The organism is Serratia sp. 25CWL12 (assembly GCF_055790885.1).
The window spans coordinates 2,997,055-3,458,427 of record NZ_CM147698.1; the positions used below are offsets into that span (position 1 = coordinate 2,997,055).

The 461,373-nt window shown below is 48.9% G+C and carries 367 protein-coding genes, 9 tRNA genes, 3 rRNA genes, 1 other RNA gene, 18 pseudogenes, 1 riboswitch and 2 other annotated features (2 of these 401 cut by a window edge); of the genes and pseudogenes, 158 read left to right on the forward strand and 240 right to left on the reverse strand.

Going from position 1 to position 461,373, the window contains the following annotated elements; genetic code table 11:
• Nucleotides 1–2,457: the end of an amino acid adenylation domain-containing protein gene (locus ACX9GV_RS12940; protein WP_473195801.1), read on the forward strand. 8,874 nt of this gene lie to the left of the window's left edge; only the last 2,457 of its 11,331 coding nucleotides appear in the window; the start codon falls outside the window, past its left edge; it ends in the stop codon at nt 2,455–2,457.
• Nucleotides 2,458–2,603: 146 nt separating this feature from the next.
• Nucleotides 2,604–3,191 carry a hypothetical protein gene (locus tag ACX9GV_RS12945; protein WP_473195802.1) on the forward strand — a complete coding sequence of 196 codons (588 nt, stop codon included), beginning with the start codon at nt 2,604–2,606 and terminating at the stop codon, nt 3,189–3,191.
• Nucleotides 3,192–3,244: 53 nt separating this feature from the next.
• Here the strand turns inward: ACX9GV_RS12945 and dsbG are convergent, their stop codons facing one another.
• The 8 genes from dsbG to radC all read right to left on the reverse strand — a co-directional run bounded on the left by dsbG (nt 3,245) and on the right by radC (nt 7,991).
• Nucleotides 3,245–4,000, reverse strand: a complete 756-nt coding sequence (dsbG, locus tag ACX9GV_RS12950) for a thiol:disulfide interchange protein DsbG (protein WP_023490297.1) — start codon at nt 3,998–4,000, stop codon at nt 3,245–3,247.
• Between the two features lie 533 nt (nt 4,001–4,533).
• Entirely contained in the window at nt 4,534–5,382 is an 849-nt protein-coding gene (locus ACX9GV_RS12955) for a DUF4942 domain-containing protein (protein ID WP_473198037.1), read from the reverse strand.
• A gap of 83 nt (nt 5,383–5,465) precedes the next feature.
• A complete protein-coding gene (locus ACX9GV_RS12960) occupies nt 5,466–5,831 on the reverse strand; it encodes a DUF5983 family protein (RefSeq protein ID WP_473195803.1) in 366 nt (121 codons plus the stop codon).
• Complete coding sequence (locus ACX9GV_RS12965; RefSeq protein WP_473195804.1) at nt 5,828–6,211, reverse strand: TA system toxin CbtA family protein; 384 nt, start codon at nt 6,209–6,211, stop codon at nt 5,828–5,830. Before ACX9GV_RS12965 ends, ACX9GV_RS12960 begins: the two co-directional genes overlap by 4 nt.
• A gap of 60 nt (nt 6,212–6,271) precedes the next feature.
• Entirely contained in the window at nt 6,272–6,640 is a 369-nt protein-coding gene (locus ACX9GV_RS12970) for a type IV toxin-antitoxin system YeeU family antitoxin (RefSeq protein WP_473195805.1), read from the reverse strand.
• 96 nt (nt 6,641–6,736) lie between these two features.
• Nucleotides 6,737–7,057 carry a DUF5983 family protein gene (locus ACX9GV_RS12975; RefSeq protein ID WP_473195806.1) on the reverse strand — a complete coding sequence of 107 codons (321 nt, stop codon included), beginning with the start codon at nt 7,055–7,057 and terminating at the stop codon, nt 6,737–6,739.
• Nucleotides 7,054–7,428: a hypothetical protein gene (locus ACX9GV_RS12980; protein ID WP_473195807.1), complete on the reverse strand. Its 375-nt coding sequence runs from the start codon at nt 7,426–7,428 to the stop codon at nt 7,054–7,056. The genes ACX9GV_RS12975 and ACX9GV_RS12980 overlap by 4 nt, the downstream gene beginning before the upstream one ends.
• Nucleotides 7,429–7,511: 83 nt before the next feature.
• Nucleotides 7,512–7,991 (reverse strand): RadC family protein, encoded by a 480-nt coding sequence (gene radC / locus ACX9GV_RS12985; RefSeq protein WP_473195808.1) that lies wholly within the window; start codon nt 7,989–7,991, stop codon nt 7,512–7,514.
• A gap of 111 nt (nt 7,992–8,102) precedes the next feature.
• On the opposite strand from radC, the gene ACX9GV_RS12990 reads away from it, so the two are divergent.
• Nucleotides 8,103–8,861 carry a hypothetical protein gene (locus tag ACX9GV_RS12990; protein ID WP_473195809.1) on the forward strand — a complete coding sequence of 253 codons (759 nt, stop codon included), beginning with the start codon at nt 8,103–8,105 and terminating at the stop codon, nt 8,859–8,861.
• On the opposite strand, the gene ACX9GV_RS12995 is transcribed toward ACX9GV_RS12990, so the two are convergent.
• From ACX9GV_RS12995 to ACX9GV_RS13005, 3 genes are all read right to left on the reverse strand, one after another.
• On the reverse strand, nt 8,848–9,726 hold the full coding sequence (locus ACX9GV_RS12995; protein WP_473195810.1) for a DNA-methyltransferase: 879 nt from the start codon (nt 9,724–9,726) through the stop codon (nt 8,848–8,850). The genes ACX9GV_RS12990 and ACX9GV_RS12995 overlap by 14 nt on opposite strands.
• A 135-nt stretch (nt 9,727–9,861) precedes the next feature.
• Nucleotides 9,862–10,290 (reverse strand): antirestriction protein, encoded by a 429-nt coding sequence (locus ACX9GV_RS13000; RefSeq protein WP_473195811.1) that lies wholly within the window; start codon nt 10,288–10,290, stop codon nt 9,862–9,864.
• Nucleotides 10,291–10,445: 155 nt separating this feature from the next.
• Entirely contained in the window at nt 10,446–11,264 is an 819-nt protein-coding gene (locus ACX9GV_RS13005; RefSeq protein WP_473195812.1) for a DUF932 domain-containing protein, read from the reverse strand.
• A gap of 875 nt (nt 11,265–12,139) precedes the next feature.
• Here ACX9GV_RS13005 and ACX9GV_RS13010 point away from each other — a divergent pair.
• The 5 genes from ACX9GV_RS13010 to tnpC all read left to right on the forward strand — a co-directional run bounded on the left by ACX9GV_RS13010 (nt 12,140) and on the right by tnpC (nt 15,596).
• Nucleotides 12,140–12,790 (forward strand): inovirus Gp2 family protein, encoded by a 651-nt coding sequence (locus tag ACX9GV_RS13010; protein ID WP_473195813.1) that lies wholly within the window; start codon nt 12,140–12,142, stop codon nt 12,788–12,790.
• A gap of 119 nt (nt 12,791–12,909) precedes the next feature.
• Nucleotides 12,910–13,122 (forward strand): helix-turn-helix transcriptional regulator, encoded by a 213-nt coding sequence (locus ACX9GV_RS13015; RefSeq protein WP_473195814.1) that lies wholly within the window; start codon nt 12,910–12,912, stop codon nt 13,120–13,122.
• Between the two features lie 317 nt (nt 13,123–13,439).
• Nucleotides 13,440–13,721, forward strand: a complete 282-nt coding sequence (tnpA, locus tag ACX9GV_RS13020) for an IS66 family insertion sequence element accessory protein TnpA (RefSeq protein WP_023492905.1) — start codon at nt 13,440–13,442, stop codon at nt 13,719–13,721.
• On the forward strand, nt 13,715–14,050 hold the full coding sequence (gene tnpB / locus ACX9GV_RS13025) for an IS66 family insertion sequence element accessory protein TnpB (protein ID WP_473195815.1): 336 nt from the start codon (nt 13,715–13,717) through the stop codon (nt 14,048–14,050). The genes tnpA and tnpB overlap by 7 nt, the downstream gene beginning before the upstream one ends.
• A gap of 61 nt (nt 14,051–14,111) precedes the next feature.
• On the forward strand, nt 14,112–15,596 hold the full coding sequence (gene tnpC, locus ACX9GV_RS13030) for an IS66 family transposase (RefSeq protein ID WP_473195816.1): 1,485 nt from the start codon (nt 14,112–14,114) through the stop codon (nt 15,594–15,596).
• An 846-nt stretch (nt 15,597–16,442) separates the two neighbouring features.
• On the opposite strand, the gene ACX9GV_RS13035 is transcribed toward tnpC, so the two are convergent.
• Nucleotides 16,443–18,041, reverse strand: coding sequence for a DUF3987 domain-containing protein (locus tag ACX9GV_RS13035; RefSeq protein WP_473195817.1), 1,599 nt, complete (start codon nt 18,039–18,041; stop codon nt 16,443–16,445).
• A gap of 1,013 nt (nt 18,042–19,054) precedes the next feature.
• The gene (locus tag ACX9GV_RS13040) at nt 19,055–19,504 is read right to left on the reverse strand and encodes a helix-turn-helix domain-containing protein (protein ID WP_473195818.1); all 450 of its coding nucleotides are present in this window, start codon (nt 19,502–19,504) and stop codon (nt 19,055–19,057) included.
• 668 nt (nt 19,505–20,172) lie between these two features.
• On the opposite strand from ACX9GV_RS13040, the gene ACX9GV_RS13045 reads away from it, so the two are divergent.
• The 4 genes and pseudogenes from ACX9GV_RS13045 to ACX9GV_RS13060 all read left to right on the forward strand — a co-directional run.
• On the forward strand, nt 20,173–21,738 hold the full coding sequence (locus ACX9GV_RS13045; protein WP_473195819.1) for an ATP-dependent nuclease: 1,566 nt from the start codon (nt 20,173–20,175) through the stop codon (nt 21,736–21,738).
• Entirely contained in the window at nt 21,723–22,757 is a 1,035-nt protein-coding gene (locus ACX9GV_RS13050) for a DEAD/DEAH box helicase family protein (protein ID WP_473195820.1), read from the forward strand. Before ACX9GV_RS13045 ends, ACX9GV_RS13050 begins: the two co-directional genes overlap by 16 nt.
• Nucleotides 22,758–22,845: 88 nt before the next feature.
• On the forward strand, nt 22,846–24,066 hold the full coding sequence (locus tag ACX9GV_RS13055) for a hypothetical protein (protein WP_473195821.1): 1,221 nt from the start codon (nt 22,846–22,848) through the stop codon (nt 24,064–24,066).
• Nucleotides 24,067–24,159: 93 nt separating this feature from the next.
• Nucleotides 24,160–24,346, forward strand: a pseudogene (locus ACX9GV_RS13060) (transposase); the annotation flags it as partial.
• Here the strand turns inward: ACX9GV_RS13060 and ACX9GV_RS13065 are convergent.
• Nucleotides 24,340–24,612: pseudogene (locus ACX9GV_RS13065) on the reverse strand (IS3 family transposase); the annotation flags it as partial. The pseudogenes ACX9GV_RS13060 and ACX9GV_RS13065 sit on opposite strands and share 7 nt — an antisense overlap.
• Before the next feature lie 308 nt (nt 24,613–24,920).
• On the opposite strand from ACX9GV_RS13065, the gene ACX9GV_RS13070 reads away from it, so the two are divergent.
• The gene (locus ACX9GV_RS13070) at nt 24,921–25,568 is read left to right on the forward strand and encodes a hypothetical protein (RefSeq protein WP_473195822.1); all 648 of its coding nucleotides are present in this window, start codon (nt 24,921–24,923) and stop codon (nt 25,566–25,568) included.
• Nucleotides 25,565–26,788 carry a helix-turn-helix domain-containing protein gene (locus ACX9GV_RS13075; protein ID WP_473195823.1) on the forward strand — a complete coding sequence of 408 codons (1,224 nt, stop codon included), beginning with the start codon at nt 25,565–25,567 and terminating at the stop codon, nt 26,786–26,788. The genes ACX9GV_RS13070 and ACX9GV_RS13075 overlap by 4 nt, the downstream gene beginning before the upstream one ends.
• A 378-nt stretch (nt 26,789–27,166) precedes the next feature.
• Here the strand turns inward: ACX9GV_RS13075 and ACX9GV_RS13080 are convergent.
• From ACX9GV_RS13080 to ACX9GV_RS13115, 8 genes and pseudogenes are all read right to left on the reverse strand, one after another.
• Nucleotides 27,167–27,348: pseudogene (locus ACX9GV_RS13080) on the reverse strand (ATP-binding protein); the annotation flags it as partial.
• A 60-nt stretch (nt 27,349–27,408) separates the two neighbouring features.
• Nucleotides 27,409–27,576, reverse strand: a pseudogene (locus ACX9GV_RS13085) (transposase domain-containing protein); the annotation flags it as partial.
• A gap of 114 nt (nt 27,577–27,690) precedes the next feature.
• Nucleotides 27,691–28,173 carry a DUF4234 domain-containing protein gene (locus ACX9GV_RS13090; protein WP_473195824.1) on the reverse strand — a complete coding sequence of 161 codons (483 nt, stop codon included), beginning with the start codon at nt 28,171–28,173 and terminating at the stop codon, nt 27,691–27,693.
• Between the two features lie 27 nt (nt 28,174–28,200).
• The gene (locus tag ACX9GV_RS13095) at nt 28,201–29,253 is read right to left on the reverse strand and encodes a hypothetical protein (RefSeq protein WP_473195825.1); all 1,053 of its coding nucleotides are present in this window, start codon (nt 29,251–29,253) and stop codon (nt 28,201–28,203) included.
• 52 nt (nt 29,254–29,305) lie between these two features.
• Nucleotides 29,306–30,271, reverse strand: coding sequence for a GTPase family protein (locus tag ACX9GV_RS13100; protein WP_473195826.1), 966 nt, complete (start codon nt 30,269–30,271; stop codon nt 29,306–29,308).
• 465 nt (nt 30,272–30,736) lie between these two features.
• The gene (locus ACX9GV_RS13105; RefSeq protein ID WP_473195827.1) at nt 30,737–31,027 is read right to left on the reverse strand and encodes a hypothetical protein; all 291 of its coding nucleotides are present in this window, start codon (nt 31,025–31,027) and stop codon (nt 30,737–30,739) included.
• A gap of 174 nt (nt 31,028–31,201) precedes the next feature.
• Complete coding sequence (locus ACX9GV_RS13110) at nt 31,202–32,413, reverse strand: tyrosine-type recombinase/integrase (protein ID WP_473195828.1); 1,212 nt, start codon at nt 32,411–32,413, stop codon at nt 31,202–31,204.
• A gap of 195 nt (nt 32,414–32,608) precedes the next feature.
• A tRNA-Arg gene (locus ACX9GV_RS13115) sits at nt 32,609–32,685 on the reverse strand.
• Nucleotides 32,686–32,995: 310 nt separating this feature from the next.
• Between ACX9GV_RS13115 and folD the strand changes: the two genes are divergently transcribed.
• Nucleotides 32,996–33,862: a bifunctional methylenetetrahydrofolate dehydrogenase/methenyltetrahydrofolate cyclohydrolase FolD gene (gene folD / locus ACX9GV_RS13120; protein WP_473195829.1), complete on the forward strand. Its 867-nt coding sequence runs from the start codon at nt 32,996–32,998 to the stop codon at nt 33,860–33,862.
• Nucleotides 33,863–33,873: 11 nt separating this feature from the next.
• Nucleotides 33,874–34,086 carry a ribosome-associated protein YbcJ gene (gene ybcJ, locus ACX9GV_RS13125; protein WP_023489231.1) on the forward strand — a complete coding sequence of 71 codons (213 nt, stop codon included), beginning with the start codon at nt 33,874–33,876 and terminating at the stop codon, nt 34,084–34,086.
• 63 nt (nt 34,087–34,149) lie between these two features.
• On the opposite strand, the gene ACX9GV_RS13130 is transcribed toward ybcJ, so the two are convergent.
• Genes ACX9GV_RS13130 through ACX9GV_RS13140 form a run of 3 tightly spaced genes read right to left on the reverse strand, consistent with a single transcriptional unit; the run spans nt 34,150 to nt 36,967 of the window.
• Entirely contained in the window at nt 34,150–34,863 is a 714-nt protein-coding gene (locus ACX9GV_RS13130) for an MgtC/SapB family protein (protein ID WP_473195830.1), read from the reverse strand.
• Nucleotides 34,864–34,897: 34 nt separating this feature from the next.
• On the reverse strand, nt 34,898–36,133 hold the full coding sequence (locus ACX9GV_RS13135) for an MFS transporter (RefSeq protein WP_473195831.1): 1,236 nt from the start codon (nt 36,131–36,133) through the stop codon (nt 34,898–34,900).
• A gap of 12 nt (nt 36,134–36,145) precedes the next feature.
• A complete protein-coding gene (locus tag ACX9GV_RS13140; RefSeq protein WP_473195832.1) occupies nt 36,146–36,967 on the reverse strand; it encodes an MBL fold metallo-hydrolase in 822 nt (273 codons plus the stop codon).
• A gap of 417 nt (nt 36,968–37,384) precedes the next feature.
• Between ACX9GV_RS13140 and ACX9GV_RS13145 the strand changes: the two genes are divergently transcribed.
• Nucleotides 37,385–39,562, forward strand: coding sequence for an extracellular solute-binding protein (locus tag ACX9GV_RS13145; RefSeq protein WP_473195833.1), 2,178 nt, complete (start codon nt 37,385–37,387; stop codon nt 39,560–39,562).
• A 99-nt stretch (nt 39,563–39,661) separates the two neighbouring features.
• Here ACX9GV_RS13145 and fucO read toward each other — a convergent pair whose 3' ends face one another.
• From fucO to ACX9GV_RS13175, 6 genes and pseudogenes are all read right to left on the reverse strand, one after another.
• Nucleotides 39,662–40,810, reverse strand: a complete 1,149-nt coding sequence (gene fucO / locus ACX9GV_RS13150) for a lactaldehyde reductase (RefSeq protein WP_473195834.1) — start codon at nt 40,808–40,810, stop codon at nt 39,662–39,664.
• Between the two features lie 47 nt (nt 40,811–40,857).
• Nucleotides 40,858–41,504 (reverse strand): annotated as a pseudogene (locus ACX9GV_RS13155) (L-fuculose-phosphate aldolase).
• Between the two features lie 284 nt (nt 41,505–41,788).
• The gene (locus ACX9GV_RS13160; RefSeq protein ID WP_037384022.1) at nt 41,789–42,787 is read right to left on the reverse strand and encodes a LacI family DNA-binding transcriptional regulator; all 999 of its coding nucleotides are present in this window, start codon (nt 42,785–42,787) and stop codon (nt 41,789–41,791) included.
• A gap of 190 nt (nt 42,788–42,977) precedes the next feature.
• Nucleotides 42,978–43,931, reverse strand: a complete 954-nt coding sequence (locus ACX9GV_RS13165) for an ABC transporter substrate-binding protein (protein ID WP_023492323.1) — start codon at nt 43,929–43,931, stop codon at nt 42,978–42,980.
• 86 nt (nt 43,932–44,017) lie between these two features.
• Nucleotides 44,018–45,001 carry an ABC transporter permease gene (locus ACX9GV_RS13170; protein ID WP_473195835.1) on the reverse strand — a complete coding sequence of 328 codons (984 nt, stop codon included), beginning with the start codon at nt 44,999–45,001 and terminating at the stop codon, nt 44,018–44,020.
• Between the two features lie 3 nt (nt 45,002–45,004).
• A complete protein-coding gene (locus ACX9GV_RS13175; RefSeq protein ID WP_473195836.1) occupies nt 45,005–46,504 on the reverse strand; it encodes a sugar ABC transporter ATP-binding protein in 1,500 nt (499 codons plus the stop codon).
• A 492-nt stretch (nt 46,505–46,996) separates the two neighbouring features.
• On the opposite strand from ACX9GV_RS13175, the gene fucI reads away from it, so the two are divergent.
• From fucI to ACX9GV_RS13205, 6 genes are all read left to right on the forward strand, one after another.
• Nucleotides 46,997–48,775 carry an L-fucose isomerase gene (fucI, locus tag ACX9GV_RS13180; protein ID WP_473195837.1) on the forward strand — a complete coding sequence of 593 codons (1,779 nt, stop codon included), beginning with the start codon at nt 46,997–46,999 and terminating at the stop codon, nt 48,773–48,775.
• 105 nt (nt 48,776–48,880) lie between these two features.
• Nucleotides 48,881–50,323, forward strand: coding sequence for an L-fuculokinase (gene fucK / locus ACX9GV_RS13185; protein WP_473195838.1), 1,443 nt, complete (start codon nt 48,881–48,883; stop codon nt 50,321–50,323).
• Nucleotides 50,324–50,344: 21 nt separating this feature from the next.
• Complete coding sequence (gene fucU, locus ACX9GV_RS13190; protein ID WP_473195839.1) at nt 50,345–50,776, forward strand: L-fucose mutarotase; 432 nt, start codon at nt 50,345–50,347, stop codon at nt 50,774–50,776.
• On the forward strand, nt 50,773–51,495 hold the full coding sequence (gene fucR, locus ACX9GV_RS13195) for an L-fucose operon activator (RefSeq protein ID WP_473195840.1): 723 nt from the start codon (nt 50,773–50,775) through the stop codon (nt 51,493–51,495). Before fucU ends, fucR begins: the two co-directional genes overlap by 4 nt.
• Before the next feature lie 552 nt (nt 51,496–52,047).
• A complete protein-coding gene (locus tag ACX9GV_RS13200; protein ID WP_473195841.1) occupies nt 52,048–76,521 on the forward strand; it encodes an ESPR-type extended signal peptide-containing protein in 24,474 nt (8,157 codons plus the stop codon).
• A gap of 273 nt (nt 76,522–76,794) precedes the next feature.
• A complete protein-coding gene (locus tag ACX9GV_RS13205; protein ID WP_473195842.1) occupies nt 76,795–77,298 on the forward strand; it encodes a hypothetical protein in 504 nt (167 codons plus the stop codon).
• 320 nt (nt 77,299–77,618) lie between these two features.
• Here the strand turns inward: ACX9GV_RS13205 and cysS are convergent, their stop codons facing one another.
• From cysS to ACX9GV_RS13220, 3 genes are all read right to left on the reverse strand, one after another.
• Complete coding sequence (gene cysS / locus ACX9GV_RS13210; RefSeq protein WP_473195843.1) at nt 77,619–79,004, reverse strand: cysteine--tRNA ligase; 1,386 nt, start codon at nt 79,002–79,004, stop codon at nt 77,619–77,621.
• Nucleotides 79,005–79,292: 288 nt separating this feature from the next.
• Nucleotides 79,293–79,577 (reverse strand): NadS family protein, encoded by a 285-nt coding sequence (gene nadS / locus ACX9GV_RS13215; protein WP_023492362.1) that lies wholly within the window; start codon nt 79,575–79,577, stop codon nt 79,293–79,295.
• 1 nt (nt 79,578) lies between these two features.
• Nucleotides 79,579–79,911: a type II toxin-antitoxin system RelE/ParE family toxin gene (locus ACX9GV_RS13220; RefSeq protein ID WP_473195844.1), complete on the reverse strand. Its 333-nt coding sequence runs from the start codon at nt 79,909–79,911 to the stop codon at nt 79,579–79,581.
• 232 nt (nt 79,912–80,143) lie between these two features.
• Between ACX9GV_RS13220 and ppiB the strand changes: the two genes are divergently transcribed.
• From ppiB to purK, 4 genes are all read left to right on the forward strand, one after another.
• A complete protein-coding gene (ppiB, locus tag ACX9GV_RS13225) occupies nt 80,144–80,638 on the forward strand; it encodes a peptidylprolyl isomerase B (RefSeq protein WP_023492365.1) in 495 nt (164 codons plus the stop codon).
• A gap of 10 nt (nt 80,639–80,648) precedes the next feature.
• The gene (locus ACX9GV_RS13230) at nt 80,649–81,371 is read left to right on the forward strand and encodes a UDP-2,3-diacylglucosamine diphosphatase (RefSeq protein WP_473195845.1); all 723 of its coding nucleotides are present in this window, start codon (nt 80,649–80,651) and stop codon (nt 81,369–81,371) included.
• Nucleotides 81,372–81,952: 581 nt separating this feature from the next.
• A complete protein-coding gene (purE, locus tag ACX9GV_RS13235) occupies nt 81,953–82,477 on the forward strand; it encodes a 5-(carboxyamino)imidazole ribonucleotide mutase (protein WP_473195846.1) in 525 nt (174 codons plus the stop codon).
• On the forward strand, nt 82,474–83,544 hold the full coding sequence (gene purK, locus ACX9GV_RS13240) for a 5-(carboxyamino)imidazole ribonucleotide synthase (RefSeq protein WP_473195847.1): 1,071 nt from the start codon (nt 82,474–82,476) through the stop codon (nt 83,542–83,544). Before purE ends, purK begins: the two co-directional genes overlap by 4 nt.
• A 2-nt stretch (nt 83,545–83,546) precedes the next feature.
• On the opposite strand, the gene ACX9GV_RS13245 is transcribed toward purK, so the two are convergent.
• The 3 genes from ACX9GV_RS13245 to ybbA all read right to left on the reverse strand — a co-directional run bounded on the left by ACX9GV_RS13245 (nt 83,547) and on the right by ybbA (nt 87,078).
• Nucleotides 83,547–83,789 carry a type II toxin-antitoxin system ParD family antitoxin gene (locus ACX9GV_RS13245; protein WP_473195848.1) on the reverse strand — a complete coding sequence of 81 codons (243 nt, stop codon included), beginning with the start codon at nt 83,787–83,789 and terminating at the stop codon, nt 83,547–83,549.
• 173 nt (nt 83,790–83,962) lie between these two features.
• A complete protein-coding gene (ybbP, locus tag ACX9GV_RS13250) occupies nt 83,963–86,395 on the reverse strand; it encodes a putative ABC transporter permease subunit YbbP (RefSeq protein ID WP_473195849.1) in 2,433 nt (810 codons plus the stop codon).
• Nucleotides 86,392–87,078, reverse strand: coding sequence for a putative ABC transporter ATP-binding protein YbbA (gene ybbA, locus ACX9GV_RS13255; RefSeq protein ID WP_023492373.1), 687 nt, complete (start codon nt 87,076–87,078; stop codon nt 86,392–86,394). The genes ybbP and ybbA overlap by 4 nt, the downstream gene beginning before the upstream one ends.
• On the opposite strand from ybbA, the gene tesA reads away from it, so the two are divergent.
• The 4 genes from tesA (at nt 87,049) to ACX9GV_RS13275 (ending at nt 90,339) form a co-directional block, all read left to right on the forward strand.
• Entirely contained in the window at nt 87,049–87,687 is a 639-nt protein-coding gene (gene tesA, locus ACX9GV_RS13260; RefSeq protein WP_473198038.1) for a multifunctional acyl-CoA thioesterase I/protease I/lysophospholipase L1, read from the forward strand. The genes ybbA and tesA overlap by 30 nt on opposite strands.
• 25 nt (nt 87,688–87,712) lie before the next feature.
• The gene (locus ACX9GV_RS13265; protein ID WP_023492376.1) at nt 87,713–88,489 is read left to right on the forward strand and encodes an SDR family oxidoreductase; all 777 of its coding nucleotides are present in this window, start codon (nt 87,713–87,715) and stop codon (nt 88,487–88,489) included.
• Between the two features lie 256 nt (nt 88,490–88,745).
• On the forward strand, nt 88,746–89,603 hold the full coding sequence (locus ACX9GV_RS13270; protein WP_473195850.1) for a co-chaperone YbbN: 858 nt from the start codon (nt 88,746–88,748) through the stop codon (nt 89,601–89,603).
• A 28-nt stretch (nt 89,604–89,631) separates the two neighbouring features.
• On the forward strand, nt 89,632–90,339 hold the full coding sequence (locus ACX9GV_RS13275) for a glutathione S-transferase family protein (RefSeq protein WP_473195851.1): 708 nt from the start codon (nt 89,632–89,634) through the stop codon (nt 90,337–90,339).
• Between the two features lie 78 nt (nt 90,340–90,417).
• On the opposite strand, the gene ACX9GV_RS13280 is transcribed toward ACX9GV_RS13275, so the two are convergent.
• The 4 genes and pseudogenes from ACX9GV_RS13280 to ACX9GV_RS13295 form a co-directional block, all read right to left on the reverse strand.
• Nucleotides 90,418–91,320 carry a carbamate kinase gene (locus ACX9GV_RS13280; protein WP_473195852.1) on the reverse strand — a complete coding sequence of 301 codons (903 nt, stop codon included), beginning with the start codon at nt 91,318–91,320 and terminating at the stop codon, nt 90,418–90,420.
• A gap of 202 nt (nt 91,321–91,522) precedes the next feature.
• Nucleotides 91,523–92,389 carry an oxamate carbamoyltransferase subunit AllH family protein gene (locus tag ACX9GV_RS13285; RefSeq protein ID WP_473195853.1) on the reverse strand — a complete coding sequence of 289 codons (867 nt, stop codon included), beginning with the start codon at nt 92,387–92,389 and terminating at the stop codon, nt 91,523–91,525.
• Complete coding sequence (locus ACX9GV_RS13290; RefSeq protein WP_023492383.1) at nt 92,382–93,647, reverse strand: YlbE family protein; 1,266 nt, start codon at nt 93,645–93,647, stop codon at nt 92,382–92,384. The genes ACX9GV_RS13285 and ACX9GV_RS13290 overlap by 8 nt, the downstream gene beginning before the upstream one ends.
• A gap of 9 nt (nt 93,648–93,656) precedes the next feature.
• Nucleotides 93,657–95,322 (reverse strand): annotated as a pseudogene (locus ACX9GV_RS13295) (acyl-CoA synthetase FdrA).
• 376 nt (nt 95,323–95,698) lie between these two features.
• On the opposite strand from ACX9GV_RS13295, the gene allD reads away from it, so the two are divergent.
• The 3 genes from allD (at nt 95,699) to allE (ending at nt 98,997) form a co-directional block, all read left to right on the forward strand.
• Entirely contained in the window at nt 95,699–96,748 is a 1,050-nt protein-coding gene (allD, locus tag ACX9GV_RS13300; protein WP_473195854.1) for an ureidoglycolate dehydrogenase, read from the forward strand.
• Nucleotides 96,749–96,913: 165 nt separating this feature from the next.
• Nucleotides 96,914–98,146, forward strand: a complete 1,233-nt coding sequence (gene allC / locus ACX9GV_RS13305; protein WP_473195855.1) for an allantoate deiminase — start codon at nt 96,914–96,916, stop codon at nt 98,144–98,146.
• 65 nt (nt 98,147–98,211) lie between these two features.
• A complete protein-coding gene (gene allE / locus ACX9GV_RS13310) occupies nt 98,212–98,997 on the forward strand; it encodes a (S)-ureidoglycine aminohydrolase (RefSeq protein WP_023492390.1) in 786 nt (261 codons plus the stop codon).
• Between the two features lie 66 nt (nt 98,998–99,063).
• Here the strand turns inward: allE and uraD are convergent, their stop codons facing one another.
• The 9 genes and pseudogenes from uraD to ACX9GV_RS13355 all read right to left on the reverse strand — a co-directional run bounded on the left by uraD (nt 99,064) and on the right by ACX9GV_RS13355 (nt 109,934).
• Nucleotides 99,064–99,648, reverse strand: coding sequence for a 2-oxo-4-hydroxy-4-carboxy-5-ureidoimidazoline decarboxylase (uraD, locus tag ACX9GV_RS13315; RefSeq protein ID WP_473195856.1), 585 nt, complete (start codon nt 99,646–99,648; stop codon nt 99,064–99,066).
• A gap of 331 nt (nt 99,649–99,979) precedes the next feature.
• Nucleotides 99,980–101,341 (reverse strand): allantoinase AllB, encoded by a 1,362-nt coding sequence (allB, locus tag ACX9GV_RS13320; protein ID WP_473195857.1) that lies wholly within the window; start codon nt 101,339–101,341, stop codon nt 99,980–99,982.
• 74 nt (nt 101,342–101,415) lie between these two features.
• The gene (locus ACX9GV_RS13325) at nt 101,416–102,870 is read right to left on the reverse strand and encodes an allantoin transporter (protein ID WP_473195858.1); all 1,455 of its coding nucleotides are present in this window, start codon (nt 102,868–102,870) and stop codon (nt 101,416–101,418) included.
• A gap of 283 nt (nt 102,871–103,153) precedes the next feature.
• Complete coding sequence (locus ACX9GV_RS13330) at nt 103,154–104,410, reverse strand: MFS transporter (protein ID WP_473195859.1); 1,257 nt, start codon at nt 104,408–104,410, stop codon at nt 103,154–103,156.
• Nucleotides 104,411–104,846: 436 nt separating this feature from the next.
• A pseudogene (gene glxR, locus ACX9GV_RS13335) lies at nt 104,847–105,727 on the reverse strand (2-hydroxy-3-oxopropionate reductase).
• A 10-nt stretch (nt 105,728–105,737) separates the two neighbouring features.
• On the reverse strand, nt 105,738–106,517 hold the full coding sequence (gene hyi, locus ACX9GV_RS13340) for a hydroxypyruvate isomerase (RefSeq protein WP_473195860.1): 780 nt from the start codon (nt 106,515–106,517) through the stop codon (nt 105,738–105,740).
• Between the two features lie 10 nt (nt 106,518–106,527).
• Nucleotides 106,528–108,309, reverse strand: a complete 1,782-nt coding sequence (gene gcl, locus ACX9GV_RS13345; RefSeq protein ID WP_473195861.1) for a glyoxylate carboligase — start codon at nt 108,307–108,309, stop codon at nt 106,528–106,530.
• Between the two features lie 138 nt (nt 108,310–108,447).
• Nucleotides 108,448–109,263: an IclR family transcriptional regulator domain-containing protein gene (locus ACX9GV_RS13350; protein WP_023492436.1), complete on the reverse strand. Its 816-nt coding sequence runs from the start codon at nt 109,261–109,263 to the stop codon at nt 108,448–108,450.
• A gap of 176 nt (nt 109,264–109,439) precedes the next feature.
• Nucleotides 109,440–109,934: an ureidoglycolate lyase gene (locus ACX9GV_RS13355; protein WP_473195862.1), complete on the reverse strand. Its 495-nt coding sequence runs from the start codon at nt 109,932–109,934 to the stop codon at nt 109,440–109,442.
• A gap of 352 nt (nt 109,935–110,286) precedes the next feature.
• Here ACX9GV_RS13355 and allS point away from each other — a divergent pair, with 352 nt between their 5' ends.
• The 3 genes from allS to ACX9GV_RS13370 all read left to right on the forward strand — a co-directional run bounded on the left by allS (nt 110,287) and on the right by ACX9GV_RS13370 (nt 112,665).
• Nucleotides 110,287–111,201 carry an HTH-type transcriptional activator AllS gene (gene allS / locus ACX9GV_RS13360; protein WP_023491006.1) on the forward strand — a complete coding sequence of 305 codons (915 nt, stop codon included), beginning with the start codon at nt 110,287–110,289 and terminating at the stop codon, nt 111,199–111,201.
• A gap of 82 nt (nt 111,202–111,283) precedes the next feature.
• Entirely contained in the window at nt 111,284–112,201 is a 918-nt protein-coding gene (locus ACX9GV_RS13365; protein WP_023491007.1) for an SPFH domain-containing protein, read from the forward strand.
• A 2-nt stretch (nt 112,202–112,203) separates the two neighbouring features.
• Nucleotides 112,204–112,665: an NfeD family protein gene (locus tag ACX9GV_RS13370; protein ID WP_473195863.1), complete on the forward strand. Its 462-nt coding sequence runs from the start codon at nt 112,204–112,206 to the stop codon at nt 112,663–112,665.
• 192 nt (nt 112,666–112,857) lie between these two features.
• Here the strand turns inward: ACX9GV_RS13370 and cueR are convergent, their stop codons facing one another.
• Nucleotides 112,858–113,259, reverse strand: coding sequence for a Cu(I)-responsive transcriptional regulator (cueR, locus tag ACX9GV_RS13375; protein ID WP_473195864.1), 402 nt, complete (start codon nt 113,257–113,259; stop codon nt 112,858–112,860).
• A 135-nt stretch (nt 113,260–113,394) separates the two neighbouring features.
• Here cueR and copA point away from each other — a divergent pair, with 135 nt between their 5' ends.
• The 3 genes from copA to ybaK all read left to right on the forward strand — a co-directional run bounded on the left by copA (nt 113,395) and on the right by ybaK (nt 117,610).
• The gene (copA, locus tag ACX9GV_RS13380; protein WP_473195865.1) at nt 113,395–116,154 is read left to right on the forward strand and encodes a copper-exporting P-type ATPase CopA; all 2,760 of its coding nucleotides are present in this window, start codon (nt 113,395–113,397) and stop codon (nt 116,152–116,154) included.
• Between the two features lie 119 nt (nt 116,155–116,273).
• Nucleotides 116,274–117,086: a TraB/GumN family protein gene (locus ACX9GV_RS13385; protein ID WP_473195866.1), complete on the forward strand. Its 813-nt coding sequence runs from the start codon at nt 116,274–116,276 to the stop codon at nt 117,084–117,086.
• Between the two features lie 44 nt (nt 117,087–117,130).
• Nucleotides 117,131–117,610 carry a Cys-tRNA(Pro)/Cys-tRNA(Cys) deacylase YbaK gene (gene ybaK, locus ACX9GV_RS13390; RefSeq protein WP_473195867.1) on the forward strand — a complete coding sequence of 160 codons (480 nt, stop codon included), beginning with the start codon at nt 117,131–117,133 and terminating at the stop codon, nt 117,608–117,610.
• A 231-nt stretch (nt 117,611–117,841) separates the two neighbouring features.
• Here the strand turns inward: ybaK and ushA are convergent, their stop codons facing one another.
• A complete protein-coding gene (ushA, locus tag ACX9GV_RS13395) occupies nt 117,842–119,494 on the reverse strand; it encodes a bifunctional UDP-sugar hydrolase/5'-nucleotidase UshA (RefSeq protein WP_473195868.1) in 1,653 nt (550 codons plus the stop codon).
• A 246-nt stretch (nt 119,495–119,740) separates the two neighbouring features.
• Here ushA and ACX9GV_RS13400 point away from each other — a divergent pair, with 246 nt between their 5' ends.
• Both ACX9GV_RS13400 and ybaL read left to right on the forward strand, forming a co-directional pair.
• Nucleotides 119,741–120,958 carry an MFS transporter gene (locus ACX9GV_RS13400; RefSeq protein WP_473195869.1) on the forward strand — a complete coding sequence of 406 codons (1,218 nt, stop codon included), beginning with the start codon at nt 119,741–119,743 and terminating at the stop codon, nt 120,956–120,958.
• Nucleotides 120,959–121,395: 437 nt separating this feature from the next.
• Nucleotides 121,396–123,078, forward strand: coding sequence for a YbaL family putative K(+) efflux transporter (gene ybaL / locus ACX9GV_RS13405; RefSeq protein ID WP_473195870.1), 1,683 nt, complete (start codon nt 121,396–121,398; stop codon nt 123,076–123,078).
• Nucleotides 123,079–123,149: 71 nt separating this feature from the next.
• On the opposite strand, the gene hemH is transcribed toward ybaL, so the two are convergent.
• The 7 genes from hemH to apt form a co-directional block, all read right to left on the reverse strand.
• Nucleotides 123,150–124,112: a ferrochelatase gene (hemH, locus tag ACX9GV_RS13410; protein ID WP_473195871.1), complete on the reverse strand. Its 963-nt coding sequence runs from the start codon at nt 124,110–124,112 to the stop codon at nt 123,150–123,152.
• Between the two features lie 230 nt (nt 124,113–124,342).
• The gene (gene adk / locus ACX9GV_RS13415; protein WP_023491019.1) at nt 124,343–124,987 is read right to left on the reverse strand and encodes an adenylate kinase; all 645 of its coding nucleotides are present in this window, start codon (nt 124,985–124,987) and stop codon (nt 124,343–124,345) included.
• A gap of 226 nt (nt 124,988–125,213) precedes the next feature.
• Nucleotides 125,214–127,079 (reverse strand): molecular chaperone HtpG, encoded by a 1,866-nt coding sequence (htpG, locus tag ACX9GV_RS13420; RefSeq protein WP_473198039.1) that lies wholly within the window; start codon nt 127,077–127,079, stop codon nt 125,214–125,216.
• 261 nt (nt 127,080–127,340) lie between these two features.
• Entirely contained in the window at nt 127,341–127,946 is a 606-nt protein-coding gene (recR, locus tag ACX9GV_RS13425; protein WP_023491022.1) for a recombination mediator RecR, read from the reverse strand.
• Nucleotides 127,946–128,278, reverse strand: a complete 333-nt coding sequence (locus tag ACX9GV_RS13430; protein WP_023491023.1) for a YbaB/EbfC family nucleoid-associated protein — start codon at nt 128,276–128,278, stop codon at nt 127,946–127,948. Before ACX9GV_RS13430 ends, recR begins: the two co-directional genes overlap by 1 nt.
• 39 nt (nt 128,279–128,317) lie before the next feature.
• Nucleotides 128,318–130,285: a DNA polymerase III subunit gamma/tau gene (gene dnaX, locus ACX9GV_RS13435; RefSeq protein ID WP_473195872.1), complete on the reverse strand. Its 1,968-nt coding sequence runs from the start codon at nt 130,283–130,285 to the stop codon at nt 128,318–128,320.
• Nucleotides 128,921–128,985, reverse strand: a sequence feature (DnaX frameshifting element). It overlaps the preceding gene by 65 nt.
• 773 nt (nt 130,286–131,058) lie before the next feature.
• Complete coding sequence (gene apt / locus ACX9GV_RS13440) at nt 131,059–131,610, reverse strand: adenine phosphoribosyltransferase (RefSeq protein ID WP_023491028.1); 552 nt, start codon at nt 131,608–131,610, stop codon at nt 131,059–131,061.
• A 309-nt stretch (nt 131,611–131,919) separates the two neighbouring features.
• Here apt and priC point away from each other — a divergent pair, with 309 nt between their 5' ends.
• Together priC and rsmS are read left to right on the forward strand one after the other, a co-directional pair.
• On the forward strand, nt 131,920–132,456 hold the full coding sequence (gene priC, locus ACX9GV_RS13445; RefSeq protein WP_473195873.1) for a primosomal replication protein PriC: 537 nt from the start codon (nt 131,920–131,922) through the stop codon (nt 132,454–132,456).
• A 135-nt stretch (nt 132,457–132,591) separates the two neighbouring features.
• Complete coding sequence (rsmS, locus tag ACX9GV_RS13450) at nt 132,592–132,771, forward strand: pleiotropic regulatory protein RsmS (RefSeq protein ID WP_037383619.1); 180 nt, start codon at nt 132,592–132,594, stop codon at nt 132,769–132,771.
• A 12-nt stretch (nt 132,772–132,783) separates the two neighbouring features.
• Here the strand turns inward: rsmS and mscK are convergent, their stop codons facing one another.
• The 3 genes from mscK to acrR all read right to left on the reverse strand — a co-directional run bounded on the left by mscK (nt 132,784) and on the right by acrR (nt 137,319).
• Nucleotides 132,784–136,182, reverse strand: a complete 3,399-nt coding sequence (mscK, locus tag ACX9GV_RS13455; protein ID WP_473195874.1) for a mechanosensitive channel MscK — start codon at nt 136,180–136,182, stop codon at nt 132,784–132,786.
• A 106-nt stretch (nt 136,183–136,288) separates the two neighbouring features.
• Nucleotides 136,289–136,642 (reverse strand): DsrE/DsrF/TusD sulfur relay family protein, encoded by a 354-nt coding sequence (locus ACX9GV_RS13460; RefSeq protein ID WP_473195875.1) that lies wholly within the window; start codon nt 136,640–136,642, stop codon nt 136,289–136,291.
• Nucleotides 136,643–136,653: 11 nt separating this feature from the next.
• On the reverse strand, nt 136,654–137,319 hold the full coding sequence (gene acrR, locus ACX9GV_RS13465; protein WP_023491037.1) for a multidrug efflux transporter transcriptional repressor AcrR: 666 nt from the start codon (nt 137,317–137,319) through the stop codon (nt 136,654–136,656).
• 142 nt (nt 137,320–137,461) lie between these two features.
• Between acrR and ACX9GV_RS13470 the strand changes: the two genes are divergently transcribed.
• The 4 genes from ACX9GV_RS13470 (at nt 137,462) to ACX9GV_RS13485 (ending at nt 142,964) form a co-directional block, all read left to right on the forward strand.
• Nucleotides 137,462–138,646 carry an efflux RND transporter periplasmic adaptor subunit gene (locus ACX9GV_RS13470; RefSeq protein WP_473195876.1) on the forward strand — a complete coding sequence of 395 codons (1,185 nt, stop codon included), beginning with the start codon at nt 137,462–137,464 and terminating at the stop codon, nt 138,644–138,646.
• 20 nt (nt 138,647–138,666) lie between these two features.
• The gene (locus ACX9GV_RS13475) at nt 138,667–141,813 is read left to right on the forward strand and encodes an efflux RND transporter permease subunit (protein WP_473195877.1); all 3,147 of its coding nucleotides are present in this window, start codon (nt 138,667–138,669) and stop codon (nt 141,811–141,813) included.
• 529 nt (nt 141,814–142,342) lie between these two features.
• On the forward strand, nt 142,343–142,711 hold the full coding sequence (gene tomB / locus ACX9GV_RS13480; RefSeq protein WP_473195878.1) for an Hha toxicity modulator TomB: 369 nt from the start codon (nt 142,343–142,345) through the stop codon (nt 142,709–142,711).
• A 49-nt stretch (nt 142,712–142,760) separates the two neighbouring features.
• Nucleotides 142,761–142,964: an HHA domain-containing protein gene (locus ACX9GV_RS13485; protein ID WP_023488988.1), complete on the forward strand. Its 204-nt coding sequence runs from the start codon at nt 142,761–142,763 to the stop codon at nt 142,962–142,964.
• A 300-nt stretch (nt 142,965–143,264) separates the two neighbouring features.
• On the opposite strand, the gene ffs is transcribed toward ACX9GV_RS13485, so the two are convergent.
• Nucleotides 143,265–143,361: signal recognition particle sRNA small type (gene ffs, locus ACX9GV_RS13490), an RNA gene on the reverse strand.
• Nucleotides 143,362–143,586: 225 nt separating this feature from the next.
• On the opposite strand from ffs, the gene ACX9GV_RS13495 reads away from it, so the two are divergent.
• Complete coding sequence (locus tag ACX9GV_RS13495; RefSeq protein ID WP_473195879.1) at nt 143,587–143,901, forward strand: MGMT family protein; 315 nt, start codon at nt 143,587–143,589, stop codon at nt 143,899–143,901.
• An 89-nt stretch (nt 143,902–143,990) separates the two neighbouring features.
• The gene (gene tesB, locus ACX9GV_RS13500; protein WP_473195880.1) at nt 143,991–144,854 is read left to right on the forward strand and encodes an acyl-CoA thioesterase II; all 864 of its coding nucleotides are present in this window, start codon (nt 143,991–143,993) and stop codon (nt 144,852–144,854) included.
• Nucleotides 144,855–144,906: 52 nt separating this feature from the next.
• On the opposite strand, the gene amtB is transcribed toward tesB, so the two are convergent.
• The 5 genes from amtB to ACX9GV_RS13525 form a co-directional block, all read right to left on the reverse strand.
• Nucleotides 144,907–146,193 carry an ammonium transporter AmtB gene (gene amtB, locus ACX9GV_RS13505; RefSeq protein WP_473195881.1) on the reverse strand — a complete coding sequence of 429 codons (1,287 nt, stop codon included), beginning with the start codon at nt 146,191–146,193 and terminating at the stop codon, nt 144,907–144,909.
• A 37-nt stretch (nt 146,194–146,230) separates the two neighbouring features.
• The gene (glnK, locus tag ACX9GV_RS13510) at nt 146,231–146,569 is read right to left on the reverse strand and encodes a P-II family nitrogen regulator (RefSeq protein ID WP_473195882.1); all 339 of its coding nucleotides are present in this window, start codon (nt 146,567–146,569) and stop codon (nt 146,231–146,233) included.
• 268 nt (nt 146,570–146,837) lie between these two features.
• Nucleotides 146,838–148,616 (reverse strand): SmdB family multidrug efflux ABC transporter permease/ATP-binding protein, encoded by a 1,779-nt coding sequence (locus ACX9GV_RS13515; RefSeq protein WP_473195883.1) that lies wholly within the window; start codon nt 148,614–148,616, stop codon nt 146,838–146,840.
• Complete coding sequence (locus tag ACX9GV_RS13520) at nt 148,609–150,384, reverse strand: SmdA family multidrug ABC transporter permease/ATP-binding protein (RefSeq protein WP_473195884.1); 1,776 nt, start codon at nt 150,382–150,384, stop codon at nt 148,609–148,611. The genes ACX9GV_RS13515 and ACX9GV_RS13520 overlap by 8 nt, the downstream gene beginning before the upstream one ends.
• A gap of 132 nt (nt 150,385–150,516) precedes the next feature.
• Nucleotides 150,517–150,978 carry an Lrp/AsnC family transcriptional regulator gene (locus ACX9GV_RS13525; protein WP_023488981.1) on the reverse strand — a complete coding sequence of 154 codons (462 nt, stop codon included), beginning with the start codon at nt 150,976–150,978 and terminating at the stop codon, nt 150,517–150,519.
• 128 nt (nt 150,979–151,106) lie between these two features.
• Here ACX9GV_RS13525 and ACX9GV_RS13530 point away from each other — a divergent pair, with 128 nt between their 5' ends.
• Nucleotides 151,107–152,147, forward strand: coding sequence for a PLP-dependent cysteine synthase family protein (locus ACX9GV_RS13530; RefSeq protein ID WP_023488980.1), 1,041 nt, complete (start codon nt 151,107–151,109; stop codon nt 152,145–152,147).
• Nucleotides 152,148–152,234: 87 nt separating this feature from the next.
• Here ACX9GV_RS13530 and cof read toward each other — a convergent pair whose 3' ends face one another.
• Nucleotides 152,235–153,053: an HMP-PP phosphatase gene (gene cof, locus ACX9GV_RS13535; protein ID WP_473195885.1), complete on the reverse strand. Its 819-nt coding sequence runs from the start codon at nt 153,051–153,053 to the stop codon at nt 152,235–152,237.
• Nucleotides 153,054–153,182: 129 nt separating this feature from the next.
• Here cof and queC point away from each other — a divergent pair, with 129 nt between their 5' ends.
• Complete coding sequence (gene queC / locus ACX9GV_RS13540) at nt 153,183–153,881, forward strand: 7-cyano-7-deazaguanine synthase QueC (protein WP_473195886.1); 699 nt, start codon at nt 153,183–153,185, stop codon at nt 153,879–153,881.
• Nucleotides 153,882–153,946: 65 nt separating this feature from the next.
• On the opposite strand, the gene ACX9GV_RS13545 is transcribed toward queC, so the two are convergent.
• The 8 genes from ACX9GV_RS13545 to bolA all read right to left on the reverse strand — a co-directional run bounded on the left by ACX9GV_RS13545 (nt 153,947) and on the right by bolA (nt 164,486).
• Nucleotides 153,947–154,336 (reverse strand): ComEA family DNA-binding protein, encoded by a 390-nt coding sequence (locus tag ACX9GV_RS13545; protein ID WP_473195887.1) that lies wholly within the window; start codon nt 154,334–154,336, stop codon nt 153,947–153,949.
• A 238-nt stretch (nt 154,337–154,574) separates the two neighbouring features.
• Nucleotides 154,575–156,458 carry a peptidylprolyl isomerase gene (ppiD, locus tag ACX9GV_RS13550; RefSeq protein ID WP_473195888.1) on the reverse strand — a complete coding sequence of 628 codons (1,884 nt, stop codon included), beginning with the start codon at nt 156,456–156,458 and terminating at the stop codon, nt 154,575–154,577.
• A gap of 279 nt (nt 156,459–156,737) precedes the next feature.
• Nucleotides 156,738–157,010, reverse strand: a complete 273-nt coding sequence (hupB, locus tag ACX9GV_RS13555; protein WP_023488975.1) for a nucleoid-associated protein HU-beta — start codon at nt 157,008–157,010, stop codon at nt 156,738–156,740.
• 311 nt (nt 157,011–157,321) lie between these two features.
• Nucleotides 157,322–159,676 carry an endopeptidase La gene (gene lon, locus ACX9GV_RS13560; protein ID WP_023488974.1) on the reverse strand — a complete coding sequence of 785 codons (2,355 nt, stop codon included), beginning with the start codon at nt 159,674–159,676 and terminating at the stop codon, nt 157,322–157,324.
• Nucleotides 159,677–159,866: 190 nt separating this feature from the next.
• Nucleotides 159,867–161,138, reverse strand: a complete 1,272-nt coding sequence (gene clpX / locus ACX9GV_RS13565; protein ID WP_023488973.1) for an ATP-dependent protease ATP-binding subunit ClpX — start codon at nt 161,136–161,138, stop codon at nt 159,867–159,869.
• A gap of 378 nt (nt 161,139–161,516) precedes the next feature.
• A complete protein-coding gene (clpP, locus tag ACX9GV_RS13570; protein ID WP_023488972.1) occupies nt 161,517–162,140 on the reverse strand; it encodes an ATP-dependent Clp endopeptidase proteolytic subunit ClpP in 624 nt (207 codons plus the stop codon).
• Nucleotides 162,141–162,553: 413 nt separating this feature from the next.
• Nucleotides 162,554–163,858 carry a trigger factor gene (tig, locus tag ACX9GV_RS13575; protein ID WP_473195889.1) on the reverse strand — a complete coding sequence of 435 codons (1,305 nt, stop codon included), beginning with the start codon at nt 163,856–163,858 and terminating at the stop codon, nt 162,554–162,556.
• 307 nt (nt 163,859–164,165) lie between these two features.
• Nucleotides 164,166–164,486, reverse strand: coding sequence for a transcriptional regulator BolA (gene bolA / locus ACX9GV_RS13580; RefSeq protein ID WP_023488933.1), 321 nt, complete (start codon nt 164,484–164,486; stop codon nt 164,166–164,168).
• Between the two features lie 352 nt (nt 164,487–164,838).
• On the opposite strand from bolA, the gene ACX9GV_RS13585 reads away from it, so the two are divergent.
• The 8 genes from ACX9GV_RS13585 (at nt 164,839) to ACX9GV_RS13620 (ending at nt 173,906) form a co-directional block, all read left to right on the forward strand.
• Entirely contained in the window at nt 164,839–165,417 is a 579-nt protein-coding gene (locus ACX9GV_RS13585; RefSeq protein ID WP_473195890.1) for a lipoprotein, read from the forward strand.
• Between the two features lie 117 nt (nt 165,418–165,534).
• Nucleotides 165,535–167,013: a muropeptide MFS transporter AmpG gene (gene ampG / locus ACX9GV_RS13590; RefSeq protein ID WP_473195891.1), complete on the forward strand. Its 1,479-nt coding sequence runs from the start codon at nt 165,535–165,537 to the stop codon at nt 167,011–167,013.
• Between the two features lie 424 nt (nt 167,014–167,437).
• Nucleotides 167,438–168,388, forward strand: a complete 951-nt coding sequence (gene cyoA / locus ACX9GV_RS13595; RefSeq protein WP_473195892.1) for a cytochrome o ubiquinol oxidase subunit II — start codon at nt 167,438–167,440, stop codon at nt 168,386–168,388.
• 4 nt (nt 168,389–168,392) lie between these two features.
• A complete protein-coding gene (gene cyoB / locus ACX9GV_RS13600) occupies nt 168,393–170,384 on the forward strand; it encodes a cytochrome o ubiquinol oxidase subunit I (RefSeq protein WP_473195893.1) in 1,992 nt (663 codons plus the stop codon).
• Nucleotides 170,374–170,991, forward strand: a complete 618-nt coding sequence (locus ACX9GV_RS13605) for a cytochrome o ubiquinol oxidase subunit III (protein WP_473195894.1) — start codon at nt 170,374–170,376, stop codon at nt 170,989–170,991. Before cyoB ends, ACX9GV_RS13605 begins: the two co-directional genes overlap by 11 nt.
• A complete protein-coding gene (locus ACX9GV_RS13610) occupies nt 170,991–171,329 on the forward strand; it encodes a cytochrome o ubiquinol oxidase subunit IV (RefSeq protein ID WP_023490614.1) in 339 nt (112 codons plus the stop codon). Before ACX9GV_RS13605 ends, ACX9GV_RS13610 begins: the two co-directional genes overlap by 1 nt.
• A 17-nt stretch (nt 171,330–171,346) precedes the next feature.
• Entirely contained in the window at nt 171,347–172,237 is an 891-nt protein-coding gene (cyoE, locus tag ACX9GV_RS13615; RefSeq protein WP_473195895.1) for a heme o synthase, read from the forward strand.
• A gap of 304 nt (nt 172,238–172,541) precedes the next feature.
• The gene (locus ACX9GV_RS13620) at nt 172,542–173,906 is read left to right on the forward strand and encodes an MFS transporter (protein WP_473195896.1); all 1,365 of its coding nucleotides are present in this window, start codon (nt 172,542–172,544) and stop codon (nt 173,904–173,906) included.
• Between the two features lie 49 nt (nt 173,907–173,955).
• Here ACX9GV_RS13620 and ACX9GV_RS13625 read toward each other — a convergent pair whose 3' ends face one another.
• Nucleotides 173,956–174,447: a YajQ family cyclic di-GMP-binding protein gene (locus ACX9GV_RS13625; RefSeq protein ID WP_023489512.1), complete on the reverse strand. Its 492-nt coding sequence runs from the start codon at nt 174,445–174,447 to the stop codon at nt 173,956–173,958.
• Nucleotides 174,448–174,633: 186 nt separating this feature from the next.
• On the opposite strand from ACX9GV_RS13625, the gene panE reads away from it, so the two are divergent.
• Together panE and yajL are read left to right on the forward strand one after the other, a co-directional pair.
• Nucleotides 174,634–175,545 (forward strand): 2-dehydropantoate 2-reductase, encoded by a 912-nt coding sequence (gene panE, locus ACX9GV_RS13630; RefSeq protein WP_473195897.1) that lies wholly within the window; start codon nt 174,634–174,636, stop codon nt 175,543–175,545.
• A complete protein-coding gene (yajL, locus tag ACX9GV_RS13635; protein WP_023489510.1) occupies nt 175,508–176,098 on the forward strand; it encodes a protein deglycase YajL in 591 nt (196 codons plus the stop codon). Before panE ends, yajL begins: the two co-directional genes overlap by 38 nt.
• 44 nt (nt 176,099–176,142) lie before the next feature.
• On the opposite strand, the gene thiI is transcribed toward yajL, so the two are convergent.
• A complete protein-coding gene (gene thiI / locus ACX9GV_RS13640; protein WP_023489509.1) occupies nt 176,143–177,591 on the reverse strand; it encodes a tRNA uracil 4-sulfurtransferase ThiI in 1,449 nt (482 codons plus the stop codon).
• Nucleotides 177,592–177,816: 225 nt separating this feature from the next.
• Here thiI and xseB point away from each other — a divergent pair, with 225 nt between their 5' ends.
• The 4 genes from xseB (at nt 177,817) to ACX9GV_RS13660 (ending at nt 182,104) form a co-directional block, all read left to right on the forward strand.
• Complete coding sequence (gene xseB / locus ACX9GV_RS13645; protein ID WP_023489508.1) at nt 177,817–178,080, forward strand: exodeoxyribonuclease VII small subunit; 264 nt, start codon at nt 177,817–177,819, stop codon at nt 178,078–178,080.
• 5 nt (nt 178,081–178,085) lie between these two features.
• Nucleotides 178,086–178,988 carry a (2E,6E)-farnesyl diphosphate synthase gene (ispA, locus tag ACX9GV_RS13650; protein WP_473195898.1) on the forward strand — a complete coding sequence of 301 codons (903 nt, stop codon included), beginning with the start codon at nt 178,086–178,088 and terminating at the stop codon, nt 178,986–178,988.
• Between the two features lie 239 nt (nt 178,989–179,227).
• Entirely contained in the window at nt 179,228–181,090 is a 1,863-nt protein-coding gene (dxs, locus tag ACX9GV_RS13655; protein ID WP_023489506.1) for a 1-deoxy-D-xylulose-5-phosphate synthase, read from the forward strand.
• A gap of 39 nt (nt 181,091–181,129) precedes the next feature.
• Nucleotides 181,130–182,104 (forward strand): aldo/keto reductase, encoded by a 975-nt coding sequence (locus ACX9GV_RS13660; RefSeq protein ID WP_473195899.1) that lies wholly within the window; start codon nt 181,130–181,132, stop codon nt 182,102–182,104.
• 123 nt (nt 182,105–182,227) lie between these two features.
• Here the strand turns inward: ACX9GV_RS13660 and pgpA are convergent, their stop codons facing one another.
• From pgpA to ACX9GV_RS13720, 12 genes are all read right to left on the reverse strand, one after another.
• Nucleotides 182,228–182,725 (reverse strand): phosphatidylglycerophosphatase A, encoded by a 498-nt coding sequence (gene pgpA / locus ACX9GV_RS13665; protein ID WP_473195900.1) that lies wholly within the window; start codon nt 182,723–182,725, stop codon nt 182,228–182,230.
• Between the two features lie 5 nt (nt 182,726–182,730).
• Complete coding sequence (gene thiL, locus ACX9GV_RS13670; RefSeq protein ID WP_473195901.1) at nt 182,731–183,708, reverse strand: thiamine-phosphate kinase; 978 nt, start codon at nt 183,706–183,708, stop codon at nt 182,731–182,733.
• Nucleotides 183,709–183,754: 46 nt separating this feature from the next.
• Nucleotides 183,755–184,171 carry a transcription antitermination factor NusB gene (gene nusB, locus ACX9GV_RS13675; RefSeq protein ID WP_023489502.1) on the reverse strand — a complete coding sequence of 139 codons (417 nt, stop codon included), beginning with the start codon at nt 184,169–184,171 and terminating at the stop codon, nt 183,755–183,757.
• Nucleotides 184,172–184,192: 21 nt separating this feature from the next.
• On the reverse strand, nt 184,193–184,663 hold the full coding sequence (gene ribH, locus ACX9GV_RS13680; RefSeq protein ID WP_023489501.1) for a 6,7-dimethyl-8-ribityllumazine synthase: 471 nt from the start codon (nt 184,661–184,663) through the stop codon (nt 184,193–184,195).
• 120 nt (nt 184,664–184,783) lie between these two features.
• Complete coding sequence (ribD, locus tag ACX9GV_RS13685; protein ID WP_473195902.1) at nt 184,784–185,890, reverse strand: bifunctional diaminohydroxyphosphoribosylaminopyrimidine deaminase/5-amino-6-(5-phosphoribosylamino)uracil reductase RibD; 1,107 nt, start codon at nt 185,888–185,890, stop codon at nt 184,784–184,786.
• Between the two features lie 11 nt (nt 185,891–185,901).
• Nucleotides 185,902–186,351, reverse strand: coding sequence for a transcriptional regulator NrdR (gene nrdR / locus ACX9GV_RS13690; RefSeq protein WP_021180191.1), 450 nt, complete (start codon nt 186,349–186,351; stop codon nt 185,902–185,904).
• Between the two features lie 249 nt (nt 186,352–186,600).
• Nucleotides 186,601–187,569 (reverse strand): protein translocase subunit SecF, encoded by a 969-nt coding sequence (gene secF / locus ACX9GV_RS13695; RefSeq protein WP_473195903.1) that lies wholly within the window; start codon nt 187,567–187,569, stop codon nt 186,601–186,603.
• 10 nt (nt 187,570–187,579) lie between these two features.
• Nucleotides 187,580–189,427, reverse strand: coding sequence for a protein translocase subunit SecD (secD, locus tag ACX9GV_RS13700; RefSeq protein ID WP_473195904.1), 1,848 nt, complete (start codon nt 189,425–189,427; stop codon nt 187,580–187,582).
• A gap of 25 nt (nt 189,428–189,452) precedes the next feature.
• Nucleotides 189,453–189,785: a preprotein translocase subunit YajC gene (gene yajC, locus ACX9GV_RS13705; protein WP_023489497.1), complete on the reverse strand. Its 333-nt coding sequence runs from the start codon at nt 189,783–189,785 to the stop codon at nt 189,453–189,455.
• A gap of 32 nt (nt 189,786–189,817) precedes the next feature.
• Complete coding sequence (gene tgt, locus ACX9GV_RS13710) at nt 189,818–190,942, reverse strand: tRNA guanosine(34) transglycosylase Tgt (protein ID WP_473195905.1); 1,125 nt, start codon at nt 190,940–190,942, stop codon at nt 189,818–189,820.
• A 136-nt stretch (nt 190,943–191,078) separates the two neighbouring features.
• The gene (queA, locus tag ACX9GV_RS13715) at nt 191,079–192,149 is read right to left on the reverse strand and encodes a tRNA preQ1(34) S-adenosylmethionine ribosyltransferase-isomerase QueA (RefSeq protein ID WP_473195906.1); all 1,071 of its coding nucleotides are present in this window, start codon (nt 192,147–192,149) and stop codon (nt 191,079–191,081) included.
• Nucleotides 192,150–192,366: 217 nt separating this feature from the next.
• On the reverse strand, nt 192,367–195,114 hold the full coding sequence (locus ACX9GV_RS13720) for a tannase/feruloyl esterase family alpha/beta hydrolase (protein ID WP_473195907.1): 2,748 nt from the start codon (nt 195,112–195,114) through the stop codon (nt 192,367–192,369).
• A 572-nt stretch (nt 195,115–195,686) separates the two neighbouring features.
• On the opposite strand from ACX9GV_RS13720, the gene ACX9GV_RS13725 reads away from it, so the two are divergent.
• From ACX9GV_RS13725 to ggt, 3 genes are all read left to right on the forward strand, one after another.
• Nucleotides 195,687–196,268 carry an acyl carrier protein phosphodiesterase gene (locus tag ACX9GV_RS13725; protein WP_473195908.1) on the forward strand — a complete coding sequence of 194 codons (582 nt, stop codon included), beginning with the start codon at nt 195,687–195,689 and terminating at the stop codon, nt 196,266–196,268.
• 226 nt (nt 196,269–196,494) lie between these two features.
• Nucleotides 196,495–197,097 (forward strand): peroxiredoxin C, encoded by a 603-nt coding sequence (locus ACX9GV_RS13730; protein ID WP_023489491.1) that lies wholly within the window; start codon nt 196,495–196,497, stop codon nt 197,095–197,097.
• A gap of 239 nt (nt 197,098–197,336) precedes the next feature.
• Nucleotides 197,337–199,100, forward strand: coding sequence for a gamma-glutamyltransferase (gene ggt, locus ACX9GV_RS13735; RefSeq protein WP_473195909.1), 1,764 nt, complete (start codon nt 197,337–197,339; stop codon nt 199,098–199,100).
• Between the two features lie 51 nt (nt 199,101–199,151).
• Here ggt and malZ read toward each other — a convergent pair.
• The 5 genes and pseudogenes from malZ to phoB all read right to left on the reverse strand — a co-directional run bounded on the left by malZ (nt 199,152) and on the right by phoB (nt 206,692).
• Nucleotides 199,152–200,974 (reverse strand): annotated as a pseudogene (gene malZ / locus ACX9GV_RS13740) (maltodextrin glucosidase).
• A gap of 288 nt (nt 200,975–201,262) precedes the next feature.
• The gene (gene proY / locus ACX9GV_RS13745; RefSeq protein WP_023489488.1) at nt 201,263–202,669 is read right to left on the reverse strand and encodes a proline-specific permease ProY; all 1,407 of its coding nucleotides are present in this window, start codon (nt 202,667–202,669) and stop codon (nt 201,263–201,265) included.
• 180 nt (nt 202,670–202,849) lie between these two features.
• Nucleotides 202,850–204,169 carry a branched-chain amino acid transport system II carrier protein gene (gene brnQ / locus ACX9GV_RS13750; RefSeq protein WP_473195910.1) on the reverse strand — a complete coding sequence of 440 codons (1,320 nt, stop codon included), beginning with the start codon at nt 204,167–204,169 and terminating at the stop codon, nt 202,850–202,852.
• Nucleotides 204,170–204,652: 483 nt separating this feature from the next.
• Complete coding sequence (phoR, locus tag ACX9GV_RS13755; RefSeq protein WP_473195911.1) at nt 204,653–205,975, reverse strand: phosphate regulon sensor histidine kinase PhoR; 1,323 nt, start codon at nt 205,973–205,975, stop codon at nt 204,653–204,655.
• A gap of 27 nt (nt 205,976–206,002) precedes the next feature.
• The gene (phoB, locus tag ACX9GV_RS13760; protein WP_473195912.1) at nt 206,003–206,692 is read right to left on the reverse strand and encodes a phosphate response regulator transcription factor PhoB; all 690 of its coding nucleotides are present in this window, start codon (nt 206,690–206,692) and stop codon (nt 206,003–206,005) included.
• Nucleotides 206,693–206,945: 253 nt separating this feature from the next.
• On the opposite strand from phoB, the gene sbcD reads away from it, so the two are divergent.
• From sbcD to licT, 3 genes are all read left to right on the forward strand, one after another.
• The gene (gene sbcD / locus ACX9GV_RS13765; RefSeq protein ID WP_473195913.1) at nt 206,946–208,175 is read left to right on the forward strand and encodes an exonuclease subunit SbcD; all 1,230 of its coding nucleotides are present in this window, start codon (nt 206,946–206,948) and stop codon (nt 208,173–208,175) included.
• Nucleotides 208,172–211,429, forward strand: coding sequence for an exonuclease subunit SbcC (gene sbcC, locus ACX9GV_RS13770; protein ID WP_473195914.1), 3,258 nt, complete (start codon nt 208,172–208,174; stop codon nt 211,427–211,429). Before sbcD ends, sbcC begins: the two co-directional genes overlap by 4 nt.
• Nucleotides 211,430–211,601: 172 nt before the next feature.
• Nucleotides 211,602–212,453 (forward strand): BglG family transcription antiterminator LicT, encoded by an 852-nt coding sequence (licT, locus tag ACX9GV_RS13775; RefSeq protein WP_473195915.1) that lies wholly within the window; start codon nt 211,602–211,604, stop codon nt 212,451–212,453.
• A 12-nt stretch (nt 212,454–212,465) separates the two neighbouring features.
• Here licT and mak read toward each other — a convergent pair whose 3' ends face one another.
• Nucleotides 212,466–213,371 (reverse strand): fructokinase, encoded by a 906-nt coding sequence (gene mak, locus ACX9GV_RS13780; RefSeq protein ID WP_023489481.1) that lies wholly within the window; start codon nt 213,369–213,371, stop codon nt 212,466–212,468.
• Nucleotides 213,372–213,819: 448 nt separating this feature from the next.
• Here mak and rdgC point away from each other — a divergent pair, with 448 nt between their 5' ends.
• Entirely contained in the window at nt 213,820–214,731 is a 912-nt protein-coding gene (gene rdgC / locus ACX9GV_RS13785) for a recombination-associated protein RdgC (protein ID WP_023489479.1), read from the forward strand.
• A 99-nt stretch (nt 214,732–214,830) separates the two neighbouring features.
• Here rdgC and ppnP read toward each other — a convergent pair whose 3' ends face one another.
• The 6 genes from ppnP to murQ form a co-directional block, all read right to left on the reverse strand.
• Nucleotides 214,831–215,121, reverse strand: coding sequence for a pyrimidine/purine nucleoside phosphorylase (ppnP, locus tag ACX9GV_RS13790; protein WP_023489478.1), 291 nt, complete (start codon nt 215,119–215,121; stop codon nt 214,831–214,833).
• 209 nt (nt 215,122–215,330) lie between these two features.
• A complete protein-coding gene (gene aroL / locus ACX9GV_RS13795) occupies nt 215,331–215,855 on the reverse strand; it encodes a shikimate kinase AroL (protein ID WP_473195916.1) in 525 nt (174 codons plus the stop codon).
• Between the two features lie 166 nt (nt 215,856–216,021).
• Complete coding sequence (locus ACX9GV_RS13800; protein WP_473195917.1) at nt 216,022–216,321, reverse strand: putative hemolysin; 300 nt, start codon at nt 216,319–216,321, stop codon at nt 216,022–216,024.
• A gap of 72 nt (nt 216,322–216,393) precedes the next feature.
• Nucleotides 216,394–216,984 carry a lipid IV(A) palmitoyltransferase PagP gene (pagP, locus tag ACX9GV_RS13805; protein WP_473195918.1) on the reverse strand — a complete coding sequence of 197 codons (591 nt, stop codon included), beginning with the start codon at nt 216,982–216,984 and terminating at the stop codon, nt 216,394–216,396.
• A gap of 127 nt (nt 216,985–217,111) precedes the next feature.
• Nucleotides 217,112–218,563 carry a PTS N-acetylmuramic acid transporter subunit IIBC gene (gene murP, locus ACX9GV_RS13810; protein ID WP_023489474.1) on the reverse strand — a complete coding sequence of 484 codons (1,452 nt, stop codon included), beginning with the start codon at nt 218,561–218,563 and terminating at the stop codon, nt 217,112–217,114.
• A gap of 1 nt (nt 218,564) precedes the next feature.
• A complete protein-coding gene (murQ, locus tag ACX9GV_RS13815; protein ID WP_473195919.1) occupies nt 218,565–219,473 on the reverse strand; it encodes an N-acetylmuramic acid 6-phosphate etherase in 909 nt (302 codons plus the stop codon).
• Between the two features lie 304 nt (nt 219,474–219,777).
• On the opposite strand from murQ, the gene ACX9GV_RS13820 reads away from it, so the two are divergent.
• From ACX9GV_RS13820 to ACX9GV_RS13830, 3 genes are all read left to right on the forward strand, one after another.
• Nucleotides 219,778–220,638 carry an SIS domain-containing protein gene (locus tag ACX9GV_RS13820; protein WP_023489472.1) on the forward strand — a complete coding sequence of 287 codons (861 nt, stop codon included), beginning with the start codon at nt 219,778–219,780 and terminating at the stop codon, nt 220,636–220,638.
• Nucleotides 220,639–220,810: 172 nt separating this feature from the next.
• The gene (locus ACX9GV_RS13825; protein ID WP_023489471.1) at nt 220,811–221,152 is read left to right on the forward strand and encodes an STAS domain-containing protein; all 342 of its coding nucleotides are present in this window, start codon (nt 220,811–220,813) and stop codon (nt 221,150–221,152) included.
• A 24-nt stretch (nt 221,153–221,176) separates the two neighbouring features.
• Nucleotides 221,177–222,331 (forward strand): nucleotidyltransferase family protein, encoded by a 1,155-nt coding sequence (locus tag ACX9GV_RS13830; protein WP_023491003.1) that lies wholly within the window; start codon nt 221,177–221,179, stop codon nt 222,329–222,331.
• 83 nt (nt 222,332–222,414) lie between these two features.
• Here the strand turns inward: ACX9GV_RS13830 and glgC are convergent, their stop codons facing one another.
• The 10 genes from glgC to kbaZ form a co-directional block, all read right to left on the reverse strand.
• Nucleotides 222,415–223,695: a glucose-1-phosphate adenylyltransferase gene (glgC, locus tag ACX9GV_RS13835; protein WP_023491002.1), complete on the reverse strand. Its 1,281-nt coding sequence runs from the start codon at nt 223,693–223,695 to the stop codon at nt 222,415–222,417.
• 367 nt (nt 223,696–224,062) lie between these two features.
• Nucleotides 224,063–225,952, reverse strand: a complete 1,890-nt coding sequence (locus ACX9GV_RS13840) for an alpha-galactosidase (RefSeq protein ID WP_473195920.1) — start codon at nt 225,950–225,952, stop codon at nt 224,063–224,065.
• Between the two features lie 103 nt (nt 225,953–226,055).
• Entirely contained in the window at nt 226,056–226,934 is an 879-nt protein-coding gene (kbaY, locus tag ACX9GV_RS13845; RefSeq protein WP_473195921.1) for a tagatose-bisphosphate aldolase subunit KbaY, read from the reverse strand.
• 12 nt (nt 226,935–226,946) lie between these two features.
• Nucleotides 226,947–228,092: an SIS domain-containing protein gene (locus ACX9GV_RS13850; protein WP_473195922.1), complete on the reverse strand. Its 1,146-nt coding sequence runs from the start codon at nt 228,090–228,092 to the stop codon at nt 226,947–226,949.
• 306 nt (nt 228,093–228,398) lie between these two features.
• Nucleotides 228,399–229,532 (reverse strand): N-acetylglucosamine-6-phosphate deacetylase, encoded by a 1,134-nt coding sequence (gene nagA / locus ACX9GV_RS13855; protein ID WP_473195923.1) that lies wholly within the window; start codon nt 229,530–229,532, stop codon nt 228,399–228,401.
• Nucleotides 229,529–229,963 (reverse strand): PTS galactosamine/N-acetylgalactosamine transporter subunit IIA, encoded by a 435-nt coding sequence (gene agaF, locus ACX9GV_RS13860; RefSeq protein ID WP_473195924.1) that lies wholly within the window; start codon nt 229,961–229,963, stop codon nt 229,529–229,531. Before agaF ends, nagA begins: the two co-directional genes overlap by 4 nt.
• A gap of 24 nt (nt 229,964–229,987) precedes the next feature.
• Complete coding sequence (gene agaE / locus ACX9GV_RS13865; protein ID WP_473195925.1) at nt 229,988–230,863, reverse strand: PTS N-acetylgalactosamine transporter subunit IID; 876 nt, start codon at nt 230,861–230,863, stop codon at nt 229,988–229,990.
• Nucleotides 230,853–231,635 (reverse strand): PTS N-acetylgalactosamine transporter subunit IIC, encoded by a 783-nt coding sequence (agaW, locus tag ACX9GV_RS13870; protein WP_473195926.1) that lies wholly within the window; start codon nt 231,633–231,635, stop codon nt 230,853–230,855. Before agaW ends, agaE begins: the two co-directional genes overlap by 11 nt.
• 10 nt (nt 231,636–231,645) lie before the next feature.
• Nucleotides 231,646–232,119: a PTS N-acetylgalactosamine transporter subunit IIB gene (gene agaV / locus ACX9GV_RS13875; RefSeq protein WP_023490993.1), complete on the reverse strand. Its 474-nt coding sequence runs from the start codon at nt 232,117–232,119 to the stop codon at nt 231,646–231,648.
• Nucleotides 232,120–232,154: 35 nt separating this feature from the next.
• The gene (gene kbaZ, locus ACX9GV_RS13880; RefSeq protein ID WP_473195927.1) at nt 232,155–233,435 is read right to left on the reverse strand and encodes a tagatose-bisphosphate aldolase subunit KbaZ; all 1,281 of its coding nucleotides are present in this window, start codon (nt 233,433–233,435) and stop codon (nt 232,155–232,157) included.
• Nucleotides 233,436–233,682: 247 nt separating this feature from the next.
• Between kbaZ and ACX9GV_RS13885 the strand changes: the two genes are divergently transcribed.
• Nucleotides 233,683–234,492 (forward strand): DeoR family transcriptional regulator, encoded by an 810-nt coding sequence (locus ACX9GV_RS13885; protein WP_473198040.1) that lies wholly within the window; start codon nt 233,683–233,685, stop codon nt 234,490–234,492.
• A 93-nt stretch (nt 234,493–234,585) separates the two neighbouring features.
• Here ACX9GV_RS13885 and lpxP read toward each other — a convergent pair whose 3' ends face one another.
• The 5 genes from lpxP to ACX9GV_RS13910 all read right to left on the reverse strand — a co-directional run bounded on the left by lpxP (nt 234,586) and on the right by ACX9GV_RS13910 (nt 238,571).
• Nucleotides 234,586–235,506: a kdo(2)-lipid IV(A) palmitoleoyltransferase gene (lpxP, locus tag ACX9GV_RS13890; protein WP_473195928.1), complete on the reverse strand. Its 921-nt coding sequence runs from the start codon at nt 235,504–235,506 to the stop codon at nt 234,586–234,588.
• Nucleotides 235,507–235,840: 334 nt separating this feature from the next.
• Nucleotides 235,841–236,230, reverse strand: a complete 390-nt coding sequence (locus tag ACX9GV_RS13895) for a type II toxin-antitoxin system YafO family toxin (RefSeq protein WP_473198041.1) — start codon at nt 236,228–236,230, stop codon at nt 235,841–235,843.
• A gap of 37 nt (nt 236,231–236,267) precedes the next feature.
• Nucleotides 236,268–236,561: a type I toxin-antitoxin system antitoxin YafN gene (gene yafN, locus ACX9GV_RS13900; protein WP_023490988.1), complete on the reverse strand. Its 294-nt coding sequence runs from the start codon at nt 236,559–236,561 to the stop codon at nt 236,268–236,270.
• Between the two features lie 244 nt (nt 236,562–236,805).
• Nucleotides 236,806–237,300, reverse strand: coding sequence for a GlcG/HbpS family heme-binding protein (locus ACX9GV_RS13905; RefSeq protein ID WP_023490987.1), 495 nt, complete (start codon nt 237,298–237,300; stop codon nt 236,806–236,808).
• A gap of 365 nt (nt 237,301–237,665) precedes the next feature.
• Nucleotides 237,666–238,571: a LysR substrate-binding domain-containing protein gene (locus ACX9GV_RS13910; protein WP_473195929.1), complete on the reverse strand. Its 906-nt coding sequence runs from the start codon at nt 238,569–238,571 to the stop codon at nt 237,666–237,668.
• Between the two features lie 603 nt (nt 238,572–239,174).
• Between ACX9GV_RS13910 and ycaC the strand changes: the two genes are divergently transcribed.
• From ycaC to ACX9GV_RS13945, 7 genes and pseudogenes are all read left to right on the forward strand, one after another.
• Nucleotides 239,175–239,801, forward strand: a complete 627-nt coding sequence (gene ycaC, locus ACX9GV_RS13915) for an isochorismate family cysteine hydrolase YcaC (RefSeq protein WP_023492767.1) — start codon at nt 239,175–239,177, stop codon at nt 239,799–239,801.
• A 78-nt stretch (nt 239,802–239,879) separates the two neighbouring features.
• Nucleotides 239,880–241,118 carry a hypothetical protein gene (locus ACX9GV_RS13920; RefSeq protein ID WP_023492808.1) on the forward strand — a complete coding sequence of 413 codons (1,239 nt, stop codon included), beginning with the start codon at nt 239,880–239,882 and terminating at the stop codon, nt 241,116–241,118.
• An 80-nt stretch (nt 241,119–241,198) separates the two neighbouring features.
• A complete protein-coding gene (locus ACX9GV_RS13925; RefSeq protein WP_023492809.1) occupies nt 241,199–241,870 on the forward strand; it encodes a CDGSH iron-sulfur domain-containing protein in 672 nt (223 codons plus the stop codon).
• A gap of 110 nt (nt 241,871–241,980) precedes the next feature.
• The gene (locus ACX9GV_RS13930; RefSeq protein WP_023492810.1) at nt 241,981–242,520 is read left to right on the forward strand and encodes a YybH family protein; all 540 of its coding nucleotides are present in this window, start codon (nt 241,981–241,983) and stop codon (nt 242,518–242,520) included.
• Nucleotides 242,521–242,809: 289 nt separating this feature from the next.
• Nucleotides 242,810–243,349 (forward strand): YybH family protein, encoded by a 540-nt coding sequence (locus ACX9GV_RS13935; RefSeq protein ID WP_023492811.1) that lies wholly within the window; start codon nt 242,810–242,812, stop codon nt 243,347–243,349.
• Nucleotides 243,350–243,482: 133 nt separating this feature from the next.
• Entirely contained in the window at nt 243,483–244,013 is a 531-nt protein-coding gene (locus ACX9GV_RS13940) for a YybH family protein (protein ID WP_037383651.1), read from the forward strand.
• A gap of 323 nt (nt 244,014–244,336) precedes the next feature.
• Nucleotides 244,337–244,510 (forward strand): annotated as a pseudogene (locus tag ACX9GV_RS13945) (integrase); the annotation flags it as partial.
• Between the two features lie 14 nt (nt 244,511–244,524).
• Here ACX9GV_RS13945 and ACX9GV_RS13950 read toward each other — a convergent pair.
• The 6 genes and pseudogenes from ACX9GV_RS13950 to gpt all read right to left on the reverse strand — a co-directional run bounded on the left by ACX9GV_RS13950 (nt 244,525) and on the right by gpt (nt 250,045).
• Nucleotides 244,525–244,600: transfer RNA gene (locus ACX9GV_RS13950), tRNA-Thr, on the reverse strand.
• A gap of 348 nt (nt 244,601–244,948) precedes the next feature.
• Nucleotides 244,949–246,202 (reverse strand): glutamate-5-semialdehyde dehydrogenase, encoded by a 1,254-nt coding sequence (gene proA, locus ACX9GV_RS13955; protein WP_473195930.1) that lies wholly within the window; start codon nt 246,200–246,202, stop codon nt 244,949–244,951.
• A gap of 9 nt (nt 246,203–246,211) precedes the next feature.
• Nucleotides 246,212–247,315, reverse strand: a complete 1,104-nt coding sequence (gene proB / locus ACX9GV_RS13960) for a glutamate 5-kinase (protein WP_473195931.1) — start codon at nt 247,313–247,315, stop codon at nt 246,212–246,214.
• Nucleotides 247,316–247,509: 194 nt separating this feature from the next.
• A complete protein-coding gene (gene crl, locus ACX9GV_RS13965) occupies nt 247,510–247,899 on the reverse strand; it encodes a sigma factor-binding protein Crl (protein WP_023490772.1) in 390 nt (129 codons plus the stop codon).
• Nucleotides 247,900–248,017: 118 nt separating this feature from the next.
• Nucleotides 248,018–249,263, reverse strand: a pseudogene (gene frsA, locus ACX9GV_RS13970) (esterase FrsA).
• A gap of 323 nt (nt 249,264–249,586) precedes the next feature.
• Nucleotides 249,587–250,045: a xanthine phosphoribosyltransferase gene (gpt, locus tag ACX9GV_RS13975; RefSeq protein ID WP_473195932.1), complete on the reverse strand. Its 459-nt coding sequence runs from the start codon at nt 250,043–250,045 to the stop codon at nt 249,587–249,589.
• A gap of 346 nt (nt 250,046–250,391) precedes the next feature.
• On the opposite strand from gpt, the gene pepD reads away from it, so the two are divergent.
• A complete protein-coding gene (pepD, locus tag ACX9GV_RS13980; RefSeq protein ID WP_023490775.1) occupies nt 250,392–251,852 on the forward strand; it encodes a beta-Ala-His dipeptidase in 1,461 nt (486 codons plus the stop codon).
• A gap of 42 nt (nt 251,853–251,894) precedes the next feature.
• Here pepD and ACX9GV_RS13985 read toward each other — a convergent pair whose 3' ends face one another.
• From ACX9GV_RS13985 to ACX9GV_RS14030, 10 genes are all read right to left on the reverse strand, one after another.
• Nucleotides 251,895–252,908, reverse strand: a complete 1,014-nt coding sequence (locus tag ACX9GV_RS13985) for a hypothetical protein (protein ID WP_473195933.1) — start codon at nt 252,906–252,908, stop codon at nt 251,895–251,897.
• Between the two features lie 232 nt (nt 252,909–253,140).
• Complete coding sequence (gene dinB, locus ACX9GV_RS13990) at nt 253,141–254,199, reverse strand: DNA polymerase IV (RefSeq protein WP_473195934.1); 1,059 nt, start codon at nt 254,197–254,199, stop codon at nt 253,141–253,143.
• A gap of 141 nt (nt 254,200–254,340) precedes the next feature.
• Complete coding sequence (gene nqrM / locus ACX9GV_RS13995; RefSeq protein WP_023490780.1) at nt 254,341–254,568, reverse strand: (Na+)-NQR maturation NqrM; 228 nt, start codon at nt 254,566–254,568, stop codon at nt 254,341–254,343.
• Nucleotides 254,569–254,575: 7 nt separating this feature from the next.
• Nucleotides 254,576–255,592 (reverse strand): FAD:protein FMN transferase, encoded by a 1,017-nt coding sequence (locus tag ACX9GV_RS14000; protein ID WP_473195935.1) that lies wholly within the window; start codon nt 255,590–255,592, stop codon nt 254,576–254,578.
• 23 nt (nt 255,593–255,615) lie between these two features.
• Entirely contained in the window at nt 255,616–256,839 is a 1,224-nt protein-coding gene (gene nqrF / locus ACX9GV_RS14005) for an NADH:ubiquinone reductase (Na(+)-transporting) subunit F (protein ID WP_473195936.1), read from the reverse strand.
• A 15-nt stretch (nt 256,840–256,854) separates the two neighbouring features.
• On the reverse strand, nt 256,855–257,451 hold the full coding sequence (gene nqrE / locus ACX9GV_RS14010; RefSeq protein WP_023490783.1) for an NADH:ubiquinone reductase (Na(+)-transporting) subunit E: 597 nt from the start codon (nt 257,449–257,451) through the stop codon (nt 256,855–256,857).
• A 6-nt stretch (nt 257,452–257,457) separates the two neighbouring features.
• The gene (locus tag ACX9GV_RS14015; protein ID WP_473195937.1) at nt 257,458–258,087 is read right to left on the reverse strand and encodes an NADH:ubiquinone reductase (Na(+)-transporting) subunit D; all 630 of its coding nucleotides are present in this window, start codon (nt 258,085–258,087) and stop codon (nt 257,458–257,460) included.
• The gene (locus tag ACX9GV_RS14020) at nt 258,080–258,874 is read right to left on the reverse strand and encodes a Na(+)-translocating NADH-quinone reductase subunit C (RefSeq protein WP_473195938.1); all 795 of its coding nucleotides are present in this window, start codon (nt 258,872–258,874) and stop codon (nt 258,080–258,082) included. Before ACX9GV_RS14020 ends, ACX9GV_RS14015 begins: the two co-directional genes overlap by 8 nt.
• The gene (locus ACX9GV_RS14025; protein ID WP_473195939.1) at nt 258,864–260,105 is read right to left on the reverse strand and encodes an NADH:ubiquinone reductase (Na(+)-transporting) subunit B; all 1,242 of its coding nucleotides are present in this window, start codon (nt 260,103–260,105) and stop codon (nt 258,864–258,866) included. The genes ACX9GV_RS14020 and ACX9GV_RS14025 overlap by 11 nt, the downstream gene beginning before the upstream one ends.
• A gap of 3 nt (nt 260,106–260,108) precedes the next feature.
• Nucleotides 260,109–261,458 (reverse strand): Na(+)-translocating NADH-quinone reductase subunit A, encoded by a 1,350-nt coding sequence (locus ACX9GV_RS14030; protein WP_473195940.1) that lies wholly within the window; start codon nt 261,456–261,458, stop codon nt 260,109–260,111.
• 540 nt (nt 261,459–261,998) lie between these two features.
• On the opposite strand from ACX9GV_RS14030, the gene dpaA reads away from it, so the two are divergent.
• Nucleotides 261,999–262,760, forward strand: coding sequence for a peptidoglycan meso-diaminopimelic acid protein amidase (gene dpaA, locus ACX9GV_RS14035; protein ID WP_473195941.1), 762 nt, complete (start codon nt 261,999–262,001; stop codon nt 262,758–262,760).
• On the opposite strand, the gene ACX9GV_RS14040 is transcribed toward dpaA, so the two are convergent.
• Both ACX9GV_RS14040 and lpcA read right to left on the reverse strand, forming a co-directional pair.
• Nucleotides 262,704–263,498 (reverse strand): class II glutamine amidotransferase, encoded by a 795-nt coding sequence (locus tag ACX9GV_RS14040; protein ID WP_473195942.1) that lies wholly within the window; start codon nt 263,496–263,498, stop codon nt 262,704–262,706. The two genes, dpaA and ACX9GV_RS14040, sit on opposite strands and share 57 nt — an antisense overlap.
• A 91-nt stretch (nt 263,499–263,589) precedes the next feature.
• The gene (gene lpcA, locus ACX9GV_RS14045; protein WP_023491523.1) at nt 263,590–264,171 is read right to left on the reverse strand and encodes a D-sedoheptulose 7-phosphate isomerase; all 582 of its coding nucleotides are present in this window, start codon (nt 264,169–264,171) and stop codon (nt 263,590–263,592) included.
• A gap of 397 nt (nt 264,172–264,568) precedes the next feature.
• Between lpcA and fadE the strand changes: the two are divergent.
• Nucleotides 264,569–267,015 (forward strand): annotated as a pseudogene (fadE, locus tag ACX9GV_RS14050) (acyl-CoA dehydrogenase FadE).
• 100 nt (nt 267,016–267,115) lie between these two features.
• On the opposite strand, the gene melR reads toward fadE, so the two are convergent.
• On the reverse strand, nt 267,116–268,048 hold the full coding sequence (gene melR, locus ACX9GV_RS14055; protein ID WP_473195943.1) for a transcriptional regulator MelR: 933 nt from the start codon (nt 268,046–268,048) through the stop codon (nt 267,116–267,118).
• A 266-nt stretch (nt 268,049–268,314) separates the two neighbouring features.
• Here melR and melA point away from each other — a divergent pair, with 266 nt between their 5' ends.
• Both melA and melB read left to right on the forward strand, forming a co-directional pair.
• Nucleotides 268,315–269,664, forward strand: coding sequence for an alpha-galactosidase (gene melA / locus ACX9GV_RS14060; protein ID WP_473195944.1), 1,350 nt, complete (start codon nt 268,315–268,317; stop codon nt 269,662–269,664).
• An 88-nt stretch (nt 269,665–269,752) separates the two neighbouring features.
• Nucleotides 269,753–271,162 (forward strand): melibiose:sodium transporter MelB, encoded by a 1,410-nt coding sequence (gene melB, locus ACX9GV_RS14065; protein WP_473195945.1) that lies wholly within the window; start codon nt 269,753–269,755, stop codon nt 271,160–271,162.
• Between the two features lie 76 nt (nt 271,163–271,238).
• On the opposite strand, the pseudogene ACX9GV_RS14070 reads toward melB, so the two are convergent.
• Nucleotides 271,239–271,610 (reverse strand): annotated as a pseudogene (locus tag ACX9GV_RS14070) (autotransporter outer membrane beta-barrel domain-containing protein); the annotation flags it as partial.
• Nucleotides 271,611–271,980: 370 nt separating this feature from the next.
• Between ACX9GV_RS14070 and ACX9GV_RS14075 the strand changes: the two are divergent.
• From ACX9GV_RS14075 to ACX9GV_RS14085, 3 genes are read left to right on the forward strand one after another with little or no spacing between them, the layout of a single operon-like run.
• A complete protein-coding gene (locus tag ACX9GV_RS14075) occupies nt 271,981–273,183 on the forward strand; it encodes a cytoplasmic protein (protein ID WP_473195946.1) in 1,203 nt (400 codons plus the stop codon).
• A complete protein-coding gene (locus ACX9GV_RS14080; protein WP_473195947.1) occupies nt 273,180–273,899 on the forward strand; it encodes a DUF1266 domain-containing protein in 720 nt (239 codons plus the stop codon). The genes ACX9GV_RS14075 and ACX9GV_RS14080 overlap by 4 nt, the downstream gene beginning before the upstream one ends.
• A gap of 11 nt (nt 273,900–273,910) precedes the next feature.
• Complete coding sequence (locus ACX9GV_RS14085) at nt 273,911–276,025, forward strand: DUF4034 domain-containing protein (RefSeq protein WP_473195948.1); 2,115 nt, start codon at nt 273,911–273,913, stop codon at nt 276,023–276,025.
• A 251-nt stretch (nt 276,026–276,276) separates the two neighbouring features.
• Here the strand turns inward: ACX9GV_RS14085 and ACX9GV_RS14090 are convergent.
• Nucleotides 276,277–276,353, reverse strand: a tRNA-Asp gene (locus tag ACX9GV_RS14090).
• A gap of 147 nt (nt 276,354–276,500) precedes the next feature.
• Nucleotides 276,501–277,244 carry a DNA polymerase III subunit epsilon gene (gene dnaQ, locus ACX9GV_RS14095; protein ID WP_023491263.1) on the reverse strand — a complete coding sequence of 248 codons (744 nt, stop codon included), beginning with the start codon at nt 277,242–277,244 and terminating at the stop codon, nt 276,501–276,503.
• A gap of 72 nt (nt 277,245–277,316) precedes the next feature.
• Between dnaQ and rnhA the strand changes: the two genes are divergently transcribed.
• Nucleotides 277,317–277,784: a ribonuclease HI gene (gene rnhA, locus ACX9GV_RS14100; RefSeq protein WP_473195949.1), complete on the forward strand. Its 468-nt coding sequence runs from the start codon at nt 277,317–277,319 to the stop codon at nt 277,782–277,784.
• On the opposite strand, the gene ACX9GV_RS14105 is transcribed toward rnhA, so the two are convergent.
• Entirely contained in the window at nt 277,781–278,500 is a 720-nt protein-coding gene (locus ACX9GV_RS14105) for a class I SAM-dependent methyltransferase (protein ID WP_023491261.1), read from the reverse strand. The two genes, rnhA and ACX9GV_RS14105, sit on opposite strands and share 4 nt — an antisense overlap.
• Nucleotides 278,501–278,542: 42 nt before the next feature.
• Between ACX9GV_RS14105 and gloB the strand changes: the two genes are divergently transcribed.
• Both gloB and mltD read left to right on the forward strand, forming a co-directional pair.
• Nucleotides 278,543–279,298, forward strand: a complete 756-nt coding sequence (gene gloB, locus ACX9GV_RS14110; RefSeq protein ID WP_473195950.1) for a hydroxyacylglutathione hydrolase — start codon at nt 278,543–278,545, stop codon at nt 279,296–279,298.
• A gap of 71 nt (nt 279,299–279,369) precedes the next feature.
• The gene (mltD, locus tag ACX9GV_RS14115) at nt 279,370–280,731 is read left to right on the forward strand and encodes a murein transglycosylase D (protein WP_473195951.1); all 1,362 of its coding nucleotides are present in this window, start codon (nt 279,370–279,372) and stop codon (nt 280,729–280,731) included.
• A gap of 54 nt (nt 280,732–280,785) precedes the next feature.
• Here the strand turns inward: mltD and ACX9GV_RS14120 are convergent, their stop codons facing one another.
• The 9 genes from ACX9GV_RS14120 to rluD form a co-directional block, all read right to left on the reverse strand.
• A complete protein-coding gene (locus ACX9GV_RS14120; RefSeq protein ID WP_023491257.1) occupies nt 280,786–281,580 on the reverse strand; it encodes an endonuclease/exonuclease/phosphatase family protein in 795 nt (264 codons plus the stop codon).
• A gap of 622 nt (nt 281,581–282,202) precedes the next feature.
• Nucleotides 282,203–282,279: transfer RNA gene (locus ACX9GV_RS14125), tRNA-Asp, on the reverse strand.
• A 103-nt stretch (nt 282,280–282,382) separates the two neighbouring features.
• Nucleotides 282,383–282,498: ribosomal RNA gene (gene rrf / locus ACX9GV_RS14130) — 5S ribosomal RNA — on the reverse strand.
• A gap of 164 nt (nt 282,499–282,662) precedes the next feature.
• Nucleotides 282,663–285,569, reverse strand: a 23S ribosomal RNA gene (locus ACX9GV_RS14135).
• Nucleotides 285,570–285,811: 242 nt separating this feature from the next.
• Nucleotides 285,812–285,887: transfer RNA gene (locus tag ACX9GV_RS14140), tRNA-Glu, on the reverse strand.
• A gap of 87 nt (nt 285,888–285,974) precedes the next feature.
• Nucleotides 285,975–287,516, reverse strand: a 16S ribosomal RNA gene (locus tag ACX9GV_RS14145).
• Together the 16S, 23S and 5S rRNA genes with 2 tRNA genes alongside form the textbook arrangement of a ribosomal RNA operon.
• Nucleotides 287,517–288,036: 520 nt before the next feature.
• Complete coding sequence (gene clpB / locus ACX9GV_RS14150) at nt 288,037–290,610, reverse strand: ATP-dependent chaperone ClpB (protein ID WP_473195952.1); 2,574 nt, start codon at nt 290,608–290,610, stop codon at nt 288,037–288,039.
• A gap of 129 nt (nt 290,611–290,739) precedes the next feature.
• Nucleotides 290,740–291,471 carry a purine nucleoside phosphorylase YfiH gene (gene yfiH / locus ACX9GV_RS14155; RefSeq protein WP_473195953.1) on the reverse strand — a complete coding sequence of 244 codons (732 nt, stop codon included), beginning with the start codon at nt 291,469–291,471 and terminating at the stop codon, nt 290,740–290,742.
• Nucleotides 291,471–292,448: a 23S rRNA pseudouridine(1911/1915/1917) synthase RluD gene (gene rluD / locus ACX9GV_RS14160; RefSeq protein ID WP_023491043.1), complete on the reverse strand. Its 978-nt coding sequence runs from the start codon at nt 292,446–292,448 to the stop codon at nt 291,471–291,473. The genes yfiH and rluD overlap by 1 nt, the downstream gene beginning before the upstream one ends.
• A gap of 256 nt (nt 292,449–292,704) precedes the next feature.
• On the opposite strand from rluD, the gene bamD reads away from it, so the two are divergent.
• Complete coding sequence (gene bamD, locus ACX9GV_RS14165; protein WP_473195954.1) at nt 292,705–293,436, forward strand: outer membrane protein assembly factor BamD; 732 nt, start codon at nt 292,705–292,707, stop codon at nt 293,434–293,436.
• Between the two features lie 221 nt (nt 293,437–293,657).
• On the opposite strand, the gene pobA is transcribed toward bamD, so the two are convergent.
• The 10 genes and pseudogenes from pobA to ACX9GV_RS14215 form a co-directional block, all read right to left on the reverse strand.
• The gene (gene pobA, locus ACX9GV_RS14170) at nt 293,658–294,845 is read right to left on the reverse strand and encodes a 4-hydroxybenzoate 3-monooxygenase (protein ID WP_473195955.1); all 1,188 of its coding nucleotides are present in this window, start codon (nt 294,843–294,845) and stop codon (nt 293,658–293,660) included.
• A 177-nt stretch (nt 294,846–295,022) separates the two neighbouring features.
• Nucleotides 295,023–295,982 carry a Gfo/Idh/MocA family oxidoreductase gene (locus ACX9GV_RS14175; RefSeq protein WP_473195956.1) on the reverse strand — a complete coding sequence of 320 codons (960 nt, stop codon included), beginning with the start codon at nt 295,980–295,982 and terminating at the stop codon, nt 295,023–295,025.
• Complete coding sequence (locus ACX9GV_RS14180) at nt 295,979–296,836, reverse strand: class III extradiol dioxygenase subunit beta (RefSeq protein ID WP_023491047.1); 858 nt, start codon at nt 296,834–296,836, stop codon at nt 295,979–295,981. The genes ACX9GV_RS14175 and ACX9GV_RS14180 overlap by 4 nt, the downstream gene beginning before the upstream one ends.
• Nucleotides 296,836–297,234: a protocatechuate 4,5-dioxygenase subunit alpha gene (gene ligA, locus ACX9GV_RS14185; RefSeq protein WP_473195957.1), complete on the reverse strand. Its 399-nt coding sequence runs from the start codon at nt 297,232–297,234 to the stop codon at nt 296,836–296,838. Before ligA ends, ACX9GV_RS14180 begins: the two co-directional genes overlap by 1 nt.
• Before the next feature lies 1 nt (nt 297,235).
• A complete protein-coding gene (locus ACX9GV_RS14190) occupies nt 297,236–298,150 on the reverse strand; it encodes an amidohydrolase family protein (protein ID WP_473195958.1) in 915 nt (304 codons plus the stop codon).
• Entirely contained in the window at nt 298,140–299,096 is a 957-nt protein-coding gene (locus ACX9GV_RS14195; protein WP_473195959.1) for a DUF1932 domain-containing protein, read from the reverse strand. The genes ACX9GV_RS14190 and ACX9GV_RS14195 overlap by 11 nt, the downstream gene beginning before the upstream one ends.
• A 19-nt stretch (nt 299,097–299,115) precedes the next feature.
• Nucleotides 299,116–299,808: a 4-carboxy-4-hydroxy-2-oxoadipate aldolase/oxaloacetate decarboxylase gene (gene ligK / locus ACX9GV_RS14200; RefSeq protein WP_023491051.1), complete on the reverse strand. Its 693-nt coding sequence runs from the start codon at nt 299,806–299,808 to the stop codon at nt 299,116–299,118.
• A 39-nt stretch (nt 299,809–299,847) separates the two neighbouring features.
• Nucleotides 299,848–300,872, reverse strand: a pseudogene (locus ACX9GV_RS14205) (amidohydrolase family protein).
• Between the two features lie 71 nt (nt 300,873–300,943).
• The gene (locus ACX9GV_RS14210) at nt 300,944–302,341 is read right to left on the reverse strand and encodes an MFS transporter (protein WP_473195960.1); all 1,398 of its coding nucleotides are present in this window, start codon (nt 302,339–302,341) and stop codon (nt 300,944–300,946) included.
• Between the two features lie 176 nt (nt 302,342–302,517).
• A pseudogene (locus tag ACX9GV_RS14215) lies at nt 302,518–303,602 on the reverse strand (4-oxalomesaconate tautomerase).
• A gap of 266 nt (nt 303,603–303,868) precedes the next feature.
• Between ACX9GV_RS14215 and ACX9GV_RS14220 the strand changes: the two are divergent.
• Nucleotides 303,869–304,675, forward strand: a complete 807-nt coding sequence (locus ACX9GV_RS14220) for a LysR substrate-binding domain-containing protein (protein WP_473195961.1) — start codon at nt 303,869–303,871, stop codon at nt 304,673–304,675.
• 186 nt (nt 304,676–304,861) lie between these two features.
• Here the strand turns inward: ACX9GV_RS14220 and ACX9GV_RS14225 are convergent, their stop codons facing one another.
• Nucleotides 304,862–305,011 (reverse strand): GyrI-like domain-containing protein, encoded by a 150-nt coding sequence (locus tag ACX9GV_RS14225; protein ID WP_369794317.1) that lies wholly within the window; start codon nt 305,009–305,011, stop codon nt 304,862–304,864.
• A 244-nt stretch (nt 305,012–305,255) separates the two neighbouring features.
• Here ACX9GV_RS14225 and raiA point away from each other — a divergent pair, with 244 nt between their 5' ends.
• Together raiA and pheA are read left to right on the forward strand one after the other, a co-directional pair.
• On the forward strand, nt 305,256–305,597 hold the full coding sequence (raiA, locus tag ACX9GV_RS14230) for a ribosome-associated translation inhibitor RaiA (RefSeq protein ID WP_023491056.1): 342 nt from the start codon (nt 305,256–305,258) through the stop codon (nt 305,595–305,597).
• Between the two features lie 125 nt (nt 305,598–305,722).
• Nucleotides 305,723–305,848: a sequence feature (Phe leader region), on the forward strand.
• 135 nt (nt 305,849–305,983) lie between these two features.
• The gene (pheA, locus tag ACX9GV_RS14235; protein ID WP_023491057.1) at nt 305,984–307,141 is read left to right on the forward strand and encodes a bifunctional chorismate mutase/prephenate dehydratase; all 1,158 of its coding nucleotides are present in this window, start codon (nt 305,984–305,986) and stop codon (nt 307,139–307,141) included.
• A 60-nt stretch (nt 307,142–307,201) separates the two neighbouring features.
• On the opposite strand, the gene tyrA is transcribed toward pheA, so the two are convergent.
• Together tyrA and ACX9GV_RS14245 are read right to left on the reverse strand one after the other, a co-directional pair.
• The gene (gene tyrA, locus ACX9GV_RS14240; RefSeq protein WP_473195962.1) at nt 307,202–308,320 is read right to left on the reverse strand and encodes a bifunctional chorismate mutase/prephenate dehydrogenase; all 1,119 of its coding nucleotides are present in this window, start codon (nt 308,318–308,320) and stop codon (nt 307,202–307,204) included.
• 6 nt (nt 308,321–308,326) lie between these two features.
• The gene (locus tag ACX9GV_RS14245) at nt 308,327–309,400 is read right to left on the reverse strand and encodes a 3-deoxy-7-phosphoheptulonate synthase (protein WP_473195963.1); all 1,074 of its coding nucleotides are present in this window, start codon (nt 309,398–309,400) and stop codon (nt 308,327–308,329) included.
• 674 nt (nt 309,401–310,074) lie between these two features.
• Between ACX9GV_RS14245 and ACX9GV_RS14250 the strand changes: the two genes are divergently transcribed.
• Both ACX9GV_RS14250 and ACX9GV_RS14255 read left to right on the forward strand, forming a co-directional pair.
• The gene (locus tag ACX9GV_RS14250; protein WP_023489796.1) at nt 310,075–311,421 is read left to right on the forward strand and encodes an anaerobic C4-dicarboxylate transporter; all 1,347 of its coding nucleotides are present in this window, start codon (nt 310,075–310,077) and stop codon (nt 311,419–311,421) included.
• Between the two features lie 248 nt (nt 311,422–311,669).
• A complete protein-coding gene (locus ACX9GV_RS14255; RefSeq protein ID WP_473195964.1) occupies nt 311,670–312,434 on the forward strand; it encodes a DUF481 domain-containing protein in 765 nt (254 codons plus the stop codon).
• A gap of 222 nt (nt 312,435–312,656) precedes the next feature.
• On the opposite strand, the gene rplS is transcribed toward ACX9GV_RS14255, so the two are convergent.
• From rplS to ffh, 5 genes are all read right to left on the reverse strand, one after another.
• On the reverse strand, nt 312,657–313,004 hold the full coding sequence (rplS, locus tag ACX9GV_RS14260) for a 50S ribosomal protein L19 (RefSeq protein ID WP_023492026.1): 348 nt from the start codon (nt 313,002–313,004) through the stop codon (nt 312,657–312,659).
• Nucleotides 313,005–313,081: 77 nt separating this feature from the next.
• Nucleotides 313,082–313,825: a tRNA (guanosine(37)-N1)-methyltransferase TrmD gene (gene trmD / locus ACX9GV_RS14265; RefSeq protein ID WP_473195965.1), complete on the reverse strand. Its 744-nt coding sequence runs from the start codon at nt 313,823–313,825 to the stop codon at nt 313,082–313,084.
• A 51-nt stretch (nt 313,826–313,876) separates the two neighbouring features.
• Nucleotides 313,877–314,425, reverse strand: coding sequence for a ribosome maturation factor RimM (gene rimM, locus ACX9GV_RS14270; protein ID WP_023492024.1), 549 nt, complete (start codon nt 314,423–314,425; stop codon nt 313,877–313,879).
• A gap of 18 nt (nt 314,426–314,443) precedes the next feature.
• Entirely contained in the window at nt 314,444–314,692 is a 249-nt protein-coding gene (gene rpsP / locus ACX9GV_RS14275) for a 30S ribosomal protein S16 (protein WP_004877236.1), read from the reverse strand.
• Nucleotides 314,693–314,908: 216 nt separating this feature from the next.
• Nucleotides 314,909–316,270 carry a signal recognition particle protein gene (gene ffh, locus ACX9GV_RS14280; protein WP_473195966.1) on the reverse strand — a complete coding sequence of 454 codons (1,362 nt, stop codon included), beginning with the start codon at nt 316,268–316,270 and terminating at the stop codon, nt 314,909–314,911.
• A gap of 174 nt (nt 316,271–316,444) precedes the next feature.
• Between ffh and ACX9GV_RS14285 the strand changes: the two genes are divergently transcribed.
• Together ACX9GV_RS14285 and ACX9GV_RS14290 are read left to right on the forward strand one after the other, a co-directional pair.
• Nucleotides 316,445–317,221 (forward strand): cytochrome C assembly family protein, encoded by a 777-nt coding sequence (locus ACX9GV_RS14285; RefSeq protein WP_473195967.1) that lies wholly within the window; start codon nt 316,445–316,447, stop codon nt 317,219–317,221.
• Between the two features lie 78 nt (nt 317,222–317,299).
• Nucleotides 317,300–318,589 carry an HlyC/CorC family transporter gene (locus tag ACX9GV_RS14290; RefSeq protein ID WP_023492021.1) on the forward strand — a complete coding sequence of 430 codons (1,290 nt, stop codon included), beginning with the start codon at nt 317,300–317,302 and terminating at the stop codon, nt 318,587–318,589.
• A gap of 104 nt (nt 318,590–318,693) precedes the next feature.
• Here ACX9GV_RS14290 and luxS read toward each other — a convergent pair whose 3' ends face one another.
• From luxS to pncC, 13 genes are all read right to left on the reverse strand, one after another.
• A complete protein-coding gene (gene luxS, locus ACX9GV_RS14295) occupies nt 318,694–319,209 on the reverse strand; it encodes an S-ribosylhomocysteine lyase (protein WP_023492020.1) in 516 nt (171 codons plus the stop codon).
• A 167-nt stretch (nt 319,210–319,376) separates the two neighbouring features.
• Complete coding sequence (gene gshA / locus ACX9GV_RS14300) at nt 319,377–320,939, reverse strand: glutamate--cysteine ligase (RefSeq protein WP_473195968.1); 1,563 nt, start codon at nt 320,937–320,939, stop codon at nt 319,377–319,379.
• A 188-nt stretch (nt 320,940–321,127) separates the two neighbouring features.
• Complete coding sequence (locus ACX9GV_RS14305) at nt 321,128–321,556, reverse strand: YqaA family protein (RefSeq protein ID WP_473195969.1); 429 nt, start codon at nt 321,554–321,556, stop codon at nt 321,128–321,130.
• Nucleotides 321,553–322,119, reverse strand: a complete 567-nt coding sequence (yqaB, locus tag ACX9GV_RS14310) for a fructose-1-phosphate/6-phosphogluconate phosphatase (protein WP_473195970.1) — start codon at nt 322,117–322,119, stop codon at nt 321,553–321,555. Before yqaB ends, ACX9GV_RS14305 begins: the two co-directional genes overlap by 4 nt.
• 239 nt (nt 322,120–322,358) lie before the next feature.
• Nucleotides 322,359–322,435, reverse strand: a tRNA-Arg gene (locus tag ACX9GV_RS14315).
• 176 nt (nt 322,436–322,611) lie between these two features.
• Nucleotides 322,612–322,688: transfer RNA gene (locus ACX9GV_RS14320), tRNA-Arg, on the reverse strand.
• A gap of 67 nt (nt 322,689–322,755) precedes the next feature.
• Nucleotides 322,756–322,832, reverse strand: a tRNA-Arg gene (locus tag ACX9GV_RS14325).
• Nucleotides 322,833–322,835: 3 nt separating this feature from the next.
• Nucleotides 322,836–322,928 (reverse strand) — tRNA-Ser (locus ACX9GV_RS14330).
• A 293-nt stretch (nt 322,929–323,221) separates the two neighbouring features.
• On the reverse strand, nt 323,222–323,407 hold the full coding sequence (gene csrA / locus ACX9GV_RS14335; protein ID WP_002209449.1) for a carbon storage regulator CsrA: 186 nt from the start codon (nt 323,405–323,407) through the stop codon (nt 323,222–323,224).
• Between the two features lie 450 nt (nt 323,408–323,857).
• Nucleotides 323,858–326,485, reverse strand: a complete 2,628-nt coding sequence (alaS, locus tag ACX9GV_RS14340; protein WP_473195971.1) for an alanine--tRNA ligase — start codon at nt 326,483–326,485, stop codon at nt 323,858–323,860.
• A 135-nt stretch (nt 326,486–326,620) separates the two neighbouring features.
• Complete coding sequence (gene recX, locus ACX9GV_RS14345; RefSeq protein ID WP_023492758.1) at nt 326,621–327,151, reverse strand: recombination regulator RecX; 531 nt, start codon at nt 327,149–327,151, stop codon at nt 326,621–326,623.
• Between the two features lie 228 nt (nt 327,152–327,379).
• Entirely contained in the window at nt 327,380–328,450 is a 1,071-nt protein-coding gene (recA, locus tag ACX9GV_RS14350; RefSeq protein ID WP_473195972.1) for a recombinase RecA, read from the reverse strand.
• Between the two features lie 213 nt (nt 328,451–328,663).
• Complete coding sequence (pncC, locus tag ACX9GV_RS14355; protein ID WP_473195973.1) at nt 328,664–329,158, reverse strand: nicotinamide-nucleotide amidase; 495 nt, start codon at nt 329,156–329,158, stop codon at nt 328,664–328,666.
• 310 nt (nt 329,159–329,468) lie between these two features.
• On the opposite strand from pncC, the gene ACX9GV_RS14360 reads away from it, so the two are divergent.
• Nucleotides 329,469–330,755 carry an MFS transporter gene (locus ACX9GV_RS14360; protein ID WP_473195974.1) on the forward strand — a complete coding sequence of 429 codons (1,287 nt, stop codon included), beginning with the start codon at nt 329,469–329,471 and terminating at the stop codon, nt 330,753–330,755.
• 44 nt (nt 330,756–330,799) lie between these two features.
• Here ACX9GV_RS14360 and mltB read toward each other — a convergent pair whose 3' ends face one another.
• Nucleotides 330,800–331,885 (reverse strand): lytic murein transglycosylase B, encoded by a 1,086-nt coding sequence (mltB, locus tag ACX9GV_RS14365; protein WP_473195975.1) that lies wholly within the window; start codon nt 331,883–331,885, stop codon nt 330,800–330,802.
• A gap of 392 nt (nt 331,886–332,277) precedes the next feature.
• Between mltB and ACX9GV_RS14370 the strand changes: the two genes are divergently transcribed.
• On the forward strand, nt 332,278–333,015 hold the full coding sequence (locus ACX9GV_RS14370) for a carbonic anhydrase (RefSeq protein WP_473195976.1): 738 nt from the start codon (nt 332,278–332,280) through the stop codon (nt 333,013–333,015).
• 121 nt (nt 333,016–333,136) lie between these two features.
• On the opposite strand, the gene ACX9GV_RS14375 is transcribed toward ACX9GV_RS14370, so the two are convergent.
• Together ACX9GV_RS14375 and ACX9GV_RS14380 are read right to left on the reverse strand one after the other, a co-directional pair.
• Entirely contained in the window at nt 333,137–334,483 is a 1,347-nt protein-coding gene (locus ACX9GV_RS14375; protein WP_473195977.1) for a sigma 54-interacting transcriptional regulator, read from the reverse strand.
• Nucleotides 334,484–334,492: 9 nt separating this feature from the next.
• Nucleotides 334,493–336,262 (reverse strand): ATP-binding protein, encoded by a 1,770-nt coding sequence (locus ACX9GV_RS14380; RefSeq protein ID WP_473195978.1) that lies wholly within the window; start codon nt 336,260–336,262, stop codon nt 334,493–334,495.
• 323 nt (nt 336,263–336,585) lie between these two features.
• Between ACX9GV_RS14380 and ACX9GV_RS14385 the strand changes: the two genes are divergently transcribed.
• The 4 genes from ACX9GV_RS14385 (at nt 336,586) to ACX9GV_RS14400 (ending at nt 340,225) form a co-directional block, all read left to right on the forward strand.
• Complete coding sequence (locus ACX9GV_RS14385; RefSeq protein ID WP_473195979.1) at nt 336,586–337,056, forward strand: periplasmic heavy metal sensor; 471 nt, start codon at nt 336,586–336,588, stop codon at nt 337,054–337,056.
• Between the two features lie 434 nt (nt 337,057–337,490).
• Nucleotides 337,491–337,958, forward strand: coding sequence for an outer membrane lipoprotein (locus ACX9GV_RS14390; RefSeq protein ID WP_473195980.1), 468 nt, complete (start codon nt 337,491–337,493; stop codon nt 337,956–337,958).
• Between the two features lie 267 nt (nt 337,959–338,225).
• Nucleotides 338,226–339,680, forward strand: coding sequence for an alpha/beta hydrolase (locus tag ACX9GV_RS14395; protein ID WP_473195981.1), 1,455 nt, complete (start codon nt 338,226–338,228; stop codon nt 339,678–339,680).
• Nucleotides 339,681–339,832: 152 nt separating this feature from the next.
• The gene (locus ACX9GV_RS14400) at nt 339,833–340,225 is read left to right on the forward strand and encodes a VOC family protein (protein ID WP_473195982.1); all 393 of its coding nucleotides are present in this window, start codon (nt 339,833–339,835) and stop codon (nt 340,223–340,225) included.
• Between the two features lie 58 nt (nt 340,226–340,283).
• On the opposite strand, the gene ACX9GV_RS14405 is transcribed toward ACX9GV_RS14400, so the two are convergent.
• Nucleotides 340,284–341,645, reverse strand: coding sequence for a glycerophosphodiester phosphodiesterase family protein (locus tag ACX9GV_RS14405; RefSeq protein ID WP_473195983.1), 1,362 nt, complete (start codon nt 341,643–341,645; stop codon nt 340,284–340,286).
• Between the two features lie 630 nt (nt 341,646–342,275).
• Here ACX9GV_RS14405 and mutS point away from each other — a divergent pair.
• Nucleotides 342,276–344,837, forward strand: coding sequence for a DNA mismatch repair protein MutS (mutS, locus tag ACX9GV_RS14410; protein WP_473195984.1), 2,562 nt, complete (start codon nt 342,276–342,278; stop codon nt 344,835–344,837).
• Between the two features lie 178 nt (nt 344,838–345,015).
• On the opposite strand, the gene rpoS is transcribed toward mutS, so the two are convergent.
• The 8 genes from rpoS to ftsB all read right to left on the reverse strand — a co-directional run bounded on the left by rpoS (nt 345,016) and on the right by ftsB (nt 351,432).
• On the reverse strand, nt 345,016–346,011 hold the full coding sequence (gene rpoS, locus ACX9GV_RS14415) for an RNA polymerase sigma factor RpoS (protein WP_023491770.1): 996 nt from the start codon (nt 346,009–346,011) through the stop codon (nt 345,016–345,018).
• Between the two features lie 54 nt (nt 346,012–346,065).
• A complete protein-coding gene (gene nlpD, locus ACX9GV_RS14420; RefSeq protein ID WP_473195985.1) occupies nt 346,066–347,043 on the reverse strand; it encodes a murein hydrolase activator NlpD in 978 nt (325 codons plus the stop codon).
• A 455-nt stretch (nt 347,044–347,498) separates the two neighbouring features.
• Nucleotides 347,499–348,125, reverse strand: a complete 627-nt coding sequence (locus ACX9GV_RS14425; protein ID WP_023491284.1) for a protein-L-isoaspartate(D-aspartate) O-methyltransferase — start codon at nt 348,123–348,125, stop codon at nt 347,499–347,501.
• Entirely contained in the window at nt 348,119–348,880 is a 762-nt protein-coding gene (surE, locus tag ACX9GV_RS14430; protein ID WP_473195986.1) for a 5'/3'-nucleotidase SurE, read from the reverse strand. The genes ACX9GV_RS14425 and surE overlap by 7 nt, the downstream gene beginning before the upstream one ends.
• A complete protein-coding gene (truD, locus tag ACX9GV_RS14435) occupies nt 348,861–349,907 on the reverse strand; it encodes a tRNA pseudouridine(13) synthase TruD (RefSeq protein ID WP_473195987.1) in 1,047 nt (348 codons plus the stop codon). Before truD ends, surE begins: the two co-directional genes overlap by 20 nt.
• Nucleotides 349,908–349,913: 6 nt before the next feature.
• On the reverse strand, nt 349,914–350,387 hold the full coding sequence (ispF, locus tag ACX9GV_RS14440; protein ID WP_023490922.1) for a 2-C-methyl-D-erythritol 2,4-cyclodiphosphate synthase: 474 nt from the start codon (nt 350,385–350,387) through the stop codon (nt 349,914–349,916).
• A gap of 10 nt (nt 350,388–350,397) precedes the next feature.
• Nucleotides 350,398–351,105 carry a 2-C-methyl-D-erythritol 4-phosphate cytidylyltransferase gene (ispD, locus tag ACX9GV_RS14445; protein WP_037385926.1) on the reverse strand — a complete coding sequence of 236 codons (708 nt, stop codon included), beginning with the start codon at nt 351,103–351,105 and terminating at the stop codon, nt 350,398–350,400.
• Between the two features lie 6 nt (nt 351,106–351,111).
• Nucleotides 351,112–351,432: a cell division protein FtsB gene (gene ftsB, locus ACX9GV_RS14450; protein WP_023490925.1), complete on the reverse strand. Its 321-nt coding sequence runs from the start codon at nt 351,430–351,432 to the stop codon at nt 351,112–351,114.
• A gap of 502 nt (nt 351,433–351,934) precedes the next feature.
• Between ftsB and ACX9GV_RS14455 the strand changes: the two genes are divergently transcribed.
• From ACX9GV_RS14455 to ACX9GV_RS14465, 3 genes are all read left to right on the forward strand, one after another.
• Nucleotides 351,935–352,708 (forward strand): basic amino acid ABC transporter substrate-binding protein, encoded by a 774-nt coding sequence (locus ACX9GV_RS14455; protein WP_473195988.1) that lies wholly within the window; start codon nt 351,935–351,937, stop codon nt 352,706–352,708.
• A 174-nt stretch (nt 352,709–352,882) separates the two neighbouring features.
• The gene (locus tag ACX9GV_RS14460; RefSeq protein WP_473198042.1) at nt 352,883–353,602 is read left to right on the forward strand and encodes an amino acid ABC transporter permease; all 720 of its coding nucleotides are present in this window, start codon (nt 352,883–352,885) and stop codon (nt 353,600–353,602) included.
• The gene (locus ACX9GV_RS14465) at nt 353,586–354,308 is read left to right on the forward strand and encodes an amino acid ABC transporter ATP-binding protein (RefSeq protein ID WP_023490931.1); all 723 of its coding nucleotides are present in this window, start codon (nt 353,586–353,588) and stop codon (nt 354,306–354,308) included. Before ACX9GV_RS14460 ends, ACX9GV_RS14465 begins: the two co-directional genes overlap by 17 nt.
• Nucleotides 354,309–354,359: 51 nt before the next feature.
• Here ACX9GV_RS14465 and ACX9GV_RS14470 read toward each other — a convergent pair whose 3' ends face one another.
• The 5 genes and pseudogenes from ACX9GV_RS14470 to cysG form a co-directional block, all read right to left on the reverse strand.
• Nucleotides 354,360–354,683: a DUF3561 family protein gene (locus ACX9GV_RS14470; protein ID WP_037385925.1), complete on the reverse strand. Its 324-nt coding sequence runs from the start codon at nt 354,681–354,683 to the stop codon at nt 354,360–354,362.
• Between the two features lie 114 nt (nt 354,684–354,797).
• A complete protein-coding gene (cysC, locus tag ACX9GV_RS14475) occupies nt 354,798–355,427 on the reverse strand; it encodes an adenylyl-sulfate kinase (RefSeq protein WP_473195989.1) in 630 nt (209 codons plus the stop codon).
• A complete protein-coding gene (cysN, locus tag ACX9GV_RS14480; protein ID WP_473195990.1) occupies nt 355,420–356,862 on the reverse strand; it encodes a sulfate adenylyltransferase subunit CysN in 1,443 nt (480 codons plus the stop codon). The genes cysC and cysN overlap by 8 nt, the downstream gene beginning before the upstream one ends.
• Nucleotides 356,863–356,873: 11 nt before the next feature.
• On the reverse strand, nt 356,874–357,782 hold the full coding sequence (cysD, locus tag ACX9GV_RS14485) for a sulfate adenylyltransferase subunit CysD (protein WP_023492494.1): 909 nt from the start codon (nt 357,780–357,782) through the stop codon (nt 356,874–356,876).
• 161 nt (nt 357,783–357,943) lie between these two features.
• Nucleotides 357,944–359,326: pseudogene (gene cysG, locus ACX9GV_RS14490) on the reverse strand (siroheme synthase CysG); the annotation flags it as partial.
• Nucleotides 359,327–359,612: 286 nt separating this feature from the next.
• On the opposite strand from cysG, the gene ACX9GV_RS14495 reads away from it, so the two are divergent.
• The 4 genes from ACX9GV_RS14495 (at nt 359,613) to ACX9GV_RS14510 (ending at nt 364,838) form a co-directional block, all read left to right on the forward strand.
• A complete protein-coding gene (locus ACX9GV_RS14495; protein WP_473195991.1) occupies nt 359,613–360,692 on the forward strand; it encodes an aminopeptidase in 1,080 nt (359 codons plus the stop codon).
• A 439-nt stretch (nt 360,693–361,131) separates the two neighbouring features.
• Nucleotides 361,132–363,366 carry an AAA family ATPase gene (locus ACX9GV_RS14500; RefSeq protein ID WP_473195992.1) on the forward strand — a complete coding sequence of 745 codons (2,235 nt, stop codon included), beginning with the start codon at nt 361,132–361,134 and terminating at the stop codon, nt 363,364–363,366.
• Between the two features lies 1 nt (nt 363,367).
• Entirely contained in the window at nt 363,368–364,207 is an 840-nt protein-coding gene (locus ACX9GV_RS14505) for a hypothetical protein (protein ID WP_473195993.1), read from the forward strand.
• Between the two features lie 289 nt (nt 364,208–364,496).
• A complete protein-coding gene (locus tag ACX9GV_RS14510; RefSeq protein ID WP_473195994.1) occupies nt 364,497–364,838 on the forward strand; it encodes a hypothetical protein in 342 nt (113 codons plus the stop codon).
• 148 nt (nt 364,839–364,986) lie between these two features.
• Here ACX9GV_RS14510 and ACX9GV_RS14515 read toward each other — a convergent pair whose 3' ends face one another.
• The 3 genes from ACX9GV_RS14515 to cysJ all read right to left on the reverse strand — a co-directional run bounded on the left by ACX9GV_RS14515 (nt 364,987) and on the right by cysJ (nt 369,683).
• Nucleotides 364,987–365,721: a phosphoadenylyl-sulfate reductase gene (locus tag ACX9GV_RS14515; protein ID WP_473195995.1), complete on the reverse strand. Its 735-nt coding sequence runs from the start codon at nt 365,719–365,721 to the stop codon at nt 364,987–364,989.
• A 447-nt stretch (nt 365,722–366,168) separates the two neighbouring features.
• Nucleotides 366,169–367,884: an assimilatory sulfite reductase (NADPH) hemoprotein subunit gene (cysI, locus tag ACX9GV_RS14520; protein WP_473195996.1), complete on the reverse strand. Its 1,716-nt coding sequence runs from the start codon at nt 367,882–367,884 to the stop codon at nt 366,169–366,171.
• Complete coding sequence (gene cysJ / locus ACX9GV_RS14525) at nt 367,884–369,683, reverse strand: NADPH-dependent assimilatory sulfite reductase flavoprotein subunit (protein ID WP_473195997.1); 1,800 nt, start codon at nt 369,681–369,683, stop codon at nt 367,884–367,886. The genes cysI and cysJ overlap by 1 nt, the downstream gene beginning before the upstream one ends.
• Before the next feature lie 490 nt (nt 369,684–370,173).
• On the opposite strand from cysJ, the gene ACX9GV_RS14530 reads away from it, so the two are divergent.
• Complete coding sequence (locus tag ACX9GV_RS14530; RefSeq protein ID WP_473195998.1) at nt 370,174–372,063, forward strand: PhoX family protein; 1,890 nt, start codon at nt 370,174–370,176, stop codon at nt 372,061–372,063.
• 362 nt (nt 372,064–372,425) lie between these two features.
• On the forward strand, nt 372,426–372,788 hold the full coding sequence (queD, locus tag ACX9GV_RS14535; protein WP_023490903.1) for a 6-carboxytetrahydropterin synthase QueD: 363 nt from the start codon (nt 372,426–372,428) through the stop codon (nt 372,786–372,788).
• A gap of 55 nt (nt 372,789–372,843) precedes the next feature.
• Here the strand turns inward: queD and queE are convergent, their stop codons facing one another.
• Nucleotides 372,844–373,515 (reverse strand): 7-carboxy-7-deazaguanine synthase QueE, encoded by a 672-nt coding sequence (gene queE, locus ACX9GV_RS14540; RefSeq protein WP_473195999.1) that lies wholly within the window; start codon nt 373,513–373,515, stop codon nt 372,844–372,846.
• Between queE and ACX9GV_RS14545 the strand changes: the two genes are divergently transcribed.
• From ACX9GV_RS14545 to hutH, 3 genes are all read left to right on the forward strand, one after another.
• A complete protein-coding gene (locus ACX9GV_RS14545; RefSeq protein ID WP_473196000.1) occupies nt 373,514–373,684 on the forward strand; it encodes a hypothetical protein in 171 nt (56 codons plus the stop codon). The genes queE and ACX9GV_RS14545 overlap by 2 nt on opposite strands.
• A 395-nt stretch (nt 373,685–374,079) precedes the next feature.
• Nucleotides 374,080–375,771 carry a urocanate hydratase gene (hutU, locus tag ACX9GV_RS14550; RefSeq protein WP_023490905.1) on the forward strand — a complete coding sequence of 564 codons (1,692 nt, stop codon included), beginning with the start codon at nt 374,080–374,082 and terminating at the stop codon, nt 375,769–375,771.
• Entirely contained in the window at nt 375,768–377,303 is a 1,536-nt protein-coding gene (gene hutH, locus ACX9GV_RS14555) for a histidine ammonia-lyase (protein ID WP_473196001.1), read from the forward strand. Before hutU ends, hutH begins: the two co-directional genes overlap by 4 nt.
• Before the next feature lie 135 nt (nt 377,304–377,438).
• On the opposite strand, the gene eno is transcribed toward hutH, so the two are convergent.
• The 7 genes and pseudogenes from eno to ACX9GV_RS14590 all read right to left on the reverse strand — a co-directional run bounded on the left by eno (nt 377,439) and on the right by ACX9GV_RS14590 (nt 384,559).
• The gene (gene eno, locus ACX9GV_RS14560) at nt 377,439–378,734 is read right to left on the reverse strand and encodes a phosphopyruvate hydratase (protein WP_023490907.1); all 1,296 of its coding nucleotides are present in this window, start codon (nt 378,732–378,734) and stop codon (nt 377,439–377,441) included.
• An 83-nt stretch (nt 378,735–378,817) separates the two neighbouring features.
• Entirely contained in the window at nt 378,818–380,455 is a 1,638-nt protein-coding gene (pyrG, locus tag ACX9GV_RS14565) for a glutamine hydrolyzing CTP synthase (RefSeq protein WP_023490908.1), read from the reverse strand.
• 421 nt (nt 380,456–380,876) lie between these two features.
• A complete protein-coding gene (gene mazG / locus ACX9GV_RS14570; protein WP_023490909.1) occupies nt 380,877–381,683 on the reverse strand; it encodes a nucleoside triphosphate pyrophosphohydrolase in 807 nt (268 codons plus the stop codon).
• A 114-nt stretch (nt 381,684–381,797) separates the two neighbouring features.
• Nucleotides 381,798–384,031: pseudogene (relA, locus tag ACX9GV_RS14575) on the reverse strand (GTP diphosphokinase).
• 9 nt (nt 384,032–384,040) lie between these two features.
• Nucleotides 384,041–384,109: pseudogene (locus ACX9GV_RS14580) on the reverse strand (23S rRNA methyltransferase); the annotation flags it as partial.
• Between the two features lie 3 nt (nt 384,110–384,112).
• A pseudogene (gene rumA / locus ACX9GV_RS14585) lies at nt 384,113–384,423 on the reverse strand (23S rRNA (uracil(1939)-C(5))-methyltransferase RlmD); the annotation flags it as partial.
• Nucleotides 384,410–384,559, reverse strand: coding sequence for a TRAM domain-containing protein (locus tag ACX9GV_RS14590; RefSeq protein ID WP_160165622.1), 150 nt, complete (start codon nt 384,557–384,559; stop codon nt 384,410–384,412). The pseudogene rumA and the gene ACX9GV_RS14590, both read right to left, overlap by 14 nt.
• Before the next feature lie 65 nt (nt 384,560–384,624).
• Here ACX9GV_RS14590 and barA point away from each other — a divergent pair, with 65 nt between their 5' ends.
• Entirely contained in the window at nt 384,625–387,363 is a 2,739-nt protein-coding gene (gene barA / locus ACX9GV_RS14595; protein WP_473196002.1) for a two-component sensor histidine kinase BarA, read from the forward strand.
• A gap of 75 nt (nt 387,364–387,438) precedes the next feature.
• On the opposite strand, the gene degP is transcribed toward barA, so the two are convergent.
• Complete coding sequence (gene degP / locus ACX9GV_RS14600; protein ID WP_473196003.1) at nt 387,439–388,896, reverse strand: serine endoprotease DegP; 1,458 nt, start codon at nt 388,894–388,896, stop codon at nt 387,439–387,441.
• Nucleotides 388,897–389,034: 138 nt separating this feature from the next.
• Nucleotides 389,035–390,552, reverse strand: a complete 1,518-nt coding sequence (gene dgt / locus ACX9GV_RS14605) for a dGTPase (protein ID WP_037385919.1) — start codon at nt 390,550–390,552, stop codon at nt 389,035–389,037.
• A gap of 138 nt (nt 390,553–390,690) precedes the next feature.
• Here dgt and mtnN point away from each other — a divergent pair, with 138 nt between their 5' ends.
• From mtnN to ACX9GV_RS14620, 3 genes are read left to right on the forward strand one after another with little or no spacing between them, the layout of a single operon-like run.
• Nucleotides 390,691–391,392: a 5'-methylthioadenosine/S-adenosylhomocysteine nucleosidase gene (mtnN, locus tag ACX9GV_RS14610; protein WP_473196004.1), complete on the forward strand. Its 702-nt coding sequence runs from the start codon at nt 390,691–390,693 to the stop codon at nt 391,390–391,392.
• Nucleotide 391,393: 1 nt separating this feature from the next.
• A complete protein-coding gene (gene btuF, locus ACX9GV_RS14615) occupies nt 391,394–392,200 on the forward strand; it encodes a vitamin B12 ABC transporter substrate-binding protein BtuF (RefSeq protein WP_473198043.1) in 807 nt (268 codons plus the stop codon).
• Complete coding sequence (locus ACX9GV_RS14620; RefSeq protein ID WP_473196005.1) at nt 392,200–392,826, forward strand: TRIC cation channel family protein; 627 nt, start codon at nt 392,200–392,202, stop codon at nt 392,824–392,826. The genes btuF and ACX9GV_RS14620 overlap by 1 nt, the downstream gene beginning before the upstream one ends.
• Before the next feature lie 189 nt (nt 392,827–393,015).
• Here the strand turns inward: ACX9GV_RS14620 and erpA are convergent, their stop codons facing one another.
• Nucleotides 393,016–393,360, reverse strand: a complete 345-nt coding sequence (erpA, locus tag ACX9GV_RS14625; RefSeq protein ID WP_023489847.1) for an iron-sulfur cluster insertion protein ErpA — start codon at nt 393,358–393,360, stop codon at nt 393,016–393,018.
• Nucleotides 393,361–393,792: 432 nt separating this feature from the next.
• Between erpA and hemL the strand changes: the two genes are divergently transcribed.
• Entirely contained in the window at nt 393,793–395,082 is a 1,290-nt protein-coding gene (gene hemL, locus ACX9GV_RS14630; RefSeq protein WP_023489848.1) for a glutamate-1-semialdehyde 2,1-aminomutase, read from the forward strand.
• A gap of 62 nt (nt 395,083–395,144) precedes the next feature.
• Here the strand turns inward: hemL and ampE are convergent, their stop codons facing one another.
• Nucleotides 395,145–395,999 carry a beta-lactamase regulator AmpE gene (gene ampE, locus ACX9GV_RS14635; RefSeq protein WP_023489849.1) on the reverse strand — a complete coding sequence of 285 codons (855 nt, stop codon included), beginning with the start codon at nt 395,997–395,999 and terminating at the stop codon, nt 395,145–395,147.
• Nucleotides 396,000–397,283: 1,284 nt separating this feature from the next.
• Between ampE and nadC the strand changes: the two genes are divergently transcribed.
• The 13 genes from nadC (at nt 397,284) to ACX9GV_RS14700 (ending at nt 410,980) form a co-directional block, all read left to right on the forward strand.
• Entirely contained in the window at nt 397,284–398,174 is an 891-nt protein-coding gene (nadC, locus tag ACX9GV_RS14640) for a carboxylating nicotinate-nucleotide diphosphorylase (protein WP_473196006.1), read from the forward strand.
• 343 nt (nt 398,175–398,517) lie between these two features.
• Entirely contained in the window at nt 398,518–398,955 is a 438-nt protein-coding gene (gene ppdD, locus ACX9GV_RS14645) for a prepilin peptidase-dependent pilin (RefSeq protein WP_473196007.1), read from the forward strand.
• A 10-nt stretch (nt 398,956–398,965) separates the two neighbouring features.
• A complete protein-coding gene (gspE, locus tag ACX9GV_RS14650; protein WP_473196008.1) occupies nt 398,966–400,402 on the forward strand; it encodes a type II secretion system protein GspE in 1,437 nt (478 codons plus the stop codon).
• On the forward strand, nt 400,399–401,598 hold the full coding sequence (gene hofC / locus ACX9GV_RS14655) for a protein transport protein HofC (protein WP_473196009.1): 1,200 nt from the start codon (nt 400,399–400,401) through the stop codon (nt 401,596–401,598). The genes gspE and hofC overlap by 4 nt, the downstream gene beginning before the upstream one ends.
• A gap of 599 nt (nt 401,599–402,197) precedes the next feature.
• Nucleotides 402,198–402,746: a fimbrial protein gene (locus ACX9GV_RS14660; protein ID WP_023489854.1), complete on the forward strand. Its 549-nt coding sequence runs from the start codon at nt 402,198–402,200 to the stop codon at nt 402,744–402,746.
• A 159-nt stretch (nt 402,747–402,905) separates the two neighbouring features.
• On the forward strand, nt 402,906–403,478 hold the full coding sequence (locus ACX9GV_RS14665) for a fimbrial protein (protein WP_051791247.1): 573 nt from the start codon (nt 402,906–402,908) through the stop codon (nt 403,476–403,478).
• 215 nt (nt 403,479–403,693) lie between these two features.
• The gene (locus ACX9GV_RS14670) at nt 403,694–406,240 is read left to right on the forward strand and encodes a fimbria/pilus outer membrane usher protein (RefSeq protein ID WP_473196010.1); all 2,547 of its coding nucleotides are present in this window, start codon (nt 403,694–403,696) and stop codon (nt 406,238–406,240) included.
• An 86-nt stretch (nt 406,241–406,326) separates the two neighbouring features.
• Nucleotides 406,327–407,058 (forward strand): fimbria/pilus periplasmic chaperone, encoded by a 732-nt coding sequence (locus ACX9GV_RS14675; protein WP_473196011.1) that lies wholly within the window; start codon nt 406,327–406,329, stop codon nt 407,056–407,058.
• A 339-nt stretch (nt 407,059–407,397) separates the two neighbouring features.
• Nucleotides 407,398–407,901 (forward strand): fimbrial protein, encoded by a 504-nt coding sequence (locus ACX9GV_RS14680; protein ID WP_473196012.1) that lies wholly within the window; start codon nt 407,398–407,400, stop codon nt 407,899–407,901.
• Nucleotides 407,902–407,913: 12 nt separating this feature from the next.
• Complete coding sequence (locus tag ACX9GV_RS14685; RefSeq protein ID WP_473196013.1) at nt 407,914–408,459, forward strand: fimbrial protein; 546 nt, start codon at nt 407,914–407,916, stop codon at nt 408,457–408,459.
• A 140-nt stretch (nt 408,460–408,599) separates the two neighbouring features.
• Nucleotides 408,600–409,154, forward strand: a complete 555-nt coding sequence (locus ACX9GV_RS14690; protein ID WP_473196014.1) for a fimbrial protein — start codon at nt 408,600–408,602, stop codon at nt 409,152–409,154.
• Nucleotides 409,155–409,695: 541 nt separating this feature from the next.
• A complete protein-coding gene (locus ACX9GV_RS14695; RefSeq protein ID WP_473196015.1) occupies nt 409,696–410,463 on the forward strand; it encodes a winged helix-turn-helix domain-containing protein in 768 nt (255 codons plus the stop codon).
• A 4-nt stretch (nt 410,464–410,467) separates the two neighbouring features.
• On the forward strand, nt 410,468–410,980 hold the full coding sequence (locus ACX9GV_RS14700) for a hypothetical protein (RefSeq protein ID WP_473196016.1): 513 nt from the start codon (nt 410,468–410,470) through the stop codon (nt 410,978–410,980).
• 93 nt (nt 410,981–411,073) lie between these two features.
• On the opposite strand, the gene ACX9GV_RS14705 is transcribed toward ACX9GV_RS14700, so the two are convergent.
• Nucleotides 411,074–411,493, reverse strand: a complete 420-nt coding sequence (locus tag ACX9GV_RS14705) for a winged helix-turn-helix domain-containing protein (protein ID WP_473196017.1) — start codon at nt 411,491–411,493, stop codon at nt 411,074–411,076.
• Between the two features lie 873 nt (nt 411,494–412,366).
• On the opposite strand from ACX9GV_RS14705, the gene ACX9GV_RS14710 reads away from it, so the two are divergent.
• Nucleotides 412,367–412,765, forward strand: a complete 399-nt coding sequence (locus ACX9GV_RS14710) for a winged helix-turn-helix domain-containing protein (protein WP_037385900.1) — start codon at nt 412,367–412,369, stop codon at nt 412,763–412,765.
• Between the two features lie 150 nt (nt 412,766–412,915).
• The gene (locus tag ACX9GV_RS14715; protein ID WP_037383854.1) at nt 412,916–413,500 is read left to right on the forward strand and encodes a helix-turn-helix transcriptional regulator; all 585 of its coding nucleotides are present in this window, start codon (nt 412,916–412,918) and stop codon (nt 413,498–413,500) included.
• A 249-nt stretch (nt 413,501–413,749) separates the two neighbouring features.
• Here the strand turns inward: ACX9GV_RS14715 and ACX9GV_RS14720 are convergent, their stop codons facing one another.
• Nucleotides 413,750–414,793, reverse strand: a complete 1,044-nt coding sequence (locus tag ACX9GV_RS14720; protein ID WP_473196018.1) for a GMP reductase — start codon at nt 414,791–414,793, stop codon at nt 413,750–413,752.
• A 461-nt stretch (nt 414,794–415,254) separates the two neighbouring features.
• Here ACX9GV_RS14720 and coaE point away from each other — a divergent pair, with 461 nt between their 5' ends.
• From coaE to yacG, 3 genes are read left to right on the forward strand one after another with little or no spacing between them, the layout of a single operon-like run.
• Entirely contained in the window at nt 415,255–415,869 is a 615-nt protein-coding gene (coaE, locus tag ACX9GV_RS14725) for a dephospho-CoA kinase (RefSeq protein WP_023492028.1), read from the forward strand.
• A 5-nt stretch (nt 415,870–415,874) separates the two neighbouring features.
• Nucleotides 415,875–416,627: a cell division protein ZapD gene (gene zapD, locus ACX9GV_RS14730; protein ID WP_037383851.1), complete on the forward strand. Its 753-nt coding sequence runs from the start codon at nt 415,875–415,877 to the stop codon at nt 416,625–416,627.
• 48 nt (nt 416,628–416,675) lie between these two features.
• Nucleotides 416,676–416,870, forward strand: coding sequence for a DNA gyrase inhibitor YacG (yacG, locus tag ACX9GV_RS14735; RefSeq protein WP_473196019.1), 195 nt, complete (start codon nt 416,676–416,678; stop codon nt 416,868–416,870).
• A 68-nt stretch (nt 416,871–416,938) separates the two neighbouring features.
• Here yacG and mutT read toward each other — a convergent pair whose 3' ends face one another.
• The 3 genes from mutT to secM all read right to left on the reverse strand — a co-directional run bounded on the left by mutT (nt 416,939) and on the right by secM (nt 420,798).
• Nucleotides 416,939–417,343 (reverse strand): 8-oxo-dGTP diphosphatase MutT, encoded by a 405-nt coding sequence (mutT, locus tag ACX9GV_RS14740; protein WP_023492287.1) that lies wholly within the window; start codon nt 417,341–417,343, stop codon nt 416,939–416,941.
• 125 nt (nt 417,344–417,468) lie between these two features.
• The gene (gene secA, locus ACX9GV_RS14745; RefSeq protein WP_473196020.1) at nt 417,469–420,177 is read right to left on the reverse strand and encodes a preprotein translocase subunit SecA; all 2,709 of its coding nucleotides are present in this window, start codon (nt 420,175–420,177) and stop codon (nt 417,469–417,471) included.
• An 87-nt stretch (nt 420,178–420,264) separates the two neighbouring features.
• Nucleotides 420,265–420,798, reverse strand: coding sequence for a secA translation cis-regulator SecM (gene secM, locus ACX9GV_RS14750; RefSeq protein WP_023492285.1), 534 nt, complete (start codon nt 420,796–420,798; stop codon nt 420,265–420,267).
• A gap of 26 nt (nt 420,799–420,824) precedes the next feature.
• Between secM and ACX9GV_RS14755 the strand changes: the two genes are divergently transcribed.
• Nucleotides 420,825–421,349: a DUF721 domain-containing protein gene (locus ACX9GV_RS14755; RefSeq protein WP_023492284.1), complete on the forward strand. Its 525-nt coding sequence runs from the start codon at nt 420,825–420,827 to the stop codon at nt 421,347–421,349.
• 13 nt (nt 421,350–421,362) lie between these two features.
• Here the strand turns inward: ACX9GV_RS14755 and lpxC are convergent, their stop codons facing one another.
• The 20 genes from lpxC to leuO all read right to left on the reverse strand — a co-directional run bounded on the left by lpxC (nt 421,363) and on the right by leuO (nt 444,593).
• Nucleotides 421,363–422,280, reverse strand: a complete 918-nt coding sequence (gene lpxC, locus ACX9GV_RS14760) for a UDP-3-O-acyl-N-acetylglucosamine deacetylase (RefSeq protein WP_023492282.1) — start codon at nt 422,278–422,280, stop codon at nt 421,363–421,365.
• Between the two features lie 102 nt (nt 422,281–422,382).
• Nucleotides 422,383–423,537, reverse strand: coding sequence for a cell division protein FtsZ (gene ftsZ / locus ACX9GV_RS14765; protein ID WP_023492281.1), 1,155 nt, complete (start codon nt 423,535–423,537; stop codon nt 422,383–422,385).
• 71 nt (nt 423,538–423,608) lie between these two features.
• Nucleotides 423,609–424,865 carry a cell division protein FtsA gene (ftsA, locus tag ACX9GV_RS14770; protein WP_037383849.1) on the reverse strand — a complete coding sequence of 419 codons (1,257 nt, stop codon included), beginning with the start codon at nt 424,863–424,865 and terminating at the stop codon, nt 423,609–423,611.
• A gap of 33 nt (nt 424,866–424,898) precedes the next feature.
• Nucleotides 424,899–425,714 (reverse strand): cell division protein FtsQ, encoded by an 816-nt coding sequence (gene ftsQ / locus ACX9GV_RS14775; protein ID WP_023488943.1) that lies wholly within the window; start codon nt 425,712–425,714, stop codon nt 424,899–424,901.
• A gap of 1 nt (nt 425,715) precedes the next feature.
• On the reverse strand, nt 425,716–426,636 hold the full coding sequence (locus ACX9GV_RS14780; RefSeq protein ID WP_023488944.1) for a D-alanine--D-alanine ligase: 921 nt from the start codon (nt 426,634–426,636) through the stop codon (nt 425,716–425,718).
• Nucleotides 426,629–428,104, reverse strand: coding sequence for a UDP-N-acetylmuramate--L-alanine ligase (murC, locus tag ACX9GV_RS14785; RefSeq protein WP_023488945.1), 1,476 nt, complete (start codon nt 428,102–428,104; stop codon nt 426,629–426,631). The genes ACX9GV_RS14780 and murC overlap by 8 nt, the downstream gene beginning before the upstream one ends.
• Before the next feature lie 150 nt (nt 428,105–428,254).
• Nucleotides 428,255–429,322 carry an undecaprenyldiphospho-muramoylpentapeptide beta-N-acetylglucosaminyltransferase gene (gene murG, locus ACX9GV_RS14790; protein ID WP_473196021.1) on the reverse strand — a complete coding sequence of 356 codons (1,068 nt, stop codon included), beginning with the start codon at nt 429,320–429,322 and terminating at the stop codon, nt 428,255–428,257.
• A gap of 3 nt (nt 429,323–429,325) precedes the next feature.
• A complete protein-coding gene (ftsW, locus tag ACX9GV_RS14795) occupies nt 429,326–430,522 on the reverse strand; it encodes a cell division protein FtsW (protein WP_152554889.1) in 1,197 nt (398 codons plus the stop codon).
• A gap of 2 nt (nt 430,523–430,524) precedes the next feature.
• Nucleotides 430,525–431,844, reverse strand: a complete 1,320-nt coding sequence (gene murD, locus ACX9GV_RS14800) for a UDP-N-acetylmuramoyl-L-alanine--D-glutamate ligase (protein WP_473196022.1) — start codon at nt 431,842–431,844, stop codon at nt 430,525–430,527.
• A 2-nt stretch (nt 431,845–431,846) separates the two neighbouring features.
• A complete protein-coding gene (gene mraY, locus ACX9GV_RS14805; RefSeq protein WP_473196023.1) occupies nt 431,847–432,929 on the reverse strand; it encodes a phospho-N-acetylmuramoyl-pentapeptide-transferase in 1,083 nt (360 codons plus the stop codon).
• On the reverse strand, nt 432,923–434,284 hold the full coding sequence (gene murF / locus ACX9GV_RS14810) for a UDP-N-acetylmuramoyl-tripeptide--D-alanyl-D-alanine ligase (protein WP_023488950.1): 1,362 nt from the start codon (nt 434,282–434,284) through the stop codon (nt 432,923–432,925). The genes mraY and murF overlap by 7 nt, the downstream gene beginning before the upstream one ends.
• On the reverse strand, nt 434,281–435,768 hold the full coding sequence (gene murE / locus ACX9GV_RS14815) for a UDP-N-acetylmuramoyl-L-alanyl-D-glutamate--2,6-diaminopimelate ligase (RefSeq protein ID WP_473196024.1): 1,488 nt from the start codon (nt 435,766–435,768) through the stop codon (nt 434,281–434,283). Before murE ends, murF begins: the two co-directional genes overlap by 4 nt.
• Nucleotides 435,755–437,521, reverse strand: a complete 1,767-nt coding sequence (locus ACX9GV_RS14820; protein ID WP_023488952.1) for a peptidoglycan glycosyltransferase FtsI — start codon at nt 437,519–437,521, stop codon at nt 435,755–435,757. Before ACX9GV_RS14820 ends, murE begins: the two co-directional genes overlap by 14 nt.
• A gap of 33 nt (nt 437,522–437,554) precedes the next feature.
• Complete coding sequence (gene ftsL / locus ACX9GV_RS14825) at nt 437,555–437,875, reverse strand: cell division protein FtsL (protein WP_023488953.1); 321 nt, start codon at nt 437,873–437,875, stop codon at nt 437,555–437,557.
• Nucleotides 437,872–438,813 (reverse strand): 16S rRNA (cytosine(1402)-N(4))-methyltransferase RsmH, encoded by a 942-nt coding sequence (gene rsmH / locus ACX9GV_RS14830; RefSeq protein ID WP_473196025.1) that lies wholly within the window; start codon nt 438,811–438,813, stop codon nt 437,872–437,874. Before rsmH ends, ftsL begins: the two co-directional genes overlap by 4 nt.
• A 2-nt stretch (nt 438,814–438,815) precedes the next feature.
• Nucleotides 438,816–439,274 carry a division/cell wall cluster transcriptional repressor MraZ gene (gene mraZ, locus ACX9GV_RS14835; RefSeq protein ID WP_116726857.1) on the reverse strand — a complete coding sequence of 153 codons (459 nt, stop codon included), beginning with the start codon at nt 439,272–439,274 and terminating at the stop codon, nt 438,816–438,818.
• Between the two features lie 617 nt (nt 439,275–439,891).
• Complete coding sequence (gene cra, locus ACX9GV_RS14840) at nt 439,892–440,896, reverse strand: catabolite repressor/activator (RefSeq protein WP_473196026.1); 1,005 nt, start codon at nt 440,894–440,896, stop codon at nt 439,892–439,894.
• Nucleotides 440,897–441,287: 391 nt separating this feature from the next.
• Nucleotides 441,288–441,782, reverse strand: coding sequence for an acetolactate synthase small subunit (ilvN, locus tag ACX9GV_RS14845; protein ID WP_023492111.1), 495 nt, complete (start codon nt 441,780–441,782; stop codon nt 441,288–441,290).
• Nucleotides 441,782–443,500, reverse strand: a complete 1,719-nt coding sequence (ilvI, locus tag ACX9GV_RS14850) for an acetolactate synthase 3 large subunit (protein ID WP_473196027.1) — start codon at nt 443,498–443,500, stop codon at nt 441,782–441,784. The genes ilvN (ACX9GV_RS14845) and ilvI overlap by 1 nt, the downstream gene beginning before the upstream one ends.
• 145 nt (nt 443,501–443,645) lie before the next feature.
• On the reverse strand, nt 443,646–444,593 hold the full coding sequence (gene leuO / locus ACX9GV_RS14855) for a transcriptional regulator LeuO (RefSeq protein WP_473196028.1): 948 nt from the start codon (nt 444,591–444,593) through the stop codon (nt 443,646–443,648).
• A gap of 932 nt (nt 444,594–445,525) precedes the next feature.
• Between leuO and leuA the strand changes: the two genes are divergently transcribed.
• The 4 genes from leuA to leuD are packed head-to-tail and all read left to right on the forward strand — an operon-like array spanning nt 445,526 to nt 450,212.
• Nucleotides 445,526–447,079, forward strand: a complete 1,554-nt coding sequence (leuA, locus tag ACX9GV_RS14860; protein WP_473196029.1) for a 2-isopropylmalate synthase — start codon at nt 445,526–445,528, stop codon at nt 447,077–447,079.
• 23 nt (nt 447,080–447,102) lie between these two features.
• On the forward strand, nt 447,103–448,194 hold the full coding sequence (leuB, locus tag ACX9GV_RS14865; RefSeq protein ID WP_023491724.1) for a 3-isopropylmalate dehydrogenase: 1,092 nt from the start codon (nt 447,103–447,105) through the stop codon (nt 448,192–448,194).
• A gap of 3 nt (nt 448,195–448,197) precedes the next feature.
• Nucleotides 448,198–449,598, forward strand: coding sequence for a 3-isopropylmalate dehydratase large subunit (gene leuC, locus ACX9GV_RS14870; RefSeq protein ID WP_473196030.1), 1,401 nt, complete (start codon nt 448,198–448,200; stop codon nt 449,596–449,598).
• 11 nt (nt 449,599–449,609) lie between these two features.
• Entirely contained in the window at nt 449,610–450,212 is a 603-nt protein-coding gene (leuD, locus tag ACX9GV_RS14875; protein WP_473196031.1) for a 3-isopropylmalate dehydratase small subunit, read from the forward strand.
• Between the two features lie 171 nt (nt 450,213–450,383).
• On the opposite strand, the gene ACX9GV_RS14880 is transcribed toward leuD, so the two are convergent.
• Nucleotides 450,384–451,856: a DASS family sodium-coupled anion symporter gene (locus ACX9GV_RS14880; RefSeq protein WP_473196032.1), complete on the reverse strand. Its 1,473-nt coding sequence runs from the start codon at nt 451,854–451,856 to the stop codon at nt 450,384–450,386.
• A 435-nt stretch (nt 451,857–452,291) separates the two neighbouring features.
• Entirely contained in the window at nt 452,292–452,462 is a 171-nt protein-coding gene (gene sgrT, locus ACX9GV_RS14885) for a glucose uptake inhibitor SgrT (RefSeq protein WP_473196033.1), read from the reverse strand.
• Nucleotides 452,463–452,553: 91 nt separating this feature from the next.
• Here sgrT and sgrR point away from each other — a divergent pair, with 91 nt between their 5' ends.
• The 8 genes from sgrR to ACX9GV_RS14925 form a co-directional block, all read left to right on the forward strand.
• A complete protein-coding gene (sgrR, locus tag ACX9GV_RS14890; RefSeq protein WP_473196034.1) occupies nt 452,554–454,215 on the forward strand; it encodes an HTH-type transcriptional regulator SgrR in 1,662 nt (553 codons plus the stop codon).
• A 132-nt stretch (nt 454,216–454,347) separates the two neighbouring features.
• Nucleotides 454,348–454,471: riboswitch (TPP riboswitch) on the forward strand.
• Nucleotides 454,472–454,612: 141 nt separating this feature from the next.
• A complete protein-coding gene (thiB, locus tag ACX9GV_RS14895) occupies nt 454,613–455,599 on the forward strand; it encodes a thiamine ABC transporter substrate binding subunit (protein WP_473196035.1) in 987 nt (328 codons plus the stop codon).
• Nucleotides 455,575–457,182 (forward strand): thiamine/thiamine pyrophosphate ABC transporter permease ThiP, encoded by a 1,608-nt coding sequence (gene thiP, locus ACX9GV_RS14900; RefSeq protein WP_473196036.1) that lies wholly within the window; start codon nt 455,575–455,577, stop codon nt 457,180–457,182. The genes thiB and thiP overlap by 25 nt, the downstream gene beginning before the upstream one ends.
• Nucleotides 457,169–457,870 (forward strand): thiamine ABC transporter ATP-binding protein ThiQ, encoded by a 702-nt coding sequence (thiQ, locus tag ACX9GV_RS14905; protein ID WP_473196037.1) that lies wholly within the window; start codon nt 457,169–457,171, stop codon nt 457,868–457,870. The genes thiP and thiQ overlap by 14 nt, the downstream gene beginning before the upstream one ends.
• Nucleotides 457,871–457,961: 91 nt before the next feature.
• Entirely contained in the window at nt 457,962–458,075 is a 114-nt protein-coding gene (ivbL, locus tag ACX9GV_RS14910) for an ilvB operon leader peptide IvbL (RefSeq protein WP_369794375.1), read from the forward strand.
• Nucleotides 458,076–458,186: 111 nt separating this feature from the next.
• Nucleotides 458,187–459,881, forward strand: coding sequence for an acetolactate synthase large subunit (gene ilvB, locus ACX9GV_RS14915; RefSeq protein WP_473196038.1), 1,695 nt, complete (start codon nt 458,187–458,189; stop codon nt 459,879–459,881).
• Between the two features lie 3 nt (nt 459,882–459,884).
• Complete coding sequence (ilvN, locus tag ACX9GV_RS14920) at nt 459,885–460,178, forward strand: acetolactate synthase small subunit (RefSeq protein WP_473196039.1); 294 nt, start codon at nt 459,885–459,887, stop codon at nt 460,176–460,178.
• 76 nt (nt 460,179–460,254) lie between these two features.
• Nucleotides 460,255–461,373, forward strand: the 5' portion of a protein-coding gene (locus ACX9GV_RS14925) for a DNA polymerase II (RefSeq protein ID WP_473196040.1). Its footprint extends 1,248 nt past the window's final position; only the first 1,119 of its 2,367 coding nucleotides appear in the window; its start codon is at nt 460,255–460,257; the stop codon falls past the right edge of the window.

Consider the following 461,373-nt stretch of genomic DNA (forward strand, 5'->3'; position numbering starts at 1 on the left):
TATGGGATTCATCATGGCTTTATGTCATGGGCCAAACAACACCCGAACGATATTGCTTTGATCGATTCACAGGGAAGTTGTACCTATGGTGAATTGTATCAATGGTCACTGACGCTCTCTAATCAGGTCCGCCAAGGCAATTTTGGCCATTCAGACCTTATTGCGGTTGTGATAGATAAAGGGCGAGCGCAAATAGTGGGGGTGCTTGCCGTGCTGATGGCTGGCCGAGCGTATTTGCCAATGGATACGTCATGGCCAGAGAGTCGCAGGCTGAGCATCATACAGCATGCGAATTGCCGCCTGGTGCTTACCGATAAGCCTTGGCAGCGGGAGGAGTTTTCGACAATTTGCCTTGCGCCAGATGGGCGAGCGCTTACATTACCGGCCACAGAGGTGATTCTCCCTGCCGAAGTTGTGGCCCCTACGCAATTGGCCTACGTTATTTTTACCTCTGGCTCTACTGGCGTTCCGAAAGGGGTGGCCATTCAACATGCTGCGGCCAATAACACGCTTGTCGATATCAATCATCGTCTTAATGTTGGTCCTGGTGATGCTACGCTGGCCATCAGTGCGCTGAGTTTTGATCTGTCGGTCTATGATATTTTCGGCATGTTATCGGCGGGAGGGCGTTTGGTCATCCCGAGTGAAGAACAACGCTATCAGCCGGAGGCTTGGTACTACCTGATGGCAGAGTACCGAGTGACGCTCTGGCAGTCTGCCCCAGCGTTGTTTGAGCTCTTGATGCAATATATTGAACGTGAAGGGCTGGTGCGCAATAACGCTTTAAGCCGCGTCATGTTAAGTGGTGATTGGATCCCGGTGAACCTACCACAGCGCTGTCATCGTTGGGCGCCTGACTGCCGCTTTATCAGTGCTGGTGGGGCGACGGAAGTGTCCATCTGGTCGATTATCTATGAAGTGGAGAAAGGCGCGCTATTTCAGCAGAGTATCCCTTACGGTAATGCGTTAACCAATCAATGCTTTTATATCCTGGATGAGCAGCTAGCGCCGGTGCCGCCCAACGTTATAGGCACGCTGTTTATTGGTGGTGCTGGCTTAGCTCTGGGTTATTTCAACGATCCAGAGAGAACTGCAGAAAGTTTTATCAATCATCCAATCACTGGGGAACGACTTTACAGCACCGGTGATCTCGGGCGCTGGTTGCACGATGGCAATATCGAATTCTGTGGGCGGATTGATAATCAGGTCAAAGTTAATGGTTACCGGGTTGAATTAGGCGAAATTGAAAATACCCTAATGGCGGTCAGTAACATCAAACAATGCTTAGTATTGAAAGATGCCGGTGAGCAAGAGCGCTTAATTGCTTATTACGTAAGCGATGCACCGTTGGATCACTCACGTTTGCTTACTCAGATTCAGGGGCATCTGCCGACGTATATGGTCCCTGCTGCGTTTATTTTTATGGCTGAGTTCCCGCTTAATGCCAACGGGAAAATAGACCGCAAACAACTGCCCTTGCCAGTTGATATGGATACTCGTCGTCAGTATGTAGCGCCAGAAACAAAACAAGAGCAGCAATTGTGCGTTTTGTGGCAAGAGATATTGCAACAAGAGGTCATTGGTGTGACCGATGATTTCTTTGCCTGCGGGGGGAGTTCTATTCTGGCAATTTCGCTGTGCCAGAAAATGTCTAGCATATTGTCTGAAACCGTACCAGTGGTGAAACTGTTTAAATACCGCACTATCCGCGGCATGTTGGCAGTGGAAAACTATCAGCCCGTTCAGCGAATTAACCGTTACCAGCGGGGGGCCGACAACCTGTGGATGATTCATCCTGCTTTAGTAGGGTGTGAAGCCTATCTCGATTTCGCCAAGGCGTTGGAAGGGGAGGTAAACTGCTTTGGGGTGGATAACTACAACCTTTATCACAGCGAGCAGCAATTGACCGAACTGTCCACCGTAGCCGCCTACTATCTGGCTAAAATGGAACAGCAAGGGCTGCTAGAACAACCCGTGATTCAACTGTTGGGTTGGTCTTTGGGTGGGGTGATTGCCCTGGAGATTGCCGCCATGCTAGAGGCCCGTGGCGTCAGGAATATCCAGCTTTACTTGTTAGACAGTTTCTATCAGGTCAAGGTTGATTATCAGGCTACACCGGACTTGCGTAAAAACATGCTGGCAGAGTTAGGAGTATATGGGGAGGCGGCGATACGGGCGTTGGTCGCCGAAGAGGCGGAGAATGCCATTGGCCGAGGAGAGATTTCTGGGCGATTACGGCATACCCAGGTTACGCTGTTCAAGGCCACCCAAATGTCTGCCTACTATCAATCCTTGGCTGGAGATCAACTGATAAAGTGTATTGAGGATAATGGTCTAGCAGCGGTGTGTGACCAATTGAATATTATCCCGTTAGCCTGCAATCATCACAATATTCTTGATCGTGTGAGTGAGATTCGCAGCGTGGTATGCAACCAACATCATTCAATGGTCGTTTGACAAAACGCATGTTGACCTGCAGGGTGAGCCCATGAATGAGGCTCACCCTGTTTAATCGGTTAGGTTCCTAGGGCTTCCATCCCTTGCCGTCTACAAGTCACTCGAATTAGATGCTAACTATTAACGGTTGTTAGTAAGGAGAATCAATGAATTATCAAATAGCACCACTGTGGTTCTACTCAGGAAAGATTTTTTTGCTGGTGGTCTTGGCCATTGGTTTGGCCTTTTTTGGTATCAATGCCCTGATATTTTATTTTCTATTGGTAGGATTGGTTATCCCCGTCGGTATTTCTGTTCGCTTACACCAATTGAAAGAAAAAAGTTTGGTCGTGATCCCCAAAGAACTGTCTCAATGGACGGTCTATGTGCAGGGCATCCCGGTACAGGAAAACCGCAGTGTCTTGACTAACCCCTGTTTTGCTATTCAAACACACCTGCAAGCATTTTTCTTTCGGGCTTTTATGCTTAAAGGGCTAATTCAGGCTGCCACATTGTTGATGTTGATTGTGCAACTTTTCCACACCACTAATCCGTGGGTATTACCCATCGGCCTATTTGTTGCGGTGTGGCTAGTGCTTAAGTGTATTGAGACAGGAAAAATATTGGTCGCTGTGGCACACCAAACATGGTCACTGGAAGAAGTAACCAGCGAGACTGGCACCAGTTGGTATCGTGCGGGGTTCAGCAAACAAGAGCAACCGACAACTGCATTAGAGAGATTGTTAGCGCTCTAGGTTTTCAGGCGGGCAGCCACCTGAAGGCGGTTGCCCGATGTGAAAAACACTAACTATTGGCAGGCTACTAAATTTGCCATCTGCTCTGCATCAGGCAAACCGAGGATTTGCTGTAGCACATTATCTTTATTCAGATAATAGATTGCTGGTGTTCCACTAGCCCCTAACTGCTCCATAATTTGCTGATTGGCCTGAATTTGTTTGAAGACCTCCGGAGGCGTACTTTTCAGTGTCGGCATTATTTTGCCGTTCGAACTCTCTAAATCGCTCCAGGTTTTTTGTGGATTATCTGACGCAAGCACCGCAGCCGCATATTGACCACTCTCTGGGCGAATAACGCCCACCAGCAGCGTGGTGGTTTTAATCTTATTCTCTTTCAGATGAGGCTGTATCTGTTGCCAGAATTTTTTGCAGTAGGGACAAAAAACGTCGGAAAAGACCACTGCATGGCAGAGAGCCCCTTCATTACCTTCTTTAATACCTGGCATATTCACTAATCGTTGCCACATTTCACGACCAGCGGGGATATAAATTTCTTGATTGATAATTTTCTCACTGAGATTATTACCTTTATCATCATAAAGATAACCGGCAATAACATGCTTTTTATCTGGCGTAAGATACAAGGTCACCCCCGTATCCTGATGCTTGCCAAGCCAGCCTTCCACTCCACCTGGTGCAGTGAAAGGTTTAATAATCTCAATGCCTTGCTTCTCAATTTGCTTGATCGGTTCTGGCACATTAGTCGTTTGTGCCTGTGTTGTCAGGCTGAGCAACAAGAGCGTGCAGACGAGTAAAGACGTTTTCATTGTGGTCTCTTATTTAATAGTGGTGAGGTGAGTAAACCTGCATTTCTGAGTCCGTGAAGTGAATCCTCTTTATTCAACCTGGGGGATAAAACATCACGTGTGCTGTCGGGCCAAAAATCATAAAGGGGGAAAATAGCCAGAAGCATCAATGATACCAAAGATACCGTACAGCACTTTGGTGTTTTCATCTAAAACGCGTTTAGCATTATTAATGTTATCCATAGCCGCCATTTATCTCGCAGAGGAACCATTTGAATACCTGGATTTACCTTACTGTATACCAACAGATAGTAGTTGATGTGGGTTGAACCGGGTAGAATCAGGTAGAATTTAGACATGCAGAAATCAGCTAATTTACTGAATTTTAGGCATAAAAAAGACGTCCGTTGACGTCTGTTTACTTCAAAATGGTACCCTACAGGATTCGAACACGAAGCCATAACCATTGATATTAAATGAAAATTTCAAGTTCAATCTTTTTTATACCAACATTTATACCAACAAATGATTTTATTCGAAAATTCAACTCACTACTAGTAGGATGACAACATCCTTGGATAGTGTTTTGCAATGATGTCATTGAGCTTATCAACCAACGTCTGTTTTTTGAAGGTCAGGTGTGCCGAACCCTTCATAAAGTACCTGATGTGCAGATAGTCATCTTCATAGTCTTTGGTCATCATCCGGTTGTTATTGATATGCTCAAACAACCGAGCAGTCACATCACCTCGGTTATCCGGTAACGGTTTGCCGTCCAATAAATGCAGCATCCGTTCCAAATCCGCCAATTGGTCACGTCGGTAGTTATGATTCAGCGTAAATCCCCATTGGTTGTAACTCACCAAACCGTTGACGATGACTTTCTTGCCTAATTTACAGGGATGATTGGTTTTGTAATCCCAGGATAACGCTTTGAACAGGTTGATGACGCCACGCTCAAAGACTTCATCTTTGCTCTGATGCAGTTGTTCAAAGGTACTGTAAATATTTTCTTCGCTGATGGGGGGAATATTATCCCCTTCCAGATTGCGATACCACTGGTCACGGGCTTGGGCATCCATGAGGGACAGCATGCCCGATTTCCCCATCAGGTCTCGCCATATCTCGCGGTCAAGATTGCGGGTAATGACGTTCATGGCGGTTTCTACTTTCTCCATCAGCCAACTACCGCAGCGGAAGTCTTGACGCATAGCCCAGTCTCTTGCCACTCCACCGCCAATACTGCTGGTCATGGTCGAGATATCTTCAAGCTGGTGGATAATGGCCTGAATTTGCGCCAGAGCGGCATTACGCCCAACAACGATACGTTCAATGTTGGTAGAACAGATAACTTCGGTATGGCTGGTTAACACTTCCGGTTCAGTGTGAGTGAGTGTTGACATCATTTTTCTTCCTTTATTTAAGCAAAACGCCACCCAGTGGGTAGCGTTGATGCTTGTGACGGTGTGGTTAGTTTTTAAGGCGATTACGTTGATTGAGTTGCCATGGCCTGAAGACGATGCACCGCGTTCAAGGCTTGCTCCACACAAGGCAACAGTTTGCTGGAGTTGGTCAGCTTTTCATCGTTATCAAAGATGAGCGTTGAGTCACAATCAATATTGTCCTGCAACCAATCAATGAGGATTTGTAGCCCTTCTGCAAGGGGTAATGAGCAAGGCGAAGCCACGCTGGTGTATTCGGGCTCACTGGCTTTTTGCAGTGAATAACCGTGGTTATTGATCGCCTTAATCAACTCAGCCAGCTCGATACCATCCACGTCAACGGCTATCCTCCCCCTGTTCAATCCCAGTACGAGGATACTGTCGGCTTCAATATTCAGGTCAACTTTCACGGATGTGCCTCCTGTCGTTGGTGTTTACCGTTGGTGATATGGGTGATGGCCTTGTAACCTCGGCGTTTCATCAAGCCCGTTGCCTGTCGGGCCCGGAGAATATCAATAGGCGTAATAAAGGGAGATTGTTCGCGGATACTGAAACCAGTTCGGTCAATACGCACCAGTTCATATTTTTCCACGATAAAATTCAGGGCATCTGCCAGGGAAATCCCTGCATCAAGGTGCTCTTGAATCACGCCCTCGTGACTAAAGGCGGTATCTTCCAGTGTCAGACCATAGTGTTGTTGCAGCAGATGGGTCAGCAACGCCTGCCAGATAGCAATGGGTGACGGGCAAGACCGAGCCGCCCGTTTCGGGGTAACCGATACAGTTTGCATGATTGTTATCCTGATTGGTGTAGAGAAAAAGCGTGAATATCTGAGTGAGGTAACGCCGTTTTATGCAGTTGCCGCCGGAGTGGGATAGATAGAAATATACACATACCCGAAAGAACCCAACGTATCCGCTTCGAGTGTCAGTCCATTTGCCTGGAGTGTGATGCAGTGTTGTTGGCGGGGATTGAGTTCCCCCGACATCAGCATCGACTCCAACTGCTGAAGCCATAGCGGGAATATCTGGTCGAGATGACGCAACTCAGCATCACTGAACTTCCCCACGACATCAGCACGATCTCCCAGGTAATGCAGTTGGTAGCCTTGCTGTACCAGACGCGCCCCAAACTGTGGCGTGATGGCACGTTTTAACCCCCAGGCTGGTGGGGTGATTTCAGTCCTCTGGGAGGGGCTATCAGGTTCGAGATTTGTCATTGTTAAGTTTCCTTAAAATAGACACGGCCCAGCAGTGAGCCTGTTGTGTGTTGTGGATGAGAAAGTGGGTGAGACTGGTTTTGGTGCAGTCAGTCATTACCAACCGAAGGTAGCAAAGTCGGGTAGAAGTTCACCCAAAGCATCAATATGCAGGTAGGTCAGTTGGTGTCGTTTCATCAAGGTAGTGACCAGATATCGGCAGGGTTTGGAGAGCCCCAGGCGTTTGAGTTGCAATATCGGGTGGGTCCACGCATCCAAACGGATCAGATAACCAGTGCCCGAAAATGAGATCCACTCGCCGTCACTAAACTCATCGTGACAATGAGAGACCCTGTATAGTACTGCGTTGTCATCTTCGGTGATATGGGCCGAACTGCATTGCAGACCAAAGCGTAAAAGTGGTGTGGTTGTTGTCATTTTGTCCCCCTTGTAACAGCAGCGCTCGGATAACGGCGCTGATGATGAGCCAATACCTTTTCACGCCATGTTGGGGAGATCACCGTGGCCATCGTCAGGTATTTCTTTGGACAACTGTAGTAACAAGGCTGCACCGATTCATCCATTGCCTTGTAACCCCATCGACCACCAGAGCCTTGCAGTAATATGCAGTGAATAGCGGTTCTGGATGCCTGTGTTGATACCTTTGGTGTACTCTGAACAACAGACCATAGGACATTGCCCCGCAGTGCATGTGTCAGCGTTACGTGTTGATAGTGCTCAGTGTCGTAAGTAGTGATCAGTTCTGCGATCAGTTCACGGCGGGAGTTATGCGAAAATAGCCAACCCATGGGTGCGCTCCGTAAAGGGTCAAGCTCGCGTTATGAGTGCGCGAGAACGGTGGAATGAAGTAGGGAATAGTTGCTGTTACCCCTCATAGCCAGCCACGCTCGGCAAATGAAACGATATCCAGACCGCCAACAATGAAGTGATCCAGCACTTTCACATCAACCAATCCCAGCGCGTTGACCAGCCTGTCGGTGATCTGCCTATCGGCCTGACTGGGTTCAGTTTCACCGGAGGGGTGATTGTGTGCTAGAAGCACTGCTGCGGCGTTATACTTCAACGCCGCTTTGACCACTTCACGAGGATGGACGTGGGTACTGTTGATCGTTCCCTTAAAGAGGGTTTCGTGAGCAATCAGGCGGTTCTGGTTGTCCAGAAAAAGTACCGTGAACTCTTCGCGAGTCAGCGAGGTCATTTGCAAGCGTAGCCAATCACGAACGATTGTTGTTGAGGTAAACGCAGCACCAGGTTCTCGTAGTTGTTGTTCCAGCAGGGTGATGGCGCGTTTAATGGTACGTTGTTCTGCTGGTAATAGAGTCAATGTCAAGGTATAACAAGGTTTGTCCATAACTTCCCTTTAATATTAATAGGTTAAATTTTATAAAATGCTGTGTAGCTTTGGTACACACTGGATTGATGTCTGAGTTTCAGACTATATAAACGTGGGGATATGTATAAAATGGATGATAGAGCGAGATTAGAAAGACAGATTTATTCTTTAATTCAACCGCTTGACGATGGGTATCTGCAGCTTTTGATTGATATTGCAACAATTTTAAAGCGGGAAGTAATTGTCACTGTCGATCATAGCTCCCCATTTGGTGAAGATTTTGCACACCATTTTGCAGGATTGTTACTTGTTCACCATGCTTTATCTTCCGAAGCATTTACTAAAGACAAATTCGAACATGCAATGGTTCGAGTGTTGAATCAGTGCGGCCTTAACTCTAAGTTAGCCAGTAGGGGAAATCCCGGACATGATATATCTGTTGAGAACGAGTACTGGTCACTTAAGACTCAGGCAGATAAGCAATTAAGAATGGACTCGCTCCATATATCAAAATTTATGGAATTAGGTAGAGGAGAATGGACAGCATCGATCACTTCACTACAAGGATTGAGACAACGGATGTTTGACCATATGGAAAACTATGATCGGATATTTTCCATGAGATTCAAAGACATGGGAGGTGATAGCTATTATGAATTAGTCGAGATCCCTAAAAACTTACTTCTTGAGGCGGAATACGGAGAACTTTCCTTATGTGAAAGTAGCAGGCAAAATCCTATGCCTGGCTACTGTACGGTTTATGACGTAGATGGCAGTATTAAGTTTAAGCTCTACTTTGATGGGGGCACAGAGCGAAAGTTACAGATAAAGCATCTGAACAAAGAGCTTTGTCACGTTAGAGCTACATGGTTGATTAGACGCACTTAAGTCGATATTTTGCTAATTCAGCGTACTCTTCGTTGAGTTCTACGCCAATCCAATTCCTTCCTAGTTCTTCTGCGACTACAGCAACGGTGCCAGACCCTAAAAAGGGGTCGAGTACCGTATCGCCTTTAGCGCTCCCTGCCAACATACAAACTTTTACTAATTCCGTAGGAAAAACAGCAAAGTGAGCGCCTTTAAACCCTTTTGTGTTGATGTTCCATACTGATCGTCTTCTTCTGGTTTTACCATCTGTACTAGGTTCCTGAACACTATCAATATCGTAATAGTATTTTTCTTTTTTGGAAAACATGAAGATAAATTCGTGTACTCTCGTTGGTCTGTCTTTCACAGACTCTGGTTGCCCATTCGGTTTATGCCAAACAATGTCAGTTCTCAGATACCAACCATCCTCCTGAAGTTTAAAGGCCAAACGCCATGGCACGCCGATTAGATCTTTTGGTTTTAATCCTGGAGGTGTTGGTGGACGATAATCCATCCCCCTTGCAGCATTCTTTTTATCACCTTGTCGCCAGGTCCTTCCTCCACTGGTGAAACTATCACCGATATTGAGCCAGAAGGTACCATCATCAGCAAGAACTCGTCGAACCTCTCTGAAAACCTCAACAAGCTTATCGAGGAAATCATCTAAACTCGTTTCCGCTCCAATTTGCCCATCAATGCCATAATCTCTTAATCCCCAGTATGGTGGAGATGTTATGCAGCATTTAACTGATCTATCTGGTATTTTTCTTAAATTGGTCAATGCATCACCAATGAATAGCTCGCCATTCACCATTTGAGTAATGCCTTCCTGAGAGCAATTTGCAATTTCAGATATTTCAAATAAATCTTGTATGCTCTGGTTCATATTTCAATACTACTCTCAATGAAATGTTGCTTGCTTTTACAGAGCCATTTTCTACACCCAATGAAAGCAATTAGTATGTAAGCTTGTCCAGTATTATGCCATTTTGCAACCAAGAATTCATGTACAGTAGGACACTCAGTCGATGATGTACATAATGGCGTTGCTCTCTGCATGTGAAAGCGCGTATTCCCGTAACCGGTAGAAATGGTCGGTCATCGCCTCGCTCTCGGTGCGGCAAGCGTGGTGGCTGTAGGCCATCAGGCACGCGGTAATACCGGCAGCTTCAGCACTCATGTCGGCAGCATTGCCATTCATGCCGTTAAACAGTGACCACCGCTCATCGCTTTCTGGTGCCATAAAGGCCCCCCCATTGCTCAGTGTATAAAAGTGCCAGGATCCCCCGTTGTAATCAGTACATAGGCGATCCATCCAGCCAAAGACGCCGGGTTCCAGAGTGAGCCATTGCGGTATGTTGCCAAAGTGCAGTGGCCAGAAACGGAGGCGCTGGCGGCCTGGTACTACAGTGGCCGTCACGCGTTGAGGTGTGGGTGATACATTGTTCATGATGGAATAAACTCCTTGAGATGAAAGGCATAAAAGCAGAACAGGCCCCACCGGAAAACCGGGGGGCCTGTCTGGTTTGTGTGTATGGGAAACTTCCCTGGTGCGAGCGTAAAAGTGAGTAAGTACTTACAGGGGAGATAGCCAAAATGGCTACATCAGATCAGCGCCTGTTTAAGCTGTTCTGCCATCACCCACAACGCTCGATTGAGCTTGATATCGCTGTCAATTCCATTTATCGCACGGGTTCTGGCCTGTTTACCTCGAGCGCTACGGCCATTCAATCCCCCTTTGGTGAGATTTTCCTGCAGCCTTTGGAATGTCGTCCACAAATCGTCTTTTTTATCTTCCCAGCGACGTGGGGTCAGCAGTTGGCTGGTGGTCACTGGATGGTGCTCCTCACCGTAGCGATAGGTCAATGCAGCCTGTGCCAGGGCATGTTGGTGTTCCGGTGCTAACGTTAATGCCAGCATGCTTTCACGACTTTCTTCTATCTGGTCAAATATCCCCAAGACTTCATAAGCCCCCTCAATCACTTGTCCCGCTATGTCACCTTTATGTGGCACCCGAATTTCACCAAAGCTCTGGCCGCAAACCAACCCGTTTGAACAGACTTGGCGATACATTCCGGGTAACATTTGATAGCTACTGGAGCCATCGTGGCTATTCAGCAAGACAATCTCCTGCACCTCTTTTTGAGTGATTTGCCCTGAACGACGCAGACGCAACATATGTTTGGTATGCTCACGTTTATTCAGGTCACGAACTCGAGTTTGACAGGCAAAGAACGGTTCAAAGCCTTCCTCACGCAATCTATCCAACAACTTAATAGTAGGGATGTAGGTATATCGGGCACTGCGGGATTGATGTTTATCTTCCCCCAATACACTGGGCACATAGTGTGCCAATTCATCAACGGTTAATGGACGGTCACGGCGAACGGAATTCACCCGACCAAAACGGCTGGCTAATCTCATATTTAATCCTTGCTAAACAACAGAAAAGAAAAAGACCATGCCCCGGTAAAGGAACATGGCCTGTCGGTACGTTAGTGCTGGTGGAGTAAGCTCAGGGTTAGCGTTTGGGTATAACGTGCAGGTAGGTAAACAGCAAAAAGGTCCTACCCCGAAGGATAAGACCTTTTTAGCTAAATGTTTGGTTTACACATTTAAATAATATATTCTTAAATTTTTATGCATGTTTATTGGTTGAAATTATGTCACTCTTGTGAAGGTAATAAGAACTGTTACTCTCCCAGAAACCAACGACGCCCGCACCAGTTATTCCACTACTGAAGAATAATAAGTAATCACACTGTTCACCTGTATTACCAGTGAATATCTGAACACCAGCATTGGCTCCGTAACTAAACCCAGCACCAACCAATTTTTCTGACTGTAGATGTAAATACTATGTGGGGGTCACGCTAAATCCAGAGCGGGAAAAACAGGCCGCCTAAATTAACTCAGGGCGACAACCACCTTGACACTTACCGATAGGGTCACAAAACAATACTAACTTGAGAGTAAAAAACAGATATTCCCATTATCTTCAGTATACCGTTAAACCTGATGGATACTGGTTATAGTGATAGACCACACCTATCCCCCACCTGCTGGTATTATTAATATAATAAACATATAATATACAGCAACATAATGGAAAAGTACAATACAGTAACACCTGAGGTTATAATTCCTAATATGATAAAAATAACAACCGACATGGAACAAATGGAAAAGTAACCAACAAAGAAGTCAACCAAAAAACAATTATCCATCACCAACATAATCTTTACGTTATTTATTACTAAACCTTCCGAGATATGTAATCAACAAACGGAGGTACACCTGTGAACAAAATTATCGAAAGCTATGGTCACCTGAATTCAACATACGAAAAACGTATCTATGATACTATTGGCAAAGCCCAAAAAGATTATCCTCGTCTATTAGCCTTACGTTTTGACCTGAGATTACCCGATGAAGACCTGCATGACTGTTTAACCGATTATAGTCCTGACAGAATGGTTTGGTCCCGATTTATCGCTTCCCTCAAAGCTCAAATAAACGCAGATACCAGAAAAAGAAAAAAACAAGGCAAAAGAACCTATCCATGCAGGATAAGATTCATCAGGGCTCGTGAATTCGAAGGGTCAGGCATAAAACCACATCAACATGTGTGTCTCCTCCTTAATCGGGATATGTACGTTGGTCCAGGTTTCTATGGGTCTAAACAGACTGAATGGCTAGACAAGGAACAATCTAGGGGATTGTCACGCATGGTCTTCAACGCTTGGGTCAGAGCGTTAAAGCTAAAAGATAATAAGAAATACCAAAAATTGGTCTACTTTCCTCAAAACTGTAGCTATGCCCTGATCAAATCACATCCTTCTTATCAAGATAACTATGATGCAATGATTCAACGAGTCATGTACTTGGCAAAAACAGACACAAAGCACAATGAAGATGGCTGGCGTAACTTTAGCTGTTCTCAGTATTAACCAGTAAATTATTTAATTACTGACATGTGGATGTTGAGAAGGAGAAGTGTCAACGGTAAATCATCACCAATAACAACGCTTCTCCATACCTCTCAGCCTTCCATATGGAGATAGTCCTCATGACCACTCAGAATACCAATACCAGCCTGTTTAACGATAAGATGGTCGATATGGCCTTCATCACCAACTTTACCGGGTTAACCGACAAGTGGTTCTACAAACTCATTAAAGACGGTGACTTTCCCAAGCCTATCAAGTTAGGTCGTAGTTCCCGGTGGTTACAAAGTGAAGTTGAAAACTGGGTTCAGCAACGTATTAATCAATCCAGGTAGTCAATCAATCATAATCATTACAACCAGTTAGATACAGATAAGTCATTAAGCAACCTGTAAAGCCCTCTAAAGGCTTTAACCTCATAAAGCCAGTATATTCATCACCCTAGTCCTAAAAACCTCTCAAAATTCGTTACAGAACGTTTTACAGCGTAAATAAGTTCTGGTTCGTAAGAGCACAGAGTGTTTAAACGGCATGATCGGGAAAGGTGACATATCGATTTCTATTAACGTAAACATCCGGGCAACTCACCTTGCTGCAGCTAATAACCCCTTTCATTATTCTCGGCATTAAATAACAAGCCTGAGAATAGACCATGCAATACAGTAAAGAAGAAAAACAGCAGCATCTTGATAACTGGAGAAACAGTGGACTCTCCCAATCCGCTTACTGCCGTGAAAATAGCGTGAAGTTAGCCACTTTTCATTATTGGAAAATGCAGGCTGATAAAGCGGTTAAAAGCCCGGTGACTCCTTTTATTCCCACGACCGTGAAAGCGTCATCGGGCATCATCTCGGTTAATACACCTGGCGGGTTATCTATTTCCTGCCAACTGCACCAGTTGCCCCAAGTTCTTCAGGCACTCCAGACATGTTGATCCCTGAACACGTCTGGATTGCCCGCCAACCTGTCGACATGCGTTGTGGTGTTGATAAGTTAACACAATATGTTGCTGAACATCTTGGTCAGGTCTGGCAAAGTGAGGCCGCGTTTATTTTCTGTAATAAAGCCCGGACTCGCATCAAGTTGTTGCGCTGGGATAAACATGGGGTCTGGTTGGCGGTACGTCGATTACACCGGGGTCATTTTGTCTGGCCTCGAGAAGGTGATACCTCCTGGACGCTCACCACCGAACAATTTTCCTGGTTGATAAAAGGCATTGACTGGCAACAGGTGGAAGGCCATAACCTGACAAAATGGCAATAAAATGATGTCATAATAGATTGATTTAAATGACAATATTTAATCAATATGGTATATTACTGCCATGATGACATTACCGCCTGATCTGACAAATGACCAATTGCGTGCGCTGGTATTAAAACTTCAGCGTGAGAATACGCATTTGGCCGAATTGCTGGCTCAGGCGCGTCAAGCCCGGTTTGGACGCAAGGCAGAAAACTTCTCACCCGCTCAGCTCAGCCTGTTGGATGAGGACAGTGAAACTGATATTAGTGCGCTGGAAGCTGAACTGGAAAAAACCTTGCCCGCAACACCACTGGCTACGGTAAATAAACCCAAGCGTCAGGCATTACCGGCTCACTTGCCTCGTGAAGAAATCAGGCTGGAGCCTGACAGCACAAACTGCCCACAGTGCGGTGACCCACTGCGTTTTCTCCGTGATGAAATCAACGAGATACTGGATTATATTCCGGCACAATTTATTGTCAGAAAAACGGTACGTCCACAATACAGTTGCCCGTGCTGCCAGACGGTACACAGTGCCGAGTTACCCGCACAGGTGATTGATAAAGGTCAGGCAGCTCCCGGCTTATTGGCGCATATCACTATCAATAAATGTGTTGACCATCTTCCGCTGTATCGGCAAAGCCAAATCTTCTCCCGTGATGGAATAACACTACCGATGAGTACGTTGTCTGACTGGATGGGCAAAGTGGGTGTTGCACTTAACCCCCTGGTCAAACGGTTGCATGCGTTGCTCTGTGAGCAAAAGGTGCTACACGCTGACGAGACGCCACTCACCGTGCTGGCCGGTAAAAAAGTCACCGTCCAGCGTGGTTATCTCTGGGCATACGCTTCACCTGCTGCGGCAGAGCAACGTATGGTGATGTTTGATTGCCAACCCGGACGCAATGGGGGCTATGCACAGACTTTTTTGACCGGTTTTACCGGTACGCTGGTTGTCGATGACTATGCGGGCTATAAAGCGCTCTTTGCTTCTGGTGCAATAAAAGAAGCGGGCTGCCTTGCTCACGTCAGACGCAAGTTCTTTGAGCAATATAAAGTCAATCACCACCCATTAGCCAAACGCGTATTGGACAGTATCCGCGAGTTATACAAGTTAGAACGGCTGATAAAAACGCGAACAACCCAAAATCGGCAACGATGGCGAAACCGTTATGCCAAACCGCATCTGGCTACGCTGCATGCACTGTTATCAGCACAACAACATCAGGTACCGGGTAACTCGGGGATCCACAAAGCTATCCTGCATGCCTTGAAACGCTGGCCGGCCTTGCTTTGTTATCTGGATGATGGCGCGATCCCCATTGACAACAACCATATTGAAAACTGCATCCGTCCTGTGGCATTGGGTAGAAAAAATTGGCTCTTTGCAGGTTCACTGCTGGCCGGGCAGCGCATGGCCGGTATCATGAGTCTGCTACAAACCGCCAAACTCAATGGTATAGAACCCTTTACCTGGTTGAGCTTCGTTCTTACTCATATACCGACGTGGAAAAATAGCCAACTGGACGACCTGCTACCCTTCGCAAAAAACACCTTTAGCTAAGCAGTGCCAAAAGAATAACCAATCAGGTTACTTACTCAAGGTGAGACCACCGGATGCTTACCTATTAACACGATGCATTCGTGATTAATCAAGGTCAGTCCTGTTCACCTTACCTGATATCGAACTTAGCACCCTTGAGCTACTAGGGTGCTAAAATAATGGCAAGTAGTAATCTTATCTCACAGAACGAGAGGTTACCGTCAAGCTTCGATCAATCAATTCTATGAGAAATCACCCAACATAACAGACCAAGTGATCCCATAAGCAAGTTCCTTTAAATCTTGATGATAAGGTAGCCAGGTATCCGTACTAATAAAAAGACTGTAAGCCACCCTAGCGATTTTAATATTACAAAGGTGATAAAATTATCACCTTTGTAATAAAAAACATTCAAGATAACATGCTGGATTTTTAAATGGTGCATCTACACATGAGCTGTGCGGATAATAGTAATATGGGGTCGCGGGTATGTTATTTCTATAGACAAATAGCATATTGCCACTTCATGACGATGCAATAGAAACAGACTCAAAATGAAATATTTACGCAACATATCACTAAATCCTAGGGTGCCTATCTCTCAGTGAAAAATCAAGTCCGCAGGCATCAAATAAATTGACAAATAGATTTTATTGTGAATTTAAATTAAATTTTTTTGATTTAGAATGTTGCTAAAGCTGCTAAAATCTAAATTTTAGCAGCTTTAGCAGACTTAGTGACAATGATGCACCCATTCGAAACCTGCTATTTATCCATCATCATCCTTCCAGTCTCCTAAGCACTTACAGTAAAGTGATGATGAGTATCACAAGGTAAATCGGTATCAACATTAACACTTGGTTAACATTATTGCCAGCACAGCCTTGAGGGATCATAATTATCCAGGTGTCTTTCAACGTTATTTTTAGTATGCTTTAATTGATATGGAGCACTATAATGCAACGCCTCAAGCAGGTTGATTTTTTGGTTGAAACACGGAATGGCGATATAAAGCGCTTTAAGTGGAGGATAATGAATGGTGACTATCAAGTCCAATCCAATTAGCTGATTTAAGACAGGCTCTAACCTTTTTGCCTCTCTCAGTCTTGCTGGCCCGCCTGTTAAAATCTCGCCTTTAGAAAAAGGTTGCCATGGTTGTAATTTTAACTGTTGTCGTTGATTTGTTTGGGGGTTAACAAATTCGACATAACCTATAGGAGAAGTGAATCTTTTTTTAATCCAGTCAAACAGTTCATACACATCTTGCTTGAGCTTAAATTGTTCACTTGATTCGTAGAAATACATGGCAGCCTGATTAAGGTGCCACTCTGTTATGGTAAAAGCATCTTCTAATGTAGATGCTGATATGCTGCCTTCATTATAATCGAACATAGCAGCAATTCTAATAGCGTTACTCGTTGCTTTAGACGCAAATGCGGGTATATGTTCCAGTCTTTGATTCTTTGCTATACTTGAGTTGTATTGCTCACATTTGCGTTTATATAAAGCCTTTGCTTCAGCGGACAATGCTATTTTTTTGACTGGGATAGACTTGTTATAAAAAATTTCCTTCTGTTTTTGAAGGAAGCCTTTGAAGTGATTAAGTGTTTTATTGAGTGTTTCCTGTGACGCTCTTTGATCTAAATTTATTTTTCGTTGTGATTTTGTGCTGGTCGTGTTTGTAATCAGGAAACGAGCAAGAAAACCATTTAAAATACTTCTATTACCTTGTTTTTGTACATACCGTTCAAACTCTGATGGCTGAGTCAAAAGTAAAATTGTCAGACGACAATCGGTCAGCAAAATACTTTTATTTTTTCGGTCGTACGGATAATCCTCATTGCTCCACAAATTGTTGAGCAGAGCCTGATTGTTTTTCAGATACCCTGAGAAAAATGCCATGGCCTCACTGGCGAAACACCCCGCATAAGGATATTTATCTAACTGTTCCATAAGAGCAACTGGTGAGCTGTCATTATTAAACATTTTAAATTCTCTGGGCTTCTCAGGCTTCTTATCCAAATGTTCTCTAAGCAGTAATTCCTCAGCTCTGTAGTCACCTCCGTTCTTTGACGCTTTCTGTAAGGAGTTACTCAGTCCCTTTCTTATGGTCTCCCAGATAGCATACTCTTTGTTATAAGCATCCTGTAACGTTTTAAACTCCGTATGCATTTCTGTTACAAATGTGTTAAACGGTGCCATGATTTTATCGTAGATGGGTCCCTTACCTTCTCCTGATTTGGCTAACGTCAGGAAATACAATGAACAAGGTTCCGTTTTTTCTGTTTCTTCCGTATCGAACGGAGAGATGACTTCAATAAGCGGTTGGAGGGCCAGGGCTGTTGCCGCCAGTAGTGTGCTACCAATCATTTCAACAGGAAACTGAGTTTCTTCATGTAATGCATTAATCGCATCACGTAATATCGGTATAAATGCATTTACAGGATAGTGATTCGTATTATTCATTATTATCACCTTTGTGACTGATTGGGAACCGACGGATTCAAGTCCCATATTGAGCATATGGTATCAAAAATCGAGTGTGTAGCCATTCAAGGGAACGAAAATCTCCAATCCATGGTCCACTCGCCATGCCGTCCGTCAAACTGACATCATAGAGCGAGCACGCCGGATATATAGCACATTCTCCTTACTCTATTCCGCTATCCTAGACCATGACGTTTACCATTCGCTGCTGAAACTCTTTTCTTTCCTGGCAGGAGACGCGCGTATTGACGCTGGGCAAAAGCTGCCGACGATGCTCGGGGATGTTTCACCGCATTGAAGGCAGTCTGCTGAACCGGCATCAGTCGTGGTGACTGGAGCTGGAATTATAACCAGAAGGAAAGTAAATCAGATCTCAACAACGAGATGATAAACACAACACCTAACCAAACAGCCTATAAGCCCACCTGATAGCGTTAATTGCATTGACGAATACATTCCCCTGCCTTGGGTATAACAAACGCTTAGAACCTGTTTTATCAATCATGATGGGTTATTGCATTGTTTTAATTAGTAATTTATTTGAAATGGGAATTTAGCACGAAAGGAGGCCATTAAAACTGAGTAGAACTGAATGTCCAGAAAGACTCATCGTGTATCGTTGGTTCTGCACGATGGGTAAGGTCGAAGCAATCGCAGAAAGGGCACCAGATAACGTGGTTAAACGACTCATTGGGATAACGCTGCTGAAAGACTTCACGAAACCTTTCATGCAATATACTCGCCTGCACTATCCCTGTGTTATGGAAAAGTTGGTCAACAATAACACTGACAGGTTCGTTTTGCTGCCTGGCAAGCTCACGAATAACCTTGTTAATCATTTTGGTGTGTTCACGTTGGTGTACTGAGCCCATTGATTATCACCTTATTGGATTGTTCCAGGCTGACTATACTGCATTTTCTTCATGGGAAGGACAACTGTCATTGATAATGACTGGATATGATCTGCTCACTGGCAGACCGACTCAGAAGAGTTACCGCCCTTTTGCTATGTCAGGTTTACTTATGCCAAGTTCTGACTTGAATAAAGCGTTAAGACCACCGTGCTTAAAGGCTGCAATAATACGGATTTTGTCGTCAACCGTCAGTGCATCGGCGATACAGTCCCACCATTTGGCAATTTCTTCATCTGATAGGCGGTTTGCCTTTAGATTGTGTTTATCCTTGTACTCATCCCCCTTTCCAGTAATGAGCCAGGTCAGCGAACGATCGGTATGCGCCGAAATTTTCTCAGCAATATCAATTCCGGGCAGCATTCCTCCTTTCAAGTACTTCCTGACAGAGGCTTCCGATATTTCACATTTTCTGGCAAAAGACGCGATCAATTCATTACCAATAGCCTGTTTCAGTCTTTTACCAAAATGCTCAACCCCCACTAAAAATTCTTGCTGATCCAATGGTGGGACAGAGTTGTTGCTCTTCATTGTTTTACTACTCCAGTAAACATACTAAAGTGATTCGCATCTAGATTATCTCGTACTATTATACGTTAATTTAGACGAGAAACCATTAAAATAGGTAGTGGATCACTTTTTTACATTATTAAAGTACGATAAATTGATTTGTTTTCGAACTATAGTGCCCACATACTCTGATATAGAGCGATAATTATCGAAGGTAGGCTACCAATAAATGCATCAACACCACCAAATTCCTTGAGTTTGTCTGCCGGATTGCTGATGTTCTGAATGTTCCCACCTACGATTTTTATGCAGTTGAAGATGATCTGGCGGCGTTACTTGCATATCCCCCCTTTCTAAAACAAACAGAGTAAATCTGATAAAAAAGTACATTTTATGGACTTTTTTTGTTGATACTTTGCTCAAAAAGACTGAAAGTATTAAAGTTTTTTATAGGTCATCTAAGACTGTTCGACTTAGCTTAAGATAGTTGTTCAAACATTGGCTTCGCTAAACCAATGGATATCTATATTGCTGGTTACTAGTACTTTTTCGGCCATAGATAGGTGAAGCAAAAGAGTATCTTATAGCTAGCCAAATCAGCTGTTATGAGATGCTGAAGGAAAGGAGTATTGCTTACGTGCCGGTTGGTGGTAATGCGGATCGTTAGCTACATCTACAAGGGAGTCGCTATGCCCGTTATACGAAAGGTAATCCTTCAGAATTTTAAGCAATTCCAGCGTCTTGACCTCGACCTCGATCCTCGCCGTAACATTCTTATCGGGGACAATGAAACAGGCAAGAGTTCAGTGTTGCTTGCCCTTGATCTTGCGCTAAGCGCTAGCCGTATTCGGGTAGAAAACCTTGGTTTCGATACTCTATTTTGCAAGCCACTCATTGAGGAGTTCCTAAACGGCCCCAGAGGTGTCGATCAGCTACCGCAACTCATTGTCGATGTGTTTCTTGAGGATGGTCAAGATCAGAGCCTTTACGGAGCTGGGAATCTGGACTGCAGGGAAGCTGATGGTCTTCGCATGGTAATTGAACCAGCGCATGAATATGGTGATGCGATTCAAGCGGCACTTACAGGTCATGGCAGAAACTTCCCGTTTGAGTACTACACAGTCAAATTCATTACTTTCGCACGTAATCCCTACACTAGCTTCAACCGTCCAATCCGACATCTCTTACTCGACAGCTCTCGCATTGATAGTGAATATGCCGCACGGGAGTACACCCGTGCGGTGTACCACGTCAATACACCCGTTGAAACGAGATATCAACTAGAAAACACATACCGCATGAGCAAGTCGGCTTTCACGACTGCGGAATTAGCAGGACTCAACCAACAGCTTGCTGGCTACCAGTTCGATGTACGATCAAGTGTGCGTTCCAACCTTGAATCTGATTTGGTTATTACCGAAGGAGGGATCGCGCTGGAGCACCGGGGCAAAGGGCGGCAGTGTTTCATCAAGACCCAATTCGCTCTCAACTCCCGCAGGGCCCAGTCAGGCTTGGATGTTATGTTGCTTGAAGAGCCAGAGAACCACTTGAGCCACACTATGATGAAGCAATTGGTTGAGCAACTCACTCAAAACAAAGATACTCAGCTCTTTATTGCCACCCATAGCAGCCATATCTGCTCGCGTCTAGATCTACGCAAAGCCTTGTTGCTCGGCCCTACCCAGATGAGCGGAATGCTCAAAGATCTCACCGAAAAGACGGCTGAATTTTTCATGAAGGCACCAGACAATAACGTCTTGGAGTTTGTGCTTTCCAACAAGGTGATTTTGGTGGAAGGCGACGCTGAATTCATCCTTCTGGAAGCGTTCTACAAAAAGGTGTCTGGTGGCAGACTACCTGCCGAAGAAAACGTCCATATTATCGCTATTGGTGGTACCAGCTTTAAGCGTTATCTTGAGCTTGCAGGGCTCTTGGGCATCAAGGTAGCCGCGATTCGGGACAATGATGGCAACTATGAGAGCAATTGCGTGGCAAATTACGCTGATCTTGTTAACAATCATGCCGTCGTCTTCGCCGATCAAGACAATGACCGCAAGACGTTTGAGATTGGTCTCTACTATGACAATCAGTCTATCTGCGACGAGCTGTTTCGGCCAGGGCGTAGAACTCTGACGCCCTTGGAGTTTATGCTGAGCAATAAGGCTGAAGTTGCATTCGAGCTTCTGGTTGCAAAGGAGAGCGAGTTGGTTCTCCCTGGCTACATTATAGAGGCGATTGAATGGATAAGGAGGTGATGTTTGCAGTCGCTGGCTCTGGCAAGACTTCGACACTCATTAAGCGCCTGAACCTTGAACAGCGCGCATTGATCGTCACCTACACAGACAATAATTACAGGCACTTGCAGCAATCTATTATTCGAAAATTTGGGCATATTCCGCCCAACATTACCGTCTTCACTTACTTCGGGTTTCTCCATGGGTTCTGCTACCGGCCACTGCTTGAACTTCAACTGAGTACTCGAGGCCTTAATTTTAGGCCCCCGCCCGCTTACACACAGACTATCCAGCGAAAAGATATTCAGTATTACAAAGATACGCGGGGGCTTCTGTTTCACAATCGGCTAGCAAAGCTCCTGCAGGTCAAGGGGGTTGTTCCCCGGGTCATTGCGCGAATTGAGCGATTTTACGACCAGTTTTTTGTCGATGAAGTTCAGGACTTCGCCGGACATGATTTTGATCTACTTCTCCAACTCATATCTGCCCGCCTGGATGTCTTATTGGTAGGTGACTTCTACCAACACACCTTTGATACAAGCCGTGATGGGAACACCAACTCCACACTTCACAACGATATCCATAAGTATGAACAGCGTTTTGCCCATGCAGGGATAACACTCGACAAGCAAACTTTGAGTCGCAGTTGGCGCTGTGGGGCGACCATTTGTGACTTTATCAGTGGTCACCTGCATATCAACATTCAGTCACATCGGAACGATTCTACGGCCATTATTCTGGTGCCCTCGCAGGCTGATGCCAATGCAATTCATGCCAACGCCAGCATTGTGAAGCTGTTCTATCAGGAACACTATAAGTACGGCTGCTATTCACTCAATTGGGGGGCGAGTAAAGGTATGGATCATTTCCAAGATGTATGTGTCATCCTAAGTGATAGGAATTGGAAACTTTATCAGCGAGGTAGTTTTGCTGCTTTAGCTGCTCAGACTCGTAATAAGCTATATGTGGCATGCTCGCGTGCAGGAGGAAATCTCTACCTAGCACATGATAAGTACTTCAAACCGTTCAAGTCCGACTGATTACTTAATGAAAATGACGAGCATTTAGCTTCGTTAGTGCAGTTGTTACTATGGTTCAAGATTAATATCGCTGAATAAAAGGATTTTTATGACCGACAAGAGTAAACCGCAACGCCACCGCAGAATTAATACATCTGCCGAAACCGAGAGCATATCAGAGAAGGCAACAGAGGCCTCACTAACACTTGAGAGCGATGAATCGAGAGGGAATGCACAAATAGAAGTTGAAGGAAGATATATCGATTGGCGCAGAGAGTTCAGTGATGGATTGGAATGGCTGCATAACCGAGCCTGGCCACTGGGCGGGATGGTGCTTTTCCTGTCAGTGATTTGTCTGTTCAACTACGTCACACAAACCCATGTCTCTTTGAGTATTACGTCGACTTCAGTAATTACGGCGTTACCGATAATGATGGCTCTGATCATCTTTATCGGGGTCATCCTTATGGCTACAGTGGCCATGCCAACAGCCGTGCTGTTTGCACCCATCAAGAAAAATGGACCACAGTTGGTTTCATTACTGACGAAGCCAAAAGAACACGGAAAAAATAAAATTGCGCTGCTTCTGATGTTACTGTGGATGATAATTTTATTGGTAATGAATTTTATTACTTTGAGTATTGCGAGTTTTTTTCTCGAAGAGTTTTCGCGCAATACTGTGTGGGCTTCACCACTATTTATTGTCTCATTAATAGTTGTTTGCTTGCTGGTTCTGTGGGGAGCAACTAGGCTGGTTGAGAAGAATATACCTCTGCGTGATATGGCTTTTGAATTCTGGGGGGCAACTTTCTCAACAGCGATATTACAGATTTTTATGGCAACAAATAGCATGCTTCTTGCCGTGCGTATCATTGAAAGATCATCGAAAGCAGAGGATTACTGGAGATTATGGGGATATTCTACCGCGCTTGTCGTAGCGGTTGGTTTTTTCCAGATTGTTAGTGCTCATTTATTTTTACATGCCAAGGAACACAAAAGCCCCGTTAGACAAGGTGCCTTAATTGCAGCATTTATTGTGACAGTGTCGAGCATCGTTCCACCTGTTGGGGGCAATCTGGCATCGTATGCCTTTCAGGTCATGGTATCCGGAGGACGAGGGTGTTCCGTGCTGCGTTGGTCTGCTGGCTCTGGCGAGGATCTTGCTGCCCTGAGAGAGGCAAACAGTCCCTACAGCAAACCATTGCATGTTCTCCAAGATGATAATGGTTTTTACCAGGTACGTTTAAAAGACAGTAAAAGCGACGAAGTGCATTTTGTTCCTCACAACAGTGTGGCAGGCATGCAAAGTTGTCCTCCTGCAACCAAATAGACTAGGGGCTGTTGATCTTTCGTGGTGGATTATTAGGCGGCATGAAGGACTGGTATAATTACTTTCGCCAAAAACTAACCGCGACAGCCCAACATGCCAAGAACGATATTAACAGATGAATACTGGTCAAAGCGAATCCACTTAACGCTGAGAACTCCGCGTCTATGACAAGCCGGAACACAGAAATACTTTAGAAGGGATTTTGTATCGAATACGGGTTGGCTGCCCTTGGCGTGATGTTCCAGACGCTTTTGGACATTGTAGTGCCATCTACCGGCGGTAGCCAAAACGTCTGTGTCCAGTGCCAGCTCTGTAATGTGTCCTGATAAATGCGCATCCGCAGCCGGACGCTGTGCCCCGTAGCGGCAGGTCGACAGGGATAAACCTGTTAACCTGCAGGCACGACGTTGCGACAGACTGGTCGCATCACACATCAACACCACGGCTTGCCGCTTCTGGTCTGTCGTCAGTACTTTCGTCCAAGGGCCACCTGAAGGCCTCCTTATCCAGCATGGCTTCGGCGAGCAGCTTCTTGAGGCGGGCGTTCAATCATTACAATGAAAATCATTCGAATAGTGCATTGTGATATCACTCACCGAGAGAATACCGACGCCAGCGGGCATCGTTAACTTAAGATACAAAAGCTGTCTGGAGATGGCGGGGCAAGATCGTAACCGTCTGGTCTGGATTGATCGAATCCCGATAGACATAAGAGGCAAATCAGCCTCTAATATTCCAACAATGATAACCAAAAATCTAAATCTACACGCAAAAGGAAAGTTTTAATGGAGAAAGTGCATGCACGCGAAAAAATATTGATGTAAAATCGTGCCCATCAGTGACAGTGATAGGAAATGGTCGTGAAAAAATCCAAAGTGGCAGATCTAATCGTTCAACATGTTCCAAAACAACTCATCATGGCCCTTTCCGACGCGATTTACGCGGCGTCAAAGCGTTCTTTCGATTCTGCAAAAATGAAAAACCAAGGTCACAGAGCAACTGCGCTCGGCCTTGAACGTTATCTAAATTTGAATGAAACCATTCATGAAGTGTTCGAAGCGAATGGTTGTAACCCCGGCAAGTTGTGTGGCAACCGTATTGTCGAAGGCCGTAGCGGTATCTTCACCATTGCTCGCGAAAGCTACAATGACAATCAATGGAAGAAGCTTTTTCGCAGCAAACGTAAGCAAACGCTCATCTCTGAGAACGTTTTTGTGGAAAAGGTGGTGCAACCGGATTTATTCTCCGACGGTTCCGATGTGCCAAAAGCTACACTGTTCGTAGTATGTCGTTTTTCCGGTTCGCTACAGACTCAGCCCGAAGCCCCGATGTCTATAGAGATTGTTGTTCCAAGTTCTGACGGGAAGAGCTGGGTTTTCCATGAACCACTTGAACTTTTTTTAACCCGATATGATGTTGTTCCGTCCCAAGAGGATAATGCATTCCCAGGACTCAAAAAGGGCATTATCAAAAAAGATGGAACAGAGGATGATGATGTATGAGCCGAGGCATCGCTGAATTTCAACCGGATAGGCTAGTGCAAGTGCTAGCCGCCCGGCGGCTAACCCAAACTCAATTAGCTACGATGGTGGGCGTATCACCAGCAACCATTAGCAAATGGCGTTCTGGCCAGCAGGCTCCAGAGTCTGAGGCTTTAGAACGTTTAGCGACAGTCGTAAATGTCACTCCTGAATGGTTTACTCGTCCCTTGTTGCCGAGTATGTCAAAGCCCTTATTCAGAAGTAATGCTTCGGCTCATGTAGCGGCACGAGCAATGTTAGAAACTCGTATCCATTGGGCTAATGAGTTAGTTACCAAGCTGACTGAGTTTGTAGATTTGCCGGAGCTAAAATTACCGCTCCGTAGTTTTACAAACATCGATGAAATTGGTGATACAGATATCGAAGATGCAGCTAATGAGTGCCGTGCCCTCTGGAATCTTGGCACAAAAGAAATACCAGACCTTGCATTAGCCGCAGAGAGTAACGGCATTATTGTTGTCAGAGAGGAAACGGGGATAGCTCAGATAGAAGGGCTTTCTGCCTGGAGTGAGACTTTAGGTGTTCCTTTTGTCCTCCTATCCTCGGATAAAGGTAATGCTTTTCGCAGCAGATTTGACCTTGCTCACGAAATTGGACATCTGATCCTTCACCGCTACGTGGGTAATGAACTCGAAGCTGAACGTTATAAGTTGAAGGAAAGTCAAGCTCACAAATTTGCGGGGGCATTACTACTGCCCGCAAAGGCATTTGCTGAAGAAATCAGAACACCGGTCACGTTGGATAGCCTGCTTTTAACTAAGCAGCGATATGGTATTTCGGTCGCGGCAAGCATTATGCGGTTATATGCATTAAATATTATTACCGAGGAGGAGAAACAGAATCTCTACAAACGCCTTTCTGCCCGGTGGGGTGTAAAGTCGGAGCCAGGCGATGATTATCGTGAACCTGAAAAACCACGCTTGTTGAAACGTACGATAGAATTATTAGCTTCCTCAGGTATTATTTCTGTTGAACGACTTGCCGCTTTTGCGGGATTATCTGCTATCGATGTCGAAATGATTGTTGGTTTATCAGAGGGTTATCTGACTGGCAAGAAAGCTGCCGTTGTACATTTGGCAAAATTGAAATCTATGCTGGCCGAGAGACGTGAAGAGCAGGTAAATGAGCCAAAAGGCGTTTTGGTACAGTTTACGAGATCACCTAAGCGTTCTAATTCTTAATATTCAAAGCCATGCATACTGAATGCATGGCTTATTCTTATACGAATAATTAATAGATTAATTCATAACGTAAACGAAGATGGTGAAATACATATGGCTGATATTGAAAACCCAACTGGAATAGTAATTTAAATACAGCATTCCACTATGATAAATGCCGAGAGAATATCTAGAGAATAGTTTTATAAAAATCTAGCTTGGGTAATTAATGGGGGTGTATTTAGAATTAAATTTGATATTTATCACATGCTGTCCGACCCAAAATCAGTATTAGCCCAATACTTGGTTTGGAGTAAAACCCAAAGACATATGCATGGTTCTAATGCAGGGGTTTTCTTTCGGTTATCTGAGTGTCAACAACAACCGAAAAGTGATCCACTACTCCTTGGGTTTATCCATTAAGCCAGCCTGTTTTTTTTCTTTAATACGGTAACTTTCCCCTTTGATTTGTAAGATATGTGAATGATGCAAAACGCGGTCTAACATAGCTGAAGTCAATGCCGTATCATTAGCAAAAATCTGTCCCCACACCCAAAGGGCAAGTTGCTGGTTAAGATAATCGGTAACCGAACGGTGAACTCGCATTGCGTGATTAAAATAATGTAATAAGCTGGCAGATATTAACTGAAGCTGTTTTCGGCGTAAGGTAATAGCTCATTGATCCGACTGTTCGGCCAGGTGGGTAAGCGGGTCAATACATCGCGCAACCAGACGTAAGGGTCGTGGCCGTTGAGTTTGGCAGTTTGCAGCAGGCTCATGATACCGGCCATGCGCTCCCCTGTCAGCAGTAGAGAACCTATACTGTGGACAGGTTGAAATTCCGCCGAAAAAATATATAAAAAACAAACAGCATAAGAACATCACCGACCTTGTAGGTCGGTGACGTCACTCAAATAAAACGTTTAATCTTTTTTCTGGTTAAAAATGATTTGATGCTTCTGCAACTCTGATTCCATATCATTGATACAATAGACAATATAGTAAATGTTAAAAATGAATGTGTAGAAAGGATTCATCTTCAACTCGAATTTAAACTCATTTAGCGCATATGCCTGTAACGCAGTTTTAGCCTTAAATGCCCAGATAATGGTCATGACACCAGAAGCAAGCGATAGCAGGGTAGAAGCGTGATCCAATACATTCGCATTATTACTTATTGCTATACCGATATCTGACAACAACCAGCCAAACCCGGTCACGACAGCCAGCCATAACGGATAATCGATAGCAACGAAGTCATTCTTCATTTCTTCCGTTAGCTTCTTCTGGTTCAGATACAGCCACATCATGGGGTAGATACCACCTGTAGCAATAGTGAGGAGGAAGAAGTTAAGCACCTTCGTATTAATGCTATTTTTGAGTGTGTTTACAGTTTTATCGGTCATAATACTCTCCATTTTTTAAAACAATTATTAATTCCAGGTAAACTTTGAGTTTCCCTTATTGGTTTCAATGACAACTTCCTGAGGTCTACACTTGCCGTAATCACTATCTGTAGATACAGTGAAATAATAGACGTCACTGTAATTTAGATCCCAACTGGTTCTTGGAACTTCTTTATCCTCATGTATTTGTTTAGCTTTACTACCATAACGTATACGGTTGAGCATATTCTTTTCTTGTACCTTTGTTTGATAGGTTATTTGTTTCTCATTAACTGAACAACGACCTCGATTGATCGTGATTTTCTGAATCTTAAGTCCATCTACATTACTTATTAGCTGATATTTCCAGAAGTAATACCTCCCTGGAGTAATGTCACGATACTTCTCGGCTAAAGATAATTTAAATAAATCCTCAGCCCTGATGTTACTATTGTTGGCATTGTTGGCATTGTTGGCATTGTTGGCATTGTTGGCATTGTTGGCATTGTTGGCATTGTTGGCATTGTTGGCATTGTTGGCATTGTTGGCATTGTTGGCATTGTTGGCATTGTTGGCATTGTTGGCATTGTTGGCATTGTTGGCATTGTTGGCATTGTTGGCATTGTTGGCATTGTTGGCATTGTTAGTATCAATGATACCTTTTTCAGGCAAGTCATCCCTGATCTCAATTGTCTTAGGCTTACAGTAACTTTTTGAAACTTGATTTCCTTTGCTGTCAATATGAGAAAAAGCCGCTGTAGTTTTTAAATTTTCATCAGTATTATAATCAACGATGACCTTACCATTGATCTCTTCATCGGTTCCAGTTAGTGTAAAATACGGATATTTCATGCCCGTTTCTGTTAATTCTTGTTTGACCCCACCAGAAGAGACGTCGAGTTTAATAACGCTCTCTCCTCCCTCTTCGGGGTCAGCACCAGGCTTTTCGAATCCGATGTAAACCGTATCGCTACTATGGCTTACCGTCATTTCCGCACCAGAGTCGAGAGTACATTTCAGGTCATACTTTTCATTTGCAAAAGTACCAACGGAGAACAGGCTTACAGTTATTACTGTAATACCCCTCATTATTTTTTTCATATTGCCAACCTTGAATAATAAAAAACCCTTAAATAAAAGGGGCGAGTAAGTGTTAACCGAAGAAAAAATCCCACGCTTTCTTTAGTGTTTCCACAACGACTTTTTTGGCAGCTTTCGCCAAGGTGGCTATAGGCTTAGGGATCGGAGCCATATCAATAATTTCATCGATAACCCGATCTACGGTGTCGCCGAAACCGTTTGTTGCTTCTTCTATTACCTTTTCTGTTTTGTGCTCCTTTTTTACCTGTGCTGTAAAAGGGCTTTTTGCTTGCTTTGGGAGAGCCCTCACCATCTCTTCAACCAGGTGAGTGACGTTATAGCCTTCACTAGCAGCTACGGCGACAATCGGATACTCAGTAAATCCAAAACACTGGGTGATGTAATCTTTCTTCGCAGTAATGTTTGCCATCTGCTGAGGAGATGGACAGCAGTTCTGTTCATCCCATTCCCGGAAGGGCTCGATTTTGTCAACCTGGTTCAAAACAAACAGCGTTTTTCCTTTACCTCCTGCGGGTATAAGAACATCTTTGTAAAAATGCTCATCGGCTGAAAATGCGCGATCATCACCTTTGATAACCCAGAGGACCAGATCGAGTTTTGGCATGAGCTCCCTGTAGAGTTTTTCGTACTCGCTGTCACGTTCAGCACTTTCCCCTACGCCTGGTATGTCAACGAGGTAAATCGAACGCTTCCCGAACTGAATGCGCATTTCCTTTATTTCACGGGTACAGGCACCCACATCACTGACCGGGCATTCCTCCCCCATGAAAATAGCGTTGCATAGGCTGGATTTACCCGATCCTGTTTTACCCATGATGCCAATCCTTGGCTCATAGCCGACAATCTCATTAAGCCTGCTGAAAACGAACCTTCTGAGCCCCTCAGGCAAAATATCCACTGCATCCTTAATTGGGTCGTCACTTGATTTTTTGTGGTGTGTTTTTTTGCCAAATTTGTCACCAAATAAATCACCAAACATGCCATTAAAGTCATCACCTGATGTTGCTTTATCTTTCATCTAATCCCTCTCTTCGCTAACCAGCAAAGCTGGCGTTTCACTGCAGAATGCCCTGAATAGCCTTTAAATCCGCAACGGTTGTTTACTGCTTAAAGCCCTCTTCATACATCACCCGTACTTACTTCAACATGAGGTAACTTACTGACAGTAAAAACAAAATAAGACAGCAGACAACGACCAACCAGATGGCATGGATGTAGTGATCTTTTCAGGAAGACAAGGGGGAGTAAAATTGATAATACCGATCGAAATTGCAAAACTGATCTGTAAAACCTATTGATTAAACCGATCGATATATTAAATATAATAGATATTAACTATCAATAATTAAGTACTGATCGTTACAACAGATCGATTGAAAGAAGACTCAGGGATAGGGATAACATAAGGTGAATGCCAACCGGTTGTATTTACTGGTTTAAACCTGCAATAACTCGGACTTATTGTGCTGAGTGGTGCCAGATATCAATCGAAGGTATGTTCACAGTTTCGACATATAAACCGATCAAACAGGACCCCGTCCATTGCTGAGCCTGTAACAGCACCTGCTGTCGCACCAGCGACAAATCGTCCCAACAATGTACCAATAACGGCACCTGCTGCCGTGCCCACTATAGGGACGACAGAACCTATTGCCGCCCCAGTTCCAGCGCCACTGAGCGCTCCTGCAACGCCTCCGGCTATACCTCCTGTCACTCTGCCAATATGGCGCTCACTAATACGTTCAGACCCACATTCTGGGCATATTGTTGTCATTTCTGTATTACTCCTTTTTCAGTACGTTAAAAAAGCAAAAAGGCACCCGAACGTTGGCGAACGGATGCCTGATATTAAGTAATGGCTTATGTACAGTTAGTGGTTATTTAGCTTATAAATCAATGCGATTGACGTATCTGTACTACACTAAGTATTTACGCCGTATAGGCACTGTTATGCCCTCTTATTAAACACACCCTGTACAACGGTTCCGTTCGCCAGAGAGTCAATATAATCCGCATACCACTGCAACATGTCCCTCCGTTGCTCCAGATACTGCGCATGGTTATACGTGCCACGAATAGTGTTCTTATCCACATGCGCAAGCTGTAACTCGATCCAAGCCGTGTTATACCCCTGTTCATGCAGAATAGTACTCATCGTATGCCGGAAGCCGTGCCCTGTTGCCTTCCCGTGGTAACCAAGCCTTTTCAGTACCTGATTGATACTCGCTTCGCTCATCGGTTTAGTGATGTCGTTACGGCCAGGAAAAACCAAGTTGTAACGGCCAGTCACCGCTTGAATCTCACGAAGTGACGCCACAACTTGGTCGGATAAGGGGACCAAATGCGGACGACGCATCTTCATCCTTTCTACCGGCACTTCCCAAACACGTTTATCAAAATCAAACTCTTTCCATTCCGCCTGGCGTAGTTCGACAGTACGCACCCCCGTCAGCATCAAAATACTCGTTGCCAGCCGAGTTATAGGGCTACCAGAATACGCGGCAAGGGCTTGCAAGAAATTGGGTAGTTCATCGGCTAATAGATGGGGATAATGGATGGATTTAGGCGCGGTCAAAGCACTTGCCAGTTCAGAGGCTGGGTTAGTCTCAGCTCTACCGGTAACAATCGCATAGCGAAATACCTGATTACAGGCTTGGCGAATTTTACGCAGTTTATCGAGCACCCCGCGTTTTTCGAGTTTTCGCAGCGAACTGAGTACCTCAAGCGGCTTGATTTCAGCAATCGGGCGTTTACCGATATCAGGAAAGATATCATTCTCGAACGCTTCCATTAAATCTTCGGCATAGCCTTTTGACCAATTGGGACGCTTGTATTCATGCCACTCTAAAGCAATAGCTTTAAAGGTATTATCTACCATAACCTTACGAGCATGCTTTTCGACCTTTTTCTGCTCGCTGGGATCAATGGCATTAGCCACTTGCCGTTTAGCTTCATCTCTCCGCTGCCTTGCTTCAGACAAAGAAATCTCGGGGTAAATACCCAACGCTAACATTTTTTGCTTACCATCAAAACGATACTGCAAACGCCAATACTTGGAACCATTGGGGTGCACCATCAAATGCATCCCTTCACCATCGGTAAGCTTGTAAGGCTTATCCGTTGGTTTTGCACTTCTTACCTTCACATCGGTAAGCGCCATTTGCTGCCCTCCGTTGCTGGTTGTTGGTATAAGATTTCATTGAACAGGAATGTACCATCACATATACCAACAGATAGTACTTGATGTAGGTTGATACGGGTAGAATCAGGTAGAGTTTAAATACGCAGGAATCAGCTAATTCACTGAATTTTAGGCATAAAAAAAGACGTCTATTGACGTCTGTTTACTTCAAAATGGTACGCCCTACAGGATTCGAACCTGTGACCTACGGCTTAGAAGGCCGTTGCTCTATCCAACTGAGCTAAGGGCGCATTGAGAAATGGATGCGGCAACCGAGGTTGCGGGTTGGGATTATACGGTCAGTGGTTATTGAGTCAATGCCTTTTCATAACCTGACGGCAATAGGCGTGTTTTATGGTGATTTTTCGTGCATAACATTCTGATATAACCGATGTTCACTCAAGTTGCCGCCCTCCATCTTTGATTGTATAGAAAGGAAAATACCAGGGTTCTCTGGTTGGTTTTCGCACTAACGCCGATTCAAAGCCTGACAGCGCGCCTCTCTTCTGACAAAATAGGCCTATTCCCCCCGCTTTTGTTAAATGATGGATTTCCTCACTGATGTCAGCAAAGATTATTGATGGTAAAACGATTGCGCAGCAGGTTAGAAATGAAGTGGCTGCACAAGTTAAACAGCGCCTTGCCGCCGGCAAACGGGCTCCAGGCCTGGCGGTGGTGTTGGTGGGCGAGAACCCGGCTTCACAGATTTATGTCGCCAGCAAACGCAAAGCCTGTGAGGAAGTGGGCTTTATCTCGCGCTCATACGATCTCCCCGCGTCTACTACCGAGCCAGAGCTGTTGGCGCTGATCGATAAATTGAATGCTGATACTGAGATCGATGGCATTCTGGTGCAACTGCCGTTACCGGCAGGGATTGATAATGTAAAGGTGTTAGAGCGCATCCTGCCGGATAAAGATGTTGACGGTTTCCACCCTTACAATGTTGGCCGGTTGTGTCAACGCGCCCCCAAACTGCGCCCTTGTACCCCACGGGGTATCGTCACCTTGCTGGAACGCTACAATATCGATACCTATGGCCTGAATGCCGTGGTGGTAGGAGCGTCCAACATTGTCGGCCGCCCAATGAGTATGGAGCTGCTGCTGGCCGCCTGTACCACCACCGTGACCCATCGTTTCACCAAGAATCTGCGCCACCATGTGGAACATGCGGATCTGCTGATTGTCGCCGTCGGTAAACCCGGGTTTATTCCTGGCGAGTGGATCAAACCGGGTGCAATTGTGATCGATGTCGGTATCAACCGCCTGGAAAGTGGTAAAGTCGTCGGGGATGTAGATTTTGAAGCCGCCAGCCAACGGGCAGCCTATATTACGCCGGTGCCGGGTGGTGTCGGCCCAATGACGGTAGCAACACTGATCCAAAATACCTTGCAAGCCTGCGAGGAATATCACGACATTCAACCTAACTAAGTTAAGGCAGTATGGACATTTTTAATCTGGAAAATCACCCTCACGTCGAACTGTGTGATCTATTGAAGTTACAGGGCTGGTGTGACAGCGGCGGTGGTGCTAAAGAAGTGATCGCTGAAGGGTTGGTAAAAGTTAACGACCAGGTGGAAACACGTAAACGCTGCAAAATCGTTGATGGCCAAAAGGTCAGCTACCGCGGCATGAACGTGATGGTTAAAGCCTGATATTACCTGCCCGCTAAATCATGCCGGGCTAATCTGTAGCCCGGCATGGTTTTAATCAAAAACTCAATGTTCCAGCGCGACGAAACAGACATGGTCAATACTGCGCAACATGCTATACAGATCATGCAGAGTCGTTGGTTTTCTTATCGTCAGTTTAAGGTTCACTTCGATCTTGTTTTTCTTCAGATCACGGATGGTCATCGCATCAATCAAGTTTCTCTGCTGGTTAAGCCTGCTCATCAACAAAGGTAACCCCTCCGTCTCATCCAGAATCAGACGCGCTGTAACCTTGCCCAGATACTGGTATCTGGATTGCAGCAAAACAACGTATGGGCTGAGCTTGATCGCCAATAAAAACAGCGCCGTCGCCAATAATGCGTGCAGATAGAAACTGGCTCCGCAGGCAATACCCACCCCAGCCGATGCCCAAATTATTGCCGCAGTCGTCAGGCCTGAAATGGCATCGTCACGGCGGTGTAAAATGACCCCTGCGCCTAAAAAACCGACTCCACTGATAATCTGTGCAGCCAGTCGCATCGGATCGCTGCGAATATTGGCCGAAATTTCAGCGTAATACTCAGCAGACTGAATAGACACTATCGTCAGCACACAACTGGCAATGGCGATGATGACACAGGTTTTAAACCCAACCGGCTTACCTTTAAACTCACGTTCCAAGCCAATCACGCCGCCGAGAACGAATGCCATAACGATTTTGGTGACCGTTGCCAGATGGAGTGGTGCAAACTCGCCAATCAGTGATAACAAGCTCCCCATGTTGTTTCCTTTTTCTGCAACCCGACATGCACGGCTATGATCTGGCTGTTGCAACTTCTGTCGATGTTTTCTTTTTAGAAAGGTCGTCTTTAAAGAAAACAAGGAAGAACAGTGAAACAACGGCAGCAATAATCGCCGAGAATAACCAGAAGCTTTCCCATTGTGGTAATGCCTGCGGCCCTTTTTCAGTTACGGTATGGTTGAAAATTTGCCCACAAATGGTTGAGGCGAACAAGAGCCCAAAACCATTGGAAACCATAAAACGCAGGCTCTGTGCCTGAGCTCTGATCTCTGGACGTGCTTTACGGTCCACATAGATATCCCCCACCGTAAAGAAGAAATCCCAGCAGAACCCCTGTAACATCAGGCCAATCAACACAAACATGACATTGCTATCCACCGCCGCATGGGAAAACAGCATCGAACGAATAATCCAACTCACTACCCCTATCATCAAGGTGACTTTGAAACCCACTTTCAGTAAAAAGAATGACAACAGGAACATAAAGAGCACTTCAAAAGCGGTTCCTACCTGCATCATTGTCGCTGCATTATCAAAACTCAGCGCCTTAAGGAACACGGGAATATAGGCGGAATAGGCTGTTTTGGGGATCATCAGCACAAAGATGCTCAGCATCAAAATAGTGAAATTGCGATCCTTAAATAGCGCCAAGGCATCCAGGCACAACAAATCACGCCAGGTAAATGCACTGCCTTTGGCCTTCGGCGGGGTATTAGGCAGAGTAAAGCAATATAAACCTAATGCCACGCCAGCTGCCGAAGCGATATACCAGGTCATCGTGTTACCCGAGTAGCCCATCTGCCCAATAATGAAACCAATGGCCATAAAACCAAAGGTGCCAAATACACGGATCACAGGGAAAGATTTTACGCCATTGATATGACTGAAGCTGATACTGTTTGCCAGCGCAGTCGTCGGGTAAAACAACAACCCGACCAGAAAAATCATCACCAGCGTCATAGTCGAGTTATGGGCTTCGATAAACTGCGGTACACAAAGCAGTACCCCGGCATTAATCAGATGCAGGACACCCATCACTTTCTGCGAAGCAAAAAAACGATCAGCCACCATCCCGATAAACAGTGGCGAAAGAATGGTCGCTAGCCCCAGTAGCGCATAAGAAGTACCGATGATGGTCGCCATGCCGTAAGTACTCAGCACCAGCCCCAACGTCATATTCCAAGCTCCCTGCATGAAATACTGCACAAACATCATAATCAACAGGCGAGGCGTTTTATTTAATTCCATGGGACACCTCCCCTATTTAAGGTTAATGGTCAAACCGTCATAAGCAACGGTGATATTTTTAGCAGCACAGGCGGCTACCAGCTCATCGTGCAGTAACTTGCCACTGTGGGAAATATGGGACACCACAATCTGGCTTTCAGCATGCAGGCACGCCATAGTTCGTAACTTTTCTTGTGCTGCAAAAACCGTCTCCAGGCTCATATGATTATCGGTACGGTCATCGCCATTAAAACCATAAGTACATTCCAGCACCGCCAGATCCAACACTTTCCCCTGCAGCCACTGCCAGGTCAGTTCTGGGAACCAGCCAGAATCATGACCATAGAAAATCGTTTTCCCGCCCTTTTCGATCACATATACATAGCAAAACTCCCACTTGGCGTGGTTCGCCAACAGCGGTGTGATCCGATAGCCATGACTTTCCACAGTGACAAACGGTACCAGGCAATGAAAACCAAAACGTTGTTTGCTATAACCGGGCAGCACTGAGGCACAACCATTGATGGCCCGATCATTACCAAAAATCTCCAGCGGATGGTCAATATTAAAGCCGTACCCTTCCATTCGGCTAAACAACTCACCGACATTGAAATGGTCTGGATGAGTATGGGTAAACAACAGATCGGTTAGCCCGTTGGCATCCAGCCCATCACGCAGCAATTGCTGACTAAACTCTGGCGCCATATCAATCAACATCCCCTCATCAATCATCACCGAAGAGTGGGTACGTATATCTTTCCCTTTTAGAATACGAGCTTGCTGGCAATGCTCGCAGCGGCAAAATGGATTAGGGATACCTTCAGATGCTGCCGAACCCAAAAAGTGTATTTTCATTTTTTATCCTTTTATTCAGTGAGTTAATTACTCTCATTCCCATTATTTCAAGATGCAGCCAGACAGTGGCTTGCTACATCCCTGGCCAACACACAAAGCACTTTGGAACGTGTCAATAATAAACATCAGGGTAAAAATTAAACAATAGCGTTGACGCATTTTGGTGACAGCACTCAAAATATTTAAATAAATAGCTTAATATCATATTGTTAAATAAATATTACAACTTATGGAGATTGTAGTGACAGCCCATATACCGCCTGTAAAAAGAACAAGTAGTGACCGTATTTTTATGGAACGATCCAAAATTAGGCATTCGATTTGAAGAACTTACGTGGTGGGGATAAAAAAATCGCGATAGCCCTGTGACCTTGCTAGTATTAGCATCAACACAGATTGGTAGGCGTGATAATAAAAATGGCGACAATCAAGGACATAGCAAAGCTGGCAGGGGTTTCCCACGGCACAGCCTCCAACGTATTGAACAACCGTGGCAACGTGAGTGTTGAAAAAATTGAAGCCGTGAAGCAAGCCGCCCAACAGATGGGTTATCAGATCAATGCTCAGGCGCAATCACTACGCACCAGTAAAAACAGCGGTATTGCCTTGATCTTGCCTAACATCAACAGCGAACAATATCACCAGCTGTTTCGCGGTCTTCAACAATCGTTAACTTTGTCCGTTGTTGGTACGCTTGACTTGTATATCAGCAACGACCTGCCGACTAAAGAAATTGAGATCCTGCAAACACTGGCGGCCAAATCCTACCAAAGCATCGTCACTGTTTCTTGCCTTAACGACAGTGAAATCTATTATCAGACGCTGCGTTTACCCGCCGAGCAGATTCTGTTTGTTTATCGACATCCCCTGCAAGCCAAGACCCGATTCAGCCTCGATTTTTGCCAAGCAGCAACCGCCATTGCCACCACCATTGCCCAGCAACATCCTCAACAAGTCGGTATATTTTGCGAGCCTCTTACTTATACCCATAGCCACCAGTTTGTCGATTCACTGAAAATCACACTGGCGCGGTTAAGTCCTTCGACCGAGTTGATCACCATCCCGTCACCAGCCAGTGAATGCCACACCGCTGCATTTGCCTTTTTTAATGGTCAACCACCGTCAATACTGGTGGCACAAGACAGCGAAAAAAGCCGTTGTCTGACTCAAGCTGCCTACTTGGGTAGTACGGGCCCCTGCCCCCCCATCTGGCAATTGAGCGACTGTGAACCGGCAGTGATAGTGAATCAATATAACTATCAGATGGATTACGCACGCTTGGGGCAAGAAATCGCGCGCTATCTTGAAAATTCGGCCCCGCAATCAACTGAGCAAGTACTGACCAACCGCGGATTCGCCCTTGATGTTCAGCCAAAACCACGGACGACGGCTGCAGGGGAAACGCTGAATATGCTCATTCTGCCAAGCCCCTCAACTGATGCGTTAAAAAAGCTACTGCCACATTTCTATCGCCAAAGTGGTATCAAGGTAAACCTGGCTATTTATCCCTATGACGAAGTGTTTACTATTCTTTCTAATCTGCATCTGCACCCCTATTACGACCTGCTGCGTATCGACATGGCCTGCTTCCCTTGGTTTGCTCAACAAGCACTCACACCGCTGGCAGACATTTCGCCTGAGTTGCCTAGCTTACTGGAAAACTTTCCAGCGGAGGTTAACCACCACTTCAGCCTAATCGGCGAAGAGGCCTACGCGTTACCCTTTGATGCCAGCACACAACTGTTGTTCTACCGCCGCGACCTGTTTGAAGACGCCACCATCAAGCGCATGTTCTATGAGAAAACCGCTAAAGAACTGAAAGTTCCCACCACCTTTGCAGAATTTGATGCTATTGCTGCCTTTTTCAGTGCCATTCATCAACCGGGGGATCCACAACGACCGATGGGGTCATCAACCACATTAGGGAGTTCAGGCTTGATCGCCACCGAATACCTGTTGCGTTATTACGCGCTAGGTGGGCGGTTAGTACAGCAAAATAGTCCGATTCAACTCGAACCCAAGCTCGCCATTAGCGCTTTGCAGCAATATCTGCAACAGCTTACCGTTACTTGCAATCTGCACAGTGAATGGTGGAACAGCTCAGTGGCGCAATTTGAGCAAGGGCAGCTGGCGATGCTGATCATGTATATGAATTTGTTTAATGACGTGGCACATAGCCCACTATCTCCAGCCATTGGCTATGCGCCAGTACCCGGTGATAAACCACAGATGGGGGGCGGAACCTTAGGGATGTCGCGTTTTAGCAAAAAGAAGGAACCAGCAGCGCAATTTTTTCACTGGCTATATTCAGCGGAAATCACCGAACATCTGGTACTGCTTGGTGGTAATAGCGCCCACCGCTGTATCTATCAGAACCAGCGCATTTTGCATCACTACCCATGGTTTAACTTATTACGTGATAGCTCAGGTACTGGCATCCGTGAATCTCGCGGATTGCAAGGACAACGCTTCAATCTACGCCATGCGGAGATCATTATTGGGCAAGGGATCACTAACGTACTGAACCAAATGATGAGCCCAGAACAGGCCATTGATTATATCAATCAGCGTCTGCATAACGAGGCGCATGTCTGAGCATTGAACGGCAAGCTGTAGGGCAATACCCAACCGATAAAGAAGTCAGGTACTGAACATAGTCCGCCTACAACTTGAATAGTAATGGTATAGAACGCGCTAAAACGCGGCCCGATAGAGTGCTGCAATCTCTTCCAAGGTGGCGGTGCGCGGGTTACCACCGGTACAGACATCATCAAATGCCGCCTGCGCCAGTTGTGCAATATCTTCTTTTCGTACACCTATCTGTTCAAGCGAAGCGGGGATGCCCACATCCTGGTTGAGTGCTTCAACCGCGTTCACCGCTAACTCACGCGCCTGATCCAAGGTCGCTTGTGAAACATCCACCCCCATTGCCTGGGCGATTTGGCGGTATTTCTCCCCGGTAAATTGCGCGTTATAGCGCATGATATGAGGCAGTAAAATCGCGTTAGCCACGCCGTGTGGCGTGTTATAAAACGCCCCCAGTGGGTGTGCCATACCGTGGACCAACCCTAAGCCCACATTAGAGAACCCCATCCCGGCAATGTATTGCCCTAACGCCATATCTTCTACGGCATCTGAATTGCCAGCCACTGAATCCCGTAATGAACGGGCGATAATTTCAATCGCCTTAAGGTGCAAAGTATCGGTTAATTCCCATGCGCCACGGGTAATGTACCCTTCAATGGCGTGGGTCAGCGCATCCACACCGGTCGCCGCTTTCAGCGCGGCAGGCATGCTGTCCATCATATCGGCATCAATAAAAGCCACTAACGGGATATCATGAGGGTCAACGCAAACAAATTTACGGCGTTTCTCTTCATCGGTGATGACGTAATTAATCGTCACCTCTGCCGCCGTACCGGCAGTGGTAGGAATCGCTAAAATAGGCACGCTGGGGCGTTGAGTGGGCGCGACACCTTCCAGGCTGCGGACATCGGCAAACTCTGGGTTGGCAGTAATAATGCCAATCGCTTTACATGTGTCCTGTGGTGAGCCGCCGCCGATGGCGATCAAGTAATCCGCCCCACTCTCCTTAAATACTGCTAACCCTTGCTGTACTACGCGGATGGTCGGATTGGGCATAACTGCATCAAATATCTGATAATCAAGGCCAGCTTTATCCAGTTTCGAGGTCAATTTTGCAACCACACCACAGGCCACCAAGGTGGTATCGGTGACAATCAACGCTTTACGGTATCCCCGGCGTTTAACCTCGGGTGCCAGTTGGTTGACCGCGCCACGCCCAAACCATGCGGTTTCATTCAAGATCATTCGATTTGCCATAATGAAAAGCTCCGTAGTAAGAAAAACAGTGTCCCGCCGTTTTCGTTTTACTCTTCAACCCGCAGGCCATAGCTCTTAAATTTCTCCAATACAATGGCGATTTCTTCATCAGATAACACCGGTACGGGATCAACAATCGGTAAGATTGACAGATAAAGTTCCGCCAATACTTCAACCTCATGAGCCAGCCACAGCGCTTTTTGCAGATTGGCTTCACACGCGATCATCCCGTGGTGTTGTAATAGCGTGGCTTTACGGTTTTTCAGCGCAACGGCAACTTGCTCAGAAAGCGGTTTTGAGCCGAAGGTGGCATAAGGAGCGCATGGGATAGAGTTCCCCCGGCGGCGGCAATCATATAGTGAATAGCCGGGATGGGCCGGTTAAGAATCGAGACCGCGGTGCAATTTATAGCGTGGTTATGCACCACTGCATTGGCATCTGGCCGTGTTTGATAAACCGCCTGATGAAAACGCCATTCACTGGAAGGGACCTTGTCTGCTTCATGTTTGCCGTTGCCATCAATATAGACGATGTGCACAGGCGTCAGATCCTCATAGGGAATACCGCTGGGGGTAATCAGCATACCGTCTTGGTAACGCACACTCACATTACCCGCCGTGCCTTGGTTAAGCCCCAAGCGAGTCATCTCTAAGCAGGTGTGAATAATGTCGTGAGCGAGTTTATCTCTTGCCATTTTTTGCCTCGTTGCTCAAATTAAAAATCAAGTGAAGGTATGCACTGATATTCAACCGGCCTCAGTTAATAATAAAATTTCAGATAAAAATATGTGACAAAGCTCAATATAATCGCCCTATTTATTTAAAAACAGAATCACAACAGCAATAAAAAATGCCCGTTTAAGGTTAATTAATCGCAAACGGGCATTTGTTAGCTGGCGTTTTAAATAAATGGGTACCTGCCGGTAAAAATAAGGTCAATAAATAGGGTTAACCGGCAGATTTAAGGCGAGAATAATGATCAGAGGTTACAACGACGCTTAATCAGTTTCATGGTCACTTTTTCTGTACGTCGTGCGGGTTGACCATCAATGGCCTGTTGCATTAATTCAAATGCTTTTTCTGCCCAGGTATCTTCATCCTGTTGCATTGACCAGACATTATTGGATAAAAAGCCCAGCATCGGGTGTTCATCAAAGGTACCGATATTAATATGATGTGGGATATCACCACAGTGCTCACGAAGCGCTTTGATCGCCCCTTCCAACATGGGTAACGATGAAGCAATAAAGGCTTCTGGCACACCGCCGCGAGCAATAAGTTGCTTCATCAATTGTGCGCCACCTTCAGGGGTATTTTCATCCGTTTGCTCAACCCATTGTGGCTCACCGGGGTGCTCCTGCTGTAATGCGTGCAGATAACCCTGTAGTCGATCATTAATGCTCGGCAACGCGGTATCTCCTACTAAAAACCACAGCGGGGTTTTAGCTGCTTGCAACATCGCTTCGGTTAGCATGACCGCCCCGGCAAAGTTATCTGACTCAACCAGGGCGTTATCGGTAAATTTAAAATCGCGATCCAGTAACACCAGCGGTTTTTTTACCTGCCGTAAATGATGCTGCTGATTTTCCAGTGTGGAAGGGGTAATAAACAGGCCATCAACATTACGGGCAATCAACGCGGTGACCAATTTATTTTCATAATCGACATCATTATAAGTACAACTGATCATTAACTGAAAGCCGGATTTACGGCAACGTAATTCTAGTTTTTCTGCCAGTGTGGCGAAGAATACGTTTGAAATACAGGGAATAATTAACCCTAAGGTGTCGGTTTTATTTAATTTCAGGCTACGGGCAGAATGGTTAATCGTATAGCCATAACGCTCTACATGCTCATTAATCCGGGCTTGTGTTTTAAGGCTAATGCGATACTGCTGCGCTTTATTACTTAATACCAGCCTCACGGTTGTAACTGACAAATTCAGGTCAGTTGCAATCTGTTCTACTGTCTTGGCCATTACTGTTTTTCCCGGAGATATCTGTTATTGAAAATTATGGTCATTATATAACAGATGTTCAATACATATAGCCAAGTTAACTCAAACTAGCGGATTGTTGGTTACGCAGGGGGTACACACCGGTGTATCCCCTGCGAAGGTTGCTGAACGGTTTGCCGCCCATAGGTAAATCAGATGATTCAAGGCAACGCTATTGTTTCTTACCAAATGGGTGCAGTAACTTATCTACCGCTGGCTCGTTAACATTCTTCATGCTGACGTATTTCACCGGGATATCGATCACTTTGGCCACCGTTTTTCCATTGATGGCGTCATCAAGCGCTTTAATCCCCTGATAGCCGATCTGGTAGGCATCCTGCACCACAAAGCCCTGAATAACCCCCGACTTCAAGAAGTTGATGATGGCTTCGGTACTGTCAAACCCTACTACTTTCACCTTGCCTTTAATGCCTAAGCTATCCACCGCGTTTGCCACCCCTAAGGTAGACCCTTCGTTGGTGGCATAGACCCCCGCCAGATCCGGGTTGGCTTGCACCATGTCGATGGTTTTATCCATCGCTTTCTGTGGATCACCATCACTGTATTGAACCGCTAGTACTGTTACCTGCGGATACTTCTCCTTCATCTGCTTGGCAAAGCCTTCGGTACGTTCAATGGCCGAAGTGGTGCCAGCAACATGCGCCACCACCCCGACTTTACCTTTGCCACCAATTTCCGCCGCCAGGGCATCGGCTGCCTCGGCACCTGCTTTTACGTTGTTGGTCGCGACAAAGCTAACCGGTAATGAAGAGTTCACACCGGAATCAAAGGTGACCACTTTGATGCCATTTTTATTGGCGGTTTCTACCAAAGGCGCCAAGGCGTTGGCATCCAGCGCGGCTAGCAGAATGCCATCTGGATTTTTCGCCATAGTATTTTCCAACAACTGGATTTGTTCAGCGATTTGCGTTTCATCCGCTGGGCCAACAAAACTGGTGGTGACACCAAGCTGTTTCGCGGCATCTTCCGTCCCCATTTTCACTGTCTGGAAAAACTCGTGCTGATAGCCTTTACTCACCACTGGAAGTGATAATGTTTTGCTGTAGGCGGTGCTGGCCAGCAGCGTGGTCAGTAATACGGTACTTAAAATAGTTTTATTCTTCATGTAACTAGCTCCGTATGTTGTGGTTTTTATTGCCGAGTAACGCGGTTTTTTCTGCTGTTATTTCAACAAATGTTATTTCATCAGGGTTAACGCATTTTTTTACGTAATGTATCGAGATAGACCGCAGCCACGACCACAATGCCCATCGCCACCATTTGCCAGAATTGAGAGACGCCCATCAGGTTAAGGCCGTTTTTCAGCACACTCATGATAAATGCACCAATAATCGTGCCGCCGATGGTACCCACGCCCCCCATCAGGCTAGTACCACCAATAACCACAGCGGCGATGGCTTCAAGTTCATAGCCTACCCCCACGGTGGGTTGCCCAGAGTTCAAGCGCGAAGCGAGGATCACGCCTGCAATACCAGTCAACAAACCACAGAAGGCATAAACGAACACTTTCACCCGCTGAACTTTAATGCCGGATAAATGCGCTGCGACTTCATTGCTCCCCACCGCATAGACATAACGGCCAATCACTGTTTTCTTAAGAATGTAGGCGGCAATTAATGCGATGATCACCAGGTAAAATACCGGGTAAGGCAACACGTCGAACAAGCGCCCTTGGGCAAGCAGTTTAAAAGTTGGATAATCAGAGAAGTAAATGGCTCGCCCATCCGTCATCACCATATTGATGCCGCGCACGGACATCATCAGCCCGAGGGTGGCGATAAACGGCGGAATGTTGCCACGAGTCACCAGCAGCCCATTGACGCAACCGCAAAGCCCACCCGCTAGCATGCCGGCAATCACACAAGCTATCAGCGGCATACTAAAAGAAGCACACAGCCCAACCACCACACCGGCAAACGCCACCACTGATCCTAATGAAAGGTCAATGCCGGAGGTGATGATCACGTAAGTCACGCCAATCGCCATTATGCCAATCACCGAGGTTTGCAGGGCGATGGTCATAATATTTTCAGTTTTAAAAAAGTACGGCGAACTGAAACTAAAAAAGATCACCAGTAATACCAGACTTAATAAAGGTGCCAAGCGCATCAGCAGGGCTTTATTGATTTTACGCGGTTTCGCCAACGGGGTGGCGGGAGTTAATGAGTCGGTCATGATTCAATCCTCTAACGTCGCATATTTCATGATACTTTCCTGTGTGGCGCTGGCGTTATTTAACTCGCCAGTAATGCGGCCATTGCGCATCACTAAAATACGGTCACACATGCCAATAATTTCCGGTAATTCTGAGGAGATCATGATGATAGATTTCCCTTTTTGTACTAATCGGTTCATTAATTCATAAATTTCCAACTTTGCGCCAACATCAATGCCGCGTGTTGGTTCATCGAAAATTAAAATATCGGTGTCTTTGCACACCCACCGGGCAATAATTATTTTTTGCTGGTTCCCTCCACTTAAATAGAGCGCAGCCTGTTGTAAATGGGGCGTTTTAATCCTCAGCGTTTTCACTAATTGCTGGCTGACCTCATGGCACTGCTTTTCTTTAACAATCCCAAATTGATTGGAGTATTCAGGGAAGTTACCCAGCATGATATTCAATTCAACTGACAGGCCAAGCGCTAACCCCTCTTTTTTACGGTCCTCCGTCAAGTAGCCAATGCCCTGCTCAATGGCCTGAGAAACATGGTTAATGTGAGTTAATTTCCCATTGAGCCACACTTCGCCACCATCAATTTTATCGGCACCAAATATTGCTCTGGCCAGTTCCGTCCGCCCTGCGCCCATTAACCCAGACAGGCCGAGGATTTCGCCGCGATAAAGAGTGAAATTAATATCCCGCAATACCTCTTTACGCTGCAGGTTTTTCACTTCCAGCACTTTATCTTTACCGGTGAAAGCCGGGCGACGCGGGTAAATATCCCCCAGTTCGCGCCCCACCATCATCGCGATCAGGTCGCTAATCTGTACCGAGTCATAATCCACCGTGGCGATAAACTTGCCATCGCGCATCACCGTGGCCCGGTCAGCAATCAGCGCCAGCTCCTCAAGGCGGTGGGAGATATAAACCACACCAGTACCCTGTGCTTTGAGTAAGCGCGTCACCTGGAACAGGCTATCGATCTCACTTTCTGTCAATGCGGCAGTGGGCTCATCCATGATCAACACTTTGGCATTAACCGAAATCGCTTTAGCAATTTCCACCATTTGTTGCTGAGCCACAGTAAGGTCCGCCACCCGCGTTTCCGGTTTTACTTTCAAATTTAACTTCGCCAGGATATCAATCACCTGGGCGCGTTGTTTTCTGACATCTAATTGCCAACGGTTATTCTTACAAAACTCCCGGCCAATAAAAATATTCTCTTCCACCGTTAAGTCTGGGAACAGATTAAACTCCTGGTGAATAATGGTGATCCCTAAGTTTTGCGCTATCAGTGGGCTGGGGAATGCCACCTTATTACCTTCAAAAATAATTTCCCCTTCATCTTGCTGATAAACTCCAGAAAGAATTTTCATCAGTGTTGATTTACCCGCACCATTTTCCCCTAGCAGTGCATGAACTTCTCCACGACGTAAATTAAAACTGACGTTATTTAATGCCACCACACCGGGAAACCGCTTGGTAATATGATTCATCTGCAAAAAATTATCTGACATGGCGCTTTCTTTCCCTTGAATCAAGTGTCGCAATAGGTAGAAAACGGGAAAGACACATGCCCATCAGATCAGGGGTTGGCTGGCATGGAGACTATTTTTCGCCAGAACCTGGGGCATAGAACCCGCTCGACATTTTTAGCTAACTCGAATTAGCAATTTCTAGATAAACCTATGCAAACTCCGTCATCCAGACAAACACTTTGACGTCAAATTGTGATGACGCTCAACTGAAATAGTTTACTTCAATGAAAATAAACAACTTTTTTTATTTACCTCGGTTTATGCCTTTTCCCTATTAACCGATATTGCGCCGAGTCGTGAAAGACATCACAGTTTACGAATAAAAATATTGTCTATATCACTGACAGATATCTATGCTACATCGAGTTAGCAAAACAAAAAGCAGTGCTATTTCACGCTATTTATGCTGTCAGCAGCGCGAAATGCTATCACCTAAAACAGTTAAAAGATTTATCAGCGCGAGGGATCACAATGAACCGTTTAACGACTTTACCCAAGATTGGTATTCGCCCAGTGATTGATGGGCGCCGTATGGGGGTACGCGAGTCACTCGAAGAGCAAACCATGAAAATGGCACAAGCCACAGCTCAGCTATTGAGTGAACAGTTACACCACCCCTGTGGCGCTCCTGTTGAGTGCATTATTGCCGACTCTTGCATCGCCGGTATGGCGGAGTCTGCCGCCTGCGAAGAAAAGTTCAGCCGCCAAAATGTCGGACTCACCATCACAGTGACCCCCTGCTGGTGTTATGGCAGTGAAACCATCGATATGGACCCATTACGCCCCAAAGCTATCTGGGGGTTTAATGGCACAGAACGCCCAGGCGCGGTCTATTTGGCTGCAGCACTGGCTGCCCATAGTCAGAAAGGCATTCCGGCCTTCTCCATTTACGGCCATGACGTGCAGGATAGTGGCGATAACCAGATCCCTGCTGATGTACAACAAAAACTGCTGCGCTTTGCCCGCGCTGGCTTGGCTGTCGCCAACATAAAAGGCAAAAGTTATCTGTCAGTTGGCGGTGTTTCAATGGGGATTGCCGGTTCCATTGTTGACCACAATTTCTTTGAATCCTGGCTCGGAATGAAAGTACAAGCGGTGGATATGACCGAACTACGCCGCCGCATTGATCAAAAAATTTACGATGAACAGGAACTGGCACTGGCGCTGGCATGGGCAGATCAACATTTCCGTTTTGGACCAGATTTGAACTCGGAACAGTATCGGCGCTCACCAGAAAGCAACCGCGCGGTTCTGCGTGAGAGTTTGCTGATGGCCATCTGTATCCGTGACATGATGCAGGGTAACCCGGCTTTGGCAGAAAAAGGTTTCACTGAAGAATCATTAGGCTACAACGCCATTGCTGCCGGTTTCCAAGGTCAGCGCCACTGGACAGATCAATACCCTAACGGTGATACCGCAGAAGCCCTGCTCAACAGTTCATTTGACTGGAACGGGGTGCGTGAACCCTTAGTTGTCGCCACCGAAAACGATAGTCTCAACGGTGTTGCCATGCTGTTCGGCCATATGCTGACCGGCACCGCACAGGTGTTTGCCGATGTCCGTACCTATTGGTCACCTGAAGCGGTTAAGCGTGTCACCGGTAGTGAACTGACTGGTCAAGCCAAAAACGGCATTATCCACCTGATTAACTCCGGTTCGGCAGCGCTGGATGGCACCTGCCGCCAATCAGACAGCCAGGGTAATCCCACCATGAAGCCGCACTGGCAAATCAGCCAGCAAGAAGCCGACCAGTGCCTGCAAGCAACGCAATGGTGCCCGGCAATTCATGAATATTTCCGTGGCGGTGGTTACTCCTCCCGTTTCCTGACCCGGGGTGGCGTGCCATTTACCCTGTCACGGGTCAATATCGTCAAAGGTGTTGGGCCAGTGCTACAAATTGCCGAAGGCTGGAGCGTTGAATTACCCGCAGAGATGCACAACGCTCTGGACAAACGCACCAACGAAACCTGGCCAACCACTTGGTTTGCCCCACGCCTGACAGGCAACGGACCTTTTACTGATGTCTATTCAGTAATGGCTAATTGGGGGGCCAACCACGGCGTACTGACCATCGGGCATGTTGGCGCTGATCTGATTACCCTGGCCGCCATGCTGCGTATTCCCGTCTGTATGCATAACGTGGAACAGAGTGACATCTATCGCCCGTCCGCCTGGGCGGCACATGGTATGGATCTAGAAGGCCAGGACTACCGCGCCTGCCAGAACTATGGCCCGCTGTATAAGCGCTAACACCGTCATTGCCAAATAGTGGCGTGGTGTATCCCCCGTTGAGGCAAGTTGCAGCCAAGCTCGTCTTCTGCAGCTTGCCTGGCAACGGGTAAACGAGGAATCATAATGAACCGTGATATTGTCATTGTCCTGGATTGCGGTGCCACCAATGTGCGCACTATTGCGGTAAATGCGCAGGGAGAAGTGGTCGCCAAAGCGGCCACCCCCAATACTAGCCAACCCGCAATGGAAAACGACCAGTGGCATATCTGGTCACTGGACGACATATTGCAGCGTTTCGCTCAGTGCAGCCAGCAGATCGCCCCACAGTTGCAGGGGGATCGTATTCATGCACTCACAGTGACCACTTTCGGTGTTGATGGGGCGCTGGTGGACGCAAACGGGCAACTGCTCTACCCGATTATTAGCTGGAAATGCCCACGAACAGCGGCGATTATGGCAAATATTGCTGACTACATTACGCCAAGCGAATTACAAACCATTTCAGGCATCGGCCAATTCAGCTTTAATACCTTGTACAAACTGCTGTGGTTAAAGCAGAACCATCCTGAATATCTGGAACAGGCCCACGCTTGGCTATTTATCTCTTCTTTGATCAACCAGCGCCTCACCGGGGAATTTACCACTGACCGCACCATGGCGGGCACCAGTCAACTGCTTGATGTGCGTGAAGAACATTTCAGCAGTACCATTTTGCAGCGTATCGGTCTGCCCGCAACGCTATTCCCTCCGTTAATCAGTGCGGGTGAACAGATTGGTCGTCTGTTGCCACACATGGCTGAACGTTTAGCGCTGCCTGCCGGTATTCCGGTGATTTCCGCCGGGCATGATACTCAATTTGCCCTGTTTGGCTCCGGTGCCGGGTTACAGCAACCGGTGTTATCGTCCGGCACCTGGGAAATTCTGATGGTGCGCACCCCGCAGGTAAATACCTCGTTATTACCGCACTTTTCAGGTTCAACCTGCGAGCTGGATAGCTGCCAGGGTTTATTTAACCCCGGCCTGCAGTGGCTGGCATCGGGGGTGCTGGAATGGGTGCGGCAACTCTACTGGCGCAATGAGGCGTTGCCTGAGGTTTATGGGCAGATGATTGCTGAAGCGCGTGCAATCCCCCCCGGTTCAGAAGGTTTGCGTATGAATTGCCACTTGCTCGATCAGCAGGCACAAGCGGGCTGGTACGGTGTTGGCTTACATACCGCGCGTGGCCATTTTTACCGCTCTGCACTGGAGGGGCTGAGCTGGCAACTGCGCCATAACCTGTCGGTGCTGGAACGAATTGGTGGCTTCAAGGCCGAGGCATTGCAACTGGTTGGTGGCGGTAGCCGTAATACCTTGTGGAACCAAATCAAAGCCGATGTGCTGAATATGCCAGTCAAGGTGCTGCAAGAAGCTGAAACCACCGTGCTTGGGGCCGCCATGTTTGCCTGGAGTGGCGCGCGGTTCTACCACACGGCGGAAGAAGCCCGGCAGCAGGTGAATTATCGCTATCACACGTACTATCCCGGTGAGCAAAGCGCTTTATACCAGAGTTTCGCTGCTGAGCACTGATGATTTTAGAAGGAACCGACGATGCTAAAAAATATCTCCCCATTGATTTCGCCCCAGTTATTAAAAACCCTCGCCGAAATGGGCCATGGCGATGAAATCATTTTCTCTGATGCCCATTTCCCAGCTCACAGTTTAGGGCCGCAGGTGATCCACGCAGACGGTTTAGCCGTCAGTGATCTGCTCGCTGCTGTTATTCCCCTGTTTGAGCTCGACAGCTACGCGCCACCTCTGGTGATGATGGCCCCGGTAGCGGGCGATGCTCTGGACCCTAGTGTAGAACAGCGTTATTTGCAGGCACTGTTTGGTGCTGGGCCTACGACGCCACAGCCGATAGTGCGCATCGACCGTTTTGCGTTTTATCAACGAGCAAAAACAGCGTTTGCGATTGTTATCACTGGGGAAAGGGCAAAATATGGCAATATCTTATTGAAAAAAGGGGTTACCCCTGCATGAAAATGGCGCGTCATCAGCGTATCGTACAACTGCTGCGGCAGCATGAAACCTTGGCGACCGAAGAACTCGCCACACGTTTATCTGTCAGCAAGGAAACCCTACGACGCGACCTGAATATGCTACAAGCGCAAGGTGAAATCATTCGCCAGCATGGGCGAGCCAAGATCATTAAACGCGATACCCAAGACAGTGGCGACCCCTTCAGTGCCCGGTTGAAAAGTCACCTCAGCAGCAAAGCGGATATCGCCCGCCAGGCTCTCTCGTGGATCGAACCCGGCATGCTGATTGCGCTTGATGCCAGCTCAACCTGCTGGTATCTGGCGAAACAACTGCCTGATATCGACCTCACCGTGTTCACTAACAGCGTGCGTATTTGCCAGGAACTGACCAAACGCCAGCATATTCAACTGATCAGTTCAGGTGGTCTGCTGCAACGAAAATATGCCTGTTATGTTAATCCGGCCCTGGTTTCCCAGCTCAAAGCCTTGGAAATCGACCTGTTTATCTTCTCTTGTGAGGGTCTTGATAAACAAGGTGTGTTATGGGATTCCAACAGCACTAACGCCGAATTCAAATCCCTGCTGCTTAAACGCGCCCTGCAATCCTTGCTGCTACTAGACAAAAGTAAAATCAACCGCACCAGCGAGGTAAAAATTGGCAACTTGGCAGAGGTGGTGAGCGTGATTTCCAACCCAGAAGATATCACTGCCAGCAACTAAAAAACGGCGGCACTCGTCGTGCTGACTTCGTTGTTCCTACCTCGTCTTACCCTACTCGCCGCTGGTAACAGCTACAGAAGAAATCACTCACCAACATCATATAGTCAATTGTATTGGGATAATGAAAAAAACCCGGGTGAACTACGCATAAAACAGACCTGTATAGCAAAAGAGCTTTTTTATTAACCCGTTCATTTACTTTTCTATACCTTGTCTTACGCTTAATGATGCGCAATACATCAACTTTTATTGATCTTACTGAGTAAGCACCGTTCAAAGATGAGCAAAATCTTGCTTTTTTTTCTAACTGGTTGTTTTTATTAACTGAATGGTTTTATTCACTGAATGCTTATCCCAATAAGTGTCATAAATACAGTCAGTTAGGGTCAGAAGTCAACCTGTACGCGCAACTTGTCAGGGGTCGATTCAGACCAAAATCAAGGTAGTACGTGAAATAGCTCCGCTGGAGGCGGTTTTTATAGTTGGCTTTATTTCACATATAAAAACAAATGGTTATCAGAAATAAATCCATTATGTCTAAGAGGCTTGTGTATGAACAAAGTTTACAAGGTGATCTGGAACGCGGTATTACGTATTTTTGTGGTTGCCAGCGAGTTAGCGAAGAATAAACAGAAAAAATCCTCTTCTGGTAACTGCCTATTGCCTGATAACCCCCAGCGATTGCACACCCTCAACAATAAAAAAAGTAAGCTATTTAAAATCAGTGCGATAACCGCAACATTGTTGAGTGTATTCGCGCCTTTCAGCCCGGTTTATGCCATCACACAGCAGCAATGTCTTGATATGGGCATCGCTTGTGCCTTGATAAATAACCGGGCAGATTTACTCGAAGCTCTAAGCCCAACCGGCACCGCCACCACGTTGTTATTAACTCAAAATGTCAATTATGCTGGAGCAGCCGTAGTTCCTATTTCTCAAAACCGTTCTAATCGGCAAAACATCATTATTGATGGTGGTGGCCATTCGATAACCTTTGGAGTCATGGCCTTCGAAGTTCCTGCTGCGGATAACGTCCCCCCTACTAACTGGCCCGGTCAAAACGCCACACTCACTTTCACAAACTTCAGTAACTTTATCTCTACCACAGGGACAACGGGTAGTGCTCACCTGGTTTCAGCACAGATTGTCGCGCTCAATATGACCGTGATTATGGAAAATAACGCTATACTGCTGAATAACAAACTGGTGGCATTTGGCCCTGATACACCCTCTGGTACCCCTAATAATAACAGTATTCTACGCTTGGGGGATAATGGCCCCAGTGTGCTCAATATGGGGGCGTTCCGCCAATGGGCTGTCGCCAGTAAAGTAGAACTGACCGGTACATTAGCCCTAACCATTATACCCGGCGCTTTCCCTGCGGTATTTTGGAGTAACGCTAACGCCGCAAACAGCACCATTCATTTTACTGATACTGCTGATGTCAGTTTCCTGAGCTCCGTTGCCGGCAACACCAATGTCCGTTTAACCAATGGGCCGGCTAATAGCACCTCACCAGATAATGCCACCTATAATTTTATTATTGATGATGGTGCCAAAGTTAACCTGAATATTACCGGGCAGAATGTGCTGGGGATCTCTAACTTTGGTGTACAAATTGGCTCTTACGACCCACTCACCGGGTTTGGCCCTGGAGCCGTTGTCCAGCTTAACAACTGGAGTAATACAACTGTCCCCGCCCCGGTGATTAACCATCAGATCAGTAATCTTCCTAGCACTAATGCCACCGCAGCCATATTCAACGGCCCAACCTCACCGTATGATGTTATTTATAATTTGGCAACAGGTTCAATTATTGTTGCTGCCAACAACACTCTTGTCTCGGGCATTATCGCGCGAAAAACCACCGGCACGGGGAATATTTATATTCGCTCTGGCGCACTGATTTCAGATGGTACCGCGAATGTTTCTTTGGGTACCGGGATTACAGCAGAAACCACCGCCACAACAGCAACCGGTAATATTTTAGTCAAAAACGAAGGCACCATTCTTAAAGCCACCGGTATTTTGCAAAGAATCAGCTCTACGGTTGGCACGGGGAAAGTTATTAACCAAGGAGTTATAACCAGTACCGTAGCGGGTATTAACTTGCTGAGTAATATACCAGACAGAATCGCCATGAGTATTGATAATACCAATGGGGTTATCAATGCCAATAGTGGCTCAGCAATTAATGTTGGTAGTGCCAATATTGATCTGGATTTGCTTGGTGGGGATATTAATGTTAATGGCACTGACCCTGCGATTAACGTTAACCCAGATAACGCTGGAACTCACACGATCACTGGCGTCAATGTTAACATTAATAGCGATGCTACTGCGATCACCTCAGGTTCGCTGTCTACCTTTAACCTTTATGATAATACTTTTTCTACTATCGACGGTGCATTATTTAAAGAAATAAGCGGGTTAAACTTCCTTTATGGCACCCGAAACAACATTATTAATATTTCAGGTGCAGGAAGGGGGATTTACCGGAGTTTTAATGGCATCGACCTTACTAATGCCTACTTAACCATTAATGCTAACGGTGCGGGAAGTATCGGTTTAAGTACCGCAGGTGTTCAGGATGGTGATGCAAATATTATTGTGGGTACCAATACCATTATTAATTCTACCGCAGGCAGTGCCATTGATTTTCAGAATGGGATACCCCAAAGCCTGACAAACTATGGTGAGATCAATGGCAGTGTTTCCATGGGGAACAGTGGGAACACCATTATCAACAATGGCACATTATACTCGCTTGATAGCGGAAGCGGTGATGATACCTTAACCTTCAACCCTAATTCTATCAGTCAGGGGTTAATTGATCTTAGCGATGGTAATAACACCGTAAATATTTATGATGGTTCTTATGTTAATTCAATTAATACCGCCAGTGGCGATGATATTTTCAATATTATTGATTTAACGCCCAATAGTAACACCATGTTAGGTGGCCTTGATGCCGGGGCTGGGAATAACACGCTTAACTTTATTAATTCTATTCGAGCCCTTAACCTTGCCACCCGGTTAGAAAATTTCAATAATATTAATATTGATGCCACATCAATCATTACCTTAGCCGATAGCAACAATATCAGTAGCGGTAGCCAAGTTAATTTAACCGACACCACCAGTCAGTTATTATTTGGCGATACCTACAATGGACAATTCGGCGGCATTCTGGCGGGCACTGGGGCCGCCACAGTACAAAATGGGGCCAATGTCACCTTGGTCAATGCCAGCCCCTTCCTCGGTGACTGGACCGTTGATAACGGTGGCATACTCAATGCCAGCCAGGAAGATCAATTAGGTGCAGGTTCAGTTTATTTGGCTGGGCTGTTGAACTTAACCACCATCAGCAACTTCAATAAACAGTTAATCGGTAGCGGCACACTGCATGTAGATGCCAACAATAACAGCTTTGGCTTTGGTGCTAATGTCGGTTTAGGCTTTACTGGCCTGATGGACATGAACAACGGCAGCTTTGCCCTAACGCCAGCCAATGCGCAAGTGCTCTCTAATGCAACATTGCGCGGATCAGCCAACAGCCTGATTACCGTGCCAACAGGTAACAGCCAAATAGGTAACCTCAGTTTGAATGGTGGCACCATCCAGTTTGCCGATGGTGGCGTCATCACCACTGGTCTACTCAATGTTGAAGCTGCCTCGGTGGTGCAACTGGATACGGCTAGCCTCACCGACGGTAATTTATTAGATCTGGATGTTGGCGACCTCACCACGCTGGTTGATAGCAGCAATACTCTCAGTGCTGGCCAACTGAACAGTCTTGATCTGCAGGATCTGTCAGGCAATGCCCTGTCAAGCGGATCGCTGATTGACTACCTGCAAAATGGCAATCTGGTGGCAATCAATACCTATAATTTCGCCTTGTCCAGTGATCCTGGTTTGAAAATATCCTATGCACCCACGCAAATCGACCTTCAGACTGCACAGACACTCACTCTCAGTTCCGTTGGTGCAACCGATAACACCCTATCCGCCCGGGTAACTGGCAGCGGTAATTTGGCAATTGGCAGCGATAATATCGCACTAACGCTAAATAACACCCTGAATGACTATACGGGGAATACCTCAGTCAATGGCGGTATTCTTAATGTCGGGGCAAACCAGGCGTTGGGTAACACCAATACGCTCGCCGTTGCCAACGCCGCTACCCTGAACCTGTCTGGATACAGCCAAACCGTGGATTCCTTGGTGAATGACGGTAGCTTTAACTTTGCTGGTGGCACATTAACTCTCCGTTCCGGGGGAAGTAGCAATAGTGTTGGTGGGCTCAATGGCGGTGGTGCGCTAAACATCAATGGCGGGACCTTTACCGTCAATGGGGCTAACAGTTTATTCTCCGCGCAAACAACCATTGCCACTGGTGCCAATGCGACACTCAACGCAGCAGATGCATTAGGCAACAGTAATATTGTGGTGGATGGCACCCTTAACCTCAATGGCGCTGATACGGCCTTTGATAACACCTTGTCTGGTGCTGGCCTGGTTAATATCAACAATGACCTGGTGTTCACCGGGAATAATCAGGCACTCTCGGGTGCTATTGATATTAATGCCAACTCAAGCCTGACTATTGATCAAACCAACCAACTCGGCACCGCTGACATTGATTTAACCGCCGGGTCATCGCAGCTGATTTTGGATAATTTACAAGGCAACCTCGCCAATACCTTAAGTGGCGTAGCGGGTGCTACCGTTAGCGTGGAAAATGGTTCAAACACCACCTTGATCGGGACCAATACGCTGTTTGATGGCCTGTTTGCCATTGATGGTACCAGCCAACTTATTGTAGCCAGTGATCAACCGCTGGGTACTGCAACCATTGATATTGCCACCGGCGGGCAGTTTATTTTTAACAATTACCTTAGCGGTGTGCTCTCTGCATTAAATAACGATATCACTGGCACCGGTACTTGGTTATTAAACGGCAGCAATATCGACCTTGCCAATAATAGTCATCTCTCCACGTTCGGCGGTACGGTGAGAATTAATGATGGCTCATCCCTCACGTTAGACAATCAAACCGCACTCAACGCCAATACTATCTTTGACGTCGTCAATGGCCTTGATAGTCTCAATATTCAGGGTAATGCTGCCTTTGCTCTGGCCAATCAACTCACTGGCAACGGATGGGTCTATGCCGATAACAATGGCCAGTCATTTGATTTCACTAATAGCAATAATCAATTCACCGGCAACCTGGTGTTGCAAAACACCCAATTTGTCCTGAACGGTCTTAATACATCCACGTTAACTAATGCTGATTTAACGCTGGATACCGACAGTAACACTACTGTGGGTGTTACCGGGGTGGCCTCTAATGAGACCATTGGCAATTTAAGCTTGAACGGCGGCACCCTCAATTTCTACGGTGATCTTCTCAACGAAAGCACCATTACCACCGACAATCTGCTCGCCAGTAGTGGCATTATCAATATTGCTGGTGGGATAACGTGGAATGACGCCGGCAGCAGCCTGTTAAATCAAATGGCGAATAACGCCTCAATGGCGCTGATTTATGCCAATATCGCGACCGGCATCGATAACCTGACCCTGCATATTGATGACACTGAGGTGACTAACCAATCGGTAGCATCTGACCTGATCCAGAACAACCTTAGGGTGGCCCAGGGGCTCTATAACTACGCCCTGTCGAATACCCGGGGCGCAGACAACGGGTTATTCCTCAATTTTAATCTGATCCAGCTCAACCTGATTGAAGATGGGCAAGATGCCCTGCTGGTGGCCACCGATGCCACCCCTGGCAGCAATCATGACCTGTTAGCGCTGGTTACCGGCGCTGGGGGCATCGTTCTGGATGCGTCCGCAGCACCGCTCACCATCTCCAACAGTGGCAACAACTACAGCGGTACCACCCGGGCGACCGGCGGCACGGTGCTGTTAGGGGCGAGCAATTCCCTGGGGCTGACCCAACTGTTAACGGTGGATAGCAACGCTCTGTTGAATATGGCTGGCTTTACCCAGACCGTGGGTGAACTGAATAACCTCGGTGCCCTGACGCTCAATGGCGGTACATTAACCAATGATGGCCTGTTGACCAACGACGGTACCCTTAACTTGGCGGGCGGTACCCTCAACCTGCTAGGTGGTGGCACCTCCACCGCCACCGATGGCCTGGCGGGTGCGGGTAACCTGAATGTGTCGGGCGGAAGCTTAATCCTGAGTGCCGATAACAGCACCCTGTCTGCTATCACTACTATAGCGGCGGGTGCCGATGTCACCTTAACCAATACCGGTACCCTGGGGAACGGTGACATCAACATCGCCGGGGCCCTGAATTTTAACCGTGATGGCAGTTTCGGCAATCGACTCCGTGGTAACGGGGTGGCCAATACTAATGCCAACGTCCAACTGACCGGCAACAGCGACTTTATCGGCACCCAGTCTATCAATGCCGGCGGTACCCTGACGGTGACCGAGGCCCACAATCTGGGGGCCGACAGCGCCACGGTGGATTTAACCACCGATACCTCCACTTTGGTGTTTAATGGCCTACAGGGTATCGTGGCACAAACTTTGGAAGGTATCGCTGGCTCCACCGTCAGTATTGATAACAGCGCCGATATGTCTCTAACCGGCAATAACACCGCCTTCAACGGGCTGTTTGCTATTGATGGCGACAGCCAATTGACCGTCGGCTTGCAACAAAATCTGGGCAATGGCGTGGTAGATATCGCCAACGGCAGCACCCTGCAGTTCCTGAACTATGCTGGCAATGTGCCCACAGATCTGGCCAATACCCTGACTGGCAGCGGGACTTGGTGGATCAACAATAGCAATATCACCTTGGCAGATAACACTACTCGGTTGACTGGCTTCGATGGCCTGATCGACATCAACGGCAATGCCCGCTTGACCCTGAATGAGCTCACCAGCCTCAATGCCGCTACCCAGTTTAATGTGCAGGGAACGGGCGATAATCTCGATATCACCACATCTGGTCTGTTCAATTTCAATTATGCGCTGACCGGCAGCGGTACAGTGAATGTGGATACCGCCGGCCAGGCCTTCAGCTTTGGCAATGCGGTAGGGGCTCTGTTTAACGGTGATGTACACCTGAATAGCAGCACCTTCTCACTGGCTGGGGCCAATACTGCGGCGCTCACCGCTGCCACGCTGGTGCTGGAAAACGGCAACACTACCACCGTCGGGGTATCCGGTACTGCCAGTAACCAGACTATCGGCAACCTGACCCTCAACGGTGGCACACTGCAGTTTTACAGTAGCATTCCGGCCACCAGTGCCGAGAGCACCCTGACCACCGGCATATTCACCGCCGACAGCGGGATCATTGACATACTCGGGCCGCAGTCTGCGCCGAACACCGGGGGTTCACTGCTCAATCAGATCGGTAATAACGCCGGTACCGCGCTGATTTTCTCTAACAATGCCACCAATATCGACAACCTGACGCTGCAGCTTAATGGCGTGGCGGTAAACAACCAGCCAGTGCTTTCTGATTTGACCCAGAACAACCTGACCGTCGCCCAGGCGCTCTATAACTATGCTCTGTCGAATACCCGGGGCGCAGACAACGGGCTGTTCCTCAATTTTGACCTGATCCAGCTCAACCTGATTGAAGATGGGCAAAATGCCCTGGTGATAGCCACCGATGCCAACCCGGGCAGCAATCATGACTTGTCAGTGCTGGTGACTGGGGATGGGGGCATCGTTCTGGATGCGTCCGCAGCACCGCTCACCATCTCCAACGGGGGTAATACTTACGGCGGCACCACCCGGGCGACCGGCGGCACCGTGCTGTTGGGGGCGAGCAATGCCCTGGGGCAGACCCAACGGTTAACGGTGGATAGCGACGCCCTGTTCGATATGGCCGGTTTCACCCAAACTGTGGGAGCGCTGGATAACCTCGGTGCCCTGACGCTCAATGGCGGCACTTTAACCAATGATGGCCTGTTGACCAACGCCGGTACCCTTAACTTGGCGGGTGGTACCCTCAATCTGCTGGGTGGTGGCACCTCCACCGCCGCCGATGGCCTGGCCGGTGCCGGCAACCTGAATGTGTCGGGCGGCAGCTTAACCCTGAGTGCCGATAACAGCACCCTGTCTGCTATCACTACTATAGCGGCGGGTGCCGATATCACCTTAACCAATACCGGTACCCTGGGGAACGGTGACATCAACATCGCCGGGGCCCTGAACTTCAACCGTGATGGCAGTTTCGGCAATCGACTCCGTGGTAACGGGGTGGCGAATACTAATGCCAACGTCCAACTGACCGGCAACAGCGACTTTATCGGCACCCAGTCGGTCAATGCCGGCGGTACCCTGACGGTGACCGAGGCCCACAATCTGGGGGCCGACAGCGCCACGGTGGATTTAACCACCGATACCTCCACTTTGGTGTTTAATGGCCTGCAGGGTATCGTGGCACAAACTTTGGAAGGTATCGCTGGCTCCACCGTCAGTATTGATAACAGCGCCGATATGTCTCTAACCGGCAATAACACTGCCTTCAACGGGCTGTTTGCTATTGATGGCGACAGCCAATTGACCGTCGGCTTGCAACAAAATCTGGGCAATGGCGCGGTAGATATCGCCAGTGGCAGCACCCTGCAGTTCCTGAACTATGCTGGCAATGTGCCCACAGATCTGGCCAATACCCTCACCGGCAGCGGCACCTGGTGGCTCAACAGCAGCAATATCAATCTGGCGGGCAACACCACCCGGTTGACTGGCTTCGATGGCCTGATCGACATCAACGGTAATGCCCGTTTGACCCTGGATGAACTCACCAGCCTCGATGCCGCTACCCAGTTTAATGTGCAGGGAACAGGCGATAATCTCGATATCACCACCGCTGGCCTGTTCAATTTCAATTATGCGCTGACCGGCAACGGTACGGTGAATGTGGATACCGCAGGCCAGGCCTTCAGTTTCGGCAATGCGGTGGGGGCTCTGTTTAGCGGTGATGTACACCTCAACAGCAGCACCTTCTCACTGGCTGGCAGCAATACCACGGCGCTCACTGCTGCCACGCTGGTGCTGGAAAACGGCAATACCACCACCGTCGGGGTATCCGGTACTGCCAGTAACCAGACTATCGGCAACCTGATCCTCAACGGTGGCACCCTGCAGTTTTACAGTAGCATTCCGGCCACCAGTGCCGAGAGCACCCTGACCACCGGCATATTCACCGCCGACAGCGGGATCATTGACATACTCGGGCCGCAGTCTGCCCCGAACACCGGGGGTTCGCTGCTCAATCAGATCGGTAATAACGCCGGTACCGCGCTGATTTTCTCTAACAATGCCACCAATATCGACAACCTGACGCTGCAGCTTAATGGCGTGGCGGTAAACAACCAGCCAGTGCTTTCTGATTTGACCCAGAACAACCTGACCGTCGCCCAAGCGCTCTATAACTATGCCCTGTCGAATACCCGGGGCGCAGACAACGGGCTGTTCCTCAATTTTGACCTGATCCAGCTCAACCTGATTGAAGATGGGCAAAATGCCCTGGTGGTAGCCACTGATGCCAACCCGGGCAGCAATCATGACTTGTCAGTGCTGGTGACTGGGGATGGGGGCATCGTTCTGGATGCGTCCGCAGCACCGCTCACCATCTCCAACGGGGGTAATACTTACGGCGGCACCACCCGGGCGACCGGCGGCACCGTGCTGTTGGGGGCGAGCAATGCCCTGGGGCAGACCCAACGGTTAACGGTGGATAGCAACGCCCTGTTCAATATGGCCGGTTTCACCCAAACCGTGGGCGCACTGGATAACCTCGGTGCCCTGACGCTCAATAGCGGTACATTAACCAATGACGGCCTGTTGACCAACGCTGGTACCCTTAACTTGGCGGGCGGTACCCTCAATCTGCTGGGTGGTGGCACCTCCACCGCCACCGATGGCCTGGCGGGTGCGGGTAACCTGAATGTGTCGGGCGGCAGCTTAACCCTGAGTGCCGATAACAGCACCCTGTCTGCTATTACCACTATAGCGGCGGGTGCCGACATCACCTTAACCAATGCCGGTACCCTCGGTGACAGTGATATCACCGTTGCTGGCGCCCTGAACTTCAACCGTGATGGCAGCTTCGACAACCAACTCAGTGGTGACGGGGTGGTTAATACCAACGCCAACGTCCAACTGACTGGCGAGAGCGACTTTATCGGCACCCAGGCTATCAATGCCGGTGGCACCCTGACGGTGACCCAAGCTAACAATCTGGGGGCCGACAGTGCCACGGTGGATTTAACCACCACTAGCTCTACGCTGGTGTTTGACGGTCTTGCCGGTATCGTTGCTCAAACCCTGCAAGGTATCGCTGGCTCCACCGTCAGTATTGATAACAGCGCCGATATGTCACTGACTGGTGATAACAGCAGCTTCAACGGGCTGTTTGCCATTAATGGCGACAGCCAATTGACCGTCGGCTTGCAACAAAATCTGGGCACTGGCGCGGTAAATATCGCCAACGGCAGCACCCTGCAGTTCCTGAACTTTGCCGGTAATGTGCCCGCAGAGTTGGCCAATACCCTGACTGGCAGCGGTACCTGGTGGCTCAATAACAGCGATATTACCCTGGCGGGCAACACCACCCGGCTAACTAATTTTGCTGGGCTGATCGATATCAACGGTAATGCCCGTTTGACCCTGGATGAGCTCACCAGCCTCGATGCCGCTACCCGGTTTAATGTGCAGGGAACAGGCGATAACCTGGATATCACCACCTCCGGGCTGTTCAACTTCAATTATGCGTTGACGGGTAATGGGGCGGTAAATGTCAATACCGCCGGCCAGGCCTTCAGTTTCGGCAATGCGGTGGGGGATCAGTTTGGCGGTGAAGTTCACCTCAACAACAGCACCTTCTCACTGGCTGGCACCAATACCGCTGCACTTACCGCTGCCACGCTGGTGCTGGGAAACGGCAATACCACCACCGTCGGGGTTTCCGGTACCGCCAGCAACCAGACTATCGGCAACCTGACCCTCAACGGCGGCACCCTGCAGTTTTATAGTGGCACAGCTACCAGCGCCGAGAGCACGCTGACCACTGACATATTCACCGCCGACAGCGGGATCATTGACATACTCGGGCCGCAGTCTGCCCCGAACACCGGGGGTTCGCTGCTCAATCAGATCGGTAATAACTCTGGCAAGGCACTGATTTTCTCCAACAATGCCACCAATATCGACAACCTGACACTGCACCTCAACGGCGCGGCAGTGCCCAATCAACCACTGGCTGTTGACCTGACCCAGAACAGCCTGACCGTCGCCCAGGGGATCTATGATTACGGCCTGTCGAATACCCGTGGCACAGACAACGGGTTGTTCCTCAATTTTAGTCTGATCCAGCTCAACCTGATTGAAGATGGGGCAAATGCCCTGGTGGTAGCCACCGATGCCAACCCGGGCAGCAATCATGACCTGTCGGTGCTGGTTACTGGTGATGGGGGGATCGTTCTGGATGCGTCCGCAGCACCACTCACCATCTCCAACGGGGGTAATACTTACGGCGGCACCACCCGGGCGACCGGCGGCACGGTGCTGTTGGGGGCGAGCAATTCCCTCGGGCAGACCCAACGGTTAACGGTGGATAGCGACGCCCTGTTCGATATGGCCGGTTTCACCCAGACCGTGGGTGCACTGGATAACCTCGGTGCCCTGACGCTCAATGGTGGCACCCTTAATCTACTGGATGGGGGCACTTCCACCGCCGCCGATGGCCTGGCCGGTGCCGGCAACTTGAATGTGCTGGGGGGCAGCTTAATCCTGAGTGCTGATAACAGTACCCTAACTGCCGCCACCACCATTGCCAGCGGTGCCGACGTCACCTTAACCAATGCCGGTACCCTCGGTGACAGTGATATCACCGTTGCTGGTGCCTTGAACTTCAACCGTGACGGCAGTTTCGGCAACCAACTCAGTGGTGACGGGGTGGTTAATACCAACGCCAACGTCCAACTGACTGGCGAGAGCGACTTTATCGGCACCCAGGCTATCAATGCCGGTGGCACCCTGACGGTGACCCAAGCTAACAATCTGGGGGCCGACAGCGCCACGGTGGATTTAACCACCAACAGCTCTACGCTGGTGTTTGACGGTCTTGCCGGTATCGTGGCTCAAGCCCTGGAGGGGATCGCTGGCTCCACCGTCAGTATTGATAACACTGCCGATATGTCACTGACCGGTGATAACACCCTCTTCAACGGGCTGTTTGCTATTGATGGCAATAGCCAATTGACCGTCGGCTTGCAGCAAAACCTGGGCAATGGCGTGGTAGACATCGCCAGCGGCAGCACCCTGCAGTTCCTGAACTTTGCCGGTAATGTGCCGTCGATGCTCGCCAACACCCTCACCGGCAGCGGCACCTGGTGGCTCAACAACAGCAATATCAATCTGGCGGGCAACACTACTCGGTTGACTGGCTTCGATGGCCTGATCGACATCAACGGTAATGCCCGTTTGACTCTGGATGAACTCACCAGCCTCGATGCCGCTACCCGGTTTAATGTGCAGGGAACAGGCGATAACCTGGATATCACCACCGCCGGGCTGTTCAACTTCAATTATGCGTTGACGGGTAATGGGGCGGTAAATGTCAATACCGCCGGCCAGGACTTCAGTTTCGGCAATGCGGTGGGGGATCAGTTTGGCGGTGAAGTGCACCTGAACAGCAGCACCTTCCTACTCACCGGAACCAATACCACTGCGCTCACCAATGCCACGTTGGTGCTGGAGAACGGTAGTGACACCAAGGTGGGGATTTCGGGCTCACCCAGTGATGAAGCCATTGGCAACTTGACCATGAATGGCGGGCTGTTGACTTTTTACGGTGACTTCGCCAATACCCGGGCCAGCAGTATCCTGACCCTGGATACTCTGCAAACCAATGGCGGTATCATCAACCTGGTTGGCAATGGCAATATCAGTAACGTATCTGACTCCTTGTCTATCCTTGAGCAAAACCGTGGCAATGTCAGTATGCAGTTGATCAACGCCGCGATTGCCAGTGGTGCGGGTAATTTAACCTTACAGCTCAATGGTCAGACCGTGGTTATCGGCGATAGTATTTTCGCTTCCATCATGCAGGGTGCGGTTCATGCCGCCAATGGGGGCTATGAATATGAACTGGTCAACTCCAACGCGTCTAACCAGCAGGGGCTCTACCTCAGTTTTGGCCTCAATTCGATTGAATTATTAACCGACTACGCGGATGCCTTGGTCATCGCCACCGATACTGATGTTAACTCCAATAAAGTGTTAACTGCCCTGGTCTTCGGGGACGGTGGTCTGGTTTTAGATGCTACCAATAATCCGTTGACTATCGGCAACAGTGGCAATACCTACGGCGGCACCACCCGGGCGACCGGCGGCACCGTGCTGTTGGGGGCAAGTAATTCCCTGGGGCTGACCCAACTGTTGACGGTGGATAGCAACGCCCTATTCGATATGGCCGGTTTCACCCAAACTGTGGGTGAGCTGAATAACCTCGGTGCCCTGACGCTCAATGGCGGTACTTTAACCAATGACGGCCTGTTGACCAACAACGGTACCCTTAACTTGGCGGGCGGTACCCTCAATCTGCTCGGTGGTGGCACCTCCACCGCTGCCGATGGCTTAGCGGGTACAGGAACCCTGAATGTGTCGGGCGGCAGCTTAACCCTGAGTGCCGATAACAGCACCCTGTCTGCTATCACCACTATTGCCAGCGGTGCCGACATCACCTTGACCAATGCCGGTACCCTCGGTGACAGTGATATCACCGTTGCTGGCGCCCTGAACTTCAACCGTGACGGCAGTTTCGGCAACCAACTCAGTGGTGACGGGGTGGTGAATACCAACGCCAACGTCCAACTGACCGGCAACAGCGACTTTATCGGCACCCAGTCTATCAATGCCGGTGGCACCCTGACGGTAACCCAAGCTAACAATCTGGGGGCCGATAGCGCCACGGTGGATTTAACCACCACTAGCTCTACGCTGGTGTTTGACGGTCTTGCCGGTATCGTTGCTCAAACCCTGCAAGGTATCGCTGGCTCCACCGTCAGTATTGATAACAGCGCCGATATGTCACTGACCGGTGATAACAGCAGCTTCAACGGGCTGTTTGCCATTGATGGCAATAGCCAATTGACCGTCGGCTTGCAACAAAACCTGGGCAATGGCGCGGTCGATATCGCCAGCGGCAGCACCCTGCAGTTCCTGAACTTCGCGGGTAATGTACCCGCAGAGTTGGCCAACACCCTCACCGGTAGCGGCACCTGGTGGCTCAACAGCAGCAATATCAATCTGGCGGGTAACACCACCCGGTTGACTGGCTTCGATGGCCTGATCGACATCAACGGTAATGCCCGTTTGACCCTGGATGAACTCACCAGCCTCAACGCCGCTACCCAATTTAATGTGCAGGGAGCGGGCGATAACCTGGATATCACCACCGCTGGGCTGTTCAACTTCAATTATTTGTTGACCGGCAACGGTACGGTGAATGTGGATACTGCAGGCCAGGCCTTCAGTTTCGGCAATGCGGTGGGGGATCAGTTTGGCGGTGATGTTCACCTCAACAGCAGCACCTTCTCACTGGCCGGTGCCAATACCGCTGCGCTCACCGCTGCCACGCTGGTGCTGGAAAACGGCAACACCACCACCGTCGGGGTATCCGGCACTGCCAGCAACCAGACTATCGGCAACCTGACCCTCAACGGCGGCACCCTGCAGTTTTACAGTGGCATTCCGGCCACCAGTGCCGAGAGCACCCTGACCACCGGCATATTCACCGCCAATAGCGGAATTGTTGACGTCGTCGGGCCACAGTCTGCCCCGAACACCGGGGGCTCACTGCTCAATCAGATCGGCAATACCGCCGGCACCGCGCTGATTTTCTCCAACAATGCCACCAATATCGACAACCTGACGCTGCACCTTAATGGCGTGGCGGTAAACAATCAGCCGGTGCTTTCTGATTTGATCCAGAACAGCATGACTGTCGCTCAGGGAGTCTATAACTACGATCTGTCGAATACCCGGGGGGCGGACAACGGGCTGTTCCTCAATTTTGAGCTGATCCAGCTCAACCTGATTGAAGATGCGCCGAATGCCCTGGTGGTGGCCACCGATGCCAACCCAGGCAGCAATCATGACCTGTCGGTGCTGGTGACCGGGGATGGCGGCATCGTTCTGGATGCATCCGCAGCACCACTCACCATCTCCAACGGGGGCAATACCTACGGCGGCACCACCCGGGCGACCGGTGGCACGGTGCTGTTGGGGGCGAGCAATGCCCTGGGGCAGACCCAGTTGTTGACGGTGGATAGCAACGCCCTGTTCGATATGGCCGGTTTCACCCAGACCGTGGGTGAGCTGAATAACCTCGGTGCCCTGACGCTCAATGGCGGTACTTTAACCAATGACGGCCTGTTGACCAACGACGGTACCCTTAACTTGGCGGGCGGTACCCTCAATCTGCTGGGTGGTGGCACCTCCACCGCTGCCGATGGCTTAGCGGGTACAGGAACCCTGAATGTGTCGGGCGGCAGCTTAACCCTGAGTGCCGATAACAGCACCCTGTCTGCTATCACTACTATAGCGGCGGGTGCCGATGTCACCTTAACCAATACCGGTACCCTGGGGAACGGTGACATCAACATCGCCGGGGCCCTGAATTTTAACCGTGGCGGCAGTTTCGGCAACCAACTCAGTGGTGACGGGGTGGTGAATACCAACGCCAACGTCCAACTGACTGGCGAGAGCGACTTTATCGGCACCCAGTCTATCAATGCCGGTGGCACCCTGACGGTGACCCAAGCTAACAATCTGGGGGCCGACAGCGCCACGGTGGATTTAACCACCAACAGCTCTACGCTGGTGTTTGACGGTCTTGCCGGTATCGTTGCTCAAACCCTGCAAGGGATCGCTGGCTCCACCGTCAGTATTGATAATAGCGCCGATATGTCCCTAACCGGCAATAACACCGCCTTCAACGGGCTGTTTGCTATTGATGGCGACAGCCAATTGACCGTCGGCTTGCAACAAAATCTGGGCAATGGCGCGGTAGATATCGCCAACGGCAGCACCCTGCAGTTCCTGAGCTTCGCGGGTAATGTACCCGCAGAGTTGGCCAACACCCTCACCGGCAGCGGCACCTGGTGGCTCAACAGCAGCAATATCAATCTGGCGGGCAACACCACCCGGATGGCTGGCTTCGATGGCCTGATCGACATCAACGGTAATGCCCATTTGACCCTGGATGAGCTCACCAGCCTTAACGCCGCTACCCAGTTTAATGTGCAGGGAGCGGGCGATAACCTGGATATCACCACCGCCGGGCTGTTCAACTTTAATTATGCGTTGACCGGCAACGGTACGGTGAATGTGGATACTGCAGGCCAGGCCTTCAGTTTCGGCAATGCGGTGGGGGCTCTGTTTGGCGGTGATGTTCACCTGAATAGCAGCACCTTCTCACTGGCTGGCAGCAATACCACGGCGCTCACCGCTGCCACGCTGCTGCTGGAAAACGGCAACACCACCACCGTCGGGGTATCCGGTACCGCCAGCAACCAGACTATCGGCAACCTGACCCTCAATGGCGGCACCCTGCAGTTTTACAGTGGCATTCCGGCCACCAGTGCCGAGAGCACCCTGACCACCGGCATATTCACCGCCAATAGCGGAATTGTTGACGTCGTCGGGCCGCAGTCTGCCCCGAACACCGGGGGCTCACTGCTCAATCAGATCGGCAATACCGCCGGCACCGCGCTGATTTTCTCCAACAATGCCACCAATATCGACAACCTGACGCTGCAGCTTAATGGCGTGGCGGTAAACAATCAGCCGGTGCTTTCTGATTTGATCCAGAACAGCATGACTGTCGCTCAGGGAGTCTATAACTACGACCTGTCAAATACCCGGGGGGCGGACAACGGGCTGTTCCTCAATTTTGAGCTGATCCAGCTCAACCTGATTGAAGATGCGCCGAATGCCCTGCTGGTGGCCACCGATGCCAACCCAGGCAGCAATCATGACTTGTCAGTGCTGGTGACTGGGGCTGGGGGCATCGTTCTGGATGCTGCTGCAGCACCCCTCACCATCTCCAACGGGGGCAATACTTACAGCGGCACCACCCGGGCGACCGGCGGCACCGTGCTATTGGGCGCAAGCAATGCCCTGGGGCAGACCCAACTGTTAACGGTGGATAGCAACGCCCTGTTCAATATGGCCGGTTTCACCCAAACTGTGGGGGCGCTGGATAACCTCGGTGCCCTGACGCTCAATAGCGGCACTTTAACCAATGATGGCCTGTTGACCAACGACGGTACCCTTAACTTGGCAGGTGGTACCCTCAATCTGCTCGGTGGTGGCACCTCCACCGCCGCCGATGGCTTAGCGGGTACAGGAACCCTGAATGTGTCGGGCGGCAGCTTAACCCTGAGTGCCGATAACAGCACCCTGTCTGCCACCACCACCATTGCCAGTGGTGCCGACATCACCTTGACCAATACCGGTACCCTCGGTGCCAGTGATATCACCGTTGCTGGCGCCTTGAACTTCAACCGTGACGGCAGTTTCGGCAACCAACTCAGTGGTGACGGGGTGGTTAATACCAACGCCAACGTCCAACTGACTGGCGAGAGCGACTTTATCGGCACCCAGTCTATCAATGCCGGTGGCACCCTGACGGTGACCCAAGCTAACAATCTGGGGGCCGATAGCGCCACAGTGGATTTAACCACCGCTAGTTCTACCTTGGTGTTTGATGGCTTGATTGGTGCCGTTGCTCAAGCCCTGGAGGGGATCGCTGGCTCCACCGTCAGTATTGATAACAGCGCCGATATGTCACTGACCGGTGATAACAGCAGCTTCAACGGGCTGTTAGCTATTGATGGCAATAGCCAATTGACCGTCGGCTTGCAACAAAACCTGGGCAATGGCGCGGTAGATATCGCCAGCGGCAGTACCCTGCAGTTCCTGAACTTTGCTGGCAATGTGCCATCGATACTCGCCAACACCCTCACCGGCAGCGGCACCTGGTGGCTCAACAGCAGCAATATCAATCTGGCGGGCAACACCACCCGGATGGCTGGCTTCGATGGCCTGATCGACATCAACGGTAATGCCCATTTGACCCTGGATGAACTCACCAGCCTCAACGCCGCTACCCAGTTTAATGTGCAGGGAGCGGGCGATAACCTGGATATCACCACCTCCGGGCTGTTCAACTTTAATTATGCGTTGACCGGCAACGGTACGGTGAATGTGGATACTGCAGGCCAGGCCTTCAGTTTCGGCAATACAGTGGGGGCTCTGTTTGGCGGTGATGTTCACCTCAACAGCAGCACCTTCTCACTGGCTGGCAGCAATACCACGGCGCTCACCGCTGCCACGCTGGTGCTGGAAAACGACAACACCACCACCGTCGGGGTATCCGGTACCGCCAGCAACCAGACTATCGGCAACCTGACCCTCAACGGCGGCACCCTGCAGTTTTACAGTGGCATTCCAGCCACCAACGCCGAGAGCACCCTGACCACCGGCATATTCACCGCCAATAGCGGGATTGTTGACGTCGTCGGGCCGCAGTCTGCCCCGAACACCGGGGGTTCGCTGCTCAATCAGATCGGCAATAACGCCGGTACCGCGCTGATTTTCTCCAACAATGCCACCAATATCGACAACCTGACGCTGCACCTCAATGGCGTGGCGGTGACTAACCAGCCAGTGGCGTCTGATCTGATCCAAAACAGCATAACGGTCGCTCAGGCGCTCTATGATTACGGCCTGTTGAATACCCGAGGTACAGACAATGGGTTGTTCCTCAGTTTTAACCTGATTCAACTCAACCTGATTGAAGATGTGCCAAATGCCCTGCTGGTGGCCACCGATGCCAACCCGGGCAGCAATCATGACTTGTCGGTGCTGGTGACTGGGGCTGGCGGCATCGTTCTGGATGCGTCCGCAGCACCACTCACCATCTCCAATGGCGGGAATATCTACAGCGGCACCACTCAGGCGACCGGCGGCACCGTGCTGTTGGGGGCGAGTAATGCCCTGGGGCAAACCCAGTTGTTGACGGTGGATAGCAACGCCCTGTTCGATATGGCCGGTTTTACCCAAACCGTGGGGGCGCTGGATAACCTCGGTGCCCTGACGCTCAATGGCGGCACATTAAGCAGTGACGGCCTGTTGACCAATAACGGCACCCTTAACTTGGCAGGTGGTACTCTCAATCTGCTGGCGGGTGGCACTTCCACCGCAGCCGATGGCCTGGCCGGTGCCGGCAGTTTGAATGTTCAGGGCGGCAGCTTAACCCTGAGCGCCGATAACAGCACCCTGTCTGCCATCACTACCATTGCCACCGGTGCCGACGTCACCTTAACCAATAGCGGTACCCTCGGCTCTGGTGACATCAACATCGCAGGGGCCCTGAACTTTAACCGTGATGGCAGCTTCGCCAACCGACTCCGTGGTAATGGGGTGGTCAATACCAATGCCAACGTCCAACTGACCGGCAACAGCGACTTTAGCGGTACTCAAGCTATCAATAGCGGCGGTACGCTAACAGTCAACGAAGCCCGCAATCTGGGGGCCGACAGCGCCACGGTGGATTTAACCACCACTAGCTCTACCCTGGTGTTTGATGGCCTGATTGGCAGCGTCGCACAAACCCTGCAAGGTATCGTGGACTCCACCGTGAGTATTACTAATAACGCCAATATGTCACTGATTGGCGATAACAGTAACTTCAACGGGCTGTTTGCTATTGATGGCAACAGCACCTTGAGCGTCGCTGCTTTGCAAAACCTCGGGGCGAGTACGGTTGATATTGCCAGCGCCAGCCAGTTGATCTTCAACAATTTTGCCGGTGGTGCCTTAACGCAACTGAACAACAGTTTAAGCGGCGGTGGGAGCTGGGTATTGAATAACAGCCAGATTGATTTGTCTGGCAACGGCAACTTGGTCGACTTCAGTGGCCTGGTTGATATCAATACCTCTTCCAGTGTCACCATCGACCAAGATACCGCCTTAAATACAGCGGCAATATTCAATGTTGCCAATGCCACCGACAGGTTGAATATTAATAGCAATGTTGATTTCACCTTGAATAATGTCCTGCGTGGGTCAGGGGCGGTGAATGTTAACGCCAGCGGTAATGCGTTTAACTTTAGTAGCAACGTAGGGAGTGACTTTAACGGCACGGCGACACTGCAAAATACCAACTTCTTGCTCACTGGTGACAACACCGCCGCATTGACCAATGCGACGCTGGCTCTGAACAGTGGCAGCGTGACTCAGGTTGGCGTTGCGAATACCCCAAGTACCGAAGCGATCAACGCCTTAACCATGAACGGCGGTACGCTGAATTTCTTTTCCGGCATTCCTGATGTCAGTGCGGATAGCATCATTCAGACTGAAGCCTTCACCGCAGCGGGTGGCGTGGTCAATATCACCGGGGACCTCTCCTGGACCAATAATGTGCCGACCATTCCGCCAGATTTGTCGCTGCTGGACCAAAACCGGGGTATGGCGGGGATGACCTTAATTACCGCCGATATGGCCAGTGGTGCCAATAATCTGACACTACAACTGAATGGTCAGCCTGTGGCACCCGATGCAGGCATAACCTCGGTCATTACACAAAATGGGGTCAATGTCGCGGAAGGGATTTACGACTATCACCTTTCTAACGCCAGCGTCACCGGCGCCATGGGGCTCTACCTGAATTATGAGTTGCACACGCTTAATTTGTTAACCGATGACCAGGATGCACTGGAGATCGCCACCAGCACTGATGCGGCTTCGAATCGCACCCTAACTGCCAGGCTGACCGGGGTCGGGGGTATTGTCTTCAATGCCGCAGCGGCACCATTAACCATTACCAACAGCGCCAATGATTACCGTGGTACAACCACCATCTCTGGGGGGCTAGTGCTGCTGGGTGACAATAATTCATTGGGGCAGACCTCATTATTAACTGTCAACAACGGCGCTACTTTCAAGACTAACGGATTTAATCAAACAGTCGGTGCGTTAGATAATGCTGGCCTGATTAATTTGGATCCTAGCGTGTTAACCGCAGGTGTAATGAATAACACTGGTATCATTGATCTTGCTGGTGGCACATTGATTCTCACCGACGGTGGCACCTCCAGTTCGGTAGGCGGTTTGACTGGTGGTGGTCTGTTAAATGTACAAGGGGGGAACCTGAGTTTAACCGCTGCCAATGACACCTTAAGTGCCAATACCCTTATTACCTCTGGTGCAGCTATCAGCCTGAGTAATACCGGAAACCTGGGGATCAGCGCCGTAGAGGTAGTGGGCGCACTGAACTTTAATGGCAATGGCAGTTTTAGCAATTTGCTCAGTGGCACTGGGGTGATTAATACCAATGCCAATGTACAACTCACCCAGGCCAATACCTTCAGAGGGACACAAAGTATCAATGCCAACGGCACACTGACAGTGACTGCCGCCAATAATCTCGGGGACAGCAGTGCCAATATCAATTTAACCGATAGCACTGCCCAACTGATTTTCTCCGGCCTGCAAGAGAGTGTTGCCAATAATATCCAGGGTGTGTCGAATTCGACCATTATCGTCAATAATAACGCCAATATGGTGTTATTGGCCAATAACTCTGGCTTTGATGGTCACTTCCTCCTGACGGACAACAGTGTGCTGAATGTCCCGGATTACCTGAATTTAGGCACCGGTACCATTACCATTGATTACGGCAGCAAGCTCAAACTGTTGCTGGATAACCTTAATTCTGCTTCCCCAGCCAACTTGAACACCATCGAGTCCATCAGTGGTGATGGCATCATTACCATGTCCGACAGCGCCATCAGTATCAATACCACTGACCTCACCAACTTTGTTGGGCTGATCAATATCGACGACGGATCCCGGTTGAACCTCAGTAGTGACCAGATACTGAACCCACTGGCGACGCTTAATGTGGCTCAAGCCATTGACACACTCAACATTAACAGTGCTGGGGCATTCAATTTCGACAACAATTTAATGGGTTCCGGCGTTATCAATGTTAACACCAACAATACTGGCTTTAACTTTGGTGCTGATGTGGGTACCGCCTTTACCGGTACGTTGAATCTGCAAAATACGCCGTTCTTATTGGGGGGGAATAACACCCTGGCCGTCACCAATGCCCTGGTGATGGTATCTCAAGGTAATATCACTACCGTCGATGATGGTGTGCAGAATATTGGCGCACTGGTGATGAACGGTGGCACCCTGGTTTATAACAATCTGGTGGAAAATAACGCAGTGGTGACGTCGGCCGGGACGATTGTGGCCAACACCATTAATACCACCGCCGGGGGTACAGTGAGGGCCAATCTGCCGACGACCCTTTCACCTAGCCTGGACGGTATCAATACGCTGGATTTAGATACCGGCGTGATGGTAGTTAATTTAGCCAAAGGCGCGGCAACCGGCAGCGGCAATGAGCTGTTGCTCACCAATGCCGCAGGCGTGCCCATTGACTCAACCTATTCTCAAGGGATTACCAATCCAAACAGTAGTACAGTGGCGGCAATGGGCAGTTTCCGCTACGGCCTCAGTACCGGTAAACTTTTAGATGGCCTCTATATCAACTATGGTTTGAAGGTGCTTGATTTGCTGACCAACGGCAATGACGCACTGACCCTCATAGGGACACTCGCCAATAATGGCAAACCGTCGAATAATCTGGAAGTGCAGATTACCGGTAGTGGCGATCTGGCTATCGACTCCCCTAACGACGGAACTGTCGTCACCCTGATCGGCCAAGACAGCAATTACACCGGTGCCACCTTGATACGTTCCGGTATTTTGCAACTTGGTAGTAATAACACGCTAGGCCGCACCTCTAACCTGTCATTAACCAATGGGGCGGGTGTGGATATTAATGGCTTCACACAGACCGTCGGCACATTAAATGGTGCGCTGGGTACCACAATCAATTTAGGCACCGGGCAATTAACCGTGGCTAATGGTGGCAACAGCAGTAGCCTGCTGACAGGAAGCGGCAATTTGATACTCAGTGCGGGTACCTTGACCCTGAACACCAATACACTGGTCTATTCCGGTACCACTACCATTAACAGCGGTGCCACGGCGCTACTGACCCAATCAGAAGCCCTGGGCCATGGCAACATTGTCTTGGCTGGCAACTTAATGGTTAATGGTGCAACAGGGAATTTAGTGAATAACCTGCAAGGCAACGGCAGCGCGTCGTTTAATGAAAACGCTAAAGTGATCCTGACCGGGAATAACACGGACTTCAGTGGTACCTTTACCACCAATAGTAATGCGATGCTAATCGCCACCAACGCGCAGAATTTTGGTAGTGGTTCGGTTCTCAACAATAGCGCGCTGGCGTTGGATGTGCTCGATGATTACTGGCAGCTCAACACCGCCATCAGTGGACCAGGCACCCTCATCAAACAAGGGCACGGTACTCTGCAAATCAGCAACAGCATTGTCAGTGCCGCAACAACAGTGGTGGAATACGGTAAGTTGCTGATTGGTACCCCACCTGCTAATGCCCCGGCTATTCAATCGCTGGGCAGTAATGCGACCTTGACCAGTAATGTGATTGTACAAGATAACGGCATATTAGGGGGTGATGGGCAAATTGTCGGTAATGTCACCAACCGAGGGAATATTCTGGTTGGGCGCAGCGCCACCGGTTTGAATTACAGTGATTTTACTATCAACGGTAACTATATTGGCGAGAACGGTCATCTGTTCTTTGATACGGTGCTGGGCGATGACAGTTCGCCTACCGACCGGTTGGTGATCACTGGCAATACCTCTGGCCAGAGTTCAGTCACGGTGAATAACCTCGGCGGACAGGGTGCTCAAAATATTAACGGCATTCAGATTATTCGTGTTGGTGGGGTTTCCGCCGGGCAATTCAGCCTGAACGGGCGTGCGGTTGCCGGGGCGCTGGAATATTTCCTCTTACAAGGCACGCCAACTAATCCTGGTGATGGTAACTGGTATCTGCGTTCCAATTACGCACCAGCGCCGGAACCGGAGGTGATCTACCGTCCTGAAGCAGGTAGCTACATCGCCAATATTGCTACCGCTAACTCGCTGTTTAATACACGTCTTGATGACATTGATACCCGTGTGGCAAACGATCTTACCGGGGAAAAAACCAGTTTGTGGTTACGCCAAGTGGGCGGTCGTAATAAGTTTAATGATGACAGCGGGCAGATTTCCAGCGAAACCAACCGCTATGTCATTCAACTGGGTGGGGAAGTGTTTGAAACCCATCTCACTGAAAAAGACCACCTGGGTATTGGCCTGATGGCCGGTTATGGTTATGCCAGTGGCAGCAGCGAATCTAACCAAACGCCTTATAACGCTGACCAGAGCTTAAATGGCTACAGCCTTGGGGTCTATGGCACTTGGTATCAGGATGCCGCGCAACGCCACAGCCCTTATCTGCATGCCTGGCTGCGCTATGATTGGTTCGATGCCTCCGTCAATGGGCAAGAGTTAGCTAATGAAAGTTATCAAATCCATGGGTTGAGTGCTTCCGCAGAGGGTGGTTATCCGGTCCAGATCTATGATGGGGAAAGCAATAGCGGCTACATCACCCCTGAGTTACAACTGACGGTGAATGGTGCCAAGATGAACAACCAGACCGAAGCCAATGGCACGGTGGTGGAGCAGTCTGGCAACAATAACCTGCAGACTCGGGTAGGGGTCAAGTTCTCTAACGACACGCGGATGGGTGGGAATAAAGAACAGGAAAACATCCTGACCACTTATCTGGATATCAACTACATCAATAACTCTCAGCTGGCAGGGGTTGCTATGGATGGCATGGAAATGAAACAAAATGGCAACCGCAATCTGGTTGAGGTTCGCCTGGGAGTAGAAGGTAAGTTGAATAAAAACTTCAGCGTCTGGGGCAATGTCAGCCAGCAGATCGGCCAGAACAGCTATGACGATAAGTCAGCGATGCTTGGGGTGAGGTATAAGTTCTAACTAGCTGCTGCACGCACCTAGTCATGCTACAGGTGGGTATGGTGCAGGTTAGCTAACCGTCGAGCGCAGGGACGCGCGAGACGACCCCCTAGGGATAATAAGATATTTCAGCTGTATTAAGTGTTATACCCAAAATAATTCAATTTGCTTGTAAGCGGCAAATCAGCGAGTCTCCAGCCATTGGCTTCATCAGCATCATCCGGTCTGTGTATACTAGAATACGTTAACAGTAGTGTATAAACACAGCCTCAAAAACCAGAAGTGAGATGAAAAATGATCAAACCATTGCACAAAATTTTACTGGCCTCCCTGTTTGGTTTACTGCTTGTAGGGTGCGACGACAATTCAACCCCTGAAGCGACAGAGGAAAAAGCCAGCACGCTGAACGAAAAAACTCAAAGCGAGCTCGGTACTCTTAAAGAGGCTGGCACTACCCAGGCACAAGAATTGAAAGAAAAAGCAGACGCGTTAAAAGCGGATGCAGTTGAACACACACAAAGCCTGAAAGAAGATGCCCTGAAACACACACAAAGCCTGAAGGAAGATGCGCTGAAACATACGCAAAGCCTAAAGGAAGATGCCCTGAAACATACGCAAAGCCTAAAGGAAGAGGCGCTGAAACACACCGAAACGCTGAAAGGGGATGTTAGCAACCAGGCACAATCGTGGCTTGATTCAGCCAAAGAGCAGGTCGATGCCTTCAAAAATGGGGATAGTGGCGAAGCACCACAAACTGATGGTGCAAACGATGCGCCGGAAAAATCAGAGGCCCCGTAACCGGGGAGTATCCATATATACCCAAGATAATTCGATTTGCTTGTAGGCGGCAAGTGATGGAATCCCCAGGAGCATAGCTAACTATGTGACTGGGGTGATAGAGCACAGCCAACACCCAAGCAATTTGAAGAATGACGGGTATAGGCGTCCACGGCATGTCGCTGTTCCGCCTCATGGCCACCATTCCATATGCTTAATGTAAACGGTATTAGGCGCGATTATTGAGTGAGCCGCACAAAAACAAACAGGTTACCCAGCGTTGGCTGGGTAACCTGTTTTTTTAATGTGAGAATATGAAAAGCTATAGAGACGCTTGAGAGTTACTTACGGCGCCAACTGGTACCTTGCGGCCCATCTTCCAGCACAATGTTCATCTCAATTAACCGATCGCGCGCGGCATCGGCCAACGCCCACTCTTTGGCAACACGAGCGTCGTTGCGTTGTTTGATCAGCCGCTCAATCTCCGCCACTTCGCTATCATCCGCTTGTGCGCCACTTTGCAGAAACTGCTCAGGTTGCTGTTGCAATAGCCCTAATACCTGACCCAGTTGGCGCAATTCTGCTGCCAAACCGTTAGCAGCGGCCAGATCTTCCCCCTTCAAGCGGTTAACTTCACGGGCCAGATCAAACAGCGCTGAATAAGCTTCCGGGGTGTTGAAGTCATCGTCCATCGCTTCACAAAAACGGGCTCTGAAGGCTTCGCCGCCTGCCGGTGTTGCCTCGGCATCAGTACCACGCAAGGCGGTATACAGACGTTCCAGTGCTGCACGTGCCTGTTTCAGGTTCTCTTCGCTGTAGTTCAACTGGCTGCGGTAGTGACCCGACATCAGGAAGTAACGCACACTTTCCGCGTCGTAATGGGCTAGCACATCACGAATGGTAAAGAAGTTGTTCAATGACTTGGACATCTTCTCTTTGTCGATCATCACCATACCAGAGTGCATCCAGTAGTTGACGTAAGGGCCATCGTGCGCGCAGCTCGACTGGGCTATCTCGTTTTCATGGTGTGGGAACATCAGGTCTGAGCCGCCGCCATGAATATCGAAATGGGTACCCAGTTGTTTGCTGTTCATCGCCGAACACTCAATATGCCAGCCTGGGCGGCCTGCCCCCCAAGGGGATTCCCAGCTTGGTTCACCGGGCTTGGACATTTTCCACAGCACAAAATCCATCGGGTTGCGTTTTACATCGTCAATTTCTACCCGCGCTCCCGCTTGCAACTGATCCAGATCCTGGCGTGATAATTGACCATAATGCGGATCGCTGTCGATGGCGAACATCACATCACCATTGCTGGCCACATAAGCATGATCTCTTGCCAGCAGTTGCTGGGTAATTTCGATAATCTCACTGATATGATGAGTCGCACGCGGTTCAAGGTCTGGGCGTTCAATCAGCAAGGCGTCAAAATCAGCATGCATCTCTGCCAACATGCGCGTGGTGAGTTGGTCGCAGGTTTCACCGTTTTCTGCTGCACGGCGAATAATTTTGTCATCCACATCAGTTACGTTACGCACGTAATTCAGCGAAAACCCCAGATAACGCAGATAACGCGCCACCACATCGAATGCCACAAAGGTACGCCCGTGCCCAATATGGCACAGGTCATAAATGGTTACCCCACACACATACATGCCCACTTTACCGGCATGAATAGGCTTGAATTCCTCTTTTTGACGAGTCAGGGTATTAAAAATCTTTAGCATTGGGGTATTCCGTGGTGTGCGTGATTAATGAAGATATATACACAAAATAATTCCAGTTGCATGTAGGCGGCAACTGAGCGAATCCCTAGGAGCATAGCTAACTATGTGACTAGGGTGAACGAGGGCAGCCAACACCCAAGCAACTTGAAGTATGACGAGTATAGTCCCAACCTATTGAAACCCGAAGGCGCATCTATTGCAAGAGTCAGTATGACCAGAATCCGTACAAAAATGACCCCGCTCCTGCAAACTTAAGTGGCTACGGGGATAACAATTGGGGCCAGGTGCTTAATGTGCGGCCAATTGCTGGAAAAATTCAGGATTATCCCGAATGGTAGCCAACACCTTCGCCGCCAATCCGGTCGGATTACGCCGTTTGGCTTCCCAACTTTTTATAGTATCAATGCTGGTGCCCAGTGCCTTGGCCATTTCCGCCTGAGAGACACTGAGCTGCGCTCTTATGGCACGGACATCGGCAATCTCATAACGGGTAACACGGGCCGGTGCTTTAACACCCTGCTTTATCTCTACCGCCTCTTGCAGAGAGGTTTTCAGGTCATCAAACAAGCTCATTTTACGCCTCATCTTTAAGCAATTTGGTTAATTTTCTCAGTTCGGCCTTTTCCGCGTCAGTCAGATTCTCTTTGGTACTTTTCGGGTAAGCCATCACAAAATAAATAATTTCTTGAGTCGCCAGAAAATAAATCACTCTAGCACTACTACTTTTCCCCTGAAATCCGGTGGCCATTCTGACTTTTCGTAACCCGCCGGTTTGCTGTATTAATTCCCCTTTATTCGGGGATTCGATCAACGCCTTCTGAAGTTCCTTAAGCTCATCGTCAGTTGCAATCTGCTTTATCTGTCGGGTAAACATCGAGGTCTCGATAAACACCATTCCATGACTCACTGGATCTACTCCCTTTCAAGTACAGTGTACACCAAAAAGGAGTACACTGTACCTTCCAAATTGTGCGTTGCCAAAAAGAGCGTTAACATTGCGTCACAGATCGATAATCTGCCAGGAACAACCGAGACGCTCGGCTACTGACTGATTAAGCAAAATATGCTATAAAGCCGCCTTGATTGTTCACCATCCTTTCTTATGTGACATCTCACTTTATTTTGCTAGGACAAAAACTATGGTTACTTTCCACACTAATCACGGCGATATTGTTATCAACACCTTTGCCGACAAAGCGCCGGTTACCGTTGAAAACTTCCTGAACTACTGCCGTGAAGGCTTCTACAACAACACCATTTTCCATCGTGTGATCAATGGGTTTATGGTTCAGGGTGGTGGTTTTGAGCCAGGGATGCGCCAAAAAGAGACTAAAGCCACCATCAAAAACGAAGCTAACAACGGCCTGAAAAACAACCGTGGCACCCTGGCGATGGCGCGGACTAATGACCCACACTCCGCATCAGCACAGTTTTTTATCAACTTAGTGGATAACGATTTCCTTAACTTCCGTGGCGAAAATTCCCAAGGCTGGGGCTACTGCGTGTTTGCCGAAGTGGCTGAAGGTATGGACGTGGTTGATAAGATCAAAGCGGTGAAAACCGGCCGTAGCGGTATGCATCAAGATGTCCCTGTTGAAGATGTCATCATCAACAGCGTGACTGTCACTGAGTAATCAGCGCAGCATGAGCACGCTGTTTATTGCTGATCTGCACCTCAGCACCCAGGAACCGGCGATTACTGCCGGTTTTCTGCGTTTTTTGCAACTTGAAGCCATCCACGCCGACGCGCTCTATATTTTGGGCGATCTGTTCGAAGCCTGGATTGGTGATGATGATCCTGCTCCTTTGCACCAGGAAATCGCCACCGCATTGCAGGCCTTACATCAAGCTGGCATACCTTGTTACTTTATTCACGGCAACCGCGATTTTCTTCTCGGAGAACGTTTTGCCAAGCAGAGTGGTTTAACTCTACTGCCAGAGCAACAAGTCATCGAGCTGTATGGTCGCCGCCTACTGATTATGCATGGTGATACCCTGTGTACCGATGACCAGGCGTATCAGGAATTCCGCCGTAAAGTACACCACACCTGGATTCAAAAGCTGTTTTTAGCACTACCACTGGGCTGGCGCCTGAAAATCGCCGCCAAAATGCGCGCCCACAGCCGACAAACCAATCAGCAAAAGTCTGTCGCCATTATGGATGTCAACCCACAAGCCGTTGAGCAAGCCATAAGTCACAACAAGGTGCAGTGGCTGATCCATGGGCATACTCATCGGCCAGCAGTACATTCGTTGGTGCTGGGCTGTGGTCAAGCCAACCGCGTGGTATTAGGTGCTTGGCATACTGAAGGTTCAATGGTGAAAGTCACACCAGAAGCGGTTGAGCTGATCACCTTTCCTTTTTGAATATCCCAAATAATTCGAATCATTTTTCATAAAACCATTTTATTGCTTGTACCGTGCGAAGTTTCGGTCGCCTAATGTTTTCCATTCTATGAACTGATTGCGCCTGCGACCGAATCAGGGGCCAAAGGCGTGGCCCCTGATAACCCGCGCCTTTGCCAACTCAGGCGGTCGCTACGCGACTCCCCTCACTACGCTACGGCACATCACGGCCGGCTGCTACAGACTTCCGTGTCTGTCTCGCCTAAAATCTCCCTCCCTGGAGATTTTGCCTATGCACCGCATCTGCGTTCAGCGCCTTCAATGGCGTCAACTTCCGTGCTTACCTCAACAATCATTTCATCTGCTAGCTTTTCGTCATAAAGAGGGGAACGCGAGTAATAAATTGTTTTATAAAAAATTAACTATCATGGCGTTATTTGAAATTAATATAGCACTAGAACAACGCTGCAACTTGATTGGCGACGGGTATAGTCATGAACTTCACACACGCAACCGTTTTCCTCAGCTTATAGCCATGATATGCTTTACGCCCTTATCGGGCTACCAAGCCACCCTCAGCACCTTGACAGGAGCCATACCCCATGGGAGCCAACGCCTCTTCAGCCACTCATGCTGAAGTTAAAATCGCCATTGTAATGGGATCAAAAAGTGACTGGGCCACAATGCAAAACGCGGCCGACGTTCTTACCATGCTCAATGTTCCATTCCATGTTGAAGTCGTCTCTGCCCACCGCACACCAGATAAACTGTTCAGCTTTGCCGAACAAGCCAGTGCCAAGGGTTTTGAGGTGATCATCGCCGGTGCCGGTGGTGCAGCACACCTACCGGGTATGTTAGCGGCCAAAACCCTGGTTCCGGTGCTGGGTGTACCGGTACAAAGCGCGGCGTTGAGTGGTGTTGATAGCCTCTATTCCATTGTGCAGATGCCGCGCGGCATTCCGGTAGGCACCCTGGCCATCGGTAAGGCGGGCGCAGCCAATGCTGGGTTACTGGCAGCACAAATCCTGGCACTGCATGATAGCGCGTTGGCACAACGGTTGGCGGCCTGGCGTCAGGCTCAAACTGACGAGGTGTTGAACCATCCCGACCCACGGGAGGAAGCATGAAGCCGGTTTGCGTACTGGGTAATGGCCAGCTTGGGCGCATGTTGCGCCAGGCTGGTGAACCATTAGGCATTGCAGTTTATCCGGTAGGGCTAGATGCCGAACCAGAAGCAGTGCCCTATCACCATAGCGTGATCACCGCAGAAATCGAACGTTGGCCCGAGACCCCGTTGACCCGTGAGTTGGCGACCCACAGTAATTTCGTCAACCGTGATATTTTCCCGCGTTTGGCTGATCGCCTGACGCAGAAACAACTGCTCGACCAACTCCAGTTGGCGACTGCCCCTTGGCAATTACTGGCAAGCCCCAGTGAATGGCCCCAGGTGTTTACCAACTTGGGGGAACTGGCTATCGTTAAACGCCGCGTGGGTGGCTATGATGGCCGTGGCCAGTGGCGTTTGCGCCCTGGGCAACAAGGGGAATTACCCGCAGAGGCTTATGGGGAATGTATTGTTGAGCAGGGGATTAACTTCTCTGGCGAAGTTTCGCTGGTGGGGGCCCGTGGTCATCAGGGTCAAACGGTGTTTTATCCGCTGACCCACAACCTGCATGAGGCAGGCATTCTGCGTACCAGTGTAGCGTTACCTCGCCCTAACCCGGCCTTGCAGCAGCAAGCTGAACAGATGTTGACGGCGATTCTTAACGAGCTGAACTATGTGGGTGTGATGGCGATGGAGTGCTTTATCGTCGGTGATCGCTTGTTGATCAACGAACTGGCTCCCCGCGTGCACAACAGTGGCCACTGGACACAAAATGGCGCGTCCATTAGCCAGTTTGAACTGCACTTGCGCGCCATCCTTGACTTACCGCTACCGAAACCGGTGGTGAATACCCCGTCAGTGATGGTGAACCTGATTGGTACCGCGGTAAATCTACAATGGTTGTCGCTACCGTTGGTAAACCTGCACTGGTATGACAAAGAGGTGCGTGACGGGCGCAAAGTCGGTCACCTGAACCTGAATGATCCTGAGCCCCAGGCGCTGCAACACACCTTACACGCCTTGGCCCCCCTGCTCCCCGCAGAATATCAAAGCGGTTTGGCCTGGGCGCAGGGCAAGCTGGCTCAGTGAGTTTATACTCCCTGTTTCAGCTTTCTTTGTGTGGCTATTTCCCGCAGCGATAACGGGCTTTCACCACTTGCCAGCCCGGCGATAACCGCCGGGCGAACAGTTTCGTGATTTGCGTCCTGTTGTTTCAGCAATCGCAGAGCCGAGCACATCACTTCATTCGCCGAGCCGTAACGGCCACTCTCTATCAATCGATTGATCAAAGCATCAAACTGTTCATCAAGCGTAACGCTTATTGTTTTCGCCATTATGTCCCCCAGTATTAACAACCAATCAACGCAAGATCGAAATGCTTAAACTGAGGCATGGTGTTTACTAAAGATTCCAGCCCCCCTTTGCACTATTGCTGCCCGTTAGCTTCGGCTATCGGCACAGTTCACACTGTGCCGGATTGATTATTTAGCCAACGAAAGCTTGAGGTTCACTCCTCATAGCCGCGGAACAGCGCCTTCCCGCGTAGTAAGCGCACACCTAACCAACCGCCGCAGAGGGAGAGCAGCAACGCACTGAGTAGTGGCAATGCCCACCATAGAACCGGTGTTGGTGCCCAGGGGAAGTCAAATACCTTGGCCTGCAACAGCCACAGTGCCGCTTCCGCCCCCAGTGCGGCGGCAATACCGGCCACCAGCCCCAGTAAGGCGAACTCGCACCAGAGTGTGCCGCGAAGTAAGCGTTTGCTCGCCCCCAAGGTACGGTAGACCACCAGTTCTTGTCTGCGCTGGCGCATCCCCACTTGTACCTGCGCCATCAGTAACAGGCCACCACACACCACCACCAGCACCACCATCACTTCCAGTGCACGGCTGACTTGCTGCAACACACCGCCTATTTGATGCAGAATGGCGCCAATATCCATCAAGCTCAAGGTGGGGAACTGGCGATTAAGTTGCGTCAGTAATTTGCCATCTCCCTGATAACGGAAGCTGGTCAGCCAGGTTTGTGGTTGCCCATCCAGCCCGCCCGGTGGGAAGATAAAGTAAAAATTCGGCTTCAGGCTTTCCCAATCCACCTGGCGCAAGCTGGTTACTTTAGCGCTAAATGCCTGGGTATCACCGCTGAAGGTTAATGTATCCCCCAGTTTGACCTTTAACCGCTCAGCCAACCCTTGATCCATCGATACTTCACCCGGCTTTGGTGGCCAGCTACCGGCAGTAAGCGGGTTGTGGTCTGGCTGTGTGGCTTGCCAGGTGAGGTTAAGCTCGCGGTTGATGGCCTCCCAACCGGGGTCTTCCTCACGAACTCTTTCTGTTGCCAGTTGTTGGTTAATCTCAGTCAAACGCACCCGCACGATGGGGTAAAAAGCCTGCTCTGGCAGTTGGTGCTGCTGCAAGAAGGCTTTAACCTGTGGCACTTGCTCAGTGGTGATATTCATCAAGAAATAGTTGGGGCTACCCGGCGGTAATTGTTGTTGCCAACGGTCAAGCAAGTCACCCCGTAATACCAGCAACAAGGCCAACAGCATAAACGACAGCGAAAACGCCGCCAGTTGGCTGACTGTCACCCAAGGTTGATGCAACAGACGATTCACCGCCAAACGTAATGCCAAGTTTTTCAGCGTGATGCGCCGCAGCAGCAGTAGGCTACCCCAGCCAATCCCCCCCAAGAGCAGGGCCAACACCACGATGCCAGCCAAAATAGCCCACAGTAACTGGCTAGCCCCCATCAGTAGCGTCAGCGACAACACCACCACCAGCAGCGTAATTGGCAAGAAGTAACGCAGTGGCCAGACGTTGGCTACCACATCTCGGCGCAAAACACGCAGCGGTTGCGTCGCTAACAATTGTCGGTAGGGCCGCAGACCAACCAGTAACGAAATCATTACCAATGCGCCCAGCGCCCACAGCCATGGCCAAGCCCCGGCGGCGGGGAGTTTCCCCGGTAGCACCGGTGACAAAAGGCGGATCAACAGCGTTTCAAAACCCAGGCCAATCAAGCTGCCACAGACCCCGGCTAACAGCAGCACCGCCAGCCACTGGCCAACGATCAGTTTGCTTAGTGCCTTGCGCCCTGCCCCAAGGGTTTTTAATACCGCAACCAGATCATAACGGCTGCGACAATAGTGGCTCATGGCCACCGCGACCGCTGCAACCGACAATAACAGCGTCAACAGTGCCGAAAGCAGCAAGAACTGTTGTGAGCGCTGCAACGATTTCCCCAGCGCACTGCCGGAATCTTCCAGCCCGTACCAACGCTGGGAAGGTTTCAATTGTGGTTCCAGGTACTGTTCAAAATGTTGAATATCTGTCGCTGAACCGGCAAACATATAGCGGTAAGTCAGGCGGCTACCGGGCTGCACCGCGCCGGTTTTATCCACATCCGCCAGGTTGATGATGATGGTAGGCGCGGTCCGGAAGGGGTTAAAACCGGCATCCGGTTCCTGGATGATTTCACCGGCAATGCGTAAGGTGGTATCCCCTACATCGAGATTATCGCCCACGTTCAGCCCCAACAACGCCAACAGACGCGGTGCCACCAACACGTTGCCCGGCTCCGCTTTAAGGTTATCCGGGCGGGTTTGCAGTTTGCCATACAGCGGATAGAGATTATCGGTCGCTTTGACATTCGCCAGTTGCGGGGTATCGCCCGCATAAGTCATGGTGGTGAAAGACAACTGGCGGCTGACCTGCAACCCCTGCTGGCGGGCAGCCTGTAACCACGCCTCTGGTGCCGGGCGCACGGTGCGCAATACCCGGTCACCCGCAAGATAATCACGGCTTTGCTGGCTTAACCCTTTATCCATACGGTCACTGATACTGCCCAGCGCCAACACACAGGCCACCGACAGCGTCAGGGCCAACCAGACAATTAGCAGTGCCGGTGAGCGCCACTCACGCCAGAACCAACGCCAGATCATGCTTCCTCCCACAATTTGCCATCAGACAAACGTAACCGCCGTTGGCAGCGTGCCGCCAAGGTTTCATCATGGGTCACCAGGATCAGGGTGGTGGCGTAGTCACGGTTGAGGGAGAACAGCAGATCGGCAATGCGCTCACCGGTTTGGCGATCCAGGTTGCCAGTGGGTTCATCAGCAAACAGCACTTTCGGGCGGCCACTGAAGGCACGAGCCAGTGCCACGCGCTGCTGTTCGCCACCAGAAAGTTGCGCCGGCAAATGATGGAGGCGCTTACCCAGCCCTAGCTGTTGCAGCAGTTGAACTGCCTGTTCACGGCTTTGGCGGTCACTTTCACCCCGTAGCAGTGCGGGCAATTGCACGTTCTCCAAGGCATTCAGGGTGGGTACTAACATAAAAGATTGAAAAACAAAACCGACGGCTTTGGCCCTCAGCGCTGCGCGCCCTTCTTCATCCAGTTGGGGGAGCGACTGCCCCAATAACTGCACCTCCCCGGCGCTACCATCATCCAACCCGGCAAGGATCCCCAGCAAGGTTGATTTGCCGGAACCGGACTCGCCAATCAAGGCAATTGTCTGCGCGGGTTTGACAACCAGCTCGACTCCGGTAAGGATGGTAAGCTGATGCTCACCCTGACCAACGTGTTTACTAAGATGATGGACTTCAAGAACGTTTTCCGCTGGCATCTTTCCTTCCTTTTGCTGTTGGGATTGTTCAGTTTACCTGCTACTGCCGCCAATACGCTGTTGATTTTGGGCGACAGTTTAAGTGCTGGCTATAATTTACCGCTGGCCGAAATCTGGCCAACCCGGTTGGCGAATCAGTGGCAGAAACAACCTGGCCACCCGCAAGTGATCAATGCCAGTATCAGTGGTGATACTGCTGCTCAGGGGTTGGCACGCTTGCCTGCGCTGTTACAACAGCATCAACCTCGCTGGGTGTTGATCGAACTGGGGGCCAATGATGGCCTGCGTGGCTTCCCGGCCCCCGATATTCAACGGGATCTCGGCAAGATTATCACACAAGTACAACAGGCCGGGGCTAAACCCCTGTTGATGCAAATTCATATTCCGCCCAACTATGGCCGCCGCTACACCGAGTCATTCAGTGCCATCTACCCGGCGTTAGCCAAGCAGTTCAGCATTCCATTATTACCCTTTTTTATGGAACAGGTGGCGATAAAACCGCAATGGATGCAGGATGATGGATTACATCCTAATCAGGATGCCCAACCGTTTATCGCCAATTGGATGGCGCAACAGTTGGAACCATTAGTAAATCATGAGTCTCACTAAATAGCGTTGTTAACTAGGTAAAGTTATGCAAAAAGCAGTCTTGATAACCGGTTGTTCCAGCGGGATTGGGTTGATTGCCGCACAAGATCTACATCGCCGTGGCTATCGCGTGCTGGCCGCCTGCCGCAAACCCCAGGACGTGGAAACAATGCGTGAACTTGGGCTGGAAGGCATTGAGCTTGATTTGGACGATAGCGCCAGCGTTGAGCGTGCGGCAGCACAAGTCATTGAGCTCACCCAAGGGCGGCTGTATGGCCTGTTCAACAATGCCGGGTTTGGGGTTTATGGCCCGCTGAGTTCCGTTTCACGCCAACAGTTGGAGCAGCAATTCTCGGCTAATCTGTTTGGCACTCATCAATTGACCCAATTGCTGTTGCCCGCCATGTTGCCTCACGGTGAAGGGCGTATCATTCAGACCAGTTCGGTGATGGGGTTGATCTCCAGTGCCGGCCGTGGTGCTTATGCCGCCAGCAAATTCGCCCTGGAAGCTTGGTCAGACGCGTTGCGTATGGAACTGCACGGCAGCGGCATTCAGGTGAGTCTGATTGAGCCGGGGCCACTGACTACCCACTTTACCCAGAATGTTAATCAAGTAAAAAGCGATAAACCGGTGCACAACCCGGGTATCGCCCGGTTTCTGACCTTGCCACCCGAAGCAGTGCTACCAAAATTGCGCCATGCGTTGGAAAGCCGCCGAGCCAAGCTACGCTACCCGGTCACGTTGCTGACTTATGGCATCTCGATTTTACGCCGTCTGTTACCGGGGCGAGCGATGGATTGGGTTTTACGTAGTAATGGTTAATAGATTGATAGGGCAACGGTTGAAGCGCCGCCGTTTGCCCCCATTTACATAACTGTGCCTAATATCGAACCACTTTAAGTATCAGATGATGGGCATGATGCGGAACGCCGACACGCCGTGAACCCATCCGTGGGGGCTCGTATCGCGCATCCCTGCGCTCCACGGTCGGCTAACCGGCATGCTGCTCATCTGTAGCACGATTAGGTGCCCCCATTTAGCATAAAAATGGTACCACCAGATAAAATAGAGAGAACCTATGCTAGCTCAAGCTGTTGTCGTTGATATTAATGAAACCAATCTGCACCAAATGCTGGAGCAGTCAGTGTCCACGCCGGTGCTGTTCTATTTCTGGTCAGATCGCAGCCAGCACTGTCTGCAACTCACCCCAATACTGGATAAGCTGGCAGCGGAATATGCCGGCCAGTTTATTTTGGCTAAAGTCGACTGCGATGCAGAGCAGATGATCGCCTCGCAATTTGGGCTTCGCTCGATTCCAGCTGTCTATCTCTTCAAAGATGGGCAACCGGTGGATGGTTTTCAAGGGCCACAACCGGAAGAGGTGATTCGTGATTTCCTGCAGCCTTTCCTGCCAAAAGCGGAAGACCTCAAACTGACAGAAGCCACTCACCTGCTGGGGGAAGGCCTGGCAACAGAGGCTTTACCGCTGTTGAAAGAGGCTTGGCAAATCAGTAACCAGCGCAGTGATATCGGCCTGCTGTTGGCAGAAACGCAAATTGCCCTCAACAAGGTGGAAGAGGCCAATAGCGTACTGGCGACTATTCCGCTACAAGATCGCGATACCCGTTATCAAGGGTTGGTGGCCGAAATTGAGCTGATGAAGCAGGCGGCTGACACACCAGAAATCCAGCAGTTGCAGCAGCAAGTGCAGCAACAGCCGGAAAATGTCGAGCTGGCCGTGCAACTGGCTTTGCAATTGCATCAGGTTGGCCGTAATGAAGAGGCGTTGGATCTGCTTATGGGGCATTTGCAGAAAGATTTAGCGGCAGCCAATGGCAATGCTCGCAAAATGCTGATGGATATTCTGGCCGCATTGGGAACCAGCGATGCACTGGCTAGCAAGTACCGTCGGCGACTCTATTCGTTGCTGTACTAAACATTGCTGTACTAAACAAGGAACGCTTATGCTGCAACTTCACCAGTTTGCCTTAGTCAATGGCAAAAACATCAGCCCGTTCTGCTACAAAGTCGAGCTCTATTGCCAGTTGGCTGGCATTGCTTATCAAGCAGTGCCAGATATGCCGCAAAAGGCACCACTGGGGAAGTTGCCCTTTATTATCGATCAGGATAAAACCATCGCCGACAGTGGTGCGATCATCGATTATCTGAAAGCCACTTACGGCGACCCGTTGGATAGTTCACTGACCGAACAGCAACGCAGCCTAGGCCATTTACTGCGCCGAACCTGTGAAGAGAGCCTTTTCTTCACACTGACTTATTCGCGCTGGGTGGATGACGTTTACTGGCCAATAGTGAAAAATCTGTTGTTCGCCAGACTCCCCCCTATTGTGCGCCATATTGTGCCCTACATGGTGCGGCGCAGTATTCGTAAAGCACTCTGGGGCCAAGGTTATGGCCGCCATAGTAAAGAAGCTATTTATGCCTTGGGGGCTGCGGATCTGGCCGCCATCGCCGCCTGTCTAACGCAAACGCAGTTTGCTGTCAGTGATACCCCAACCTCTTTTGATGCGATGTTGTACGCTTTTATCGACAATATTGTTACCAGTCGCCTCGATAGCCCGCTAAAAACTAGCGCGCTGCAGCACCCGTCACTAATGCAATATCATGCCAATATGCAGCAGTTACTGGCGACCAAGCGTGAACAACATTAATGCCGTTACCAATAACGCAAGAGGGCTGGGTTAACCCGGCCCTCTATTTAATGCAACCTATCTATCGCAATGGGTTATTTACGGCGTAATAGAGGTGCCGGCAGTCCCTATCAGCACTGACTCAATATCTTTCAAGGCACCAATATGAGCGACTTTGCCACTGCGTTGCACAAAGCGGCTGACTGCCATGATCTTTGGCCCCATGGCACCATCCGCCACGGCGAGCGGTGCCAATTCCTGAATAGTGGCAGAACGAATCGCTTGTTGCTGTGGGCTCCCCCAATGCCGATAAACTGCATCCGCATCGGTGAGGATCAGCAGGTGGTCTGCGGCCAGTTCTTCCGCCAACAGCGCCGAGGCCAGATCCTTATCAATCACCGCCTCGCTACCGCTCAGGCCATGCTCAGCTTCCACCATAGGAATGCCGCCACCACCACTACAGACCACAATGTGGTTTTGGGCCAATAGCAATTTAATCGCTGCTATATCAATAATTTTTTTAGGCTCAGGTGAAGGAACCACGCGGCGCAGATATTTCCCGTCCAACTTCATGCTCCAGCCATATTGCTGCTCCAGCTCACGCTGTTGCTGAGGCTGATACACTGGCCCGATAAATTTGCTGGGCTGCTGGAATGCGGGATCCTGGCTATCCACCAATACCCGTGTCAATAATGTAGACACCGGTTGGTCAGGATGAAACGCGCCTAATTGTTGTGCCAGCATATAGCCAATCATCCCCTGACTTTCAGCCACCAGAATATCCAGGGGATAAGGGGGCACATCACGATAAGCGAGGTTTTGTAATGCCAATAAACCCACTTGCGGGCCGTTACCGTGCACAATAGCAATACGATATTTCTTTGCCAGCTTGCCAATAACATCAGCAATTAATGCAATGCTCTGGTACTGGTTCTCTGCGGATAATACCGCTCCGCGCTGTAATAGGGCATTGCCCCCTAAAGCAATGACTAATGTTTCCATGTCAACACCTATTTTTTAGTAAAATATACTCGTCATACTTCAAATTGCATGTGTGTTGGCTTTCCTCGCTCACCCCAGTCACTTACCAGTGTAAGCTCCTGGGGATTCTCTGCGTTGCCGCCTTCCTGCAACTCGAATTATTTAGTGTATATAGCCATCGTGATTAAAACTGCGTCACGGGGTAAATTGAGTTAATTTAAAGTTAATGAAGGTAATTAATGGTCATTACCCCTAGCCAAATACCCAATAACGTATCGGCACCAGAAAAATGCCCCATGTTTAACAGTTCACGGATAGATTGCGTTAATTCTCTGGGCTGAATTAAAGCCCGAGCCAATAGCTGTAACGCGGTAGAGAAAACACCTTGTTCAGCAAATTTTAAATAATGCTCGCTGACCAATGTGGTTAAGTTATGCAGTGGCTGGCTAGCCGCAAAAAAAGGCGGTAAGCAGGCCACATCCACCCGGCTATCAAGATGTGCGGTCAACAACATCCCGACCAGGGTATCGTCGTTACTTGGTGTTAACCCCGGCCCTTTGCCAACAACAGCGCTCCAATCAACGGCCTGCCCTTGCAACCAGGCACAAAACTTTTGCTGCAGTTCCCGGGTTTCGGCAACCAGTGGTTGCTCAACAATCTGTTGCAAACGACCAAACAGACCGGTACTGGCTGGTTCATCAGCCAGTAGGGTCGCCAAGGGTGCCAGAGGGATTTCATCACGTAGATTCAGATAAAGATTCAGACGTTGATGATGACGATAGATGCAGATATCATCTATCTGGATCCCAGCCTGAGAAAGCTGGCAATCATCAGCCGCTAGCAGGCTATCGGATAACTCGTCGAAATCACTCGCTGCTATTTCCCACCCCATCGGACTCAACCCGCATCCTTCACGGTGCAACGTCAATAACCGGCCATGGGGTGAAAGAAAATTGATCGCCTTGTTGAAGCGGCCGACACAACGTAGTGGACCATAATCTTGGGTGGCATGGTGGCTGACAGCTAACGCAGTGATATCCATCGACTCCCCTGTGCCCAGGTTGCCCTGGGCACCTCCATCGTTACTCACGGATGCCTAATTTTTCAGCCAGGGCTTCGATAGCTTTTTCAAAACAGCCAAGTGGCGCCCGCACGGTACCCGCGCCAATCTGCCCAACGCCCGCTTCCCGGTGCGCGATGCCGGTATTAATTAACGGCGTGATACCGGTTTCTACCACCCGGCGCGCATCTAACCCCAAACAAGCCCCTTGGAAATCCCAGGTAGGTATTTGCAGCATCATGTTGCGCTCCAGATAAATCTCTGTCATTTCCTCTGAGATATCGATAGCCGCACTCATGCCGCCCGTTGCGCCAACAAAGCGGGTCACACCCGGTGCCGCAACCATGGCCGCACCGCCGATACCAAAAGTCTCAGTAATGGCGCTATCACCAATATCTGGGTTGGCATCCGCCTGGCTGTAGCCAGAGAAGAACAACCCTTCAGGCATATTGACCGGTGCAGTAAACCACTGGTCACCCATCCCACTAATTTTAACCCCAAAATTTTTGCCATTACGCGTCATAACCGTCACGATGCTGCCCTGTTTGATTTCAGCGCCCGCATCCATCGCCGCCTTGCAATAGGCCATCGCCAAGTTGAGGAAGAATTGGTCAGTAATACTAAGGAACTGCATCACCTTGCCTAATTCGCTTTTATCACGATCCAGCAAAGTGATTTGAGGGGCCAATTGGCGCATCAACAACGCTGAAGCGGCAATATTACGCTGGTGGAACTCGTCACCCATGGTGATCGCCTGAGCCATCAAAGCGGTCAGGTCGATGCCGCCATCAAATTTAGCCAGAGCCTCTTTCAACACCGGTGCCAATGAATCACGCATCCAGCGCAGACGCTCCTGCACATCGGGCCCGTAGGCACCAAAACGCATTACCTTGCCGATCCCTTCGTTCATGTTGCAATAGGCATAGTTACCATGAACGCTATCTTTTACCACCACCATCGGCATGTGTGCCGAGGTAATCCCCCCCATTGGCCCAACAGCACTGACGTTGTGGCAGGGAATAAATTCAATCTCGCCGTTTTCGAGCAGAGACTGTGCCTGTTGCTCGTTATCTGCCCATTGTTCAAACAGGCAGGCACCAATACAAGCACCGCGCACCGGGCCACTCATTTCTTGCCAGGTCACTGGCGGCCCAGCATGCAACAGCTTTCTGCCCTGAGCCAGTTGTGGGATAAGATTTTTTGCCAAATCAACATCTTGCCAATGAGGGCGAGCTTCACGGATCCTGGCGATAACGGCAGCATTTGCTTGTTCAATAGATGCGTACATATCAATCCCTTACTTTAATTTTTTCAGTATATTAGCCAATCGTTGATTGCCACCGGCAACCGGAGCCCACTGGTAGTGGACTACTGAAATATCATTGGTTTGCAGGTCATCAGCAAAACTGCGTAGACCTGCGTTGATCACCGCAACACCGGCCAACATGGCAGGCACCGGTTCGCTAACGCCAAGCCGTGGGGGCGCAATGAGCTGGCAAGCTAACTGCACGGCTTCCGGCAGTGAGTTCATGACCGCGATACCCGCTTCACTCAGGGTGGTAATCTGCTTGGAGCGCTGTTGTGGATCCTGTTCAGTCCCGGTCACCGTGGCAATAACCGCCAAGGGATGAGCCTCGCCGCGCTTTTCACGCAGGCGTTTAACCTCGTTAACCAGCGAACCCGCAGGATCTTCCTGCGCGCCATAGCCAATCACCACATCCAGCAGTAACACACCAACCTGGGGCTGTTGAGCCAGACGAGCAATTTCCTGATTACGGGTTGAAGGGTCAATCATCGGGTGTGGCTTGCCCTGGGTGTAAAAATCATCACCCATATCGATAATGTGGTGCCCGTCGGCATTAAGCATTGAGCCCTGGTGGTGTTTACTGTCCCCCTCAAGGCCCAGTTGTTCCCCCAGCAGCATGGCGCATTCAGCCGCCAGGGTGCCGCCCGCATAGAAACCGCAGATTTTGCTGCCACAGACAGCCGGTTGCTGAGCAGCCATTTGTTGTACATGGGCCAGCATGGCAGCCAGACGTGCCGCCTCATCCAGCGTGGCAGCAAAGGTAATATTATCTTCTTGTTGCTTGGCTGCCCGGGTACCCAGGAATAATGCCACCACCGGCTTACCCAGTGTTTTCATCTCTGCAATCACCCGCTGGCGTACCTCTGCAGCGGGTGGCTTGGAGACAAATGCCAATACCCGGCTCTGAGGATCCGCCGCCAGCATACGCAACGCACTGATGGCACTGATCCCCCCACCTCGGCGGTTAAATCACGCCCCCCTAAACCGATCGCATGGGATAACCCCTGCCCAGCCAGGGTAATTTGTGACATCAGTTCCTGAATGCCGGTACCAGAAGCACCGATGATGCCGATGGTTCCCTGCGGGGCGACGTTGGCGAAAGCCAGCGGTGCCCCTGCGATGCTGGCAGTGCCACAGTCAGGGCCCATAACAATCAACCCCTTGCTACGCGCCTTGGTTTTGAGTGCCACCTCCTGTTCCACACTGACGTTGTCAGAAAACATCATCACATTGCAGCCATCCTCCAACGCTTGATCAGCCAAACCTGCCGCATATTCACCCGCAATGGAAATCAGCGCCATATTGGCCTCTGGTAACTTCTGCCTGGCCATACGCCAACTACGGGCTTTGAGCAGACGTTTCCCCCCTGCTGCCCTTGGGCAATCGCCTTCAATGCGGCCTCCAACGATTCACTGATCTGCTCAGTAATATGGCTATCTGCGGAGTCTGCTTTAATCGCCACACAAATATCATTCGGGGTTGCTTCGCTAAATTGCGCATGCCAGAAGCCCGTGGCTTCAAGTAGTGATTTATTCGCTGGTGTCCCCATCATCACCGAGATTTCTTCGACGTCAGGTGATTCACTGAGTTTACGGGAAATTAGCATCAGGCTAACCGAATCCTGAAAGCTCCCTTTTTTTATAAAAGCATGGACCATAGTGATATCCTTAATACAGCATGTGAGCCTTACCCTCATTTGTTCATAACAGGTAAGCACTAATATTTTTATTCGCCTATTTACTTTCAAAAAATTTAATTTTCTCCTTTCAAGCTACAAATAAAAGCCCCGCATAAAGGTGAGAGCCATCACAGTTTAATCATTGTTAGAAAAAATCATTAAATCTGATAAGCACTTGACAATAGAATGAAAAAGAAAATCCATTTATTAAAAATATTTTAATAAATTTATTTGCATTCAATGAAAATTTAAATAAATAATACAATGCTAATCTAGATCACATTATTTTCCTCTCAGCTTTATACATTATGAGCCAAAGGTGGCTTAATAAACTGTAGTAACGAAAGGACTGTCTATGAAAGTCTCTAAACAACAATTGCATCAACTTATTCAAAATAAAATTCATGCAGCAGGGCTAAACCTGGTTCATGCCGGCATTGTCGCCGATGTTTTGGCCCATGCGGATGCTCGCGGTATCCACTCTCACGGTGCCGTCAGGGTAGAATATTATTCTGAACGCATTAGCAAAGGGGGTACCAACAATAATCCGCACTTCACTTATGAAAAAACCGGCCCTTGTAGTGCCGTTTTTGATGGCGATAATGGCGCGGGGCATGTTGCAGCTAAACTGAGCATGGATCACGCCATTGAAATGGCAAAAGAGAACGGTGTCGCGGTGGTAGGCGTTCGGCGTATTGGCCACAGTGGGGCCCTGTCTTACTTTGTGCAGCAGGCAGCTCAGGCCGACATGATAGGGATTTCACTGTGTCAGTCAGACCCGATGGTGGTCCCTTATGGTGGGGCTGAAGTCTACTACGGCACCAACCCCATTGCTTTCTCGGCACCCGCAGAAGGGAAAGACATTTTAACCTTTGATATGGCGACTACCGTTCAAGCCTGGGGCAAAGTACTGGACGCCCGCTCCCGTAATGCGCCTATCCCGGACACCTGGGCGGTTGACAGCGAAGGCAAGCACACCACCGACCCTTTCGCTGTTAGCGGGTTGCTGCCGATTGCCGGGCCAAAAGGCTATGGCCTGATGATGATGGTGGATATTCTTTCTGGTGTATTACTGGGATTGCCTTTTGGCAAGCATGTGAGCTCCATGTATCACGACCTCAGTGTAGGGCGGGAATTGGGCCAACTGCATATTGTTCTCAACCCTGGCTATTTCACTAATGAAAGTGTTTTCCGTCAGCATGTCAGCCAGGTAATGAAAGAACTCAATGCCATCAAACCTGCACCTGGGGTGGAAAAAGTCCTCTACCCGGGTCAAGGTAGCCATATGCGTGAGTTGGAAAGTGAGAAGAATGGGATTGATATTGTTGATGAGATTTATCAATACCTGATTTCTGACGATATTTACCAACGTTCTTACGATCATAAAGACCCGTTTGCCAGTTAAAAAATAGGTAATCAGTCCGTGTGGTGATGTTGCTCTTTCTCGAGGTTGTGACATCACCTGCGTGATTTTTATTATCTCTCACCCCAGGTAAAACAGAGCTAATGGATTATCAGTGTCAATCTAGCTAGCAAATATCCTAGGAAAGCTAAAAAAAGGCAGATAGATATGAAAAATTTCCAACAAGAAATTAGTGAAACTTCTGGCTGGTTATCAAAAATAGGTGCCGACCCCAGTGGTGGCATGACACGGTTGCTGTATACCAAAGAGTGGATTGACGCCCAACAGGCATTGAAACAGGCCTTCGAAAGCGCCGGTTTGACGGTTTCCTATGATGCAGTGGGTAATTTGTCTGGTCGTCTGCTGGGCAGTAAGTATCCTGAACAGGTGATACTGTCTGGTTCTCATATCGATACCGTGGTCAATGGTGGCAACCTTGATGGACAATTGGGTATCGAAGCCGCTTATTTGGCCATTAAGCACCTTAAAGAGACCTATGGAACGCCACTACGGACGCTGGAAGTGATCTCTTTGGCGGAAGAGGAAGGCAGCCGTTTCCCGTTCGTTTTCTGGGGAAGCAAGAATATTGTCGGCTTAGCCCGTCCTGAAGATGTACAAAATATCTGCGATGCCAAGGGAGTCAACTTTGTTGATGCCATGCATAGCGCCGGTTTTGATTTTCCTCAGCCAAATCAATTGCCACGTAGCGATATTGCTGCCTTTGTCGAATTGCATATTGAGCAGGGCAAGGTGCTGGAAACCGAGGGGAAGACCATTGGTGTCGTCACTGATATCGTTGGGCAGCGCCGCTATAATGTGACATTGCAAGGCGAAGCCAATCACGCTGGCACAACGCCGATGAGTTATCGTAAAGATGCTGTTCATGCTTTTAGCCGTATCTGTTGCGAGTCTATCGCTAAAGCACAGGCTGAAGGGGATCCGTTAGTATTAACCTTCGGTAAGGTGGAACCTAAGCCTAATGTTGTCAACGTGGTGCCTGGTTATGCACAATTCACCATTGACTGTCGCCATACTGATCAGAAAACGTTGTTGCGTTTTACACAACAATTGGAGTCTGATATCAAGCGCATCTGTGCAGAGATGGATATCATTCCCACCATTGATTTGTGGATGGATGAAGCCCCTATTCCGATGAACCGGCAGTTGGTACAAAAGGTGGTACATCTGTGTGAAACCGAGCGCCTCAACTACCGCCTGATGCACAGCGGGGCGGGCCATGACGCGCAAATATTCGCGCCTAAGATACCCACCGTGATGATGTTTGTTCCGAGTATTGGTGGTATCAGCCACAATCCAGCAGAAAAAACCGCGCTTAGCGATCTGTCTGAAGGCGTCAAAATTCTGACACATACCCTTTATCAATTGGCCTATCAGGAATAACGGTCATCGTTCTGCCCCTGTCACAGCGAATCGACGGGGCAGATTTATTAATCAGGAGAATTAACGTGGGTTACTTCAACAATCAAATTGGCTATCCAAAGGATATTTTGTCCTCTCGCGCGGTGATCAAGCGTGACAATTATGCGCTTCTTCCAGTGGAAGGCTTGGTACGCAATATCATTCCTGGCTTTGAAAACTGTGATGTCACTATTTTATCTACCCCCAAGTTAGGGGCCAGCTTTGTCGACTATGTGGTGACACTGCATGCTGACGGTAACAATCAGCAGGGTTTTGGTGGTGAAAATGTTGAAACCTTTGTCTATGTGATTGATGGCAAAGTTAAGGCGTCCGCCGATGCAACCGCCCATACCTTGACCAGTGGTGGTTATCTCTATTGCCCGGCCGGCGTGACCTTGCGGTTGGCTAACGATAATGCGGGTAAATCCAGCCAGTTATTCCTGTATAAGCGTACCTATAAGCGTATTGCTGGTCACGAAGCGCGTATCGTCTGCGATAATGTAAACAACCTTGAAAAGATCCACTATGAAGGGATGAGTGAAGTCATCCTGCAGGACTTACTGCCGAAAGATCTGGGCTTTGATATGAACATGCACATTCTTTCTTTCGAACCGGGTGCTAGCCATGGTTATATTGAAACGCATGTTCAAGAGCATGGCGCTTATATATTGAGTGGCAGCGGTGTTTACAACTTGGATAATGAGTGGATCCCGGTGAAAAAGGGAGATTATATTTTTATGGCCGCGTATGTACCACAAGCCGGTTACGCCGTGGGCAAAGAATGCTTTAGCTATATCTACTCTAAAGATTGTAACCGAGACGTGGATATTTGATCATATCTGAATTTATTTTAATAACTCAGTCGATATTTACCCATCGGCTGAGTATTTTAATAATTATTACTTCACCGTATCAAGCATGCGCCAGAGTACCACTTTATAAACTTGCTGTAATGCACCATCAAATTCTTGCTGTTTATCATTATTAATGCGTATTTTTAGCTGCTCAATAATTTCCTCTTTATTATATCCTTTGATAGCCAACATAAATGGGAAGCCAAATTTCTTCTGATAAGCCTGATTCAAGCTTAATAACAGGTCAGCCTCCTGTTGTGTGCATTGGTTCAAACCAGCACCACTTTGTTCACTTTGCGAATGAGCAGTAATATTCTCAGCGCGAATACCCTTACAAGCCAAATTAGGATGACTTTTAATCAAGGCTAACTGAACCTCAGGACTCGCCACTTTCAATGGTTCAATAATACCCTCATATAAATCGACGAAACCCTTATAAGGGCGTTTTTCAGCAGCTTGCTCAATCACCCATGGCGCTTTTTCAAAAACATTACCCAATGCCTGTTCAAATTGCGACTGACTCATTGAGTTTAATTCACTAACATATAAAGCTCGTTCTGCAGAAAATGCTGAGATTGACAACAAGTTAGTCATTAAAAAAACACCTGACAATAGTTTTTTACTTAACATGATATTACTCCCCTAAGGATTGTCAGATAAAAACATATTGATAATTTAATAATCCATTCAAAAAAATCTTTACTTTATGAAATATTATTTATCACGATACCATGGTAATAGATTCTCAAGTAATACCGATATCTTCACCGGAATGCTGATACCCAAGCATCACTTGAAATAAGCTAGAAGTCGCTGTCGCAATAAAGGTGTATTAGGTAATAAAAAAAGTCACGCTAGGTGATAGCTGAAATGCTGACTGCAACGTTGGCGGAACAACCAGTGTATTACAAAATATAAAGAACATCGCGTTCACCTCTGATGAACGCGATGCCAATGGCATTTATTGTTGATGTTTCAGTACGAATTTACCCTTCGGACGAACACCAAAGCCGGCCTTGATATCGTAAATCACCTCGCCACGCAGAATAGTTTTTGCTACACGTGCGTTGATTTTACGCCCAACATACGGGCTGACTTTATGACGATATTCCAGATCCTCTGTGGCTAACACATAGCTGCTATTCGGTTGAATAAACACCAGGTCCGCATCTTTCCCCACAGCAATACGCCCCTTATGTTTCAAACCAAAAATATCGGCAGCGTTAGTAGCCATTAGCTTGCCAAACTCAGGCAGCGACATGCCTCTTTTTTGTACCGCTTCATCAAACATCACATCGACACAGTTCTGGAGCCCGGCAATCCCACCCCAAGCTTGCATGATATTGCCTGCTTTCATCTCCGGTGGGCAAGGTGAATGGTCGGAAACCAGACAATCTATTTCACCATTAAACAGTTTGTCCCACATTCCCTGCTGATTTTTCGCATCACGAATCGGTGGTGAACACTTAGCCAAGGTACCAATTTCTTCAAACTGATCGGTATCCAACACGAAATAGTGTGGGCAAGACTCACAGGTAACCTGTTGCCCTTCCTGGCGTGCACGGGTCACTTCTGCCACCCCTTCTGGGCTACTGACATGGCAAATATGCAGGCGACAACCCGCGACTTTCGCCAAGTAGATCACGCGGCGGATAGCTTCAACTTCAGTAAATACCGGCCGTGAAGCCACATAATCATGTGCAGTCACCCGTCCATCTTCTTTGGCTTCTTTCCCTAATGCATCACAGATCAGGGCGTTTTCTGCATGCACAGCAACCAATTGGTCCAGCTTGGACAGTATCTGTAATCCCTTGAAGTACTCGAAATCATTCACATCACGGAAGTCATTACTAACACTACGGTCACCACAAGTGGTGACAAAACACTTATAAGCCACGACACCGACTTCATCCAATTCATGCAGTCGATCGAGATTATAGGAAACCAGGCCACCAAATTGCGCCGCATCAATGGACAGTTTGCCTTCTGCCGCAGAAAACTTCATTTCTATCGTCTCTCTATCGACAGTTGCAGGCAGTTGGTTGAGCGGCATTTCAATCATGGTGGTAATACCACCTTTTGCTGCAGCACGCGTACCGGTTTCATAGCCTTCCCAATGGGTACGACCAGGCTCAGACATATGCGCATGGGCGTCGACCATTCCCGGAGCCACAACCATTCCGGTAGCATCAATTTCTGTTTTGGCACCTGACAAACCATCACCAATAGCGGCTATCTTGCCTGCTTTTATGGCGATATCGGTAATAATAGCTTGATGTTCAAAAACAACAGTACCATTCTTTATAATCATATCGTATGACATAATAAATCTCCTTCGTGAAATAAATTCATTGCGTTTTATAACCACATTATTTTCACTTCGTTATAATATTTACTTCAGGTATACTCTTGCTGATTAACAAGCACTTTACTCTTAAGTATTGCATATAGGCAGAATGCACTGATAACACCCACAAACCATGAAACCCGGGATAATGGCTCCAGTATTTCAATAAACTTACCCCCGAGAGACAAAACCACGGAAATTAATGTCACAATAAACGCAACACCATTAAAACCATGGTCGTAATATTTATAGTCGCCCGGCTTCGTATATAAAGAATCAAGATCGATGTCACTGCGTACAACAATAAAATAGTGTGCCATCATAACACCAATAACCGGTCCTAAAATCCCACCAATAACATCAAGAAATAGATAGATACTTTCCTGACTTTCCATTAATTTCCATGGGCAGATTAATAGGCTAATGATGCTGGCGATAACCACACCATTTTTGTAGGTCAATTTTTTTGGTGCAATTGCCGCAATCTGGTAACCAGCAGGGATAATATTACCGGTAGCATTAGTTGAAATGGTTGTCATCAAGATAACTAATACCGCAAAAACGGATGCAAAAATGTTATCCCATTTCTGCACGATATCCAATACGTTCCAGGTATCAACACCGTAATGAATACTGGCCCCAGCCAAAATACAGACACTAGCAACCGCAAATAGTAGATAGGCCACTACCAGCCCTAATGTTTGTCCCCATGCCTGTTGCTTGAAACTACTGGCATTCTGGGTAAAATCTGAAGCACTGACCGCTGGCGCTGCCCATACAGCCACGACAGCATTGATAACCACCAAGAACATGAAGCTACTATTACTCGTGACATCCGCATTCGCGGGTACATAAGCAATAATATTGTCCAATCCCGCAAGCGAGATGGCCCAAATAGCCATGCCACCAAATACAACATAAATGCAAGGGTTAAGGATGGCGGTAAATTTATTAAGGATGCCACCACCACCGAGACCTATCGCAACGTTAACCGCCCAAAAAATCAGGAAGGCTATCAATCCTGGCAGACTGATCCCTAACAGATTAAACTCCCCGCCTAAAGTCAAAAACTGTGGCCATAGTTTGCCAATCAGGATCAGGAAGGCCAGTGAACCCGCATAACATTGCAAGCCAAACCACATGATGGCGGCCACACATCCTCTGAGGATCCCTGGGAATAATGCACCACGTACACCATAAGACCCCCTAAGGATCATGGCAAAAGGAATACCGTATTTTGAACCAGCTGCGCCATTCATGACCATAACAAAAGCAATAACGAATGCGCTGAGAATAATAGCGGCCATAATGCTAACTGTAGAAAGCCCTAGAATAAAAAAGCCCCCGACCGCAACGTAATTAGGGACGTTATGGACTGACCCCATCCACAAGGTGAAATAATTAATTGCTTTCCAAGTTTTCTTATTTGCCTCCTTTGGCAAAAGATCCTCATGATAACCACGTTGCTGGTAAATCTCTCGTTGCTTGCTACTGATAGATTCCATGACAATTCCTTCTTATACCAAATAAGAAAATAGAGTAATTTTTCTTTATCCATCTTTAAAACAACTCAAACCATTAATTGGGGGAAATTGTTATCTGAAAACCATAATGCATTATTTTAAAATATTAAACTCCAAATAGTTTAATTTATATGTAGGTGGCAAGTTCGAGAGCCATCAATCAAAGTGCCCCATTAACAAATCACAGCATTGATAATGGCTCAACCAAAAACCAAGTTAATTAACCATTTAAATATCAACATCACTTCAAGTTTTTTGTTATAGCTTATGCTGGCTCAGTAATGTATTTGGTTTTCTTTTTTTGTAACACGACGATGACAAAAATTAGCGTCCCCGTCACCACCAAGCCGGCTGAGATGATAAAACTTATCTCTTTCGAACCTGTGATATCTGAGATAAAACCAGTCAATGTTGGTGCTACGACCGCAGAACTCATACCAAAGAAATTAAACAGGCTGAATGCTCGCCCCAATTTTTTGGCGGAAGCAAGTTCGGAAACATAAGAAATTAAAATCGGGTCGACAGCCATTTTGCCCAGCAGTCCATATAACATAAGGCTAATCATGAGCATGGTGGTATTGGGTGATAACACCGTAAACGCCAACATTGACGCTGCCACAATCTCAAGTCCGATAATGATTTTAACCTTACTATCTTTATATTTATCTGATAGATAGCTAAAAAACAGTGCGCCGGGCACACCAACAAATGCAACCACCGCAGATGCAAATCCTATCTTACTCCCATCAAACCCTCTTTCTGTCTGAAGATATGATGGCAACCAGGTAACAATCAGGTAGTAACCATAGCAGGTACAGAAGTAAAGAAAATAAATGCTGCATAAGATGCCAGAAAATAGCGGGGAATCTTTCTCTTCTGTTACGTCAACAGTTTGTTCTTTTTTCTTTTCTTCCTGTTTAACCAGGTTATCTTTTGATTTAGTTCGAATAACTAAAGTAAACACGCAAAGCATCGTAGTGAGAATAGCAGCAACAATAAACAAGACATTTTGCCATGCCAGCCCCATACTTTTCACCAATACGCTGGAACCAATTAAACCGATCCCCATACCAATGGCAGAACCACTGTTGATAATGGCGTTAGCGAGTGCTTTACGTTCTTTCGGAACATTAGCTGAAGAGAGCGAGTATGCGGAACTAAAGAAAGAAGCACAACCGGCTCCCGCCAGCAGTGAACCACCATAGATCATCGTCATCCCAGTCGCTTTTGCAATGCAAAGTGTACCTAAAATAAAAAGCGTAAATCCGCACATTAGCATTATTTTTTGACCGAATTTATCGACCAAAATCCCACAAGGAATTTGCATGCTACAGTAGGCAAAGAAATAAAAACTCGCAATTGCACCTATTTCAGCATTACTCACATTTCCCATTGATGCTTGTATTTCAGGGTAAATAGGCGTAAGGACGGTCCGATAAATCCAAATCGCAACCCAACCTAGACTCATGACCATTACAATTTTTTTCCAGTAATCCATACTGGGTTTGTATTCTGTACTCATGACACTCTCCTTTTCATGAATTTATCATAAAATGACATTTCATAATTTTATCTTGTTAACATAATTTCTCGCACAGTCTGAGCTCAAACTTCGTTCATAAATTAAAAAATACTCGTGTGATATTTAAATTTACATATATCTAACAAATAGGCTCTAAAACCCTCATGGCAATTCCTTCTTATAATAAATAAGAAATAGGTAAGTGATCTTCCTCCACCCTTCAGAAAAATAAATATTAATTTAAAGAATGTATCGAATGACATTCATTATTAATTGATTATTAAACCATTTCGTATAAAAACAATGTCATAAATAAAAAGGCCAATAACCAGGACTTACTAAACCTAAAATGATTATTTAAAATAATTAATACACTCTCCAAGTTGCAGGTCAATAATAAAGACACCTGCAACTTGATAGAGACAATGACTACCGGTTAATCAGATACTTTATGGTTACCCATGATCTCCAAGGCTTGCACCAAAGCAGAATGGTCGAGATCTTTTGCACCATGGGCAGCACAAAGATTAAATAACTCCTGGCAAGTTGCGGTATTGGGCAAACTGAGTGCTAACGATTTTGCCCCCTGCAATGCCAAATTAAGATCCTTCTGATGCAAGGAAATACGGAAGCCTGGCTCGAATGTGCGCTTAATCATCCGCTCACCATGCACTTCCAGGATACGTGATGAAGCAAAGCCCCCCATTAACGCTTCTCGCACCCGCGCCGGATCGGCACCCGCTTTAGACGCAAAAATCAATGCTTCAGAAACGGCTTCAATGGTCAGCGCTACAATGATCTGGTTAGCGACTTTACAGGTCTGGCCATCCCCATTACCGCCAACCAAGGTGATGTTTTTCCCCATCAAGGCGAGCAGTGGTTTGACGCGCCCGAACACCGCTTCATCCCCCCCACCATGATGGTTAATGAACCCTGCTTGGCACCCACTTCACCACCTGATACCGGTGCATCCAGATAATCTGCACCCAATTTATTGATTCGTTGAGCAAAACTTTTGGTATCCAGTGGTGAGATAGAACTCATGTCCACCAGGATCTTGTTTTTCAATTGTGCTTCAGCACAACCATTGGCAGCAAATAGCACCTGCTCAACCTGGGGAGTGTCTGGCACCATAATAAAAATAATATCTGCCAAGTCAGCCACTTGCTTCGGCGTTGCACAGGCAATGGCCCCTTTTTGCAGCAATGCTGCTGGCACCTGCCCCAAGGTATTGGCATATAACTGATGACCACCCTCGATCAGCTTTTCAGCCATTGGTGTTCCCATAATGCCCAAACCAATAAAGCCTAGTTTCATGATGCATCCCTCAATTTTGATATTTTTTAATCCATGACAGGCCAGCAGCGGTCGTTGTCGCCGGTTTGTATTCGCAACCTATCCAGCCGCTATAGCCCATTTGGTCCAGTGCACTGAAGATATAATCGTAATTAATTTCCCCACTTCCCGGCTCATGGCGGCCAGGATTATCAGCAACCTGGATATGCGCTATTTTATTCAATAGATTTTCCATGGTTTGGGTCAGTTCACCCTCCATACGCTGCATATGGTAAATATCGTATTGAATGAACAGATTGGGACTACCCACCCACTCCATCAGCTCTAAAGCCTGGCGAGTGGTTTGCAAGTAGAATGCTGGCATATCGTATTTATTGATCGGCTCAACCAATAAGCGAATGTTTTCCTTAGCTAACTCTTTTGCTGCATAGCTCAGGTTAGCGACCACGATTTCATCAGTCTTATGCTGTGCCAGTGATTTGTCGGGGTTACCGATCAAACAGTTGATCTGTGCGCAACCTAATCCACGGGCATACTCCACTGCCATGCCCACACCGTCGCGGAACTCAGACTCTCGCCCTGGCAAACAGGCGATACCACGTTCACCAGCGGCCCAATCCCCTGCAGGGAGGTTTTGTAATACCTGTGTTAATTGGTTTTCCTCCAACGCCGTTCGCAATGCCTGCAATGGATAATCGTAAGGGAACATATACTCTATTGCCGTGAACCCTTGCTCTTTGGCACAGTGAAAGCGTTGTAGAAAGTCCACTTCGTTAAAGAGCATTGATAAATTAGCTGAAAACTTTGGCATAATTTTTTCCCTACTGGTATTTGAAGTAACTGACTGCCGTCGGCGCATCTTCTGGCGACTCGGCAACAGGTTCAAACTCTGTTACGTTATCCAGTTCGGTTCCCATCGAAATGTTAGTCACACGCTCCAGAATAATTTCCACCACCACTGGCACCTGGTGCTGGCGCATTAATTCTTCTGCTTGCTGGAATGCTGAGGCTATATTTTCAGGTTTAGTCACACGAATGGCCTTGCAGCCCAACCCTTCAACCACTTTGACGTGGTCAACGCCATACTCACCGATTTCCGGGGTATTGATATTTTCAAAAGCGAGTTGAACACAATAATCCATATCAAAACCGCGCTGAGACTGGCGAATTAACCCCAGATAGGCGTTGTTCACTAATACATGGATATAAGGCAGTTTGAATTGAGCACCGACGGCCAGTTCTTCGATCATAAACTGGAAGTCATAATCACCGGATAAGGCGATCACTTTGCGTTGTGGATCTGCGGCACAGACACCCAGCGCCGAAGGAATGGTCCAACCCAATGGGCCGGCTTGCCCAGCATTGATCCAGTGACGTGGTTTGAATACATGTAACAATTGCGCCGCAGCAATCTGCGAAAGCCCAATGGTGGTGACATAACAGGCATCACGCCCGAATGCCCGGTTCATTTCTTCATAGACGCGCTGAGGTTTGATCGGCACATTGTCGAAGTGGGTTTTGCGTAATAGCGTCCGCTTACGTTGCAGGCAGGTTTCCACCCACTCGGTTCTGTTTGGCAATAGCCCTTGTTTTGAGCGCTCGCGAGCTCGCTCAACCAACATCTGCAAAGCCGTTTTGGCATCGGACACAATACCCAGGTCAGGGCAAATAACGCGACCAATCTGCGTCGGTTCAATATCAATATGAACGATCTTGCGGCCCGCAGTATATTTATCCACGGACCCGGTATGGCGGTTGGCCCAACGATTACCAATGCCTAATAGAAAATCTGAATCCAGCAGATTGGCATTACCGTAACGGTGGGAGGTTTGTAACCCAGCCATCCCTGCCATCAGCGTATGATCGTCAGGAATACAGCCCCAACCCATCAAGGTCGGGATCACTGGTGTATTGCAAATCTCCGCCAATTCCTGCAACAAATCAGCCGCATCCGCATTGAGGATACCCCCACCAGCAATAATCAATGGCTTGTGAGCAGCACACAACATGTCCAACGCTTTGTCGATCTGCGCTTGAGTGGCTGCGGGTTTATAGGCTCCCAGTGAGGAGTAGGTTTCCGGATCAAATTCGATCTCGGCCATTTGAACGTCATAAGGTAAATCCACCAGCACTGGACCAGGACGACCAGAACGCATCAGATGGAACGCTTGTTGCAATACCCGGGGAACCAAAGCCGGTTCCAACACCGTCACGGCCATTTTAGTGACAGGCTTGGCGATTGATTCAATATCGACCGCTTGAAAATCTTCTTTATGCAAGCGTGCCCGTGGTGCTTGCCCAGTAATGCAAAGAATAGGAATAGAATCTGCCGAAGCTGAATAAAGCGCGGTAATCATATCCGTGCCTGCCGGCCCAGAAGTCCCCAGACACACGCCAATATTCCCCGGTTTAGCACGGGTATAACCTTCTGCCATATGAGAGGCACCTTCCACATGGCGCGCCAGGTAATGTTTGATTCCACCGTGCTTGCGCATCGCGTTATAAAAGGGGTTGATCGCCGCACCAGGTACGCCGAATGCCGTATTGACCCCCTCTTTTTCCAGCACATACATTGCCGCATCTACCGCTCGCATTATTGCCATCTCATCTTCTCCTGCTTTTTTGGAAAAATTTTCCAAATTGAAATTAAATTCAAAAAAAACCGTTTATTCAACAAACGGGAAGGCTAGTTCAGCCTGCAGCGGCTTGATTCAGCGGCTACAGGTGTTGTCATAGATGACTCAATGGTGACTGCGTGATTCTCCTAATGTCGTACTGATGTCATTAGCAACATCTCGCACCAGCTCCCCCAATTCCTTAAAACGCTCACGACTCACACGCTCACTGGGCCCGGAAATAGAGATGGCCGCCACCACATTGTTGCTACGATCGAAAATCGCTGATGCCAGGCAATTGAGCCCTGCAGCATGCTCTTCAGCATCAATGGCGTACCCCCGGGCCAGCGATTGCGATAAATCTTTGCGCAATAAATTCACACTCGTCAGCGTATTCGGGGTAAAGGCGTGCAACCCTGTACGCACAATCAGATCCAGCATTTCCTCTTCTATCAGGGGATAGAGGAGCGCTTTCCCTGCCCCGGAAGCGTGTAACGGTAAGCGGCTACCCAGCGGAGCACACATTCGCACCATGGCCTGGCACTCACATTGGCGGATCAATACCGCATCAAAGTTATTCCTGATGGCCAAGTTAGCTGTTTCACCTGATAACAGCATCAAACGACGCATAGGGGGACCTGCTACTGAAACCACGTCCCGGTCATTCATGTAAGCCGCCCCGACAGTGAACGCCTGGATCCCAATATGCCACCAACCTAATTGTGGATCCTGAAAAACAAATTCAGATTTTTCTAATACTTTCAATAATCTGAATGTCGTTGACAGCGGTAACCCTAACTTTTCGGATAACACGGAAACGGACGAGCTTCCTCCTGCATTGGCCAGAAACTGCAGGATCTCCAACCCTCGGTCCAATGCCTGGGCACCTTTCGTTGCTCCTGCATCTGTCGTTGGTCTTCCTTTTCTGCGTAGTTCGTTCATTCGGGCTTTCCTTTCTTAATTCAACTTAAGGTTTACCCGATATAGTATACCCATCCCCTTTCCAGTGGCAGCAATGTTGGCTGATGTACGATTTATGGTTATTTATACCCTTTCATCTCGCATTATTTGAATTACCTGAATGAACCCGGTGAAATAAATAATCTACTATCTAATGACTACTGGCTAATTACCACGCGATAAGGCTCAGGTAATTGACTGACGACACAGTTATCAGCACCACCACGATCTACTGTGAAGAAGTCAGTTACTTTACCGAAAGCAAATAAAGGATGATGCCAGACATTACGATGATAATTCACCCCTTGCCGACCATTAGTAATAAATGCACGTAAGGTATTAACTAATATTTCACCCTGTTCCCCCGCTTGCGCAACAATGACCACAAAGCGTTCCCCCTTCATCGGCATAAAGGCTTGGGATGACAGCGGGTGTTTCTCCAGTAGCGAGAACGTCATCGGCATATCACAAGGTTCCGAGCGATTGATACTCACCAGTACCCGGTGCCCATCAGTGACCTCTACTTTTGCAATATCATGATAGCGCTCCGTTTTCCCATCATTGATATGGTAAAAGGGGGTTTCATCAGTCTGTAATACATCACCATAAGGTGCAAAGGCTCCAGGTGTGAGTTCAACAGCAATTAAATCCATCTATCTCTTCTCCAAACCATCTTAAAAAGGAACACCACCGAATGAGATCACTCTAAACAGGTCATGATTAATTTAAAAGTTAATATTGGAAAATTATTCCACAATATGACCAGCAGCACATTAATTTGCCACTATTTAAATTAGTCTATTAATAATAGAAATATTATTAAAGAATTTTAATCACCCAGCGCACATTAATAATTGAGTTGTTTTGTGCTGTATCTATCATAATAAACTGATAAATAGTGCTGAAAATCACGGAATCATGTGTAATGGCTAACCTAAGGAAGATAAGATAAGTAAATTCTCTTTCAATGAATGGAAACCATCGCTGCCGCGTTAAGGAAATAACATGCTGGATCACGAAACTATTCGATCATTTATTAAAGTGGCAGAGTGCCAGAGCTTTTCTCGCGCGGCAGAGTTACTCCACAAGACCACCGCTACCATCAGTTATCGCATCAAAACACTGGAAGAAAGTATCGGTACCCAACTCTTCATTCGCACCACCCGAAGCGTCAATCTGACTCCGGCCGGTGAATACCTGTTGGAACGTTGCAGCCAATGGCACAATTGGCTTGATTCTATGCCCAATGAACTGCGCCAAATTAATGATGGGATAGAACATCAGGTCAATATTGTTATCAATAATCTGCTCTATAACCCTGCCACGGTGGCCCAATTACTGGCCTACCTGCAACAACGCTACCCCTTTACCCAGTTCCATATCTCGCGCCAGGTTTATATGGGGGTATGGGATGCATTGTTGAACGAAGATTGTCACCTGGCCATTGGGGCGGCAGGCAATGAGTCGCTGGAAAATAGTATCAATGTACTGCCACTGGGCAAGATAGAGTGGGTATTTGCCATTGCACCACACCATCCGCTAGTGGGTGCCGTTGAGCCAATACCCGAGGATCAATTACGGCTTTACCCGGCAATCAATGTTGAAGATACTGCCCGCCATCTGGACAAGCGCATTGCCTGGTTACTCTCCGGTCAGCGTGAAATAAAAGTGCCGGATCTCCATACCAAACTGGAATGTCATTTACGCGGTGTCGGTATCGGTTTTTTACCCCGAACCTTATGCCAACCATACCTTGACAGAGAGGAACTGGTGCAGAAAAAACCGCTGCGCACACGCCAGCAATCCACATTATCATTGGCGTGGTCAAATCACCGAGGGGGGGAAGTCGTCAAAAGCATTATTGCGCTATTTCAATCCCATGACCCTCTTATCAAAGGGTTTACTTTACCTCTGGATTAATCGGGCGATTAGCCTGGAGAGATTAGGCTTTCTGTCTCCACTAGCGTAATATTAATTTAACTATCTAACCGGAGGTTGTTCCATGTTCGATTTTACCTTTTCCATCATCCCAATTTTGATTGTTATAGCGTTAATTGTCGCCTTTACCAGTGTAAAGATTGTGCCACAAGGCTATCAATGGACCGTGGAGCGTTTTGGTCGCTATACCAAAACACTGATGCCAGGTTTGAACCTGATGGTGCCTTTTATTGATCGTGTTGGCCGTAAAATCAATATGATGGAGCAAGTGTTAGATATCCCTTCTCAAGAAATTATTTCACGTGATAATGCCAACGTGGCCATCGATGCGGTCTGTTTTATTCAGGTTGTTGATCCCGCACGTGCCGCCTATGAGGTCAGTAACCTCGAACTGGCGATCGTTAACTTAACCATGACCAACTTCCGTACTGTGCTCGGTTCAATGGAACTGGATGAAATGCTGTCACAGCGCGATAGCATCAACAGTCGTCTGTTGCATATCGTCGATGAGGCCACCAACCCTTGGGGGGTCAAAATCACCCGGATTGAAATCCGCGATGTTCGCCCACCCGCTGAATTGATTGCCTCCATGAACGCCCAGATGAAAGCCGAACGTACCAAACGTGCCGATATTCTGGAAGCGGAAGGGGTTCGTCAGGCGGCCATTCTACGTGCCGAAGGTGAAAAGCAGTCACAAATTCTGAAAGCGGAAGGGGAACGTCAATCTGCGTTCCTGCAGGCTGAAGCCCGTGAGCGTGCCGCCGAAGCAGAAGCAAAAGCAACCCAACTGGTTTCTGACGCCATTGCCAGCGGTAATATTCAGGCAGTTAACTACTTTGTGGCCCAGAAATATACCGATGCACTGCAGAAGATCGGTTCAGCTGATAACAGCAAAGTCATTATGATGCCGTTGGATGCTAGCAGCTTGCTGGGTTCCATTGGTGGCATTGCCGAATTGCTAAAAGAGAGTAAAGGCAACTAATCATGCTTGAACAGATCACAGCGAACCCACAATGGTTCTGGATCACTCTCGGTGGCTTATTGCTGGCAGCAGAAATGCTGGGCGCTGCCGGTTATCTGCTGTGGAGTGGTGTGTCTGCGGTGGTGGTTGGCATCATTGTCTGGCTATTACCGCAGTTAGGCTGGGAGTGGCAAGGTGTTCTCTTCGCCGTGATGACCCTTATCGTTGCCTACCTGTGGTGGTACTGGCTACGCAGACGGCCAAAGTTCGCGGGCAGTTCACAGGTGCTAAACCAACGTAATCGCCAATTGATTGGCACCCGTGGGACCCTTACTGAAGCGATGCAGAATGGCTTTGGGCGCATCAATATCGGCGACAGCAGTTGGCGTGCTCAAGCCAATGAAGACCTCCCTGCAGGCACTGAAGTAGAAGTCATTGCCGTCGAAGGGGCGACGCTGGTGATTCGCGCTATATACTCTAAATAATTCGAGTTGATTGTAGGCGGCAACTGAGCGACAAATCGGTCAGGAACCGATTTGAACAGCACTTGTGCTGGCCCGCAGGGTGAACCTCATGGATGAGGTTCATAATTCCCTAGGAGCATAGCTAACTATGTGACTAGGGTGAACGAAGGAAGCCAACAACCAAGCAGCTTGAAGTATGACGAGTATAACTCGTTAATGATTGTGACAGCAGCCTGCCAGATTATTAATAATCGGGCAGTCTGCGCCCTCGTTGCCCGGGCATTGTTCCGCTAGCGCCAATAATCGTTGGCGCATCTCCTCCAGTTCAGTGATATGCCGCTCAATATCTGCCACTTTCTGCAGCGTGCGTGCTTTTACATCCGCGCTATGGCGGGCGGGATCATTGAATAAAGTGACCAGTTCACGGCATTCATCAAGAGTGAACCCCACCAGACGTGCCTGGCGCAGCAGCGTTAGCTCTTCAAGATGTTTGGTACTGTAACTGCGATAACCGTTATCGGTACGGATCGGTGCCGTTACCAAGCCTTTTTCTTCATAAAAACGAATGGCCTTGCTGGTCAAACCGGTTTTTTTGGCAACATCACTGATATTCATTTTTCCTCCTTGACCTTACCCTTGCGGGAAGGTTTAAGCTTCTCTTCAATGATACACCTAAGTTTACCGACTCGCCCTATTCACCGTATGACGAGTCTATCCCTATACCGTTATCTTGTTATCAGGAACCAGTCTATGTCACAGATTACCGTACTGGCGTTACAGGGCCTTTCCTGTATGCATTGTGCGCAACGGGTGAAAACAGCCCTGGAAAGCCGCACTGATGTCGAACAAGCAGAAGTGAATGTTCACTATGCCAAAGTAACGGGGAGCGCCCCGGCAACAGCATTAATCGACAGTGTTGTTGATGCTGGTTATCAGGCTAAAGTGGCCACGCAAGCAGATACCGAACTACAACTCTCCGGTCTCTCCTGTATGCACTGTGTGGGTAGCGCTCGTAAAGCACTGGAAGCACTGCCGGGTGTGATCGCCGCTGAGGTCACTCTTGAAGCGGCTAAAATCTACGGAGATACACCCGCAGAACAACTCATCGCGGCCATTGAACAGGCTGGGTATCACGCCACTCTGGCGGGGGAAAAGCTGGCAGGGGAAAACATTTCAGGAGAAAACATTGCAGGAGAAAAACATCACCCAAAAACTGAGCCGCTGACTGAATCTACCCCAACATTGCCGGAATCCCAGGCAGCGGCTCCCTCTTCCCCTCCGGTAACGGATACTGATGATGACAGTATTCAGTTGTTACTCAGCGGTATGACCTGCGCCAGTTGTGTCAACAAAGTCCAGCAGGCGTTGCAGAATGTCCCCGGGGTGACAACCGCACGGGTCAATTTAGCCGAACGCAGTGCACTGATTAGCGGCCATGCTGAGCCCAATGCCTTGGTGGCGGCAGTAGAAAAAGCCGGCTATGGTGCAGAACTGATTGCAGATGAAACTGAGCGTCGAGAGCGCCAGCAGCAGACGGCACAAGCCAGTATGAAGCGCTTCAGATGGCAGGCCGCCTTGGCGCTGGCACTCGGCGTTCCACTTATGGCTTGGGGCGTATTCGGTGGCAGTATGTCGCTAACACCAGAAACCCAGCGCCCGTGGATGATAGTCGGCATAATTACCTTGGTTGTGATGGTGTTGGCGGGTGGCCATTTTTACCGTAATGCCTGGCGCGCACTGATAAATGGCAGCGCCACCATGGATACACTGGTCGCCTTAGGCACCGGTGCAGCCTGGCTGTATTCCATTAGCGTTAATATTTGGCCGGAGTTCTTCCCCATGGAGGCCCGCCACCTTTATTACGAAGCCAGTGCAATGATTATCGGCTTGATTAATCTGGGCCACGCCATGGAACAACGGGCTCGGCAGCGATCTTCCCAAGCACTGGAACGCTTGTTGGATCTCACCCCCCCTAGCGCCCGAGTGGTCACTGAACAGGGGGAGAAAAGCATCCCGCTGGCAGAGGTGCAGTTGGGGATGACATTGCGGCTAACCACCGGTGACCGCATTCCTGTGGATGGTAAAATCATTCAGGGGGAGCTGTGGGTGGATGAAGCGATGTTGACCGGGGAGGCGATTCCACAGCAAAAAGGTGTGGGCGATACGGTACATGCCGGTACCGTGGTGGATGATGGCAGTGTGCTGTTCCACGCCGAGGCAGTCGGCAGCAAAACCACGCTAGCACGGATTATTAAACTGGTGCGTCAGGCGCAAAGTAGCAAGCCAGCCATCGGTCAGTTGGCTGACAAAATTTCGGCGGTGTTTGTGCCAACGGTGGTGGTGATCGCCTTGTTCAGTGCCGCTATCTGGTACTTTTTTGGCCCGCAACCTCAAGTGGTCTATACCCTGGTGATTGCCACCACCGTGCTGATTATTGCCTGCCCTTGTGCCTTGGGGTTGGCTACCCCCATGTCGATCATCGCTGGTGTGGGCCGTGCCGCAGAGTTCGGTGTGCTGGTGCGTGACGCTGATGCGCTGCAACAAGCCAGCAATCTCGATACGCTGGTGTTCGATAAAACCGGTACGCTGACGGAAGGCCAACCACGAGTGATGGAGATCATTACCTTTAACCAAGTGGACCAACAGCAAGCATTGAGTTGGGCCGCCGCGTTAGAGCAGGGAGCAAACCATCCGTTGGCCCGCGCGATTACGGAGCAGGCTAAAGGGCTGAGTTTACCGGTTGTCGAACAGTTCCGTACCTTGCGTGGAGCCGGTGTTAGCGGTGAGGTGGCTGGCGTGACATTGCTGTTGGGCAATACCCGGCTATTGCAGGAAAACCAGATCAATACGTCCCCCTTTGAGCAACAGATACAACAACAAGCAGAGCGTGGCATCACCCCTGTATTGCTAGCAGCCAATGGCAAACCGGCGGCCTTGTTTGCTATCCGCGACCCGTTGCGCGCTGACAGCGTTAGCGCCTTGCAGCGTCTGCATCAGCAAGGTTATCAGTTGGTGATGTTAACCGGTGATAACCCCCTCACTGCCAATGCGATTGCCAAAGAAGCAGGCATTGACCGGGTGATTGCCGGTGTCATGCCAGAAGGCAAAGCAGACGCTATCAAGCAACTGCAAGCTCAAGGACACCGGGTAGCCATGGTGGGGGATGGCATCAACGATGCCCCGGCACTGGCGCAAGCTGACGTGGGGATCGCCATGGGTGGCGGCAGTGATATCGCCATTGAAACCGCCGCCATTACGTTAATGCGCCATAGTTTGCACGGTGTTGCTGACGCTCTGGCGTTATCAAAAGCCACACTGCGTAATATGAAGCAGAATCTGCTGGGGGCATTTATCTACAATACGCTCGGTATTCCCATTGCCGCCGGTATCCTGTACCCCATGACAGGTACATTGCTCAGCCCAGTGATTGCTGGGGCGGCAATGGCGCTCTCTTCGATTACTGTGGTCAGTAACGCCAACCGGTTATTGCGCTTTAAACCAAGGTCATAGACTGAAAAAGTGTCTGCGATACGTGCCCTTGGCTTTCTTGTTCGGTCGTTAGCGTTTAGCATAAGAAAAGTCTTCCCCCTGCCCGGTTTTCGGGCAGGGAAAATCAGGAGCTATACGGCATGGGGCAATGGCTGCACCGCATCAAAAACTTTCTTGGTCTGCTCCCACCTCGGGCCTACACCTATCCGGCGGTGGATATGACGTTATCCGGCGGCAGGCAACTGCATCTGGTTGGTAGCATTCATATGGGGACCAGCAATATGTCACCGTTACCCCCCTACCTAATGACGCAGTTGCGTCAGGCTGATGCGTTGATCGTTGAAGCCGATATCAGCAGCCATACCCCATCCCCTTTTGGTGGTGGTGAAGTATGCCAACCGCTAGAACAGCGCCTTTCCCAGCAAGAATTCCATTGTTTACAGGCGTTATGTCAAGAGATCGGCGCCGATGCCACTACCTTTGCTACGCTGCCTGCCTGGCAAGTGGCGTTGATGATGCAGGCGCAACAAGCACAATTATTAGGATTACGTGCCGAGTACGGTATTGATTACCAGCTATTGCAAAGCGCCAAAGCACAGCAGATAGCGGTGATTGAGCTTGAAGGTGCCGCAGAGCAACTGGCCATGCTGGAACAATTACCCCAAGGTGGGCTAGGATTATTGCAAGACACGTTGGAGCATTGGCGTACTAATGCCCGTTTGCTACAAACCATGGTGAGCTGGTGGCTGGATAGCAAGCCAAATGCCTTACCGGAAGCACTACCTGCTACTTTTAGTGCCGAGTTATATGACCTATTGATGCATTGCCGTAATCGCCACTGGCAACAAAAGTTGCAAGCCTTACCAGCAGGTAACTATGTGGTGGCGGTGGGGGCTTTGCATCTATACGGTGATGGTAATTTGCCTGCACTGTTACAGGAAGGCTTGGCATAACTGGTATTGATATTCTATTTCTCTTTATTTTGGGGCATAAGATTATGACACCGGCAGTGGTTCTGCTTGAAAAACAAAAAATCCCGTTCGCGCTACATAGCTATCATCACGATAGTGAAGAAACCAATTTTGGTGACGAGGTAGTAAAGAAACTGGGGCTAAATGCCCAACAGGTCTATAAAACACTGCTCGTCTCCCTGAATGGGGACAGCAAAAATCTGGCGGTAGCCGTCACACCGGTAGCCACTCAATTGGATCTGAAAAAGGTCGCCAAAGCCTTAGGGGCCAAAAAAGCCGAAATGGCTGACCCGCTACTGGCTCAACGGGTGACGGGATATCTGGTGGGGGGGATCAGTCCGTTAGGGCAAAAGAAGCGTTTACCTACGGTGATCGACGCACCAGCGCAGCAATTTGCTACGATCTTTGTTTCTGGGGGCAAGCGTGGGCTGGATATTGAATTGGCGGCCAATGACCTCTGCCGTTTGTTATCGGGCTCTTTTGCCGAGATCGCCAAGCGGGATTAAAACTGAAAGGGCTGCTATTGCAGCGCAAAGTGATGCTCAATCTGTTGAATAGGTTATCCTAGATTACCGCATCTAACGCCATTACACGTTGAGGGTAATGCAACTGGGCATGATACGGAACGCCGACACGCCGTAAACCCCTCCCTGGGGGCTCGTATCGCGCATCCGTGCGCTCCACGGTCGGCTAACCTGCATCATGCCCATTCGAAGCAAAAACGCCTTACATTCAATTTAGTTATAAACTATTTCGCCCTTGGGCTCATAAGCGGCGGCATCCAGCGGTGAGTGAGTCTCAATATACTGTTTCAAGACTTCCGCATCGATAAAACCGGTATTGACGTAACTTGGCAGGGTATCAACCTTCGGATAGCCATCACCACCCAATGCGTTAAAACTCAGGGTTGCCATGCGATAGGTTTTATCTGCCTGTAGGGGTTCTCCCTTGATTTTTACCTTGCTGACCCCTTTACCGTCTGCCACCAAACTCACATTGGCAAACTGCGCATAGGCACCGGAGTCGACCTTCATATTAGCGACCACCGCCAAGTACTGCTCAACTTCACGGCCTTTCATATCCACATAGACCAGCGTATTGCCGAAGGGCTGCACCTTAAGCACGTTTTTGTAGGTAATATCACCAGCCTCAATGGAATCACGCACGCCACCGCCGCTCATTACGGCAAAATCGGCATTGGCCCTTGTCATTTGTGCCGCCAATAACACCCGGGAAAGGTTGGTCTGTACAAAACGGACTTTACTGCGATCCCCCTCCAACCGACCATTAACGCTGCCAATCTTCACTTCCAGTTGGGTCTGGCCTTTATCCTGGAAAGGCGTTAATAACTTGACCATGGCAGGATCTTTGGTAATTTCCTGCGTGTAATAGACACGCTCGCTGCTGCCATCGGCTTTTTCGACCTTTTTCTTCAAGTTAACCGGGATCAACTGATAATTCATCAGTGTCAGTTCACCATTGCGAAACTGAAAATCAGCACGGCCAACGTACTTACCCCATTCATGAGCCTGTACGATCCAGGTCCCATTTTGGCGATCCGGCGCGCAAGGCGTTCCGGGCACGTAATCCACCTGTTTATGATTTTCACTCGCCATACAGAGCGGGTCCTGCGAATGTCCGCCGACAATCAAGTCCAGGTACCCCGCAGGCAGGCTACGGGCCATTTCCACATCCCCCGGGGCATTGGAGCCATGGTTGCCATTATCATAGTGCCCCATATGGGTTGCGGCGATAATCACATCCGGTTTTTCATCCTGGCGTAACTGCTCTACCACCTGTTTAGCTTCCAGCGCAGGCACGCGGAATTCAATATCGGTAAAATACTCTGGGTTGCCGATTTTTGCGGTGTCATCAGTGGTCAGGCCAATAACGGCAATCTTCACCCCTTGTTTGTCGAATAGCGCATAAGGTGCAAACAACCGCTGCTGAGTACTTTTCTGATAAATATTGGCGGATAACAACGGGAAGGAAGCCCACTTTTGCTGCTGGCGCAATACACTGAGTGGATTATCAAATTCATGGTTGCCAATCGCCATCGCGTCATAACCAATCAGCGTCATACCACGAAAATCAGGTTCAGCATCCTGTAAATCAGACTCCGGTACACCGGTATTGATATCGCCACCGGATAATAACAGAACACTCCCCCCTTTAGCGGCCACTTCCTGGCGAATGCTATCCACCAGCGTTTTCTGTGCGGCCAAACCATATTCGTCATAGTCGTTCTGCCAAAAATGGCCATGATGATCGTTGGTATGCAAGATAGTGATATCGTAAGTTCTGTCTTTTTCCCAGGCATTGGCCGTTGCACAAAACAGCGCTAGGGAAACCAGCAGCCCATAAGTCGTGGTTTGAAGTGAAAAACGCATGGCAATTCTCCATTGTAAAAAATGGCGACCTCGGTGAGGTCAAAATTGTAACGTAAATTGACCATATGGGTTTCAAAATTTTGCTACTTACGTCAAATTGTGTCGCTGTAATCTCACTTACTGGAGATAATTGATACGATTACTGTTGGTCATTTACACTGAAGGTAACATTGACAACGTTGTCGAAGGAAAGATCAACGGGTTAAACTATCCACCTCACAATTAATTACCAGGCTAAATTATAATATGACTGATCGTTCTGAAGCGACCATGCCACCGGTAAAAAACAAAGCGGGAACCGGGACTGCTTTCTCTATTCTTGGTGCTATCAGTGTTTCTCACCTGCTCAACGATATGCTCCAATCGCTTATTATGGCGATTTATCCGATCCTGCAAGCAGACTTCAACCTCAGTTTCACGCAAATTGGTATCATTACCTTAACCTATCAATTCAGCGCATCGCTGCTGCAGCCATTAGTGGGTCATTACACCGATAAGCATCCTCAGCCCTATTCGCTCCCCATCGGCATGGGGTTCACCCTCTCTGGTTTGCTACTGCTGGCAAACGCCAATACTTTCCCACTCGTCTTGTTAGCTGCCGCCTTGGTGGGCACAGGGTCATCGATATTCCACCCTGAATCATCCCGTGTTGCGCGCATGGCCTCGGGTGGGCGCTATGGTCTGGCCCAGTCACTGTTCCAGGTGGGGGGGAATTTTGGCAGTTCACTTGGTCCGCTGTTGGCGGCGCTGGTGATCGCCCCCTATGGCAAAGGGAATGTTGGCTGGTTTTCTCTGGCGGCATTGCTGGCGATTGTCGTACTGCTGCAAGTGAGCAAATGGTATCAACATCAGCACCGGATGGCGAAAAGCAAACCTAAATCGGCTTCCTTGGTCACCGCGCTACCACGACGTACTATCGTCGTTTCTCTATCCATCCTGTTGCTGCTGGTTTTTTCCAAATCTTTCTATTTAGCCAGCATCACCAGCTATTACACCTTTTATTTGATACAGAAGTTTGATGTTTCGGTGCAAAATGCTCAGTTACATTTGTTTGCCTTCCTATTTGCCGTCGCGGTGGGCACTCTGATTGGCGGGCCTTTAGGGGATAAGATCGGGCGTAAATATGTTATTTGGGGGTCGATCCTCGGTGTGGCACCCTTTACCCTCGCTTTACCCTACGCTTCTCTTTACTGGACGGGGATTTTAACCGTTATTATTGGCCTGATTTTGGCCTCTGCTTTCTCGGCCATTCTGGTTTATGCGCAAGAATTAGTTCCAGCTAAAGTGGGGATGATCTCGGGCTTATTCTTCGGTTTTTCTTTTGGTATTGGTGGCTTAGGCGCTGCGGTGCTTGGTTTCGTCGCGGATGTTACCAGCATCGACTTGGTTTTCATAATCTGCTCATTTCTACCACTTATTGGGATTGTCACAGCATTACTACCAAATGTTGAACACAAGCACTAAACTCCCGCTAAAAACCCGGTTTAGACAGCCATTTAAACCGGGTCATTCACTATAAAAATCAATTTTTTATCCATGATAACCATAAAAAACCACAATTAAGGGATTAAAATAGCATAAAATCCTTATTTATCTAACTAACCTGAAATTAACTAAGTAATTTCAATGAAAACACACTATAATAAGTTACCCATCACCATTCAAACGATAGAGGGCCCCATGTACACCGCCCCTCTCGCTTAAATGGCGATAGTTTCATTTTTTCATACACTTTCTTTATCTATTTTTTGCGTAATATACCCAAAATAATTCGAGTTGCTTGTAGGCGGCAAGCGATGGAAGCCCTAGGAGCATAGCTGACTATGTGACTAGGGTGACAGAGTGCAGCTAACACCCAAGCAGCTTGAAGTATGAAGAGTATACAACCGAAAGGAGTCTGGATGCATCATCACACCCCCTTGATCTCCACCATTGTTGGAGGATTAGTACTTGCCTTCCTCTTTGGTATGCTGGCTAACCGTCTGCGCATCTCCCCCCTGGTGGGTTACCTTGCCGCAGGGGTGCTCGCGGGGCCTTTTACCCCCGGTTTTGTCGCTGATACCTCTCTGGCACCAGAACTGGCGGAAATAGGCGTGATCCTGCTGATGTTCGGTGTTGGCCTCCATTTCTCTCTTAAAGATCTTCTGGCGGTAAAATCCATCGCCATTCCCGGTGCCATCGTACAAATTGCTGTGGCCACTGTGCTGGGGATCGGGTTATCCAAACTGATGGGCTGGGATCTGATTGCCGGCCTGGTCTTTGGCTTGTGTCTATCCACCGCCAGTACCGTGGTACTGCTACGGGCATTAGAAGAACGGCAACTGATTGACAGCCAACGAGGGCAAATTGCCATTGGCTGGTTAATTGTAGAAGATTTAGCCATGGTGTTAGCGCTAGTGCTGTTACCGGCATTCAGTAATATGCTTAAGAGCGATACCGCCAGCACCACGCAATTACTCAGCGAGTTGGCGATCACCATTGGCAAAGTGGTTGCTTTTATCGCTTTGATGATTATTGTCGGCCGCCGACTGGTCCCCTGGATCCTAGCGAGAACCGCCAGTACCGGTTCTCGTGAACTCTTTACCTTGGCTGTTCTGGCCCTAGCATTGGGTATTGCTTACGGCGCGGTCGGTTTTTTCGATGTCTCATTCGCACTCGGCGCCTTTTTTGCCGGTATGGTGTTGAATGAATCAGAGCTGAGCCATCGAGCCGCCCATGATACCTTGCCATTGCGCGATGCTTTTGCCGTGCTGTTCTTCGTCTCTGTCGGTATGCTGTTTGATCCGATGATCCTGATTCAGGAGCCGTTGGCGGTGCTGGCAACGCTGACCATTATCCTGTTTGGCAAATCGATAGCAGCCTTTGCGCTGGTGAGAATATTTGGTCACTCCAAGCGCACTGCACTGACGATTTCTGTCAGCTTGGCACAAATCGGGGAGTTTGCCTTTATCCTTGCCGGGTTGGGGATTTCACTCGGCATGCTGGACCCCCATGGCCGCAATCTGGTTCTTGCCGGTGCAATTCTGTCAATTATGCTTAACCCGCTGATGTTTAGTTTATTAGAACGTTATCTGGCTAAAACCGAGACCATCGAAGATCAGAGCCTCGAAGAAGCAGTAGAAGAAGAGAAGCAGATCCCGGTAGATATGTGTAGCCATGCGTTGATCGTCGGTTGTGATCGCGTCGGGCACTTGCTCGCCAACAAACTGACTAAAGAAGGGATTCCTCTGGTGGTGGTTGAAAATAGCCGCAGTAAAGTGGAGGCCCTGCGTGAGCAAGGGTTCAAAGCGGTACTCGGTAATGCCGCCAATCCGGAAATCATGGAGCTGGCCAGGCTCGATTGCGCCCGTTGGTTATTGCTGACCATCCCCAACAGTTATGAAGCCGGTGAGATAGTGGCTGCCGCGCGACTTAAACAACCGGATATCGAAATTATTGTACGTGCGCATTATGATGATGAACTCGATTATCTGACTGAACAGGGTGCCAATCAGATAGTCATGGGGGAATTCGAGGTTGCCAGCAGCATGTTAAATAGCTTCCAATTTGCGATACCGATAACTGCAGAGGCCGCCAAAGCGTAAGCCAGTTGCCGTTATACCCCGGCTTAAGGATAAGCCGGGGCACGCAGCAAACAACGCCCACTTGCAACCAATCACAGCCCTTTAGCGACTAACTCCTGCAGCAGATCAATATGCGCCGCATCATCATTAAGCGCTGGAATATATTCAAATTTCTCCCCGCCTGCTGCCAGGAATATCTCCCGGTTCTGCTCTTTGATCTCCTCTAAGGTTTCCAGACAATCCACAGAAAAGCCAGGGCAAATCACTTGGATATGTTTCACCCCTTGAGCTGGCAGACTTTTCAGTGTTTCATCCGTATAGGGCGTCAGCCAAGGCTCGCGACCAAAACGCGACTGATAAGTCATCATCATGCGGTCCGCGCCCAGAGAGAGCCGTGCCGCTAATGCACGGTAGGTATCCTCACAACGTTGCGGGTAATCATCCCCCAAGTGTGCATAACGTTTCGGGATGCCATGAAATGACACCACAAGTCTATCAGGCTGCCCATGCTGGACAAACGCCTGAGCGACACTCTGTTGCAGGGCACGGATATAAGCCGGGTGCTCAGCATAGTCGCGGATAAACGTCAGCGAAGGCAGACGGCGGTAATTTTTCAATACCCGCGCCACGCCATCCCAAACCGCTGCACTGGTAGAACAGGAGTATTGCGGATACAACGGCAATACCACCAAATTGGTGACCCCCTGTGCCAATAGGTTATCGATTGCCGATGCCAGGCTCGGTGAGCCATAACACATGCCCAATTCCACTGGCGTATTGGGCATACGCGCCGCCAGTTGCTGCTGTTGGCGGCGGCTATACACTAACAGTGGTGACCCCTCATCCATCCAGATGGATTGGTACAACTTTGCTACACGCGCCGAACGGAGTGGTAAAATTACCCCATTGAGCAGTGGCCACCAGAGCAGCGGTGAGGTATCAACGACACGCCGGTCACTGAGAAACTCTTTCAGGTAGCGCTTTACCGCTTTAGGCGTTGGTGCTTCTGCTGTCCCCAGATTCACCAGTAATACCCCATGTTTCTCTTGTTTCATCACAGTTTCCCTTTCCGGCTAATATCTTGTTAATTAGGCCTATTGTAGTAGAAAAGCACTTGATGGGGCTTAGGTATATCGCAATATGCCATCACTTGAGGTTTTTGAGAAAAGCTTTAGTGGAGGGAAAAGGCGTACAGTGCTTGCTATGGCAGATCACACACGCCTGATCAAACGGGTCATGATTGCGTCAGGCAATCATGACCAACAAAGAAACCGATAAAGATTAATTAGCCCAGAATGGTCGCTAATTCACTGCTCACTTCGGTGACTTTGCGCGTACCATCAATTTTGTGATAAGCGGTGTTGCCAGCATCAGCCTCTTGGTGATAGTAAGAGACCAGCGGTGCCGTCATCTGGTGATATTCAACCAGACGCTTACGGACCGTTTCTTCTTGGTCATCTTTGCGCGTGGTGAGTTCTTCGCCAGTCACATCGTCTTTTCCTTCCACCTTCGGTGGATTGAATTTGGTGTGATAAACACGACCTGATGGCGCATGTACACGGCGACCCACGATACGATCAATGATCAGTTCGTCCGGTACATCAAACTCCAGCACATAATCCACCTTAATGCCGGCCTCTTTCATCGCGTCAGCCTGCGGAATAGTGCGCGGGAAACCGTCCAACAGAAAACCATTACGGCAATCCTGTTGAGTGATACGCTCTTTGACCAGCGCGATCACCAGTTCATCGGTTACCAGCTTACCGGCATCCATAATTTCTTTCGCCTGCTTGCCCAGTTCCGAGCCGGCCTTCACGGCTGCACGCAACATATCACCGGTGGAAATTTGCGGGATACCGTACTTTTCCATGATAAATTGAGCCTGAGTACCTTTACCTGCGCCCGGAGCGCCCAGCAGAATGATACGCATTGCGTAAATCCCCTCACTATGTATTTTCCCTTGACCTTGCAAGCGTTAACTTGAAGTTTATCGGGCTTGAGTTTTTATAAAATTGCGGAAACGCTCAACCTTATCATTTCTGGTGGGGGTGGCTCAAGGAGATGGTAGGAATTCGGACGGGTAAATATCCCGCCGCTATTCAGATTACCGTATTTCACTGAAAGAGCGGCGGGAACCATTACCAAGCAGACAAATATCAGGCAGACAAGAGTTTATTCATCAAGCGGATAAACTGGTTTGGATCTTCCAGTGTGCCACGCTCTGCTAACAGTGCCTGATCCAGCAGCAAGTCGATCCACTCAGCAAACAGTGCGTTATCGCCAATATCCGCTGCGCGTTTGACCAAGGCATGATCCGGGTTCAATTCGAAGATATACTTCACCTCTGGTGCAGGTTGACCAGCCGCAGCAAACAGTTTCGCCATCTGGGTGCTCATTTCATCGGCTTCAGTGGTGACGATCGCTGGCGTGTCGGTCAAGCGATGTGTCAAACGCACTTCTTTCACCCGCTCACCCAACAAAGTTTTGACCCGCTCGATAAACGGCTCCAGTTGTTTCTCTGCTTCTTTCTGCTCTTCGGTTTCATCCGCCAGTTTATCCAGCGCTTCATCCGCTTTGCTGACAGACTGGAACGGTTTACCGTCGAACTCGGTCAGATAGCTCATCATCCATTCGTCAATACGATCAGAAAGCAGCAGGACTTCAATGCCTTTCTTACGCAGCAGTTCCAGGTGTGGGCTGCTCTTGGCGGCGGCATAGCTGTCGGCGGTGATGTAGTAAATCTTCTCTTGGCCTTCAATCATGCGGCCAATATACTCTTCCAGCGACACGGTTTGCGCCGAGCTGTCGCTATGCGTAGAAGCAAAGCGCAACAGTTTAGCAATAGCTTCCTTATTGTTGCTGTCTTCCCCTGGCCCCTCTTTCATCACCAAGCCAAACTGTTGCCAGAATGTCTGATAGGCTTCGGCGTCATCTTTTGCCAATTTTTCCAGCATCTGCAGTACACGTTTGGTCAACGCAGCACGCAAGCTCTGGGTAACACGGTTATCCTGCAAAATCTCACGGGAAATGTTCAATGGCAAATCGTTGGAGTCTATCAGCCCACGGACAAAACGCAGGTAGTTAGGCATAAACTGCTCGGCATCATCCATAATAAACACACGCTGAACATACAGTTTCAGACCGTGCTTATGATCCCGATTCCACATATCCCAAGGTGCACGAGCCGGGATATACAGCAGGCTGGTATATTCCTGCTTACCTTCTACCCGGTTGTGGCTCCAGACCAGCGGATCAGTGAAGTCATGAGCAATGTGCTTATAGAACTCTTTGTACTCTTCATCCGTCACATCGGATTTGCTGCAGGTCCACAACGCTTGCGCCTTGTTGATCTTCTCCCAAGTGACCGTATCGTCTTCTTCATTCTTGGTTTCGATTTCAACCGGCAACGCAATGTGATCGGAATATTTGCCGATCACCGAACGCAAACGCCAGCCATCAAGGTATTCCTCTTCACCAGGACGCAGATGTAGAGTAATTTCAGTGCCACGTTCCGCTTTGTCGATATCGGCAATGGTGTAATCACCTTCCCCTGCAGACTCCCAGAACACCCCTTTATCCGAACGATCCCCGGCAGCGCGAGTACGGACAGTGACTTTATCTGCCACGATAAATGACGAATAAAAACCGACACCAAACTGGCCGATCAGTTGACTGTCTTTCGCCTGTTCGGAACCGATCGACTCCAGAAAAGCTTTAGTCCCTGACTTGGCAATGGTTCCCAGGTTCTCAATCACCTCGTCACGGGTCATACCAATGCCGTTATCAGCAATGGTCAGGGTATGCTTATCTTTGTCAAAAGAGACGCGCACGCGCAGTTCACCATCACCTTCATACAGTTCTGGCTGAGAAAGCGCCCGGAAACGCAGCTTGTCAGCCGCATCGGATGCGTTAGAAATCAGCTCACGCAGGAAGATTTCTTTATTGGAGTAGAGCGAATGAATCATCAAATGAAGCAGTTGTTTAACTTCAGACTGGAATCCGCGGGTTTCTTGACCTTTCATACTCATTGATTACCTCAATAGCCAATAGTGTTATACCCGATACCTTTCAATTGGTTCATGACCGTTGTTGATGCTTAAATCCACCCAAGATTGAAGTGAACTGAAGCAGTTAACGCCATCACCGCTTGAAAGACGCAGGGAATATGACCAAATCGAACAATGAGGATTAAGTGGGGTTAACCATGAGGTTTTTCAAGCGACTGTGCGGTTTTTTTTGTGGGTTATCTCGAAGCCGGGCTGCACATTGCCCGGCTGAAAATATCAAAACTTGATCACATGCCGCCCAGCCAGAGAGTGGGACAGCGTGGTACCGTCGACCATTTCAAGTTCTCCGCCAACCGGAACGCCATGAGCAATACGGCTAGCAACCACGCCATATTGGCTACACATCTCGGCAATATAGTTGGCCGTGGCGTCCCCTTCCACCGTCGGGTTGGTGGCCAGGATCACTTCACTGATGGTCTCTTTCTCTAACCGCTGCTCCAGCCGGTCAAGGCCAATATCACCAGGGCCAATACCATCCAGCGGTGACAGATGCCCCATCAGCACAAAGTAGCGCCCGGCAAATTGCCCGGTCTGCTCAATGGCATAAATATCCGCTGGGCTCTCTACCACGCAAATCTGGCCGTTTTGCTGACGGCGCGAGTTATTGCAGATGGTGCAGGTATCCTGTTCGGTAAAGGTGCGGCAGTCAGCGCAGTGCCCCACCTCAGACATTGCGCGGGTCAAAGCCTGAGCCAAGCGCATGCCACCACTGCGATCACGCTGCAACAGTTGAAATGCCATGCGCTGCGCCGACTTAGGACCCACACCGGGTAGGCAACGCAACGCCTCCATCAAGGATTCAAGGAGCGGGCTGGTTTGCATCAGAACGGCATCTTAAAGCCTGGTGGCAACTGCATACCGTTAGAAACCGACGCCATCTTCTCTTTTTGCGTTTCTTCTACACGGCGTGCTGCATCATTGAATGCAGCGGCAATCAAATCTTCCAGCATCTCTTTGTCGTCTTCTTCCAGCAGGCTGGGGTCGATCTCAACACGGCGGCAGTTATGCGCACCATTAATGGTCACTTTCACCATGCCAGCACCTGATTCACCCGTAACTTCCAACCGGGCAACTTCTTCCTGCATCTGCTGCATTTTTTCCTGCATCTGCTGGGCTTGCTTCATCAGATTACCCAAACCACCTTTACCAAACATAGTCGTCTCTCATTGCATGGGCGCACACTGGGCGCCGTGTTAAATGGGGCGAATACTCTCTTCATCCAGATCGGCGTCAAAAAAACGACACAGTGTCTGAATATGGGTATCCGCAATTATAGACTGACGAGCCTGCGCCAGTTTTTCTTCATAAATGGCTTGCCGCCACTCCAACGGAGTCCGTTCTGCTGGATTATCGTCTTCCACTACAGTGAGTTCAACCGTGCTACCGTGCAATTCACTGAGTGCATCCGCCAACGTTCTTTGCGCCGTAGAAGAGTTCAAATGGCGTTGGGTAGAACGTAAGTGAAGACAAATACTACCCGGAGCCAACTGTTGTTTAAAGGAGTTCAATGCCAGTTGCTGCACCAGTTTAGGTATCTTCAGTTGTTCAATTTCTGCCGCCCAAGGATCACGCTTGAGCGACTCAACCACCAGTTTAGCTGACAACTCGGGGGTCTTTTCATGTTCCAGGGCGGTACGCAGGGCTTTTGGTGTCGCCAACGGCTCCTGGGGAGCCTCCGGTTCAGTTTGTGCGCGCCAGCGATAGGCTTCTGGCTTCGCAGGTTTTTCTGCTACCCGCTTTTCCGCCTGGCGCTGCTGACTACGCTCAGTCACTGCAGCCAACCGCTCCAGTGCTGAGTTCGCCGGCCGCCCATTTATTGGTGCAGCCGGCTCACTCTTTTTTGCGGTGGATGCCCCCTGTTGCCGCAGCAACTGGGTGCGCGCTTTCAATAATTGCGCGGTGGCATCCGGTAAATTTGTCTGTTGTTGGCTCTGTGCTGGTCGCGTCTGCCCTAACGGCGGAGGCATATCCCCCCCTTCGGCGTACTGCTCAGGCCTACTATGATTTTCAGTAGGTACTGACGATGCTGGCGCTGGAACAGTCGGCGCTCTGCTCACAGGATCAGGGATTACCGCTTTGGGGTGAAAGGCCAACGCACGTAACAGGGTCATTTCAACCCCCATACGGCGATCAGGTGCTAAAGGCAGCTCTTTACGGCCAATCAGCAACGTTTGGTAATAAAGCTGTACTTCTGTGGGGGGTAGCAGGCGCGCCAATTCACGCAACCGCTGTTCAACAACCGCATAGTGGTTGTCCAACACCGATGGCAGCAATTGCAGCATGGCGATACGATGCAGCAACGCCAAGGTTTCCACCAGAAGACTTTCCCAATCCACACCACGCGAAGCAGCCTGTGCCACCTGGGCCATCACTTTTTCACCGTCAGCATGAACCAAGGCTTCCAGAATGGCCAAGGGTTGTTCATCATCCAACGTTCCTAGCATCTGGCTGACGGTATCACTACTCACCTGCCCTTGCCCCATGGCAATGGCCTGATCAGTCAGGCTGAGGGCATCACGCATACTGCCGTCAGCAGCACGAGCCAGCAGTTGCAGCGCTCGGGTGTCACTGGTGATGTGCTCTGCCTGCAGGATGGTTTCCAATTGAGTCCGGATCTGATCAACGTCCATCGCTTTCAAATGGAATTGCAAGCAACGAGACAAGATAGTCACTGGCAGTTTCTGCGGATCCGTGGTGGCCAGTAAAAATTTAACATGTGCCGGTGGCTCTTCCAGCGTTTTCAACAAAGCGTTGAAGCTATGACGCGAAAGCATGTGGACTTCGTCAATCAGGTAAACCTTAAAACGACCGCGCGCCGGGGCATATTGTACGTTATCCAGCAAGTCGCGGGTGTCTTCCACTTTAGTTCTGGAGGCGGCGTCAATCTCGATCAAATCGACAAAGCGGCCCTGCTCAATCTCACGGCAATTATCACATTGACCACAAGGTGTTGCCGTGATGCCCGTTTCGCAATTCAGGCACTTGGCCAATATGCGGGCAATAGTGGTTTTACCGACACCACGGGTACCAGAGAACAGATAAGCATGGTGGAGCCTCCCAAGCTTGAGGCCATTAGTCAGCGCCGTCAGGACATGTTCTTGTCCAACGACATCGGCAAATGTTTGAGGGCGCCACTTACGGGCAAGAACCTGATAGCTCATTAACACCGGAGAAGTCGAGTAATATGAGGGGTTATGCTAACACAGGGCCACACTGATAGGCGAGGGTGTTTATACCTGCGCCAGGACTATGCGGTCATGTTCTCTTTGAGCAAATCTGAAATGTCACCCATTGTCCTATCGGGAGAATATTTGATGGCAAAAGTGATAATTCACATGAGCCACAAAAAACGTGCTCCCCCAGAGCATGTGGGAATCGGTCAGCCGTCATAGACATTACGCAAATTGGTGATCGAAGAAGGACGATGACGCGAACATTGTCGCAAAATCACCCGAATTTACCGTAGGTTCTCCGTTGCTTGACTGCATCAGAGAGGTTACACCTGATACCATTAAAACTATCGGGTTGGCGATGTTGAATACGGTTATTTCTTACTCGCTCAGTCCTAAATAATAGGAAACATAAACAGAAAAGGTCCGCATTTCTGCGAACCTTTTCTGTATAACTCTATCGATCGTCCTCGGGGGGAAGCATGGCTACTAACTAAGCTGCCAACTAACAAGTCCCGGGGCTAGTGATGCCAGTATAAGGATCTTTGACGATGCCGTCAAACTACATAAAGAATAGTCTCTCTGTTGCTAGAATCGAGGCTTATGAAGCCTTTGTCGGTGGCTCGCCAGGCTTAATGCAGACTGAGAAAGCGCTGAACCTCTATATGTGGAATACTCTGTTTTGCATTGATAGGGAATACAGAGCCATTACCCATCAAGCTGCAGGGTTAGATGTCTGCAACTTGACGGGTGTCGGAGATCAATCAGTGACCAGCGAAATCAACCAGGCAGTAACAATCGATTCCCAGATTGTTAAGGCGCGCTTCACCGCCAAGATCCGGTAAGTTGATAATAAATGCTGCATCTTCCACGATGCCACCGAGGCGACGAATCAAGGTGGCCGTGGCTTCAATGGTACCGCCGGTCGCCAACAGATCATCAATCACCAGCACCTTATCGCCAGCCGTAATGGCATCGGTGTGGATTTCCAGTTTATCGGTACCATACTCGAGCTCATAACTTTCACTTATTGTAGCTCGTGGCAATTTACCCGGTTTACGCACGGGCACAAAACCGACACCCAGAGCCAATGCTACCGGTGCACCAAACAGGAAACCACGCGCTTCAGTCCCCACCACTTTGGTTACCCCCTTATCAAGGTAACGCTCAACCAACAGCTCAATACTGGACGCATAGGCCAGCGGGTTTTCCAATAAACTGGTCACATCGCGGAACAAAATACCCGGCTTCGGATAGTCAGGTATGGTTTTGATACTCTCTTTAATAAACTGAAGCTGCTGCGCAGTCTTGTCCATAGTTATTGCCTGATAATACATGCTGATATACCCGTTCTGCTGAAATACTGAAGCAACTGGCATGACAACGGGTATACTTCCACACAGGCTCTCAACTGCCTTGCCATCAACTCAAAATGGCGGCAGGAAACCTGCACACGAAAACGCCCAAATCTATGCAAAATACGCGATAAATGCAACTGAGAGCGTACAATCAGCACGTTTTTTGTTGCGATAGGTCAATAAGCATCAGGATAATCACCATCATGGCGCAACAAGCCGTGTTTATAGGCTTTTTTTGCAACTGGCACTTGGGTATAAGGAGCCACCGTGAGTACACAACGCTTATTACAAACGCTTGAACAGCAGATAACCGCTTTAGCCAACAACATTCAGCCACAAGGCGATATGCCGATTCCACAGGCGCGATTTGATGTTGCCCTTTTCTCCAATCGCGGTACCCGGCTGCGTGATTATTTAGCCGAAATACAGAAGAACTTTGCCCAATTACAAATGGCAGTAAAAGATAACCGTACCGCCCAAGTGGCTTTTCTGGCTGAAAGATTGGTCGCTCAGATCACGGCTTTACAACGTGAACTGGCCACCTTGGTGTTACGGCGTAAAAATCAGCCCAAAGTGATGGGTGAGGTGGATATCTATCATAAACTTGCAGAACATCAGGACTATGAACGCCGTCTGGTGAGTATGATCCAAGATCGCGAAAGTCTGTTAGGTGCCCAAACAACCCTCGCGGCACAGAAAAAATTGCAGCAGGAAGTGGCAGCGATAGAAGGCAGATTATTACGTTGCAGGCAGGCATTAACACGAATTGAGCGCAGTATTGCGCGTAAAGAAAACAATTTTTGAAGATTTATCACATTAATTTAATGATTCTCCCCCACTGCAACATAAGTTTATTATACTTTGCTACAGATTATTCTCAGTACTTCCCAACCTAAGGTTGGGAAGTACGACACTTTGACACATGAAAACGTTGGATATATGCCACTGGAAAATGCCTCGCCAGAACTGCAACTGGCGGTAGATTTGATTTATCTGCTCGAATGCAACGAGATAGACCCGGTCACAGCGCTGGCTGCACTGGACATTGTCAGAAAAGATTACCAGCAGAAGATACTGCAATCACGCCGGGCGAAACCGTATTTATCTGCCGACCCGTAGGCCTCTGCCAGACTACGAGGCGGTTTGAGTATCACTCTCTGGATCTGGTCTCAGCCCACGTTTCACTTCTTGCACTTCATTACCCTGGCGGTTATGTAAATAAACTTCCAATTGGTTAAACGCAATATTAATACCATTCTCTCGGCACAAACGATCAATGGCTCGGTTCAGCTCATCCACCGTGTAACTACGGTCACGCAATTCCCGCACATACAGACGCAGCTCATGATCCAGAGTACTGGGGCCAAAACTCAGGAAGAATACGGCAGGCTCAGGATCCGTCATAACCAGTGGGTTTTCTTGCGCCGCTTGCAACAGCACCGCTTTAACCTTATCCAGGTCAGAACCATAAGCTACCCCGACCTTGATCAGTACTCGAGTAATCGTATCTGATAGAGACCAGTTGATCAGCCTCTCGGTGACAAACGCTTTATTGGGAATAATCACTTCCTTGCGATCAAAATCGACAATAGTCGTCGCACGGATGCGGATCTTGCTAACTGAGCCAGAGAAGGTACCGATGGTGATGGTGTCACCAATACGCACCGGGCGCTCAAACAGAATAATCAAGCCAGAAACAAAGTTGGCAAATATTTCCTGTAAACCAAAACCCAACCCCACCGAAAGTGCCGCCACCAGCCATTGTAACTTGTCCCATGATACACCTAACGACCCCAAAGCAGTGATGGTACCCACCGCCGTAATCAGATAGGTCAGCATCGTGGTAATCGCATAAGAGGTGCCGGTTCGTAGTTGTAGCCGTGATAGCACCAGCACTTCCAACAAACCGGGTAAATTGCGCGTCATGACATAAGCAACAATCACCGCAATGATAGCCACCATGAAATTCCCCAAGGTCACGGCTTTCGGTATCACGCTACCAGCGACACTACTGGTGTAATGCCACAGACTGATGCTATCGAGATAGGAAATAACGGTTACCAGGTCTGACCAAATCCCATAGAAGGCACTGGCGAAAATCAGAAATAACACCATGGTACTCAGGCGCAGAGATTGCTGGTTGATTTGCTCCAACGCTAAGGGCGTTTCTTCAACCGGTTCAATCCCTTCGGCACCCTCTTTCTCTTTCGCCAGATTCTGGCGGCGCGCAACAGCGCGACGATAAGCCAGACGACGGGCGGCGACGCTCAAACCACGGATCACAGCCTGATAGACGATATTCCACAAGAAGAATAGATACAGGCTGTCAATCCAACGCCCAGCCAATTGCAACGCGGTATAAAAATACCCCATAAACATCAACCCCAGCAGAATGAGTGGGGTCACCGCCAATGCAGTCACTACCAACAATCTTACTGCATGGTTATTTTTTTCACGCCAACTGTTACGGCAAATAGGATACATCAATACCGTTAGCAGGGATAAAGTCAGGATCACCACCACCTGGCCGATAACATCATCAACCAGTTTGGAGGGATTTTTTTCGCCCAGTATGGACCAGAAAATCAGCGGTAATAACGTCAAGCCAAGCTTGATACACTGGCGACGGTAGTGGTTACAAAGGTCAAGTTTGGCATTAAAATGGCGCTGATAAATACCTCCCGGGGCCAAGAGGCGAAAAATCAAGGCAAATACCAGCCATAGCAGCGCGAGCTGTCGTGACAGTGCCCAAATAAAGTCACTAATGCTAATCTCTGCACAATAGAACCAAAACCCGGTACCCAGTATCAAAAGTACCCCAGGCAACACTTGTAATAATGTCAGCGCAATGGCTTTTGGGGTATGGAGTTGGCTGTCACGTTTTAACTGCCCAATATCATTGGTCAGTTTTTTCAAATAGTTATTAATGGCACGATTACGCCAACGCAATAGGCCAATCACTATCACCATAGGAATCAGGAAAACGGCTGACTTTTCGGCTCCCAATACCATTTGGTCGGTGTCGAACTTGAAATCCAGCCGGGCAAACTGATCTTTTAGCGCCCCCGGCATCGCTTCCAGCCAGGCTAAATCAATCGGCTTATTGCTGTTAACCCAGAAAATCTGTTGGGTAAGGGTATGTTGCATCGCGGTATAGACACTGGTCAGTTGCTGTTGATTAACCTGCAAGGTGATAGCCAGCGACAACTGATTATTAAGTTGCTTATTGAGTTGATCGAGCAACTCACGGCGCATAACAATAATATCGTTTAGCGCATCACTCGCATCACTATCGGCTTTTTCTTTGCTGTTAGCCAGCAGTTGGTTGACAAAGTCATCCCCTTTGAACAACGCATCACGCTGCTGGTTGACTTCAAATTGTTCCAGGCGTAAATCTGCGATATGAGCACTCAAATCTGTCACCAAGGTTTTAGGGGGCAGATTTTGCTGCTGTTGATACAGGATGCGTGACAGTACCAAACTCCCCCGTAATACCTGGATCTGTTCCTTCAGGTTCTGTGCTGATTGCAAGCCGCGATCCAGCCAGTTTTTTACCTGAATATTTTGCTGAAACAGTGTATTACTCTCTTCCGTGGCTGTAATCAGCCGCTGACTGATTTTACGGTTGATATCCAGTTGATTACTAACCAGCTTAATGCTTTGTGTATCTGTGGCATCTTCTGGGGCTTGCGCTTCTTTCGCCGTTTTTTCTGACAGCGTCAACCGCTTGCTATTCACCACTTCCTGCAATATCTGGACCTGATGATCTAAAGCATCAATACGTAACGTGGTGTAATCACGCTGCTTCTGCAAAATATCCTGTAAAGTCGTATTCGCCTCCAACCTTCTGCGTTGTAACTCCAACTCCGCATTAATCAGCGATTGTTCGGTCATCAGCATCACTTGCTGACTGTTACGTAAAGGTTGCTGCCCTGGCGTTTGTGCACTGAGAAGATTGCGTATCTCCTGCAAGCGCTGAGAAGCCGTATACATACTGCTTTGTACACGTTCAGGCTGTGTCTGCAAAGAAACCAGTTGGCTGCTATAGGTCGAGAGGTTTTGCTGCTCACCCTGGAGGTCATCCAGGGTTTTATACAGGCGTTGCTCCAACTGGCGTAATGAAAGAGGCACCAATTCTGCCCGCGTTGCCGCTTCATCATTGGTGGTACTTTTCAGTATGTCGAGATCTTTAAGTATCGACTGTAACTTTGCCGGCGCTTGCTGAAGTTGCTGCTTAAGCTGATTACCTTCCTGCTTGGTACGTTCCAGCGTATCGAGTATTTCTAGCGTGCGGATCAAATCCTGTTGGGAAAGTTTATCCACCTCAGTCAGGTTTTGTTGTTTGTTCAACGCATCAAGTTGGCTCTGGACTTCGCTGCGAGCAGGAATTTCACTCGCTTGCGCGAAAACACCTAGCGGCAAACACAGCGCTATCAGCAATAACAGAAAAGGAACCAGGCCAGGGAAAACAGGCCCCCGGGCGTAACGAAAAGCAACTTGGTAGTAATAGATGATTGGCCTGCAACTCATGGCTTAATGTCATTCAACAATGAAGTCTCAAGATTAGCATGATCACAGGCTGACAATGAATAATAAAAATGTAGCGGGGGATGACCGGTTAAAATTCCAACAGAAATCAGAAGGTCAATACCTTATCAGCAGCCAGGGTCCACTGCCCCAACTCCAACAATGTGCCAATCTCAACACCATCAACCAAGGATAACTGGCTAACCGCGCGCGCATCAGCACAAGTCTTACATAACTTCACCGGTACCTGTTGCGCGGTAAGTATTTCCAGCATTTGTTGCAAATTATACCCTTCACGCGGCTGTTGCCCTGCGATGCCGGCCACAACAGCATCGGACATTAAAAACAGTTTCAGGCACAGCTCAGGTTGCTGCTCTTTTAAGGTAATAGCCAAACGCAGTGCATTAAACAGTGATTCCTGACCGTAAGCTGCACCATTGGCAATCAGTAACAGGGATGACATAGAAGTTCTCCTTATTCAGTTTGTAGGTCTGCCGATAGCGACGATTTTACCCGCAAAGAGGGGCACAGTTGCACCATTTCAAGGAAAACATCCACAAAGGCGCTGGCATCAGCTTTCAGATCAAAACTTTCTGGCAGAAATAGCCAATTTTCCATCAGCCCGGTGATATAGGCACGTAGTACCACCGCAGCTCGGCGCGTATGCAGATCAGCAGGAAGCTGACCACGAGCGATGCTATTATGCAGGACCCGTTCGATACGTTCATAGCTTTCAAGGTAAAGCACCTTACGTGCATCATGCACTGGCACCATTTCACCAATAAACTCACATTTGTGAAAAATGATCTCCATTAAGGCGCGGCGACGACTGTCATCGACTGTCGCAATCAAAACGTAAATCAAAATTTCCTTTAAAATACGTAGTGGATTATCTGGAAACTTTGTTTGATACTCTAACTCTAAATCCCCTATTTTCGAATCTGATTGCTGCCAAATTTCGTTAAATAGGTCTACCTTATTTTTGAAGTGCCAATAAATTGCACCGCGAGTGACCCCTGCCGCAGTAGCAATATCGGTCAAAGAGGTGGCTGAAACGCCGCGCTCAGAAAACTCTCTCACAGCGGCATCCAGGATCTGTAGTCGCGTTTCTTGTGCTTGTTGTTTAGTTTTTCGTGCCATAGCATTGTTTTTTTAAGAGTGTGTGACTTACATACATTCGCGAATGTATGTATTATAGCACCCACAAAATATTAACGCAGCAATGGGTTTTTCAAGCTGTGATCCATTGATCATTTTGAAATCGAACACTTGAGGTTTTTCTATGAACAAAAACAGAGGGTTAATGCCTCTGGCGGCAATTATCATGCTTTCAGGCAGCTTAGTGCTTACAGGATGTGACAACAAAGACGCCCAATCCGGTGGTCAACGCCCAATGCCTTCTGTAGGGGTAGTGACACTGAAAGGAGAGCCGCTCAATATCACAACAGACCTACCTGGCCGTACTGCCGCCTATCGCATTGCCGAAGTTCGCCCTCAGGTCAATGGCATTATTCTGAAGCGCAACTTTGTTGAAGGCAGTGATATCAAAGCAGGTGTTTCACTGTATCAAATTGATCCCGCCACCTATCAGGCTGCCTATGACAGCACCAAGGGGGATCTGGCCAAAGCGCAAGCCGCTGCAGATATCGCCCGCCTGACAGTCAACCGTTATAAACCGTTGCTGGGCACCAATTACATCAGTAAACAGGACTACGATACCGCCATTTCTAACCAGTTACAGGCCAATGCTGCGGTAGTCGCGGCTAAAGCTGCGGTGGAAAGTGCGCGTATTAACCTGGCTTATACCAAGGTGAGCTCGCCGATTTCTGGGCGCATCGGGCTATCTACCGTGACTGAAGGGGCGCTGGTGACCAGTGGTCAGGCAACTGCACTGTCCACCGTACAACAGTTGGATCCCATGTATGTGGATGTCACCCAATCAAGTAACGATTACCTGCGTTTAAAGCAAGAGCTGGCCGACGGCAGCCTGCAACAAGAGAACGGTAAAGCCAAAGTAAGATTACTGTTTGAGAACGGGCAAGCATATGCTCAAGAAGGCACGCTGGAGTTCTCCGATGTCACCGTGGATGAAACCACCGGTTCTATCACCATCCGCGCTATCTTTCCTAACCCCGATAATACACTGTTACCCGGTATGTTTGTACGAGCCCGCCTGGATGAAGGGGTGCGCAACGATGCCTTACTGGTACCACAACAGGGAGTTACCCGTAACCCACGGGGTGAGGCAACCGCACTGGTTGTTGGGGCGAATAATAAAGTGGAGCAGCGTATCTTGACCGCCGAGCAAGCTATTGGTGATAAATGGCTGGTCACCGCTGGCCTAAAGGCTGGTGACCGCGTGATTGTTACCGGGCTACAAAAGATCAAACCCGGGGTTGAGGTGAAAGCACAAGAAGTTGATAGCCAGGCAGCCACACAGGCACCCTCTGAACCCGCTAAGAAGTGATAAAAAGGAGCCGGTAACACATGGCTAAGTTCTTTATAGATCGCCCCATTTTTGCCTGGGTCATCGCCATCATTATTATGCTGGCGGGTCTCCTGTCAATCGTGAAGCTACCTATTGCTCAATATCCTACCATTGCGCCGCCCGCAGTGACGATAGCCGCAAACTATCCCGGTGCTGATGCTAAAACCGTGCAGGATAGCGTCACACAGGTTATTGAACAGAATATGAACGGTGTCGATAATCTGCTGTATATGTCCTCCAGCAGTGACTCGGCAGGCAACGTTCAGATTACCTTGACATTCGACTCAGGTGCCGATCCTGATATTGCTCAGGTACAAGTACAAAACAAACTACAACTGGCCATGCCATTGCTGCCACAAGAAGTTCAACAGCAAGGGGTTAGCGTAGAAAAGTCGAGCAGTAGTTTCTTGATGGTAGCGGGCTTTATTTCTGAAGACGGCAGTATGACTCAGGAAGATATCGCAGACTACGTCGGCTCCAATATCAAAGATCCTATCAGTCGTACACCCGGGGTGGGTACTGTTCAGCTCTTTGGTGCTCAGTACGCCATGCGTATCTGGCTAGACCCGAATAAACTGAACAAATTCCAACTGACGCCCAGTGATGTCATTGCGGCAATCAAAGTTCAGAACAACCAGATTGCTGGTGGCCAGCTTGGTGGTACACCTCCGGTAAAAGGCCAGCAGTTAAACGCCTCTATTATTGCCCAAACCCGCCTGAGTTCACCGGAAGAATTCAGTAGAATCCAACTGAAAGTCAATGCAGATGGCTCGCAAGTGCGTCTGAGCGATGTAGCCAAGGTTGAACTGGGGGGAGAAAGCTATAATGTTGTTGCTCGTTACAATGGTAAACCTGCATCAGGTATCGGTATTAAGCTGGCCACGGGCGCCAATGCGCTCAATACTGCGGCGGCGGTTAAAGCAGAGCTGAGTAAACTGCAACCGTTCTTCCCTGCCAGCTTGCAGGTTGTTTACCCTTATGACACGACGCCTTTCGTTAAAATATCCATACACGAAGTAGTAAAAACCCTGGTGGAAGCGATCATCCTGGTATTCCTGGTGATGTATCTGTTCCTGCAAAACTTCCGGGCCACGCTGATCCCTACCATCGCAGTGCCCGTAGTGTTGTTGGGAACATTCGCGATTCTGGCTGCTTTTGGTTACTCGATAAACACCCTGACAATGTTTGGTATGGTGCTAGCAATCGGCTTGCTGGTTGATGACGCCATCGTGGTGGTGGAAAACGTTGAGCGGATTATGGCTGAAGAGGGGCTTTCGCCCAAAGAAGCCACCAAGAAATCAATGGAACAGATCCAAGGGGCATTGGTTGGCATCGCCTTGGTGTTGTCTGCGGTATTTATCCCCATGGCTTTCTTCGGTGGGTCAACAGGTGCCATTTATCGCCAATTCTCAATAACCATTGTTTCTGCCATGGTGCTATCGGTCTTGGTGGCATTAATCCTGACCCCGGCACTTTGCGCCACCATGCTTAAACCGATCCCCAAAGGGGATCATGGTATCAACACCGGCTTCTTTGGCTGGTTCAACCGCCTGTTTGAAAAGAGTACCCATCACTATACTGATAGTGTGGCGAATATCCTGCGCAGTACTGGCCGTTACCTGATGGTTTACCTGCTGATCGTCGTAGGTCTGGCTGTTCTGTTTATGCGCCTCCCCTCCTCCTTCCTGCCGGAAGAAGACCAGGGAATGTTGTTAACGATGGTGCAAATGCCTGCGGGTGCCACCCAGGAACGTACACAGAAAGTATTGGAGGAAGTGAACCATTACTTCCTGACCGCAGAAAAAGACAACGTTAACTCGGTATTTACCGTTAACGGTTTCGGTTTCAGCGGCCAAGGGCAGAATACTGGCTTGGCGTTTGTCAGTTTGAAAGATTGGTCTGAACGCAGCGGTGCCGCCAATAAAGTACCTGCTATTGTTGGCCGTGCTATGGGGTCATTTTCTCAGATCAAAGATGGCTTGGTGTTTGCCTTTAACCTGCCTGCGATCATCGAACTGGGTACCGCCAGCGGTTTTGACTTCCAACTGATCGATCAGGCTAACCTGGGTCATGAAAAGCTGACAGAGGCGCGTAACCAGTTACTGGGTATGGCAGCACAGCACCCAGACCTACTGACCGGGATGCGCCCGAATGGTCAGGAGGACACACCACAATTCAAACTGGATATTGACCAGGAGAAAGCGCAGGCATTAGGGGTTTCCCTTAACGATATCAACAGTACCATCAGTGCGGCGCTGGGCGGCGCGTATGTTAACGATTTTCTCGATCGGGGTCGTGTAAAACGCGTTTATGTACAGGCTGATGCCCCATTCCGTATGTTGCCCGAAGACATTAATAAATGGTATGTCCGCGGTAGCAGTGGTCAGATGGTGCCTTTCTCCGCCTTTGCTTCAGCCCATTGGTCATTCGGTTCGCCGCGTCTTGAACGCTATAACGGGCTGCCATCAATGGAAATTATCGGGCAGGCGGTGCCTGGGCGAAGTACCGGTGAAGCAATGGATATGATGGAGCAACTCGCGTCCAAACTGCCAAGCGGTATCGGCTATGACTGGACAGGTATGTCCTATCAGGAACGCTTGTCCGGCAGTCAGTCCACCTCACTGTATGTTATCTCACTGATCGTGGTGTTCTTGTGTCTGGCGGCATTGTACGAAAGCTGGTCAATTCCATTCTCGGTAATGCTGGTTGTCCCTCTTGGGGTGATAGGTGCACTCTTGGCCACCAGCTTTCGTGGGCTGGAAAATGATGTCTATTTCAAGGTTGGCTTACTGACGACCATCGGGCTCTCCGCGAAGAACGCCATATTGATTGTAGAATTTGCGAAAGACCTCATGGATAAAGAAGGTAAGGGGCTCATTGAATCAACGTTGGAAGCGGTACGTATGCGTCTGCGCCCCATCCTGATGACATCATTGGCCTTCATCCTCGGTGTTATGCCGCTGGTTGTTAGCAGTGGAGCTGGTTCCGGTGCCCAGAATGCAGTAGGTACCGGGGTAATGGGTGGGATGATTACCGCAACGGTATTGGCCATCTTCTTTGTTCCGGTGTTCTTTGTGGTGGTTCGCCGCCGTTTCAGTAAAAAGAGCGAAGACCTGGATCATAGCCACCCTATTGATCGTCAATAATCATTTTTGTTGTTAATCCACTGAGGCCGCCCATGCGGTCTCAGTGGATGATAAGACGATGGCCGCGCAACGTTACTCGGCTCTTTCATCAGCTTCGCTCCTTTCGTAGCCGCTGCAAACCACTCTAGTTATTTCAGGTATAGATTAAAGTTCTATTCAAAAAATGTTCACCACATTGAAATAACATTAGTTTTTTTGATATTATAAAGTTCTGCAATAAAAATCAGCTATGCGTTATAATTATGATTAAATCATTTTCAACACTGGCTTGGATATCTGTAGTCAGGTTACATTAGCGACACAATAACTCGCTGCCTAACCAACAATGACCTCAGCGCGAGACACATAAACAATAACGGCGAGTAAATTGTAAATTTCCGTAATATCAACAAACCAGATAGCAAGTAATGGTTTATATTTATGGTACTAAGCGATTATTGACCCAGTGTTAAATTTTGCAAAAAATGATGTAGCTTCATGTACTCACAGCGTGTTATCGGCACCGAAATTAAGGCTGACGGGAGGCGATATGGATGAGTATTCAACTAAGCAGCATGATATTGCTCAGCTTAAATTCCTGTGTGAGAGCTTGTATGACGAGGGCATTGCCACCTTGGGTGACAGTCAGCATGGCTGGATTAATGATCCAACGTCTAGCGACAACCTTCAGCTTAATGACTTGATTGAGCATATTGCTTCTTTTGTAATAAGTTTTAAAATTAAATACATGGATGAAAATGATTTATCGGCATTGGTTGAAGAGTATCTGGATGATACCTATACCGTGTTCAGCAGCTTTAGTATTAATAATGCCGACCTGCATCGCTGGCAGGAAACCAAAATGCGAACTTTCAGAATGCTCGCAGGAGAAAGCATTTGTACCACGATAAAAACTTAGGGATAATTCGCTTCGATTATTTGTGTTGTTTTTAAGATTAAAGGTTACCATGACAAAAATTGACTATCTGATGCGCCTACGTAAATGCACGACCATTGACACTCTAGAACGTGTCATTGAAAAGAATAAATACGAACTCTCTAACAACGAGTTGGAACTGTTTTACTCTGCTGCAGACCACCGTCTTGCCGAACTGACCATGAACAAGTTGTACGATAAAATCCCCGTTGCGGTTTGGAAATTCGTAAGATAATAATTTTAAAGCATAATAAACTGCTGGCTTTCTGATTGCAGGAACCGGAACAAACTCCGTGAATGGATTTCGATATACTCGTCATCCTTCAAGTAGCTTGGGTGTTGGCTGCGTTAGCTCGCGCCAGTCACATAGTTGCCTATGCTCCTAGCAACTATTGAACTTGCCACCTAGATGCAACTCGAATTATTTCGAGCGTATATTGTTCCTGCAAATTGAATCTGCGCGAATTATTTTGGGTATAAGCTGGAAGTAGACAGTAGATATGATGCAGCCTGTAAAGGCTCAAATTGGTGGGGGCCCTGCCAGCTACATCCCGGCACACACGTCACTCGCTGCGGCTGCTTCCTTCCGGACCTGACCGAGTTCACAAGTTAGTGTTGCGGGAGAACCAACAGGGCCCCCATTGACGGCTTCATTCACTATGACAGTTTCACTGCCATTGACTACGAAGCGGTGGGCATTATCGGTGATGGCCCATTAAATAGCAAGCCATCCACTGACCAACCGCTGTTTTCTTACCCATTCCGGTTATGGCACACTTGCCTCCTGGATACCTACGCCCGCTACCATGGGATTGACTGTAATCTCAATGAGCAGGGAGATAACAGGAACAACAGCAATGACCGCAGAACGTGCCTCTTTCAGTCAGCGAGTATTTCATATCGTCGCGGCTATTCCTTACGGTAAAGTCACCACCTATGGTGCAGTCGCGCAATTGGCTGGTTCACCACGTGCAGCTCGTCAGGTCGGTGGAGTGTTATGCCGTTTGCCTGAAGGCAGTACCCTACCCTGGCACCGGGTAGTGAACCGCTTTGGGCAAATTTCATTACAGGGTGACGACTTTCAACGCCAAAAACAGGCATTGCTTGCCGAGGGAGTCATTTTTGGTCCCAGCCATACTATTGATTTGCAGCACTATGGTTGGCACTGGTAGGTATCTTTCAGTTCAACCATAATAGGATAGGTGACGGCGGTATCCCTATATTCAGTGCACTTACCCATCATCAAGAGGATCACTACATTATGAGCCAGGCGCTGCAAAATCTCCTTGCCCTGCTGGATCTGGAGAAAATTGAAGAAGGTTTATTTCGCGGCCAAAGTGAAGATCTGGGGTTGCGTCAGGTCTTTGGCGGTCAGGTAGTGGGTCAAGCCCTCTACGCCGCCAAGCAAACCGTTGCGGTAGAACGCAGCGTTCACTCCTTTCATAGTTACTTTCTGCGCCCGGGAGACAGCAGCAAGCCGATCATTTATGACGTGGAAAACCTGCGCGACGGTAACAGTTTTAGCGCACGCCGCATCAGTGCCATTCAACATGGCAAACCTATTTTCTATATGACTGCTTCTTTCCAAAGTGGCGAGCAAGGCTTTGAGCACCAGAACGCTATGCCGGACGTGCCACCACCGGAAGGGTTAATGTCGGAATCGGACATCGCACAGAAGTTGGCCTATATGTTGCCAGAAAAAATACGCGAAAAATTTGTCGCCCCAAAACCAATTGAAATGCGCCCGGTAAAATTCCATAACCCACTCAAGGGCAGTATAGAAGAGCCCACCCGTCAGGTCTGGTTCCGTGCCAATGGCACGATGCCGGATGACTTACGTATCCATCAATATCTGCTTGGCTATGCTTCTGACTTCAATTTTTTACCCACAGCACTACAGCCCCATGGTATTGGCTTCCTTGAGCCAGGTATGCAAATTGCCACTATTGATCACTCAATGTGGTTCCACCGCCCATTCCGCATGGACGATTGGTTGCTCTATGTGGTGGATAGTCCTTCCGCCTCCGGTGCCCGTGGCTTTGTTCGTGGTCAATTCTATACTCGTGATGGTGTGCTGGTTGCCAGCACAGTACAAGAAGGTGTGCTGCGCCAGCATGATGCCTAAATAACGATGGGTGCCTCAGGCACCCATCGTCAATCCAACAGCGTAATCCAATTTACTGGTTATAAGCATTTTCGCCATGGCTGTTAACATCCAATCCTTCACGCTCTTGTTCTTCTGGTACCCGCAGGCCAACGGCTATATCCGCGACTTTAAAAGCGATAAAGGCAGCAATACTTGACCACACTAACGTCACAATAACACTAAACAGCTGTATCCATATTTGGTGGCCCATGGTCACACCGGGTGCATAGCCGGTTCCCCCCAGTGATGAAGCGGTAAACACGCCAGTCAGCAAGCACCCGACAATGCCACACACACCATGAACACCAAATACATCACAGGTATCGTCCACTTTCAGCCATTTCTTCAGCGTCACTACCCCCCACAAACCAGATACACCGGCTACCAGGCCAATAATCAATGCACCACCAATCCCCACACTCCCAGCTGCCGGGGTAACCGCAACCAAACCGGCAATACAGCCAGAACAGGCACCTAATAGTGAGGGCTTACCTCGCAGTATCCACTCGGCAAAGGTCCAAGAGAGAATCGCCCCCGCCGTTGCTATCATGGTGTTGAGAAATGCCAGCGCCGCAACACCGTTAGCCGCGCCAGCTGAACCTGCATTAAAACCAAACCAACCGATGTACAAAATAGAAGCGCCAGTAAATACCATGGGTAAGTTATGTGGCTTGAACGCCTCTTTGCCAAAACCAGCCCGTTTACCCAGCAGGTAAGCGCCCACCAACCCAGCACTGGCCGCATTGATATGCACCACTGTACCGCCAGCAAAATCCAGTGCACCATCCGTTGCCAGTAAACCGCCCCCCCATACCATATGGGCTATTGGCAAGTAGGAAATCGTGAACCAGATGGCAGAGAAAATGATCACAGCAGAAAAGCGAATACGCTCAGCAAAGCCGCCAACCACCAGCGCCACCGTAATACAGGCAAATGAAGCCTGAAAAGCAACGTGGATCAATTGGCTGAATGTACCGGTCACACTGTCCAAGCCAATACCTTTGAGCATAATCGTCTGAAAACCACCAAAGAAGGCGTTACCTTCACTAAACGCCAGCGTGTAGCCAAAAATGACCCATAACACGCACACCAAAGCGAAAGTCACGGTAACTTGTGTCAACAGTGAAAGTACATTCTTGCCACGCAGTAAACCGCCATAAAATAGCGCAATACCAGGCAACGTCATAAATAGCACTAACGCAGTACAAATCATCATAAACGCGTTATCAGCCTTGTCTGCTATCGCCGGTGCTGCCAGAGCCCAGGAAGGGGTCAGCGTTATCGCACTTAGGCCTAACACGGATAAAAGTCTTTTCATAATCACCCCATCCCCATTCAATTGACTAACCCGGTCATTACAGTGCAGATTCGTCTGTCTCACCCGTGCGGATACGAATAACACGTTGCAATTCAGTAACGAAAATTTTGCCATCACCAATTTTGCCGGTATAGGCCGCTTGGCTAATCACATCCACCACTTCGTCGAGTTGGTCATCCGCAATGGCAATGTCAATTTTGACTTTAGGTAAGAAGTTGACGCTATATTCTGCTCCCCGATAAAGCTCAGCGTGACCTTTCTGGCGTCCAAACCCTTTAACTTCAGTCACAGTCATCCCCTGAATGCCTATAGATGATAAGGCTTCACGCACATCCTCTAGTTTGAACGGTTTAATCACCACAGTAACCAGCTTCATATTGTCTCTCCACAGGTCAGGTTCAGAAACAGCGCTTGGTACCCATCGGATAAAGCAAGGGGCATGCCATATCTTTAAGCGGCAGATAAAAGGGTGATTAGGGGAGCTTATTAATAGAAAAAGAAAACAAACAGACGTGCGGCGCGCAGCAGCCTGAGTCATCGCTCACTGATTTGCACTCTATTGGTGCAGCGCGCCTAGATAAAGTGCATACGCAAACCCACAATGGCTACTACAGATAGCCTCTTGGGGGGCTCAATAGAGGAATCTATGCAGGTTGCGTCTCTTCACGAATCGCGGCTTCCAGCTCCTTACCCACCAACTGTAATTGATACATCTGGTAATAACGCCCCTGCTGCGCCAACAATTGTTGGTGATTCCCCTGCTCTACCTTATGACCTCGATGCAAGACCACAATAGAATCCGCTTCCACAATCGTTGAAAGACGATGGGCAATCACCACCAGTGTTGTCTTCTGGCGAATCAGGCGCAAGGCACGCTGGATCGCCTGTTCTGTTCCTGAGTCGATATTCGCCGTTGCTTCATCAAGGATCAGGATCTGAGGGGGATGTACCAACACGCGGGCGATAGCCAATAGTTGTTTTTGGCCAACAGACAAATTGTTACCCTGCTCCCCCAAACAGGTATGGATACCCTGAGGAAAAGTGCGTACCAGCTCGTCCAGTTGTACGATTTCCAGTGCCTGCCAAACGGCTTCTTCACTGATATCGCGACCCAATGTCACATTGGCCATCATCGTTTCCGCCATGACTACCGGATCTTGTTGTACCATCGCGATACCTTGCCGCAAGACAGGGTGTGAAAGGTCAGATAAAAGTCGACCATCCAGACGAATTTCACCTTCATTTGGCGGGTAATAGCCCATCAGCAGATTTGCCAGAGTACTCTTACCACTGCCAGTATGCCCCACCAACGCAAGAAAACCGCGCGAGGGCACCTGCAGCGAGATATGGTGCAATACCTTCTCTTGATGATGATAAGCGAAACTCAGGTCCTTGATGTCAATACTGCCACTTAATAAAGGGCGATCATCGTTGCCATAACGTTGTTGGCTACCATCCATCAATTCAAAAATACGTTCTCCCGCCACCAGGGCTTGCTGTAACATCGATTGTTGGGTAGTCAGCTCAATTAAGGGTTCATTCAGACGACCAAGATAGTTGATAAAAGCATACAGCACCCCAACGCTAATCACCCCTTCACCACTAAAACCAAACAACATCAGTAAGCCGCAAAGTATCAGTGCAGAAAACAGGCTGAGCAAAGGGCGCAGTAAGAAACCATCCAACCGTAGTGTCTGCATACGCGCCATATAATGAGAGTGACTGGCAGCACTCATACGCTCACCAAAACGACGCTGCTGGCGGAACTGTTGGATCACCCCCATGCCACCAATGACTTCATTAAATCCATCATTAATATCCGCCAAATAGCTACGTACACGGCGGACAATCGGGGTGCTGTAATATTGGTAAATTACCATCACGACCATCACCGCTGGGAAGATGCAAACCGCCACTAACGCCATACGCCAATCAAGGCTGAACATTGCCACCAGCATGGCACCAATCAACGCAGCACTTTTCAACACGGTGGAGACCACCGTCACGTAGAGATCTTTAATCACTTCGGTATCATTGGTGACTCGCGAGATCAACTGCCCAACCGGTTGGGTATCAAAGGTGCTCAACGGCTGGCGCAGCGCCGCATCCATTACTTCGGTACGTAATCGTTGCACTACCCCCACCGCCGTCTGATTAAACAACAAAGACTGGAAATAATGTAATACTGCAGCCAATAGTTGCAGCAGAATATAAGCAAGCGCCAAACCACTGACCATCATCACCGGTAGCTGGTTCCTGGCAACATAGTTATCGATAAAATAGCTGACCAACACCGGGCCAGTGACCTCTGCCGCCGCCGCAATCCACAACATCAACACGGCCAGCCCCAGCGGTTTACGGTAAGGGGAACCGTAAGCCAGCAAGCGTTTGAGGGTTGGCCATAAATTTTGTCGCTTATTCATCGGCCAATGCCTCCCGCACATTTTCTGGGACTTCATCCAATGCGGCTTCCAATTGCTGATAACGGAACATATCGCGATACCAGCCTGGCTCTGCCACTAAAGCACTGTGTCGCCCACGCTGCGCCACCGAGCCATGTTGCATGACTAGAATTTCCCCCGCCTCAGTCAGGGCTGAAAGGCGGTGCGCACTAATAACCAAGGTGCGATGTTGTCCCCACTGGCGGAGATTATGCAGAATTTGATGCTCTGTGCGCCCATCTACCGCCGACAGGGCATCATCCAGGATCAGGATTTCCGCATCCAGCAACAAGGCTCTGGCAATGGAGATACGTTGCTTCTGCCCCCCGGAAAGCATGACACCCCGCTCACCTACCTCGGTTTCGTATCCCTGTGGCAGGCGTAGAATATCGTCATGGACATAAGCCAATCGTGCGGCTTGTTCAATCTGCTCTCGAGTGGCTGAAGGGTTCCCCAAGGCGATGTTGTTCGCCACACTGTCAGAGAACAGAAAGGGCGTTTGGCTGACGATGGCCAAACGAGAACGCCAAGCATCAAGCTTGATCTTGGTCAGTGGCAAACCGTGGTAACTGATAAACCCATCATCAATATCAAATTGGCGTTGAATCAGTGCCAATAGGGTCGATTTACCGGAGCCCGTCGGTCCACACAACCCTAACATCTGCCCTGGTTGCAATTGCAGTGCTACATTATGCAGCGCCAGCTTGCTGTTGCCCGGGTAATGAAACTCGTTGATATCCACCACCAAGCTACCGCGCCCGGCAGGCAAATCCTGGTCACCATCCGTTACTGCGGGCACTTCATCCAGTAAGCGACGAATGCGGCTATAGGCGGCACTACCGCGCTCAACAATATTGAACATCCAGGCGAGTGCCAGCATCGGCCAAATCATTAAGCCAAGATACATCACAAAGCTGGTCAATTGGCCTAATGTGAGTGTCCCATTCACCACCATCCAACTGCCACCACTGATCGCCAGCAGGTTAGCCGCAGCTATAGCGCCATAAATCGTCGGATCAAAACGAGCATCAATACGGGCAACATACATGTTCTTCGCCCCCGTTTGGGCTGCCACCTCAGCAAATTGATTGGATTGATGATCTTCCAGGCCAAATGCCTTGATCATGCGAATGCTGGTCATGTTTTCCTGCGCCTGATCATTCAGGCTGGAAAAGGCTTCCTGCGCAGACTTAAAGCGCTGGTGCAATTGTTCACCATAGTATTTGATGGCGACCGCCATGATAGGCATCGGTATTAATGACAGCAGGGTCAATTGCCAACTGATTTGAGTACTCATGACAATCAAAACCGCCAACCCCATCACCAATGAGTCCACCAGCGTCAACACCCCTTCCCCTGCGGCAAAGACCACACGGTCCACATCATTAGTGGCCAATGCCATCAAATCGCCGGTACGGTAGCGCAGATAAAATGCCGGATTTTGCTGACTGAGTTGACGATAAAAATTTCCGCGGAGTTCAATCGCCAGTTGGTAGGAGGCACCAAATAGCAGTACCCGCCACACATAGCGCAGTAGATAAACGATAATCGCGACCCCGCACATGAGTGCCAGCCAGGACATCAACGTGTGAGTAGACATCTGTTGATGGGTGACACCATCGACAATAATGCCGACCAACTTCGGTGGCAGCAGTTGCAATAAAGCAATGATCACCAGCAGCAGCACTGCCCCCAGGTAGCGACGCCACTCACGGCGGAAATACCAGCCGATTTGAGCAAATAATCTCACGCAGTTTTATCCAGATGGCTTTCCAGCAAATAATAAATACCGCCCGGTGGTTTTACCCTACAGGGCTATGCTCCTAGGGCTCCAGCGTTTGCCGCCTATAAGCAACTCGAATTATTTTGGGTATAAGACGGCTTACTCCGGTACCGGTAGCGCTGTAGTATACTTGATTTTTTCCATAGCAAAGCTGGAAGTCACATCAATTAACCCAGGAACCCCCGTCACCAGGCGTTTATAGAAGTTGTCATAACTTTTCATATCCGCAACTTCAACCTGCATCAGGTAATCGTATTCCCCCGCCATACGGTAAAACGCCAGTACTTCGGGCATATCAGTGGTCAGTGCCACAAATTTTTGATACCACTCGCTGCTATGTTGCTGCGTTTTTATCTGTACAAATGCCGTTAACCCAAGCCCAAGCTTTTCATTATCCAACAAGGCTACCCGCCCACGAATATACCCTTCATCCTCCAACCTTTTCAGCCGTTTCCAGCAAGGTGTCGACGTCAGATTGACCGCCTCAGCTAAAACCTGCAACGGTTGGGTACAGTCTTGTTGCAACATGGATAACAACTTACGGTCTATTTTATCCAACATATCGTCATTCAGTAGAAAAAATTTCTCCCATTAGGCGATTTTAAAGGGAAAATAGCAACTTTTTTCCCTCTATAAACCGTTATGCTACGCCATAAATATGCCCCCATACTGCGTACAGAGGCCAGACGATGAAAAATAATTGGGTAAAATATGCTATCGGTGAAATTGAAGCGGATTTCCAGCGTTCTGCGGATACCCACTTGATACGCCTTAACCTGCCAGAATTTCCGGGTATCTACCTTTATCTAAAAGATGAAAGTACTCACCCCACAGGCAGTTTAAAGCATCGCCTGGCACGTTCACTGTTTCTCTATGGCCTGTGCAATGGCTGGATCACTGAAAACACCCCCATTATCGAAGCTTCTTCCGGCAGTACCGCAGTATCAGAGGCCTACTTTGCCCGTCTGCTTGGTCTACCATTTATTGCCGTGATGCCTTCCTGCACCGCTCGCCGTAAAGTAGAACAGATCACCTTTTACGGTGGTCGCTGCCATTTTGTTGATCACTCTGCGCAAATTTATGCCACCTCAGAAGCATTGGCTAAAGAGTTGAACGGCCATTATATGGATCAATTCACCTTTGCTGAACGTGCAACCGACTGGCGGGGAAACAACAATATTGCAGACAGTATCTTTCGCCAGATGGCGCGTGAACCGCATCCGATACCGAAACATATTGTGATGAGTGCTGGCACTGGCGGTACCTCCGCCACATTGGGTCGTTATCTGCGCTATCAAGGACATAATACACAACTAACGGTCGTCGACCCGGAGAACTCGGTATTTTATGACTGGTTCCAACAAGGGGATAACACGATTACTGGCCACTGTGGTAGCCGGATTGAAGGCATTGGTCGGCCACGCGCCGAACCGTCGTTTATCCCTTCGGTGATCGATAGGATGTTACGAGTGCCAGACGCCGCCAGTATCGCCACTATCCATTGGTTGGAAAATATACTGGGCCGTAAAGTAGGGGCCTCTACCGGAACCAACGTCTGGGGAGCCTTGCAGTTAGCCAAACAAATGCGCGAAGCCGGTGAGCAAGGCGCTATCGTCACCCTGTTATGCGACAGTGGTGAACGTTATCTGGATACTTATTACAACCCTGAATGGGTTAGCAGCAATATCGGTGATTTAACTCCCTGGCAGTTACAGTTAGCCCACCTTTAAGAACGGCATTGCCTATCAATCACCCTAGATATATCCCAGACAACAAAAAAGCCGGGTAATCTGCCCGGCTGGCTGTAAAAAGCCTCATTATTCGGGGGAATCAGTGAGGAGTGGTAAACCCAGCCAATGTTGTAAATAGTGGGCCACAGCCTGTTGCTCGCAGCGACCAATAACCGGAAGATGAGGCAATTGAGACTTCAACTGTGGCAACGCATTGCCCATCACCACACCATGCCCGACACTGTCCAACATCTCTTTGTCGTTCATCGCATCACCAAAGGCGATGCAATCAGCCAGGCTCACCCCTAGATGTTGACTCAGTTTCGCCAATGCAGCCCCTTTATTACAGCCTTTTGGCAATACTTCCAAGCTGTCGGCGGCGGAAAGGCAGAGATCAACCGATGAGCCAAAATGCCGTTGTAACTCCACTTGTAATTCGAACAATGATTCGGGTGAGGCACAGAAACACACTTTGCTATTGCCCTGTGTGGGTAGCTGTTGTAATTCAGTCAGTTGAAACTGGAAACCACTCAGGTGATGTGCCGCCAACATTTCCGGCACTGCATATTCAGTAAACCACCCTTCGTCGCGGAATACATGGATACTGGCAGGGGTTACCCAGGGGGTGCGCAATACTTCTTCTGCGATTTCAGCCGATAAGTTGATCGCCTCCAGTTGTTGCCCCTGATGATTATAGATACGAGTGCCGTTACCGCTGATCAAGTATCCTTGTAAACCCAGTTGCGCCATGATTGGCTGAACATCAAGATTGTGCCGCCCGGTAGCAAAGGTGACGACCATCTCCCTTTCAATCAATTGATTCAATACCGCTAGGGTTTCCGGACCAACCTGATGATCCGGGGTCAATAAAGTACCATCCATATCGAAAGCCGCCAGCCGATACATGAAAACCTCGTTAATGTGAGTATCACTACAATCGCTGTAGTATGAAGTGGTATTTACGGAAGTAATAGTGAACAATTTGAAAAAATAGTTCCTGATTTATACCCAAAATAGTTCCAGAAGGTAAATTCTATGAAACGCGCTGTCGTCGTTTTTAGCGGTGGACAAGACTCCACGACCTGCTTAATTCAGGCATTGCAACAGTATGATGAAGTTCACTGCATTACATTTGATTATGGCCAGCGTCACCACGTTGAAATTGACATTGCCGCCGCATTATCTCAAACCTTGGGTGCCAAGGCTCACAAAGTATTAGATGCCACATTGCTCAACGAGTTAGCTATCAGTAGCCTGACTCGCGACAATATTCCCGTCCCCAGCTATAACAGTTCGCTGCAAAGTCCCATACCTAACACCTTTGTTCCTGGGCGCAATATTTTATTCCTGACCTTGGCCGCTATTTATGCTTACCAAGTGGAAGCAGAAGCAGTGATCTGCGGGGTTTGTGAGACTGACTTTTCAGGCTACCCAGATTGCCGTGATGAGTTTATTAAAGCGCTGAATCAAGCCATCATCTTGGGTATTGCCCGTAATATTCGCTTCGAAACCCCGCTGATGTGGCTAAACAAGGCTGAGACCTGGGCTTTGGCAGATTATTACCAGCAGTTAGAACTTATCCGCCACCAAACGCTCACCTGTTATAACGGTATTCAGGGGGAGGGTTGTGGTGAATGTGCTGCCTGCCACCTACGCGCTAATGGTTTGCAACACTATCTGCAGGATAAAGCTGGGGTGATGGTCAGCATGAAACAAAAAACGGGCCTGCTTTAAAGTAAACATTATTAACAAAATAAAAGCGGCTGCAATGGCTCTTTACCATGCAGCCGCTGCCGGGATTACATTTTCAACCGATTACGATTTTTTTCCACTAAGGAAGGTCCGATACCCGGCACTTCTTGTAGTTGCTCAACCTGAGTAAAGGGCCCGTTCTGTTTCCGATAACGAACGATCGCTTCCGCCTTTTTCAAGCCCACGCCATTTAATACGCGCGCCAACTCTTCGGCATCAGCCTGATTAATGCTGACCTTGAGTTTCTCTTCAACCGGTGCTGGGCTGCTACTGGTTGATTTGGGCTTGGTTGCTACCGAAGCGGAGGCGGGTTGCCCTGATGCCGGTTTTTCTGCCGCGATAGCTGAAGTGCCTATCAGGCTAAACAGTGCCGCCACTACCAGGTGTTTTACGACCAAATTAAAACGGGTCATTATTTGATACTTGCTTAATTGCATGCTGTATCCTCCTTGTGTTTAACAGCAAGGCTACCTTGCCTCAGCAGCAAATAATAAGCAAATAGCAAAAGTAAACTATGGTAAAGGCCGCGAAAGCAGCCTTAAAACATTACAGGTTGTTGCAAAAAAATGCGTTGCTTGTCGCCACTCGCACAATAGATGGGTACGTGGAGGGTGCCCTGCTATCGCGTCAATTTTTATGCGACAAAGGACACCGACCTGATTAGCAACAATGAGATTAAGGCTGCGACTGCTCAGCCGCCCCCAGCTCGATCGAGGCTTGCTTACGCAAACTCGCCAACAAGGAGTCGAAGACTACACTGCTAGTCCCTTGCTCCATCCGGCTGATAAACACTTTCATCTCATCCGCTGACAACGTACCAGGTCTTACTGCATCCAGAGCAATCAATACTACGTTATCCTGATGATCCTGTGACATACCGTAAACGGCTTTGCCATCCTGCGGATGAGGCAATGAGAATACCGTTTCTACCAGTTGGTTACCCTGCGATGCACGTACCATTTTCTGTACGCTGCCAAAGCTGAGGCCAGCGGCTTTCATCGCCTCTTCGCCCTTACCCTGTTTCAGCTCAACCAGCAATTTTTCTGCCTGCAGTTTTGCCGCTTGCAACGCTTTATTGCGCTTGACCATGGCAACAATGTCATCTTTCACTTTCTCGAGCGGTTTAATCGATTCAGGCTGGTGAGCAGCAACCCGCACCACTACCGCGCGATCACCGTCTATGGTGATGACATCAGAGTTACTGCCCGGAGTGCCATTTTCACCAATCAACGAACCACCGAAGATAGCTTGCACCACTGACTTGGAATTCAACTCCGCAGGAGGATTGTCACGGGTAAACCAATCAGTATGTGTCGCTTTAATACCGGCCGCTTCTTCTGCAGAAGCCAAGGATTCGTTATCGTTGCTCGCCGCTTCGCTCACTTTCTGTTGCAATGCAAAGAAAGCATCCACCGCTTTTTCCAGTTTCACCTGTTTGGCGAGAGCATCGTGCACCTCGCTCAATGGTTTGACCTTTGAGGCTTTAATGTCATCCAAACGAACAATCAGGTAACCGACAGACGATTTTACCACGCCGGACAATTGCCCTTTCTCCGTCAGGTTTGCCTGTTTCAGCTCATCTGGCATCGAACCCGGTTCCATCCAATCCATCTGGCCACCGTTACGGCTAGAGACAATATCGGTCGATTTTTCCTTTGCCAGGGTGGCAAAATCAGCGCCTTTTTTCAGCTCGTCCAACACGGTATTCGCTTCTGCTGCCGTTTTCAGTTGGATAATGCTGAATTTTTTACGTTCTGGTTGGCCGAAGTTACTCTGGTGCTTGTCGTAATAAGCCGTGATATCGGCCTCAGTCACCGTTACTTTATCCTGCATGGCAGTGGCATCCAGCAAGATATAGCTCACTTTTACCTGCTCGGGGGCAGTAAAGCTGTTCTTGTTCTGCTCGTAGTAGGCTTTCAACTCCTCGTCGCTGACTGTCTGCTGAGCCTGAATGGCTTTCAGATCAATGGTCGCCAGGCGAACATCGCGCTCTTGCAGCATCAGCGCAACCATCGCCTGAGCTTCACTTGGCAACACAATATCAGAACCGCCAAAGCCCTGGATCATCTGCTGATTGATTAACTGTTGGCGCATAGATTGTGCGTAATTTTCCGGGGTATAACCGGACTGGTTAATCAAAGCCAGGTACTTGCTGTTATCGAACTGACCATTGGTCTGGAAATAAGGCTCTTTACGAATGCCCTCTTTCACCTGTTCGTCACTGACAGTCAGACCTAATTTCTTGGCATACTGATCAAGCAGCGTTTTATCGACCAACTGCATCAATACCTGGTGACGTAGCTGACGCATATAACCCTCATTGCTCGCTAACTCAGAGAACTGATCCCCCAGTTGCTGTTGCATACGGTTACGTTCACTTTGGAAAACTTGTTCCAGTTGGCCGCGTTCAATCACCTGGCTATTTACTTTTGCTGCATAATCGCTGGAACCGCCGATCAGGTAGTTACCCACCCCTGTCAAAACAAATGACAAAATGATCAGGCCCAGGATGATTTTTAGCACGACGTGATTAGCCGCCGCGCGTAAATTGTCCATCATAGTGTGACAACACTCCGCTGTGGTGTATACCCGTCGTCAATGAAACTGCAAAAGTGTTGGCTTTTCACCCAAGTCACTTGGTTAGCCAAGTTTCTGGGGCTCCGCCGCCTACCTGCAACTTCATTGAGTATGGATATAGATTAACAACCCTTGTGCAGGCGCGTTCCCTGCAACAAAAATAAAAAAGCGCATCAACTGATGCGCCTTATATCTTACCTTACCAATACCGCTACGTCAGGTGATTGTTTTACTGAACTCAATAGCCGGTGGACACGGTAATCAGTTTACTGCATCTTTCAGCGCTTTCCCTGCACGGAAAGCAGGAACTTTGGCTGCCGCAATTTTAATCTCTTTGCCAGTTTGCGGGTTACGGCCAGTACGAGCTGAACGCTCACGCACTGTGAAAGAACCGAATCCTACCAAAGCTACATCATCCCCTTCTTTCAAGGATTCAGTAACAGATACAATGATTGCATCTAAAGCACGGCCAGCGGCCGCTTTGGAAATATTTGCACCAGCAGCAATTTTGTCGATCAATTGTGACTTATTCACTCTATCATCCCCTCTAGAATTCAAACGTCGCACCGAAGAATCCCTACGGTTACGACAGCGCAGCTTTTATATCAATCCCATCGAACCTTGGCAAGCCATCAATACATCCACCCATCATCAATAAAGCTGCGGCGGTGTTGACGCAAACGCTGTTCAAAACGCGATGCGTTTTATCCGGCAACTTCATTGAACTTGAGTAGACTGGCAAAACACGGCCCAACGATGTTCTAACTTAGCGGCACATAAAAATGCTGGCAAGTGAGAAATGCCTTGCCAGCATAAGTTTTCTCAATGGTTTTTGCTATCCGTCACTATTTTGCCGCAACAGGTTGCATACCGAAAGCCGGATTCTGCAATGCAATGCTGAAAACCTCATCGATTTTCTGTACTGGATGGATCTCCAGATCAGCGATAACGTTATCTGGGATCTCTTCCAGATCACGCTTGTTCTCATAAGGGATCAGCACGATTTTAATCCCACCACGATGTGCCGCCAACAGTTTCTCTTTCAGACCACCAATCGGCAACACCTGACCCCGCAACGTGATTTCGCCGGTCATTGCCACATCGGCACGAACTGGGTTACCCGTTAAACATGACACCAGCGCAGTACACATGGCAATACCGGCACTCGGGCCATCTTTCGGCGTTGCCCCTTCCGGTACATGAACGTGAATATCGCGCTTTTCATAAAAGTCGGCATTAATACCCAACTTCTCTGCACGTGCGCGTACCACGGTCAATGCAGCCTGAATAGACTCTTGCATTACCTCCCCCAAGGAACCGGTATAAGTCAGTTTGCCTTTACCGGGGACACAGGCAGTTTCAATCGTCAGCAGATCACCACCGACCTCAGTCCACGCCAACCCCGTCACCTGACCAACGCGGTTCTCGGTATCTGCACGGCCATAATCAACCCGCTGCACACCGAGATACTCCTTCAGGTTTTCACCATTAATTTCAATATGCTTAAGCTTTTTGTCCATCAACAGCGATTTCACTGCTTTACGACACAGTTTGGAGATTTCACGCTCCAGACTACGTACCCCAGCTTCGCGGGTGTAATAGCGGATAATGCCGATGATAGCGCTGTCATCAACCGTCAACTCCCCTTTCTTAAGCGCATTACGCTCAATCTGCTTGGGCAACAGATGCTGCTTGGCGATGTTCAGCTTTTCATCTTCGGTATAACCGGAAAGACGAATCACTTCCATACGATCAAGCAGTGGTGCTGGGATATTCATCGAGTTTGACGTTGCAACAAACATCACATCAGACAAATCGTAATCCACTTCCAGATAGTGATCGTTAAACGCCACATTTTGTTCCGGATCCAACACCTCCAACAAGGCAGAGGCCGGATCGCCACGCATGTCCGATGACATTTTATCAATCTCATCAAGCAGGAATAGCGGGTTTTTCACCCCGACCTTGGCCATTTTCTGGATCAGTTTACCCGGCATGGAACCGATATAAGTCCGGCGGTGACCACGGATCTCCGCTTCATCACGTACCCCGCCCAGAGCCATACGCACATATTCACGCCCCGTGGCACGCGCTATAGATTGGCCCAGTGACGTTTTACCCACACCAGGAGGCCCAACCAGACAAAGGATCGGCCCCTTGATTTTGCTGACCCGGCTTTGAACCGCGAGATATTCAAGAATGCGATCTTTAACGCGCTCCAGACCATAATGGTCGGTATCCAGTATTTCCTGCGCTTTGACCAGATCTTTTTTCACTTTACTGCGCGCATTCCAGGGTACTTGCAACATCCAATCAATATAGCCACGGACGACAGTCGCTTCCGCAGACATCGGCGACATCATTTTCAGCTTCTGCAGTTCCGCTTCTGTTTTCTCACGCGCTTCTTTCGGCATTTTCGCCGCTTCTATCTTGCGCTTGAGTGCTTCGTGTTCATCTGGCGTATCATCCATCTCGCCCAGCTCTTTCTGAATGGCCTTCATCTGCTCATTCAGATAGTACTCCCGCTGGCTCTTTTCCATCTGTTTCTTGACGCGATTACGGATGCGTTTCTCGACCTGTAACAGATCAATTTCCGACTCCATCATCGCCATCAGATACTCTAGGCGCTCACTGATATCTGACATTTCCAGCACCGACTGTTTGTCATTCAGTTTCAGTGGCATATGTGCGGCAATGGTATCCGCCAGACGGTCAGCATCATCGATGCTGTTCAATGATGTCAGCACCTCCGGTGGAATTTTTTTGTTCAGCTTGATATAGCCTTCAAACTGATTAATTGCAGTACGCGTCAAAACTTCTTGTTCGCGCTCATCAATCGGCGGTGATACAAGATATTCTGCTTGTGCTGCAAAGTGTTCTCCGCTATCGGAAAGCGTGGTAATACGCGCACGCTGTAGGCCCTCCACCAGCACTTTAACTGTGCCATCCGGCAACTTCAGCATCTGTAAAATCGACGCTACTGTCCCCACAGAGAACAAATCATTAATGCCAGGTTCATCCGTCGAAGCCTCTTTCTGTGCCACCAGCATGATCTTTTTGTCGTGATCCATCGCGGCTTCGAGGCACCGAATCGATTTTTCCCTGCCAACAAATAACGGGATCACCATATGCGGATATACCACCACATCGCGCAATGGTAAAACGGGGATTTCAATGCGTTCGGAACGCTCAAGGTTCATAGAGCTCTCTCTTAGGTTATTTTCCGCCAGGATTAGGAATCTCATGAGACGCAAGCATCAAACGTGTCACAAAACCTGAATCAAGAGTATATGGGGATGATCTTCATACATTCAACGGCAGAATGCAGAGAAAAAAAATGGGGGACAGAATCCCCCATTTTACCATTAACTCGCTGACTTGGCTGAGCAATTATTCGCCAGAAGCTTGTGCTTCCGGTTTGCCATAAATCAACAACGGCTTGGATTGACCATCAATGACTGATTCGTCAATCACCACTTTATCCACGCTTTCCAACGAAGGAAGGTCATACATGGTATCCAGCAATGCCCCTTCAACGATGGAGCGCAGACCACGAGCACCGGTCTTACGCGTCATGGCTTTCTTGGCAATGGCCGTCAACGCTTCCTCACGGAATTCCAGCTCTACCCCTTCAAGGTTGAACAGCGCCTGATACTGCTTGGTCAGGGCGTTTTTCGGCTCTTTAAGGATCTGAATAAGGGCTTCTTCATTCAGCTCGCTGAGTGTCGCTACCACCGGTAAGCGACCAATAAATTCCGGAATCAGACCAAATTTGATCAAATCCTCCGGCTCAACCTGCAATAGCAGTTCACTTTCCGTGGCTTTTTCTGTCTCACCCTTCACGGTGGCACCGAAACCGATACCAGAACTGGTATTTACCCGCTGACCAATCACTTTGTCCAGACCCGCAAAGGCACCACCACAGATAAACAGGATCTTCGAGGTATCAACCTGTAAAAACTCCTGCTGCGGATGCTTACGCCCACCTTGCGGCGGTACTGCAGCAATGGTGCCCTCGATCAGTTTCAGCAACGCCTGCTGTACACCTTCCCCTGAAACGTCGCGGGTAATGGATGGGTTGTCTGATTTACGTGAAATTTTGTCGATTTCATCGATATAGACAATACCACGCTGGGCTTTCTGTACGTCGTAGTCACATTTCTGTAGCAGCTTCTGGATAATGTTCTCGACATCTTCCCCCACGTAGCCCGCTTCAGTCAGTGTCGTCGCATCAGCCATGGTGAAAGGGACATCCAGCAAACGAGCCAACGTTTCCGCCAATAAGGTTTTGCCGCTACCCGTCGGGCCAATCAACAGAATATTACTTTTTCCCAATTCTATACCGTCACTGACATCGCTGTTACGCAGGCGTTTGTAGTGGTTATAAACGGCTACAGCCAATACTTTTTTTGCCGGTTCCTGGCCAATAACATAATCGTCCAGATGGTGACGGATTTCGTGCGGTGTTGGCAATGAGTTGCGCTCGCGATGCGGGGCAACCTCTTTAATCTCTTCGCGAATAATGTCGTTACACAAATCAACACATTCATCGCAGATATACACTGACGGGCCAGCAATCAACTTACGCACTTCGTGTTGGCTTTTGCCACAGAAAGAGCAGTACAGTAGTTTGCCTGAACCATCTTTGCGCTTATCTGTCATGAGTCAAACCTCTTCTTTTGTCTTTGCCCCGCAGGGTTCCACGGCGGCAGCATCCCCAAACATTATATTGGCAATGCCGATAATGCAATTTATAGCAAGCTATGCACACTATAGCTTATACCCATCGTCATTCAAGTTGGCTGCAACCGGAATAAACCAGTGTATATACCCTTCATACTTCAAGTTGCTTGGGTGTTAGCTGCAATTACTCGCCTCCGCCATGAGGCTCGCCCCTATCGGGGCCACTGTAAACAGCGTTCAAATCCGCTCCTGGCTGATTTGTCTGTCACCCCAGTCACATAGTTACCTATGCTCCTGGGGATGCCATCGCTAGCCGCCTACCAGCAAATCGAATTATTTTGGTATTACACTTAGGGGTTAACTGCGGTGGGTCAAAATATCGTCAACCAGGCCATAGTCTTTCGCCTCTTGTGCCGTCATAAAGCGGTCACGTTCGGTGTCAGCTTCAATCTGCTCCAGTGTTTTTCCACTATGCTGGGCCAGCAGTGTATTCATCCGTTCTTTCACTTTCAGAATTTCACGCGCATGGATTTCAATATCTGTCGCTTGGCCCTGATAGCCGCCCAACGGCTGGTGGATCATGACCTTGGAATTTGGCAGGCAGAAACGCTTACCTTTGGTGCCTGCAGTCAGCAGGAATGACCCCATGGAACAAGCCTGCCCCATACAAATGGTGCTGACATCCGGCTTAATAAACTGCATGGTATCATAGATGGACATACCTGCCGTAATCACCCCGCCCGGCGAGTTGATGTACAGAAAAATGTCTTTCTCTGGGCTTTCTGCTTCAAGGAACAGCATCTGTGCCACGATCAGATTCGCCATATAGTCTTCAACCTGACCCGTCAGGAAAATAATGCGCTCTTTCAGCAGGCGGGAATAGATATCGTAAGAACGCTCGCCGCGGGAAGTCTGCTCTACCACCATTGGCACCAGTGCCATGTTAGGTACAAATTGATCTCGTTCGCCACTGTATGACATTACCGTCTCCTAATAGAAATTGCCTTGGCGCTATTGTCTGTCGATTCTACTTTAGAACAGCCTTCATGACTATGCTCAAGCTATACTCAAACTATTGACAAACTGCACACCGATTTTTCGATATCACAACCTGCTTATTGTCACTCTTGTTCTGAAATAAATCGTTCTGAGATAAATCGTGCTGCGATAAATAGCTCTGAGATATATTGTTCTAAGATAATCAGTTAGGCACCAAAAAAAAAGCCCGTAACCAAGGCTACAGGCTCTTTCAAGGAACCAACGATAACTCCCCGCCTTCATACTACACCTTCACACTACAGTATAGCTGGCGACAATTGCTCGGTTGTTTGACCAGAATCAGTCACGGTGAACTCAAACAGCGTTTGAGCCACCTCTCTGGTCTGAAACCTGCATTAGCCCTGCTGAGGCTGGTTCATCAGTTCGGTGAACGTTGTCGCTTTTTCAGTGACTTTTGCTTTAGCCAGCAAGCATTCAACGGCTTGCTCTTCCAAAGCAACGTTACGCATATTGTTCATCAGTTCTTTGTTCTGGCTATAGAACTCAATCACTTCGCTTGGATCTTCGTAGGCGGAAGCCATTTCTTCGATCAAGGCTTTAACGCGGTCTTCGTCAGCTTTCAATTCGTGCTGGCTGATCACTTCACCCAACAGCAAACCGACAACTACACGGCGTTTAGCTTGCTCAGCAAACAGTTCACGTGGTAATTCCAACGCTTGCTTCTCATTGCCACCGAAACGCTGGGCAGCCTGGCGACGCAGAACGTCAACTTCACCATCAATCAGGGCTGCTGGCACGTCGATTTCATTAGCCTTCACCAGGCCATCAATCGCCTGAGACTTGATACGATTACGCACCGCACCTTTCAGTTCGCGCTCCATGTTTTTACGCACTTCAGCACGCAAACCCACGAGAGAACCATCAGCGACACCAAAACGCTGGATAAACTCTTCAGTCAGTTCCGGTAGTTCACGAACTTCGACTTTCTTCAGCACAATGGCGAATTTAGCCGCTTTACCTTTCAGATTTTCAGCATGGTAATCTTCAGGGAAATTGACGTCGATGACAAACTCGTCACCCGCTTTGTGACCCACCAGACCTTCTTCAAAACCTGGGATCATGCGGCCCTGGCCCATCGCCAGAACGAAATCGGCGGCTTTGCCACCTTCAAACACTTCACCATCAATGGAACCAGTAAAGTCAACAGTCGCACGATCTTCCGCCGTCACTGCGGCATCGGTTTCTTTCCAGCTTGCTTGCTGCTTACGCAGGGTTTCCAGCATGGTAGCAACATCTGCGTCGTTAACTTCAACAACAGGTTTTTCAACCTCGATGCTTTCCAGACCTTTCAACTCAACTTCTGGATAGACTTCAAACTCAACGGCGAAAGCGAAATCTACGCCTTCTTGATATTCACCGGGTACGTAGTTAGGTGCGCCAGCCGGGTTAATTTTTTCTTTGATGATCGCGTCAACAAAGTTACGTTGCATCAAATCGCCCAGCACATCCTGACGAACAGAAGCACCATAACGTTGTTCAACAATATTCAACGGCACTTTGCCTTTACGGAAACCGTCGATACGCACGTTTTTCGCCGCATTGATCAGCTCTTTCTTAACCGCCTGATTGATAACATCAGCGGGAACAGTAATAGAGAGACGGCGCCCAAGGCCTTGAGTGGTTTCTACTGAAACTTGCATCTTGTTACCTCAAAAAAATCAAAGTGCTCGGTCAACTCCGTTGCAAGAACCAGGACGGCTAGATTAAAAACCGAGTTCCCTGATATCAAGAGCGTCCCGAAACCATTCCGGAAAAATAAGACGCGACATTATAGCGGCGCAAACGTAGCTAGTCGAGGATAGCGAGCAGATACGCGCATGTTAATATTCATACGTCTGTAGGTTTTCACCTCAATAGCCCCAAAAATTCTCGTTGCCAGACAAAACACCGCGCGGGTTGTCTCCCGATCGCCGCCTGACTAGACCTTGCTTGAACTTGGGGCTATTTTTATGCCAAACCGCCCCCACCACCACGGCAAGGAGGTGAAGTGAGTACCTTATCTTCTAAGGCTTCCCACTCTTTAGGGGTATAGGTATGGAGCGCCAGCGCATGGACGCCATTCGCCAACTCATCTGCCAACAAAGTATAAATGGCGCGATGGCGTGCCAATATACGCTCACCAGCAAAACGATCGCTGACTACCACTACATTGAAATGGCTTTCTGACCCCGGTAAGACATGGTGGCGATAACTTTCATCAACGACCTCCAGGTACTCCGGCGCCAATGCCGTGTTCAACTTAGTTTCTATTTGTTGCTTACGTAACATACAACCTCCACACCCTGGCAAGCCGCCCTAGCAACTCAATATACCTATCGTTATCCAAGCTGCAAAGAGGACGGCATCGTTCTAACAGAGGATTTACTTATCTCATCACGGTATAGCGTCAGCCTGAAGGCCAACATCAACTTGAATTAACTACACGATAAAAATTTACCTTACAACGACGTTCAATACTTCCCCCTGCTGTCGGCAATGTTATGATGGCGGCAATTTGTTGTTGGCTATACTCTTCATTTTTCAGGTTACAGGGGTATGGGCTACGCAAATTCCGCTGAGCTTATAGTGCCGCGGTTTGAACAATGACGAGTATAAAATTAGGATTGATGAGACAGTCAATATGTTAAAAAAACTTTATGTTCCTTTATTGGCCGTATTAATGCTCGCTGGATGCGCCACCAGTAACAATACGCTAAATATTACCCCAACCATGGTGCTGCCACAGCAGGATCCCACCCTGCAAGGCGTCACAGTCAGCATTAATGGTGCTGACCAACGCGCTGATCAAGCATTGGCTAAAGTCAATCGCGATGGTCAGTTGGTCACCCTCACGCCTTCTCGCGATCTGCGTTTCCTGCTGCAAGAAGTGCTGGAAAAACAGATGACCGCCCGTGGCTATATGGTTGGCCCAGATGGCGCGGTTGATCTGCAGATCATTGTTAATACGCTGTTTGCCGATGTTTCTGAAGGTAACTTGCGTTATAACATTACCGCCAAAGCGGATATCTCAATCATCGCCCAGGCGAAGAATGGCAGCAAACAGGTAAAAAACTACCGCGCGACTTATAATGTTCAGGGGGCTTTCGTCGCCTCCAACGACAAGATTACCAAGACGGTCAATACGGTATTGGGCGATGTCATTGCCGATATGGCAAAAGACACCAGTATCCATGATTTTATCAAGCAAAACGCACGTTAATCCGTTTTACCCTGGAGCATTCAGGTTGCAAACATGACCATGTGTCTGCAACCTGGTGTATAAGAGGCAAAACGCTTTGTGCTACCCAGGCAACTGGGTGGCACAACCAAGGACCTCATGGCAAAACAGTATCTCAATCTATTTACCCAGCGTAACTCCATCATTCTTCTGGTTCTGGGCTTTGCCTCTGGCCTGCCGTTGGCCCTCACCTCGGGGACACTGCAAGCCTGGATGACCGTCGAAAATATCGATCTGAAGACCATCGGTTTCTTCTCACTGGTGGGGCAAGCCTATGTATTCAAGTTTCTTTGGTCGCCGTTTATGGACCGCTACACCCCGCCATTGTTTGGGCGGCGACGCGGCTGGTTGTTAATCAGCCAGATTTTGCTGGTAGTGGCCATTGTAAGCATGGGGTTTATGAACCCGACGCAACATTTGTGGTGGCTGGCGGCCTTAGCCGTATTAGTGGCTTTCTGTTCTGCATCACAGGATATTGTTTTTGATGCTTATAAGACTGACCTCTTACCAGCGAATGAACGAGGGTCTGGAGCCGCAATTTCTGTGCTGGGTTATCGCTTGGCGATGCTGGTTTCTGGTGGATTGGCCCTGTGGCTGGCAGACCGCTATTTAGGTTGGCAACACACATACTGGTTAATGGCCGCGCTGATGCTGTTCGGCATTGTGGCCACACTAATGGCACCCGAGCCGGACGACAGTATCCCGGCACCGCGCACCATGGAACAAGCGGTAGTCGCCCCCTTACGTGACTTCTTCGGCCGTAATAATGCCTGGCTGATCCTGCTGCTGATTGTGATGTATAAAATGGGGGATGCCTTTGCCGGTAGCCTGAGTACCACTTTTCTGATCCGCGGTGTCGGGTTTGATGCGGGTGAAGTCGGGCTGGTCAACAAAACCCTTGGCCTGTTCGCCACCATTGTTGGTGCCTTGCTCGGTGGGGTGTTAATGCAACGCCTGAGCCTGTTCCGGGCCTTGATGCTGTTTGGTATACTGCAAGCGGTTTCCAACATCGGCTATTGGTTGTTAGCCATCACCGATAAAAACATCCTCTCCATGGGCAGTGCTATTTTTCTTGAGAACCTGTGTGGTGGTATGGGTACCGCTGCGTTTGTCGCCCTACTGATGACATTGTGTAATAAATCGTTCTCTGCTACCCAATTTGCCCTGTTGTCAGCACTCTCGGCGGTTGGCCGCGTTTATGTCGGCCCCATTGCAGGTTGGTTTGTTGAACTTCATGGCTGGCCGCTATTCTACCTGTTCTCTATTGTGGCAGCGCTACCCGGTTTACTACTGTTGCTCATTTGCCGACAAACCCTGGAATACACTCAACGTACCGATGACTTTATGCCACGAACACTGTTCAATGGCACTTATCGCTGGGCGTTACGTCTGCTCGGTGTGGGCTGTTCGTTACTGGGTTTATGGCTAATATTGCTGATTTTCAATGCGCTGGGGTTAAGCCAGTGGCCTGATATAGCAACCGTATTCCTACGCAGTGGCGCGCTACTCAGCCTGGTGGGGATTATCATGGGTAGCCTGTTAGACTATCTGGCATTGCGTCGCACGCCATTAACTTGACCATTTTTTGTTCAGTTAAAGCACATCAAAAAGAATAAATTTATTTTATGAGACGAAAAGTGTAGCAACTCAGAATATTTTTACCTGAGTTGTGCACTTGGTAATAAAATAAATAACACAATAAACAGTTAGTTATTTAACATTAAATAAACATTTATTTTCTACTTAACCTCACCCCCCCCTCCAAGTTGTTCTCTATTCCCTTGGTTTTCCTTAAGATAGTGCCGTTTTTCGCTATTTGACTCGTCAATATATTGTTGCTATTGGCAAATTTCCACACAATGTAATAGATGTGACCCTCTTAACAGAAAGCGGCAGCAAAGCACTGACGATCCCTTAAGTATATTTACAGTACTGTAACCTTCCCGTAAAATGCCCGGCACACATGAAACGACAATTGAACCTTGGTAATTGGGGTCGTTAGATGAGACTTAAGAAATACAGCAAAAGTATTGGGATATTATCCTTAATCGCCACCACATTGATGTTGAGTGGTTGTGATACGGTTCTAATGGATCCCAAGGGAGCAATCGGTGTCGAACAACGGACACTGATCCTGACTGCGATTGGCTTAATGTTAATCGTGGTCGTTCCCGTGATTTTTATGACGATAATCTTCGCCTGGAAGTATCGCGCTTCCAACCAATCGGCTAAATACACACCGAACTGGTCGCACTCCAACAAGATTGAAGCGGTCGTCTGGACTATTCCCATCATTATCATCCTGATTCTTGGGACCATTACCTGGAAAACCAGTCACTCCTTGGATCCATACAAGCCGATTGTCACCGACAAGAAGCCAATGACCATTGAAGTGATATCGTTGGATTGGAAATGGTTGTTTATCTATCCAGAACAAGGGATTGCAACAGTTAATGAAATCGCTTTCCCGAAAGATGTCCCTGTGGAATTTAAAGTTTCTGCAGACTCGGTCATGAACTCGTTCTTCATTCCTCAGTTGGGCGGCCAGATTTATGCCATGCCTGGGATGCAAACCAAACTGCACTTGATCGGCAACACTGCGGGTAAATACGACGGTATTTCCAGCAGCTACAGTGGTCATGGTTTCTCCGGCATGAAATTCACCGCCATTGTCACCCCTACCGAGGGCGAGTTTAACCAGTGGGTTGACAAGGTGAAAGCCTCACCTAAAACCCTCGATACCACCGGTGACTTCAATAAGCTGGCGGAACAAACTGAAAACCATCCGGTGACGTATTTCTCCAGTGTCAAACCTAATTTGTTCCAAGAAACCATTGCCAAATTTATGGGCCATATGCATATGCCTGCAAGTAGCGCGAACAGTGAACATAAAGGGATGACTATGAGCCAGGACATGGGCGAGCATACTCATCACGCCGGAGCAGAGGAATAATCTGATGTTGGGAAAATTAACACTTGATGCAGTACCTTTCCATGAACCCATTGTGATGGTTACCGTTGCGGCAATTATCGTTGGTGGACTGGGACTGCTGGCACTAATAACCTATCTGGGCAAGTGGACCTGGCTATGGCGCGAATGGCTGACGTCAGTTGACCATAAAAAAATCGGTATCATGTACATCATCGTAGCACTGGTGATGCTGGTACGTGGTTTTGCTGATGCGGTGATGATGCGTGGCCAACAGGCGCTTGCTTCTGCGGGTGAAGCGGGTTTTCTACCACCGCATCACTATGACCAGATTTTTACCGCCCACGGCGTGATCATGATCTTCTTCGTGGCGATGCCGCTGGTGGTCGGGTTGATGAACCTGGTGGTGCCACTGCAAATCGGTGCCCGTGATGTAGCCTATCCGTTCCTCAACTCCCTGAGCTTCTGGTTGTTTATTGTCGGGGTAATACTGGTTGATCTCTCACTCGCCATTGGGGAATTTGCACAAACCGGCTGGTTGGCTTACCCCCCTCTTTCCGGTATAGAGTACAGTCCCGGCGTCGGGGTTGATTACTGGATTTGGAGTTTGCAAATATCTGGTGTGGGTACTCTGCTGACTGGGGTGAACTTCTTCGCAACGATCATCAAGATGCGCGCCCCTGGCATGTCACTGATGAAAATGCCAGTGTTCACTTGGACCGCATTGTGCGCCAACATACTGATAATTATCTCATTCCCAATCTTGACCGTTACTATCGCGCTGTTAACCCTGGACCGCTACCTGGGCACCCATTTCTTCACTAATGATATGGGTGGCAACATGATGATGTACATCAACCTGATTTGGGCCTGGGGCCATCCAGAGGTGTATATCCTGGTTCTGCCAGTGTTTGGTATCTTCTCGGAAGTGACCGCCACCTTCTCAAGAAAACGTTTGTTCGGCTATACCTCTCTGGTCTGGGCAACGGTGGTTATTACCCTACTGTCATTTATTGTCTGGCTGCACCACTTCTTTACCATGGGCAGTGGCGCCAACGTCAATGCCTTCTTTGGTATCGCCACAATGATCATTTCCATCCCGACCGGGGTGAAAATTTTCAACTGGCTGTTCACCATGTATCAGGGACGCATTCAGTACACCTCTCCCATGCTGTGGACCATCGGTTTTATCATCACCTTCTCCATTGGTGGGATGACCGGTGTACTGCTGGCGGTACCCGGTGCCAACTTTGTGCTGCACAACAGTCTGTTCCTTATTGCCCACTTCCATAATGTGATCATTGGTGGTGTGGTGTTTGGCTGCTTCGCGGGTCTGACTTACTGGTTCCCTAAAGCCTTCGGTTTCCGCCTGAATGAAACCTGGGGCATCCGCGCATTCTGGTTCTGGATCATCGGCTTCTTTATTGCCTTCATGCCACTTTATGTCTTGGGCTTTATGGGTATGACTCGCCGCCTGAGCCAGAATATCAACCCTGAGTTCCACTCAATGCTGCTGATTGCGGCATGTGGTGCAGTGTTGATTTTCTGTGGTGTGCTGTGCCAAATCATGCAGGTGATCGTCAGTATCCGTGATCGTGAGAAGAACCGCGACCTCACTGGCGACCCATGGGATGCTCGTACCTTGGAGTGGTCAACCTCTTCACCTCCACCGTTCTATAACTTTGCCGTGGTACCAGAAATTCATGATCGCGATGCGTTCTGGGACATGAAAGAGAAAGGTGAGGCTTACAAGAAACCCGCCAAGTACGAACCGATTCATATGCCGAGAAATACCGGTGCGGGTGTCGTTATTTCCGCCTTTAGCCTGGTGTTTGGCTTCGCCATGATCTGGCATATCTGGTGGATGGCGATTGTTGGCTTTGCAGGCATAATCATTACCTGGATTGCCAAGAGCTTCGATGAAGATGTTGATTACTATGTCCCGGTCGATGAAATCGAGCGCATTGAAAGCCAACACGATGAACAAATCAGCAAAGCAGGCGTAAACCATGTCAACTGATACTCTGACGAACCATCATAACGTTGCCCATGCTGCGCACGGGCACCACGATACAGGGGAAACCAAAGTCTTCGGATTTTGGATCTACCTGATGAGCGACTGTATTTTGTTTGCGAGTTTGTTCGCAACCTATGCAGTCTTGGTGAATGGGACCGCCGGTGGTCCCTCTGGTAAAGATATCTTCGACCTGAATTTTGTTCTGGTTGAAACTTTCTTGCTGCTGTTCAGCTCCATCACCTTTGGCATGGCGATGGTCGGCATGAATAAGGGCAAGGTTAGCAATGTTAATATCTGGTTGCTGCTCACCTTCCTGTTCGGCCTTGGCTTCATGGCAATGGAAATCTATGAATTCCACCATCTGATCTCCCAAGGCTATGGCCCAGACCGCAGTGCGTTCCTCTCCAGTTTCTTTGCACTGGTGGGTACTCATGGTCTGCACGTCACCGTCGGTCTGGTGTGGATCATTACTATGATGGTCCACCTCAGCAGACGTGGCCTGACAGCTGCCAATAAAACCCGTCTGATGTGTCTGAGCCTGTTCTGGCACTTCCTGGATGTGGTCTGGATCTGTGTATTTACCGTTGTCTACCTACTGGGGGTTATGTAATGAGCCATTCATCCCATCAAACCTCACACGGTGGTGCAAGCCATGGCAGCGTGAAGTCATATATGATCGGCTTTATTCTGTCGATCATCCTGACGGTCATTCCATTTGCAATGGTGATGAGTGGCTCCGCTGCTCCCTCCACCATCCTGGCGGTGGTCGTCGGTACGGCGGTGATCCAGGTGATCGTACACCTGGTTTACTTCCTACATATGAATACCTCTTCAGAAGAGCGTTGGAATCTGGTGGCATTAGTGTTCACCGCTGTCATTATCGGTATCGTGGTTGTTGGTTCACTTTGGATTATGTACAACCTCAATATCAATATGATGGTCGATTAATAGCAGAGCGGTGTGTGATGATTAAGCAATACCTGCAAGTAACCAAGCCAGGAATTATTTTCGGCAATCTTATCTCGGTGATTGGGGGATTTCTGCTCGCTTCCAAAGGGAGTATCGACTACTCCCTGTTTTTCTCTACCCTGTTAGGGGTGTCATTGGTGGTGGCCTCGGGCTGTGTATTTAACAATTACATCGACCGTGACATCGACAAAAAGATGGAGAGAACCAAAAACCGGGTGTTGGTAAAAGGCCTGATTGCGCCGAATGTCAGCCTGATTTACGCGACCCTGTTGGGTATTGCTGGTTTCACCCTGCTGTATATTGCCGCCAACCCGCTGGCCATGTGGCTGGCGGTGATGGGTTTTGTGGTTTACGTGGGTGTTTATAGCCTCTATATGAAGCGCCATTCAGTCTACGGTACACTGATTGGCAGCCTGTCGGGTGCAGCGCCCCCGGTGATTGGCTATTGTGCGGTCACCAACGAGTTTGATGCTGGTGCTTTGATCTTGTTGGCCATATTCAGCCTGTGGCAGATGCCCCACTCTTATGCCATTGCCATCTTCCGGCTGAAAGATTATCAGGCAGCCAATATCCCGGTACTGCCGGTGGTGAAGGGCATTTCCGTTGCCAAGAACCACATCACAGTCTATATCCTGGCGTTTATGGTTGCCACGCTGATGCTGACCTTGGTTGGTTATGCCGGTTACAAATATCTGATTGTGGCTGCTGCGGTGAGCGTATGGTGGTTGGGCATGGCCCTACGTGGTTATAAAGCGGAAAATGACAGTATCTGGGCACGCAAACTGTTTGTGTTCTCGATTGTTGCCATTACCTCACTCAGTGTGATGATGTCTATTGACTTCAATACCAATACTGCACCAGGCACCTTGTTGACCTATATTGGGTAATGCAGATAGTTGGCAATAATTCCTATCACCATCCATGTCACCAGCACTTTTAACCCTTATGAAGCTAACGGTTGCCAGTCAGTTGAACCGTTAGCGTCAAGGGTAAGGTATATACCCAATGACCATCAGCCCTGATCGAAAATAATCTGGGGATAACATTAACATCTGTTAAACAACATTCACTTCCCCCTCCCCCGCTACACGCTCTAGAATACACGCATCTAGAATGATGCCACTTTGACCAATTATTCCATCAGGTTTGCTGCTTTAGCTGATCAGATGTGTGAGTTTTATTGAGGTCCCAATGAACGACAATATCATGACCCCCAAAGAACGGCGGGCCACCTGGGGATTAGGGGCGGTGTTTTCACTGCGCATGTTAGGCATGTTTATGGTGCTGCCGGTGCTCACCACCTATGGTATGGCACTGCAGGGTGCCAGTGAGACGTTAATTGGCATCGCCATTGGTATCTATGGCTTGGCACAGGCCCTGTTCCAGATCCCTTTCGGCCTGGTTTCTGATCGTATTGGCCGTAAACCATTGATCGTCGGTGGTCTGCTGATTTTTGCCCTGGGGAGTGTCATCGCGGCGCTCAGTGACTCCATCTGGGGAATTATTCTTGGCCGTGCTTTGCAAGGTTCTGGGGCAATAGCCGCCGCAGTAATGGCGCTGCTATCCGATTTAACCCGCGAACAGAACCGTACCAAAGCAATGGCGTTTATCGGGGTCAGTTTCGGGCTCACCTTTGCTTGCGCGATGGTGGTTGGCCCTATCGTGACTCATGCTTTCGGGTTACAGGCACTGTTCTGGATGATTGCGCTCTTAGCCTTAGCCGGGATCGTCATTACGCTGGCGGTGGTGCCATCCACCAGTGACCATGTATTAAACCGTGAATCCAGCATGGTACGGGGCAGTTTCAGCAAAGTCCTGAACAATCCGCGCCTGTTAAAACTCAACTTCGGCATCATGTGCCTGCATATTTTGTTGATGTCGAGCTTTGTCGCCTTACCGCTGGCGATGCAACAAGCGGGCTTAGCGGCCAGTAATCACTGGAAGGTTTATCTGGTGACGATGCTGGTCTCATTTGCCACCATCGTGCCTTTTATCATCTATGCCGAAAAATACCGCCGTATGAAACAGGTATTTATGGGCTGTGTGGCGGTATTATTTTGCGCCGAAGTGTTGCTCTGGCGCTCTGGCCTGCATTTGTGGGCCATCATCGCTGGCATACAGTTATTCTTTATCGCTTTCAATGTGATGGAAGCTATTCTACCTTCGCTGATCAGTAAAGAAGCTCCAGCCGGTTATAAAGGCACTGCAATGGGGGTTTACTCCACCAGTCAATTTATTGGTGTGGCGATTGGCGGCAGTGTCGGGGGGTGGCTATATAGCCTGCAAGGTACCGGGTTGGTGTTTATTGCTGGAGCCGGGCTTGCCGCCATCTGGTTTGTCGTCAGTAGCACCATGAAAGAGCCGCCTTATGTCAGCAGTTTGCGCATTACGCTCTGTGAACTGGCAGTGAAAGATTCGGCCTTGCAACACCGTTTAATGGCGCAACCTGGGGTTACTGAAGCCATCGTGGTACCCGAAGAACGCAGTGCCTATATCAAGGTTGATACCAAACAGACCAACCGGGGCCAATTAGAAGCCTTGGTCAATGCATATTGATATCTACCGAAGATAAATTTGGGCCGACCATCCATCGGCCCGATATAACTCAATCGCGGAAGTTTTTAAACTGGAAGGGTTGACCAAGGTCGGCACCACGCACCAGTGCCATCACGCCTTGCAGGTCGTCACGGGATTTACCGGTCACCCGCACTTCGTCACCCTGAATTTGCACCTGCACCTTCAGCTTGCTGTCTTTGATTAGCTTGACGATTTTTTTCGCCAGACTGGTTTCAATACCTTGCTTAAGCTTGGCTTCAACGCTGTAGGTTTTGCCGCTATGCGTCAGCTCGTCCGGGATCTCCAGCGCACCGCCATCAATACTGCGTTTACTCAGTTTCTCACGCAAAATATCCAGCAATTGTTGTACCTGAAAATCGGACTCGCTGGCCACTTTAATACTTTCATTCTTTTCATTCAGCTCAAAACTGGCTGGTACGTTACGAAAATCCCAACGGGTGCTGAGATCGCGGCTGGCGTTCTCAACCGCATTACGCACTTCCTGCATATCTATTTCGGAAACGATGTCGAAAGATGGCATATATCCTCCACCAAAATGGGTAACCTATGATTTTGATGCCCTGAATCATACCTGCTTTGTTACAGTAGATAAAATGTTACAGTAGGCAAAATTTCGATGTCAGTACTGAGCCTGACGTTTATAATCGCACTCATTCAAGCTGCAGCCAGAAAACAGTTTAAACTCATTTGACGCCAAGGAGATAGAATGAAAATAACCATTCTTGGTTGCGGTGCCCTCGGGCAACTCTGGCTCGCCAGACTCTATCAACAAGGTCACGATGTACAGGGGTGGTTACGGGTACCCTCGCCATTTTGTGCAGTCAATATTATTGAGCCAGGCGGTACTTCATTTAACCATAATTTACCCACTAACGATCCTGAACATTTATTGCAAAGTGAGCTGCTGTTGGTCACGCTTAAAGCCTGGCAGATTTCTGGCGCGCTAACCCTGCTACTCCCCAAGCTCAACCCACATTGTGCTATTTTACTGTTACATAATGGCTTGGGTACTGTTGATGAATTACCGCCGCACAGCCAACCGGTGTTGCAAGGGACCACGACCCATGCGGCTCGCCATGATGGTAATGCCATTATCCATGTTGCCAATGGGATCACCCATATCGGCCCGGCAACATCACAAGCCGCCCATCTGAGTCATTTAGCAGAAGTACTGCATCAGGCATTGCCCGATGTCGCTTGGCATAACCATATCGCCGCTGCCTGCTGGCGCAAATTGGCCGTGAACTGTGTCATCAACCCACTCACCGTGCTGTATAACTGCCGCAATGGCGATCTGCAACGCTATCCCCAACAGATAGAGCTTATCTGCCACGAAATTGCCGAGGTGATGGAAAGAGAGGGGTACCATACTTCATGTGAAGATCTGATGCTCTATGTGATGCAAGTGATCGAGAGCACAGCGGACAATATCTCTTCTATGCTGCAGGATATCCGCAGCCAACGGCATACTGAGGTCGACTATATCACCGGTTATTTACAGCGTCGTGGCCGTAAACATGGTATCTCCCTGCCGGAAAATACCCGGTTGTTTGAAATGATTAAACAAAAGGAAAACGAGTATGAGCGTATCGGCGCTGGTCTGTCTGGCTCCTGGTAGTGAAGAAACCGAAGCCGTTACCACCATTGACTTGTTGGTGCGCGCCGGGGTTAGCGTGACCACCGCCAGCGTCGCGGGTGACGGCAACCTAACAATTACCTGTTCCCGTGGGGTAAAACTGCTGGCCGATGCACCGCTGGTGGCCATTGTTGATGACCCTTTTGATGCCATCGTGCTGCCGGGTGGCATCAAAGGGGCCGAGTGTTTCCGCGATAGCCCCTTGCTGGTAGAGAAAGTGCGTCAAATGCACCTACAAGGGAAGATTGTAGCGGCTATCTGTGCTGCCCCGGCGTTAGTATTACAACACCATAATCTGTTCCCCATCAGCAATATGACCGGCTTCCCAGGGTTAAAAGAGCAGATCCCCCCGGCCAACTGGCTGGAACGGCGCGTGGTGTTTGATGCGCGAGTGAATCTGCTGACCAGCCAAGGGCCTGGCACCTCAATGGAATTTGCTTTAAAGCTGATTGATTTATTGTTGGGTAAGAGCAAAGCGGCAGAGGTAGCAGCACAACTGGTACTGCTACCTGGCATGTACGATTTTAGTGATTGAGTGCCAAACCAGAAGCCCCCTCATTCACTCAGGCTGAGGGAAGGCTAAGGACGATAGACCTTAACGTTGGTATAGCCTTGCTCAAGCAGATAGAGCGCTTGCAGGCGACTCATCACCCCTCGATCACAATAGAGTAGGTAGGTTTTGCTCTGATCAAGCGCAGCAAATTGGCTACTCAACTTATAAAATGGCAGGGTCTTTACCTCTGCCTGGGTGATAGCAAGGGGTTTTTCTTCCTGTTCGTCGGCAGAACGAATATCCAGAATCACCTCATCAGCGGTAAATTCAGCCACCGTCTCCACCTCGGTAACCAGCTGCTGTGTTTCTTCAGCGATAGTGCGAATATCCACATTGCGCGCTTCACGCACCACACGATCGAGAATGGCAAAATCAAAGTTTGCCTCTTCTGCTTCAATCTTGCTTTTCACCGCTTTAACCGTTGGGCTCTTCGAAATCACGCCACAATATTCCGGCATGGTTTTGGCAAAATCCTCGGTACCGATTTCCCGCGCAAGATCAATAATGTGCTCTTTATCATGGGAGATCAGCGGGCGTAAGATCAAGGTATCAGAGACATTGTCAATCAGTCGCAGGTTGGTCAGGGTCTGGCTGGAGACCTGGCCCAGCGCTTCGCCGGTAACCAGTGCCTGCACGCCGTAACGTTCAGCCACCTGAGAAGCGGCGCGCACCATCATACGCTTGAGCACAACGCCCATCTGGCCGTCATCGACTTTTTCTAAAATCTCACCCACTACCGGCTCGAAGTCCACCGCCACAAAACGCACTTTGTGCGAGCTACCAAAGCGCTGCCATAAATAGTAGGCCACCTGCTTGACGCCAATTTCGTGGGCCGCGCCCCCGAGATTAAAGAAGCAGTAATGTACACGGCAGCCACGACGCATCAGCATATAGCTTGATACGCCTGAATCAAAACCACCAGAAATCAGTGACAGCACATCTTCCTGCGTACCAATCGGATAACCACCCAGCCCTTCACGGCGTGCCTTAACCAGCATCAGTCGGTCGTCTTCGATCTCCAGATTTACCGTTACCTGTGGATGAGAAAGCTTAACCCGTGCCGTTTCAATATGCTGATTGAGCCCACCGCCAACATAACGTTCCACATCAATCGAACTAAACTCATGCTTACCACGGCGTTTGACACGCACACAAAACGTTTTACCTTCCAGTTGATCGCGATAAGTCGCTAACACCTGTTCAAAGATATTATGCATATCGGTATAAGTGCGATCTTCCACTTCCAGGATATGGTGAATACCGGGAATGCGCATCAACGCATCGGCAATCACCGGGCGTTGGTCCTCATCTTTGGCACGCACTTCGATAAAATCCCAGTGCCGTACCACCGCCAACGTTTCATCATACTGTTTAAGCACATTACGAATGTTAGTCGTCAGGATCTTGATAAAGCGCAAGCGCACAGATTGACTCTTGATAGTGATTTCTGGAAACAATTTAATGATAAACTTCATGGCGGTTTTTGATTGTCTGGTGGTCGTTAGATAATGGAAGAATAATTGCGGTGCGGAGTATATCACTATCTGATTATGCTACGTGCACAAAACCGAAGGTATCCGTCAATATTCCACCACCACGGGAATCAATTTAGCAAAAGAAGCGCCATGATTTACTGAACAAGATCCGCTAGGATAGGCTCTCTGACTCCACGCTTCATATGATGATGTAAAAACGAAATTATGGCTAAAAAACCGATACAATCAGACAGTAAAGAGCAAAACGTCAGCTTTGAGAACGCGTTGAGTGAACTTGAAAGTATTGTCGCACGCCTGGAGTCCGGCGAATTATCACTGGAAGATGCACTCAATGAGTTTGAGCGCGGCATACAACTGGCACGCCAAGGCCAGCAAAAACTGCAGCAGGCAGAGCAACGGGTAGAGATCCTGCTCAATGGTAATAGTGACGATGCTGCACTGGCTCCTTTTAATCCGGACGCTGAGTAATAACGATGTCTGAGTTCCAAGATCAGTTACAAGCTTTACGCCAGCGCAGTGATCGCGCCCTGCTGGCTTACCTTGCTCCCTTACCGCTCAATGAGGGCAACATGGTGGCAGCAATGCGCCACGGTGCATTGCTGGGCGGCAAACGGTTACGGCCATTTCTGGTGTATGCCAGCGGGCAGATGTTTGGCCTGAGCCTGGATAATCTGGATGCCCCCGCCGCCGCCGTGGAATGTATTCATGCCTATTCACTGATCCATGATGACTTACCCGCAATGGATGATGATGACCTCCGCCGAGGCCAACCCACCTGTCATATCAAGTTTGGTGAGGCTAACGCCATCCTGGCGGGTGATGCACTACAAACCCTGGCATTTTCTATTCTGGCAGATGCCCCCATGCCCGATGTATCATTGCAGGACAGATTGGCGATGATCTCCGAACTGGCCAGTGCCAGTGGAGTTGCCGGTATGTGTGGCGGTCAGTCGCTGGATCTGGAAGCGGAAGGCAAGCAAATTGATTTATTGGCGCTGGAACAGATCCATCGCCATAAAACCGGTGCTCTCATCCGAGCGGCGGTTCGTCTGGGGGCACTGGCAGCCGGTGAGTCAGGGCGTGCCGCCTTGCCACAACTTGATCGTTATGCGGCCGCAATAGGGCTGGCATTTCAAGTGCAAGATGACATTCTGGATGTGGTAGGAGAAACAGCAAAGATCGGCAAACGCCAAGGCTCCGATCAACAACTTGGAAAGAGTACCTATCCTGCCCTTCTGGGACTTGACAGCGCAAAACTAAAAGCGTGGGATCTCTATCAAGAAGCGTTGACGGCTTTAGAGACTTTGGCCGCAAAAAACTATGACACCGCGCCATTACGTGCGTTAGCCAACTTCATTATTGAACGCGACAATTAACGTATAGCGTGATATACCCTGGCTCTTTCAAGTTGTAAGCAGGCAGTCATTGAGTGAAAAACTCGCCTACTTAGCGGCAAATAGCCGCAAAGTGAAACTCGAGGTTGAACATCATCAATCTTCTGGGTTGGATGGCATCAGTCGCTCCCATAGAGAGTGGGCGTTTCATACTATGACAACGTGAATACACTATGACAACGTGAAATAGAAAGGGTAAACATCTCTGATATGAGTATCAAATGCCTATTGATATAACCAAATACCCGACCTTGGCACTAGCGGACACTCCACAAGAGTTGCGCTCCTTGCCAAAAGAAAGTTTGCCAAAACTCTGTGACGAGCTACGGCAATATCTGCTGAACAGCGTTAGCCGTTCCAGTGGTCATTTTGCTTCCGGGCTAGGTACTGTCGAACTGACGGTCGCGCTGCATTACGTTTACAACACGCCGTTTGATCACCTGGTCTGGGATGTAGGCCATCAAGCCTATCCACATAAAATCCTGACAGGTCGCCGTGATCGTATTGCCACTATCCGGCAAAAAAAAGGGCTGCATCCTTTCCCATGGCGCGGGGAAAGCGAATATGATGTGCTCAGTGTCGGCCACTCATCCACCTCAATCAGTGCTGGTCTGGGTTTGGCGGTAGCCGCCGCGCGGGAAGGGAAAGATCGCCGTACCGTCTGCGTGATTGGTGATGGTGCCATCACCGCAGGCATGGCATTTGAAGCCATGAATCACGCCGGAGATATCACCCCAGATATGCTGGTGGTACTCAACGACAATGAAATGTCGATCTCTGAAAACGTTGGAGCCCTGAATAATCATCTGGCACAACTGCTTTCAGGCAAGCTCTACTCCACACTACGTGAAGGTGGCAAGAAGGTTCTCTCTGGCCTGCCCCCCATCAAAGAACTGCTCAAACGTACCGAAGAACACCTCAAAGGGATGGTGGTCCCCGGCACACTGTTTGAAGAGCTGGGGTTTAATTACATCGGCCCGGTAGATGGGCACGATGTTCAAGGGCTGATCGCCACACTGAAGAACATGCGCGATCTGAAAGGGCCGCAACTGCTGCATATCATGACCAAAAAAGGACGTGGCTATGCCCCTGCAGAGAAGGACCCGATCAGCTTCCATGCAGTGCCCAAGTTCGATCCTGCCATCGGCACCTTGCCGAAAAGTGGCGGAGGGCTGCCAACCTATTCGACTATTTTTGGTCAGTGGTTATGCGAAACTGCCGCCGCTGACAGTCAACTGATGGCCATCACCCCCGCTATGCGTGAAGGTTCTGGCATGGTTCAGTTTTCCCGTGACTATCCTCAGCAGTATTTCGATGTCGCCATTGCCGAACAGCACGCAGTGACTTTTGCTGCTGGCTTGGCGATTGGTGGTTATAAGCCGGTGGTGGCGATCTACTCCACGTTTCTGCAACGTGCTTACGACCAGGTCATTCACGATGTGGCGATCCCCAACTTGCCAGTGATGTTTGCCATTGATCGTGGCGGTATAGTCGGTGCTGATGGTCAAACCCACCAAGGCGCATTCGACCTCTCGTTCCTGCGTTGTATCCCCAATATGGTGATCATGACGCCAAGTGATGAAAACGAGTGTCGACAAATGTTGTATACCGGTTATCACTATAACGACGGCCCCAGTGCAGTCCGTTACCCGCGTGGTAATGGTACTGGCGCAGTACTGGAACCGCTGGCAAGCCTGCCGATCGGTAAAGGTGTGGTACGCCGCACCGGTGAAAAAATTGCCATCCTCAACTTCGGCACGCTATTACCAGAAGCGGCACAAGCCGCCGCAGCCCTCAATGCTACATTGGTGGATATGCGTTTTGTCAAACCGCTGGACCAACAACTGGTGCTAGAGATGGCCGCCAGTCATACAGCCCTGGTGACATTGGAAGAGAATGCCATTATGGGGGGCGCAGGCAGCGGCGTAAACGAGCTGTTGATGGCAAAACGCCAGCAGGTGCCGGTGCTAAATATTGGCTTACCTGATTATTTCATTCCTCAAGGTAATCAAGATGAGATCCGCAGTGATCTTGGTCTGGATGCTATCGGCATTCAACGCCAGATCGAGGCCTGGTTGGCGTGATGCCCTTGGGTTTGCTCGGTACACAGGAGATTATGAATTATGGAATATCTAAAACTGGGTAATACCGACCTGAACATTTCCCGTATCTGCCTGGGATGTATGACTTATGGTGAACCTTTACGGGGTAGCCATCCATGGACGCTACCGGAAGAGAACAGCCGCCCACTGATCAGACAGGCATTGGATATGGGTATCAACTTCTTTGATACCGCCAATAGTTACTCTGATGGCAGCAGTGAAGAAATTGTTGGCCGAGCCTTGCGTGACTATACCCGCCGCGAAGACGTGGTAATTGCCACCAAAGTCTATAATGCCATGAGCAATCTGGAGCGCGGGCTATCGCGCCCCAAGATTATGCAATCCATTGACGATAGCCTGCGGCGTCTGGGAACCGACTATGTGGATTTACTGCAAATCCACCGTTGGGATTACGAAACACCGATCGAAGAAACGTTGGAAGCACTGCATGACGTGGTGAAAGCCGGTAAAGCACGCTATATCGGGGCATCCTCAATGTATGCTTGGCAATTTGCCAAAGCGCTATACACTGCCGACCGCTATGGCTGGACGCGTTTTGTCAGCATGCAGGATCAATACAATCTAATCCAGCGGGAAGAAGAGCGGGAAATGTATCCCTTATGTGCCGCTGAAGGCATTGCGGTGCTCCCTTGGAGCCCGTTGGCGCGTGGCAGATTAACCCGCCCTTGGGGGGAAACTACCAAACGAATAGATTCCGATCTGTATGGTAAAACCTTGTATGTTGCCACTGAAGAGGTCGATGCCCAGATTGCCGGACATGTGGCCAGCATCGCAGAACAACACGGCGTTCCACGAGCACAGGTCGCCCTGGCTTGGCTGTTGAGTAAATCTGTGGTGACTGCACCGATTATTGGTGCTTCACGTAGTGAACACCTGTTGGATGCCGTTGCCGCCATTGATCTGAAGCTGACAGTGCAAGAAATTGCCCAATTAGAAACGGCTTATGTACCACATCAGGTGGTCGGTTTTGCATAAGTAATAGGTTTTGCCTAACCGCCAATCTTGAGTCAGCGAAAGTGACCTGCAGAGGCGCACACTGAGGTGCGCCTTTATCGATCTCGGTTCACTGGAGACGCAGCTTGAATGGCAATAAGGCTATCACCACCATCCGCTCGGCCAATAATACCCCATCAGATAAATCACCACGGCAGCCAGCACACCGGCGATGATATCATCAATCATGATCCCCAAGCCGCCATGCACATTGCGGTCAAACCAGCGAATCGGCCATGGCTTCCAGATATCAAGAATACGGAACACCACAAACCCGCTAATGACCCATTGCCAGTTGTGTACCGGTAACATCATCAAGGTGATCCACATACCGACAAATTCATCCCAGACGATGCTGCCATGATCATCCACCTGCATATCTTTGGAGGTTTTATGGCACAGATAAATACCGATGCCGCTACTGAATATCAGCACCAATAAATAAAGCGGCCAGGGTAACTGGATCAACAACAACCAGAACGGAATGGCAGCAATCGACCCCATGGTCCCTGGCATAATCGGCGACAATCCACTGCCAAAACCGGTCGCCAGCAGATGCCATGGGTTGCTCATACGTAGCCGGGACTTCGCTTCATCTTTCATGATTTTTACTCAATGCTGAAATGATCGTAGCCGTGCCACGGTAACTCAATCTCTTGATGACCACGATAGAACTTCACCCCATCAGCGGGCGAAACAATCTGGCCGATGCAGGTGTAATCCGCACCTAAATGGCTTAACGCCACTTCTAATGCGCCACGATTGATCTCCGGTACGGTAAAGCACAGCTCGTAGTCTTCTCCGCCTGTCAGTGCCCAACGCAACGCCTGTTCCACCTCGGCATGCTGGGTCATCGCTTGTGACATTGGCAGTTCATCCAGTTCAATGCGCGCCCCACACCTAGAAGCCTTGAGCACATGTTTCAAGTCAGAGATTAAACCATCGGAAATATCGATCGCCGAACTGGCCAGATCACGCAGCGCTTTACCCTGCAACACGCGCGGTGTCGGCCGTAAATGGCGTTTCAGCAAATAGTTACGCGCTTCTGGGTCGCTCACCTGCAAGCGTTGTTGCAGAATAGCCAGCCCGGCGGCACTGTCACCCAACATTCCGGTGACATAAATCCAGTCACCGATCTTGGCACCACTGCGTGTTAATGCCCGCCCGGCAGGTACCAGGCCATTGATGGTCAACGTCATGCTGAGTGGGCCACGTGTGGTATCCCCACCAATCAGTTGCATGCCGTAGTAATTGAGTTGTTCGAATAGGCTGTCACTGAACGCTTTCAGCCAGGCTTCATCCACATTAGGGAGTGTCAACGCCAAGGAAAGCCAAGCGGGATCAGCGCCCATTGCCGCCAGGTCGCTCAGATTAACGGCTAACGCTTTGTAACCGAGATCGGCCGGATCTATCTCCGCCAAAAAATGGATGCCTGATACCAAGGTATCGGTACTGATGGCTAAAAGCTGTTTTTCTGCCACTGTCAGGAGTGCGCAGTCATCACCAATGCCCAACTGAACATCCCGGCGCACAGTCTCAGGACGGTTAAAATAACGGGCAATAAGATCGAACTCACCGCATGCCATGCTCTTTCCTCCAAAGAAATCAAGGCCGGTTTCCCGGCCTTAGTCGTTATTTTTTCTTACGGATACTGGGAGCAGCTTTGTCCAACACACCATTGACAAACTTGTGACTATCTTCAGCACCAAAGGTTTTCGCCAGTTCGATCGCTTCATTGATAGCCACTTTGTAAGGAACATCCTCACGCATTTTTAGCTCAAACAGCGCAATGCGCAGTACGGCTCTTTCCACCTGGCCCAGCTCTTCGAGTTGGCGAGACAGATAGGGGGCCATCAGCCCATCCAGCATACCCGCATTGACTGCCACACCAGAAAGCAGCTCACGAAAATAGGCGATGTCAACATCTTTGACATCCTGCTCCGTCAGGAACTGATGTTCAACATCGGCAATGTCATTTCTAGACAACTGCCAAGAGTAGATCGCTTGAACAGCGCACTCACGAGCGCGACGACGAGCAGCAGGTTTCACGGAATTCCCCTTAAACTAAATTCAGGCTTTAATCGCCTTGATAACATTAATCATTTCAAGTGCGGTCAGTGCTGCTTCTGCGCCTTTATTACCGGCTTTGGTCCCAGCGCGTTCAATCGCTTGTTCAATACTTTCAGTGGTCAGTACCCCAAAGGCAACCGGGATCTCGGTAGTCAATGAGACATGCCCCAGGCCAGAGCTGGCTTCACCAGCCACATATTCAAAGTGCGCAGTACCACCACGGATCACGGTACCCAGCGCAATCACGGCGTCATATTTGCCAGTATTGGCCAATACACGTGCCGTTAATGGCAATTCGTATGCTCCAGGAACCCAAACAACGGTGATGTTGGCATCATCAACCTGACCCACACGTTTCAGGGCATCAATGGCACCTTGCAGTAGGCTGTCGTTGATAAAATTGTTAAAACGTGCAATTGCGATCGCCACACGGGCATTAGGAGTGGCAACAACACCTTCAATAACTTTCATGGGCTTTCCTCAAAAATAGGTTCAATACCCCATAGGGGGGCGGATTCTATCATATTCTTTGTCTACCTGCGCGGCGGTTTTTTAAAACACCAGGGAGCAGGGAGATAAAAGTGGTATTCGTTATTTAGCAGTTAGCCGCAAACGCAAGTCTGGACCGATCTGGCGCACTTCACTGAAAACAAACTCTGGTGCCTCAGACAACTGTTCAAGACCCGGTAATTGACACAATCCCCGGCCATTATCACCCAATAACTTGGGTGCCACATACAGTATCAGCTCATCAACCAGCCCGGCTTGCAGTAAGCTCCCCGCCAACTGGGCACCGGCTTCAACCCAAACCGTGTTCACTTGGCGTTTAGCCAGTTGCATCATCATCGCAACCAGATCAATCCCACGCCCATACTCAGGTAGCAACAATTGTTCTACACCTGCTGGCCAAGATTGAGCATCCGGTTGCAAACGTGCCAACCAAGTGTTCCCAGGCTGCTGTACCACCCGATGTTGTGGTGTGACCCGGTTCTGACTATCTAAAATAACCCGCACAGGTTGCCGCAGATTTTCACGCGGGTAGATTTGGCGAATGTCATCACTCAATTCATCCCAGCGCACTGTCAGTGACGGATCGTCGGCCAATACCGTGGCACTCGTGCTCAGGATGGCAGAACTTTCAGCACGCAAACGCTGTACATCCTGCCGGGATTGCTCTGAGGTGATCCACTGGCTTTCACCGGAGGCCATGGCAGTTCGGCCATCCAAAGAGGCCCCCAGTTTCAACTGCACATAAGGCAAACCGGTACGCATCCGCTTGAGGAAACCGCGATTGACCGCTTCAGCATCAGCCAGCATCACCCCGTGACACACCTCAATACCCGCCTGCTGTAGCTTATGCAGGCCACGCCCGGCAACTTGCGGGTTAGGGTCTTGCATTGCCGCCACCACGCGGCTAACCCCCGCGGCAATCAGCGCATCAGCACAAGGTGGGGTACGACCCTGGTGGCTGCAAGGTTCCAGCGTGACATAAACGGTGGCACCACGCGCCTGTTCACCCGCCATACGTAAGGCATGCACTTCGGCATGTGGCTCACCGGCTCGCAAATGGTAACCTTCACCAACAATCTGACCATCGCGCACAATCACGCAACCGACATTCGGATTAGGTGTAGTGGTAAAACGCCCCTGCCGTGCCAGCTCAAAGGCACGCGCCATGTAAAATTGGTCGTTATGCATAAGCAACCAGCTTAATCCTGCAGTTTGGCGATTTCTTCGCCGAATTCACGAATGTCTTCAAAACTACGGTAAACCGATGCAAAACGGATATAAGCCACTTTATCCAGCTTTTTTAAGGCATCCATCACCAGATTACCCACCATTTTGGTCGGTACTTCGCGTTCACCCGTGGCCCGCAACTGGGATTTGATATGATTAATCGCGTTTTCTACATCATCTGAGCTGACTGGGCGCTTTTCCAACGCTTTCAGCATCCCACGACGCAATTTATCTTCATTGAACGGTTCACGAACTTCATCACTTTTAATCACCCGCGGCATCACCAGTTCGGCTACTTCAAACGTGGTAAAACGCTCATTGCAGACCAGACATTGGCGACGACGGCGCACCTGAGAACCGTCCCCCACCAGGCGGGAATCAATCACTTTGGTATCAACAGCAGCGCAAAAAGGGCAATGCATAACTCATCCTGATAAGCATTTTATTGTTAAGCACAGTTTACCCCGAACTTGGGTTACAACAAAGCGCACAGGGCATTTGTTGTGAATTGCCTCGAGGGTTGCCCAATAAACATGCCACTACCGAGTCTCTGGAACAGCAACAAACAAAAATGCCAGTCAGGATCCACTGACTGGCATTTAATTCAAGCTTGATATCTAGGGTTATTCAAGCTCCAGGAAGCGGTAGCCTAAATAAACGATGCCACTTGATCACGGTAAAATAGAAGGCTGATCTGCCCCTTCTTTTTCCACTTTCAGTTGCAGCATGTGCTCACGTTTCATCCCCAGTTTCAACGCCAGTGCCGAAGCAACGTAGATAGAGGAGATGGTACCGATAGACACACCAATCAACATGGTTAATGAGAAACCATGTAGCATCGCGCCACCAAAGATGTACAGCATCAGAACCACCATCAATGTCGTGGCGGAAGTCATAATGGTACGACTCAGGGTTTGTGTCAGCGAAACGTTCACGATTTCGTAAGGTGTACCACGGCGGATCTTGCGGAAGTTCTCACGGATACGGTCAGAAACCACAATACTGTCGTTCAGCGAGTAACCGATAACCGACATCAATGAAGCGACGATGGTCAAGTCAATCTCGATATGGAAGAGCGACAATATCCCCATGGTGATAACCACGTCGTGAGCCAGTGCCAGAACCGCACCCAATGCCAGACGCCATTCAAACCGGAACCCAACATAGATCAGGATACAGATCAACGCCACCAACAACGCCATACCACCGGTTTGCGCCAGTTCACTCCCGACACTCGGGCCTACGAACTCAATACGCTTGACCGTCGCATTTTTATCAACGGATGCGTTGATCACGCTGATCACTTTATTACCCAGTTCCTGACCTACGCTACCCTCTACTGGCGGCATACGCACCATAATGTCACGGCTGCTGCCAAAGTTCTGGATAATCGGATCCTTAAACCCGGCTTGTTCCAAGGTATCGCGCAGCAGGTCAAGATTGGCGGGTTGCTCCAGGTTAATTTCAATCACCGTACCACCGGTGAAATCCAGCCCCCAGTTAAAACCGCGTAGCGACATGACAGTGACAGACGCAATCAATAATATTATTGAAATGGCGAAGGCCAGATAATCCCAACGCATAAAGTCATGGACTTTACGGCCGTAGTTAAGTTGTTCAACAGTATAATCCTGTGCCACAACACACTCCTCAAATAGACAGCTTGTTAATGCGCTTGCCGCCGTAAAGCAGGTTGACAATGGCACGGGTACCAACAATGGCAGTGAACATGGACGTTGCCACGCCAATTGCGGTGGTAATTGCAAAGCCTTTGATCGAACCTGTACCCACTGCATACAGAATAATTGCAGTAATCAAGGTGGTGATGTTGGCATCAACAATACTGGAGAACGCGCCTTTATAGCCCTCATGGATGGCCTGTTGAACGGATCGCCCATTCTTCAGTTCCTCCTTGATACGCTCGTTTATCAGGACGTTGGCATCGACCGCTACCGCCAGTGTCAGCACGATACCGGCAATACCCGGCATGGTGAGCGTCGCCCCTGGCAACAGTGACATGATACCGACAATCAGCACCAGGTTAGCCATCAGCGCCGATGAGGCGATCAGGCCAAACTTGCGATACCAAACCACCATAAACACGATGGAGGCAACCAAGCCCCACAGACAGGCTTCCAGACCCTGGGTAATATTCTGCTGACCCAGTGTCGGACCAATGGTCCGCTCTTCAACAATCTGGATCGGCGCGATCAACGCACCAGCACGCAACAACAACGACAGTTGACGAGCTTCATTCGGGTTGTCGATACCGGTGATACGGAAACTGTTACCCAGACGCGACTGAATATTGGCCACGTTGATCACTTCTTCCTGCTTCACCAGAATGGCGCGTCCATTGGCATCTCTCTTGCCGCTGTCTTTATACTCGACAAACAGCGTAGCCATAGGTTTACCAATGTTGTCCTTGGTGAAGTTGGACATGATAGTCCCACCTGCACCGTCCAGGGAGATATTCACCTGTGGGCTACCCATTTCATCGGTACCGGAGGTGGAGTCGGTGATATGGTCACCGGTCAGGATCACCCTTTTGTAAAGTACGATTGGCTGACCATCACGGGTGAATTTGACTTCTGAATCACCCGGCACACGGCCACTTGCCGCAGCAGAGGCATCCACATTGGTGTTCACCAAGCGGAATTCCAGTGTCGCCGTCGCACCCAAAATTTCTTTGGCGCGAGCCGTATCCTGGATCCCCGGCAGTTCAACCACGATGCGGTCGGCTCCCTGGCGCTGTACCAACGGTTCAGCAACACCCAGTTGGTTAACACGGTTACGCAGGATAGTGATGTTCTGTTGCACCGCGTATTCACGGGCCTCAGTCAAACGGGCATCGGTCAAGACGGCTCTCAGTGTGTTGCTGCCATTGGCAGACAACACCAGATCACGCTGACGTGGCGTGATATAGCTGATGGCCTGATCGCGGGCGGCATCATCACGGAAACGGACTTCGACAGCGTTGTTTTCCAACTTGCGAATCGCTGCATAGGGGATGCCCTTCTCACGCAGTTCAGTGCGTAAGGTGTCCATCGTCTGTTCCTGCAACTTGCTCAACGCGGTGTCCATATCGACTTCCATCAAGAAGTGCACACCACCACGTAAGTCCAGCCCCAGTTTCATTGGTTCCGCATTGATTCTAGCGAGCCAGGCAGGTGTTGCTGGAGCCAGGTTCAGCGCCACAACATATTTATCACCCAACTCCGCCATCAGAACTTCACGGGCACGTAACTGGACATCAGTATCTTTAAAGCGAGCCAGGATGGCACCGTTTTCCAGTGCAATCGACTTGCTTACAATATTATCTTTTTCTAATACGTTACGGACTTGATCCAGCGTCGCCTCACTGGCGGCGATACCACGCGCGCCAGTGATTTGTACCGCAGGATCTTCACCGTAAATGTTGGGAAGTGCATAAAGCAGACCGACGAAGATCACGACGATCAGCATCAGATACTTCCACAAAGGATAACGGTTTAGCACGGCAATTCCCTTAGGGAAAACAAAATTATAGAGCCTTCATCGTACCTTTCGGTAGAACGGCCGCAACAAAGTCACGCTTGATCATCACTTCGGTAGTGTCATTAAGCGCAATAGAAATAATACCGGTGTCAGCCACTTTGGTGACGCGGCCAATCAGCCCACCCGTGGTCAGCACTTCATCCCCTTTGCCGATGGACTCCATCAGTTTTTTATGCTCTTTAGCACGTTTTTGCTGCGGACGCAGGATCATAAAATAGAAAATCAGACCAAACACCACCAGCATGATAGGCAGCGAGTACGGGCTTGCCTGGGCCGAGGCTCCAGTGGCTGCAACGGCGTCAGAAATGAAAAAGCTCATTGAAATTCCCTCACTAAGTATTAATTATTAATTCAAACAGTTAAAGGTGGAACCGGCTTACCGATCCGCCTGTAAAAATCCGCAACAAACAGCTCTAATTTACTCTCTTCAATAGCCTTACGTAAACCCGCCATCAAACGTTGGTAGTAACGCAGGTTATGAATCGTGTTCAACCGGGCACCCAGTATTTCGTTGCAACGGTCAAGATGATGCAAGTAGGCACGACTATAATGGCGACAAGTATAACAATCACAATCTTTATCCAGCGTCGATGTATCATCCTTATGCTTGGCATTACGGATTTTCACCACACCGTCAGTGACAAACAGATGACCATTACGGGCATTACGTGTTGGCATCACACAATCGAACATATCGATACCACGCCGCACCCCTTCCACCAGATCTTCCGGTTTGCCAACCCCCATCAGATAACGAGGCTTATCCTGCGGAATTTGTGGGCAAACATGTTCAAGAATACGGTGCATATCCTCTTTAGGCTCACCGACTGCTAAACCGCCCACAGCGTACCCATCAAAGCCGATATCCACCAGCCCTTTTACGGAAACATCACGTAAATCTTGGTAAATACCCCCTTGAATAATACCAAATAACGCATTTTTGTTATTCAGCTCATCAAAGCGCTGACGGCTACGCTGCGCCCAACGCAGTGACATCTCCATCGAACGTTTAGCATAGTCCCAATCTGCCGGATAAGGTGTGCATTCGTCAAAAATCATCACAATGTCAGACCCCAGATCATACTGGATCTCCATGGACTTTTCTGGGCTGAGGAACACTTTATCGCCGTTGATAGGGTTACGGAAATAGACGCCTTCTTCTTTAATCTTACGCATTGCCCCGAGGCTAAACACCTGGAAACCACCTGAGTCGGTGAGAATCGGCCCGTGCCACTGCATAAAATCGTGCAAGTCACCATGCAGTTTCATGATTTCTTGCCCTGGGCGCAACCATAAATGAAAGGTGTTACCCAACAAGATCTGCGCGCCGGTCTCTTTCACCTCTTCCGGTGTCATACCTTTCACCGTGCCATAGGTACCAACCGGCATAAAAGCGGGCGTTTCTACGACACCTCGGTCAAAGATCAAGCGGCCACGACGAGCGCGCCCATCCGTTGTCTGTAATTCGTACTTCACAAAACCTCCAGCACCAGAGAAACAGTCCAGTGTTGTTAAAACAGAGCCACGCAGGATGCGTAACCCACAAATATAGCCATCACGGTGCCCACTGCCACCGTGTTGGCGGCATTAGTGATTTGCTCAGACGGATTGTTCACCCACCGACAGATTCAGTTTCTGCCTTGGGGTTATGGCTGATAAACATCGCATCACCATAACTGAAGAACCGGTACTGCTCGGCCACCGCCTGTTGGTAGGCATTGATGGTATTACGGTAACCAGCGAATGCCGAAACCAGCATAATCAAGGTTGACTCAGGCAGATGGAAATTGGTCACCAGCGCATCAACCACCTGATAATGGTAGCCCGGATAGATAAAAATACGGGTATCACCAAAGAAAGGCGCAATCACCCCCTGCTGACAAGCCTTGGCCGCACTTTCCAGTGAACGTACTGATGTGGTCCCTACCGCCACCACCCGGTTGCCCCGTGCTTTACACGCCAATACGGCATCGACGACATCCTGCGGCACTTCAGCATATTCGGCATGCATAATATGATCTTCAATGGTTTCCACCCGTACCGGTTGGAAAGTCCCCGCGCCTACGTGCAACGTGACAAACGCCATTACCACGCCCTTGGCGCGCAATGCAGCAAGCAGTGCTTGGTCAAAGTGCAACCCCGCAGTCGGGGCGGCCACTGCCCCTGGCTTTTCGCTGTACACCGTCTGATAGAGCTCGCGGTCGGCGGCTTCATCTGGGCGATCAATGTAGGGAGGTAACGGCATATGCCCCGCCGCATTAAGGAGGGTAAGCACATCTCGCTCATCATTAAAGCGCAGTTCAAACAGCGTGTCATGACGCGCCACCATCGTTGCTGCGATGCTCTCATCATCCCCCAGTAGCAATTCAGCCCCCGGTTTAGGCGCTTTGGATGCTCGCACATGAGCCAGTACCCGGTGTTCGTCCAAGACGCGTTCCACCAGGACTTCTAGCTTGCCACCACTCACCTTGCGGCCAAAGAGACGAGCCGGGATCACTCGGGTATTGTTAAAGACCAACAGATCACCCGCTTGCAGAATATCCAGCAGGTCGGTAAACACACCATGGGTCAACGCCCCACTCGGCCCATCCAATTGCAGCAAGCGGCAGGCACTACGCTCAGGTTGTGGGTAACGAGCAATCAAAGAATCGGGGAGATCAAAAGAAAAATCAGCGACGCGCATGGGTATCCACTTCTTCAAATACAGGCTATCGGTTAAAACAAGCGCTACAGTCTAAAGCCGTGGGCCACAAGCGGCAAGAAATAACAAAAAATTACCTCCCCCGCCCCTTAATGCAAGCTGCAGAGGCTACCCGCTACGCCCCTCTATGGGTGCGTTACGATGCGGCCTCGCAACTTGAATCACGCCGGGGATAATACTGCTTATCCCCCATCATCGGTTAATGCAACACACCGAGCCCGAAGCTGTCATCGGTGATAACAGACAGAATGCCACCATTGGTGATGTAACTACCACTGATGGCACCGGTTGCGATTATCGTGCCCAGTACCGGTTGGTTATAGTTGAGTACGCCATAGTTACTCCCTTGGAAAACCGTGGTGCCACTCAATTCGCTATCAAACTGTTCACCCTCGGTGGTGGTGACATAATAGTTTCCATCTGCAGCGCCTGTCGCCAAAGGCAGCGCAGAAGGCTGAGGTGCATAGAAACTCATGCCATAAATGGTTGATGAACGGGTCAGAATCAACGGTACCGGTTTACCATTAACCATACCGCTGATCAGGGAGCCGCTTAATACGCCATCATTATTGGCAGGGGTGCCGCCAACAAAGTAATCAAAGGCATTATGGCTGCTGTTCCAGGCAATATATCCTTTAGTGCTCGGCGCACAGTTGGCATCGTAGGTGATAAAACCCGGCGTGGCGGAAGCTTGGCAGGTTTGCCAAGTGGCAGCCGAAGAACGCAAGCGAGCAGAGCCACTCTGTAGAGTCGCATGACCATCGCTAACGCTATGCTGGATACCCGTTACATTATAAATATCCGCCAGCGCTTTATAATCGCTGCTGATATTCTGGAACGCCAACAGTGGCAGGAATGCGTTTTCCGCGACTTTGGCTACCCCGCCCGATAACACACCGCCCCCCATAAAGGTAAACTGCGCCCCATTCTCATCACTACTGAAAGTACAACCATTCTGCGTCAACAGCGTACCACTACGCACCGTACCTGCAGAACGTTGCAAGCTGGCATCGATAGTGATGGTGTAGCTCATGGTGACAGGATCGAAATTGATGGTCAGCTCCTCACCAAAGGTATCACCGCCTTTATAGGTGGTGGCTGCGGTGGGTAGATTGCTACAGGCTTGCGGCGGGAGATTGCCGCTATCGACACAACTGTAGTTAATGGCCGCATCTTGGCTACCGCTCCCCTTAAATTTAGGCCAGGAAGGATATTGGCAAAGGGGTCTGGTTCGCCCGTAGGTTTGTGCGTTGACATCCATTACCCAACGATTACCGGGTGCCACGCCATGCTCAACCCAGTTTTCCAACGCGCTTAATGAATTCCATGCTGGCAGAAAACTGCCCGTTCCATGCCCCATTCCTGGGACAGTATAAAAGCGAACGCCCTGAACGACAGCATCCTGCCCAACGGTATTAATCACTGCCTGATACCAGGAAATGGTGGAATTTGGACTAATCACTTCGTCTGCAAGGCCATGCAGTAGAATCAGACGGCGTTGCTGACCAAGAAACTCGGAGATATCCGGATTGGTGGCATCGGTTAATGCCGATACTTGCTGAACTCTAGCGGTGTAACTGCCAGGATCTACCGGGTTAAAGGTCAAGGAGTCAAAAGTCGGCTCACGGGTAATAAAATATTTTACCCACTGATCGCCAGTCACATACATATTGGCATCGCCCTTGACCGCCGGATTCGCTGGAACCGGGCGGGTCCCCAAGTTACGCGTAGTAAAGGGACCAGCGACCAAAGTCCCCTCCAGCAGATTGTATCCCCCCGCCACATTGACACCATTGGCTAAGGAATAGTCCAACTGCAACGGCGATTCGATCACCTTAACGGTGGCGATCTGCGCATCAGAGAGGCAGGTATCACCACTATCTTGTCCGTTAGGGCAACGCAGACTAGTCAGTACCTGCTCACTCCCGGCCCTGCACCCCTCAACATTACTGATAACTTTGTCTAACACGCCGTCCAAGCCATCACAGGCGGTCATTGCGGTCTGTTGTACCAGCAACGTTTTATTGATATTCAACCAACCGGCACCATTATCGAGATACAACGCGCGGCCTAACGCCACATTGGACAGACGAGTGCCGGTGTAATTGAGTGCCGGCTCGTTGGCAATCACGCCATCATAGTCCTGGGGCCAGCGCTGGATATAGCTCAGTGCATCACGCCCCCCGGTAGAGGTCCCAAGGAAATAACTGTACTTTGGCAATTGCCCATAACGCTGTTTCAGCAGCAGCAAAGCAACATCATGGGTCTTTTTCAATGTATCACCGCCATAATTGGTCAGCGCTTCATCGTTCATCGCAAAACTGCCATCGGTAATACTGCTGCTCTGATGGCCGGAGTCATCCCCCCAGGTTGCATAACCCTGTGCCAGCGGTGCCGGGTTACTTGGCAAACCAAAACGAACGGTTTCCGTGCCATTAATCAATTTGCCATCAAAACCCCCACCACCAAAATGGATCGCTTTATTGTTCCATTTAGTCGGGAAATTAACGGCGAAATTAATGTTTGTATCCCCACCACTGACAGAAAGAATTTTACCGCGCACCTGGCAATATTCCCCCAAGGTATTTCCAGTCGCATCAGCCAGGATCAGTGAAGCTGAAACCACTTGAGCGCCGCCAGTGGCTAAGGTGAAGGCTGACGCAGGGAAGGTGACACCATTGAGTTGCTCACAGGCCTGTTGTGCCGTAAGAACAACCGGATCAACGGGATCCACCGGTTCGACCGGGTCTACCGGATTAACAGGGTCGACGGGGTTAACTGGGTCGATGGGATTAACAGGATCAACAGGATCACTCCCGCCAGAATTCGCACTCTGTGTTGAATCTGGATTACAGCCAGCCAGTAATAGGCAGATTAAACTGGTTAGCAACGGGTATTTTATCTTGGTTGTTATTCTATTATACCAACCTGTAGGTAGAGGCTTCATGGCTTGAATTTCCTTATCTTATTATTGAACCTGTTATACCCATCGCCTTTCGAGATACCGAAAAGTTGACTTTATTATTCTATATCAATAACTTTGCCCTTCGCGGGTGACTGTAAACATCTCAAAATCACTTGGGTATAGCGCAATCGAAATAGGGTTTTCTTTCTGGGACTTGAGTGCCAAAGCAAAATGAATTATCAGCGGTGTAACAGCTGTGAAAAAGTCAGGTTAATCCAAATGCAAAACGATGAGGTTGACCATAAGCCCCTATTGATGTGAAAGCTGTCGTCATCACGAAAAAAATCCACTTAATAACTAACAATGTTTTAATAACTAACAATGTTTTCATTTTTTTCATATTACATCCCTATAAATAAGCATTGATTTAACATCAATAACTCCTTGTTTACAAAGAACATCTTTATCTTTTCCTACAAAGACATGGAAAAATATAGGTGATACTTGTCAATTTGCCAATTTCGAATCAACAGAAATAATAAATAAACGTTAAGGCTGAGCGACGTTGAATAGGACAAAGCTGCAACTGGAATGATTTCGCGTATAATAGCGGTATGAATTTTCTCGCTCATCTCCATTTGGCTCAGCTTGCAGAAAGCTCGCTACTCGGTAACCTGCTCGCCGACTTTGTGCGGGGCAACCCGATGAATCAATACGCTCCTGAGGTGGTTGCTGGCATCATGATGCATCGGCGTATCGATGTGTTAACTGATAGTCAGCCAGAAGTCAGGGCCTGTTATGACTATTTCAGCCCCTCCTTCCGCCGCGTCGCGCCGATTACACTGGATATCGTCTGGGATCATTTTCTGGCTCGCCATTGGCAACAGTTTGAACCCGACTGCAGTTTGCCCCATTTTGCCCAGCAAGCACGTCATCTGATTGAGCCGCATCTGGCGCAAACGCCGCAACGCTTCCAAAGGCTGAATGACTACCTTTGGCCTGATCGATGGCTGGAGCGCTATGCCGAGCTGCCGTTTATCGCCCAAGTACTGCAAGGCATGGCCAGCCGCCGCCCCAAGCTGCAAGCTCTGGCCGGTTCTTTTGCTGATGTGGAGCACCATTATCATCTGCTTGAAAGCCACTTCTGGCAGTTTTACCCACGCATGGTGCAACAAGCCAAAGACAAAGCATTTTGAGCAGACCTCCCCCCTTAAATTTGGCAAGTTGTAATGAATATACCCTTTACCCCTTGCCCTTTTATCCAAAAAGGTTACCTTTAATCTTGCTAAACGCGATCATTGGTTTTGATAGGTTAAAGCTATCTCATTGATTGGTCTTTTACTCTTTCTTCATTAGATAAGGGTCTCTATACTGGCCCTTGCTTTTACATCAACCCTTTGAACAACTATTACAGGAGTAATTATGGTCCTGGTAACTCGTCAAGCCCCTGACTTCACTGCTGCAGCCGTACTTGGCAACGGCGAAATCGTCGGAAACTTCAACCTGAAGAAGCACCTGAACGGCAAACCTGCTGTTCTGTTCTTCTGGCCGATGGACTTCACCTTCGTATGTCCTTCTGAATTGATTGCCTTCGATCACCGTTATGAAGAATTCAAAAAGCGTGGCGTTGAAGTTGTTGGCGTCTCTTTCGACTCTGAATTCGTTCACAACGCATGGCGTAAAACCCCTATCGATAAAGGCGGCATCGGTGAAGTGAAATATGCCATGGTTGCTGACATTAAGCGTGAAATTCAGCAAGCTTACGGCATTGAACACCCAGACGCGGGCGTTGCTCTGCGTGGTTCTTTCCTGATCGACAAAAATGGTATCGTGCGTGCACAGGTTGTCAACGACCTGCCAATCGGCCGTAATATCGATGAAATGCTCCGTACTGTTGATGCACTGCAATTCCACGAAGAGCACGGCGAAGTGTGCCCAGCTCAGTGGGAAAAAGGCAAAGCAGGTATGGGCGCTTCTCCAGATGGCGTAGCAAAATACCTGTCTGAAAACGCAGCCAAGCTGTAATAGCGTTCCAGCAGTATGATAATCGGCCAGCACTGCTGGCCGTTTTTTTTCCTTTCTGTCACCACCACTGAGCAGATTCACTGCTTTACTCACCCGTTTCCTTCGCATTTTTTACGCGGCCCACCCTCAATTAGCAGCCAAAACCGATGATCACCAAATCCATTCAAACTATTAAAGCTTGAACTATAACGAGTCTCTCGATCATTATAAAAAGTCTGACAGAATAAATAGGGGACGTTATGTTTTTGCAAAAATGGAATAAGCCACTCGCCTTGGTTGCCTTACTGGTCAGCTCTCACCTGCATGCTGTGTCCAGTCCAGCCGTGGAAGCGCAACAAGGGATGGTGGTGACATCGCAACATCTGGCCTCTCAAGTGGGCGTGGATATTCTCAAAATGGGGGGCAACGCGGTAGATGCTGCGGTAGCGGTGGGTTACGCGCAAGCGGTGGTCAACCCTTGCTGCGGTAATATTGGTGGTGGCGGCTTTATGACGCTACACCTCGCCGATGGTACGGATACCTTTATCAACTTCCGTGAAACCGCCCCTGCTGCGGCCAGTGCCGATATGTATTTAGATGCCAACGGCAAGGTGAAAAAGGATGCCAGCCTGTATGGCTACCTAGCCGCAGGCGTACCAGGCACAGTATTGGGAATGGAAACCGCACGGGAGAAATACGGTAAGCTGAGCCGTGCACAAGTCATGGCCCCCGCCATCAGATTAGCACGTGAAGGGTTTATCCTGACCCGTGCCGATACCGACATTCTCGACACCACAGTTGCACGTTTCAAGCAAGATCCAGAATCAGCTAAAATTTTCCTGCGTCGCGATGGTTCACCACTATTGCCAGGGGATCGTCTGATACAAACTGATCTGGCCAATACCCTGGAAACCATTGCCAAAGAGGGGCCGACTGCTTTCTATCATGGCAAAATTCCACAAGCGGTAGAAGCTGCTGCTAAACGTGGGGGTGGTATCATTACCGCTGCCGATTTTGCCCATTACAAAGTCACCGAAACGACACCGATTACCTGCAGCTATCGCGGTTATAAATTTATCTCCGCACCACCACCCAGTTCTGGTGGAGTGACCTTGTGCGAAATTCTTAATATTGTTGAAGGTTATGATCTCAAGAGTATGGGGTTTAATTCTGCGGCGGCGATCCACACCATGAGCGAAGCCATGCGCCATGCCTATATGGATCGTAATACCTATCTGGGTGATCCCGAATTCATCAAAAACCCGATTGACCGTCTGACCAGTAAAAGCTATGCCAATGAAATCCGTACCCAGATCATCGCCAATCAGGCAACCCCATCGAAAGATGTTCAACCTGGCATAGCACCACACGAAAAACCGGAAACGACCCATTATTCAATTGTCGACCATGAGGGCAATGCAGTATCGACCACCTATACCGTTAATGGCCGATTTGGTGCAGTGGTGATAGCCCCAGGTACCGGGTTCTTCCTTAACGATGAGATGGATGACTTTACCATCAAGGTGGGTGAGAAAAATCTTTATGGCCTGGTACAAGGAACCGCCAATGCCATTGCCCCCAATAAGCGTCCACTCTCTTCAATGAGCCCAACCCTGGTGACCAAAGACAATAAAACCTTTATGGTGCTCGGCTCCCCTGGAGGATCACGTATTATCACCATCACGCTGCAAACTGCCTTGAACATCATTGATCATGGTATGGCACCGCAGGAAGCGGTAGATGCACCAAGGATTCACCATCAATGGCTACCGGATGAAGTCTATTACGAGCAGCGCGGGCTCTCTGCCGACACGCTGAACATCCTCAAGGGCATGGGCTACAAGATGGTTGAACAAACACCATGGGGGGCTGCAGAACTGATCCAGGTGGGCTTGCCGGGGGCGGCGGGGGTTCGCTCCACTGACTCCGGCAATGACTCAGCGGTCTCTGGCAAGGTACGCGTCGGTTATATCTACGGCGCCAATGATGCACGCCGACCCGCTGGGGCTGCCATCGGATATTGATTAATCTGTCGTTTACCCGCCCCCTGCGTGGCGGGTAAACGGTTATCAGCTTCACCCCAGCAACCGCCATATATTGGCCGATTCAGCCGCTAGCTTCAGTTGCAAGCCTGTGTCACCCGCACTTAACTCCCCTTCCCCCTCTAATTCTTGCCATTGCCCCTTTAGCAACAAAGGATTATAAGGCAGCATCACGTCATCACCGTCACTACGCTGTAAAGCAATCAGCACCCGCTCCTGTTGGTAACACCGCACAAACACCAGCGTTTCACCCTGCGCATAGAGTACCTGGCAAGCACCGCGACGTAATGCTTTGCTCTGCTTACGCAATGCTATCAAACGGCTAAACAACGCCAGCAAGGGCTGGTCCCATTGGTTTTCATCCCAGGGGAATGGCTTACGACAGAAAGGATCATTCCCGCCATCCAGACCTATTTCATCGCCATAATATAAACAAGGCACGCCAATCCAGCTAAGCAGCCACACCGCCGCCATTTGCATACGGCGCGGGTTATTGTCCAGCAGTGTCAAAAAACGAGCGGTATCATGGCTATCCAACTGGTTAAATTGAATCAGTTGGCAATTATGTGATAACCCGGCACGGTAACTTTCCATCCATTGCGCGCAAGCCGCCGCATCAAGTTGTATTGGATGATAGGCAACATCTACCCCCGCCAAAAAGGCGCGTACCGGTAAAGCGAACCCCATGTAATTCATCGCAGCATCTTCCACCCCGGCATGCAGCCAACGGCGTGCGTCGCCAAAATGTTCGCCTAATACATAGGCATCCGGGTTTTCCTGTTTGATCGCCTGATAAATCCCACCTACATGGTGCAAATTAGCTTCTGCGCCACCGTTCTCCCCTAACATATGCACCACATCCAGTCGCCAGCCATCAATACTGTAGGGTGGCCGTAACCAATGGCGCACCACACTGTCTTGCGCCTGATAAATGGCCTGCACGACCTGAGGTTCTGCGAAGTTGAGTTTTGGCAGCGTGCTATTCCCCTTCCAGCTCAGCACATTACCGTCTGGATAGAAGTTAAACCAACCGCGATAGGGGGAATCTGTATTGTGGCATGCCCCCTCCTTACCCTGCTGATAACGGTCAAACCAGGGATGTGAGTCGCCAATATGGTTGAATACCCCATCCAGCACCAGTTTAACGCCGATATTACTCGTCATTGCCCGCAAGCGCAGTAACGCCGGATTCCCCCCAGGTAAGGATCAACCTGGTAATAATCTTCGGTGTCATATTTATGGACACTGGGCGAGGTAAAAATCGGGTTCAAATAGAGTGCCGTGATACCCAGTTGCTGCAAATAGGGCAGTTTCTGGCAGATACCCTCTAAATCCCCACCGTAAAAGGTAGAGGCGGCGAATTTATCCACCAACGGCTGCTGCCACTCACTGCGCACCACATCGCAACCCGCTGCATGGTGTCGATAACTTCCCATCTTAATGCCATGTTCACCACCACTGCTGGCAAAGCGGTCAGGAAATATTTGATAAAATATCTGATCCGCCACCCAAGATGGCGTGGTGTCGGGTTCATCTACCGCAAACTGAGCTAATTGTCCTGGTGGTGTCAATGACCAACCTTCCGGGCCAAACCACTGCTGGCGGTCAGCCCACAGTAATTTGAAACAATAGCGCCGTACCGCTTCCCCTTCATCAAGCGGCAAACTGGCCTGATAGCGCCACAGTCCCTCTTCTGGCTGCGCTTTCATTATCAGTAACCACTCTTCATTATCGGGCTCAACACGCAGGAATACCCGTTCGGGCAAGTCATCTCCCTGCAACCACAACGTAATCTGCAAACGTTGTTTTTTTCTTGTCATGAATGGTGGAACGGGTTGATGCCAGGCATTGAGCATGACTTTTCTCTCCTGATATACCAAATAGAAGCAACGGTATTACACTCTGTGCGACACCATGACACGCTCAATAGCATTTCCCCTCCTCTCTGGATAATAAACTTTGGGGCTGAGTGAAGGGGAGGAGAACCCGAACGGGGGATTGAAGGCAAAGTAACAAGAGATTGCCCCCATGGCGAGGGCAAACATTAGCGGGGATTCTACCTGAAATGATTCGCGTATCCCCACCGCACAGCCAACCGCAGGGCGGCGGGGATACCGATTAATACCGAAGGAAAAGAGCCTTAATCAATCCTGCTGAGCGGCCTGCTTCAGCTGTTTCTTCTGGTACTTAATCATCGCAAAGTAGCCCAGCAGTAACACCGCTACCCACACCAAGCCGGCATACAGTGAAACACGTGTTGCCGGGAAGTAGCCAATCAGGCCGATAACAAAGACCAGAAAGAGAATGGCAATCACTGAAGTCACTACGCCACCACGCAGAGGGAAGGCCAGTTTGCTGACCTGCTCTTTGCTCAAACTACGGCGGAAAGCGATTTGTGAAATCAGGATCATGATCCACACCCACACGGTAGCAAAGGTTGCCAATGAAGCAATCACCAGGAATACGTTTTCCGGTATGATGTAGTTGAGATACACCGCAACCAGCAGTGCCGCCATCATGACCACCACCGTCACCCAAGGGATACCATTCTTGGAGATCTTGCTGAATATTTGCGGTGCATGACCTTGCTCTGCCAGACCGTGCATCATCCGCCCCACCCCAAACACATTACTGTTAATGGCGGACAATGATGCGGTGATCACCACAAAGTTGAGGATCCCCGCCGCAATGGTGATCCCTATATGTTGGAAGGTCAATACAAATGGGCTGCCATTAACGCCGACCTGATTCCATGGGTAGATGGACATAATGACAAACAGTGTCCCGACGTAGAATACCAGAATACGCCAAGGCACCGAGTTGATAGCTTTAGGGATCGAGACTTTCGGATCTTTGGCCTCACCAGCGGTGATACCGATAATCTCAATGCCGCCATAGGCAAATATCACCAATTGCAGCGACAAGATCATACCGATAAAGCCATTACTGAAGAAGCCTCCGTTGGTCCACAGATTGTGTATCCCGGTCGGTTGCCCGCCATTACCGATACCCCAGACAATGATACCGATACCGGCGACGATCATGACAATAATGGTGGCCACTTTGAAGAACGAGAACCAGAACTCCAGCTCGCCAAACACCTTGACACTCAACAGATTGATGGCACCGATAATCAGTACGATGCTCAACACCCAGATCCAGTGTGGTACTTCGGGGAACCAGACGCCCATATAGATGCCGAATGCCGTTACATCCGCAATGGCAACAATCAAGATCTCAAAACAGTAAGTCCAACCAGTGATATAACCCGCCATCGGGCCGAGATAATCCTGAGCATAACGAGAGAAGGAGCTGGCCTGCGGATTATTGACCGACATTTCCCCCAGTGCACGCATGATGATAAAGGCGACGATACCCCCGAGCAAATAGGCGAGCAACACACTAGGCCCCGCCATTTTGATCGCCTCTGCCGAACCGTAAAACAGACCGGTACCAATGGCAGAACCCAGCGCCATAAATCGTATATGGCGCGTACTAAGACCCCGTTTCAGCTTATTGCCCGGTGTTAGAGTGGATGATTGTTGTTGCATGAAAATGACCAGTCCTTGTTTAACATAAAAAACACGGACAAGTCCGTGTCCTATCTTTATACCCTTCGTCCTTCAAGCTGCATGAGTGTTAGCTGCGGTTACTCGCCTCATCCATGAGACCTCGCCCCCTACGGGGCCGCCTACCAGCAACTCGAATTATTTGGGATATAGATCATCAATTTAAGAGTGAACTGCTACTTGGTTACGAGCGAAAACGCGATCATAAATGGCAACCAGCAACAGCATCAACAACGAAGGAGGCAACCATGCCAACCCCTGCGCTGCCAGCGGCAAGTGATGAATCCATTCAGGCATCAAATCCACAAAAGGGGATGTCTTCACCGCATCTAGAATACCAAACAACAAGCTGACTAACATCACTGGCGCGATAATACGCGTAGCACTATTCCACCAACGCAGAGTAAAACTCAACACCACCAACACAATGCAAGGGGGATAAATCGCCGTCAGCACCGGTATAGAGAGCTGGATCAGGTGGCTCAAGCCAAGATTGGAAACCAGCATCGAGAACAGACCCAGGATAAATACCAGTTTTTTATAAGATAACGGTAAATATTGCGCGAAAAACTCAGCACAAGCACAGGTCAGGCCAACCGCGGTCACCATACAGGCAATAAAGATCAATGCCGCCAGGAAGAAACTGCCCATGGTACCGAATGTATTTTGTACATAGGCATGCAAAATCACCGCACCATTGGTGGCCTCTGGCACCAGAACACCACTACCGGACCCCAACTTGAACAGACTCAGATAGACCAATGTCAATCCCACGCCAGCAATCAGACCCGCCAGGATGGTATAACGCGTCAACAATCCTCGATCTGTTACCCCACGGGAACGTGCGGCATTGACGATGACAATACCAAACACCATCGCCCCCAAGGTATCCATGGTCAGGTAGCCATTTATAAAGCCAGAAGAGAACGGCACACTCTGATAAGCCTCAACCGCTGGGATAGGTGCCCCCGCAGGCCAGAGCAGCGCAGCGATGCCCAGCATCGCCAGGGCAACAATTTTCACCGGTGCCAGAATATGGCCAACAGTATCGAGCAAACGCCCCGGATATAAAGAGATGCCAATCACCAGCACAAAATAGACTAGGCTATAGATAAATAGTGGCAGGGCACCACCACCGGTCAACGGAGCCATTCCCACTTCAAATGAAACGGTCGCCGTACGTGGCGTAGCGAACAGAGGCCCCACGGTGAGATAACAGACCGTCGCCAGCAGTAATCCTGCATAACGCCCTATTGGCGCGCTAAGGGTATCAACCCCCCCGCCAACACGAGCCAGTGCAATCACGGTGACTACCGGTAACCCCACCGCTGTCACCAGAAAACCGATTGCTGCAGTCCAAACATGTTCACCGGACTGTAGACCGACCATCGGTGGGAAGATAATGTTTCCTGCCCCGACGAATAAAGCAAAAGTCATAAAACCTAATGCCAGGATATCTTTTGACGCTAAGCGATGGCTCATAGGAGATTGCGCTGCCTGTTAAATGGAATAAATGATTGATTCTTAAAGATGAAGAGTAAGCGGAGGTTTACTCCAACAACGCAGACTTAGTTAAACGTTTATACCCGTCTTCATGCAAGTTGCAGCAGCTTCTATCGATTATCAGCCATCTGCAGACGAAGCTATTTAGAGGATATGGCCCTGAAAGGCAAGATGAACAATAAAAAGCAGAGTTTTATACCAGAAATAGTTTTACAGCCAGTCGATAATCTCAATTTATCCGTAATAAATACCATATGATCTGTTTAATTTTTAAACAAAAAACACACGGAATGTGACAAATATGACCACCTTGTACATTAAAAAACCGCTATTGATGTCTTAAGCGCGCAAGTTGTGCTTTTTTTGCCAATAATAGAATAAATGATGAGCTGAGCATTTCAATGTACCGGTGGGCTCAGGCTCATCCACTGTATCTGGAGAAATAGCACAATCGCAGCGGTACTACTCGCCCATTTTCACCTTATTGTCGATGGATGCGGCTGGCACAATGAGTCGTTTCGGCAACGTAAAGATAAAGCGCGTACCTATGCCCGGGTCACTCAAAATCTCCAAGCGTGAATCATGATGACTCAGAGCATGTTTAACAATGGCCAACCCCAAACCACTGCCGCCGGTCTGCTGTGAACGTGATTTATCAACGCGGTAGAAACGTTCGGTCAAACGCGGAATATGTTCTGCAGCGATCCCTGGACCATTATCACTGACCTGGAACTGAGCACCCAGTGGCGTCTGCTGCCAACTTATCTCGATATGGGTGCCCTTTGGCGTGTGATTCACTGCGTTATACACCAGGTTCGATACGGCACTGTGTAGTTGATCTTCGTTACCAAATACCTGCAAATCTTCATTCACCCGGAAGCTAATCTGGTGATTCCCCGCACTCAGGGATTGCGCCTCTCGTTGCAATACACCCAGGATACGTGGAATATCCACCTTTTGATTCATCGCGATACTTGGCGCAGTTTCAATACGTGACAACGTGAGCAACTGCTTCACCAAGCCATCCATGCGTTTGGTCTGTTCTTGCATGGTACTCAATGCTTTATCGCGCACTGAGCCCTCAAGGGCTTCATCACTCATCATCTCCAAATAGCCCTGCAACACCGTTAACGGTGTGCGCAACTCATGGCTGACATTGGCAAAAAAATTACGCCGGGCCCCTTCCAACTGACGCTTCTGGGTGACATCACGGGCCACCATCAACAATTGCCCTTCGGAATAAGGCATAATGCGGAACTCAACAAAGCGCTCGTTATTTAAGTGCAATGTCAGAGGTTTGAAGAACGACTGCTGTTGCAGATATTGACTAAATTCGGGATAACGTATCAGGTTCAGAATATGTTGACCGTTATCTTCCGGCCAGCGGAAACCCAGCAAGTGCTGCGCCAGGCCGTTACACCAAAAGATATTACCCTCTACGGTGGTCATCACTACCGCATCGGGTAACGACTCCGCACCACTACGAAAACGTTTGATCAATAAGGCCAGTTCGCGGCGGCGATGGCGGTTACGCTGCTGCATTTTATACAAACCATAAAACAGCGGTTCCCAGCTCCCATGTCCCGGGGGCGGCGTCATACTACGATCAACCCACAACCAGTGGGAAAGTTTCAGTTGGTTATAGAAATTCCAGGCGAGGGCTACCAACACCGATGCCAATAACAACCAAGACAAATAACCAAAAATCAACCCAAGCAATAAAGCAGGGAAGCAAAAAAAGGCCAATTCCAGCAGCAGTCTCTTCCAGGATAAGCGTTCTAGCACAATAGTGTTTTCTCCAGCACAGGGCTGTCAGTAGCGCGTTGAAAAACGGTAGCCGGTACCGCGAACAGTTTGCACCATTCTATCATGACCACTGCTCTCCAGCGCCTTACGCAATCGGCGGATATGGACATCAACAGTACGGTCTTCTACATAAACGTTAGTGCCCCAAACGTTGTTCAGCAACTGCTCGCGGCTGTAAACACGTTCGGGATGGGTCATAAAGAAGTGCAACAGCTTGAACTCGGTCGGCCCCATATCCAGTGCCAGCTCATCAGCCATCACTCGATGTGAGGAAGGGTCCAGGCTTAACCCCTGCATTTCAATCAATTCCTCTACGGCCATCGGTGAAATACGGCGCATCACCGCTTTGATCCGGGCCACCAGCTCCTTGGGCGAGAAAGGCTTGATGATATAGTCATCGGCACCCACTTCCAACCCTCGAACCCGATCTTCTTCTTCTCCGCGTGCGGTCAGCATCATCACCGGAATATCCCGTGTCATCGCCTCACGCTTCATATACTTGATAAACTGTATTCCGGACCCACCAGGCAACATCCAGTCCAGTAATACCAGATCAGGAAACGGCTCAGACAGGCTCTTTACGGCGCTGTCATAATCCTCAGCTTCCAATGGTTGATAACCATTCTGTTCCAACACAAAGCACACCATTTCACGGATCGGCGCTTCGTCTTCTACCACCAGTATACGTATTGCCATCGTCAATCCTGCCAATGTGTTAGCGGCCTATTACACTCTGCTTGGATATTATGCGTCAGTTTTATGACAGTTATATGAATAAAACTGCCTCGGGATGACGCTTGGCAGTGAGATTGTTTCAATCCTAGACAAAATACTTCGAGTTGCTTAACAAAACGCCATCCATCTTGTTCAGCGTTTGCCCCCTGCCTGCATCTTGACGGAACTTGGGTATATACTCTGGTGCTATCATCGTTGTCAGCCTGGAAGATTCATGCGCCTGATCCATACCTCTGACTGGCATTTAGGCCAGTACTTTTTCACCAAGAGCCGCGCCGCCGAGCATCAATCTTTTCTGTGTTGGCTGGTTGAGCAGGTGCAACAGCATCAGGTCGATGCGCTAATTGTTGCCGGTGATCTGTTTGATACCGGCTCCCCACCTAGCTACGCACGGGAACTGTATAACCGTTTTGTGGTGCAACTACAACACACCGGTTGCCAGTTGGTGGTACTCGGTGGCAATCATGACTCAGTGGCCACACTCAATGAATCACGGGAACTGCTCTCTTGCCTGAACACCACAGTAATTGCCAATGCGCAAGCCGAAGTTGATCAACAAATTCGAGTGCTCAACCAGCGTGATGGCCAGCCAGGGGCGGTGCTCTGTGCGGTGCCTTTCTTGCGCCCACGGGATTTAGTCACCAGCCAGGCCGGTGAATCGGGCAACCAGAAACAGCAGGTTTTACAACAAGCTATCGCTAATCATTACCATGAGCTTTATCAGTTGGCCTGTGCACGGCGCGATGCCCTGGGCCTAGCCTTGCCGATTATTGCCAGCGGCCATCTGACGACCGTGGGGGTCACCACCTCAGATTCAGTGCGTGATATTTATATCGGTACGCTGGATGCCTTCCCTGCTCAGTTATTCCCCCCCGCCGACTACATTGCGTTGGGCCATATTCATCGTTCGCAATGTGTCGCTAAAACCCAGCATATCCGTTACAGCGGTTCGCCAATCCCGCTCAGTTTTGATGAATTGGGTAGCGCCAAGAGCGTATTGATGGTTGATTTCGCCGCCGGTGAACTACAGCAAGTCACGCCGCTGGAGGTACCTGTTTTCCAGCCGATGCAGTTGATCAAGGGTGATTTGCCACAAATCGAGACGCAATTACAGCAATTTGCCCACTATGAGGGGACATTACCGGTGTGGCTGGATATCGAAGTTGCTACGCAGGATTATCTCAGTGATATCCAGCGCCGCATTCAACAGTTAGCGGAAGATCTGCCGGTTGAAGTGGTGTTATTACGACGTGGTAAACAGCAACGGCAACAGGCGATTGACCGGCAAGAGAGAGAGACCTTGAATGAATTGAGTGTCGAAGAGGTGTTCCAGCGGCGATTAGCCTTGGAAACAGACCTGGACGAGGCACGCCAACAGCAGATGCGCCAACTGTTTCAGCACGTGGTGAATGACTTGCATCATCCTGAGGAGCCCTGCGCATGAAAATCCTGAGCTTAAGGCTGAAAAACCTCAATTCGCTACAAGGTGAATGGAAAATTGACTTCACCGCTGAACCTTTCGCCAGCAATGGTCTGTTTGCCATCACCGGCCCCACCGGTGCGGGTAAAACCACGTTACTGGACGCTATCTGCCTGGCGTTATATCACCAGACGCCGCGTCTGGAGGTCAGCGCCAGCCAGAATGAACTGATGACTCGGCACACCGCTGAGTCACTGGCAGAGGTGGAGTTTGAAGTAAAAGGGATCGGTTATCGTGCCTTCTGGAGCCAACGTCGAGCGAAAAACTCACCGGATGGCAGCCTGCAGGCGCCTAAAGTCGAACTGGCGCTACGAGAAAATGGCAAAATTTTGGCGGATAAAATTTCCGATAAAAAAGAGCTGATTGCCTCCATTACTGGGCTGGATTTTGGCCGTTTCACCAAATCGATGATGTTGTCTCAGGGGCAATTCGCCGCATTTCTCAATGCCAAACCTAACGAACGTGCCGAGTTACTGGAAGAACTGACCGGCAGCGAAATTTATGGGCAACTGTCGGCCCGGGTGTTTGAACGACATAAACAGGCAAAAATCGAGCTGGATGTATTGCATCAGCAAGCTAACGGCATTGAACTGCTCAATGAGGAGTTACGCCAGACGCTGGAAAATCAACTCATCCAACTCAATAGTGAAGAGCAAGGTTTAAACCAACAGACGCAACGGCTACAACATCAGTTGAACTGGCTACAGCAGTGGCAAACCACGGCGCAGCAAGTGCAACACCACCAGCAACAACTCGCTGGGGTAAAACAGGACTATCAGCAAGCAGAACCACAATTACAGCAGTTGGCCCGCAGTGAACCCGCAGAAAAATTACGCCCACTGCTTGATGAACGCCAGCGTTGCCAGCAAGAGACGCGGTCTTTGCAACAACAAGCCGAACAATTGGCGCAGCAACAACAACAGCAACTCACTGCCTTGACCCCATTACAGCAACAATCCGATCAAGCGCAGGCGGCAAAGCAAACGCAAACAGCATACCAGCAACAACAGCAAACATTGATTGTTGAAAAAGTAGCGCCATTAGACCAGCAGATAGCCCAACTGAGACACCAGTTGGCCGAGGCAACAAAACAAGGTGACGATCAGCAAAAGCTCAGTCAGGAGCAACAAAAAGCGCTGGAAAAACTGACCCTAAGACGAGCCGAACTCACCACCTGGGCGGCACAATATCAGCACAAGCAAGCCTCACTGAATACGGTACTGGAGCAGCAGTTACCACAGCAAGCCGCACTTGAAGCCCAATCACCGTTAGAAAAACTGCGGGCCCGTCAGGCCGAACTGAATGGGCAGCGGCCTATTCGCCAACAGTTGTCCCATCTGGCGGTATTGTTTCAACAAAATCAGCAACACCTTGAGCAACAGCAGTTGGAGTTTACCCAGCGGCAACAACAGTTGATGGAGGTGGAACGTCAACTTGAGGTGACTCGCCAACAGTACCAACAGCAAAAGGCCCATTTGTTGGCGGTGGAGAAAAACCTTGAGTTTGAAAAACGTATCGTCAGCCTGGAAGCCGAACGAGCACGTTTGATCACTGATGCCCCTTGCCCCTTGTGTGGCTCGACACAGCACCCGGCAATCAAGCAGTACCAGGCGCTGAAACCGAGCGAGACGGAACAACAAGCCACTGAATTACGCGCAAAAACCGACGAGTTACATACCTTGGGCACCAAACTGCGCACGCAAAGTGAAAGCCTGAAACAGCAGCAACAACAGCTGCAAACCGCCGTTAACCAAGGGTTACAGCAACAGGAACAACTGATCAAAAACGGGCAACAAATTAGCGCCCCCTTGGCTTGCAATTTTACACTGCAAGACCACACGCAGTTATCAACCTGGTTAACCGCTTGCGACAGTGAAGAACAGGCTAATCAACAGTTACTGCAACAACATGAGCAAATCACGCGCGCGATACAACAAACCAAAGAGGAATTAACCACCCTGCAAAACCAGCACTTTGGTTCTCAGCAGGAAGCGGTACTCTTGAATGAACGTTTTGAGCGGCTAACGCAACAGCAAGCTGAAACTCAACAGCAATTAGCCAAGTGGCAACATGATTGTCAGACCAGTGAGCAACAACTGACTAACCTCACCGCTGAACGCATCGCGCTGTTTGGCGAACAGTCGGTGGCCGAGGTAACTGAACAACTGAGACTCGCACAAAACCGGGTGGAAAATGCCTGCCAGCAAGCCACAGAACAGTTGCAGCAAGCCCTGGTACTGCGGGATCGTCTGGCGGGTCAACAACTGGCATTACAACAGCAGCAGCAACAACATCATGCGCGGCTACAGCAGGCCGAACAGCAATGGCAGCTCGCATTGGCTAACAGTGACTTTGCCGACGAAGCGTCATTCAACGCCGCCTTATTGGGTGATGAACAGCGCCAGCAGTTGCAACACTATAAAGAACAGTTACAACAACGCCAGTTGCAAGCCTCCACCCTGTTGGCTCAGGCGATACAAACGCAAGAACAGCAGCGCCAAAATCAACCCAGTGGTTTGGATGAGCGACTCACCAGTACCGAGCAACTGGCTACTGCGTTGAATGGCATAGCGGAACAGTTAAAACTGTTGCAGCAGCGTCAAGGGGAGGTCCGTAACCAATTGGGCAGCGATGCCGAACGTCGTCTTCATCAGCAATCATTGTTAACCCAGATTACCCACTGCCAACAGCAACATGACGACTGGAGTTTGCTCAATCAACTCATTGGTTCCAAAGAGGGGGACAAGTTCCGCAAGTTCGCCCAAGGCTTGACCCTTGATCATTTGGTTTATCTGGCCAATATCCAGCTTGCCCGTTTGCATGGCCGCTACCTGCTACAACGTAAAACGACGGATACGCTGGAGTTACAGGTTGTCGATACCTGGCAAGCGGACGCTCTGCGTGATACTCGTACCCTTTCCGGTGGGGAAAGCTTTCTGGTCAGCCTGGCATTAGCCTTGGCGCTATCAGACCTGGTGAGCCACAAAACCAGTATCGATTCACTGTTCCTGGATGAAGGTTTCGGTACCTTGGATGCAGAAACATTAGATACCGCCTTGGATGCGCTAGACAACCTTAACGCCACGGGTAAAACCATCGGTGTCATCAGTCATATTGAAGCCATGAAAGAGCGCATTCCCGTGCAAATTAAGGTAAAGAAAATCAATGGATTGGGGTTAAGCCGTTTAGATGCCCAGTACCGTGTTGAATCGCCTTAGTGGCCATAGTGTGATCACTGCGACAGTACATCGTGAAAAGCATTGAGCGACGAATGAAAATCGTTATCATGTCTGAAATAACAGGATTGTTACTGTGAATACAGGCAAAACCTGACTTTCGGGAGTTCTTCCGGGGTCAGGTTTTTTTGTTTTTAGCAGACAAGGAACCGCCATGAACATCGCCAAGATCCTCAATAACAACGTGGTAATTACGCTAAACGAGCGCCAGGAAGAGACGGTCGTTATGGGGCGTGGCATCGGCTTTAAAAAGAAAAGTGGCGATCCGGTGGATGAAAGCCTGATCGAAAAGGTGTTCACTCTCAATAGTGGTGAAATCGGTGAACGCTACAAAGAACTGTTGGCAGAGATCCCATTAACCTGCATCACTACGGCGGATAAAATCATCACCCTCGCCCGCGAACGCTTACCGGGCAAATTGCATAATATTGTTTACATTACATTGACTGACCACATCCATTTCGCCTTGCAACGCCATGCACAGGGTCTGGCTATCAAGAACGTCTTGTTATGGGAAATAAAGAAACTCTATTCAAACGAATTTGCTGTTGGGCTGGAGGCTTTAAATATCATTACTCAACGATTGGCGGTCACCTTACCGGAGGACGAAGCCGGTTTTATTGCCTTGCACTTGGTCAATGCCCAGTTAAATGACGAAATGCACAATACGCTGCATATCACCCGGGTGATGCAGGAGATCCTCAATATCGTCAAATACCATTTCCGCTTTGACTATAATGAGGAAACCCTGAGTTACCACCGCTTTCTCACTCATTTGAAATTCTTTGCCCAACGTTTGTTAGGTAAAAATTACGTCGACAGCCATGATGATTCGCTCTATCAGGTGGTCAAGGATAAATATGGCGAATCCTTCGCCTGCGTTGGCAAAATAAACCAATATATCGCTCAACACTATCAGCACTCGTTAACCCATGAGGAGATGATGTTTTTGACCATCCATATTGAGCGGGTGCGCAGTGAGAATGCCCCAATCGCCAAGAGGTAAACAACAACCGGGCTAGAGTGGCCACAACCATGCCGCACCCCTTACACCGCTGGAATCCCCGTGCATCGCTTGGCGAACCGGGGTTTGACACTCCCCGCCAAATACCCAGGATTTCAGTTGTGGCGGTACAGTCTGATACAAACGCGCGATATTGCTCATTCCCCCGCCGAGTACGATCACATCAGGGTCAAAGAGGTTGATCACATGAGCTAACGATTTTGCTAGCCGTAACTCGTAACGCTGTATGGCCAACAACGCCAGTTTATCCTGCTGCGCCACCAATGCCATAATCTCATCGCCTTTCAGCCGATGGCCACTCAGCCGTGCGTAATCTGTGGCAAACCCGGTGCCGGAAATAAAAGTTTCAATACACCCTTGTTTGCCACAGTAGCAAGGCACTTCAGCACGAAAACGCAGTTCATCATCATCCAGCCAAGGGAGAGGATTATGGCCCCATTCACCGGAAATCCCATTTCCCCCGGCATGTACCTGGCCGTTAATGGCCACACCGGCACCACACCCAGTACCAATGATCACCGCAAAAACAGTTGATTTACCGGCAGCGGCCCCATCGGTGGCTTCAGATACCGCCAGACAGTTGGCATCGTTAGCCAACCGCACTTCGCGCTGTAGCAGAGTAGAAAGGTCTTTATCCAGCGGTTTACCATTTAACCAGGTTGAGTTGGCATTTTTCACTAAACCGGTAAACGGCGATAGTGTCCCTGGAATACCCACCCCGACGGTCCCGGATTGCGCGGTTTTTTCTTCTGCCAACCTCACCAAGCCAGTAATCGCCTGCAATGTCTGCTGATAATCATCACGAGGTGTCGCAATGCGGTGACGGAATAGTTCTTGCCCGTCGTTCGCCAGTGCTATCACCTCAATTTTAGTCCCTCCCAGATCGATACCAATACGCACTATGACTCTCCTCAATATTCGACGATGGTAAACTTAGGCCCAGTGTGATCCATAACCCTGTCACTCGGTGCTGATTATAGACTCAAGTTGATTCACGTTGCAGGGGCTCTAGGTGCCTGCGTTACCCCATCTATCTGCGCCTCACTCTGAATTGATCCTCTTACCCGTGAGTTGCGAGCTGAATCACCACGCGACAGGCGATTTTTCAGCATCAATTCGTTATTATGCCGCTCTGCTTTTGACGAATCAGCGTGCGCGCTACCCATATTTATACTCAAGTTCAATGAAATTGCAGGTAGGCGACAAGTGAGCGAGTCCCTAGGAGCATAGATAACTATGTGACTAGGGCGAACGAGCGTAGTCAACAACCCTGCAGCTTCATTGGTGACGGGTATATACTCAAGTTGCAGCGATGGGTACCCATGCACACCTAGCCAGGAAGAACATTATGCTATGGTTTAAAAATTTGATGGTTTACCGCTTGAGCCGTGACGTTGCACTCAATGCCGACGAGATGGAAAAACAGCTTGGCAACTTTAGCTTCACCCCTTGTGGCAGCCAGGATATGGCAAAAACTGGCTGGGTTTCGCCGATGGGATCTCATAGTGATGCACTGACACATTCGGTGAATGGCCAAATCATGATCTCTGTGCGTAAAGAAGAGAAGATCCTGCCCTCTCCGGTGATCAAACAGGAATTACAGGCGAAGATTGAAAAACTGGAAGGTGAGCAACACCGTAAGTTGAAAAAAACCGAGAAAGATTCGCTGAAAGACGAAGTGTTACACAGCTTATTACCCCGTGCCTTCAGCCGTTTTAACCAAACCAATATGTGGATCGATACGGTTAACAGCCTGATTATTGTCGATGCCGCCAGTGCTAAGCGTGCCGAAGACTCGCTGGCGTTATTGCGCAAAAGTCTTGGTTCGCTGCCGGTAGTGCCATTAACCATGGAAAGCCCGATTGAACTGACACTAACCGAATGGGTACGTTCGGGTGAACTGCCTGCCGGTTTTAATATTCAGGATGAAGCCGAACTGAAAGCCATTCTGGAAGAAGGTGGCGTGATCCGTTGCAAAAAACAGAACCTGGTCAGTGATGAGATAGCCGTACATATTGAAGCCGGTAAACTGGTCACTAAGCTGGCCGTTGACTGGCAAGAACGCATTCAACTGATCCTGGCGGATGATGGCTCATTCAAGCGTCTGAAATTTGCCGACACCTTACGTGACCAGAACGATGATATTGATCGTGATGATTTTGCCCAGCGTTTCGATGCTGACTTTATCCTGATGACCAGTGAGCTGGCGGCGTTGATCAGCAATACTATTGAGGCCCTGGGGGGAGAAGCTCAGCGCTAAGGCACAATTTGAATTACAGGCTTATGGGCGCGCCTGCGCGCCCAATATTCCCTTCACCAATGACGCTGCAGGGGTGTTAACTGCAGCTTAAACGAGCGATTATTTGCTCAGGTAACGGCACAAATAGGCTGTGGTATCAGCAACCTGCAAATTGAATTCACTGTGGTCCGGCACAAAGAACTTTTCACCGGAAGTAAACACTTGCCAATCAGGCGCGCCTGGCACTAACACTCTTAATGCACCAGAAATAACGGTCATCTCTTCCGGCTGTGCGGTACTGAAGGTGTACTCTCCCTTCTCCATTACCCCAACGCTGGTACGACCAATGCTGTTACTTTCGAAACCGATAGACTTCACTTTTCCAGCAAAATATTCATTTACTTTCAGCATGACTGACCCCGCGTAATCATCTTGGTTGAATCCCCATATTGAGGTATTAAGCCAGGGTCTGTCACTGGTTTTTCACGGGAAATGCGATCATTTACCCAAGTTGATGCAAGTTGCCACTAAAAGACCCGTGGCGTGATGCAAATAAACTGACAACAGTAGGCGATGCTCAGCGGAAGCACCGCAGGTTGATGCGGTATATAAACGGGGAGTTATTGAATGGCTTGATGCTGCAAAACGGCCAGGATCTGCGCAATAACCTGTTGTGGGTTGGCACTGGCATCCATAACATAATCGGCCACTTCCTGATAAAGCGCTTCACGTGCTGCCAGCACTTCCTGCATCTCTTCAGCAATGGGACGCCCAGTCAATGTGGGGCGCTGTCCTTCTTGCGGATACTCTTCCAGCCGCTGGGCCAGCACGTTGGCTGGGGCACGCAGATAAATCACTATGCCATGCTGACGCATAAAACGCCGATTCTCTTCAGCCAGAATCGCCCCGCCGCCAGTGGCAATAATGGTTGACGGTTGTTTCAGCGCTTGCAGTGCCAACGTTTCACGACGACGGAAACCGGGCCACCCCTCCTGCGCCACCATTTCCGCAATACTCATTTGCGCAGTTTGCTGCATAAACAGATCGGTATCGACAAACTGGTAACCCAGAGCCTGCGCCAAAGCACGACCAACCGTGGTTTTACCTGCTCCGCGAGCGCCTACCATAAAAATGGTTTGTGTCATGACGGGTTGTCCCTTATGCAGTAACTGAGTACATGGCATGGCCTGCACAGCAAGAGGCTGGCGGCCCGAACATCAATAATGCTGCAGCATCATACCGCCCTCGCGCCGTATTTCAATCTTTACGGTGCTGTATACCCGTCATCATCCAAGCTGTGGGGTGAGAATGCTATTTTTTCACCGGGTGATCGCGGCGATACAACGTCCAGCTCTCTATTTCCTGCCCATTTGGCAAGGTACAGGTGGAATACTGGCCTTGAGGGTTCTGCTTGGCATTCAACTTACCGCCGATCTGGATACAATAAACATCCGCCGGGTTTGCCATGCCGACATTTTTATCCACTTGCGGTGGTAATGGGGCCTCACGATTGCTCGGCACAGGGTTCACCTGCTCAGGATGATTTGATGTGGTACACCCAGACAGTAAAACAGCACCAGCAAACAGAGAAAGCATCAGCAACTTTTGCATTGATATTCGCCTGTATTTTAAGCGTTAAAATAGTATAGAAGCAGCAAAATAGTTTGCTGTTTAGAGAGAAAATCAGAACTGCCAACGTAACCAGCCGAAGAGAACATTACCATTATTGTAGGTGCCGGGAATATAGGTGGCCTGGAAGGTAAGTTGCTGATAACCGATAGAGGCCAATGGTAACGGAGCTGGAATCGGAATATAACTCCAATTATCGCGCGCCGTCACACTGGCGGTAAACCCGAGACCTAAGCGAAAATCCTCTCCCGCCACCGGGCGCCAGATTTTCTCATAGGCATAACCGCCAATCGGTTCCCATTTATTGAACGAGTCCTTAAATGCCATAAAGTAAATAGCGTGCCAGTCGCCATCTTGATCAAAACGGGAAATGCCGTAGCCCGCCCCCCAAGGACGTTCATTGTAAGAGTCAAGTTTTTCCTGGTCGTAAGTCCAACGGTTATGCCAAGTAATGACGGGCAGATAAAACTCTTTATTCGGTGAATTGTTCCAGGTTTCCGCTACATTGCTGGTAAAGCGCCCCCACCAGCCAGACTCTGGTTGAGCTTCCCTATTGCTATTTTCGGAACTAACCTCGGCATAAGAAGGTAGTGCAGAAAACATCAATACCAAACTAGAGGCTAAAAGGGTCTTGCCAAAAAACATTATGAAATCCCTGTCATAACAAAGCTGGGGATTTTACTGAATTCACTATGAGCAAATCAAGCGGTTTCAAGTTGCGGGGTTGGTACCTTTTCTTCCCCGCAACTTGAATAAAATTAACAGTAAAACATCAGCTTAAATCAACATCTTTGCTGCCAAAAAGCCAAGTTAAAATAAAACCGGCGATGTAAGAGATGAACAGACCAGCAATATAAACCATCATGCCGGCAAAAATGCCTTTCGCTGACGTCATCAAGGGGATAGACACCAGACCCGATGGGCCAAATACCGTATTCAGCCCCACCGGCAGCCCCATCCAGGCAACCAGACCAATAAAGAACCCGCCAACCGCACCACCTAAACAAGCGGTAACAAACGGCTTCAAACGCGGCAACGTCACCCCATAAATCAGAGGCTCGCCAATCCCCAACAGCCCAGGGAAGATGGCCCCTTTAATCTGGGTGCGTAACAAGGAACCTTTCGGTGAACGGAAGAACAGTGCCAATGAAGCCCCAACCTGCCCTGCCCCTGCCATCGCCAGGATTGGAAACAGTGAGTTAAAGCCCTGTGCATCCATTAACGCGAAATAAACCGGTACAAAGCCTTGATGGATACCAAAAACAACCGCGATCAAGAAAAGACCCGCCAGGATGGCCGTTCCAAACGGGTTACCGTTCAGGTGCATAAACAACCAGGACATACCTTTGAACAGTTCACCACCGATCGGCATGATGACCACAAAAGTAATCGCACCCGTAATCAGTAAGGTAATGGTTGAAGTCAGGATCATATCCAGATTATCGGGAATAAACCGGCGTACCTGCCGTTCAATCCACGCCCCCATGATACAGGCCAGCAACACACCAATAATATTGCCGCGAGGATCAATGGTTAGCCCAAAAAAATCACTCATGCCGGCATAGTAGCCAACCGTACCTTCCGGCACGTAGCGCAAAATAAACAGTGAAGCGATGATCGCCCCATTGACGCCAGTACCACCAAAGGCTTTTTGCGTGTTAAAGCCAATCAGAATGCTCAGGAAAGTAAACAGACCGATGCTAAACACCTTCATGTAAGCCATCAGCCCTTTTAACCAAGCTGCTGGGGCGACTCCCTCTACCACCAACGTTTGCTGTAACAGCGTGGAGATCCCCAATAACAGGCCTGCGGCGATAAACCCCGGGATCAGTGGTGTAAAGATAGTGGCAAATTTGGTCAGGAAATTATGTACTGCGCTATTTTGCTTAGACTTCATCTGCTGCTTTTTCTGACTGGCCAGCGCTTGTAAGTCAAGCTGTGGCTCACTGTCAGACGCTTGCTGTGGTGCATCCGCCAGCAGGGCATTCATCATCTCACTTGCGGTCTGCGCTTTACCCGGGCCGAGGATGATCTGCAATTGGTCATCACCATTCACTACCCCCATCACTCCGGGTATTTTTTTGAGTTCCTCTAGCTGGATATACTCACGATCTTTTAACGTTAGACGCAGTCTGGTCATGCAGTTACCGCAGATAACGATATTTTTACTGCCCCCCGTCAAGTGTAAAATCTGCTCTATCATAGAAACGGTTATTTTAGCCATGTTATGCCTGTATCCCTTGCAGCGTTTTACGAATAAACCCTTTGTTTTTACTCAGCATCTCCCCTGCTTGTTGCGCAGATAGCCCACCCAGGACCATCACAATCGCAGTTTTACAGTGGCGATGACATTCATTGAGTGCTTTTTCAGCCTCTTCAGGGCTACACTCCGTGGCTTCAACCACGATGTTGACCTGGCGTTGAACCAGCTTGGCGTTAGTGGCTTCAACATCAACCATCAGGTTACTATATACCTTGCCACTACGGATCATCGCACCCGTAGTGATCATATTAAGGATCAACTTCTGAGCCGTTCCCGCTTTCATGCGTGAGGAGCCAGTGACCACTTCCGGGCCAACCACGGGTTCAATCGCGATATCGGCTGCTTTGCTCATTTCACTGTTTTGATTACAGGAGATAGCAACAACGGTGGCGCCAACGCTACGAGCATAAGCCATTGCCCCTAACACATAGGGTGTACGGCCACTCGCTGCAATGCCAACCAATACGTCACGGGCATTGAAATCAAGATTGCATAAATCCTGCTTGCCCAATTCCGGGTTGTCTTCCGCATTCTCAACGGCTTGCAAAATGGCCGTATGACCACCAGCAATCAGGCCGATAACCAGCTCACGTGGCGTGCCATAGGTTGGTGGGCATTCACTCGCATCCAGAATCCCCAAGCGCCCTGAGGTGCCAGCTCCACAGTAAATCAGTCTGCCACCGTTAGCGAAAGCGTCCACCACCCGATCAACTACTGTAGCAACCTCTGGCAATACCGCTTCCACTGCAAGAGAGACTTTTTGATCCTCTTTGTTGATCACCGCCAACATATCGAGCGTCGGCAGGGTATCAATTTCAGCGCTGGCTGGGTTGCGGCTTTCTGTCATCATCTTGCTTAAATTAATCTTCATGGTGCTTCCATCTGTGTCGGTTTTCCGCCATGGTAAGGAATTATTTATTCTTAAAATGTGATGGAGGTCACGGTAAATCGATTCCTTTTTAGCCAGACATAAGGAATAAATTGCTAATATAAATGGGGGTATAAAGAGTGACAAAAATAACATTCCAAGTAAATTCAGCTAACTATACAAATGGAATAGTTATAGCCAACATAGGAATAATCTATACCCAATTTTTCCAAACTATCACTGCACGCAGTCTATAGCGGCAACTTGCATAAATTAAAGTGTTTATACACACAGGGGAGTATTTTCAATGTCCGTGCTAACCCAAATCACCTGGTTATTACCAGAACTTGCTGAAAATCAAAAAAAAATTGCAAAATATATTTTAGATAACCCTGAATCGATACTGAATATCTCTTCTTCTCGCTTTGCTGAAGCAGCCGGAGTCAGCCAGTCTGCCATCGTAAAATTCAGCCAAAAAATCGGCATGAAGGGCTTCCCGGCACTGAAGATTGCCATCAGTGAAGAACTGGGTAGAAATAACCTCTTCAAATCTTATCCACACCAGGCTTTGCATAACACCATCTCATCGGAAGATTCACTGATGGTGATGGCGCAAAAACTCGCCCATGAAAAAACCATGGCTATCCTGGAAACCACCAAAAGAATTAATTTCTCTGTTTTTCATAAAGTTATCGATATTATCAATAACGCTAATCGTGTACAGATTGTCGGGATTTGGGGGTCAGGGCTGACAGCAAAAGATCTCAGTTACAAATTGCAGAAGATAGGTATTCTCAGCCTTGCAGAAGCCGACCTTCATGTGCAACTTGCCACGGCCCAGGCCCTGACGCCAAAAGATGTACAAATTGTTCTGTCGTTCAGTGGTAAAAGAAAAGAGATGCGCCTCGCCGCCACCATGGCAAAAGAGAAAGGGGCAAAGGTCATCGTTATCACCGGTGACCCATCGACTTCGTTGGCCAAGATAGCCAATTATGTGCTGGAAAGTGTCTCGGATGAAAATGAGTGGCGCAGTTCTTCTATCTCTTCCCGGACAGCGCAGAATACGCTGACCGATTTAATCTTCCTGGCCTTGATGCAACGGCGTAAAGAACTTGCCAAACCGCTGGTGCGCAATGCCAGTATGACCATCAATAAGCTGGAGGGTTAAATCCCCCCACGGTTGTCTGGTTAAGCTGAGTGAGTACCCGCTACATGGTGTTCAATTGAAAGGCGGAAACCCTGTGCTACGCTTATACCCAAGTCATTAAAACGATACTTGAAATTGCAGAACGTAGAACAATCGCTGTTCCTCCCCACCAACAGCACAGTAAGGATAAAAAATGAATTTTGAAACTCAGTCAGTTGGCAATGTCTTGGTGGTCTCGCCCTTGAGCCGGCGACTAGATGCCTCCCTGTCAATGCAATTTAAAGAAGAGATACAAGCCATGATCGTACAGGGGAGCAATCGTATTTTACTCGATTTTAGTCAGGTCGATTTTATTGATAGTAGTTGCTTAGGGGCATTGGTCTCTCTATTGAAAACCTTGCAGGGTAAGGGCCAACTCGCCATTTGCTCATTGAACAGTAATATTCAAGGCATGTTCAAATTAACCCGGATGGATAAGATATTTACTATCGGAGTTGATCAGCAGACTACATTACAACAAATGTCCCAGCAGTAGATTAATACTAAAGGAAGACTCATTATGAAAGCCATGATCCTTGCCGCAGGAAAAGGAACCAGAGCCAGACCATTGACCACTGTACTGCCCAAACCGATGATCCCATTAATTCGCAAACCAATTATGGAATCCATTGTTGAGCATTTAAAAAAGCATGGCTTTAATCAGTTAATGGTCAATACCAGCTATCTGTCTGGTGATATAGAAAATTATTTCCGCGATGGTCATGCCTGGGGCGTGGAAATGGGCTACTCCTATGAAGGGGTGATGGAAGGCAATACCTTTGTCGATAATGTGCTGGGTTCAGCGGGTGGCATGAAGCACATCCAGAATTTTTCAGGCTTTTTTGATGATACGTTTGTCGTGGTGTGTGGCGATGCATTAATTGATGTGGATTTCGGTAAGGTGTTGGCTTTCCACCGTGCCAGAAAAAGCGTTGCGACGCTGATTATGCGCCCAGTTCCTGTCGATCAGGTCAGTAAATACGGTATTGTGGTCACCGATGAGCAAGGGCGTGTCAGTAAGTTTCAGGAAAAGCCTAAAGCACAAGATGCGTTGTCAAATAACGCCAATACCGGCATTTATGTTTTTGAGCCTGAGATCTTTGACTATATTCCTGATGGTGTTGAATACGATATCGGTAGTCAGTTGTTCCCTAAACTGGCTGAAATGGGGGTTCCTTTCTACGGTATCTCTTTGCCATTCCAATGGGTTGACATTGGCTCGTTGCAGGATTTCTGGCACGTTAACCGGATGATCCTTAATCGGGAATTGCCTGATTATCCGATGCCGGGGATCCAAATCGCGCCGCAAATCTGGTGTGGTTTAAATGTTAACGCTGATTTTTCCACCCTGGATATTGAAGGGCCGGTCTATATTGGCAGCAGTACCGAAATACAACCCGGTGTGACCATTAAAGGGCCGACGATTATTGGTGCAGGTTGCCTATTGGAACAGGGTGCGGTGATTGAACAAAGCTTTATCGCCGACTATACCCGGGTAGGGAGTATTGCTCATTTGAATCAGCAGATGATTTTTGCTGGTAAAGTCATTTCGCCGGACGGTATCGCTATCGATTTATCCGAAGCGGGTTTGAACTGGCTGATCGATGATAAACGGCGTACCGATATTGTCACCGCAGAGAAATCATTATTTAACGAGTTACTCTCTGCATTCTAACCGCACTTACCGAGCGAAATAGAGGGGCAGACCGGTGAGTCTGCCCTTATTACAGAATGCGTTGGTTGGGGATCGCTATTCGGTTATTGTAACTTTGCCAACATCTCTTTCGTTACCAGCACAATGCCGTTTTCAGAACGATAAAATCGGCGGCTATCCTCCTCGGCATTTTCACCGATCACCATTCCTTCTGGGATCTGGCTCGCCCTGTCAATAACACAGCGACGTAACCGGCAAGAGCGCCCGACATTAACATCCGGCAACAGGACACAAGAATCCAGTGAGCAGAACGAGTTAACCCTAACCCGCGAGAACAAGACCGAATTCACCACGGTTGAACCGGAAATAATACAACCTCCGGAAACCAGCGTATTCATCGTCATGCCATAACTTCCAGAGTGGTCTTGCACAAACTTGGCAGGCGGCAAGGGTTCGGCATAAGTGCGTATTGGCCAGTTGCGGTCATACATATCCAGTTCAGGGGTCACTACCGCTTGGTCCAGATTCGCGCGCCAGTAGGAATCCAAGGTGCCGACATCACGCCAATAATCAGGTGCGCCAGGGGCTGAAGAGACACAGGAGAGTGAGAAAGGATGTGCCCAGACCTGACCTTTGGCCGTGATCTTCGGCAAAATATCCTTGCCGAAATCATGACTGCTGTCGTTATCGAGATGATCATTTTCCAATAGTTGGAAAAGAAAATCCGCGTTAAATATGTAGATCCCCATACTGGCCAGGCTGCGGTCCGGTTTACCCGGTAGTGTTGGCGGCACTTCGGGTTTCTCCCAGAATGCTTTTACCCGCAAATCTTCAGCTACTTCCATCACCCCAAAGGCGGTTGCATCCTGCTTGGAGACCTCAAGGCAAGCAACAGTACAAGGGGCTTCACTCAATACGTGCTCCAGTAACATGCGCGAGTAATCCATCTTGTAAATATGATCACCCGCTAAAACCACGATGTACTCAGCACGATAACGCCGGACAATATCCAGATTCTGAAAAATAGCGTCAGCGGTACCGCTGTACCAGTGATCAATCCCTGCCCGCTGTTGAGCCGGTAACAAGTCAACAAACTCATTCATCTCACCATTGAGAAATGACCAGCCATGCTGAATATGTTGCAACAAGGTATGAGATTGATATTGCGTAATCACACCAATACGGCGCATCCCCGAGTTGAGACAGTTGGAAAGAGCAAAATCAATAATGCGGTATTTTCCCCCAAAGTGTACCGCAGGCTTAGCCCGAACTGACGTCAGGTCTTTAAGCCGGGTACCTCGTCCTCCTGCCAGCACCAGCGCTACCGCTTTGTTCGGGAGTTGCCTTGCCAGCATGGCTTTGTGCCTGTCGTCTAACATGTGCATTTCAAACTCCTTATTTTTGCCAATACCATTTGCATCACCGCCAATGTCCGCACATCACCCCGATCCAGTTAGCGGTAAAAAATACTCACTAGCACTGATTATCAATCAGATTACTTAATGATATTGCGAGTCTTATCAAAATTAACCCAATACCTAAGTATTTTTTATGAAATACCACCACTAGTGCTTGAATTCTAATCACTCTTTTTTCGGGATAAGTGAATCATTTTGATAGCCATGGTGGTACAAGTGGGTGGAGATGGGATAGCAAATATGAAAACGCCCACGGCCAAATAAGGGCCATGGGCGTCGGTACCGTTTGCTAGTTAGAAGGCCAAGCTACCTCACGGCCTACTGCATTTCGGGCTTATTTTACTGGACGAGCCTCGATAACCAGTGTTTCCAGTGGTTTCAGTGTCACCACTACCGGTTTAATGTAATTGGCAGGGAGTGTCACATTGCTACCGTAGACCGTTTTTAACATGAAACGGCTGGTTTCCCCTTGGGGTATTTCAAAACTCTTGGTGAGATCCAGATAGTAGACCTGTTCCTTATCGGATGGATTACGCAGACCAAAGATCGCCTTTTTGTTACTCCATGATGCCCAACCGTATGGCTCCAACAAAGTCGGGTTGCCACCTATCCAGTGGGTATCCACCAACACATCGCTGTTAGCCCGCGACCATTTCGCTGCTGTGGCCAACGTATCCCATTTGACGCTGTTGAGCATGGATGGCGTGATATACATCTCCTGCAACTGGGTTCCTGTGGCAAAGTAGCTCCACACCTGGTCTGCAAAATCATGGTCAGTTTGGACTTTCTCTAAACCATAGTAGGCGTTTTCCGCACTGACAATGCCGTGATACATCAGTGAATTAAGCGGGAAAAGAGGGCCTTTTTGCACAATAGAGCGGTAAGTTTCAGCATCACGGTAGGTGATCCATTGCTGTACCGCTGAGCCTTGACCATACAGGTTGATATCATCCCCCTGACGCCAAATTGAATCCGCGTAAAACAACCACGAGGGGCTGGCATTGGTGCCGGTTGTCAGGTTGATAAACAGATCTTTATTTACCTCCCGCATGTTTTTAATCAGCTCGATAGAAGCATCAAAGTCGGAAGCAAATTGACTGCCTGGAATATAGGAATTGGCATTACCCATACCGTCCAGCTTAAATGAGGTAATATGCTCATCTTTGATGAGGTTACCTATCTGCTGGTTGAAGTTATGGAAATAATTCGGCCCAGAGAGGGCAAACTTGCCATCAACGGTTTCAAAACCATTCTCTTTAGCATGGGAAACCCGCACATCAAGCGGTTTGTTATAGCCACCCCAGGGTGAAAGCCACAAGCCAACCGAGGTGTGCCAATCATCTGCTTTCGCTTTTATCGCCCCAAAACCCTGTTTAAACGCCGGGCCAAATAACCACTTACCCGTCAGGTCATCCCAACCATCATCCAGCAGAAAACCATCCAGTTTTACACCCCGCTTTTTGATCAACTCATCGCCATAACTCTCTATTCGGCTAAGCACATCTTGCTCGGTATAGGGGGTAAAAAAGCCAATATCCATCCAACTGTTGTAGTGCAGATAAGGTTGGTACGGACGAGGACGCATAGCATTAATGAACTGATTCACACTACGGCGTAGTTGGTTTTGCTCCTCGAAAGTGCCGAAGTAGAGGGTATAACTGACGGGTGCATCGGGTTTGATGGGGGTTTTCAATTCAACGTTAAAATTCGTGGTGGCTTCATAGGCGAAAGTATTGACGATAGGCTTGCTCGGCATCATAAAAAAGCTGTCGGCAATAATGGGGGAACTGTTAATTGCCCCATCAACATAAGGTGCTTGTGACTGCCCCTTGGTGGGAAAGAAGGTAATTTTCGCCACATCGCGGGGTTGACCTTTGGCCTGCAAGGTATAGTCAATACTGGCATATTTCCCTTTCAGAACATTTAACACCACGCTGACAGCAAAATCGGGATGGTCAAAGTCTACCTGAATGGCATCCTCCTTCAGATGAACCTTTTTGATCTTAAAGTCAGCGGCATGGATCACTTGATCATTAGGCAGGGTAAGAAAAAAGAGCTCCTTCGGCGCCAGTTTATGACGGGACACGGTATCCGTTACCGACACCGCAGCGTTACTGTCATCAAACAAAATGGCGATATTATTGTTATTCAGTGGGTACTGTGTAGCTAAAGAGACATTGCTGGCAAGCAGCAGCAATAACACGCTTTTTATCACTGGTTTCATCAAAGGATCCTTTTTTCTTCTTGCTTCTGATTATGTTGTTCGGGTTATGCCCAAATGAAGACCTGCTTCATCCATCCATCAATCAATCAATGGCAGTGAATACTCAAGAGGCATTGGCAATTTGCCGAACCAGCTTGTCAGCCGAACCGCAAACTGTGATTTTGCTACGAACCACCTCTTTCATTGCATCCATCCCAACACGCATGTAATAGCGTGGATCATTGCCTTGCGGGTTATCGATAAACCACGCTTTCACTGCGCCAGCGAAAGCAATTTTGAGTTCAGTGGCCACATTGACCTTACAAACTCCCAGTTGAATCGCCCGTCGCACCAAGGCGTCAGGGACATCACTAGCACCATGAAGCACCAACGGAATAGAGACCATTTCACGAATTTCCGCCAGACGTTTGAAGTCAATATTCAGGCGTTGGGTGTAAAGGCCATGGGCGGTGCCAATCGCTACAGCCAGGCTATCAACACCGGTTAAAGTGACAAAGCGGCTGGCTTCTTGCGGGTCAGTCAAGAAGGTACTTTCGGCGTCAACGCTCATATCGTCTTCCACCCCACCCAAGCGGCCTAATTCAGCTTCAACACTGCAATCATAGCGATGGCAAAACTCCACAACCGAACTCACCAGATTAACGTTCTCAGCAAATGGAAAGTGGCTGCCATCAATCATCGCACTACGAACGCCCGCCTTAACTTTATTGCTGATATCAGCCAAAGATTCATGGTGGTCAAGGTGCAGCGCCAGCGGCATATCGTAGCTTTCCGAGTAGGCTTCACACAGTGCGTAAATTTCACTAAACGCAATATGTTTGAAGGTACCCGGCGTGCCCGCCAAGATCACCGGTGATTGCATCTCTTGGCAGACGTCGAGGATCGCCTGGATGGTTTCCGCATTGTGAATATTGAACGCAGGCACCGCATAACCTCTGGCCTGAGCGTCTTGCAGCAGATATTTGGTAGAAATAATGCTCATGGGATGATCCTCTTAGCCTTTCCAGGGATGAATAACTACACCTTGCACCACACGGTTTACCGTACCGCTGGCGGAAGGGGTATCCGGGGTAATCCCCGCTTTAATGGATTCGGTCAGTGCAAAGATTTGGGCATAGATCAGGAAGCAGAATGCCTGCTCAATGTCGAGAAAATCGCGGGATGCAGGCAATAGAATAGAGGGGCCAGCGTCAATTTCCGGGCTGGTGGTAGCAGAAATCGCCACTACGCGCATCGCCTGTTGCTCACGGCGCAATTCCGCTAGCAAATCCAGGTCATACTGACGGGTATAAGGATGGTTGGACACCAACACCACGACCAGGGTTTCCTTGTCAACCAATGATTTAGGACCATGGCGGAAGCCCGTAGGTGAATCGTAAAATGCAGCCAGTTTACCGGCGGTCAACTCCAACACCTTCAGTGCCGCTTCGCGCGCGACCCCCTGTAGGCCACCACTCCCCAGGTAGACGATGCGTTTAAATGGCAGATCGCCAAATATCATCTCACTGAAATCCCCTTGGGAATCGATAATCTGTTCACTACGCGCCGCAACATCGTTGAAAGTGCGGCTATTGATCACATCAGCGGCAAATACCGCCAAACAGCTCACCATCATGGTAGTGATACTGCTGGTCATGGCGAAGCCACGATCATGAGTTTGGGCTGGCATCAGTAACGCCAATGCATTATCACTTTCAGTGGCGCTTTGATACAGGCTTCCCGCTTCGTTGCAGGTAATCACCAGATGGTGACAGTTGCGCACAATCTGGTTAGCCAGGTCGACGGCGGCAACGCTTTCAGGGCTGTTCCCTGAACGGGCGAAAGAGACCAGCAATGTAGGTTGGTCAGCGTACAGATAATCGGCAGGGTTGCTCACCAGGTCCGTCGTGGGTATCGCAACCACGTTGTTACCGGTATGACGGGCCAACCAAGGGGCTATCATATCACCGATAAACGCCGAGGTTCCGGCGCCCGTCAGCACAATTTTCAGTGCCTGATTCTGCAACAGCGGCGCTAGGAAAGCATCGATAGCACCACGTAAACTGTCGATATTTTTTAACGATTGTAACCAACACGCGGGTTGTTGACGGATCTCTTTTTCGGTCCAGCTCGAGGTGTTAGCTGCGTAGGTTTTACTCATCAGTCGGTCCTTAGTCAGGCATATTCAATGGGGTAGCACGAAGCAAAGTGTAATCATCGCAAAGTGCAATCATCTTTCATTTCGTTTTGTTTGATTCACTGAGTACACCCCTAGAAGCTACACAAAACGAAATGCAAGATCAACCACAAAAAGAAAGAAAACAAAACACAAAGATAAATTAACAGCTCCGTTATCTTTCCTTTTCGCTGGCCCGTTATTAAAACATCAACAAAATCATGATTAGAAAACAAAAAGAAAGCCCCATGCGACAGCATGTCACCGAACAGCATGGAGCAAACGAAAGTACTAAAGGGGAACGGCCACGCCATTAAGCCAAATATTTTGCAACCGAAGCCGACTATCAAGGGCTATCACGCTGGCATGCTTGCCGGGAGAGATCGAGCCTATCCGGTCATCCAGGCCCAATAGGCGGGCTGGATGTAGCGAAGCCATGCGGATGGCATCTTCTGCCGACACACCCACCTGATCGACCAGATTGCGCACGGCAGCATCCAGCGCCAAGGTACTGCCTGCCAAACTACCGGAAGCGGTTCGCACCACACCATCACGCATCGTGACTTGATAACCACAGATAGCGTAATCACCATCTGGCATTCCGGCGGCACGCATCGCATCGGTAATCAAGATAATGCGGTTTTTGGCACAGCGGCAGGTGATGTCCATCACTGCCGGATGAAGATGATGACCATCGGCAATCAGCTCCAACCAGGCCTGTTTGTCAGTCAAACCCGCCCCCACCATGCCGGGGTCACGGTGGTGCAGGCCACTCATGCCATTAAAGCAGTGCACCAGTCCGTCGGCGCCAGCAGCAAAGGCACTCATGGTTTGGTCATAAGTGGCCGCGCTATGGCCAAGCATGACGCGAACACCACGGCTTTTCAGGTGTTTGATTGCCGCCAGCGCCCCCGGTTTTTCTGCCGCCAAGGCGACCACTCGTAAGGTGTTATGTGAAATATCAATTAACCGATCCAGTTCGGTGATATCCAGTTCACGAAATAACTCCGCTGGATGAGCTCCCCGGTTGTGCGGTGTGAAGTAAGGCCCTTCAAGATAGCTGCCCAATATCACCGCACCGGCATTATCGCTGTGCCGATAATGAGCAATACGTCGCAGTATGTTTTCTATCTCTACCAATGGTGCGGTTACTGTGGTTGGTAACCAATAACCGACACCTTCACTCGCTTTGTGTAACGCCAGTTTATCCAGTACACCGGGCTTATCATCCATGACATCAAGGCCTGCGCCCCCATGCACGTGAAGATCGATATAAGCGGGACACAACAACTCGGCATCCCGCCGCGTGACATTGATGGGGATGGGCTCAATGGTGGTAATAATACCGCCTTCGATACGCAATTGATGGTCGTCCAACCAGCCGTGATCAGTCAGGACTCTTCTGGCTCGCAGCAGCACACTCATATCCCCTCTTCGACCGCTTCTGCTGTACGTTGGCGAGCCATTTCATCCACCAAGCTGGTTAAACCACGGTGCCCACACTCCAGTGCCATTTCACGAAACGCTTCACTGCTCAATCCATCTCGCTCCAGCGCCATCTCTAACAACAGTTGTAGATTGATGCCAGTCAGCACTTCACGCCCAGGTTTCTGCATCGCCAGGGTTGAAGCCACACGAAACGGGGTACCGCCCAGTAAATCAGTTAAAAAGATCACCCCATCGCTCTCATCAAGCTGGGCTAGTGCCTCTTCAAACTGGCGGGTCAGCAGTGCCGTGGTTGAGCTTTCTGGAAAATCGATGGCGATAATCTGTGGCTGCTCACCGAGGATCTGATTCATCGCCTTTTCCAAGCCACTGGCAAACCCGCCGTGACCGCTCAGAATAATACTTAACATCTTCTCTCCTATTTTTTCAGGGCATTACAGAAAGTGGGCAAACTTTCCGACAATCGCCAATAGCACCGTGATGGCAATCAGACGTAGCGGACTCCAACCACGACGCACCAGGGCGTACATCATCAGGGTGTAGACCAGTGGCAAAAAGGCGGGCATCAGCTTGTCGATCACATCAGCCTGCAGTTTCACGACGGCATCCCCAGCTTTAATTTCCAGCGTGGTGGACAGACGCACATAAGTGGCTACCAGCGCGCCAATCACCGTCATCCCGATGATGGAGGCAGCGTGACCCACTTTCCGGGTGTTGGCTTTAATCAGCGGGATTGCCGCCACCCCTTTGCGATATGCATAATGAGCAAGGCCGAAACGCAACCCGAGATGGACAACGTTAAACATCACCAAGAACACCACCGCACCAAGGATTGAACCTTGCAGTGCCAGGCTGGCACCAATACCGCCACAAATTGGCAGCAGGGTAAGCCAGAACATGGCGTCACCAATCCCACCAAGGGGTGCCCCTACAGCAATTTTGGTACTCTGGATACTGTTCACATCCTGCTTGGAACGCTCCATCGCCAGGATAATGCCAATCACGAAGGTGACCAGGAATGGGTGGGTATTGAAGAACCCCATGTGGCCTTTCATGGACCGAGCCAGGTCACGTTGGTTGGTATGGATCTTTTTCAGCGCCGGAAGCAAGCCATACAGCCAGCCGCAAGCCTGCATACGCTCATAGTTGAACGAGGCCTGCAACAACATGGAACGCCAAGCGACACGGTTGATATCCTGCTTGGTTAATTCCACGCCAATGGTTTGATCTTCATAGATATCGTCTTTCCCGCCACTGTTCAGGGATTGTTGTTCGCTGGCTTGTGACAAAGTTTGAGTATTAGATACCATCTTCGAATTCCTCTTTCTGAATACGGGAAGGTTGCGCGGGAGCCGGGTCCTTACGCATTAACTCCATCAGAGCCATGGCAAGTGCCGCAGCGGCAATCGCCAGCACTGGCAAATTCAGCCAGGCAGCCCCGACAAAGCCGAGAATGAAATAGGGGATATAGGCATTTTTCATCATGATCTTCAGCAGTACGGCAAAACCAATGGCTGGCATGATGCCACCTGCAACACCGAGGCCTTCGATCAGGCGCTCCGGCAGTACGTCAATTGCCGTCTTGGCGTGTTCAGCACCGAAGTAAATCGGCATAAAGGCGCACAGGAAGTAAAAAACACCCAGCGCCAAGAGCGCCAAGTAGTTGATGCGCTCAATCCCTTTGGTATCGGCACTGGCCGCCATGCGATCAGCCCGTGACATCACCCCCGACATAATAGAGAACAGGAAGGTAATGCCCATCTGCACGGCAACGGCAAATGGCACCGCCACCCCGACGGCAACTTCCGGTTTTACCCCAGTGGTGATGGCAAAGGCGGTACCCACAATGGTGCCGATAATCACGTTCGGCGGTTGTGCACCCGCCAGCGGTGCTAGCCCCATCCACACCAGTTCCAAGGTTCCCCCGGTCAGAATACCGGTATGCAAGTCGCCCAGAATCAGGCCAACCAAGGGCCCCAAGACCACCGGACGGTGCATATGCGTCAAACCATTGAACATATCCAAGCCGGCAATAAAGGCCAGGACACCTAGCGCTACTGCTTGTAATAAGCTGATTTCCATAACAGATACCTCAGAGAAGTTTGTAAAGATCCTGAGCCGGCTCAGTGGGAACGCCCTGGACAAAACACCCTACGCCAGCCTCTTTCAGGCCGTTGAACGCAGCAATGTCCTGCTCATCTACCGAAACGGTTTTGGCGATTTGCTGTTTGCCGTCGGCGTAGTGCATATTGCCGACGTTGATACGTGGTATCGGCACATTGCCGTTGACCAACGTGAGGAAATCTTGCGGGTTTTTACACACCAGCAAAATTTTCTGGCGGTCGGCGGCACGATGAATGTTGTCAATTACCTTCTGCAGCGACCAGAAACGCACGGCAATCCCTTCGGCAAGCACCATCTCCATCAGGTTTTGCTGCACGCTATCTTCCGCAACCTCATCGTTGGCGACGAGCACCAGATTAGCCCCGGCAAACCCGACCCACTGCACCCCCACCTGACCATGGATCAGGCGCTCATCAATACGGCTTAATACAATGTTTGGCATCTTTTTTCCTTATTATCATTGTGTTAAATCTATGCTTAGTTACTCATACAGGCAGCTTGATACTGGCGCAGCACATCCTGAATATGATCGATAATCAGCTCATGTGGCGTTGGGCTAAGCAGCCCCTCACGAACCCTTGCATACTGCAATGGCAGGTACTGGCTAATCAGTGGTAGCGGGATAGCCTCATTTGCCAGGTTGTTGATCAGCCGGGTATAAGCCCCTTCAATATCCTGATCAGGCCAGTAGTAACGTACGCGGTCAGAGTAGCTGTAGTTCCGAGCCAGACGTAACGTGCCCTGGTCACCGTGATAGTGCTGATGCCAGTATTGAGGGTGCTCCAGCATTACATGTTCTAAAACATCACGCAGACCTGAGCATTGATGAGCCGGGCGCAGTTCCTGTTCGATCGCTGCCAGTGAGAACAGCGCTTCGCGTAGTGCAAAAGTGAGTGCTGGCCCCACTTTCAGAATCGCAAAGTGGTGTTGCACCAGTTGTTGCAAGGCAAGTGGGGTTTGGTAATCGGTGGAGTGTGCTTCAAACACCATGGTACTTGAGGACTCAATCATCTGGCTCAACGCCAGTGCGTTCTGTGGCTGAAAATCAATCACCTGTGTATGATCAAACTCAACACCTGGTTGTACCACTAGCCCTATAATACGTGGCCATAAATCATTGAGCCCCTGTTGTTCAAAGGCATGGTGATGGGCTTCCAGCGTGGCTCTTGCAGCTTGTGGTGTCGTCACCGCCAAGGTACTCAAGGTTTCATGGGCCCCACCCGGCACCGGAACTTCGGTACCAATGATGTACACCAGGTCAGACTCGCCAAACTGCTCAATACAGGTTTGTTCGGCAATTGCCGCTAACCTGGCAGCGCGTTCGGCAACAATGGCGTCGGTTAACGGCACCGGGTCATCAGCGCAGGACATGCTGCAATCGAGATGGATTTTTTTGAACCCGGCGGCGACATAGCTCTGGATCAGCACCTCGGCCTTGGCCATGGCGTCACTGGCGTTTTGCTGCTGCCAGCGGTTGGGGCCGAGATGGTCTCCACCCAGGATCAACCGTTCGACAGGGAAATGCTGTTTATCTGCCAGTTGTTGAACGAAATGGCAAAAATCAGCGGGCGTCATTCCGGTATAGCCACCATATTGATCAACCTGGTTTGAAGTAGCTTCAATCAGCAATAGGGAGTCAGTGACCTTAGCATGTTGTATCGCAGCTTCGAGCACTAATGGATGAGCGGAACAGACTGCAAAAATGCCGTAACGAGGGTCTTGCTTATGATTGGCCACAAACTCGGTTAAATGTTTCACTTTCTTCTCCGCATGAGTTTATTCGTGCTTTGTCTTTCGATTTGTGTCGCCGGATAGTGCTTTATCGATAAATAAAAATAAATAGAAAGACAGTGAAATTGAGATCCGTTTCACAAAAGATACACAACGAAAGATAAAAAGTAAAGAAGTTGAAAGTATCTGCTTCTGCTTGGCTTGCTTTCCACTAAAAGAAAGGTATTAATAGAGAAACGAAATGAAGAGAAATGAAAAAAAGGACTTTATGAAGATGAACAACAGCGAACCTGTCCCAGATAAACGCATCATTGGTACCAGTGAAAGGCGCGAGCAGATCATTCAACGTTTACGCCAACAAGGTAGCGTTCAGGTTAATGATTTATCAGCTTATTTCTCTGTTTCCACAGTGACGATCCGTAACGACCTGGCCTTTCTGGAAAAACAGGGGATCGCAGTACGTGCCTATGGTGGTGCTCTGGTATGTGAACCATTAAATCCGGCATCAGAGCCTTCAGTAGAGGATAAAAGCACCCTGAATACTTCACTGAAACGGAGTATCGCCCGTGTCGCCGCAGACCTGATTAAACCGGGTCACCGCGTGATACTCGACTCTGGCACCACCACCTATGAGATCGCTCGCCTTATGCGCCAGCATCAAGAAGTGATCGTCATGACTAATGGCATGAATGTTGCTAATGCGTTGTTGGAAGCCAAGGGGGTTGAGCTGTTAATGACGGGGGGGCATTTGCGCCGTCAATCCCAGTCATTTTATGGCGAACAGGCCGACCAGTCTTTACAGAACTACCATTTCGATATGTTATTTTTAGGGGTTGATGCCATCGATCTGGAACGTGGAGTGAGCACTCACAACGAAGATGAAGCGCGTATCAATCGTCGTATGTGTGAAGTGGCAGAACGTATCATCGTCGTCACCGACTCCAGCAAGTTTAATCGTTCCAGCCTGCATAAAATCATTGATACCCAACGTATCCATATGGTGATCACCGACAGTGAGATTGCGCCAGAAAGCCTTGAAGGGTTGCGTAGAAGCGGCGTTCAAGTGGTGCTAGTGGGCAATTAAAGTCGGGGCTGTAGACAAAGGGACGCTGCTGGCCCCTCTGGTCATTGGAATGATGGGCAATGATGTTGTCTCTCATGCCCAGCAAACGATGATTTAATAGAGAGAAGGTGAACCTGCTGGGCGGGTTTTGAAACGGCGGTGCAGCCACAAATATTGTTCTGGGGCTCGCATAATCTCCTTTTCTACCACTTTATTCATATACGTTGCCGCCGCCACATCATCAGTGAGTGGGTAGCCTTCCAGTTCAGGTTGAATAAGCAGGTCATAACCTAAGGCATTGGGGCGACGAATCAAAACAACTGGTACCAGTGCCGGTTTAGCCATACGCACCAGCATAAAGGTGCCATTGGTGGTGGCTGCCTGCTCCACGGCAAACAGCGGAGCAAATACACTGCCGCGCGGGCCATAATCCTGATCAGGGGCAAACCATACTGCTTCACCACTTTTCAAGCATTGCACCATGCCCCGCAGATCCTTACGATCTAACATCGACTTGTTGGAACGCAAGCGGCCTTTGGTCTGCGCCCATTCCATGGCTTTGTTATTGTGTGGGCGATACATCGCCATCATCGGCTGACATAACCCCATCGCCCGGCCACCAAGCTCGAGCGACATAAAATGTACGCCAATCATCAGCGCACCACGACCACCCTGCTGCGCCTGATTCAAGTGTTCAAGACCTGAAACGCTGAACCAGCGCTTAACGCGTTTATCTGGCCAGAACCAGGCCATGCCGGTTTCCAGTAATCCCATACCAAGAGATTCAAAGTTACCAATAATTTGCCGTTCACGTTGTGCGCTATCCATATCAGGAAAGCATAATTCCAGATTACGACGGGTGATTGTTACTCGACGCTTCAGAAAACGCATTGAGGTGCGCCCCATCCACATGCCGAGTTTATGCATTAACGGATAGGGGAGTTGAACCAGCAGAAACAGCACCAAAAGGCCAAACCAAGTCAGCCAATAGCGTGGATGTAGCAAGGAAAGTTGGAAACTTTGTGAACGCTTCATATCGACTCTTATGCGTTTTAAGCAAACCCCTGTAGCGCATAAAGACTTGACTCTATTGCGTTACAACACTCAGACAACGGGTAATGATGATCGTTTAATGGCTATTGGTCAACTCTGCTGCCAGGTTATTCACTTACAGCAAGATGTGGTTTACTGATTGAGTAAAGGTTACCTATGTCCCTTATGGACAAGATTTATACACAATATTATCGACTTTCTGGTGGCTGTTTTATCAGTGCCTAGTGTTTAAGCAACTTCGCGACCAACCCCGCCGATAAACGACAAGACATAACACCGCTTATCCACTTGGGGCAATAGCGGATCCGGCTGCCCCTCAATATTTCATCCTGAACGCTTCAGCTATTTTTCCAATCTTATGCATATGGTTATTGTTACGTGCCATTTTATGCGCTTCGGGTTTCAGGATGATAATCAGCAGGTAGGCATCGGGATCCATGGCACCTTGGCAGTAAACCAGATGGGCCTGATCGCTGGTTCGTTTGAACTGACGTAAAAACTTAGGAAATGGGGCATCCGCATCGGCAAGATGAATGTGGGCCACTTGCTCTTCTTTTACCAAAGGATAGGTGCGGTCATCATCATAGAATGCATCACGACCCAATGTATCGGGCAACATACCGTCTTTTTTATAACAAAGAAAATCTGCCACCAAATCATCAAGCTCTTGCTGACTTAATTGTTGGCTAATTAGTGCTGACTTAATTGTTGGCTAATTAGTGCTGACTTGAATACTCTGATGCTCATTCCGTGAACTCAGTTAAATCCTTGCCAGAGGCATTTTGCAGCAGTTTCTTCCCACTATCCGCAATATCACTTAAACGCTCAGCCGTTGGCCTGAAACGCGCTACGGTATGAACCCTGCCCTGTTTTTCTTCTAATAGATCAATTAGCGCTTCAAACACCTTGGCACTGACCATGTAGCCAGCGGGACGGTTGTTCGACAGCACAGCGACAGGCTCGTCAATGAAGTATTTCGCCGGGTTTTTTCTTAACTCGGTGATGTTGATAGATTTTTCTGCGAGGATACGTTCCATAGAACACCTAAATTTGTGTTTTGTTGAATACATTATAATGTACATAAAAAATACATCAATTATATGTCTATGAAAAATAACGGTAACGGCTGGATGAAGTTGGTCACTGAGCGTGGCGTGAAATAGCCCACAAATAGATTGTTGCACTTCTTTTGTCGCTGAAAATTGCCTTGGTCGATCATCGGGAGTCGATCACAAAAACGCCCCCTTTCGACACTGAGGGTGGGGCGTTTTCGTTATAATCTTATGCTTTTAACTGAGCGCTGATTTGTTCCAGTGCCTTTGTCGCACATAGTGCGTCCAAGTGCCCGCCTGGCGCACCGGCAACACCGACCGCACCAACAACTTCATCCCCTGCTTTCACTGGCACACCACCACCTAACAGCAAGAACCCTGGAATATCTTTCAGGTTATTTGCCGCTGGTGTCTTTTGGCTGTTTTCCATCACTTGCCCGCTTGGGGTTTTAGTCGATAGTGCCGTAAAGGCTTTTTGCTCGCTGGCTTTAACCGTGTGCGGGCCGGCATTATCAGCACGTAACACAGTTTTGATGATACCCGCACGGTCAACAACAGTGACCGACACGTTGTAGCCATCAGCCTGACAAGCAGCAAGAGTACGGCTTGCCAAATCGGTGGCCAGCGCCTGAGAGATATTATGTTCCGTATTCAGACCTGCAGCAGAGGCTTGAGCTATCAAGCCAATGAATAAGGCGGATGTTAGGGCAATAGGCTTGATCATATAAAATCCTTATTGTTAGTGAAGTGATTTCATCACGGTACGGTTATGTTACGGCACTAAATGGTGAAAAAACACTCGGGTGACTACTCGTTTTGCTACGTATAATTACCTAGCCTGTTCACGATATGAGAGCGTTATATGGCCATAGTGTTGAAGTGGTAGACATTGACTAACATGAAAATCATCCAGAGATACATGCATATTTCACCGAGCCTCCAGCCTCGACAAACTTTAGCACGGCAATGATCTGATGCTCAGTAAATCGTGTTTTGCGCATAATACTCTCCTTTTTTGGCAAAAGATGTATGCCAGAAGGTCTATAAATGTGAATAGGTCTAATTTAAGGGATGATTACAGTTGCCACTTTAATCGAGATGCAGTTCCGCGAAACGCAGGGCCAAATAGTCGATCAACAGACGGACAGCAGGTAATAACCCACGTTTTGTGGGGAAGACAACATGGATTAACTCTCTAATAGGAGCCCATTCAGGTACCAACTTGATGAGTGAACCTTCTTTAAGCTGTTGGCTCACGACCATCAATGGTAGTTGCGCAATCCCTACACCGGCCATTGCCGCATCTCTTAGTACCATCCAGTCCATAGTGATAAAACGTGGGGTATGGTACACCACAGCCCGTATGTCATCCTGGTTGTAAAGTGTCCAGCAACTGGCTTGTGGCGATGGCCGGCTGAGACTGGGTAGCCGATTAAGTTCACAGGGTAACAAGGGGACCCCACCATACTGGTGAACCAACTTTGGGCTGGCAACCATCGATTGCCCACAATCGCTTAAAATACGCATAACCAGATTACTGTCCTGCAGCGGTGGTGGGCGCACGTAGATAGACAAGTCCACCCCTTCACTGATCATATCCACTTGCCGACTGGTTACTTCCAATTCTACTGTCAGCAGTGGGTACTGCGCCATAAAGTCAGCCAGCATAACGCCTACATGAGCCTGAACCAACGTCACAGGGCAGGTAATGCGAATCTTGCCACACGGCTCTGCCCTTACCGCCTCAATAGATTGTTGTGCGGCTTCCGCTTCGCTCAACATCGCCAAGCAATGTCCATAGTAGGTTTGGCCGATTTCCGTCACAAAGAATTGGCGTGTCGAACGCTTAATCAGACGAACGTGCAACCGCTCTTCCAGCATGGCAAGGCGGCGACTTAGCTTAGAGATAGGGATACCCAATGCCCGGCTAGCTGGCGCTAAACCACCATATTTCACGATTTGTACAAAGTAATAGAGGTCATTCAAATCCTGCATAATATCGTTCATCATTCTAAAAATAGAAAAGTGATAACCAAATTACCATACTACCGAGGGATGAAGTGTAAATCTATACTCTCTTAACAGTCGGCTGACATACCTGTCACCAAGTGCTAACCAAAAAAGGATTTGGGTATTCACAGTACGTTTCAGCATCATTAGATTGGAGATTATTCTCCCGGTAAGGACACTGTTTTCATACTTCACTCGTAGCAAACAAAGTCGCCCTTTCCTGATGCTTGATTACGCTGCTACCACTTTATTATTTCCGACGGGATCACCTAGAGAAAGTGGGGTTATTGTCCCTGGACAGCTGTAATGGGGGAAACTGGTGCGGGAATATGACATAAAAAATGCTATTCCACCCGATGAATATCTGAGACTCTGGTTATCACTAGTTAGTTTAAGCGCATTTACGCTGCCTGAAGGCGGGAACGCCATGTTAGCAATATTGTACGGTACGGTTCTCATAAATGTGCGTGTGATTACCAATAAAACCTTACTTATTTTAATAGTATTTACTTCAATAAAATGTAGTTATGAATTTATTTTGGTGAGTTAAAGATAATCAATCAGTTACTTATTCCTTAGGAGAATGTAATGAGCAAACCTTATATCCGTCTTGATAAAAATGATGCCGCCGTTCTATTTATTGACCATCAGGCGGGATTGATGTCTTTAGTCCATGATATTGAACCCGATAAGTTTATAAATAACGTGTTGGCTCTCGCTGATATGGCCAAGTATTTCAAGTTACCCAGCATTCTTACCACCAGTTTCGAGGTGGGACCGAATGGCCCAATGTTCCCTGAGATTAAAAAACTATTTCCTGACGCCCCTTATATTGCCCGCCCCGGTAATATTAATGCTTGGGATAATGAAGATTTCGTTAATGCCGTTAAAGCAACAGGTAAGAAACAACTGATTATTGCAGGTATCGTCACCGAGGTGTGTGTAACATTCCCGGTATTATCCGCTATAGAAGCAGGATATGACGTGTTTGTGGTCACCGACGCCTCCGGTACTTTCAACGAAATCACCCGCAATGCCGCATGGGATCGCATGTCGCAAGCTGGTGCACAACTGATGTCTTGGTTTGGCGTTGCTTGTGAATTACATCGCGACTGGCGAAATGATATTGAGGGCATAGGAACATTGTTTGCCAACCATATTCCAGACTACAGCAATGTAATGGCCAGCTACAACGCTGCAATAGCTAAAAAATAAACAACGATCTCATGGTTTGAGATCATTACAGACAAACAATACCGAATACCGAATACCGAATACCGGGACAAAAATACTATGACTGTTTCATCGAAAATCGTATCCACCGTCGAAGCATTACAAGCGGTACTTGAAGACAATACCTGCCAGCACATCATTGTACGTGGTGCCCTTTCCAAGCTGCCCTCCATCCGCTTGGCCCCGGGCAAGATACTGAGTGGTGAGAATGAAGAAGCAAAGCTGTTGTTTGCCCAAGGCGTCGATGGCCTGCAACTGACTTGCGACAACCAGGTTACAGGGCTTTATCTGGAAACATCAGTTGATAAACGGGCTATTTTTAACGATACCCAGCTTGATAACTTAGGCCGACTGCAGCTGAGCCAAATTTCTACTATTGGACAAGTGCAAATTCTTGCACAGGACAAAGTCCGCGCTGGGCATGTTGAGGTCGACGGGTTGGATGTGATTGCAGCGGATACCCGTGCGCTAAATGAAAAGCCCAATGGCTATGGGGTTAATGTGACCCAAGGGGCATTCACATTATGGAACACACAGAGCGACCAAAGCGTTATGATCACCGCAAACCTGGTTGGCCTTTCTGCCGGTAGAGCCAACGCACCGGTGTTTGGCAGCGGTATCTTTGTCAGTGGTTCTTTAAACGGGGGCAAACTCAGTGCCCCCCTCCTTGAAACCCGAGCCGTCTACAGCGATGGCAAAATTGCGCCAGGGACGCCAAACCAGATTACCGGTGGTGTCTTCACGGTATATAACGCTTTCGTCGATGTGGTCCGCAACAAAGGCCCAGTAGTGACCTACGGTGTCAACGATATGGTGCTGGATAATTGGGGCAGCGTTGACCTTTGGGAGGCAGAGGCCAAACTGACTTCATATGGCCCTAGCGGCATCGGTTTTGTCAATTTCGGCAATGTGAATGAGCTGTATGTACGTGCCCCGATTGAAACCTTCGGTCAGGGCGCTCGTGGGTTTAACGTCTATGACGGCTGCGTGAATGTCGCCGAGTTCGATCGTATCACCACGCATGCGGATGGTGCCATCGGCATTCAGATCAGCAAACCGATTGGCCGCCTGTGTGTGCACCGGGGCATCGAAACCTTCGGGGGTACCGGTGACTCATTAGTCAAAGGGGTGGTTGTCACCTTATCGGCCATTGCTCTCAGCGTTAAGCCTGGTGGCTCGGTACAAGAAATTGAAATAGATGGTGGCGTGATGGCCCATGGCAAGGACATTAACAAGCTGGAAATTCTTGGGACGGTCAATGCATTACGTATTGGTCATGTCACTACAACCGGCAATTAATTAACCACTGACAAGCCAGCTCTATTTTTGGGGCTGGCTTGCGGCTAGAAAGTGATTTTTTAAAATAATGGAAAGCTCTTATGAATAAAATTACCATCGCCAAAAATGGTCCTTACCTGATTACGGGAAAAACCAAACTCGTTGGAGTGATCAATTCCCCTGGTAAAGATGGTGTTATGCAGCAAAACACCGTTAAAACCTTCGAGACGCAAGATAATTATAGCCTGTGCCGCTGTGGCCACTCAAAGAATAAACCCTTCTGTGACGGCTCACATAGTACCGCCCATTTTGATGGTACAGAAACCGCCAACAAAGCGCCTTATCTTGACCGGGTACAAGTTGAGCAAGGCGATGGGTTTGAGCTTCTGGATGATAACCGCTGTGCCTTTGGGCGTTTTTGCCACAGAAAACATGGTGTTGAGGTCTGGACACTGACCGAAAAATCCAGTAACCCCAGTAATAAAGCAGAGGCTATTATTGGTGCCAGCGCCTGTCCATCTGGGCGTCTGACTGCATTGGTTGATAGCAATCTGGTGGAAGACGAATACGAAGCGGTGATTTGCGTGGTTGAAGATCCAGAAAAAGGTGTCAGCGCAGGCCTCTATGTCCGTGGAGACGTTGCTCTTGATTCAGCAGAAACCGGTGATTACGAACAACGTAATCGCTTAGCGCTTTGCCGCTGCGGTGCTTCCGCTAATAAACCTTTCTGTGATGGCTCTCACGTTAGTATCGGATTTAAAGACAAGAGCTAAAAAGAGATAAGACTCAAATAAAGGCAAACTAAAACGTAGGAATGTTTTTTTGATCGAATGCTCAGTTCTGAACAAACCAAATAACTTTGTTATTCAGATAGAGGTCTTTTATGAAGGATTATTTCACATCGTTACGTACAAGCGCTAGCGTATTAGCCTTGGTCGGTACGCTGGCAGGACCTTTCGCTTCTGCTTCTGCGGCACCACTTGGGAATCTGCCACTCACCGGCGATGCGTCCATGCATGCCGCGCAATTGCAAGTCTATAATGTCATTCATCAGTACCAAAACGCGCTGAACCAGAACGATACCCCAGCCATTGTGAAACTTTTTGCCAAAAATGGCGTAGAGGAGTGGAACAACACGCTCACCGCCTCCACACCCGAGCAAATAGCAAAGATTAACAATGACCTTTTCAAAAAAATGAAAAATTCGGCAGAATTTATTTATGATGCCATTGAGGTTTCCAGTTCCGGTGATATGGCGTTTGTCCGCACGCACGTCCCGCTTGGTCAAATAGCGACAGTACGGGCGACGGGAGAAAAGGTAAAAATCAGTAGTCGTGGCGTGTTTATATTGCGCAAGATCGATGACATCTGGAAGCTGGTTCTGTTCACATTTAATAATGACCCTGTGCAAGGTCAGGGTTAATGAATGTGTGATTGTCGGTATGGTGTTATATGCCGAAAAGCAGTTTAAAGTGGTCGCGGTAATGATCTAAAACTGATTAAGGAAAATATTTAACTGGGGCTTGCGGCGTTATTGAACAAAGTATGAGTAAGCCCCGTTAAACATCGAGATAATCTTGCTTTATAGCAAAATAATTTCTTTGAGTACTTCTTTTGTGCAAGAAAAACCGAATTATGGAACAACGTTATATCGCGGGAAATTATCGTCCTCCCTAGATAAAGCGTTTTTATTAATCAGATAGAGGTTTTTTATGAAACATAATTTCAGATCGTTACGTATAAGCGCTAGCGTATTAGCCTTGGTTGGCACGCTGGCAGGGCCTTTCGCCTCTGCTTCTGCGGCGCCACCTGAGGGTCTGCCGCTCACCGGTGATGCAGCCACGCATGCCAAGCAATTGCAAGTCTATGACGCAGTTCATCAGTACCAAAATGCACTGAATCAGGGTGATACCCAAGCCATTGTGAAGCTTTTTGCCAAGAATGGCGTGGCGGAGTGGGACAACACCCTCACAGCTTCCACGCCTGAGCAAATAGCAAAGATTTATGACGGCCTTTTCAAACAAATCAAAAATTCAGCAGATTATGTTTATGATGTCATCCAGGTTTCTAGTTCCGGTGATATGGCGTATGTCCGCACGCACCACCCTCTAGGCCAAACAGCCACGATACGGGAGACAGGAAAAAAAGTAAAAGTCAGCAGTCGTGAAACGTTCGTACTCCGCAAGGTCGATGGTACCTGGAAGTTGGCTCTGTTCATGTTCAATAATGATATTGAGCAAGGGCAACCCTAAAAATTCTGTTTTCAGGAGACTTCCTCCAATTCAAAGCGCATGTTTTGAAGTCAGAGGTTAATTTAAAGATAAATATGAAAATAGCGAGATATTTTATTAAGTAAATATTTTCGCTGTCTATATAGGAGATATCATGAAATATCATTTCACTTTTTTACGTAGACATGCCATTGCACTCAGTCTATTTAGCACATTGGCAGGCGTTTCTCTGTCACCTGCCTTGGCGGCACCGGCGAGTACCATACCATACACCGGTGATGCAGCCATGCATGCTGCGCAATTGCAGGTCTATGAGGTTATTAATCAGTATCAGAATGCACTGAATAAAGGGGATACCCAGGCTATTCTGAAGCTGTACGCCAAAGATGGCGTTGCCGAGTGGGAAAATACACAAACGGCTTCAACACCAGAACAGCTTAAAAAAGATTACGACGGTCTTTTTAAGGTTACTAAAACCTCCGCTGATTTTATCTATGATGCCATTGAGGTTTCCGGTGATATGGCATTTGTCCGTACTCATCACCCAGTAGGTCAAACTGCAGTAGTCAAAGGTAAAAAAGTGGAAGATCATAGTCGAGAGTTATTCATCTTGCGTAAGATTGATGGCGATTGGAAAATCGCTTTATATACGTTCAGCACAGACCCTGTACAGGGTCAGGGTTGATTAAATTTAAGTAGATTAAGTCGGTTGACGAACCCCTTATTTTAACGGGGTTCGTTTTTTTAGCGACCAAAGGTGGCGACCGCGATATGTTTATAGAACAACCCGTTTATAGCAGTCACAGGCGTAAACCGCTCTCTATATTAAGACGGGTTTGATGTCGATAACATGAGATACAAAAAAAACCATTAAGCAGGCAAAAAAACCTGTAATTTATAAATTACCAATATTATACACCACCTGAACACCTCCCAATTAAAACAATAAAAATCAATCTATTAACAAAAAATAAATATTTAATATGAAACATTAAAAGCATGCCGTTTTTAAGTGCGTTGCAGGAAATGGGAAGATGGGAAAACATCGAAATGGTACAACGCTATGCGCATCTTACGCCAAATCACTTAACCCAACATGCCATGCAAATTGACTAATTCCTGGCGGGGAATGGCACAAATATGGCACAAAGTGAATTTGCTGGATTGGCGAAGATCGTGTGAAACCTCGCTGTGAATGGTGCCGATAATAGGAGTCGAACCTACGACCTTCGCATTACGAATGCGCTGCTCTACCAACTGAGCTATATCGGCATTGAATCTGACACACCAATGTATGCCGGAATGCGTTGAATAAACTATGCAAAAGCAGATGATGAGTCAATAGCTAACTCACCATCTTCTGTATTACACACCGCCATTGCACCTACAATTAACCACCAAGATATACCCTTCCTACTTCAAATTGCTTGGGTGTTAGCTGTAGTTACTCGCCTCATCCATGAGGCTCGACCCTATCGGGGCCGCTGCAAGAAGCGTTCAAATCCGCTCCAGGCGGATTTGTCTGTCACCCCAGTCACATAGTTATCTATGCTCCTGGGTATTCCATCGCTGGCTGTCTACAAGCAACTCGAAGTATTTTGGGTATAGGTTATCAATTAGCTAGCTACGCACTAAATCGTCGCCGTAACCAATCCATTTGTAAGTGGTTAAGGCATCTAGCCCCATCGGGCCACGGGCATGCAGTTTTTGGGTGCTGACCGCCACTTCTGCCCCCAGACCAAACTGCCCACCATCGGTAAAGCGCGTGCTGGCATTGACGTAAACAGCAGCGGAATCAACCGCTCGCACAAAGTATTCAGCATGACTTAATGAACGGGTCAGAATTGCGTCTGAATGGTTGGTGCCGTGGATACGGATATGCTCAATGGCCTGATCGATATCGTCCACCAGCGTGACATTCAGATCCAAGGAAAGCCATTCGTCGTCGTAATCTTCTGCCGCAACAGGGACGACCTTCGCAGGCCCCGTCTGCAACAGTGGTATGGCATTATCACTGGCGTGCAATGTCACCCCTGCGGTCGCCATACGGGCGCTCAGCGCGGGCAAAAAGCTCGCAGCAATGGCGCGGTTAACCAGTAAGGTTTCTAGTGAGTTGCAAGCACTGGGGCGCTGGGCTTTGGCATTTTCAATCACGGTCAAAGCTTTGTCATAATCGACGTTGTCATCCACATAGATATGACACACGCCAATCCCCCCGGTGATAACCGGAATGGTCGATTGCTCGCGGCACAATTTATGCAGCCCCGGGCCACCCCGTGGGATCAACATATCGACATAGCGATCCAGACGCAGTAATTGATTCACCCATTCACGATCTGGGCTTTCAATCGCCTGTACCGCCGCTGGCGGCAAATGGCATTCTGCCAAGGCCAGCTGGATCACTTTCACCATAGCCTGGTTGGTATGGTGGGTCTCTTTCCCCCCACGCAAAATCACCGCGTTACCGGTTTTAAGGCATAGGCTGGCTACATCAATGGTCACGTTAGGGCGGGCTTCATAAATGACACCGATAACACCCAGTGGCACACGGCGGCGCTCCAGTTTTAAGCCGCTATCCAACAAGCTGCCATCCAAAATATGACCAACGGGATCACTCAAGCGACATACTTGACGCACATCATCAGCGATGGCAGTCAAACGGGCTGGCGTCAGTAACAGGCGATCCTGCAGAGCATCGCTCATCCCGGCAGCGCGCGCTTGCACCATATCTTGTTCATTTGCCTGTAGGATAGCGGCACTATTCGCTTCCAACATGTCGGCCATCACTGCCAACACCTGGTTTTTTTGCGCGGTACTCAGCGCTGCCAATTGCCAGGATGCCTGTTTGGCTGCTTTACCCATCTGCTCGAGCATGTTCACCTCTTAACTAACAATCATATCGTCACGATGGACTGCCACAGGGCCATATTCGTAACCCAAGATCTCGTTGATTTGCTGTGAATGATACCCGGCGATCATGCGCATCGCATCACTATTATAACGGCTGACCCCATGGGCCAGGTCGCGCCCCGCCAGGTTACGAATACGGATCACCTCGCCACGTGAGAAGTCACCTTTAACCTCACAGATCCCCTTTGGCAGCAATGAGCTACCACGGGCCATCATCGCTTCCGCTGCACCATCATCAATAGTGACCTCTCCTGCAGGAGGGGCACCAAAAATCCAGCGTTTACGGTTCTCCAATGGGGTTTGCAGGGCATGAAAGCGCGTGCCTACCGGGTTACCGGCTATCACATCAGCCACGACACCGGGTTTACTACCTGCAGCAATGATCACATCAATACCGGCACGACAAGCAACATCTGCCGCTTGTAACTTGGTGCCCATGCCCCCTGTTCCCAACCCGGAAACACTGTCACCGGCGATGGCACGTAATGCATCATCAATGCCATGTACTTCACGGATCAGTTCCGCCGACGGGTTATTACGCGGATCGGCGGTGTACAAGCCTTGCTGATCGGTCAGCAGTAACAACTTATCGGCACCAGCCAGAATGGCAGCCAAAGCCGACAGATTATCGTTATCACCCACCTTGATTTCTGCCGTCGCTACTGCGTCGTTTTCGTTAATGACCGGCACAATGCGGTTATCGAGCAATGCGCTCATGGTGTCACGGGCATTGAGGAACCGTTCACGATCTTCTAAATCAGCACGCGTCAGTAACATCTGGCCGATATGGATGCCATAGATAGAGAACAGTTGTTCCCATAACTGAATCAGGCGGCTCTGCCCTACTGCGGCCAACAACTGTTTGGAGGCAATGGTTGCCGGTAGTTCTGGGTAGCCCAAGTGTTCGCGCCCTGCGGCAATGGCCCCAGAAGTCACAATAACAATACGGTGCCCAGCAGCATGTTGCTGCGCGCATTGGCGCACCAGTTCAACAATATGAGCACGATTAAGGCGCAGTGAACCACCCGTCAGTACGCTAGTACCCAATTTCACAACCAATGTCTGGCTGCTATTCATAATATTTCTGCCATTGGAGTAAGAAGGAAACGCAAAAGACGTTGTAGCAGGAGATGGGCGTTATGCCAACAGGCATAATGCAATTTCAGCGTAAATATCCTCAGCACCATTCCTCAGCACTATTCCATTTGTCGCCAGCTTGGCGGCAAATGGAATACGCTTATACATAACACTAGAACAGGTTAAGCCGAATGTTAGATTGGTTGCTCGTTACCATCATCAGCAGGCACCAAGAGCAACTCCATACTGGTCAACAATTCACCCAAACGACGATGGAAGTCGCGTAGCGTGGTTTCCAGTTTTTCGCTAACTTCAGTATCTTTAATTTTCTCCGCTTGCCAATCACCTGCTTTATCAAATAAACCGATGTGATAGTTATAGATAAAACGGCATCCCTCTGCTTGCAGCTCAACCCACCAGCCCCAAAATTCACGGTTTTCCGGTGCGGGTTTAACATTGGTACAAACCGCTAAGCAATCAAAGAAAAAACAGTCATTCTCGCACTGTTCTTCGCGCAAATAGGGCCCCAGACTGGCGAAGCGTTTCATTAGCCGGCTTTTAGGATGGCCACTTGGTAATGTCATTCTTTAACCTCCTCAATATATCACCCACCCTGTTTAGGGTACGGAGATATTGGCGACAATTGGAATACATATGGGTATGGCCACCCTTTTTAACAAACTATTGTAAATTAGCAAGTCATTAGTTCATTTTATCTTTCAACCAATCACAAATGCGCAGCAATGATTTATGAAAGCTCTCATAAGCCGGAGAACGCGGGATGCGGATTAACTTACCTTTCAAAGAAGAAGAGACAATTAATTGCGATTCTTCTTTCGGGCTGAGGGGATCCTCGTCCCAATAAGCAGAGAGCATCGGCGTTGGGCAACGGCGACCCAGTAAACCCTGAATTTTCAGGGAATAGCGATTGAGTTCCATTTTCAATGCCACATCAGAAGCATTGGACATCCCCATTCGGCTGGCCAATACATCCATGTACATATCAGGCACATGATCCTGGCATTGCACTTGGCACAATACGTTATGCACCATCGGGCCGACACAGGCGACAGCCCGTAAGCGCTGTGATTCCAGATAAGCCAACCGCACCGCCACGTTGGCACCAAAGCGGAAACCAAATGCGCACACACGCGTATGGTCTATCCAAGGTATGGATGGCAATTGCTGTAATACTTGCTGATGCAGGAAACTGGAGTCCTGGGTCAGTTTCCATTTATAGGATGAGCCAATAGAAGGCATGTCGATAGTCAGCATCGCAATACCATTATGGGCAAGATAATCACGGAACAAACGGTGATAGTCGGTTTGCAGTGTATCCAGGCTGCCGCATATCAAAACCGTTGGGAAAGGTGCCTGGCCGCTATCCGGCATATGCAGGAAACCGGAGATAGAGCCCCCCCTTCAATGGCGAACTCCAGCGATTTTAACTGATACGGCAACAGCAGTGCGGCCTCTTCATAAGCACGATTAGCGAGTACCTCTGCCTGTTCCGCCAATTCATCCCCTTTCAGATGCGGATAACCTGCCAGGCTGTATAAATTGGTCGCCTTCAACCAATACTCCCCCCCACCAGCGGATCTGTCTGCTCCTGCGCCCGTTGCTGCCATTGCATCCCTTGGCGTACCCACTCGTAGATCCAGTTACCGTTACGGTAACCTACCACCGTATCAAGCAGATGATCATCGCTATGCTCGGCGTTAGAAGCCGCAATACGCGCTAACACTTCACTCACTTCCAGTGGGTCAATGCCGCGCCACGTCCACAATAGATGGTTGAGCATACGATACCAGTTGCAATCAGTATCCCCCTCTAGGGTAGAGTGCATATCCGTACCAACAACATGGTGAGCACGAGTGACCAGCACTGAGGTTTCGACATGCTTAAATGAGGGTTTGAACAGCACTTCAGAAAGGTTGGCTTGTGCCATAGTCATCACCATCTTCAAAATCTTGTACCAAGGCTTGATATCCAGTGTTATTCAAGTATCGGGCTATCAGTGGCTTTACGAAGTCTATGGTTTGGCTTTGTGTGATTACTGCCTGCCACTTGAACAAACTTGAGTCTATCTAGCCGGAATAGAGAGGGATAGTGTACCTAACTCTGGCAACAGAAACCAAAGTTCCACCCGTGAAATACAGAGATTTACAGAAAATAACGCAATCAGCCAACGCCAGAGCCCCCTATCCCCGTCGTGATGCAACTAGGGTATAGATTAAGCCAGGCGTTGGTATGTTAAATAGGATAATTTGCTTAGCGGCTGCTAATCGGTGGGACGAAAGTGACCGCCATATCCCATGGCTGTTCGATCCAGGTATCCTGCGGGATATCAACCACATAATCGTCAACCAATGGGCGACCAGCAGGCTTGGCGAAGATGGTGACAAAATGAGCTTTTGGGTACATATCGCGGATCGCTTGGGCAGTACCACCGGTATCTACCAAGTCATCAACCACGATAAAACCTTCACCGTCACCTTCAGCACGTTTGAGCACTTTCATTTCACGTTGGTTGTCATGGTCATAGCTGGAAATACAAACGGTATCAACATGACGGATACTCAGCTCACGCGCCAGCAACGAAGCGGGTACTAAACCACCACGGCTAACGGCAATAATGCCTTTCCATTGCTCTGCAGGCAGCAAGCGGTGTGCTAATTTGCGCGCATGCATTTGCAACATATCCCAAGTAACAACGTATTTTTCGCTCATAGAATGGTGTCCAGGTCCGCAAGATGCGGCTTAACTAAATAATTAGGAGAAAAAAGGTTGCGCGAGATTATAGAGACTACCAGCGCCGAATACCAGTTGAAGTGCAAGGATTCATCGGTATTTCGTCTGACAACCTTTGCTGTCATTGAGCCTTCATCGGCATGTCAGGCTAGTAAAGGTCTGTGACACTTGAACGATCAGCAAGCAAAACAGCTCAATGCGGTACGCGCACACGCCAGAATAAAGTGATATTCTCTGAGCATCGTGCCACTAAGCACAGATAACCACTCACTCTAACCGCACGGCATTCACTCGCTGATAAGAATGCTGTTACAGGAGACTTATAGTGTCTGAATTGTCTCAACTTTCGCCACAACCGCTGTGGGATATTTTCGCCAAAATCTGTTCTATACCACACCCTTCATATCATGAAGAAGCGCTGGCACAGCACATTCTGGACTGGGCTAAAACCAAGAACCTGCATGTCGAGCGTGATCAGGTTGGCAACTTGCTGCTACGTAAACCCGCAACCAAAGGTATGGAAAACCGCAAACCAGTGGCGCTACAAGCCCACCTGGATATGGTGCCACAGAAAAATAACGATACCGTTCACGACTTTGCCAAAGATCCAATACAACCTTATATCGATGGCGAATGGGTTAAAGCACGTGGTACCACGCTGGGTGCCGACAACGGTATTGGCATGGCTTCTGCGCTGGCGGTTCTGGCTGACGACAGTGTTGAACACGGCCCACTGGAAGTGTTGCTCACCATGACCGAAGAAGCCGGGATGGATGGTGCTTTCGGTTTACAACCCAACTGGTTGCAAGCCGATATTCTGATCAATACCGACTCAGAAGAAGAAGGCGAAATCTATATGGGCTGCGCGGGGGGTATTGATTTCATCACTACGCTGCCACTGCAACGTGAAGCGCTGCCTGCTGGCTACCAAACCTTCAAACTAATCCTCAAAGGGCTAAAGGGCGGCCACTCCGGTGGAGATATCCATCTTGGCCTGGGAAATGCCAATAAACTGCTGGCACGTTTCCTGTGTGCTCATTCTCAAGAGTTGAATCTGCGCCTGTTGGAGCTCAATGGGGGGACGTTGCGTAATGCCATTCCACGTGAAGCGGCTGCCGTGGTCGCCGTGCCCGCCGAGCAAGCCGATGCGCTGAAAGCCTTAAGCCAAAAGTTTCTGACTATTCTGAAGAACGAACTGGCAGCCAAAGAGAAAAACATCACAGTGATGTTAGAACCGGCTAACAGTTCGCTACAAGCATTGACCGCCGATTGCCAGAACCGTTTAGTGTCGCTGTTAAATGCAACACCTAACGGTGTGATTCGCATGAGTGATGAAGTGCAAGGCGTGGTAGAAACATCGCTGAACGTCGGCGTGGTGACAACCAGTGAACAAGAAGCCCAAATCATCTGTTTGGTGCGTTCTTTGATCGACAGCGGCAAAGACTATGTTGTCGGGATGCTGGCTGCGCTGGGCCAACTGGCTAACGCCAAAGGTGTTGCCAAGGGTAGTTACCCTGGCTGGCAACCGGATGCCCATTCACCGGTGATGCAACTGGTTCGTGAAACCTACCAGAAGCTGTTCAATAAGACGCCAAATATCATGGTAATCCACGCAGGGCTAGAATGTGGTCTGTTCAAGAAGCCGTATCCGAATATGGATATGGTCTCCATTGGGCCAACCATTACCGGGCCTCACTCCCCAGATGAGCAGGTGCATATCGCCAGTGTGGGTCAATACTGGATACTGCTGACCGAACTGCTAAAAGCGATTCCTGAGCGTAGCTAGTACCACATCTCTTAGGCCCAGAAATCTGGGCCTATTTCCATTTTATGACTGCGCCGACTTTTGCCCCAAGTTACCGCTGATTTCATTCATCTGCGCTTGAATCAATGCCGCGCTGAGTGGTAACAACAGAAAAGCAAACAGGACAACCAACCAGGTTTTATACCTTGGCACTTGCCCATTACTTTCAATTATGGTGCATTGATTATCACTTAGCCTAGAGACAATAATTGGAGCAACAAAGAAGGGTAGCAAAAACATCGACCACCCAGCACATTTAGGGGTTAATAACGTCGGTGATTGGGTAAAGGTCCTGATTTCCGCATGAATTTTCACAAACCAGAAAATATAATAAAACGGCACCACGAACAGGAAAAACGTTATTACTGGGGAGCGATACTTAGCTGGCTGAGGGGGTGTTTCTCTTAACGGTGGAGATTCGTAAAACAAACAGGATTTTACGGGTATAAGAAGCAGAGTCCCTACAATGATTGGAGTAGAGATCAGGGTAAAAAAGACGACGGGATCTTCAAGTAACGAAGCAGTATAAAGATAGGTAGAAATTGGCATCATAACTATATTGAACCCAAACTTTAGCGTTACCAGCATACCAAATGCGAGAACAAAGGCTTCGACACTGCCAATCGCTCCAGCAATAAAGGCCGGAATAATAAGTAACATCGCCCCGATGCCTAAGCCTATTAAAAATTCTGCTATAACCAAGACTTCAACATTTCCAGGATTAGAACTGAACAAAGAAAAACCCAATAAAACTAACCCACTGAATAGGTAAAGCATATAATAATTCTTGATCCGACTGGCAACCCAGGCAAGGATTGCGCCAAAGAATAAACCAGCCTGTTGGGTTGCATGGACCGTGCCAATATCAGTCATGGACAAGTCTGAATTGGCTTTGATAAAGAGCAAGCCAGCAGTACTGAAAAAGTACTGACTAAAACCAAAAGCAACAAAATAAAAAACTAATCCCCAAAATCGATAACTGCTTTGCAGGTCTGCCCACGTCCATTTTTTTACTGGCGTTTTTTGGCTGATTACCATTTACTTTATCCCTCTTTTTTGAATATCTACCTAGACAAGATTTTTCTAGTTTTAGCTATTTTCTGGTTTTAACTATTTTCTAGTTTTAACAACGACAATAAGCTTATACCAGCTTTTATGTGCTGACTCAAAAATTCGACAGGATCAGCCCCCACGAAATGATTACCCCACAAGGAAGCGAAACACATTGAAAATTAATGATTAAAAATGATGAGTTACTGCTTGGTTTTGATTACCACGTCAGCACTAACTGCCGCTCTAATTGAGGGTCGAGCAGAGTGACATGCAAGCCAACCAACCGAACACCACGCCCTTCCCGCCGGCTTTGCCATACCTGATGGGCAACGTTGAGCAAATCCTCTTTGTTCAACACTGGCCAAACATGCTCTTGGGTTGTTTGTTGAAAATCGTGGAATTTCAGCTTCACCCCCTGCCGGGCAATATGTAGGTCGGGTTTCACTTTGCGTAAGCGCATTTCAAGCTCAGGGTAAAGCTTCTCGTTGATCAAGGCTTCACACTCTTCCCAGCGATGAATATCTACGGCTAACGTCCGTTCAACACCGAGTGATTTCCGTAAGCGATCAGGCGAAATTTCCCGATCATCAATACCCTGACAGCGTTCCCATAACACGCGGCCAAATTTACCGAAGCGTTTTAATAAAGCCGCCAGATCATATCCCTGCACATCCGCACAGGTGATTAAGCCCACTTCTTCCAACCGTTTTGCGGTGACCTTCCCTACACCAGGGATCTTACTAAGGGGTAATTGTTGCAAGAATGCCGGGACTTGCGCGGGGGTAATCACATATTGGCCATTAGGTTTATTCAATTCAGAGGCGATCTTGGCCAAAAATTTGATCGGAGCAATACCCGCAGAGGCGGTTAGTTCAAGTTCATCGGCAATAGCCTGGCGGATCTCTTGAGCAATCAGCGTGGCAGAACCGTGGTGGTGAGTGCTATGAGTCACATCCAGATAGGCTTCGTCCAGAGAAAGGGGTTCAATCAACGACGTATAACGGGAAAAGATATCACGAATATGCAGAGAGACTTCTTTGTAAACCGCCATCCGCCCCGGTAATAATTTCAAATGCGGGCATAACTTCAGTGCCATTGCCGTCGCCATGGCGCTATGCACACCATAACGGCGCGCGGGGTAGTTAGCTGTGCTAATCACACCACGCCGATCCGCACTGCCGCCAATCGCCAGCGGAATTTCGCGCAGGCTAGGATCATCGCGCATCTCTACCGCCGCGAAGAAGCAATCCATATCAACATGAATAATTTTACGCATCACGCCCCCAACAACACTGTATAAGTATACAGCTTGTTATTAAAAGCTCAATCCCCTTGTTTTACCGCTTGGACTGGTGAAATAAGAACTAAGGGTGCTGTAAACAGCACCCTTAGTTCTTATTTCACAAGATCCGGTCTTTTACAGGATCCGATGTTTTTCCAACTGTTCACGTCGTTTTGCTTCTTTTGCCAGCCGTTTTTTACGGGCATCACAAGGCTCTGGGCAATCACAGACCTTTTCTATCCCCAACGCCGTTATGCCACCACAACTGCCCTGCAAGGCGCGGCGCCGGAAAACATAACCCAACGACATGCCCCCAACCACCAACAGGAACAGCACAAAGGATACAGCGAATGTCATCAGCATAATCGCCTCACGAACCTGACTTCAGATAAGGCTTAAAGGCATCGGAGTAGTGTTCTTCAAACCCTTTATCTGTTTTGACTATCATAAATACCGGGATACCCAACAGATTCGCCAATGCTAATCCTCGTTCTGGCCCCAGTACATTCAACCCAGTGGCAAGTCCGTCTGCTGTCATGCATGATGGACTGAGTACCGAAACTGAAACCAGATTATGGCTGATCGGTTTGCCAGTAAGCGGGTCAATAGTATGAGAATAGCGCATACCGTCTTTTTCGAAATAATTACGGTAATCACCTGATGTCGCGATCGCCATCTCGCCCGGCTCAATCACCAAATGTGCCGTTTGCTCTACACCCGCGGTTGGCCGCTCAATAGCGATACGCCATGCCTTGTTTTCACCATTGTGGCCACGAGTACGAACTTCCCCGCCAATATCCACCATATAGTTTTCAACATGTTGTGATTGCAGATACTCTACTACCACATCGACACCATAACCTTTGGCGATGGCAGAGAGATCAACATACAGTTCCGGAATACGCTTCACCAGCGCATTGCCTTCTACCGCAAGATGCTCGCTCCCTGTCCAGCTACGGCGTAACGCCAACTGTTCATCGCTTGGCACTTTATCTGGACGCCCCTCAGGACCAAAACCCCAGAGGTTGACCAACGGCCCCACCGTCACATCCAAGGCACCTTCAGTGACATGGTTAAGGCGCAATGCCTCCAATACCACTTTGGCAGTAGCAGCAGAGACCGGGAAAGGTTTGTTGATTTCGCGGCTACGGTTAAAACGGCTCAACTCGGAATCTGGCCGGTAGGTCGACATCTGTTGATTCACCAGCTCCAGCTGTTGGTCGATCCCTTGTTGTAACTTTTCTGCAGAAGGTGTTCCATCACCTGGAATATAGCGGACTGAGTAATAGGTCCCCATGGTTTTACCATCGAGATTTTCTTGCTTTGGCCCGCAAGCTGTTAACAAAAATGCGGCGCCAAGCGCCGCTAAAGTGATGAAAAATTTCATTCTGGTGTCACCGACTACAAAAATTAACCGCCAAAATCATCAAGCATGATGTTTTCATCTTCAACGCCGAGATCTTTCAGCATTTTGATCACTGCTGCGTTCATCATCGGTGGTCCACACATATAGAACTCGCAATCTTCCGGTGCGGGGTGGTTTTTCAGATAATTTTCCAGCAAGACGTTATGAATAAAGCCGGTATAGCCAGTCCAGTTATCTTCTGGTAGTGGATCAGAGAGTGCCACATTCCAGGTGAAATTCTCATTCTCTTCTTGCAGACGATTGAAGTCATCCTGATAGAACATTTCACGTAGCGAACGAGCACCATACCAGAAACTCATTTTACGCTTGGATTTCAGGCGTCTCAGCTGATCGAAAATATGCGAGCGCATCGGTGCCATACCGGCCCCACCACCGATAAACACCATTTCAGCATCGGTCTCTTTGGCATAGAACTCACCAAATGGCCCAGAAATCGTCACCTTATCCCCCGCTTTCAGCGACCAGATATAAGACGACATAATACCCGGAGGGGCATCTGGACTATTTGGCGGCGGCGGTGCAATACGCACGTTCAGCATAATGATGCCTTTCTCATCCGGGTAGTTTGCCATCGAATAGGCACGCACCGAATGCTCTTTGACCACCGAACGGAAGCGGAACAGATTGAATTTATCCCAATCTTCACGGTATTCCTGCGGCACATCAAAATCCGCATAATCCACTTCATGCGCTGGTGCTTCAATCTGGATATAACCACCAGCACGGAAAGGCACATCCTCGCCATCAGGAATTTGCAGTTTCAACTCTTTGATAAAGGTTGCTTTGTTATCATTAGAGATAACTTCACAGTCCCATTTCTTCACGCCGAAAATCTCTTCCGGCAATTCGATTTTCATGCTCTGCTTCACGTTGACCTGGCAGGCCAAACGGCAGCCCTCTTTGGCTTCACGCTTGCTGATATGGGAAAGTTCGGTCGGCAGAATATCACCGCCCCCCTCACTAATCACCACCCGGCACTGCCCACAGGAACCGCCGCCGCCACAAGCCGAGGAGATAAAAACCCCTTGGCTGGATAGCATATTGAGCAGCTTATCCCCTGCCGGAGCAGTAAAGCTTTTATCTTTATCACCATTCACTTCAATAGTGATATCACCGGTATTCACTAACTTGGATTTTGCAAACAGGATCAGTAACGCCAGCACCATAACGATGCCGGTAAACATCAACACGCCTAATATAATTTCCATAAATACTTCCTGCCTTTACAACTGAACGCCGGCAAATGACATGAATCCCAGTGCCATTAATCCAGTGGTAATAAAGGTAATGCCCAAACCACGCAGCCCGGCAGGCACATTCGAATACTTCATCTTTTCGCGGATCCCTGCCAGAGCAACAATCGCCAGCATCCAACCGATTCCAGAACCAATGCCATAAACCACCGACTCAGCAAAGTTGTAATCGCGCTGTACCATAAATGACACACCACCGAAGATCGCACAGTTCACCGTAATCAATGGCAGGAAAATGCCCAAGGCGTTGTATAAGGCAGGGAAGAAACGATCAAGGATCATCTCCAGGATCTGAACCAGAGCGGCGATAACCCCAATGAAGACAATGAAATTGAGGAAACTCAAATCCACCCCTTCCACCAGCGCACCATCACGCAGGATCAGGTTAAAAACCAGATTATTGACCGGTACCGCAATACCCAGTACTACCGTTACGGCAATGCCTAAACCAAAGGAGGTGGAGACCTTTTTCGACACGGCAAGGAAAGTACACATGCCAAGGAAAAACGCCAATGCCATGTTCTCAACAAACACCGCACGAACAAGCAGACTAATATAATGTTCCATCGGCGGTTACTCCTTTTCTATCTGCGCTGGTCGCAAGGTACGAATACCCCAGATCAGCAGGCCGATGATAAAGAATGCACTGGGTGCCAGTAAGAACAAACCATTTGGCTGATACCAACCGCCATTTTGTATCGTCACAAATATCGGTATATCAAACAGGTTGCCCGAACCAATTAATTCACGCAAAAAGCCCACCAGAATGAGGATCACACCATAACCAAGCCCGTTACCGATCCCATCCATAAAGCTTTCTAATGGTGGAGATTTCATGGCATAGGCTTCAGCACGCCCCATGACAATACAGTTAGTAATAATCAAACCAACAAATACTGACAGTTGTTTAGATATCTCATAGGCATAAGTCCGCAAAAACTGATCAACCACAATCACCAACGAAGCAATGATGGTCATCTGCACAATGATCCGAACACTGTTAGGAATATGATTGCGTATCAGTGAGATAAACAAACTAGAAAATGAAGTCACTACTGTGAGCGCCAACGTCATCACCAAGGCAGTTTCCAACTTAGTGGTTACCGCAAGCGCTGAGCACACGCCAAGGATCTGCAAAGCAATGGGGTTATTATCTAACAGCGGTTCAAGTAAAACCCGCTTAATCTCTTTGGAATCAGCCATTTTTCAGCGCTCCCTCTCGAACTCTTTGCAGGAATGGGCCAAAACCGTGTTCACCCAACCAGAAATTAAACGTATTTTGCACAGCATTAGAGGTCAGAGTTGCACCAGAAAGGCCATCGACACCATGTATATCACCTGGGCGCGCCCCACCTTTAACAATGCGAATTGCTGGTGTTCCGTTCTCATCAAATAACTGCTTGCCTATCCATTGAGCTCGCCAAGTAGGGTTCTGTATCTCCCCACCTAACCCCGGCGTTTCCCCATGCCGGTAAAAACTCAAGCCTCTAACCGTATTGCCATCAGCATCCAATGCAACAAAGGCATACATCATCGCCCACACACCAGAGCCATTGACGGGTAATATAATATTACTCACTTTCCCAGCATCATCACGAACCAGATAGATTTCCACCTGGTTGCTACGACGTCGAATACCTGCAATATCATCACTAGCAGGTAACTTGATGCTCTTGGTATCACTACGTAATGCGGCTACCAGATCAAATTTACTATTGTCCCCAGGTACAAATTCACCGCTATTCAGATCCAGCAAGCGTGTTTCAATATATTTAGCAAAGGTCTCTCTGACCTGATTACTGGGCATACGCGGCGTCATAAGCCCTGCAACATCAAGAATGTTGCGCTGCTTATCCAGCAATACCTGCACTTGCTGTTGCTCTCGCAGACTCACTGCTGAGCCCGCTACTACTACTGAACACACCAGACAGAGTAAAAACACTACCAGTAGCGTTTTACGCATACTGTCATTTTTAGATTCATTCGCCACGGGCTTTTCTCCGCTTGATGTTGGCCTGCACCACCAGATAGTCAAACAGCGGTGCGAACAAGTTGGCGAACAGGATCGCCAGCATCATGCCTTCAGGATAGGCTGGGTTTACCACTCTAATCAGCACACACATCGTGCCAATCAAAATGCCGTACCACCATTTCCCCTTGTTAGTAAACGAGGCGGAAACCGGGTCAGTAGCCATAAAGATCATGCCGAACGCAAAGCCCCCTAGCACCAGGTGCCAATACCATTGCATGGCAAACATCGGGTTGGTGGCTGAACCGATAGCATTAAACAGTGAAGCGGTGGCAATCATACCAATCATTACGCCAGCCACGATGCGCCAGGAAGCAACGCGACCAAACAGAATAATCGCGCCACCAATCAGGATCATCAATGTAGAGACTTCACCAATCGAGCCAGGAATATTACCGATAAATGCGTCCATCCAACTGATGGATTGGCCGGTAATCTCATTGGTCAGGCTATGCATCCCCCCCACATTCCACTGTGCCAACGGTGTCGCGCCAGAGAAACCATCAGCCGACACCCACACCATGTCACCGGAAATCTGCGCCGGGTAAGCAAAGAAGAGAAAAGCACGCCCCGCCAATGCCGGGTTAAGGAAATTACGCCCGGTACCACCAAAAATTTCCTTGGCAATGACCACGCCAAAAGTGATACCTAACGCTGCCTGCCAGAGAGGTAGGGTTGGTGGGACAATCAAGGCAAACAGAATGGAAGTAACGAAGAACCCTTCGTTGATTTCATGTTTGCGTACCACCGCAAACACCACTTCCCAGAAACCGCCCACCAGAAAGACCACAGCATAAATTGGCACAAAATAGGTCGCTCCCAACACCATTTTGCTGAGCCACCCAGCGTCGGCATCCAGTGAAGCCCCCAGGGTTTGCGCCAACCAATAATGCCAGTCACCTGCCAACACCTGTTGTAGCTGTTCGCCGCTGTATAGGTGGTGCAATGCAGGAATTGCCTGCTGACCAACGTTATACATGCCCCAAAACATCGCGGGGAATACGGCTAACCACACCAGGATCATCATACGTTTGAGATCAATGGCATCACGCACATGCGAGGCTCCGCGTGTCACCGTTCCCGGGGTATAAAACACCGTAAACGTTGCTTCAAACAGCGGATACCACTTTTCCAGCTTGCCGCCTGGCGTGAAATGATGCTCTATCTTTTCAAAAAAATTCTTCAGGCCCATCGGTTAACCTTCCTGCTCAATCTTGGTCAGCACTTCACGCAGCACCGGGCCATATTCATACTTGCCTGGGCAGACGAAGGTACACAACGCCAGATCTTCTTCATCTAGCTCCAGACAACCCAGCGTTTGCGCACCGTCTGTATCACCCGCCAACAAGTCACGCAAAAGATGCGTTGGCAGAATATCCAGCGGCATAATTCGCTCGTAGTTACCAATCGGTACCATCGAACGTTCACCACCGTTCAGAGCGGTAGAGAAAGCAAACAGCTTGTTCTTCAGGAAATGACCCAATGTGGTGCGGGTAATGGAGAACTTATCCGGTGATGGCGTCACCCAGCCAAACAGCTCTTTTTCTCGCCCTTCTTGCAATACTGAAACCAGGGAATGAAAGCGCCCCAGAAAAGCATTAGGACCACAGGCTTGGGTGCCACTCAGCACCGAGCCAGAAATCACGCGGTTCTCCCCCGCTTTAAGGCGGCCGGCGGTCAGCTGTTCCAAGTTAGCCCCTAGCCGGGTACGCAATAGAACCGGCTGCTCAACCTGTGGGCCGGCCAAGGCGACGACACGACGGGTATCCAGCTGCCCGGTAGTAAATAGCGTACCGATGGCAATAACATCCTGATAACCGATATGCCAGACCGTTTTTTGCAAACTCACCGGCTCAAGGAAATGGATATGTGTGCCAACCAACCCGGCAGGATGCGGCCCAGCAAATTCGCTGTAGGTGACTTGCGCTCCAGCAGCACTCTCCAACCGTGCGCCAGCCGCATGGCAAACATGCACTTTGCCATCTGTTAGCCGCGATAATACGGTTAGACCCGCATTAAATGCCGCTTGCTGCTCGGCAATAATCACCAACGGATCCGCCGCCAACGGCTGAGTGTCCATAGCACTGACGAAAATAGCGCGCGGTGACGTTCCTGGATGCGGAGTTTTACTAAATGGCCGGGTACGCAGTGCCGTCCACAAACCACTGGCAAGCAGGTCACTTTCCACCTGCTCACGCTCCAGCATCGGCAGATCAGCTTGCTGATAATAAGCCAGCTCTACCTGCTCATCGCCAGCATTCGTGGTGTCAATAACCACCGACTGCAATAGGCGGCGTTCACCACGGTTGATAGCCACAATTTGTCCGCTGGCAGGCGCAGTAAAAAGAACCCCTGGGTTCTTTTTATCTTCAAACAGCGCCTGACCTTTTATAACGCGATCACCTTCCTGGACGAGCATGGAGGGACGCATACCAACATAGTCTTGGCCGAGTACCGCCACTGTCGTGATCACCGGGCCATCTTGAATCACCTGAGAAGGTGCCCCGGCTATTGGCAGATCTAAACCCTTTCTGATTTTAATCATATGATTTACAAGATGTTTTAAATTTTAACATGATCACTCGCCCCAAAAAAGGCACAGATCATGCAGGATGATGAGGTTGCCTTGGCCCCCTCCGGATGTGTATGGCGATGCCATACCCAACATAAAACGTCCCTATCTACCCATGTTCATTCAAGTTGCAGATTGGTGACCACCAGCCTGAATATACAAACCTGACATCACCAAAAAGTACTGAAGGCGCTAACTCTTTGAACCACTAGCAGTACGCATACTCAACGGGCAATTGAGACTTTTAGTCTAACATTTTTGGCAACATTTTTCCGTACTATCTAGTGACCTGAGTCAAGCAAATGCAATTAATTCTCTGTACCGCCCTTACACCAATCGTTAAAATCTGTCAGTCAATTCACTTTTTCCGATAGTTGTGGGTTTTCTAGACACATTTTGTATTGCTAAAAAAATACCCACTGCTAATCTGAATATGGTCTAATAGAACAACTCGTCAGTAGCACGTTGGCAGAATGAGTTTAGCCAACAGATAAATATACGTAGGAATAATTAATGAGCAAAATCGCGCTGTTGTTTGCGATGCTATTTTGCATGCCGATGATCACCGCCTGTAGCGCTAGTGAACAGGCACCACTGCAAGAACCGGTTGTGAAACAGCAAACTCTCGGTTCACCGGTCTATATTCAGATATTCAAAGAAGAACGCAGGTTGGAATTATATACACAAGTCGGCAATGAGTTCCGCCTGATGAATAGTTTCCCTATCTGTAATTTTTCTGGTGGCCTGGGTCCCAAACGCCGTGAAGGTGACCTTAAAAGCCCAGAAGGCTTCTATAACATCACTGCGCGTAATCTCAAGCCTAACAGCAAATTTTATCGAGCCATTAATATTGGCTTCCCAAATGATTATGATAAAGCGCAGGGATATTCCGGTGCCTATCTGATGATCCATGGTGAATGTAAGTCTATTGGTTGCTATGCAATGACCAATACTTATATGGATGAGATTTATCGTTATGTCGATGCCGCGTTTGCTTATGGGCAGGGCCAGGTAAATATCAATATTTACCCGTTCCGCATGACTGAAGAAAACCTGCAGCGCCATCGTTCATCCGATCATATCGCTTTCTGGCGCCAGTTGAAGCCCGGCTATGACTATTTTGTCAAACACCACCGACCACCTGCAGTCAATGTGTCAAACGGCCAATATGCTTTAGTTCAGCCGATAACTGGCAACGCACAGCCGACGCAATATGCATCAACCACCAACACCGACCCTACCACTCAGGGCAATCCGTTCACCGTAATAAAATAAAGCAAATTCCCCTGGCACAATTTTGTGCCAGGTTTCATTGGTCGTCAGCGGTTGGGTGGCGATAATAGTAACGACATCATTCGGTGTCGTCTGCTGTTGAAAATCAATCTCCACATCCTGATCAAGCAATGTCGCTTTACCAAAGGGGGCACGACGCGTAATCCAATAAAGGTGAGTTGAGCAGTAAGCCATAACAAAGCGCCCATCCGACAGCAACATATTGAACACGCCTTTTTGCCGCAATTGATCTGCCAGCGATGCAATATAGCGGAACGCCGCAGGCCAGTTATTGGGAGTGCGTGGATATTTTAACGACAGCTGATGTAGCAACCAGCAAAAGGCATGCTCACTGTCAGTCTGGCCTACCGGGCGGAAATGGCCGGTTGCCAGTTGGCGATAACCTTTCAGTTGACCGTTGTGAGCGTAAGTCCAATTACGGCCCCAGAGTTCACGAGTAAACGGGTGGGTATTTTCCAGTGCCACTTCGCCACGATTCGCCTGCCGAATATGGGAAACCACCGCACAAGATTTGATCGGGTATTCCTGCACCAAGTGAGCAATCGGCGAATTACAACTGGGTTGTGGATCCTTGAAAGTGCGGCAACCATTGCCCTCATAGAAGGTAATGCCCCAACCATCCTTATGTGGGCCAGTGCGGCCACCACGCTGTACCAACCCGGTAAAACTAAAACAGATATCAGTAGGTACATTCGCACTCATCCCGAGCAGTTCACACATTTAATCGCTACCCTTAACTTCAATAACACTTGCTATCAGGAAACCCGACCCCAACGCTCTGTATGTGATGGGGCCACATTTCCTCGAACGGTTAAGCCTTCACCATCTCTTTTTCGATCAACAGCATCAAAATATGGATAGCTTTGATATGAATTTCCTGAATACGGTCAGCATAGCCAAAGTGCGGCACACGAATTTCCACATCGGCACTCCCCGCCATTTTGCCACCCTCTTTGCCGGTCAGGGTGATCACTTTCATCCCTTTAGCACGAGCGGCCTCAATGGCTTTGATAACGTTGGCGGAGTTACCTGAAGTCGAGATCCCCAACAACACATCACCTTCGCGACCAACCGCTTCCACATAACGCGAAAACACGTAATCGTAGCCAAAGTCGTTGCTGACACAGGACAGGTGGCTCACGTCAGAGATCGCAATCGCCGGATAGCCCGGGCGGTTTTCTCGATAACGACCGGTCAACTCTTCGGCAAAATGCATCGCATCACAATGAGAGCCGCCGTTACCGCAAGAGATCACCTTACCACCCGCTTTAAAAGCATCCGCCAGCATGATTGCCGCCTGCTGAATGCTGGCAATATTGGCATCATCACTCACGAATTTTGCCAAAGTATCAGCTGCTTCATTCAGTTCACTACGAATTAAATCGTGATACATCGAGGTAGCCTCTTGTTGTGCTGTTTTAGAATCTATCCCATCAAGTCTTTGACCAATACCAACGACACCTGGCGGGATAGGGTCTTATCATTCATTTGTCATTTTGCAGTGTAACGGATTGCAGAAAATCCGAGAAGTCCCGTGCAATAAACTATTCACAAGTTCAGCCCCTTTGGGGTACCCCACAAAATCATGACTTGAGACATAATTAATACAAATTGCCATGCAGCGGGTATCTCTATCGGTACTGAACGATATAATCATTTTTAACGGTTAGTGCGGTTAGATTGTGACTCTAATTGTAGTTGAAGTGTAAATAGATTGATAAAAACAGCGGGTTGTACTACAAACAATATATCACCAACAGGTCAGACCACATGCCACTTCGGAGCTTCTTATGATGTTTGCTAGCATCGTTATTTTACTCGCACTCATTGGTGTCGTTTTTTACCGCCAAGTCAACCTGGTGCTCAGTAGTGTCATTCTACTGGCTTATACCGCCTTGATGGGGGCTACCGGCTTGTGGAGCTACTGGATGCTGCTGCCACTGGCACTTATTTTGCTGCCATTAAACATCACCTTGCTACGCCGCCCGTTGTTTTCCGCACCAGTGTTACAGGCCTTTCGTAAAGTCATGCCCCCGATGTCCACCACCGAAAAAGAGGCGATTAATGCCGGAACCACTTGGTGGGAAGGGGAACTGTTTCGCGGAAAACCCGACTGGAAAAAACTGCACCACTATCCGCAACCCAAGTTGACCGAAGAAGAACAAGCTTTTATCGATGGGCCAGTAGAAGAAGCCTGCCGCATGGCCAATGACTTCCAAATCACTCACGAACTGGCGGATCTCCCCCTGAGTTGTGGGCTTATCTGAAGCAACATCGATTCTTCGCCATGATCATCAAAAAGGAGTATGGCGGCCTGGATTTTTCTGCTTATGCACAAGCACTTGTGCTACAAAAGCTGGCGGGGGTTTCTGGTATTTTGGCGATCACCGTCGGCGTGCCTAATTCCCTTGGTCCCGGTGAACTACTGCAACATTACGGCACAGAAGAACAAAAAAATCACTACTTACCCGACTTGGCCCGTGGCGATGAAATCCCTTGTTTTGCGCTCACCAGCCCAGAGGCAGGTTCTGATGCCGGCGCTATTCCAGATATCGGCACCGTCTGCATGGGAGAGTGGCAAGGCCAGCAGATTCTTGGTATGCGACTCACCTGGAACAAGCGATACATTACGCTAGCACCGATTGCCACGGTATTGGGGTTGGCTTTCAAACTCTATGATCCAGAGCATTTGTTGAGTGATAACGAATCCCCAGGTATTACCTGCGCCCTGATCCCGACTAACACCCCTGGGGTAGAAATTGGTAACCGCCATTTCCCACTCAACGTGCCGTTCCAGAATGGTCCAACACGTGGGCAAGAGGTATTCGTTCCTATCGATTACATTATTGGTGGCCCGAAAATGGCCGGCCAGGGCTGGCGTATGCTGGTTGAATGTTTATCTGTTGGCCGAGGGATCACTTTACCCTCCAATTCTACTGGCAGCCTGAAATCCATCGCTTTGGCAACCGGCGCTTATGCACATATCCGCCGCCAATTCAAAATCTCCATTGGCAAGATGGAAGGTATTGAAGAGCCATTGGCCCGCATTGCCGGTAATACTTATGTGATGGACGCTGCAGCCTCGCTAATCACCTACGCCTTAGTGCAAGGTGAGAAACCCGCGGTGCTGTCGGCAATTGTAAAATATCACTGTACCCATAGAGGTCAACGCGCCATCATCGATGCCATGGATATTACTGCTGGCAAAGGGATTATGCTGGGCAGCGCTAATTTTCTGGCTCGTGCCTATCAGGGAGCCCCTATCGCCATTACGGTGGAAGGCGCCAATATTCTGACCCGTACCATGATGATCTTCGGCCAGGGAGCGATTCGCTGCCATCCTTATGTATTAAGCGAAATGGCCGCGGCGCAGAATAATGATCTTGTTGCCTTCGATAAGGCGCTGTTTGGTCACCTCGGTCATGTAGGTAGCAACACAATACGTAGCCTGTGGCTTGGGCTGACCAATGGGCGCAGCAGTTTTACCCCGACAAAGGATGTCACCCGCCGTTACTATCAACAGCTCAACCGTCTGAGTGCCAATCTTGCCTTGCTGTCGGATGTTTCTATGGGGGTGTTGGGCGGTAGCCTGAAGCGTCGTGAGCGTATCTCTGCCCGTTTGGGTGACGTACTCAGTCAAATGTATCTGGCTTCTGCCACATTAAAACGTTTTGAGGATGAAGGACGTCAGCAAGAGGACTTACCATTGGTTCATTGGGGCGTGCAAGATTGCCTTTATCAAGCAGAACAAGCCTTGGATGATTTGTTGCGCAATTTCCCACAGCGCTTTATCGCCGGGGCGATGCGTCTGCTGGTATTCCCCTTTGGGCGCGTACATGCGGCACCTTCAGACAAACTTGACCATCAACTGGCGCAAATCCTTCAGCAACCTTCGGCGACCCGCAGCCGTTTAGGGCGAGGCCAATATTTGGCACCCACTGAGCATAATCCAGCCGGTCTGCTAGAAGCGGCACTGGTGGATGTGATGGCCGCTGAACCCATCCACCAACGTTTGAGCCAACAGGCGGGTGAAAGCCTTCCCTTCACCCGTTTAGATTACCTGGCACAACAGGCCTTGAAGGAAGGGAAAATCAGCGCCGATGAAGCTGAAATCCTGGTGAAAGCAGAACAGAGCCGCCTACGTTCAATTAACGTTGATGACTTTCCACCTGATGCGTTAGCCAGTCAAAAATTGGCGAAGAAAGAAAAGCATCACCCGCAAACTGAATGGGTGTGATTTTTCAACTCGTTGATCTAAAAAGGGCGATTCCTATCGCCCTTTGCTTTTCAACCCGTTGAACAGGTCCGCTAACCGTTTTACCTGATAGATATTAACTTCACACGAGAAAGTTTTCCCGCCGTAGTTGACTCTGTTTCCTGTATTTCTGGGGGGACATACCGACATACTTCTGGAATGTGCTGTAGAAACGACTCATTGAACCAAAACCCGCTGTCAGTGCGATATCCAGGATGGTGTTATCGGTATCACTTAACAATGCTCTGACATGGTTGATACGCATTGCGGTGATGTACTGTTTCATGGTCAATTGCATTACGTGCTGGAAAATCCCCATCGCATAATTGGAGTTAAGTTTCACGTGCTCAGCAACATGGTTAATGGTTAAAGTCCGATCGTAATTGGAGGCAATAAATCCCAGCATTTGGCTCACGTAAAACTGTGCATGTCTGGAAATGCCATTGTTATGGGTTCGCGATGTTTTACTGGTTAGAATCGACTGCCAGCCGGAAAGGCTAAAACGCTTGAGCATCAACCCTATTTCATCAACCGCCAACTGCCGGATTTGCTCATCGTCACTGATGAGATCCGTCTGCCAACGTTGCACTTCAAACGCACTGACCTGATTCGATGTAATCGATTCCAATACCATGCCGTGAGTCACATGGTTGATCAATTCTCTGTCCAGCGGCCACGATAAAAACAGATGCATCGGTAAATTCAGGATAGCCATGTGCTGGCAAATGCCAGAGTGCGTTAACTGGTGAGGGATACATGCCCAAAATAACGCAATGTGCCCTTGTTTAATCTTCACGACTTTGTCGTTAATCAGATACTCGACATCACCATCAAAAGGGACATTAACCTCGACCTGACCATGCCAGTGGCTGGATGGCATGGCTTGTGGGGCACGTAATTCAATATTCATCCGTTGGTAATCGGAGTAGAGCGACAAAGGGCTGCGTGTCTTAGGGTCCGTACTGCTACACATATCGGGATCGGGGACTAAAACCGCTACTGCTGTATCATCCATAACATTGCACCTCCAGTTCCGAATTATCAGAATAATGGCACAACAGGGGAAACACGGGTGAGATCAACACCTCATCCCAGGCCAGATAATCATTTTAACTTCCTCGTATTCTCTGCTTTCCTGCTCTTTTTCTCCCATAAACTCAGATTCAGAAGATTAACACATCAGATCTGAGTTTATGGGAATGCTCAGTCAAGAACATGGAAGCGCTACCATTCAAAACCATGTCACCATGGCTGCACTTCAACAGGCTACTGGAGAAATGTATGTCGATCCCAAAAATCACTTTTATTGGTGCTGGCTCCACCATTTTTGTTAAAAACATTCTGGGTGATGTGTTTCATCGCCAAGCGTTTAAGTCTGCTCATATCGCACTGATGGATATTGACGAAACACGCCTGGAAGAGTCGCACATTGTGGTGCGTAAATTGATGGATTCAGCAGGTGCCCATGGGCGAATCACGTGCCATACCGACCAGAAAGCAGCACTGAACGCCGCGGATTTTGTGGTAGTTGCATTTCAGATTGGCGGTTATGAACCTTGTACTGTCACGGACTTTGACGTGTGTAAACGCCACGGTCTGGAGCAAACCATCGCTGATACTCTGGGCCCTGGCGGTATCATGCGTGCACTGCGTACCATTCCCCATCTGTGGCAGATTTGTGCCGATATGACGCAAGTGTGCCCAAACGCCACCATGCTCAATTATGTTAATCCGATGGCGATGAATACCTGGGCGATGTTTGCCCGTTATCCACACATTAAACAGGTTGGGTTGTGTCACTCGGTTCAGGGGACGGCGGAAGAGCTGGCTCGAGACCTGAATATTGATGTTAACCAGTTAAGGTACCGTTGTGCTGGCATTAACCATATGGCCTTCTATCTCGAATTAGAGAAAAAAGATGCCAATGGGGACTATCACAGTATCTACCCCGACTTACTGGAAGCCTATGCCACGGGGCAGGCACCCAAAGAAAATATCCATGGTAACCCGCGCTGTCGAAACATTGTACGTTATGAAATGTTCAAAAAGCTGGGCTATTTTGTGACTGAATCCTCTGAACATTTTGCCGAATACACCCCGTGGTTTATCAAACCTGGACGTCATGATCTGATTGAACGTTATCAGGTTCCGTTAGACGAATATCCCAAACGTTGTGTAGAGCAGTTGGCGAACTGGCAAAAAGAATTAGAGGAATACAAAGCAGCGGATCGTATTGAAATCAAGCAATCCAATGAATACGCCAGCAGCATCATGAATGCCTTATGGACCGGTGAGCCTGATGTTATCTATGGCAACGTGCGTAACGATGGCTTGATAGATAACCTGCCACAGGGATGCTGTGTCGAGGTGGCCTGCCTGGTTGATGCCAATGGGATCCGCCCGACCAAAGTGGGTAGGTTACCCTCACATCTTGCTGCTCTGATGCAGACCAACATCAACGTTCAAACATTACTGACCGAAGCCATTCTGACTGAAAACAAAGAGTATGTTTATTACGCAGCAATGATGGATCCGCACACCGCTGCCGTACTCGGTATTGAAGAGATTTATGCGCTGGTTGACGAACTGATCGCCGCACACGGTGACTGGTTACCCAGCTGGTTGCACTGATGCCCTATTGCGATTGCCGGGCGCAACCGTGCTCGACCCTATCACTACAATAACAGGGGGGTGGCTGGCAACAGTGACCCTGTATACTATGAGTGTTTCAATAGCCACAAAGCTCAGCTATGGTTTTGGCGCTTTCGGTAAAGACTTCGCCATCGGTATTGTTTACATGTATCTGATGTACTACTACACCGATGTGGTCGGATTGTCGGTGAGTGTCGTCGGTGCACTGTTCCTGGTTGCTCGTATCTGGGATGCCCTCAACGACCCGATTATGGGCTGGATTGTCAGCAATACCCGCACCCGCTGGGGCAAATTCAAACCCTGGATCCTCATCGGTACCATCGCTAACTCTATTGTGCTTTTTTTGCTGTTCAGTGCCCATCATTTTACCGGCCAAGCACAACTGTTATTTGTTGTCGTCACCTATATTCTCTGGGGTATGACCTATACCTTGATGGATATCCCTTTCTGGTCATTGGTACCCACAATTACGCTGGATAAACGCGAACGTGAAAAGTTGGTACCTTACCCACGTTTTTTCGCCAGTCTGGCTGGTTTTGTGACGGCTGGAGTGACACTGCCTTTTGTCAATTATGTCGGCGGTGCTGATCGTGGATATGGTTTTCAGATGTTTACGCTGGTACTGATCGCTTTCTTCGTCCTATCAACCATTGTTACCCTGCGTAACGTCAAAGAAGTGTATTCATCTGATAATTTAGCCACAGAGTTAAGCCGTATCAGCCTGAGATCGATGATCGGGTTAATCTACAAAAACGATCAACTCTCCTGTCTGCTGGCTATGGCGTTATCTTATAATATTGCTTCCAACGTCATTACCGGCTTTGCTATTTACTATTTTACCTACGTGATTGGTGATGCCGCTCTGTTCCCTTATTACATGTCTTACGCCGGTGCCGCTAACCTGGTCACCTTGATCCTGTTTCCTCGTTTGGTCAAAACACTTTCACGCCGAACTCTGTGGGCAGGAGCCTCTATCATGCCTATTCTCGCTGGCGGCGTGCTATTAGGCCTGGCTGCTGTAGGCAGTCATAACCTGTTATTGATCTCACTGGCAGGGGTATTATTCAATATCGGTGTCGGATTATTTTGGGTATTGCAGGTGATTATGGTCGCGGATACCGTCGATTACGGGGAATACAAGCTCAACGTGCGCTGCGAGAGTATTGCCTATTCAGTGCAAACTCTGGTAGTAAAGGCGGGCTCTGCTTTATCTGCCTTCTTTATCGGGGTGGTTCTCAGCGTGGTAGGCTATGTTCCCAATACCACTCAAACCCCTGAGACCATTATTGGGATGCAACTGATTATGATTGCGCTTCCTGCACTGTTCTTCTGCATAACACTGTTTATTTACTTCCGTTTTTACAAACTCAATGGGGATTTCCAACACAAAATCCAGACCCATCTGCAGGATAAATATCACCCATCACCCGAGGAACAAAGAGAAGAGACAAAACATATCCTGCAGCCCGAGGCTTAAATAAAAGTAATATTGAAAGAAAAGGCAATCTAACCTCCCTGCTTATCGGTATTAAGCAGGGAGGAATAGAAGGTGTTTAGAAGTTATACTTGATGCCTACCATCACCGCCGTATCACTGTAGCCTTTGTTGCCCACTTGCTGGCCAACATTACCCCACAAATTCAAATGTTTATTGAGTTGCCCTTCGACACCGACTTTTAGCTCAGCAATATTGGCCGCACCATCCTGCTTGACGCTGATGCCATCCATATTGCTGCCAAAATCCTTGTTGTTATGCAACCAGTTAACTTCCACAAGCGATTGGAATATTCGGCCTTTGCCTTTATCTTAGTCGCTGTAACCCTTGATAAAGGCTTTCACGCCCAAACGGCTCTGTAGATTGCCATCCCCCGTTACTAGCGTACCATTAGCCTCTTTATGGTCGTCAGCTTTCACCCCCATCCAGGTTTACGGATTAACACAAGCAATACGTGTTACTTTGAGTATAAACAGAAAACCTGTAGCTCGAATAACCACAGGTATATCCCAAATATTTAATAAAATTGAAAGATTCGACAAACCAGATACAATCAAAACCCCCAGCAATTAAGAGGAATCTTATTGATTATAAAAAGGAAACACCCATAAAATCCGTTAAAATAGCCCCAAACAATTCGAGTTATAGGTTTCGAGCGAATTCTAGATTGATAGCAATTCACGACAGAAGAGATTGCTAATTTTGGCCCCTTTGATAGGCCCAAAACTGGGGAAATATCCCATAAAACGATATCCCACAAAGCGACATCCCATAAAACAATATGCTGCAGTAAGTGAGCCCATGGATAGCCCCTCTGAGAATTACTATAAACCCAGAAACATCATCAACGCACCAGAGATAAAAATAGAAATTCTGAAGCGTAGTCAACAACGTGGCGATGATGAAATAGTCCAACGCTGGTTAACCAACCATTTCTATCGCTGGTGTATCAGCGATTTCCCTCGGGTTTCACTGATCTCATCCGAAATAGATTATTTCACCTACTTCGGTATTGATGCTCCTATTCCTGACTGGCTGGTCTCACAAATCGCCAGCAAGACCCCATGTTATTACTTCAATCCTCAACACACTCAATTAATTGATAAAGAACGTGAGTTAGTTGAGTTTCTATCTCGTCATATCAACAGCAAATTGGCGAAAAAATTACAACGCATCAACTGCTTTGCTGCATTAGCAATGCGTGAAGCCGAACATAAAAAGATGCTACAGCGCCAACAACAGGGATGGCACCCCACCAGCTCGGTGGTGCTCAAACCCATAATCAAAGTAAGCACAGGGGAAATCGTTGAGTTTGACGCAAACAACGCTAAGTTACGCCGTGAAATGGCCTATGAATCTTGGCATATGCAGCACTGTCTCGGACAGTTTGAAGATAAAGCGGCACTCATTGGTGGGTATGGTGACTACTATGCTCAACAAATTGAACAGGGCATGCTGCGACTTTTTAGTCTACGTGATGAAAACAACATTCCCCATGCCACAATCAGTATGAAGATCGATAACGGCAGTTTGGCTATTGACCAGATCAAAGGGAAGCAAAATCGCCCGCCGATAAGGAAATATGCTGCTGATATTTTATCCCTCTTATGCCACCTTAATCCGCAGTCTGTACGCCATGCTGACTGTGAGGGGATGGGGATTGTCTATGAAGACACAGCAGAGTCTCAGGGCTGGAAATTTATCACCAACATTCAAAGCCAAAATTTTCTGCTCAGCGTGCTCCATGATCACTTCCACTTACTGGAACACTTCCCTTCACCCCCTCTCGCATTACAGTGGCTACTATTACACAGCGCCCCCGACAAACTACACTACCTGCAAGCCGTTGATCCTGTCGTTGCTACGGCGGCGGAAATGTTATACCCCAAACAGCCATGGCATCCTCTCTTTGCCGGGAAGAATACCGATAGCGCCCCTTTCAAGATCGAAAACGTGACGTTGCACGCAACACGCTATCTGGCAACAGCAAAGGAGCAATCATGACCTCTTTATTTATTGCGCTGTTAGTGGCTGTTATCCTCATCCGTCATAATTACAAAAAAAACAAACCACGACTCGCTGCACTAATAGCAGAAGACAAGGAAAAAGAGCGATTAAAGGAACAACTCCGCGATACACGGCGGCGTGAATGGGCTCTCGCGCTGGCAGATATTCTTGCTCTACGTAATGGTATTGAAAAGCAGGATCTTTCTCTAAAATTCAACTTGGATCACAGCAAACGCCTACGCCTAGAGCAACAGGTGAAGAGAGAGCTCGGGTTATCTGAAAATCTCACTGGTGATGCATTGCAACAAGCAGTCGAAAATATCTTACGCCATTGGCCGAGGGGAATCGGTAATTCACCGAGTAATTTTTACCAACAACTGGCCTTTCAAGGGCAAGTCCGCAATGCTTTAGCGTTTGATTGTATGCGCACCGCGTTTCTGACCCGCTGCGTCGCTGGACTTGGTTGGTGTGATAACAACCTGGCTTGGTTGGTCCTTTTCCTGAATGCACAACGTGCCCAGGATTGCTTCACCAGTTGGCAAGACTATGCCACTGCCTATGTAGATGCCCGTCAGGTGTGGCTAACATTGCATAACACACCACCGGCCATTGCGGGACGAGACCTGCATGAAGCCACTCAATATCTGCAAGACCTAACAGGTAACTGGCGAAAAATGCCATGGAATGAATTCAAAATATTTGAGCCAAATTAACAGGATAAAAGATGGAACAGGGCAACCAATTAGAGCAGGCCATGCTGCACATGTGTCATCATAAAGTGGAGCCAAACACCGCAGAACGACAATGGATTATTGCAGATATCGCAAGTTATCTTGCCGATGGCCGCTATGAAGAACTCGACGAACTCTATACACAAGCATTGGTTGAAAGTTTTACTCATCGTCAGGCTGAAAAACGTTATTTCCAAGCCTGGACGCAGATGTGTAATCCTTTCTACGATATGGACACGCTGATCAACGCTGGCCCTAGCGGCTTGGCATTGATTAAAAACTGGCAACTCGCCTGTCCCCATTCCTCGCATGCCTGGCTTGCTGAAGCACAGTACTGGAATCACTATGCCTGGCTGTATCGCAGTTACGGCTGGGCAAAAGAGACGACTCACGCGATGTGGCTTTGTACGTCGGCATGCAATGAGCAAATGGTGATCGCCGCCCTCAATGCCATTAACTGCGATCCTCGACAGTGGATGGCGGCTTCTCTTACCGCGACAAACTCAGAAGTTTTCGGCCAACCCAAATGGCTCGTGGCATTTTTACAGGGTAAAGAAATGACTGGGCAACGCTTGATGAAGGGGCTTGCTCAATATCATAAATCTTCACCACAAGAAGTGGACGCTCTGATGGCTCATTCTGGCTTATCTTTTGAGAATGCCGTCTGTCTGCAACTACCTCGTCCTGCCGAGTTACCCAATGGTATCGATAATACTGGACAGCAATACTGGCTCTCCGTTTGTCTGAATATCTTCCCCAACGCATTTTACCCACTCACTGAATACATTCCATTCCGTATGCCACGCTGGAGGGGGACACATGAGGAAATCCGCAAATTAATAGACTCTCTGCGATACAGACTTTCAAAACAAGAGTGTGAGCATCTTGAGTTGTTTATCTGGTGGGACGAGTATCGCGACTTACGTATCGCAGAAATTGACTCTCCGACAGAGCAAGAGCAAACCATCGCTAGAGCTAAAGCCATCGCACTACATGGACGTAACCAGGAAGATCGCCATAATGCCATTGGATGGTTGCTAACCTGTTATGACGACTTAAAGGATGACGATGCACTCTGGCACACCATTCAGCTCGCGGTGATGGAAGAAATGAAGTTAAGCCACTACTTCACTTATCGAGCATTGGCATTTGCACAACGAGATTTCCCTAATACCCACTGGATTTACAATTTTATTTGCCAAAACTCACAGCAAACGGTTTTTCCTCGAGTGGAAATTTATCGTGGTTATTTCCAATTTGCAGGATTGTTCGGCTTTGAAAAAAATGAAGAAATGGCCAAAAGCTGGTTGGGCAAAGGCAGTGTTAACAGCATCAACGCCAGTCCAGATTGGGCGTGGACTATTAGGTCCTTAGGTTGGCTGGATCTCCATGAGCATTGCATCTCATTGGCAGAACTTGGTGCCCGACGGAATATCCCCGGCGCATTTAGATGGTTAGCGCTGGAGTACGGCGATTCTGATGATACTACCCTACTCCCGTACCAACCGATTACCGCACTAAACTACAATCAACGTACAGCAAATCTCTTACATGAACAAATCGCCCGTCGAGACAATATCGCTTATCCATTGATTAGCAACGGCGGATATACTGAATATGAAGATGACCTGCGAGATATACACTTCAGCATGGCTGTTTCTTGCCAAAAATTAAGCCAAACAGAAACGGACCTGACTTTACGCGATGGTTATGAAAAAGATCTGCTCGATAATCTTTACCAAGCTCATCTCTTCGGTCACCAAACCGCTTGGGGACTCTTTTTACTGAATATCTTTGAAGTTAAAAATTTAGAGCTAGCTCATTCCCACCTTGATTTACTGCATGAAGAAGCTGAAAAAGGGACCCTGGAAGCGATGGTGAGCCTCTCTCGGCTGTATGGCAATAAGTTAGACAACAAGCTCTATAGCATGAAGAAAAGTGTACGTTGGGCTTACTTCGCCCGTAGGCTATTTCCCGACAGTGAGGTGGTAGAGGATTGCCTCTATCCACTGCATGCCAGTAGTAGGTGGAAACGATATCGGTTTGCCTGGCTGGCAACCCGCATTTCTGATACCGAGTTACCTGGCCAAGTAAACTCAATGGTGTAGCTTTTTATTATCAAATGCACCATTAGCCAAGCCATTACACTAAATCCACTCTGGCCCTAAGTGATAAAAAACGCGCAGTTTATCAATCAGGCATTGTGGATTTAATGGGCATTGTGGATTTAATGGGCATTGTGGATTTAACAGATATTATGTAGTGGGATAGTGGATTTAAGGGACGAGTTTGAAAGCATTTTGCACTGCGTTTTTACCATTTTCTGTAGTAAATACACAATAAGCTTGGGGGGGTGATTTGGCGGAACGGACGGGACTCGAACCCGCGACCCCCTGCGTGACAGGCAGGTATTCTAACCAACTGAACTACCGCTCCGCATTTCATTCCCCTATACCGTGGGGAATGAGCGAATATTACGGTCCACGCTCGACTCCGTCAATATTTTTTCCTATAGAAAGAGTCGGTTGAACAGTTTTTCAACGATACGCGGCCAAGGTGATATTTCTCTCACTGAAAAAACAACTATTCAGCTTTTGTCCGCCACAGACAACTGCCCCCCTTCTTGGCCACCAAGTCCAGACGTGCCTCATGGTCTGCAATTTCTTCAGCGCTGGCATAAATGACTTTCATTGCCGTCGTCGGACGTGTTACACGTTGGATGTCCTGTGCGGTCTCTATCTGCTGGCTATCCCCCTCCATCTGAAATGCCATCGAGGTCTGACCGCCCGTCATTGCCAGATAGACTTCCGCCAGGATCTCGGCATCGAGCAATGCCCCGTGTAGCATTCGTTTACTGTTATCTATCTCATAACGGCTGCATAAGGCATCAAGGTTGTTACGTTTGCCGGGAAACAGGCGGCGTGCCATCAACAAGCTATCAGTGATAGTACAGAATGTTTCCGTTTTCGGCATATCTCGCTGTAACATGCGGAATTCGTGATCCATAAAGCCGATATCGAACGACGCATTATGGATAACCAACTCACCGCCACGAATAAAATCGACAAACTCTTCAGCGATCTGATCAAAAGTCGGTTTGTCGGCCAAAAACTCATCACTGATGCCATGAACCATATAAGCTTCAGGATCCACTAACCGGTCTGGTTTCACGTAAACATGGTAGTGGCGGCCGGTCAGGCGGCGGTTAATCACTTCAACAGCACCAATCTCAATGATACGGTGGCCTTCGTAGTGAACCCCTAGTTTGTTCATACCGGTGGTTTCGGTATCAAGAACGATTTGTCTGGTTGATGATGTAGAGATCATATTGCAGTGCTCATAGCGCTCGTTTATGTCAGACTGTGCTTTTATAAAACTAATAGGAAGAGTCTACCAGAGATGCTCAAACAGGTAGAAATTTTCACCGACGGTTCCTGTCTCGGTAACCCGGGCCCCGGTGGTTATGGTGCAATATTGCGTTATAAACAACATGAGAAAACGTTCAGTGCTGGTTATCACCTGACGACCAATAATCGTATGGAGTTGATGGCGGCCATTGTGGCGCTAGAAGCGCTCACTTCCCCTTGCGAAGTGGTTTTAAGCACTGATAGCCAATATGTACGCCAAGGGATCACTAGCTGGATCCATAACTGGAAAAAACGTGGCTGGAAAACCAGCGATAAAAAACCGGTAAAAAATATCGATCTCTGGCAACGTTTAGACTTGGCAATTACTCGTCATACCATTCACTGGCAATGGGTCAAAGGGCATGCCGGGCATCCGGAAAACGAACGTTGTGACCAACTGGCGCGTGATGCAGCCGGTAACCCGACTCAAGATGATACGGGTTATCAGCCCGACACTTAAGGCAACTTACGATAACTCTTGGTCGCGCCCACTGCGCGACTAAGAGAGGGGTTCCTGACCCCCATTTTCAGCAGCGTTGGGGTTAATGGCCGCGTCCTCTTGCGTGCCACAATGAGGCTGATGCAACCCAAGGCAGGTAAATGTGTACTCAAAAAAGTCCCGCCTTTACGCTGCCAAGGTACGACATGAAAGCGCATCTGCTCCAACACTTCGTAATTCAATAAACTAAGCCAATCCAGCAAACGCATTTGGGTAAACATGCGGCTGACATAAGGCTGGCGCTGACGTACTCCCGGGATCAACTTGCCCATACCGAGTACACTGAAGGGGTTAAAACTACTTATCAGCAGCCAACCGTCATCAATCAACACGCGGTCAACCTCACGTAACAGGCGGTGTGGATCATCAGCATAGGAAAGAGTATGAGCCAACAAACAGGCATCTACTGCCTTCGTGGCAAAGGGTAACTGGTATGGATCTGCCAGCACATGCAGGTTATTGCCTGACAACCCCACATTAACCTGATGCGAGATAACACACTTTTCGGTATCTAACTCGGTACTAAGGTTACCAATTTTCAACAAATGAAAACCAAACAGTTTTGACCACCAGGGTTGCAACTGCTGCTCTAGAGCCTCACGATAGTATTCCCCCCATGGTAGCGCTGCCCAGGTCTGTGGGCTGGTGAGCTTTTGTAGAGTATGGGCTGGTTTCATGTTTTATTATCTTCCTTCAGCCATTGCCAACGAGAGGTCTCAATGAATCTTATCAGCATTCCTGCTTTTCAGGACAATTACATTTGGTTATTGTGCGACTCACAAAGACATTGCGTTATCGTCGATCCTGGTGAGGCTAATCCGGTTCTTGAGGCGCTCTCCGATCTGAACCTAACCCCAGATGCAATATTATTGACCCATCACCATCGCGATCATGTCGCCGGCGTGCCAGATATTATCTCACGCTATCCCGGTTTGGCTGTCTATGGTCCACATGAAACCGCCAACAAAGGGGCTAATCATCTGCTCAGTGCGGGGGATATTCTCAATATTGGTGGGCGCCGATTTACTGTGATCGCGGTTCCTGGACACACCTTGGAACACATTGCTTTCTACAGCTCCCCTTACCTATTCTGTGGGGATACTATTTTCTCTGCCGGTTGCGGACGGCTTTCTGAAGGGACAGCCGAGCAAATGTATGATTCATTTCAACGACTCGCGCAACTCCCTGATGAAACCTTAATTTGTTGCGCACACGAATATACACTCTCAAATCTTAAGTTTGCCAGTAAGATTTTGCCACAAGATGATCAAATTAGAACATATCAGGAGCAAGTTGAGATATTACGGGTAAAAGGAGAACCCAGCGTGCCCACAACGTTGCAATTAGAACGTAAAATAAATCTATTCTTACGTTGCCATGACACTGATTTACAAAAAGAAATAGGCTTTGATTCACCCCCAGCGCATCTTCATGAAGTTTTTTCCGAATTACGCCTGCGCAAGGATGCCTTCTAACCTTTTAGTTGCGTTTTTTAGTAAAGTAACGTATCATTGTTCGTCTTTTGAGCAACTAAATTGACATACATATGAAGACTAAAGCGATAATTCTCGCCTCAGTCTTGCTAGTAGGTTGCCAGTCATCCAAGCAGGATACGCTGGCCCCAAAACAGCATGCACAGAGTCTGTCTTCGGCAGGTCAAGAAAGTGAAGCAGGAAAGTACACAGCAAGCTCAGCGCAGTGGCTAGGTAGCAATAGCGCCGCGCAACAGGACCTGTGGAACTTCATTAGCGACGAGCTGAAGATGGAGGTTCCGGAAAATTCCCGGATCCGTGAACAAAAGAGTAAATATTTAAAACATAAGAGCTATCTCCACGATGTAACATTACGGGCAGAGCCGTACATGTACTTGATAGTCGAGCAGATTAAGAAACGTAATATGCCGATGGAACTGGTACTGCTACCCATAGTGGAGAGCGCTTTTGACCCTCACGCCACGTCGCATGCCAATGCTGCGGGGTTATGGCAGATTGTGCCTAAAACAGGTCGCCACTATGGTTTGAAAAACAATCAGTGGTATGACGAACGCCGTGATGTTGTAGCCTCAACAACCGCTGCGCTTGATATGCTGGAACGGCTGAACCGCCTGTTTGACGGGGACTGGTTACTGACCATTGCCGCTTACAACAGTGGTGAAGGTCGTGTAATGCAAGCCGTTAAGGCGAACAAACGCCAAGGTAAGCCCACTGATTTCTGGTCATTGTCGCTTCCACGTGAAACGTTAATCTATGTGCCGAAAATGCTGGCACTCAGCGAGATCATCAAGCACAACCAAAAGTACGGTGTCAAATTACCAAAACCTGACGAAACCCGTGCATTGGCGCGTATTGATGTCGGGCAACAGATTCAGCTCACTCAGGCAGCTGAGATGGCCGGGCTTTCGCTTACCAAGATGAAAGCTTACAATCCAGGCTACAAAAAAGGTGTCACCGCACCTAATGGACCTCATTACATTATGGTCCCCCAAAAGAATGCGGCTCAGTTGAAAGATTCGCTATCTGATGGGCAGGTCGCTGCGATATCGCCAAGTCGTCAGTCGACGAATAACGCTGGTTTGTCAGGCAGTGATGTGTACAAGGTTCGTCCAGGTGATACATTAGCGGCTATTGCCAAACGTCTGTATGTGCAAACCCGTGATTTACAGACTTGGAACAACTTGACGGACAAGAGCTCGCTAAAAGTTGGACAAACATTGAAGGTCACCAACAATAGCAGCAGTATCACCTATCAAGTCCGTAAAGGTGACTCCCTTGACAGTATAGCGCGTCGTCATGGTGTTGATATTAGTGACGTAAAGCGTTGGAACTCAGCGCTCAGCAAAAATAACAGTCTACAGCCAGGGCTTAAGTTGACCTTGTTTGTAAACAATAATAGCTCACCAGAGACTTAAATTTTCAGTCCCCAAAAAAGCATCTTTCGAGATGCTTTTTTTATTTCTATTGGGTTACCACTGTGACTTGTGCAACTCGGGACGGAACTCTACCAGTAACGGATTGTGATCTGAGGCTTGTGTCACCAACACCGAGGCGTCAGCCACCCGCAGATTACGGTAGAAGATAAAGTCCAGGGGGCGGCCAAATGCCTTACTCCGATGATCGTGGGTAAAACTCACCTCACGCAATGCCATATCCCCAGCAAACTGATATAAGGCATTAATACGCTTACGACTCCAGGCATTGAAGTCCCCTGCCAGAATCACCGGGCCTTGATGATAAGCAATCTGTTCCCCTAGTGAGGCTAACTGCTTACTGTAAACTTCAACACCAAGACTAAAGTTCACAGCATGAATATTCACCACCATCAGTAATTGATCATTATAAAGTGGATAAACCGTGATCAATGCCGACTTAGCCAGACGCAATAGTGGCTCACGTTCACGCAATGGACAGCAATAGACGGGGTGTGCTGCGGCCAGTGTCATCACACCAGAAGGATGTTGCGGTAACACGAAAGCAGGGACCTGATCAGTCGCCAGATAATTAGAGGTGGCAAAATTAACCAGTTCCGGCGTTGTCTGTGCCTCTTGTAGTAATACCAATTGCGCTTCTTTACCAAAGCCCTTCAGTACCGAAAGCCAATCTGACCGCTGTTGCTTGAAGATATTCCATACCATCACGCGTAATACATCCGTCGCTGGCAATGCAGCACCAAGTGGTAACGGCTGATTAATGGCACCAGGGAAAATTCGCTCGGCTGGTTGCCCTGCAACATACCTCATTGCATAGGTTCTTTTCGGCACGTTGTTCGCCTATTTTCCATTCGGGTTAAACTGATAGCGGCATTGCTATCCGCAATATACCCGCCGCCGTTGAAGCTACAAGAGGTCTTGATGACTCTCGCTTGCCTCAGCCATTATTGACCAGGATTCTGACTCCTCATGCCGTTGTAACCAACCTAGAGTGCGAATACGCTTGGGTATAGGTACAGTATACGCCTATACCTGCTGCCAGTACTGACTTTTAGGGATTATCCCGCTCTTTGTTATTAGGAAAAGACAGGCTGATTGCAATGAATAAAGCATATTGGCTCAAACAATTGATGATGTGAAAATCAGCCCCCTATCACTAAAGTGATCAAGGAACAGTGAATTCAGCAAACCATATTGTCAAAATTTCAATCGAAATGGACGAAGATAGCGGTAAAATCCCGGTATATCGGTGATGGTAACACGCACAAGAACACCTGATGAATGGGATTATGCTACTGAAAATGGGTCGTGAGATCATCTCACTGCATCGAAAAATCGCTCACTAGTACAGGCTAATAAGCGTCGGTAATACTGAAGGAACAACAAGTTAAGGCAGTGAGTAATTTGAATATGAAAAAGCCCTGAGTCAGAGACTCAGGGCTTATCAATTAAGTGGCGGAACGGACGGGGCTCGAACCCGCGACCCCCTGCGTGACAGGCAGGTATTCTAACCAACTGAACTACCGCTCCACCGATTCTTTCACGTTGCATCGCTTATCGCTTGATGCAGGCAAAACTGCAATTTTACAGTCTTGCTCATTATCAGATGTCACCCTGATAACGTTATTTGGATGCCTGGCAGTGTCCTACTCTCACATGGGGAGACCCCACACTACCATCGGCGCTACGGCGTTTCACTTCTGAGTTCGGCATGGGATCAGGTGGGACCACCGCGCTAAGGCCGCCAGGCAAATCAGGTTTCAGGTCACAGGAAACAGGTTTCAGTTAATCCACCTTGCCCCTATATACCTCAAAATCTTTGTTGCTCTCATCTTCAATCTGTAGAACAAGCTGATTATCGCTATCTCTCTACCCGATATCCTGGTATCAGGTCAAAACACCTTCGGTGTTGTAAGGTTAAGCCTCACGGTTCATTAGTACTGGTTAGCTCAATACATCGCTGCACTTACACACCCAGCCTATCAACGTCTTAGTCTTAAACGTTCCTTCAGGGACCTTAAAGGCCCAGGGAAGACTCATCTCGAGGCAAGTTTCGCGCTTAGATGCTTTCAGCGCTTATCTTTTCCGCACTTAGCTACCGGGCAGTGCCATTGGCATGACAACCCGAACACCAGGGGTGCGTTCACTCCGGTCCTCTCGTACTAGGAGCAAACCCTCTCAATCTTCCAACGCCCACGGCAGATAGGGACCGAACTGTCTCACGACGTTCTAAACCCAGCTCGCGTACCACTTTAAATGGCGAACAGCCATACCCTTGGGACCTACTTCAGCCCCAGGATGTGATGAGCCGACATCGAGGTGCCAAACACCGCCGTCGATATGAACTCTTGGGCGGTATCAGCCTGTTATCCCCGGAGTACCTTTTATCCGTTGAGCGATGGCCCTTCCATTCAGAACCACCGGATCACTAAGACCTACTTTCGTACCTGCTCGAGCCGTCACTCTCACAGTCAAGCTGGCTTATGCCTTTGCACTAACCTCACGATGTCCGACCGTGATTAGCCAACCTTCGTGCTCCTCCGTTACTCTTTGGGAGGAGACCGCCCCAGTCAAACTACCCACCAGACACTGTCCTCACCCCGGATCACGGGGCCGAGTTAGAACATCAAACATTAAAGGGTGGTATTTCAAGGTTGGCTCCATGCAGACTGGCGTCCACACTTCAAAGCCTCCCACCTATCCTACACATCAAGGCTCAATGTTCAGTGTCAAGCTATAGTAAAGGTTCACGGGGTCTTTCCGTCTTGCCGCGGGTACACTGCATCTTCACAGCGAGTTCAATTTCACTGAGTCTCGGGTGGAGACAGCCTGGCCATCATTACGCCATTCGTGCAGGTCGGAACTTACCCGACAAGGAATTTCGCTACCTTAGGACCGTTATAGTTACGGCCGCCGTTTACTGGGGCTTCGATCAAGAGCTTCGCGTTGCCGCTAACCCCATCAATTAACCTTCCAGCACCGGGCAGGCGTCACACCGTATACGTCCACTTTCGTGTTTGCACAGTGCTGTGTTTTTATTAAACAGTTGCAGCCAGCTGGTATCTGCGACTGGCTTCAGCTCCAGGAGTAAATCCCTTCACCTAACGCCAGCGTGCCTTCTCCCGAAGTTACGGCACCATTTTGCCTAGTTCCTTCACCCGAGTTCTCTCAAGCGCCTGAGTATTCTCTACCTGACCACCTGTGTCGGTTTGGGGTACGATTAAATGTTACCTGATGCTTAGAGGCTTTTCCTGGAAGCAGGGCATCAACTACTTCATCTCCGTAGAGACTCGTCATCGTGCCTCAGGGTTGATAGTAAACCGGATTTGCCTGGTCTACCCCCCTACACACTTGAACCGGGACAACCGTCGCCCGGATAGCCTAGCCTTCTCCGTCCCCCCTTCGCAGTAACACCCAGTACAGGAATATTAACCTGTTTCCCATCGACTACGCTTTTCAGCCTCGCCTTAGGGGTCGACTCACCCTGCCCCGATTAACGTTGGACAGGAACCCTTGGTCTTCCGGCGAGCGGGCTTTTCACCCGCTTTATCGTTACTTATGTCAGCATTCGCACTTCTGATACCTCCAGCAACCCTCACAGGTCACCTTCGCAGGCTTACAGAACGCTCCCCTACCCAACAACGCCTAAGCGTCGCTGCCGCAGCTTCGGTGCATGGTTTAGCCCCGTTACATCTTCCGCGCAGGCCGACTCGACCAGTGAGCTATTACGCTTTCTTTAAATGATGGCTGCTTCTAAGCCAACATCCTGGCTGTCTGTGCCTTCCCACATCGTTTCCCACTTAACCATGACTTTGGGACCTTAGCTGGCGGTCTGGGTTGTTTCCCTCTTCACGACGGACGTTAGCACCCGCCGTGTGTCTCCCGTGATAACATTCTTCGGTATTCGCAGTTTGCATCGGGTTGGTAAGCCGGGATGGCCCCCTAGCCGAAACAGTGCTCTACCCCCGAAGATGAATTCACGAGGCGCTACCTAAATAGCTTTCGGGGAGAACCAGCTATCTCCCGGTTTGATTGGCCTTTCACCCCCAGCCACAAGTCATCCGCTAATTTTTCAACATTAGTCGGTTCGGTCCTCCAGTTAGTGTTACCCAACCTTCAACCTGCCCATGGCTAGATCACCGGGTTTCGGGTCTATACCTTGCAACTATTCGCCCAGTTAAGACTCGGTTTCCCTACGGCTCCCCTATTCGGTTAACCTTGCTACAAAATATAAGTCGCTGACCCATTATACAAAAGGTACGCAGTCACCTAACAAGTAGGCTCCCACTGCTTGTACGTACACGGTTTCAGGTTCTATTTCACTCCCCTCGCCGGGGTTCTTTTCGCCTTTCCCTCACGGTACTGGTTCACTATCGGTCAGTCAGGAGTATTTAGCCTTGGAGGATGGTCCCCCCATATTCAGACAGGATAACACGTGTCCCGCCCTACTCATCGAACTCACAATCCATGCATCTTCGTGTACGGGACTATCACCCTTTACTGTGCGACTTTCCAGACGCTTCCACTGACACACAAACTGATTCAGGTTCTGGGCTCTTCCCCGTTCGCTCGCCGCTACTAGGGGAATCTCGGTTGATTTCTTTTCCTCGGGGTACTGAGATGTTTCAGTTCCCCCGGTTCGCCTCCTGCCACTATGTATTCATGACAGGATAGTGCAACGAATTGCACTGGGTTTCCCCATTCGGGTATTGTCGGTTGTAACGGTTCATATCACCTTACCGACACTTTTCGCAGATTAGCACGCCCTTCATCGCCTCTGACTGCCTAGGCATCCACCGTGTACGCTTAGTCGCTTAACCTCACAACCCGAAAGTGTCTTGCTGTCTGACGACAGGTCACTTTGTGCTGTGATTATTTGAGAGACTCTTTCAACGTCATCAATGTCAGTTAACTCATTGATGCGCTGAAGTTTCAATTTTCAGCTTGTTCCAGATTGTTAAAGAGCAATATCTTAAACATGACTCCACAGAATCATCTTTAAGATAAAAAGTATCATCAGATACTGAAGACCGCCGCTTTCACCGGGAAGGTCGGAAGCAGTTGGCGTCCCCTAGGGGATTCGAACCCCTGTTACCGCCGTGAAAGGGCGGTGTCCTAGGCCTCTAGACGAAGGGGACACGACACCGTACTTTTATGACGCTTTTGCTCATTACTGTTCATCAGACAATCTGTGTGAGCACTTCACGCGAAGCAATATCTTTAGGTAAGGAGGTGATCCAACCGCAGGTTCCCCTACGGTTACCTTGTTACGACTTCACCCCAGTCATGAATCACAAAGTGGTAAGCGCCCTCCCGAAGGTTAAGCTACCTACTTCTTTTGCAACCCACTCCCATGGTGTGACGGGCGGTGTGTACAAGGCCCGGGAACGTATTCACCGTAGCATTCTGATCTACGATTACTAGCGATTCCGACTTCATGGAGTCGAGTTGCAGACTCCAATCCGGACTACGACGTACTTTATGAGGTCCGCTTGCTCTCGCGAGGTCGCTTCTCTTTGTATACGCCATTGTAGCACGTGTGTAGCCCTACTCGTAAGGGCCATGATGACTTGACGTCATCCCCACCTTCCTCCGGTTTATCACCGGCAGTCTCCTTTGAGTTCCCGACCGAATCGCTGGCAACAAAGGATAAGGGTTGCGCTCGTTGCGGGACTTAACCCAACATTTCACAACACGAGCTGACGACAGCCATGCAGCACCTGTCTCAGAGTTCCCGAAGGCACCAATCCATCTCTGGAAAGTTCTCTGGATGTCAAGAGTAGGTAAGGTTCTTCGCGTTGCATCGAATTAAACCACATGCTCCACCGCTTGTGCGGGCCCCCGTCAATTCATTTGAGTTTTAACCTTGCGGCCGTACTCCCCAGGCGGTCGATTTAACGCGTTAGCTCCGGAAGCCACGCCTCAAGGGCACAACCTCCAAATCGACATCGTTTACAGCGTGGACTACCAGGGTATCTAATCCTGTTTGCTCCCCACGCTTTCGCACCTGAGCGTCAGTCTTTGTCCAGGGGGCCGCCTTCGCCACCGGTATTCCTCCAGATCTCTACGCATTTCACCGCTACACCTGGAATTCTACCCCCCTCTACAAGACTCTAGCTTGCCAGTTTCAAATGCAGTTCCCAAGTTAAGCTCGGGGATTTCACATCTGACTTAACAAACCGCCTGCGTGCGCTTTACGCCCAGTAATTCCGATTAACGCTTGCACCCTCCGTATTACCGCGGCTGCTGGCACGGAGTTAGCCGGTGCTTCTTCTGCGAGTAACGTCAATGTGATGTGCTATTAACACACCACCCTTCCTCCTCGCTGAAAGTGCTTTACAACCCTAAGGCCTTCTTCACACACGCGGCATGGCTGCATCAGGCTTGCGCCCATTGTGCAATATTCCCCACTGCTGCCTCCCGTAGGAGTCTGGACCGTGTCTCAGTTCCAGTGTGGCTGGTCATCCTCTCAGACCAGCTAGGGATCGTCGCCTAGGTGAGCCATTACCCCACCTACTAGCTAATCCCATCTGGGCACATCCGATGGTGTGAGGCCCGAAGGTCCCCCACTTTGGTCTTGCGACATTATGCGGTATTAGCTACCGTTTCCAGTAGTTATCCCCCTCCATCAGGCAGTTTCCCAGACATTACTCACCCGTCCGCCGCTCGTCACCCAGGGAGCAAGCTCCCCTGTGCTACCGCTCGACTTGCATGTGTTAAGCCTGCCGCCAGCGTTCAATCTGAGCCATGATCAAACTCTTCAATTAAAAGCTTGATTTGCTAAGTTAATAGCGATGCTCAAAGATTACTGCATGAATTTTACTTACATGAGTCACTCTTTAAGACTTGATATTTTTTTGTTGCCGAAGCAACTGGATATCGTCTTTGTGAGTGCCCACACAGATTGTCTGATAAATTGTTAAAGAGCGTGGTTACCAAAACTTCCTGGTAACGCGGGAGGCAGATAATACTTCTTCCCGCTGAAGAGTCAACCTTTTTCTCTACAAGAGACGGTGTTTTCACCGGGTTGCTTCTTCCTGCCAGGGCGACTTGTCAGCCGTTGTTCCCGAGCAGTGGAGGCGCATTATAGGGAGTTCTCAGTTCACCGCAACCCCTAAATTCAAAAAAAGATCCAACCGTTCAAATAACAATCAAAACCACCATTATCGACTGTTATTTGAGCAATTGATTCGTCATTTGCAGATTATTGCCAATCAAAAGCCCATCTGCCCGTTCAAATAATATAGGGGTGGTAATCCACCCCTATCATTAATCACAATCATTCATTTATTGTTTAGCGACGATATGATCGTTTTCCACATCCAACGTTACTGGTCTGCCTGGAAGCAATTGCCCAGACAAGATCTGCTGCGCCAACGGGTTTTCTATTTCCTGTTGAATTGCTCGCTTCAATGGCCGAGCACCATAAACTGGGTCGTAGCCTATTTTACCTAACAGCTCCAACGCTGGTTCCGTCATGTTGACTTCATAGCCTCGCTCTTCCAGACGTCTGTACAAGCGAGCCAACTGGATCTTGGCAATCTGCGCGATATGTTTCTGACCCAGCGGATGGAAGACCACAACTTCATCTATACGGTTGATAAATTCCGGACGGAAATGATGAGTGACCATCTCCATGACCGCTTCCTTCATTTGCGTATAATTCATCTCACTAAAGTGCTCCTGGATCAGGTCAGAACCCAGGTTAGAAGTCATGATCACCACCGTATTGCGAAAATCAACCGTGCGGCCCTGACCATCGGTCAGGCGCCCATCATCCAACACCTGCAATAAAATATTGAATACATCGGGATGGGCTTTTTCCACCTCATCCAACAGAATGACTGAGTAAGGACGGCGGCGAACAGCCTCTGTCAAATATCCGCCCTCTTCATAACCCACATAACCCGGAGGAGCCCCTACCAAGCGCGATACGGAGTGCTTCTCCATAAACTCCGACATATCAATACGTATCATGGCATCGTCACTGTCAAACAGGAACGAAGCCAAGGCTTTACACAGTTCGGTTTTACCGACCCCGGTAGGCCCTAGGAACAGGAATGAACCGATTGGTCGATTAGGATCCGAAAGACCTGCACGACTACGACGAATAGCATTAGCTACCGCGTTCACCGCTTCATCCTGCCCAATCACCCGGGAATGCAGTTCTTGTTCAAGACGCAGCAGTTTGTCGCGTTCTCCCTCCAGCATTTTGGCCACTGGAATCCCCGTTGCTTTGGCCAACACTTCAGCAATTTCCGCATCGGTAACCCGGTTACGCAGCAACTTCATGGTCTTGCCTTCAGCTTGGGTTGCTGCTGCAAGCTGTTTTTCCAAATCTGGGATTTTGCCATACTGCAATTCAGACATCCGAGCCAGGTCACCCATACGACGGGCCTGCTCCAGTGAAATCTTGGCTTGTTCCAGTTCAGCCTTAATATTCTGCGTACCAGTAAGGGAAGCTTTCTCTGCTTTCCACTCCTCTTCAAGCTCAGAATATTCCCGCTCTTTCTGTTCCAGTTCACCACTCAGCATTTCCAGTCGTTTTTTACTGGCATCATCTGACTCTTTATTCAGCGCCTGTTGCTCGAGTTTAAGTTGAATAATACGGCGCTCAAGACGATCAAGTGACTCTGGCTTAGAATCCATCTGCATGCGGATACTGGATGCGGCTTCATCGATCAAGTCGATGGCTTTGTCCGGTAACTGACGATCGGAAACATAACGATGCGACAGAGTCGCCGCCGCGACAATCGCCGGGTCAGTAATCTGAACATGATGATGCAGTTCGTAACGTTCTTTCAGACCACGCAATATGGCAATGGTATCCTCAACGCTAGGTTCCGCCACATAGACCTTTTGGAAACGTCGCTCAAGTGCGGCATCTTTCTCTATATACTGACGATACTCATTTAAGGTTGTGGCACCGACGCAATGTAGCTCACCACGGGCAAGCGCGGGTTTAAGCATGTTGCCGGCATCCATCGCCCCATCTGCTTTGCCAGCACCCACCATGGTGTGTAATTCATCAATAAAGAGAATGACACTACCTTCCTGCTTGGCAAGATCACTCAACACCCCTTTCAGGCGCTCTTCAAACTCACCGCGATATTTAGCCCCGGCAATCAACGCCCCCATATCAAGGGAAAGCACTCGCTTATGTTTCAGCCCCTCAGGCACTTCACCATTGATAATGCGCTGAGCCAAACCTTCAACAATAGCGGTTTTACCGACACCCGGTTCACCAATCAATACCGGATTATTTTTGGTACGACGTTGCAGGACCTGAATGGTTCGGCGGATCTCTTCATCACGACCAATCACCGGATCAAGTTTGCCCTGCTCTGCACGTTCTGTAAGATCAATTGTGTATTTTTTCAATGCTTGACGTTGGTCTTCTGCACCTTGGTCATCCACGCTGTCACCACCCCGCATTTGCTCAATAGACTTGGATATTTTATCCACTGTTGCACCGGACGCTTTCAGTAGGTCGGTCAAAGTACCGCGTTCTTCAAGCACCGCCAGCACAAACAACTCGGAAGAAATAAATTTATCGGCTCGCTTTTGCGCCAACTTGTCACAGAGGTTAAGAACACGTACCAGTTCATTTGAGGGCTGAACATCCCCACCAGTACCTTCTACTTGCGGCAGACGAGCCAAAGCCTGATCGATGCCTGTGCGCAGATGCGCAACATCGACTCCGGCAGCCGTTAATAATGGACGAACCGTGCCCCCCTCTTGATTGAGCAACGCGCTCATAAGATGTAACGGTTCAATAAATTGATTGTCGCGCCCAAGGGCTAGAGATTGAGCGTCGGCGAGGGCAAGCTGGAATTTGTTAGTAAGACGATCCAGACGCATAACACCTCCAATATAGGTTGAAATTGCTACTGGAGATCAAATGAGGTCATTCCTCAAATTTTCAAGGTTATTTCAACACTAATTATGAGTACAACGTTATGCATCTGTGGATCGTCCTAGGGTAGTAGGTTATATCACCCAAACCAAACTTGCCAGACGTCCGGTTAATCCATCGCGCCGATAGGAGAAAAAATGACTCATTTCGCTCATAGTGCAACGGTTTCCACCATAAATGGCTAAAATACCAGCACGCTGTAACCGCTGTTTGGCTAAAAAATAGATATCCGCGAGAAACTTTTCACCATGGGGAATAAATGCTGCAGCCGCAGCACGGTCAACCGCAATGAATGCTTCTCTGACTTCGGGACCGACTTCGAATTGACGTGGGCCTATGGCCGGACCAAGCCACGCGATGATCTGTGCTGGCTCAGCGGCAAAGTGTGCAACGGTATTTTCCAACACGCCATTGCATAAACCTCGCCACCCTGCATGTGCAGCAGCAACCTCATCACCCGCCAGTGATGCAAAGAGAACTGGCAGGCAATCTGCCGTCATCACTGCGCACACCTGGCCAACCTTATTGCTATAAACCGCGTCAGCTTGCTTGTCTTGCGGTATTTGCCCATCCAACATCAGGACTTTTGTGCCATGCACCTGTTCAAGCCACAATGGCATTTGCGGCAAACCAGCCAATGCCACCAGCAATTGGCGGTTATGGGCCACAGCCTGAATATCATCACCAACATGATCCCCCAAGTTCAGGGAATCATAGGGAGGCAAACTGATACCACCGAGTCGAGTCGTACTACAGGCTTTAACCCCAGCAGGCAGAGGCCAATCAGGCACAATAAGTGAATTCATTACCAATCCATCTGATCTCTAAATTCTTTGGTGTCAGCTTTTAATGCCTCAATCAACTCGACCATATCCGGTGGCAATGGCGCATGCCATTCCATCTGAATACCGCTGATCGGGTGGTAGAGACGCAACATAGTGGCATGTAGCGCCTGACGATCGAAACCACGTAGCGTATTGATAAATGCTTCGGAAGCACCTTTAGGTGGACGTGGCCGGCCACCATACAATTGATCTCCCACCAGCGGATGACCAATGTACGCCATGTGTACTCGGATCTGGTGCGTGCGCCCTGTTTCCAAACGCAAGCGTAGACGGGTATGCGCGCGGAAGTGCTCCATAATACGATAATGGGTTACGGCAGGTTTACCCATCGGGTGTACTGCCATATGAGTACGTTTAGTAGAGTGACGCGCTATCGGCTCCTCCACGGTGCCCCCCGCAGTCATGGTACCGATTGCCACTGCCTCATACTCACGGGTAATCTCACGTGCCTGCAAAGCTTCAACCAAGCGTGTTTGCGCTGGAATCGTTTTTGCCACAACCATCAAACCGGTGGTGTCTTTATCCAAACGATGGACGATCCCGGCACGAGGTACGTCGGCAATTGCGGGGAAATAATGTAACAAGGCATTAAGCACTGTACCATCTGGATTACCCGCACCAGGGTGCACCACCAGGTTACGCGGTTTGTTAATCACTAAAATATCGGCATCTTCATAGACAATATCCAGTGCAATATCCTGTGGCTCCCAACGAACCTCTTCGTCTACTTGTGCATCAATAGCAACAGTTTCCCCTCCCAAAACCCTCTCTTTAGGTTTATTTGCTGTTTTTCCATTGACCTGCACACGATCTTCCAGTATCCAATCTTTTATGCGAGATCGGGAATAATCAGGGAACAATTCTGCCAAAGCCTGATCTAAACGTTGTCCGAGTTGAGTTTCGGCCACCGTTGCGGTGAGTTGTACTTGTTGTACCATATGTCACTTCTTCATTAACGTTGGGTTTTCGCGGCGATGCCGTTTAATATAATGTACTATTGTATACCGATGTTGTTTCAAGATGCAGATAAGTGGCAACGGAGTAAAGCCCGATAAGCATAAAGCAGCTAATCATTCGGGTAAGTACAGGCAGCCAATACCCCTGAAATTTGAAAGGTAATGGGTATAACTGGTCTTTTGCCGGAAACTTAACGGACAGTTTCCGGAATAACACCTTGAGGATAATCAAAACGTCATGACGCGTATGAAATATCTGGTGGCAGCAGCCACATTGAGTCTGATGCTGGCAGGTTGTTCCACATCCAAAGATGTGGTTCCCGACAATCCACCTTCGGAAATCTATGCTACTGCCCAGCAAAAACTACAAGAAGGTAACTTTAAGGCTGCGATTACGCAACTCGAAGCGTTAGATAACCGCTATCCTTTCGGGCAGTACTCCCAGCAGGTTCAGTTGGACTTGATTTATGCCTACTATAAATCTGACGATTTACCGTTGGCACAAGCCTCGATCGACCGTTTTATGCGCCTGAATCCGACGCACCCAAACATCGATTATGTCATGTATATGCGTGGCCTGACCAACATGGCCCAAGATGACAACGCACTACAGGGCTTCTTCGGCGTTGATCGTTCGGACCGTGATCCACAGCATGGGCGCGCCGCGTTTCGCGACTTTAGCCAACTCCTTCAACAGTTTCCTGATAGCCAATATGCAGCAGATGCTTATAAACGGCAGGTGTTCCTGAAAAACCGTCTCGCTAAGCATGAGCTCTCAGTAGCGGAATACTACACTAAACGTGGTGCCTACGTCGCGGTGGTTAATCGTGTTGAACAAATGATGCGCGATTTCCCGGACACTCAAGCAACACGCGATGCATTGCCGTTGATGGAAAATGCTTACCGCCAGTTGCAGTTGAATGCCCAAGCAGACAAGGTGGCGAAAATCATCACCGCTAATCCGGCTTAAATATTTACTGAAAATCGAATAGGAGGCGGGCTCACTCCCGCCGTCCTCTCACACCACCGTACATACGGTTTTGTATATAGTGGTTCATTAGTAACGTTGGAACTGATGGGGCTGGTATGTACGATGTTCATCTTGCTGGGCAAGACAGCCACATTGGGGTAGTACCATAGACTCAGGAGTAAGGATGCCGAGTTCGCCATCCTTATCGTACAGTGACTGGATTAGACAAAATCTGCGGCAAAATCTAACCCAACATAGTTTTCAGCAATCGTCGTTTGACCTGCTTGTGACCGCATCAGGTATTCCAACTCAGCCACCTGAATTTTCTGCTCAATCGGGTCATCGGAGAATTTGTGCATCACAGAGGTAAACCACCATGAGAAGCGCACCGCTGCCCAAATACGACGCAGCGCCGTTTCGGAGTAACGATCAAGCAGATCCTGACGCCCCGCCTCATACCAAGCGATCAACGCAGTTGACAGATAGTGCACATCGGATGCTGCCAAATTCAATCCTTTAGCCCCAGTTGGCGGCACAATGTGCCCAGCATCACCCACCAGGAACAAAGAGCCAAAGCGCAAAGGTTCAACCACAAAGCTACGCAACGGTGCAATGCTTTTTTCGAATGATGGCCCAGTGACCAGCGTGCTGGCATAAGGTTCTGGCAGGCGAAGGCGCAACTCATGCCAAAATGCGTCATCTGACCACGCTTCCACCTGATCAGTCAGCGGAACTTGCAGATAATAGCGGCTGCGGGTATGAGAACGCATGGAGCACAATGCAAAGCCACGCGGGTGATTGACATAAATTAACTCTTCATGGACTGGCGGAGTCTCTGCCAGCAGCCCCAGCCAGCCAAAAGGATAAACGCGTTCATACTCCCGCAAACGATCCTTCGGTACCGCGGCACGTGATGCGCCATGGTAGCCATCACAACCGGCGATATAGTCGCAGTGCAATACCTGCGGTTCACCGTTGGCGATGAAACTGATGGTGGGTTTATTGTCAAAAAAGCCTGTCGGCAACACATCCCGCGTTTCAAAAATGACTTGGATGTTATCGTCCTGCAATACCTTATCGTACAAATCTTTAGTCAATTCAGTCTGACCATAGACCATGACCTTTTTTCCACCACTCAAACCCGCGAGATCGATCCGTTTGATCTGATGATCAAATACCAGGCTGAAACCCTCATGGAGCAAGCCTTCCTTGTCCATTCGACTCCCCACGCCTGCATGGCGAATGAGATCTATCATGCCTTGCTCCAGTATCCCGGCGCGCACGCGCGCTTCGACATAGTCGCGCGTCTGTCTTTCCAATACCACACTCTTGATACCTTTCTGGCTCAGTAACAGTGCCAGACACAACCCTGAAGGTCCTGCGCCAATAATAGCGATTTGTGTTTTCATCACGTTCTCCTCAAGCCGTTATACAACCCACGGGTATACCTGTGGTACTTCAAGGGGCAGTGGTGTTGGCTACGCCTAAATACTCGGCTCTTCCTGAGCCTCCCCCCTAATGGGGCCACAGCAATCAACCCGAATCATTTTTGATATAGACGAGATATTTATCGGAAAATCAATCTGTTACTTACCCTGCAATTGCTGTTCAAGTTCATGTAATACACGATAGCAATCGAGCACTTGCGCCACACTGCCATTGGGCTCTCGCCCTTCTCGGATCGCGGCAAAAAATTCGCGATCCTGCAATTCGATGCCATTCATCGAGACATCAACATCAGAAACGTCGATTTTTTCTTCTTTACCGCTGTACAAATCATCGTAACGGGCAAGGTAAGTGCCTCTATCACCGATATAGCGGAAGAAGGTACCGAGCGGGCCATCATTATTAAATGAGAGAGACAAGGTGCAGATGGCACCATTTTCAGCCTTAAGTTGAATTGACATGTCCATGGCAATCCCTAAAGCAGCCGAGATCGGCCCTTGAATGGCATTGGCTTTGACGATACGTGAGCAGGTCTGGTAGGCAAACAGATCAACGGTATGCGCGGCATGGTGCCAAAGAAGATGGTCTGTCCAACTACGGGGCTGCCCCAATGCGTTCATATTGGTACGTCGGAAAAAATAGGTCTGAACATCCATTTGCTGGAGGTTGAACTCGCCAGCAACGGTTCGGCGATAAATCCACTGATGGCTGGGATTAAAACGCCGAGTGTGCCCCACCATGGCGACTTTGCCGGTCACCTGTTGTGCGGCCAGAACCGCTTGGGCGTCTGCCCAGCAATCCGCTAAAGGAATTTCGGTCTGAACGTGTTTGCCTGCCTGCATACAGGCTATCGCCTGAGAGGCATGCAATTGGGTGGGAGTGGCCAGGATCACCGCATCGACCTCTGGCAGGGCCAGTGTATCCGCCAACTGGGTAGTGACATGGGGGATACCATATTGTTCGGCCACGGCATTGGCAGCATCAAGACGTGCGCCAATCAGTGACACCACTTCCACATCAGGAATCGCTTTAATCGCCTCCAGGTGTTTAATGCCGAAGGCACCTGGCCCGGCGAGGGCGACCTTAAGTGTGTTGCTCATAAGACATTCTCCAAAATCAAGTGACCCACCGCAGTATTAGATGCCGGAACGTGGTAGAAGCGATGTGCCAGCCGAGGCGTCGCCCCGCCAGCCACATCCGCCATGGCACCACGGGCAATCAACCACATCACCAATTCAATACCTTCCGATCCGGCTTCACGTACATAATCAATGTGCGGCATAGTGGCCAACGCCGCCGGATCAGCAATCAGTTGGTCAAGAAAGTGGTTATCCCACGGTGAGTTGATGAGCCCAGCACGTGGCCCCTGTATCTGATGGCTCATACCGCCAGTGCCCCAGATTTGCACATTCAGATCCTCATCAAACGACGCCACAGCACGGCTGATCGCCTGCCCCAACTGGAAACAGCGCTGACCGGAAGGAACGGGATACTGCACCACGTTCACCGCCAGCGGGATCACTTTGCAGGGCCAGGCAGATGGCTGGCCAAACATCAGCGACAGTGGCACCGTCAGACCATGGTCAACCGGCATCCGATTGACCAGCGTCAAGTCAAAATCATCACGGATCACACTCTGTGCAATATGAGCGGCCAATTCGGGATGCCCATACACAGTGGGCACCGGGCGTGGCCCCCAGCCTTCATCTGCTATCGGGTACTCTGCCGCAGTACCGAGCGCAAAGGTGGGAATGATATCGAGGTCAAAGGCAGTGGCGTGGTCGTTATACACCAGAAAGATCACATCGGGCGGGTTGTCGCGGATCCATGCCTTGGAAAACGCATAGCCATCGAATACCGAGGCCCAATAGGGTTCATGGGCCTTGCCAAGATCCAGTGCTGCACCAATCGCAGGTACATGGGAGGTATAGACACTCGCAGAAATATGAGCCATTACTTTTTCTCCTCCCACTCATGTTGATAACGGTTGCCTTCGATATCGCGTCCACCGAGGATCATCATGTCACGGTATGCATCTTCATCCATTCCCGTCATGCTGCCCGCCATTTGCTGAAAACTTAATCCATCAGTGGCACCGATGCGGGCGAGAAAATAGATATTGCCTCCCAAGGCAATACAGCGATTCAGGTCACGTGCCAGCACCGCCTGTTTTTGCTCATCACTCATCGCCCACTCATCAAGATAGGCACGTTCATTCGCTTTGAAACGCGCGCGGTTCTCTGCCTTCATCAAAGAAGAGCAGAACTGGTTAAGCCAGTACCCCTTGCGTGACTGGTCTGCGTCAAAAATGGTGGTTCCTGGAACATCTTGGTACGGTTTATCGAGTGCCATGTCAGATTTCCTCCGGCCAGTAAAGCCGCATCGGGTTATCGACCAGCAGCTTGCGCTGCAACAGTGCCGTTTCTGCAATCAGTGGAATAAAATCCACCAGCAGTCCATCATCTGGCATAGAGTTGTTCAGGTTGGGGTGTGGCCAGTCCGTCCCCCACAGCACACGGTCGGGGAACTGTTCGACCAAGTGCCGAGCAAACGGCACTACATCCCGGTAACTCTGCCGTTCACCATTCAGTGCGGCTGGGCCTGTCACCGACAAACGCTCTGGACAGCTCACTTTTGACCAGATATGCGGATGCTGTGTCATCAATTCGACAAACGCGGAGAACGCCGGCCCATCCACCGGTTGGCGAACATCGGGCCGCCCCATATGGTCCACCACCACCACTGTGGGTAACGCAGTAAAAAAGTCGCGTAATTCACCGAGATCCTGCGCTTCGAAATAAACCACGACATGCCAACCCAGTGGGGCAATGCGGGCGGCAATTTCCTGCAATGCCGCCTTTGGGGTGAAATCCACCAACCGTTTAACAAAATTGAAGCGCACCCCACGCACCCCCGCGGCATGTAACGCTTGTAACGTCTCATCTGACACATCGCGCCGTACAGTCGCCACACCACGGGCCTTGCCATTAGCAGCCAGACAAGCATCCACCATGGCGCGGTTATCCGCGCCATGGCAGGTGGCCTGTACAATCACATTGCGGGAAAAACCCAAGTGATCACGCAACGCAAACAGCTGCTGTTTGCTGGCATCACAGGGCGTGTATTTCCGCTCTTCGGCATATGGAAAGTGCTCGCCTGGGCCAAACACATGACAATGAGCATCCACACTGCCGGGCGGTAGAACAAAATGTGGTTTCGATGGGTTGGCATACCAGTCAAGCCATCCCGGTGTCTTTTCAAACTTCATGCACTCCCCCTGGTGGTTTTTTAGCGATATCATTGAGTAGTCGGTCCGCTTCGGTTCGCCAATCTGCACTGCGTGCAAAAGCGGCATCAGAACGGGCACCAAAAATCCCTTGATCAGCCTGATCCGCTATCCACGCCTGGCGCACTACCGTGCCTGATGCCATTGCAGGCTCTAGGCCGATCTCGCTTATGGTGGCAGCCACTTCACGCATCTCTTCTGCGCGGCGGCGTCCATGCTCAATCACCCGCTGAAAGAAATAACTGCCTTGCTGCTGCCAATCAATACTGGGAAACGTCTCTGCCAGTGAGGCCAAAACCTGATCTTCCACACCGTAGGCGCGGGCTGCGGTAAAGCTCTCAATCACCAGCGCCTCCAGCCCCTTGATCATCACACTGCGGCACATCTTGGTGGCCGAGGCTACCCCCAGTGTTTCGGACGCCACTTTGGCATCAAACCCCAACGCCAGCAGAGTCGGCAGCATGCGGTGCGCCGACGGCCCTCCCAGCAGCAGTGGCACTCGGATGCGATACGGTGGGACAGAGGTCATCACCGCACCTTCTACATAGAGGCCACCAGCGCCCTCTATTGCCTTTGCCGCCTGTTGTTTAGATGTTGGCGACGCTGAATTGAAGTCGAGAAACCCAACACCCTTACCGATACCGCCAGCACAAGCCTGTGCTGCGTTGACTGTTTGGTCGGCAGTCACTGCGCAAATAATAAATTGACTGGCAGCGCCCAGTGCAGCGGCACTCTCAACCGCCACCACCCCGTGTTGTTGAGCGTGTGCTAATAGTGCCTGCCCTGCTGTTGCTGGCTGGGAAAATTTGCTGTCATAAGTACACAGTTGCTTTATCCCCCTGGCACGCAGATCCTCCGCCAGAATGCGCCCCACTTCACCGTATCCAAGCAACCCGATGCACCCGTTTTCAATCAATTCGGGTTCCATAGACTCTTTCCCCTGTCGGTCAGTCGATATAACGCAATCCGGCTTTGGTGAGCGGTTCACGCATGTTGTACATATCCAGTCCTAGCACCCCAGAAGCCAGTAATTGCCGCTTCTCTGCCTCTTTCTCTTCACGCTCGCGGGCTTTCTGTGCCACCAGACCTGCCTTGGCTGAGGGAACCACCACCACACCATCCACATCAGCCACAATGACATCCCCTGGCTCCACCAGTGCCCCAGCACACACCACAGGAATATTCACTGAACCCAGCGTGGCCTTAATGGTGCCTTTGGCATGGATGGCACGAGAGAAAACAGGGAAGTTCATCTGTTCAAGATCACGCACATCGCGTACCCCACCATCGATGATCAGCCCCTGAGCACCACGAGCCTGAAAACTGGTGGCCAGCAGATCGCCAAAGAACCCATCCTCACAATCGCTGGTACAGGCAGCGACCAGCACATCACCTTTCTTCAGTTGCTCTGCGGCCACATGCATCATCCAGTTATCACCGGGTTGCAGCAGCACGGTCACTGCGATTCCACACATTCTTGCGCCGGGATAGACGGGGCGCATATAGGGCTTCATTAATCCCACTCGCCCCATTGCCTCATGCAGTGTCGCTACCCCAAAAGCCGATAGCGCCTTAACCGCCTCGGGGTCGGCACGTTCAATACTGCGGTGAACTACCCCCAGTTGATTCAAATTTTTCATCACTTTTCTCCTTCACGAGCACCGTGCACGCCTTCAGATTTAGCGGCCTCTATTTTTCAACGCCTGATCCAAGCGAGGATAAACACGACGAACATTGCCCTCATAAATCAGGCCACGCTGTGCATCCGTCAGCGCAGCTCCTTCTATGTAGCGTCGGGTATCGTCATAGTAGTGACCGGTTTGTGGATCAATACCGCGTACTGCACCGATCATTTCTGATGCAAACAAGACATTCTCCACCGGGATCACGTTGGTCAGCAGGTCTATCCCTGGCTGGTGATAGACACAGGTATCAAAGAAAATATTTTTCAGCAGATGTTCACGCAGGTCCGGCTTTTTCAGCTCTTGTGCCAGCCCACGAAAACGCCCCCAGTGATAGGGTACTGCTCCCCCCCATGGGGAATAACAAAACGCAGGGTGGGAAAGTCCTTGAACAGATCAGACGTCAGGCACTGCATAAATGCGGTGGTGTCGGCATTCAGATAGTGCGCGCCAGTGGTGTGGAAATTGCAATTGCAACTGGTGGAAACATGCACCATCGCTGGGATATCGTACTCCACCATCTTTTCATAAATCGGATACCAATGGCGGTCATACAGCGGCGGCGAATTCCAATGCCCACCAGAAGGATCCGGGTTCAGGTTAATGGCGACAAAACCATACTCATTGATACAACGCTCAAGTTCTGGGATACAACTCGCGGGATCGACACCGGGTGACTGTGGCAACATCGCCGCGCCAATAAAATGATCGGGAAATAACGTCGACACCCTGAAACAGAGCTCATTGCAAATAGCCGACCAGGTGGCGCTGGTGTTGAAATCGCCAATGTGATGAGCCATAAAGCTGGCTCGGGGTGAAAACACCACCATATCCAGGCCACGCTCCTTCAGCAGACGTAGCTGATTCTGTTCAATCGTCTCGCGCAGTTCATCGTCACTGATGCTGAGCGATGACACTTTCGGCCCCAGATGAGGCGTTGCCAAATTTGCAATCTGCTGGTTACGCCATACTTCGAGCGCTTTAGGTGCCGTGGTGTAATGACCGTGACAATCAATAATCATGTGTTCATCCTGTTCAATTCAAAAATCACTCAATTTGTGGTGTTATCCCTATGTCGCACGCGAATTGGCAGTCAATCTCTCACTGTCAACTCAATAGCCCCGTCTGACGCCATCGCCACCTTAGCCTGCTGCTTGTCACGTCGTGCTCTGGCTTGTGCGCTGAACTGTTTGATCAACAGCGCAATAGTGGCAACCAATGCAGGGAAGGCGATCACAACAAATATTTCACTGAAATCGAGATGACGGCGCGCTAATTCAGCCACCAGAAATGAACCGGCAATCCCGCCAAAACGCCCGAGACCAAGCATCCAGGCGACCCCAGTGGCACGACCGGCTGTCGGATAAAAAACCGCAGCCAACGCGGGCATGGAAGACTGCGCCGTATTCATTAACGTACCGGCAACAAACACCACCGCCACCAGCAGCCCGACGTTGTGAGCCATCTGACCAATGGCAGCAACGGCCACGGCGGTGAGGGCATAACAAACAGCAATGGTGCGATCAGCGTTAAAGCGGTCCATCAGCCAACCGCAGAACACCGCCCCCACGCCACCTAACGGGAATAATGCAGAAATCAGCAATGCGGTTTTCGGCGTCAAACCGGCCTCACGAAACAGGATTGGCATCCAGTTGATCAAGGCATAGAAGATGACCAACCCCATAAAATAAGTCAGCCATAACATGACAGAGCCAACGAGGTAACGGCGGGAGAGGATCACCTGCACACCGCTCTGGACTGGCAGCCCCTGCTCTGCGGTTACTTCAGTCAGTACAAACGCTTTAGCAGAATAAACTTGCGGAGAAATACGAGAGAGGATACTGCGCACGCGTTCAACCGGTTTCCCTTTCGCCACCAGATAACGCACCGATTCTGGCAGATAGCGTAGCATCACCAATACCAACACCAGCGGTACGACCCCGCCCAACATCAGCACACTGCGCCATCCCCATTGCGGGATCATCAATGACGCTAGGCCCCCTCCCAATGCGGCCCCAAGCGGAAAACCACAGAACATGGCATTGGTGATCATGGCGCGTCGCTGGCTGGGGCTGAACTCGCTCATCAATGTGACGGCATTAGGCATTGCCGCCCCCAACCCTACGCCAGTTAAAAAACGCAGGATGGTCAGGGAATGTAGATTTGCGGCATAGGCGGACGCCAGGCTAAACACGCCAAACAACAACACAGAGACCAGTAGCACCAGCTTGCGTCCGAAACGATCTGCCAACGGCCCGGCGAACAGGGCTCCCGCCGCCAAACCAAACAGCGCTGCACTCAATACCGGAGCCAGATCCTTTTTCTCCAGCCCCCACTCTTGTAGCAACGAAGGGGCGATATAACCAATCGCTGCCGTATCAAAGCCATCCAGTAAAACGATCAAAAAGCATAAAATAAAAGTCAGCCACTGAAACGGCGAAAACCGACTTTGGTCAATAACGTGTTGAACATCAATGATATCTTTTTGCATGAGTGATCCTTTAAAAATCTGATGTTACACGGCGTGCCGCCACTGAAGCGGTTGCTAAGCCGGTTGATGGGCGTTTGCAAAGTGCTTCGTGCAGATAGCGAACGGGTTAACCGATTGCCAAATATACGGATCGAACATCGGATACAGGGGCCCCTATATCGCGCTTTTTCGTGTGGTCAGGGGATAGGTACCATCACCTCCCCCCGCATAATCAAGCGTGCAGTACGCAGCAATGCCGCTTTTTCAACCCGTTGTGGATCATCCGCACTGAGCGCCAGATCGACAGAAAACTCCCCCGAGGGATGTTCAACAGACACCCGCTTGACCGCCCCTTCAGGCAGTTGGGCCACGCCATCCGCTACCGAGCCGGTTAATACACACGCCGTACCAACCGTTACCGCCGCCAGCACACCAATCGCGTCGTGGCAAACATGGGGAATGAAGCAACGGGTCGCAATACTCCCCCCATTGACTGGCGGGGCAATCAGACACATTTTGGGATAGGTTTTTTGTGCCACGTCGCCCAACCCCATCAGATAGCCACAATGCAGGCGCAGCGCCTCTAGGCGTGTTTTCAGCTCGATATCCGCATTAAGGTCAGCCACCGGCTCGCGGCCCGTGCGGCCAACATCAGCCGCACGCATGATCACCAGCGGCATCCCGTTATCAATACAGGTCACATCAAGCCGCCCCATACCGGGGAGCTCAACCGAATCCATTACATTGCCGGTCGGCAACAACTCGGCACACACCGAACCTGCGGTATCGAGAAAGTTAATGGTGATGGGAGCTGCCGTCCCTGGGACGCCGTCAATACTGACATGACCTTCATACGCCACCAGCCCATTGGGCGTTTGTACGGTAATGTCGCACTGCATGTCAGTGTTCAGTGTCAATACACGGAAAGTGCTGGTCTCCCCCTGAGGGCTGACTAATCCGGTCTCCAATGCAAAAGGCACCACGGCGGCAAGCATATTGCCGCAGTTAGGAGAGGTATCAACAATCGGCTTATCCGGGACGACTTGTGCAAAAAGAAATGTGAGATCAATGCCCGGTGTTGTGCCTTTGCCAACAATGCCGACTTTACTGGTCAGCGGGTTTCCCCCCCTAAACCGTCGATCTGGCGACGATCCGGTGAGCCCATCACCGCAAGCAGGATACGGTCACGCTGTTTGGGATCGGTGGGCAAATCCGCTTGGTTAAAAAAAGGACCGCGTGATGTTCCGCCACGCATAAAGAGGGTTGAGATAGGCTTTTGCATAACATCTTTTCCCTTGAGTCGATGACTGATAACACAGCGTTTTGAAACTATCGGCTGCGGAATAACGCACTGATACGCAGCAATGAGGTTATGGCCCAGTGGTGCATAGGGTCATTATTCAGTGTGTAAACAACTTGTAAAATAGGCATTTTAAACTATTAGATATGCTATTTTGAGATAGCGTGACCGAGAGCACAGCAAACGACATCGTCATGCAATTGCAGAAAAAGTGCGGCCAGTGCTAGAGTGACAAAAGGAGCATCAGTATGGATCTGAAACAAATCGAGTATTTCGTCCATGTTGCCGAGTTAGGCAGCTTTACCAAAGCCGCCGTCATGCTGAACATTGCCCAGTCCGCCATCAGCCGCCAGATCCGCCAACTCGAAGTTGAACTGCAACAGTCTTTGTTACTGCGCAATGGGCGTGGTGTCACCATGACCGAAGCAGGGAAAGCCTTGCTGGAACATGGGCTCGGGATACTTCACCAGGTCGAACGTACCCGCGAGATCGTTAGCAAAGCTAAAGGAGCGCTATCTGGGCACGTTGTTGTCGGCCTACCGCCAAGCCTGTCACGCCTGCTGACGGTTCCGTTAACGCGGGCGTTTCACCAGAAAATGCCACATGCTTCACTGGCCATTTGTGAAGGGTTGTCGATCAATATGCAGGAATCACTGCGTAATGGCCGTATGGATATCGCTCTGTTATACACCCCCACACCGACCACCGAAATCGACATCATTCCGATCAGCAATGAGCCGCTCTATTTGATCGAACGCGCCACGTCTACTCAATCGGATGATGTCGTATCGCTTACGGCACTGGCAGATAAACCGCTGGTGATCCCTTCCAAGCCACATTCCATTCGGATGCTGGTTGAATCGGCACTGGCAGAGCAAGGCTACCACCCGAATATCGCACTGGAAATCGACAGCGTCCCAGCCATTCTGGAACTAGTCTGTGATGGTCTAGGTTGCGCGGTATTATCGCAAATGGCATTGGTACGCTTTGAAAAAGCAGAGCTGCTGCATATGCGGCAGATTGGCTCTCCCCCCTCACAACCCGACTGGCGCTAGCCACCAGTGCCCGCCGAGCCATGACACTCACTCAACATGCCATGCTTGATCTGATCCAAACACTGATGCAACGTGTGACTTGCCAGCACGACATAGAGGGAAACCCCGCACTAAACGGGGCAATTAGCGTCCGTTAACACCACGAACCGCCGTGATGCGAACCTCGAACGCAACAGTCGGGCAGGATTACTTCACCGAAAGATAGAAAAGATAGAGGTGTGTTTGCAGCTCAGCGGGTGGCGTAACGCGAGGGTCATTGACATATTGCTCAAACATGGAGAAGTCTGCTGGTTCCACCTCACTGTTGGGCAACCAGCCTGAAAACAGCCACGTCAAGCATCACAGAGAAATTTTACTCATAAAAACATAACATTAGATAAATTATGCGAGCCCTTAACCTATCGATAATGCGCGATTTTTTGCCGACACTCAAGTATCAGATAGCGATTTTATCTGTTAAATCACAGATTGAGTTAACTTTGCAAAAAGCGACAAAAATATAAGACTTTTCTCACGCATTTCGTTGGAAAGCGCGGTATGCTGAATTTAACCAAGACGGAAAGACAGAGAGGTAAGTTATATGACAGTCAACATTACCAGCAAACAAATGGATATCACTTCCGCAATCCGTAGTCACGTCGAAGACCGTCTCAGAAAACTGGAAAAATGGCAGGCGCAGCTGATTAACCCCCATATTGTTCTCTCTAAAGAACCGCAGGGGTTTGCAGTAGACGCAACAATTACTACACCTAATGGCCCATTGGTTGCCAGTGCCAAACATGAAGATATGTATGCTGCCATTAACGAACTGATTACCAAACTTGAGCGTCAGTTGAACAAAGTACAACACAAAAGCGAAGCTCGCCGAGCCTCTGCCAGTGTAAAAGATCTCGCTCCGGAAGTGATCCCGGAAGAGAAGTAAACCCAATAAGTAGCCGCTTACTATCGAACGCGCCTCCGGGCGCGTTTTTTGTCTCGCAGTTTTTATTGACAGAGAGAAAAGCCAACGGTTACTTTAAACACTCAATCACACACCTTTGAGATAATGATGAGCCATAACCTGTTCCTCTTCGCATTCTTTTTTACCTTCCCATGAATGGGGGGCTTTTCGTCATATGAGAAAAAGTGCGAAGACGAATAACAAAGCCCCCTGATACTGGGGGCTTTTTTTATGGTGCTTTTTTTTATGGTGCTTTTTTTATAGTTACTTGGCAAAAAATTGCAACCCTGCCCTAGTTCACGCCTCTAGGAGTTATGTGGGGTCGTGGGAACATGAACTCAGCGATAGAATACAAGGCAAAACTGACTATGACTGACAACCCGTTACTGGTACTACGTGAGCGAATCAGCGCTCTGGATATGAAATTACTGGCTCTACTGGCAGAACGCCGAGAACTGGCCATTGAAGTGGGTAAAACCAAACTACATTCACACCGCCCGATCCGTGATAAAGAACGGGAGCGCGATCTACTGAACGCGCTGGTAAGCGCGGCAAAACCTTATGATTTAGACGGTTTCTATATTACCCGCCTGTTCCAGCTGATCATCGAAGATTCCGTACTGACTCAACAAGCCTTGCTGCAACATCAACTAAACCAAATTAGCCAAGACTCAGTACGTATTGCCTTTTTAGGACCCAAAGGCTCCTACTCACATTTGGCAGCTCGCCAATATGCAGCCCGCCATTTCGATCAACTAATAGAATGTGGTTGTCAAAAATTTCAGGACATTTTCACTCAGGTAGAAACGGGGCAAGCTGACTACGCTATTGTGCCAATAGAAAATACCAGTTCAGGCTCTATCAATGATGTGTACGACCTATTGCAACATACCAGCCTATCAATTATCGGTGAGCTGACATTGCCTATTGATCACTGCGTATTGGTGTCAGGAACGACGACTTTGCAACAGATAGAGGTTGTCTACAGCCACCCCCAACCTTTCCAGCAATGTAGCCATTTTATTAATCACTACCCTCACTGGAAGATTGAGTATTGTGAAAGCACTGCGGCAGCGATGGAAAAAGTCGCCAAGCTGAACTCGCCAACGATCGCCGCATTAGGTAGCGAAGCCGGTGGGGCATTGTATAACCTGCAAGTCCTTGAGCATAATCTGGCCAATCAAAAACAGAACATTACCCGTTTCATTGTCCTGGCACGTAAAGCGATTGATGTTTCTGAGCAAGTGCCAGCCAAAACTACGCTGATTATGGCCACTGGCCAACAGTCTGGTGCATTGGTTGAAGCCTTATTGGTGCTGCGTGACAACAACATCATCATGACTAAATTGGAGTCTCGCCCGATCAATGGCAACCCGTGGGAAGAGATGTTTTATATTGATGTACAAGCTAACTTGCGTTCTGCAACGATGGAAAAAGCGCTGAAAGACCTGGCACCACTCACCCGCTCGTTGAAAGTATTAGGGTGCTATCCCAGTGAAAATATTGTACCGGTTAATCCTGCTTAACTCATGACACTGGGCTAGGGTTCAGTTTTACCGAACACTAGCCCTTTCATTAATATTCTACTAACGATTATCACTCGCCTGACGCAATAGTGAACGGCTCTCAACCAGGAAACGCTGAGCATAATCACCAAACCATTGCTCTACTTTGCAAAAGCTTTGGATAAATGCCTGTTTATCCCCTTGCTCCAATAGCTTAATCGCCTCACCAAACCGCTGGTAGTAACGTTTGATCAAGTGGATATTCTCATCCGACGACATAATGATATCGGCATATAACTGTGGATCCTGAGCAAATAATCGCCCTACCATGGCCAGCTCCAAGCGATAGATAGGCGAAGAGAGTGCCAGCAACGACTCCAATTGCACATTTTCTTCAGCCAGATGCAAACCATAAGCAAAAGTAGCAAAGTGACGCAACGCCTGAATAAAAGCCATGTTCTGGTCATGTTCAACCGCACTAATGCGGTGTAACCGAGCGCCCCAGACCTGCAGTTGCTCAAGTAACCACTGATAAGCCTCAGGTTGGCGACCATCACAATAGACCACGACCTGCTTCGCCACACTGCCAACATCCGGGCCAAACATCGGGTGTAAACCTAACACCGGGCCAGGGTGCACAGCCAACATCGCCTGCAATGGTCGGTTCTTCACCGAAGCTAAATCCACCAAAATGCAATCTTCCGGCAACGGAGGCAGTTGGTTTATGACCTGTTCTGTAACGTGAATAGGGACACTGACTATCACCATCCCAGCATCCGCCAGCAAGCTCCCTGCCTGCGGCCAATCTTCCCTATCCAGCACTTTGACTTGATAGCCAGACAACGTCAGTAACCGGTTGAACAAACGCCCCATCTGACCGTTGCCGCCAATAATCACGATTGGCCGCAACTGCGGACAGAGGGTTTTAAATCCCTTGTCATTTTCACTGGTATAAGACTCACGCATTACGCGGCGCAAGACATCTTCGATCAAATCGGGTGGAACACCGAGACCTTCCGCCTCTTTACGGCGAGAAGCCAACATTGCGGCTTCTCGTTCAGGAACATAAACCGGTAAGCCATAGCGACTTTTTACCTCACCCACGTCGGCCACCAGCTCTAGTCGTTTTGCTAACAGAGCTAACAACGCTTTATCTACTTCATCAATTTGATCGCGTAATACGGTCAGTTCAGCCACCATAAATCACTACTCTCCAATGCGTGACTTCAGCACAGTTCCCAGCTCGTGATGCATTTTCCGCAACAGAGTTTCGGTACTTTGCCAGTCAATACAGGCATCGGTCACCGAAACACCATAGCGCATATCTACCTTGGGTTGCTCTGAAGACTGGCTACCTTCATGTAAATTACTTTCCAGCATGATACCGGTAATCGAACGGTTACCTGCCTTGATCTGCTCAACAACCGACTCAGCAACCGTCGGCTGACGGCGGTAGTCTTTATTTGAGTTACCATGACTGCAATCTATCATTAAGGAAGGATGGAGTCCCGCATCGCGCATCTGTTTTTCACAAGCGGCAACATGCTCGGCACTGTAGTTAGGGACTTTGCCGCCACGCAAGATCACATGACCATCTGGATTGCCTTGCGTTTGCAATAAACAAACCTGCCCAGCCTGGTTAATGCCGACAAAACGGTGCGCCATGGATGCAGCACGCATAGCATTGATTGCTGTGCCTAAACTGCCATCAGTTCCATTCTTGAAACCCACCGGCATCGAAAGACCAGAAGCCATTTCCCGGTGTGTCTGTGATTCGGTAGTACGGGCACCAATCGCTGACCAACTAAACAAATCACCCAAATATTGTGGGCTGTTAGGGTCCAACGCTTCAGTTGCCAATGGCAATCCCATACCAACCAGATCCAACAGCAGGCGACGGGCAATATGCAGCCCCTCTTCAACGTCAAAAGAACCATCCATATAGGGATCGTTAATCAGCCCTTTCCAGCCAACCGTGGTTCTTGGTTTTTCAAAATAGACACGCATAACAATATACAGTTGATCGCTCAATTCAGCCGACAGGGATTTTAGCCGACGAGCGTAATCCAGTGCCGCATCGGGATCATGGATAGAACAAGGTCCGCAAACGACGAGCAGGCGGTGGTCCTGCCCTTTAAGAATATTGGCAATAGTGCGACGAGCTGTAGCAATTTCATGCTCATCGCTCACACTGAGTGGAAACTGGTTCTTCAGCTCTTCCGGAGTAATGAGTACCTGTTCTGCCATAATATGTACGTTGTTGAGCGCGTCTTTTTGCATGATGCTATTCCCTATCATTTACCGTATGTTTGAGCGTAGTGAGATCATTAAGGATGATGTGTGACTACATTACCACACGGTGTAAAGATTTCAATCCATTTAGTGTAAATTAAATAATCCAGAATAAAATCTACTGAAGAACATCACCTTCGGTTAAAAATCGGCATTCAATAGGCTGTTTTTATTAAAAAATAAACATCTTAAAGTCACCCAACAGCTAAGCGAGCCACTATTTTCGTACACTTTAGTTTACATCAATGTGCTTTGTACAAGTCATAGTATCCACCTAATGACTCCCCTGTTGTCACTAACAGAAACTTGAATAAGATTGGACATAGGGGTATACAAAAAACAATCTCCCATCTTAATTGCTGATTAAAAAACAATCTGAAGCGAATAAAATTAGCTCGCACGCCAATTAAACATTTGAAATACAATTGCAACACGATTAGCTAGCATTTATTTTTCATTCGTTATTTACCTCTATTTATCACTGAAAACTCCCCCCTCTTATTGAATAAAAATTGCGGAATCTCACAGTTATCTCACGACAAATGGATAACTATAACGCTAAAGCGCTCATACCTCTTTCTAGGGGGAACACAGATAGAGTCCGCATAGCCTAGGTTTTTTGGTCAGCGTTAGCAGTTCTTCATTTATTACAAGGGAATCACATGATCACTCTGGAATTTTCAGTCATTATTCTTTGCTTATTAGTCGGTACCCGATTTGGCGGTATGGGGCTAGGCTTAATAAGTGGGATTGGCTTATTCTTGCTTTGTTTTATATTTGGTTTGCAACCAGGTAAACCTCCTGTTGATGTCATGCTAACCATTTTAGCGGTAATCGGTTGTGCTTCAGTATTGCAAACAGCTGGTGGCTTAAATGTCATGATGCAATACGCCGAACGACTACTGCGCCGCCATCCACAGCACATTACTCTACTCGCTCCCTTTACTACCTGGACACTGACGTTTCTCTGCGGTACCGGTCATGTGGTATACACCATGTTCCCGATCATTGCAGATATTGCCATTAAGAAAGGAATTCGTCCTGAACGCCCAATGGCTGTTGCCTCTGTCGCTTCCCAAATGGCCATCACGGCGTCCCCGGTTTCTGTTGCCGTTGTATCCTTAGTATCAATCATTGCTGCTGGGCATGGTATTGGCAAAGCCTATTCGTTGGTGGAAATACTTGCAATCTCTATCCCGGCATCACTGGTTGGTGTTCTGATGGCGGCATTATGGAGTCTGCGTCGCGGTAAAGATTTAGATAAAGACCCAGAGTTCCAGGAAAAAATCAAAGATCCTGAACAACGTGCCTATATTTATAGTGGTACCGAAACCTTACTTAACCAGACCTTCCCCAAGCAGGCTTACTGGTCAACGGTGATCTTCTTTGCTGCTATCGCTGTGGTTGTTATGCTGGGTGCCTTCACTGACTTACGTCCTTCCTTTGCAGATGCCAAAGGTGCTCTAAAACCGCTGTCAATGAATCTGGTGATCCAGATGATGATGCTGATAGCCGGTGCCATTATCCTGATAGGTTGTAAAGTCAAACCCGCTGAGATCGCTAATGGTGCCGTATTCAAAGCCGGAATGGTCGCCATTTTCTCTGTATTTGGTGTTGCGTGGATGAGTGATACATTCTTCCAGGCTCATATGGGTGATTTGAAGTTGCTGTTGGAAGATGTCGTCAAAAACCAACCGTGGACTTATGCCATCGTTCTATTCCTTGTTTCCAAGTTAGTTAACAGCCAGGCTGCCGCACTGACAGCCATTGCCCCAATGGCCTTACAATTAGGTGTTGACCCTAAAATGTTGTTGGCTTTTTTCCCAGCGGCTTATGGCTACTTCGTCTTACCAACTTACCCCAGCGACTTGGCATGTATCGGCTTTGACCGTTCAGGAACAACCCGCATCGGTAAATTTATCATCAACCACAGCTTTATTATCCCAGGTTTGATCGGTGTATTTTGCTCTTGTATCACCGGTTACCTTCTGGTCACGGCCTTCCTGTAATTGCCTTCTTGACGGCAACGGAATATTTCCCGTTGCCGTTATGAGCAAGCTCTTCCCCGCCGCCCTCAAGCTACTGACCCATCACTGCTTTACTCTGCTAAAATCAAGACGCCATAGTAGAAGAAAAGTGAATAAGTAACGGTATAAAATAAAAAAATTAAGCTAACAGAGGCTGTTTTTGTCCTAGAGGGGAACCGATATAATGTGATCGTTATCACTTAATATCACTCTTAACAACTGGATCCAAAATGCTCTCTTCATGCGCTCGTCGCGCCATTCCATTATATTTTAGTTGCTTGACTGCCTTCACCAGTGTTTCTGTCTTTGCTGACAATACTCTTTTTACTGCGATGGACGACCCAGCCACTGCCAAGACACCCTTTGATGGCAATATTCAGGCTGGTTATAACGCGCAATCAGGCAACTCCCAGAACTCCGCGTTACTGGCCAATACCACGATGACTTGGTTTAACAATAATACCGCCTACAGTTTGTGGGGTTCAGCCAATAACACGACCTCTGCCAATGTACGCTCTTCTGAAAGATATCAAGCCAGTGGGCGTACTCGTTACAATCTAACCGACCGTAATTACATGTTTGGTCAGCTAGGCTGGCTAAATGATCGTTTTGCCGGTTATAACTCGCGCACCACAATCACCGGGGGTTATGGTCGTCAGATCTTTAACGACCCAATTCATGATTTGCGTCTCGAATTCGGCCCTGGTGTACGCCATGATGAATACCGTGCTGGTGGTCAAACGACTCGTGCATTAGCTTACGGTGCAGCCAACTATTCCTACAAACTGAGTGATAATGCTCATCTGTCTGAAGGTATCTCTGCGCTGGCTAACGACCAAACCACGCTGAATTCGGAAACGGCACTCACGGTCGCTATAAACAGCGACTTCTCCTTACGGCTGGCCTATACGGTAAACTACAACAGCAAGCCACCCGCTTCTGCGCCTAAAAACACCGATACCACCACCTCAATCACCTTAATGTACGGGTTATAACTTTCTCTTCTTTTTTGTCGTAAGTATTCGGTGGGAATTAACAAGAAAAGGGGTTGGTATAAAGCCAACGCCTTTTTCTATAGACAAAAAAGCCCATAGTTTTCATTAGGGTATTGGTGTATGGAAGATAACTGACCAGCGGAGGACTGTATAAAAAAGGGGCTTACCATAACGATAAGCCCCTGATAGCTATTAACTTTTGGATGCAGCGTTAGCTGTATCTTAGTTAAGACGCTCTTTGATACGAGCAGACTTACCAGTACGCTCACGCAGGTAGTACAGTTTGGCTTTACGAACGGCACCACGACGCTTAACAGTAATGCTGTCGATTACTGGGGAGTGAGTCTGGAAAACACGCTCAACACCTTCGCCGTTGGAAATCTTACGAACAGTGAATGCAGAGTGCAGACCGCGGTTACGAATAGCGATAACCACGCCCTCAAATGCCTGCAGACGCTTTTTAGCACCTTCAACGACCCATACCTTGACTTCCACGGAATCACCCGGACGGAATGCAGGTACGTCTTGCTTCATCTGCTCTTGTTCAATTTGCTTAATAATGTTGCTCATAATATGTCTCTTACCCTAGGTAAACTGATATATCGGTCTCGTCGAGACAATACTCAGACGTTCCCTTCATGGTTCTGTTACTCGGCCAGATGTTCCCGTTGGAACTCTGCCAGTAACACCGCTTGCTCGTCAGTCAGAGCTAGGCTTTCTAGAAGTTCAGGTCTTCTAAGCCAGGTTCGGCCCAGCGACTGCTTTAAGCGCCAGCGACGTATCTCGGCATGGTTTCCCGACAGTAAAACTGCTGGAACCTCCATCCCTTCCAACACCTCTGGGCGGGTATAGTGTGGGCAGTCAAGCAACCCATCAGCAAAAGAGTCTTCTTCCGCTGATGCCTGATGGCCCAGAACACCCGGTATAAAACGGGCGACTGAATCAATCAGGATCATTGCTGGCAGTTCACCACCACTGAGAACGTAATCGCCGATTGACCATTCTTCGTCAATTTCGGTTTGGATCACCCGCTCGTCTATCCCTTCATAGCGGCCACAAACCAGAATCATCTTCTGATTAGCCGCTAACTCGCACACGCCAGTTTGATCCAGCTTGCGCCCCTGAGGTGAAAGATAAATCACCTTTGCGCCCTCGCCTGCCGCTGCTTTTGCTGCAGTAATGGCTTCCCGTAAAGGTTGCACCATCATCAACATTCCTGGGCCACCGCCATAAGGGCGGTCATCCACGGTACGATGCCGATCGTGGGTGAAGTCTCGTGGACTCCAGCACTGCACACTCAGCAGGCCATTTTTTACTGCTCGGCTAGTGACCCCATAGTCGGTGATTGCACGGAACATCTCAGGAAACAGGCTAACAATACCAATAAACACCAGCCAATCCCCGTGTTGTTATTCCATCTGCTTCGGCCATTAAACCAAAGGTCAAAAACCAGGATCCCATTCAGCCTCGATGACCTTGGCTGCGAGATCGACTTTCTTGATAACCTGCCCATGAAGAAACGGAACTAACCGCTCCTTCATGCCGAATGCATCTTTCAGGTTTGCCTGCACGACCATCACGTCGTTTGAACCGGTTTCCATCATATCAACGACTTTACCCAGTTCGTATCCTGAAGTGGTGACTACCTGGCAGCCCATCAGGTCTTTCCAGTAGTAGTCATCTCCTTCCAGAGAAGGCAATTGCTCAGAATCTACAACGATTTCACAATTCGTCAGTAAATTCGCGGCATCCCGATCATCAACACCGTTGATTTTGATGATCAGATCCTGATTATGGCGCTTCCAGTCTTCCAACTCGACAAGCTGCCACTGACCCGAGCGCTGGATAAACCAAGGCTGATAGTCAAATATGTTTTCGGCATTCTCGGTGGATGAAAACACTCTGAGCCAACCTCGGATGCCGTAAGTAGAACCCATTTTGCCGAGTACAATCGGTTGCTGAGGAACCACCGGTTTGAGTTGCTTGCTCATTGCCACCACCGCAACAGATTACGCTGCTTTCTTAGCGTCTTTGATCAGCGCGCTAACGCGATCAGAAACAGTCGCACCCAGACCAATCCAGTGCTCAATACGATCCAGATCCAGACGCAGTGCTTCGGCCTGACCAGATGCGATTGGGTTGAAGAAACCTACGCGCTCAATGAAACGACCATCACGCGCATTGCGGCTGTCGGTCACGACTACTTGATAGAACGGACGCTTTTTAGCGCCGCCACGTGCCAAACGAATTGTTACCATAACATCCTCTTTAGTTAATAAAACAGCCGGGCCCCATTGAGGGACGGGGCCCGGTTGCAATATAAAAAGCTCGAAAATTTTACTCATTTTGGCGCAAAAAGCAATCTAAAGCGTAGATTACTCGGGATTACATTTTGCACTCTGGTTATTTTCAGACAGTTTTCACCGCTAACCAATAACCCGTAAACCGAGCCACATCACCGATGTGGCTCGGTTTTAACGGCCTGGAAAACCCGGAGGCATCATACCCTTCATGCCACGCATCATTTTCGCCATTCCGCCTTTCTTCATCTTTTTCATCATCCGCTGCATATCATCAAACTGTTTTAACAGACGGTTCACATCCTGCACTTGCATACCCGACCCCAGTGCAATACGGCGTTTACGTGAACCTTTGATGATTTCAGGCTTGGCCCGCTCTTTCAGCGTCATGGAGTTAATGATCGCCTCCATGCGTACCAATACTTTGTCGTCCATTTGTGATTTTACGTTGTCTGGCAACTGACCCGCACCCGGCAATTTGCTCAGCATGCTGGCCATTCCGCCCATATTACGCATCTGCTTCAACTGTTCCAGGAAGTCGGTGAGGTCGAATCCATCACCTTGCTTCAACTTCTTCGCCAGTTTTTCGGCTTGTTCACGGTCAACCTTGCTTTCGATCTCTTCAATCAACGAAAGCACATCACCCATGCCAAGAATGCGCGAAGCCACGCGATCCGGGTGGAAGGGCTCCAACGCATCGGTTTTTTCACCCACACCCAAGAATTTAATCGGCTTACCGGTAATATGGCGAATCGATAATGCCGCACCACCACGAGCATCACCATCAACTTTGGTTAATACCACGCCTGTCAGCGCTAACGCCTCGTTAAACGCTTTGGCGGTATTGGCTGCATCCTGGCCGGTCATAGCATCGACAACAAACAGGGTTTCTACCGGGTTGAGCGCATCATGAACCTGTTTGATCTCGTCCATCATCGCTTCGTCAACGTGCAAACGACCAGCGGTATCGACGATCAAGACATCATAAAACTTCAGTTTAGCCTGTTGCAGCGCACGGTTAACAATATCGAGCGGTTTTTCTTTGACATCAGAAGGGAAGAAATCAATGCCCACACCTTCGGCCAAGGTTTCTAACTGACGGATCGCCGCGGGACGATAGACGTCGGCAGAAACAACCAGCACTTTTTTCTTCTGTTTTTCTTTCAGAAATTTACCAAGTTTGGCTACGCTGGTGGTTTTACCCGCCCCTTGCAACCCCGCCATCAACACCACTGCCGGTGGCTGCGCTGCCAGATTGAGTTCGGTGTTCACCTCCCCCATAGCAGCGATCAGTTCACTTTTGACAATCTTGACGAACTCTTGGCCAGGCGTCAGGCTTTTGTTGACTTCATGCCCTACGGCACTCTCTTTTACCCGGTTGATAAAGTCACGCACCACAGGCAATGCAACGTCTGCTTCCAGCAAAGCCATACGCACTTCACGCAGGGTATCTTTGATATTCTCTTCAGTCAGCCGCCCACGGCCACTAATATTGCGCAGAGTGCGCGACAGTCGATCAGTTAAATTTTCAAACATCGTCTCATGCTCAACGTAAGAGTCAGGCCGCAATGGCGAAATAATTGCGGCGATTATAACACGAAGTAGCGGCAATCTCTGCTACCGCATTGGAGATTGGTTGGAGTAGGGACGGCTCAACGCTATACTGGTATATTAAACAACCCGATAACTATGTAGATGCTCAATAACGCTATGCTCGTTTTCTCTATTGTGGCTTTGTTAGCCTACCTGCTCAGCCTTGGATTGATCATTCCCAGCTTGCTGCGGAAGAACAGTGCATACCGTCGGTTGGCCCTTGTTTCGGCCATAGTGGCGTTGGTCAGCCATGCCATTGCACTTCAGCAACATATTTTTGCTGTTAGCGCGGGGCAAAACCTCAGCCTGTTGAATATCAGTTCTATCGTCAGCTTGATCATCTGCTCGGTGATGACCTTGGTCGCCTCACGTGATCGTGGCTGGTTCCTGCTGCCCATTGTTTACAGCTTTGCGATGATTAACCTGGCCTTTGTCTGCTTTCTGCCAGGGGAATATATCACTCATCTGGAAGCCAGCCCGGAACTGATGGTCCATATCAGTCTGGCGCTATTCGCCTACGCGACATTGATTATCGCAACGCTTTACGCATTACAGTTGGCTTGGCTGGATTATTTGTTGAAGAACAAAAAACTCGGTTTTACTGCCGACATGCCACCCCTGATGAGCATTGAGCGAAAAATGTTCCACATCACACAAGTCGGTGTGGTACTGCTCACGTTGACGCTCTGTACTGGCTTGCTATATATGGATAATCTGTTTGACAAAGAAAACATCCATAAAACCGTACTATCAACCTTGGCTTGGTTAGTTTATATCGTCCTACTGTGGGGGCATTATCATAAGGGCTGGCGTGGTCGTCCTGTTGTCTGGTTCAGTATTGCTGGTTCTTTTCTGCTGACTTTAGCCTACTTCGGTAGCCGCTTAATCCAGTAATAGATGGTACACTAAGATCAATCCTCCCCAGTTATCTGGGGCACTCTTTTCCGCTATAGCTATATAAGGAATACTGCGTTGGAGCATGTTTCGACAGGTACTCTCATCTTCATTCTAGTGATTATGATTGTGATTTCCGCTTATTTTTCAGCCTCCGAAACCGGCATGATGACGCTAAATCGCTATCGCCTACGCCATCAGTCCAAACAGGGTAACCATAGCGCACGCCGGGTAGAGAGACTGCTACAAAAACCGGACCGTTTGATCGGTTTGGTGTTGATTGGCAATAACCTGGTGAACATTCTCGCCTCCGCATTAGCCACTATTGTTGGCATGCGTTTGTACGGCGACATGGGGGTAGCAATTGCTACCGGTATCCTGACCTTTGCCGTATTACTGTTTGCCGAAGTACTACCAAAAACATTTGCCGCACTCTATCCCGAGCGAATCGCCTTCCCTAGCAGTTTTCTGCTGGAACCGATGCAAAAAGTCATGTTCCCCCTTGTGTGGTTACTCAATGGTATTACTACGCTGGTGCTGCGTCTTTTCGGCATCCATACCAATGTGCGAGCCAGTGGTGCCGTCAGTAAAGATGAATTACGCACTATTGTGAACGAATCACATTCACAGATTTCACGCCGTAATCAAGACATGCTTATTTCGGTACTGGACCTGGAAAAGGTCACCGTTGACGATATCATGGTGCCACGCAATGAGATTGTCGGCATTGATGTCAACGATGAGTGGAAGTCAATCATGCGCCAACTGACGCATTCACCGCATGGTCGCATTGTGCTGTACCGTGATTCGCTGGATGACTCCATTGGCATGTTGCGGGTACGTGAAGCCTACCGGCTGATGACCGAGAAAAAAGAGTTCAATAAAGAGAACCTGCTGCGCGCCGCTGATGAAATTTACTATGTGCCAGAAGGTACCCCGCTGAGTGTGCAGTTGGTAAAATTCCAGCGCAATAAAGAGAAGGTCGGTATCGTCGTTGATGAATATGGTGATATTCAGGGACTGGTGACGGTGGAAGATATTCTTGAAGAAATTGTTGGTGATTTCACCACTTCCATGTCACCCACCTTGGCAGAAGAAGTAAATCCACAAAGTGATGGCTCGGTACTGATCGATGGCACGGCCAACGTGCGAGAATTGAATAAAGCCTTCAATTGGACTCTGCCCGCCACGGAAGCCCGAACCATCAACGGTATGATCCTGGAAGAACTGGAAGATATCCCAAAGGTCGGCACGCGGGTACGCATCCACCACTATGATATCGATATTCTCGATGTACAGGATAATATGATTAAACAGGTGCGTGTTATCCCCATCAAGTCACTGCAATCCAGCGTACAAAAACAGTAAATCCCAAAAACATGGAAAGCGTGTCTCTGGGATAACTGTTTGAAATGAGTTAGTTTGCCACCAAGCTGCTTTTAACTGTGGTTAGTCACTTGAACATTGCCTGACTAGATATGGAGTGTTTGCAACTTCTCGGGTGATAACGCCAACACTTCATTGTGATTGACCACCACACCACTGTCGAGGATATGCTTGGCAATTTCCTGTGCTTCCTCCAACGAATGCATATGATAAGTACCGCACTGGAACTCATTCAACTCAGGAATTTTACGTTGGTCGGTCACCTTCAGCACATCGCTCATTGCTGCGGCCCAGGCTGCAGCTACACGCTGCTCTGGGGGGGTACCAATCAAACTCATATAGAAACCGGTACGGCACCCCATTGGCGAAATATCAATAATTTCGACACCATTACCGTTGAGATGATCGCGCATAAAGCCGGCAAACAGGTGCTCCAGCGTATGAATTCCACGCTCCGGCATCACTTCCTGATTCGGGCGACAAAACCGCAGATCGAATACGGTGATCGTATCGCCATGTGGGGTCTGCATGGTTTTAGCGATACGGACAGCCGGAGCTGCCATGCGGGTATGGTCTACAGTAAAGCTATCCAATAGTGGCATGTCATCACCTCTTGATAAAAAAACTATTTATTTTGAATTTTTTTTACTACCGATGAAACCTTTTGCAAATTGCCCTGTCTTAATTAACAGAAAGACGCGCATTTGTTATCATCATCCCTTAGTACCAGAGATGTATATTTGGCCACATTGATGTGGCCTTTTCTTTTTTAACCCCCACCGTTTGCCTTCAGAAACTCGTCAAAGGTCAATGTATCACCGGCTTCGATTTCATACTGACGTTGCCAGGAAGACTTCTGCTCCTGTTCCAGTTGTGCTTCAGTCAGGATTTCCAATGGCTCAGACACCAATATCTGGCGATATTGCTCCGCAAGATCTAAACCCACACGACCAATCCCTTCCGCTTTCATCATCTTCAGGATACGCGCAGAAAAGGTCAGTTCTGGATCATCAAAGGTAGCAACCAACTGCTCACACACCTGCTGATACTGTTGATTACCAGCTTCATTATCCAGCACTTCGGCAACGCGTTTCAGATCATAAAACAACGCTTTACCCACTTTATCCAAGGGTTGGCGACTATCATTACAACCGATACCAATAGTTTGCCCCGGTTTACGCCCTTCAAGAATCACCCGATTCCAGTTCTTGCGGGTACATTGCAACTCATCACTGCTCATTTCGGGGGCATCAGCTAAGGTGCACCATATCAAGAACAGATCGAGAAAACGCGCCTGTACCGCATCAACACCGATTGGTGAGAAGGGATTAATATCCAATGAACGCACTTCAATATATTCAACACCACCACGCAACAAGGCATCTGATGGTGTTTCACTGCCCTGGGTTACACGTTTTGGCCTGATTGGAGCATAAAACTCATTTTCAATCTGCAAGACGTTACTATTGAGTTGTAAATAGTGATCACCCTCTTTTACCCCTAACTCGGCGTACTCAGCCGAAGGCGTAGCAATAGCGCGCTTTAAACCTTGCACATAGCTTTGCAGGTCGTTAAACGTAATGCCTAAATTGCTTTGCGACTTATTGGTATAACCCAAGTCACTCAAACGCAACGAAGTGGCATAAGGCAGATAACACATCCCGCGCCCATTACTCTCAAATGGCAAAGTGGTTTCCCGCCCCTGCAAAAATGAAGAACAGATTGCCGGTGAAGCACCAAACAGATAGGGGATCACCCAACCAAAACGATAGTAATTGCGGATCAGCCGAAAATAACCAGACGATATTTGTTCTTTACCACTTTCAGCATCTTTAACGCCAGCCCATGCCTGCCAAAACTCCAGTGGTAAAGAGAAATTGTAATGGACACCGGAAATCGTCTGCATCAACGCCCCATAGCGTGTCTTCAGCCCTTCACGGTACAGCGTTTTCATCCGACCAATATTAGAGGTACCAAACTGAGCCAGCTCAATATCGTGCTCTGCATTGATAAAGCATGGCATACTCAGCGGCCACATACGTTCATCACCCAGTTTACGAGCGACATGACGATGAATATCACGCAAGAACATCAGTAAATGATCGAGATTGTCATCCACTGGAGTAATGAACTCTAGTAGCGCCTCAGCAAAATCCGTCGTAATCCAATGGTGCGTGAGCGCCGCTCCCAGTTTTTCCGGATGAGGTGTCGTGGCAAGTTTACCCTCTGCAGTAACCCGCAATGTTTCACGCTCAATACCGCGCAGGATCCCTTTTAATGCATGGGGATGCGCTTCCAACCAGGTAAGCGCTTGTGATACGTCTGGGATCAAATTGACCTCTCGTTTCTAAACTCGACAACTTGTCGGCATTCTGAACCTGCGTTTGAGGCAATCCCCTTCGCTATGCAAGCTATGGAGGCCACTTACGCATCCTTGTTATCTGGTTTACTAAGCCTTCTGGGCCCGCTTTCAGTTCTGTTTACGGCACCTTGAGTAAACCTGACTATATATCCACATGGCTATTGCCACCAGGCAATTCCCTGCAGCGTAATTATGGTAAGTATGATGTAACGCAATGCCTTTCCAACACACAGAAATAACGTAACAAGCCCCCATGGCATACGCAACCAACCGGCTAACAAACACAACAAATCGCCCACCACGGGTAACCAACTGAGTAAAAGCGCCGCCGGACCAAACTGTTTCAACCAACCGAGTGACATTTCCGTCCCCCGTTGTGGTTTCAATACCGGCAATAGGCGCCCGATGATGACATTGGTCAACCCACCTAGGGTATTTCCTAGCGTTGCAGCCAGCACCAACAGCGTGGGAGAAATCGTGCTGCTGGTCAATAGTGCGACCAATACGATCTCTGAATTGCCTGGCAACAGCGTCGCACTGAGGAAACTACTGCCAAACAAAGATAGCGCTGCCAGCGTACTACTCACAACGTACGCACGTCCACTACCGCCATATTAGCGCTTCTTGCTGCCTGAATACCAAAATCGGCGTCTTCAAACACCACACAATGCTGTGGTAGCACCCCAATCAACTGAGCACAACGCAGGAAGGTATCAGGTTCTGGCTTATGGCGTTGGACATCATCAGCACCAACGATAGCATCAAAATAGTGGAGTAACCCTAAATGGCTCAGCAACATCGTTGCCATCCGGTGTTCACTGCCAGTACCTACCGCCATAGGACGGCGACCATGATAAGATTTCACCACCTCAATCAACGGCAATGGCCGCACGGTATCCAACAACATCCCCTCTGCTACACGATTTTTTTCCGCAGCAAGAGAGTGAGGATCGAGATCCCCCTGATGCGCTGTAATAATCGCCTGAGCGATACACCAAGTGGGTGAACCGTTCAATTTTACGATAGCCATTTCGTCATAGGTCATCCCATAGCGTGCAACTACTTCATGCCAGGCTTGGCGATGCGTTGATTCTGTATCCAAGATGGTGCCATCCATGTCGAAGATCAACCCTTGATAGCCGTCGTACATTGGGACTCCATAAACATAAGTGGAAAGGAGACTACTTTAGCGTAAAGCATGATGAGTGTCGCTGCCAGAGTGTAAGGGATGTCACTGTACAAAATGAGTTGTCACACAGGAGAGAGATAAATTGATGTAACGATGAACAGACTAAGAATGGAGGTAAAGCAACGTTATCCTGCTTTGTGCGACCTTTCAGATAGTATTTATCTGAAGGAGAACACGTACACAGAGGAATATTGATAAGATGGTGCATCCAGGAGGATTCGAACCTCCGACCGCTCGGTTCGTAGCCGAGTACTCTATCCAGCTGAGCTATGGATGCATAGAAACTATTTTTGATACCCCAAGGCCAATCTCAACAACTCGACCAGGCGGCTAAAATGGTGCATCGAGGAGGCGCCCTTCGGGCCGTTGCTTAAGCAACGTTATCCTCTTTTGCGCGACCTTTCAGATAGTATTTATCTGAAGGCGAACACTCTTAGAGAGATGTTTATAAAATGGTGCATCCAGGAGGATTCGAACCTCCGACCGCTCGGTTCGTAGCCGAGTACTCTATCCAGCTGAGCTATGGATGCATAGAACTATTACTGATACTGCTGATACCCCAGGGTCAACCTTGATAACACGACCATGTGGCTAAAATGGTGCATCCAGGAGGATTCGAACCTCCGACCGCTCGGTTCGTAGCCGAGTACTCTATCCAGCTGAGCTATGGATGCAAATGGCGGTGAGGCGGGGATTCGAACCCCGGATGCAGCTATTAACCGCATACTCCCTTAGCAGGGGAGCGCCTTCAGCCTCTCGGCCACCTCACCACTCGCTTCTTTCGAATTGTGCCTGATCTGCTTTTTAGAGAAGCACATTGGCACTGCGTGGCGCACATATTACTTTCCCCGACTTATAAGTCAAACAATTTTTCCTAACTGATGTGCGTTTGCACAAATCACAGCCAAGATGGATGATTTGACGGCAAAAAAAGCACGTATTCACCCTCTCATCAGGTGATCTCAGACAAAAAAATGAGTCAGAACGTAAAGGTTATCAGGAGAAATATTTGAAGAGGGGGGAGGGAGAGCGTCTCGCTATTTAACGAGACGCTATTGAGAAATCAATAAGTCGTCGGTTGAGACTTTTCGGCCTGGATACGCTGATAGATTTCTTCCCGGTGGACGGACACCTCTTTGGGTGCATTCACACCAATACGGACTTGGTTGCCCTTAACACCTAGCACAGTAACTGTGACCTCATCACCAATCATGAGGGTTTCACCAACTCGACGAGTCAGAATTAACATTCTTTGCTCCTTGAAAGATTAAAAGAGTCGGGTCACTCAGTTTCCCGGCTATTATCCATGATATACAGTGAAAACGTAAGTCAATGGACAACAATAAATGTAAATATACCCATTATCATGTAAGGTACCGAGAAGTTATCTGTGCTTAGTTATTCACCTCATCCATAAGCCCCAACCAGAACTACCACAAGTCACACTTGTATCAGCTCAAGATTGATTTAATCCAATAAATCAATAGATTATATAAACCTACAGGGATGTATACCTTTGCCTTCTACCTATAGCTTAAATGAACCAGGGCATAGCGTTACTATCACACCAGACTAATAAACAAGTTTAGCCAACCTAAAAAACTTTGTGCCGATAATTATAACAACATTGCGTTAGCATGCTAATAAATGCCATATCATACAATACGTTATGGCATTTTTTGATGCTAATTTTTTATTGTCACAGTTTTGAAACCACCCAGGCTTCTATACTGTTTAAAGCCGCAGGAAGGCCACTGATATCGCTTCCCCCTGCCATTGCCATATCCGGGCGGCCACCACCTTTACCACCGACTTGTTGAGCAACATGACCCACTAGGTCACCCGCTTTAACCCGGTCCGTCAGATCTTTGGTTACGCCCGCGATTAGGCTGACTTTACCTTCGTCATGCGTTGCCAATACGATGACCGCCGAACCCAGTTGATTTTTAAGGTCGTCGACCATAGTACGTAATATCTTCGGCTCAACATTATCCAACTGGCTAACCAGCAACTTGACGCCACTAACCAGTTTCGCTTTGCTCGACAGAGAAGCACTTTCTAAGGCGGCTTGTTGATCTTTCAACTGCTGCAGTTCTTTTTCCAAAGCACGGGTACGATCAAGCACTGCACGAACTTTATCGCTCAGGTTATTACTATCACCTTTCACCAGATTTGCAATATTTTGTAACAAATCACTTTGCTGGTGTAGGGTAGCTATCGCCCTTTCCCCGGTCACCGCTTCGATACGGCGAATGCCTGCGGCAGTACCAGACTCACTCTGAATCCGGAATAAGCCAATGTCCCCCGTACGACTCGCATGGGTGCCACCACACAGCTCAGTAGAGAAATCCCCCATGGTTAGCACGCGAACATGCTCATCGTACTTCTCGCCAAACAGCGCCATCGCACCCTTTTGCTTGGCATCATCCAGCGCCATCACTTCGGTCTGTATAAGTAAATTACCGCGAACTTGCTGGTTAACCAGGTCTTCTACCGCACGAATTTCTTCTGGCTTCATGGCTTCAGAATGTGAAAAATCGAAACGTAGATACTTATCATTAACCAATGAACCTTTTTGCGCCACGTGCTCACCCAAGACCTGGCGCAAGGCCGCATGTAACAGATGAGTGGCCGAATGGTTCAGACGAATGCAATTGCGGCGTGCGCTATCAACCAGCGCATCAACCCCCTGATTCAATTTCAGCGAGCCGGAGAGCAATTTGCCCAGATGCCCAATAGCTTGACCATATTTCTGTGTGTCACTCACGGCAAATTCAAGACCCGCTGCTTTCAGCACGCCCTTGTCGCCAACCTGACCACCTGACTCTGCGTAGAATGGCGTTTCATCTAATACCACGACCGCTTCTTCACCGGCCTTAAGCTCATCGACGGGTTTACCATCACGGAATAGTGCCGTTACTTTCGCCAGTTGCTCTACATGCTCATAGCCATTAAATTTACTGGCACCGTCAATGCGGATCATACTGTTGTAGTCCGCACCAAAACCGCTCGATTCACGAGCACGGCGGCGCTGAGCTTCCATCGCCAGTTCAAAACCAGCTTCGTCAATCTTCAGACCACGTTCCCGGCAAACATCAGCAGTAAGATCTACTGGGAAGCCGTAAGTATCATACAAACGGAATACCGTTTCGCCATCCAGGGTATCCCCTTGCAGCTTAGCCAACTCATCATCCAACAGCGTCAAACCACGTTCCAAAGTACGAGCAAATTGCTCCTCTTCGGTTTTCAAAACCTGCTCGACTTGTGCCTGCTGTCGATTCAACTCATCAGCGGCAGGCCCCATGACTTCAATCAACGGAGCAACAAGTTTATAGAAGAAGGTCTCTTTCGCACCCAGCATATTACCGTGACGGATCGCGCGACGAATGATACGGCGCAGCACATAGCCCCGATTTTCATTTGAAGGAATGACACCATCGGCAATCAGAAATGCACATGAACGGATATGATCAGCGATAACCCGCAAGGATTTGTTGCCGAGATCAGTGGCGTCAGTCAGTTTGGCTACCGCCGCAATCAGGGTACTGAACAAATCAATATCGTAGTTAGAATTCACATGCTGCAATACCGCGGCAATACGCTCGAGCCCCATGCCCGTATCCACAGAAGGCTTAGGCAGTGGCAGCATGGTGCCATCGGACTGGCGATTGAACTGCATGAACACGACATTCCAGATCTCAATATAACGATCGCCATCTTCCTCTGGGCTACCAGGAGGTCCTCCCCAGAGATGGTCACCGTGATCAAAAAAGATCTCAGTACAAGGACCACATGGCCCGGTATCGCCCATCTGCCAGAAGTTGTCAGAGGCAAAAGGTGCCCCTTTATTATCACCAATACGGATAATACGCTCTGCAGGCACCCCAATCTGTTTTTGCCAGATATCGAAAGCTTCGTCATCAGTCTCATAGACTGTTACCCACAACTTCTCTTTTGGTAGGTTGAACCAGTTTTCACCCGTTAACAGTTCCCATGCATAGCTGATAGCGTCATGCTTGAAGTAATCGCCAAAGCTGAAGTTGCCCAACATCTCAAAGAAAGTGTGGTGGCGCGCGGTGTAACCCACATTTTCTAGATCGTTATGCTTACCACCAGCACGCACACAACGTTGTGACGTGGTTGCACGGGAGTAAGCTCGTTTGTCCAATCCCAGGAAAACATCCTTGAATTGGTTCATTCCGGCATTGGTAAACAGCAATGTCGGATCATTGTTAGGAACCAGAGAGCTGCTTGCTACAACCTGATGACCTTTACTATGAAAGAAATCGAGAAACGCTTGACGGATCTCAGCGGTGCTCTTGCTCATAATTTTCCTGGAAAGACTAGAGAATGATGCGTGAACCAGAGGAACAACACCCAGACGCTTTCATCGGGTTCACGAACTAAATGTGGGGATAAGATAAATTTTCTTCAGTTGGAAGTAAAATACCGAGTGCGCAGATCAGACAAAATCACGGTAAATTGACTGAATTTCTTCTTGAAAGAAACCTCGATAGAGCAAATAACGCAACACTTTGGCCTTCTCTTTCCACTCTACTGGTAGTGGATCACCAAATTTATGCAGCGCAACCTTCCTGGCCAATTCACACCAATCGATTGGGCATTCAGCCAATGCAGCTTGCACAATTTCCTTCTCAACACCTTTTTGTACAAGTTCTGAGACGATACGTTGTGCACCATATCCCTTACGGCTACGGCTGGCTATAAAGCTATCGGCAAAACGCCGGTCGTCTAGCCAATTATGTTGATAACAATAGGCTATCAGCCGTTCGATCATTGCGGGGTCAATGGGAGCTGTCGGTTCAACGGGACGTTTGGCCGCACCAAACCTGAGGTTTTCTACACCTGGCGGCACCGCAAGTTTGCGACGCAGTTCAGCTTCACTGTGATCTCGCTGTGATAACCAGCGCATCACTCTGCTTATTAATATATTTTCTTTCTTATCGAAAAGTTGGGGAGTAACTTCATTCATCTACTCTCTCCCGCACTTCAAGCAATATTGCGTCAAACAATATTGACTCAAACAATATTGCGTCAAACAACACCGCGCCAAACGACACTGAGTCAAACAATAATAATATTGTTAGCAGTTTCAAGCGTTGTTAGCAGTTTCAGACGCCCTGACTACGTAACGCAGTCAGGGACGAGTGAAGATCTATTGGGCCGCTATATACGACTTGAGCATAACGACCAGCCAGAATTAAAACTCTTCGCTGGTTTCTGCCTCATTGTCGTCTACCACTACCGTATTAGCATGAGCTAACACTGGCTCGCCATTGTTGTGCAACAGCAAATCACGCAATCTCTTATCCAGCTCAGTAGCAATTGCAGTGTTTTCTTTCAGGAAGTTACAGGCATTAGCCTTACCCTGGCCAATCTTTTCACCGTTGTAACTGTACCAGGCACCGGCTTTTTCGATCATTTTATGTTTAACACCCAGATCGACCAATTCGCCACAACTGTTGATCCCTTCACCATAGAGGATTTGGAATTCAGCTTGTTTAAACGGTGCGGCAACCTTGTTTTTCACTACTTTTACCCGGGTTTCACTGCCAACCACCTCGTCACCTTCTTTGATCGCACCAATACGGCGGATATCCAGGCGGACAGAGGCATAGAATTTTAATGCGTTACCACCGGTAGTGGTTTCCGGGTTACCAAACATCACACCAATCTTCATACGGATCTGGTTAATAAAGATCAGCAGAGTGTTGGCATTCTTTAAATTACCGGCCAACTTACGCATTGCCTGGCTCATCATACGTGCCGCCAAGCCCATATGTGAGTCACCGATTTCACCCTCAATTTCCGCTTTTGGTGTCAAGGCCGCCACCGAGTCGACAATGATGACATCAACTGCACCAGAGCGAGTCAATGCATCACATATTTCCAGGGCTTGTTCACCGGTATCTGGCTGGGAACAAAGCAAATTGTCGATATCCACACCCAGCTTCTTGGCATAAATTGGGTCCAACGCATGCTCGGCATCAATAAACGCACAGGTTTTCCCTTCGCGCTGAGCAGAGGCAATCACTTGCAAGGTCAAGGTTGTCTTACCTGATGATTCTGGGCCATAAATCTCGACGATACGGCCCATCGGCAGACCACCAGCACCCAATGCAATATCAAGTGACAGAGAACCAGTGGAGATCGTTTCTACGTCCATAGAACGGTCTTCACCCAAACGCATGATGGAGCCTTTGCCGAACTGTTTCTCAATCTGGCCCAGTGCCGCAGCTAACGCCTTTTGTTTGTTCTCATCAATAGCCATTTTTGCTCCTTTTTTGCCATGTTGGGTTGACCCACATCGCCACAGAATGTATACCCGTCGCCATTCAAGCTGCTAGGGATTAGTTCAGTTACTGCTACCTATTACTACCTACGACTTACTACCTACGACTGCCACCTGAACGTTACTACAACCAGGGAATAGGTTAAGCAGGGAATGCATCTAATTATACTGTATGCTCATACAGTATCAAGGTTAATTTTGCAAAAATTCCTCAAGTACTCTTTGCAGCGAGAAAATCGTTGCTTGCAAGCGGACCGCATCACGATCGCCAGCAAATTGTTTCCTACACGCCAGTACCCGACCACCACGTTCAGCGAAACCAAACCAGACCGTACCAACCGGCTTTTGCTCACTGCCCCCATCCGGACCAGCAATACCACTGACAGAAAGCGCCAGGTCAGCCTTGGCGACAGATAAAGCACCCAGCGCCATCTCGCGTACCACCTGTTCACTGACCGCGCCATAAACCTCTAAGGTTTCTTTTTCTACCCCTAACAATTCGTGTTTGGCCGTATTGCTATAAGTGACAAAACCACGGTCAAAATAGGCTGAGCTACCGGCAATATCAGTAATCGCCTTGGCTATGCCTCCCCCCGTGCAAGACTCGGCACAAGTGATCCACTGACCACGGTGTTTTAATCTCTGCCCAACAGAAATACTGAGCTTATGCAGTTGGTTCTCACTCATCGTCGCTCCTTGGTGAATCAGGGGATAACCCGGTCGTTATTCAAGTTGCAAAAGTGTTGAGCAGCGCTTGCAAAGACAGGGATATATGTGCCTGATTGTAACATTTATCAAGCACTGCTGGTGACTCTGTTAAAGAAATGCATAATGCTTCGCAGGAATGCCATTTCAAACTACCGTTCTAAATGTCAGGCTGATATAACTCAGCCAACATCGCTGCAGCTTGAAGGGTTCCAAGGATAAATTAATGTGGAAACAGACCCGCCAGCCCACTCTATAATGGGCTGCGCTTGAGCTAAAACAGGAAGGCTGAGTGAAAAAAACATTAGGGGTATTCTTTCCACTGTATACCACCACGTTGTTAATGCTACTGGGCGCAGGGTTACTGACAACCTATATATCCTTGCGACTAGCCTCTATCAATGTCAGTGGTACTTTGATTGGCGCCATTGTTACAGCCAACTATCTTGGCCTGGTGATCGGCGGCAAGGTGGGGCACTTTCTGATTGCCCGAGTGGGTCACATCCGAGCTTATGTTTCCTGTGCGGGTATCATTACCGCCGCCGTACTGGCCCATGGTTTGACGGAATACATTCCAGTATGGGTCGTATTGCGGCTGATTATTGGCCTATGCATGATGTGTCAGTACATGGTTTTAGAGAGCTGGCTGAATGACCAATCCGAGTCCAATCAGCGCGGTATGGTATTTGGATTTTATATGGCGGCATCTTACCTTGGCATGTCACTAGGGCAACTCGTCCTGATGCTGCAAACCAGCCTGGACATCAGTACGCTATTGCTGATCGCTCTGTGTTTTTCCCTCTGTCTGGTCCCCATCGCGCTGACTACCCGCACTAATGCGCGCCACCTGTCACCAGCCCCCATGGAACTGCGCTATTTTGTCAGCGCCATCCCCAGAGTACTGGCAGCGATGTTGTTCATCGGCATGGCTGTAGGGGCCTTTTATGGGCTAGCCCCGGTTTATACCAGTAAACAGGGACTGAGTACCCAACAAACCGGCCTATTTATGGCCATTGCTATTTTTGCCGGATTGGTGGCCCAGCTTCCGCTAAGTTGGTTGTCCGATCACTATAATCGAACCAGACTTATGCAGATTAACGCATTTTTATTGATTATTGCTGCCTTACCGCTAGCACTACTACCACAAATTGATTTTCATATGCTGCTGATGCTTGGCTTTATTGTCAGCATGCTGCAATTCACGCTTTATCCATTGGCAGTGGCTCTCGCCAATGACCTAATAGAACCAAAGCGTCGTGTTTCGCTTGCTGCTTGCCTGCTGATGGCATTTGGCATCGGAGCCAGCATTGGGCCATTAGTCGTGGGGGCACTTATCCCGTTTTGGGAGGGCAATATTCTCTACGCCTTTATCGCTTTATGCGGCATGTTGATTATGGCCTGCGGCAAAAATATGCCAAAAGCAGGATATCAAAGGGTGCCGGATGCGCCAGTACCCCATTGCGCGATGCCAGGCAGCCAATCCGACGCACCACTTTCCCCGTCATCAAAACCAACCTTTAATGAGCCAATCATTCACGAAACACTACCGACGACAAAACAGGCCCCACTTGAGCAGTGAGGCCTGCTAAAAGAGCAGGCCATTAAAGGCAAAATTCATTGGGCTCAATGCCCACGCCGCGCTCGGCCAACGGCCTCCCCTAATTGCCATACCGCCATAGCGTAGTGGACACTGTGGTTATAGCGAGTAATAGTGTAAAAATTAGGTAATCCGTACCAATATTCATATCGGTTGCCCATATCCAGACGCAACAGGCTGGCTTGCTGATTTCCTTCCAATGACCCGCGAGGCGTCAACCCAGCCGCCGCCAATGTAGCAACCGAGTATTTTGTCTTAAACCCGAAGTCCAGCCCCGGTGCTTGGCCGCTGGCTGGAACGGCGACTGTTGCGCCATGCGTCCAACCGTGAGATTTAAAATAATTCGCTACGCTGCCAATAGCATCCACCGGATCCCAGAGGTTTATGTGACCATCGCCATTAAAATCAACCGCGTAACGTTTAAATGATGACGGCATAAATTGACCATATCCCATCGCCCCCGCGTAAGAGCCTTGCAAAGAAAGCGGATCATCACCTTCTGCACGTGCCATCAGCAAGAAAGTTTCTAACTCACCACTAAAGTATTCAGCACGACGCGGATAGTTAAACGACAATGTCGCCAAGGCATCAATAATGCGAGTTTTACCCATTACCCGGCCCCAACCGGTTTCTACTCCTATTATGCCAACAATAATTTCCGGTGATACACCATAAACTTGCTCAGCACGCTGTAGTGCTGCTTCATGCTGATTCCAGAACATGACGCCTTTTTGGATATTGTCCGGCGTTATAAATTTGCTGCGATAACGGATCCAGGCACCATTTGGACGAGTTGATGGTTGACCAACAGGCGCTTGTTTATCCATCAGAGTCACAACCCAATCCAATTGACGAGCCTGTGCCAAAACATCATGCAATTGCTGGCGCTCAAAACCATGCTCGCGCACCATTTTGTCAATAAAACGCGCCGTCGCCGGATTATCAGCAAAATCACCACTTAATGGATGTATGGCATGTTGCGGTGCTAGCACAAAACCACTTTGTGAAATCGAGTTATGAGCAGGAACAACAGGTTCTGCAACAGGCTTAGGTTGACTGCTGCAAGCAGCCAGTAAAGAAAAAAGAGGTAAAAAGGTGACCAGGCAGCGCATTGGATATCCATATAAACCAAGTAAAAGGGATACCTACTATGTTAGAACATTGTCCAACATCGACAAATAGGAATATGCACTCGACCAAGCGACTCAGCTCGCCAATTGAACGTCACAAACCCAACCTACATCACAATTCAAACTAAGGAATGATTCACTTTTCACCAATATGACATTAAATAGTGAGAAAAATAATCTTAGCGGGATATTATATTGCCATAATCCACTAAAATGATTGAGGAATTACCATACTCACCCAGTGAGCGCACTATAATTAATTCGTATTAGGGGATAAATCATCTCCTTTTTTATCGGCAAAATCGTTACTGTTGCAGCCAAGATCACTGCTGCTTATCAGATCACCGTATACTCTAAATAACACGAGAGGCATTATGAGTAAGCATCTGTTACCTGAACCATCGCGCCGCACGCTATTAAAACGTACCGCAGCCGTTTCTGCATTAGCCATCACCGGAATTGCCGGCATTACCCTGCCGTCTGTAGCCTTTTCCGCCGCGATGACCAAAGAAGAACGCGATAAAATGACACCGGATGAAATCATTGATAGCTTTAAAAAAGGTAATATCAGATTTCGTGAGGGAAAAATGCAGCAACATGATTATGTTGCTCAAAAGCAAGCCAGCCAGCATGGGCAATTTCCCGCTGCAGTAATTTTAAGTTGTATTGACTCACGTGCTCCTGCAGAGATCCTGCTAGATGTGGGTATCGGCGAAACCTTTAATGCTCGGGTTGCCGGTAATATTCAAAATACTGATATTCTCGGAAGTATGGAGTTTGCTTGTGCCGTTGCTGGGGCCAAAGTGGTACTGGTTATGGGGCATACTGCCTGCGGTGCGGTTAAAGGCGCAATTGATCATGCCGAACTGGGTAACCTGACATCCCTGCTCCAAAAGATCAAACCCGCTATCGATAGAACCGAGTATAAAGGAGAGCGTACCGGTAGCAATTATGACTTTGTCGATGCTGTCGCCAAAACCAACGTTCAAATGACCATCGAAGATATTCGCAAAAACAGCCCGGTACTGAAAAAGCTGGAAGATGAAGGGAAAATAAAGATTGTTGGCAGTATGTACCACTTAAATGGCGGCAGAGTAGAGTTTCTCGCCTAAGCGGCGCCTGATTGGTGCGGGTACCATTATACCGCCAAACGCCATTCATCACGGAATGATATCTGCCCCAAGGATGGGACTTTATGCCCCCCAATAACTTGAGTCACATCAGGCCGCTCTCTTATTTATGCAATTTGGCTAATAATGTTTTGCGGGTAATACCCAACTGCCTGGCCGCTTCAGTTTTGTTACCTGCCGTCTTTTCCAATGCAGCTAAAATCGCCTCTTTCTCTAACTGTTCCAGTGGTTGAATTAACAGCTGTTTTTCAGGCTGAATGGGCAGTACCTCCGCGCACTGGCTAATGCTCAGCGGCAACTCTTTTTCACTAATAAAATCCCCTGTTAGCAGGATCACCCCCCGCTCAATGCTATTCTCAAGCTCACGAACATTACCTGGCCAGGGGTATTTCACCAGTAGATCCATGGCTTGCGGTGTAAAGCCTTTCACCCTCTTGCGATTACGCTCGGCAAACTTGGTCAGAAAATGCATCGCCAGCAAAGGAATATCTTCCCCTCGTTGACGTAATGGTGGGAGTTCCACCGTCACCACATTCAGCCGGTAGTAAAGATCCTGGCGAAATTTACCTGCTTCCACATCAGCCAACAGGTCCCTATTAGTGGCGGCAATTAAGCGCACATCCACCGATAATGTTTGGTTACTACCCACCCGCTGGATCTCTCGTTCCTGAATGGCTCTCAGCAATTTCACCTGCATCAATGGTGAAATCTCGCCGATCTCATCCAGAAACAAAGTGCCGCCATTAGCCACCATAAAACGCCCTTCGCGACGCTTATCGGCCCCAGTGAAAGCCCCTTTCTCATGACCAAACAGCTCTGACTCCAAAAGAGATTCACTCAATGCAGCACAGTTGACACTGACTAACGGCTGTTCCTTACGCAGACTATTCGCATGCACGACTTTGGCGATTAACTCTTTACCTGTACCCGATTCACCGCTGATTAACACAGTCGCCTCAGAAGGGGCAATCATGGCAATCATCTCCATCAACTGGCGCATGGGTTTACTGCGGCCGATCATATTCTGATCATCAAACAGTAAACGTTGCTTCAACGCGAGATTCTCAGTTTTCAGTGAGGTATGTTCCAGTGCTCGCTCAAGCGTCAGCCGCAGCATGTCGAAATCCAACGGCTTGGTGAGATAATCATAAGCACCGGCTTTAATCGCCTCCACCGCAGACTCAACATTAGAATAAGCCGTCATAATCAATATGGGTATCGCAGGATTATAAGCCTTGATGACCTTGAGTAGTGCGATTCCATCCATTTCAGCCATGCGTACATCACTCAATACCAGATCAAACGGCTGACTTTTCACTTTCTCGACCGCCTCGAGACCATGATGAGCCACACTGACTCGATATCCCCACCCCGTCATCAATGCCTGTAAAATCGTGCAATGACTGAGGTCATCCTCTACCAGAAGAATTTGTGCGCAAGGCGTTACCATATATTTTCCCTACTGTTCTTTATGTTTGAGCGGGATAATCATTTCAAAACAGGTGCCCAATTGGGGATGGCTGGTCACCGAGATCGTCCCTTGGTGCTCCTCAATCACTTTTTGCACTATCGTCAACCCTAGGCCAGTGCCCGTCGCTTTAGTGGTAAAATAGGGGTTAAAGATTTTTGCCAGTTCATCTGGCGGTATACCACACCCTGAATCACTCACGGTAATATGTAATTCCCTATCGCCCACCGTTTCAACCCCGACTTCAAGCACGCCTTCAGTTCCCATTGCCTGAATAGCATTGAGGTATAAATTCAACAACGCTTGAGTGAAATGATCAGGATCGATCTCCACACTGGGTAATGGGCTATGACAACGGTAGCGTAGAGTGATGTTTTTTTGCTGCGCATCCTGATGAATTAATAACAATGAATGCTCAATCACGGCATTAATGTCTGTCGGTTTCAGGCATAAATCGCTAGGGCGTACCAATGCCAACAATTCGCTAATCACCCGATTAAGACGGTCTACTTCTTTCGCCATGACGTTGGCAAGCTCTTGCTCCTCACTGCCCGGCAACGAACGGGCGGCAAAATAACAGGCAAAGCCTTTAATCGAAGAGAGTGGATTACGGATCTCGTGAGCCACACCGGCAGCTAAATCCCCAATTGCAGCCAGTTTTTCTTTACGGCGAATTTCCTCTTGCAGTTGGCGTACTTCTCGCAAATCACGAAAGATAAAAACGTTTCCTAAAAAATGACCCTGCTGGCTGAGGATATTGGTCACACTAACACTCAACGGCAACATCTGCCCGTCAGGCAATCGGTACTCCATTTCCTGCTCAATAACCGCTAGCCCTTGAGCATTTTTTTCCACCCACTGGTTCCACTCGATGGGCAGGGCCTGCTGGCTTTTCTGACCAACCAAACCTACGGCATCATACCCTAGCATACGCTCAGCCACCGGGTTCACTACTCGGATTTGGTGTTGTTCATTGGTAGTAATCAGGCCAATTGGTAAATTGCTGATAATCTCGCTGGCAAAAGCCTTTGAAGCCTGCAATTGCTGGTTAGAACGTTGATAACGCCGGGCCAAAAACAGCGCGAGTAGACTGACCACACTGAGTAATAATAAAATCGTCAGCAGGATAACGGTATTCCGCATCCCCCTTTCTTGAGCGGCATCCAGCGCCGCAGTATCAAAAGCAACAAAAATGATCGATTGCGGGTCATCTTTAAGTTCATTAACCTCTCTCTGCGCCAGGTGGCGCCCATTCATCATATGACCCGCACGCCCATTATTCCCCCTTAATGGTTTGAAAAAACGATAGGCCTCAAAAGCATTCTGTGGATTATGTTGCGAATTGACCAACGTCGTCATATGCCACTGTTCTGAACCCGTTACGTTAAGTGCAGCGAGCTGTTGTGGGGTATACAACTGACTACCAATGCGTTGAGGGTCACTATGTGCCAGGATACGCCCGCTACCATCTGTCATCGCGATATAGAGCACCCCAGGCTGATAGGCCATCTCTTCCAGCAGAGTCTGTCGCTGATCCTGGTGCCAACGCATCCCCATCCCGGCCCGCGCTCCAGATTCAAAAGAGCGAATCAATACCGCACTTTTTTCACGCAATGTCTGCAGCTCAATATCTCGCCCACGCTGTAGATCTTTAAAAGCCAATGTGATGATGATCGCGACTAACATTAGCAGTGACCCCATCACCATCCAGCCGGGCAGCGTCGCCAATAACTTCAACTTATTTTTAAATTCTGTTGCCATTAGCGCCTCTTCCCCTAAGGGGCTCAATGGGTAAATATTACCCATGCTAGCCATATTGCGAGTAAAAATTACCCACTTTCTTTGAAGTAATCGCCTGACAAGGAGCGATTGCCCTGCGGCTCATGTTTATTCTTGCCGTCAGACTATCACTGAACTTCCCTTTATAACGCTGCTTGCCTAGCAAAACCGCCATCAATAACGACGCTATAACCATACAATTCCTATGCCAGTCTGATCATGGCACGCGTGTTGCAATACATGTTGTAACACGCATGCAAATGCATCCCTTGATAATCATTGGTACTCAACAGAAGGAATAAATCATGAAACTGAAAAAAGCTTCTTTGGCCGCTATCATTTCTATCGCCATGTTGGCAGGGTTAAGTCAGGCTGCAATGGCACAAAATGGTAACCGTGGGCAAAATATGGCCAATCAACAAGGTATGAACCAAGGTGCAGGTTATCAACCCGGCTATATGGCGAACCTGACGCCTGAGCAACAGACCATCCGTCAGAAAGCATTTAATGACTTCCAGCTTAAAACGGTTAATTTGCGCCAACAACTGATCGCCAAGAAAGCTGAATACAATGCGCTTTTAACCAGTAAGCCCCTTGATGAACAGAAAACGTTAGCGGTCAGCAAAGAAATTTCTGCGCTACATGACCAGCTGTATCAGCAACGTGTTGCCTTAGATACTGAATTGGCCAAAGCCGGTCTCCCTGCTATGGGTCACCGAGGAGGTATGGGTGGAATGGGCGGAGGGGGTATGAATAGTGGCCGCGGATGTCGCTAAGTGCCCATTATCATTCAAGAACTAGCGTGAGTTTAAGTTGGCGGGTGAATGATCAATCGGTCTAATGAACCTTACGGATGAGGTTCATCATCCCCCCAGAGGCTGCTAACCCTAATGGCAGGCAGCTATGAACCTACTGCCTGCTACGCCAATTATTTTACCTATCGAAATCCTTGCGTGGCGCGAAAACCACCTCATCCCATCATTCCTATTTTTTATTTTATAATCAATTATTTAAGCAACAACACTCCATCAATAAAAGCGGCCAATCCAACAAAAAAACGCCCGATAACATACGAAAAATCCGAGTCTTTATACTGACACCCTGATATAATTTTTTCTTATGCTACCTGAATAAAATCAAGTTGCTGCCATACTAACTACTAACGGAGCAATCATTGTTCCCTGGTAAAATCAACCTGTTTGGAGTTTATATGACTAAAACAATCGTTGGCATTGCTATTGCTGTTGCTGTTCTTAGTGGGTGTGCCACTAACCAGACCTCTTCTGGCGATACGTTTACTGCATCACAAGCCAGGCAGGCTCATATCGTGACTTATGGCACTTTGGTAACAGTGCGTCCTGTGACTATCCAGGGTGGCAACGGTAATAATACTGCTGGAGCTATAGGTGGTGCTGTGGTGGGTGGGCTCCTGGGTAATACCGTGGGTGGCGGTTCTGGGCGCAATCTGGCAACCGGAGCAGGAGCCGTGGGTGGTGCCATGGTAGGTTCAAATGTGCAAGGTGCCATGAATCGTAGTGCGGGTGTCGAGCTAGAAGTCCGTCGTGATGATGGCGTCAACATCGTGGTGGTTCAGGCGCAAGGATCAACGCAGTTTCATGTTGGCCAACGTGTCGCCCTGGTGACTAATGGCAGTACCACTACCGTATCACCGCGTTAATCGTCTGAGCTATACGCCACAATTTTGACCTGGTTGATGTAAGTTATCGCCCACAAAAATCACAAGGAGGTGATTTCCAGCCGATTCGCGCAGTAGCAGTCGTTGCGCAGGCCCATCAGCTCAATCTCATGGAGCAACTCAATCCCCCTGCCGCTTGAATGATGACAGGTATATGATGGTTCAGGATAGCAAAGTGATCCTGCCTTACGGAATAATCGCGAGTGATCCGGCTCGTTCATTACAATAAAAAAACGGAGTTAGCGTTAAATGTTTATCAAATGGATTAAACGAATTGTCCTGCTGATGGTGCTGTTACTCATCGGGGCACTAGCCGGGCGTATTTATGACACCCAACGTGGGCCATCGCTGCAACTTTGGCACACCTTCGTTCCACATGAAATGCGCGCCAGTGAAATCGACAAAGCCAGTTGGGCTGACTACCTTAAGGTTGAAGACAATCTATTCAAAGAAGTAAAACTGAATGTGACTGACAAACTGGACGGCAGTAAACAAACACCACTGAATCGCTACTATTCTGGTAGCCCAATCTACCCCGAAAAATTTGCCACTAACTGGAACCGTTCCTACACCATGATGCCGGAAGGCAAACCAAAGGGTGTGGTGGTGTTGTTGCATGGCTTGACCGATACCCCTTATAGCCTGCGGCATATTGCTAATAATTACCGTCAGTATGGCTATGCAGCAGTGGGTATTCGTTTACCGGCCCATGGCACCGTGCCTGGAGCCCTGACTGATGTCGCGTGGGAGGACTGGCTGGCCGCGACCCGTTTGGCCGTCCGTGAAGCTAAACGTCTTGCTGGTGATGATGTCCCGCTGCATATCGTTGGATTTTCCAACGGTGGTGCGCTGGCGATGAAATATACCCTGGATACCCTTGACGATCCGACGCTGGCAAAACCGCAACGTGTGGTACTGATCTCCCCGATGATTGGTGTAACCAGTTTTGCCCGTTTTGCTGGATTTGCTGGTTGGCCTGCCATTTTCCCCGCTTTTGCCAAAGCAGCCTGGTTAGGGATTGTGCCTGAGTTCAACCCATTCAAGTTCAACTCGTTTCCGGTGAATGCTGCACGTCAATCTTTCCAACTGACTCAAGTATTGCAAAATCAGATCGCCACCGATTCACGCAATAACAAAATGAATGAATTACCACCGATACTGACATTCCAATCCGTGATGGACTCGACGGTCAGTACCCGCGCGGTAATTACTTCACTGTACAACCACCTGCCAGCCAATGGTAGCGAAGTGGTCCTGTTCGATTTGAACCAGGCGGTGGCTTTCGGTCCGCTGCTCAGAACCACTTCCTATACTGCACTGCCTCGGTTGTTACCTGCACCACCACGCAACTATAAGGCGACCATTGTCACTAACGTGACCTCAGAGACCACCGATACGGAAGCCCGTACCGTGGCAGCAGGGCAAACCGCAGAAACCAGAGAAGCGCTGGGTATCACCTATTTGCCAGATATTTTCTCACTGTCACACGTGGCGCTCCCCTTCCCTCTAAGTGATTCGCTATATGGGCGCTACCCGGATCCGCGCAATCAATATGGTATCAGCTTAGGTACTTTTGCTGCTCGAGGGGAACGTGCCGTTCTGGTGGTCGGGCTGGATTCGCTGATGCGTCTCTCCTCTAACCCTTTCTTCCCTTATATGATCCAACGCATTGATGAGAACATAGGCACCATGCCGGAGAAGTAAGGCTGCCAGTGATAATGACCCGTTCACAAACGGGTCATTATCCGGTACTCGACCCCGCTTGATATCCCCAAATGGATAAATTTTTTGCCAAGAATGGCGTTAAAACTCACAAACTAAAAAATTTCATTAGCAATTAACCTTGGGGCCATAACATGAATTTTTATCATCTGCGAATTGCCCGCCCTGTCACCAATCTGGATAAAAGTTGCGAAATGTATTGCCGTGGATTGAACCTGCAAAAAATAGGGGGGTTTGAAAATCACAGCGGGTTCAGCGGCTATATGCTAGGACGCGCCGATATTCCATGGCATCTGGAATTTACCGCTTGTCTTGACCATCCGATCTCCCCCATCCCTTCCGTAGAAGATCTTTTGGTTTTGTATATCCCCGATGACATTGAGTGGCAAACAGTTTGCGATAACATGATTGAAGCAGGGTTTTTATGCATTCCCGCTTTTAACCCTTATTGGGATAATCATGGCCGAACATTTGTTGACCATGATGGCTACAGAACTGTTATTCAGCATCAAACTTGGCAATCGTAATTAAGCCTCATCCTTGAGGCTTATCTTTACTGCCAACAGCAAATTAGGTGATAACAGCTTAATGCCCAGTCTGTTTCAAGTAGGCCTCACGTGCCGCATAAGCCGTGTTGGTAAAGTCAGAAAAGACACCATCAATACCCGCTTGGAAGAACTTGAGGTACTCCTGCTTAGGATCGCCATGATAAAGGCCGGCAAGGTATTTCGGCTCATCGCGGAAAGTAAAGACATGAACGAACAGACCCGCCTGGTGAGCGTCGCGGATGACATTAGTCGGTTCGACACTATTCACATCGGCCAATAAGCCACTGTAAGGTTTACCCTCTTTCCCTTGTTCCTTCCAAGGGGAAACTTTCAACGCCATCAGTTGAGGTTTCCACGGGCCAATACCGTCCGCGTAGGTTTTGATTTCCGCCAGTCCTTCAGGGGTGAGCATCGAACCAAAGTAAGCCGGGTTACCGGCCAGCGTCCAACTATAAGGGCGTCCGCTGACAAAAGTAGATGAGTCATTGGTGTTGTAGATCATCTCGCCGGTTCGATAGTTCACATCGTTACCATCAATAAGCTGCACCACTTTCGCCTTCAACCCTTTACTACGCATATATTTCAGGCTGGCAGGGTCGAAGCTTTGCACGTAGATCGCCGCATCTTGGTGATTAAGTTTATTCTTCTCAATCACTTTGATTATTTCATCCTCAAACGGGTGGCTTCCCGGCTTAGCACAGCCATTGGCGATCGCCTGAGCATTATTCCAATAGGGGTTTTTACTTTCCGGGTAGACAGATATCTGGCGCCCTGTGGCTTTGCTCTGTGCGTTAGCAATATCGATCACTTCCTGGAAAGTCAGCACTGGATACTTGCCATTATCCTTCGAAGGCCGAAGATCACGCGCATCGTAGGTGGTACCACCAATCCACTTTTTCAGTTCTGCCACCGTGAAGTCACTGATTGACCAGTCATTGGTATGGTCCTCACCATCCACAATCAACGACTTGAGCACCGACTTAGGATCCTGCGGGTCTGTCAGGTCGGTCAAATAAGTGCTCGGGCCACTCTCGGCGGTGGCTGGCCAAGCAACGTTCACCGCTACACCAGGCACCGTTCGTTTACGTGCAGCTACTTCAGGATTCGTTTTGGCAACGTCGGCAATATTGGTGTTATCACTCAACCAGGGATTATGACGGGCGACCAACACACAATCCTTGGTCATATGCAGGTCTAACTCCAATGAATCCGCCCCGGCCTTCGCCGCAGCCTCATAAGCAGGCCCCGTCTCCTCTGGGAATAATCCAGGTAGACCACGGTGACCAACCAACAATGGTGCTTTCCCATCAAGTGTCGGCAGTGAAGAAGTACCGAAAGCTGGGTATACTCCCCCGGCTAGCGTTGCGCCGATAAACAAGGATATTAAATGTTTTTTCATTTCTTAATCCTATTAAAATCAAATAAATGGAATCAAATTAATACTTATCGATTATGAGTGATTTGAACGGTTCCCCCTGTGACGACTTTGCCGCTTATCCTAGTTATTAGGTTATTCAAACAACGAGTGCATCGTCGCCAAGTGCCAACGTGAACTCAATGGGGGATAAAAGCTCGAAATCGAGCAATATAGTATTATATATCGCGCATTTTTCTGTGAGCATCACGTTGTTTTTTCGAAAAAGTAAAATTATGAAAGTGACTTATCATCAAGTCATTTAAATTGTGGGTCTGGCAGCAGCTTGAATCAAAATGGCTATCTCATCTGCCTGGACAAAATTGCGGGTTGCCTCGCGGGGTTGGGCAATAATTTCAAAATCAGGCACATAACCTCGTATTGTTCTGATAACCTCAAGCGGTGAACAATCAAGACACAGATTGCAGCAGTAAACCTGTGGGTGAATGACGATGATTATCAGTGATAAGATTCGCCTTTGGTTGCGGATTGGGTATAAAACATGCCCTAGCACGGTTTAGCATGAGATATCACTGATTGATTCAAATCTACGCCGCCATGTTCACCCGACCTAGCTGAGAACACAACAGACTGATTAAGCGAGTTTCCTCAAATATGAAAGAGTCATTTGATACGGACTTCACCGGCCATACACCAATGATGCAGCAGTATTTGCGTCTTAAAGCACAGCACCCAGAGATCCTGCTGTTTTACCGCATGGGGGATTTCTACGAGCTGTTTTATGACGATGCCAAACGCGCTTCTCAGTTGTTGGATATCTCACTGACCAAGCGAGGCGCTTCAGCAGGTGAGCCCATTCCCATGGCTGGTGTTCCCTACCACGCGGTAGAAAATTATCTTGCCAAGCTGGTTCAGCAAGGGGAATCAGTAGCAATCTGTGAACAGATTGGCGACCCAGCCACCAGTAAAGGCCCGGTTGAACGCAAAGTGGTGCGCATCGTTACCCCGGGCACCATCACTGACGAGGCCTTGTTGCAGGAGCGGCAAGATAACTTGCTGGCGGCTATCTGGCAAGATGGCCGCGGTTTTGGTTATGCCACCCTGGATCTCAGTTCTGGGCGTTTCCGCATTGCCGAACCTGAAGACCTGGAAACGATGGCTGCCGAATTACAGCGCACCAATCCTGCTGAACTGCTCTACCCAGAAACCTTTGAGCAGATGGCGCTAATTGAATCACGTCATGGTCTGCGCCGCCGCCCACTGTGGGAATTTGAACTAGAAACGGCGCGCCAACAATTAAATCTGCAATTTGGCACCCGCGATCTAAGTGGTTTTGGTGTGGAGCAAGCGCACCAAGCACTGCGTGCCGCTGGTTGTCTGCTGCAATATGTTAAAGATACCCAGCGTACTTCACTGCCCCATATTCGTACTATTACCATGGAGCGCCAGCAAGATGGGATCATTATGGATGCAGCGACCCGCCGCAATCTGGAGATCACCCAAAGCCTTTCTGGTAGCAGTGAAAATACCCTGGCGGCCATTCTTGACCGTACCGTCACGCCAATGGGTAGCCGCATGCTAAAACGTTGGTTACATATGCCAACGCGCGATAGTGTCGTGCTTCACCAACGCCAGCAAGCCATCACCACACTGCAGGATCTCTATGCCGATTTGCAGCCACCACTACGGCAAGTGGGTGATCAGGAGCGTATTCTTGCTCGTCTGGCATTGCGAACCGCCCGTCCGCGGGATTTGGCCCGTATGCGCCATGCGTTTCAACAGTTACCCAGTATTCGCGCAGTGCTGGAAAACTCGGCAACACCTTATGTGCAGCAGCTGTTGTCACAAATTGGTCAGTTTGACGAATTACAAGCGCTACTGGAACGTGCCATTGTTGAGACGCCACCGGTGTTGGTACGTGATGGTGGTGTGATCGCCAGCGGCTATAACACCGAGTTGGATGAATGGCGTGCCTTGGCAGATGGCGCCAGTGACTATTTGGATCGGTTAGAGGTGCGTGAACGTGAGAAGCTGGGCTTGGATACGCTGAAAGTCGGCTTTAATGGCGTTCACGGTTATTATATCCAGGTGAGTCGAGGGCAAAGTCACTTGGTGCCGATCCACTATGTTCGTCGCCAAACACTGAAAAATGCTGAGCGCTACATCATCCCTGAGCTGAAAGAGTACGAAGACAAAGTGCTCACTTCGAAGGGGAAAGCACTAGCGATCGAGAAAGGGCTCTATGAAGAGCTGTTTGACCTGCTGTTACCCCATCTTGAAACATTGCAACAAAGCGCTGGCGCGCTAGCTGAACTGGATGTTTTGGCTAACCTGGCAGAGCGGGCTGAAACCATGAACTATGCTTGCCCGACCATTAGCGAACAACCGGGTATTCACCTTACCGAGGGGCGTCACCCGGTGGTAGAGCAAGTCTTGAGTGAGCCCTTTATAGCCAACCCGGTTTCACTCTCGCCGCAACGCCGCATGTTAATCATTACTGGCCCGAACATGGGTGGTAAAAGTACCTATATGCGCCAAACAGCATTGATTGTCCTGATGGCACATATCGGTAGTTTTGTACCGGCAGCCAAAGCGATTATCGGCCCAGTCGATCGCATTTTTACCCGGGTTGGGGCCGCTGATGATCTGGCCTCTGGCCGATCCACGTTTATGGTGGAAATGACTGAAACCGCCAATATTCTGCATAACGCGACCGAAAACAGCCTGGTACTAATGGACGAAATTGGCCGGGGCACCTCCACTTACGACGGTCTTTCTCTGGCTTGGGCCTGCGCTGAAAACCTGGCTAACCGCATCAAAGCCATGACACTGTTTGCTACCCACTATTTTGAGCTAACCACCCTGCCAGAGAAAATGGAAGGTGTGGTCAATGTTCACCTGGATGCTCTGGAACACGGCGATACCATCGCCTTTATGCACAGTGTGCAAGAGGGGGCAGCCAGTAAAAGCTACGGCTTGGCCGTGGCTGCATTGGCGGGAGTTCCCCGGGATGTGATCAAACGCGCTCGCCAGAAATTGCGCGAATTGGAGATGATTTCTAGCCAAACAGCGACTGGGACGATAGACGCCACCCAAATGACGTTACTGAATGAAGAGGTCTCTCCCGCCGTCGAGGCATTGGAAAAGTTAGACCCGGATACCCTGTCACCTCGCCAGGCGTTGGAATGGATCTATCAGTTAAAAAAACTGGTCTGAGCCCAGCTTTTCACTATGACGCTTTAACTATGGCGCTTTCACTGATGGCGTATAGAGCATCACGGCCCCGAACACCTTTCTAGCGCCCCAAAGACCTTGCTAGTGCTTAGTGTGTTAAGGGCCAAAAAAAAACGGTGAGCACATCATACTCACCGTTTCTATTTTGATGTCACTGTATTTATTCGCGGAACAGAGCTTCAATACTCAAGCCCTGCATCTGCAGGATTTCACGTAAGCGCCGTAAACCCTCAACTTGGATTTGACGAACACGCTCACGGGTTAAACCAATTTCATGCCCCACGTCTTCCAGCGTTGCTGCTTCATAACCTAACAAACCGAAACGACGAGCCAACACCTCACGCTGTTTAGCGTTCAATTCAAACAACCACTTAACGATACTTTGTTTAATATCATCGTTTTGCGTGGTGTCTTCTGGCCCATTCTCTTTCTCATCTGCCAAGATATCCAGCAGAGCTTTTTCAGAATCACCACCCAGCGGCGTATCGACCGAAGTGATACGTTCATTTAAGCGCAACATACGGTTAACATCATCAACCGATCTGTCAAGCTGCTGTGCAATCTCTTCAGCACTGGGCTCATGGTCCAGTTTATGAGAGAGCTCACGTGCAGTACGCAAATAAACATTCAACTCTTTTACGATGTGGATCGGTAAACGGATCGTACGGGTTTGATTCATAATCGCCCGTTCAATCGTCTGACGGATCCACCAAGTCGCATAGGTGGAAAAACGGAAACCGCGTTCTGGATCAAACTTCTCCACTGCACGGATCAGACCGAGGTTCCCCTCTTCAATCAGATCCAACAGTGCCAGGCCACGATTGCTATAACGACGTGCAATTTTCACGACCAGCCTCAGGTTACTTTCTATCATGCGGCGGCGCGCGGGTACATCTCCGCGCAGTGCCCGCCGTGCAAAATAGACCTCCTCTTCTGCGGTCAGCAGCGGAGAGTAACCGATTTCGCCCAGATAGAGCTGCGTTGCATCCAATACGCGTTGGGTAACACCTTGAGACAAGAGTTCATCTTCTGCCAAGTCATCCTCACTGGTTTCTTCCTCCAGCTCAGGTTCATCAAATGACTCAGCCTCCGTGGCATTCTCATCGAAATCTACTTCATCGTGTAACTCATTAACTTTCAGCGTATTTTGGCTCATAAGGCGGCTCCTACCCGTGATAACACGAGCAGAACAGGGTGCATTCTGCCCAATCTATCGCTGCGGAAGATAACGCAGCGGGTTTACGGACTTCCCCTTGTAACGAATTTCAAAATGTAAGCGTACTGAACTGGTTCCGGTGCTTCCCATTGTTGCTATTTTTTGTCCTGCTTTCACTTCTTGTTGTTCCCGGACCAGCATTGTGTCGTTATGAGCATAAGCACTCAAGTAATCATCATTATGCTTAATGATTATCAGATTACCATAACCCCGTAAAGCGTTGCCCGCATAAACTACGCGGCCATCGGCGGTAGCAAAGATAGGCTGCCCCCGGGTACCACCAATATCGATACCTTTATTTCCCCCTTCCGCTGAGGAAAAGTTATCGATAATTTTACCGTTAGTCGGCCATTTCCAAGTACTTACTGGTGCACTATTACTGGCGGTACTGCTTGGTACTGTCGCAGTTGGTGCGATAACAGGAGCATTGCTGGTAGCGACCGCCACAGCCCCTGATGCTGGTAACATTTTACCTACATTCTGTTTACTTGAGTTGTCAGAATACGCGCTCGTCGACTGAGAATCAACAGCTGTTGTTTGTATCTGGCTGCTCGAAGGTGGCTTCGGTACGCCGCCTCTTGTTGCATCAGTGGCGGCCAACATGCCACCACTACTCTTGGCAGAACCATTACCAAGCTGAATGGTTTGGCCAACCTCTAAATTATAGGGCTGCGGGATATTATTACGCTCGGCCAGATCACGATAATCACTCCCGGTGATCCAGGCAATGTAGAACAGCGTATCACCCCGTTTTACAGTATAAGTACTGCCGCTGTAGCTCCCTTTGGGGATGGCGTTATAACTGCGATTGTAAGCAATACGCCCTTGTGATCCACTCCCCTGACTAGCAGATGTGACAGAGCCACTGCCATCTACGCTACTAATCGGCGCTGAATTTGGATTATTACTCGAACAACCCGCCAACCCCAAACTTAACATCATACAGATCGCCGCTCGGCGCAAAGTAATCATTGGGCTTCCCGTGCTCATGCTCCCCCCACGACAGCAATATAAACGTTATACTCTTCAACCTGCATGTTACCAGCAGACGTTGTCCCCCTGTTGCTTACTTAAGCGAGCTAACACGGCTTCATTACATCACTGTCCCAGTGCAATTGGTTATATAACGTTCTCTCAGTTTTAAACAAGTATTTCCCCAGACGAACTTAAATACCCACAATTTCTCTACCAGGGAACTAAAAATTAACACTCACAATGCAATACCCAATCCCACTTCCACGACTATCTTTACCGTTTGAGTGATGCAGGATATAACGACCTGGGCATTGCTATACAATAAAAAAGCCATTTTATTGAAAATTAATATTATTGAAACTCTCTATCCAAGTTCTTTCAAGTGGTCAGCAGATTGATTTCGTGCACGACACAACAACCACTTAACAGTCTAAATGAACAGATAGGTTCAATTACACCAATTCACCTTGCACTAAAGGAACAAATCTTACTGCTTCAACCGTATCAATGGTAAATCCATCACCACGCCGATGAATACACTGCAACATCTGTTGTGTCTGCCCCACAGGTAACACTAGAATCCCACCGTCATCTAACTGTTGCACCAGCGCTTGGGGAATTTCTGGTGGTGCGGCGGTCACGATAATGGCATCAAATGGCCCGCGAGCGGCCCAGCCCTGCCAGCCGTCACCATGGCGCGTGGAGACATTATGTAAATCGAGTTGTTTCAAACGACGCTTGGCTTGCCACTGTAATCCTTTGATTCGCTCAACAGAATAAACATGCTGTACCAAATGTGCCAAGACGGCGGTCTGGTAACCAGAACCGGTACCTATTTCCAGTACACGGGAAGTCGGCCGTAAATTCAGTAGTTCAGTCATACGCGCGACGATATAAGGCTGAGAGATAGTCTGCCCGGAACCAATCGGCAGTGCGGTATTCTCATAAGCTTTATGTGCAAACGCTTCGTCAACAAAACGCTCACGCGGGACGTTTTCGATGGCACTGAGCAACCGTTCATCCCTGATGCCCTGCTGGCGTAATTGCTTCAGCAATGTTTGTATGCGCTTGTTCACCATTGCTCACGAAACCCTGCTCTGGTTAACCATGTTGTCAGCACCTCTTGTGCCCTATAAGCGGTCAAATCGACCTGCAAAGGAGTAATTGCCACATAACCTTGATCGACTGCGGCAAAATCGGTATCGGGTCCAGCATCGAATTTATCACCTGGGGGCCCGATCCAATATAATTTTTCACCATAGGGATCCTGCTGACAAAACACTTTATCGGCAGGGTGTCGGCTACCACAACGCGTTACGCGTATTCCTTTGATTTCTGCCAGAGGTAAATCAGGGACATTAATATTGAGAATTTTGCCAGTGCGCAACGGTTCGCCTAACAATGCACGTAACAAGCGACAAGTGATAGCCGCAGCGGTGTCATAATGCTGATGCCCATTCAGGGACACCGCTAACGCAGGCAAGCCCAAATGACGCCCCTCCATCGCTGCTGCAACGGTGCCTGAATAGATAACATCATCCCCTAAATTGGGCCCAGCATTAATACCTGAAACCACTATATCTGGCGCTGGATGCATCAAGGCATTAACCCCGAGATACACACAATCCGTCGGCGTTCCCTGCTGAACGGCAATATCACCATTAGGTAATGTGTGCGTGCGCAACGGCACCCTTAACGTTAACGCATTGGAAGAACCACTACGGTTACGATCCGGTGCCACTATCTGTACTTGGGCAAACTCACGCAGCGCTGCCGCCAGCACCTGGATGCCCGGCGCACTGACACCATCATCATTACTCAGCAATATCCGCATCACTGTTATCCTGCTGTATCATTTCACGGACTACGCTGGTCGCAAAACTCCCTGCGGGTAACCAGAAGCGTAACTCAACGGTGGCATCATCCCACCAGTTCCACTGTAACTTCTGTGGGTATAGCAGTAAGGCCCGCCGGGCAGGCTCAACGCGTTCACGCCTTAACAGTGCCAATAATTCCGGCTGTTGCGCTAAACAATGTTGTTCAAATACCAAGGCTTCGGCGGCAGTGCCAGGTTCACCATCGCCCGGTAATGGCGCGGTAACCATCAGTTCACCCGCGTCCAGACGTTGTTGCAAGGTTGGCAGATCTTCCTCTTTGGCGACAAACCAACTCCCTCGCCCGGCAAGCTGCAATGCATCCCCGGCCAGCACTTTGCGCTGCTGTTGGTTAGCCAAACGCTGGCTGGTCACTAAGTTGAATAGCGCGCTCCGGCTGGCGGAAAGATAGAAACTACGCTTATTACGCTCTTTAACCCGTATTTCATCGTTGGCCCAACGGCGTGCCATAACCAGGTTATTGCCACCATGGCCAAAACGCTGGAGACCAAAGTAATTGGGGACGCCATGGACGGCGATGGCTTGCAGACGCTGCTCCACCTCCTGGCGATCACTGATCTGGCGAAGCACCAGTGTAAAATCATTCCCTTTCAGCGTACCAATGCGCAACTTACGTAAATGGCGAGCGGTCTGCAGTACCTGGCACCCTTCAAGCATAAACTGGCTAAAATCCGGTGCAGCTTTACCCGGTAGATGCAGGCAAAACCACTGTTCAGTCACCGCATGGCGATCCTTCAACCCGGCATAACTGACTGAACGGGCATGAATACCGGCAAACTTTGCCAGATAGTCAGCGACAAACTGAGTATTACAGCCATTTTTGCGAATATTCACCAGCAGGTGCTCACCTTCACCATCAGGTGTAAAACCTAAATCTTCCACGACCACAAAGTCTTCCGGATTAGCCTTTAAAAGACCGGTTGCCCGTGGTTGACCGTGCTGCCAAGTCAGATTTGCCATATCCATCTTGACCTATTCCTTGACCAACAAGACAACCGCCTCACAGGCAATACCTTCACCACGCCCTGTAAAACCCAGTTGCTCGGTGGTGGTCGCTTTCACATTAACGTCATCCATATGACATTGCAGATCTTCCGCCAGAAAGACACGCATCTGCGGAATATGTGGTGCCATCTTGGGAGCCTGAGCAATGATCGTGACATCCAGATTTCCCAGGCGATACCCTTTGGCACAGACGCGCCGCCAAGCTTCTCGCAACAACTCGCGGCTATCGGCCCCTTTAAATTGAGGATCCGTATCCGGGAACAACTTGCCAATATCACCCAATGCGACGGCACCTAATAAGGCATCGGTCACCGCATGCAGCGCGACATCACCATCGGAGTGAGCCAACAGCCCCTGAGTAAAAGGAATGCGAACACCACCGATCACCAACGGCCCTTCACCGCCAAATTTATGTACATCAAAACCGTGACCGATACGCATCATGCGCTCCTTAGTTGTTCAACTGTGTCAAATAGAATGCGGCCAATGCTAAATCTTCAGGTCGCGTGACTTTAATATTGTCTGAACGCCCGGCCACCAGCAAGGGGTGGTAACCACTATGCTCCATCGCTGATGCTTCATCGGTGACCTCCACTCCCTCATCCAGTGCACGTTGCAGGCAGAGTTTGAGTAATTCCAGTGGGAATAACTGCGGGGTCAGCGCGTGCCATAAATCCTGACGTTCAACGGTATGCGCAATGGCCGGTTGCCCCACCACGGCACGTTTCATGGTATCACGTACCGGGGTAGCCAGAATGCCACCGACCTGGCTGTGTTCGGTGATCGCCAACAGTCGTTCCAGGTCATCAGCATGCAGACAAGGGCGAGCAGCATCATGCACCAGCACCCATCGCGTATTACCCGCCAATTGTAACCCAGCCATGACCGAATCTGCACGCAGTCGGCCCCCCAAGGTAACCTGTACGCGGGGATCCTGGGCAATCGGCAATGTTTGAAATTGATGGTCTTCGGGGCTGATAACCACAATCACCTGGCTAATTCGCCGATGGCGTAACAAAGCCTGGATGGCGTGCTCAAGAATCGTCTGATGACCAATGGTTAAATACTGTTTCGGGCAATCGGCTTGCATACGGCTGCCGATCCCGGCGGCGGGTAAAATGGCAATTACCGGAGAAAAAGGGTCTGAAAAAGGATTCATTTACTGTTATTTTTGTGGGTTATTTGGCGTGGAAGATACCGCACTACGCTTAGCGGGCTCTGAGATCAGACGATAGAAAGTCTCACCAGGCTTGATCATACCCAGTTCATTACGCGCACGCTCCTCGATTGCTTCCTGACCGCCATTCAAATCGGCGATCTCGGCAAACAATTGATCATTACGCGCTTTTAATTTAGCATTGTTGCTTTGCTGAGCAGTGACGTCTTCCTTGAGCCGCACATAATCGTGCACACCATTCTTCCCCAGCCACAGCGAGTACTGTAACCAGCCGAGTAATGCCAGCAATAGCAGCGTAAGTTTTCCCATCTCTGCCCCCTAAAAAACCGACTAATCATCGCACAACTTTTGGTTTGACTCCACATCGAGAGCGGCTTTTCCCCCACGTAGAGGCGGGGGCAATCAACACTCTTGAGTTGAGTAATGCTGGTCACCGCGCATTTTAAGTAACCCGGCCTCCGTTTAACCACCACCAGGGGTTGTGTTTTTATTCAGGTGAGCGTATTTTTATGCATCTAAAGTGCATAAAAAATGCAATCTATAGCCACATTGCTTCAAGGCAGGTAAGAGAGAAAGGGAAGACTAACTACTTGCTCAGCTAAGTCAGTTGGCGACGCAAAGCTCTCTTCCATCACTTGCATAGCAACAGATATACCCAAGTTCAATGAAGTTTGCAGGTAGGCGACAAGGGAGTGAGTCCCTGGGAGCATAGTCAACTATGTGACTAGGGCGAATGAGCGTAGTCAACACCCCTGCAGTTTCATTGGCGATGGGTATAGATAATTTTACTACTCATTATCGGGGATGACTCATGTTAAAACGTTTAGTTCTGATTGGCGCTTGCCTGGCGGCGACCTTTTCTGTTTCCTCCTATGCGGCGACTGAACCAACCTATGTGGTCGGCTCAGGGGGGACTTACCGCCCATTCGAATTCGAAAACAGCAAAAAGCAGTTAGAAGGCTTCGATATTGATATCATCAAAGCCATCGCCAAGGTGGAAGGGTTTCAGGTGAAGCTGGTCAATACACCGTGGGAAGGGATCTTTGCCACATTAAACTCCGGTGATCGCGATATGATCATTTCTGGTATTACCATCACGGATAAACGTAAACAAATGGTGGATTTTTCCCTCCCCTACTTCCCGGCAGAGCAGGCTATCGTAGTGCCAAAAGGTTCTACCGTCGACTCCATCGCGGCACTGAAAACACTCAAAGTTGGCGTCGTTAACTCCAGCACCGCTGACATTGTGGTTTCCGATACCTTGGGCAAGAACAGCACCGCTATCAAGCGTTTCGATAACACACCACTGATGTTGCAAGAGCTGTATGAAGACGGCATTGGTGCTGCAGTTGGCGACGTGGGCGTTGCCAAGTTCTACATAAAAACCCACCCAGAAAAAGAGTTCAAACTGGTCTCTGATGCCAAATTCGAGCGCCAGTATTTTGGTATCGCTGTCGCTAAAGGCAATGATGAGTTACGTAACAAGATCAACAGCGGGTTGAAGAAAATTATCGCTGATGGTTCCTATGCAAAAATTTACCAGACCTGGTTCGACGGTAACGTACCCACTTTACCTGCTGAATAAGCGACCTTAGGTTATCAGCTGTAATTATACCGGCCATCATTCAAGCCACTGCAACTTGATTGATAGTCGGTATCGTCCCGCAAGCACGACATACCCTAATCAGAATATTTTTTTAAAAAGGACGTCACCTTGAATTTCCGTTGGGAGATCATTCAGGAATACGCACCATTATTTATGGAAGGTGCCTGGATGACCATCAAATGCACCATTATCTGTGTGCTGCTAGGTACCACCTGGGGTCTGCTGTTGGGGTTGGGCCGTTTAGCTCAGGCGTCACATGGTATCTGGAAACCCGTCCTGCATTATTGCGTTCAATGGCCGGTGCGTATTTATATCAGCGCTTTTCGCGGTACACCGCTGTTTGTGCAGATTATGGTGGTTCACTTCGCACTGGTACCGCTATTTATTAACCCGCGTGATGGCTTACTGATCAACAGTGGCCTGATGAGCGCCGACTTCGCCCGTATGTTACGTTCCGAGTATGGTGCTTTCCTCTCGTGCGTGGTGGCAATCACGCTCAATGCTGGCGCATATGTTTCTGAAATCTTCCGTGCCGGTATTCAGTCAATTGATCGCGGTCAGATGGAGGCTTCCCGCTCCCTGGGAATGAGCTATGGTAAAACCATGCGCAAAGTCATCCTGCCGCAGGCATTCCGCCGTATGCTCCCCCCATTGGGTAACAACGCGATTGCCATTGTGAAGGACTCCTCTCTGGCTTCCGCCATTGGTTTGGCGGACCTGGCTTATGCGGCACGCACCGTTTCTGGTGCCTACGCAACCTACTGGGAGCCCTACCTGACCATTTCACTGATTTATTGGGTCATCACCTTTCTGCTGTCATTAATGGTGCAACACATGGAAAAAAGGTTCGGTAAAAGTGATTCGCGTACATAACCTGCAAAAACAATTTGGCGAAAGCCATGTGCTGCGCGGTATCTCCTGTGAGATCGCGCCCAATGAAGTGGTGTGTATTATCGGCCCTTCAGGCTCAGGTAAAAGCACCTTTCTGCGCTGCATTAATGCACTGGACACGCTCTCAGGTGGTGAGATCGATGTGAATGGTTTTGCCATTCACAGCCATAAAACCAACCTGAACAAAATGCGTGAAAGTGTCGGCATGGTATTCCAACGTTTTAATCTGTTCCCTCATATGACGGTGTTGGAAAATATCATTATGGCGCCAATGGAGGTGAAAAAGCTGTCCCGTGAACAAGCAATAGAACGGGCTGAAGTGCTGCTGCGTAAGGTGGGTCTGCTGGATAAAATTGATGCCTACCCCAGTAGCCTCTCTGGCGGACAACAACAGCGTGTCGCCATTGCTCGCGCCTTAGCGATGGAACCGAAAATCATGCTGTTCGATGAACCCACCTCCGCTCTCGATCCTGAGTTAGTCGGCGAGGTATTAGCCGTAATGAAATCTTTGGCCCATGAAGGCATGACCATGGTCGTGGTGACTCATGAGATGGGTTTTGCCCGTGAGGTTGCTGACCGTGTACTGTTTATCGACCAGGGAATTATTCAGGAAGAGGGTTCACCGCAGCATATTTTTGGCAACCCGACCAATGCACGGACTCAAGCATTTTTAAGCAAGGTTTTGTAATCTTTAACACTATGCTGTCATCTCAGGGGCGCGCACTAAGCGCCCTTTCTCTTACCAGCCACTCAACAAGCTAAAGACCCACCAAAATAGCCCTAGCACTACGATCCCCGTCAATAATAGCGTGAAGACCACATGCCCCCGTAACAGGATACTGAAAGCGATACCCAGTAGGACGGAAAGCGGCATTAAGGAAAGAAAAAACGGCCATGTATAGAGCAACAAGAACAGTGTGTTAGCACCATAGACCATAAAAGGCACAGCAAAAGCCAACCAGTAGAAAACAAATCCACTGATGCCCCCCAGAAAAAAATAAGCGGGCTCTTCTTGCTCCTGTTGTGCCGCTATCAATATCGACATCGGCGTGACATTTTGCATACGCTTCCCAAGTTATTTATCTGCGATATCCATCACTACCCAGCTGAATATATAGCTACAGCTTGAATAAACCTCTAAAGACGCATGGCAAAAAACACCATGCCCTTTTTAAACTTAAGATCTGATAATAGCCTGACGGCGTAATACGTCTAATAATTGCTCAGTCAAATTTGTAACTAATTGTTTGCCATCCAGATGCACCTCAGGTCGTTCTGGTACCTCATACATCGCATCAATACCGGTGAAATTTCGCAGTTGCCCCGAGCGCGCTTTTTTATACAAGCCTTTTGGGTCACGTGCCTCACAAATTGCCAACGGCGTATCGACAAATACCTCAATGAAACGCCCCTCATCCAGCATATGGCGCACCATCTCTCGTTCGGCTCGATGCGGGGAAATAAACGCCGTTAAGACCACCAAGCCAGCATCCACCATCAGTTTGGCAACCTCACCCACCCGACGGATATTCTCGCGCCGATCCTGGTCAGAAAAACCCAGATCACTGCACAAACCATGGCGCACATTATCGCCATCCAACAGATAGGTACGTACCCCCAATTGATGTAGCGCTTGCTCCAGTAACCCTGCGATGGTCGATTTGCCGGAACCTGACAGGCCGGTAAACCATATAACCAGCCCTTGGTGACCATGACTGCTTTCACGTTGAGTGCGTGTGACGGCATGTGAATGCCATACGATATTCTCATCATCACGCCCGGTGGCTGCTCTTGGCCCTTCAACCATGTGAGCTCCCCTTAAGCAGGTCACGTGCCCCCCAGTGAGGAAAATGCTTGCGTACCAAAGCGTTCAATTCCAACTCAAAGGCACTGAACTCACCCGTCACGACTGACTTAGCCTGGTGTAACGCTTGGCGCACCAATCCGGCACCCACCGTGACGTTGCTCAAGCGGTCAATGAAGATCAAGCTGCCAGTATCATGATTCTGCTGATAGCTATCCAATAGCAACGGTTCATCAAAGGTGAGTTCCACCAGCCCAATACCATTGAGCGGTAATGCATCAACCTGATGATGTACCAAGGAGTTTATGTCCACCTGATGGTGAATACTCTCAACACGGGCACAGGTCTTCTTACCGGCTATTTTGACATTAAAGCGTTGACCCGGCTGTAAAGCCTGCTCCACCATCCACACCACATCCACCAACGCACTTTGCACCGGCTGTAATGTTTCACTCGCATCCACCAGCAGGTCGCCACGGCTAATGTCTATCTCGTTTTCCAGTACCAGCGTAATCGCTTCACCGGGTATCGCCTGTTGCAGGTCACCATCAAATGTCACGATACGTGCCACGGTTGACTCAACCCCTGAAGGCAGCACCTTAATACGCTGCCCCACACGCACCACACCGGCTGACAGCGTGCCCGCATAACCACGGAAATCGAGATTCGGGCGGTTGACGTATTGCACCGGGAAACGCAACGGTTGATTTTCACGGTCACTCACCACATCAACGCTTTCCAGGAGCTCCAACAGGGTTGGGCCTGGGTACCAAGGCATCCGTGCGCTCGGTGTGGCGACATTGTCACCATCCAACGCTGACAGCGGCACAAATTTAATATCCAGATCATCAGGTAAGCGTTGCGCGAAAGTCAGATAATCCTGTTTAAACTGTTCAAAGATCGCCTCACTGTAATCCACCAGATCCATCTTGTTCACCGCCACCACCAAATGCCGGATGCCGAGCAAAGTAGCAATAAAACTGTGGCGTCGCGTCTGATCAAGCACGCCTTTGCGCGCATCAATCAGCAGGATAGCCAAATCACAGGTGGAGGCACCGGTAGCCATATTGCGGGTGTACTGCTCGTGCCCCGGTGTATCGGCAATAATAAACTTACGTTGTTCGGTAGAGAAATAACGATAAGCGACGTCGATGGTGATGCCTTGTTCTCGTTCTGCCTGCAGGCCATCAACCAGTAAGGCCAGATCGAGTTTTTCGCCCTGAGTCCCAATACGTTTACTGTCAGTATGCAGTACTGAGAGCTGATCTTCGTAGATTTGGCGGGTATCGTGCAGCAAACGACCAATCAGGGTGCTTTTGCCGTCGTCGACACTGCCGCAAGTCAAGAAACGCAGCAAGCTTTTATGTTGCTGAGCATACAGATAGGCTTCTACTCCACCCTGTTGTGCAATTTGTTGTGCAATCACATGATTATTCATCCGGCGGTTCCTCAAAAATAGCCTTGACGCTTTTTCAACTCCATCGAACCGGACTGGTCACGATCGATCATACGCCCCTGTCGTTCGCTGGTAGTAGAAAGCAGCATTTCCTCAATGATTTCCGGCAGGGTTTGTGCCGATGAGTCTACCGCCCCGGTTAATGGCCAACACCCTAAGGTACGGAAACGCACCATCCGCTGGCTGATCACTTCACCCGGCTGTATATCGACGCGATCGTCATCCACCATTAATAACATGCCATCACGCTCAATCACCGGGCGCGGTTTTGCCAGATAAAGCGGCACGATCTCGATCTTTTCCAGGAAGATGTATTGCCAGATATCGAGTTCTGTCCAGTTTGATAACGGGAACACCCGGATACTCTCACCCTGGTTTATCTGGCCGTTATAGTTATGCCATAACTCAGGGCGTTGATTTTTCGGGTCCCAGCGATGAAAACGGTCACGAAAAGAGTAGATCCGCTCTTTAGCTCGTGATTTTTCTTCGTCACGGCGCGCCCCACCAAAGGCAGCATCAAAGCCATATTTGTTCAGCGCTTGCTTCAGGCCTTCGGTTTTCATGATATCGGTATGTTTAGCACTACCATGAGCAAAGGGGCTGATTCCCATCGCTACACCATCGGGGTTTTTATGCACTAATAGCTCAAACCCGTACTGTTTGGCAGTACGATCACGGAATTGATACATTTCGCGAAACTTCCAACCGGTATCCACATGCAGCAAGGGAAATGGTAACGAACCAGGATAGAATGCCTTACGTGCCAAGTGCAGCATCACCGAAGAGTCTTTGCCGATGGAGTAGAGCATCACCGGATTGGCGAATTCAGCAGCAACCTCACGGATGATATGGATACTTTCCGCCTCCAATTGCCGCAAATGAGTGAGTCGTTTTTGGTCCATAACCGCTCCTTAAATAGATTGCCTTACTGCCTAAAACCGATGGATACCCGCCGTTATGCCAGCTCTTTGGAAGAATTGACCACGTCAACATAATCTGACCGGTGGTTTGAGTTGACGTTGGGATCTTCTGGCTGCAGTGTGAAAAAGTCCGCTTGCGCCGCTTGATGCCCAAACCAGGCGATCTGATGATGTAATTCCACCACTTCACCAATCACCAATAACGCCGGTAGGGGTGCCTGTTGAGCCAATTGTTCCAGTTGCTGCAAGGTACCAGTCTGTACCTGCTGATCTCGGCGTGTTCCGCGGCTAATCACCGCCACTGGGGTATCAGCACCACGGCCATGAGTGATCAAGTTACGGCTGATATCGGCGGCTTTCAGGGTGCCCATATAAATCGCCAGGGTTTGATGGGCCCGCGCTAACGCTAGCCAATCCAGGCTATTATCATCCGCACGGCAATGACCGGTAATAAAGGTCACGCTTTGTGCGTAATCACGATGAGTGAGTGGAATACCGGCATAAGCCGTCGCCCCTACAGCGGCAGTCACTCCGGGCACCACCTGGAAAGGAATACCAGCAGCCGCAGCAACTTGCAGCTCTTCCCCACCACGGCCAAACAGGAAAGGATCGCCCCCCTTCAAACGCACCACGCGTTTCCCTTGTTGCGCCAGCGTAACCAGCAAACGATTAATCTCGTCCTGAGAAGCCGAGTGCGCACCAGCACGTTTACCGACACAGATACGTTCCGCATCACGACGAACCAAATCCAGTACCTCCTGGCTTACCAAGTGATCATAAAGCACCACATCTGCCAGTTGCATCACCTGTAAACCACGTAAGGTCAACAAGCCCACATCACCGGGCCCAGCCCCCACTAAGGCTATTTCCCCTTGCTCCTGTTCACTCCCCTGCACAAAGGCGCTTAGCTCCTGCTCCAATTGCTGCTCAGCTTGCACTACCCGGCCCTGAGCCACCAGCGAAACAAAGTGCCCATTAAACAGCTTTTCCCAAAACCGGCGCCGGTGACTAAAAGAGGCGACTTGCTGTTTTACTTTACCACGTAATTTCCCCGCCAATTGAGCCACGCGCCCCAAGCTGGCAGGCAGTAATGCCTCTAATTTTTCCCTTAGCATGCGGGCTAAGACGGGGGCCTGACCACCCGAAGAGATGGCCACCATAAGCGGAGAACGATCAATAATTGATGGAAAGATAAAGGAGCAACGGGGTTGGTCATCAACCACATTGGCCAATACACAACGTTTGTCTGCTTCGGCAAAGACTTCGGCATTGAGTGCACTGTCATCGGTGGCGGCAATTACCAGAAACACCCCATCCAATTGCGAGGGGGTAAAAGCCTGCCCCAGCCAATAAATCAGCCCTTGCTGATAAAGTTGCTTAAGTTCCGCAGACAGCGCCTGGGCAACCACATGGATTACCGCGCCTGCACGTTGAAGCTGCTCCACTTTACGCGCAGCGACCGCACCGCCCCCCACCACCAACACCGGACGTTGTTTGAGATCAGCAAATAGAGGTAAATAGTCCACAGTGGCCTTTGCCTATAACAAAAAGATAGTGTGACTATACGGAGTGAGATTTGCTCGATGAAATGACTAATAAGTATGAGTAGTTCCATAATGGAATATACCGGCAAATTTATTTAAATGAGTAACGGTGAGTTGTAAATTGAATAACCCTAGGATGAGTAACAGCGCAACTTGCACATTGGCCACAAAATTAATAAACACATAAATTGTGTAATTCGCCATCACGTCCCATACTGAACTTGCAAATATATTTGGCTCCACCTCTGTTACAGAAGGATTTTTCGGTATGTTTTTCCGCTTATGCCTGAGAACCGGGCTGTTGTTAGCCGCTTTCAGCGGTAGTGCCAACCTGTATGCGGCCCCTGATAAAGCCCACAAAGAAGTGCCGCTGGGTCAGTTTGCGGCCAGCCAGATACGCTATATCGCTACCTACTTTCCTGGTCGGATGGCTGGCAGCCCCGCCGAAATGCTTGCGGCAGATTATCTAAAACAACAGTTTACAGAGATGGGCTACCCAGCTGATACCCGCACCGTTGACGACCGTTATCTTTATACCAACAAAAACCGCAGTGAAAACTGGCATAAAATTACCTTTACCTCGGTCATTGCGGCCAAAAACGGTGATCAGCCCAAGCAGATCATTATCATGACGCACTTTGATACTTATACCCCGGTCAGTGATGATGACGTGGATAATAATCTGGGGGGGCTGACGTTACAGGGTGTGGACGACAACGCCTCTGGCGTCGGTGTGATGCTAGAGTTGGCTAACAGACTTAAAGATATCCCCACCACTTATAGCCTACGTTTTATCGCTACCAGTGGGGATGAGCTCCATTTGTTGGGGACCAAAAACTACCTGCAACGGATGTCGCCGGCAGAGCGTGAAAATACCTTGCTGGTGATTAACCTCGACAAGCTGATTACCGGGGATCGTCTCTATTTCCAATCCGGTGATAACACCCAACCCGATATCATTAAGCAATCCCGTGATCAGGCACTAAACCTTGCCCACCGCTACGGCATTGACGCCGCTCTGGTTCCTGACGGCAAAAACAGTCAAAAAGAGCATGATCCCAATAAAGAACTGTTTGACCAGGCAAAAATTCCGTTCCTATCCGTAGAAGCGACTAACTGGTTACTGGGGGCGAAAGATGGCTATCAGCAGCGGGCCATCAGCCCAAGCTTCCCACAAGGGGTCACCTGGCATCGCCCGCAATATGATAATTTGCAATATCTGGAAACCCATCTCCCAGGGCGGATTGAGAAACGCAGCCACGACAGCGTGCAGATCCTGCTGCCTCTGATTAAACAGCTAGCGCAAGCGCGGCCAGCAGCGGGGGTGAAAGGTAAGAAGGTGAAATAGGCTATACCAGCTCTGTGCTAATACTGTTACAGCACAGAGCGATAGCTAATCTGGCAGGCAGCTGTGTGCCGCGCTGAATATGAATCAAGAACCGCGCTAATGGTAAATCGGTTGAGTCAGAAAGATGTTTGCTTTTTGTTCTTTGCAGGCCTGCGGTATCTTGGGTTGGCCGCTAAGTGCCATAAACGGACATTGTTAACATTTCTAGAGTTGACCCTGTAAGTGCCATACTAAACGGGGCCACTCACTTTGAGACATTTTCACATGTCACTTAAGTAGAACTCTATGAGTGAGGCTCTATTCACTGAGTGCATGTGTATGAAAACCGCAACATAAAGTGGGAAGATGTAGCGGAGATGCGAGTGCGCAGGCAGTAACCGTTTGAATAAATGGTGTGGCTAATATAAATTGGAACCAAAAGGTTAACAGGATGGTTTCCATGACTTCAGAATCGGTTAAAGAAACACTCAGAACTACTAGACTTAGTAGGAATCTTAAGAATCTATATCTAGATCCTAATAATTACCGCTTTGTCGATAACGAAAATTACAGGTTTGTCGGCGAAGATAATCTTTTAGATACACAAGTACAGAAAAGAACACGTACCTTTATTGAAGGGCGAGGACAGGAGAACATTCGGGACCTCTTAGCAAGCTTTAAAGCTAATGGTTTTTTGGATGTGGATATTATCCAGGTTAGAGAATTAGGTGATAACAGATATCTTGTTTTAGAAGGCAACCGCCGAGTAACTGCCTTAAAGTTTTTACAGGAAGCGCTCGAAAATGGGTTTGAAATAGGCAACCTTGATCCTGCAATATTTAGAAGCGTGCCATTTGAAATTCATAGTAAAGAAGAAAATGAAAAACATCTCATAGTCATGGGATTGAAGCATATTAGTGGAAATAAAAAATGGTCCACGTTTAATCAATCGAAGTTACTGTTCGACTTTCTGAAACCTTATCAAGACTCATCTCGTGAAGAATATATTAATAAAGAAAATGATTTGGTAAACTCATTAGGGATAACCAAACATCGCCTTAGATCAATGCTGCGAGTTTATAATTTAATTCAATATTATAAAATGAGTGATTATAGCGAGCAGTTTTCTACGGATATGGTTGGTATTTTTGAGGAGGTAATGAAAAAACCAGTTATCAAAAATTGGTTGGGATGGAATGACACCGGTTATTTTGCAAATAATTTAATTAACTTAGAACGTCTTTTTTCTTGGATTTCTAAAACTGAAGTTTATGCAGAACCAGAAGAAAATGAAGATGGAGATGGTTACGACAACTGTGATGATTATAAAGAGCTTGAGCCAATCATAACAAAATCACTTGAAATTCGTGATCTCGCTTTGTTTATTGAAAACGATCATGCTTTGAAGGTTATGGAAGATGAAAGAAGCCTTGCTCGTGGTTTAGTATCAAGTGGGTCTGTTGATAAACAAAACTACCAAAATTCCCTGTCGAACCTTTCGGAATCATTAAGAAGTTTAACTAACTACAGAACATTAATTAGTGCTGATGATACACGGATTTTAGAGGATGCCAAAGACAGTTTATCGAAAATTATACCCAAGAAAAATAGCCTAAATATTGAGGGTGGGAATTTCACTACTGTTTTCGAATATGGTGTCAAATCTCACTTTGAATCTATCAATATAAAAAAATACAAAAAACTAAAGAATTTTGAAATTAATAATTTAAATAGAATAAATATTTTTGCAGGATTTAATAACACAGCTAAAACCACGTTCTTGGAAGCGGTCTATCTTCTTACTCAAAGAAATGATATGGCTTCACATTTTAATTTGATCAGACAAAAAAATAAATTCCCATCTTTAAGTCCAGTGTTTTTAAATGCCGTGTTTCAGGATCGAATTTCTATTGATGGACGGTTTAACGGAGTTGATGTTTCAGTTCACATGGAAAAATTCGACGAATCTACCGTTGATAAAAAAGATGACTATATAGCATCATATAAACTGACATCTCAAATTGATAGCACAGTGATATCAAATTTGGTCCATACATATGTACATGAAAGTATGATAAGGATTTCGGATCAAGTATCTCATCTTTGTTCATCATCATTTAAGAGTCCATATTTTTATGATATCGATGATTCAATTAGTGATTATAATCGAAGCGTTGAACTTAAGGTTACAACAGTTGATGGTCTTTCACAGACAGCTATTAACCTTATCATCGATTTCATGAAACGCGTAGAAGATAGCATTGTCGATATTCGTTATACTGAAGAAATGGATGTTAAACGTTTCTTAGTAGAATCAAAGTACTCATTGGAACGCAGTTTTGATTTAACTACTTATGGTGAAGGTATTCAGCGAATTTTTTATATTGCGCTAGCATTTGCTTCATGTAGGAATGGGGTGATATTAATTGATGAATTTGAAACAGCTATACACTTTAGCCTCTTAAAAGAGTTTACCCGATTAACACAAGAGCTTGCTGAGACCTTTAATGTTCAAGTTTTTTTAACTTCTCATTCTCGTGAGTGTATCGAAGCATTTGTTGAAAATGGTTATAAAACAGAACAAGTAACAGGCTTCCAGATGATTAATAGCGGCAATGAAATCAGCTCAAAAAGAGTAGAAGGGGAGCGCTTTAAGTATCTTATTGAAAATATTGCTCTGGACATTAGGGGTTAATATGAGCATAAAGAATAAAGTGGTCGTAGTAGCATGTGAAGGACAGCATGACATCTCCTTTATAAGTAGAATTCTCTATACTGCAGGATTCAAAACCGACAACAGGAAAATAAAAGACTTTCCTTTTCCTTTTAATGCTCTTTTTGATGGCATTGCTGGAAAAATGGTATTGGCTGACAGGAAACTAGGATATCAAAGCCCTAATTTTCTTTTACCTTCTGTTGCGTTAGAATTTGAAGGGAAGATCGTTCTTCTCCACAATCTTAATGGCGATGGACGCAGTGCCGAAAGAAAGATATTAATAAATCTTTACTCCGAGTTAGTTGGGGATGATGATTTTTCAAAAGATTTAAATTATGAGTTTAGGTTTTTATTCTTTTTCGATGCTGATGATCATGGTGTGCCAAGTCGACTCTCTGAAATGACTGCTGAGCTTGAGATACAAACGGCTTTATCTAATGGCTCAGTAGTGGCTTATGGTAAGCATGAGTTAGGTTGTTATATCTATCATGAGAATAATGGTGATACAGGAGTGCTTGAAGATATATTGCTTGGGCATTTTTCAGGAAAAGATAATGACTTGTTGGAGCACGTATCTGACTTTCTATCCAATCATCTATTGGATAAAGAAAGAACCAGGGAATTGCATGTCATTGATGGTGTAGAAGAACGAAAGGGCGCTTCTAAATATTCTGAAAAAAAATCCAAGGTTAATTTGTTTGGTCAGCTTCAGTTTTCCGGGATGAATAATTCAGTAATTATATCCAAGTCGGATTTCTTAAGGATGGAAGATATAGAAAGCTGCTCACAGTGTAAGGTAATTAAAAATATGTTTTATTGATTTAAGCTGCCGCTTAGCGGCAGTTTAAGTTCGTTCACTATATGATCAAAATGAATAGCCACAGTTTACGTAGCCATTTCTCATTGTTGGTTAACTTCCGCTTTTCGCTCATAGCGGCCCTGTGACAGCTATGAACGAGAAACTGACGATACGACCCCTTCGAATTTGCAAATACTGTCCACTCAAACGAAGGTGTTACTAATAGGTCAATATGTTAATGTATGGGCGCAAGTTATAACTGTGATCAATTGGGCAAAATCACAATCTAAAATTGTGTTTAGAGGATACTATGGGCGTTGAGTTTCACATCACAAGAGCTGAGTTTTGGGCAGATAATGACGAAGCCCAAATAACACCTGATGAATGGCTTGCTTACATCAATAGCGATGATGAACTCAGTATAAATGTTAAAAACGGCGATTATAATGCACTCTGGTCAGGGCCATCACACTATGATGAGCCATGGCTTGACTGGAGTGCAGGAAACATTTACACCAAGTGGCCTGACACAAATCTGTATAGAAAAATGTTGCAAATTGCGAAGCACCTCAACGCCCGAGTAATGGATGACGATGGTACGATTTATAGCGATGAATCACACTGGGAGTACGATCCTTCAAGCAGGCAGTAATGTCCGCTTAGCTCAAAGCCGCCAGCCACACTCGATTATCTGCCACCCGAGAAAACTATCAGGCCAAGTCTGAGCTCATAGAAAAAAGAATAGAGTTTAGAAGATCCCCCCAACCTCACTCGCCTATATCAGGGGGCATTGGTTCAAGTCACCCCTCATGTAGCCCACATTCGCGTTTGAGGCCAAAGAACCGGGTTTCTTCTTCACTCATGCCCGCTTCCCATTTACGGGTGGTGTGGGTGTCGCCCACGGACAGGTAGCCCTGTTCCCATAGCGGGTGGTAATTCAAGCCATGTTCGGTCAGATAGTGATAAATCTGGCGGTTATCCCAATCGATAATCGGCAGGAATTTAAATACCCCGCGTTGTACCGCCAATACGGGTAGATTGGCGCGGCTATCTGATTGTTCACGGCGCAAACCAGCAAACCAGGTCTGCGCCCCCAGTGTTTTTAGCGCGCGGTCCATGGGTTCCACTTTGTTAAGCTGATTATATTGTTCAATCCCGCTCACCCCCTGTTCCCACAGTTTGCCGTAACGCGCCTCTTGCCAGGCGGGCGACTGTTCAGCTCGGTATACTTGCAAGTTCAGTTGCAACTGATCGGTAAGTTGGTCGATAAACTGATAGGTTTCCGGAAACAGATAGCCGGTATCCGTTAGGATCACCGGAATATCCGGCTTAATGCGCGTTACCAGATGCAAGCACACCGCCGCTTGGATACCGAAACTGGAGGTGAGCACAAATTCACCGGGCAAATGCTCTAACGCCCACGCCACCCGCTGCTGTGCAGACATCTGCTCCAACTGGCCATTGACGACCGCCAGTGACAATGCCTGCCCAGATTTTGGTTGGGCATTTAACGCCGCCAAATTGAATTGAACCATATTGCATACCTCCAGAGACCATCACTCTACCCTTCATCCTTCAAGCTGCTTGGGTGTTAGCTGCATTTACTCGCCTCATCCCTGAGGCTCGCCCGTATCGGGGCCGCTGCAAGCAGCGTTCAAATCCGCTCCTGGCGGATTTGTCTGTCACCCCAGTCACATAGTCAGCTATGCTCCTGGGGATTCCATCGCTGGCCGCCTACAAGCAACTCGAATTATTTTGGGTACAAATAGTTACGCCTAATCGTGTTACAGGTGGTTATGATGCAGGTTAGCTGACCGTGGAGCGCATGGACGCGCGATACGAGCCCCCAGGGAGGGGTTCACGGCGTGTCAGCGTTCCGCATCATACCCACCGGCCTGACGCTTAACATGGAGCGGCATCAGGCACGGTTATTTAACCTATACCACTGAGTACTCTCACCTAAATGAGTACAATCACCTGGGTTAATCCCAGAAATCCCGCGCAGGATCGACGACTGGCCGCACGATACCGCTTCGTATCGTGAAGTCACCAAAACCTTCCCCCTCTGTACGCTCTCGTGCCCAACGACCTACCAAGTGGTCAATCTCTTGCAGAATGTCATTCTCATTAATGTTCTCGCGGTACATGCGCGGAATGCGCGTTCCTTCACGGTTCCCCCCCAAGTGGAGGTTATAACGACCAAGGGCTTTACCCACCAGGCCGATCTCCGCCAACAGTGCTCGGGCACAGCCATTTGGGCAACCGGTAACGCGCAATACAATATGCTCATCCCCGACCCCATGCTGCTGCATGATGCTCTCCACTTTGGTGATAAATTCTGGCAAGAAGCGTTCCGCTTCCGCCATCGCCAGTGGACAGGTGGGATAAGAAACACAAGCCATCGAATTCTTGCGTTGCTCACTGATGTTGTCGTCCAGCAGGCCATATTTACGCGCCAACGATTCGATCTGCGCCTTTTGATCCTCTTTTACACCCGCCACGATTAAATTCTGGTTGGCGGTCAAGCGGAAGTCACCTTGATGAACTTTGGCAATCTCGGCCATCCCGGTTTTTAGCGGGCGGCCGGGATAATCCAGCAAACGGCCATTTTCGATAAATAACGTCAGATGCCACTGATTATCGATCCCCTTTACCCAACCGATGCGATCACCACGCCCGGTAAAATGGTATGGGCGCACCGGCTCAAAGGTGATGCCTGCACGCTTCTCTACTTCAGCGCGAAAAGTATCAACACCAACACGTTCCAGTGTGTATTTGGTTTTGGCATTTTTACGATCGGTGCGGTTCCCCCAGTCGCGCTGGGTCGTCACCACCGCTTCCGCTACCGCCAACGTATAATCCAACGGGATATAACCAAACTCACTCGCCGTCCGGGCAAAGGTATTTTTATTGCCATGATCGATAGACAAACCCCCACCCACCAGCAGGTTAAAGCCCACCAGCTTGCCATTTTCGGCGATCGCCACAAAGTTCATGTCATTGGCATGGAGATCGACGTCGTTTTGCGGTGGGATCACCACCGTGGTTTTAAACTTGCGTGGCAAATAAGTGTCACCGAGGATTGGCTCTTCATCGGTGGTGGCGATCTTTTCTTTATCTAACCACACTTCGGCATAAGCACGAGTTCGCGGTAACAGATGTTCAGAGATTTTCTTCGCCCATTGATAAGCTTGCTGATGCAACTCAGATTCCACAGGGTTGGAAGTACAGAGCACATTGCGGTTAACATCGTTAGCCGTCGCCAGCGAATCCAACCCTAAGCGATTGAGCAACTGGTGAGCAGATTTCAGGTCACCTTTTAAAATGCCGTGAAACTGGAATGTCTGGCGGTTGGTCAGGCGAATGCTGCCATACAGTGTATTTTCCTGCGCAAACTTGTCGATACCTAACCATTGCTTTGGCGTGATAATGCCCCCAGGTAAGCGGCAACGCAGCATCATGGCGTGGCGTGGTTCCAGTTTTTGCTCGGCACGTTCAGCGCGGATGTCTCGATCATCTTGCTGATACATGCCGTGGAAACGGATCAATAAAAAGTTATCGCCAGTGAAGCCGCCCGTCAGGCCATCAGTTAAATCATCGCTAATGGTGCCACGGAGGAAATTACTCTCTTTCTTCATGCGTTCGGCATCAACCAATTTGCCTGTTACCTGTAAAGGCCCAACGTGTTTATCATTCATCAGTACACATCCCGCTGATAACGGCGCTCTTGGCGCAGCTCACTTAAAAATTCATCTGCCTGCTCGGTATCCATACCACCGTGTTCGGCCACCAGTTCTACCAAGCTCTCTTCAACGTCTTTCGCCATATGGTTGGCATCGCCACACACATAAAGATGTGCCCCTTGCTGGATCCAACGCCAAACTTCAGCCCCCTGTTGACGCAATTTGTCCTGCACATAAACCTTATGCGCTTGATCACGGGACCAGGCCAGATCAATTCGGGTTAACAGCCCTTCTTTCACATAGCGCTGCCATTCAACTTGATATAAGAAGTCTTCGGTAAAATGGGGATTACCAAAGAACAACCAGTTATCCCCTTTGGCCCCCACCGCTTCGCGCTGCTGCATAAAAGCGCGAAATGGCGCGATACCGGTACCCGCGCCAATCATGATCACCGGAATTTGTGGGTCAGTAGGCAGGCGGAAATTGTCGTTATGCTCAATGAACACCCGCAGTTCTGCTTCCTCTTCCAGGCGGTCCGCCAAAAAACTAGAGGCACCACCCGCACGGGCACGGCCATCCACCTCATAGCGCACCACCCCGACGGTAATATGCACTTCGCTTTCATTTTCTGCTTGTGAGGAGGCGATAGAATACAAACGCGGTGCCAGTGGACGCAGTAAACCAACCAATTGCTCCGCTGCCAGATCGACAGGAGCCTGACGAACCATATCGACGATCGGCGTAGAGTGTGCGTAGTGTTGCAAACTGGGTTTATCCGCCAGCAAGCCTATCAACCGCTCATCTCGCGATAGCGCGGCGTACTTTTCCACAATCGGTGCGGTGTTCTGTGTCAGTTCAAAATGGTGCAACAACGCATCGCGCAGTGATTGAGTTGTCCCTTCTACCGCCAGCAACTCATCGCCACTCAGCCACAGCAGTTGCAGCAGTTCCTCCACCAGCGCGGGATCGTTATCAAACCAGACACCCAGCGCATCCCCCGGCTGGTAACACAAGCCGGAACTCCCCAGATCAATTTCGATATGGCGAACATCCTTACTCGAACCGCGCCCGGTAATTTTTTGATTCAGCAGCAATTCTGCCGTCAATGGCTGTTGTTTATTATAGGGAGAAGTGAGGACTTGCTCACTCACACCACTAACCGATGTGGGAGCAACAAGAGCGCCCGCTGTAGCACGAGCCTGCAGGATGGTCACGATCTGTTGACGCCAAGCGATGGCCTGTTGCTGATAGTCCACATCAGCATCAATGCGATCTAGCAAGCGTTCTGCACCCAGTTCCGCCAGTTTGCCATCAAAATCTTTACCAGACTGGCAGAAATTCTCATAAGAACTATCCCCCAGACCAAATACCGCAAAGGCCGTTTCAAGCAACTTGGGCGCCTTTTTTGAATGCAGGTATTTATGTAGTGCCACCGCTTCTTCTGCAGGGTCACCCTCCCCTTGAGTCGAGGCGACGATCACCAACAGCCGTTCCTGAGCAATCTGCTTGAACTTATAGTCACCGGCATTCACCAAAGTGACGTTCAGCTTGGCGGCCAATAGATCATCACGCAGTTGCTCCGCCAGCCGGCGTGCGTTACCGGTTTGCGAGGCCGAGATCACGGTGATACTGGCGGCTTCAGCTGCCACTGGCACATGAGCCGCACTCTGCGCTTGCGGATTCACCAAGCCCCATAAATAACCGGACAACCACGCCAACTGTGTTGGTGAGTATTCACCAATCGTCCCCTGAAGGCGCGTCAACTGTTCCGCTGACAGTGGCAGTAAAGATGTTGCAGAAACCTGAGTCGTCATCGTGGTATGGATATCCTATGCTTAGCCAGTATCAGCTGTTTCATTGTCATTTTTAAGGCTCTATCCTTAACAGACCGAGGGAAGTCTGTAAGGTTACCCAGCTCCATCGCAATGACTAAATAAGTGATAGCAATAAATAATAACCAAAATGACTATATCGCGAGCGCTATGGGATGAGCCTCAGGGGAACGCCGGATTACCACCATCCCCAATATCTTGATTAAACGTTGAATATACGGTGACGGACACACTACCTATTTAGCATCACTCCGTCATAAAAGCCTTATAAAACAGAAAAATACCCCCTCCACTGACATCTATTGCTATCTATTAGCATCGTTATCACTTAAGTGAGTTTGATAGCTCTCATTGACCCCCAAACAGCAAGAATGAATTGCTGTCATATTGCGCTGTAACATTTATGAAACATTCCTTCACTATTATAAGACTCAAATTTGTTTATGGTATCTACTCGCAGGAAGCTAACTCCATGAAGAATAATCCGAATCAATTTAACGACCCTACACTGAGCAATCCTACTCGCCGCAAACTGTTAATCGGTGGTGCCAGCGCTATTGGCATCACCCATTTTCTCGCTGGTGGTGTACTAGGGATGACTGGTGAAGCGCTAGCAGCCGACTTACCAACCAGTAATCTATTGGGATTCAAAGGCATTGCCGCTTCCACCGCAGATGAAGTGGTTATTGCCCCAGGTTACAAAGCCGAGGTGTTGATCTCATGGGGTGACCCTTTGGTGAATGGAGCTGCCGCATTCGATGCCAACGGTGGCAACAGTGCAGCCGACCAAGAAAAACAGTTCGGTGATAACAATGACGGTATGAGTTTCTTCCCAATTGATAAAAATCATGGCGTGATGGCGATCAATAACGAATACGCCAACGAGCAATACTTGTTCGCCCACGGTGGCACCCAAGCCAAAAGCCTGGATGATGTACGTAAATCCCAAGCCGCACATGGTGTGTCTATTGTTGCGGTAAAACGTATTGGTGATAGCCAACGCTGGCAAGTTGAGCGTCCTTCACGCTATAACCGCCGCATCACCGCCAATACTGAAATGCAACTCAGTGGCCCGGCTGCGGGGCATCCACTACTGCAAACTGCAGCCGACCCCTCTGGCCGTCGTGTCCTAGGCACAATCAATAACTGCTCCAACGGCAAAACCCCTTGGGGCACCTATTTGACCTGTGAAGAAAACTTCGAAACCTATTTTGGCACTCAGCAAACTGATTACAAAAATACGCCAGAGCAAAAACGCTATACATTGAAAGCCAATGAGCCAGAACGTAACTGGTCAACGTTTGACGAGCGTTTCGATGTAGTGAAGAACCCCAACGAACTCAACCGATTCGGTTGGATTGTTGAAATCGATCCGATGAACCCGAAATCTACACCCATAAAGCGTACTGCTCTGGGGCGCTTCAAACACGAAAATGCCGCCGTGACGATAGCCAAAGATGGCCGTCTTGTAGTTTATATGGGTGACGATGAGCGCGGGGAGCATATTTACAAGTTTGTCTCCAAAAACAAGTTCGATAGCGCCAACCCGGCAAATAACCGCAACCTCTTGGATGAAGGTAATTTGTACGTGGCTCAGTTTGACGGGGACAGCAATGGCACTCCGCTCAAGGGCACAGGACGTTGGATTGCTTTGGAGTTTGGCAAAAATGGCCTCACGCCGGAAAATGGTTTCAAAGATGCCGCGGAAATATTAATTTTCACACGCAAAGCCGCATCACACGTTGGCGCAACCAAGATGGACCGCCCTGAGTGGATAGCAGTCAATCCGCACGATGGCCGTGTCTATTGCACCTTGACCAATAACAACAAACGTGGCGAAGCTAACATGCCGCTCAACGCGGCGAATCCTCGCCCCAATAACGTTTATGGTCAGATTATTCGCTGGAATGAAAGTGGCGATGCGACAGCCGATAATTTTACTTGGGACATGTACGCACTGGCTGGCAACCCACTAGCCCATCCGCAAGGCGTTAACCGTGGCACCCCAAACATTACGGAAGATAACACCTTTAACAGTCCTGACGGCCTGGGATTCGACAGTGCTGGCCGCTTGTGGATCCTAACCGATGGTAAATACAGCAACAAAGGTGATTATCTGGGGCAAGGCAATAACCAGATGCTGGCGGGCGATCCGCAAAGTGGTGAGATCCGCCGCTTTATGGTCGGGCCAAAGTCATGCGAATTGACTGGACTCACCTTTACTCCAGACTATAAAACGATGTTTGTTAACGTTCAGCACCCAGGGGAAGAAGGAGACTCTCACTTCCCGCATAATAGCCCACGCCCACGTTCGTCTGTGTTAATGATTACTCGTGAAGATGGTGGCGTGATCGGCGCTTGAGGATTGGCTATTTAACATATACCCAAGTTCATTCAAGTTGCAGGACAGAACGCAGTGCGTTTTGAACAGCCCTTGCGCTGGCTCCGAAGGAGCGAGGCCCCAACGGGGTGAGCCTCAGGGAAGAGGCAAATAATTGTAACCAACACCGCCGCAGCTTGATTGCTGAATGGGTATATACCCAAGTTCAATGGTGTTGCAGGTAGGCGACAAGGGAGTGAGTCCCTGGGAGCATAGATAACTATGTGACTAGGGCGAACGCGCGTAGTCAACACCCCTGCAGCTTCAGTGGCGACGGGTATAGATGGCAACGGGAACCGCTTTCCAGTACTATTCGACTGTTTTAAATCAATAAGGCTGGGTCAATGGTCACTACGTTGTTTAAAGATTTTCAGTTTGAAGCCGCACATCACCTACCTCATGTACCAGAAGGCCACAAATGCGGTCGCCTGCATGGCCACTCTTTTACAGTGCGTTTAGAAATCACTGGGGAAGTCGATCCCCACACTGGCTGGGTAATGGATTTTGCTGAGCTGAAAGGGATATTCAAACCGATTTGGCAGCGCCTTGATCACCATTATTTGAACGATATTCCAGGGTTGGAAAACCCAACCAGCGAAGTCCTCGCCGGTTGGATCTGGCAGCAACTGAAGCCGCAACTGCCAATTCTGTCAGCGGTGATGATCAAAGAGACCTGTAGCGCTGGCTGTGTGTACAAAGGTGAGTAAACCGATGTCAGTAACTCATTGGGCTGTAAGGAAATAGCCCATATGGGCTAGGGTATCAGGCAATATTGAGGTACTTGTGCGTCTGCATTGAAAGCCGCCAATTACGAGCAATACAGGTTTCAATACATAGACGCGTTGCTTCTTCCTGCTGGCTGATGGGTTGTAAAGCGATAATACGCCGCTTTTCATCCTGCAATATCGCCAGCAGTTGATCTAATGCTTCAATATCACGTTCACGCCCAACCGGATGTTTAATCTCATCGGCGCGTATCAGCGCCTGTGGCAAGACCTGCAAGCCACCACGCATCTTCACTTTTGGCGAAACCGTCACCCAGGTATTAGGCGAACAGAGAACCTCATAAGTACCACTGGTTTCTATCTGGCAACTGTAACCCTGGCTCTCGAGCAAGGTGGTCAGTGGTATCAAATCATAGATACAAGGTTCCCCACCCGTAATAACGATATGGCGAGCGGTATAACCTTGCTGTTGGATCAACATCAGCAGTTGTTCAGCACTGGCACTGCCCCATTGGCGACTCTCAGCGGGTTTCAGCAGAATTTGCTGCATATCCACTTCCTGATGAGCTTCCTTTTCCCAAGTATGTTGGGTATCACACCAACTACACCCCACCGGGCAACCCTGCAAACGAATAAAGATAGCAGGCACTCCAGTAAAATAACCTTCTCCCTGCAAGGTCTGGAACATCTCGTTAATTGGGTAGAGCATGGCATTCTCAATGTTGGCAAGGGCAAAAAAAGTGATTATTGCAGATCCCGCCGCGATGACCAAACCGGATACCGGTAAACCTTGCTTGAATGAGACCAAGCTTGGCTATCCGCAATATGTTGGCGCTATTCTTCGGTTTAATTGTAATAACTATGTAAACCAATTGTGACTTAACGCTCAAAAACGACACTATTTTAACTGATTTTTGCAGTTCATCTCACTATTTTCATCGGCTAAAATGCCTATTTCATCACCTTTTAATAATTTAATTATTTGATTTTAAATTAAAATAATTTTTTGCTGCTTATTTTTACGCCTACAGTTCTCATGGTTGCATATGCTTGTACATACAAGTATATGTTAAGAAGCCCACCGCATTGTTATGGCTTGGTGCTGCTATTCACCACCAGGTCGTGGAATTTGTACCGATACCTAAGTTCATTCAAGTTGCAGGTCGACAGCAACGCAACCAAGCCCCGACCATGGGTCAATCCCATGAACGAGGCAAGCTAACACTGCTGCTGCTTGAATGGCGACGGGTATAAACTGCTAGAGGAAATAGCTGTGACGACAAATAACAAAATTCGCAACGTTGATATCCGTGCACCACGTGGCACACAATTAAACGCTAAAAGTTGGCTGACCGAAGCGCCACTGCGTATGTTAATGAACAATCTCGACCCAGAAGTGGCAGAAAACCCCCATGAGCTGGTGGTGTACGGCGGCATTGGCCGTGCTGCCCGCGACTGGGATTGCTACGACAAAATTGTTGCAACGCTTAAAACACTGGAAGATGACGAGACGTTACTGGTGCAGTCTGGCAAACCGGTAGGCGTGTTTAAAACTCACAGCAATGCACCACGCGTGCTGATTGCCAACTCGAACCTGGTTCCGCACTGGGCGACTTGGGAGCATTTCAACGAACTGGATGCCAAAGGCCTGGCGATGTATGGCCAGATGACGGCGGGCAGTTGGATCTACATTGGCAGCCAGGGCATCGTACAGGGCACCTATGAAACCTTCGTGGAAGCGGGACGCCAACATTATAATGATAACCTCAAAGGGCGCTGGGTATTAACCGCCGGCCTGGGTGGCATGGGCGGCGCTCAGCCACTGGCAGCGACCTTGGCGGGTGCCTGTTCACTGAATATCGAATGCCAACAGAGCCGTATTGATTTCCGTTTAAAAACCCGCTATGTCGATGAGCAAGCCAAGGATCTGGATGACGCCTTAGCACGTATCAAGAAATACACCCAAGAAGGTAAAGCCATTTCTATTGCCCTGTGTGGGAATGCAGCAGAAATTTTGCCTGAGCTGGTTAAACGTGGCGTACGCCCGGATATGGTCACGGACCAGACCAGTGCCCATGATCCGCTTAATGGTTACCTGCCAGCCGGCTGGAGCTGGGAAGAGTATCGTCGCCGTGCACAAAGCGAACCTGCGGTAGTGGTAAAAGCTGCTAAACAGTCAATGGCCACACACGTTGAAGCCATGTTGGCGTTCCAAAAAATGGGCGTTCCAACGTTTGACTACGGCAATAATATCCGCCAAATGGCGAAAGAAATGGGGGTCAACAACGCCTTTGATTTCCCTGGCTTCGTCCCGGCTTATATTCGCCCGTTGTTCTGCCGTGGTATCGGTCCATTCCGTTGGGCGGCGCTCTCCGGTGATCCGCAGGATATTTTCAAGACAGACGCGATGGTGAAAGAGTTAATCCCTGATGATGCACATCTCCATCATTGGTTGGATATGGCCCGTGAACGTATCAGTTTCCAGGGTTTGCCAGCGCGTATATGCTGGGTTGGCCTGGGGCAGCGTGCCAAACTTGGCTTAGCGTTTAATGAAATGGTACGCCGTGGTGAATTGTCTGCGCCTATCGTGATAGGTCGTGACCATCTGGATTCAGGATCAGTTGCCAGCCCTAACCGCGAAACCGAATCAATGAAAGATGGTTCTGATGCGGTCTCTGATTGGCCATTGCTCAATGCTTTGCTTAACACCGCCAGCGGTGCAACCTGGGTTTCTCTGCATCACGGCGGTGGCGTCGGTATGGGCTTCTCCCAACACTCCGGGATGGTCATTGTTTGTGATGGCACGGATGAAGCCGCTGAACGTATCGCTCGTGTGTTGCATAACGATCCGGCGACCGGGGTAATGCGCCATGCCGATGCTGGTTACGACATCGCTATTGACTGTGCTCGTGAACAAGGCCTTAACTTACCTATGGTAGCTGCAACTCAAGGGGCTAAAGCATGAAATCATTGACTATTCGCCCAGGCAAAATGACCCTAGCCGAATTACGCCAAGTTTATCAACACCCGGTCTCACTGACTCTGGATGACCATGCCTACGGTGCTATCCAACAGAGCGTGGCCTGTGTAGAACGCATTGTGGCAGAAAACCACACCAGCTATGGTATCAACACCGGTTTCGGGTTACTGGCTTCCACCCGTATCGCCCGTGCAGATTTAGAAAATCTGCAACGCTCCATCGTGCTGTCACATGCTGCCGGCGTTGGTGCTGCAACCGATGATAATCTGGTTCGCCTGATCATGGTGCTGAAAATCAACAGTCTGTCTCGTGGGTTCTCAGGTATCCGTCTGGAGGTTATCCAGGCACTGATGGCATTGGTCAACGCCGAAGTCTATCCCCACATCCCATTAAAAGGTTCTGTTGGTGCTTCTGGCGATTTAGCACCCTTGGCACATATGAGTCTGGTGCTACTGGGGGAAGGTAAAGCCCGTTATCAAGGGGAGTGGTTACCTGCGACTCAGGCACTTGCCAAAGCGGGGCTGAAGCCCTTAACACTGGCGGCCAAAGAAGGCTTGGCGTTATTAAACGGTACCCAGGTTTCCACCGCTTTTGCACTGCGTGGCTTGTTTGATGCTGAAGATCTGTATGCCGCAGCCACCGTCACCGGTAGTCTTACGGTTGAGGCCGCACTAGGTTCACGCAGCCCATTTGACCCGAGGATCCACCAAGTCCGTGGTCAACGTGGCCAGATCGATGCGGCTGCGGCTTACCGCCATCTGCTGGGCACACACAGTGCCATATCTGACTCACACCAAAACTGTGACAAAGTACAAGACCCTTATTCTCTGCGCTGCCAGCCACAAGTGATGGGTGCCTGCCTGACTCAGATCCGTCAAGCGGCAGAAGTGCTGGAGATTGAGTCCAACGCGGTTTCCGATAACCCGTTGGTCTTCGCTGAGCAAGGGGATGTGTTGTCTGGGGGGAATTTCCACGCTGAACCGGTCGCGATGGCCGCCGATAATCTGGCGCTGGCCTTCGCCGAGATAGGTTCCCTCTCTGAGCGTCGGATCTCTCTGATGATGGACAAACATATGTCACAGTTACCGCCGTTCCTGGTGGAGAATGGCGGCGTGAACTCTGGCTTTATGATAGCCCAAGTGACTGCAGCGGCGTTGACCAGCGAAAACAAAGCGTTGGCTCACCCGGCCAGTGTCGACAGTATCCCTACCTCTGCCAACCAGGAAGACCATGTTTCGATGGCACCGGCTGCCGGTCGCCGCCTGTGGGAAATGGCGGATAACGTGCGCGGTATTCTGGCGGTGGAGTGGCTGGCGGCCTGCCAAGGGCTCGATTTCCGTCAAGGTCTGCAAACCAGTGAGGGGTTGGAACAAGCTCGTCGCTTGCTACGAGAACACGTCAGCTTCTACGATAAAGACCGTTTCTTCGCCCCGGATATCGAGGCGGCCAGTCAACTATTAATGACCGGCCAACTGACCGCTCTGGTCCCTGCCAAGTTACTGCCTAGCCAGGCGTAACCTCTTTAGGCTGTATCCTGCTGCAATAGAGAGATACAGCCTATTTCATTAAAATAGAAAACCCGCCAAATACTGCGGCGGGTTTTCACTTAACTATCTACTTAACTCTCTACTTAACTCACAATCAAAGACTGATTACTGACCTTTAACTTCTTTCAGGCCATTAAACGGTGCACGGTTACCCAGTGCTTCTTCGATACGGATCAACTGGTTGTACTTAGCTACACGATCAGAACGGCTCATAGAACCAGTCTTGATCTGACCTGCTGCTGTACCCACCGCCAGATCAGCGATAGTCGCATCTTCAGTTTCACCTGAACGGTGAGAAATCACCGCAGTGTAACCGGCGTCTTTAGCCATCTTGATAGCAGCCAGCGTTTCGGTCAGAGAACCGATCTGGTTGAACTTGATCAGGATAGAGTTAGCAATGCCTTTATCAATACCTTCTTTCAGGATTTTGGTGTTGGTTACGAACAGATCGTCACCCACCAACTGGATTTTGTCACCCAGCACTTTGGTCTGGTAGGCAAAACCGGCCCAATCAGACTCATCCAGACCATCTTCAATGGAAACGATTGGGTATTGCTTGGTCAAGTCTTCCAGGAAGTGAGTAAACTCTTCAGAGGTAAACGCCTTGTTACCTTCGCCAGCCAGGACGTATTTACCATCTTTATAGAATTCAGAGGCTGCACAGTCCATCGCCAGAGTCACATCTTTACCCAGCTCATAGCCTGCCGCTTTCACCGCTTCGGCAATTACTGCCAATGCTTCTGCGTTAGAACCCAGGTTTGGCGCATAACCACCTTCATCACCCACTGCGGTGTTCATGCCTTTGGCCTTCAGCACTTTTGCCAGGTGATGGAATACTTCAGAACCGATACGTACCGCTTCTTTCAGGGTTTTTGCGCCTACTGGCTGAATCATAAACTCTTGGATGTCGACGTTGTTGTCGGCGTGCTCACCACCGTTGATGATGTTCATCATTGGCAATGGCATAGAGAATTTGCCTGGAGTACCATTCAGTTCAGCAATATGCTCATACAGCGGCATACCTTTAGAGGCAGCTGCTGCTTTGGCGTTAGCCAGAGAAACCGCCAGGATAGCGTTAGCACCGAATTGAGATTTATTCTCGGTACCATCCAGATCGATCATGATCTTGTCGATGTTCGCTTGATCGCTAGCATCTTTACCCATGACTGCCTGAGCAATTGGGCCGTTTACTGCAGCAACGGCTTTCAGCACGCCCTTACCCAGGAAACGCGACTTGTCACCATCACGCAGTTCCAGTGCTTCACGAGAACCAGTAGATGCACCTGATGGCGCAGCAGCCAGACCGACAAAACCACCTTCCAGATGAACTTCAGCTTCAACAGTTGGATTGCCGCGTGAGTCGATAATTTCACGGCCAATGACTTTCACAATTTTAGACATACAGGTTTTCCTCAAGTCACAAGTTAAATTAAAACTCCAGACAAACAACGCGCGGTTTTACCGCGCGCTGTCGACTAAAACTCTTATTTCTCCTGACGCTTCTGATAATCGGCCGCTGCCTTGACAAAGCCAGCAAACAGCGGGTGACCATCACGTGGCGTCGAAGTAAATTCAGGATGGAACTGGCAAGCGACAAACCATGGATGGTCAGGCAGCTCAATAATTTCAACCAGCTTGTTATCTGCAGAACGACCAGCAACACGTAAACCCGCCGCTTCGATCGGTTTCAACAGCATATTGTTCACTTCATAACGGTGGCGATGACGCTCAGTAATGGTGGGTTCGCCATACATTTTACGCACCAGACTATTGTCCGTCAGATGACATTGCTGACCACCAACACGCATCGTGCCACCGAGATCACTTTCTTCAGTACGGACCTCGACGTTACCTTCTTCATCACGCCATTCGGTAATCAAGGCCACTACCGGGTACTTACAATCTGGCACAAACTCAGTGGAGTTGGCGTTTTCCATACCCACCACATTGCGGGCAAACTCCATCAATGCCACTTGCATACCCAAGCAGATGCCAAGATAAGGAATTTTGTTTTCGCGGGCATAGCGGGCAGTCATTACCTTGCCTTCTACGCCACGGTAACCGAAACCACCGGGGATCAGGATAGCATCCAGATCTTTCAGCACTTCTACACCACGGGTTTCAACATCTTGTGAGTCGATCAACTTGATGTTGACGGTCACACGATTTTTCAGGCCCCCATGTTTCAGCGCCTCAATCACTGACTTATAGGCATCGGGCAGTTCGACATATTTGCCCACCATACCTATCGTCACTTCACCACCCGGATTGGCTTCCTGGTAAATCACCTGTTCCCATTCAGAGAGATTCGCCTCAGGCGGCGTCAAACCGAATCGTTTACAAATATAGTCATCCAACCCCTGAGACTTCAATAGCGCAGGAATTTTATAAATAGAATCAATATCTTTTAGGGAGATAACTGCCTTTTCCGGCACATTACAGAACAGCGCGATTTTTGCACGTTCATTGGCTGGAACGGTGCGATCCGAACGACAAATCAGGATATCTGGCTGAATACCAATGGAAAGCAACTCTTTCACCGAGTGTTGGGTCGGTTTGGTTTTCACTTCACCCGCAGCAGCCAGATAAGGCACCAGCGTCAGATGCATATACAGCGTGTGTTCACGACCTACTCCAACGGCCATCTGACGGATAGCTTCCAAGAACGGCAAGGATTCGATATCGCCAACGGTGCCGCCAATTTCAACCAGAACCACATCGTGGCCTTCGCCGCCTTCAATGATGCGTTCTTTAATGGCGTTAGTGATATGAGGGATGACCTGTATCGTCGCCCCCAAATAGTCACCACGGCGCTCTTTACGCAATACATCAGAGTAGATACGGCCGGTGGTGAAATTATTACGGCGCGTCATTTTGGTACGGATAAAGCGTTCGTAGTGACCGAGATCCAGATCAGTTTCTGCGCCGTCTTCGGTGACGAAAACTTCCCCATGCTGGATCGGGCTCATGGTGCCCGGATCCACATTGATATATGGGTCCAGCTTCATGATGGTAACATTGAGGCCACGGGCTTCAAGAATAGCTGCCAGAGAGGCTGCAGCAATGCCTTTACCCAGAGAGGATACGACCCCGCCAGTCACAAAAATATAATTAGTTGTCATGCTGAACCTGAGAGTTTAGGTTTAAAGACGATGGAAGAACCAAGACGGGAAAGTAGTATACCCGAACCTCTCTTGACCTACAAATGATCGTTTTGCCATCCATCATCTCTATCACCGCCACGAGTTTATCCAGGTAAAGCCGCCCAAGAAATCATAAAAATGCTTTAAAAACAAAAAATAAAGCAAAAATCAGCCAATAATCCGTCTTCTGTGGCTATATCTTTATAAAACGCTATAAAACACCTGCAATTCAGTTTGTTAAACTTAGCTAGCGTCTCGCCCATCATCTGGCACTCTGCAACCTGAATGGGGCCGGCGGAACATCACCACCGCGCGATTCAGCAACGACATGCAACCGAGCTTAACCGTTTCAGCTTAAGCAAGTATTGTCGGCGATCAAACAACCGACAGGGTTTATCCATCATGTTTCCTGCTGGCTTTCTTGTTTTTTTATCTGCTGCCAGGCAGCTTCCATCTGCTCCAGCGTCGCTTCCTGCAGAGCTAAACCCTGCTGTTGTATGATCTCTTCTACCTGACGAAAACGGCGCTCGAACTTGCGGTTAGCCACCTGTAAGGCATTTTCCGCTTTGTGCCCAAGATGGCGGGAAAGATTAACGGTAGCAAACAGCAGATCGCCGATCTCTTCTTGCAGTTTCTGTTCATCCACCACCGCTTGCCGTACTTCATGCATCACTTCGTCAAGCTCTTCGCGCACTTTACCCACGACTGGCTCCAAGGTGTGCCAGTCAAACCCCACCGCCGCACAACGCTGCTGAATCTTATGCGCTTTCATTAATGCGGGTAAGGCATTGGGAATATCATCCAGCACTGAATGCAACGCTTTCTCTGCTCGTTCTTCAGCCTTCAGTTGTTCCCAACGCACAGAAACAGCCTGGCTATCCGCCGCGTGGGCATCACCAAAGATATGTGGATGGCGGCGCTCCAGTTTGTCGCTGATGGCATTACACACCTGTTCGAAATCAAACAGCCCTTGCTCCTGCCCCATCTGAGCATAGAACACCACCTGGAACAGGAGATCACCCAGTTCATCGCGCAGATCGGCGTAATCCTGGCGTTCAATAGCATCCAACACTTCGTAAGTTTCTTCCAGCGTATAGGGAGCAATGCTGGCGAAAGTCTGCTTGCGGTCCCAAGGGCAACCCGCTTGTGGGTCGCGCAAGGTTCTCATAATGGCCAGCAAGCGTTGCAGTGAAGAGGTTTGGCTCATGTTAATATCTCAGCAAAAATAGGCACAACACGCCCCAAACGCAGGGCAAACCAAGCACCAAAGGGAACGGATAAATTCTGCCCCAAGCCGCTTGAATGACGAAACCAAACGCACTTACTTGCCATGCAGGCGCTTGGCATCTATCACATCAGGTAATTGATTGAGCTTGGCCAATACACGCCCCAGCACTTGCTGATTGTAGATTTCAATGTCCATATCGATTGTCGCCAACTGCTTTTTCGTATCGCTACGGCTGGCAACACCCAATACATTAACTTTTTCGTTAGCCAGGATGGTGGTGATATCCCGTAGCAAGCCACTGCGATCATTGGCCAACACCCGCACTACCAGCGAATAACCGCTGGAATAGCTTTCCCCCAGACCGCATCAACAATACGCTCTGGCGCGTGAGACCTGAGCTCGGCCAGTTGATCACAGTCGGAACGGTGGATCGAGATCCCCCGACCCTGAGTGATAAAGCCAACGATGTCATCACCCGGGATCGGTTGACAGCAGCGGGCGATGTGGTGCATCAGATTACCGACGCCTTCAACCACCACGCGCCCGTTATCTTTACTACGAACCCCAGCCCCAGGTGCTTTATGTTGGGTCAACTGCTGCAATGCCTGGCGATCCTGCTCTTCAGCACTGGGTTGGTTAAGCTTATTTTGCAGGAAGTTGATCATCTGATTAAGACGAATATCACCACCGCCGATCCCCGCCAACACTTCATCCAGCGAGTTAACGTTATAACGTGGTATCAACAGCTTTTCAGCTTCCCGCAGGCTGATGCCCAGATGCTCCAGCTCATTGTCCAGCATCTGCCGCCCGGCCAGGATATTTTTATCGCGATCCTGTTTGCGGAACCAGTTGTGGATCTTCGAACGCCCACGGCTGGTGGTAATATAACCCAGGTTCGGGTTCAACCAGTCTCGGCTAGGATTCGGCTGCTTCTGAGTGATCACTTCGACCTGATCGCCCATTTGCAACTGATAGGTAAAGGGCACGATACGACCACCAATTTTGGCACCAATGCAACGGTGGCCGACATCGCTATGGATGTGGTAGGCAAAATCGAGGGGCGTGGAACCGGTGGGAAGATCTATCACGTCACCTTTAGGGGTAAACACATAGACGCGGTCATCAAAAACCTGGCTGCGAACTTCGTCGAGCATTTCGCCAGAATCAGCCATCTCTTCTTGCCAGGCAATCAGTTTACGTAGCCAGGCAATACGCTCTTCATAACCCGAACGTATTGTCGCCACCGCGCCTTCTTTATATTTCCAGTGCGCAGCAACACCCAGTTCAGCATCTTCATGCATTTGACGGGTACGGATCTGGATCTCCAGCGTCCTGCCTCGCGGCCCAAAAACCACAGTATGAATCGACTGATAGCCGTTCGGTTTCGGGTTGGCGACATAATCGTCAAACTCATCTGGCAGGTGACGAAAGTGCGTATGCACAATACCCAATGCGGCATAGCAATCCTGCAAGCGTTCTACCACCACCCGCACGGCACGCACATCGAATAACTCATCGAACGCCAGCGACTTTTTCTGCATCTTGCGCCAGATGCTATAAATGTGTTTCGGGCGGCCATAGATCTCTGCCTTGATCCCTTCCTGATTCATCTCAGTACGCAGTAAAGCGACAAAGTCATCGATATACTGCTCACGATCAATACGGCGTTCATGTAACAGCGTAGCAATACGTTTATATTCGTCAGGATGCAGGTAACGAAAGCAGAAATCTTCCAATTCCCATTTTAATTGACCAATACCGAGACGATTGGCTAATGGCGCATAAATATTGAAACACTCTTTAGCTGCCAGCACCCGCTCATCTTCAGGAGCATCTTTCACTTCGCGCAAGTGAGCGATCCGCTCAGCCAGCTTGATCACCACACAACGGAAATCTTCTACCATCGCCAGCAGCATACGGCGCACGTTGTCGAGCTGTTCTGAGCCCAACGAATCGTTCTGTGTCGCTTTCAGTTGCCGGATGGCATCCATATCACGCACGCCGTGAACCAACGAGGTGATATCAGAACCGAACTCTTCAGTCAGCGTCGCTTCCGGCAAAATACCGGCATCCACCAGCGGGAACAGGAGCGCGGCGCGCATACTGTCGTTATCCATACTGAGGGTGGAGAGGATCTCCACCATTTCCAGACCTCGCCCCAGCAATAACAGCCTATCTCCGTGGCTTTGGGTCTGTTGCTCACAATAATTCCAGGTTGTGGCTAACCGCTCACATGACTGCAGGCTGGGAAGCTTTAAGCTAGCTATCCAATCATCAAGCGCAAACTCCCCCGCCGTATTCAGATGTGCACTTCTTACCGCAACCATAACTATCCCCTACTTTAGCGCTCCTGACGCCTTGATAAACAGCGCCATGGATTCAAGATGCCCCGTATGTGGAAACATGTATCACATCCGCACACGAACCAGATGGTAATCGGCGGCCAGTAACACTTTGCTATCACAAGCCAGTGTCGATGGATTACAGGAAACGTAAACCACACGTTCTGGTGCCAATTTTACAATATGTGACATCACACCGGCAGCGCCAGCGCGGGCAGGATCCAGCATCACCTTATCAAACCCTTGAACTGCCCAAGGTTGCTGTACGACAACCCCCTCCAGATCCTCATGGAAAATGACACATTCATCAGTAAATTCTTATGGGCGTTATATTGCCCATTAGCAACCAGTGTGGCAACACCTTCAACCCCTACCACCGATCACAAAGACGGTTTTACCTTGGTAACGAGCCACCCCTTTGCCAAATGAATCAAGCTCAGTCACCGTTACGGTTAATAATTGTGTTGTTGCTCGGGTCGTCACACGGCGTTTGGAAGAGTAGAATTGAGCCATAGTTGTCGATCGAATGCTGGTTCATTGTTAGGATTAGCTATCTGATTCTCCCAAATTGGAATCCCATGACCAAATACAGCTTACGCGCGCGCATGATGATCCTGATCCTGGCACCGACATTATTGATCGGTTCACTGCTCAGCACCTTCTTTGTTGTGCATCGCAACAACGAGTTGCAGAAGCAGCTTATTGATGCGGGTAGCAGTATTATTGGGCCTCTGGCGGTCGCCAGTGAATACGGCATGACCTACCCCAGTCGAGAATCGGTCAAACAACTGGTTAGCCTGCTGCATCGCCGCCATTCGGATATTGTACGTTCAATTGCCGTCTTTGATGCCCATAACAATCTGTTTGCCACCTCTAATTCCCACTCTAATTACACGCAATTGCAGTTACCGAAAGAAGTCGCCATTCCTTCTGAATTGATGCTGACGCGAAGAGGGGACTCGTTGATTTTGCGCACCCCTATCTTGTCTGAAAATCAATACTCAGATGAAAGTACCAACAACGAAACGCCTCATGATAACAATCTCGGCTATGTGGCCATCGAGATCGATTTACAATCGGTACGTTTGCAACAGTACAAAGAGATTTTCGTTGCAACATTATTACTCTTGTCGTGCATGTGCATCGCCATTTTGTTTGCTTACCGTTTAGTACAGGGCGTGACAGCGCCTATCCGCAATATGGTTAACACCGTTGACCGCATCCGTCGTGGGCAATTGGATAGCCGAGTAGAAGGCTCTATGCTCGGTGAACTGCAGATGCTGAAAAACGGTATCAATTCCATGGCGATGTCGCTGACCGCTTACCATGAAGAGATGCAGCAAAATATTGATCAGGCGACATCCGATCTGCGTGAAACCCTTGAGCAGATGGAGATCCAGAACGTTGAACTGGATTTGGCGAAAAAGCGCGCCCAAGAAGCAGCACGTATCAAATCTGAGTTCCTGGCAAATATGTCCCATGAACTGAGAACCCCACTCAATGGTGTTATCGGTTTTACTCGCCAGATGCTAAAAACCGAACTCAACACCACCCAGACAGATTATTTACAAACCATTGAGCGTTCGGCCAATAACCTGTTGTCTATCATTAATGATGTGTTGGACTTCTCCAAACTGGAGGCCGGTAAGCTGGTACTGGAACATATTCCATTCTCGCTGCGCGAAACCCTAGACGAAGTGGTCGTTTTGCTCGCCCCAAGTGCCCATGAAAAAGGGCTGGAACTGACGCTGGATGTACAAAATGATGTTCCTGAGCAAGTGATTGGTGATGCATTGCGCCTACAGCAGATCGTCACCAATTTGTTGGGTAACGCAGTGAAGTTTACTGAAACCGGCAATATCGATATCCGTGTGGAACAACGTAACCAGTTGGAACGACAGGTAGAATTGGAAATACAGATCCACGATACTGGCATCGGGATTTCCGAACGCCAGCAGTCGCAACTGTTCCAAGCCTTCCGCCAAGCGGATGCCAGTATTTCTCGCCGCCATGGGGGGACTGGGTTAGGTCTGGTGATCACCCAGAAACTGGTGAAAGAGATGGGAGGAGACATCTGTTTTCACAGCCAGTTAAACCGTGGATCCACCTTCTGGTTCCATATTACGCTGGATCTCAATGAAGGCATGTTGTCATTGCCGCCAAGCCTACCCGATCTGCGGGGTAAAACACTGGCCTACATCGAAGCTAACCCTGTTGCAGCACAGGCGACGCTGAATATGTTAAGCGCCACCCATTTGCTGGTGACGCATTCTCCTACACTCAGCCAGTTACCAAGAGATTCCTATGATTTCATGCTGGTAGGTGTCCCCATTCCTTACCGAGAAAATATCACCCATCATCGTGAAAAGTTAGAAGAGGCGTTGACGATTGCCGACCGCGTGATCCTGGCTTTACCGAGCCAATCGCAAATCGACGCCGAGGAGATGAAAAAACTGGGGGCGATTGGCTGCCTAACCAAACCCATCAGTAGCAGCCGTTTGTACCCATTACTACGTCTGGAGCCCCCTCAGCGCTCAAGTACACTGACGACAGAACGTAAGCGCCTACCACTGACCGTCATGGCGGTGGATGATAACCCGGCCAACCTGAAACTGATTGGCACCCTGTTGCAAGAGCAAGTGGAAAAAACGTTCCTGTGCGAAAGCGGGGAGGAAGCTATCGCATTAGCACGTGAGAATGTTCTGGATATGATCCTGATGGATATTCAGATGCCTAACATTGATGGTATCCAAGCCAGCGAGCTGATCCACAAAATGCCGCATCACAACTCGACCCCCATCGTGGCGGTAACGGCCCACGCAGTCAGTGGTGAACGCCAACACCTGTTACAAGCCGGAATGGATGACTATCTGGCAAAACCCATTGATGAAGCCATGCTGACACGAGTGCTTTCACGTTATCTCAACGCCAAAGTCGAACCCGAACCGTTAAAATCCCGTAGCCCATCTGACGCTGCTCTGGCCTTGGATTGGTCATTAGCATTGCGCCAGGCCGCCAATAAAGACGATCTCGCTCGTGACTTGCTGCAAATGTTGATTGAGTTTCTACCACAGGTCAGTGAACGGGTGAAAGGCCTATTGGATGGACAATCAGACGAAGGCATTCTCGATCTGATCCACAAGTTGCACGGTAGTTGCAGTTATAGCGGTGTCCCACGTCTGAAACAGCTCTGTTTCTATCTTGAACAACAGCTACGCCAAGGGGTTGACAGCCACGATCTTGAGCCGGAATGGTTAGAACTGCTGGATGAGATCGAACTGGTGAAAACTGAGGCGAGTTTCCAATTGGGGTCATGATGCAAAAACTGGGGTTATGATGCAAAAAACCAGCCACTGGGGAAAACCAGTGGCTGGGGTATAGAACAGAAAATCTTACTGCATCAACAAATACAGCTTCGTGTCACCACGTTGGATGTTCAGCGCCAATACCGAAGGTTTGCTGTCGATAATTTTGCGCAGCTCACCCAGGTTTTCAACGGCTTGTTGGTTTACCCCGAGGATCAGGTCACCTTTTTTCAGGCCAATGCGTGCTGCAGCACTGCCAGCTTTTACATTGTCTACTTTCACCCCTTTTTCTTTGCCAGAATTGTTACTTAATTCCGCGCCTTCGATACCGGTATAAATATTACTGGAATCAACTTGTGAATGACTCCCCTGCTCCAGCGTCAACTCGATATTCAGTAGTTTACCGTCACGGATAAGGCCTAAGGACATCTTGGTGCCAATCGGCAGACTACCGATCTCAGCTCGGAACGAAGCAAAGCTGGAAATGGCTTTACCATTCATGCTGACAATGACGTCACCGGCTTTAACACCCGCTTTATCAGCAGAAGACTTTGGCACTACCTGGCTGATAAATGCACCGCGCTGAGCATCCACTTTCATCGCCTGAGCCAGATCGGAGTTCAGTTCAGTGCCCATAATACCTAGCTCACCGCGTTTCACCTGGCCGTATTCCACCATTTGCGCCGTCAGGTTTTTCACCATATTGCTGGGAATAGCAAAACCGATACCGATATTACCGCCATCCGGTGCCAGGATCGCGGTATTGATCCCGATCAGTTCGCCATTCAGATTCACCAGTGCCCCACCGGAGTTACCCCGGTTGATTGCCGCATCGGTCTGGATAAAGTTCTCGTAATTTTCGATATTCAAACCACTACGCCCCAGAGCTGACACTATCCCTGAGGTTGCGGTTTCCCCCAAGCCATAAGGATTACCAATCGCGACGGTATAGTCACCCACACGCAATTGCTCAGAATCTGCCATCTTGATGGCGGTCAGATTTTTGGCCTCTTTCAATTGGATCAGCGCGATATCTGAACGAGGATCCTTACCAATCACTTTAGCTTCGAAGCGACGGCCATCACTCAACTGCACCTGAATTTTAGTGGCATTGTCTACCACATGGTTGTTGGTCACCACATAACCTTTAGCGGCATCAATAATGACGCCAGAACCGAGAGACTTGAAGGGTTCTTTGATACCTTGATCATCAGCTCCGCCCTGCCCACCTTGACCACCCGCCCCTTGGCACATGGGTGATGCTTGGAAAGGTGAACCCTCTTGGCAGAATGGCGAATTATCACCAAAGAATTGCTGGAACTGTTGAGGCATTCTCTGTCTATTCACCGTGGTGCTGCCTTCAACATTGATGCTCACCACAGAAGGCATCACTTTTTCCAACATGGGGGCTAAACTGGGTAATTGCTGGGCAGTAGCAGTAGATGCAGCAGCACTTTCTGCTGCAGTCGCGCTGGTCACCACTGGCCCTAAAGCCATACCCACACTGAAAGCCAAGGCGCTTAAAACCAATGCTGTCTTTTTCATCTGTATATCTCTTAAAAGTCGTTTAATTAAATACGGTGGTCTGGATGCTTAGTAAGAGCCTGTAAATAAGCCGAAGTTCCAATACCGTCATCAGCCAATAGTAAACAAATATTCTCCGTCTTTACAAAACTCGAAATATTACTCAGCAGCCATTAAACGACGATATTCATCATAAGCATACAGATCAGTCATACCACTAATATAATCCTGTAATAAACGTGCTCGATAATAATATTCTCTCACTGTCAATTGCTCGGCGGAAAGATGCTGTAAACCGCTAACTGCCTCCACGTAAGCTAATCGATGTTTAGTAGAGAGCTTATGATATAACCGCGTTTCAATAGGGAATGCGCGATGGCTATCTTCGCGTACCAACTGACTAAAATCCGCTTGGGACATCGCCAGCAATGGACTGTAAATATCCAGTAATCCATTGATTACCCGATACCCCTGTAACTCGAGCTGCTCCACCTCTGGGTGATTGAACACCTTCTTAAATGCGACGTTTTTAAAAACCTGAAGCAATTTACAGGCTGGACTGTCATCCTCTAACAGCGCACCGTTAAATCGGCCATGATATACCGCATCCAGATTATCAATAAAACGCTGTGCCGCGTGGGGAACTAACCTGGCCACGGTAAATACCCGTAGGTACATGAAAAACTGGTCTTCCGAACTGCGACGTGCGCCACTAGATTCAATTTTTCCAAACGCGCTAGCAACGGTTTTATCAAACAGATCCCCAGGCGTAATATCTCCCCACTCTTTCACTAAATGTTGATAAAGCTGCTCAACAGTAAATATTTTTTTCTCAACAGCATCTTCCAAGTCGGCCACACAATAAGAAATATCATCAGCGGCCTCCATAATATAGGTCAGTGGGAAACGATCAAATTCGCCCATATTCAATTCACGCCGCAAGCGTTCGACAAAGCTCTCTTCCGCCAGATAAAAACCCGGTTTTTTCATCAGATAATGGTGACTGGCCGGAATTTCATCTGACCAATAGGCGGGGCGAGTATATTTTAAAATGCAGCCCACTTGGGCATAGGTCAAATTCAGTTTCAGCAGTGTATGCACCAAGCGAATTGCCTGCGCATTCCCTTCAAAGTGGCTGAGGTCTTGACGAATACGGCTGCGCAAGCGGTTCAGGTCGCTCTCCCCGGCACGCAGACGCAAAATGTCAACTTGGCAGCGGTCATGGCTACTTGGCTCACTACCGCAATTAGCCGGATCGAGACGCTGGTGGAACCAGTCTTTAATCGCCGATTCACCGAAATGACCAAAGGGAGGGTTGCCGATGTCATGCATCAGACACGCCATCTCGACAATACTTTCAAAAGGATCAAGTAACTTACTCAGGCCCAACGTATCAATACGCTGTTCCTGCTTGAAGCGGTTCAGGATCTCTTTGGCAATATGCCGCCCGACCTGTTGAACCTCCATTGAGTGCGTGAGACGACTACGCACTGCTGCATTACGCTCCAATGGAAATACTTGGGTTTTCTGCTGCAAACGACGGATCGCTGCCGAGTTAACAATACGCCCGCGATCGCTCTCAAACTGTCGGACAATATCATACTCCTCTTCGGCTTCAATTCGTTTGCTGAATGGCCGTTGAAAGCTGATCTTCTGTTTAAAATCGATCACCGACATCTGTTTCCCCTACCGTTGCACATTCCTACTGTGATAACAATTCCCCGCTGCAGATGCAACGTTATTGCCGATTATCTCTCGCTGCGAGCCATGATAAACTATGGCACAATTTCCATACCCTATCAGTGAGAGTGAGTGATGAAAGTAGGCATTATCGGTGCAATGGAGCAAGAAGTGGCATTACTGCGCGAGCAGATTGTTAACCGCCAGACGATTCAACGTGCAGGTTGTGAAATCTATACCGGTCAAATCAATGGTGTTGACGTGGCATTGCTCAAGTCCGGCATTGGTAAAGTCGCTGCGGCATTGGGGACCACCTTACTGCTGGAACACTGCAAACCTGACGTCGTCATCAATACCGGTTCCGCCGGTGGCCTGGCCCCCACACTGAACGTAGGCGATATCGTAGTCTCTGAAGAGGTACGCTATCACGATGTCGATGTGACTGCCTTTGGTTATCAACCCGGTCAAATGGCCTGTTGCCCTGCGGCGTTTATTGCCAACGAGGCGTTGATCGCCCTGGCTGAAAGCTGCATCGAACAACTCGATCTGCATGCCGTGCGGGGTTTGATTTGCAGTGGTGATGCTTTCATTAACGGAGCCGAACCTTTGGCGCGGATCCGTGCACATTTCCCAACTGTTGCCGCTGTTGAGATGGAGGCAGCGGCTATCGCCCATGTCTGCCACTTGTTCTCAACACCGTTTGTCGTGGTACGTGCTATTTCTGATGTTGCTGACCAGCAGTCACATATCAGCTTCGACGAATTCCTGCTGGTAGCAGCCAAACAGTCTTCGCTGATCGTCAATGCCATGCTGCAAACGCTGAGCAAACGTGATTAATGTGAAAGCGCGTTTCTCCATCCTGTTATGCTGGCTGGTTTGCTGGGCAGTGTTACCCATTCATGCTGCTCAGCGTGTTATCAGCCTGGCACCCAGTACCACTGAACTCGCTTATGCGGCGGGCATGGGTGATACCTTGCTGGCTGTCAGTGCCTATTCCGATTACCCCCCAGAAGCCCAAAAACTGGAACAGGTAGCTTCTTGGCAAGGGGTCAATGTGGAACGGGTGTTGGCGTTAAAGCCGGACTTGATCCTGGCATGGCGTGGCAGTACTCCCCAGCGGGTACTGGATCAATTCGCCGCTTTCGGCATCCCTATTTTCTATGCAGATGCAAAAAATATTGATGACATCGCTCACTCGCTAGATGCCCTGGCCCAATACAGCCCTCATCCACAGCTGGCCCATCAAGCAGCACAAGAGATCCGCCAACAAGTCGCAGAACTGAAAGCCCGCTATGCCAATAATCCTTCCCCTCGGGTGTTGTTGCAATTCGGTACCCAGCCATTGTTCACCAGTTCTGCGGCTACACTGCAAAGTCAGGTGCTCTCTTTATGTGGTGCAGAGAATATCTTTGCAGATAGCCGAGTCCCTTGGCCACAAATCAGCCGTGAGCAGGTACTGGTGAGAAAACCACAAGCCATCGTCATTAGCGGTAGCCCACAGCAAATCGCCAATGTGAAAGCTTTTTGGGCCCCACAATTGGCCGTGCCGGTTATCGCGTTAGATGAAGATTGGTTTAGCCGCGCCGGACCACGCATCGTATTGGCGGCGCAATCGTTATGTAGTCAATTGGCGGAGATTCACTGATGATAGGGTATAACCTGATGTTATGGTTAGATATTCTTGGCACTGCGGTGTTCGCTATCTCGGGAGTATTACTGGCCGGTAAGCTGCGGATGGATCCTTTTGGCGTGTTGGTGCTGGGGGTGGTAACGGCCATCGGCGGCGGAACAATCCGTGATATGGCATTAGCTAATGGCCCGGTGTTCTGGGTAAAAGATCCTACCGATCTGATAGTGGCCATGCTCACCTGTGTGTTGACGCTACTACTGGTACGTCAGCCACGCCGATTACCTAAGTGGATCCTGCCAGTACTGGACGCCATCGGCCTGGCCGTGTTTGTCGGCATTGGCGTCAATAAAGCCTTCGATGCGGGTAGTGGGCCATTAGTGGCTGTCTGCATGGGCGTTATCACTGGCGTTGGTGGCGGTATCATCCGCGATGTGCTGGCACGTGAAATTCCAATGATCCTGCGTACAGAAGTCTATGCCACCGCCTGCATTATTGGCGGAACAGTGCACGCCACCACGTTCTATATCCTTGGGATCTCGCTGCAACAGGCGATGATGCTAGGTATGGTGATTACTCTGGGGATCCGCCTGGCAGCAATTCGTTGGCATTTGAAATTACCGGCATTTGTTCTCGAACAGTAGTTATCGAACAGTAGTTATCGAAATAGTCCTGCAGTTACCTGTTGGTCTGCGAACGCCCCCATAGATGACCTACCGGTGTTCATTCAAGCTGCGAAATCGTTGCCTGCAACTTGAATGAACCTGGGGGCAAACCCCTGGGGCGCCACCGTAACCCCAGCATTCGGGTTGTGTTGTAGAGCAAACATAACATCAAATACTGAATGAGGAGCCACAACCACAAGTGGTTTTAGCATTGGGATTAACCACGACAAAGCGGGAACCTTCCAGCCCCTCGGTATAATCCACTGCCCCACCCACCAGATATTGCAGACTCATCGGGTCAACCACCAACTCAACCCCTTGCATTTCAATCGTGGCATCCCCTTCATTGACCTTATCGTCAAAGGTGAAACCATACTGGAATCCACTGCAACCACCACCGGTAATGTAAACCCGCAACTTAAGGTTTGGATTCTCTTCATCAGCAATCAGGTCTTTTACCTTATTTGCTGCTGCCTCAGTAAATTTCAGGGGCAGTGCTGCTTCATCGCTCATACTCTTTACTCCCAACCATGTTCTGCATCAGGGATGCCAAGGATACCTGATCAATATCTTCAATTATCGCTACCTGTCGCCATTCAAGCGTCAAGGTTGTCGGCTACAACTCGATAAACCTGAGTATAATACCTGAGTGTTGCATTCAAGTATTCACTAATTTGTCGCATTCTATCTCGCTGTTTCCCCCAGCTATCGTCCCCCGCCCTTGCCGCCATGATAAGAACAGGGGTTTTATCCTGACGCATAAACAGGCGAACTTTGTCACAACGTCTCAAACGTGGTTTCGTTGTTACTGGAGATTGCAGCGGAAATTCAGACATAATGCGTTATTCATTATCGATGTGAAAAATAGTACCCATACCTAAGCCAACTATTCTATACAATAACCGGGTCAAATCATCCAAATATAAACTCAGGAGCAAGTTGTTTATGAGCCTACACAGTAAGTCCGAAAGTCTGTACGCCCAGGCGCAACAGTTAATCCCAGGTGGAGTTAACTCCCCAGTGCGTGCATTCACCGGTGTAGGTGGTACCCCGCTGTTTATCGCACATGCTGATGGCGCTTATCTGTTTGATGTCGACGGTAAAGCTTATATCGATTATGTCGGTTCCTGGGGGCCAATGGTATTAGGCCACAACCATCCCGCTATCCGTAACGCCGTCATCGAAGCAGCACAACGTGGCTTGAGCTTCGGTGCACCCACGGAAATGGAAGTCAAAATGGCGGAATTGGTCACCAATCTGGTACCAACGATGGATATGGTTCGTATGGTGAACTCTGGCACTGAAGCGACCATGAGCGCCATCCGACTGGCTCGTGGCTATACCCACCGTGACAAAATCATCAAGTTTGAAGGCTGTTACCATGGGCACGCCGACTGCCTGCTGGTAAAAGCGGGATCCGGCGCGTTAACCTTGGGTCAACCCAATTCACCAGGTGTACCTGCAGACTTTGCCAAGCACACCTTAACCTGCACCTATAACGACCTCGATTCTGTACGTCGCGCATTTGAACAATATCCGGCCGAGATTGCCTGTATCATCGTTGAACCAGTCGCTGGCAATATGAACTGTATTCCGCCGTTGCCTGAGTTTCTACCCGGTTTGCGCGCGTTATGTGACCAATATGGTGCACTATTGATTATTGATGAGGTGATGACTGGTTTCCGTGTCGCACTCGCCGGGGCGCAAGCTTACTATGAGGTGGAACCGGACCTGACCTGCCTGGGCAAGATTATTGGTGGGGGAATGCCAGTAGGTGCTTTTGGTGGCCGCCGAGAGGTGATGGAGGCGTTAGCCCCTACAGGGCCGGTGTATCAGGCCGGTACATTGTCGGGTAACCCGATTGCTATGGCCGCTGGTTTCGCCTGCCTGAACGAGGTAGCACAAGTGGGTGTTCACCAGACACTGACCGAATTAACCACCAAGTTGGCAGAAGGCCTGTTGCACGCAGCAAAAGATCAGAATATCCCATTAGTTGTCAATCACGTGGGGGGCATGTTTGGTCTGTTCTTTACCGATGCGCCAAGCGTCACCTGCTATCAGGATGTGATGAAGTGCGATGTCGAGCGCTTTAAACACTTTTTCCACCTGATGCTGGATGAAGGGGTTTATCTGGCCCCCTCAGCCTTTGAAGCCGGGTTTATGTCTATTGCCCATAGTGATGAAGACATCCAGCGCACCATCGATGCTGCTCGCCGTTGTTTCGCCAAACTGTAATCCTCTTACGGGCGCATAGCGCCCGTCATTTCTGCATGCTGACAAGATCTTGTTGCCAATCCTCACAGCAATGCGCCGTAAATTGTCAGCAACGCCACCACAACCACCACAAACAGTGTGACCTTGCGCGCTAACAACACGGCTGCACGCGGTGTCTGTACGGGATCGGTATGAGGTTCGCGCGCCAGTGAAAACTGCGCCAAACGCGTCAATACTTGATACTGTGAAGTGTGACGGTCCCACAACGAAGCAAACCACGCAGGCAATGCCTTTTCACCGTGCCCCAACAAGGCATAAACCACCCCCGCCAGACGTACCGGGATCCAATCCAGGCAATGTAGTAAGGACTCTATCCCCGCCTGAGAACGCTCCAGTGGCGAATGATGGCGGGCCAACCAGGTTTGATAAGCCCGCAGAAATGCATATCCCGCCAAGGCGATTGGCCCATAAGGCCCGCACACCACAAACCAGAACAGCGGTGCCAGATAATAACGGTAGTTAATCCATAACAAGGCATTCTGTAGTTCACGCAGGCGCTCTTCTACGCTCCCATTCACAGGCAAACCATGAATCAGTGACAACTCTTCCGCCATCTGATCACTGGCATGGCTATCTCCTTGCTGCGCAGCCTGCAGATAGGCTCGATAATGTTGACGTATCGCCCCGGCCCCCACACACAACAGGCCAATCGCTATCCACAACAGTAATGAAACGACGCCAAACAGCAGGCCCCGTAACAGCCATAAGATAGCCCATACTAAAGCCATCCAGGCCAAGGTCATCACCAGCGTCCGCAACAAGGAGAAACGATGCTGACGCTGAAACACTACGTCAAGATAGTGATCCAATTGCCAGTGCTCACCCTGTTTAAATAGACGTTCCCACGCCAAAACCAGTAATAGCGTAAATAGCGTCATCAGCTCATCCTCACCTTGTCTCGGTTAAATTCTCATTACTCTGCAAGTTTCGAGCAGAGGATACCTATATTACCCTCTTCACTTAACGCCAACCTGCCACCCAAGTGAACTTGAGTATAATGCTTGCTGTGGTACTTACTCTAACAACAGAGTAGCATGATTCTGAAAAATGAATTTAATAAATTGATATTAAAGGGATTTAACTCAAAAGCATCCAAATTTATGGGGTCAGTTCAATGTCGGGGCTTTTCTTTGGGGATAAAAAAGCAATCCACATATGGCCATGAACTGATAGTCCAAATTGTAATCGCTGGATAGGCGAGCTAATTTGCTACGGGGGATTATCAGTAATGCGGAATGTTAAAGGCCACCAGTCAACAACCCCGGTGGCCTTATCTACGTTTCCGTCACTCTTAATTGCAGAATGCGCGGATCAACTCTAGAAACGCGAGTAACGCTCTTAGAGTGATGATTGCAATATCAATAAATGCTTTCATCCGTTTGCTCCATATTGCAGGAGCACGATATACCGATCATAGCCCTTACACTGCCTGTCCGACCGGTTCCCGTCATGTGTTAGTTGATTGGGATCGCACACCTTCGCCTGGGCTCCGAATCAGCACCACCTGTATTCAGACAGGACTTAAACAATGAACCGAAAATCATTGTCAGCTCAGGGGGGTTACCCTGGCGGCTTATGGAGGCGACACAACTAACAGTGGAGGATTATAAGTGGATTTTTACCATTTCAATCTGTTAACTGGAATGCAAAACCAAAGACGAAAAAAAAACCCAACTGGTGAGGTCGGGTTCTTTTCATTGCTACCACGCGCTATAAGCGGCGCGATCCCAATCAACTAACATATCTAGTTTAATACCTGTGGACAGTAATCACAACCCCGAGACCTAACGCAATAGATACCGGAGAGCTAAATCTGTCCCAATGGGCTTTCCGTGGTTCCATTTTGTCTGGTCAGAATCCTGACGGTACAGCAATCCTTTCTAGATCCTTTACACAATAAATTGCAAACTCGCCGCTTGTTACCTATCAGCCGGAAACCCACGCCCCCCCTAGCTGTTACATCAATCGTCCGTAACCAATATCAAGACCATTAGGCCATAGAAGACCCACGTATTATCCACACCCTGGCAATAGTTAGCACTTTTTAGTGTCACCTTTCCTTTCTAACCTATTGATATTAATGATAACGACCCGCTGGCGCAGGGCCAAAAAACAGAGTAGCATGAGCATTTGCTATCCTTCTGCCGATTTCGGAGTTTTCTATGCCGACACGCCGCTACAGTGCCGACAGCCGTCGTTCCCTGCTTTTTCAACGTATTAACAGCGATATTCCCGCTACCGTCGCCCAGGCATTGCGTGAAGATTTGGGTGGAGTTATCGATGCCGAGCGCGATATCACCGCACAACTGTTACCTGCCGATAAACAGGCCGAAGCCACCGTTATCACCCGTGAAGCGGGCATCTTTTGTGGTCGTCGCTGGCTGGAAGAGGTGTTTGTCCAATTAGGTGGGCAGGTCAATATCATCTGGCTGGTAGAAGATGGCGATCTACTGATCGCCAACCAACCTTTATGCCAATTGACTGGTCCAGCACGAATATTGCTGACCGGCGAACGTACCGCCTTGAACTTTGTACAAACACTTTCTGGTGTCGCAACTACCACGCACCATTATGTAAAACTGTTGCAAGGTACACAAACCCGCCTGTTGGATACGCGGAAAACATTACCGGGCCTGCGCAGCGCACTGAAATATGCGGTGTTATGTGGTGGGGGCAACAATCATCGGTTGGGTCTCTCGGATGCTTTTCTGATCAAGGAAAACCACATTATCGCCTGTGGCTCAATTAAGAATGCAATAGAACAAGCCTTCTCGCTGCACGCAGATGTTCCGGTGGAAGTAGAAGTGGAATCGTTGGACGAACTTCAACAGGCGCTGCATGCCGGGGCTGATATCGTTATGCTGGACAATTTCAGCATTGAAATGATGCGTGAAGCAGTCGCGCTAGCACAAGGGCGTATACAACTGGAAATTTCTGGCAACGTCACAGAAAAAACATTGCGCCTGTTCGCCGAAACCGGTGTGGATTACATATCCGTGGGCGCATTAACCAAACATGTTACCGCACTTGATCTCTCGATGAGATTTAAATAATTTCCGGCTTCTTCAACGCTCATCATGACTCTAGTTCATTGAAAGTTAGGATAATATTGACATCTCGTTGTACAGCAAGGGTGCCTCTTTAGGTGAGGTCCAGAAATGGGCCTCGTAATCTAACCCCCGGCAACTGGCATAGCTCAGACTTAACTGGCTCAGCGATAACCTAAAGAGCACCTGGGCTGGTTTCTGGGTTGTGAAACACCGCGCATTCTTTTTCAACAATCGGTAATACCACCTTATTGTGCTGGATAGGCTGCGCATAATAACCATTCCCCTCTCGCTACCTATCAATTACCGTTTTAACGTTGTCCTCCAATAACTACGGAGGACACAACTGATGGAAAAACAACAGGGTTTTACACTCATCGAACTTATGGTGGTGATCGCCATTATCGCCATACTCAGTGCAATTGGCATTCCAGCCTATCAGCGTTATATCCAGAAAGCGGCCATGACAGACATGCTGCAGACTATGGCGCCCTATAAAATGGCCGTCGAATTATGCGCTCTTGAAGGTGGCGGCCTGACCGGGTGCGATGAAGGCAAGAAGGGGATCCCTACCGGAACTGCATCACGTTATATCAGCCGTATTCAGGTGCAACAGGGGGTAATTAATCTCGTTGGCTCTCAGAGTTTGCAAGGGCTGACGGCCACACTGACCCCAACTGTCACTTCAACCGGCTCACTACAATGGACACGCCAATGCAACAGTGAAAACAGCAATTTGCTGGAGGCGTGTCAGGAAGTTCTGCGCTTTGATAATACCCGTGAATGAGGGCTGAGTTATGGAAATCAATAGCGAAATCCACGCGTTATGCCAGCATTATCAGGCCTTGGCACTCAGTGAAGATGAACAGAAACTGACTGTCGCCCTGCATGGTGAGATCCCCTCCGCGCTGGTGCAGGCTCTACGCTTCGCTACCGGTAAAAACATTGAAATTGAACAATGGCCCCTCGCCCGACTGGAGCAGACACAACACGCATGGCCCGCCAATTCCCCGCTACCACTGCCGGAACACAGTGGGGAACCAGCCGCCTCACTTAATGACACCAGTGAGACACCAGCCATACAATTTATTAATCAAACTCTACGTAGTGCAATACAGCGACGTGCCTCTGATGTGCATTTTGAACCCTACCCGCAAGCATTTCGCGTCAGGTTGAGAATCGATGGTGTTTTACAGGTTATTGCTTCAGCGCCCATCCTATTGGCAGCACAGGTTATCGCCAGATTGAAGGTGATGGGGCAACTGGATATAGCAGAACGCCGTCTGCCACAAGATGGCCAACTTAATGTACAACTGGACAACAGTAGCTTTTCAATGCGTATCTCCACCTTGCCAACACTACATGGCGAAAAAGTGGTGTTGAGGATCTTGCAAACAGACCGCCAGGAATTACCTCTCGAACAGCTCGGTATGAGTCAGGAAGCCCTTGGCTTTTTTGCCCATGCCCTGTCCCATCCGCAAGGGATGATCCTGGTAACTGGCCCCACTGGCAGCGGTAAAACCGTGACACTCTATAGCGCCCTACGCCAATTAAATGACACGCAGAGTAATTTGTGCAGTGTGGAGGACCCCATTGAAATCCCGGTATTTGGCATCAACCAGACACAAGTCAACAGCAAAACCGATCTCGATTTCGCGCGTGTATTGCGAGCGTTGTTACGGCAGGACCCTGATGTCATCATGATCGGCGAAATCCGTGACCAAGAAACCGCCGAAATCGCCGTAAAAGCCGCACAAACAGGGCATTTAGTTCTCTCAACCCTCCATACTAATTCTACTTGTGAAACCTTGACGCGCCTGACCCAAATGGGGATACCGGGTTATCTACTGGCTGCCAGCTTGAAGCTGGTGATTGCCCAACGCTTGGTGCGCCGCTTATGCTCACATTGTCGCCATCCGCAAACCGATAGTATCCATTTCCCGGCAACGATCAGATCCGCTCCTCTTATTCCTTGGTGTGCTACCGGTTGCGAACACTGTTTTGGCGGATATTACGGCCGTATTGGTATCTATGAGTTACTCAATATCACGCCAGAAGTGCAAAATGCCCTGATGCACAATGCCTCGGTAATACAACTAGCGGAGATCGCCCAGCAACAAGGGCAAATCACACTACTGCAAGCTGGCCTGGCACTGGTTGAGCAGGGCATCACCTCACTGGAAGAAATATATCGCGTAGTTGGCGTACTCACCTCCCCAGAGAGCGCAGCATGACTGGGCGACGTCTCTATCGTTGGCAAGCGATTGACAGCCATGGGGTAATACAACACGGCGAATTTATGGCTACCGGAAAGCACCAAGTGTATCAGCAACTGCTGGCACAAAATCTGCAGCCATACCAAGTCAGTGCGGGCCAGCGAGTTCCTGCCAAACAATGGCATGGCGAACCGATGATCCAGTTTACCCGCCAATTGGCAACCTTGTTACAAGCAGGGTTGCCGTTGGTTAATAGTCTGCGCTTGTTAGCTGTGGAGCATCAATCTGCAGCCTGGCGCTGTCTGCTAACAGAAATAAGCGATAAAGTGGCGGCCGGACAACCTTTATCTACCGTCCTCGCAGAGCAGCACAATATTTTCCCCTTAATCTATCACCAACTTATCGCTATCGGTGAAATGACCGGAAACCTGGATCATTGTTGCCTGCAACTGGCAAAACAGCAGGAAATTCAGCAAAAATTGCACAAAAAAGTCCTGAAAGCGCTGCGTTATCCACTGTTTATCTGCTTGATTGCCCTGCTGGTCAGCATCCTGATGCTGGTTATGGTGCTACCAGAATTCGCTAAAGTGTACCAATCCTTTGATGCTCCCCTTCCCTGGTTTACTCAAGGGTTACTGTCACTCTCTGATTTATTGGTTGATGTCGGGCCTTATCTACTCAGTATGCTGGTGGGGATCATCGGGTTTTATCTGCGCCGACTACATCCATTGACACAGTGGCAGCGGCGGGAACAAGCGCTTTTATTACGTGTTCCATTGATTTCATCCTTGATCAAGGGGAACTACCTGAGCCAGATATTTCATATTCTGGCAATGACACAACAAGCAGGGCTAACCCTGATTGCTGGTCTGAATGCTGCTATGTTGTCAGTAAACAATATATTCTACCGCCAAGCACTGGAATCTATTGAACAACAACTCAGTCAGGGGACGCCTTTTCATCGAGCACTCGCGCAACAACCGTTATTCCCTTCTTTATGCCAGCAGTTAGTTCGTGTAGGTGAAGAATCCGGTACGTTAGATACCCTGCTAGGCAAACTGGCGCTTTGGCATGAACAGCAAACCCATGAACTCGCCGATACACTAGCTCAAACACTGGAACCCATGCTGCTGATGATAGTCGGCGGGATTGTCGGGACCCTGGTTATCGCCATGTATTTACCGATCTTCCAGCTAGGAAATGTTTTAGGGTAATAACCAGTCCCCCCACGCCAGGCAATAAATTTATGATGAGATGATAGCTCCGCAAACGATTAATAAACATGCTACAGCCAGCTCTTTACCACCTTAATAAAACAAGAATTCTTGATTCCAATCGCCAAGATAAATATACCCACCCGCTTAGGTGATTTGTTCCAAAAACCGTCTTTCTTCACAATAATTCACTCCCCATGAAAAAACCAATCATGCAGATTTAAGTCTGATTGAAATAATAAATTCAGAACATTAAACCATGAAAGTGAAGATTTAAGATAAAGATAGATGAAAGTGAATAAAAAACACCCCATGATGCGTGGGTTACTTTCAATAAAAAGAAACACTAGGATAAGCGCAGAAATCAGGTCACTGTTACCGAAAGATATCTCAACACTTTTTTTAAACTGATTATTTTTAAATGCACATTTTCCAATGGGGATACCTCTATGGAATCCCCATTGGAAAACACGTTATTAGCTTGGCTTTTGGTTAATAAAAGATGTGTTTTAGCTCACTTGGCGTGGAGATGTTTAGTATGGGAAACCATACTAACTTCAGGAATAAAATATCCTCTATAGTATAAGGAAATGTTGTAAATGAAACTGTCTAAAATTGCATTAGCTACTGGCATCTTGACCCTCTCATTAACTGCACTGACCGCTCAAGCAGCCGATCAGGGTTCAGGAACCGTACAGTTTAAAGGTACCGTTATCGATGCGCCTTGCGGTATTACCTCTGATTCTGCCGATCAAGTCGTTGATTTTGGTCAACTGAACTTGGCAAACCTGAAAGCGGGTGGTGTTTCTCCCACCAAAAACTTCAAGATAGAATTGATTAACTGCGATATCACCAGCTTCGTTCAGGGTGGAAAAAATGGCACAGTAACAGTCAGTTTTACCGGTGGAACAGTACAGGGTAAACCAGCTATGTTGGGTACAACTGGCGGTACGGGTGTGGGTATTGTGTTGACCTCTCAACAATCCGGTGCCGAGATCTCCTTTGATGGTTCCGCCAGTGCACCGATGGTTCTGCAGGATAACTCAAACCAATTCACTTTTGGCGCAGTGGCCAAAGCGGCTGATGTTGCAACTGTAACCGCTGGTGAGTTCAATGCAACGGCTAACTTCAGCTTGGCGTATCAATAACCCCTCAAAATTATTATGAAATTTATATAATAAAGCGGGTAATATAGCTAGCTATCTCAAGGTGTAACGAGTTACGCGCTCCATGGAGGGAGCGAATAATACTTTCTTCAACTTGAAAGGGATAGATATAGGCCTACTTATATAACTATTGGCTAATCCATGCATTTAAAAACAACATTAGTATTAATCAGTTTTTGCTTGTATGGCGGTTCAAACATCGCAGCGACGGATATCCCGCTCACCAATACAGCGAGTCCGTTTATTGATGTAACAAGCAAAAATAAATTTGCCATTGGTCGGGCTACTTTTTCAGGAGTTGTTATTGCATCTGCCTGTAATCTGGCGATGGATGATAATTATCAGACCATTGATATGGGGGTCACCCCTATAAGTGAATTGCAAAGTATACCTTCACTACCAGAGAAAGTACTAAAGCTGAGAATGACCGGTTGTGAGTTAGGGAAAGATGACTATACAGGCCACTTAATCGAAATTCTCTTTGAATGGGAAAGAGTAGATATTACTAACAGTAGCGATGCCGCCACTGGCATTGACCTCAAGATACAGGATAGTAGAGGAAGTTGGGCTTCTTCTGGTATCCCATTACCGCCTCAAGTATTAGGTAAAAATGAAAAGGAGTTGGATTATAAAGTGTACTTAACTAACAGTGAAAATATTGTACATAGCGGACATTATAATTTTGCATTGAAATTCAAAGTAAATTATCAATAAATATTTATATTCGCTTGCTTTATATTCCAAGTTGCATTCAGCCAAGGGCAAGAATTGCCAAGAAATACCGTGGGCGATGGAGTCGCCATAAGCAATGATATGAATATAGTCATTTAAAGCCATGACTTTTAAGAAATCATAAAAAACCGCATCAAAGATCAAGACTCCTATAGCTCACTTTACAATCAACACCCGTCGGTTATTGGTTAGTTAAAATGATAAAAATAAATTCTTTCATCAGAAACATTACGGTTTTTATGTTTTTTTTATCATCTCAGGATAGCGCCTATGCCATTGAGTTTAATACCGATGTACTGGATACGGGCGATAGGGAAAACATTGATTTTTCGAGGTTTTCTCAAAAGGGCTATGTTCTTCCGGGAACCTATCCGCTGCAGATACAACTAAACAAACAAGCAATAACCCCCGGTAGCGTCTCGATAGAGTTTATTGAGAGAGATAAAAATGGTGAAGAAAGTGAGAATTCTGAAAAAGAACCCACGACTGTGTTACCTCAGCCCTGTCTTTCTGCTGAAATTGTAGAAAAAATGGGATTAACAGAGGTGGCATTAAAAAAGGTGACCTACTGGCATCAAGGGCAATGTGCCGATTTTAGTGCGCTAAAAGGCTTTGAGTTAAGTACCAATATGGCAGATAGTCTATTATTGGTGAATATGCCACAAATATGGTTGGAATATTCTGACCAGTCTTGGTTACCTCCTTCTCGTTGGGAAGAGGGTATCCCAGCCTTACTGTTTGATTATAATATCAATGCCGATAGCACTAAAAATAAATCCGAAGCAAACAGAGAAAATGTAAGCTATAACGGTACAACTGGCGCAAATATTGGACCATGGCGTTTACGAGCTGATTACCTCGGTAATTACAGTAGTAATTACCGAGGTAATCAAGGTGTGGGTAACCAAAACACCTTTGATTGGAGTCGTTATTATGCCTATCGCTCATTGCCGCAATTACGCGCCATGTTAATGCTGGGAGAAAACTATCTTAGCTCAGATATTTTCAGTAGCTGGTTGTATACCGGAGCAAGCCTGACCAGCGATGACCGGATGCTCCCCCCTAAACTACGTGGCTATGCTCCACAAGTATCAGGAATTGCGGACACCAATGCCCGTGTGATTATTTCACAACAGGGAAGAGTGCTTTATGACAGTACCGTACCTGCGGGGCCATTTACCATTCAAGATCTGGACAGTTCTGTGCGGGGTCGGCTGGATGTTGAGATACTAGAACAAACGGGACAGAAGAAAACCTTTACTGTTGATACTGCCTATGTTCCTTACCTCACACGTCCAGGCCAGGTGCGCTATAAACTCTTTGGTGGGCGCTCCCGCGTGAATAATCACGAACTTGAGGGACCGGCATTTCTCAGTGGTGAAGCTTCCTGGGGGATAAGCAACAGTTGGTCCCTGTACGGGGGAGGGATAGAAGCAGGGGAATATCATGCTATCGCGCTCGGGCTTGGGCGTGACATGAACCTATTGGGCACATTATCTGCAGATGTCACACAATCTCTGGCTAACTTACCTGAGCATGGTAATAAACAAGGGAAATCATGGCGGTTTAGTTACTCCAAATTCTTTGATCAGGCGAATACCGATATCACCTTTGCTGGCTATCGTTTTTCTGAAAAAGGTTATCTGACGATGCAACAGTATCTGGATAATCGTTACCGTGATAACAGTTTCGGGCAAGAGAAAGAACAGTATACGATCACGTTAAATAAAAATTTTGAATCCTTGCAGACTTCGGTCAACCTGCAATACAGCTATCAAACCTTTTGGGATCAAGGGATTTCTAACTATTATGCATTAAATGTTAACCGCTATTTTGATATCTTTGGCTTTAAGAACGTTTCATTGGGGATGTCTGCATCACGTACCAAATATCAGACTGCCAATAATAACGCCCTATTCTTTCGATTATCAATGCCACTTGGTAGTGGGTATATTAGCTATAATGGCAGCAAAAACAATGACCGCTATACACAAACGGTAGGATATAGCTCAACCGTTAATGGGGGGCTGGATAGCTATAATGTTAATGCCGGGGTTAATTCCGGTGGTGAACAAAATACTCAGTCACAGTTTAGTGGCTATTACACTCATAGCAGTCCGTTAGTCAGCGTCGCAGGTAATATGACCTATGTCGAAGACAACTATGTCGCGGCCGGTATTAATCTCACCGGTGGGGCAACAGTCACCACTAAAGGTGCCGCACTGCACAGTGGTGGTATCAATGGTGGAACCCGGCTCTTGGTCGATACTGATGGTATCGCGGGTGTACCCATTGATGGAAGCCGAGTTAAAACTAACCGTTGGGGAATCGGCGTAGTCAGCAACATCAGTAGTTACCAACGTAACCTGACCTCAGTAGATTTGGACAAGCTACCCGATAATATGGAAGCCAAACGAACGACAGTAGAATCAGTACTAACTGAAGGTGCGGTGGGCTACAGGAAATTTGAGGTGTTAAAGGGGATACGCCTGTTTGCTGTATTGCGGCTTTCAGATAATAGTTATCCGCCATTTGGTGCCAGTGTCAACAATAGTGCAGGCAGCGAACTAGGCATTGTCAGCGAAGATGGCCTAGCTTGGTTGAGTGGCATCGCCGCTGGCGAAACACTGAACGTATCTTGGGATAATAAACAGAAATGTCAGATAACTATTCCTAACGACGTCGTTGAAGGAAAACAACTGTTACTACCCTGCCGGGATATTATCACTATGCCAGCAGAGTAATGGAAAGAGGAGACTTTATCACTAGTCCCTGTTTGCATCAAAATTAATCTCTATTTTGCAAGACTGAATCTTTATGTGGAGTTTTTATGTCAAAAGTATCAAGTATCACTAGCATTCTATTAATCATAGCTGGGGGGATCGCGCTAGGGCCTGCAGCCAATGCGGCAATTTCATTGGATCGTACACGGGTCGTTTTTGATGGTGGAGAAAAATCCGTTTCAGTCAACATATCTAATGATAATAGCCAGTTACCCTATCTGGCTCAAACATGGTTGGAAGATGAAAAACAAGTTAAAATAACAACTGGTCCATTGCTGGTAACACCGCCGGTACAACGCCTTGAACCGCAAGAAAAAGCAGCAATCAGGGTTATCTCGACACCAGAGATCAGTCAATTACCTCAAGACAGGGAGTCACTGTTTTATTTTAACCTGCGTGAAATTCCACCAAAAAGTGAAAAGGCGAACGTGCTACAAATAGCACTACAGACCAAGATAAAATTATTCTATCGGCCAAAGTCCATTATGACTGCACCAAATACTGTCTGGCAGGATCAGTTAGTATTAAATAAAGTGGCTGATGGATACCGTATTGAAAACCCAACACCTTACTACATTACAGTCATTGGCATGGGTAACAGTAAAAAAGAGGCTGACGAGGGTGAGTTTCAGTCAGTCATGTTAGCCCCAAAGTCTAATATGAATGTAAAATCAGGCAGTTACTCCAACCCGCATCTAACTTATATTGATGACTACGGTGGCCGCCCAGTTTTAAAATTCAGCTGTAGTGCTGCACGTTGTACCGTGCTTAAAGGGTAATGTTATCCTTTAACAGGTTGTTAACTAATGGATATTAGCGGATTGATACAAAAAAAGAAGTTTTCATATTATATCAGCTGATATTAAAAGCATTGAAATAGTTGTAATAAAAGCAAAGTAGATAACCATCAAAGGTAGAGGGGGATTTACGTTATTACAACATAAAAACAGCTACTACTGTTTGCTCAAGTTGCTATTGGTTAGCAACCAAAATAAAAATCAGTCAGGAGGTAGACCACCAAGGGCTGCTCTGAAATCTGAATAAAATAAGTGCGCGAGGTATTTATGCAATATAGTGCAAGGGTAATAAAATTTATCATGGCTGGATTGGCTATATTGATGTTGAGCCTCTCACCTGCCCACGCCGAAAGCAATAGTCAAATGCAATTCAGCGGTGAATTATTTGATCGCCCTTGTACCATTGATAACGACAGCCTGCAGCAAGAAGTAATATTTCCTACACGACCATATCGTGATTTTTGGGTATTACCTGCCAAGACACCTAGTGTAGCGTTCGCCATTAACCTGGTTCATTGCTATGCCAGTACGTTGGGTAAACTGGTTAAAGTCACATTTCGCGGAACAACTGAATCAGCATTACCCGGTTATGTCGCGGTGCAAGGCAATAATGCGGGGAAACTGGCTATCGGGATTATTGATACCGATGGGCAAACATTACTACCAATAGGTACTGTCACCGGCCAGGGTCTCTTAGTAAACAGTGATCAGGTCAGATTACCTTTTAAAGCTTTTGTTCAGGCCACATCTGAGGCTGTACAAAACAGGAGTGTTGCCCCGGGTGTTTATATGGCAACAGTACAATTTGAACTATCTTACCAATGAGTTGATATCATCATGAAACAGAAAAATATTTTGAAAAAAATGATTTATGCCAGTGCATTCTGCATATCATTTCAGGCAAGTGCAGTGGACCTGAAATTTAGCGGAACTCTGATTATCCCTAATTGCGTAGTCAATAACAATACTGATATTTCTATTGTTTTTCCATCGATGGAGATTCAAAGGGTCAGCACTATTGCCAGCCCAGGTATCAATGCAGTGACCCAAGCCATTACACTTAATTGCCCCTATAGCGTTGGTACACCTTACGTGCTGATTGGCGGTACAGTAATGACCGGGCAAGCTGCACCAAGTAATATTTTAGCCACCAACCAGACTGCATTGGGTATTGCGCTTTATCAAGGTACTGGGATTGATGCAAATAGGAGATTGCTATTGGGAGCAGGTAGTGGTGTTGGCTATGCAGCGACCAATGGTATGACAGGGACTGGCAGTAACCGTACATTTACCCTGACTGCAGCACCAGTAACGTCTGATTATACGAGACTGGCAGCAGGGACTTTTACTGCGTCGGCATCCATTGCGATTATTTACCAGTAAATGGATGCATCAGTATATTTATTGAAGTTGCATGTGGACAACTAGGGGGGAATCCTCTAATGAACATGTGCAACTTATTGTCTAATAAGTATAACCATTTAAATTCCTTAAAAACTAACCTGGCTGGATATTGATATATCATGGAAAAAAAGTTCTGGTTTAAATTCCCTGTCAGTTTGTTTGTGATGGGGGCATCACTGCTAACTTCAGTGCCTGGCTACGCTGTAGATGCCATGATTAATATCTCTGGTACTGTCTACATCCCTCCTTGTAATATTAATGGAGGTAACGCGATTTCTGTTAATTTTGGCGATATTGCTGTCGCGAATGTCAATGGGGTTAACGGTGCAAAATCGACCACCGTACCAATCAGTTGTAGCTACTACCGGGGCACCCCCTATGTTCAAGTTATAGCGACTCAATTGACTGGCGCCCCCAGTAACGTTTTACAAGCCAGTGCGGGTAGCAACCAGAACTTTGGTATCGCCTTATATATGGGAGCCTCGGTAAATAGTAGCTTTCCATTACCATTAAATGGAGCGGGCAATGGCTTTCCTATTAACCAAGGGATGACCAACATTAATAATGCCAACAGCAACTTTACCTTTACCAGTGTACCTTATAAAAATGGGACAACCGCATTAGCTACAGGAAATTTTAACGCAACCGCCACTATGGCGATAACCTATCAATAACTCAATTCTACGAAACGAAACTATGCCAGACCGGAATCAAGGTAATATTGGAGTAATGACGTTAACGGCTCTGGTGTTTTGACAATCATGATTAATTTATTTTAGTCAATATGATGATAAAAAATCTCCTCTAAAACCACACAGTAAAACACTCATTTTCCTAACATCGTTTACTGCCCCTGTAAAAGGCCAGAATATCGATGCATCAAATAATCACACAGTTACCAGGGTCGATTTATACCCCTCATCGTAGATGTTTTTTATAAAAACCATTATATAACATGCGGTTATTAACATGGTTTATTTACTTGGCTAGTACAACAGTCGAATCAGGTATATACTCTCTCGGTCTTAGACTACAGATTTTTTAGCTGTATTAGGGAGGTTTTTAGCGAGTTCTTAGACTATTGTACATTTTCTGCCCTGCGAAATGTGTGCTAACAATCTTGGACTTCGTAGTTTTGAGACACATGTAGCCAAACAATTTATCTGCCTATTTTTACAGCACAGTTTGGTTTGTTCAGTAAAAAGGAGGATCGTAATGTTGGTTTTTTTCGATAATGTTATCGCTTATAACAGTCAACTCGCGTTGCTGTATAACATTAGTCAACCAGAGAAAAAAGTCACGCTCTATTCTCGCACCAATAAATGTTTAGCTTTATTAATAGAACGCCATCCCGACTTAATACCACAAAATGATTTCTTTGAAAATGTATGGGAAAATGATGGCCTTGAAATTACGGCCAATACCTTCTACCAGCACATCGCTATGTTGCGTCGAGCCTTCGAGGAAGTTGGTTTTGATCGTGAAGTTATCATCACCATTCCAAGGCGTGGGGTCAGTATATCAAATGAAATTAATTTAACCTTTAATGTCTACCCTGAAGAAGAAGTCACGCCATCAGAACCATCGGCAAGCAAGCCTGCATGGGAAAAAATAATAAATATTGCCAAGGGAAATAGCAGATATCGACTAGCGACTATTACTTTCCTATCTCTATTAACCTTCTTGGTGACATTTTTTATCACCATCTGGTTACTTAACTCTAACTCGGCTAAAAATACCAGTTTATCGCAATACCACGGTATTGGAGATATCGACAAGTGTGAAATATTTACTTTCACATCACGCACAACGCTGAATGATGTGAAAAAAGACATTATAAAAAACAATGTAAACTGTAGCCAGCCACAGAAGATATATTACTCTACACTTCCATTCTTAAATCGCACATCACTTATTGCATGTGAGAAAAATCATAAAGAAAGTGATACGTGTATTTCTTACTTTATGGCTGACTTGAGGTAATCCAATGAAATTGATGCCATTAATTATTTTACTTCTACTAGGCTCAGCTGTAGGGTTAGGATTTTTATATGATTTTCACACTCAAAAAAAAATCGAGAACATGAAGTGCCACATTATATTAAATGCTAGCTATGAAAGTGACCTTGGAGATGAAAAAATTAATGCTGTCGTTAGCATCTCTTTTATCAAGCCAAAAGGAAATATGAATATAAATGCGATTGTAAATACAACAGATGATACAAAGTTCCCCATATCTCAACGCCTAGCCTTCTCCTACTCATCACCAAAGAATAACGAGTATGTTTTAAAAATCACAGACACAATGAATAAAAATGTCGAAGATGTGCTGCCCAAAAATCTATCTCCATTTATGCGAAGTATGATATATACCCATTTTATAAACCCCGATATTTTAACTTTTAGAATCACCCCTGAACATGATGGAAACCATCTTATTTCCAGTAATGTCATTCCCTTTGGCTATTGCAATAATAGCGAAGCCATACTTAACAAGTAAGGTTAAACTCGTTAGTTTATCTATTACAGCCAATTTCAATGATTTTTTAGATAGTGTAAAGCTGCTCACTGCCGACTTAAAATTCAACTACGACTAACAGCCATTGCCAACGATATCATTTTCACTGATCATCGGCATACTATATAGAGGCAGAATATCCATATCCTTCACGCGATACCCCTTGCCACGAACAGTGCGGATAAAGTCATCCGCCAAGCCGAGATCCTGCAGCTTTGCCTTTAACCCCATCATTACCTGGCTCAAACGTTTATAAGAAGAAATAAGCCCACGCTTATCCCAGACTTCATCTAAAATATCATCATATAACACAATACTCTGCTTGGAGCGTTCAAGAAGAAATGCAAACAGCTTCATTGCTGTTTCCCCGAGAAAGACCGCCTCGGCAGAATAATAATTGGCTTTACGTGATGAAAATATACGTGCCACCACCATTTGTTCAACATCAACTCTAACTTCATTGTCAATAATATAACTGTGAATATAAATACTCATAATCAAACCTAACCACAAATTTTGCTCGTGATCCCTCAAAGACCAATGCCTATATCTGTTGTATTTACAACAACAGAACATCAATACTATTTGCGCTATAAAACCACTATTTACGCTATAAAAAACCCGCCCCCCTCGATAATTCATAACCTAGTTAGATATTAATGGGGATAGCATATCAATATTTTATTAGTCTATATGGCTAACCTATTGATGTGATTATTATCACACAAGGTATTTTATATAATATATATTTAGTTCATTAATTAAGCACAAAACACTCGCTCAATGAGAAAGCAAAAAAAATAACATAAAATCAATTAGTTATGTGGCGTGAATGATCTTAAAAGACTCTTAAGTTGATTTGAAAATTTGCATTCCCCTTTATTGAGAGATTTTTACTCCTTGAGATTCCCCTTCTCCTGGGTATTTAATGGCCTTTACCATTTTCATCTGTTTAACCCTAATGACTCTTATCTCACTCATTCCATGCGGACGAGGTGTATTTCCGGTTCAATAGCTCCTTTTTGGTGTAAACATTTTTGATACCAAAAATTAACAGGACGATAACCTTAAAATTTAATTAAATTGGTGAATATAACCCACCTCCCAATTACTAAAAAGGCAGAGATAAACTCCATTTTTTTGTAAAAAAAAGGTAATTATTTTACATAAGAGAATTTCCATCACCTTTACCAGATAAAGAATCACAGGGGTCAATTGTCTTTGTGGGTTTTTTTACCCGCTTCATGTTGCGATAATAGCCCCGAATTAAGATTAATCTTACCTTTATTACCACCATCATCTATTTGATTATTCAATAAATTCGATTCAATAATCATCTAATCCATGAGGAATTACTGGAGCGTCGCTATGCATAAAAATATTTATGGTTACCTTATTGGGAGTGAAATTCGTGTCGACATTGAACAAAGAACCGTTTCACGCATATATGCACTTCAAAAGCAGAACTATTATATGTCAGAAGCCGTATTTTTAAGTGAAACCTCGATGGCGTTGTTTATTTACCTACTCGAGAATGCTAAACAAACGGTTATTCCCTATGAAAATATTTTAAGTGAAGTCTGGGATAAGCGTGGGCTTATTTCATCTTACAAACGACTAAACCAGGTGACGAAGGAGTTAAGAGATAAACTAAACCAGATTGGTTTAGCAGAAGATTTTATACTGACTATACGTAGTAGAGGATATCGATTGAAAGAAGAAAGTATCACTCAACTTTATAGTGAAACCATTGTGGCAGATAGCTAACTACCCACTGAACATACTGCAGGTAGATACAGTATCAAAGATATTATACCTTGTGTAAAAACTTATTCCACGCACCATTTATAACCCGCTTTAAAATCAATCAATATACATATTGTATATTGGAATAAAATAATTTAGCAGAAAAACATTATGCCAATATATGTAACAACACAAAATAATTATTTTTTCATGGGATTATCGAGTGCCATGATGGCTATCGGCCATTCTATAAAAAGGGAGACTCCAAGAAATCTTGTTGATAAAATCAAAAAAAACAAATATAAAAATAGTGATATTTTTATTTTAAACATGTCAAACTTCTGTATGAAAATCTCATATCTAATATCGGTAGGGGAATTTCCAGGGCAGATAATCATCATCCCAACAAAAGATAAAAATAATTTCAATCATGCCTTTATGCAACACACTATATTGGATAGAAAAGCCACAATTGAAGAGATAGACTCTGCCATAAAAAAAGTGACTGCAAGTAAAAAATTGTTTAAAAAGAATATTTTGTCTGAGCGCGAGAAATCAGTGTTTTCCTATATCATTGATGGCAAGAGTATTTCATTCATCAGTCTACGATTAAATATTTCACCAAAAACCACTTATGCTCATAAGAATAGTGTCATAAGAAAACTAGGGGGAAGGACCTTTTTCGACATATGGCCCATTGAGAAGGGATGTATTAAGCTTATATTAGACGATTCCACTATCGCCGATGTCCATTAATTTTGGCATGGATATTTATATTTAATACTTCAAATTGCAGCGGGTTAGCTGCAACTTGAAGTATTTTAAGTATACTCCTCATACTTCAAGCCGCTTCGGTGTTAGCTGCGGTTACTCGCCTCGTCCATGAGGCTCGCCCCTATCGGGGCCGCTGCAAACAGCGTTAAAATCAATTTCTGACTTATTTTTCTATCGCTGCCACCTACAAGCAACTCGAATTATTTTGGGTATAAATATGATGCTATACGATCACTTACTGGTGAAAACGCGGTTTTCCTGCTCTGCAACCCGGATAAACGTTGTACGCTTAGTTAATTCTTTCAAGCGTTCTGCCCCAACATAAGTGCAAGCAGAGCGTAAACCGCCAAGAATATCGCGTACAGTAAATTCAACTTCACCACGCAGTGGTAATTTAACCGTTTTACCTTCCGCTGCACGATATCCAGCAACACCACCGACGTGGCGCTTCATTGCAGACTCTGAACTCATACCATAAAACAGCATGAATTTTTCGCCATTTTCTTCAACGACACTGCCTTCACATTCATCATGCCCCGCCAACATACCGCCGAGCATCACAAAATCTGCACCACCGCCGAAAGCTTTAGCCACATCGCCCGGTGCTGAACAACCACCATCACTCACAATCTGCCCGCCTAACCCGTGTGCAGCATCAGCACACTCGATAACCGCAGAAAGCTGCGGGTAGCCAACACCGGTTTTCACACGTGTTGTACAGACCGAGCCAGGGCCAATACCTACTTTAACAATATCAGCACCAGACAGTACCAGCTCTTCTACCATTTCACCGGTCACTACATTACCCGCGCAAATCACATGGCTCGGGCAAGCTTCACGCGCTTTTTGCAAGAAGGCAACAAAGTGTTCGGAGTATCCATTGGCAACATCAATACAGATGAATTTCAATGCAGGTGAAAGTGCCAGTATTTGTTTCATTTTGATGAAATCCGCCTCGGAAGTCCCGGTGGAAACCATCACATGATGTAACGTGGACTCAGGCACTCGCGCCACAAACTCAGCCCATTGTTCAACACTGTAGTGTTTATGAATGGCAGTCAGCACATTAAAAGAAGCCAAAGCCTCAGCCATACGGAAAGTACCCACGGTATCCATATTGGCCGCAATAATCGGCACCCCGGACCAACTCCAACCTGAATGTTTGAAGGTAAACTGGCGAGCCAATTCAACCTCTGAGCGACTTTTCAATGTAGAGCGTTTCGGGCAGATCAACACATCTTTAAAACCCAACTTCAAATCTTCTTCAATACGCATGACAAATAATTCCTGGTTTTTGGCGACAGATCGCGGAGCAGAGGGAGTATTCGAACCTCTACCCTACAGATTTCAAACCACGGCCCCAATAAAGAGCCAGTGGTGACTAACGGGGCCTAACACAAACGCCCCCAGTAACACACCACACAACGGTCTGAAAACGCTGGGCAGATTAATGCCAGTTCCAGTGACGTTATCATACGCACTAATAATCGTTCGGCAAGACTGCGATTTCTTGTTTATTTACGCTACAATCCCACAAATTTACCTGCGATAATGTAGACCTAGTTCCTCAATGGATCGTGGTGCCACCTCCGTGCTGTACTTAGCCAGTAGGCAAGAGTATGCGCTTTGATGAACTGACCAGCGTAAAATGAGTCGGTTAAGTTATTCTTCCCTACTGGCACTTGTTTACGATCGATTTATGATTCGTTTATTATTTATTAGGAGCCTTCCTTTTTATGGCTTACGTTGTTGCGTTGACCGGTGGCATTGGCAGTGGCAAGTCAACCGTTACAGCTGCTTTTGCACACTTAGGTGTCACCATTGTTGATGCAGATGTGATTGCCCGCAAGGTTGTCGAACCGGGGAGCCCTGCATTAATAGCCATTGAGACACATTTTGGCCATGAAATAATGCAAGCAGATGGTTCACTTAACCGTTCAGCCCTGCGTCAATGGATCTTCAGCCATCCAGATGAGAAAGCCTGGCTGGAACAGTTGCTGCACCCATTGATCCAACAGGAAACACAGCGCCAATTAGCGCAAGCTGACAGCCCCTATGTGCTGTGGGTCGTACCGTTGTTGGCAGAAAATAGGCTCCAAAAATATGCTAACCGTGTTTTAGTTGTCGATGTGGACCACGAAACACAATTAGCACGCACTATGGCCCGTGACGGTATTAGCCGCCAACAGGCAATGAACATTTTGTCTGCACAAGCCACACGTGAACAGCGTCTGGCCATTGCGGATGACGTCATTGACAATAGTGGCAGTACGCTAGGGATAGAGCCTTCTGTTGCCTCCCTGCATCGCCGCTATCTTGAGCTGGCAACCTCAGCTCCCCGACAGGATTAAATTGAATGAGCGACGTTTCTCCAACCGTTCTTTTTGAACACCCGTTGAATGAAAAAATGAGAACTTGGCTGCGAATCGAGTTTTTACTGCAACAACTCGGGGCACATAGAACCCTGAGTGATACATCGATAGCACTGGCCTTTTTTCGCACCACCGCAGACTTGCTAGATGTGTTAGACCGTGGCGAAGTTCGCACCGAGTTGTTGAAGGAGTTAGAGCGCCAACAGCAGAAATTACAGCAGTGGGCAGAAATGCCCGGTGTTGATATATCAGTAATCGATGAGTTACGCGACCAACTGAAATCCCGTGCAACTTCACTAATGACAGCACCTCGTATGGGGCAGGCCTTACGTGAAGATCGCTTGATTAGCCTGGTACGTCAACGCTTGAGTATTCCTGGGGGTTGCTGCAGTTTCGACTTACCTACATTACATATCTGGATGCATATTCCACAGCATGAACGTAATGCCGACGTTAAAGCTTGGCTAGATACCCTAGAACCATTAAACCAAGCGCTTACCATCATCTTGGGTTTAGTACGCCAAACCGGATCATTTCGCAACCAAACCAGCCTGAATGGGTTCTTTCAAGACAATGCCGAAGGTGCTGATCTGCTACGTTTACGGATCAACCTGGATCATCAACTCTACCCGCAAATCTCTGGTCATAAAACACGTTATGCTATCCGTTTTCTACCACTGGACAATGAAAATGGTCTCGTGCCAGAACGGTTGAACTTTGAACTAGCTTGCTGTTAACACATTAAAATTAAGCCCTTACGGATATAAAGGGGAGAAATAAGCATTATGACAACCATAGTTAAATGCCCAACTTGTGGTAAAGCCATCGTTTGGGGAGAGATCAGCCCATATCGTCCGTTTTGCAGCAAACGCTGTCAGTTGATCGACCTTGGTGAATGGGCTGATGAAGAAAAACGCATTCCAAGCAGTAATGAACTCTCGGAGTCAGAAGATTGGAGTGAAGAAGCAAGAGATCATTGACCTGCTAACCATGCCATCGGGTGATCAGCGGGTCGGAAAATCAGGCCCAGCAAATCAAACCTGGTAAATCATAGTGCCCTGCTGGCCTGTGCCAGCAGTAACTTGATAATACTGGCGTTGGCTTCTGGGAACTCATTCTCACACAATTCACTCTGTTTTACCCACCGCCCTAACTGACCCTCACGACCAGAAGGCTCGCCTCTCCACTCTTCCACCAGATAGAAATTCAGTGTGACAATACGATCGCTAAAACGATGTTCCAGCACATCGACAAATTGTATCTGATGAACATAAATCCCCGTTTCTTCGAGTAATTCTCGATATAACGCCTGCTCAACAGTTTCACCTGCCTCGACCTTACCGCCTGGAAACTCCCAAAAACCCGCCATATGTGAATCAGCTGCACGGCGAGTAATAAAAATTTCCTGATGCGGATTACGGATAATTCCTACGGCAATATTCAGATGCTTCATCATCCCCTCCTGACTTTATTTCCAGGCATGACATACAAAAAAGTTCAGCCTAGGCTGAACCTCAGATGAATGTTAGCGATAACCTGAAGGGTTCCGCACAAGCTGAACCCTTCAGGTCTAGCTTATTACTGTATACGCCCGTGGCATTGTTTGTACTTCTTGCCAGAACCACATGGGCAAGGATCATTGCGCCCGATTTTTCGCTCAGCCACTACCGGTGCATTGGGATCCCGAACATCCAACGCGTTCTCCTCCTGGTGGCTCAGTTGTTGCTGACGTGCCAGACGTTCAGCTTCCTCACGGCGTTGCTGATCTAATGCCTCAACCTCTTCTGGCATCCTTACCTGGACCTTGCTCAGCACACTAATCACTTCATATTTTAGTGACTCAAGCATATTGCCAAACATGTTGAAAGACTCACGCTTATACTCCTGCTTCGGATCTTTTTGCGCATAACCACGCAAGTGAATACCTTGACGCAAGTAGTCCATTGCCGCCAGGTGCTCTTTCCACATGGAATCCAAAGTCTGCAGCATGACGCCTTTCTCGAAGTTGCGCATCATATCGGTACCGACAACCTCTTCTTTGCGCAAATAGGTCTCTTTTGCATTCTCAAGAATACGTTCACGCAGCGTTTCTTCATGCAGTTGCGGTTCTTTGTCCAACCACTCGGCAATGGGCATATCCAGATCGAAGTCATTTTTCAGACGCTCTTCCAAGCCCGGTACATCCCACATTTCTTCCAGTGATTGTGGTGGAATGTAGTTATCGATGGTGGTTTTAAACACATCTTCACGAATGCTGATAATCGTTTCGCTAATATCAACCACATCCAGCAATTCATTACGCTGACTGTAGATCGCACGGCGCTGGTCATTGGCGACATCATCATATTCCAGCAACTGTTTACGAATATCAAAGTTGCGACTTTCAACCTTACGTTGCGCATTGGCAATCGCTTTGGTCACCCACGGGTGTTCTATCGCTTCCCCTTCTTTCATACCCAGTTTACGCATCATGCCTGAGACACGGTCTGATGCAAAAATACGCATCAGTGCATCTTCCATGGATAGGTAGAAACGGGAAGAACCGGCATCACCTTGACGACCAGAACGACCACGTAACTGGTTGTCGATACGGCGCGATTCATGGCGTTCTGTACCGATAATATGCAAACCACCGGCTGCCAAAACAGCATCGTGACGGATCTGCCAGGCATCTTTGATGGCGGCGATCTGTTCTTCCGTTGGGTCTGTCAACGCGGCTAATTCAGCCTGCCAACTTCCCCCCAAGACAATATCGGTACCACGACCAGCCATGTTAGTTGCAATAGTTACTGCGCTAGTTTGACCTGCCTGAGCCACAATATCCGCTTCCATGGCGTGGAATTTAGCGTTCAGAACCTGATGCTCGATGCCTGCTTTGGTCAGTTCGCGGGAAACCACTTCCGATTTTTCAATGGAAATCGTCCCTACTAACACCGGTTGTCCATTGCTGGTACGTTCACGGATATCATCAATGATTGCAGCGATTTTCTCTCGTTCTGTCATATAGACCAGATCCGGCATATCTTTACGGATCATTGGCCGGTTGGTGGGCACAACGATGGTATCCAGCTTGTAAATAGACCTGAACTCAAACGCTTCAGTATCTGCGGTACCGGTCATACCAGCCAGTTTTTCGTACAAACGGAAATAATTCTGGAAAGTGATAGACGCCAAGGTCTGGTTTTCATTCTGAATTTCCACCCCTTCTTTGGCTTCTACCGCCTGGTGTAAACCATCAGACCAGCGGCGGCCCTGCATGGTACGCCCAGTGTGCTCATCGACAATAATGACTTCGCCATCCTTGACGATGTAGTCAACATCGCGCGTAAATAGCACATGAGCGCGTAATGCTGCGGTAACATGGTGCATCAGCATGATATTGGTTGGTGAATACAGTGACTCACCTTCAGCCATAATGCCTGCTTCCACCAACATCTCTTCAATCATGATCAGGCCGCGTTCGGTCAGGTGAACCTGACGCGCTTTTTCATCAACCGAAAAGTGCCCTTCCCCATGAAAAGTATCCGAGTCTTCTTTTTCCTGACGGATCAATTGCGGGATCAGCTTGTTAACCCGGATGTACATCTCTGAGCTATCTTCTGCCGGGCCAGAGATGATCAACGGTGTACGCGCTTCATCGATCAGAATCGAGTCAACTTCATCCACCAATGCGTAATGCAGTTTACGCTGTACGCGCTCTTCCGGGCTGAACGCCATGTTGTCGCGCAGGTAGTCAAAACCATATTCGTTATTGGTACCATAAGTAATATCTGCAGCATAAGCCGCACGCTTGGCGGGAGCTGGCATTCCTGGCAGGTTGATACCCACCGATAAACCCAAAAATTCGAACAGTGGACGGTTATTCTCGGCATCACGCTGGGCCAAATAGTCGTTGACCGTGACCACATGCACGCCACGGCCACTCAAGGCATTCAGATAGGCAGGCAGTGTTGCCGTCAATGTTTTACCTTCACCAGTACGCATCTCGGCGATGCAACGCTCATTCAGCACCATCCCGCCCATTAATTGCACATCAAAATGGCGCATACCAAATACACGTTTACTGGCTTCGCGCACCACGGCGAAGGCTTCCGGAATCAGGCTTTCCAGCACTTCGCCCTTTTTCAGGCGTTCACGAAACTCATCGGTTTTAGCCTGTAATTCGCTATCAGACAACTTTTCCATGTCTGGTTCGAGACGGTTGATCATTTCAACCGCTTTGCGCATACGGCGTAGGGTACGATCGTTACTGCTGCCAAAAACTTTGGTCAATAATTTGGTTAACATAATTTTTAATATCTCTTACATGGCGGCACGTCATCTGCCACTAACAAACTGTTATTTATTGGTTTTTATTGCCAGAATGGCAAAAAGTCAGCAGAGTATGCTTGGCCCGGCACGAATACCCCGTACCTGAGCAAGCCAAAGCCCAATCTGGTATTGTTCCAAATCAGCAAAGGTGGTGGGGTGTGTCTCACGAATAATCGCCGGTGGTCTGGGTTCATGCGTCAATAACGCATTAAGCGTCGAGAGCAGGGCCAGTTGAGCCACCTGTAAAGGGGGTTCAACGGCATTGACCTCGGCTTCTTGCACCCGGGCATAAACCACCTGTGGTACCAGTGCAAAAGAGAGGTGACGAATGACCGTCCGCAGTGCATGCTGGTGCCAGTAATCAACGTTGAATGTTGGGCGGCGATGTACTTCTTGCAACAATGCCAGATTATTAAACGCATTGTTGGCCGAATTTTGACGGTTAAGGCTAGACGAGGTACTGGGTAATACGGTTTGATCGTTATTGCCGAGCAGATTTTGCGGTACGCCAAGTGTGGCCGCTACCATCCCCAACAGGAGATGAGGCCAGAAATAACGTCTGCCAAATTGTCGCCAACGATTTAAGATACCGATCACGAGTTTATTATCCGCCGGAGCCCATTATGCGCGATAGCCGTCCACAATTATTAGATGCCCTGTTTGATGACGACGCTGCTGCTGAAAAAGGGCCGCTGCATAACATCCAGCAACGCGCCATTGCACTGTTAAAACTCAACCGGGCAGTGAAAGGCTTATTACCTAGCCAACTGCACCCTTGGTGCCGCGTCGCCAACTTCAGACAAGGTATTTTAGTGCTGGAAACTGCCAATGCCAGTTGGCTCATGCGCTTACGCTATGAACAACCCAGCCTGCTCTCCGCACTACGAGCGCAAATTCTACCATCATTGTCGTCGATCGACATCAGGATTAATCCAACGTTAATGGCAAAAGGCCATCATCAGATCCAAAATGTAGCAAAAACGAGTGAAAATGCACCATCAATGGCACCATTGCGTTACTTGAGCCAAGAGAGTGCGGAACATCTGCTGGGGGTGGCGGCACGAAGCCCTGAGAAATTGAAGAAGAAATTAGAACGACTGGCATCGTTGGCAGGAGAGAGAGCCAACGCCACCAGTCGTAATAAATAATCGTCGTACTGGCTTATGCCAATACGGTTGATGGTGCCTTGAATGCCAATGGCATTTCGGCCTCATCCTGGAATGTCACAAATTCCCAAGCTTCCTGTTTTGCCAGAACGGCTTGCAGCAACTTGTTGTTCAGTGCGTGCCCTGATTTATAGGCGGTAAAAGCGCCAATAATATTGTGGCCACACATAAACAGATCACCAATGGCATCCAGCATTTTGTGGCGAACGAATTCATCTTCGAAGCGCAGTCCGTCTTCGTTCAAGACTCGATAGTCGTCCACGACAATAGCGCAATCGAAACTGCCCCCTAAGGCCAAGCCACGGGATTGCAAGTATTCAATATCACGCATAAAACCAAAAGTACGCGCTCGGCTGATTTGACGCACGAACGAATCGGCAGAAAAATCAAGGCGATAACGCTGCGTACTGGCATCAATAGCTGGATGGTTGAAGTCAATAGTAAAATCGAGACGGAACCCGTTGTAAGGGGATAACTCCGCCCACTTGTCACCATCTTCAACACGCACTGTCTCTTTCAGACGCAGAAATTTCTTTGCTGAACTCAGCTCTTCAATACCGGCATCCATCAGTAAGAAAACGAACGGGCTGGCGCTACCATCCATGATTGGGATTTCAGCAGCATCAACTTCAATGATGATGTTATCAATACCCAAGCCTGCCAATGCGGCATTAAGGTGCTCAACAGTAGAAATACGTACGTCATACTCGTTAACCAGGCAAGTACAGAGCATGGTATCACGCACGGATTTTGCATCAGCCGGAAAATCAACCGGTGGATTCAGGTCAGTGCGACGATAGATGACCCCGGTATTCGCCGGTGCGGGACGCATTGTCAGCGTAACTTTCTTGCCGGTATGTAAACCGACCCCTGTCGCTTGGACAATACGTTTTAATGTCCTCTGTTTGATCATCGTGTTATCTCGCAATATTATCAATCCTGCCAGCCCTAACATAGTAAAAACTGGTAGGACAGTCTAGCACAAAGAGCGGAGATGCCAAATTATCGGTTATATTCAGTCTGCCTGCTTACGCAGGAAAGCTGGAATATCGAGATAGTCAGGCTCTTTGCTTGGCTGCGCGGTCTGATCATTCACCACTTTAGCGGCAGGTTTTACTTCCTGCTGCAAAGGTGACATACCATGCTGCTGGTAACGATGATCCATTACAGTCTGGCTGGCCTGCTTATTAGTCACCAACGTGATTTCAGGACGCTTATCCATCCCGATACCTGTCGCCACCACCGTTACACGCAATTCGTCGTTCATTTCAGGATCCAGCGACGTACCAATCACCACAGTCGCGTTGTCGGAAGCAAAAGCACGAATGGTGTTACCTACTGTCTCAAACTCATCCAAACGCAGATCGAAGCCAGCAGTAATGTTGACCAACACGCCACGCGCACCAGACAGGTCGATATCTTCCAGCAGTGGGCTGGAAATGGCCATTTCTGCTGCTTCTTCAGCACGGTCTTCACCAGAGGCTACGCCAGAACCCATCATCGCATAACCCATCTCAGACATGACAGTACGCACGTCGGCAAAGTCAACGTTCATCAATCCTGGGCGAGTAATCAACTCAGCAATGCCCTGCACCGCACCTTTCAGCACGTCATTAGCTGCACCGAACGCGTCCAACAGAGAGATACCGCGACCGAGCACCTTGAGCAGTTTGTCATTCGGGATAGTGATCAGCGAGTCAACATGCTTGGACAGTTCAGCAATACCCTGTTCCGCGAATGCCATGCGCTTCTTGCCTTCAAAATTGAAAGGCTTGGTCACCACCGCCACAGTCAGAATCCCTAAATCTTTTGCTACTTCAGCCACCACTGGCGCAGCACCGGTACCGGTACCGCCGCCCATTCCGGCTGCAATGAAGACCATGTCTGCACCTTCGAGTGCTGCTCGCAAGGCTTCACGATCTTCTTCTGCTGAATTGCGACCGACTTCCGGGTTCGCACCGGCCCCCAAACCTTTGGTAATACCGTTACCAATCTGAATGGTTTGACCCACCGCCGTTTTACGTAGCGCCTGAGCGTCTGTATTAACAGCGAAGAATTCCACACCTTCAATGCGCTCTCGCACCATGTGTTCAACGGCGTTGCCACCGCCACCGCCGACGCCGATGACTTTAATCACCGCGTCATTGGTTAGTTCCATCGGTTCAAACATAATTTCTCTCCGTTTTTGCCTGTCGCTGCGAGATCATAAAACGACATCCAGATGATCTCTTTGTTAAAACATTAAAATTCTTTTCTCAGCCAGCTATTGATACGTTTAAACCAATTGCCCACTGAAGCGCGTTTTTCTACTTCGCCTTCACCACTTAGGTGAGACTCTTTTCCATAATGCAACAGCCCCACCGCAGTGGAATAGTATGGCTCTTGCGCATAATCCGTTAGCCCTGTGATGTTCAAAGGCTGGCCGATACGTACCTGAGTATGGAATACCCGTTGCGCACAGGCTGCCAGTCCATCTATCTGAGCGGCACCACCGGTCAACACAATACCTGCTGCCAGATGATGCTTCACCCCTTGGCTCCTGAGTTGTTCCTGCAATTGCAAAATTTCATCGTTAACCAGATTTAACAGCTCGGTATAACGAGGCTCAATCACTTCCGCCAGTGTCTGTCTTTGTAGACTACGAGGAGGACGCCCGCCAACGCTGGGTACCTCTACACTTTCATCCTTGCTGACAATAGAACCAAGGGCACAGCCATGCCGAACTTTAATCGCTTCAGCGTCTGCAGGCGGCGTACCAAAAGCATAAGCGATATCGCTGGTAACCACATTCCCGGCGTAAGGAATAACTTTAGTATGACGCAACGCGCCACCAGTATAAACCGCCATGTCCATTGTACCACCGCCGATATCCACCACACAGACACCGAGTTCACGTTCATCTTCAGTCAGTACGGCATAACTGGCAGCCAGACCGGCGAAAATAAGTTGGTCAACTTTCAGACCACAACGTTCAACCGCTTTGACAATATTTTTCGCCATATCATTATGGCAAGTGATCAAATGCACTTTAGCCTGCATACGCACACCGGATAACCCGACCGGATTCTTGATACCTTCCTGATAATCAATGGCGTATTCCTGCGGGATCACGTGCAGAATGCGATGCTCATCGCGCACACGGACTGACTTGGCCGTATGCACCACATTTTCCACATCTTCCTGCGTCACTTCCTCTTCAGAAATAGGCACCATGCCAATCTCATTCTGACAACTGATATGTTTACCCGATAACGCCAGATAGACTGAAGAAATCTGGCAGTCAGCCATCAGTTCAGCTTGATCAATCGCCCGCTGTACACACTTGACTACTGACTCAAGATCATTAACCCCGCCTTTATCCATACCACGAGAGGGGCAACTGCCTACGCCAATAATATTGATCATGCCATCGGGCAGAACTTCCCCTACCAATGCGGAGACCTTTGCCGTACCGATCTCCAGTCCAACTACCAGTTTTCTGTCCGTCGACTTGATCATTGTTGTTTTGCCTGTGCTTGATTCTGTTGCTGATTACTGTTTTGGCAGATCACTTGCTGCCTGCGGCTCGATAAACGCCGGTGCCCAACCGACCGAAGCACCGGAGTCATAACGTAGATCGACAGAACTGATACGTTGGTTTTCTGCCTGTGCCTGCTGCAATAACACCGGATAAAGCCCAATAAATCGCTGTAAACGCCCGATACGGTCATCACGCCCCAGTTCGAGCCTAACATCGTTTTCTAAAGCCAACTGCCAAGAATGGCGCGCTGTCATGGCAACCATTTTAAGCGGGTACTTACTGGCCGCTAACACGCTGTTCATTTCGCGATACCCCTCGAGAACATCTTGTTCGCTGCCTTCCGGGCCATAGAGCAGCGGTAATTTCTGCTTGCCTAACCGTTCTAACGGTACGCTGAATGATTTGCCATCTGCATCGACCATATGTAAATCATTCCAATGTGCAACCGGGACATACTCCACCAGATTGATTTTCAGCTCATCCGGCCACTGTTTACGCACACTGGCCTGCTTAATCCAGGGTATCCGTTCAATCTGTTGCTGAATGACATTCACATCCTGTGTCATAAACGTTCCTGGTTCACCCAACGCCAAGATCGCCTGACGAATATCATCGTTAGTGGTGTAATGACGTTCCCCTGTCACCACCAACTTAGAGAGCGGCAGACGGCTGGCATCCTTCATCCAGCCAAGCACTATCCAGCCACTACCTAAAATGGTTCCCAGTACCATCAGCAGGAAAATGATTCCTGCCAACTGGGTTCCATTGCTGCGGCGCGGGCCATTGTCTGCTTCACGACCACGCACATTCAGCGCTGCCTGCGACATTTTAGTCTGCCAACGCCAAAATCCCCGCAACCAGTTGCGAGAATGTTAAGCCAGACTGACGAGCCGCCATTGGCACCAGACTGTGGCTGGTCATGCCCGGGGAGGTATTCACCTCCAACAGGTAGAAGCTGCCATCGCTATCCTGCATAACGTCAACACGGCCCCAGCCGCGACAACCCAACCCACGATAAGCGCGTAATGCCAACTGTGCCAAATCGGCTTCCTGCTGCGCATTCAGACCACTTGGGCAAAAATATTGCGTATCATCAGCTATGTATTTCGCCTGATAATCATAAAATATGCCTGCAGGTTGGATGCGGATAGAAGGCAATACCTGGTCACCCAGGATCGCAACAGTATATTCCGGGCCACTCAGCCACTTCTCCACCAGAATATCATCATCATGGACAAAAGCCGCTTCCAATGCACTGTCAAGCGCGTTGGGTTCAGAGACTTTGCTCATCCCCACGCTGGAACCTTCACGGCTTGGCTTGACGATCAAGGGTAAGCCGAGTAATTCAATGGCGGCCAACAAACTCTGCCGTTCTGCGCCCTGGTATTGCTGACGATTCAATACCACATAAGGTGCCACCGGCAGCCCCATGGATTGCCACACCATTTTAGTGCGCCATTTATCCATGGTCAGTGCCGAAGCCATGACACCACTACCGGTATAAGGCAGTTGTAGAAACTCCAGCACCCCCTGCAGCGTGCCATCTTCACCACCACGACCATGTAGTGCAATAAATACCTTGGTGAAACCCTCTGCTTTCAGTTGAGTAACGGGGAAATCACGGGGGTCCACGGCATAAGCGTCAACCCCAGCTTCTTTCAACCCTGCCAGCACGGCAGCGCCTGATTGCAGTGAAACTTCACGCTCTGCGGAGGTACCACCCAACAGTACAGCAACTTTATCAGTCATGATGTTCCTCCTCTTTATTCTGTGGTACCAGCTTCAGCTCGGCCAATTTGCGCGCAATTTTACCGACATTACCGGCTCCTTGCACCAACACTAGGTCATCATCTTGTAACAATTGTGCCAACGTCGCCGGTAGAGTGTCCACATCAGACACCAGGATCGGATCGAGTTTGCCGCGATTGCGAATAGTACGGCACAAACTGCGGCTATCAGCACCAGGGATCGCCGCTTCACCCGCAGGGTAAACATCCAGCATCAGCAAAACATCAACTTGTGACAACACATTGGCAAAATCATCATACAGATCACGAGTACGCGTATAACGATGCGGTTGGAACACCATCACCAAACGCTTACTTGGCCAACCGGCACGGGCAGCCTTGATAGTGGCATCCACTTCTGTCGGGTGGTGTCCGTAATCATCCACCAGCATCGCGCTGCCTGACGACTTATTGACCGCTGCCAGTGGGAATTCCCCCAAGAAATCAAAGCGGCGCCCTGTTCCCTGAAAACCCGCCAACGCACGCAGTATGGCGTCATCACTAATGCCTTCCTCTGTAGCCACGGCCACGGCGGCGGCGGCATTCAGCGCATTATGGCGGCCAGGGGCATTCAGGGTCACCGTCATTAGCGGTTTATCCTGGCGAATCAGCGTAAAATAGCCCTGCGGCCCAACCTGACGGTAGTTATCTACCCGCACATCAGCATCTTCGCTAAAACCATAAGTGGTGATATGACGCCCTACCCGAGGCAGTAACTCACGCACTACCGGGTCATCAATACACATCACTGCACGGCCATAAAACGGCAAATTATGCAGGAAGTTAATAAATGTCTGTTTCAGATTCTCGAAATTGCCCTGGTAAGTATCCATATGGTCAGCTTCGATATTGGTGACAATCGCCACCATCGGTTGCAGATGCAAGAATGACGCATCGCTCTCATCGGCTTCCGCTATCAAATAACGGCTGGATCCCAAACGTGCATGGGTACCTGCTGACTTCACCAACCCACCGTTGACAAAAGTCGGGTCAAGACCAGCTTCCGCATAAATACTGCTCACCATCGCCGTGGTGGTCGTTTTTCCGTGGGTACCGGCAATGGCAATACCATGACGATAACGCATCAACTCCGCCAGCATTTCAGCACGCTGGATCACCGGAATACGCGCCTCACGGGCGGCGACAATTTCCGGGTTATCAGCGGGAATAGCGGTGGAAACCACAACCACACTGGCATCCAACACATTTTCTGGCCGGTGATGGAAATAAATGGTCGCCCCAAGTTCACTCAATTGTTGAGTTACCGGATTAGGTGCCAAGTCGGAACCACTAATCTGGTAACCTTCATTAGCCAACACTTCGGCGATCCCCCCCATGCCAGCACCACCGATGCCAACAAAGTGAATGTGCCGAACGCGTCGCATCTCAGGCACGAAAGTACGTAGTTTCGCCAACTGTTGTGTATTCATCACTCTCTCTATTCGGGTTCTATCTGCGAACTCTATTGATACTCATTGCTGTTCAAGTTGCAGATGTTCTGACTGCAACTTGCCTAAACCCGGGTCTAACCTACTTCTCAACTAGCCCAGTAAAATATGCCATACATTTTGAATAACTTATTAAGCCCCTGCCAAGCGGGCAATTTCCGCCGCCACACGCTCGGTAGCATCCGGGATGGCGACCGCACGGGCCTTTTCCGCCATTGCCAATAACCTTGGGCGGTCCCAACTTGCCAGCAGTTCAGCCACCGCATCGGCAGTAAACTGCGGCTGTTCAATAATCTTCGCCGCACCCGCCTGCTCCAGCGGGCGAGCATTCCAGTATTGCTGGCGGTCTTTATGTTGGAATGGCACAAAAATGGCGGGTAAACCAGCCGCGGCCACTTCACTTACCGTCAATGCGCCAGAACGACATAACACGACGTCGGCCCAGGCATAAGCAGCAGCCATATCATCGATAAACTCGGTCACTTTATGCCCGGTTTGCCCTACCCGTTGGTAATCCTCTAATACCATTGGTAAAGCCCCCTTACCGACCTGGTGCCAGAGCGTTATTCTATCACCCAACAGTGCCGCGACTTCAGGAACGGTCTGGTTCAATATCCGAGCCCCTTGGCTGCCACCAATGACTAGCACTCGCGTCGGCCCATCCCGCCCACTCAAACGCTCTTCAGGAAGAGGCAACGCCAAAACATCAGTCCGCACCGGGTTACCAACCACTTCCGCATTGGGAAACGCACCGGGAAATGCCTGTAACACTTTCTTGGCTATCTTTGCCAGCCAGCGGTTGGTCAGGCCCGCGATACCATTTTGTTCATGCAACACCACCGGGATACCACACAACCAAGCCGCCAGACCACCAGGGCCGGAAACGTATCCCCCCATTCCCAGCACCACATCCGGTTGATAGCTGCGCATAATCGCCTTGGCCTCACCTACCGCACGCCAAATGCGTATTGGCGCCATTAATTGCGCCTTCAGCCCTTTACCGCGCAAGCCAGAGATATGGATAAAATCAATTTCGATCCCATGCTTAGGCACCAGATCTGCTTCCATTCGGTCTGCGGTACCCAACCAACGGACCTGCCAGCCCTGCGCCATCAGATGATGTGCAACTGCCAGCCCAGGGAAGACATGCCCCCCGGTACCACCTGCCATCACCATTAAACGCTTAGCTTTGCCACTCATCCGCTACCTCTTCACAAACGCCTGAGCTTTAGTCAGACGTGTTTCATAATCAATGCGTAACAACAGCACCAGTGCCGTCGACATAATCAACAGGCTTGAGCCACCATAACTGATCAGAGGTAACGTCAACCCCTTGGTGGGTAACATGCCCGCCGCTGCCCCAACGTTAACCAGTACTTGGAAACTGAACCAAACCCCGATAGCACATGCCAGAAAGCCAGAAAACCGCTGGTCAATCTGCAATGCTCTACGGCCAATCGACATGGCACGAAAGGCGACGAAGAATACCATTAACAGGACAAGAACCACACCGATATAGCCTAGTTCCTCACCTAAAATAGAGAAGATAAAGTCGGTATGGGCTTCTGGCAGATATTCCAGTTTCTGCACCGAGTTCCCCAGACCTTGACCCCAAAGCTCACCGCGGCCAAATGCCATCAATGATTGAGTTAACTGGTAACCACTACCAAACGGGTCAGCCCATGGATTCCAGAATGAGGTCACGCGACGCATACGGTAAGGTTCAGCAATGATCAGCAACCCTACAGCAAACACGCCGGAACCGATGATCGCCAGGAACTGCCACATTTTAGCACCAGCCAAAAACAGCATCGCCAGCGTGGTGATAAACAGCACCACTACCGTACCCAGATCCGGCTGTGCCAATAGCAATACCGCCAGAACCACCATCACACTCATCGGCTTACAGAAACCCCAGAAGTTAGTACGCACTTCTTCAACTTTGCGCACCAGATAACTTGATAGGTAACAAAACAGCGACAATTTGGATAATTCCGCCGGTTGAATGCGCAATGGACCGAGTGAAATCCAACGCGATGCGCCATTGACTGAACTACCCACCACCAACACAATGACCAACATCACCATTGAAACCAGCAGCATAACGTTGCTGTAACGCTGCCACACTTCCATGGGAATACGTAGCGTCACGATGGATAATGCAATGGCCAAACCAAGATAGAGCGCATCACGCTTGGCAAACAAAAAAGGATCATCAGCCAAGCGCTGGCCAATAGGCATCGAAGCCGACGTCACCATCACAAAACCAACAACCGACAGACCCAAGGTCAGCCACAACAGGGAACGGTCATACAGCACCATGTTGGCTGAATCGTGCTCACGCGAGCCCATTACCCAGTCTTTCAGTTTGTTAGTCAGGCCAAACGTCGGTATACGCAGCCTCATCCGCCAAGCTCCCGCGCCAGGCGAGCAAACTCGTTGCCACGCACTTCAAAATTACGGAACTGATCCAGGCTGGCACAGGCCGGTGATAACAACACCATATCGCCAGGTTTCACCTGACGGGCAATGACCTGCATGGACTGCTCCATGGTTTCAGTCAATAACGCTACGTCTGGCCGCAGCATTGTCAGCTGTGCGCCATCGCGCCCAAAACAGTACAGCCGCAGATTGTCACCCTGCAGATAACGCGCCAATAACGAGAAATCCGCCGACTTGCCATCCCCGCCCAGCAACAGGTGGAGCGTGCCGTCTACCTGCAAGCCATTCAGTGCCGCTTCAGTGCTGCCCACATTGGTCGCTTTTGAATCATTAATCCAGCGAACACCATGATGCTCCCACACCAGTTGGAAACGGTGTTGCAGGCCAGTAAAGGTCGTCAACGCATTCAAACTGGAGGTTCGTGGCAACTTGACGGCATCTGCCAAAGCCAGAGCAGCAAGCGCGTTGGTGTAGTTATGACGCCCCGCCAGTTTCATCTCACGGGTATTGAGAACTTTCTCGCCATTAACGCGCAGCCAGGTTTCACCCTGATAATGATTTAAATGATAATCACCCACATCAACCCCGAAACTGACACAGCGTTGGTCAGGCCCCTGAGCAGGCATAGTCAAGACATCATCCGCGTTTACGACACAAACCGCAGCATTTTCATAGACGCGTAATTTAGCATCATGATACTGCTGTAAACCATGTGGATAGCGATCCATATGGTCTTCGGTCACGTTGAGGATAGTGGCAGCAGCAGCATGTAAGCTCTTGGTGGTTTCCAGCTGGAAGCTCGACAGTTCCAACACATAAAGTTGGCAATCCTGGCGTAACAAATTAAGGGCTGGCAAGCCGATGTTACCCCCGACCCCCACGACCCAACCCGCAGCCTGCGCCATTTCGCCCACTAGGGTCGTCACGGTACTTTTGCCATTGGAGCCGGTGATCGCCACGATCGGTGCCTTGGCCTCACGGCAAAACAACTCCACATCACCGACAATTTCCACCCCGGCATCAACGGCAGCCTGCAAAGCGGGTGTTGTCAATGCGACACCTGGGCTAGCGACAATCAAATCCGCCGCCAGTAGCCATTGCAGATTTAAAGAGCCAAGATGCCGCTCGACGCTTGACGGGAGTTTATCCACCCCGGGTGGCGAAATACGGGTATCCATCACCTGCGGTATCACGCCGCGAGTCATAAAAAAATCAACACAGGAGAGGCCAGTTAAGCCTAACCCGATAATAACGACTTTTTTACCCTGATAATCCACCATAATCAGCGCACCTTCAGCGTCGCCAGGCCAATTAGCACCAGCATCAGCGAAATAATCCAGAAACGTACAATCACGCGGGGTTCTGGCCAGCCTTTCAATTCATAGTGATGGTGAATCGGTGCCATACGAAAAATACGTTGGCCACGGAGCTTGAATGATCCCACCTGTAAGATCACCGACAATGTTTCAACTACAAACACGCCCCCCATAATCACCAGCAAAAACTCTTGCCGTAACAGCACAGCAATGGTGCCCAGCGCCCCACCCAGCGCTAATGAGCCCACATCCCCCATAAACACTTGCGCCGGATAGGTGTTAAACCACAGGAAACCTAAACCGGCCCCAACAATTGCGGTACAAACGATAACCAGTTCACCGGCATGACGCAGATAAGGAATATGCAGATAGCTGGCAAAATTCATGTTACCGGTAGCCCAGGCCACCAACGCAAAACCAGCCGCAACCAATACGGTTGGCATAATTGCCAAGCCATCGAGGCCATCGGTGAGGTTAACTGCGTTACTGGTGCCCACAATCACAAAATACGCCAGCAACACATACAGCAAGCCAAGCTGTGGCACGATGTCCTTAAAAAATGGCACCACCAGCTCAGTGGCTGGCGTGTCTTTCCCAATGGCATACATGGTGAACGCTACAATCAGTGCAATCACCGATTGCCAGAAGTACTTCCAACGGGCAATCAACCCTTTGGTATCCTTGCGCACCACCTTGCGATAATCATCGATAAATCCAACGATACCGTAACCCACCAAGACAAACAGAACACACCACACGTAAGGATTGGAGGGGTAAGCCCACATCAGCACAGAAATAGTGATCGAGGTCAGGATCATGATCCCCCCCATCGTCGGCGTACCGCGTTTACTAAAATGCGACTCTGGCCCATCGTTACGCACCACCTGACCAAAGGAGAGCTCCTGCAACCGTTTGATCACCCGCGGCCCCATCCATAAAGAGATAAACAGCGCAGTCAACAGGCTGACAATGGCTCTGAACGTCAGATAAGAAAAGACGTTAAAACCTGAGTGATATTTGACCAAGTACTCAGCCAACCAAACTAACATGGTGCTTTCTCCTGTAACGCGCGTACTACCTGCTCCATTGCGGCACTACGTGAACCTTTGATTAACACGGTAATTACCGCATGTGCTGACAGTAATTCCGCTACTCGCGCGATCACTGCACTCTGATCCTGATAATGCTCACCGTTACCTGCGGCAGAACTCAGTATGCTACTCAACTTACCGACACTGATGACTTTATCGATACCCGCCAACTTGACAGCTTCACCGACCTGGCGGTGGCAAGCTTCAGCTTCAGTACCCAGCTCAGCCATATCACCCACCACCATCACGCGATAACCCGGCATCTCTGCCAAAACCTGTGCCGCCGCCTTCATGGAACCGACATTGGCGTTATAGCTGTCGTCCAGCAGCAGTTTGCCTTCCGCCAACATCACGGGGAATAAACGCCCCGGCACCGCCTGAAGCTGTTTCAACCCTGCGCTCACCGCCGCCAACGGGGCACCCACTGACATCGCCAAGGCCGCTGCCGCCAACGCATTGGCCACATTATGGCGACCCGGTAATGGCAACGTAATAGCGGTTGTACCAAATGGACTGTGTAAGGTGAAATCGGTCACACCGCCTTGCACCTGAATATCGCTGGCAAAAAAATCCACCGACTCCGCTGCCTGTGGGGAAAAACGCCACACTGTCTGCCCCTGCAACTGATGTTGCCAGTGTTGCCAGTCGTTATTCTCGGCATTGATGATCGCTACACCATCGGTTGGCAAACCCGAAAAGATCTCCCCTTTCGCTTGCGCCACCCCAGCCAGTGAACCGAAGCCTTCAAGATGTGCAGCTGACAGATTATTGACCAGTGCACTCTGCGGTTGCGTCAGTGCAGTGGTATAAGCAATCTCACCAATGTGGTTTGCACCCAATTCGATCACGGCAAAATCATGCTGTGGCTGCAAACGCAATAATGTTAACGGCACACCGATATCATTGTTAAAGTTACCTGCGGTATACAGCACCTCACCGCACTGACGCAGAATGGCCGCCGTCATTTCCTTCACGGAAGTCTTACCCGATGACCCGGTCAGTGCTACCACTTTGGCTGGCACCTGCTGACGCACCCAGGCAGCCAACTGCCCCAACGCTAAACGGGTATCGTTCACCACCAGTTGCGGGACCCCCACCAATAAGCGCTTACTCACCAGCAGAGCCCCGGCGCCCGCGGTTACCGCATCGTTGGCAAAGTCATGAGCGTCGAAACGCTCCCCTTTTAATGCCACAAACAGGCAACCAGGCGTCACCTGACGAGTATCGGTTGTCACCTCAGTAATTTGGCCATCGTCACCGATCAACTCGGCATCCAATACTGCCGCCAATGTCTGAAGAGTTAGCGTGATCATACCAGTAACCCCAGCAAGCGTGCGACCGTGGTACGATCGGAGTAATCCAACCGACGGTTCCCCACCAGTTGGTAATCCTCGTGGCCTTTCCCTGCCACCAATACCACATCTTGTTGTTTTGCTTGCATAATGGCACTGGTCACCGCTTCTGCACGGCCATGAATCACCTGCACACGCCCAGCATCAAGCAATCCGGCCAGAATATCGTTGATAATCGACTGCGGTTCTTCAGTACGTGGGTTATCATCGGTCACCACCACTCGATCAGCGAACTGCTCAGCAATGGCTCCCATAAGTGGGCGCTTACCTTTGTCGCGATCTCCCCCACAACCAAACACGCACCACAGTTGCCCCTGGCAGTGCAAGCGAGCAGCCTGTAAGGCTTTTTCCAGTGCATCAGGGGTGTGGGCATAATCCACCACTACCGTTCCTTTGCCTGGCGCATTAAACACTTCCATACGGCCACAAACCGGTTGCAATTGATCGGCCGACTTAACCAACTCATCAAGGGGATAGTCCAGCGACAGCAGCGTCGCCAAGGCCAGAATCAGGTTGCTCACATTGAATGCCCCCATCAGGCGGCTTTCTATCTTTCCATCACCCCAACTTGAGCTGAAATGGAAGGTGGCACCATTGTCGTGGTAATTTACCAGGGTAGTTTTCAGCCAACGACGAGCGTTGCCTGATGGCAGTTGATCTTCCATGGTAACAGCCACTGCATTTGGCAGTTTTGCGAGCCAGCGTTGCCCCACGGGATCATCAGCATTGATAATCATCTGCCCCACTTGATGGCCTGCGAACAGTGACCATTTAGCGGCTTCGTAACTGCCCATATCGCCATGGTAATCCAGGTGATCACGGCTCAAATTAGTGAATACGGCGGCAGCAAAGGGCAGCGCGGCCACACGGTGCTGCACCAAACCATGGGAAGAGACCTCCATTGCCGCCAAGGTGGCACCTTGTTCCACCAGGTCGCTCAGTACATGCTGTACATCAACCGCTGAACCGGTGGTATTTTCAGTGGGACAAACCTGGCCCAACAAACCATTCCCCACCGTTCCCATAACCGCAGCGGTTTCACCCAACAACTGACTCCATTGGGCCAGCAATTGCGTGGTGGTGGTTTTGCCGTTGGTGCCAGTCACACCAATTAAACGCAGACGCTCGGCGGGTTGATGGTAAAAACGCCCAGCCAGCGCCGACAGGCGTTGGTTGAGTTGGCTCAGATAAATCACCGGTACGCCATGGATTTGGCAAAGGGTACCATCTTCAGCCTGGCCCTCTGCCTCGGCAATAATGGCGGCAACGCCTTGCGCGATAGCTTGCGGAATATAACTGCGACCATCCGTTTGATGACCGACAACAGCAACAAACAGATCCCCGGCAGCTGCTATACGGCTGTCGAGTATCATCTCTTTAAGCTGGCACGCCGGTGCTTCTGGCACCCACGGCGCGAGCAAATCGCGCAAATTACGTTCTGCCACCTGGACCCTCTTTTTTATTGTTAATAACCAGTTCGCTTTTATCACCGGCAGGCAGAGCATCAGGCTGAATATTCATGATCCGTAATACTCCCCCCATGATGGCTCCAAACACCGGTGCAGAAATTGCACCACCATAATAACTCCCACCCTGCGGGTCATTGATGACCACCACCAGCGCAAAACGAGGTTGACTTGCCGGTGCCACACCGGCGGTATAGGCGATATATCTGTCCACATATTTGCCATCCGGCCCAACCTTCTTGGCGGTACCCGTCTTGATGGCAATACGATAGCCTTTGATGGCAGCCCTTGTCCCACCACCACCGGGTAACGCCACACTTTCCATCATGTGCATCACGGAACGCACTGTAGACTCAGGAAAAACTCGCTCACCAGCAACAGGAGGGTCAACTCTGGTGATCGACAGTGGGCGATAAATGCCCAGACTGCCGATCGTGGCATAGACTCGCGCTAACTGTAACGGTGTTACCATTAGCCCGTAGCCGAAAGAGAAGGTGGCCCTCTCTATGTCAGACCACCGTTGTTTTTTTGGGTATAAGCCACTGCTTTCTCCGACCAGCCCCAAGTTGGTCGTTTTTCCCAAACCAAAACGTGAGTAAGTATCTACTAACGCTGAGGAGGGCATCGCTAACGCCAGTTTTGAAACACCAACGTTACTCGACTTCTGTAAGATCCCGGTCAACGTCAATTCCGAATAGCGGGCCACATCTTTAATTTCATGGCCACTGATGCGATAAGGAATGGTATCGAGCACGCTGTTTTCTTTCACTACGCCATGCTGCAATGCCGTCATTACCACCATCGGTTTCACGGTAGAACCAGGCTCAAAAATATCGGTTATCGCACGGTTACGCATGGTATCTTTCGGCGTACCGGCCATATTGTTCGGGTTATAGGAAGGGCTATTGGCCATCGCCAGCACTTCACCGGTGTTAACATCCACCAATACCGCAGTACCTGACTCTGCCTTGTTGAAGGCGACGGCATTATCCAGCTCACGGTAAACCAGCGCCTGCAAACGCTCATCAATGCTTAATGCCAAGTTGTGCGCTGCTTGGCTATCAACAGAATCGATATCCTCAATAACACGCCCATAGCGGTCTTTACGTACAGTACGTTCACCAGGTTGCCCGGTCAGCCAGCGATCGAAGCTCTTCTCAACCCCTTCTATGCCGGCACCATCGATGTTGGTGACGCCGATGATATGTGCGGTGACTTGTCCTGCCGGGTAATAACGGCGTGACTCTTGGCGCAGATAGATACCAGGCAGTTTCAACTTGTGAATATAGTCACCAATAGCCGGATCAACCTGACGCGCCAGATAGACAAAACGCCCATTAGGGTTGGCATTAATCCGTTTGGCGAGTTGGTCCAGTGGGATTTTTAACGTATCGGAAAGCGCCTTCCACCGCGAATCCAGCGTGATACCACCACGCTCGTTAAGCTCCTTGGGGTCGGCCCAGATAGCATTCACCGGTACGCTGACGGCCAGTGGGCGACCAGAGCGATCACTGATCATACCACGTGCTGTTGGAACCTCTTGCACGCGCAGAGAACGCATATCGCCTTGTTTCACCAGTTGTTCGGGGTTGATCACTTGCAAATAAGTCATACGCAACACCAACCCCACCAGCGCGAACAAGATACAACTGCATAGCAACGCAAAACGCCAGTTAACAAAACTGGCCTGCTCTTCCTGGCGTTTCAATTTACCGGGGCTTACAGCTTTCATGCGTTACCTTTTACTCCAATTCAGCCAAACCATTCACGGTTTAACAATGATATTTTCCTGCGATGGATCAACATGTTGCATCTGCAGTTTTTCAGTGGCGATCCGCTCAACACGACTATGATCACCCAGTGCATTCTCTTCCAAAATCAGATTGCGCCACTCAATATCCAGCGCATCTTTCTCCAGCACCAGTTGTTCACGCTCAGCTGTCAGTAAACGGGTACGGTGCGCGGTAGTGACCACAAACATGGCTGAAACCATTACTGCAACTAATAAAATCAACGGGATCTTGGCATTACGCAGTAAATCACCGCCAATTACACCTGCCAGGCTGTGACGCTCATTGCCAATCACGCCGGCAACCTCTCAGCAACTCGCAGCACCGAGCTACGCGCTCGAGGGTTTTCCGCCACTTCCATTTCAGAGGGCATCATTTTGCCCAACGTTTTCAGCGTGCGCCCGCCCATCTCACGTAACTGTGCTTCCGTCAGCGGAATACCTGCTGGCACTTGCGCACCACGACTGTGATGACGCATAAAACGTTTGATGATGCGGTCTTCCAAAGAATGAAAACTGATGACGGATAAACGACCTTGTGGTGCCAGCACCGCCAGCGCCCCATTCAGCGCCCGTTCAATCTCTTCCAACTCACTGTTGATGTAGATACGGATGGCCTGGAAACTACGTGTAGCTGGGTGTTTATGCTTTTCACGAATCGGGCTAGCATTAGCGATCAGATCGGCCAATTGTTTGGTACGCGTCATGGGTTCTTGGCGATTTCTCTCCACAATGGCGCGAGCAATACGCTTGGCAAAACGCTCTTCACCAAAGGTTTTCAACACCCAGGCGATATCATCAGCCTCGGCCCTCATTAACCACTCAGCAGCAGATTGACCGCTGGAAGGGTCCATACGCATATCCAACGGTCCATCACGCATAAAGGAGAACCCGCGCTCGGCATCATCTAATTGTGGCGAAGAGACCCCCAAGTCGAGCAGCACACCATCAATTTTGCCCACCAGATCCCGTGTTTGCACATAACTCAATAAATCGGAAAACGGGCCATGTATGATAGTAAAACGGTTATCTTCAATAAGTTGGGCCGCTGCAATCGCCTGTGGATCGCGATCAATCGCCAACAGTTGCCCCTCCGGCCCCAATTGGGACAGAATCAGACGGGAATGACCACCGCGGCCAAAAGTACCGTCGATGTATATACCGTTACTGCGAATGTTGAGACCATTCACGGCCTCATCCAACAGTACGGTTTTATGTTCATAACTTGCTAACATGCTTATAGTGACAAGTCCTGTAGCCGCTCAGACAATGGTTCCTGAGCGAACTGTTCAGCGTCGATATCATCCTTGACTTGTTGATACCAGGTCTGTTCATCCCACAGTTCAAACTTGTTGAACTGCCCAACCAGCATCACTTCTTTGGTGAGCCCGGCATGTTGGCGCAGCGTACTGGCTAACAACAACCGACCGGCATTATCCATCTGACACTCACTGGCATGCCCCAAAAGTAAGCGCTGGACGCGACGCTCTGCGGGATTCATGCTCGAAAGACGGGACAATTTTTGCTCAATAATTTCCCACTGGGATAGTGGATAAAGCAGCAGACAGGGCTGATGGAGGTCGATGGTGCAAACCATTTGACCTTGCGACTCCTCATTCAGTAAATCCCGATAACGGGTTGGTACGGCAAGCCGACCTTTACTGTCGAGGTTAACCATCGTTGCCCCACGGAACATACCCGATCTACCCCCCTACGACCCTTTTCACCACTTTACACCACAATTTCCCACATAAGTGAGTTTACGGAGGGTATGAAAACCTTGTCAAGCCAGAGCAGTAGCGGTTTGGCAATATTTCTATCTTCATTCTGGGGGCTGGTTCACGGAAGGAACATTATTTGTTGAAGGTACGTAAATTAACACCATGATTAAATAGAGAAATTTTAAAATCGCAAAAAAACGACGAAAAAAAATACAATCTAGTCATTAAATAACTCATGACCTTCTTCTGTAATCCTGGTCTGATTTTCACCCTAACAGGATCAATCTCTCCCCTTCCAGTCATCTATCCCCCGGTTAATTACACGGTTCTACTTGTTACAATCATCAGGTTTAACAATTTGTTAGGAACTTGCTTCGTCGCGAAGCCGCATAAACTTGCAACCCGCTAAATGAGATAAATCCCAGTGGAAAACAATTAGTTACAATTAAGGGCAAATTATCTTACTTATTTTTTGGAAATCACCCCATTTGCCCTATCAACCCTGAGCAAATTCTCGCTGCTGTCTTACAAGAATCTGCCAAGTCGCCCCCCGCTGCTTAGGTGACGACGAAACTATCCTACTCCGATTGATTTACTTACGGCTCAGGCTACCACGCCGGAACAAATTACGACGGATACTCGTCATACCTGGCTTGGGTTTACGGGGCTCATCAAGACTGGCCAACACCAGTTCCAATACCCGCTCAGCCACCTCGCGATGCCGCTGAGCAACAGCAAGCACGGGGCACTCCAAGAAATCCAGCAATTCATGATCGCCAAAGGTGGCAATCGCCAACTCTGTCGGCAAGCGCCCGTACTGTTTCAAGGTCACATCCATGACCCCCTGCAACAAAGAGAACGAGGTGGTAAACAACGCCTGTGGCATCGGATGCGTTTTCAACCACTCTGCAAACAGTGCCCCAGAGGCTTCGCGTTCATAACTGTTGGCATAGAGATAGTCCACCTGGCGTTCATCATCCTGCCAAGCTTGGCGAAAACCTTGCTCACGCAGGAAACTGACCGAAAGCTCAGGTAACGCCCCCAGATAAAGCACCGATTTGGCAGGAAAGGCTCGTAATTCTTGCGCCAAGGCAAAAGCATCTTCCTGATCAGCCCCCACCACGCTGATAAAATGTTCTCTGTCCAAGGCGCGATCCAACGCGATAATCGGAAAAGGATCATTAGCCCAGCGTTGATAAAAAGGGTGCTCCGGCGGTAATGCCGTAGAAACGATAACCGCATCCACCTGACGTTGCAGCAGATGCTCAATACAACGCATCTCATTATCGGGTTGATCTTCTGAACAGGCGATCAACAATTGATAACCACGTTGACGCGCTTGCCGTTCGAGATAATTAGCAATACGGGTATAACTGGTATTTTCAAGGTCGGGTATCACCAAACCGATTGAACGGGTTCTACCCGCGCGCAACCCAGCCGCAACCGCATTGGGGTGATAATTATGCTCCCTGACCACAGCCATCACTTTCTCGACGGTTTTATCGCTGACGCGATACTGCTTCGCCTTGCCATTGATGACATAACTGGCCGTAGTGCGCGAAACACCGGCGAGCCGCGCGATTTCATCCAGTTTCACGTTAACCCCTTTAATAGCGCTGCAAATAGAACTGAAAATTGTGGAATTGTCTTTCCCTATGACTTCCTGATTGCAATCTACAAACGGTGATTTGTAACAGGCAGGATAAATAATCCCCTAAATTACAGTGGTTATTCAAACCACACTTTGCGATCTAACAGCAGAAAACTCCCGCTCGCAACTGCTTTTGCAGCAAGGCACCAACAAACAGGGAAAAAACCAATAAAAACAGGGGATGGCAAGCCACCCCCTGAAATAGAATTTGCCCAGTCTCACTCAAAGCGACAATCTCTTAGGCTGCGCCGACAATGCGCCGTGAGCACCGCTGGTGACCAACGAGGTAACTCAGCCTAACTGCAACTTGAATCAGCCAGGGATTTGTTGAGCCGTGTTAGCGCATAATCTTGTCACCACGGGAGACACCAACAATCCCCGAGCGCGCCACTTCAACAATTTCCGCTACATCGCGCACTGCGTTGAGAAATGCATCCAGCTTTTCGCTCGTACCGGCCAGTTGTACCGTGTAAAGCGCCGCAGTCACATCAACGATCTGACCACGGAAGATATCAGTACTACGTTTAACCTCTTCCCGTCCATAACCGTTGGCTTGCAGTTTCACCAGCATGATTTCACGTTCAACATGAGACCCAGGAAGAAGTTCAGTAACACGCAGCACATCCACCAGTTTGTGTAGTTGCTTCTCGATCTGTTCCAGGACTTTTTCATCCCCAACCGTCTGGATCGTCATACGTGACAATGTCGGATCATCGGTAGGTGCAACCGTCAAACTTTCGATATTGTAACCACGTTGGGAGAACAGCCCGACCACTCGGGACAAGGCACCAGATTCGTTTTCCAGTAATACAGATAAGATACGGCGCTTCATCAGGTTCTCTCCGTTTTGCTTAACCACATGTCATCCATGCTTCCGCCGCGAATCTGCATTGGATAAACATGTTCCGTTTCATCGACGGTGATATCGACAAACACCAGACGCTGTTTCTCAGCTAATGCCTGTGCCAACTTGCTTTCCAGTTCATCCGGCGTTTGGATGGCAATACCGACATGACCGTAAGCCTCCGCCAGCTTGACAAAATCAGGCAGTGAATCCATGTAAGACTGTGAATGACGTCCAGAATAGATCATGTCCTGCCACTGCTTGACCATACCGAGATAACGGTTATTCAAGTTAACCACCACCACCGGCAAATTGTATTGCAACGCGGTGGAAAGCTCTTGAATGTTCATCTGAATACTGCCGTCGCCAGTCACACACACTACCGTTTCGTCGGGTAGCGCCAGTTTCACGCCAAGTGCTGCTGGCAGGCCAAAGCCCATGGTTCCCAGGCCACCGGAATTAATCCAACGGCGAGGTTTATCGAACTGATAATAGAGCGCGGCAAACATCTGATGTTGCCCCACATCTGAAGTCACATAGGCTTCACCTTTGGTCAGGCGGTATAGCGTTTCAATCACTGCTTGAGGTTTGATGGTGCCACTGTTTTTGTCATAACTCAGGCAATCTTGCGCTCGCCACTGCTCAATGGTTTTCCACCAGTCACACAGCGCATCAACGTCTTGCCCTTTACCATCTTGCGGCAACAGATCCAACATTTGTGTCAGTACCTGCTTGGCATCCCCGACGATCGGAATATCGGCATCTACGGTCTTTGAAATGGAAGTCGGATCGATATCAATATGTAACACGGTGGCATTCGGACAATAGGTGGCCAGATTGTTGGTAGTTCGATCATCAAAACGCACCCCGACGGCGAAAATCACGTCTGAATGGTGCATGGCATTATTTGCCTCATAGGTGCCGTGCATTCCCAGCATACCCACGCTTTGACGATGTGCCCCCGGGAATGCCCCTAATCCCATCAAGGTACAGGTCACCGGTAAGTTCAGAGTTTCTGCCAGTTGCAGCAGCTCTTCATGACAGGCTGAATTAATTGCCCCGCCACCCACGTACATAATCGGTTTTTTAGCCGCCAGAATAGTCTGTAATGCCCGCTTTATCTGTCCTCGGTGACCTTGTACCGTCGGGTTATAAGAACGCATGCTGATATCTTGCGGGTAGGAATAAGGCATTTTAACGGCGGGAGAGACAACATCCTTGGGTAGGTCGACAACCACTGGCCCTGGACGCCCGGTAGCCGCCAGATAGAACGCTTTTTTCAATACCGTAGGGATATCTTCGGCACGCTTGACCAGGAAACTGTGTTTCACTATCGGGCGGGAGATCCCCACCATGTCGCACTCCTGAAAAGCATCATAACCAATCAGTGAAGTGGGAACCTGGCCGGAAAGGACCACCAGCGGAATGGAGTCCATATAAGCGGTGGCAATCCCGGTAATCGCGTTGGTGGCACCGGGGCCAGAGGTGACCAGCACCACCCCTACTTTGCCCGTTGCGCGCGCATAGCCGTCAGCCATGTGCACCGCCCCCTGCTCATGCCGCACCAGAATATGGTCAATCCCACCAACCGTATGCAAGGCGTCATAGATATCGAGCACCGTCCCGCCCGGATAGCCGAATATATGCTGAACGCCCTGATCAATTAATGATCGGACTACCATCTCAGCTCCTGACAACATTTCCATGGGTTTGCCTCCAGGCTTACAGAGCTTATCTGACGCTAAAACATAGCGCCCGTTACGGGGAATTACCCCAAAATATTATATATCCCCGTCACCATTCAAGCGGCTAGGGTTGTCGGCCGCAATCTGCATAAGCCTGAATACTTAATTAACACAATAAACCGGATTGACCAAGCACAGACCTCATCCATTGGTGGCCCTTATCACGCTCGGCAGACTCATGCCAAGAAAGATAACAGGTCACACTGTTTTTTTCCCAAGGTAATGCCAGCAATTTTAAGTTCAGCTCTTTGGCATGTTGCTCAGCAAACCAACGTGGGGTAATGGCTACCATTTCGGTCATTGCCACGATATTCAGTACACTGAACAGATCGGTACATTGCTGGGTAATGCTTCTTTGTAAAGCAGTATCAAGATAGTAGGGTTTACTGAAAGAGCAAAAGCGATCCATAGAGATGACGGCATGCTGCTCAGCGAGCATTTCCTCTTGCGTCACACTGCCCGCCAAGCGCGAGTGTGATTTAGCCGCTACCAGAGTGAGCTCATCGTCAAATAACGCGATACTTTTCAGTTCCGCATGCCCAAAATGGGTATAAGCGATCACAAACTCCGTTTCCTGATAACGTAATTGATGTTCGATATTATGGTTCAGATAAGACTGAGTCTGCAGTTGCACGCCCGGAGCCATTTCTTTGATACTATTAATTATTTTTGCAGTTAATCGAATATCCAATGGGCTGCAGATCGAGAGTTTGAAATGACGCTGACTGCTCAAAGCATCGAACCCAACGCCAGGCAATTCATTCTGCACCAGTTGCAACGCCTGGCGCACTGGGCCGAAGAGTTGATATGCACGTCTGGTGGGTTTTATGCCACGACCAAAGCGCACAAAAAGCTCATCATTGAACATCACCTTCAAGCGTGCCACTGCGTTACTCACCGCTGGTTGTGACATCCCTAATGAATTTGCCGCCCGTGTAATATTTTGCATTTGCATGACTGCATCAAAAACCGTCAGTAAATTAAGATCAACACCGCGCAAATTAATATCACTGGTCTTTTTTAATAAAATATCTTCTGAATTATTTTCGGACATTTCTAACCCCACTAAGTCCCATGCAGGTAATTATCAACATCTGACAGGAATAATATACTCAAGGTAACACCTAATCATTCCAACGCCATATGCTTGTTATACTTCAATTTGCCTGTACATTAGCGACATTCGAATCTACCACCGGTAAATTCATCACCCTAGGCACTCAGCTATCATGCTCTTGGACTTATAAAACCTCACCCTGATGCTCTCCATAGGTTAGCGCCAGCGCGGTTAAAATCGGCACTTGCTCGATCTTAACGACACTTAACGCCTTCCTATTAGTTCGAATTATTTAGTCTATATAGATATAAATAACTGATATAAAAAGCCAACTGATTGATGCTATCAATATAATTACTTGCGAAATTATACACATCGATCAGACTTACTCGATTTTTTGCTAATAGGAATTTAAACGCTGCCGCATTGATAATCAATCAAATAGCACAACATTCGTGTCATTTATGCTAAAAAAATCGCAATTTTAATTTTATTCCCATACCAAAATTGATGTAAATAGCAAACTGGCGACAAAAAATTAATAAATCACTCCGCTCCCTTGTTCAATCATCTCCTGCTGAAATAGTGTAAAACACGCTTTTTCATAGCTTAAAAAAACGCCACCTCAAAAGCATCAGCGAGATGAGTGAAGCCCATATTCCACTTTTTACACGCTTTTTTTCAATCATAAGTTGACATCGTACAGTCAATAAAGTATCAAATTAGGCAACGAAATATTTTTGAGAAGCTGACTGCTATGATCCGTTTTCACCGTCTACTAAGCCTACTACTAAACGCATTTTCTTTGCGCGGTATGCTGGTGGACGAGGTTCAAAGCTAACTCAGTCCAACCACTGTAGAAACCCGCGCTAATGCGCGGGTTTTTTTTTACCCGCTTAGCGTGAAAAAACACGACAAGGAACCAGCAGATGAGCCAACAAGTCATTATTTTCGATACCACATTGCGTGATGGAGAACAGGCACTGCAAGCCAGCCTGAGCGTTAAGGAAAAGATCCAGATCGCCATGGCGCTTGAGCGAATGGGGGTTGATGTGATGGAGGTCGGTTTTCCGGTCTCCTCACCAGGGGATTTTGAATCAGTACAAACCATCGCCCGTCAGATTAAAAATAGCCGAGTTTGCGGCTTGGCTCGTTGTGTCGATAAAGATATTGATGTCGCCGCTGAAGCATTACGCGTTGCCGAGGCATTTCGTATTCATGTGTTCCTGGCCACGTCTACCCTTCATATTGAATCAAAATTAAAACGTTCTTTCGATGAAGTCCTGGATATGGCCATTCGTTCCGTCAAACGAGCGCGCAACTATACCGATGATGTTGAATTCTCTTGTGAAGATGCGGGCCGTACTCCCATTGACAATTTGTGTCGCGTGGTAGAAGCCGCCATCAACGCCGGGGCGACGACTATCAACATTCCCGATACGGTCGGTTACACAACCCCCAATCAGTTTGGTGGCATTATCACTACCTTGTATGATCGCGTACCCAATATTGATAAGGCTATTATTTCTGTCCATTGCCACGATGACCTGGGCATGGCAGTAGGCAACTCTATTGCAGCAGTGCAGGCTGGGGCCCGTCAGGTTGAAGGGACCTTGAACGGCATTGGCGAGCGCGCCGGCAACTGTTCATTGGAAGAAGTGATCATGGCGATCAAAGTGCGCTCTGACCTCATGAAGGTGCACACCAACATCAACCACCAGGAAATTTACCGTACCAGCCAGTTAGTCAGTCAGTTATGTAATATGCCGATCCCGGCTAACAAGGCGATTGTGGGTGCCAACGCTTTTGCACACTCTTCCGGCATTCACCAAGATGGTGTCCTGAAGAACCGTGAAAATTACGAAATCATGACACCGCAAACCATCGGTCTGAAAGATGTGCAGTTAAATTTGACTTCACGTTCAGGCCGTGCGGCGGTAAAACACCGTATGGAAGAGATGGGCTATAAGGAGCAAGATTACGATCTGGACGATCTGTACAGCGCATTTTTGCAATTGGCCGACAAAAAAGGCCAGGTGTTTGATTACGATCTGGAAGCCTTGGCCTTCATCAATAAACAACAGGAAGAGCCAGAGCATTTCCGTCTGGAATATTTCAGTGTGCAGTCTGGCAGCAGCATAATGGCTACCGCATCTGTCAAAATGATGTGCGGCGATAAAGAGATAGCAGAAGCCGCGACGGGTAACGGTCCAGTGGATGCCGTCTACCAAGCGATTCACCGCATTACTGAATACCCGATTGAACTGGTAAAATATCAGCTCACCGCTAAGGGGCAGGGGCGAGATGCATTGGGGCAGGTTGATATCGTGGTCTCTTATCAAGGTCGCCGCTTCCATGGCGTCGGCTTGGCGACAGACATTGTGGAGTCCTCAGCCAAAGCAATGATGCACGCATTAAATAGTATCTGGCGCTCACAGCAGGTCGAAAAAGAGAAACAGCGTCTGCTGCAAACTAAACAGTAAAATAATCAGGAAACCATGTGAACATGACAAAGACTTACCATATTGCCGTCTTGCCCGGAGATGGCATCGGCCCAGAAGTAATGGTTCAGGCACATAAGGTGCTGGACGCAGTTCGCGAACGTTTTGGCATCCGCATTACCACTGACGAATATGATGTTGGTGGCGCGGCTATCGATCACCATGGCACTCCCCTGCCCGCGGCGACCTTGAGCGGCTGTGAGCAAGCTGATGCCATTCTGTTCGGTTCCGTCGGTGGCCCCAAGTGGGAACATCTGCCACCCGCAGAGCAACCTGAACGGGGTGCGCTGCTACCGTTGCGTAAACACTTTAAACTGTTCAGTAACCTGCGCCCTGCGCGGCTGTACCAAGGTTTGGAGGAGTTCTGCCCGCTCCGCGCCGATATTTCTGCACGTGGCTTCGATATTCTGTGCGTTCGTGAACTGACCGGGGGTATCTACTTTGGCCAGCCGAAAGGACGTGAAGGGCAAGGGATGCACGAGCGTGCGTTTGATACCGAGGTGTATCACCGCTTTGAGATAGAGCGTATCGCCCATATCGCCTTTGAAGCTGCCCGTAAGCGCCGCAGTAAAGTGACGTCCATTGATAAAGCCAACGTACTGCAAAGTTCGATTCTGTGGCGTGAAGTGGTCACCCAAGTGGCAAAGGATTATCCCGATGTCTCGCTGTCGCATATGTATATCGACAACGCCACCATGCAGTTAGTGAAAGATCCTTCGCAGTTTGATGTGTTGCTCTGTTCCAACCTGTTCGGCGATATCCTGTCGGATGAGTGCGCCATGATCACCGGCTCAATGGGCATGTTGCCTTCTGCCAGCCTCAACGAGCAAGGTTTTGGCCTATTTGAACCCGCTGGGGGGTCTGCTCCTGACATCGCAGGTAAAAATATTGCCAACCCAATAGCACAAATTCTGTCTGCGGCCCTGTTGCTGCGTTACAGCCTGGGTGCAGATGAAGCGGCAGATGCTATTGAGCGCGCGATCAATCAGGCATTGGAACAGGGTTACCGTACTGCCGATTTGGCTGGTGCAGGTAAAGCAGTAGGGACAAATGAAATGGGCGATATCATTGCTCGTTTAGTGGCTCAAGGGGCATAAATCATGGCCAAAACCTTATATCAAAAATTATACGACGCTCATGTCGTCCATGAAGCGCCAAACGAAACCCCGTTGCTCTATATCGACCGCCATCTGGTGCATGAAGTCACCTCTCCGCAGGCATTCGATGGTCTGCGCGCCATGGGGCGTAAAGTGCGTCAGCCAGGCAAAACCTTTGCCACCATGGATCATAACGTTTCAACCCAGACCAAAGATATCAATGCCAGTGGTGAAATGGCGCGTATTCAGATGCAAGAGTTGATGAAGAACTGCGCAGAATTCGGTATTTCACTGTATGACCTGAACCACCCTTTCCAAGGGATAGTGCATGTAATCGGCCCTGAGCAGGGGATGACGCTGCCAGGGATGACCATCGTCTGTGGCGACTCACATACGGCAACCCACGGAGCCTTTGGTGCATTAGCCTTTGGTATCGGCACCTCTGAAGTTGAACACGTATTGGCTTCTCAGACCTTGAAACAGGGCCGAGCCAAGGCGATGAAAATTGAAGTAACTGGCGACGCCGCGCCAGGCATTACGGCCAAAGATATAGTCCTGGCGGTCATCGGCAAAATTGGCAGTGCCGGTGGCACAGGCCATGTTGTCGAGTTCTGTGGTAAAGCCATCGAAAGCTTAAGCATGGAAGGCCGTATGACGCTGTGTAATATGGCAATAGAAATGGGGGCCAAGGCAGGTTTGGTTGCACCAGACGACACCACGTTCGATTACCTCAAAGGGCGTCAATTCTCCCCAACAGGTGAAAACTGGGAGCAGGCAGTGGCCTATTGGCGCGCTCTGAAATCTGACGCGGATGCCAAGTTTGATACCGTGGTGAGCTTGCGTGCAGAAGAGATCGCCCCCCAAGTCACCTGGGGAACCAACCCAGGCCAGGTCATTGCCATCGATCAGGTGATCCCTGCCCCTGAGTCATTCAGTGACCCGGTTGAACGTGCTTCTGCCGAGAAAGCACTGGCTTATATGGATCTGAAAGCCGGCATCAAATTGACCGACGTGCCAATCGACAAAGTCTTCATCGGCTCCTGTACCAATTCACGTATTGAAGATCTGCGTGCCGCTGCCGCTATTGCCAAAGGGCGCAAAGTCGCCGCTGGTGTGCAAGCCATTGTGGTACCCGGCTCTGGCCCAGTAAAAGCGCAGGCCGAAAAAGAAGGTCTGGACAAGATCTTTATCGAAGCCGGTTTTGAATGGCGTTTGCCTGGTTGCTCTATGTGCCTGGCGATGAACAATGACCGCCTGAATTCAGGTGAACGTTGTGCCTCTACCAGCAACCGTAACTTCGAAGGGCGTCAGGGCCGTGGTGGACGTACCCATCTGGTCAGCCCGGCAATGGCGGCTGCCGCTGCTGTTAGCGGCCATTTTGCCGATATTCGTGAATTGCACTAAGGAGCACCATCATGGCTAAATTTACTCAACATACTGGCTTGGTGGTCCCTCTGGATGCAGCCAATGTCGATACCGATGCCATTATCCCGAAACAGTTTCTGCAAAAAGTCACGCGTACTGGCTTTGGTCAACACCTGTTCAACGACTGGCGCTTTCTGGATGATGCCGGTCAGCAACCCAACCAGGAGTTTGTCCTGAACCAACCCCGCTATAAGGGAGCCAGCATCCTGTTAGCGCGTGAAAACTTCGGTTGTGGCTCATCCCGCGAACATGCGCCATGGGCTTTGGCCGATTACGGTTTCAAAGTAGTGATCGCACCGAGTTTCGCGGATATTTTTTACGGTAATGCCTTCAACAGCCAACTGTTACCCGTCAGGTTGAGTGAGCAAGATGTCGACACCTTATTCAAACTGGTGGCCGAGCAAGAGGGTTGCGAGTTTGTCGTCGATCTGGAAAACCAGACAGTGACAGCAGGAGGTAAAAGTTACCCGTTTGAGATCGACAGCTTCCGTCGTCATTGTATGATTAACGGTTTGGACAGTATCGGATTAACGTTGCAGCACGAAGCGGATATCGCGCGCTTTGAAGCTCAGCGCCCGGCATTTCTGAACTGAGTACGACTATACTCAAGTTCAATGAAGTTGCAGGTAGGCGGCGACACAGCGAATCCCCAGGAGCTTGGCCTACCAAGTGACTGGGGTGAGTGAGGAAAGCCAACACCGCTGCAGCTTTATTGACGACGGGGATAGATCACCCGCCTTAATGGCGGGTGATCATTAACCTGCTTACCAGTAACCCAACCACTTCCACCAAAAACCGCCGATCACCATCCAGATCAGCAAGTTAACGACGCTCATCACAAAGCCCGTTTTCCACCATTCCCCCAGAGTGGCATAACCAGACCCAAAGATAATCGGTGCGGTGCCAGTCCCGTAGTGGGTTAATGACATCATCAGTGAAGAAGAGAAAGCCAAGATCAACCCTAGCAGTGCTGGCGGAGCGCCAAGGGCAATACCTGCGGCAAAGAAAGCGGCAAACATGGCGGTAACGTGGGCGGTGGTACTGGCAAAAAAGTAATGTGAATAGAGATAAACCAGCGTGAGTAAAATGGTGCCACCAATCCAACTCATCCCCAGATGCTCAATGCCCGCCCCCACCGTTTGTGAAAGCCAAGCGATTAACCCGAGTTTACCGAGATAAGTCGCCATCATCACCAATGCAGCAAACCAGACCACGGTATCCCAGGCCCCTTTGTTTTTGAGCACATCGTCCCAAGTCAGTACCCCGGTTATCAACAAGATAGATAAGCCAACGGCAGCTGTCGTTGTGGGGTTAACTACCCAGGTTGCGCCAAAAATCATGGCAGGGCCCCCAGCCCATAGCAGCAACAATAAGAGAAATACACCCAAGGTGATCTTTTCCGGTACCGTTATCGCCCCTAGTTCCCGGAGTTTATCCTGCGCAAAACCAGGGGCATCAGGGGTTTTTGTAATTTCCGGCGGATACAGCATATAAATCACTAACGGCATCACCACCAGCGAACAGATAGCGGGTAACAAGGCGGCAACCGCCCACATGGTCCAAGTAAGCTCGAATTGCGAACCTGCTCCTTTGGCGATTAAATTAACAATCAATGGGTTAGGTGCTGTGGCAGTAATAAACATCGCTGAGGTGATCGGGTTAGCATTGTAGTTCACCAACGCCAGATAACGACCAATCTTGCCAGACGTCTGTAATTCTGGCTTAGAACCAAAACTGTCGGCAATGGACCTCATGATAGGGTGGATAATCCCACCACCACGCGCCGTATTACTTGGTGTTACTGGTGCAATAACGGTTTCTGCCAAGGTTAAGGCATAGGCGATCCCCAGCGTTTTTTTGCCAAACAGAGAAATAAAGTAATAGCCGATACGTGCCCCTAAGCCTGTCTTACTGAGGCTCAGAGAGATCAACATCGAGAAGCCAATTAACCAGATAAGTTGATTGGAAAAACCACTCAGCGCATCATCCAATGCCGCCCCGGGCTTATCGGGGTTAGTCACCCCAGTCAGCGCCACCAACGCAATAGCAATGATGGAAACCGCACCAATGGGCATCGCCTTGCCAATGATGGCAATGATAGTACCAATAAATAATGCCAACAGATGCCAAGCATTAGGAGCAACCCCTTCAGGTACCGGGATCACAAACCAGATAAGTAGAGCAACAATAACGGCAAAGAGAGAAGGTACAATCTTTGGGGGAGTCAGTTTATCCATAACATATCCATTCTTTATCCCCGCCGTGCTTCAAACTGCTGGAGTATTAGCTACCGGCAACTTAAATTAGCTGGAATATAGGTTGATTAACATCTTGGCAGCAAGATAGTAAATTGCGTATAATTCGTGCGCTAAATCACTTTTATTCTAGGGCGTTAAGCGACTCTTTCTCAATAAAATACATGAAGTAACAGTGGCGTGACACATCCCCCGTCACACTTCCTGTACTTTTCATCCCCCCTATTTTCTCCCATACCCTAGCCAGCTCAACAATATTTATGCCGCGTGTCATCTTTGGCGTTGCAAAAATCAGAGGATTACATTCTAAAACGGAAGAAAAAGAGAATACGGCTTGAATGGCGGCGGCTGGGGGACAATAAAAAAACCAGTGAGTCTCCCCACTGGCTGGTGAAAAACACCATTACTCAGAAACTGTTACCGTCCGCGACTCTCTTTATCATTCAGTGACGGGGTATCCCACTGCAACAAGTGGGCGAGGATATTCAAGCGCGCCTCCATCGGCACCGCCTTCAGCCAATTTGCTTTCTGTTGTTCGATATTAGCGAAATAGCCCTGATAAAATTGTTTGGCTAAAAAAAGGTTCATCAATCTCCCTCCGCTGTTTCAACTAACCACATTATCAGCGTAATATAGGGGAAGATAAATTGACGAATTGCACCCAGAGAGTTCCTCTTTTATGTCCACTTCGCGCTTGCAACAACAGTTTATTCGCCTATGGCAACACTGCCACGGGCAATCTATTGAAACCACACTGCAAGAACTGGCACAAGTACTCTGCTGTTCACGCCGCCATGTCCGTTCACTACTCAGTACCATGCAACAACAAGGCTGGCTGAGCTGGCAAGCCGAATCCGGGCGCGGTAAACGCTCACGCTTAAATTTTCATTACACCGGTCTGGCCTTACAGCAACAACGAGCTGAAGAGTTATTAGAACAGGATCGCATCGATCAACTGGTGCAACTGGTGGGCGATAAAAATGTGGTTCGCCAGATGCTGCTCTCTCAGTTAGGACGCAGCTTCCGCCAAGGTAAGCATATCTTGCGGGTCCTCTACTATCGCCAACTTGACAATCTGCTGCCCGGTTCAGCGCTACGCCGCTCGGAAACCCATCTGGCCCGGCAGATTTTCAATGGGTTAACTCGCATAAATGAGGAAAATGGGGAACTCGAACCGGACCTCTCACATCATTGGCAAACCATCAGCCCGTTACATTGGCGTTTTTATCTGCGCCCGGCGATTCATTTTCATCATGGCCGCGAGCTGGAAATGGAGGATGTCACCTATTCGCTAAGCCGTCTTATTTCTCAGCCCCTGTTTTCACATATTGACCGGGTAGTTTCCCCTACGCCTTATGTTATTGATGTCCATCTCCATACCCCTGACTATTGGCTGCCCTGGCTGCTGGGAAGTGTACACGCCATGATCCTGCCACGGGAATGGCAAAGTCTGCCAGACTTTTCCCGCCATCCGGTGGGTACCGGGCCTTACCGGGTGGTGCGCAATCATCACGGCCAGATGAAAATTCATGCTTTTGATGACTATTTCGGTTATCGCGCTCTTATCGATGAAGTTAATATCTGGCTATTGCCGGAAGTGGCAGAAGAACTGATCCATCCCGGTGTACAGCTACAGGGGGATGATAGCGGTAAAAATGAACTGGAAAACCGGCTAGAAGAAGGCTGCTACTTTCTACTGTTTGATCAGCGCTCCCCTCTGGCTTCAGATGCCGAAATCCGCCATTGGCTCTGTGCGTTGTTCAACCCTATTGCACTGCTTAACCATGCAAGTTCAATCTATCAACGTTACTGGGCACCGGCCTATGGTATGTTGCCACGCTGGTTGCATAACCGCACCTTCGAGCCCCCTCAAAAACCAGCAAACCTGACCACACTGACACTGACCTTCTACGGTGAACACTCCGAGTTTCATGCCATCCAGCAAGCCATTGGGTCGCTGCTGGCAGAACACCACATCACCCTCAAGGTACAAACCATCAGCTACGACGCCTGGCATCAAGGCGAGGCAGAAAGTGACCTGTGGCTGGGCAGTGCCAACTTTACGCTACCACTGGAGTTTTCCCTGTTTGCTACGCTGTATGAATTACCGTTGATTCAGCATTGCCTGAATGAAGATATGGCACAAAATGCCCTATTATGGCGAGATAACCGCCTATCAATTGCAGAATTCAGCCAGCGGCTAGTGAGCAGCCATCAGTTGCACCCTTTGTTTCATCACTGGTTACAACTGCATGGTCAATGCAGCATGCGCGGAGTGCGAATGAATACGCTGGGCTGGTTTGACTTTAAATCTGCCTGGTTTGCACCACCCGAAGTTTAACCGCCCTCCCAAAGGAACTGTTCTTTTACGGCACATGGGATAATCGGCTTTCACCCGCATCCATTAGCCTTTACAATAGCGCCGTCTCAACGGGGTGCGGAAAATCCCCATCGTTGCCTGAAACGCAACGGACTGTGCCCAACGGGGTGTTGCTCAATACAATGCAACACCTGCACAGCCAGTTTTTCCGCTGAGAGTACACCCGTCGAACCTGATCCGGTCAATACCGGCGGAGGGATTTGAGTACTGCGTTGTTGCTCTGCTATCAATTTCCAGTGGCTACCAACAGGTAAGCACCTGAATTAGCCAAGATGCTGACTAAGCTATTGGTTAATTTGAAATAAGCTAGTGAACCCGCCCTCAGATACCTTTGCCCCTTATTTTTCAGGAGTGCAAAGTGGTCAAGAAATACCTACCTTGTTTATTACTGTTATTAACCATGCCAGCCTTGGCGAAGCCAACACTGACGGTCTACACCTATGATTCTTTCGCTGCCGACTGGGGCCCTGGCCCAGCAGTAAAAAAAGCGTTTGAAGCAGATTGTGATTGTGAGTTGAAATTCGTCGCGCTGGAAGATGGCGTTTCATTACTTAATCGCCTGAAGATGGAAGGTAGCAACAGCGCCGCCGATGTGGTTCTGGGGTTAGATAACAATCTTCTACAAGCCGCCCAGCAAACCGGTCTGTTCACCGCCAGCCAAGTGGACATCAGCAAGCTCAATATCCCAGACGGTTGGCACGACCAGACTTTCGTGCCTTATGACTATGGCTATTTTGCTTTCGTCTATGACAAAAACAAACTGAAGAACCCACCGAAAAGCTTAAAAGAACTGGTGAGTAGCGATCAGCCCTGGAAGATCATCTATCAGGATCCTCGCACCAGTACCCCGGGGCTTGGACTGCTGCTATGGATGCAGAAAGTCTATGGAGACGATGCACCACAAGCCTGGCAACAATTGGCAAAGAAAACCGTCACCGTCACCAAAGGCTGGAGCGAAGCCTATGGCCTGTTCCTGAAAGGGGAAAGTGATATGGTGCTCAGTTATACCACCTCCCCGGCCTATCACCTGATCGAAGAGAAAAAAGACCAGTATGCCGCAGCAAACTTTAGTGAAGGTCACTATCTGCAAGTGGAGGTAGCGAGCCGGCTGAAAGCCAGTAAGCAGCCTGAATTGGCAGAACGCTTTATGCAATTTATGGTTTCACCGGCATTCCAAAACACCATCGCAACGGGTAACTGGATGTATCCGGTCACCAATACGCCACTCCCGGCGGATTTCGAACAGATAATGGTGCCGAAAACCGCTTTGCAATTCAGTTCAGAAGAAGTAGCACAGCAACGTGGTAACTGGGTCCAGGCATGGCAAACCGCCGTCAGCCACTGATCGCCGCCTGGTTATGGCCTGGTCTGCTCGCCGCAGGCCTGATCCTGCTTATCGCGTTAGCCGCCATGGGTTCTCTATGGCGGCACGCCCCTGAAAGCAGCGGGCCTAACTTGTGGCAAGACCGTTATTTGTGGCATGTGGTGCGTTTCACCTTTTGGCAGGCGCTGCTATCGGCCCTGTTTTCTGTTTTCCCCGCCATCTGGCTTGCCCGGGCACTGTATCGTCGGCGCTTCCCAGGCCGCAATTTGCTGCTACGTCTATGCGCCATGACCCTGGTGTTACCAGTGTTGGTGGCGGTGTTCGGCATACTGAGCGTGTATGGTCGGCAAGGTTGGTTGGCGGCCCTATGCGCCTGGCTAGGGGTGGATTACCAGTTTTCACCTTATGGGCTGCAAGGTATTTTGCTGGCCCATGTGTTCTTTAACCTGCCACTGGCGACCCGTTTATTACTCCAGGCGTTGGAGAACATTCCGAGTGAACAACGTCAGCTAGCCGCTCAACTGGGCATGAACGGCTGGCAGCAGTTCCGTTTTGTCGAGTGGCCAGCACTTCGCCGCCAACTTTTCCCCAGTGCTGCTTTAGTGTTTATGCTCTGTTTTGCCAGTTTTGCCACCGTGCTGTCATTAGGTGGTGGGCCACAAGCTACCACCATCGAGTTGGCGATTTATCAGGCATTAAGTTACGACTATGATCTTAACCGGGCGGCCCTACTGGCATTAATCCAACTGGGGTTCTGCCTGGGATTGGTCATACTCTGCCAGCGCTTCAGCCAGCCATTACCTGTTGGCCATACCCGAGCACAAAGCTGGTTCAACCCAGAAGATAATCTTTGGCAACGCATCAGCGATACCCTGCTAATTAGCGCTGCCCTGTTGCTGCTGTTACCTCCACTGCTGGCGATTATTATCGATGGTGCCAACCAGGCGCTGCTTGAAGTGTTGCAACAACCCATCTTATGGCAGGCACTGTTCACTTCATTGCGTATTGCCATCGGCGCTGGCTTGTTATGCCTGGTGCTCACCATGATGTTGCTATGGAGCAGCCGTGAACTCAAATTACGACACCAAGCGGCCTGGGGCCAGACACTGGAACTCAGTGGTATGGTGATCCTGGCAATGCCCGGGATCGTCTTGGCTACCGGCTTCTTCCTATTATTAAGCGATACTATCGGCTTACCCCACTCCCCTTATGGGTTGGTGATACTGACTAATGCGTTAATGGCGGTGCCTTATGCGCTGAAAGTGCTGGAAAACCCGATGCGTGACCTGGCAGAACGTTACAATCCGCTCTGTTTGTCACTCGATATTCATGGCTGGCAACGGCTACGCTGGATTGAGCTGAAAGCCCTGAAGCGCCCCCTGACGCAAGCGCTGGCTTTTGCCTGTGTATTGTCAATTGGTGATTTCGGGGTGGTCGCCTTATTCGGTAACGAACAATTCCGTACTTTGCCGTTTTACCTTTATCAGCAGATTGGTGCCTATCGGAATAATGATGGTGCGGTCACTGCGCTGTTGTTACTGTTGTTGTGCTTCCTGCTATTTACCTTGATTGAACGCTTACCAGGCCGCCATGCTGACACTTGAAAAACTGACTTATCTGTATCAACACCTGCCGATGCGTTTTGACCTGCGCATACAACCGGGAGAGCGGGTCGCCGTGCTGGGCCCCAGTGGGGCGGGCAAAAGTACCCTGCTTAATCTGATTGCCGGTTTTCTTCCTGCGGCCAGTGGCAAGCTGCTGCTCAATGGTCATGACCATACCACTAGCGCCCCGGCTAAACGCCCGGTATCAATGCTGTTTCAAGAAAACAATCTGTTTGCTCACCTGACGGTGATGCAAAATATCGGTTTGGGGCTGGATCCGGGGTTACGGTTAAATAAGGCGCAAAAACAGCAGTTGGCGCAGATCGCTCAACAGGTGGGGCTAGAGGAGCTACTGCAACGCCTGCCATCGCAACTTTCCGGCGGACAACGGCAGCGTACTGCGCTGGCTCGCTGCCTGGTGCGCCAACAACCGATCCTGTTGCTTGATGAGCCGTTTTCTGCCCTTGACCCGGCGCTACGTAGTGAAATGCTGCAATTACTACAAGACGTCTGTCAGCAACGCCAGCTCACGCTATTGATGGTGTCGCACAATATTGAAGATGCCATGCGCATCGCCCCACGTACCTTGCTGGTGGTGGATGGCCATATTTATTATGACGGCTCAACTCAGGCGCTGGTGGAAGGGCATTCCGCAGAGGCCAGGATATTAGGCATCACCACCAAGTAGTGATCCAAGTCGCGTTTTTTCTCCTGCGTTGATAAATCTGTTGTGCGAACAATTCACTTATGGTTTTATGAAATCCTGTTTTTTACTAATGATGATAAGGTTCCCTGTGATCACATCCTCGCTGACTTCGACTCTACTAAGAACCGCGCTACCAGCCGCGGTGGTCGTCGTGTGTGTGGTGGTGGTCGTCGGCAGTGCGCCGTAGGGTCCGAATCAACACAACGATTCCCAAACCCCGCCGGCGCAAACCGGGCGGGGTTTCTTGTTTTAGTCCCCTGCCCAGAATGTGAACCGGCCCTGAGAAAAGGATAGGTACATGGCAATTTCGGGCACGCCTCACCAAGGCCAGCGCTTAACTGGCGCAGAGTTGGTCGTTCATCTGTTGGAACGTCAAGGTATTACCACCATTGCCGGTATTCCCGGCGGTGCTGCACTGCCGCTGTATGATGCGCTCAGCCAGAGCACGCGCATCCGGCATATTCTGGCACGCCATGAGCAAGGCGCTGGCTTTATGGCGCAAGGCATGGCGCGTGCTAATGGCAAAGCCGCGGTCTGTATCGCCTCTAGTGGCCCTGGTGCCACCAATCTGGTGACAGCCATTGCGGATGCCAAACTCGACTCCATTCCGCTGGTGTGTATCACCGGTCAGGTTTCTTCCTCAATGATCGGCACCGATGCCTTTCAGGAAGTCGATACCTACGGTATTTCTATCCCTATCACCAAATATAACTATTTGGTCCGTGATATCCGCGAATTGCCACAGGTAATCTGTGATGCATTCCGCATCGCTGAGTCTGGTCGCCCGGGCCCAGTATGGATCGACATCCCGAAAGACATTCAAACCGCCGAAATTACCTGGGATCAATTACCCCCGATTGCGGTACCGGACACGCCACCAGCCTTTGACCGTCATCAGGTTGAACAGGCCGCCGCGATGATCAACCAGGCTAAGCGCCCGATTCTCTATCTGGGGGGCGGCATTATCAGTTCACAGGCTCACCAGCCAGCACTGGAGATGGCCGAACGAGCCAACCTGCCGACCACCATGACGTTAATGGCACTGGGGGCGATGCCTGTAGAGCATCCATTATCTTTAGGCATGTTAGGGATGCACGCAGCACGCAGTACCAACTTTATCCTGCAGGAAGCCGACCTGTTAATCGTCATGGGTGCCCGTTTCGATGACCGGGCGATCGGTAAAACCGAGCAATTTTGCCCGAATGCCAATATTATTCATGTAGATATCGATCGTGCCGAACTGGGTAAAGTCAAACAGGCCAATATCGCCATTCATGGTGATGTTAACCAGGTACTGCAACAACTGTTACCGTTGATCGAAGCACAACCCCGTAGTCAGTGGCTGAGAATAGTGAACGATCTGAAGCGAGAGTTCCCGCTCAATATGCCGAATGTCGAGAACCCGTTGAGTCATTATGGGTTAGTCAAAGCGGCTGCTCGCTGCGTAGATGAAAATGCCATTATCACCACCGATGTGGGTCAGCATCAAATGTGGGTGGCCCAAGCTTACCCATTAAGCCGCCCGCGCCAATGGCAAACTTCCGGGGGGTTGGGCACGATGGGCTTTGGCCTGCCCGCCGCCATCGGTGCCGCACTGGCAGAACCGCAACGTAAAGTGTTGTGTTTTTCCGGGGACGGTAGCCTGATGATGAATATCCAAGAGATGGCAACAGCAGTTGAGCACAACCTGGATGTAAAAATCATTCTGATGAACAATCAGGCGTTAGGGCTGGTACATCAGCAGCAGACGCTGTTTTATCAGCAGCATATCTTTGCCGCCGCTTATCCCAAGCAGACTGATTTTTTGAAAATTGCCGCTGGTTTTGGCCTGGATACCTGTGATTTAAATGCCGCAGAGGATCCGCAAGCAGCCTTGATGGCGGCGATCCAGCGCCCGGGCCCTTGCCTGATCCACGCCCTGATTGATATTAATGAAAAAGTCTACCCAATGGTGCCACCAGGTGCTGCCAACATTGAAATGATTGGAGAATAAACCATGCAATCACTACAAAAAAATCCACAAGTGATCCTGGAACTGGCGGTGCGTAACCATCCCGGCGTGATGACGCACGTCTGCGGACTGTTTGCCCGCCGCGCATTTAACGTCGAAGGTATTTTGTGTATGCCACTCAAAGATGGCCAACAGAGTCGCATTTGGCTACTGGTGGCAGATGATCAGCGTCTGGTGCAGATGATTAGCCAGGTAGAAAAACTGGAAGATGTACTACAAGTGAAACGCCATAACGAAGATATTCGGGTATTTGAACAGTTGGAGGCGTTCTTCCAGTAGTTTCTGTTAGCGGATTTCAAGCCGTAGCGATACTCTGGTATCCGCATGCTACGGCTTGAAAAACGATAAACATAATATGACCGCTCCCCAACAAGGTTTTGTACTCACTCGCCATTGGCGTGATACCCCAGCCGGTACCGAAGTGGAATTCTGGTTGGCCACTGACCATGGGCCACAACGGCTACGGCTGCCCACCCAAACCTCAGTGGCGTTTTTTCCTGCCGAACAGCGTCAGCAAGCAGAATTGTTGTTGCGAGAAGAGCGTCATATCGAGCTAAAACCCCTGCAGCTACTGGATTTTCACCACCGCCCGGTGATTGGCCTCTATTGTCGCCAGTATCGTCAGTTGCTCAAGTTGGAAAAACGGCTAAAAGAAGCGGGAGTTCAGGTTTTTGAGGCCGACATCCGCCCACCAGACCGCTACCTGATGGAGCGTTTTATCACTGCTCCGGTGTGGTTCAATGGTCAACCTAGCGCAAATAATCTGTGGCTTAATGGCCAGATGAAACCCTTGGCCCACTATCGCCCGCCGTTAAAACTGGTTTCACTGGACATTGAGACCACCGCCCACGGCGAGCTTTATTCGATAGCCTTGGAGGGCTGTGGTCAACGCCAGGTGTACATGCTTGGCCCGGCTAATGGCAGTAACGAGCCGCTGGATTTCGACCTGGAGTACTGCAATAGCCGCCCACAGTTGTTGGAGCGCTTGAACCAATGGCTGGAACAGCATGACCCTGATGCCATCATTGGTTGGAATCTGGTGCAATTCGACCTGCGAGTGCTACAGAAGCATGCTGAACGTTATCAGATCCCACTCCATTTTGGCCGTGATGGTAACCTGCTGGAATGGCGTGAACATGGTTTCAAACAGAATCACTTCTTTGCCTCGGCGGCTGGGCGCTTGATTATTGACGGCATCGAAGCACTAAAGTCGGCAACCTGGAATTTCCCCTCTTTCAGCCTGGAGTATGTTGCTCAGACGCTACTTGGGGAAGGGAAATCCATCGACAACCCTTATCAGCGTATGGCAGAAATTGACCGCCGCTTTGCTGAAGATAAACCGGCTCTGGCGCGTTATAACCTGAAAGATTGTGAGCTGGTAACCCGTATTTTTGCCAAAACCGAATTGCTGCCCTTCTTGTTAGAGCGAGCAACGGTAACCGGGTTGGCCGCCGACCGCAGCGGGGGCTCAGTC

What these genes read in the sequence shown, in the direction of transcription:
- ACX9GV_RS13110 (WP_473195828.1), bottom strand. Translation starts at nt 32,413, where the DNA reads ATGGCGCTTACCGATGTGAAGGTAAGAAGTGCAAAACCAACGGATAAG.
- mraY (WP_473196023.1), bottom strand. Translation starts at nt 432,929, where the DNA reads ATGTTAGTTTGGTTGGCTGAGTACTTGGTCAAATATCACTCAGGTTTT.
- htpG (WP_473198039.1), bottom strand. Translation starts at nt 127,079, where the DNA reads ATGAAAGGTCAAGAAACCCGCGGATTCCAGTCTGAAGTTAAACAACTG.
- rnhA (WP_473195949.1), top strand. Translation starts at nt 277,317, where the DNA reads ATGCTCAAACAGGTAGAAATTTTCACCGACGGTTCCTGTCTCGGTAAC.
- ACX9GV_RS14670 (WP_473196010.1), top strand. Translation starts at nt 403,694, where the DNA reads ATGATAAAAATAAATTCTTTCATCAGAAACATTACGGTTTTTATGTTT.
- truD (WP_473195987.1), bottom strand. Translation starts at nt 349,907, where the DNA reads ATGGATATGGCAAATCTGACTTGGCAGCACGGTCAACCACGGGCAACC.
- ACX9GV_RS14025 (WP_473195939.1), bottom strand. Translation starts at nt 260,105, where the DNA reads ATGGGCCTGAAGAATTTTTTTGAAAAGATAGAGCATCATTTCACGCCA.
- ACX9GV_RS14220 (WP_473195961.1), top strand. Translation starts at nt 303,869, where the DNA reads ATGGATCTGAAACAAATCGAGTATTTCGTCCATGTTGCCGAGTTAGGC.
- hofC (WP_473196009.1), top strand. Translation starts at nt 400,399, where the DNA reads ATGACTGGGCGACGTCTCTATCGTTGGCAAGCGATTGACAGCCATGGG.
- raiA (WP_023491056.1), top strand. Translation starts at nt 305,256, where the DNA reads ATGACAGTCAACATTACCAGCAAACAAATGGATATCACTTCCGCAATC.
- melA (WP_473195944.1), top strand. Translation starts at nt 268,315, where the DNA reads ATGTCGATCCCAAAAATCACTTTTATTGGTGCTGGCTCCACCATTTTT.
- ftsQ (WP_023488943.1), bottom strand. Translation starts at nt 425,714, where the DNA reads ATGTCGCAGGCAGCGCTGAATGTGCGTGGTCGTGAAGCAGACAATGGC.
- radC (WP_473195808.1), bottom strand. Translation starts at nt 7,991, where the DNA reads ATGGACAAACCTTGTTATACCTTGACATTGACTCTATTACCAGCAGAA.
- mltB (WP_473195975.1), bottom strand. Translation starts at nt 331,885, where the DNA reads ATGCGCTGCCTGGTCACCTTTTTACCTCTTTTTTCTTTACTGGCTGCT.
- pobA (WP_473195955.1), bottom strand. Translation starts at nt 294,845, where the DNA reads ATGAAAACACAAATCGCTATTATTGGCGCAGGACCTTCAGGGTTGTGT.
- cysJ (WP_473195997.1), bottom strand. Translation starts at nt 369,683, where the DNA reads ATGACGACTCAGGTTTCTGCAACATCTTTACTGCCACTGTCAGCGGAA.
- coaE (WP_023492028.1), top strand. Translation starts at nt 415,255, where the DNA reads ATGGCTTACGTTGTTGCGTTGACCGGTGGCATTGGCAGTGGCAAGTCA.
- dgt (WP_037385919.1), bottom strand. Translation starts at nt 390,552, where the DNA reads ATGTCGGTGATCGATTTTAAACAGAAGATCAGCTTTCAACGGCCATTC.
- panE (WP_473195897.1), top strand. Translation starts at nt 174,634, where the DNA reads ATGAAAATAACCATTCTTGGTTGCGGTGCCCTCGGGCAACTCTGGCTC.
- cysS (WP_473195843.1), bottom strand. Translation starts at nt 79,004, where the DNA reads ATGCTAAAGATTTTTAATACCCTGACTCGTCAAAAAGAGGAATTCAAG.
- murG (WP_473196021.1), bottom strand. Translation starts at nt 429,322, where the DNA reads ATGAGTGGCAAAGCTAAGCGTTTAATGGTGATGGCAGGTGGTACCGGG.
- ybaL (WP_473195870.1), top strand. Translation starts at nt 121,396, where the DNA reads ATGCATCATCACACCCCCTTGATCTCCACCATTGTTGGAGGATTAGTA.
- agaF (WP_473195924.1), bottom strand. Translation starts at nt 229,963, where the DNA reads ATGTTAAGTATTATTCTGAGCGGTCACGGCGGGTTTGCCAGTGGCTTG.
- ftsA (WP_037383849.1), bottom strand. Translation starts at nt 424,865, where the DNA reads ATGATCAAGTCGACGGACAGAAAACTGGTAGTTGGACTGGAGATCGGT.
- ispD (WP_037385926.1), bottom strand. Translation starts at nt 351,105, where the DNA reads ATGAATCCTTTTTCAGACCCTTTTTCTCCGGTAATTGCCATTTTACCC.
- ACX9GV_RS13545 (WP_473195887.1), bottom strand. Translation starts at nt 154,336, where the DNA reads ATGCAATTAAGCAAGTATCAAATAATGACCCGTTTTAATTTGGTCGTA.
- ybcJ (WP_023489231.1), top strand. Translation starts at nt 33,874, where the DNA reads ATGGACATTTTTAATCTGGAAAATCACCCTCACGTCGAACTGTGTGAT.
- crl (WP_023490772.1), bottom strand. Translation starts at nt 247,899, where the DNA reads ATGACATTACCAAGTGGCCATCCTAAAAGCCGGCTAATGAAACGCTTC.
- ACX9GV_RS14405 (WP_473195983.1), bottom strand. Translation starts at nt 341,645, where the DNA reads ATGAAAAAACATTTAATATCCTTGTTTATCGGCGCAACGCTAGCCGGG.
- agaW (WP_473195926.1), bottom strand. Translation starts at nt 231,635, where the DNA reads ATGGAAATCAGCTTATTACAAGCAGTAGCGCTAGGTGTCCTGGCCTTT.
- ACX9GV_RS13145 (WP_473195833.1), top strand. Translation starts at nt 37,385, where the DNA reads ATGGCGACAATCAAGGACATAGCAAAGCTGGCAGGGGTTTCCCACGGC.
- ACX9GV_RS14285 (WP_473195967.1), top strand. Translation starts at nt 316,445, where the DNA reads ATGCTCGTTTTCTCTATTGTGGCTTTGTTAGCCTACCTGCTCAGCCTT.
- rdgC (WP_023489479.1), top strand. Translation starts at nt 213,820, where the DNA reads ATGCTATGGTTTAAAAATTTGATGGTTTACCGCTTGAGCCGTGACGTT.
- dpaA (WP_473195941.1), top strand. Translation starts at nt 261,999, where the DNA reads ATGAGCAAAATCGCGCTGTTGTTTGCGATGCTATTTTGCATGCCGATG.
- ACX9GV_RS13385 (WP_473195866.1), top strand. Translation starts at nt 116,274, where the DNA reads ATGGGGCAATGGCTGCACCGCATCAAAAACTTTCTTGGTCTGCTCCCA.
- dxs (WP_023489506.1), top strand. Translation starts at nt 179,228, where the DNA reads ATGCCTATTGATATAACCAAATACCCGACCTTGGCACTAGCGGACACT.
- ACX9GV_RS14530 (WP_473195998.1), top strand. Translation starts at nt 370,174, where the DNA reads ATGAAGAATAATCCGAATCAATTTAACGACCCTACACTGAGCAATCCT.
- ACX9GV_RS13725 (WP_473195908.1), top strand. Translation starts at nt 195,687, where the DNA reads ATGAATTTTCTCGCTCATCTCCATTTGGCTCAGCTTGCAGAAAGCTCG.
- gcl (WP_473195861.1), bottom strand. Translation starts at nt 108,309, where the DNA reads ATGGCAATAATGCGAGCGGTAGATGCGGCAATGTATGTGCTGGAAAAA.
- ACX9GV_RS14675 (WP_473196011.1), top strand. Translation starts at nt 406,327, where the DNA reads ATGTCAAAAGTATCAAGTATCACTAGCATTCTATTAATCATAGCTGGG.
- ACX9GV_RS13800 (WP_473195917.1), bottom strand. Translation starts at nt 216,321, where the DNA reads ATGCAAAAGTTGCTGATGCTTTCTCTGTTTGCTGGTGCTGTTTTACTG.
- queD (WP_023490903.1), top strand. Translation starts at nt 372,426, where the DNA reads ATGGTCACTACGTTGTTTAAAGATTTTCAGTTTGAAGCCGCACATCAC.
- ftsZ (WP_023492281.1), bottom strand. Translation starts at nt 423,537, where the DNA reads ATGTTTGAACCGATGGAACTAACCAATGACGCGGTGATTAAAGTCATC.
- lpcA (WP_023491523.1), bottom strand. Translation starts at nt 264,171, where the DNA reads ATGTATCACGATTTAATTCGTAGTGAACTGAATGAAGCAGCTGATACT.
- murC (WP_023488945.1), bottom strand. Translation starts at nt 428,104, where the DNA reads ATGAATACACAACAGTTGGCGAAACTACGTACTTTCGTGCCTGAGATG.
- yajL (WP_023489510.1), top strand. Translation starts at nt 175,508, where the DNA reads ATGAGCGTATCGGCGCTGGTCTGTCTGGCTCCTGGTAGTGAAGAAACC.
- ACX9GV_RS14105 (WP_023491261.1), bottom strand. Translation starts at nt 278,500, where the DNA reads ATGAAACCAGCCCATACTCTACAAAAGCTCACCAGCCCACAGACCTGG.
- ACX9GV_RS14190 (WP_473195958.1), bottom strand. Translation starts at nt 298,150, where the DNA reads ATGAAGTTTGAAAAGACACCGGGATGGCTTGACTGGTATGCCAACCCA.
- ACX9GV_RS13130 (WP_473195830.1), bottom strand. Translation starts at nt 34,863, where the DNA reads ATGGGGAGCTTGTTATCACTGATTGGCGAGTTTGCACCACTCCATCTG.
- surE (WP_473195986.1), bottom strand. Translation starts at nt 348,880, where the DNA reads ATGCGGATATTGCTGAGTAATGATGATGGTGTCAGTGCGCCGGGCATC.
- ACX9GV_RS13000 (WP_473195811.1), bottom strand. Translation starts at nt 10,290, where the DNA reads ATGAACAATGTATCACCCACACCTCAACGCGTGACGGCCACTGTAGTA.
- ACX9GV_RS13820 (WP_023489472.1), top strand. Translation starts at nt 219,778, where the DNA reads ATGTCCGTGCTAACCCAAATCACCTGGTTATTACCAGAACTTGCTGAA.
- ACX9GV_RS14690 (WP_473196014.1), top strand. Translation starts at nt 408,600, where the DNA reads ATGGAAAAAAAGTTCTGGTTTAAATTCCCTGTCAGTTTGTTTGTGATG.
- ACX9GV_RS13280 (WP_473195852.1), bottom strand. Translation starts at nt 91,320, where the DNA reads ATGGAAACATTAGTCATTGCTTTAGGGGGCAATGCCCTATTACAGCGC.
- ACX9GV_RS14375 (WP_473195977.1), bottom strand. Translation starts at nt 334,483, where the DNA reads ATGGTAACGCCTTGCGCACAAATTCTTCTGGTAGAGGATGACCTCAGT.
- pagP (WP_473195918.1), bottom strand. Translation starts at nt 216,984, where the DNA reads ATGTTTTTTGGCAAGACCCTTTTAGCCTCTAGTTTGGTATTGATGTTT.
- ACX9GV_RS14085 (WP_473195948.1), top strand. Translation starts at nt 273,911, where the DNA reads ATGGAACAGGGCAACCAATTAGAGCAGGCCATGCTGCACATGTGTCAT.
- ACX9GV_RS13330 (WP_473195859.1), bottom strand. Translation starts at nt 104,410, where the DNA reads ATGAGTACAGAATACAAACCCAGTATGGATTACTGGAAAAAAATTGTA.
- ligK (WP_023491051.1), bottom strand. Translation starts at nt 299,808, where the DNA reads ATGAAAAATTTGAATCAACTGGGGGTAGTTCACCGCAGTATTGAACGT.
- degP (WP_473196003.1), bottom strand. Translation starts at nt 388,896, where the DNA reads ATGAAAAAGACAGCATTGGTTTTAAGCGCCTTGGCTTTCAGTGTGGGT.
- ACX9GV_RS13920 (WP_023492808.1), top strand. Translation starts at nt 239,880, where the DNA reads ATGACTGTTTCATCGAAAATCGTATCCACCGTCGAAGCATTACAAGCG.
- ACX9GV_RS13620 (WP_473195896.1), top strand. Translation starts at nt 172,542, where the DNA reads ATGAACGACAATATCATGACCCCCAAAGAACGGCGGGCCACCTGGGGA.
- agaE (WP_473195925.1), bottom strand. Translation starts at nt 230,863, where the DNA reads ATGGTATCTAATACTCAAACTTTGTCACAAGCCAGCGAACAACAATCC.
- lpxC (WP_023492282.1), bottom strand. Translation starts at nt 422,280, where the DNA reads ATGATCAAACAGAGGACATTAAAACGTATTGTCCAAGCGACAGGGGTC.
- dinB (WP_473195934.1), bottom strand. Translation starts at nt 254,199, where the DNA reads ATGCGTAAAATTATTCATGTTGATATGGATTGCTTCTTCGCGGCGGTA.
- yajC (WP_023489497.1), bottom strand. Translation starts at nt 189,785, where the DNA reads ATGAGCTTTTTCATTTCTGACGCCGTTGCAGCCACTGGAGCCTCGGCC.
- ACX9GV_RS14180 (WP_023491047.1), bottom strand. Translation starts at nt 296,836, where the DNA reads ATGGCTCATATTTCTGCGAGTGTCTATACCTCCCATGTACCTGCGATT.
- ACX9GV_RS13460 (WP_473195875.1), bottom strand. Translation starts at nt 136,642, where the DNA reads ATGTCATCCCTGTTACTGATTGCCAATGGTGCAGCTTACGGTCAGGAA.
- ACX9GV_RS14620 (WP_473196005.1), top strand. Translation starts at nt 392,200, where the DNA reads ATGATAGGGTATAACCTGATGTTATGGTTAGATATTCTTGGCACTGCG.
- ispF (WP_023490922.1), bottom strand. Translation starts at nt 350,387, where the DNA reads ATGCGTATCGGTCACGGTTTTGATGTACATAAATTTGGCGGTGAAGGG.
- rsmS (WP_037383619.1), top strand. Translation starts at nt 132,592, where the DNA reads ATGCCACTGGAAAATGCCTCGCCAGAACTGCAACTGGCGGTAGATTTG.
- ACX9GV_RS14395 (WP_473195981.1), top strand. Translation starts at nt 338,226, where the DNA reads ATGTTTATCAAATGGATTAAACGAATTGTCCTGCTGATGGTGCTGTTA.
- ACX9GV_RS14390 (WP_473195980.1), top strand. Translation starts at nt 337,491, where the DNA reads ATGACTAAAACAATCGTTGGCATTGCTATTGCTGTTGCTGTTCTTAGT.
- ushA (WP_473195868.1), bottom strand. Translation starts at nt 119,494, where the DNA reads ATGCGTTTTTCACTTCAAACCACGACTTATGGGCTGCTGGTTTCCCTA.
- ACX9GV_RS13205 (WP_473195842.1), top strand. Translation starts at nt 76,795, where the DNA reads ATGATCAAACCATTGCACAAAATTTTACTGGCCTCCCTGTTTGGTTTA.
- nqrM (WP_023490780.1), bottom strand. Translation starts at nt 254,568, where the DNA reads ATGCTGATGACATTCGCTGTATCCTTTGTGCTGTTCCTGTTGGTGGTT.
- ACX9GV_RS14500 (WP_473195992.1), top strand. Translation starts at nt 361,132, where the DNA reads ATGACTTCAGAATCGGTTAAAGAAACACTCAGAACTACTAGACTTAGT.
- ACX9GV_RS13910 (WP_473195929.1), bottom strand. Translation starts at nt 238,571, where the DNA reads ATGCAGGATTTGAATGACCTCTATTACTTTGTACAAATCGTGAAATAT.
- yafN (WP_023490988.1), bottom strand. Translation starts at nt 236,561, where the DNA reads ATGGAACGTATCCTCGCAGAAAAATCTATCAACATCACCGAGTTAAGA.
- nadC (WP_473196006.1), top strand. Translation starts at nt 397,284, where the DNA reads ATGCCGACACGCCGCTACAGTGCCGACAGCCGTCGTTCCCTGCTTTTT.
- ACX9GV_RS12990 (WP_473195809.1), top strand. Translation starts at nt 8,103, where the DNA reads ATGGATGATAGAGCGAGATTAGAAAGACAGATTTATTCTTTAATTCAA.
- ACX9GV_RS14720 (WP_473196018.1), bottom strand. Translation starts at nt 414,793, where the DNA reads ATGCGTATTGAAGAAGATTTGAAGTTGGGTTTTAAAGATGTGTTGATC.
- rluD (WP_023491043.1), bottom strand. Translation starts at nt 292,448, where the DNA reads ATGGTACAACAAGTACAACTCACCGCAACGGTGGCCGAAACTCAACTC.
- ACX9GV_RS13355 (WP_473195862.1), bottom strand. Translation starts at nt 109,934, where the DNA reads ATGGATTTAATTGCTGTTGAACTCACACCTGGAGCCTTTGCACCTTAT.
- tesA (WP_473198038.1), top strand. Translation starts at nt 87,049, where the DNA reads ATGGACTTCAAGAACGTTTTCCGCTGGCATCTTTCCTTCCTTTTGCTG.
- yacG (WP_473196019.1), top strand. Translation starts at nt 416,676, where the DNA reads ATGACAACCATAGTTAAATGCCCAACTTGTGGTAAAGCCATCGTTTGG.
- ACX9GV_RS14040 (WP_473195942.1), bottom strand. Translation starts at nt 263,498, where the DNA reads ATGTGTGAACTGCTCGGGATGAGTGCGAATGTACCTACTGATATCTGT.
- ACX9GV_RS14695 (WP_473196015.1), top strand. Translation starts at nt 409,696, where the DNA reads ATGTTGGTTTTTTTCGATAATGTTATCGCTTATAACAGTCAACTCGCG.
- ACX9GV_RS13720 (WP_473195907.1), bottom strand. Translation starts at nt 195,114, where the DNA reads ATGAAGCCTCTACCTACAGGTTGGTATAATAGAATAACAACCAAGATA.
- ACX9GV_RS14780 (WP_023488944.1), bottom strand. Translation starts at nt 426,636, where the DNA reads ATGACTGATAAAGTTGCTGTACTGTTGGGTGGTACCTCCGCAGAGCGT.
- ACX9GV_RS13495 (WP_473195879.1), top strand. Translation starts at nt 143,587, where the DNA reads ATGACCGCAGAACGTGCCTCTTTCAGTCAGCGAGTATTTCATATCGTC.
- ACX9GV_RS14755 (WP_023492284.1), top strand. Translation starts at nt 420,825, where the DNA reads ATGCGCGATAGCCGTCCACAATTATTAGATGCCCTGTTTGATGACGAC.
- mtnN (WP_473196004.1), top strand. Translation starts at nt 390,691, where the DNA reads ATGAAAGTAGGCATTATCGGTGCAATGGAGCAAGAAGTGGCATTACTG.
- sbcC (WP_473195914.1), top strand. Translation starts at nt 208,172, where the DNA reads ATGAAAATCCTGAGCTTAAGGCTGAAAAACCTCAATTCGCTACAAGGT.
- ACX9GV_RS13175 (WP_473195836.1), bottom strand. Translation starts at nt 46,504, where the DNA reads ATGTCAGATAATTTTTTGCAGATGAATCATATTACCAAGCGGTTTCCC.
- ACX9GV_RS13200 (WP_473195841.1), top strand. Translation starts at nt 52,048, where the DNA reads ATGAACAAAGTTTACAAGGTGATCTGGAACGCGGTATTACGTATTTTT.
- ACX9GV_RS14820 (WP_023488952.1), bottom strand. Translation starts at nt 437,521, where the DNA reads ATGAAAGCTGTAAGCCCCGGTAAATTGAAACGCCAGGAAGAGCAGGCC.
- purK (WP_473195847.1), top strand. Translation starts at nt 82,474, where the DNA reads ATGAAGCCGGTTTGCGTACTGGGTAATGGCCAGCTTGGGCGCATGTTG.
- ACX9GV_RS13350 (WP_023492436.1), bottom strand. Translation starts at nt 109,263, where the DNA reads ATGAACGAACTACGCAGAAAAGGAAGACCAACGACAGATGCAGGAGCA.
- gspE (WP_473196008.1), top strand. Translation starts at nt 398,966, where the DNA reads ATGGAAATCAATAGCGAAATCCACGCGTTATGCCAGCATTATCAGGCC.
- ACX9GV_RS14245 (WP_473195963.1), bottom strand. Translation starts at nt 309,400, where the DNA reads ATGCAAAAAGACGCGCTCAACAACGTACATATTATGGCAGAACAGGTA.
- melR (WP_473195943.1), bottom strand. Translation starts at nt 268,048, where the DNA reads ATGGATGATACAGCAGTAGCGGTTTTAGTCCCCGATCCCGATATGTGT.
- cueR (WP_473195864.1), bottom strand. Translation starts at nt 113,259, where the DNA reads ATGAATATCAGTGATGTTGCCAAAAAAACCGGTTTGACCAGCAAGGCC.
- alaS (WP_473195971.1), bottom strand. Translation starts at nt 326,485, where the DNA reads ATGAGCAAGAGCACCGCTGAGATCCGTCAAGCGTTTCTCGATTTCTTT.
- ACX9GV_RS14545 (WP_473196000.1), top strand. Translation starts at nt 373,514, where the DNA reads ATGGCATTCTCAATGTTGGCAAGGGCAAAAAAAGTGATTATTGCAGAT.
- leuC (WP_473196030.1), top strand. Translation starts at nt 448,198, where the DNA reads ATGGCCAAAACCTTATATCAAAAATTATACGACGCTCATGTCGTCCAT.
- nqrE (WP_023490783.1), bottom strand. Translation starts at nt 257,451, where the DNA reads ATGGAACATTATATTAGTCTGCTTGTTCGTGCGGTGTTTGTTGAGAAC.
- ilvN (WP_023492111.1), bottom strand. Translation starts at nt 441,782, where the DNA reads ATGAAGCGCCGTATCTTATCTGTATTACTGGAAAACGAATCTGGTGCC.
- ACX9GV_RS14685 (WP_473196013.1), top strand. Translation starts at nt 407,914, where the DNA reads ATGAAACAGAAAAATATTTTGAAAAAAATGATTTATGCCAGTGCATTC.
- allS (WP_023491006.1), top strand. Translation starts at nt 110,287, where the DNA reads ATGCTGGATCACGAAACTATTCGATCATTTATTAAAGTGGCAGAGTGC.
- ACX9GV_RS14370 (WP_473195976.1), top strand. Translation starts at nt 332,278, where the DNA reads ATGAGTAAGCATCTGTTACCTGAACCATCGCGCCGCACGCTATTAAAA.
- ACX9GV_RS14015 (WP_473195937.1), bottom strand. Translation starts at nt 258,087, where the DNA reads ATGGCTGATTCCAAAGAGATTAAGCGGGTTTTACTTGAACCGCTGTTA.
- ligA (WP_473195957.1), bottom strand. Translation starts at nt 297,234, where the DNA reads ATGGCACTCGATAAACCGTACCAAGATGTTCCAGGAACCACCATTTTT.
- brnQ (WP_473195910.1), bottom strand. Translation starts at nt 204,169, where the DNA reads ATGAGCCATCGCTTAGCGTCAAAAGATATCCTGGCATTAGGTTTTATG.
- leuO (WP_473196028.1), bottom strand. Translation starts at nt 444,593, where the DNA reads ATGTCCGAAAATAATTCAGAAGATATTTTATTAAAAAAGACCAGTGAT.
- ACX9GV_RS13165 (WP_023492323.1), bottom strand. Translation starts at nt 43,931, where the DNA reads ATGAAGAATAAAACTATTTTAAGTACCGTATTACTGACCACGCTGCTG.
- acrR (WP_023491037.1), bottom strand. Translation starts at nt 137,319, where the DNA reads ATGGCACGAAAAACTAAACAACAAGCACAAGAAACGCGACTACAGATC.
- hutH (WP_473196001.1), top strand. Translation starts at nt 375,768, where the DNA reads ATGAAATCATTGACTATTCGCCCAGGCAAAATGACCCTAGCCGAATTA.
- ACX9GV_RS13005 (WP_473195812.1), bottom strand. Translation starts at nt 11,264, where the DNA reads ATGAGATTAGCCAGCCGTTTTGGTCGGGTGAATTCCGTTCGCCGTGAC.
- rpsP (WP_004877236.1), bottom strand. Translation starts at nt 314,692, where the DNA reads ATGGTAACAATTCGTTTGGCACGTGGCGGCGCTAAAAAGCGTCCGTTC.
- rimM (WP_023492024.1), bottom strand. Translation starts at nt 314,425, where the DNA reads ATGAGCAAGCAACTCAAACCGGTGGTTCCTCAGCAACCGATTGTACTC.
- glnK (WP_473195882.1), bottom strand. Translation starts at nt 146,569, where the DNA reads ATGAAGCTGGTTACTGTGGTGATTAAACCGTTCAAACTAGAGGATGTG.
- ampE (WP_023489849.1), bottom strand. Translation starts at nt 395,999, where the DNA reads ATGACGCTATTTACGCTATTACTGGTTTTGGCGTGGGAACGTCTATTT.
- ACX9GV_RS13040 (WP_473195818.1), bottom strand. Translation starts at nt 19,504, where the DNA reads ATGAAGAGCAACAACTCTGTCCCACCATTGGATCAGCAAGAATTTTTA.
- rsmH (WP_473196025.1), bottom strand. Translation starts at nt 438,813, where the DNA reads ATGTTAGCAAGTTATGAACATAAAACCGTACTGTTGGATGAGGCCGTG.
- melB (WP_473195945.1), top strand. Translation starts at nt 269,753, where the DNA reads ATGAGTGTTTCAATAGCCACAAAGCTCAGCTATGGTTTTGGCGCTTTC.
- csrA (WP_002209449.1), bottom strand. Translation starts at nt 323,407, where the DNA reads ATGTTAATTCTGACTCGTCGAGTTGGTGAAACCCTCATGATTGGTGAT.
- ACX9GV_RS14080 (WP_473195947.1), top strand. Translation starts at nt 273,180, where the DNA reads ATGACCTCTTTATTTATTGCGCTGTTAGTGGCTGTTATCCTCATCCGT.
- bolA (WP_023488933.1), bottom strand. Translation starts at nt 164,486, where the DNA reads ATGTTACGTAAGCAACAAATAGAAACTAAGTTGAACACGGCATTGGCG.
- queE (WP_473195999.1), bottom strand. Translation starts at nt 373,515, where the DNA reads ATGCTCTACCCAATTAACGAGATGTTCCAGACCTTGCAGGGAGAAGGT.
- recR (WP_023491022.1), bottom strand. Translation starts at nt 127,946, where the DNA reads ATGCAAACCAGCCCGCTCCTTGAATCCTTGATGGAGGCGTTGCGTTGC.
- lon (WP_023488974.1), bottom strand. Translation starts at nt 159,676, where the DNA reads ATGAACCTTGAGCGTTCCGAACGCATTGAAATCCCCGTTTTACCATTG.
- apt (WP_023491028.1), bottom strand. Translation starts at nt 131,610, where the DNA reads ATGGACAAGACTGCGCAGCAGCTTCAGTTTATTAAAGAGAGTATCAAA.
- ilvN (WP_473196039.1), top strand. Translation starts at nt 459,885, where the DNA reads ATGCAATCACTACAAAAAAATCCACAAGTGATCCTGGAACTGGCGGTG.
- ACX9GV_RS13325 (WP_473195858.1), bottom strand. Translation starts at nt 102,870, where the DNA reads ATGGAATCTATCAGTAGCAAGCAACGAGAGATTTACCAGCAACGTGGT.
- queC (WP_473195886.1), top strand. Translation starts at nt 153,183, where the DNA reads ATGAAACGCGCTGTCGTCGTTTTTAGCGGTGGACAAGACTCCACGACC.
- ACX9GV_RS13265 (WP_023492376.1), top strand. Translation starts at nt 87,713, where the DNA reads ATGCAAAAAGCAGTCTTGATAACCGGTTGTTCCAGCGGGATTGGGTTG.
- fucK (WP_473195838.1), top strand. Translation starts at nt 48,881, where the DNA reads ATGAACCGTGATATTGTCATTGTCCTGGATTGCGGTGCCACCAATGTG.
- ybbA (WP_023492373.1), bottom strand. Translation starts at nt 87,078, where the DNA reads ATGCCAGCGGAAAACGTTCTTGAAGTCCATCATCTTAGTAAACACGTT.
- ivbL (WP_369794375.1), top strand. Translation starts at nt 457,962, where the DNA reads ATGATAAGGTTCCCTGTGATCACATCCTCGCTGACTTCGACTCTACTA.
- mltD (WP_473195951.1), top strand. Translation starts at nt 279,370, where the DNA reads ATGAAGACTAAAGCGATAATTCTCGCCTCAGTCTTGCTAGTAGGTTGC.
- ACX9GV_RS13905 (WP_023490987.1), bottom strand. Translation starts at nt 237,300, where the DNA reads ATGATCAAGCCTATTGCCCTAACATCCGCCTTATTCATTGGCTTGATA.
- kbaY (WP_473195921.1), bottom strand. Translation starts at nt 226,934, where the DNA reads ATGAGCATTATTTCTACCAAATATCTGCTGCAAGACGCTCAGGCCAGA.
- ACX9GV_RS14195 (WP_473195959.1), bottom strand. Translation starts at nt 299,096, where the DNA reads ATGGAACCCGAATTGATTGAAAACGGGTGCATCGGGTTGCTTGGATAC.
- thiQ (WP_473196037.1), top strand. Translation starts at nt 457,169, where the DNA reads ATGCTGACACTTGAAAAACTGACTTATCTGTATCAACACCTGCCGATG.
- ybaK (WP_473195867.1), top strand. Translation starts at nt 117,131, where the DNA reads ATGACACCGGCAGTGGTTCTGCTTGAAAAACAAAAAATCCCGTTCGCG.
- ACX9GV_RS12970 (WP_473195805.1), bottom strand. Translation starts at nt 6,640, where the DNA reads ATGACAAATCTCGAACCTGATAGCCCCTCCCAGAGGACTGAAATCACC.
- cyoE (WP_473195895.1), top strand. Translation starts at nt 171,347, where the DNA reads ATGATTAAGCAATACCTGCAAGTAACCAAGCCAGGAATTATTTTCGGC.
- ACX9GV_RS13730 (WP_023489491.1), top strand. Translation starts at nt 196,495, where the DNA reads ATGGTCCTGGTAACTCGTCAAGCCCCTGACTTCACTGCTGCAGCCGTA.
- ACX9GV_RS14210 (WP_473195960.1), bottom strand. Translation starts at nt 302,341, where the DNA reads ATGCAAAAAGATATCATTGATGTTCAACACGTTATTGACCAAAGTCGG.
- ACX9GV_RS14505 (WP_473195993.1), top strand. Translation starts at nt 363,368, where the DNA reads ATGAGCATAAAGAATAAAGTGGTCGTAGTAGCATGTGAAGGACAGCAT.
- clpP (WP_023488972.1), bottom strand. Translation starts at nt 162,140, where the DNA reads ATGTCATACAGTGGCGAACGAGATCAATTTGTACCTAACATGGCACTG.
- ACX9GV_RS13825 (WP_023489471.1), top strand. Translation starts at nt 220,811, where the DNA reads ATGAATTTTGAAACTCAGTCAGTTGGCAATGTCTTGGTGGTCTCGCCC.
- cyoB (WP_473195893.1), top strand. Translation starts at nt 168,393, where the DNA reads ATGTTGGGAAAATTAACACTTGATGCAGTACCTTTCCATGAACCCATT.
- leuB (WP_023491724.1), top strand. Translation starts at nt 447,103, where the DNA reads ATGACAAAGACTTACCATATTGCCGTCTTGCCCGGAGATGGCATCGGC.
- nrdR (WP_021180191.1), bottom strand. Translation starts at nt 186,351, where the DNA reads ATGCATTGCCCTTTTTGCGCTGCTGTTGATACCAAAGTGATTGATTCC.
- ACX9GV_RS14175 (WP_473195956.1), bottom strand. Translation starts at nt 295,982, where the DNA reads ATGAGCAACACACTTAAGGTCGCCCTCGCCGGGCCAGGTGCCTTCGGC.
- ACX9GV_RS13370 (WP_473195863.1), top strand. Translation starts at nt 112,204, where the DNA reads ATGCTTGAACAGATCACAGCGAACCCACAATGGTTCTGGATCACTCTC.
- proY (WP_023489488.1), bottom strand. Translation starts at nt 202,669, where the DNA reads ATGCAACAACAATCATCCACTCTAACACCGGGCAATAAGCTGAAACGG.
- ACX9GV_RS13140 (WP_473195832.1), bottom strand. Translation starts at nt 36,967, where the DNA reads ATGAAAATACACTTTTTGGGTTCGGCAGCATCTGAAGGTATCCCTAAT.
- pncC (WP_473195973.1), bottom strand. Translation starts at nt 329,158, where the DNA reads ATGAGTGAGAACCAACTGCATAAGCTCAGTATTTCTGTTGGGCAGAGA.
- tnpC (WP_473195816.1), top strand. Translation starts at nt 14,112, where the DNA reads ATGATGACATTACCGCCTGATCTGACAAATGACCAATTGCGTGCGCTG.
- thiL (WP_473195901.1), bottom strand. Translation starts at nt 183,708, where the DNA reads ATGGCATGCGGTGAGTTCGATCTTATTGCCCGTTATTTTAACCGTCCT.
- allB (WP_473195857.1), bottom strand. Translation starts at nt 101,341, where the DNA reads ATGTCATACGATATGATTATAAAGAATGGTACTGTTGTTTTTGAACAT.
- tig (WP_473195889.1), bottom strand. Translation starts at nt 163,858, where the DNA reads ATGCAAGTTTCAGTAGAAACCACTCAAGGCCTTGGGCGCCGTCTCTCT.
- ACX9GV_RS13935 (WP_023492811.1), top strand. Translation starts at nt 242,810, where the DNA reads ATGAAACATAATTTCAGATCGTTACGTATAAGCGCTAGCGTATTAGCC.
- pgpA (WP_473195900.1), bottom strand. Translation starts at nt 182,725, where the DNA reads ATGAAAGATGAAGCGAAGTCCCGGCTACGTATGAGCAACCCATGGCAT.
- folD (WP_473195829.1), top strand. Translation starts at nt 32,996, where the DNA reads ATGTCAGCAAAGATTATTGATGGTAAAACGATTGCGCAGCAGGTTAGA.
- ACX9GV_RS14460 (WP_473198042.1), top strand. Translation starts at nt 352,883, where the DNA reads ATGGAAGGTGCCTGGATGACCATCAAATGCACCATTATCTGTGTGCTG.
- ACX9GV_RS13045 (WP_473195819.1), top strand. Translation starts at nt 20,173, where the DNA reads ATGCCCGTTATACGAAAGGTAATCCTTCAGAATTTTAAGCAATTCCAG.
- ACX9GV_RS14495 (WP_473195991.1), top strand. Translation starts at nt 359,613, where the DNA reads ATGTTTTTCCGCTTATGCCTGAGAACCGGGCTGTTGTTAGCCGCTTTC.
- leuA (WP_473196029.1), top strand. Translation starts at nt 445,526, where the DNA reads ATGAGCCAACAAGTCATTATTTTCGATACCACATTGCGTGATGGAGAA.
- secA (WP_473196020.1), bottom strand. Translation starts at nt 420,177, where the DNA reads ATGTTAACCAAATTATTGACCAAAGTTTTTGGCAGCAGTAACGATCGT.
- ACX9GV_RS13610 (WP_023490614.1), top strand. Translation starts at nt 170,991, where the DNA reads ATGAGCCATTCATCCCATCAAACCTCACACGGTGGTGCAAGCCATGGC.
- ACX9GV_RS14470 (WP_037385925.1), bottom strand. Translation starts at nt 354,683, where the DNA reads ATGCAAAATGTCACGCCGATGTCGATATTGATAGCGGCACAACAGGAG.
- thiP (WP_473196036.1), top strand. Translation starts at nt 455,575, where the DNA reads ATGGCAAACCGCCGTCAGCCACTGATCGCCGCCTGGTTATGGCCTGGT.
- barA (WP_473196002.1), top strand. Translation starts at nt 384,625, where the DNA reads ATGACCAAATACAGCTTACGCGCGCGCATGATGATCCTGATCCTGGCA.
- dsbG (WP_023490297.1), bottom strand. Translation starts at nt 4,000, where the DNA reads ATGAAAACGTCTTTACTCGTCTGCACGCTCTTGTTGCTCAGCCTGACA.
- ACX9GV_RS14000 (WP_473195935.1), bottom strand. Translation starts at nt 255,592, where the DNA reads ATGAAATTTTTCATCACTTTAGCGGCGCTTGGCGCCGCATTTTTGTTA.
- ACX9GV_RS13840 (WP_473195920.1), bottom strand. Translation starts at nt 225,952, where the DNA reads ATGAAACCAGTGATAAAAAGCGTGTTATTGCTGCTGCTTGCCAGCAAT.
- fucR (WP_473195840.1), top strand. Translation starts at nt 50,773, where the DNA reads ATGAAAATGGCGCGTCATCAGCGTATCGTACAACTGCTGCGGCAGCAT.
- ACX9GV_RS14255 (WP_473195964.1), top strand. Translation starts at nt 311,670, where the DNA reads ATGCTCTCTTCATGCGCTCGTCGCGCCATTCCATTATATTTTAGTTGC.
- ftsB (WP_023490925.1), bottom strand. Translation starts at nt 351,432, where the DNA reads ATGGGAAAACTTACGCTGCTATTGCTGGCATTACTCGGCTGGTTACAG.
- ACX9GV_RS13525 (WP_023488981.1), bottom strand. Translation starts at nt 150,978, where the DNA reads ATGTTGGATAAAATAGACCGTAAGTTGTTATCCATGTTGCAACAAGAC.
- tyrA (WP_473195962.1), bottom strand. Translation starts at nt 308,320, where the DNA reads ATGGTGGCTGAACTGACCGTATTACGCGATCAAATTGATGAAGTAGAT.
- ACX9GV_RS14660 (WP_023489854.1), top strand. Translation starts at nt 402,198, where the DNA reads ATGAAACTGTCTAAAATTGCATTAGCTACTGGCATCTTGACCCTCTCA.
- fucU (WP_473195839.1), top strand. Translation starts at nt 50,345, where the DNA reads ATGCTAAAAAATATCTCCCCATTGATTTCGCCCCAGTTATTAAAAACC.
- ACX9GV_RS13270 (WP_473195850.1), top strand. Translation starts at nt 88,746, where the DNA reads ATGCTAGCTCAAGCTGTTGTCGTTGATATTAATGAAACCAATCTGCAC.
- ACX9GV_RS13475 (WP_473195877.1), top strand. Translation starts at nt 138,667, where the DNA reads ATGGCTAAGTTCTTTATAGATCGCCCCATTTTTGCCTGGGTCATCGCC.
- lpxP (WP_473195928.1), bottom strand. Translation starts at nt 235,506, where the DNA reads ATGAAGCGTTCACAAAGTTTCCAACTTTCCTTGCTACATCCACGCTAT.
- fucI (WP_473195837.1), top strand. Translation starts at nt 46,997, where the DNA reads ATGAACCGTTTAACGACTTTACCCAAGATTGGTATTCGCCCAGTGATT.
- ribH (WP_023489501.1), bottom strand. Translation starts at nt 184,663, where the DNA reads ATGAAAGTTATTGAAGGTGTTGTTGCCACTCCTAATGCCCGTGTGGCG.
- ggt (WP_473195909.1), top strand. Translation starts at nt 197,337, where the DNA reads ATGTTTTTGCAAAAATGGAATAAGCCACTCGCCTTGGTTGCCTTACTG.
- ACX9GV_RS14425 (WP_023491284.1), bottom strand. Translation starts at nt 348,125, where the DNA reads ATGGTGAACAAGCGCATACAAACATTGCTGAAGCAATTACGCCAGCAG.
- hemH (WP_473195871.1), bottom strand. Translation starts at nt 124,112, where the DNA reads ATGAAACAAGAGAAACATGGGGTATTACTGGTGAATCTGGGGACAGCA.
- proB (WP_473195931.1), bottom strand. Translation starts at nt 247,315, where the DNA reads ATGAATAGCAGCCAGACATTGGTTGTGAAATTGGGTACTAGCGTACTG.
- licT (WP_473195915.1), top strand. Translation starts at nt 211,602, where the DNA reads ATGAACATCGCCAAGATCCTCAATAACAACGTGGTAATTACGCTAAAC.
- bamD (WP_473195954.1), top strand. Translation starts at nt 292,705, where the DNA reads ATGACGCGTATGAAATATCTGGTGGCAGCAGCCACATTGAGTCTGATG.
- ACX9GV_RS13075 (WP_473195823.1), top strand. Translation starts at nt 25,565, where the DNA reads ATGAGCCGAGGCATCGCTGAATTTCAACCGGATAGGCTAGTGCAAGTG.
- rpoS (WP_023491770.1), bottom strand. Translation starts at nt 346,011, where the DNA reads ATGAGCCAAAATACGCTGAAAGTTAATGAGTTACACGATGAAGTAGAT.
- queA (WP_473195906.1), bottom strand. Translation starts at nt 192,149, where the DNA reads ATGCGCGTCGCTGATTTTTCTTTTGATCTCCCCGATTCTTTGATTGCT.
- ACX9GV_RS13100 (WP_473195826.1), bottom strand. Translation starts at nt 30,271, where the DNA reads ATGAAAGATAAAGCAACATCAGGTGATGACTTTAATGGCATGTTTGGT.
- ACX9GV_RS13925 (WP_023492809.1), top strand. Translation starts at nt 241,199, where the DNA reads ATGAATAAAATTACCATCGCCAAAAATGGTCCTTACCTGATTACGGGA.
- ACX9GV_RS13230 (WP_473195845.1), top strand. Translation starts at nt 80,649, where the DNA reads ATGAGCACGCTGTTTATTGCTGATCTGCACCTCAGCACCCAGGAACCG.
- ACX9GV_RS14380 (WP_473195978.1), bottom strand. Translation starts at nt 336,262, where the DNA reads ATGGCAACAGAATTTAAAAATAAGTTGAAGTTATTGGCGACGCTGCCC.
- eno (WP_023490907.1), bottom strand. Translation starts at nt 378,734, where the DNA reads ATGTCTAAAATTGTGAAAGTCATTGGCCGTGAAATTATCGACTCACGC.
- luxS (WP_023492020.1), bottom strand. Translation starts at nt 319,209, where the DNA reads ATGCCACTATTGGATAGCTTTACTGTAGACCATACCCGCATGGCAGCT.
- ACX9GV_RS14385 (WP_473195979.1), top strand. Translation starts at nt 336,586, where the DNA reads ATGAAACTGAAAAAAGCTTCTTTGGCCGCTATCATTTCTATCGCCATG.
- ACX9GV_RS13885 (WP_473198040.1), top strand. Translation starts at nt 233,683, where the DNA reads ATGAACAACAGCGAACCTGTCCCAGATAAACGCATCATTGGTACCAGT.
- murP (WP_023489474.1), bottom strand. Translation starts at nt 218,563, where the DNA reads ATGGCTAAAATAACCGTTTCTATGATAGAGCAGATTTTACACTTGACG.
- mscK (WP_473195874.1), bottom strand. Translation starts at nt 136,182, where the DNA reads ATGAGTTGCAGGCCAATCATCTATTACTACCAAGTTGCTTTTCGTTAC.
- pheA (WP_023491057.1), top strand. Translation starts at nt 305,984, where the DNA reads ATGACTGACAACCCGTTACTGGTACTACGTGAGCGAATCAGCGCTCTG.
- ACX9GV_RS12995 (WP_473195810.1), bottom strand. Translation starts at nt 9,726, where the DNA reads ATGAACCAGAGCATACAAGATTTATTTGAAATATCTGAAATTGCAAAT.
- ACX9GV_RS14715 (WP_037383854.1), top strand. Translation starts at nt 412,916, where the DNA reads ATGCCAATATATGTAACAACACAAAATAATTATTTTTTCATGGGATTA.
- rplS (WP_023492026.1), bottom strand. Translation starts at nt 313,004, where the DNA reads ATGAGCAACATTATTAAGCAAATTGAACAAGAGCAGATGAAGCAAGAC.
- ispA (WP_473195898.1), top strand. Translation starts at nt 178,086, where the DNA reads ATGTCTGAGTTCCAAGATCAGTTACAAGCTTTACGCCAGCGCAGTGAT.
- ycaC (WP_023492767.1), top strand. Translation starts at nt 239,175, where the DNA reads ATGAGCAAACCTTATATCCGTCTTGATAAAAATGATGCCGCCGTTCTA.
- ACX9GV_RS13850 (WP_473195922.1), bottom strand. Translation starts at nt 228,092, where the DNA reads ATGAGTAAAACCTACGCAGCTAACACCTCGAGCTGGACCGAAAAAGAG.
- murQ (WP_473195919.1), bottom strand. Translation starts at nt 219,473, where the DNA reads ATGAAGATTAATTTAAGCAAGATGATGACAGAAAGCCGCAACCCAGCC.
- amtB (WP_473195881.1), bottom strand. Translation starts at nt 146,193, where the DNA reads ATGAAAAGACTTTTATCCGTGTTAGGCCTAAGTGCGATAACGCTGACC.
- ACX9GV_RS14700 (WP_473196016.1), top strand. Translation starts at nt 410,468, where the DNA reads ATGAAATTGATGCCATTAATTATTTTACTTCTACTAGGCTCAGCTGTA.
- allC (WP_473195855.1), top strand. Translation starts at nt 96,914, where the DNA reads ATGAAAAATTTCCAACAAGAAATTAGTGAAACTTCTGGCTGGTTATCA.
- cysI (WP_473195996.1), bottom strand. Translation starts at nt 367,884, where the DNA reads ATGAATGATAAACACGTTGGGCCTTTACAGGTAACAGGCAAATTGGTT.
- hyi (WP_473195860.1), bottom strand. Translation starts at nt 106,517, where the DNA reads ATGCCAAAGTTTTCAGCTAATTTATCAATGCTCTTTAACGAAGTGGAC.
- thiI (WP_023489509.1), bottom strand. Translation starts at nt 177,591, where the DNA reads ATGAAGTTTATCATTAAATTGTTTCCAGAAATCACTATCAAGAGTCAA.
- ACX9GV_RS14710 (WP_037385900.1), top strand. Translation starts at nt 412,367, where the DNA reads ATGCATAAAAATATTTATGGTTACCTTATTGGGAGTGAAATTCGTGTC.
- ilvB (WP_473196038.1), top strand. Translation starts at nt 458,187, where the DNA reads ATGGCAATTTCGGGCACGCCTCACCAAGGCCAGCGCTTAACTGGCGCA.
- ACX9GV_RS14515 (WP_473195995.1), bottom strand. Translation starts at nt 365,721, where the DNA reads ATGGTTCAATTCAATTTGGCGGCGTTAAATGCCCAACCAAAATCTGGG.
- ACX9GV_RS13530 (WP_023488980.1), top strand. Translation starts at nt 151,107, where the DNA reads ATGAAAAATAATTGGGTAAAATATGCTATCGGTGAAATTGAAGCGGAT.
- ACX9GV_RS13625 (WP_023489512.1), bottom strand. Translation starts at nt 174,447, where the DNA reads ATGCCATCTTTCGACATCGTTTCCGAAATAGATATGCAGGAAGTGCGT.
- gloB (WP_473195950.1), top strand. Translation starts at nt 278,543, where the DNA reads ATGAATCTTATCAGCATTCCTGCTTTTCAGGACAATTACATTTGGTTA.
- mutS (WP_473195984.1), top strand. Translation starts at nt 342,276, where the DNA reads ATGAAAGAGTCATTTGATACGGACTTCACCGGCCATACACCAATGATG.
- ACX9GV_RS13035 (WP_473195817.1), bottom strand. Translation starts at nt 18,041, where the DNA reads ATGAATAATACGAATCACTATCCTGTAAATGCATTTATACCGATATTA.
- ACX9GV_RS13245 (WP_473195848.1), bottom strand. Translation starts at nt 83,789, where the DNA reads ATGGCGAAAACAATAAGCGTTACGCTTGATGAACAGTTTGATGCTTTG.
- ACX9GV_RS13585 (WP_473195890.1), top strand. Translation starts at nt 164,839, where the DNA reads ATGTTAAAAAAACTTTATGTTCCTTTATTGGCCGTATTAATGCTCGCT.
- ppdD (WP_473196007.1), top strand. Translation starts at nt 398,518, where the DNA reads ATGGAAAAACAACAGGGTTTTACACTCATCGAACTTATGGTGGTGATC.
- gpt (WP_473195932.1), bottom strand. Translation starts at nt 250,045, where the DNA reads ATGAGCGAAAAATACGTTGTTACTTGGGATATGTTGCAAATGCATGCG.
- ACX9GV_RS12945 (WP_473195802.1), top strand. Translation starts at nt 2,604, where the DNA reads ATGAATTATCAAATAGCACCACTGTGGTTCTACTCAGGAAAGATTTTT.
- ACX9GV_RS14590 (WP_160165622.1), bottom strand. Translation starts at nt 384,559, where the DNA reads ATGGCTCAATTCTACTCTTCCAAACGCCGTGTGACGACCCGAGCAACA.
- dnaX (WP_473195872.1), bottom strand. Translation starts at nt 130,285, where the DNA reads ATGAGCTATCAGGTTCTTGCCCGTAAGTGGCGCCCTCAAACATTTGCC.
- leuD (WP_473196031.1), top strand. Translation starts at nt 449,610, where the DNA reads ATGGCTAAATTTACTCAACATACTGGCTTGGTGGTCCCTCTGGATGCA.
- phoB (WP_473195912.1), bottom strand. Translation starts at nt 206,692, where the DNA reads ATGGCAATACGTATACTGGTGGTAGAAGACGAAGCGCCGATCCGTGAA.
- nqrF (WP_473195936.1), bottom strand. Translation starts at nt 256,839, where the DNA reads ATGGAAATTATATTAGGCGTGTTGATGTTTACCGGCATCGTTATGGTG.
- ACX9GV_RS13830 (WP_023491003.1), top strand. Translation starts at nt 221,177, where the DNA reads ATGAAAGCCATGATCCTTGCCGCAGGAAAAGGAACCAGAGCCAGACCA.
- nlpD (WP_473195985.1), bottom strand. Translation starts at nt 347,043, where the DNA reads ATGATTACTTTGCGCCGAGCGGCGATCTGTATGATGTTAAGTTTGGGG.
- xseB (WP_023489508.1), top strand. Translation starts at nt 177,817, where the DNA reads ATGGCTAAAAAACCGATACAATCAGACAGTAAAGAGCAAAACGTCAGC.
- ACX9GV_RS13135 (WP_473195831.1), bottom strand. Translation starts at nt 36,133, where the DNA reads ATGGAATTAAATAAAACGCCTCGCCTGTTGATTATGATGTTTGTGCAG.
- ACX9GV_RS13015 (WP_473195814.1), top strand. Translation starts at nt 12,910, where the DNA reads ATGACCACTCAGAATACCAATACCAGCCTGTTTAACGATAAGATGGTC.
- cysD (WP_023492494.1), bottom strand. Translation starts at nt 357,782, where the DNA reads ATGGACCAAAAACGACTCACTCATTTGCGGCAATTGGAGGCGGAAAGT.
- ACX9GV_RS14510 (WP_473195994.1), top strand. Translation starts at nt 364,497, where the DNA reads ATGGGCGTTGAGTTTCACATCACAAGAGCTGAGTTTTGGGCAGATAAT.
- ACX9GV_RS14250 (WP_023489796.1), top strand. Translation starts at nt 310,075, where the DNA reads ATGATCACTCTGGAATTTTCAGTCATTATTCTTTGCTTATTAGTCGGT.
- ACX9GV_RS13055 (WP_473195821.1), top strand. Translation starts at nt 22,846, where the DNA reads ATGACCGACAAGAGTAAACCGCAACGCCACCGCAGAATTAATACATCT.
- ampG (WP_473195891.1), top strand. Translation starts at nt 165,535, where the DNA reads ATGGCAAAACAGTATCTCAATCTATTTACCCAGCGTAACTCCATCATT.
- ilvI (WP_473196027.1), bottom strand. Translation starts at nt 443,500, where the DNA reads ATGGAAATGTTGTCAGGAGCTGAGATGGTAGTCCGATCATTAATTGAT.
- ACX9GV_RS13470 (WP_473195876.1), top strand. Translation starts at nt 137,462, where the DNA reads ATGAACAAAAACAGAGGGTTAATGCCTCTGGCGGCAATTATCATGCTT.
- ACX9GV_RS13930 (WP_023492810.1), top strand. Translation starts at nt 241,981, where the DNA reads ATGAAGGATTATTTCACATCGTTACGTACAAGCGCTAGCGTATTAGCC.
- sgrT (WP_473196033.1), bottom strand. Translation starts at nt 452,462, where the DNA reads ATGAACCTTTTTTTAGCCAAACAATTTTATCAGGGCTATTTCGCTAAT.
- yfiH (WP_473195953.1), bottom strand. Translation starts at nt 291,471, where the DNA reads ATGAATTCACTTATTGTGCCTGATTGGCCTCTGCCTGCTGGGGTTAAA.
- ACX9GV_RS13660 (WP_473195899.1), top strand. Translation starts at nt 181,130, where the DNA reads ATGGAATATCTAAAACTGGGTAATACCGACCTGAACATTTCCCGTATC.
- tesB (WP_473195880.1), top strand. Translation starts at nt 143,991, where the DNA reads ATGAGCCAGGCGCTGCAAAATCTCCTTGCCCTGCTGGATCTGGAGAAA.
- ACX9GV_RS13940 (WP_037383651.1), top strand. Translation starts at nt 243,483, where the DNA reads ATGAAATATCATTTCACTTTTTTACGTAGACATGCCATTGCACTCAGT.
- pyrG (WP_023490908.1), bottom strand. Translation starts at nt 380,455, where the DNA reads ATGACAACTAATTATATTTTTGTGACTGGCGGGGTCGTATCCTCTCTG.
- allD (WP_473195854.1), top strand. Translation starts at nt 95,699, where the DNA reads ATGAAAGTCTCTAAACAACAATTGCATCAACTTATTCAAAATAAAATT.
- ffh (WP_473195966.1), bottom strand. Translation starts at nt 316,270, where the DNA reads ATGTTTGAAAATTTAACTGATCGACTGTCGCGCACTCTGCGCAATATT.
- copA (WP_473195865.1), top strand. Translation starts at nt 113,395, where the DNA reads ATGTCACAGATTACCGTACTGGCGTTACAGGGCCTTTCCTGTATGCAT.
- uraD (WP_473195856.1), bottom strand. Translation starts at nt 99,648, where the DNA reads ATGTTAAGTAAAAAACTATTGTCAGGTGTTTTTTTAATGACTAACTTG.
- ACX9GV_RS13485 (WP_023488988.1), top strand. Translation starts at nt 142,761, where the DNA reads ATGACAAAAATTGACTATCTGATGCGCCTACGTAAATGCACGACCATT.
- nadS (WP_023492362.1), bottom strand. Translation starts at nt 79,577, where the DNA reads ATGAGCTTGTTTGATGACCTGAAAACCTCTCTGCAAGAGGCGGTAGAG.
- ACX9GV_RS13170 (WP_473195835.1), bottom strand. Translation starts at nt 45,001, where the DNA reads ATGACCGACTCATTAACTCCCGCCACCCCGTTGGCGAAACCGCGTAAA.
- ACX9GV_RS14705 (WP_473196017.1), bottom strand. Translation starts at nt 411,493, where the DNA reads ATGAGTATTTATATTCACAGTTATATTATTGACAATGAAGTTAGAGTT.
- mazG (WP_023490909.1), bottom strand. Translation starts at nt 381,683, where the DNA reads ATGAGCCAAACCTCTTCACTGCAACGCTTGCTGGCCATTATGAGAACC.
- ACX9GV_RS13070 (WP_473195822.1), top strand. Translation starts at nt 24,921, where the DNA reads ATGGTCGTGAAAAAATCCAAAGTGGCAGATCTAATCGTTCAACATGTT.
- sgrR (WP_473196034.1), top strand. Translation starts at nt 452,554, where the DNA reads ATGTCCACTTCGCGCTTGCAACAACAGTTTATTCGCCTATGGCAACAC.
- tnpB (WP_473195815.1), top strand. Translation starts at nt 13,715, where the DNA reads ATGTTGATCCCTGAACACGTCTGGATTGCCCGCCAACCTGTCGACATG.
- ACX9GV_RS13290 (WP_023492383.1), bottom strand. Translation starts at nt 93,647, where the DNA reads ATGTACGCATCTATTGAACAAGCAAATGCTGCCGTTATCGCCAGGATC.
- tnpA (WP_023492905.1), top strand. Translation starts at nt 13,440, where the DNA reads ATGCAATACAGTAAAGAAGAAAAACAGCAGCATCTTGATAACTGGAGA.
- yqaB (WP_473195970.1), bottom strand. Translation starts at nt 322,119, where the DNA reads ATGTACGACGGCTATCAAGGGTTGATCTTCGACATGGATGGCACCATC.
- proA (WP_473195930.1), bottom strand. Translation starts at nt 246,202, where the DNA reads ATGCTCGAGCAGATGGGTAAAGCAGCCAAACAGGCATCCTGGCAATTG.
- ACX9GV_RS14030 (WP_473195940.1), bottom strand. Translation starts at nt 261,458, where the DNA reads ATGATTAAAATCAGAAAGGGTTTAGATCTGCCAATAGCCGGGGCACCT.
- tomB (WP_473195878.1), top strand. Translation starts at nt 142,343, where the DNA reads ATGGATGAGTATTCAACTAAGCAGCATGATATTGCTCAGCTTAAATTC.
- ppiB (WP_023492365.1), top strand. Translation starts at nt 80,144, where the DNA reads ATGGTTACTTTCCACACTAATCACGGCGATATTGTTATCAACACCTTT.
- ACX9GV_RS12965 (WP_473195804.1), bottom strand. Translation starts at nt 6,211, where the DNA reads ATGCAAACTGTATCGGTTACCCCGAAACGGGCGGCTCGGTCTTGCCCG.
- fucO (WP_473195834.1), bottom strand. Translation starts at nt 40,810, where the DNA reads ATGGCAAATCGAATGATCTTGAATGAAACCGCATGGTTTGGGCGTGGC.
- mutT (WP_023492287.1), bottom strand. Translation starts at nt 417,343, where the DNA reads ATGAAGCATCTGAATATTGCCGTAGGAATTATCCGTAATCCGCATCAG.
- cyoA (WP_473195892.1), top strand. Translation starts at nt 167,438, where the DNA reads ATGAGACTTAAGAAATACAGCAAAAGTATTGGGATATTATCCTTAATC.
- ACX9GV_RS13430 (WP_023491023.1), bottom strand. Translation starts at nt 128,278, where the DNA reads ATGTTTGGTAAAGGTGGTTTGGGTAATCTGATGAAGCAAGCCCAGCAG.
- cysC (WP_473195989.1), bottom strand. Translation starts at nt 355,427, where the DNA reads ATGGTTGAAGGGCCAAGAGCAGCCACCGGGCGTGATGATGAGAATATC.
- agaV (WP_023490993.1), bottom strand. Translation starts at nt 232,119, where the DNA reads ATGCCAAACATTGTATTAAGCCGTATTGATGAGCGCCTGATCCATGGT.
- clpB (WP_473195952.1), bottom strand. Translation starts at nt 290,610, where the DNA reads ATGCGTCTGGATCGTCTTACTAACAAATTCCAGCTTGCCCTCGCCGAC.
- ACX9GV_RS13515 (WP_473195883.1), bottom strand. Translation starts at nt 148,616, where the DNA reads ATGAATAAGCGACAAAATTTATGGCCAACCCTCAAACGCTTGCTGGCT.
- zapD (WP_037383851.1), top strand. Translation starts at nt 415,875, where the DNA reads ATGAGCGACGTTTCTCCAACCGTTCTTTTTGAACACCCGTTGAATGAA.
- adk (WP_023491019.1), bottom strand. Translation starts at nt 124,987, where the DNA reads ATGCGTATCATTCTGCTGGGCGCTCCGGGCGCAGGTAAAGGTACTCAG.
- ACX9GV_RS14075 (WP_473195946.1), top strand. Translation starts at nt 271,981, where the DNA reads ATGGATAGCCCCTCTGAGAATTACTATAAACCCAGAAACATCATCAAC.
- ACX9GV_RS12955 (WP_473198037.1), bottom strand. Translation starts at nt 5,382, where the DNA reads ATGTCAACACTCACTCACACTGAACCGGAAGTGTTAACCAGCCATACC.
- ACX9GV_RS13605 (WP_473195894.1), top strand. Translation starts at nt 170,374, where the DNA reads ATGTCAACTGATACTCTGACGAACCATCATAACGTTGCCCATGCTGCG.
- ACX9GV_RS13095 (WP_473195825.1), bottom strand. Translation starts at nt 29,253, where the DNA reads ATGAAAAAAATAATGAGGGGTATTACAGTAATAACTGTAAGCCTGTTC.
- recA (WP_473195972.1), bottom strand. Translation starts at nt 328,450, where the DNA reads ATGGCTATTGATGAGAACAAACAAAAGGCGTTAGCTGCGGCACTGGGC.
- ppnP (WP_023489478.1), bottom strand. Translation starts at nt 215,121, where the DNA reads ATGCTGAAAGTAAATGAATATTTTGCTGGAAAAGTGAAGTCTATCGGT.
- cysN (WP_473195990.1), bottom strand. Translation starts at nt 356,862, where the DNA reads ATGAATAATCATGTGATTGCACAACAAATTGCACAACAGGGTGGAGTA.
- purE (WP_473195846.1), top strand. Translation starts at nt 81,953, where the DNA reads ATGGGAGCCAACGCCTCTTCAGCCACTCATGCTGAAGTTAAAATCGCC.
- glgC (WP_023491002.1), bottom strand. Translation starts at nt 223,695, where the DNA reads ATGCACATGTTAGACGACAGGCACAAAGCCATGCTGGCAAGGCAACTC.
- sbcD (WP_473195913.1), top strand. Translation starts at nt 206,946, where the DNA reads ATGCGCCTGATCCATACCTCTGACTGGCATTTAGGCCAGTACTTTTTC.
- murD (WP_473196022.1), bottom strand. Translation starts at nt 431,844, where the DNA reads ATGGTGGATTATCAGGGTAAAAAAGTCGTTATTATCGGGTTAGGCTTA.
- ACX9GV_RS13050 (WP_473195820.1), top strand. Translation starts at nt 21,723, where the DNA reads ATGGATAAGGAGGTGATGTTTGCAGTCGCTGGCTCTGGCAAGACTTCG.
- ACX9GV_RS12980 (WP_473195807.1), bottom strand. Translation starts at nt 7,428, where the DNA reads ATGGGTTGGCTATTTTCGCATAACTCCCGCCGTGAACTGATCGCAGAA.
- clpX (WP_023488973.1), bottom strand. Translation starts at nt 161,138, where the DNA reads ATGACAGATAAGCGCAAAGATGGTTCAGGCAAACTACTGTACTGCTCT.
- erpA (WP_023489847.1), bottom strand. Translation starts at nt 393,360, where the DNA reads ATGAGCGATGAAGCAGCACTGCCCCTGAAATTTACTGAGGCAGCAGCA.
- ACX9GV_RS13160 (WP_037384022.1), bottom strand. Translation starts at nt 42,787, where the DNA reads ATGGCCAAGACAGTAGAACAGATTGCAACTGACCTGAATTTGTCAGTT.
- ybbP (WP_473195849.1), bottom strand. Translation starts at nt 86,395, where the DNA reads ATGATCTGGCGTTGGTTCTGGCGTGAGTGGCGCTCACCGGCACTGCTA.
- ACX9GV_RS14680 (WP_473196012.1), top strand. Translation starts at nt 407,398, where the DNA reads ATGTTGAGCCTCTCACCTGCCCACGCCGAAAGCAATAGTCAAATGCAA.
- ppiD (WP_473195888.1), bottom strand. Translation starts at nt 156,458, where the DNA reads ATGATGGACAATTTACGCGCGGCGGCTAATCACGTCGTGCTAAAAATC.
- ACX9GV_RS13090 (WP_473195824.1), bottom strand. Translation starts at nt 28,173, where the DNA reads ATGACCGATAAAACTGTAAACACACTCAAAAATAGCATTAATACGAAG.
- ACX9GV_RS13400 (WP_473195869.1), top strand. Translation starts at nt 119,741, where the DNA reads ATGACTGATCGTTCTGAAGCGACCATGCCACCGGTAAAAAACAAAGCG.
- ACX9GV_RS14400 (WP_473195982.1), top strand. Translation starts at nt 339,833, where the DNA reads ATGAATTTTTATCATCTGCGAATTGCCCGCCCTGTCACCAATCTGGAT.
- mraZ (WP_116726857.1), bottom strand. Translation starts at nt 439,274, where the DNA reads ATGTTCCGTGGGGCAACGATGGTTAACCTCGACAGTAAAGGTCGGCTT.
- dnaQ (WP_023491263.1), bottom strand. Translation starts at nt 277,244, where the DNA reads ATGATCTCTACATCATCAACCAGACAAATCGTTCTTGATACCGAAACC.
- ACX9GV_RS13985 (WP_473195933.1), bottom strand. Translation starts at nt 252,908, where the DNA reads ATGGTAATCAGCCAAAAAACGCCAGTAAAAAAATGGACGTGGGCAGAC.
- nagA (WP_473195923.1), bottom strand. Translation starts at nt 229,532, where the DNA reads ATGAGTGTGCTGCTGCGAGCCAGAAGAGTCCTGACTGATCACGGCTGG.
- ACX9GV_RS12975 (WP_473195806.1), bottom strand. Translation starts at nt 7,057, where the DNA reads ATGACAACAACCACACCACTTTTACGCTTTGGTCTGCAATGCAGTTCG.
- ribD (WP_473195902.1), bottom strand. Translation starts at nt 185,890, where the DNA reads ATGCATAACGACCAATTTTACATGGCGCGTGCCTTTGAGCTGGCACGG.
- cof (WP_473195885.1), bottom strand. Translation starts at nt 153,053, where the DNA reads ATGTATCGGCTGGCGGCTTTCGATATGGATGGTACTTTATTGACCCCG.
- ACX9GV_RS13275 (WP_473195851.1), top strand. Translation starts at nt 89,632, where the DNA reads ATGCTGCAACTTCACCAGTTTGCCTTAGTCAATGGCAAAAACATCAGC.
- aroL (WP_473195916.1), bottom strand. Translation starts at nt 215,855, where the DNA reads ATGACACAAACCATTTTTATGGTAGGCGCTCGCGGAGCAGGTAAAACC.
- ACX9GV_RS14455 (WP_473195988.1), top strand. Translation starts at nt 351,935, where the DNA reads ATGTTAAAACGTTTAGTTCTGATTGGCGCTTGCCTGGCGGCGACCTTT.
- recX (WP_023492758.1), bottom strand. Translation starts at nt 327,151, where the DNA reads ATGAATGAAGTTACTCCCCAACTTTTCGATAAGAAAGAAAATATATTA.
- ACX9GV_RS13365 (WP_023491007.1), top strand. Translation starts at nt 111,284, where the DNA reads ATGTTCGATTTTACCTTTTCCATCATCCCAATTTTGATTGTTATAGCG.
- hemL (WP_023489848.1), top strand. Translation starts at nt 393,793, where the DNA reads ATGAGCCTACACAGTAAGTCCGAAAGTCTGTACGCCCAGGCGCAACAG.
- ACX9GV_RS13105 (WP_473195827.1), bottom strand. Translation starts at nt 31,027, where the DNA reads ATGACAACAATATGCCCAGAATGTGGGTCTGAACGTATTAGTGAGCGC.
- ACX9GV_RS14665 (WP_051791247.1), top strand. Translation starts at nt 402,906, where the DNA reads ATGCATTTAAAAACAACATTAGTATTAATCAGTTTTTGCTTGTATGGC.
- murF (WP_023488950.1), bottom strand. Translation starts at nt 434,284, where the DNA reads ATGATCACGCTAACTCTTCAGACATTGGCGGCAGTATTGGATGCCGAG.
- ACX9GV_RS14880 (WP_473196032.1), bottom strand. Translation starts at nt 451,856, where the DNA reads ATGGATAAACTGACTCCCCCAAAGATTGTACCTTCTCTCTTTGCCGTT.